This window comes from Novosphingobium sp. EMRT-2, assembly GCF_005145025.1.
Lineage (GTDB): Bacteria > Pseudomonadota > Alphaproteobacteria > Sphingomonadales > Sphingomonadaceae > Novosphingobium.
Map to the genome: position 1 here is coordinate 2,344,048 of NZ_CP039695.1, position 449,111 is coordinate 2,793,158.

General features: G+C 67.1%; 425 protein-coding genes, 4 tRNA genes and 5 pseudogenes (2 of these 434 only partly in view). 260 read left to right on the plus strand and 174 right to left on the minus strand.

The window, feature by feature from the left end:
- The 3 genes from FA702_RS11565 to FA702_RS11575 all read left to right on the plus strand — a co-directional run.
- Positions 1-240 carry the 3' portion of an SH3 domain-containing protein gene (locus FA702_RS11565; protein ID WP_136956261.1) on the plus strand. Its footprint begins 720 nt before the window's first position, so 240 of the gene's 960 nt are visible here — the last part of the coding sequence; its start codon lies beyond the left edge, outside the window; it ends in the stop codon at positions 238-240.
- Between the two features lie 129 nt (positions 241-369).
- Positions 370-2,313, plus strand: coding sequence for an ATP-dependent zinc metalloprotease FtsH (gene ftsH / locus FA702_RS11570; protein ID WP_136956262.1), 1,944 nt, complete (start codon positions 370-372; stop codon positions 2,311-2,313).
- A gap of 59 nt (positions 2,314-2,372) precedes the next feature.
- The gene (locus FA702_RS11575) at positions 2,373-3,353 is read left to right on the plus strand and encodes a quinone oxidoreductase (RefSeq protein WP_136956263.1); all 981 of its coding nucleotides are present in this window, start codon (positions 2,373-2,375) and stop codon (positions 3,351-3,353) included.
- A 25-nt stretch (positions 3,354-3,378) separates the two neighbouring features.
- Here the strand turns inward: FA702_RS11575 and FA702_RS11580 are convergent, their stop codons facing one another.
- Positions 3,379-4,221 (minus strand): DUF3667 domain-containing protein, encoded by an 843-nt coding sequence (locus tag FA702_RS11580; protein WP_136956264.1) that lies wholly within the window; start codon positions 4,219-4,221, stop codon positions 3,379-3,381.
- Between the two features lie 115 nt (positions 4,222-4,336).
- On the opposite strand from FA702_RS11580, the gene FA702_RS11585 reads away from it, so the two are divergent.
- The 7 genes from FA702_RS11585 (at position 4,337) to FA702_RS11615 (ending at position 11,173) form a co-directional block, all read left to right on the plus strand.
- Complete coding sequence (locus FA702_RS11585; RefSeq protein WP_136956265.1) at positions 4,337-4,723, plus strand: hypothetical protein; 387 nt, start codon at positions 4,337-4,339, stop codon at positions 4,721-4,723.
- 122 nt (positions 4,724-4,845) lie between these two features.
- Positions 4,846-6,438, plus strand: a complete 1,593-nt coding sequence (locus FA702_RS11590) for a M23 family metallopeptidase (protein WP_255504547.1) — start codon at positions 4,846-4,848, stop codon at positions 6,436-6,438.
- Positions 6,439-6,507: 69 nt separating this feature from the next.
- Positions 6,508-7,500, plus strand: a complete 993-nt coding sequence (hemB, locus tag FA702_RS11595; protein ID WP_136956266.1) for a porphobilinogen synthase — start codon at positions 6,508-6,510, stop codon at positions 7,498-7,500.
- A complete protein-coding gene (locus FA702_RS11600) occupies positions 7,493-8,050 on the plus strand; it encodes a GNAT family N-acetyltransferase (RefSeq protein WP_136956267.1) in 558 nt (185 codons plus the stop codon). The genes hemB and FA702_RS11600 overlap by 8 nt, the downstream gene beginning before the upstream one ends.
- A gap of 63 nt (positions 8,051-8,113) precedes the next feature.
- On the plus strand, positions 8,114-10,321 hold the full coding sequence (locus FA702_RS11605; protein ID WP_136956268.1) for a spermidine synthase: 2,208 nt from the start codon (positions 8,114-8,116) through the stop codon (positions 10,319-10,321).
- A gap of 5 nt (positions 10,322-10,326) precedes the next feature.
- Positions 10,327-10,911, plus strand: a complete 585-nt coding sequence (locus FA702_RS11610; RefSeq protein ID WP_136956269.1) for a gamma carbonic anhydrase family protein — start codon at positions 10,327-10,329, stop codon at positions 10,909-10,911.
- Positions 10,892-11,173, plus strand: a complete 282-nt coding sequence (locus FA702_RS11615) for a DUF167 domain-containing protein (protein ID WP_136956270.1) — start codon at positions 10,892-10,894, stop codon at positions 11,171-11,173. Before FA702_RS11610 ends, FA702_RS11615 begins: the two co-directional genes overlap by 20 nt.
- A gap of 15 nt (positions 11,174-11,188) precedes the next feature.
- Here FA702_RS11615 and FA702_RS11620 read toward each other — a convergent pair whose 3' ends face one another.
- From FA702_RS11620 to FA702_RS11630, 3 genes are all read right to left on the minus strand, one after another.
- A complete protein-coding gene (locus tag FA702_RS11620) occupies positions 11,189-12,088 on the minus strand; it encodes a YdiY family protein (RefSeq protein WP_168196054.1) in 900 nt (299 codons plus the stop codon).
- A 106-nt stretch (positions 12,089-12,194) separates the two neighbouring features.
- The gene (locus tag FA702_RS11625; protein WP_136956272.1) at positions 12,195-12,653 is read right to left on the minus strand and encodes an Lrp/AsnC family transcriptional regulator; all 459 of its coding nucleotides are present in this window, start codon (positions 12,651-12,653) and stop codon (positions 12,195-12,197) included.
- Positions 12,654-12,685: 32 nt separating this feature from the next.
- Positions 12,686-13,714: a cyanophycinase gene (locus FA702_RS11630; RefSeq protein WP_255504548.1), complete on the minus strand. Its 1,029-nt coding sequence runs from the start codon at positions 13,712-13,714 to the stop codon at positions 12,686-12,688.
- 184 nt (positions 13,715-13,898) lie between these two features.
- On the opposite strand from FA702_RS11630, the gene FA702_RS11635 reads away from it, so the two are divergent.
- A complete protein-coding gene (locus FA702_RS11635; protein WP_136956274.1) occupies positions 13,899-16,661 on the plus strand; it encodes a TonB-dependent siderophore receptor in 2,763 nt (920 codons plus the stop codon).
- 111 nt (positions 16,662-16,772) lie between these two features.
- On the opposite strand, the gene FA702_RS11640 is transcribed toward FA702_RS11635, so the two are convergent.
- From FA702_RS11640 to FA702_RS11665, 6 genes are all read right to left on the minus strand, one after another.
- Entirely contained in the window at positions 16,773-17,861 is a 1,089-nt protein-coding gene (locus tag FA702_RS11640; RefSeq protein WP_136957250.1) for an IS5 family transposase, read from the minus strand.
- A 212-nt stretch (positions 17,862-18,073) separates the two neighbouring features.
- The gene (locus FA702_RS11645; protein WP_136956275.1) at positions 18,074-18,712 is read right to left on the minus strand and encodes a YoaK family protein; all 639 of its coding nucleotides are present in this window, start codon (positions 18,710-18,712) and stop codon (positions 18,074-18,076) included.
- A gap of 25 nt (positions 18,713-18,737) precedes the next feature.
- Complete coding sequence (locus FA702_RS11650) at positions 18,738-19,508, minus strand: hypothetical protein (protein ID WP_136956276.1); 771 nt, start codon at positions 19,506-19,508, stop codon at positions 18,738-18,740.
- An 89-nt stretch (positions 19,509-19,597) separates the two neighbouring features.
- The gene (locus FA702_RS11655; protein ID WP_136956277.1) at positions 19,598-20,014 is read right to left on the minus strand and encodes a group II truncated hemoglobin; all 417 of its coding nucleotides are present in this window, start codon (positions 20,012-20,014) and stop codon (positions 19,598-19,600) included.
- Positions 20,015-20,109: 95 nt separating this feature from the next.
- Complete coding sequence (locus tag FA702_RS11660; protein WP_136956278.1) at positions 20,110-21,729, minus strand: cisplatin damage response ATP-dependent DNA ligase; 1,620 nt, start codon at positions 21,727-21,729, stop codon at positions 20,110-20,112.
- A gap of 15 nt (positions 21,730-21,744) precedes the next feature.
- On the minus strand, positions 21,745-22,749 hold the full coding sequence (locus FA702_RS11665; protein WP_136956279.1) for a ligase-associated DNA damage response exonuclease: 1,005 nt from the start codon (positions 22,747-22,749) through the stop codon (positions 21,745-21,747).
- A gap of 193 nt (positions 22,750-22,942) precedes the next feature.
- Between FA702_RS11665 and FA702_RS11670 the strand changes: the two genes are divergently transcribed.
- Complete coding sequence (locus FA702_RS11670) at positions 22,943-23,461, plus strand: EF-hand domain-containing protein (RefSeq protein ID WP_168196055.1); 519 nt, start codon at positions 22,943-22,945, stop codon at positions 23,459-23,461.
- Between the two features lie 166 nt (positions 23,462-23,627).
- Here FA702_RS11670 and clpA read toward each other — a convergent pair whose 3' ends face one another.
- On the minus strand, positions 23,628-26,003 hold the full coding sequence (clpA, locus tag FA702_RS11675) for an ATP-dependent Clp protease ATP-binding subunit ClpA (protein ID WP_136956281.1): 2,376 nt from the start codon (positions 26,001-26,003) through the stop codon (positions 23,628-23,630).
- A gap of 191 nt (positions 26,004-26,194) precedes the next feature.
- The gene (locus FA702_RS11680) at positions 26,195-26,413 is read right to left on the minus strand and encodes a DUF1192 family protein (protein ID WP_136956282.1); all 219 of its coding nucleotides are present in this window, start codon (positions 26,411-26,413) and stop codon (positions 26,195-26,197) included.
- 100 nt (positions 26,414-26,513) lie between these two features.
- Here FA702_RS11680 and FA702_RS11685 point away from each other — a divergent pair, with 100 nt between their 5' ends.
- The 6 genes from FA702_RS11685 to FA702_RS11710 all read left to right on the plus strand — a co-directional run bounded on the left by FA702_RS11685 (position 26,514) and on the right by FA702_RS11710 (position 31,932).
- Positions 26,514-27,536, plus strand: a complete 1,023-nt coding sequence (locus FA702_RS11685; RefSeq protein WP_136956283.1) for an NAD(P)H-quinone oxidoreductase — start codon at positions 26,514-26,516, stop codon at positions 27,534-27,536.
- 173 nt (positions 27,537-27,709) lie between these two features.
- Positions 27,710-28,390 carry a DUF1013 domain-containing protein gene (locus FA702_RS11690; RefSeq protein WP_210417642.1) on the plus strand — a complete coding sequence of 227 codons (681 nt, stop codon included), beginning with the start codon at positions 27,710-27,712 and terminating at the stop codon, positions 28,388-28,390.
- Positions 28,391-28,524: 134 nt separating this feature from the next.
- Entirely contained in the window at positions 28,525-29,322 is a 798-nt protein-coding gene (locus tag FA702_RS11695; protein WP_136956285.1) for a crotonase/enoyl-CoA hydratase family protein, read from the plus strand.
- A 43-nt stretch (positions 29,323-29,365) separates the two neighbouring features.
- Positions 29,366-30,751 carry an RNB domain-containing ribonuclease gene (locus tag FA702_RS11700; protein WP_136956286.1) on the plus strand — a complete coding sequence of 462 codons (1,386 nt, stop codon included), beginning with the start codon at positions 29,366-29,368 and terminating at the stop codon, positions 30,749-30,751.
- 122 nt (positions 30,752-30,873) lie between these two features.
- Positions 30,874-30,947, plus strand: a tRNA-Cys gene (locus tag FA702_RS11705).
- Between the two features lie 103 nt (positions 30,948-31,050).
- Positions 31,051-31,932, plus strand: coding sequence for an LOG family protein (locus FA702_RS11710; protein ID WP_136956287.1), 882 nt, complete (start codon positions 31,051-31,053; stop codon positions 31,930-31,932).
- A gap of 22 nt (positions 31,933-31,954) precedes the next feature.
- On the opposite strand, the gene thiD is transcribed toward FA702_RS11710, so the two are convergent.
- The 3 genes from thiD to glmM form a co-directional block, all read right to left on the minus strand.
- Complete coding sequence (thiD, locus tag FA702_RS11715) at positions 31,955-32,725, minus strand: bifunctional hydroxymethylpyrimidine kinase/phosphomethylpyrimidine kinase (RefSeq protein ID WP_136956288.1); 771 nt, start codon at positions 32,723-32,725, stop codon at positions 31,955-31,957.
- A 25-nt stretch (positions 32,726-32,750) separates the two neighbouring features.
- The gene (locus FA702_RS11720) at positions 32,751-32,975 is read right to left on the minus strand and encodes a DUF1272 domain-containing protein (RefSeq protein WP_125954209.1); all 225 of its coding nucleotides are present in this window, start codon (positions 32,973-32,975) and stop codon (positions 32,751-32,753) included.
- A gap of 202 nt (positions 32,976-33,177) precedes the next feature.
- On the minus strand, positions 33,178-34,515 hold the full coding sequence (gene glmM, locus FA702_RS11725) for a phosphoglucosamine mutase (protein ID WP_136956289.1): 1,338 nt from the start codon (positions 34,513-34,515) through the stop codon (positions 33,178-33,180).
- An 84-nt stretch (positions 34,516-34,599) separates the two neighbouring features.
- Between glmM and FA702_RS11730 the strand changes: the two genes are divergently transcribed.
- Positions 34,600-35,904, plus strand: coding sequence for a dicarboxylate/amino acid:cation symporter (locus tag FA702_RS11730; RefSeq protein WP_136956290.1), 1,305 nt, complete (start codon positions 34,600-34,602; stop codon positions 35,902-35,904).
- Between the two features lie 137 nt (positions 35,905-36,041).
- The gene (locus tag FA702_RS11735) at positions 36,042-36,656 is read left to right on the plus strand and encodes a superoxide dismutase (RefSeq protein ID WP_125954207.1); all 615 of its coding nucleotides are present in this window, start codon (positions 36,042-36,044) and stop codon (positions 36,654-36,656) included.
- Between the two features lie 47 nt (positions 36,657-36,703).
- Here the strand turns inward: FA702_RS11735 and FA702_RS11740 are convergent, their stop codons facing one another.
- The 3 genes from FA702_RS11740 to FA702_RS22795 form a co-directional block, all read right to left on the minus strand.
- Entirely contained in the window at positions 36,704-37,897 is a 1,194-nt protein-coding gene (locus FA702_RS11740) for an AI-2E family transporter (protein WP_136956291.1), read from the minus strand.
- Positions 37,898-38,034: 137 nt separating this feature from the next.
- A complete protein-coding gene (locus FA702_RS11745) occupies positions 38,035-38,688 on the minus strand; it encodes a sigma-70 family RNA polymerase sigma factor (RefSeq protein ID WP_136956292.1) in 654 nt (217 codons plus the stop codon).
- A complete protein-coding gene (locus tag FA702_RS22795) occupies positions 38,681-38,839 on the minus strand; it encodes a NepR family anti-sigma factor (RefSeq protein ID WP_223806667.1) in 159 nt (52 codons plus the stop codon). Before FA702_RS22795 ends, FA702_RS11745 begins: the two co-directional genes overlap by 8 nt.
- 320 nt (positions 38,840-39,159) lie before the next feature.
- Here FA702_RS22795 and FA702_RS11750 point away from each other — a divergent pair, with 320 nt between their 5' ends.
- Positions 39,160-40,803: a CHASE domain-containing protein gene (locus FA702_RS11750; protein ID WP_168196057.1), complete on the plus strand. Its 1,644-nt coding sequence runs from the start codon at positions 39,160-39,162 to the stop codon at positions 40,801-40,803.
- An 81-nt stretch (positions 40,804-40,884) separates the two neighbouring features.
- On the opposite strand, the gene FA702_RS11755 is transcribed toward FA702_RS11750, so the two are convergent.
- Both FA702_RS11755 and FA702_RS11760 read right to left on the minus strand, forming a co-directional pair.
- Positions 40,885-41,685, minus strand: coding sequence for a response regulator (locus tag FA702_RS11755; protein WP_136956294.1), 801 nt, complete (start codon positions 41,683-41,685; stop codon positions 40,885-40,887).
- Between the two features lie 344 nt (positions 41,686-42,029).
- Positions 42,030-43,187 (minus strand): N-acetyltransferase, encoded by a 1,158-nt coding sequence (locus tag FA702_RS11760; protein ID WP_136956295.1) that lies wholly within the window; start codon positions 43,185-43,187, stop codon positions 42,030-42,032.
- A gap of 147 nt (positions 43,188-43,334) precedes the next feature.
- Between FA702_RS11760 and FA702_RS11765 the strand changes: the two genes are divergently transcribed.
- Positions 43,335-44,426, plus strand: a complete 1,092-nt coding sequence (locus tag FA702_RS11765; protein WP_136956296.1) for a fatty acid desaturase — start codon at positions 43,335-43,337, stop codon at positions 44,424-44,426.
- A 44-nt stretch (positions 44,427-44,470) separates the two neighbouring features.
- Here the strand turns inward: FA702_RS11765 and lptG are convergent, their stop codons facing one another.
- Together lptG and lptF are read right to left on the minus strand one after the other, a co-directional pair.
- Entirely contained in the window at positions 44,471-45,571 is a 1,101-nt protein-coding gene (gene lptG, locus FA702_RS11770; protein WP_136956297.1) for an LPS export ABC transporter permease LptG, read from the minus strand.
- The gene (lptF, locus tag FA702_RS11775; RefSeq protein WP_136956298.1) at positions 45,561-46,802 is read right to left on the minus strand and encodes an LPS export ABC transporter permease LptF; all 1,242 of its coding nucleotides are present in this window, start codon (positions 46,800-46,802) and stop codon (positions 45,561-45,563) included. Before lptF ends, lptG begins: the two co-directional genes overlap by 11 nt.
- 310 nt (positions 46,803-47,112) lie before the next feature.
- Here lptF and FA702_RS11780 point away from each other — a divergent pair, with 310 nt between their 5' ends.
- Complete coding sequence (locus tag FA702_RS11780; protein WP_136956299.1) at positions 47,113-47,613, plus strand: hypothetical protein; 501 nt, start codon at positions 47,113-47,115, stop codon at positions 47,611-47,613.
- A 19-nt stretch (positions 47,614-47,632) separates the two neighbouring features.
- Here FA702_RS11780 and clpS read toward each other — a convergent pair whose 3' ends face one another.
- Entirely contained in the window at positions 47,633-48,001 is a 369-nt protein-coding gene (gene clpS / locus FA702_RS11785; protein WP_255504808.1) for an ATP-dependent Clp protease adapter ClpS, read from the minus strand.
- A 270-nt stretch (positions 48,002-48,271) separates the two neighbouring features.
- On the minus strand, positions 48,272-48,706 hold the full coding sequence (locus FA702_RS23190) for a phasin family protein (protein ID WP_255504549.1): 435 nt from the start codon (positions 48,704-48,706) through the stop codon (positions 48,272-48,274).
- Here FA702_RS23190 and FA702_RS23195 point away from each other — a divergent pair.
- Positions 48,705-49,322 (plus strand): hypothetical protein, encoded by a 618-nt coding sequence (locus tag FA702_RS23195; RefSeq protein WP_255504550.1) that lies wholly within the window; start codon positions 48,705-48,707, stop codon positions 49,320-49,322. The genes FA702_RS23190 and FA702_RS23195 overlap by 2 nt on opposite strands.
- An 82-nt stretch (positions 49,323-49,404) precedes the next feature.
- Here FA702_RS23195 and FA702_RS11795 read toward each other — a convergent pair whose 3' ends face one another.
- Positions 49,405-51,288 carry an alpha/beta hydrolase gene (locus FA702_RS11795; RefSeq protein ID WP_255504551.1) on the minus strand — a complete coding sequence of 628 codons (1,884 nt, stop codon included), beginning with the start codon at positions 51,286-51,288 and terminating at the stop codon, positions 49,405-49,407.
- A 302-nt stretch (positions 51,289-51,590) separates the two neighbouring features.
- Here FA702_RS11795 and FA702_RS11800 point away from each other — a divergent pair, with 302 nt between their 5' ends.
- Positions 51,591-52,790: an LL-diaminopimelate aminotransferase gene (locus tag FA702_RS11800; protein ID WP_136956302.1), complete on the plus strand. Its 1,200-nt coding sequence runs from the start codon at positions 51,591-51,593 to the stop codon at positions 52,788-52,790.
- 65 nt (positions 52,791-52,855) lie between these two features.
- On the opposite strand, the gene FA702_RS11805 is transcribed toward FA702_RS11800, so the two are convergent.
- Positions 52,856-53,224, minus strand: a complete 369-nt coding sequence (locus FA702_RS11805; protein WP_136956303.1) for a polymer-forming cytoskeletal protein — start codon at positions 53,222-53,224, stop codon at positions 52,856-52,858.
- Between the two features lie 4 nt (positions 53,225-53,228).
- A complete protein-coding gene (locus tag FA702_RS11810; RefSeq protein WP_370385466.1) occupies positions 53,229-54,389 on the minus strand; it encodes a peptidoglycan DD-metalloendopeptidase family protein in 1,161 nt (386 codons plus the stop codon).
- Positions 54,390-54,674: 285 nt separating this feature from the next.
- Between FA702_RS11810 and FA702_RS11815 the strand changes: the two genes are divergently transcribed.
- From FA702_RS11815 to FA702_RS11860, 10 genes are all read left to right on the plus strand, one after another.
- A complete protein-coding gene (locus FA702_RS11815; protein ID WP_136956304.1) occupies positions 54,675-55,952 on the plus strand; it encodes a glutamate-5-semialdehyde dehydrogenase in 1,278 nt (425 codons plus the stop codon).
- A 75-nt stretch (positions 55,953-56,027) separates the two neighbouring features.
- Positions 56,028-57,110 (plus strand): aldo/keto reductase, encoded by a 1,083-nt coding sequence (locus FA702_RS11820; protein ID WP_136956305.1) that lies wholly within the window; start codon positions 56,028-56,030, stop codon positions 57,108-57,110.
- Between the two features lie 33 nt (positions 57,111-57,143).
- Positions 57,144-57,863 (plus strand): nicotinate-nucleotide adenylyltransferase, encoded by a 720-nt coding sequence (locus FA702_RS11825; RefSeq protein WP_255504809.1) that lies wholly within the window; start codon positions 57,144-57,146, stop codon positions 57,861-57,863.
- A gap of 130 nt (positions 57,864-57,993) precedes the next feature.
- Positions 57,994-58,395: a ribosome silencing factor gene (rsfS, locus tag FA702_RS11830; protein ID WP_136956307.1), complete on the plus strand. Its 402-nt coding sequence runs from the start codon at positions 57,994-57,996 to the stop codon at positions 58,393-58,395.
- A gap of 57 nt (positions 58,396-58,452) precedes the next feature.
- The gene (locus FA702_RS11835; RefSeq protein ID WP_136956308.1) at positions 58,453-58,878 is read left to right on the plus strand and encodes a 23S rRNA (pseudouridine(1915)-N(3))-methyltransferase RlmH; all 426 of its coding nucleotides are present in this window, start codon (positions 58,453-58,455) and stop codon (positions 58,876-58,878) included.
- A 10-nt stretch (positions 58,879-58,888) separates the two neighbouring features.
- On the plus strand, positions 58,889-60,103 hold the full coding sequence (locus FA702_RS11840) for a murein hydrolase activator EnvC (protein WP_136956309.1): 1,215 nt from the start codon (positions 58,889-58,891) through the stop codon (positions 60,101-60,103).
- Positions 60,104-60,202: 99 nt separating this feature from the next.
- Positions 60,203-61,561 carry a S41 family peptidase gene (locus tag FA702_RS11845; RefSeq protein WP_136956310.1) on the plus strand — a complete coding sequence of 453 codons (1,359 nt, stop codon included), beginning with the start codon at positions 60,203-60,205 and terminating at the stop codon, positions 61,559-61,561.
- Between the two features lie 4 nt (positions 61,562-61,565).
- A complete protein-coding gene (locus FA702_RS11850) occupies positions 61,566-62,063 on the plus strand; it encodes a disulfide bond formation protein B (protein WP_136956311.1) in 498 nt (165 codons plus the stop codon).
- Positions 62,060-62,572 (plus strand): demethoxyubiquinone hydroxylase family protein, encoded by a 513-nt coding sequence (locus FA702_RS11855; protein WP_210417533.1) that lies wholly within the window; start codon positions 62,060-62,062, stop codon positions 62,570-62,572. Before FA702_RS11850 ends, FA702_RS11855 begins: the two co-directional genes overlap by 4 nt.
- A gap of 106 nt (positions 62,573-62,678) precedes the next feature.
- Complete coding sequence (locus FA702_RS11860; protein ID WP_136956312.1) at positions 62,679-63,266, plus strand: hypothetical protein; 588 nt, start codon at positions 62,679-62,681, stop codon at positions 63,264-63,266.
- Positions 63,267-63,311: 45 nt separating this feature from the next.
- Here the strand turns inward: FA702_RS11860 and fabI are convergent, their stop codons facing one another.
- Genes fabI through FA702_RS11875 form a run of 3 tightly spaced genes read right to left on the minus strand, consistent with a single transcriptional unit; the run spans position 63,312 to position 66,169 of the window.
- Positions 63,312-64,115 carry an enoyl-ACP reductase FabI gene (fabI, locus tag FA702_RS11865; protein WP_136956313.1) on the minus strand — a complete coding sequence of 268 codons (804 nt, stop codon included), beginning with the start codon at positions 64,113-64,115 and terminating at the stop codon, positions 63,312-63,314.
- Positions 64,112-65,200: a YihY/virulence factor BrkB family protein gene (locus FA702_RS11870; RefSeq protein ID WP_136956314.1), complete on the minus strand. Its 1,089-nt coding sequence runs from the start codon at positions 65,198-65,200 to the stop codon at positions 64,112-64,114. Before FA702_RS11870 ends, fabI begins: the two co-directional genes overlap by 4 nt.
- Positions 65,201-65,206: 6 nt before the next feature.
- Positions 65,207-66,169, minus strand: coding sequence for a DnaJ C-terminal domain-containing protein (locus tag FA702_RS11875; protein WP_136956315.1), 963 nt, complete (start codon positions 66,167-66,169; stop codon positions 65,207-65,209).
- 208 nt (positions 66,170-66,377) lie between these two features.
- Here FA702_RS11875 and pdxH point away from each other — a divergent pair, with 208 nt between their 5' ends.
- Both pdxH and FA702_RS11885 read left to right on the plus strand, forming a co-directional pair.
- Positions 66,378-66,989 carry a pyridoxamine 5'-phosphate oxidase gene (gene pdxH / locus FA702_RS11880; RefSeq protein ID WP_136956316.1) on the plus strand — a complete coding sequence of 204 codons (612 nt, stop codon included), beginning with the start codon at positions 66,378-66,380 and terminating at the stop codon, positions 66,987-66,989.
- 10 nt (positions 66,990-66,999) lie between these two features.
- Positions 67,000-67,992 carry a cation diffusion facilitator family transporter gene (locus tag FA702_RS11885; protein WP_136956317.1) on the plus strand — a complete coding sequence of 331 codons (993 nt, stop codon included), beginning with the start codon at positions 67,000-67,002 and terminating at the stop codon, positions 67,990-67,992.
- On the opposite strand, the gene FA702_RS11890 is transcribed toward FA702_RS11885, so the two are convergent.
- Positions 67,985-69,118: a serine hydrolase gene (locus FA702_RS11890; RefSeq protein WP_136956318.1), complete on the minus strand. Its 1,134-nt coding sequence runs from the start codon at positions 69,116-69,118 to the stop codon at positions 67,985-67,987. The two genes, FA702_RS11885 and FA702_RS11890, sit on opposite strands and share 8 nt — an antisense overlap.
- Before the next feature lie 32 nt (positions 69,119-69,150).
- On the opposite strand from FA702_RS11890, the gene FA702_RS11895 reads away from it, so the two are divergent.
- Positions 69,151-69,555: a hypothetical protein gene (locus tag FA702_RS11895; protein WP_136956319.1), complete on the plus strand. Its 405-nt coding sequence runs from the start codon at positions 69,151-69,153 to the stop codon at positions 69,553-69,555.
- Between the two features lie 12 nt (positions 69,556-69,567).
- Here the strand turns inward: FA702_RS11895 and mnmA are convergent, their stop codons facing one another.
- On the minus strand, positions 69,568-70,725 hold the full coding sequence (gene mnmA / locus FA702_RS11900; protein ID WP_210417534.1) for a tRNA 2-thiouridine(34) synthase MnmA: 1,158 nt from the start codon (positions 70,723-70,725) through the stop codon (positions 69,568-69,570).
- Between the two features lie 179 nt (positions 70,726-70,904).
- On the opposite strand from mnmA, the gene FA702_RS11905 reads away from it, so the two are divergent.
- The 7 genes from FA702_RS11905 (at position 70,905) to FA702_RS11935 (ending at position 80,317) form a co-directional block, all read left to right on the plus strand.
- Positions 70,905-71,240: a hypothetical protein gene (locus tag FA702_RS11905; protein ID WP_136956321.1), complete on the plus strand. Its 336-nt coding sequence runs from the start codon at positions 70,905-70,907 to the stop codon at positions 71,238-71,240.
- Between the two features lie 15 nt (positions 71,241-71,255).
- Positions 71,256-71,555, plus strand: coding sequence for a DUF1153 domain-containing protein (locus tag FA702_RS11910; RefSeq protein ID WP_124809897.1), 300 nt, complete (start codon positions 71,256-71,258; stop codon positions 71,553-71,555).
- A 361-nt stretch (positions 71,556-71,916) separates the two neighbouring features.
- A complete protein-coding gene (locus FA702_RS11915) occupies positions 71,917-73,164 on the plus strand; it encodes an efflux RND transporter periplasmic adaptor subunit (RefSeq protein ID WP_136957380.1) in 1,248 nt (415 codons plus the stop codon).
- A gap of 16 nt (positions 73,165-73,180) precedes the next feature.
- Complete coding sequence (locus FA702_RS11920) at positions 73,181-76,372, plus strand: efflux RND transporter permease subunit (protein WP_136956322.1); 3,192 nt, start codon at positions 73,181-73,183, stop codon at positions 76,370-76,372.
- A gap of 125 nt (positions 76,373-76,497) precedes the next feature.
- Complete coding sequence (locus FA702_RS11925) at positions 76,498-77,709, plus strand: DUF445 domain-containing protein (RefSeq protein WP_210417643.1); 1,212 nt, start codon at positions 76,498-76,500, stop codon at positions 77,707-77,709.
- Complete coding sequence (locus FA702_RS11930) at positions 77,706-78,251, plus strand: GNAT family N-acetyltransferase (protein ID WP_136956323.1); 546 nt, start codon at positions 77,706-77,708, stop codon at positions 78,249-78,251. Before FA702_RS11925 ends, FA702_RS11930 begins: the two co-directional genes overlap by 4 nt.
- Positions 78,252-79,030: 779 nt before the next feature.
- The gene (locus FA702_RS11935; RefSeq protein ID WP_136956324.1) at positions 79,031-80,317 is read left to right on the plus strand and encodes an amidohydrolase family protein; all 1,287 of its coding nucleotides are present in this window, start codon (positions 79,031-79,033) and stop codon (positions 80,315-80,317) included.
- Between the two features lie 9 nt (positions 80,318-80,326).
- Here the strand turns inward: FA702_RS11935 and FA702_RS11940 are convergent, their stop codons facing one another.
- Complete coding sequence (locus FA702_RS11940) at positions 80,327-80,818, minus strand: GNAT family N-acetyltransferase (protein ID WP_136956325.1); 492 nt, start codon at positions 80,816-80,818, stop codon at positions 80,327-80,329.
- A gap of 74 nt (positions 80,819-80,892) precedes the next feature.
- Here FA702_RS11940 and FA702_RS11945 point away from each other — a divergent pair, with 74 nt between their 5' ends.
- Together FA702_RS11945 and FA702_RS11950 are read left to right on the plus strand one after the other, a co-directional pair.
- Entirely contained in the window at positions 80,893-81,858 is a 966-nt protein-coding gene (locus FA702_RS11945; RefSeq protein ID WP_136956326.1) for an isoaspartyl peptidase/L-asparaginase family protein, read from the plus strand.
- Between the two features lie 131 nt (positions 81,859-81,989).
- On the plus strand, positions 81,990-82,439 hold the full coding sequence (locus FA702_RS11950; RefSeq protein ID WP_255504552.1) for a hypothetical protein: 450 nt from the start codon (positions 81,990-81,992) through the stop codon (positions 82,437-82,439).
- A 54-nt stretch (positions 82,440-82,493) separates the two neighbouring features.
- Here FA702_RS11950 and FA702_RS11955 read toward each other — a convergent pair whose 3' ends face one another.
- From FA702_RS11955 to FA702_RS11985, 7 genes are all read right to left on the minus strand, one after another.
- Entirely contained in the window at positions 82,494-83,705 is a 1,212-nt protein-coding gene (locus FA702_RS11955; RefSeq protein WP_136956327.1) for an RDD family protein, read from the minus strand.
- On the minus strand, positions 83,705-84,775 hold the full coding sequence (locus tag FA702_RS11960; RefSeq protein ID WP_136956328.1) for a stage II sporulation protein M: 1,071 nt from the start codon (positions 84,773-84,775) through the stop codon (positions 83,705-83,707). Before FA702_RS11960 ends, FA702_RS11955 begins: the two co-directional genes overlap by 1 nt.
- A 10-nt stretch (positions 84,776-84,785) precedes the next feature.
- Positions 84,786-86,132, minus strand: a complete 1,347-nt coding sequence (locus FA702_RS11965) for a DUF58 domain-containing protein (protein WP_255504553.1) — start codon at positions 86,130-86,132, stop codon at positions 84,786-84,788.
- Positions 86,129-87,085, minus strand: coding sequence for a MoxR family ATPase (locus tag FA702_RS11970; RefSeq protein WP_136957384.1), 957 nt, complete (start codon positions 87,083-87,085; stop codon positions 86,129-86,131). Before FA702_RS11970 ends, FA702_RS11965 begins: the two co-directional genes overlap by 4 nt.
- Before the next feature lie 17 nt (positions 87,086-87,102).
- Complete coding sequence (locus FA702_RS11975; protein WP_136956329.1) at positions 87,103-88,380, minus strand: DUF4350 domain-containing protein; 1,278 nt, start codon at positions 88,378-88,380, stop codon at positions 87,103-87,105.
- Positions 88,377-89,072, minus strand: a complete 696-nt coding sequence (locus FA702_RS11980) for a hypothetical protein (RefSeq protein WP_255504554.1) — start codon at positions 89,070-89,072, stop codon at positions 88,377-88,379. Before FA702_RS11980 ends, FA702_RS11975 begins: the two co-directional genes overlap by 4 nt.
- 73 nt (positions 89,073-89,145) lie before the next feature.
- Entirely contained in the window at positions 89,146-90,036 is an 891-nt protein-coding gene (locus FA702_RS11985; RefSeq protein WP_136956330.1) for a prephenate dehydratase, read from the minus strand.
- A 226-nt stretch (positions 90,037-90,262) separates the two neighbouring features.
- Here FA702_RS11985 and FA702_RS23545 point away from each other — a divergent pair, with 226 nt between their 5' ends.
- The 3 genes from FA702_RS23545 to FA702_RS12000 all read left to right on the plus strand — a co-directional run bounded on the left by FA702_RS23545 (position 90,263) and on the right by FA702_RS12000 (position 93,293).
- Positions 90,263-91,153: a cytochrome c family protein gene (locus tag FA702_RS23545; RefSeq protein WP_136956331.1), complete on the plus strand. Its 891-nt coding sequence runs from the start codon at positions 90,263-90,265 to the stop codon at positions 91,151-91,153.
- A 341-nt stretch (positions 91,154-91,494) separates the two neighbouring features.
- On the plus strand, positions 91,495-92,133 hold the full coding sequence (locus FA702_RS11995) for a glutathione S-transferase family protein (RefSeq protein WP_124811175.1): 639 nt from the start codon (positions 91,495-91,497) through the stop codon (positions 92,131-92,133).
- On the plus strand, positions 92,130-93,293 hold the full coding sequence (locus FA702_RS12000; protein WP_136956332.1) for a CaiB/BaiF CoA-transferase family protein: 1,164 nt from the start codon (positions 92,130-92,132) through the stop codon (positions 93,291-93,293). The genes FA702_RS11995 and FA702_RS12000 overlap by 4 nt, the downstream gene beginning before the upstream one ends.
- A gap of 126 nt (positions 93,294-93,419) precedes the next feature.
- On the opposite strand, the gene FA702_RS12005 is transcribed toward FA702_RS12000, so the two are convergent.
- Positions 93,420-93,493: transfer RNA gene (locus FA702_RS12005), tRNA-Gln, on the minus strand.
- Between the two features lie 168 nt (positions 93,494-93,661).
- Here FA702_RS12005 and FA702_RS12010 point away from each other — a divergent pair.
- Together FA702_RS12010 and FA702_RS12015 are read left to right on the plus strand one after the other, a co-directional pair.
- Positions 93,662-94,954 (plus strand): Ppx/GppA phosphatase family protein, encoded by a 1,293-nt coding sequence (locus FA702_RS12010; RefSeq protein WP_136956333.1) that lies wholly within the window; start codon positions 93,662-93,664, stop codon positions 94,952-94,954.
- Positions 94,951-95,655 carry an RlmE family RNA methyltransferase gene (locus tag FA702_RS12015; protein ID WP_136956334.1) on the plus strand — a complete coding sequence of 235 codons (705 nt, stop codon included), beginning with the start codon at positions 94,951-94,953 and terminating at the stop codon, positions 95,653-95,655. Before FA702_RS12010 ends, FA702_RS12015 begins: the two co-directional genes overlap by 4 nt.
- 13 nt (positions 95,656-95,668) lie before the next feature.
- On the opposite strand, the gene FA702_RS12020 is transcribed toward FA702_RS12015, so the two are convergent.
- Positions 95,669-96,835, minus strand: coding sequence for an iron-containing alcohol dehydrogenase (locus FA702_RS12020; RefSeq protein ID WP_136956335.1), 1,167 nt, complete (start codon positions 96,833-96,835; stop codon positions 95,669-95,671).
- 118 nt (positions 96,836-96,953) lie between these two features.
- Entirely contained in the window at positions 96,954-97,571 is a 618-nt protein-coding gene (locus FA702_RS12025) for a TetR/AcrR family transcriptional regulator (protein ID WP_255504555.1), read from the minus strand.
- Between the two features lie 89 nt (positions 97,572-97,660).
- Here FA702_RS12025 and FA702_RS12030 point away from each other — a divergent pair, with 89 nt between their 5' ends.
- The 5 genes and pseudogenes from FA702_RS12030 (at position 97,661) to FA702_RS12050 (ending at position 102,645) form a co-directional block, all read left to right on the plus strand.
- The gene (locus FA702_RS12030; RefSeq protein WP_136956336.1) at positions 97,661-98,800 is read left to right on the plus strand and encodes an acyl-CoA dehydrogenase family protein; all 1,140 of its coding nucleotides are present in this window, start codon (positions 97,661-97,663) and stop codon (positions 98,798-98,800) included.
- 31 nt (positions 98,801-98,831) lie between these two features.
- Positions 98,832-99,596, plus strand: coding sequence for an SDR family NAD(P)-dependent oxidoreductase (locus tag FA702_RS12035; RefSeq protein WP_136956337.1), 765 nt, complete (start codon positions 98,832-98,834; stop codon positions 99,594-99,596).
- Positions 99,597-99,620: 24 nt separating this feature from the next.
- A complete protein-coding gene (locus tag FA702_RS12040) occupies positions 99,621-100,808 on the plus strand; it encodes an acyl-CoA dehydrogenase family protein (protein WP_136956338.1) in 1,188 nt (395 codons plus the stop codon).
- A pseudogene (locus FA702_RS12045) lies at positions 100,798-101,863 on the plus strand (phosphotransferase). Before FA702_RS12040 ends, FA702_RS12045 begins: the two are co-directional and overlap by 11 nt.
- Positions 101,860-102,645, plus strand: coding sequence for an enoyl-CoA hydratase/isomerase family protein (locus tag FA702_RS12050; protein WP_136956339.1), 786 nt, complete (start codon positions 101,860-101,862; stop codon positions 102,643-102,645). The pseudogene FA702_RS12045 and the gene FA702_RS12050 overlap by 4 nt, the downstream one beginning before the upstream one ends.
- A 142-nt stretch (positions 102,646-102,787) precedes the next feature.
- Here the strand turns inward: FA702_RS12050 and FA702_RS12055 are convergent, their stop codons facing one another.
- Positions 102,788-103,900: an S-(hydroxymethyl)glutathione dehydrogenase/class III alcohol dehydrogenase gene (locus FA702_RS12055; RefSeq protein WP_136956340.1), complete on the minus strand. Its 1,113-nt coding sequence runs from the start codon at positions 103,898-103,900 to the stop codon at positions 102,788-102,790.
- 103 nt (positions 103,901-104,003) lie between these two features.
- Here FA702_RS12055 and FA702_RS12060 point away from each other — a divergent pair, with 103 nt between their 5' ends.
- On the plus strand, positions 104,004-104,882 hold the full coding sequence (locus tag FA702_RS12060; RefSeq protein WP_136956341.1) for a LysR family transcriptional regulator: 879 nt from the start codon (positions 104,004-104,006) through the stop codon (positions 104,880-104,882).
- Between the two features lie 3 nt (positions 104,883-104,885).
- Here FA702_RS12060 and FA702_RS12065 read toward each other — a convergent pair whose 3' ends face one another.
- From FA702_RS12065 to hppD, 7 genes are all read right to left on the minus strand, one after another.
- The gene (locus FA702_RS12065) at positions 104,886-105,287 is read right to left on the minus strand and encodes a cytochrome c (RefSeq protein ID WP_136956342.1); all 402 of its coding nucleotides are present in this window, start codon (positions 105,285-105,287) and stop codon (positions 104,886-104,888) included.
- The gene (locus FA702_RS12070; RefSeq protein ID WP_136956343.1) at positions 105,284-106,528 is read right to left on the minus strand and encodes a molybdopterin-dependent oxidoreductase; all 1,245 of its coding nucleotides are present in this window, start codon (positions 106,526-106,528) and stop codon (positions 105,284-105,286) included. The genes FA702_RS12065 and FA702_RS12070 overlap by 4 nt, the downstream gene beginning before the upstream one ends.
- A 39-nt stretch (positions 106,529-106,567) precedes the next feature.
- The gene (locus FA702_RS12075; RefSeq protein WP_136956344.1) at positions 106,568-107,611 is read right to left on the minus strand and encodes a YeiH family protein; all 1,044 of its coding nucleotides are present in this window, start codon (positions 107,609-107,611) and stop codon (positions 106,568-106,570) included.
- A 71-nt stretch (positions 107,612-107,682) separates the two neighbouring features.
- Positions 107,683-108,339, minus strand: a complete 657-nt coding sequence (maiA, locus tag FA702_RS12080; protein ID WP_136956345.1) for a maleylacetoacetate isomerase — start codon at positions 108,337-108,339, stop codon at positions 107,683-107,685.
- Positions 108,336-109,628, minus strand: a complete 1,293-nt coding sequence (gene fahA, locus FA702_RS12085) for a fumarylacetoacetase (RefSeq protein ID WP_136956346.1) — start codon at positions 109,626-109,628, stop codon at positions 108,336-108,338. Before fahA ends, maiA begins: the two co-directional genes overlap by 4 nt.
- Complete coding sequence (locus FA702_RS12090) at positions 109,625-110,170, minus strand: VOC family protein (RefSeq protein WP_136956347.1); 546 nt, start codon at positions 110,168-110,170, stop codon at positions 109,625-109,627. The genes fahA and FA702_RS12090 overlap by 4 nt, the downstream gene beginning before the upstream one ends.
- Positions 110,167-111,252, minus strand: a complete 1,086-nt coding sequence (hppD, locus tag FA702_RS12095) for a 4-hydroxyphenylpyruvate dioxygenase (protein WP_136956348.1) — start codon at positions 111,250-111,252, stop codon at positions 110,167-110,169. Before hppD ends, FA702_RS12090 begins: the two co-directional genes overlap by 4 nt.
- A 154-nt stretch (positions 111,253-111,406) precedes the next feature.
- Here hppD and FA702_RS12100 point away from each other — a divergent pair, with 154 nt between their 5' ends.
- Positions 111,407-111,898, plus strand: coding sequence for an Lrp/AsnC family transcriptional regulator (locus FA702_RS12100; RefSeq protein ID WP_136956349.1), 492 nt, complete (start codon positions 111,407-111,409; stop codon positions 111,896-111,898).
- Here the strand turns inward: FA702_RS12100 and FA702_RS12105 are convergent.
- Complete coding sequence (locus FA702_RS12105) at positions 111,876-112,592, minus strand: 2OG-Fe dioxygenase family protein (protein ID WP_136956350.1); 717 nt, start codon at positions 112,590-112,592, stop codon at positions 111,876-111,878. The two genes, FA702_RS12100 and FA702_RS12105, sit on opposite strands and share 23 nt — an antisense overlap.
- A 164-nt stretch (positions 112,593-112,756) precedes the next feature.
- Between FA702_RS12105 and FA702_RS12110 the strand changes: the two genes are divergently transcribed.
- Genes FA702_RS12110 through arsC form a run of 3 tightly spaced genes read left to right on the plus strand, consistent with a single transcriptional unit; the run spans position 112,757 to position 114,463 of the window.
- Positions 112,757-113,524: a class II aldolase/adducin family protein gene (locus FA702_RS12110; RefSeq protein ID WP_136956351.1), complete on the plus strand. Its 768-nt coding sequence runs from the start codon at positions 112,757-112,759 to the stop codon at positions 113,522-113,524.
- Between the two features lie 32 nt (positions 113,525-113,556).
- Entirely contained in the window at positions 113,557-114,066 is a 510-nt protein-coding gene (locus FA702_RS12115) for a (2Fe-2S)-binding protein (protein ID WP_136956352.1), read from the plus strand.
- 55 nt (positions 114,067-114,121) lie between these two features.
- A complete protein-coding gene (gene arsC, locus FA702_RS12120) occupies positions 114,122-114,463 on the plus strand; it encodes an arsenate reductase (glutaredoxin) (protein WP_136956353.1) in 342 nt (113 codons plus the stop codon).
- Positions 114,464-114,481: 18 nt separating this feature from the next.
- On the opposite strand, the gene FA702_RS23210 is transcribed toward arsC, so the two are convergent.
- From FA702_RS23210 to FA702_RS12135, 4 genes are all read right to left on the minus strand, one after another.
- Complete coding sequence (locus FA702_RS23210; protein WP_255504556.1) at positions 114,482-114,613, minus strand: hypothetical protein; 132 nt, start codon at positions 114,611-114,613, stop codon at positions 114,482-114,484.
- 44 nt (positions 114,614-114,657) lie between these two features.
- The gene (locus FA702_RS12125) at positions 114,658-115,812 is read right to left on the minus strand and encodes a M14-type cytosolic carboxypeptidase (RefSeq protein ID WP_136956354.1); all 1,155 of its coding nucleotides are present in this window, start codon (positions 115,810-115,812) and stop codon (positions 114,658-114,660) included.
- Complete coding sequence (locus tag FA702_RS12130; RefSeq protein WP_136956355.1) at positions 115,809-116,411, minus strand: DUF4136 domain-containing protein; 603 nt, start codon at positions 116,409-116,411, stop codon at positions 115,809-115,811. The genes FA702_RS12125 and FA702_RS12130 overlap by 4 nt, the downstream gene beginning before the upstream one ends.
- Before the next feature lie 75 nt (positions 116,412-116,486).
- Complete coding sequence (locus FA702_RS12135; RefSeq protein WP_136956356.1) at positions 116,487-117,233, minus strand: DUF4136 domain-containing protein; 747 nt, start codon at positions 117,231-117,233, stop codon at positions 116,487-116,489.
- Positions 117,234-117,384: 151 nt separating this feature from the next.
- Between FA702_RS12135 and galE the strand changes: the two genes are divergently transcribed.
- The 4 genes from galE (at position 117,385) to FA702_RS12155 (ending at position 120,704) form a co-directional block, all read left to right on the plus strand.
- Positions 117,385-118,389 (plus strand): UDP-glucose 4-epimerase GalE, encoded by a 1,005-nt coding sequence (gene galE, locus FA702_RS12140; RefSeq protein ID WP_136956357.1) that lies wholly within the window; start codon positions 117,385-117,387, stop codon positions 118,387-118,389.
- A gap of 72 nt (positions 118,390-118,461) precedes the next feature.
- The gene (gene ykgO, locus FA702_RS12145; protein ID WP_003046794.1) at positions 118,462-118,587 is read left to right on the plus strand and encodes a type B 50S ribosomal protein L36; all 126 of its coding nucleotides are present in this window, start codon (positions 118,462-118,464) and stop codon (positions 118,585-118,587) included.
- A gap of 124 nt (positions 118,588-118,711) precedes the next feature.
- Positions 118,712-119,338 carry an HAD-IA family hydrolase gene (locus tag FA702_RS12150; protein ID WP_210417535.1) on the plus strand — a complete coding sequence of 209 codons (627 nt, stop codon included), beginning with the start codon at positions 118,712-118,714 and terminating at the stop codon, positions 119,336-119,338.
- Between the two features lie 82 nt (positions 119,339-119,420).
- On the plus strand, positions 119,421-120,704 hold the full coding sequence (locus FA702_RS12155) for an MFS transporter (RefSeq protein WP_136956359.1): 1,284 nt from the start codon (positions 119,421-119,423) through the stop codon (positions 120,702-120,704).
- A 117-nt stretch (positions 120,705-120,821) separates the two neighbouring features.
- Here FA702_RS12155 and pgeF read toward each other — a convergent pair whose 3' ends face one another.
- Together pgeF and pepN are read right to left on the minus strand one after the other, a co-directional pair.
- Complete coding sequence (gene pgeF, locus FA702_RS12160) at positions 120,822-121,619, minus strand: peptidoglycan editing factor PgeF (RefSeq protein WP_370385467.1); 798 nt, start codon at positions 121,617-121,619, stop codon at positions 120,822-120,824.
- A 1-nt stretch (position 121,620) separates the two neighbouring features.
- Positions 121,621-124,281, minus strand: coding sequence for an aminopeptidase N (gene pepN, locus FA702_RS12165; protein WP_136956360.1), 2,661 nt, complete (start codon positions 124,279-124,281; stop codon positions 121,621-121,623).
- A gap of 105 nt (positions 124,282-124,386) precedes the next feature.
- Here pepN and FA702_RS12170 point away from each other — a divergent pair, with 105 nt between their 5' ends.
- Both FA702_RS12170 and FA702_RS12175 read left to right on the plus strand, forming a co-directional pair.
- Positions 124,387-125,700 carry a M48 family metallopeptidase gene (locus tag FA702_RS12170; RefSeq protein ID WP_136956361.1) on the plus strand — a complete coding sequence of 438 codons (1,314 nt, stop codon included), beginning with the start codon at positions 124,387-124,389 and terminating at the stop codon, positions 125,698-125,700.
- Positions 125,697-126,551: an SDR family NAD(P)-dependent oxidoreductase gene (locus tag FA702_RS12175; protein ID WP_136956362.1), complete on the plus strand. Its 855-nt coding sequence runs from the start codon at positions 125,697-125,699 to the stop codon at positions 126,549-126,551. The genes FA702_RS12170 and FA702_RS12175 overlap by 4 nt, the downstream gene beginning before the upstream one ends.
- On the opposite strand, the gene FA702_RS12180 is transcribed toward FA702_RS12175, so the two are convergent.
- Both FA702_RS12180 and FA702_RS12185 read right to left on the minus strand, forming a co-directional pair.
- The gene (locus tag FA702_RS12180; RefSeq protein ID WP_136956363.1) at positions 126,461-127,381 is read right to left on the minus strand and encodes a DMT family transporter; all 921 of its coding nucleotides are present in this window, start codon (positions 127,379-127,381) and stop codon (positions 126,461-126,463) included. The two genes, FA702_RS12175 and FA702_RS12180, sit on opposite strands and share 91 nt — an antisense overlap.
- Positions 127,378-128,394, minus strand: coding sequence for a low specificity L-threonine aldolase (locus FA702_RS12185; RefSeq protein WP_136956364.1), 1,017 nt, complete (start codon positions 128,392-128,394; stop codon positions 127,378-127,380). Before FA702_RS12185 ends, FA702_RS12180 begins: the two co-directional genes overlap by 4 nt.
- Before the next feature lie 50 nt (positions 128,395-128,444).
- Between FA702_RS12185 and FA702_RS12190 the strand changes: the two genes are divergently transcribed.
- On the plus strand, positions 128,445-128,735 hold the full coding sequence (locus FA702_RS12190; RefSeq protein ID WP_136956365.1) for a GNAT family N-acetyltransferase: 291 nt from the start codon (positions 128,445-128,447) through the stop codon (positions 128,733-128,735).
- Between the two features lie 26 nt (positions 128,736-128,761).
- On the opposite strand, the gene FA702_RS12195 is transcribed toward FA702_RS12190, so the two are convergent.
- A tRNA-Thr gene (locus FA702_RS12195) sits at positions 128,762-128,836 on the minus strand.
- A 157-nt stretch (positions 128,837-128,993) separates the two neighbouring features.
- On the opposite strand from FA702_RS12195, the gene FA702_RS12200 reads away from it, so the two are divergent.
- From FA702_RS12200 to FA702_RS12245, 10 genes are all read left to right on the plus strand, one after another.
- Entirely contained in the window at positions 128,994-129,173 is a 180-nt protein-coding gene (locus tag FA702_RS12200; RefSeq protein WP_136956366.1) for a hypothetical protein, read from the plus strand.
- Positions 129,174-129,209: 36 nt separating this feature from the next.
- The gene (gpmA, locus tag FA702_RS12205; RefSeq protein ID WP_136956367.1) at positions 129,210-129,896 is read left to right on the plus strand and encodes a 2,3-diphosphoglycerate-dependent phosphoglycerate mutase; all 687 of its coding nucleotides are present in this window, start codon (positions 129,210-129,212) and stop codon (positions 129,894-129,896) included.
- A 30-nt stretch (positions 129,897-129,926) separates the two neighbouring features.
- The gene (purE, locus tag FA702_RS12210; RefSeq protein ID WP_124810619.1) at positions 129,927-130,424 is read left to right on the plus strand and encodes a 5-(carboxyamino)imidazole ribonucleotide mutase; all 498 of its coding nucleotides are present in this window, start codon (positions 129,927-129,929) and stop codon (positions 130,422-130,424) included.
- 40 nt (positions 130,425-130,464) lie between these two features.
- A complete protein-coding gene (locus FA702_RS12215; protein WP_136956368.1) occupies positions 130,465-131,523 on the plus strand; it encodes a 5-(carboxyamino)imidazole ribonucleotide synthase in 1,059 nt (352 codons plus the stop codon).
- Entirely contained in the window at positions 131,523-132,011 is a 489-nt protein-coding gene (locus tag FA702_RS12220) for a dihydrofolate reductase (protein ID WP_136956369.1), read from the plus strand. Before FA702_RS12215 ends, FA702_RS12220 begins: the two co-directional genes overlap by 1 nt.
- Before the next feature lie 3 nt (positions 132,012-132,014).
- The gene (locus FA702_RS12225) at positions 132,015-133,220 is read left to right on the plus strand and encodes a dipeptidase (protein ID WP_136956370.1); all 1,206 of its coding nucleotides are present in this window, start codon (positions 132,015-132,017) and stop codon (positions 133,218-133,220) included.
- Positions 133,217-134,146 (plus strand): bifunctional riboflavin kinase/FAD synthetase, encoded by a 930-nt coding sequence (locus tag FA702_RS12230; RefSeq protein WP_136956371.1) that lies wholly within the window; start codon positions 133,217-133,219, stop codon positions 134,144-134,146. The genes FA702_RS12225 and FA702_RS12230 overlap by 4 nt, the downstream gene beginning before the upstream one ends.
- Before the next feature lie 218 nt (positions 134,147-134,364).
- Positions 134,365-137,316 carry an isoleucine--tRNA ligase gene (gene ileS, locus FA702_RS12235; protein ID WP_136956372.1) on the plus strand — a complete coding sequence of 984 codons (2,952 nt, stop codon included), beginning with the start codon at positions 134,365-134,367 and terminating at the stop codon, positions 137,314-137,316.
- Positions 137,313-137,846: a signal peptidase II gene (lspA, locus tag FA702_RS12240; RefSeq protein ID WP_136956373.1), complete on the plus strand. Its 534-nt coding sequence runs from the start codon at positions 137,313-137,315 to the stop codon at positions 137,844-137,846. The genes ileS and lspA overlap by 4 nt, the downstream gene beginning before the upstream one ends.
- 1 nt (position 137,847) lies before the next feature.
- Positions 137,848-138,261 (plus strand): DUF3035 domain-containing protein, encoded by a 414-nt coding sequence (locus FA702_RS12245; RefSeq protein WP_136956374.1) that lies wholly within the window; start codon positions 137,848-137,850, stop codon positions 138,259-138,261.
- A 180-nt stretch (positions 138,262-138,441) separates the two neighbouring features.
- On the opposite strand, the gene FA702_RS12250 is transcribed toward FA702_RS12245, so the two are convergent.
- Entirely contained in the window at positions 138,442-140,223 is a 1,782-nt protein-coding gene (locus tag FA702_RS12250) for an adenylate/guanylate cyclase domain-containing protein (RefSeq protein ID WP_136956375.1), read from the minus strand.
- 125 nt (positions 140,224-140,348) lie between these two features.
- Positions 140,349-141,116 (minus strand): helix-turn-helix transcriptional regulator, encoded by a 768-nt coding sequence (locus FA702_RS12255; RefSeq protein WP_255504557.1) that lies wholly within the window; start codon positions 141,114-141,116, stop codon positions 140,349-140,351.
- Positions 141,117-141,280: 164 nt separating this feature from the next.
- Between FA702_RS12255 and FA702_RS12260 the strand changes: the two genes are divergently transcribed.
- Together FA702_RS12260 and FA702_RS12265 are read left to right on the plus strand one after the other, a co-directional pair.
- Complete coding sequence (locus FA702_RS12260; RefSeq protein ID WP_255504558.1) at positions 141,281-143,461, plus strand: marine proteobacterial sortase target protein; 2,181 nt, start codon at positions 141,281-141,283, stop codon at positions 143,459-143,461.
- On the plus strand, positions 143,458-144,072 hold the full coding sequence (locus FA702_RS12265) for a class GN sortase (RefSeq protein WP_136956376.1): 615 nt from the start codon (positions 143,458-143,460) through the stop codon (positions 144,070-144,072). Before FA702_RS12260 ends, FA702_RS12265 begins: the two co-directional genes overlap by 4 nt.
- A 52-nt stretch (positions 144,073-144,124) precedes the next feature.
- Here the strand turns inward: FA702_RS12265 and FA702_RS12270 are convergent, their stop codons facing one another.
- A complete protein-coding gene (locus FA702_RS12270; protein ID WP_255504559.1) occupies positions 144,125-144,565 on the minus strand; it encodes a cytochrome c family protein in 441 nt (146 codons plus the stop codon).
- A 112-nt stretch (positions 144,566-144,677) separates the two neighbouring features.
- On the opposite strand from FA702_RS12270, the gene FA702_RS12275 reads away from it, so the two are divergent.
- The 3 genes from FA702_RS12275 (at position 144,678) to groL (ending at position 148,189) form a co-directional block, all read left to right on the plus strand.
- Entirely contained in the window at positions 144,678-146,057 is a 1,380-nt protein-coding gene (locus FA702_RS12275) for an MATE family efflux transporter (RefSeq protein ID WP_136956377.1), read from the plus strand.
- Between the two features lie 158 nt (positions 146,058-146,215).
- The gene (groES, locus tag FA702_RS12280; RefSeq protein ID WP_124810632.1) at positions 146,216-146,503 is read left to right on the plus strand and encodes a co-chaperone GroES; all 288 of its coding nucleotides are present in this window, start codon (positions 146,216-146,218) and stop codon (positions 146,501-146,503) included.
- A gap of 42 nt (positions 146,504-146,545) precedes the next feature.
- Entirely contained in the window at positions 146,546-148,189 is a 1,644-nt protein-coding gene (gene groL / locus FA702_RS12285) for a chaperonin GroEL (protein ID WP_136956378.1), read from the plus strand.
- Between the two features lie 252 nt (positions 148,190-148,441).
- Here groL and FA702_RS12290 read toward each other — a convergent pair whose 3' ends face one another.
- Entirely contained in the window at positions 148,442-149,374 is a 933-nt protein-coding gene (locus FA702_RS12290) for an electron transfer flavoprotein subunit alpha/FixB family protein (RefSeq protein WP_136956379.1), read from the minus strand.
- A 1-nt stretch (position 149,375) separates the two neighbouring features.
- On the minus strand, positions 149,376-150,122 hold the full coding sequence (locus FA702_RS12295; RefSeq protein ID WP_136956380.1) for an electron transfer flavoprotein subunit beta/FixA family protein: 747 nt from the start codon (positions 150,120-150,122) through the stop codon (positions 149,376-149,378).
- A gap of 292 nt (positions 150,123-150,414) precedes the next feature.
- Here FA702_RS12295 and FA702_RS12300 point away from each other — a divergent pair, with 292 nt between their 5' ends.
- A complete protein-coding gene (locus tag FA702_RS12300) occupies positions 150,415-151,191 on the plus strand; it encodes a 3'(2'),5'-bisphosphate nucleotidase CysQ (RefSeq protein WP_136957391.1) in 777 nt (258 codons plus the stop codon).
- Positions 151,192-151,213: 22 nt separating this feature from the next.
- Here the strand turns inward: FA702_RS12300 and FA702_RS12305 are convergent, their stop codons facing one another.
- Together FA702_RS12305 and FA702_RS12310 are read right to left on the minus strand one after the other, a co-directional pair.
- The gene (locus tag FA702_RS12305) at positions 151,214-152,215 is read right to left on the minus strand and encodes an aldo/keto reductase (RefSeq protein WP_136956381.1); all 1,002 of its coding nucleotides are present in this window, start codon (positions 152,213-152,215) and stop codon (positions 151,214-151,216) included.
- Positions 152,216-152,301: 86 nt separating this feature from the next.
- The gene (locus tag FA702_RS12310; RefSeq protein WP_124808062.1) at positions 152,302-152,994 is read right to left on the minus strand and encodes an OmpA family protein; all 693 of its coding nucleotides are present in this window, start codon (positions 152,992-152,994) and stop codon (positions 152,302-152,304) included.
- 161 nt (positions 152,995-153,155) lie between these two features.
- Between FA702_RS12310 and FA702_RS12315 the strand changes: the two genes are divergently transcribed.
- Positions 153,156-154,484, plus strand: a complete 1,329-nt coding sequence (locus FA702_RS12315; protein WP_136956382.1) for a hemolysin family protein — start codon at positions 153,156-153,158, stop codon at positions 154,482-154,484.
- A 214-nt stretch (positions 154,485-154,698) separates the two neighbouring features.
- Here the strand turns inward: FA702_RS12315 and rplL are convergent, their stop codons facing one another.
- The 5 genes from rplL to FA702_RS22800 form a co-directional block, all read right to left on the minus strand.
- Positions 154,699-155,076 (minus strand): 50S ribosomal protein L7/L12, encoded by a 378-nt coding sequence (gene rplL / locus FA702_RS12320; RefSeq protein WP_124808064.1) that lies wholly within the window; start codon positions 155,074-155,076, stop codon positions 154,699-154,701.
- A gap of 66 nt (positions 155,077-155,142) precedes the next feature.
- Complete coding sequence (gene rplJ, locus FA702_RS12325; protein ID WP_124808065.1) at positions 155,143-155,655, minus strand: 50S ribosomal protein L10; 513 nt, start codon at positions 155,653-155,655, stop codon at positions 155,143-155,145.
- A gap of 371 nt (positions 155,656-156,026) precedes the next feature.
- On the minus strand, positions 156,027-156,239 hold the full coding sequence (locus tag FA702_RS12330) for a helix-turn-helix transcriptional regulator (protein WP_136956383.1): 213 nt from the start codon (positions 156,237-156,239) through the stop codon (positions 156,027-156,029).
- Complete coding sequence (locus FA702_RS12335) at positions 156,239-156,769, minus strand: DUF2975 domain-containing protein (RefSeq protein ID WP_168196058.1); 531 nt, start codon at positions 156,767-156,769, stop codon at positions 156,239-156,241. Before FA702_RS12335 ends, FA702_RS12330 begins: the two co-directional genes overlap by 1 nt.
- Positions 156,770-156,794: 25 nt before the next feature.
- Complete coding sequence (locus FA702_RS22800; protein ID WP_168196059.1) at positions 156,795-156,941, minus strand: hypothetical protein; 147 nt, start codon at positions 156,939-156,941, stop codon at positions 156,795-156,797.
- Positions 156,942-157,302: 361 nt separating this feature from the next.
- Between FA702_RS22800 and rpoB the strand changes: the two genes are divergently transcribed.
- On the plus strand, positions 157,303-161,466 hold the full coding sequence (rpoB, locus tag FA702_RS12340; RefSeq protein WP_136956385.1) for a DNA-directed RNA polymerase subunit beta: 4,164 nt from the start codon (positions 157,303-157,305) through the stop codon (positions 161,464-161,466).
- Positions 161,467-161,583: 117 nt separating this feature from the next.
- Positions 161,584-165,864 (plus strand): DNA-directed RNA polymerase subunit beta', encoded by a 4,281-nt coding sequence (rpoC, locus tag FA702_RS12345; RefSeq protein ID WP_136956386.1) that lies wholly within the window; start codon positions 161,584-161,586, stop codon positions 165,862-165,864.
- Between the two features lie 97 nt (positions 165,865-165,961).
- Here rpoC and FA702_RS12350 read toward each other — a convergent pair whose 3' ends face one another.
- Together FA702_RS12350 and glpX are read right to left on the minus strand one after the other, a co-directional pair.
- Positions 165,962-167,104, minus strand: a complete 1,143-nt coding sequence (locus tag FA702_RS12350) for a serine hydrolase (RefSeq protein ID WP_136956387.1) — start codon at positions 167,102-167,104, stop codon at positions 165,962-165,964.
- A 72-nt stretch (positions 167,105-167,176) separates the two neighbouring features.
- Positions 167,177-168,106, minus strand: coding sequence for a class II fructose-bisphosphatase (glpX, locus tag FA702_RS12355; protein WP_233497391.1), 930 nt, complete (start codon positions 168,104-168,106; stop codon positions 167,177-167,179).
- Between the two features lie 127 nt (positions 168,107-168,233).
- Between glpX and FA702_RS12360 the strand changes: the two genes are divergently transcribed.
- On the plus strand, positions 168,234-168,677 hold the full coding sequence (locus tag FA702_RS12360) for a hypothetical protein (protein WP_136956389.1): 444 nt from the start codon (positions 168,234-168,236) through the stop codon (positions 168,675-168,677).
- Positions 168,678-168,696: 19 nt separating this feature from the next.
- Here FA702_RS12360 and FA702_RS12365 read toward each other — a convergent pair whose 3' ends face one another.
- From FA702_RS12365 to FA702_RS12375, 3 genes are read right to left on the minus strand one after another with little or no spacing between them, the layout of a single operon-like run.
- On the minus strand, positions 168,697-170,022 hold the full coding sequence (locus FA702_RS12365) for a homoserine dehydrogenase (RefSeq protein WP_136956390.1): 1,326 nt from the start codon (positions 170,020-170,022) through the stop codon (positions 168,697-168,699).
- Between the two features lie 32 nt (positions 170,023-170,054).
- Complete coding sequence (locus FA702_RS12370; protein ID WP_136956391.1) at positions 170,055-170,489, minus strand: thioesterase family protein; 435 nt, start codon at positions 170,487-170,489, stop codon at positions 170,055-170,057.
- Positions 170,490-170,540: 51 nt separating this feature from the next.
- Complete coding sequence (locus tag FA702_RS12375; protein WP_136956392.1) at positions 170,541-171,401, minus strand: hypothetical protein; 861 nt, start codon at positions 171,399-171,401, stop codon at positions 170,541-170,543.
- Between the two features lie 352 nt (positions 171,402-171,753).
- On the opposite strand from FA702_RS12375, the gene FA702_RS12380 reads away from it, so the two are divergent.
- From FA702_RS12380 to FA702_RS12395, 4 genes are all read left to right on the plus strand, one after another.
- Entirely contained in the window at positions 171,754-172,419 is a 666-nt protein-coding gene (locus FA702_RS12380) for an energy transducer TonB (protein ID WP_136956393.1), read from the plus strand.
- 89 nt (positions 172,420-172,508) lie between these two features.
- Positions 172,509-173,270: a MotA/TolQ/ExbB proton channel family protein gene (locus FA702_RS12385; protein WP_136956394.1), complete on the plus strand. Its 762-nt coding sequence runs from the start codon at positions 172,509-172,511 to the stop codon at positions 173,268-173,270.
- 132 nt (positions 173,271-173,402) lie between these two features.
- On the plus strand, positions 173,403-173,930 hold the full coding sequence (locus tag FA702_RS12390; RefSeq protein WP_136956395.1) for a biopolymer transporter ExbD: 528 nt from the start codon (positions 173,403-173,405) through the stop codon (positions 173,928-173,930).
- 54 nt (positions 173,931-173,984) lie between these two features.
- On the plus strand, positions 173,985-174,425 hold the full coding sequence (locus FA702_RS12395) for a biopolymer transporter ExbD (protein ID WP_136956396.1): 441 nt from the start codon (positions 173,985-173,987) through the stop codon (positions 174,423-174,425).
- A gap of 206 nt (positions 174,426-174,631) precedes the next feature.
- On the opposite strand, the gene FA702_RS12400 is transcribed toward FA702_RS12395, so the two are convergent.
- The 4 genes from FA702_RS12400 to FA702_RS12415 form a co-directional block, all read right to left on the minus strand.
- Positions 174,632-177,079, minus strand: a complete 2,448-nt coding sequence (locus tag FA702_RS12400; protein WP_136956397.1) for a ligase-associated DNA damage response DEXH box helicase — start codon at positions 177,077-177,079, stop codon at positions 174,632-174,634.
- 213 nt (positions 177,080-177,292) lie between these two features.
- Positions 177,293-178,708 carry a phosphoglucomutase/phosphomannomutase PgmG gene (gene pgmG, locus FA702_RS12405; protein ID WP_136956398.1) on the minus strand — a complete coding sequence of 472 codons (1,416 nt, stop codon included), beginning with the start codon at positions 178,706-178,708 and terminating at the stop codon, positions 177,293-177,295.
- Between the two features lie 40 nt (positions 178,709-178,748).
- The gene (locus FA702_RS12410) at positions 178,749-179,033 is read right to left on the minus strand and encodes a molecular chaperone DnaJ (protein WP_136956399.1); all 285 of its coding nucleotides are present in this window, start codon (positions 179,031-179,033) and stop codon (positions 178,749-178,751) included.
- The gene (locus FA702_RS12415; RefSeq protein ID WP_136957392.1) at positions 179,030-179,881 is read right to left on the minus strand and encodes a division plane positioning ATPase MipZ; all 852 of its coding nucleotides are present in this window, start codon (positions 179,879-179,881) and stop codon (positions 179,030-179,032) included. Before FA702_RS12415 ends, FA702_RS12410 begins: the two co-directional genes overlap by 4 nt.
- Before the next feature lie 123 nt (positions 179,882-180,004).
- On the opposite strand from FA702_RS12415, the gene panC reads away from it, so the two are divergent.
- The gene (panC, locus tag FA702_RS12420) at positions 180,005-180,859 is read left to right on the plus strand and encodes a pantoate--beta-alanine ligase (protein ID WP_136956400.1); all 855 of its coding nucleotides are present in this window, start codon (positions 180,005-180,007) and stop codon (positions 180,857-180,859) included.
- On the opposite strand, the gene FA702_RS12425 is transcribed toward panC, so the two are convergent.
- A complete protein-coding gene (locus FA702_RS12425; protein ID WP_136956401.1) occupies positions 180,856-182,880 on the minus strand; it encodes a tetratricopeptide repeat-containing sulfotransferase family protein in 2,025 nt (674 codons plus the stop codon). The genes panC and FA702_RS12425 overlap by 4 nt on opposite strands.
- A 416-nt stretch (positions 182,881-183,296) precedes the next feature.
- Between FA702_RS12425 and FA702_RS12430 the strand changes: the two genes are divergently transcribed.
- Positions 183,297-186,014, plus strand: a complete 2,718-nt coding sequence (locus FA702_RS12430; RefSeq protein WP_255504560.1) for a TonB-dependent receptor — start codon at positions 183,297-183,299, stop codon at positions 186,012-186,014.
- Between the two features lie 97 nt (positions 186,015-186,111).
- Here the strand turns inward: FA702_RS12430 and FA702_RS12435 are convergent, their stop codons facing one another.
- From FA702_RS12435 to FA702_RS12475, 9 genes are all read right to left on the minus strand, one after another.
- Positions 186,112-186,840 carry a S8 family serine peptidase gene (locus FA702_RS12435; protein WP_255504561.1) on the minus strand — a complete coding sequence of 243 codons (729 nt, stop codon included), beginning with the start codon at positions 186,838-186,840 and terminating at the stop codon, positions 186,112-186,114.
- Positions 186,833-188,536, minus strand: coding sequence for an ABC transporter ATP-binding protein (locus FA702_RS12440; protein WP_136956403.1), 1,704 nt, complete (start codon positions 188,534-188,536; stop codon positions 186,833-186,835). The genes FA702_RS12435 and FA702_RS12440 overlap by 8 nt, the downstream gene beginning before the upstream one ends.
- 29 nt (positions 188,537-188,565) lie before the next feature.
- Positions 188,566-189,597, minus strand: a complete 1,032-nt coding sequence (locus FA702_RS12445; protein WP_136956404.1) for a hypothetical protein — start codon at positions 189,595-189,597, stop codon at positions 188,566-188,568.
- A gap of 24 nt (positions 189,598-189,621) precedes the next feature.
- Positions 189,622-190,731: a hypothetical protein gene (locus FA702_RS12450; RefSeq protein ID WP_136956405.1), complete on the minus strand. Its 1,110-nt coding sequence runs from the start codon at positions 190,729-190,731 to the stop codon at positions 189,622-189,624.
- A 94-nt stretch (positions 190,732-190,825) separates the two neighbouring features.
- Complete coding sequence (qhpC, locus tag FA702_RS12455) at positions 190,826-191,155, minus strand: quinohemoprotein amine dehydrogenase subunit gamma (RefSeq protein ID WP_136956406.1); 330 nt, start codon at positions 191,153-191,155, stop codon at positions 190,826-190,828.
- On the minus strand, positions 191,152-192,606 hold the full coding sequence (peaB, locus tag FA702_RS12460) for a quinohemoprotein amine dehydrogenase maturation protein (RefSeq protein WP_136956407.1): 1,455 nt from the start codon (positions 192,604-192,606) through the stop codon (positions 191,152-191,154). Before peaB ends, qhpC begins: the two co-directional genes overlap by 4 nt.
- Complete coding sequence (peaA, locus tag FA702_RS12465) at positions 192,603-194,435, minus strand: quinohemoprotein amine dehydrogenase subunit alpha (protein ID WP_370385468.1); 1,833 nt, start codon at positions 194,433-194,435, stop codon at positions 192,603-192,605. The genes peaB and peaA overlap by 4 nt, the downstream gene beginning before the upstream one ends.
- 211 nt (positions 194,436-194,646) lie before the next feature.
- Complete coding sequence (locus FA702_RS12470; RefSeq protein WP_136956408.1) at positions 194,647-196,887, minus strand: molybdopterin cofactor-binding domain-containing protein; 2,241 nt, start codon at positions 196,885-196,887, stop codon at positions 194,647-194,649.
- Positions 196,884-197,345 (minus strand): (2Fe-2S)-binding protein, encoded by a 462-nt coding sequence (locus tag FA702_RS12475; protein WP_136956409.1) that lies wholly within the window; start codon positions 197,343-197,345, stop codon positions 196,884-196,886. The genes FA702_RS12470 and FA702_RS12475 overlap by 4 nt, the downstream gene beginning before the upstream one ends.
- A 302-nt stretch (positions 197,346-197,647) precedes the next feature.
- On the opposite strand from FA702_RS12475, the gene FA702_RS12480 reads away from it, so the two are divergent.
- The 14 genes from FA702_RS12480 (at position 197,648) to FA702_RS12545 (ending at position 214,227) form a co-directional block, all read left to right on the plus strand.
- Positions 197,648-198,283, plus strand: coding sequence for a TetR/AcrR family transcriptional regulator (locus tag FA702_RS12480; protein WP_136956410.1), 636 nt, complete (start codon positions 197,648-197,650; stop codon positions 198,281-198,283).
- 60 nt (positions 198,284-198,343) lie between these two features.
- Positions 198,344-199,528, plus strand: coding sequence for an MFS transporter (locus tag FA702_RS12485; protein WP_136956411.1), 1,185 nt, complete (start codon positions 198,344-198,346; stop codon positions 199,526-199,528).
- 118 nt (positions 199,529-199,646) lie between these two features.
- Positions 199,647-200,831 carry an amine dehydrogenase large subunit gene (locus tag FA702_RS12490; protein ID WP_136956412.1) on the plus strand — a complete coding sequence of 395 codons (1,185 nt, stop codon included), beginning with the start codon at positions 199,647-199,649 and terminating at the stop codon, positions 200,829-200,831.
- The gene (locus FA702_RS12495) at positions 200,828-201,418 is read left to right on the plus strand and encodes a MauE/DoxX family redox-associated membrane protein (RefSeq protein WP_305036245.1); all 591 of its coding nucleotides are present in this window, start codon (positions 200,828-200,830) and stop codon (positions 201,416-201,418) included. The genes FA702_RS12490 and FA702_RS12495 overlap by 4 nt, the downstream gene beginning before the upstream one ends.
- A gap of 4 nt (positions 201,419-201,422) precedes the next feature.
- Complete coding sequence (locus tag FA702_RS12500) at positions 201,423-202,025, plus strand: methylamine utilization protein MauD (protein WP_136956413.1); 603 nt, start codon at positions 201,423-201,425, stop codon at positions 202,023-202,025.
- A gap of 49 nt (positions 202,026-202,074) precedes the next feature.
- A complete protein-coding gene (locus tag FA702_RS12505; RefSeq protein ID WP_136956414.1) occupies positions 202,075-202,617 on the plus strand; it encodes a methylamine dehydrogenase light chain in 543 nt (180 codons plus the stop codon).
- Between the two features lie 44 nt (positions 202,618-202,661).
- Positions 202,662-203,204, plus strand: a complete 543-nt coding sequence (locus FA702_RS12510; RefSeq protein WP_136956415.1) for a cytochrome C — start codon at positions 202,662-202,664, stop codon at positions 203,202-203,204.
- A gap of 31 nt (positions 203,205-203,235) precedes the next feature.
- Positions 203,236-204,237: an XdhC family protein gene (locus tag FA702_RS12515; protein WP_136956416.1), complete on the plus strand. Its 1,002-nt coding sequence runs from the start codon at positions 203,236-203,238 to the stop codon at positions 204,235-204,237.
- Complete coding sequence (locus tag FA702_RS12520) at positions 204,230-204,802, plus strand: NTP transferase domain-containing protein (RefSeq protein ID WP_168196060.1); 573 nt, start codon at positions 204,230-204,232, stop codon at positions 204,800-204,802. The genes FA702_RS12515 and FA702_RS12520 overlap by 8 nt, the downstream gene beginning before the upstream one ends.
- Before the next feature lie 28 nt (positions 204,803-204,830).
- Positions 204,831-205,985, plus strand: a complete 1,155-nt coding sequence (locus FA702_RS12525) for a pyridoxal phosphate-dependent aminotransferase (protein WP_136956418.1) — start codon at positions 204,831-204,833, stop codon at positions 205,983-205,985.
- A gap of 214 nt (positions 205,986-206,199) precedes the next feature.
- A complete protein-coding gene (locus FA702_RS12530; protein ID WP_136956419.1) occupies positions 206,200-209,592 on the plus strand; it encodes a DUF2126 domain-containing protein in 3,393 nt (1,130 codons plus the stop codon).
- Positions 209,592-212,081 carry a circularly permuted type 2 ATP-grasp protein gene (locus FA702_RS12535; protein ID WP_136956420.1) on the plus strand — a complete coding sequence of 830 codons (2,490 nt, stop codon included), beginning with the start codon at positions 209,592-209,594 and terminating at the stop codon, positions 212,079-212,081. The genes FA702_RS12530 and FA702_RS12535 overlap by 1 nt, the downstream gene beginning before the upstream one ends.
- Before the next feature lie 10 nt (positions 212,082-212,091).
- The gene (locus FA702_RS12540) at positions 212,092-212,973 is read left to right on the plus strand and encodes a transglutaminase family protein (RefSeq protein ID WP_136956421.1); all 882 of its coding nucleotides are present in this window, start codon (positions 212,092-212,094) and stop codon (positions 212,971-212,973) included.
- A 147-nt stretch (positions 212,974-213,120) separates the two neighbouring features.
- Positions 213,121-214,227, plus strand: a complete 1,107-nt coding sequence (locus FA702_RS12545; protein WP_136956422.1) for an NADH:flavin oxidoreductase/NADH oxidase — start codon at positions 213,121-213,123, stop codon at positions 214,225-214,227.
- A gap of 75 nt (positions 214,228-214,302) precedes the next feature.
- Here FA702_RS12545 and FA702_RS12550 read toward each other — a convergent pair whose 3' ends face one another.
- Positions 214,303-217,446, minus strand: coding sequence for an autotransporter outer membrane beta-barrel domain-containing protein (locus FA702_RS12550; RefSeq protein WP_136956423.1), 3,144 nt, complete (start codon positions 217,444-217,446; stop codon positions 214,303-214,305).
- 312 nt (positions 217,447-217,758) lie between these two features.
- On the opposite strand from FA702_RS12550, the gene FA702_RS12555 reads away from it, so the two are divergent.
- Together FA702_RS12555 and FA702_RS12560 are read left to right on the plus strand one after the other, a co-directional pair.
- Positions 217,759-218,442 carry an RNA polymerase sigma factor gene (locus FA702_RS12555; RefSeq protein ID WP_255504562.1) on the plus strand — a complete coding sequence of 228 codons (684 nt, stop codon included), beginning with the start codon at positions 217,759-217,761 and terminating at the stop codon, positions 218,440-218,442.
- A complete protein-coding gene (locus FA702_RS12560) occupies positions 218,439-219,257 on the plus strand; it encodes a hypothetical protein (RefSeq protein ID WP_136956424.1) in 819 nt (272 codons plus the stop codon). Before FA702_RS12555 ends, FA702_RS12560 begins: the two co-directional genes overlap by 4 nt.
- 23 nt (positions 219,258-219,280) lie before the next feature.
- On the opposite strand, the gene FA702_RS12565 is transcribed toward FA702_RS12560, so the two are convergent.
- Positions 219,281-220,006, minus strand: a complete 726-nt coding sequence (locus tag FA702_RS12565; RefSeq protein ID WP_136956425.1) for an AcvB/VirJ family lysyl-phosphatidylglycerol hydrolase — start codon at positions 220,004-220,006, stop codon at positions 219,281-219,283.
- A gap of 82 nt (positions 220,007-220,088) precedes the next feature.
- Between FA702_RS12565 and FA702_RS12570 the strand changes: the two genes are divergently transcribed.
- Positions 220,089-220,781, plus strand: coding sequence for a response regulator transcription factor (locus FA702_RS12570; RefSeq protein ID WP_124808111.1), 693 nt, complete (start codon positions 220,089-220,091; stop codon positions 220,779-220,781).
- A gap of 39 nt (positions 220,782-220,820) precedes the next feature.
- Positions 220,821-222,134, plus strand: coding sequence for an ATP-binding protein (locus FA702_RS12575; RefSeq protein ID WP_136957397.1), 1,314 nt, complete (start codon positions 220,821-220,823; stop codon positions 222,132-222,134).
- Here FA702_RS12575 and FA702_RS12580 read toward each other — a convergent pair.
- On the minus strand, positions 222,090-225,518 hold the full coding sequence (locus FA702_RS12580) for a glycosyltransferase (RefSeq protein WP_136956426.1): 3,429 nt from the start codon (positions 225,516-225,518) through the stop codon (positions 222,090-222,092). The two genes, FA702_RS12575 and FA702_RS12580, sit on opposite strands and share 45 nt — an antisense overlap.
- Before the next feature lie 284 nt (positions 225,519-225,802).
- On the opposite strand from FA702_RS12580, the gene FA702_RS12585 reads away from it, so the two are divergent.
- The gene (locus tag FA702_RS12585) at positions 225,803-226,639 is read left to right on the plus strand and encodes a class III extradiol ring-cleavage dioxygenase (RefSeq protein WP_136956427.1); all 837 of its coding nucleotides are present in this window, start codon (positions 225,803-225,805) and stop codon (positions 226,637-226,639) included.
- A 4-nt stretch (positions 226,640-226,643) separates the two neighbouring features.
- Here FA702_RS12585 and FA702_RS12590 read toward each other — a convergent pair whose 3' ends face one another.
- The 6 genes from FA702_RS12590 to FA702_RS12615 all read right to left on the minus strand — a co-directional run bounded on the left by FA702_RS12590 (position 226,644) and on the right by FA702_RS12615 (position 232,012).
- Positions 226,644-227,069 carry a GNAT family acetyltransferase gene (locus tag FA702_RS12590; protein ID WP_136956428.1) on the minus strand — a complete coding sequence of 142 codons (426 nt, stop codon included), beginning with the start codon at positions 227,067-227,069 and terminating at the stop codon, positions 226,644-226,646.
- A gap of 425 nt (positions 227,070-227,494) precedes the next feature.
- The gene (locus tag FA702_RS12595; RefSeq protein WP_136956429.1) at positions 227,495-228,727 is read right to left on the minus strand and encodes a type II toxin-antitoxin system HipA family toxin; all 1,233 of its coding nucleotides are present in this window, start codon (positions 228,725-228,727) and stop codon (positions 227,495-227,497) included.
- Entirely contained in the window at positions 228,727-229,119 is a 393-nt protein-coding gene (locus FA702_RS12600; RefSeq protein WP_210417538.1) for a helix-turn-helix domain-containing protein, read from the minus strand. The genes FA702_RS12595 and FA702_RS12600 overlap by 1 nt, the downstream gene beginning before the upstream one ends.
- Positions 229,120-229,286: 167 nt before the next feature.
- Positions 229,287-230,555, minus strand: a complete 1,269-nt coding sequence (locus FA702_RS12605; RefSeq protein ID WP_054362403.1) for a three-Cys-motif partner protein TcmP — start codon at positions 230,553-230,555, stop codon at positions 229,287-229,289.
- Positions 230,556-230,581: 26 nt separating this feature from the next.
- Complete coding sequence (locus FA702_RS12610) at positions 230,582-231,364, minus strand: DUF5131 family protein (protein ID WP_136956430.1); 783 nt, start codon at positions 231,362-231,364, stop codon at positions 230,582-230,584.
- Positions 231,365-231,400: 36 nt separating this feature from the next.
- On the minus strand, positions 231,401-232,012 hold the full coding sequence (locus FA702_RS12615; protein WP_136956431.1) for a DUF6088 family protein: 612 nt from the start codon (positions 232,010-232,012) through the stop codon (positions 231,401-231,403).
- A 240-nt stretch (positions 232,013-232,252) separates the two neighbouring features.
- Here FA702_RS12615 and FA702_RS12620 point away from each other — a divergent pair.
- Both FA702_RS12620 and istA (FA702_RS12625) read left to right on the plus strand, forming a co-directional pair.
- Positions 232,253-232,441: pseudogene (locus FA702_RS12620) on the plus strand (ArdC-like ssDNA-binding domain-containing protein); the annotation flags it as partial.
- Positions 232,442-232,551: 110 nt separating this feature from the next.
- A pseudogene (istA, locus tag FA702_RS12625) lies at positions 232,552-233,679 on the plus strand (IS21-like element ISRsp3 family transposase); the annotation flags it as partial.
- A 260-nt stretch (positions 233,680-233,939) separates the two neighbouring features.
- Here istA (FA702_RS12625) and istB (FA702_RS12630) read toward each other — a convergent pair.
- A complete protein-coding gene (gene istB, locus FA702_RS12630; RefSeq protein ID WP_009823666.1) occupies positions 233,940-234,749 on the minus strand; it encodes an IS21-like element helper ATPase IstB in 810 nt (269 codons plus the stop codon).
- Entirely contained in the window at positions 234,749-236,212 is a 1,464-nt protein-coding gene (gene istA, locus FA702_RS12635; protein ID WP_162832905.1) for an IS21 family transposase, read from the minus strand. Before istA (FA702_RS12635) ends, istB (FA702_RS12630) begins: the two co-directional genes overlap by 1 nt.
- A 259-nt stretch (positions 236,213-236,471) precedes the next feature.
- Here istA (FA702_RS12635) and FA702_RS12640 point away from each other — a divergent pair.
- Positions 236,472-236,867: pseudogene (locus FA702_RS12640) on the plus strand (IS21 family transposase); the annotation flags it as partial.
- Complete coding sequence (istB, locus tag FA702_RS12645; RefSeq protein ID WP_006955904.1) at positions 236,857-237,636, plus strand: IS21-like element ISRsp3 family helper ATPase IstB; 780 nt, start codon at positions 236,857-236,859, stop codon at positions 237,634-237,636. The pseudogene FA702_RS12640 and the gene istB (FA702_RS12645), both read left to right, overlap by 11 nt.
- 90 nt (positions 237,637-237,726) lie before the next feature.
- On the opposite strand, the pseudogene FA702_RS12650 reads toward istB (FA702_RS12645), so the two are convergent.
- Positions 237,727-238,191, minus strand: a pseudogene (locus FA702_RS12650) (tyrosine-type recombinase/integrase); the annotation flags it as partial.
- A gap of 317 nt (positions 238,192-238,508) precedes the next feature.
- Positions 238,509-240,068: a glutamine-hydrolyzing GMP synthase gene (guaA, locus tag FA702_RS12655; RefSeq protein ID WP_136956432.1), complete on the minus strand. Its 1,560-nt coding sequence runs from the start codon at positions 240,066-240,068 to the stop codon at positions 238,509-238,511.
- 470 nt (positions 240,069-240,538) lie between these two features.
- Here guaA and gluQRS point away from each other — a divergent pair, with 470 nt between their 5' ends.
- The 5 genes from gluQRS (at position 240,539) to FA702_RS12685 (ending at position 243,792) form a co-directional block, all read left to right on the plus strand.
- Positions 240,539-241,399, plus strand: a complete 861-nt coding sequence (gene gluQRS, locus FA702_RS12660; RefSeq protein ID WP_136956433.1) for a tRNA glutamyl-Q(34) synthetase GluQRS — start codon at positions 240,539-240,541, stop codon at positions 241,397-241,399.
- Positions 241,396-241,626 (plus strand): HIG1 domain-containing protein, encoded by a 231-nt coding sequence (locus tag FA702_RS12665; RefSeq protein WP_136956434.1) that lies wholly within the window; start codon positions 241,396-241,398, stop codon positions 241,624-241,626. Before gluQRS ends, FA702_RS12665 begins: the two co-directional genes overlap by 4 nt.
- A gap of 36 nt (positions 241,627-241,662) precedes the next feature.
- The gene (locus FA702_RS12670) at positions 241,663-242,226 is read left to right on the plus strand and encodes a cob(I)yrinic acid a,c-diamide adenosyltransferase (RefSeq protein WP_136956435.1); all 564 of its coding nucleotides are present in this window, start codon (positions 241,663-241,665) and stop codon (positions 242,224-242,226) included.
- 342 nt (positions 242,227-242,568) lie between these two features.
- Positions 242,569-243,438 (plus strand): 3-hydroxyacyl-CoA dehydrogenase family protein, encoded by an 870-nt coding sequence (locus tag FA702_RS12680; protein ID WP_124808120.1) that lies wholly within the window; start codon positions 242,569-242,571, stop codon positions 243,436-243,438.
- A 6-nt stretch (positions 243,439-243,444) separates the two neighbouring features.
- On the plus strand, positions 243,445-243,792 hold the full coding sequence (locus tag FA702_RS12685; protein ID WP_124808121.1) for a DMT family protein: 348 nt from the start codon (positions 243,445-243,447) through the stop codon (positions 243,790-243,792).
- 3 nt (positions 243,793-243,795) lie between these two features.
- Here FA702_RS12685 and FA702_RS12690 read toward each other — a convergent pair whose 3' ends face one another.
- Complete coding sequence (locus tag FA702_RS12690) at positions 243,796-244,431, minus strand: TetR/AcrR family transcriptional regulator (protein ID WP_136956436.1); 636 nt, start codon at positions 244,429-244,431, stop codon at positions 243,796-243,798.
- Positions 244,432-244,600: 169 nt separating this feature from the next.
- Between FA702_RS12690 and FA702_RS12695 the strand changes: the two genes are divergently transcribed.
- Positions 244,601-246,379 (plus strand): bifunctional UDP-sugar hydrolase/5'-nucleotidase, encoded by a 1,779-nt coding sequence (locus tag FA702_RS12695; RefSeq protein WP_136956437.1) that lies wholly within the window; start codon positions 244,601-244,603, stop codon positions 246,377-246,379.
- 9 nt (positions 246,380-246,388) lie between these two features.
- Here FA702_RS12695 and FA702_RS12700 read toward each other — a convergent pair whose 3' ends face one another.
- Entirely contained in the window at positions 246,389-247,000 is a 612-nt protein-coding gene (locus FA702_RS12700) for a lysophospholipid acyltransferase family protein (RefSeq protein ID WP_136956438.1), read from the minus strand.
- Positions 247,001-247,055: 55 nt separating this feature from the next.
- Here FA702_RS12700 and FA702_RS12705 point away from each other — a divergent pair, with 55 nt between their 5' ends.
- From FA702_RS12705 to FA702_RS12715, 3 genes are read left to right on the plus strand one after another with little or no spacing between them, the layout of a single operon-like run.
- Positions 247,056-247,571, plus strand: a complete 516-nt coding sequence (locus FA702_RS12705) for a MarR family winged helix-turn-helix transcriptional regulator (protein ID WP_168196061.1) — start codon at positions 247,056-247,058, stop codon at positions 247,569-247,571.
- Positions 247,564-248,661 carry an HlyD family secretion protein gene (locus tag FA702_RS12710; protein WP_136956439.1) on the plus strand — a complete coding sequence of 366 codons (1,098 nt, stop codon included), beginning with the start codon at positions 247,564-247,566 and terminating at the stop codon, positions 248,659-248,661. The genes FA702_RS12705 and FA702_RS12710 overlap by 8 nt, the downstream gene beginning before the upstream one ends.
- Positions 248,661-250,226 (plus strand): MDR family MFS transporter, encoded by a 1,566-nt coding sequence (locus FA702_RS12715; protein WP_136956440.1) that lies wholly within the window; start codon positions 248,661-248,663, stop codon positions 250,224-250,226. Before FA702_RS12710 ends, FA702_RS12715 begins: the two co-directional genes overlap by 1 nt.
- A 9-nt stretch (positions 250,227-250,235) precedes the next feature.
- On the opposite strand, the gene FA702_RS12720 is transcribed toward FA702_RS12715, so the two are convergent.
- Complete coding sequence (locus FA702_RS12720; RefSeq protein ID WP_136956441.1) at positions 250,236-250,904, minus strand: ferritin-like domain-containing protein; 669 nt, start codon at positions 250,902-250,904, stop codon at positions 250,236-250,238.
- A gap of 182 nt (positions 250,905-251,086) precedes the next feature.
- Between FA702_RS12720 and FA702_RS12725 the strand changes: the two genes are divergently transcribed.
- Entirely contained in the window at positions 251,087-251,503 is a 417-nt protein-coding gene (locus FA702_RS12725) for a DUF983 domain-containing protein (RefSeq protein WP_136956442.1), read from the plus strand.
- 3 nt (positions 251,504-251,506) lie between these two features.
- Here the strand turns inward: FA702_RS12725 and FA702_RS12730 are convergent, their stop codons facing one another.
- The 4 genes from FA702_RS12730 to FA702_RS12745 are packed head-to-tail and all read right to left on the minus strand — an operon-like array spanning position 251,507 to position 254,122.
- Complete coding sequence (locus FA702_RS12730; RefSeq protein WP_136956443.1) at positions 251,507-252,202, minus strand: glutathione S-transferase family protein; 696 nt, start codon at positions 252,200-252,202, stop codon at positions 251,507-251,509.
- Positions 252,203-252,209: 7 nt separating this feature from the next.
- Positions 252,210-252,764 carry a glutathione peroxidase gene (locus tag FA702_RS12735; RefSeq protein WP_136956444.1) on the minus strand — a complete coding sequence of 185 codons (555 nt, stop codon included), beginning with the start codon at positions 252,762-252,764 and terminating at the stop codon, positions 252,210-252,212.
- Between the two features lie 12 nt (positions 252,765-252,776).
- Positions 252,777-253,412: a CoA transferase subunit B gene (locus FA702_RS12740; protein WP_124808131.1), complete on the minus strand. Its 636-nt coding sequence runs from the start codon at positions 253,410-253,412 to the stop codon at positions 252,777-252,779.
- Positions 253,412-254,122 (minus strand): CoA transferase subunit A, encoded by a 711-nt coding sequence (locus tag FA702_RS12745; RefSeq protein WP_136956445.1) that lies wholly within the window; start codon positions 254,120-254,122, stop codon positions 253,412-253,414. Before FA702_RS12745 ends, FA702_RS12740 begins: the two co-directional genes overlap by 1 nt.
- 91 nt (positions 254,123-254,213) lie before the next feature.
- On the opposite strand from FA702_RS12745, the gene FA702_RS12750 reads away from it, so the two are divergent.
- Positions 254,214-255,086: a LysR family transcriptional regulator gene (locus FA702_RS12750; RefSeq protein ID WP_136956446.1), complete on the plus strand. Its 873-nt coding sequence runs from the start codon at positions 254,214-254,216 to the stop codon at positions 255,084-255,086.
- Positions 255,087-255,092: 6 nt separating this feature from the next.
- On the opposite strand, the gene FA702_RS12755 is transcribed toward FA702_RS12750, so the two are convergent.
- Positions 255,093-255,740: an HAD-IA family hydrolase gene (locus FA702_RS12755; protein ID WP_136956447.1), complete on the minus strand. Its 648-nt coding sequence runs from the start codon at positions 255,738-255,740 to the stop codon at positions 255,093-255,095.
- Between the two features lie 149 nt (positions 255,741-255,889).
- Between FA702_RS12755 and FA702_RS12760 the strand changes: the two genes are divergently transcribed.
- The 3 genes from FA702_RS12760 to FA702_RS12770 all read left to right on the plus strand — a co-directional run bounded on the left by FA702_RS12760 (position 255,890) and on the right by FA702_RS12770 (position 259,957).
- A complete protein-coding gene (locus tag FA702_RS12760; protein ID WP_136956448.1) occupies positions 255,890-256,669 on the plus strand; it encodes a universal stress protein in 780 nt (259 codons plus the stop codon).
- A gap of 83 nt (positions 256,670-256,752) precedes the next feature.
- Positions 256,753-257,247 (plus strand): COG3650 family protein, encoded by a 495-nt coding sequence (locus tag FA702_RS12765; protein WP_136956449.1) that lies wholly within the window; start codon positions 256,753-256,755, stop codon positions 257,245-257,247.
- Between the two features lie 397 nt (positions 257,248-257,644).
- Positions 257,645-259,957, plus strand: coding sequence for a CDC48 family AAA ATPase (locus FA702_RS12770; RefSeq protein WP_136956450.1), 2,313 nt, complete (start codon positions 257,645-257,647; stop codon positions 259,955-259,957).
- Between the two features lie 59 nt (positions 259,958-260,016).
- Here FA702_RS12770 and FA702_RS12775 read toward each other — a convergent pair whose 3' ends face one another.
- Positions 260,017-261,366 (minus strand): sensor histidine kinase, encoded by a 1,350-nt coding sequence (locus FA702_RS12775; protein ID WP_136956451.1) that lies wholly within the window; start codon positions 261,364-261,366, stop codon positions 260,017-260,019.
- Between the two features lie 216 nt (positions 261,367-261,582).
- Between FA702_RS12775 and rpmH the strand changes: the two genes are divergently transcribed.
- The 8 genes from rpmH (at position 261,583) to dapE (ending at position 267,853) form a co-directional block, all read left to right on the plus strand.
- The gene (rpmH, locus tag FA702_RS12780; RefSeq protein ID WP_018075531.1) at positions 261,583-261,717 is read left to right on the plus strand and encodes a 50S ribosomal protein L34; all 135 of its coding nucleotides are present in this window, start codon (positions 261,583-261,585) and stop codon (positions 261,715-261,717) included.
- A 38-nt stretch (positions 261,718-261,755) separates the two neighbouring features.
- Positions 261,756-262,187: a ribonuclease P protein component gene (rnpA, locus tag FA702_RS12785; protein WP_370385469.1), complete on the plus strand. Its 432-nt coding sequence runs from the start codon at positions 261,756-261,758 to the stop codon at positions 262,185-262,187.
- A complete protein-coding gene (gene yidD, locus FA702_RS12790) occupies positions 262,184-262,396 on the plus strand; it encodes a membrane protein insertion efficiency factor YidD (RefSeq protein ID WP_124808139.1) in 213 nt (70 codons plus the stop codon). The genes rnpA and yidD overlap by 4 nt, the downstream gene beginning before the upstream one ends.
- Positions 262,397-262,473: 77 nt before the next feature.
- Positions 262,474-264,255 (plus strand): membrane protein insertase YidC, encoded by a 1,782-nt coding sequence (gene yidC, locus FA702_RS12795; RefSeq protein ID WP_136956452.1) that lies wholly within the window; start codon positions 262,474-262,476, stop codon positions 264,253-264,255.
- A complete protein-coding gene (gene yihA, locus FA702_RS12800) occupies positions 264,252-264,920 on the plus strand; it encodes a ribosome biogenesis GTP-binding protein YihA/YsxC (protein WP_136956453.1) in 669 nt (222 codons plus the stop codon). The genes yidC and yihA overlap by 4 nt, the downstream gene beginning before the upstream one ends.
- Before the next feature lie 282 nt (positions 264,921-265,202).
- Entirely contained in the window at positions 265,203-265,787 is a 585-nt protein-coding gene (locus tag FA702_RS12805; RefSeq protein ID WP_136956454.1) for an outer membrane protein, read from the plus strand.
- Positions 265,788-265,993: 206 nt separating this feature from the next.
- Positions 265,994-266,674, plus strand: coding sequence for a glutathione S-transferase family protein (locus tag FA702_RS12810; protein WP_136956455.1), 681 nt, complete (start codon positions 265,994-265,996; stop codon positions 266,672-266,674).
- Between the two features lie 54 nt (positions 266,675-266,728).
- The gene (gene dapE, locus FA702_RS12815) at positions 266,729-267,853 is read left to right on the plus strand and encodes a succinyl-diaminopimelate desuccinylase (RefSeq protein WP_136956456.1); all 1,125 of its coding nucleotides are present in this window, start codon (positions 266,729-266,731) and stop codon (positions 267,851-267,853) included.
- A 25-nt stretch (positions 267,854-267,878) separates the two neighbouring features.
- Here the strand turns inward: dapE and FA702_RS12820 are convergent, their stop codons facing one another.
- Genes FA702_RS12820 through FA702_RS12830 form a run of 3 tightly spaced genes read right to left on the minus strand, consistent with a single transcriptional unit; the run spans position 267,879 to position 270,340 of the window.
- Positions 267,879-268,478, minus strand: coding sequence for a Smr/MutS family protein (locus FA702_RS12820; protein WP_136956457.1), 600 nt, complete (start codon positions 268,476-268,478; stop codon positions 267,879-267,881).
- Entirely contained in the window at positions 268,475-269,653 is a 1,179-nt protein-coding gene (locus FA702_RS12825) for a murein transglycosylase A (protein ID WP_210417539.1), read from the minus strand. The genes FA702_RS12820 and FA702_RS12825 overlap by 4 nt, the downstream gene beginning before the upstream one ends.
- A gap of 6 nt (positions 269,654-269,659) precedes the next feature.
- Positions 269,660-270,340: a Tim44/TimA family putative adaptor protein gene (locus FA702_RS12830; protein ID WP_136956458.1), complete on the minus strand. Its 681-nt coding sequence runs from the start codon at positions 270,338-270,340 to the stop codon at positions 269,660-269,662.
- Positions 270,341-270,610: 270 nt separating this feature from the next.
- Here FA702_RS12830 and secB point away from each other — a divergent pair, with 270 nt between their 5' ends.
- The 4 genes from secB to FA702_RS12850 all read left to right on the plus strand — a co-directional run bounded on the left by secB (position 270,611) and on the right by FA702_RS12850 (position 274,709).
- Positions 270,611-271,135 (plus strand): protein-export chaperone SecB, encoded by a 525-nt coding sequence (gene secB / locus FA702_RS12835; protein ID WP_124808147.1) that lies wholly within the window; start codon positions 270,611-270,613, stop codon positions 271,133-271,135.
- A 53-nt stretch (positions 271,136-271,188) separates the two neighbouring features.
- Entirely contained in the window at positions 271,189-272,760 is a 1,572-nt protein-coding gene (murJ, locus tag FA702_RS12840) for a murein biosynthesis integral membrane protein MurJ (protein ID WP_136956459.1), read from the plus strand.
- 10 nt (positions 272,761-272,770) lie between these two features.
- Positions 272,771-273,802, plus strand: a complete 1,032-nt coding sequence (trpS, locus tag FA702_RS12845; RefSeq protein WP_136956460.1) for a tryptophan--tRNA ligase — start codon at positions 272,771-272,773, stop codon at positions 273,800-273,802.
- A gap of 190 nt (positions 273,803-273,992) precedes the next feature.
- Positions 273,993-274,709: a DUF4136 domain-containing protein gene (locus FA702_RS12850; RefSeq protein WP_136956461.1), complete on the plus strand. Its 717-nt coding sequence runs from the start codon at positions 273,993-273,995 to the stop codon at positions 274,707-274,709.
- A 37-nt stretch (positions 274,710-274,746) separates the two neighbouring features.
- Here the strand turns inward: FA702_RS12850 and FA702_RS12855 are convergent, their stop codons facing one another.
- The gene (locus tag FA702_RS12855; protein WP_136956462.1) at positions 274,747-275,406 is read right to left on the minus strand and encodes a YggS family pyridoxal phosphate-dependent enzyme; all 660 of its coding nucleotides are present in this window, start codon (positions 275,404-275,406) and stop codon (positions 274,747-274,749) included.
- Positions 275,407-275,428: 22 nt separating this feature from the next.
- Here FA702_RS12855 and FA702_RS12860 point away from each other — a divergent pair, with 22 nt between their 5' ends.
- From FA702_RS12860 to FA702_RS12870, 3 genes are all read left to right on the plus strand, one after another.
- A complete protein-coding gene (locus FA702_RS12860) occupies positions 275,429-275,962 on the plus strand; it encodes a thiamine phosphate synthase (RefSeq protein WP_255504563.1) in 534 nt (177 codons plus the stop codon).
- 84 nt (positions 275,963-276,046) lie between these two features.
- Complete coding sequence (locus tag FA702_RS12865) at positions 276,047-278,449, plus strand: DNA translocase FtsK 4TM domain-containing protein (RefSeq protein ID WP_136956464.1); 2,403 nt, start codon at positions 276,047-276,049, stop codon at positions 278,447-278,449.
- A 275-nt stretch (positions 278,450-278,724) separates the two neighbouring features.
- A complete protein-coding gene (locus FA702_RS12870) occupies positions 278,725-279,150 on the plus strand; it encodes a hypothetical protein (protein WP_255504564.1) in 426 nt (141 codons plus the stop codon).
- On the opposite strand, the gene FA702_RS12875 is transcribed toward FA702_RS12870, so the two are convergent.
- Positions 279,113-279,574 carry an Lrp/AsnC family transcriptional regulator gene (locus FA702_RS12875; RefSeq protein WP_136956465.1) on the minus strand — a complete coding sequence of 154 codons (462 nt, stop codon included), beginning with the start codon at positions 279,572-279,574 and terminating at the stop codon, positions 279,113-279,115. The genes FA702_RS12870 and FA702_RS12875 overlap by 38 nt on opposite strands.
- A 137-nt stretch (positions 279,575-279,711) precedes the next feature.
- Between FA702_RS12875 and ald the strand changes: the two genes are divergently transcribed.
- Entirely contained in the window at positions 279,712-280,827 is a 1,116-nt protein-coding gene (ald, locus tag FA702_RS12880; RefSeq protein ID WP_136956466.1) for an alanine dehydrogenase, read from the plus strand.
- Between the two features lie 39 nt (positions 280,828-280,866).
- Positions 280,867-282,576 carry a diguanylate cyclase gene (locus FA702_RS12885; protein WP_136956467.1) on the plus strand — a complete coding sequence of 570 codons (1,710 nt, stop codon included), beginning with the start codon at positions 280,867-280,869 and terminating at the stop codon, positions 282,574-282,576.
- 41 nt (positions 282,577-282,617) lie between these two features.
- Here the strand turns inward: FA702_RS12885 and FA702_RS12890 are convergent, their stop codons facing one another.
- The 5 genes from FA702_RS12890 to FA702_RS12910 all read right to left on the minus strand — a co-directional run bounded on the left by FA702_RS12890 (position 282,618) and on the right by FA702_RS12910 (position 286,023).
- A complete protein-coding gene (locus tag FA702_RS12890; protein WP_255504565.1) occupies positions 282,618-282,920 on the minus strand; it encodes a hypothetical protein in 303 nt (100 codons plus the stop codon).
- A complete protein-coding gene (locus FA702_RS12895; protein ID WP_136956468.1) occupies positions 282,917-283,198 on the minus strand; it encodes a hypothetical protein in 282 nt (93 codons plus the stop codon). The genes FA702_RS12890 and FA702_RS12895 overlap by 4 nt, the downstream gene beginning before the upstream one ends.
- Entirely contained in the window at positions 283,195-283,392 is a 198-nt protein-coding gene (locus tag FA702_RS12900) for a hypothetical protein (RefSeq protein ID WP_136956469.1), read from the minus strand. Before FA702_RS12900 ends, FA702_RS12895 begins: the two co-directional genes overlap by 4 nt.
- A 113-nt stretch (positions 283,393-283,505) precedes the next feature.
- Entirely contained in the window at positions 283,506-283,937 is a 432-nt protein-coding gene (locus FA702_RS12905) for a thioesterase family protein (protein ID WP_136956470.1), read from the minus strand.
- Positions 283,938-283,947: 10 nt separating this feature from the next.
- On the minus strand, positions 283,948-286,023 hold the full coding sequence (locus FA702_RS12910) for a S9 family peptidase (RefSeq protein WP_136956471.1): 2,076 nt from the start codon (positions 286,021-286,023) through the stop codon (positions 283,948-283,950).
- A 61-nt stretch (positions 286,024-286,084) separates the two neighbouring features.
- On the opposite strand from FA702_RS12910, the gene FA702_RS12915 reads away from it, so the two are divergent.
- The 6 genes from FA702_RS12915 (at position 286,085) to FA702_RS12940 (ending at position 291,899) form a co-directional block, all read left to right on the plus strand.
- Positions 286,085-287,884: an aminopeptidase P family protein gene (locus FA702_RS12915; RefSeq protein WP_136957403.1), complete on the plus strand. Its 1,800-nt coding sequence runs from the start codon at positions 286,085-286,087 to the stop codon at positions 287,882-287,884.
- A 58-nt stretch (positions 287,885-287,942) separates the two neighbouring features.
- Positions 287,943-288,323, plus strand: coding sequence for a VOC family protein (locus FA702_RS12920; protein WP_136956472.1), 381 nt, complete (start codon positions 287,943-287,945; stop codon positions 288,321-288,323).
- Positions 288,320-288,742, plus strand: coding sequence for a cupin domain-containing protein (locus tag FA702_RS12925; RefSeq protein ID WP_136956473.1), 423 nt, complete (start codon positions 288,320-288,322; stop codon positions 288,740-288,742). Before FA702_RS12920 ends, FA702_RS12925 begins: the two co-directional genes overlap by 4 nt.
- A 249-nt stretch (positions 288,743-288,991) precedes the next feature.
- The gene (locus tag FA702_RS12930) at positions 288,992-289,639 is read left to right on the plus strand and encodes an EF-hand domain-containing protein (RefSeq protein WP_136956474.1); all 648 of its coding nucleotides are present in this window, start codon (positions 288,992-288,994) and stop codon (positions 289,637-289,639) included.
- A gap of 18 nt (positions 289,640-289,657) precedes the next feature.
- The gene (locus tag FA702_RS12935) at positions 289,658-290,389 is read left to right on the plus strand and encodes a response regulator (RefSeq protein WP_136956475.1); all 732 of its coding nucleotides are present in this window, start codon (positions 289,658-289,660) and stop codon (positions 290,387-290,389) included.
- Between the two features lie 4 nt (positions 290,390-290,393).
- Entirely contained in the window at positions 290,394-291,899 is a 1,506-nt protein-coding gene (locus tag FA702_RS12940) for a sensor histidine kinase (protein WP_370385470.1), read from the plus strand.
- A 145-nt stretch (positions 291,900-292,044) separates the two neighbouring features.
- On the opposite strand, the gene FA702_RS12945 is transcribed toward FA702_RS12940, so the two are convergent.
- Both FA702_RS12945 and FA702_RS12950 read right to left on the minus strand, forming a co-directional pair.
- The gene (locus tag FA702_RS12945) at positions 292,045-294,714 is read right to left on the minus strand and encodes a M1 family metallopeptidase (protein WP_136956476.1); all 2,670 of its coding nucleotides are present in this window, start codon (positions 294,712-294,714) and stop codon (positions 292,045-292,047) included.
- A 130-nt stretch (positions 294,715-294,844) separates the two neighbouring features.
- The gene (locus FA702_RS12950) at positions 294,845-296,419 is read right to left on the minus strand and encodes a helicase HerA-like domain-containing protein (protein ID WP_136956477.1); all 1,575 of its coding nucleotides are present in this window, start codon (positions 296,417-296,419) and stop codon (positions 294,845-294,847) included.
- Between the two features lie 120 nt (positions 296,420-296,539).
- Here FA702_RS12950 and pabB point away from each other — a divergent pair, with 120 nt between their 5' ends.
- From pabB to arfB, 4 genes are read left to right on the plus strand one after another with little or no spacing between them, the layout of a single operon-like run.
- Entirely contained in the window at positions 296,540-298,336 is a 1,797-nt protein-coding gene (gene pabB, locus FA702_RS12955; protein WP_136956478.1) for an aminodeoxychorismate synthase component I, read from the plus strand.
- Positions 298,333-299,523 carry a pyridoxal phosphate-dependent aminotransferase gene (locus FA702_RS12960; protein WP_136956479.1) on the plus strand — a complete coding sequence of 397 codons (1,191 nt, stop codon included), beginning with the start codon at positions 298,333-298,335 and terminating at the stop codon, positions 299,521-299,523. Before pabB ends, FA702_RS12960 begins: the two co-directional genes overlap by 4 nt.
- Positions 299,520-300,176 carry an RluA family pseudouridine synthase gene (locus tag FA702_RS12965; protein WP_136956480.1) on the plus strand — a complete coding sequence of 219 codons (657 nt, stop codon included), beginning with the start codon at positions 299,520-299,522 and terminating at the stop codon, positions 300,174-300,176. The genes FA702_RS12960 and FA702_RS12965 overlap by 4 nt, the downstream gene beginning before the upstream one ends.
- A complete protein-coding gene (arfB, locus tag FA702_RS12970; protein ID WP_136956481.1) occupies positions 300,169-300,588 on the plus strand; it encodes an alternative ribosome rescue aminoacyl-tRNA hydrolase ArfB in 420 nt (139 codons plus the stop codon). The genes FA702_RS12965 and arfB overlap by 8 nt, the downstream gene beginning before the upstream one ends.
- Positions 300,589-300,612: 24 nt before the next feature.
- Here arfB and FA702_RS12975 read toward each other — a convergent pair whose 3' ends face one another.
- From FA702_RS12975 to FA702_RS13000, 6 genes are read right to left on the minus strand one after another with little or no spacing between them, the layout of a single operon-like run.
- Positions 300,613-301,461, minus strand: coding sequence for a MaoC family dehydratase N-terminal domain-containing protein (locus FA702_RS12975; RefSeq protein WP_136956482.1), 849 nt, complete (start codon positions 301,459-301,461; stop codon positions 300,613-300,615).
- 16 nt (positions 301,462-301,477) lie between these two features.
- Positions 301,478-303,067: an acyl-CoA dehydrogenase family protein gene (locus FA702_RS12980; RefSeq protein ID WP_136956483.1), complete on the minus strand. Its 1,590-nt coding sequence runs from the start codon at positions 303,065-303,067 to the stop codon at positions 301,478-301,480.
- Positions 303,064-304,275, minus strand: a complete 1,212-nt coding sequence (locus FA702_RS12985) for an acetyl-CoA C-acetyltransferase (RefSeq protein ID WP_136956484.1) — start codon at positions 304,273-304,275, stop codon at positions 303,064-303,066. The genes FA702_RS12980 and FA702_RS12985 overlap by 4 nt, the downstream gene beginning before the upstream one ends.
- A complete protein-coding gene (locus FA702_RS12990) occupies positions 304,275-305,486 on the minus strand; it encodes a CoA transferase (protein ID WP_136956485.1) in 1,212 nt (403 codons plus the stop codon). The genes FA702_RS12985 and FA702_RS12990 overlap by 1 nt, the downstream gene beginning before the upstream one ends.
- Positions 305,487-305,500: 14 nt before the next feature.
- Positions 305,501-306,661 carry an acyl-CoA dehydrogenase family protein gene (locus FA702_RS12995; protein WP_136957405.1) on the minus strand — a complete coding sequence of 387 codons (1,161 nt, stop codon included), beginning with the start codon at positions 306,659-306,661 and terminating at the stop codon, positions 305,501-305,503.
- 32 nt (positions 306,662-306,693) lie between these two features.
- The gene (locus FA702_RS13000) at positions 306,694-307,611 is read right to left on the minus strand and encodes an SDR family NAD(P)-dependent oxidoreductase (protein ID WP_124808176.1); all 918 of its coding nucleotides are present in this window, start codon (positions 307,609-307,611) and stop codon (positions 306,694-306,696) included.
- Positions 307,612-307,711: 100 nt separating this feature from the next.
- On the opposite strand from FA702_RS13000, the gene FA702_RS13005 reads away from it, so the two are divergent.
- On the plus strand, positions 307,712-308,461 hold the full coding sequence (locus FA702_RS13005) for a helix-turn-helix domain-containing protein (protein WP_136956486.1): 750 nt from the start codon (positions 307,712-307,714) through the stop codon (positions 308,459-308,461).
- Here the strand turns inward: FA702_RS13005 and FA702_RS13010 are convergent.
- Positions 308,412-308,675 carry a hypothetical protein gene (locus FA702_RS13010; protein ID WP_136956487.1) on the minus strand — a complete coding sequence of 88 codons (264 nt, stop codon included), beginning with the start codon at positions 308,673-308,675 and terminating at the stop codon, positions 308,412-308,414. The two genes, FA702_RS13005 and FA702_RS13010, sit on opposite strands and share 50 nt — an antisense overlap.
- Positions 308,676-308,784: 109 nt before the next feature.
- Positions 308,785-309,084: a hypothetical protein gene (locus FA702_RS13015; protein ID WP_124808179.1), complete on the minus strand. Its 300-nt coding sequence runs from the start codon at positions 309,082-309,084 to the stop codon at positions 308,785-308,787.
- A 190-nt stretch (positions 309,085-309,274) separates the two neighbouring features.
- Between FA702_RS13015 and FA702_RS13020 the strand changes: the two genes are divergently transcribed.
- The 5 genes from FA702_RS13020 (at position 309,275) to FA702_RS13040 (ending at position 315,589) form a co-directional block, all read left to right on the plus strand.
- On the plus strand, positions 309,275-310,330 hold the full coding sequence (locus FA702_RS13020; protein ID WP_210417645.1) for a metalloregulator ArsR/SmtB family transcription factor: 1,056 nt from the start codon (positions 309,275-309,277) through the stop codon (positions 310,328-310,330).
- A complete protein-coding gene (gene metF / locus FA702_RS13025; RefSeq protein ID WP_136956489.1) occupies positions 310,327-311,268 on the plus strand; it encodes a methylenetetrahydrofolate reductase [NAD(P)H] in 942 nt (313 codons plus the stop codon). Before FA702_RS13020 ends, metF begins: the two co-directional genes overlap by 4 nt.
- Positions 311,265-312,326 carry a homocysteine S-methyltransferase family protein gene (locus tag FA702_RS13030; RefSeq protein WP_136956490.1) on the plus strand — a complete coding sequence of 354 codons (1,062 nt, stop codon included), beginning with the start codon at positions 311,265-311,267 and terminating at the stop codon, positions 312,324-312,326. The genes metF and FA702_RS13030 overlap by 4 nt, the downstream gene beginning before the upstream one ends.
- A gap of 116 nt (positions 312,327-312,442) precedes the next feature.
- Positions 312,443-315,058: a methionine synthase gene (gene metH, locus FA702_RS13035; RefSeq protein ID WP_136956491.1), complete on the plus strand. Its 2,616-nt coding sequence runs from the start codon at positions 312,443-312,445 to the stop codon at positions 315,056-315,058.
- Positions 315,059-315,193: 135 nt separating this feature from the next.
- On the plus strand, positions 315,194-315,589 hold the full coding sequence (locus FA702_RS13040; RefSeq protein ID WP_136956492.1) for a hypothetical protein: 396 nt from the start codon (positions 315,194-315,196) through the stop codon (positions 315,587-315,589).
- Between the two features lie 30 nt (positions 315,590-315,619).
- On the opposite strand, the gene nadB is transcribed toward FA702_RS13040, so the two are convergent.
- The gene (gene nadB, locus FA702_RS13045) at positions 315,620-317,203 is read right to left on the minus strand and encodes an L-aspartate oxidase (RefSeq protein WP_136956493.1); all 1,584 of its coding nucleotides are present in this window, start codon (positions 317,201-317,203) and stop codon (positions 315,620-315,622) included.
- A gap of 220 nt (positions 317,204-317,423) precedes the next feature.
- Positions 317,424-318,386 (minus strand): ABC transporter ATP-binding protein, encoded by a 963-nt coding sequence (locus tag FA702_RS13050; RefSeq protein ID WP_124808186.1) that lies wholly within the window; start codon positions 318,384-318,386, stop codon positions 317,424-317,426.
- A 130-nt stretch (positions 318,387-318,516) separates the two neighbouring features.
- On the opposite strand from FA702_RS13050, the gene FA702_RS13055 reads away from it, so the two are divergent.
- The 10 genes from FA702_RS13055 to FA702_RS13100 all read left to right on the plus strand — a co-directional run bounded on the left by FA702_RS13055 (position 318,517) and on the right by FA702_RS13100 (position 325,498).
- Positions 318,517-318,732, plus strand: a complete 216-nt coding sequence (locus FA702_RS13055) for a zinc-finger domain-containing protein (RefSeq protein ID WP_136956494.1) — start codon at positions 318,517-318,519, stop codon at positions 318,730-318,732.
- 48 nt (positions 318,733-318,780) lie between these two features.
- Entirely contained in the window at positions 318,781-320,223 is a 1,443-nt protein-coding gene (tldD, locus tag FA702_RS13060) for a metalloprotease TldD (RefSeq protein WP_136956495.1), read from the plus strand.
- Positions 320,224-320,237: 14 nt separating this feature from the next.
- A complete protein-coding gene (locus FA702_RS13065; RefSeq protein WP_136956496.1) occupies positions 320,238-320,690 on the plus strand; it encodes a GFA family protein in 453 nt (150 codons plus the stop codon).
- 82 nt (positions 320,691-320,772) lie between these two features.
- A complete protein-coding gene (locus FA702_RS13070) occupies positions 320,773-321,204 on the plus strand; it encodes a hypothetical protein (protein ID WP_370385471.1) in 432 nt (143 codons plus the stop codon).
- A 52-nt stretch (positions 321,205-321,256) separates the two neighbouring features.
- Positions 321,257-321,787, plus strand: coding sequence for a GNAT family N-acetyltransferase (locus tag FA702_RS13075; protein WP_255504566.1), 531 nt, complete (start codon positions 321,257-321,259; stop codon positions 321,785-321,787).
- 87 nt (positions 321,788-321,874) lie between these two features.
- Positions 321,875-323,002, plus strand: a complete 1,128-nt coding sequence (ispG, locus tag FA702_RS13080; protein ID WP_124808190.1) for a flavodoxin-dependent (E)-4-hydroxy-3-methylbut-2-enyl-diphosphate synthase — start codon at positions 321,875-321,877, stop codon at positions 323,000-323,002.
- A 74-nt stretch (positions 323,003-323,076) separates the two neighbouring features.
- Entirely contained in the window at positions 323,077-323,556 is a 480-nt protein-coding gene (locus FA702_RS13085; protein ID WP_136956497.1) for a hypothetical protein, read from the plus strand.
- A 40-nt stretch (positions 323,557-323,596) separates the two neighbouring features.
- Positions 323,597-324,151 (plus strand): TIGR02281 family clan AA aspartic protease, encoded by a 555-nt coding sequence (locus FA702_RS13090; RefSeq protein WP_168196062.1) that lies wholly within the window; start codon positions 323,597-323,599, stop codon positions 324,149-324,151.
- Positions 324,152-324,306: 155 nt separating this feature from the next.
- A complete protein-coding gene (locus FA702_RS13095) occupies positions 324,307-324,798 on the plus strand; it encodes a GNAT family N-acetyltransferase (RefSeq protein WP_124808192.1) in 492 nt (163 codons plus the stop codon).
- A 61-nt stretch (positions 324,799-324,859) separates the two neighbouring features.
- Positions 324,860-325,498 carry a murein L,D-transpeptidase catalytic domain-containing protein gene (locus tag FA702_RS13100; RefSeq protein WP_136956499.1) on the plus strand — a complete coding sequence of 213 codons (639 nt, stop codon included), beginning with the start codon at positions 324,860-324,862 and terminating at the stop codon, positions 325,496-325,498.
- A 38-nt stretch (positions 325,499-325,536) separates the two neighbouring features.
- On the opposite strand, the gene FA702_RS13105 is transcribed toward FA702_RS13100, so the two are convergent.
- Positions 325,537-326,925, minus strand: a complete 1,389-nt coding sequence (locus FA702_RS13105; RefSeq protein WP_136956500.1) for a L,D-transpeptidase family protein — start codon at positions 326,923-326,925, stop codon at positions 325,537-325,539.
- 252 nt (positions 326,926-327,177) lie between these two features.
- Here FA702_RS13105 and FA702_RS13110 point away from each other — a divergent pair, with 252 nt between their 5' ends.
- Complete coding sequence (locus FA702_RS13110) at positions 327,178-328,083, plus strand: DMT family transporter (RefSeq protein ID WP_136956501.1); 906 nt, start codon at positions 327,178-327,180, stop codon at positions 328,081-328,083.
- A gap of 235 nt (positions 328,084-328,318) precedes the next feature.
- A complete protein-coding gene (acnA, locus tag FA702_RS13115) occupies positions 328,319-330,991 on the plus strand; it encodes an aconitate hydratase AcnA (protein ID WP_136956502.1) in 2,673 nt (890 codons plus the stop codon).
- 160 nt (positions 330,992-331,151) lie between these two features.
- Here acnA and FA702_RS23550 read toward each other — a convergent pair whose 3' ends face one another.
- A complete protein-coding gene (locus tag FA702_RS23550) occupies positions 331,152-331,904 on the minus strand; it encodes a PEP-CTERM sorting domain-containing protein (RefSeq protein ID WP_370385513.1) in 753 nt (250 codons plus the stop codon).
- Between FA702_RS23550 and FA702_RS23225 the strand changes: the two genes are divergently transcribed.
- Positions 331,897-332,046: a hypothetical protein gene (locus FA702_RS23225; RefSeq protein ID WP_255504568.1), complete on the plus strand. Its 150-nt coding sequence runs from the start codon at positions 331,897-331,899 to the stop codon at positions 332,044-332,046. The genes FA702_RS23550 and FA702_RS23225 overlap by 8 nt on opposite strands.
- Before the next feature lie 343 nt (positions 332,047-332,389).
- Here FA702_RS23225 and ruvB read toward each other — a convergent pair whose 3' ends face one another.
- From ruvB to FA702_RS13140, 4 genes are all read right to left on the minus strand, one after another.
- Complete coding sequence (ruvB, locus tag FA702_RS13125; protein WP_136956504.1) at positions 332,390-333,418, minus strand: Holliday junction branch migration DNA helicase RuvB; 1,029 nt, start codon at positions 333,416-333,418, stop codon at positions 332,390-332,392.
- A 40-nt stretch (positions 333,419-333,458) separates the two neighbouring features.
- On the minus strand, positions 333,459-334,073 hold the full coding sequence (gene ruvA / locus FA702_RS13130) for a Holliday junction branch migration protein RuvA (protein WP_136956505.1): 615 nt from the start codon (positions 334,071-334,073) through the stop codon (positions 333,459-333,461).
- A gap of 80 nt (positions 334,074-334,153) precedes the next feature.
- A complete protein-coding gene (locus tag FA702_RS13135) occupies positions 334,154-334,615 on the minus strand; it encodes a hypothetical protein (RefSeq protein WP_136956506.1) in 462 nt (153 codons plus the stop codon).
- Positions 334,616-334,689: 74 nt separating this feature from the next.
- Positions 334,690-335,343 (minus strand): PadR family transcriptional regulator, encoded by a 654-nt coding sequence (locus tag FA702_RS13140; protein ID WP_370385472.1) that lies wholly within the window; start codon positions 335,341-335,343, stop codon positions 334,690-334,692.
- A 129-nt stretch (positions 335,344-335,472) separates the two neighbouring features.
- On the opposite strand from FA702_RS13140, the gene FA702_RS13145 reads away from it, so the two are divergent.
- From FA702_RS13145 to FA702_RS13160, 4 genes are all read left to right on the plus strand, one after another.
- Entirely contained in the window at positions 335,473-336,795 is a 1,323-nt protein-coding gene (locus tag FA702_RS13145; protein WP_136956507.1) for a replication-associated recombination protein A, read from the plus strand.
- Entirely contained in the window at positions 336,776-337,726 is a 951-nt protein-coding gene (locus FA702_RS13150; protein ID WP_136956508.1) for a hypothetical protein, read from the plus strand. Before FA702_RS13145 ends, FA702_RS13150 begins: the two co-directional genes overlap by 20 nt.
- 11 nt (positions 337,727-337,737) lie before the next feature.
- Positions 337,738-338,622 carry a hypothetical protein gene (locus FA702_RS13155; RefSeq protein WP_136956509.1) on the plus strand — a complete coding sequence of 295 codons (885 nt, stop codon included), beginning with the start codon at positions 337,738-337,740 and terminating at the stop codon, positions 338,620-338,622.
- 28 nt (positions 338,623-338,650) lie between these two features.
- Positions 338,651-338,725: transfer RNA gene (locus FA702_RS13160), tRNA-Thr, on the plus strand.
- Positions 338,726-338,762: 37 nt separating this feature from the next.
- Here FA702_RS13160 and FA702_RS13165 read toward each other — a convergent pair.
- Positions 338,763-339,278 carry a sterol desaturase family protein gene (locus tag FA702_RS13165; RefSeq protein ID WP_136956510.1) on the minus strand — a complete coding sequence of 172 codons (516 nt, stop codon included), beginning with the start codon at positions 339,276-339,278 and terminating at the stop codon, positions 338,763-338,765.
- 139 nt (positions 339,279-339,417) lie between these two features.
- Here FA702_RS13165 and FA702_RS13170 point away from each other — a divergent pair, with 139 nt between their 5' ends.
- From FA702_RS13170 to FA702_RS13195, 6 genes are all read left to right on the plus strand, one after another.
- On the plus strand, positions 339,418-339,786 hold the full coding sequence (locus FA702_RS13170; RefSeq protein WP_136956511.1) for a hypothetical protein: 369 nt from the start codon (positions 339,418-339,420) through the stop codon (positions 339,784-339,786).
- Positions 339,787-339,885: 99 nt separating this feature from the next.
- Positions 339,886-341,316, plus strand: coding sequence for a 3-isopropylmalate dehydratase large subunit (gene leuC, locus FA702_RS13175; RefSeq protein ID WP_136956512.1), 1,431 nt, complete (start codon positions 339,886-339,888; stop codon positions 341,314-341,316).
- A 12-nt stretch (positions 341,317-341,328) separates the two neighbouring features.
- Positions 341,329-341,838, plus strand: a complete 510-nt coding sequence (locus FA702_RS13180; protein WP_136956513.1) for a DNA-deoxyinosine glycosylase — start codon at positions 341,329-341,331, stop codon at positions 341,836-341,838.
- 56 nt (positions 341,839-341,894) lie between these two features.
- Positions 341,895-342,062, plus strand: coding sequence for an LPXTG cell wall anchor domain-containing protein (locus FA702_RS13185; protein ID WP_136956514.1), 168 nt, complete (start codon positions 341,895-341,897; stop codon positions 342,060-342,062).
- A 66-nt stretch (positions 342,063-342,128) separates the two neighbouring features.
- Complete coding sequence (gene leuD / locus FA702_RS13190) at positions 342,129-342,731, plus strand: 3-isopropylmalate dehydratase small subunit (protein WP_136956515.1); 603 nt, start codon at positions 342,129-342,131, stop codon at positions 342,729-342,731.
- A 135-nt stretch (positions 342,732-342,866) separates the two neighbouring features.
- Positions 342,867-343,865, plus strand: a complete 999-nt coding sequence (locus tag FA702_RS13195; protein ID WP_136956516.1) for an NADPH:quinone oxidoreductase family protein — start codon at positions 342,867-342,869, stop codon at positions 343,863-343,865.
- A gap of 23 nt (positions 343,866-343,888) precedes the next feature.
- Here the strand turns inward: FA702_RS13195 and FA702_RS13200 are convergent, their stop codons facing one another.
- Positions 343,889-344,551: a trimeric intracellular cation channel family protein gene (locus tag FA702_RS13200; RefSeq protein WP_136956517.1), complete on the minus strand. Its 663-nt coding sequence runs from the start codon at positions 344,549-344,551 to the stop codon at positions 343,889-343,891.
- On the minus strand, positions 344,551-345,591 hold the full coding sequence (locus FA702_RS13205; protein ID WP_136956518.1) for a nitronate monooxygenase family protein: 1,041 nt from the start codon (positions 345,589-345,591) through the stop codon (positions 344,551-344,553). Before FA702_RS13205 ends, FA702_RS13200 begins: the two co-directional genes overlap by 1 nt.
- A 90-nt stretch (positions 345,592-345,681) precedes the next feature.
- Between FA702_RS13205 and FA702_RS13210 the strand changes: the two genes are divergently transcribed.
- Positions 345,682-346,005: a hypothetical protein gene (locus tag FA702_RS13210; RefSeq protein WP_136956519.1), complete on the plus strand. Its 324-nt coding sequence runs from the start codon at positions 345,682-345,684 to the stop codon at positions 346,003-346,005.
- Positions 346,006-346,087: 82 nt separating this feature from the next.
- Here FA702_RS13210 and FA702_RS13215 read toward each other — a convergent pair whose 3' ends face one another.
- From FA702_RS13215 to FA702_RS13225, 3 genes are all read right to left on the minus strand, one after another.
- Positions 346,088-346,438, minus strand: coding sequence for a lysozyme (locus FA702_RS13215; RefSeq protein ID WP_136956520.1), 351 nt, complete (start codon positions 346,436-346,438; stop codon positions 346,088-346,090).
- A 196-nt stretch (positions 346,439-346,634) separates the two neighbouring features.
- Positions 346,635-348,530 carry a potassium transporter Kup gene (locus tag FA702_RS13220; protein WP_136956521.1) on the minus strand — a complete coding sequence of 632 codons (1,896 nt, stop codon included), beginning with the start codon at positions 348,528-348,530 and terminating at the stop codon, positions 346,635-346,637.
- A gap of 62 nt (positions 348,531-348,592) precedes the next feature.
- Positions 348,593-349,942 carry a HAMP domain-containing sensor histidine kinase gene (locus FA702_RS13225; RefSeq protein ID WP_255504569.1) on the minus strand — a complete coding sequence of 450 codons (1,350 nt, stop codon included), beginning with the start codon at positions 349,940-349,942 and terminating at the stop codon, positions 348,593-348,595.
- A gap of 17 nt (positions 349,943-349,959) precedes the next feature.
- On the opposite strand from FA702_RS13225, the gene FA702_RS13230 reads away from it, so the two are divergent.
- On the plus strand, positions 349,960-351,600 hold the full coding sequence (locus FA702_RS13230) for an ATP-binding protein (protein WP_136956522.1): 1,641 nt from the start codon (positions 349,960-349,962) through the stop codon (positions 351,598-351,600).
- On the plus strand, positions 351,597-352,283 hold the full coding sequence (locus FA702_RS13235) for a response regulator (RefSeq protein WP_136956523.1): 687 nt from the start codon (positions 351,597-351,599) through the stop codon (positions 352,281-352,283). Before FA702_RS13230 ends, FA702_RS13235 begins: the two co-directional genes overlap by 4 nt.
- A 14-nt stretch (positions 352,284-352,297) precedes the next feature.
- On the opposite strand, the gene FA702_RS13240 is transcribed toward FA702_RS13235, so the two are convergent.
- The gene (locus FA702_RS13240; RefSeq protein WP_136956524.1) at positions 352,298-352,681 is read right to left on the minus strand and encodes a hypothetical protein; all 384 of its coding nucleotides are present in this window, start codon (positions 352,679-352,681) and stop codon (positions 352,298-352,300) included.
- Positions 352,682-352,861: 180 nt separating this feature from the next.
- Here FA702_RS13240 and FA702_RS13245 point away from each other — a divergent pair, with 180 nt between their 5' ends.
- The 4 genes from FA702_RS13245 to FA702_RS13260 all read left to right on the plus strand — a co-directional run bounded on the left by FA702_RS13245 (position 352,862) and on the right by FA702_RS13260 (position 358,680).
- Positions 352,862-353,272 carry a protocatechuate 4,5-dioxygenase subunit alpha gene (locus tag FA702_RS13245; protein WP_210417540.1) on the plus strand — a complete coding sequence of 137 codons (411 nt, stop codon included), beginning with the start codon at positions 352,862-352,864 and terminating at the stop codon, positions 353,270-353,272.
- Positions 353,272-354,114: a class III extradiol dioxygenase family protein gene (locus FA702_RS13250; protein ID WP_124808222.1), complete on the plus strand. Its 843-nt coding sequence runs from the start codon at positions 353,272-353,274 to the stop codon at positions 354,112-354,114. The genes FA702_RS13245 and FA702_RS13250 overlap by 1 nt, the downstream gene beginning before the upstream one ends.
- A gap of 704 nt (positions 354,115-354,818) precedes the next feature.
- Complete coding sequence (uvrA, locus tag FA702_RS13255) at positions 354,819-357,803, plus strand: excinuclease ABC subunit UvrA (protein ID WP_136956525.1); 2,985 nt, start codon at positions 354,819-354,821, stop codon at positions 357,801-357,803.
- Between the two features lie 334 nt (positions 357,804-358,137).
- Entirely contained in the window at positions 358,138-358,680 is a 543-nt protein-coding gene (locus tag FA702_RS13260; RefSeq protein ID WP_136956526.1) for a hypothetical protein, read from the plus strand.
- A gap of 19 nt (positions 358,681-358,699) precedes the next feature.
- Here the strand turns inward: FA702_RS13260 and FA702_RS13265 are convergent, their stop codons facing one another.
- Both FA702_RS13265 and FA702_RS13270 read right to left on the minus strand, forming a co-directional pair.
- Positions 358,700-359,323: a response regulator transcription factor gene (locus FA702_RS13265; RefSeq protein WP_136956527.1), complete on the minus strand. Its 624-nt coding sequence runs from the start codon at positions 359,321-359,323 to the stop codon at positions 358,700-358,702.
- Positions 359,320-360,906, minus strand: a complete 1,587-nt coding sequence (locus FA702_RS13270) for a sensor histidine kinase (protein ID WP_136956528.1) — start codon at positions 360,904-360,906, stop codon at positions 359,320-359,322. Before FA702_RS13270 ends, FA702_RS13265 begins: the two co-directional genes overlap by 4 nt.
- 275 nt (positions 360,907-361,181) lie before the next feature.
- On the opposite strand from FA702_RS13270, the gene FA702_RS23470 reads away from it, so the two are divergent.
- The 4 genes from FA702_RS23470 (at position 361,182) to FA702_RS13290 (ending at position 363,257) form a co-directional block, all read left to right on the plus strand.
- A complete protein-coding gene (locus tag FA702_RS23470; RefSeq protein WP_305036246.1) occupies positions 361,182-361,787 on the plus strand; it encodes a helix-turn-helix transcriptional regulator in 606 nt (201 codons plus the stop codon).
- A 74-nt stretch (positions 361,788-361,861) separates the two neighbouring features.
- Entirely contained in the window at positions 361,862-362,197 is a 336-nt protein-coding gene (locus FA702_RS13280) for a hypothetical protein (protein ID WP_255504570.1), read from the plus strand.
- Positions 362,198-362,238: 41 nt separating this feature from the next.
- Positions 362,239-362,685 carry a hypothetical protein gene (locus FA702_RS13285; protein ID WP_136956529.1) on the plus strand — a complete coding sequence of 149 codons (447 nt, stop codon included), beginning with the start codon at positions 362,239-362,241 and terminating at the stop codon, positions 362,683-362,685.
- Between the two features lie 41 nt (positions 362,686-362,726).
- Positions 362,727-363,257 (plus strand): winged helix DNA-binding protein, encoded by a 531-nt coding sequence (locus FA702_RS13290; protein ID WP_255504571.1) that lies wholly within the window; start codon positions 362,727-362,729, stop codon positions 363,255-363,257.
- A gap of 13 nt (positions 363,258-363,270) precedes the next feature.
- Here the strand turns inward: FA702_RS13290 and FA702_RS13295 are convergent, their stop codons facing one another.
- Both FA702_RS13295 and FA702_RS13300 read right to left on the minus strand, forming a co-directional pair.
- On the minus strand, positions 363,271-363,534 hold the full coding sequence (locus FA702_RS13295) for a glycine zipper 2TM domain-containing protein (protein WP_136956530.1): 264 nt from the start codon (positions 363,532-363,534) through the stop codon (positions 363,271-363,273).
- 161 nt (positions 363,535-363,695) lie between these two features.
- Positions 363,696-364,442, minus strand: a complete 747-nt coding sequence (locus FA702_RS13300; RefSeq protein ID WP_168196063.1) for an energy transducer TonB — start codon at positions 364,440-364,442, stop codon at positions 363,696-363,698.
- A gap of 553 nt (positions 364,443-364,995) precedes the next feature.
- On the opposite strand from FA702_RS13300, the gene rpsL reads away from it, so the two are divergent.
- The 30 genes from rpsL (at position 364,996) to gdhA (ending at position 384,957) form a co-directional block, all read left to right on the plus strand.
- A complete protein-coding gene (gene rpsL / locus FA702_RS13305; RefSeq protein WP_124809405.1) occupies positions 364,996-365,367 on the plus strand; it encodes a 30S ribosomal protein S12 in 372 nt (123 codons plus the stop codon).
- Between the two features lie 86 nt (positions 365,368-365,453).
- Positions 365,454-365,924: a 30S ribosomal protein S7 gene (gene rpsG, locus FA702_RS13310; RefSeq protein ID WP_124809404.1), complete on the plus strand. Its 471-nt coding sequence runs from the start codon at positions 365,454-365,456 to the stop codon at positions 365,922-365,924.
- Positions 365,925-366,048: 124 nt separating this feature from the next.
- Positions 366,049-368,121 (plus strand): elongation factor G, encoded by a 2,073-nt coding sequence (gene fusA, locus FA702_RS13315; RefSeq protein WP_136956532.1) that lies wholly within the window; start codon positions 366,049-366,051, stop codon positions 368,119-368,121.
- A 140-nt stretch (positions 368,122-368,261) separates the two neighbouring features.
- Positions 368,262-369,452 carry an elongation factor Tu gene (gene tuf, locus FA702_RS13320; protein WP_136956533.1) on the plus strand — a complete coding sequence of 397 codons (1,191 nt, stop codon included), beginning with the start codon at positions 368,262-368,264 and terminating at the stop codon, positions 369,450-369,452.
- A 132-nt stretch (positions 369,453-369,584) separates the two neighbouring features.
- Positions 369,585-369,896: a 30S ribosomal protein S10 gene (gene rpsJ / locus FA702_RS13325; protein WP_011444906.1), complete on the plus strand. Its 312-nt coding sequence runs from the start codon at positions 369,585-369,587 to the stop codon at positions 369,894-369,896.
- Positions 369,897-370,195: 299 nt separating this feature from the next.
- Positions 370,196-370,954: a 50S ribosomal protein L3 gene (gene rplC, locus FA702_RS13330; protein ID WP_124809401.1), complete on the plus strand. Its 759-nt coding sequence runs from the start codon at positions 370,196-370,198 to the stop codon at positions 370,952-370,954.
- A 3-nt stretch (positions 370,955-370,957) separates the two neighbouring features.
- Complete coding sequence (gene rplD, locus FA702_RS13335) at positions 370,958-371,581, plus strand: 50S ribosomal protein L4 (protein ID WP_124809400.1); 624 nt, start codon at positions 370,958-370,960, stop codon at positions 371,579-371,581.
- Positions 371,574-371,879 carry a 50S ribosomal protein L23 gene (locus tag FA702_RS13340; protein ID WP_124809399.1) on the plus strand — a complete coding sequence of 102 codons (306 nt, stop codon included), beginning with the start codon at positions 371,574-371,576 and terminating at the stop codon, positions 371,877-371,879. Before rplD ends, FA702_RS13340 begins: the two co-directional genes overlap by 8 nt.
- A gap of 13 nt (positions 371,880-371,892) precedes the next feature.
- Positions 371,893-372,729, plus strand: coding sequence for a 50S ribosomal protein L2 (gene rplB / locus FA702_RS13345; RefSeq protein ID WP_124809398.1), 837 nt, complete (start codon positions 371,893-371,895; stop codon positions 372,727-372,729).
- 6 nt (positions 372,730-372,735) lie between these two features.
- Positions 372,736-373,014 carry a 30S ribosomal protein S19 gene (gene rpsS / locus FA702_RS13350; RefSeq protein WP_124809397.1) on the plus strand — a complete coding sequence of 93 codons (279 nt, stop codon included), beginning with the start codon at positions 372,736-372,738 and terminating at the stop codon, positions 373,012-373,014.
- Positions 373,014-373,391: a 50S ribosomal protein L22 gene (gene rplV, locus FA702_RS13355; RefSeq protein WP_124809396.1), complete on the plus strand. Its 378-nt coding sequence runs from the start codon at positions 373,014-373,016 to the stop codon at positions 373,389-373,391. The genes rpsS and rplV overlap by 1 nt, the downstream gene beginning before the upstream one ends.
- A gap of 2 nt (positions 373,392-373,393) precedes the next feature.
- Entirely contained in the window at positions 373,394-374,089 is a 696-nt protein-coding gene (gene rpsC, locus FA702_RS13360) for a 30S ribosomal protein S3 (RefSeq protein WP_124809395.1), read from the plus strand.
- 21 nt (positions 374,090-374,110) lie between these two features.
- On the plus strand, positions 374,111-374,545 hold the full coding sequence (gene rplP / locus FA702_RS13365) for a 50S ribosomal protein L16 (RefSeq protein ID WP_103728308.1): 435 nt from the start codon (positions 374,111-374,113) through the stop codon (positions 374,543-374,545).
- Positions 374,545-374,748: a 50S ribosomal protein L29 gene (rpmC, locus tag FA702_RS13370; protein WP_223806627.1), complete on the plus strand. Its 204-nt coding sequence runs from the start codon at positions 374,545-374,547 to the stop codon at positions 374,746-374,748. The genes rplP and rpmC overlap by 1 nt, the downstream gene beginning before the upstream one ends.
- Before the next feature lie 11 nt (positions 374,749-374,759).
- A complete protein-coding gene (rpsQ, locus tag FA702_RS13375) occupies positions 374,760-375,029 on the plus strand; it encodes a 30S ribosomal protein S17 (protein ID WP_124809394.1) in 270 nt (89 codons plus the stop codon).
- A 64-nt stretch (positions 375,030-375,093) separates the two neighbouring features.
- Entirely contained in the window at positions 375,094-375,462 is a 369-nt protein-coding gene (gene rplN / locus FA702_RS13380) for a 50S ribosomal protein L14 (protein WP_124809393.1), read from the plus strand.
- Positions 375,462-375,779 carry a 50S ribosomal protein L24 gene (gene rplX / locus FA702_RS13385; RefSeq protein ID WP_124809392.1) on the plus strand — a complete coding sequence of 106 codons (318 nt, stop codon included), beginning with the start codon at positions 375,462-375,464 and terminating at the stop codon, positions 375,777-375,779. Before rplN ends, rplX begins: the two co-directional genes overlap by 1 nt.
- Positions 375,772-376,353 (plus strand): 50S ribosomal protein L5, encoded by a 582-nt coding sequence (rplE, locus tag FA702_RS13390; RefSeq protein WP_124809391.1) that lies wholly within the window; start codon positions 375,772-375,774, stop codon positions 376,351-376,353. The genes rplX and rplE overlap by 8 nt, the downstream gene beginning before the upstream one ends.
- A gap of 27 nt (positions 376,354-376,380) precedes the next feature.
- Positions 376,381-376,686 carry a 30S ribosomal protein S14 gene (gene rpsN, locus FA702_RS13395; RefSeq protein ID WP_124809390.1) on the plus strand — a complete coding sequence of 102 codons (306 nt, stop codon included), beginning with the start codon at positions 376,381-376,383 and terminating at the stop codon, positions 376,684-376,686.
- A 10-nt stretch (positions 376,687-376,696) separates the two neighbouring features.
- Positions 376,697-377,092 carry a 30S ribosomal protein S8 gene (gene rpsH, locus FA702_RS13400; RefSeq protein WP_136956534.1) on the plus strand — a complete coding sequence of 132 codons (396 nt, stop codon included), beginning with the start codon at positions 376,697-376,699 and terminating at the stop codon, positions 377,090-377,092.
- Positions 377,092-377,625, plus strand: a complete 534-nt coding sequence (gene rplF, locus FA702_RS13405) for a 50S ribosomal protein L6 (RefSeq protein ID WP_136956535.1) — start codon at positions 377,092-377,094, stop codon at positions 377,623-377,625. Before rpsH ends, rplF begins: the two co-directional genes overlap by 1 nt.
- Positions 377,625-377,975 carry a 50S ribosomal protein L18 gene (rplR, locus tag FA702_RS13410; protein ID WP_124809387.1) on the plus strand — a complete coding sequence of 117 codons (351 nt, stop codon included), beginning with the start codon at positions 377,625-377,627 and terminating at the stop codon, positions 377,973-377,975. Before rplF ends, rplR begins: the two co-directional genes overlap by 1 nt.
- A 2-nt stretch (positions 377,976-377,977) precedes the next feature.
- Positions 377,978-378,697, plus strand: a complete 720-nt coding sequence (gene rpsE, locus FA702_RS13415) for a 30S ribosomal protein S5 (RefSeq protein ID WP_136956536.1) — start codon at positions 377,978-377,980, stop codon at positions 378,695-378,697.
- Between the two features lie 5 nt (positions 378,698-378,702).
- The gene (rpmD, locus tag FA702_RS13420; RefSeq protein WP_124809385.1) at positions 378,703-378,879 is read left to right on the plus strand and encodes a 50S ribosomal protein L30; all 177 of its coding nucleotides are present in this window, start codon (positions 378,703-378,705) and stop codon (positions 378,877-378,879) included.
- Positions 378,880-379,028: 149 nt separating this feature from the next.
- Positions 379,029-379,898 carry a hypothetical protein gene (locus FA702_RS13425; protein WP_136956537.1) on the plus strand — a complete coding sequence of 290 codons (870 nt, stop codon included), beginning with the start codon at positions 379,029-379,031 and terminating at the stop codon, positions 379,896-379,898.
- Positions 379,899-379,992: 94 nt separating this feature from the next.
- Positions 379,993-380,472 carry a 50S ribosomal protein L15 gene (rplO, locus tag FA702_RS13430; RefSeq protein ID WP_136956538.1) on the plus strand — a complete coding sequence of 160 codons (480 nt, stop codon included), beginning with the start codon at positions 379,993-379,995 and terminating at the stop codon, positions 380,470-380,472.
- 123 nt (positions 380,473-380,595) lie between these two features.
- On the plus strand, positions 380,596-381,963 hold the full coding sequence (gene secY / locus FA702_RS13435) for a preprotein translocase subunit SecY (RefSeq protein ID WP_136956539.1): 1,368 nt from the start codon (positions 380,596-380,598) through the stop codon (positions 381,961-381,963).
- 44 nt (positions 381,964-382,007) lie between these two features.
- Positions 382,008-382,658, plus strand: a complete 651-nt coding sequence (locus tag FA702_RS13440) for an adenylate kinase (protein WP_136956540.1) — start codon at positions 382,008-382,010, stop codon at positions 382,656-382,658.
- 47 nt (positions 382,659-382,705) lie between these two features.
- Positions 382,706-383,449 (plus strand): SRPBCC family protein, encoded by a 744-nt coding sequence (locus FA702_RS13445; protein WP_136956541.1) that lies wholly within the window; start codon positions 382,706-382,708, stop codon positions 383,447-383,449.
- Between the two features lie 152 nt (positions 383,450-383,601).
- Entirely contained in the window at positions 383,602-384,957 is a 1,356-nt protein-coding gene (gdhA, locus tag FA702_RS13450) for an NADP-specific glutamate dehydrogenase (protein WP_136956542.1), read from the plus strand.
- A gap of 66 nt (positions 384,958-385,023) precedes the next feature.
- On the opposite strand, the gene FA702_RS13455 is transcribed toward gdhA, so the two are convergent.
- The gene (locus tag FA702_RS13455) at positions 385,024-385,353 is read right to left on the minus strand and encodes a hypothetical protein (protein WP_136956543.1); all 330 of its coding nucleotides are present in this window, start codon (positions 385,351-385,353) and stop codon (positions 385,024-385,026) included.
- 506 nt (positions 385,354-385,859) lie between these two features.
- On the opposite strand from FA702_RS13455, the gene rpsM reads away from it, so the two are divergent.
- The 11 genes from rpsM to FA702_RS13510 all read left to right on the plus strand — a co-directional run bounded on the left by rpsM (position 385,860) and on the right by FA702_RS13510 (position 395,590).
- Complete coding sequence (gene rpsM, locus FA702_RS13460; protein WP_124809378.1) at positions 385,860-386,228, plus strand: 30S ribosomal protein S13; 369 nt, start codon at positions 385,860-385,862, stop codon at positions 386,226-386,228.
- A 54-nt stretch (positions 386,229-386,282) separates the two neighbouring features.
- Complete coding sequence (gene rpsK, locus FA702_RS13465) at positions 386,283-386,672, plus strand: 30S ribosomal protein S11 (protein WP_008065643.1); 390 nt, start codon at positions 386,283-386,285, stop codon at positions 386,670-386,672.
- A gap of 109 nt (positions 386,673-386,781) precedes the next feature.
- Positions 386,782-387,843: a DNA-directed RNA polymerase subunit alpha gene (locus FA702_RS13470; protein WP_124809377.1), complete on the plus strand. Its 1,062-nt coding sequence runs from the start codon at positions 386,782-386,784 to the stop codon at positions 387,841-387,843.
- 117 nt (positions 387,844-387,960) lie between these two features.
- The gene (gene rplQ / locus FA702_RS13475; protein ID WP_136956544.1) at positions 387,961-388,386 is read left to right on the plus strand and encodes a 50S ribosomal protein L17; all 426 of its coding nucleotides are present in this window, start codon (positions 387,961-387,963) and stop codon (positions 388,384-388,386) included.
- Between the two features lie 151 nt (positions 388,387-388,537).
- Complete coding sequence (locus tag FA702_RS13480; protein ID WP_136956545.1) at positions 388,538-390,706, plus strand: prolyl oligopeptidase family protein; 2,169 nt, start codon at positions 388,538-388,540, stop codon at positions 390,704-390,706.
- 103 nt (positions 390,707-390,809) lie between these two features.
- A complete protein-coding gene (locus tag FA702_RS13485; protein WP_136956546.1) occupies positions 390,810-393,032 on the plus strand; it encodes a prolyl oligopeptidase family protein in 2,223 nt (740 codons plus the stop codon).
- Positions 393,033-393,124: 92 nt separating this feature from the next.
- On the plus strand, positions 393,125-393,448 hold the full coding sequence (locus FA702_RS13490; RefSeq protein ID WP_124809373.1) for a DUF1476 domain-containing protein: 324 nt from the start codon (positions 393,125-393,127) through the stop codon (positions 393,446-393,448).
- A complete protein-coding gene (locus tag FA702_RS13495) occupies positions 393,448-393,678 on the plus strand; it encodes a BolA/IbaG family iron-sulfur metabolism protein (protein WP_136956547.1) in 231 nt (76 codons plus the stop codon). Before FA702_RS13490 ends, FA702_RS13495 begins: the two co-directional genes overlap by 1 nt.
- Positions 393,679-393,756: 78 nt before the next feature.
- Positions 393,757-394,092, plus strand: coding sequence for a Grx4 family monothiol glutaredoxin (gene grxD / locus FA702_RS13500; RefSeq protein WP_124809371.1), 336 nt, complete (start codon positions 393,757-393,759; stop codon positions 394,090-394,092).
- 404 nt (positions 394,093-394,496) lie between these two features.
- Positions 394,497-395,282 (plus strand): NUDIX domain-containing protein, encoded by a 786-nt coding sequence (locus FA702_RS13505; protein WP_210417541.1) that lies wholly within the window; start codon positions 394,497-394,499, stop codon positions 395,280-395,282.
- 104 nt (positions 395,283-395,386) lie between these two features.
- Entirely contained in the window at positions 395,387-395,590 is a 204-nt protein-coding gene (locus tag FA702_RS13510; protein ID WP_136956548.1) for a hypothetical protein, read from the plus strand.
- A 21-nt stretch (positions 395,591-395,611) separates the two neighbouring features.
- On the opposite strand, the gene FA702_RS13515 is transcribed toward FA702_RS13510, so the two are convergent.
- Complete coding sequence (locus tag FA702_RS13515) at positions 395,612-396,457, minus strand: LysR family transcriptional regulator (RefSeq protein ID WP_136956549.1); 846 nt, start codon at positions 396,455-396,457, stop codon at positions 395,612-395,614.
- Between the two features lie 180 nt (positions 396,458-396,637).
- On the opposite strand from FA702_RS13515, the gene FA702_RS13520 reads away from it, so the two are divergent.
- From FA702_RS13520 to FA702_RS13540, 5 genes are read left to right on the plus strand one after another with little or no spacing between them, the layout of a single operon-like run.
- Positions 396,638-397,801: an isovaleryl-CoA dehydrogenase gene (locus tag FA702_RS13520; protein ID WP_136956550.1), complete on the plus strand. Its 1,164-nt coding sequence runs from the start codon at positions 396,638-396,640 to the stop codon at positions 397,799-397,801.
- Positions 397,802-397,831: 30 nt separating this feature from the next.
- A complete protein-coding gene (locus tag FA702_RS13525) occupies positions 397,832-398,695 on the plus strand; it encodes a TauD/TfdA family dioxygenase (protein WP_168196064.1) in 864 nt (287 codons plus the stop codon).
- Positions 398,692-400,293: a carboxyl transferase domain-containing protein gene (locus FA702_RS13530; protein WP_136956552.1), complete on the plus strand. Its 1,602-nt coding sequence runs from the start codon at positions 398,692-398,694 to the stop codon at positions 400,291-400,293. The genes FA702_RS13525 and FA702_RS13530 overlap by 4 nt, the downstream gene beginning before the upstream one ends.
- A 5-nt stretch (positions 400,294-400,298) precedes the next feature.
- Positions 400,299-402,170 (plus strand): acetyl/propionyl/methylcrotonyl-CoA carboxylase subunit alpha, encoded by a 1,872-nt coding sequence (locus FA702_RS13535; RefSeq protein ID WP_136956553.1) that lies wholly within the window; start codon positions 400,299-400,301, stop codon positions 402,168-402,170.
- Positions 402,170-402,622, plus strand: coding sequence for a MaoC family dehydratase (locus tag FA702_RS13540; protein WP_136956554.1), 453 nt, complete (start codon positions 402,170-402,172; stop codon positions 402,620-402,622). Before FA702_RS13535 ends, FA702_RS13540 begins: the two co-directional genes overlap by 1 nt.
- A gap of 6 nt (positions 402,623-402,628) precedes the next feature.
- Here the strand turns inward: FA702_RS13540 and FA702_RS13545 are convergent, their stop codons facing one another.
- The 7 genes from FA702_RS13545 to FA702_RS13575 form a co-directional block, all read right to left on the minus strand.
- A complete protein-coding gene (locus tag FA702_RS13545; protein WP_370385473.1) occupies positions 402,629-404,041 on the minus strand; it encodes an efflux transporter outer membrane subunit in 1,413 nt (470 codons plus the stop codon).
- Positions 404,038-407,172: an efflux RND transporter permease subunit gene (locus FA702_RS13550; protein ID WP_136956555.1), complete on the minus strand. Its 3,135-nt coding sequence runs from the start codon at positions 407,170-407,172 to the stop codon at positions 404,038-404,040. Before FA702_RS13550 ends, FA702_RS13545 begins: the two co-directional genes overlap by 4 nt.
- A gap of 5 nt (positions 407,173-407,177) precedes the next feature.
- Positions 407,178-408,344 (minus strand): efflux RND transporter periplasmic adaptor subunit, encoded by a 1,167-nt coding sequence (locus tag FA702_RS13555; protein ID WP_255504572.1) that lies wholly within the window; start codon positions 408,342-408,344, stop codon positions 407,178-407,180.
- Positions 408,345-408,674: 330 nt separating this feature from the next.
- Positions 408,675-409,301: a murein L,D-transpeptidase catalytic domain family protein gene (locus FA702_RS13560; protein WP_136956557.1), complete on the minus strand. Its 627-nt coding sequence runs from the start codon at positions 409,299-409,301 to the stop codon at positions 408,675-408,677.
- 165 nt (positions 409,302-409,466) lie between these two features.
- The gene (locus FA702_RS13565; protein ID WP_136956558.1) at positions 409,467-410,054 is read right to left on the minus strand and encodes a nitroreductase family protein; all 588 of its coding nucleotides are present in this window, start codon (positions 410,052-410,054) and stop codon (positions 409,467-409,469) included.
- Positions 410,055-410,136: 82 nt separating this feature from the next.
- Positions 410,137-410,550 carry a DoxX family protein gene (locus FA702_RS13570; RefSeq protein WP_125953978.1) on the minus strand — a complete coding sequence of 138 codons (414 nt, stop codon included), beginning with the start codon at positions 410,548-410,550 and terminating at the stop codon, positions 410,137-410,139.
- Positions 410,551-410,590: 40 nt separating this feature from the next.
- Entirely contained in the window at positions 410,591-411,289 is a 699-nt protein-coding gene (locus FA702_RS13575) for a pirin family protein (protein ID WP_136956559.1), read from the minus strand.
- Between the two features lie 106 nt (positions 411,290-411,395).
- On the opposite strand from FA702_RS13575, the gene FA702_RS13580 reads away from it, so the two are divergent.
- From FA702_RS13580 to FA702_RS13590, 3 genes are all read left to right on the plus strand, one after another.
- Positions 411,396-412,316, plus strand: a complete 921-nt coding sequence (locus tag FA702_RS13580; protein ID WP_136956560.1) for a LysR family transcriptional regulator — start codon at positions 411,396-411,398, stop codon at positions 412,314-412,316.
- A 102-nt stretch (positions 412,317-412,418) separates the two neighbouring features.
- Positions 412,419-414,719, plus strand: a complete 2,301-nt coding sequence (locus tag FA702_RS13585) for a TonB-dependent receptor (protein WP_136956561.1) — start codon at positions 412,419-412,421, stop codon at positions 414,717-414,719.
- A gap of 334 nt (positions 414,720-415,053) precedes the next feature.
- Positions 415,054-417,393, plus strand: coding sequence for a TonB-dependent receptor (locus FA702_RS13590; protein WP_136956562.1), 2,340 nt, complete (start codon positions 415,054-415,056; stop codon positions 417,391-417,393).
- Positions 417,394-417,549: 156 nt separating this feature from the next.
- Here FA702_RS13590 and FA702_RS13595 read toward each other — a convergent pair whose 3' ends face one another.
- The 3 genes from FA702_RS13595 to FA702_RS13605 all read right to left on the minus strand — a co-directional run bounded on the left by FA702_RS13595 (position 417,550) and on the right by FA702_RS13605 (position 420,555).
- Complete coding sequence (locus FA702_RS13595; protein WP_136956563.1) at positions 417,550-418,722, minus strand: glycosyltransferase; 1,173 nt, start codon at positions 418,720-418,722, stop codon at positions 417,550-417,552.
- On the minus strand, positions 418,723-419,646 hold the full coding sequence (locus tag FA702_RS13600; RefSeq protein ID WP_255504573.1) for a hypothetical protein: 924 nt from the start codon (positions 419,644-419,646) through the stop codon (positions 418,723-418,725).
- Between the two features lie 129 nt (positions 419,647-419,775).
- A complete protein-coding gene (locus FA702_RS13605; RefSeq protein ID WP_136956564.1) occupies positions 419,776-420,555 on the minus strand; it encodes a DUF2334 domain-containing protein in 780 nt (259 codons plus the stop codon).
- Positions 420,556-421,037: 482 nt separating this feature from the next.
- Between FA702_RS13605 and FA702_RS13610 the strand changes: the two genes are divergently transcribed.
- The 4 genes from FA702_RS13610 (at position 421,038) to FA702_RS13625 (ending at position 424,524) form a co-directional block, all read left to right on the plus strand.
- Complete coding sequence (locus FA702_RS13610; RefSeq protein WP_136956565.1) at positions 421,038-421,721, plus strand: alpha/beta hydrolase; 684 nt, start codon at positions 421,038-421,040, stop codon at positions 421,719-421,721.
- A 53-nt stretch (positions 421,722-421,774) separates the two neighbouring features.
- Complete coding sequence (locus FA702_RS13615) at positions 421,775-422,431, plus strand: TetR/AcrR family transcriptional regulator (protein WP_168196065.1); 657 nt, start codon at positions 421,775-421,777, stop codon at positions 422,429-422,431.
- A 147-nt stretch (positions 422,432-422,578) separates the two neighbouring features.
- Positions 422,579-422,896 (plus strand): cytochrome c, encoded by a 318-nt coding sequence (locus FA702_RS13620; protein WP_136956567.1) that lies wholly within the window; start codon positions 422,579-422,581, stop codon positions 422,894-422,896.
- Positions 422,893-424,524: an FAD-binding oxidoreductase gene (locus tag FA702_RS13625; RefSeq protein WP_136956568.1), complete on the plus strand. Its 1,632-nt coding sequence runs from the start codon at positions 422,893-422,895 to the stop codon at positions 424,522-424,524. Before FA702_RS13620 ends, FA702_RS13625 begins: the two co-directional genes overlap by 4 nt.
- Here FA702_RS13625 and glgX read toward each other — a convergent pair.
- The 8 genes from glgX to FA702_RS22975 all read right to left on the minus strand — a co-directional run bounded on the left by glgX (position 424,515) and on the right by FA702_RS22975 (position 438,236).
- On the minus strand, positions 424,515-426,332 hold the full coding sequence (gene glgX, locus FA702_RS13630; RefSeq protein ID WP_255504574.1) for a glycogen debranching protein GlgX: 1,818 nt from the start codon (positions 426,330-426,332) through the stop codon (positions 424,515-424,517). The genes FA702_RS13625 and glgX overlap by 10 nt on opposite strands.
- Positions 426,333-426,342: 10 nt before the next feature.
- Complete coding sequence (locus tag FA702_RS13635; protein ID WP_136956569.1) at positions 426,343-427,971, minus strand: alpha-D-glucose phosphate-specific phosphoglucomutase; 1,629 nt, start codon at positions 427,969-427,971, stop codon at positions 426,343-426,345.
- Complete coding sequence (gene glgA, locus FA702_RS13640) at positions 427,968-429,422, minus strand: glycogen synthase GlgA (protein WP_136956570.1); 1,455 nt, start codon at positions 429,420-429,422, stop codon at positions 427,968-427,970. Before glgA ends, FA702_RS13635 begins: the two co-directional genes overlap by 4 nt.
- Positions 429,419-430,681, minus strand: coding sequence for a glucose-1-phosphate adenylyltransferase (gene glgC, locus FA702_RS13645; RefSeq protein WP_136956571.1), 1,263 nt, complete (start codon positions 430,679-430,681; stop codon positions 429,419-429,421). The genes glgA and glgC overlap by 4 nt, the downstream gene beginning before the upstream one ends.
- 19 nt (positions 430,682-430,700) lie before the next feature.
- Complete coding sequence (glgB, locus tag FA702_RS13650; protein WP_136956572.1) at positions 430,701-432,869, minus strand: 1,4-alpha-glucan branching protein GlgB; 2,169 nt, start codon at positions 432,867-432,869, stop codon at positions 430,701-430,703.
- An 8-nt stretch (positions 432,870-432,877) separates the two neighbouring features.
- The gene (locus FA702_RS13655) at positions 432,878-435,289 is read right to left on the minus strand and encodes a glycogen/starch/alpha-glucan phosphorylase (RefSeq protein ID WP_136956573.1); all 2,412 of its coding nucleotides are present in this window, start codon (positions 435,287-435,289) and stop codon (positions 432,878-432,880) included.
- Positions 435,290-435,717: 428 nt separating this feature from the next.
- Entirely contained in the window at positions 435,718-437,754 is a 2,037-nt protein-coding gene (locus FA702_RS13660) for a TonB-dependent siderophore receptor (protein ID WP_136956574.1), read from the minus strand.
- 302 nt (positions 437,755-438,056) lie between these two features.
- Positions 438,057-438,236 (minus strand): hypothetical protein, encoded by a 180-nt coding sequence (locus FA702_RS22975; RefSeq protein WP_210417542.1) that lies wholly within the window; start codon positions 438,234-438,236, stop codon positions 438,057-438,059.
- 370 nt (positions 438,237-438,606) lie between these two features.
- Between FA702_RS22975 and FA702_RS13670 the strand changes: the two genes are divergently transcribed.
- The 6 genes from FA702_RS13670 (at position 438,607) to FA702_RS13695 (ending at position 446,954) form a co-directional block, all read left to right on the plus strand.
- Positions 438,607-440,184 carry an ATP-binding protein gene (locus FA702_RS13670; RefSeq protein WP_255504575.1) on the plus strand — a complete coding sequence of 526 codons (1,578 nt, stop codon included), beginning with the start codon at positions 438,607-438,609 and terminating at the stop codon, positions 440,182-440,184.
- Position 440,185: 1 nt separating this feature from the next.
- Positions 440,186-441,106 carry a response regulator gene (locus tag FA702_RS13675; RefSeq protein WP_125953965.1) on the plus strand — a complete coding sequence of 307 codons (921 nt, stop codon included), beginning with the start codon at positions 440,186-440,188 and terminating at the stop codon, positions 441,104-441,106.
- A 616-nt stretch (positions 441,107-441,722) separates the two neighbouring features.
- Positions 441,723-442,706: an NADPH:quinone oxidoreductase family protein gene (locus FA702_RS13680; protein WP_136957417.1), complete on the plus strand. Its 984-nt coding sequence runs from the start codon at positions 441,723-441,725 to the stop codon at positions 442,704-442,706.
- Between the two features lie 399 nt (positions 442,707-443,105).
- On the plus strand, positions 443,106-444,506 hold the full coding sequence (locus FA702_RS13685; RefSeq protein WP_136956576.1) for an aldehyde dehydrogenase: 1,401 nt from the start codon (positions 443,106-443,108) through the stop codon (positions 444,504-444,506).
- A 45-nt stretch (positions 444,507-444,551) separates the two neighbouring features.
- Positions 444,552-445,406 (plus strand): p-hydroxycinnamoyl CoA hydratase/lyase, encoded by an 855-nt coding sequence (locus tag FA702_RS13690; protein WP_136956577.1) that lies wholly within the window; start codon positions 444,552-444,554, stop codon positions 445,404-445,406.
- 141 nt (positions 445,407-445,547) lie between these two features.
- Complete coding sequence (locus FA702_RS13695) at positions 445,548-446,954, plus strand: M20/M25/M40 family metallo-hydrolase (protein ID WP_370385514.1); 1,407 nt, start codon at positions 445,548-445,550, stop codon at positions 446,952-446,954.
- Positions 446,955-446,970: 16 nt separating this feature from the next.
- Here FA702_RS13695 and FA702_RS13700 read toward each other — a convergent pair whose 3' ends face one another.
- Positions 446,971-447,585 (minus strand): TetR family transcriptional regulator C-terminal domain-containing protein, encoded by a 615-nt coding sequence (locus FA702_RS13700; protein ID WP_255504576.1) that lies wholly within the window; start codon positions 447,583-447,585, stop codon positions 446,971-446,973.
- A gap of 96 nt (positions 447,586-447,681) precedes the next feature.
- Between FA702_RS13700 and FA702_RS13705 the strand changes: the two genes are divergently transcribed.
- A complete protein-coding gene (locus FA702_RS13705) occupies positions 447,682-448,863 on the plus strand; it encodes an aromatic ring-hydroxylating dioxygenase subunit alpha (protein ID WP_136956579.1) in 1,182 nt (393 codons plus the stop codon).
- Positions 448,864-448,981: 118 nt separating this feature from the next.
- A protein-coding gene (locus FA702_RS13710; RefSeq protein ID WP_136956580.1) for an NAD(P)/FAD-dependent oxidoreductase crosses the window boundary here: on the plus strand, positions 448,982-449,111 show its start. It continues 1,484 nt past the right edge of the window; only the first 130 of its 1,614 coding nucleotides appear in the window; the start codon lies at positions 448,982-448,984; its stop codon lies beyond the right edge, outside the window.

The window sequence follows — 449,111 nt, forward strand, 5'->3', positions numbered from 1 at the left end:
GGCGGCGTCCAGGCGGGTTCCGCGGGAACGGCCGAGGCCGCGCCGACGCGCAGCTTCACCGCGTTCGCCCCGGTCACGATGCGGCGCACGCCGGCGGCGGGCGGCGCGGTGGTCCGCACGCTTCCCCCCGGCGCGATCGTGTTCCCCACCGGCAACAAGCAGGGCCTGTGGTGGGAAGTGGCCGACGAGAACGACAACGTCGGCTGGGTGCTGAACACCAAGCTGCAGCCGTCGCAGTAAGCCGGGGGCCGAAGGGCGGGCCGGCGGCTACCGGAATTTCGCACTTTCGGTTATATTGCTATTCACCCTCGCGCTCCTACATTGATGGGAGCGCGGGCGGGACGAGTCCGCCCTTTCGAAGGCATTGCGATGAACGACGACCAGCCGCAGGGTAATCCGTGGATCAAGAGCCTCCTTGTCTGGGGCGGCATTTTCCTGGCGCTCCTGCTCGTGGTGTCGATGTTCGGCGCGCGTACCGACAGCGGCGGCACGCTGATCCGCTATTCCGATTTCCGCGCGCGGGTGGCCGAAGGCGCGGTGCGCGAGGTGCAGATCGGGCAGGACCGCATCACCGGCACGCTCAAGAACGACCAGCAGTTCGCGACCATCCCGGTTCCGGGCGACAACGACCTGCCCAAGCTGCTGCAGGACAACGGCGTGCAATACGCCGGCAAGGCGCAGGAAGAACCCAACCTGCTGCTCTATATCCTGGCCCAGTCGCTGCCGTTCCTGCTGATCCTGGGCGTGGCGTTCTTCGCGCTGCGCCAGGTGCAGAAAGGCGGCGGATCGGGCGCGATGGGCTTCGGCAAGTCGAAGGCCAAGATGCTGACCGAGCGTTCGGGCCGGGTCACCTTCGATGACGTGGCCGGCATCGACGAAGCGCGCGAGGAACTGCAGGAAATCGTCGAGTTCCTGCGCGATCCCAGCCGCTTTTCCAAGCTCGGCGGCCAGATTCCCAAGGGTGCGCTGCTGGTCGGCTCGCCCGGCACCGGCAAGACCCTGCTGGCCCGCGCGATCGCGGGCGAGGCGGGCGTGCCGTTCTTCACTATTTCGGGCTCGGATTTCGTCGAGATGTTCGTCGGCGTCGGCGCCAGCCGCGTGCGCGACATGTTCGAACAGGCCAAGAAGAACGCGCCGTGCATCGTCTTCATCGACGAAATCGACGCGGTCGGCCGCCATCGCGGCCATGGTCTCGGCAATTCGAACGACGAGCGCGAGCAGACGCTGAACCAGCTTCTGGTCGAGATGGACGGGTTCGAGGCCAACGAGGGCATCATCATCATCGCCGCCACCAACCGGCCCGACGTGCTCGATCCGGCGCTGCTGCGCCCCGGCCGTTTCGACCGGCAGGTGGTGGTGCCGATCCCCGATATTGAGGGCCGCGAGAAGATCCTCTCCGTTCACATGAAGAAGGTGCCGCTGGCGCCCGACGTCAACGCCCGCGTGATCGCGCGCGGCACGCCCGGCTTCTCGGGCGCGGACCTCGCCAACCTCGTCAACGAGGCGGCGCTGCTGGCCGCGCGGCGCAACAAGCGCCTGGTCGCCATGCAGGAATTCGAGGACGCCAAGGACAAGGTCATGATGGGCGCCGAGCGCCGCAGCATGGTCATGACCGACGACGAGAAGAAGATGACCGCCTATCACGAGGCCGGCCACGCCATCGTCTCGGTCAACGAGCCGGCCAGCGACCCGATCCACAAGGCCACGATCATCCCGCGCGGCCGTGCCCTCGGCATGGTCATGCGCCTGCCCGAGCGCGATTCGTACTCGTACCACCGCGACAAGATGCACGCGAACCTCTCGGTCTCGATGGGCGGGCGCGTGGCCGAGGAGATCATCTTCGGCTACGACAAGGTCTCCTCGGGTGCCTCGTCGGACATCCAGTACGCCACGTCGCTGGCGCGCAGCATGGTCACCAAGTGGGGCATGTCCGACAAGCTGGGGCCGCTGCAGTACGAAGACAGCCAGGAAGGCTATCTCGGCATGGGCGGCACGCAGCGCACGATGATGTCGGACGAGACCAACAAGCTGATCGACAGCGAAATTCGTGGTCTGGTGGATGGCGCACATGCCCGCGCGGTCGATATTCTCAAGGCCAACGAGGAAAAGCTCCACCTGCTCGCCAACGCGCTGCTCGAATACGAGACGCTGACCGGTGACGAGATCAAGGTGCTGCTCGACACCGGCAAGATCGACCGGCCCGATGCGCCCGCCGGCAGCTATCGCCCGGTCGCGTCGCAGGGCTCGGCCGTGCCGCGCGCGGGTCGCCGCTTCTCGGGCGGCGGTGCGGGGGCACAGCCGCAGGGGGCGTGAAGGGGCGCGCGAAATTCGCTTGATCCGGTCCGCCCTTTCCCCCTCTTGAGGCCCCTGCCATGACCCAGACCACCCAAGCGATCGTCATCCGTGCCTATGGCGGGCCGGAGGCCATGGTGCTGGAGGACGTGCCGCTGCCGCCACCCGGTCCGGGTGAACTGCTGGTCCGGCAGACCGCCGCCGGCGTGAATTTTCACGACATCTACGTCCGTTCGGGATCGTACCGCACGCTGGCGCTGCCGGGGGTTCCGGGGCTGGAAGGCGTGGGCGTGGTGGAGGCCATGGGCGAGGGCGTGATCGGTTTCGCGCCCGGCGACCGCGTGGCCTATATCGAGCGTAAGTACGGCGGCTATGCCCGCGCCCGCGTGGTCGATGCCGCGCTGGCGGTGCCCGTGCCCGCCGGCGTTGACGATGCCGTGGCGGCGGCGTGGTATCTGAAGGGCCTGACCGCGCACGCGCTGGTCGCCGATGTCCATCCCGTCTCGCCCGGCGCGAACGTGCTGGTGCAGGCGGCGGGCGGCGGCGTGGGCCAGCTTGTCGCGCGCATGGCGAAGTTGCGCGGCGCAACTGTGATCGGCACCGCCGGATCGGCGGAGAAGGTTGCGCTGGCGCAGGCCGCCGGGTGCGACGCGGTGATCCGCTATCGCGAGGAGGACGTGGTCGCGCGCGTCATGGAACTGACCGGCGGCGCGGGCGTGGAAGTGGCCTATGACGCGGTGGGCAAGGATACCTTCGACGGATCGCTGGCGGTGCTGGCGACGCGCGGGCATCTGGTCAATTACGGGCAGGCCTCGGGCACTATCCCGCCGCTCGATATTTCCCGGCTGGGCGCGAAGTCGCTTTCGCTGACGCGGCCGTTCCTCTGGGCCTATGTCGGCACGCGCGAGAAGCTGGTCACGGCATCGGCCGCGCTGTTCGATGCCATGGCATCGGGCGCGCTGCCGCTGGCGATCGGCGGGCGGTTCCCGCTGGAGCGCGCGGCCGATGCCCATGCCGCGCTGGAAGCGCGCGGAATCGGGCCTTACGTGCTGGATTGCTGACGCCCGGCGCGCTGGCCGGAAAGGCTCAGGCGCCGGTTTCGGCCAGGACGAACAGGGCAAACAGCACCAGCGCGGTGAAGGCGACGATGCCGAGCGCCAGCGTGCGCCAAAGCGCGCCGAAGCGCGAAACGCCATAGGCCCCGCGCACCTGCCGGTAGAGGTGGAGCGGCGGCGCCAACGCCGCCACGATCGCGATGCCCGGCAGATGCGCAAGGCTGGCCAGCATCAGCACCGTGGCCAGCATGGTCATGAAACTGATCGAATAAGTCACGAACACGGTGTGGTCGTAGAGGTGGAAGCGCCGGCTGAACGGAAACAGCAGCCACACGAACGGCACCGAGATCGGGATCAGCAGCCAGCTGTACTTGTAGGCGTACGTCTGCACCTTGTAGAGCGCGAGGCCGGGGTTGGCCTTGAACTTCTGCAGGACGTGGTCGATCGCCGGAATGTCGCTGGAAACGGCGTTGATCTCGTTGTCGCCGACGATCTGCGCCTTGCCGTCGGCTTCGATCTTCGTTTGTGGCGTGACGTCGCCTGCGGTCTGCTTCATCACCGCGAACATCAGGAACACGGCGAACAGGAACAGCGCCAGCGGCGAGACGAAGCGCGCGCGCTCGCCCGCGACATAGCGGCGGGTGAGGTCGCCCGGCCGCCACGCCAGCATCGGCAGCGTGCGCCAGATCCTGCCCTCGAAATGGAACACGCCGTGCAGCAGATCGTGAAAGAAAGCGCCCAGCGTGCGGTGGACATGCGCCGCCTGCCCGCAGGCGTGGCAATGGCTGCCGATCAGCGTGGTTCCGCAGTTCAGGCACGCGGTTTCGTGCGTATGGCCATCGCCCGCCGCGCTTGCCGGCACTTTCTCGTTCATGCTGCCCCCGTCGTTGCGTGAAGGAATAGCCAAGTCGCGCGCGAGTGACTACCGTCCGCGCCGACGATTTGCGCCGAACCCGATGAGGCGGCCGCACAACGAAGGGACGGGAGCCATGAAGCGTATCGCCATTGCCGCCGCAGCCAGCCTGCTGTGCCTTGCCATGCCGGCGACGGCCGCGCCCGGCGACATGACCGTCGCCACGTTTCTGTCCAAGGCCGATGCGTTGCGCGCGAAGGGGCCGCTGGCGCTGATGTCGTCGGACTATTCGCTGCTCAAGGGCGAAGTGACCGGGGCCGCGCAGGCCTATCGCGCGCGCCTGCGCGGCGAACAGGCCGCCGGCCGGCCCAGCAGTTGCCCGCCCACGGGCCGCGCACCGTTCAACAGCGACGACGTGATCGGCCAGATGCGGACCTACCCGGTCGGCGCGCGCGGCCAGACCACGGTGGCGACGGCCGTGGCCGACCTGTTCCGCAACCGGTATCCCTGTCCTGCCAGATAATCCGCCAACAATGACCCGCGCCCGACGAGAGTTTAACGCGGTCTTTACCTTGAAGGTGCAGGGCTGAGGCGAACTTTCCCGGCGGATTGATCGCGGCCGGGCGCAGGAAAGGAGCAGCCGGAGTGTTCGGTCCGCGCGAGGGACTGGCAGGGTCGGGGAACGTGGTGTTCGGCCGCGCGCGCCCGCTTGCGCCTGTCCCGCCCGCGACCATAGCGGCGCCCGTTCCCGAGCAGCCGTCCGCCGCGCCTCGCCCGGTTCCGTCTCGCCCGCCGTCGCCTCCGCTTTTTCCGGGCCTTGCCCGGCGCTGGAACGATCTGTGCCGGCGCGTGGAGCGCTGGACCCGCGCGCATGACCTGACGCCCGATCTGGCCGAGGACATCGGCAGCGCCCGCTGGTTTCGCGGGCTGGGCACGATGCTGGGGCTGGCCTGCGCCGCGCTGCTGTTCTGGCCCAGCTTTGCCCCGCTTTCTGCCGCGCCGCTGGTCACGCTCGACGATACCGCGCGCGCCGAATTCCGCGCGCAGGCGATCCGCCCGTTCGCCGCCGGCGCGGGCAATGGCCGCCATTTCGCCGCTACCGAGGCGGTCATCCGCCTCGATTCGGCCCCTGAACGCCCCGTGATCCAGCTTGCCGCGACTCTGGGCGAAAGCGACACGCTGGGCCGCATGCTGCAACGCGCGGGCGTGGCCACGGGCGATGCCGACCGGGTCACCGCGCTGGTGGCCGATGCGGCCGGGACGGCGGCGATCGCGCCGGGCACGCGTTTCGACATCACGCTGGGGCCGCGCGCCGGACCGTCCGAGCCGCGCCCGTTGCAGGCGATCGGTTTCCGCCCGCGCTTCGATCTGGCGCTGGCCATCCGCCGCGAAGGCGCCGGGCTGGTGCTGGCGAAAATGCCGATCGCGGTGGACAGCAGCCCGCTGCGCATCCGCGGGATCGTGGGGACCAGCCTTTACCGCTCGGCCCGCGCCGCCGGCGCGCCGCCCAGCACGGTGCAGGATTACCTGCGCACGATCGACCAGTATCTTGCGTTCGAGGACATCGCGCCCACCGACGAGTTCGACCTTGTCTTTACCGACCGGCGCACCGCCGACGGGCAAAGCCAGCCGGGCGACCTGATCTATGCCGGGGTGACGCGCGACGGCAAACCGCGCGTGCAATTGCTGCGCTGGGGGCCGGACGGCGGTTTTCTCTCGCTCGACGGGATGACCGGCGGAGAGTCGAGTGATTCCGCAATGCTCGGCGCACCGGTCGCGGGACGGATCACGTCGGGCTATGGCCTGCGCCGCCATCCGATCCTGGGCTTCACCCGGATGCATGCCGGCATCGACTTCGGTGCGGCCTGGGGATCGCCGGTCTATGCGGTGACCGATGGCACGGTGAGCTATGCCGGCTGGCACGGCGGCCACGGCAATTACGTGCGGCTGGATCACGGCGGCGGCATCGGCACCGGCTATGGCCACATGAGCCGCATCGCGGTTTCGCCGGGGATGCAGGTCCGGCGCGGGCAGGTGATCGGCTATGTCGGCTCCAGCGGCCTTTCGACCGGCCCGCACCTGCACTACGAACTCTATCGCAACGGCCAGACGGTCGATCCGATGTCGGTCCGCTTCGTGGTCCGTCGCCAGGCGGTCGATGCCGGCCAGCTCGCCGCCTACAAGGCCCGGCTGCGGCAGGTTCTGGCGCTGAAGCCGGGACTCTCCCGCGCGCACTAGAGGCGGGTGAGGCAATTCGTCCTGACCCTGCCCATTGCGCCGGCGCGCGAAAGTCCTAGGAAGGCTGGCATGACCAGCTATCCCATGACCCGCCTGCGCCGCACCCGCGCCACCGCCTGGAGCCGCGCGCTGCACCGTGAAGTGCTCGTGACGCCGGCCGACCTGATCTGGCCGCTGTTCGTGGCCGAAGGCACCGGCGTGGAAGACCCGATCGGCGCGCTGCCCGGCGTTTCGCGCTGGTCGGTGGACGGGATCGTCGCGCGGGCGAAGGAAGCGGTGGCGCTGGGCATTCCCTGCCTGGCGCTGTTTCCCTACACCCAGCCCGAACGCCGCAGCGCGGACGGGGGAGAGGCGCTCAATCCCGTCAACCTGATGTGCCGCGCCACCCGCGCGATCAAGGATGCCTGCGGCGATGCGATCGGCGTGCTCACCGACGTCGCGCTCGATCCCTATACCAGCCACGGGCAGGACGGGCTGATCGACGGCGAGGGCTATGTCCTCAACGACGCCACGGTCGAGGTGCTGGTGGGGCAGAGCCTCAACCAGGCGGCGGCCGGCGCGGACATCATCGCCCCGTCCGACATGATGGACGGGCGCATCGGCGCGATCCGGCAGGCGCTGGAGGATGCCGGGCACATCAACGTGCAGATCATGTCCTACGCCGCCAAATATGCTTCGGCGTTCTATGGCCCGTTCCGCGACGCGGTCGGCTCGCGCGGGCTGCTCAAGGGCGACAAGAAGACCTACCAGATGGACCCCGGCAACGCCGAGGAAGCGCTGCGCGAGGTGGAGATGGATCTGGCCGAAGGCGCGGACACGGTGATGGTCAAGCCTGGCCTGCCCTACCTCGACATCGCGGTGCGGGTGAAGGAAGCCTTCGGCGTTCCGGTCTTCGCCTACCAGGTCTCGGGCGAATACGCGATGATCGAGGCGGCGGTGGCGGCCGGCGCGGCGGACCGTGACGCCATGGTGCTGGAAACGCTGCTCGCGTTCAAGCGCGCGGGCTGCTCGGGCGTGCTGACCTACCACGCCGCCCATGCCGCGCGGCTACTGAATGGCTGAATTCCGGATCGAAACGCCCCGGCTTGTCCTGCGCGACTGGCGCGGGGAAGACTGGCCGCCGTTCTTCGCGGGAACCAACACGCCCGCCGTCATGCGCTGGCTGGGCGGCGTGCTGGACCGTGCGGCCGAGGGCGGGGCGCGGGCGCGGCTGGAGGGCTACGCGCGCGATCACGGCCACACGTTCTGGGCGGTGGAGCGCAAGGCCGATGGCGCGATCCTGGGGTTCTGCGGGTTGAAGAAGTGCAACCAGGCGGGCGGGCCGCTGGGGGACTTCGAGATCGGCTGGCGCCTGCGCGAGGATGCCTGGGGGCAGGGCTATGCGCGCGAAGCGGCCGAGGCCGCCATGGCCGCCGGGTTCGAGCATTTCGGCGCGCCGCATATCGTTGCCCTGACGGTTGAGGGCAATGCCGCGAGCTGGGGCCTGATGCGCCGGCTGGGCATGGAGCGCCGCGCCGACCTGGATTTCGCCAACGGTGATTTCGATCCGGTGAGCGGGCGAATCATCGTCTATGCGATCACGCGCGCGCAATGGCAGGCAGGTCGCGCGTGATCGCCCCCTTGCGCCGTCATGTTCTCTACCGCATCCAGCGCCCCTGATCGTGCGGGAGGGACCATGACGGATCGAGCCAGCCGGACGCGCTTCGTCATCACCATCCTGGTCGGCAGCTTCCTGCTGTTCCTGGTGCAGCCGATGGTGGCGCGCGCCGCGCTGCCGCGCCTGGGCGGGGCGCCGAACGTGTGGAACAGCGCGATGCTGGTCTATCAGGCGCTGCTGCTGGGCGGCTATGCCTATGCCCACTGGCTGGGACGGTTCCCGATCCGCCGGCAGGCCGCGATCCACCTCGCGCTGCTGGCGCTGGCCGCGATGACGCTGCCGGTGCGCCTGGCCGATCTGCCGCCGCCCGCGCGGGGGTGGGAGCCGCTATGGGTGCCCGCCCTGTTCGCGGTCTCGATCGGGCCGGTGTTCTTCCTCGTGTCCGCGCAAGCGCCGCTGATGCAGCGCTGGTTCGCCGCCGATCCCGCCGCCGGCAACCCTTACGCGCTCTACGCCGCGTCCAATCTCGGCAGCTTCGCCGGGCTGATCTGCTATCCGCTGCTGGTGGAGCCGCTGCTGCCGCTGAAGGCGCAGGGCTGGGGCTGGAGCGCGGGCTACGCGCTGCTGATCGCGCTGGTCGCGGCCTGCGCCGTGGTGCGGCGGGGCGCGGCCGGCGCGCCGGGCGTGGCGGTTCCGGTGGGTGGGCCGGCGGGCGATTCGGTGCCGGCGGGACGCGTGGCGCTGTGGCTGGCGCTTGCCGCCGTGCCTTCGGGGCTGATGCTCTCGACCACCACCTTCCTCACCACCGACATTTTCGCGATGCCGCTGCTGTGGGTGATTCCGCTGGGGCTGTATCTGCTGAGCTTCAGCATCGCCTTCGCGGAGAATCGCGCGCTGGCGGGCGCGATCCTGCGCGCCGCGCCGCTGGTGGTGGTGCTGGCGGGCGGGATGGCGGTCAGCTCGCGCTCTTCGGGCACCATGGCGCAGGCCGGCGCGGCCGTGGCGCTGCTGTTCGTGGTGGCGGTGGCGCTCCACACCCGGCTCTATGCGCTGCGCCCCGCGCCGGAACGCCTGACCTTCTTCTATCTGGTCATGAGCGCGGGCGGCGCGCTGGGCGGTGTGTTCTGCGCGCTGATCGCGCCGCTGGTGTTCGACTGGGTGTGGGAACATCCGCTGCTGGTGCTGGCCGCCGCCGCGCTGCTGCCGCGCGTGCCGCTGCTCGACTGGTCGGGCATCGAGGACATTCCCCCGCGCGTGCGGCAGGGCGGCGTGCTACTGGTGGTGATCGTCGCCTTCGCGCTGGGCTGGTCGATGAGCGGCCTGGATCCGCGGCGCGATGCCCTGCTGGTGCTGATGGCCGCGCTGGCGATCGCCGCCTGCGGGGTGATCGTGTTCGCGCGGCGCTGGGCTTTCGTGCTGGTGCTGCTGGCGATGATGCTGGGGCGCGGAGCCGAGGAAACGCTCGACCGCAGCCTCTCGGGCAACCGCACGCGCAGCTATTTCGGCATCTACACGATCACCGAAAGCGCGCGCCGGCACGAACGCTATCTCACCCACGGCACCACGCTGCACGGCACGCAATATACCGACGCCGCGCGCCGGCTGCGCTCGACGTCATACTATGGTCCGACCTCGGGCGTCGCGCTGGCGCTGACCGCCGCCGGCGATCATGCGCGCGTGGGCGTGGTCGGCCTGGGGACGGCGACGCTCGCCTGCTACAAGCGGCCGGGGCAGCGCTGGACCTTCTTCGAGATCGATCCGGCGGTGGTGGCGCTGTCGCGGCCGCAGCACCGCTTCACCTTCCTCGATTCCTGCGCGCCCGATGCCGCGATCCGGATCGGCGACGCGCGGCTGGAACTGGCGAAGACGCCGCCGGGTAGCTTCGACGTGTTGGTGGTGGACGCGTTCTCGTCGGATTCGATCCCGCTCCACCTGCTCACGCGCGAGGCGCTGGCGGTCTATGGCCGCGTGCTTGCGCCCGACGGCGTGCTGATCCTGCACATTTCCAACCGCTATCTCGATCTGCGGCCCGTCGTGGCCGGCATCGCCCGCGCGCAGGGCTGGACGGCGTGGCTGCGCGATGACAGCGGCCGGCATAGCGACGGGTTCACGCCGTCGTACTGGGTCGCGCTCGCACCCGATCGCGCGCGGCTGGAGCGGCTGGCCGCGGACCGGCCGGACCTGCCGTGGACGCCGCTACACGCGCCGCCGGGTGACGAACCTTGGCAGGATGACTATGCCTCGATCCTGCCGCATATCCGCTGGGACAATCTGCTGGGAGTGTGATGCAAATGACCGCCGATCCGCGCGCGCGATACCCCGATGCGACGATCCTCCCGCTCGACGGGAAGGTGCCGCGCATCCACGAAACCGCGTTCATCGCGCCGGGGTGCCGGATCATTGGCGATGTCGAGATCGGGCCGGAAGCGTCGATCTGGTACAACTGCGTGCTGCGGGGGGACGTGAACACGATCCGCATCGGCGCTCGCAGCAATATCCAGGACGGTACGGTAATCCACTGCGACAGCCCCGATCCGCGCCATCCCGCAGGCTTTCCGACGATCATCGGCGATGATGTGCTGGTGGGCCACATGGCGATGATCCACGGCTGCACGCTGGAAGACCGCGCCTTCGTGGGGCTGGGCGCGATCGTGATGAACGGCGCGCACGTCGAAAGCGACGGGATGCTCGCGGCCGGGGCGATGCTCACGCCGGGCAAGCGCATCGGCGCGCGCGAGCTCTGGGGCGGCCGCCCCGCCGCGTTCATGCGCGATCTGACCGAAGCGGCGCTGGCGGACATGCAACTGGGCGTGGCGCACTATGTCCGCAACGGCCAGCGCCACAAGGCGGCGCTCGATGGCCCGGCCCAGGGTTGACCTCCCTCCGCCGGCGGCCTTGCGCGCGCTGGCCGATGCCGAACGGCGGCTGGCGGTGCGCGTCACGCCAGGGGCGAAGAGCGAAGGTATCGAGATCGCGGACGGGCGCGTGCTGGTGAAGGTGCGCGCCAAGCCGGAGGACGGCAAGGCGACCGGCGCGGTGATTGATCTGGTCGCGGCGGCGCTGGGCGTCGCCGCTTCCAAAGTTGTGCTGTTGCGCGGCGCAACTTCGCGCGAGAAGCTGCTGTGTATTCCGGATTGATCCGGCCGCCCGCGCTCAGAAGCCGTAAACCAGCGTGAAACGGGTGATCGTGTCCAGCGTCTTGTAGGTATCGGGCGGGTTGCTGTTGTAAGTTACCTGATAGGACGTGCGCGCGGAAAGGGCGCCGTTCAGCCGGGCGCTGAGCGACGTGAGCGAGGTGACATTGGTATTCTGCGCGCCGGTCAACGCGCTGGCGTCCTCGGTCAGCGAGACCGCGCGCGAAAGCTTCCATTTGGCATTGACCGCGCCCAGCCCGGTGACGACGCTTTCGAGCGGCTGGCTGATATAGCGGGTCTTGCGCCAGGCAGGGCCGGCCTTCACGTCCACGGTGAAACCGGAATCCGCGATCAGGCGATAGCCGATGCCCCCCGAAACGGCGGTGCGCGTGGAAAAGCCGGCGAACCGGTCGCGCTCGTACTGGGTCAGGCCGAACAGGAACAGGCGGTCGTTGAAGCGGTAGTCGGGCTCGAACGCCAGCAGCAGCTGGTTGCGGCTGGTCTGTCCGTTGGTGCGCTGGTAATCGACCTGGCTGCGCAGGCCCAGCCGCCAGTGCAGGCCTTCGCGCTTCAGCGCCAGCCCGGCGCTGAGGCCCACCGTCTCGGCATTGCCGGAGGATTGCGAGGCGCCGAACTGGCCTTCGCCCTTCCAGCCCTGGAACATCGCCATCTGCGCCAGCCGTTCCTTCTGCGCTTCGGCCGTCCGCGCGCGGTGGGCATCCACCGCCGCGTCCACTTCGCCCACGCCGGCCGGATCGGTCTTCTTCAGGAACTTGGCGACGGTGTCGATCTCGGCATCGCTGCCCGATTCGATCGTCTTGTCCAGCAGCGCGCGGTATTGCGGCGCCAGCTGCGCGTGGGCCGTGCCTGCCGTCAGGGCCAGGATGCCCGCCAACGGAAGAAGCGGTACGCGCGTCATCGGAACACCTCGGGAATGCAGGGCAGGCTGGTGGTCGTGATACAGAAGGATCGTGGCCCGACCAACCCCGCTTCCGGCCGGGAAGGACGCTTTCCGGCGCATCGGATCATCGTTCCAGCTTGGTCGCCAGGATGACCGACGTGGTCGTGCGTTCCACGCCTTCGAGCAGGCCGATATCGTCGATCAGTTCGTTGAGCTGGGCATTATCCTCTGTCTCGAGCATGGCGATCACGTCGTATTCGCCGCTGATGGCGTGGATTGCCTGCACGCTGGCCAGCCGGCCGAGCGCCTGTTCCACTTCGCGGTGGAAGCGGGGCATCGTCTTGATCATGATATGCGCGCGCACGCGGCGGCCGATGAAGGCCGCGCCCAACCGCACGGTATAGCCTGCCACGATCCCGGCATCCTCCAGCCGCGACAGTCGCGAATAGATCTGCCCGCGCGAGATGCCCAGCGCTTTGGCCAGATGGGCGATGCTCTGGCGGGCATCCTCGCGCAGCAGCGCCAGCAGCCGTTCGTCGGTATCGTCAAGCGAGACGGAAGGACCGGGCAGGGTCAGCGACATGGCCGAGATATTCCTCCACCGCTGCCGGGATTTCAGGGCGCCGGAGTCTCGCCCGTGATCTTCCCGTCGGCCACCGCATAGTTCCGCACGAACGAGGGGCGGTCAACCGTGCCGCCCGGCAGGTGCAGCACGGACTGGTGATCGATGCCCGTCACGCGGATGCGCGGCGCGTTGAGCGGACCCTGCCGGGGCAGGTCGCGCAGCGTCGATCCATCGACCAGCCAGGCGCCGCCGTCGGGCGCGGTGGCATAGATGCGCGCGGTGCCGTCCGGCTCCACCGCCAGCGAGGCGCTTTCGTCGACGCCCACGCCGATCAGGGCCGGCGCGTCGGCAGGGCGATCCGCCTGCGCCTTGGCCAGGAAGGCGAACAGCCGGCCCAGCCGGTCGCGCTCCTTGAAATGGGTGTCGGTGACCACGCCTTTCAGCAGGGCGAGGTGCAGGAAATCGCTTTCGATGGTGTTGGCGGGGCCGAACGGATCGGCCATCGCCTCGGGGCTGGTGATGCTGCCGCCGTCCATCGCGCCGTAGAGCTTCTCGCCCAGCATGGCGAGGCCAGCGCTGGTGCCGGCCAGCGGCTTGCCCGCGGCGACATGCGCGTCGAGCAGCTCGCCCACCGGGGTGCCGCGCCAGTAGCGCACGTAGTTGGACTGGTCGCCGCCCGCGATGAAGATGCCGTCCGCCCGCTTCAGCGCGTCGAGCACCTTTGGATCGCTGGAGGCCGCCCGGTCGGAGAACACAAACGTCTCGGCCGACTGGATGCCGCCGATGTCCTTGTAGAACTCCTTGCCGACCTGCCCCGCTTGCGACGCGCGCAGGATGACGATGTGCCCGTGCCCCGCCTTGGCGAAGAACCAGTGCATCGCGTCGTGGTTGCGGTCTCCGCCGCCCATCAGCAGCAGCCCGCCCGACACCGGGCCGGGCGTGGCGCTGGCAAGCGTGCCGATCTGGTAGTGGCGGTAGCCCTTGGCCTTCGCCAACGCGGGCGTGGCGAAGGCCGTCACGGCCAGGCACAGGCTCGACAGGGCGAGCGCGAAACGTCTCGAAAAGGAGGATAGGCGCACCGGAAACTCCTGAAAACAACCGGATCGGGGCATTCTTGTTACATTTTGGCCGCATTGGCTGACAATATGATGTGCCAGAAAGCCAATGTGATTGCCATTTCTTTTCAATTCTGTTCGGAACGTATCGAACGGCAGGTGCGGGGGCACCGGAAGTTTACGCCGTTGCGCAGTGAAGGGGTGCCGCATGAAACAGACTGGACGCCGCGTATTCCGCAACCTGCTGGGATTGGGGTGCTCGCTCACCGTTCTGGCCGGGCCGGCCTTTGGACAGACGGCCGCGGGCGGCGAGGGCACGGGTGAGACCGCGCCCGAGATCACCGTCACCGGATCGCGCATCCCGCGGCTGGACATCGAAGGCCCGGCGCCGATCACCGTGGTCGATTCGGATACGATCCGCGCTAACGGCTATGCCAGCGTGCCGGACATCCTGCGCGCGCTGACGCAGAATGGCGGCGAAACGCAAAGCCAGCAATCGTTCAGCGGCGCCAGCTTCACCCCCGGCGCGCAGCAGGTGGACTTGCGCGGGCTTGGCCCCAATCACACGCTGGTGCTGGTCAACGGCCGCCGCATCGCCGACTTTCCGCTGCCGTTCCAGGGCCGCAGCAACTTCACCGACGTTTCCAACATCCCGGTCAGCATGATCGACCGGATCGAAGTGCTCAGCGGCAGCGCTTCGGCGATCTACGGGTCGGATGCGATCGCCGGGGTCATCAACTTCACGCTCAAGAAGAAGCTCGACGGCCTGACGCTCGACTACCGGCGCGGCGTGACCGAGCACGGCGGCGGCGATTCGCACCGCTTCACCGCCACGGGCGGCTGGTCGAGTGGGCGGTTCCATATCGTCGGCGGCATCGAATACCTGCTGCAGCGCCCGCTGTGGCAGTATCAGCGCGGCATTCAGGACAGCACGGCGGACAACCCCACGACCGCGCAGCCGCTCGCCCGGCGCACGTTCCTGCGCTACGATCCGGACGCGGACGAATATGTCGATCCCGGCGCGGCGACCTGCGCCTCGCTCAGCCGCCTCAACCAGGGTTCGACGTACTACGCCTCGCGCCCGCGTTATGGCGCGTATGACGACGCGCTGGGAGACTACGGGCCTGGCTATTTCTGCGGCAGCAACACCTCGGTCGCTTACGGCACGATCATTTCCCGGCGCGAAGGGTTCAACAGCTACGCTTCGGCGGGTTACGAGCTGTCGGACAATGCCGAGCTGTTCGTCGACGCGCAGTTCGGCATCAGCAAGGTTTCGCTGGTGCGCGACGTGCTGCAATGGTCGTTCCAGCCCAGTTCGGGCAGCAGCGACACCACCTTCTACAACAGCTTCGACAACCGGCTGGACGACTGGTCGCGCCAGTTCACCCCTGAGGAATCGGGCGGTCTCAACCGCGTCGAGACGCGCAACCGCCAGCAGACCTTCAGCATCACGCCGGGCATCAAGGGCAAGTTCGGCAAGTGGACCTATGAAGCCGCGTTCAACCATAGCGAATACAAGGCGCGCGTCGAGTTTCCGCAAGTGATCGCGGCGAAGGCCAATGCCCTGTTCCTGGGGCAGCAGCAGGGCATCGACGAGGATAGCGGCTACCCGATCTTCAATGCCGATCCGGCGCGGCTCTACACGCCGCTGACGCAGTCCGAATACGACAGCATCACGGCCTACAGCGTCTATCATCCCAAAAGCTGGACCAACAATTTCTCGGCGACGATCAACACCACCGAGCTGTTCCGGTTGCCGGCCGGGCCGGTGGGCTTTGCCGCTGTGGCCGAGGCGGGCAAGCAGGGTTACGACCTGAAGCCCGATCCGCTGGCGCTGACCGACTATTACTACGCGCTCAAGGACAGCGACGGGAAGGGCAGCCGCACGCACTGGGCGCTGGGCGGCGAATTGCGCGTGCCGGTCACCCACTTCCTCGAACTCTCGGGCGCGGGCCGCTACGATCACTTCGCCTTCGCGGGCAACGGCATCGGCAAGTTCACCTACAATGCCGGCGCGGAACTGCGGCCGATGCGCTCGCTGCTGCTGCGCGCTTCGTATGGCACCGGCTTCCGCGCGCCCGATCTGCACTATGTCTTCACCGGGCCGGGCAATACCCATCCGAGCGCCACGGATTATTATCTGTGCCGCACCCAGGAGCCGGACGAGGATATCGGTGACTGCTCCTATGCTGATGAGGGCATCGTCACGCAGCGCAGTGGCAACCGCCGGCTCAAGCCGGAAACCAGCAAGTCGCTGGATCTGGGCATCGTCTGGGCGCCGTCGCGCCGGTTCGACGTCTCGGTCAGCTACTTCCGCGTCTCCATGGCCAACCAGGTGCAGGACCTCAGCACCGACCAGCTGCTGCGCAACGAGGCGGATTGCCGCATCGGGCAGACGACATCGGGCAAGGCCGTCGACGTCAATTCGCCGACCTGCCTTGACGCGATCGCCCGCGTGCAGCGCTTCACCAGCGGCGTGCGCGCCGGTGAGCTCGATGCGGTGGCGGTCAACCCGATCAACATCGCGCACGAGAAGACCACGGGCATCGACGTGGCCGTCCACGGCAACCTGCCGACCAGTTTCGGCACGTTCTCGCTGTCGCTGGCGCATACCCATGTGTTCGATCACACGTTCCGCCAGTATCCGGGCGATCCCACGATCAACAAGCTGGCCTTCGACAGCGGCTACGACATCCCGCGCGACAAGAGCACGGCGAGCCTGACCTGGGCGATCCAGAAGCTGAAGTGGACGGTCGAGGGCCGCCGCCTGGGCAAGCTGCCCAATTTCGATCAGGACGCCTTCATCAAGGCGAGCTACCTGTTCAACACCACGCTGCAGTATGATTTCACCGATCATCTGCGCGGGTCGCTGAGCGTGGTGAACCTGTTCGACACGAACCCGGTTAGGGACCCGACGTACGCCAGCTATCCCTACTACGACATCAGCTGGACACCTCGAAGAACCGTCTGATTTTGGCGTAATTGCGATGTGATGGCACAGGAGCGGGTGGCGAGCTCCAGGCTTGGGTTGCTGATCTGCTTATTTTCTTGGCGGAGCCGGCTGCGTGGGCCGGTTTTTGGGTCACGCGGGCGCAGTACGCCCCTCAAGCCATGCGAGGCGCTGGAAGTTATAGGCAAGGTTGGCCATGCCGATCTTGATGCGGGCGCGGGCAATGCCGATGGTGCGCACGATCAGGCCCATGCGGTGCTTTTGCCCGGCAAAGACGTGTTCGACTGCCGAGCGGATGGCCGATCGCTTCGCATTGGCTCTGGCGACACGCTCGGGCATGGCACGGCGGTTCGGTTTGCGCTGGTGGATGTGGCTCTTGAACATGCCCCTCTCGAGAAAGGTTTCGTTTTTCTTCGACCGGTAGGCGGTATCAGCCCAGACGCCCGAACCGGTGTTGTTCGTGCTGATCAGGTCAGGCAACCGGGCGCCGTCATGGGCATTGGCGGCACTGGCATCCCAGGTCCGGATCAACCCGTGAGCCCGGTCGATGCCGATGTGGTTCTTGTAGCCGAACATCGGGATGGCGAGATCGACCGGCTTGAAGGCCTTGGGATCGGCACCCTCCTTCACCTTGGCCTTGGTGTACTTCACGCTCCAGCGGGCATCGCGATCCTTCTGACGGAGCCGGGCTGGCTTTGCCTTCCATGCCTCCGGGATCCGGCCGTCCTTGATCGCTGCCTTCTCCTCGTCGGTGTTCCGCTGCTTGGGGGCAGGCACAACGGTAGCATCGATGATCTGGCCGCCCATGGCGAGATAGCCCCGGTCGGTCAGTGCGGCATCGAAGCGGGCGAAGAGCTTGTCGATTGCCTTGGCTTGCACCAAGCGCTCGCGGAACAGCCACACCGTCGTTGCATCCGGCACCGTGCCATCGAGCCCAAGGCCCAGGAAGCGCTGGAACGACAAGCGATCCTTGATCTGGAATTCCGTCGCTTCGTCCGAAAGCGAATAGAGCGCCTGCAGCACCAGAATTTTGAACATCATCACCGGGTCAAACGGCGGCCGCCCGCCTTTGCCACGAACACTGCGGCGCAGAGCGGCGATCAATGGCCCCCGGAAAACCTCAAAGTCGACCACCCCGGACAGACGCTCCAACGGATCACCCGCTGCGCTCAAGGCCTCGTACCGGTTCGAAAGATCAAAGAAACCGGGCTGTCCCGCCATCATCGCCTCCGCTCATCCGCAAGGGCAGTGAATCAGGTCAGGCCGACAAGCGCCAGAGTTTTTCGAACCCTCCAGCTGGTTCGACAGCACCGGCCGCAGCGCCTTCCTCCAGCTCACCTGGAAGATCGGCGGCCGCGGTCTCTGATTCCGCCTTTTGACCGCATCCATCCCGGTGACGCCGCGCGGACTTCGGTTCGCGCGGCGTTTTCGTGTCAGCTTTCCGCCGGCAGCCGCAGGGCCACGCCGACCATCGCGGTGGCCCAGCATCCCGCGATCCACAGGCAGGCCATCGGCATCCGGTCCTGCGCCATCGCGCCCAGCACCGCGCCGCTCAGCAGGCCGCCCCACAGCGCCGCCCAAGAGAGCCAGCCCGTATCCTTGCGGCCGGCCAGCCATCCGGCCAATCCCTGTCCCAGCTTGACCAGCGCGCCGGTCATGTAGGTGAGCCCGATCGCCACCTCGCCATCGCGCTGGAAGGTGTTGTTGATCGCGCCCATCGCCATGACCAGCGTGGCCAGCATCGCCGCCGGCAGGCCGAGCGCGCGCGCCGTGGCGCCGGCGAGCAGCAGCGCGGCGACGAGCGCCAGCACGGCGGGCTTGCGATAGCGCCCGGCGCGGATCGACAGCAGCGCGCCGCCGGTCACGCCGGCCACGAAGCCGGCGATCAGGAACGCGGGCGTCACCGCGCGCACCACGTCGGTGCCGAAATCCACGCCGAGCCGCGTGGTGTTGCCCGACATGAAGGAGACGAAATAACCGTCGGCCGACAGGAAGCCCACAGCATCGACGAACCCCGCCATCGCGGCCAGCGCGACGGCGAAACGGCGGCGATTGCGGTCGTAGCGGATCATGCGCCGAACGTTAGGGGATAATGGCCTAGATCGGTACGCCGATAATGAACTTCACGATCACGCTGTCGGCATTGGCGCCATATCCCTTGCCCACGGCGGCGTTGAGATCCCACTTGCCGATCTGCGCATCCACGGCGGCATACGTGGAATGCTCGGTATTGCCGAAATGGCCGGGATCGCGCAGCGGGCCGACTTCGTTGTAGCTTTCCACGCCCACGGTCACCTTGGGGGTCAGGCGGTATCCGGCCTTGGTGTCGATATCGAGCGTGATCGGGCCGGGGTTCGGCCCTGCGATCACGAAATCGAAGTTGCCGTTGGCGGCCAGCACCCAGTGATCGTTCCGCCAGCCGCCGATCAGCTTCAACTCGCCGTTCCACGGATTCTGGTCGAGCCGGTGGCCGACCTTGCCCACTTCCAGATTCGCGCCCCAGAAGGCCCCGGTCGGCCCGTGCGGCGCGAGCCACTTGAGACGCAGCTTCACCCCCTGCACGCGCGCCACGCCATCGGGCGCCACCGTGGCCAGCGGCAGATAGGCGCCCAGCTCGAACTGGTTGGTCAGCCCCAGCGAAAACTCGGGCGTGATGCGCCAGCGGTGCAGCGGGGTTTCCGCGCCGGGATAATCGGGCGTGCCGTTGCCGCGGACAACGTCGTTGACGTGCACGTCCAGCCCCACCGCGCCGGGCCGGTTCATCTCGTCCATATAGACCTGGATTTCCTCGGGCGCGGCGAACGCGGGTGTGGCCGGCAGCAGCAGCGCGGGCGCGACAATGTACCTCAGGATAGACCGAAACGGCATGGCATGGCTTTCGTCAGGGTCCCATGCGCCTCATAGGCGGGGGCACCCTGACGAGGCAAGCACACCTGGGTATGGGCCGGGAACGGCGTTCAGCCGCGCGCCATCCCCAGCGCCATGCGCGTCAGCACGTCGATGAAGGCCTCGGCGATTTCGGTGTCCTCCGGCGCGGCATCCTGCACGGCGCGGCGCATCGCCTCGGCCCATTGGCCCGCCGTTTGCCGGCTGATCGGAAAGGGTGCGTGCATCGACATCATGCACTTGCCGGGGTTGGCCTCGAACCAGTCGCGCGGGCCTCCCGCCCACCCGGCAAGGAACGCGGGCAGCGATTCGCGCATCGACGCCAGGTCCGCCGCGTGCATTGCGCGCAGCTCGGCATAGGCCGGGTCCTGCTCCATCAGGTCGTAGAACCGGTCGGTGATCCGGCGCAGCACGGTATGGCCGCCGATCCGTTCGAACGGCGTGGCGGGTTGGGAACGGTCCTGCGGCTGTTCGACGGCGGTGGCCAAGGCGTGAAACTCCGGACGGGGATCGAGACCCTTGTCGCTACCAGCCCGAGGAGCAAGGCGGTTTGATGCCGGTCAATTTCGCGCGGGAAACGTTGTTACCGGACCGGGTCCGCGATCATCGCCTTCAGCGTGTCCAGCCGGTCGGCTTCGTGCGCCGGCTTGTCGGCGCGGATGCGGCTGATGCGCGGAAAGCGCATGGCAACGCCCGACTTGTGGCGCTTGGAAGCATGGACGGAATCGAACGCCACTTCCAGCACCAGCGACTTGTCGGTCTCCCGCACCGGGCCGAAGCGGTTGACGGTGTGCTGGCGGACGTGGCTGTCGAGCCATTTCAGCTCGGCATCGGTGAAGCCGAAATAGGCCTTGCCCACCGGCAGCAGGTCCGCGCCTTGGTCTGGATCGCCGTCCCAGCAGCCGAACGTGAAGTCCGAATAGAACGATGAGCGTTTGCCCGAACCGCGCTGCGCATACATCAGCACGCAATCGACCAACAGCGGATCGCGCTTCCACTTGTACCACAGCCCGGTGCGCCGCCCCGCGACATAGGGTGAATCGCGCCGCTTGAGCATGACGCCCTCGATCGCATCCTCGCGCGCGCGGGCGCGCACGTCGGCAAGTTCCGCGAAGTCGCGGGCCGCGATCAGCGTGGAAATGTCGAAGCGCGCCGGATCGAGCCGGGGCAGGAACGCTTCCAGCCGGGCGCGGCGGTCTGTCCAGGGCCGATCGCGCAAGTCCTCGCCGCCGATCACCAGCGCGTCGTACAGCCGGACGAAGGCGGGGAAATCCTCCAGCATCCGCTTCGACACGGTCTTGCGGCCGAGCCGTTGCTGCAAGGCATTGAAGCTGGCCGCGCCGCCGGTCTCGCCGCCCTGGTGCGCGCCACGCACCAGCAGTTCGCCGTCCAGCACCGCCGGTTCGGCCAGCGCGCCGGCCACTTCGGGAAAGGTGGCGGAAATATCGTCGCCGCCGCGCGAATAGACGCGCGTTTCGCCACCGAGATCGGTGGCGGCATGGACGATCTGCACGCGGATGCCGTCCCACTTCCATTCGGCGGCGAAGTTTTCGAGGTCGATGGCAGCCCCGTCCTCCAGCGGATGCGCCAGCATGAACGGGCGGAACAGCGGCCGGTCGTCGGTGCGTGGCGGCGCCGCGCCTTCGGCGGCCCAGGCGAACAGCGCGCGATAGGGCGGCTCCTGCCCGTGCCAGTATTCCTCCACCAGATCGACCGGCACGCTGAAGGCCTCGGCGAAAGCTACCTTGGCGAGCCGGGCGGAAATGCCGATCCGCATCGCGCCGGTGGCGAGCTTGAGCAGGGCGTAGCGGCCGTTGGCGTCAAGGCGGTCGAGCAGCCCGGCGAGCGCGGCCGGCGCGGTGGAGCGGCTGGTCGCGCGCAGAATTTCAACGGCTTCCGAGACGCCGGGCGCGGGCATGACGTCATGACCGGATGCCGGCCAGAGCAGGCTGGCGGTTTCCGCCGTATCGCCCACGTAATCGCGCGAGAGCGTCCACAGCACGGGATCGACGCGCTCCGCCATCAGCGCGCGGATCGTGCCGGCCTTGACCGCGGGGAAATCCAGCCCGTCGGTCAGCGCGGCCAGCGCCCAGCCGCGATCGGGATCGGCCGTTTCGCGCAGGTAGCGCGCGATCAGTGCCAGCTTGGCGTTGCGCGACCGGGTGAACACCAGCGCGTCGAGCAGGGCGGCGAAGCGCTCCACTAGGAGGTGGTCCTCTCAGTCATCCTCGTCCTCGTACCCCACCAGCGCCAGCGCGCGGGCCTTGCGCTGGTGCAGTTCGCACCAGCGCAACAGCGCTTCCTCGCGGCCGTGGGTGATCCAGGTTTCGGCTGGGTTCACCTGCGCGATCGTGGCGGTCAAGTCGTCCCAGTCGGCATGGTCGGAAATGACCAGCGGCAGTTCCACGTTGCGCTGGCGGGCGCGCTGGCGCACGCGCATCCATCCCGATGCCATGGCGGTCAGCGGATCGGGCAGACGCCGGCTCCAGCGGTCGTTCAGCGCGGACGGGGGGCAAAGCACGATCGCGCCGGCCAGCGCGCCCTTCGGCGCATCGGACACCAGCCGCAGGTCGCCCAGCGGCACGCCCTGCTCTTCATAGAGGCGGCACATCCGTTCCATCGCGCCGTGCAGCCACACGGGATCGTGGTAGCCGGCCGCGCGTAGTTCCGCGATCACGCGCTGCGCCTTGCCCAGGGCATAGGCGCCCACCAGCACGCAGCGATCGGGCTGCGCGGCGCGCGCGGCCAGCAGCCGGGCGATTTCCTCGCCGATCGGCGGATGGCGGAAAACCGGCAGGCCGAACGTCGCCTCGGTGATGAACAGGTCGCAGGGCGTCACCGCGAAAGGCGGACAGGTCGGATCGGGCCGGCGCTTGTAGTCGCCCGTCACCACCACCCGTTCGCCGGCATGTTCGAGCAGGATCTGTGCCGAGCCGAGAACGTGCCCCGCCGGCACGAACGTGGCGGTTACGCCGCCGGGCAGGGGGATCGGCGCGTGCAGCGGTGCGGTACATGCGCCCTCCGCCACGCCATAGCGCAAGGCCATGATCGCCAGCGTTTCGGGCGTGGCGATCGTGCGGCCATGCCCGCCCCGCGCGTGATCGGCATGGCCATGCGTGACCAGCGCGGTGCCCACGGCACGCGCGGGATCGATCCAGACGTCGGCCGGAACGATCCGGAGCCCGGTCGGCTCCGGGCGAATCCAGGAAAAATCTTCGGCCATTGATGCACGTCATGGCGCGCGCGGGCGATTCGGGCCAGCCGCCTGTTCGGGCAGCGCCGGCCGATGCGGGGCCATGCAGGTCCCGGACAGGACCCGTTCAGACTCGTCCGCTAGGGTGCGCGCCGTCCATCCCCCCGGTCTGGCCACCCCGGTCTGGCCGTCCTTGTCCGGCCGAACCCGAGGAGCCCCGACGATGACTCGCACCATTGCCAGGATCGCGTTGCTGGTGGGGCTGATCGCGCTGGCCGGGTGCGAGCACAAGGAAACGGGACCCGAGGAACAGGATACGCGCACCACCGCGCCGGTTGTCGCTTCGCCCGCGCCGGCGGTGACGGCGGTGCCGCCCACGGTCCACCCGCTGTCGGATTTCGACAGGCTCGACGCCAATCACGATGGTCGGATTTCCTCCGCCGAATATGCGCGGGCGGCGCAATCGCTGTTCGAGATGATCGACATGGAGCACGACGGCACAGTGACGCTGCAGGAACTGGAGGCGGCGCGCGGCGTACTGGGCGATCTGGACGGGCTGGACGCCAAGCGCATCCTCGCGCTGGCCGACGCCGATGAGGACGGCAAGCTGACGCTGGGCGAATGGATGGCGTTCAACAACGCGCGGTTCGACCGGATCGATGCCAACGACGATGGCTTCATCGATCGCGCCGAATGGAACGCGCCGCATCCCGCGCCGCCGGAGCCTTCGGCGATTCCCTGAGTATTGAAGACGTTCCCACCCCCGACCCCTCCTGCTTGCGGGAGGGGAGCGAGACTTGCGCCGCCAGAGGCGGCGATAGTTGCAGCGGGGCGGGCTTTCGCCATGAAAAAGGGCGCGCCCCGCAGGACGCGCCCCTTCTGTTTCATCGAGGCTTGTTAGGCCCGCCTTACTCGGCTTCGTCGGCGCTCGGTTCGGGTGTGGTGCCCGCCGATTTGCCGCCCTTGCGTTCCTTCTTCTTGACCAGCTTCGGTGCGGCCGGGGTCAGTTCGAAGGACAGCGCGCCGTCGGTGCCGGCCTCGTCCTTCAGGCTGACGTGGACCTCGCCGCCGTTGGCCAGCTTGCCGAACAGCAGTTCCTCGGCCAGCGGCTTCTTGACCCGTTCCTGGATGAGCCGGGCCATAGGCCGCGCGCCATAGAGCCGGTCATAGCCCTTCTTCGCCAGCCAGGCGCGGGCGTCGTTGTCGAACTGGATGTGGACGTTCTGTTCCGCCAGCTGGAGTTCGAGCTGGAGGATGAACTTGTCCACCACCCGGCTGACGACTTCGGCGGGCAGGTAGGCGAAGGGCACGATCGCATCGAGACGGTTGCGGAATTCGGGGGTGAAGAGGTTCTTCACCGCCTCGTCGCCCGCGTCGGCCTTGGACACGTCGCCGAAGCCGATGCCCTGCTTGGCCATGTCCGATGCGCCCGCGTTGGTGGTCATGATCAGCACCACGTTGCGGAAATCGACGGTCTTGCCGTGGTGATCGGTCAGGCGGCCGTTGTCCATCACCTGCAGCAGGATGTTGAACAGATCGGGGTGCGCCTTCTCGATCTCGTCGAGCAGCAGGACGCAGTGCGGCTGCTGGTCGATCGCGTCGGTCAGCAGACCGCCCTGGTCGAAGCCCACGTAGCCCGGAGGCGCGCCGATCAGCCGGCTGACCGAATGGCGCTCCATGTATTCGGACATGTCGAAGCGCTGCAGCGGGATGCCCATGATCTGGGCCAGGCTGCGCGCCACTTCGGTCTTGCCGACGCCGGTGGGGCCGCTGAACAGGAACGAGCCGATCGGCTTGTCGGGATCGCGCAGGCCGGCACGGCTGAGCTTCATCGCGCTCGACAGCACCTCGATCGCCTTGTCCTGCCCGAACACGAGCCGCTTGAGATCGCGTTCGAGGTGTTCGAGCACCTTCTTGTCGTCGCTCGAAACCGACTTGGGCGGGATGCGCGCCATCGTGGCGATCACGGCCTCGATCTCGCGCGCGGTGATGGTCTTCTTGCGCTTGCTCGGCGGCACCAGCATCTGCATCGCGCCCACCTCGTCGATCACGTCGATCGCCTTGTCGGGCAGCTTGCGGTCGTTGATGTAGCGCGCCGAAAGCTCCACCGCGGTCTTTATCGCGTCGGCCGTGTACTTGACCTTGTGGTGATCTTCGAAGGCCGTGCGCAGGCCCTTCAGGATCTTGATCGTGTCTTCCACCGAAGGCTCGTTCACGTCGATCTTCTGGAACCGGCGCAGCAGCGCGCGGTCCTTTTCGAAGTGGTTGCGGAACTCCTTGTAGGTGGTGGAGCCGATGCAGCGGATCGTCCCGCCCGACAGCGCGGGCTTGAGCAGGTTGGACGCGTCCATCGCCCCGCCGCTGGTCGCGCCGGCGCCGATCACGGTGTGGATCTCGTCGATGAACAGGATCGCGTGCGGCATCTTCTCCAGTTCGGAGACGACCTGCTTCAAGCGTTCCTCGAAATCGCCGCGATAGCGCGTGCCGGCCAGCAGGCTGCCCATGTCGAGCGAATAGATCACCGCGTTAGCCAGCACCTCGGGCACTTCGCCTTCCACGATCTTGCGCGCGAGGCCTTCGGCGATGGCGGTCTTGCCCACGCCCGGATCGCCCACGTAGAGCGGGTTGTTCTTGGAGCGGCGGCACAGGATCTGGATCGTGCGGTCCACCTCGGGGCCGCGCCCGATCAGCGGATCGACCTTTCCGCCCAGCGCCTTCTCGTTGAGGTTGACGCAGAACTGGTCGAGCGCGGAATCCTTCTTCTGCCCCTTGGATTCGGCCTTTTCCTCCTGCTTGGGCTGGTCTTCGTCCGCGCCCTTGGGATTGCGGTTTTCCACTTGGCGGCCGCCCTTGCCGATGCCGTGGCTGATATAGCTCACCGCGTCGAGCCGGCTCATGTCCTGCTGCTGCAGGAAATAGACCGCGTAGGAATCACGTTCGGAGAACAGCGCCACCAGCACGTTGGCGCCGGTCACGGTATCCTTGCCGGACGACTGGACGTGCAGGATGGCGCGCTGGATCACGCGCTGGAACCCGGCCGTGGGCTGCGGGTCCGCCTTTTCCTGCGTCTTTAGCGACTGGTATTCCTGATCGAGGTACTGGCGCACCACATCGCCCAGGTCACCCAGGTCGACTCCGCACGCCTGCATCACCTGCGACGCATCGGGATCGTCGATCAGGGCCAGCAGGAGGTGCTCGAGAGTCGCGTATTCGTGGCTGCGCTCGGATGCGTTGGCGAGCGCGGCGTGCAGCGTTTTCTCAAGGCTCTGTGCGAAACTGGGCATAGGCTCTTACTTTCTGGCTTGCGCCGGGTTGTCCCCGTTCTTCAAAAATGCACGGACATGGTTAACAGGGGCCAAACCAGCCGCGGATACGGCACCGGAAAAGTGCCGTGAGAATGCACCGAAGCGGATCGCTGCGGTGACCATACCGGATATATGGGTATGCCGCCCGGAAAGAGGAAGGGCGGCCCGGTTCATCGCGGAGTGCCGTCCGGCGGAGAGCTTCGGAACAGCGCTTCGGCCGCGGCGCGGTGGGCTGAAGCCCGTTCCCGGTGCGCGATAACCCGTTCGATTTCCTGCTTCAGCAGCGCGATGCGCGCGTCGAGTTCGGCGCGCGAATAGGTGTCGAGCACTTCCCCGGCCAGTTGGCTGGCCAGATCGCCTTTGCGACGGGGGCGGTCTTCTTCATCCATTGCAGTGCACAATCTTGGACGGCAAGTGCTTGCTGTCAACGGGGTGCGTGGCTAGTCCTTGCAATTGACGGGGGTTTCGACGCGAAAAGGGGGTTGGACCATGGCGACAACGGTGTCGGAGACGATGACGGCGGTGGGCTTCGATGCCCCGGGCGGTCCCGAAGTGCTTCGCCCCGAAACCGTGCCGGTGCCCAAACCCGGACCGGGGCAGGTCCTGCTGCGAGTCGCCTATGCGGGGGTCAACCGGCCCGACGTGATCCAGCGGCAGGGCTTCTATCCCCCGCCGCCGGGTGCGTCGCCGCTGCCGGGGCTGGAAGTTTCGGGGCAGGTCGCGGCCATCGGCGAGGGCGTGGTGACGCTGCTGCCGGGGCAGAAGGTCTGCGCGCTCGTGGCCGGGGGCGGCTACGCCGAATATTGCCTGGCCGAAGCCGGCCAGTGCCTGCCCGTGCCCGAGGCCCTGTCGATGGCGGAAGCGGCGGCGATGCCGGAAACCCTGTTCACCGTGTGGCACAACGTGTTCGAGCGCGGCTGGGCCAGGGAGGGCGAGACGCTGCTGGTCCATGGCGGCACCAGCGGGATCGGCTCGATGGCGATCATGCTGGCCAAGCTGTTCGACATGACGGTGATCGTCACCTGCGGCGGGGCGGACAAGTGCGCGGCGGCGCTGGCCATCGGCGCGGACCACGCGATCGATTACAAGCAGGCCGACTTCGTGGCGGAAGTGGCGCGGATCACCGATGGCGCCGGCGTCCATATCGTGCTCGACATGGTGGCCGGCGACTATGTCGCGCGCAACCTCAAGTGCCTGCGCGACGATGGCCGGCATGTCACCATCGCGGTGCAGGGGGGCGTCCGGGCCGAGATCAACATGGCCGAAGTGATGCGCCGGCGCCTGACGTTGACCGGATCGACGCTGCGGCCGCGCTCGAACGAGTTCAAGGCGCTGCTGGCCAGCGAGATCATGGAGCTGGTGTGGCCGCTGGTGGCCGATGGCGCGCTGCGCCCGGTGATGGACCGCGTGTTTCCGCTCGCCGATGCCGCCGCCGCGCACGCGCGGATGGAATCGGGAGGCCATATCGGCAAGATCGTGCTGGCGGTCGGTGCCACCGCGGATATCGGGTGACCCCCTTCCGCGCCGGATTTTCGACGGTATTTCCGAAGTTTGCCGGATAGAGCTTGCCGTTTTCGGGCGCGTGCCTTACATCGGCAGCCTGCACGGCCGCTCCGCAAGGGGCGGCCCTTATTGTATCCGCATTCGGAGACTTTCCCGTGAGCAACCAGCCCGCGTATCCGCTGATGCCGCACGCGACGGCGTCCTGGCTTGTCGACAACACCGCGCTCACTTTCGAGCAGATTGCCGAATTCTGCGGCCTGCACCTCCTTGAAGTGCAGGCGATGGCGGACGATCTGGCTGGCGCGAAGTACACCGGCCGCGATCCCGTGCGCTCGGGCGAACTGACCCAGATCGAGATCGAGCGCGGCCAGGCAAACGCGGACTATCGCCTGCGCATGCAGAAGGCCCCGCTGTCGGTCAACCGCACCAAGGGGCCGCGCTACACCCCGGTGTCGAAGCGCCAGGACAAGCCCGATGGCATCGCCTGGATCCTGCGCCATCACCCGGAAATCTCGGACGCGCAGATCGGCAAGCTGATCGGCACCACGCGCAACACCATCGCCGCGATCCGCGATCGCAGCCACTGGAACATCCAGAACATTAACCCGAAGGACCCGGTCACGCTGGGCCTGTGTTCGCAGCGTGAGTTGGACGGGCTGGTCGCCAAGGCGGCCAAGCGTGCGGGCATTACCGAAGAGGACGCCGGCGGCGACAACCGGCTGGGTTCGGATCGCGACGCGCTGATCGAGGAACTGCGCGCCGAGCGCGAGGCCCAGCACAAGGCCGCCGTGGAAGCCGCGCAGGAGGCCGAGGCCCGCGCCTGGCTCGAAGCGCGCCGCGCCGAAGGCGTGTCGGACAGCTGAGCCGCCCTTGAGCGATAACATAGAAAGGCCGCCGGGAGCGATTCCGGCGGCCTTTTCGTGTTCGTGGCCTATGGACCGGCGCTTCCATTTGCGCGAACAAGAACTCCGGAAGAGGATAGCAGCCGGATCACGCCATGAATTTTGCCGATCGCGTCACCATCACTGTCGAGAACCACGTTGCGCACGTCCTGCTGGACCGGGCGGACAAGATGAACGCGCTGGACGATGCCATGTTCGGCGCGATCGTTGATGCCGGCCACGCCCTGTTCGATCTTGGCGGCGTGCGCGCCGTCGTCCTGTCCGGCGCGGGGCGGGCGTTCTGCGCGGGGCTGGACCTTTCGAGCATGGGCAACACCGATCGCTGGAAGGAAGGCTCGCTGGTCGATCGCACCCACGGCAACGCCAACCGCGCGCAGGAGGCGGCGATGGTGTGGCGCAAGCTGCCGATGCCGGTGATCGCGGCGGTGCATGGCGTCTGCTTCGGCGGCGGGCTGCAGGTGGCGAGCGGCGCGGACATACGCATCGTCGCGCCCGACGCGCGCATGGCGGTGATGGAAGTGAAGTGGGGGCTGGTGCCCGACATGGCCGGCTACGCCCTGTGGCGTGGCAACGTGCGCGATGATGTGCTGCGCGAACTGACTTACACCCACCGTGAATTCAGTGGCGAGGAAGCGGTCCGGCTGGGCTTCGCCACGCATGCCGATGCCGATCCGCTGGGCGCCGCCCTGGCGCTGGCGCACACCATCGCCGGCAAGAGCCCGCACGCGGTGCGCGCGGCCAAGCAGCTCAGCAACCGTGTTCCCGATCTGCCGGAGGCGGACGTGCTGCTGGCCGAAAGCGTCGCCCAGCAGGAACTGATGTACAGCCCTAACCAGCGCGAGGCGGTAATGGCGGGGCTGCAGAAGCGCGCCGCGGACTTCATCGATCCCTGATGGCGGCGAACACGGCACGCACGGCCAGGGCTGACTCCACACGATGAAGGCATTGCACGACCCGCAGGGCATCCTGTCGCAGGGCCTCGCCGCTATACGCGACCGCTTCCAGGTGCCGCAGGGTTTTCCCGCGTCGGTGCTGGCGGCGGCCGAACAGGCGGCGAAGCGCGTGCCATCGCTTCACGTCGACCGGACGGCCGAGCCCTTCGTCACGCTCGATCCCGCCTCGTCCACCGATCTCGACCAGGCCTTCACCATCGCGCGATCGGGCGCGGACCTCGTGCTGCGCTATGCCATCGCCGATGTCGCGTGGTTCGTGGAGGATGGCGATCCCGTTGACGAAGAGGCGTGGCGGCGCGGCGAAACGCTCTATCTGCCCGATGGCAAGGCCGGCCTCTACCCGCCGGTGCTGGCCGAAGCGGCGGCAAGCCTGCTGCCGGCGGGGCCACGCCCGGCCGTGGTCTTCACCGTTCGCGTGGCGCCCGATGGCGAAGCACGGCTGGACGGGGTGGAGCGCGCGCTGATCCGCAGCCGGGCGAAGCTGGCCTATGCCACCGTGCGCGATGGCGATCTGCCGCCCGATTTCAGCGAACTCGCCGCGCGCGTCGCTGCCGCCGAAGCGCGGCGCGGGGCGGCGCGGGTCGATCCGCCTGAACAGGAAGTGGTCGCGCTGGGGCAGGGGCGCTATGCGTTGGCCTACCGCCCCTTGCTGCTGTCCGAACGGCGCAATGCCGCGCTGTCGCTGGCGACCAACCTTGCCGTGGCGCAGGCCCTGCTAGCGCACGGCACGGGCCTGTTCCGCGTGATGGCCGGTCCCGACGACAAGGCGGTCGCGCGGCTACGGCAAACCGCGCTGGCGCTGGCGCTCGACTGGCCTTTGGCGATGCCGCTGGCCCAGTTCGAAAAGACGCTCGATCCGGCACAGCCCCGGCAGGCGGCGTTCATGATGGCAGTTCGCCGCGCCGGCAACGGCGCCGGCTATGCCCCGCTCCAGCCGGGCGTGCCGCCGTGGCACAGCGCCATCGCCGCCTCCTATGTCCACGCCACCGCGCCGTTGCGGCGGCTGGCCGACCGCTACGTGATCCGCGCGGCGCTCGCCGTGTGCAACGGCGATCCGGTGCCTGAAGCGGTGACCCGCGCCTTTGCCGGCCTGCCCGACGTGATGGCGCGGGCCGATGCCCTGGCCGGGCGGATCGAGCGCGGCGTGATCGATCTGGCCGAAACCGTGATGCTGCGCGACCGGACCGGGGAGCGGTTCGACGCCGTCGTCACCGACAGCGAGGGCGATTCGGCGCGCATCCAGCTTGCCGGCCTGCCGGTCGTCGCGCGCGTCCGGGTGCCCGGCGTCCTCCCCGGCACCCGCATCGCGGTGCGGCTGGACCAGGCCGACTCCGCCACCGGGCGGCTGGTCTTCAGCCTGGCACCCTGATCCGGCCCCACATCCGGCCCCACGTCCGGAACCGGCAACTTGCGAAAATCGGAAGAATCCGATTGCGGCCAACCGGCGTTCCGGCTAACCGCCCCTCTCTCCACGCGCTTGCCGCGCATCGAGGCCCGATGGCGGAGTGGTGACGCAGCGGACTGCAAATCCGTATACGCCGGTTCGATTCCGGCTCGGGCCTCCATTTCTCCCTATCGCGCGTTTCGCATCGCTCTTGGCAACCGCAGCGCGCTGCCGGACCAAGTTCGGCATTGCGCTTTGCCGCATGAATGACGACGTAGGCAGGCATGACTGAAGAAGAAAAGAACCGGGAGCTTATCAACCGGAAGTTCTACAAGGCCGAGCAGGAAGCGGGCTTTGTCGAATCCCACCCCAGAACCACGCCGCAGCAGCAGGACCCTGCCTATCGGCTGGCGTTCCGCGATACGGACTTCCTCCTGCGCGAGGAATTGCGGCCGGTGCGGTTCCAGCTCGAACTGCTCAAGCCCGACATGCTGCTGGACGAAGCGGGCATCGGCTCCACGCTGGTGATGTACGGATCGGCGCGGATTCCCTCGCCCGAGCATGTCGAGGGGCTGCTGGCCGCCGCCACCTCGCCCGAGCGCAAGGCCGTGGCCGAGCGGCTCGCCGCCAAGGCGCACTATTACGACGAGGCGCGCAAGCTGGCCGGCATCGCCAGCCGCTGCGCCGTGGTGGAAGACGGCAAGCGCCAGTTCGTGATCTGTTCGGGTGGCGGGCCTTCGATCATGGAAGCGGCCAACCGTGGCGCGGCGGAGGCGGGGGCGGAATCGATCGGGCTCAACATCGTGCTACCGCACGAACAGGCGCCGAACGGCTATGTCACCCCGCACCTGTCGTTCCAGTTCCACTACTTCGCGCTGCGCAAGATGCATTTCCTGCTGCGCGCCCGCGCGGTGGCGGTGTTTCCGGGCGGGTTCGGCACGTTCGACGAATTCTTCGAACTGCTCACGCTGATCCAGACCGGCAAGATGAAGCCCATCCCGATCCTGCTGTTCGGCAAGGATTTCTGGAACCGCGTGGTGAACTTCGAGGCGCTGGCCGAGGAAGGCGTGATCAACTTCGACGATCTGAAGCTGTTCCACATGGTCGAAAGCGCCGAGGACGCCTGGCGCCACATCACCGGCTTCTACGATCTCGAATGCGATTGAGCGGCCGGAGTCAGGGACGGCGTCAGGACCCGGGATCGCGGTCCTGGCGCACCGCCTGATGGCCCAGCGGGCCGTGCCCGGCGCCGAAACCGGGCGCGGCTTCCAACGCGGCGCGCACGAAGCGGCGCGCGCCGTCCACCGCGTCCGCCAGCGCAAGGCCCCGCGCCAGCAGCGTGGCGATCGCGCTCGATAGCGTGCAGCCGGTGCCGTGGGTGTGGCGGGTGACGATGCGAGGCGCGGTCCAGACCCGTTCCGTCCGGCCGGGCACGACCAGCCGGTCCACCACCTCGTCGCCATCGGCATCGCCGCCCTTGGCGATATAGGCGACGCCGCGCGCGCGCATCGCCGCGTCCCCGCCCAGCGCCGCGAGTTCGGGCACGTTGGGCGTGGTCAGCGTGGCCGCGCGCATCAGCCGCTCGAACGCGTCGATGGTCGCCGCGTCGGCCAGCGCCGCGCCGCTGGTGGCGATCATCACCGGGTCGAACACCACCGGCACGGCCAGCCGTTCGACGCGATCGGCCACGACGGCGGCGATCGCCGGCGAACCGAGCATGCCGATCTTCACCGCATCGACGCCGATGTCGTCCACGCAGGCATCGATCTGCGCTGCGACCATTGCCGGATCGACCGGCAGCACGCCATGGACGCCGGTGGTATCCTGCGCCGTCAGCGCGCAGATCGCGCTCATGGCATAGCCGCCCAGCATCGTGATCGTCTTGATGTCGGCCTGGATGCCGGCGCCACCGCCCGAATCGGACCCGGCGATGGTGAGGATGCGGGGCGGGGGAATCATGGCTGCGGGCAGAGGTTGCGGGCCATCACGCCTTGAACTTGCGCTCGCTGGACGGCGGATGCTTGGCGTGAAGCGCCTTGGCGCGCGTGGGCCGGTCCATCAGCTCGCCGCCGCAATTGGGGCAGCGATCGTCCAGTTCCTCGGCGCATTCGGCGCAGAAGGTGCATTCGAACGAGCAGATGAACGCACCGGGCGCTTCGGCCGGCAGGTCGGTTCCGCAGCGTTCGCAATCGGGGCGCATTTCGAGCATCGCCAGTTCCTTCCGCAAGGGCGCCTGCGTCCCCGCCCACCCCCAACCCCTCCCGCAAGCGGGAGGGGAGCGAGACTTGCGCCGCCGCAGGTGGCGTTAGTCGCAGCGGGGTGGGCCTGTGGTACGCACGGCTACCAACACCCCCTGGCCGCGAAGCACAAAACCATGCCCTCTACAAGCGCGCCTTCAACAAGCGTGGGCGTTACGCTGCCTTCCGCACGGCGTCGCAGATCGCGTCGACCACGCGTTCCACCTCTTCGGCATCATCGCCTTCGGCCATCACGCGGATGACCGGTTCGGTGCCGGACGGGCGGATGACCAGCCGGCCCTTGCCCGCCAGCCGCGCTTCGGCATCGGCGATCGCCGCCTTCACCGTGTCGGCCTCCAGCGGCTTGCCCCCGGCGAAGCGCACGTTCTTGAGCAGTTGCGGCACCGGATCGAACAGGTGGAGCAGTTCGCTGGCCGGCTTGCCCGAGGAGACAAGCGCCGCCAGCACCTGCAGCGCGGCGATCGTGCCGTCGCCGGTGGTGGCGTGATCGGCCAGGATCATGTGGCCCGATTGTTCGCCGCCCACGTTGTAACCGCCCTCGCGCATCTTCTCCAGCACGTAGCGATCGCCGACGGCGGTGCGGATCAGGTCCAGCCCCTTGCTCTTGAGGAAGCGTTCGAGGCCGAGGTTGGACATGACCGTGGCTACCACGCCGCCGCCGCGCAGTTCGCCGCGCGCAGCCAGCTGGCTGCCGATCAGCGCCATGATCTGGTCGCCGTCCACCGTCTGCGCTTTTTCGTCGACCACGATCAGGCGATCGGCATCGCCGTCCAGCGCGATGCCGATGTCGGCGCGCACTTCGCGCACCCTGGCCTTGATCGCTTCCAGGTGGGTGGAGCCGACGGCGAGGTTGATGTTCTTGCCGTTAGGTTCGACGCCCAGCGTGATCACTTCCGCGCCCAGTTCCCAAAGCGCGGAGGGCGTGACGTGATAGGCAGCGCCGTTGGCGCAATCGAGCACGATGCGCAGGCCGTCCAGCCGCACGTTGTCGGGCAGCGAAGCTTTGACCGCGTGGATATAGCGGCCGCGCGCATCCTCGATGCGGCGGGCGCGGCCGACTTCGGTGGCGTCGGCCAGCGGCAGGTCCTGCTCCAGCATCGCCTCGATCGCGAGTTCCGCCTCGTCCGACAGCTTGTAGCCATCGGGGCCGAACAGCTTGATGCCGTTATCCTCGAACGGGTTGTGGCTGGCCGAGATCATCACGCCCAGATCGGCGCGCATCGAACGGGTCAGCATGGCCACGGCCGGCGTCGGCATCGGCCCCAGCAGCACCACGTCCATGCCGACGCTGGTGAACCCCGCCACCATCGCGCTTTCCATCATGTAGCCCGAAAGGCGGGTGTCTTTGCCGATCACCACGCGATGGCGGTGATCGCCGCGCTGGAAATAGCTGCCGGCGGCCTGGCCGACCTTCATCGCCGTGGCCGCCGTCATCACCCCGGCGTTGGTCCGGCCCCGAATGCCGTCGGTGCCAAAGAACTTCCGTCCCATGAAAACCCTTTATCCCTGTTCGCGCGCCCTGGCGGGTCGCCGCGCATTGCGCTCTTGCCCTACACGATTAAATGTCACCAGCGCATGAACCAAGCGATTAACGATCCGTCATCGCCCTCCCCCTTGCCGCCGATCGCGCAAGTGCCCGCCCTGTGGACCTTTGCCGCGCTGACGGCGGGCCTGCTGGGCGGGCTGGCGCTGGCCTTTGTCGCGCCTCACGCCCTGCCCGCCGTGCTGGGCGTGGTGGAGCCGGTGGGCGACCTGTGGCTGCGCGCGCTGAAGGCCACGATCGTGCCGCTGGTGGCCGCGCTACTGTTCACGGGCATCGTGCAGACGGTGGCGACGGCGCAGGCCGGCGCCATGGCGCGGCGCAGCCTCGGCGCGTTCCTGGCCTTCCTGGCGTTCAGCGCGGCGATGCCGATGGTAGTGACGCCCGCGCTGCTGGCGCTGCTGCCGATCCCGGGCGGGTCCGGGTCGGCGCTGCGCACCAGCCTTGCCGGCAGCGCGCCTGTGACCGGCGCCGTGCCGGGAATCGGCGAATTCCTGCGCTCGATCGTGCCGACCAACGTGATCGATGCCGCCGCCAACGACCGGATGCTGCCGATGATCCTGTTCATGGCGGTGTTCGCGCTGGCCAGCACCCGCATCGCGCGGCCGCAGCGCGAGATGCTGGCCACCTTTTTCGCCGGGCTTGCTTCCGCCATGCTGGTGGTGATCGGCTGGGTGCTGGCGCTGGCCCCGCTGGGCGTGTTCGCGCTCAGCCTGTCGGTCGCGGCGAAAAGCGGGACGTCGGCGATCGGCGCGCTGGCGCACTATGTGGTGATCGTGGTGCTCACGGGATCGGTGGTGTTCCTGGCCGGATACGCGATCGCGGCGCTGATCGCGCGCAAGCCGTTGATGGGCTTCGCCCGCGCCGTCCTGCCCGCGCAGACGCTGGGGCTTTCGACGCAAAGCTCGCTCGCCTCGCTGCCGGCGATGCTTGGCGCCTGCCGCACGCTGGGCCTGCGCGAAACCACCGCCGAATTCGTGCTGCCACTGGCCGTGGCGCTGTTCCGCGCGACCAGCCCGGCGATGAACCTCGCCGTCGTGATCTATGTCGCGCACTGGTATGGCGTGCCGCTGGCCCCCGCCCTGATCGTCTCGGGCTGGGCTATGGCGATCCTCGTCTCGCTCAGTTCGGTCAGCCTGCCGGGCACGATCAGCTTCATCGCCTCGGTCGGCCCGATCGCCATCGCCATGGGCGTGCCGGTGGAGCCGCTGGCGCTGCTGGTGGCGGTGGAAGTGCTGCCCGATCTGATGCGCACGCTGGGCAACGTGACGATGGACGTGGCGATCACCGCCGTGATCGATCGCGCAGTGGGAACAGCGGGAGACGAGGAGCCACGGTAATCGGCAAACGCACCATCGCTGATTAGAAAAAATCGCTGGAAAATCGGCACGAATGCCATAGGCGGCGGGCAACCAAACGCCTTCCCCGGCGTTGGTTGCACGAACCGTTTTCTCCCCACGATCGATCTGGAGCGACCATGGCGATTTCCCTGATTACCCTGCCCTATGCCGAAGACGCGCTGGCCCCGGCCATTTCCGCGACCACCGTGCAGACCCACCATGGCAAGCACCATCGCACCTATGTCGATCGCACCAACACCGCGATCGAGGGTGGCGACCTGGCCGACAAGCCGCTGGAAGACATCGTCGCCGCCGCCGAGGCCAAGGGCGACAAGGGCCTGTTCAACAATTCGGCGCAGACCTGGAACCACGGCTTCTACTGGTTCAGCCTCGCCCCGACGTCGGCCGCGCCGACCGGCGATCTCGCCGCCGCCATCGAAAGCTCGTTCGGCTCGTTCGACGCGCTGAAGCAGGAACTCGCGGCGCAGGGCACGGCGCACTTCGCTTCGGGCTGGGTGTGGCTGGTCGAAAAGAACGGCAAGCTTTCGGTCGAACAGACCCATGATGCCGCCACCTACACCACGCTCAGCGGCAATCCGCTGCTGGTGATCGACCTGTGGGAACACGCCTACTATCTCGACCACAAGAACGTGCGCCCGAACTACCTCAAGGACGTGATCGACAATCACCTGAACTGGGAATTCGCCGCCGAGAACTTCGGTCGTGGCGCGCTCTGGACCTATCCGGCCTGATAGCCGGTCTGAAATGACGGTCTGACGTGATGCGCAGGGCCGGCCCGTCAGGGCTGGCCCTGTTCCGCTTGGAACGGCGCGTGGCCCAGCGATGGCGCCGGCCCCTCCGGCTCCGCGGTGTCGATGCCCGGCTCGAACAGCGGTTCCCCGAACAGGAAGCCCACCACGTTGGGGCACCCCAGATGCTCCAGCAGCGCCGAAATGGTCAGCAGGATGGGGACCGAGAGCAGCGCGCCCAGCACGCCCCAGATCCACGTGAAATAGCTGATCGCCAGCAGGATCGAGACCGGATTGACGGTGAAGCGCGCGCCCAGGATCGAGGGCGTGATCAGATTCGATTCGATCGCGTGCAGGCCCAGGTAAAGCAGCATCGGCAGCAGCCCCAGCGCCACGGTGGAGGCGGTGCCCAGACCCACCAGCGCCAGCAGCGCCATCATCGTCAGCGGCCCGATATAGGGCAGGAAGTTGAGCACGAAGGCCAGGCCGCCCCACATGATCGGCGCGGCAAGGCCATAGGCCCAGGCGCCGCCCGCCACGATCAGCCCCACCCCCAGGTTGATCTGCGCCACCGTGAGCATGTACGAGGCGACGCGGTCCTGCACGTCGCGCATGACCTTGGCCATCCGCACCGACGCGCCGAAGCTGTGCCGGTCGAGCAGCAGGCGCCGCTTCATGCGGATGCGCGCCTCGATCATGAAAAACGCCATCAGCAGCGTCAGCAGCGTTTCCAGCACCACGCTGGGCGTGGCGAAGGCGACCTGTTCGATCACCGATGGCCCGGCCAGCACGACCTCGCGCGCGGGATGGCCGGCGATGCGCCCCAGTTGCCGGTTGATATCGCCCAGCCACGCGAAGTTGTCGCGCAGTTCCGCCGACCGCTGGCTGATCTGCCGCACCAGCTGCGGCACCTGGTCGACCATGACGAAGGCCGGTTGCAGGATCAGCGTCAGCGCGGCGACGATAACCGCGATCATGGTGATGATCGCCACAAACGAGGCGAGCATGTTGGGCAGGCCCAGCCGGACGAGGCGATCGGCCAGCGGCGAGAGCACGATGGTGAAGATCATCGCCGTTACCGGCGGCAGGAACACCACCGATCCGATCGACAGCACGAACGGCAGCGCCAGAAACAGCCCGGCGCCCAGCAGCAGCAGGATCGCTGATTGCAGGCGCGCCTGCGGATCGGTCGCCGCATCGGCGCCGGCGGGAAGGGTGGCGGGTCGGTCTTCAGGCTGCGGCACGGCACGCGCTTTCGGATGGGATCGCTGCCACCCTACGCAAGGGTGCCGCGCCGGTTCAAGCCCCGCGATGGTCGGCCATGGGGTCGATCCCGCGATCTATCCTGCCCACCCGGCGCTGCCGCCGGGCGCGGTCACGCTTACGCGCCGGACTGCACCGATGCGTCCAGTTCCGCCATGATCGCATCATGGGCCACGTCGTTTCCGCTGCGGCGCGGCAACTGCCCGCTTTCTATCATCTGCGCCAGCGCGGCGCGGGCGCGTCCGACGCGGCTCTTGATGGTTCCCACCGCGCACTGGCAGATCTGGGCCGCTTCTTCGTAACTGAACCCGCCAGCGCCCACCAGCAGCAGCGCCTCGCGCCGTTCCGGGGGCAGCGTCAGCAGCGCCCGGTGCATGTCCGAAAGGTGGAGCGGCGCTTCCTGCCCGGCGGGGGCCACGAGGATACGCTCGGCCACGACTTCGTCGTAGTCGGCGCGAAAGCGGTTGCGGCGCATATCGGTGAGATAGGCGTTGCGCAGGATCACGAAGGTCCAGGCGCGCATGCTGGTGCCCGGCTCGAACCGGTCCTGCGCGGCCCACGCCTTGAGGAGCGTTTCCTGCACGAGATCGTCGGCAAGGTCGGGCCGTCCGCACAGCCCCCGCGCGAAAGCGCGAAGGTGGGGGATCACAGCGGTCAGTTCGCGCTTGAACGACGCGGCGTTGGAAGAGGTCGCGTCCTTTCGGGGTGCGTCGTCTCCGTTCGCCACGCGTTCACGCCGGCCGCTCTCCGGGATCCGGGCGGGCTCAGCCATGCTGGTCGTCATCGAGCTGGTCAAGCAGGCGCGCGAAGCTGTCGGGCAACGGTTCCTCCACGACGGAATCGTAAAGACGCTTCAATCCTTCGGCCCATTCGGGCTTCGTGGACTTCGCACCGGGCCGATGAGGCGCATCGAGGGACTTCATGGGTTTCTCTTTCGGCATTCGTTCTTGCGAGCCTCCCCCCCCCTTTGAGGATCATGGCAAAAAGGATCCGCAACGCGGCGATGTGAGCATTAGCCCGCCACGGAGCCGGCAAGCCAGCGATCATGACGGGACGTTTGATTGTGGAACGAAACCGGCGGCGGGAAGTTCCCCCGAAATTGCCGGGAACGCCCGATCGGGCAAGACATGGACCCGTGCGCCGGCCATAAACGTTTGGCATGGTAGTCTGGCACGATCATCGACGGTGATCAGCCGCAAGCAAGGATAACAAGCGGGTGGAGACACGCCTGTCGCGCAGGACCATGAAGTCACGCTGGTATGCCCGGTTTCCCCGGGCCGTGCCGGTGGGGATTTTCGTGCTGACGATGGCGATCACCGGCGTCAGCGTCTATGCGATCGAGCGCGCCGAACGGCAGCGTGAAACCGCGCAACTCGGCCAGATCGCGCAGTCCGTGGCGTCCGGCCTCGAACGGCGCGCCAATGCCAGTTCCGCCTATCTGCGGTCGGGCGCCGCGCTGTTCGCGACGCAGCGCGTGGTCGAAGCGCCGCTGTTCCAGACGTTCATTGGCCAGTTGCATCTCAACGGCACCTATGCCGGTTCCGACGGCATCGGCTGGGCCATGAAAGTGAACCGGCAGGATATTCCCACGGTGGAGGATGTGATCCGCCGCAACGGTGATCCCGCCTTTGCCATCCGTCCCCGTCCGGCGGCAAGCGCACGCTTCGTGGTGCCGATCATGTATCTCCAGCCGGACAGCGAGCGGAACCGCCGCGCGATCGGCTTCGACATGCATTCCGAGCCCGTCCGTCGCAGCGCGATGCAGACCGCGGAACGCCTGGGCCGCCCCACCGCGACGGGCAAGGTCGTGCTGCAACAGGAAGGCCCCGGCGGCGGTTCTCCCGGATTTCTCATCTACATGCCGGTCTATGGCCTGGGCGGAACGCGGATTGAACAGAACCTGCGCGGGTTCGTCTATAGTCCGTTCAACGCCCGCCAGTTCCTGGAAGCCTCGATCGACACGGTCAGCATGGAACCGGCGGGCATTCGCCTCTACGATCAGGCGGTCGCCCCGGCCAACCTGCTGGCGGAAGTGCCGCTGGCCAGCCGCTCGGGCCTTGTCGCCCGCCGCGCGATCGATCTCGCCGGCCGGCGCTGGGTGCTGGAAGTGGAAGCGCCGGCTTCGGCCATGCTCAGCGGCATGTCGGTAATGACCTTGCTGTTCGGGTTGCTGGTGGCCACCCTGCTGCTGGTCCTCGCGCGCGTGCTGACGCATCAGGCTTCCGAAGACCGCGAGGCGCTGGCCTGGTTCGAGCAGCAGGCCTCGATCCGCAACTCGCTGACGCGCGAACTGAACCACCGGGTCAAGAACACGCTGGCCAACGTGCTGTCGATCATCGCGCTGACACGCCGGCGCGCGACCAGCCTCGACAGCTTCGCGGACAGCCTTGAGGGACGCATTCGCGCGCTGTCCGCCACGCACGACCTGCTCACCCAGTCCGAATGGGGCGCAACGCCGATCCGCGCGATCGTGAAGGCCGAAATGGCGCCTTACGCGCAGGATGCGGAACGCCACCTTGTTCTGGGCGGGCCGGACGTGGATCTTGCCCCGAACGACGCGCTTTCGCTCGGCCTTGCCATTCACGAACTGGCGACCAATGCCGCCAAGTATGGTGCGCTAAGCGTGGAGGATGGGCAGGTGTCGGTGCGCTGGGCGATGGTCGCGGACAATCTGGCCCGGATCGAATGGCAGGAGCGCGGCGGCCCGGCGGTTTCGGTGTCCGGGCGCCGCGAACGCGGCTTCGGCACCGATCTGATCGAGAAGATCGTCGCGCACGAACTGCGCAATCCGGTCGATCTGCGCTTCGATCCGGAGGGGGTGTCCTGCACGCTGACCGTGCCGGTGCGCCGTCGCGGCGATTTCGCGATCCGCGAGAGCAAGGCCTAGGGCCAGGACCGATTGCAGGCGCCCGCTACAAGGCAGGCCCGCCTCCTTGCGGAAACGGGCCTCCATCGCTCTTGCGCGGCCTCAGGCCAGCGGTTGGCTTGATCCGAAGAACAGCGCCTGGCTGATCGCCGCGCGCACCGTCGCTTCCTGGAACGGCTTGGTCACCAGGTAGGTCGGCTCGGGCCGATCCCCCGTCAGCAGACGTTCGGGATAGGCGGTAATGAAGATCACCGGCACGTCGGCGATGGCGAGGATGTCATCCACCGCGTCCAGCCCCGAACTGCCGTCGGCCAGCTGGATATCGGCCAGGACCAGGCCCGGCGTGTGGTCCGCCACGATCGCGCGCGCCTGCGTGCGCGTGGCCGCCATGCCGCAGACGTCGTGCCCCAGCGACCGCACCAGGTCTTCAAGCTGCATGGAGATCAGCGGCTCATCCTCGATGATCAGGACCGACGTGGCCGATTCCAGATCGATCTCGGCCACGGCTTCGCGCACGAAATCCTCGATCGCGGCTTCGTCGACACCCATGATCATGGCGGCTTCCGGCGTGGAGAAATCCTCCAGCGTCGTCAGCAGCAAGGCCTGGCGGTTCAAGGGCGTGATGGCCGAAAGGCGTTCCTGCACGGCCGCTTCATGCAGCCCGGCTACGCCGGCACCGGCGCGATCGCCGGTATCCACGAAACCGCTCGACCACACGCGGTGAAACGCATGGTACAGCTGCGGCCGGCCTTCGCCGATCAGCGCGCGCAGTTCGCCATCGGCCAGCGCCGCTTCCAGCGTGGCGCGCACGAAGGCGTCGCCGGTGGACTGGCTGCCCGTCAGCGCGCGCGCGTACCGGCGCAAATAGGGAAGATTGGTGGCGACCTTGGCACCCAATGACATGCAAATCCTTTCCCGATCGATCGGATATCGCCCCTAAACGCGCGTGCCTCGCATCTGGTTCCCGCCGGCATCGAACATGGTTTCTTGGCGCGGACTATTATGGATCAAAACAGTCGGAAATATTTTTCCATGGCCGGGAACCCGCCGCCGTGTAGCGCATTTATGTTATGTCACTGCCGAGACCCCCCTCCCGTCCAAGCGGCCGTGACACGATCCCTGAAGGCTCTCGCCGGTACCCCCGGCGAGAGCCTTTTTCCTTGATGACATTGTCAGCGCCGGTCCCGGATCGGAAGAACGGGGCCGAAAAACATCCGGCCGGACAACAACCGGGAGGCGGGCGGCGCTTACAGCGCCTTCTGGTAGATTTCGTATTCCTTGTTCACATGGCTGTCGATCGCGTCGGCAATGGCGATCATTCCCTGGTTGTCGTCCAGGATCCAGCCGATCTCGCCGCGGCTTGCGCCATAGTTGGCCACCGAATTGCGCCGGATGTACTCGATCATCATGAAGGCGAGCTGGCTGGCGAGGCGCGAGGCCTGCAGCCGTTTGCGCACGCCCATCAGCGGCACGCGCATCGTGCGCACCTTGGGCTTGCGCAGCCACAGCAGCAGCTTGATCCAGTTGAACGGGAACAGCTTGCCCTTCATCGGCCGGAGCACTTCGTTGAGATCGGGCAGCGTCATCATGAACGCGACCGGTTCGCCCTCGTATTCGGCGACCATGATCAGATCCTCGCGCACGATCGGCTTGAACTTCTTGCCGGCGTAGGCGATTTCGCGGTCGGTGAAGGGCACGAACCCCCAATTGTCGGACCAGGCATCGTTGAGGATGTCGAGAATCAGCGCTGCCTCAGCATCGAACTTGCTCTTGTCGACATTGCGGATGCGGATCTTCGGATTCTTCTCGCCTGACTGGACGATGCGCTGGATCAGCGGCGGAAACGGCTTCGAAATGTCCAGCTCATAGGTCTTGAGCGTCTTGGCCGGGGTATAGCCCTGCGCCTCGATATAGGTCTGGTAGCGCTTGGGCTGGTGCCCCATCATCACCGTGGGTGGATGATCGTGCCCACGCGTGAGCTGGCCCGGCTCCTCCCACACCGACATCGACAGCGGCGCGAGCACGCGCGTCATGCCCTTGCCGCGCAGCCAGTCTTCTGCGGTGGCGATCAGCGCGCGGGCGACGTCGCCGTCCTCCGCCTCGAGCAGCCCCCAGTTGCCCACGCCCGGCCCCATGCCCTGCTGCGGGTCCATCGCCAGCGCCAGATGATCGAGGTGCGCCGAGATGCGGCCGACGATGCGATCGCCACGCCGCGCGAGGAAGAACTGGACATCGGCATGGCCGAAGAACGGATTCTTCGCTGGATCGACCAGTTCCAGCGCTTCCATCCGCAGCGGCGGCACCCAGTTCGGGTCGTCGGCGTTGATCCGATAGGCAAGGTCCACGAAAGCCTCGCGCTCCGCCTTGCCGGAAACGGGAGTGATGACTACTTCGCCGTGAGCCACGATCTTGCCTTTGTTTGCGATTAGAGGGTCGTCACCGGCGACCTGCGGTTGGTCCCGGCAACTTGTCAAGCCGGACGGAGCGTGAGAGCCCGGCATCGAATCAGGAACCGGTTCCCAGGCCGGCCAGGGTCACTGTGGAATAAAGACATGATTGTTTCCGACATTCTCGAAAACCCGGCAGCCGCGCCGTCCGGCGTCGCCAGTGCGCGGAGCCTGGCCGGCACGCCTGACGACAAGGACATGCTGCGCGCCGCCGTGGACCTCACGCGCGATATCGCGACGGCCCGGCCCGGCATCTACTGGCCGGACATGCTGGCTTCGGCCGCGCTGGGCTATGCCGCGCTGGCGGGTGCGATCCTGGTGGCCAGCCCTTGGGCCGCGCTCGCCTGCGGCGCGCTCGCCGCGCTGGCGCTCTACCGCGCGCTGCTGTTCATCCACGAACTGACGCACATCCACAAGAATGCGCTGCCGGGCTTCCGCCTGGCGTGGAACCTGCTGGTCGGCATCCCGATGCTGACGCCCTCGTTCATGTACGAAGGCGTGCACACCCTGCACCACGCCCGCACGCGCTATGGCACGGCGGAAGATCCGGAATACTTGCCGCTGGCGCTGATGAAGCCGTGGTCGCTGCCGGTGTTCCTGATCTCGGCGATCCTGCTGCCGCTGGCGCTGCTGATCCGTTCGGGCATTCTGGTGCCGCTGGGCGTGGTCATCCCGCCGTTGCGGACGCTGGTGTGGGAACGCGCCTCGGCGCTGGCGATCAACCCCGCGTTCCGCCGCCGCCCGCCCGAAGGCGATTTCGCGCGGATGGTGTTCTGGCAGGAACTGGGCGCGTCCGCCTGGGCGATCTTCCTGCTCGGTTGGTCGGCCACGCACGGCTGGCGGCCGCTGGCGATCGGCCTGGCGGTGATTTCCGCCACGGCGGTGCTCAACCAGATCCGCACGCTCGTCGCCCATCTGTGGGAGAACGAGGGCGATGCCATGACCGTGACGGGGCAGTATCTCGATTCGGTCAACGTGCCGCCGCCGGCGCTGCTCGCGCCGCTGTGGGCGCCGGTGGGCCTGCGCTATCACGCGCTGCATCACCTGCTGCCCAGCATGCCCTACCATTCGCTGGGCGAAGCGCACCGGCGGCTGCGTGCGCATCTGGGCGGGGGATCGACCTACGAGCAGGCCAACTATCCGGGGCTGCTGCCGCTGGTCGGCCGGCTGGCACGCAGCACGATGGGCGCGCGCTGATACGTCGGAAAGGGCGCGAACCGTTCGCGCCCGCTTCCCCGGCGCTACTCTTCGGTTCGCACCAGCACGGTTTCGCCGATCAGCAGGAACAGGAAGAACGGCGCCCAGGCCGCGAGCAGCGGCGGGTATCCGCCGAAGTTGCCCATGGCGAGCGCGGCATTGTCCACCACGAAATAGGCGAAGCCCAGCGCCATGCCGCCGATCGCGCGGATGAACAGGTGGCCCGACCGGGCCAGGCCGAACGCGGCCGTGGCGCCCAGCAATGGCATCAGCAGTGCCGAAAGCGGCCCGCTGAACTTGTGCCACCACTTGCCGTCGATCTCGCCCGTGCGGAACCCGGCCGCGCGGATCGCCTCGATCGAGCGCGAGAGGTGCGTGACCGATTCGCCATCGGCATCGACGTTCTTGATGACCACCTGCACCGGCTCGACGCCCTGGGCATAGACCTGCGGCCCCGGCAGGTCGGTCTGCCGCGCGCTCTGCACGTCGAACGCCACCGGGCGGTCGAACCGCCACCCCGGCCTGGCGTAGCTGGCCGAAGGCGCGGTCACGATCTCGGTTACCATGCCGGTGGGATCGCGGCGAAACCAGCTCACGTCGCTCATGCGGATCGCGGCGCCTTCGCCGGCAACGGAACGCGCGAACAGGATGTTTTGCCCGTCCTGCAGCCACACGTTCGTCTTGACCCCGCTATCGATCGGAATCGGGCCATAGTCCGCCGCTTCCCACGCCTTCAGCGTGGCGGTGGAGCGCGCTACGACCCGTTCGTTGAACGCGAAGGTCACCAGCGAGGTCACGGCCGCCACCAGAAACAGCGGCGCCAGCACCTGATGGGCGGAAAGGCCGGACGCCTTCATCGCGATGACCTCGCTGTTCTGGTTCAGCGTCATCAGCGTGATGATCGTGGCGAGCAGCACGGAATAGGGCAGGAAGCGGCTGACCAGCTGCGGGAAGCGCAGGCTCACGTAGGTCAGCAGCTGGGCCTGCCCGTTGCCGGGCGCGGCCAGGATCGATCCGCTTTCGCTGAGCAGGTCCAGCATCTGCAGGACCATGACCAGCATCAGCAGCACCGCCACGATCCGCACCGCGAACATCTTGGCGATGTAGAGCGTCATCGTCCGCGACGGAAAGAACTCAAACTGCACCGGTCGTCTCCGCCTCGCTCGCCGCCGGCGTGGCGCGTTCGTGGCGCTGCGCGAACAGCTTGCCCACCGCGCCGGCCAGCTTGGCGAAGCCGCGCTCCAGCGCGCCGATCGGCTGACCGCCCGGCACGTAGGCCAGCCGCCAGTACATCCACACGATCAGCGCGGCGAACAGCAGGAACGGCCCCCACAGCGCCAGCGTCGGATCGATCCGACCCAGGCTGGCGACATCCTGCCCGTACTGGTTCACCTTGTGATAGGCCACGACCATGACAATCGACAGGAACACGCCGAGCGAGGAGGTCGATCGCTTGGGCGGCACCGCCAGCGCCACCGCCAGCAGCGGCAGCAGGACCATCATCACCACTTCCACCAGGCGGTAATTCAGGCTGGCCCGGCTCTCGTTGCGCATCTGCTCGGAATATTTGTCGTTCCAGCCGATCTTGAGCAGTTCGGGCAGGAAGTATTCCCGGTCCTCGTTGCCGCGCTGGCGGAACTGCTCGATCTTCGGCAGGTCGATCGGCAGGTCGTGGCTGGCGAACGAGAGCACGCGTGGCGAATTGATGCCCTTGCCTTCCTGCACGATCTGGCCGTCGGTCAGGCGCAGGATCACCGTGTCCGGGTTCTCGCGGTTGGCGAAGAAGCGGCCCTCTCGCGCCGAAACCACCAGCGTCTGCCCTTTTTCGGTCACGATCCGGGCGAAGATGCCACGCAGGTCGCGCCCCTCGTCGCGGCTTGAGTCCACGCGCAGCGCGGTCTTGTCCTGCAGCGAGTTGAATTCCCCGACCTTGATCGAGGCGCCGAGCGCGCCCGAGCGCAGCTCGAACTGGAGCTGTTCGTAGTAATAGCGCGAAAGCGGCTGGAGATAGCCGACGATCAGCAGGTTCACGGCCGCCAGCACGATCGCGAAGATATAGGGCACGCGCAGCAGCCGCGTGTAGGACAGCCCCACCGCGCGCATCACGTCGAGTTCGGAACTGGTCGCCAGCTTGCGGAAGGCGAACAGGATGCCCAGCATCAGGCCCAGGGGAATCGCCAGACTGGCGTATTCTGGCAGGAGGTTGGCCAGCATCTTGAACACGACGCTGACCGGCCCGCCTTCCGTCGCCACGAAATCGAACAGCTTCAGCATCTTGTCGAGCACAAGCAGCGACGCCGCGATCGCGAACACCGACAGCATCGGCACGATCACGAGCCGGGCAATGTAACGGTCTGTGGCGGTGAGAAATTTCACGTCTGGGGCGATCTTCGTCGTGCAAAATCCGGCGGGTCCAGCGTCCCGCATCGCCCCGACTAGCGGGGAAACCGTGCGCGCGAAAGTGCCAATCGCGGTGTTACGCTTTGGGAAAAACGTAACAAGGCGGTTGTCAGAACGCAGCGGCGGCGGAATAAACACGCCCGCATGGACCGAAGCCGGAAGCGGCGCCTGGCTTCTTCTGCATCCGATCCGGCTTCGTTGCGCCAGCGCAATGCCTGATGGCGCGGTTGCGCCGATGCGAGGGGCTGGCAGCGGACAGGGCCATGATCGCGGGGGATGGAACGTTGTGAACCAGCAGGCAACTGGAGCCGCATGGTGGAAGCGGCAACTGGCGCGCAATTGCGCGCAGCCGGACGATCTGCACCTTCTGGCGCGGCAGTGCGAACAACTGCATCCCGATGAACAGCATATCGGGTTCGAACAGGTGCTGCGCCTGCTCGCCGACGTTGGCCTTGCTCCAGGAGGGGGCCTTACTCCAGGAGGGGGCCTTGCTCCGGGAGGGGGTCTTGCCCCGGGAAAGGCGGCTCCGGGGCTGGCCAGCGCCGATCCGGTGATGCTGTGGGTCAGCCTGCTGGCGGATTCCGGGGCGTATGAAAGCGCGGCGATGGCGATCATGCCGTCCGACGCGGTCTATTCCGGCGGGCGCCGGGCCGATGGCCTGCACAGCGCGCAAGTGACTCTGCCCGGCGGGGCCGTCGCCGATTGCCGCGCCGCGCGCTCGCAGGCGATGGCCTGGCTGGCTGCTTTGCTCCGCGCGCTGGCGCACGCGATGCTCAAGCGGTACTGAGAGGACTACCCGTCGCGGGTCAGGCTTTTTCCAGCGTGCATTGCAGCGGGTGCTGGTTCTGCCGGGCGAAATCCATCACCTGGTTCACCTTGGTCTCAGCGATTTCGTAAGGGTAGACGCCGCACACGCCCACGCCCTTCTGGTGAACGTGCAGCATGACCCGCGTCGCCTGTTCCAGATCCATGTGGAAGAAGCGCTTGAGCACCATCACCACGAATTCCATCGGCGTGTAATCGTCGTTGAGCATCAGCACCTTGAACATGCTGGGCTTCTTGGGACGCGCGCGGGTTTTGGTGGCGATGCCAACCAGATCATCGCCATCGGTGCCGTGATCGCCGTTGCCGTCGTCACCGGGGCCGTCACGTACGATCAGATTGTGGTGCGACATGGCAAAGGCGGGCGCGCCGCCGCAAGGGACTGCGGCCGAGCCGGGCCGGCTTCCGGAAATCGAGACGGGGTCAAAGGCCATTGCAGTCCGAATATCGCATCGCGATGCCCCGGCGACAAGGGGGGCACCCCCGCTCATGCGCGAAAGAGGTTGCCGGGGGGTAAATGGCGCGACCGGCTGAAAACGCGAACGGACCGGCCGATCGCTCGGTCCGGTCCGTCACGGGAGAATTCGGTGCGGCGCGCGCAAGCACACGCCGCGAATCCGAAATCAGGCAGCCTTCTTCACCTTTTCGACCGCGAGCGAAACGCGGGTCGAGATCGGCTGGAACGCTTCGTTGGCGAGCTTGAGGAACGCTTCGCTGTTCTTCGAGCTGGTGGCGACGACCGCGTCGAACTGCTTGCGCAGCAGCGCGCTCTGCTTTTCGAAGAACTCGGTGGGCGACTTGGCCGAAGCGAGGTCCTTGATGTCGGCCGACATCGTTTCGAACGAAGCCTTGCCTTCGCTGACGTAGCCCTTGCCGAGTTCCTGCAGGCCCGAAGCGAGAATCTTGCCCGATTCGACCAGCGCTTCGACGTTGCCCTTGGCGAACTCGCCGGCTTCGCCGAACGCGCCCTGGCTCTTTTCGAAAGCAGCCTTGGCCTTCTCGGCGGCGTCCTTGAACGTGGTCTGCAGCTTGTCGGTGAATTCGGTGGTGGTAGCCATGATGAAAAGTTCCTTCCTGGGGGCCGGCGCGGCGGCGGCGGCGGGTTTCACGCTGGTCCGTATCGGCGCGGACTTTGCCGCAACCGGTTTGATGGCGGCGGGCTTGGCGGTGGCGGTCTTGACAGTGACAGGCCTGGTTGCCTTGACGACCGGTGCCTTTGCGACGGGCGTCTTGATCGCCGGGGACTTCACCGGCTTGGCTTTTACAGGCTTGGCAGCCGCTACCGGCTTCGGCGAAACCGAAGCCTCTGGCGCTTTGGTGGTCTTCGGGGCCAGTTTGGCCTTCTGGACCGGTGCCGGGGCTGCCGGGGCGGGCTTTTCCGCCTTCGGCGCCGCGACAGGCGCTGCCTTTGCCGCATCCTTGCGTGGGCGACCGGCCTTCCTCTTGGCGGGAACGGATTCGGTCACCACGGTCGTCTCTGCCACCGGCGCTTCGGGAACGGCCGTTGCCTTCCCGTCTTCAACGACGGGCGTTTCCACCGGAACGGAAACCGTTTCGGCAGGGGTGGTAACAGTGCTGTCCTTCACTTCGTCGGTCATGACCGAGGCGACTCCTGCTATGCGCAAAAAAGCCGGGGCACGGGGCACCGACTGCTTTGCTGCAATGCACAAATAGGCATCGCACGCGCGAAGTCAAGAATTTTTGTGCAGTGCACAATATCCGGAATGGAAGCAATGGATGGGGCGCTTCCGCCCGGTCAACGGCTCTTCACATAACTGCCGGGCGCGTCGCCAAACACCTTGTCGCCACGCCCGCCGGGCACCCGCCGGCCCCTGGCGGGAACGCGCGCATCGTCTTGGGCGACGATCCACGAAATCCAGTCGGGCCACCAGCTGCCCTTGGTTTCGCGCGCTCCGGCGATGAATTCCTCCAGCGTCGCCGGCGTGCCATCGTTGAGCCAGTACTGGTACTTGCCCGAGGACGGTGGATTGACCACGCCGGCGATGTGTCCCGATCCGGCCAGCACGAATTTCCACGGACCGGCCACGTGCCGCGTCAGCTTCCATACGCTTTCCGCGGGTGCGATATGATCCTCGCGCCCGGCCTGGATGTAGAGCGGGGTGGCGATGCGGTGCAGGTCGAGCGGCGTGCCGTCGATGACCAGCGAATCCGGCACGACCAGCCGGTTGTCGCGGTAGAGTTCGGTCAGGTAGGCCTTCTGCCACTTGAACGGCAGGTTGGTGGTGTCGCCGTTCCAGTGCAGCAGGTCGAACGCCGGGTATTCCTCGCCCAGCAGGTAGTTGTTGACGACGTAGCTCCAGATCAGGTCCCGCCCACGCAGCATGTTGAACGTCGCGGCCATGTAGCGCCCGTCGAGGAAGCCGTCGGTCGCTAGGCTTTCGAGCAACTGGAGCTGCTGGTCGTCGATGAAGTTCTTGAGGTCGCCGGCCTTCTCGAAATCGACCTGGGCGGTGAAGAACGTGGCCGACGCCACTTTGTCCGCCTCGCCGCGCCGGGCCAAGAACGCCAGCGTCGCCGCCAGCGTCGTCCCCGCCACGCAATAGCCGATGGCGTGGACCGCCGGCACCTTCAGCCGCGCGCGCACCACGTCGATCGCTTCCACCTGCGCGCGGATATAGTCGCCCCACAGCACCTCGGCCATCGCGGCGTCGGCCGATTTCCACGAGACGATGAACACCGACAGACCCTGTTCCACCGCCCAGCGGATAAAGCTTTTCTGCGGGTTGAGATCGAGGATGTAGAACCGGTTGATCCACGGCGGAAAGATCACCAGCGGCACCGCCAGCACGGTCTCGGTGGTCGGCGTGTACTGGATCAGCTGGAACAGCGGGGTTTCGTGCACGACCTTGCCCGGCGTCGTCGCCAGGTTGCGCCCCAGCTCGAACGCGTCAGGGTCGGTATGGGTCAACTGGCCCTTGCGCAGGTCGGTCAGCAGATGCTCCACGCCCTTGACCAGATTCTCGCCACGCGTTTCCAGCGTCCGTTCGATCACCATCGGGTTGGTCAGCGGGAAATTGGCCGGCGAAAGCGCATCGGTGACCACCTTGGTCAGGAACCGGATCTGTTCGTGGCGTTCGGGGGAAACTCCGGACAGATCGTTCGCCATCGCGTTGATCCGTTCGGCCAGCAGCAGATAGGTCTGGTGGATCAGTGCGAAGACCGGCTGCTCGCGCCAGCGCGGATCGGCAAAACGGCGATCCTTGCGGGGCAGGTCCGGCGCCCCGCTCTTGCGGGGCTGAAGCCCGCTGCCGTACTGCTCAAGGATCGCGCTCCACAGCGTGACGCTGTCTTCCCACAGCTTCGCCCGGGTATCGGGATTGGCCAACGGCAGGGCGCCGGCGATTTCGGACAGCCACTTGTTCCACTTCGCCTGCAAGCCTTCCGCGCCGCTGGCGCGGGCCAGAATCGATTCGCTCTGCCCCACCTGTTCCACGCCGAAATCCAGCCACATCTTCTGGAGCTTGGCGGCAGACATCGCCCAGTGCTGAAGGTCCATCGGATCGGGAACGTGGGCGTCGGCGGTGGGCAGGAACGGCGCGAACAGCGCCTGCATCGCCTCTCCCTGCTGGCGGAACAGGTCCTCGATCACGGCGGCGTCGGTGGTTTTGTCCTGCTCCATTCGCATTCCTTCCCGCTTTCGCGCCAAGCCGGCCACGCACGCCGGCCGGTTTGCCCCTGCCGCTTGTACCGATCTATACACCGCCCGCCGCCACCGTGAAGACTGTCGCTCCGCCCGCGCCTTCCGCGATCGTCCACTCCGGATCAATCCGTAGCAGTCTTGCCGCCTCGGCCCCACCCCCGTCGCGCCCCCTGTGCCGCCATACCCTGCGGCAATGGCGGCACTTGGGTTTCCACCCGCGCCGGATTGGCGTAAGGGCCGGGGAGCGGCAATCCCGCCGCGCCATCAAGAGTATCCCTGCCGTGGACGAAGAATTCTACCGCATGAAGCGCCTGCCGCCTTACGTCATTGCCGAAGTCAACGGCATGCGGGCCGCAGCACGCGCCGCCGGTAGGGACATCATCGACCTGGGCATGGGCAACCCCGATCTGCCGCCGCCCAGCCACGTGATCGACAAGCTGTGCGAAGTCGCACAGAAGCCCGATGCGCACGGCTATTCGGCCTCTTCGGGCATTCCCGGGGTGCGCAAGGCGCAGGCTAACTATTACGGCCGCCGCTTCAACGTCGATCTCGATCCGGAAACGGAAGTGGTCATGACGATGGGGTCCAAGGAAGGGCTCGCCAGCCTCGCCACCGCGATCACCGCGCCGGGCGATGTCGTGCTCGCGCCCAACCCCAGCTATCCGATCCACACCTTCGGCTTCATCATCGCCGGGGCCACGATCCGTTCGGTCCCGACGACACCCGACGAGCGCTATTGGGATTCGCTCGACCGGGCGATGAAGTATTCGGTGCCGCGCCCCTCGATCCTGATCGTCAACTACCCGTCGAATCCGACGGCGGAGACGGTCGACCTCGCGTTCTACGAACGGCTCGTGGCGTGGGCGAAGGAGAACAAGGTCTGGATCCTGTCCGACCTTGCCTATTCGGAACTCTATTACGACGGCAATCCCACGCGCTCGATCCTCGAAGTGCCCGGCGCCAAGGACGTGGCGGTGGAATTCACCTCGATGTCGAAGACGTTCTCGATGGCCGGCTGGCGCGTCGGTTTCGCCGTGGGCAACGCGCGCCTGATCGCCGCGCTGAAGCGGGTGAAGTCCTATCTCGATTACGGCGCGTTCACGCCGATCCAGGCCGCTGCCTGCGCCGCGCTCAACGGGCCGCAGGATATCGTCGAGAAGAACCGCCAGCTCTACCAGAAGCGGCGCGACGTGATGGTCGAGGCGTTCGGCCGCGCCGGATGGGAAATCCCCAGCCCCCGCGCGTCGATGTTCGCCTGGGCGCCGCTGCCGCCCGCGCTCAAGCACCTCGGCAGCCTCGAATTCTCGAAGCAGTTGCTGACCCATGCCGAAGTCGCGGTCGCTCCCGGCGTCGGCTATGGCGAGGATGGTGAAGGCTTCGTGCGCATCGCCATGGTCGAGAACGAACAGCGGCTGCGCCAGGCCGCGCGCAACATCAAGCGCTACCTGACCAGCATGGGCGTCAACGTCACCGCTGCCTGATACGCTAGTCTTCGATCATCCCGCGTCCCCATGGACGCAGGGATGATCGGGGATGGAAACCAGGATCAGCTGACCAGCGTGAGCGTCGATTCGCCGGCCGGCGCGGCGCGCGGCGCGAAGCGGCCATCGACCTGCGCGCCCTGTTCGATCGTCAGCGCGTCATAGCTAACGTCGCCGTGGATGCGCGCGGTGCGCAGGATCACCAGTTCGCCAGCCTCGATCGCGCCGTGGACCGTGCCCGAAAGCCGCGCGCTTTGCGCCTTGACCGCGCCCTCGATCACGCTCGCCTCGCCCTGCACCAGCGCGGCGCAGGCGATGTCGCCCTTGACGCGCCCGTCGATATGCAGGTCCGCCGTGGCGACGACGTCACCCGTGACGACGAGGTCCGCGCCCAGGATCGAGAAGGTCGCGCCCGCGCTGTTGCGGCTGGCCATGGTGCTAGCTCCGGTTGCCGGCCGGCCGGCCGGCGCGGCCTTCCTGGAAAACATTCTGTCTTGCCTCCAGAAACGGGCGCGGATTGACCGGCTGGTCGTTGATCCGCACTTCGAAATGCAGGTGAGGGCCGGTGGAACGGCCGGTGCTGCCGATCTGCCCGATGACGGCGCCGGCCGCAACCTTTTCCCCCACGCGCGCGCCGATGCGCGACATGTGGGCGTAGCGGGTCATCAGCCCGTTGCCGTGGCTGACTTCCACGCAGTTGCCATAACCCTGGCGGATGCCGGCGAAGCTGACGGTGCCGGCGGCGGCGGCATAGATCGGCGCGCCGACCGGTCCGCGGAAATCCAGACCGGCGTGGAACGCCGCGCCGCCGGTGAAGGGATCGCTGCGATAGCCGAAGCCGCTCGAGATGTATTCGAGGCTGGCGGGCAGCGTGTTGGGAATGCGGGCCAGGCCGTCTTCCAGGCCGCTCATCCGCTCAAGGCTGGCGCCCAGCCGCGCGAAGCGCGGATCGACATCGTTGCCGGGGCCGGTGACCAGCCGGATCAGCGGGCCGCCCTGCGCGCCGCGGTTCGACGCCATGATCATCGAGGGGTTGAGCCCGACGCGGCGGATCGCGGTTTCGGCGCGCGCGGCGCGGGCATCGGCAAAACGGGTGAGCTTTTCGATGAAGGCCAGCTGGCGCGCCTCGATCCGCGCGAGCCCTGCGGCCTCGGGCAGTTCCATCGAAATCTTCTTCACGGTCTTGCCGGCTTCGGCGCTGCTGTCGCTGACCGTGCCCTTGGGCAGATCGTTGGGCAGTGCGCCGACGTGGCTTTCGACCATCTTCTCGATGAAATCCTGCCGCTTCTGCAGGTCGTCGGCCACTTCGCCCAGGCCGTTGCGGTACTTGGAAACGCGCGTTTCGGCCGAAGCGACGGCGGCCTCGCGCTGGAGCAGCCGTTCACGGTCGCGCGCGTCGAGATAGCGCGAGACCAGCATCGTCACCATCATCGCCAGCCACAGGCCCAGCGCGGCGGCGATGGCGGCGGCCACGATCATCTGGAGCCGGCTGGTTATCCGGATGAAGCGGACCTGGCCCTGCGAACGCATGAAAAACTCGCGTTCGGGAAACCAGCGCTTCAGCCGGGCGACTAGCCCGTCTCTGGCTGTTGCTGACACGTGTGACGACCCCCGGTGCGGCATCTCTGGCTTTATCTTTGCTGTCCCTGCGGATGCGCCGGAAGGACGCGGCCGATTACCGGCGCGCAGGGCGCAGGTCGAATCCGATCCCCCTTTGCCGGGTTGAATCGTGCGAGTCCTTCGATGAAGCGTTGGCACTGTGTGATTCCGGCAACGAATCGTTTCGATTCGCCGTGCTGGCGGCCGCGACTCGCCAAGACATCCGGCACGCGCAGGACTTCGATGCGGGCTGACAGGGGGCCGGGCGCGTGGTAGGGCGCGCCCATGTCCAGCCAGCCCCAGATTTCCGCCGATTCCGTGATCGATCTCGTCGAAGGGCTCGCCCGTGCCGGCCGCGTGGCGCAGCGCGTTCTGGCGCGGATGCCGGCACCGGCGAAGGAACAGGCGCTGCGGCTGGCGGCGGCGGCGCTGCGCCGCGCCGAACCGGAGATCCTCGCCGCCAACGCGCGCGATGTCGCCAGTGCCGAAACCAATGGCCTGTCCGGCGCGCTGCTCGACCGGCTGCGGCTCGATTCCGGCCGGCTGGCCGCGATGGTCGAGGCGGTGGAGCAGGTCGCCGGCCTGCCCGATCCGGTGGGCGAGGTGATCGACAGCGCCACGCGGCCCAACGGCATGGTGCTGCAGCGCGTGCGCGTGCCGATCGGTCTGATCGGCATCATCTACGAAAGCCGCCCCAACGTGACGGCGGACGCCGCCGCGCTCTGCGTGCGCTCGGGCAACGCCGTGCTGCTGCGCGGCGGCAGCGAGGCGGTGCATTCCAACCGCGCGATTCACCAGGCGCTGGTCGCCGGGCTGACCGAAGCCGGCGTGCCCGCCGATGCGGTGCAACTCCTGCCCACGCAGGACCGCGCCGCCGTGGGCGCGATGCTGACGGCGGCCGGCCTGATCGACATGATCGTGCCGCGCGGGGGCAAGAGCCTGGTCGCGCGCGTCCAGGCCGATGCGCGCGTGCCGGTGCTGGCGCATCTCGACGGGATCAACCACACTTACGTCGACCACGCCGCCGATCCGGCCCGCGCGGCGGCGATCGTGTTCAACGCCAAGCTGCGCCGCACCGGCGTGTGCGGGTCGATGGAAACGCTGCTGATCGACGCGACCTATCCCGATCCGCACGGGCTGATCGCGCCCCTGCTCGACGCCGGGTGCGAATTGCGCGGCGATGCCCGCGCCCGCGCCATCGATCCGCGCATCGGCCCCGCCGGGGCGAACGACTGGGACACCGAATACCTCGACGCGATCCTGGCGGTCGCGGTGGTCGATGGGCTGGAGGAGGCGCTGGGCCATATCGCGCGCCATTCCTCGGGCCATACCGACGCGATCGTGACCGAGGACCAGGCCGCCGCCGACCGCTTCCTGTCCGAAGTGGACAGCGCGATCGTGATGCACAACGCTTCCAGCCAGTTCGCCGACGGCGGCGAATTCGGGCTGGGCGCGGAGATCGGCATCGCCACCGGGCGGCTGCACGCGCGCGGGCCGGTGGCGCTCGAGGGGTTGACCACCTACAAGTGGCTGGTGCGCGGTTCGGGCCAAATCCGGCCCTGATCGCCCTATCCCCCTTCGACAAGCGCGAGGCCGACCGCTAGGTTGGCCGCAAACCCGAAGGCAGAGGATTCTTCCATGCGTACCAACCGTTTCGGCAATACCGGCCTGATCGTTTCGGAGCTGTGCCTGGGCACGATGACGTTCGGCGAATCGCAAGGCCGGTTCGGCCCGATCGCGGGACTGGACCTGGCGGCATCGACCGCGCTGGTGCGCCAGGCGATCGACGCCGGTATCAACTTCATCGATACGGCCAATGTCTATTCGGAAGGCCGGTCCGAGGAAATACTCGGCCAGGCGCTGCGCGATCTGGGGGTGAAGCGGCCCGACGTGGTCGTCGCCACCAAGGCCATGGGCACGATGGGGCCGGGGCTGAACGAGGCCGGCGCCTCGCGGTTCCACCTGCTGCACGAGATCGACGCCAGCCTGGCCCGGCTGGGCATGGACCATGTCGATCTCTACCAGATCCACGGCTGGGACGCGCTGACCCCGATCGAGGAAACCCTGCGCGCGCTGGAAGACATCGTGCGCAGTGGCCGCGCGCGCTATATCGGCGTCAGCAATTGGGCGGCCTGGCAGATCATGAAGGCGCTGGGCATTTCGGAGCGGCTCGGCCTCGAGAAGTTCGCCTCGCTGCAGGCCTACTACACCGTCGCCGGCCGCGATCTGGAGCGCGAGATCGTGCCGCTGCTGCAAAGCGAGGGGCTGGGCCTGATGGTGTGGAGCCCGCTGGCCGGCGGGCTGCTTTCGGGCAAGTACACCCGCGCCACCGACGGCGGCAACAGCGGCCCCAACCAGGGCGATGGCCGCCGCGCGGTGTTCGATTTCCCGCCGGTGGAACTCGATCGCGCCTATGACCTGATCGAGGCGATGCAGGCCATCGCCGCTGGAAAGACCGCAGCCGGCAAGCCGGCCACGGTGGCGCAGGTGGCGCTCGCCTGGCTGCTCTATCAGCCGGTGGTGACGACGGTGATCGTCGGCGCCAAGCGCGCCGACCAGCTGGCCGACAACATCGCCGCCTGCGAGGTGGAACTGACGGCGGACGAGCTTGCCCGGCTCGATGCCCTCTCGGCCCTGCCGCGCGAATACCCCGGCTGGATGTTCGCCATGCAGGGCGCCTATCGCGCCAAGGCGGCCTCGCCCCGGCGCGTGGCGCGCTAGGCGAATCGGCGGAGTTCCGTTCTGACCGGTCCGATTCCTTCCCCCCGCGTCGGCCCGACCCGAAGCGGTCTGCCCCGAATCGGCCTTCTGGGCGGCAGCTTCAATCCCGCCCATGGCGGCCACCGCCGCATCAGCCTGTTCGCGCGCGAAGCGCTGGGGCTGGACGAGGTGTGGTGGCTGGTCTCGCCGGGCAACGTGCTGAAGCCGGAGCATGGCATGGCCCCGCTGCCGGCGCGCTATTGTTCGGCGCGGGCGGCCGCGCGCCGCGCGCCGATCCGCGTGACCGCGATCGAGGCGCGGCTGGGCACGCGCTATACCGTCGATACGCTGGCGGCGCTGCGCCGACGCTACCCGAAAAAGCGCTTCGTCTGGCTGATGGGGGCCGACAATCTGGCACAGTTCCACCGCTGGAAGGACTGGCGGCGGATCGCGCGGGAGACGCCGATTGCGGTTATCGCGCGTCCGGGCTATGATGCACCCGCCTTGGCGAGCCCCGCCACGGCCTGGTTGCGCCGCTGGCGCCGGCGGCCCGGACAGTTGATTGACGGCGCAAAGCGGAGCGCCCCGGCGCTGACGATCCTGCGTTTCGATCCCGATCCTCGTTCGGCCACGGCCATTCGTGCCGCCGATCCGGAATGGTTTCGCCGCTTCGTCGACGCGGAGCCGTTCGATGCCCTCACGCATCGGCCGGTCGTTCTGCAAACCGGCCCATCCTCCGGCATCACGCGCTTCGGCGGGGCAGGAAAGCCCTGAGCCGCGGCGTACTTCCCTTGCGGTCGGTCGCCGGGATTCCGGCGGTCCGGCCCGTTTCGGCGTCCGGACGATTGACCGGCGCCCGCTTCCTTTTCATTGACAATCCAGCCACGGAGACCATCTCACCGCGATGACAACTGTCCAGACCATTCCGGCCCAGGCCGGGGCCGCCACTTCCAGCTCCGGCGCCAAGGCCAAGCCGGCATCGCTGCACGATCTCGTCCTGCAATCGCTGGATGACGATCAGGCGCAGGAAATCGTCTCGATCCCGCTCGAAGGCAAAAGCTCGATCGCCGATTACATGGTGATCGCGTCCGGCCGTTCGACGCGGCAGGTCGCGGCGATGGCGCAGAAGCTGGCCGAACGGATCAAGCAGGGCGGTTACGGCAACGCGCGGCTGGAAGGCCTGCCTGCCGCCGACTGGGTGCTGATCGACGCCGGCGACGTGGTGGTCCACCTGTTCCGCCCGGAAGTGCGCAGCTTCTACAACCTCGAACGCATGTGGGCGTTCGGAGACGCGGGCGCGGCCTAAGCACGCGCGCTCGCCCTTCCGTCAGGAGGGGAAAGAGCGTTCCCGATCGGAAATCGGATGCTGCTGCACATCATCGCGCGCGGGAAGATCGGGCGCTCGCCCGAGGCCGAGTTGGTCGACCGCTATGCCAAGCGCGTCGCCTGGGGCCTCAAGGTGACCGAACTGCCCGATCGCGGCGGCACAATCCCGCCGCCCGCGGCCACGCCCGTCCGCACCGTCGCGCTCGACGAGCGCGGGCGCCAGCTCACCTCGACCGAGTTCGCGGGCATTCTCGGCCGCTGGCGCGACGATGGCGTGCGCGAGACGCGCTTCCTGATCGGCGCGGCGGATGGGCACGACGCGGACTTGCGCGACAAGGCCGATCTTCTCCTCGCCTTCGGCGCGGCGACCTGGCCGCACATGCTGGCCCGCGCCATGCTGGCCGAGCAATTGTGGCGCGCCACCAGCATTATCGCTGGCCATCCCTACCACCGCGAAGGATAAGCGCCGCGTCATGACGTCGCGCACGCTTCTTCTCGCCACCATGGCCGCGCTGGCCGGCGTGTTAGGCTGGCAGCTTGCCGTGGCACAGCAGGCGGCGCCGTTCGACGATGCCGGGCAGGCGGGCGACGCGCTGCGCCAGGCAACCCGCGAACTGACGATGGCGCGGGCACGCGGCGAACAGCTGGAGGCGGAAGCGCGCAAGGCCACCGAAGCGGCCGACCGCACCGCGCGTGAAACGGCGGCGGTGGCCGCGCGCATCCAGCAGTCCGAAGCCGAAATCCAGGTGGCGCAGGCGAAGATCGCGCTGATCGACCGCCAGCGCGAAGCGCTGCGGCTGCGCATCGCCGCGCGGCAGGAACCGGTGGTGCGGCTGACGGCGGCCCTGCAGCTCATGGCGCGCCGCCCGCTCGCGTTCAGCCTGATGCGCGCCGATACCCTGCGCGATACCGTCTATCTGCGCGCGGTGCTGGAAACGATGCTGCCCGAAGTGCGGCAGCGCACCGCCGGGCTGCGGCAGGAAATCGTGCGCGGCCGCGCCTTGCAGGCCAGCGCGCGGCTGGCCGCCGACCAGTTGCGGCAAGGCGAACAGGGGCTGACCGCGCGGCGCCAGCAGCTTGTCGCTCTCGAAAGCCGCCAGCGCATTGAATCGCGCGCCGCGCAAGGCACGGCCAGCCGCGAGGCGGACCGCGCGCTCGCGCTGGCCGAACAGACGCGCGATCTGCGCGCGCTGATGGACCAGCTGCAGGCCGATGGCTCGCTGCGGCAGAGGCTGGCCGCGCTGCCCGGCCCGGTGCCGCGCCCCGAACGGCCGGGCGATGCCCTGATGGTGGCCGATACCGGCCCCACGCCCACCGCTTCGGCGGCGCTTTCGTGGATTCTGCCGGTCGGCGGGCGGATCGTGACCGGCTTTGGCGAACGCGGCGCGGGCGGGCTGTCTTCCGGCCTCACCTTCGCGCCGGTCGGGGGCGCGCAAGTGGTCGCGCCGGCCGCGGGCCGCGTGGCCTTCGCCGGCCCCTATCGCGGCTATGGCCGGATCGTCATCATCGAACACGATGGCGGCTGGACCTCGCTCGTCACCAATCTCGGCCGGCTCGACGTGAATGTGGGCGAAACCGTGGTGCAGGGCGCGCCGCTGGGCGCGGCCGGGCCGGGCCGTCCGACGATGACGGTCGAACTGCGCAAGGATGGTGCGCCGGTAAATCCGCTGCAGGCGCTGCGCGGATGATGATCCCCGCATGACAATCACCGCACCGCGCCATCTGGCGTTCATCGCGCCGCCGCTATAGAACGCCGCCCCATGGCCCCCTTGAAGCGAAAGTCCCCGATGGCGAAGACCCCGATTGCGAAGACTGTGGCCTCCCTCTTCCGTGCCACCGCGCTCGTGTCGGCAATCGCGCTGATCCCGGTGACGACCGCCGGACTGGCCGCCGTGGACGCCAAGACCGGCCCCGAATTTACCCGGCTGATGGCGATCTACGAACGGATCAAGGCCAATTACGTGGAGCCGGTGGACGACGACAAGCTGTTCAAGGGCGCGATCGACGGCATGCTGGCCACGCTCGACCCGCACAGCTCCTATCTCGACGCGCGCGATTTCGAGAACCTGCGCACGCAGACCGATGGCTCCTATGGCGGGCTGGGCCTGTCGGTGACGCTGGAGGACGGCGCGGTGAAGGTGATCGCGCCGATGAAGGGCACGCCGGCCGATCTCGCCGGGATCAAGGCGGGCGATTACATCACCCACCTCGACGGCAAGCTGATCTACGGCGGCTCGCTCGACGATGCAGTGGACCAGATGCGCGGCGAAGTGGGCACGCAGATCCGCCTCACCGTGTTCCGCCCCGGCCGCGACGAGCCGCTCGACCTTACCATCACGCGCCAGGTGATCGAGCTGAAGCCGGTCGAATGGAAGGTGAAGGACAACGTCGGCGTGATCTCGGTATCGAGCTTCAGCGCCAACGTCGGCACGCAGGTCGCCGCCGCGTGGCGCGATATCCGCGCCAAGACGGGCAACCGCCCGGCCGGCCTGATCCTCGATCTGCGCGGCAACCCCGGCGGGCTGCTGGACGAAGCCGTCTCGCTCTCGGACCTGTTCCTCGAAAAGGGGCCGATCGTCTCGCAGCGCGGCCGCTATGCCCGCGACAACGAGGTCTATAACGCCACGCCGGGCGATATCGCCAAGGGCGTGCCGATGATCGTGCTGATCGATCAGGGGTCGGCGTCCGCGTCGGAAATCGTCGCCGGCGCGATGCAGGACCAGCACCGCGCGGCGATCATGGGCGAACGCAGCTTCGGCAAGGGCAGCGTGCAGACGCTGATCCCGCTGACGCGCGACACCGCGCTGAAGCTGACGACGGCGCGCTACTACACCCCCTCGGGCCGTTCGGTGCAGGAAGGCGGCATCGATCCCGACGTGCGCGTGCCGCAGATTTCCGACCCCGACATGCGCAAGCGCGCGCTGCGCTCCTATCGCGAAAGCGATCTGCGCGGGCATCTGATCAACGAGCTGAAGGACGACAAGGATCTCGAGACCGACAAGGGCGAGGATCCGCGCTTCAAGATGACCGCCGAGGAACTGAAGGCCAAGGGCATCGACGACTTCCAGCTCTATTACGCGGTGCAGACGCTGGGCCGGACCGCGCCGCAGGCGCTGGCCGTGAAGGCCGCGGCGGGAAGGCGCTGACGCGATGACGCCGGCCCAGTCCCGCAACGCCGCCTACACCCTGGCGCTGCTGATCCCCGCCGCGCTGATGGGCGGGGCGCTAATCGCGCAGTTCGCGTTCGGCCTGCCGCCGTGCGAGATGTGCTGGTGGCAGCGCTATCCGCATATCGCCGCGATCGTCATGGCGCTGATCGCGCAGACGCAGCGCCGTACCGGCGGGGGCGACATGCTGGTGACGCTGGCCGCCGTCGCCACGGGCATCAGCGGGCTGATCGGGGCGTTCCACGCCGGCGTCGAATACGGCTGGTGGGAAGGCATCACCACATGCTCCTCGCACAAGCTGGGCAATGATCCGCTGGCCGCCATCATGTCGGCGCCGGTGATCCGCTGCGATGTCGCGCCGTGGACGCTGTTCGGGGTGAGCCTGGCGGGCTACAACTTTCTCATTTCCATGGCCGGCGCGATCGCGGTCTTCAGACTGCTGGGGCGCGCCCGCCGTTCCGCCGGAGGATTGCAGGCATGAATGACAGGTTCGCCGCGATGATCCGGGTCGATCAGGCCGGCGAATACGGCGCCGTGCGCATCTATGCCGGGCAGATGGCGGTGATGGGCGATCGCGCGCCGCATTCGGCCGAAGTCGCGGCGATGGCGGCGCAGGAAGCCGATCACCGCAAGCGGTTCGACGCGTTGCTGGCGCAGCGCGGCGTGCGGCCGACGGCGCTCCAGCCGGTGTGGTCGGTTGCCGGGTTCGCGCTGGGCGCGGCCACCGCGCTGATCGGGCCGGAAGCGGCGATGGCCTGCACCGCAGCCATCGAAACCGAGATCGACCGCCACTATACCGAACAGCTCGACGAACTGGGCGAGGACGACCCGGAGCTGGCCGCCATGGTGCGCGAGTTCCGCGATGACGAGCGCGAGCACCGCGATGCGGCGATCGCCGCCGGGGCCGAGCGCGCGCCGGCCTATCCGGTGCTGTTCCACGCCATCCGCTTCGGCTGCCGCGCGGCGATCGCCCTTTCGAAGCGGATCTGACCGGTCGGGCAGAACGCCCGATTGATTCAGGTCAGCGACGGGGCTTCATCTACCATTCAAGAGGGTGCGGCCCTATATCGGCACCAGACCCAGCTGGAGAGTCACGATGACGCGCTTCTACCCCCGGATCACCGCCCTGGCGCTGATCGCCACCGCCGGCATCGCGGCATCGCAGCCCGTCCTGGCGCAGGACGCGACATCGGGCGAGAAGGTCAACCAGCTGATCATCTATGGCGACGATCCCTGCCCGGCCTCCAACGCGGGCGAAATCACGGTCTGCGCGCGCAAGGACGAATCCGAACGCTTCCGCATTCCGGCGCCCTTGCGCGACAATCCCAACGCTTCGGCCAACCAGGGCTGGACCGAGCGCGTCCGGGCCTATGAAACGGTGGGCGCGGCTGGCGTGAACTCCTGCTCCCCGGTCGGTTCGGGCGGGGCATCGGGCTGCGTCTCGCGCCTGATCAACGCCGCCTATGCCGAGAAGAAGCAGTCGAGCGACGTGCAGTTCGGCCGGCTGATCGAGGAGGAGCGCGCCAAGCGCCTGCAGACGATCGACGCCGATACCGCCGCCGAACAGGCGCGGGTGGAAGTGCTGGAAAAGCAGTACGAGGAAAAGCTGGCCAAGGAACGCGCGGCCGAGGATGCCGCCGGCGCGGCGACACCGCCGCCGGCCATCACACCGTCGCATCCCTGACGGACAGCCCCTCCTCCCGCTAACGAACGGAAGGGCGTCTCGTCATCAGCCCAGTGCGATGTCGGGCGCGTCTTCCTGCTTCATGCCGACCGTGTGGTAGCCCGCGTCGACATGGTGGACTTCGCCGGTCACGCCCGAGGACAGGTCCGACAGAAAATAGAGCCCCGCCCCGCCGACGTCCTCGATTGTCACGTTCCGCCGCAGCGGCGAGTTCAGCTCGTTCCACTTGAGGATATAGCGGAAATCGCCGATTCCGCTGGCCGCCAGCGTCTTGATCGGACCGGCCGATATCGCGTTGACGCGTACGCCCTGCGGCCCGCAATCGTTGGCGAGGTACTGCACGCTGGTTTCCAGCGCCGCCTTGGCCACGCCCATCACGTTGTAGTGCGGCACGACCTTTTCGGCGCCGTAATAGGTCAGCGTGAGGATCGATCCGCCTTCGGGCATCATCGCGATGGCGCGCTTGGTCACGGCGACGAGGCTGTAGGCCGAGATGTTCATCGTCGTCAGGAAATTGTCGAGCGAGGTGTCATAATACCGGCCGCGCAACTCGTTCTTGTCCGAAAAGCCAATGGCATGGACCACGAAATCGATCGTCGGCCACCGCGCCTTCAGTGTTTCGAACGCGGCATCGAGCGCCGTCATGTCCGATACGTCGCATTCGATCAGGAAATCGCTGTCCAGGCTAGCCGCCAGCGGGCGGACGCGCTTTTCCAGCGCCTCGCCGGGGTAGGAGAAGGCCAGTTCGGCACCTTGTTCACGCAGCTTGCGGGCGATCCCCCACGCCAGCGACTTGTCATTGGCAAGGCCCATGATCAGGCCCCGCTTTCCTTCCATCAGTCCGGTCATGCGCCCTCTTGCTCGATGCTCATCCGGCGCGCCCTGCGCGCGCGATCGTCAGCCTGCCCCACCACATCGCGCTCTTCGGGCGTTTCCGCGAGCGCAGCGTTGAGTTCGGCTCCTACCACCATCCCTAAGCCGACAAGCCAGAAAAAGAAAAGCGCGATCATCACGCCGGCAAGGCTTCCGTACGTTAGGTTGTAAGTGAAGAAATGGCGCAACACTCCCGGCAGTGCCCCGGTGACCGCCAGCCACCACAGGCTGACCAGCAGCGCGCCGGGCCATTTGGGATAGCGCCTGCCCCGGTAGGCGCCGGGGGTCAGCGAAATGAACAGCAGCCACAGCGCCAGGAAGAAGATCACCGCCGGCACGAAGCGCGACAGCGACAGGCTGGCGATCCATCCGCTGAACTGCGGCATCCACGCCTCGATCGCCTGTTGCGCGGTGCCGATCGCCACTTGCGCGGCGATGGAGAGCAGGATCAGGATAACCGAGGCCACGATCAGTCCGGTGGACGCCAGTCGATAGCGCCAGAAGGCGTGCTCCCAGCGCGTGCCATAGGCGCGGCGCAGGATGTCGCGGATCGTTTCGACAAGGCTGCCCACCGTCCACAGCCCGATCAGCCCGCCCACCCACAGCAGCCACCCGGTGCGCATCTCCACCACGCTGCGCGCCACCGGATCGAGCGCTTCGGCCACCACCGGCGGCATCGCGATCAGCACGGTGTTGATCGCGGCGGCGCGCTGGCTGGCCTCGCCCAGCGCGGAAAAGATCGCCGCGCCGGTGATGAAGAACGGGAACAGTGCGATCAGCACCATGTAGGCGAAGTTGCCGGCGTGGATGAACCCGTCGTGATAGACGCCGGTCCACACCCGGCGGATCACTTCCAGCGCCCGCGCGTGGCGGGTGGGCGGCACGGGCGCTACAAAACCCTGCGCATCCGGGGGGAGCCGCAGGGCGGCGCGGCGGCGGGCTTCGGGCGAAAGGTCGGGAACATCGATCAGCGGTGCGATCGGCGGCCCGGCCGGCGAGGATGCAGCCCGTTCCGTTCCGTCATCGCCCGGCCCGGGCGAAAGGCCGGATACGGGAGTCATGCCGTCTTAAACGCCCAGCTTGCCGCGCGGGTTCCGGGTGTCCTGCCATCCTGCGAGCCGGGTCTGGAGATCGGCGCCCAGCTCGCCGTCGGCGGGCGGGAGGTCGATCTGCAGCGTCACCAGCTGATCGCCGCGCGTGCCGTCCTTGCGGGTAAAACCCCTGCCCTTCAGCCGCAGCGTGCGGCCGCTGCTGCTGCCGGGCGCGACGGTGAGCATCACCGGGCCATCCACGGTCGGCACCTTCACCTTGCCGCCGTTGACTGCCTCGTCGAGCGTGACCGGCAGGTCGAGCCGGATGTTGTCGCCATCGCGCTCGTAGAACGGGTGGCTGCCCACCTCGATCGTCACGATCGCGTCGCCGGCGCCACCGGGGCCTTGTTCGCCCTTGCCGGGAATGCGCACCTGCTGGCCGCTTTCCACGCCCGCGGGCAGCTTGAGGTCGATGGTCTTGCCGTCTGACAGGGTGATGCGCTGGCTGGCCCGGCTGGCGGCGTCGGTGAACGAGACCTGCAGCCGGTAGCCGACGTTGGCGCCCTTGGGCGGCGGGCCACGCCGCGCGCCGCCGAAGCCGCCGAAACCGCCACCGCCGCCGGGCTGGCCGCCGCGCCCGCCGAACAGGCCCTCGAAGATGTCGCCGATATCGATGCCCTCGGCACCGGCGCCCTCGAAGCCGCCCGAATGGCGATAGCCGTGCTGCGCCCCGCCAAAGCCGCCGCCCGCGCCGCCGAAGCCGAAGGGGCTGGTGGGATTGCCCTCCGCGTCGATCTCGCCCCGGTCGAACTGGGCGCGCTTGTCCTCGTCGGACAGGAGGTCATAGGCCTGCGTCACCTCGGCAAACCGTTCGGCCGCCTTGGGATTGTCCTTGTTCCGGTCCGGATGGAGTTCCTTGGCAAGCTTGCGGTACGCGGATTTCACGTCCTTTTCGCTCGCGCTGCGGTTTACGCCAAGAATGGAATAGGGATCTGCCATGGTTCCCTAGCTAGGCGGCGTGGACCAATTCCGCAACGCCGCAAGCGGCGCTTTCCTACCGCACGGGGGTAGGATAGGCGGTGTGCATGAACCTTGATCCCCGTCATGGCCATCCCGCGCCTTGCCAGCCTAACATGAGCGTGTCCGAAGCGGGCGACCGTTTGCCTCTGGACCGTGTCAACTTTGTCAACTTCGTCAGGAAAATGCCGTGAAACCTGAACAAGCGCGCGATGCCATCCCCCATGCCGATCCGTTCGCCATCTTCGAGGAATGGTTCGCGCAGGCGCGGGCCAGCGAGCCCAACGATCCCAACGCCATGGCGCTCGCCACCGCGACGCCCGAAGGCGTGCCGTCGGTGCGGATGGTGCTGCTGAAAGGGCATGGGCCGGATGGCTTCGTGTTCTACACCAACTTCCACAGCCGCAAGGGCGGCGAACTGGCCGCGAACCGGCACGTCGCGCTGCTGTTCCACTGGAAATCGCTGCGCCGGCAGATTCGCGTCGAAGGCACCATCACCGAAGTGACGGCGGCCGAGGCGGACGCCTATTTCGCCAGCCGGCATCCCGAATCGCGGCTGGGTTCGGCCGCCTCGGACCAGTCGCGCCCGCTCGATTCGCGGCAGACCTACCTTGACCGGGTGGACGCCCTGCGCGCGCAATACCCGGACGGAGAGGTCACGCGGCCGGTGCACTGGTCCGGCTATCGCGTGAAGCCCGCCGCCATCGAGTTCTGGCAGGACCGCGACCATCGCCTGCACGAACGCCGCCGCTTCGTGACCGATGGCGCCGGCGGCTGGACCAGCACGCTGCTTTACCCGTAAAGCGAATGGCATGAGCGCGATCCCCTCCGATCTCAACCGGCGCGCGGCGATGGCCAGCATGGCCGTGGCGACGCTGCTGGCCGGCCTGAAACTGTGGGCGGTGATCTCCACGCATTCGACCGCGATGCTGGGAAGCCTGGCCGATACCGGGCTGGACCTGGTGGCCAGCGCCGCCACGCTGCTGGGGGTATGGGTCGCGGCGCAGCCGGCCGATCACAACCACCGCTTCGGGCACGGCAAGGCCGAAGCGCTGGCGGCGATGTTCCAGGTCGTGCTGATCTCGATCTCGGCGCTGGGCCTGGCCTGGCGCGCGGTGGGGCAGTTCCTGGGCGGAGAGCGGGTGGCAGAGGCCGAATCGGGCGTGATCGTCTCGGTTGTGGCGATGGTGGCCACGGTGGCGCTGCTTGCCTATCAGCGACATGTGATCCGCCAGACCGGCAGCCTCGCGATCAGCACCGACAACGTCCACTACAAATCGGACCTGTTTCTCAATCTCGCGGTGATCGCCGCGCTCGTACTCGATCATTACTTCGCGCTGGCCGGCGTCGATGCGGTCTTCGCGTTCGGCATCGCGCTGTGGCTGGGCTGGGGCGCGTGGGGCGCTTCGCAGGAAGCCATCGAGCAGCTGATGGACCACGAATGGCCGCTTGAAAAGCGCGAACGGTTCCTCGAGGTTGTGGCGCGGCATCCCGAACTCAAGGGCCTGCACGATCTGCGCACGCGCACCAGCGGAAATCGCGATTTCGTGCAGTTCCACGTCTGGGTGGACGGCAAGATGACCGTGACCGAGGCGCACCGCGTGATGGACGAGATCGAGGAAAAGCTGATGGAGGCCTTCCCCGGTGTGGAAGTGTTGATTCACCCCGATCCCGAAGGCCTGGTGAACGAGGCGCCGCTGGGCGCGCGCGATCTTCTCGCGCCGGGGCCGGACGGGGAAAGCCCGGCGCTGGCGGTGCAGGGCGCTCCCGCCCAAGCATTGCCAGCGGGGGGACTTTCTACCTGAACGTGCCCACGATGTCGGCAAGGTGGCCGGTCACCGCGCCCAGCTTGTCGTCGGGTGTCTTGCCGAGGCGCACCACCACCAGCTTGCGGCTGGGCGAAACCAGCACGTACTGGCCAAGGTGGCCGATGCAGGCGAACAGGTCCTTCGGGCCGCGATCGGGGAACAGCGCGGGCCGGTCCTTGCCGCTGGGCGTGCGGTTCAGCCAGATCTGCGCGCCGTATTGCGCCTGACGGGGCGATGGCGTGGTCATGAAGTCGATCCACTGGCGCGGGATGATCTGCGCCCCGCGCACCGATCCCTTGTTGCGCAGGAACTCGCCGAACCGCGCCCAGTCGCGCGCGGTGCCGTGGATCAGCGATCCGCCGATCAGCGTGCCCGCCGCGTCGAATTCCGGCAGCATCGAGCGCATCCCCGCCGGTTCGAACAGGCGCGTGCGCAGGTATTCGGCCACGGCGCGGCGGCGATGCTCGGCATCGGGCACGGGCGCCAGCGCGCGCGCGGCCAGATCGGACAGGATCACGCTGGTCGCGGTAGAATAGCGGAAGGTCTTGCCCGGTTCGCTGTCGAGCGGCTGGTCCTCGGCATAGCGCGCCATGTCGTCGCGCCCGTCGAGGAACAGCATCCGCACCTCGTCGGACCGATAGACGGGATCGCCCGCCTCGACGTGCTTGAGGCCTGAGCGCATCTGGAGAAGCTGCCGCAGCGTGATCTCCCCGCGCGGATCGCCGGGGCGCTGCCAGGCAGGGACGGGCGCCGATTCGTTGAGGCGCAGCCGTCCGTCCGAGACGAGCATGCCGATCATCACGCCGGTGATCGACTTGGCCATCGACCAGCTCACGAAGCGGGTGTTCTCGTGGTAGCCGGGGGCATAGCGTTCGGCCACGATCCGTCCACCGCGCATGACGATCACCGCGCGCGTTTCCGAAGCCGCCGCATCGGTGAACAGTGCATCGACCGCGCGGGCCAGGCCTTCGCGATTCGTTCCCGGTTCCTCGACAACCGCCTTCATCGCGGCGTCTGAAAGCGGCGGGGGCGGCGGTGCGGGCGCTTCCCCGGACCTGCCGCAGCCGATCAAGGCTGGCACAATCAGCAGGGGCAGGATATGGGACAAGCGCGGGCGGGCCATGGCGCCAGTCCTTTCCTCCAGATGGCCCGGACATGGCAACCGCAAACGCACCTTCTTCCGCAAAGTCCGACCGGAATGGATCGAACCCGGCCGGCTTCCCGGCCAATGGCGCGCCACCGCGCCGGCGACGACGCTGGCGTCTGATCCTTCCCGTCGTGGCGCTGCTGGTGGCCATCCTCGCCTATTTCTGGCCGGGGATTCATGGATACGCGATTACCGGCGCATCCTATGGCGCGCGCGTTGGCTGCTCGTGCCGCTATGTCGGCGGGCGCGCGCTCAGCGATTGCCGCAAGGATTTCGAGGCGGGCATGGACATGATCACCCTGTCGGAAGACACGCAGGCGCGCAGCGTGACCGCGCGCTTTCCGCTGCTGGCCCGGCAGACCGCGACGTACCGCGAGGGATCGGGCTGCGTGCTCCAGCCCTGGAACAACTGATCCGGAACCGCGTCAGGCCGCATCCTGCCAGCGGCCGGTTTCGGCGATCCAGCCGCCGCCGACCACCCGATCGCCGGCATAAAGGACCGCCGCCTGCCCCGGCGCGACGCCGTATTCCGGCTGCAGGAACCGGATGGCGGTGTCCGCACCCTCTCCGAACGGCCCTTCCAGCACTACCGGCACCGGCTTGGCCAGCGACCGGACCTTGGCGGTTAGCGGCGTATCCTGCGGCAGGGGTCCGACGCGGTTGGTCTCGACGATTCGCGCGCGGCCGACGGCGAGCATGGCCTTCGGCCCCACCAGCACGCGCCGCAGCGGCGCATCGAGCGCGGTGACATAGAGCGGTTCGGGCTGGCCGCCGATCTCCAGCCCGCGCCGCTGGCCGACCGTGTAATGGATGATACCGCGATGCTGGCCGAGCACTTCGCCGGTGGCAGCATGGACGATCTCGCCCGGCGCGTCGCCTTCGGGGCGCACCGAACGCACGACGCGCGCGTAATCGCCATCGGGAACGAAGCAGATGTCCTGGCTGTCGGGCTTGGCCGCGACGCCGAGGCCCAGTTCGGCGGCGATCCGGCGCGTTTCGGTCTTCGGCAGGCCGCCCAGCGGAAAGCGCAGGAAGGCGAGCTGCTCCTCGGTGGTGCCATAGAGGAAATAGCTCTGGTCACGCGCGGGATCGAGCGCGCGGCGCAGTTCCGGCCCCGCCGCGCCGATCACGCGGCGTACGTAATGCCCCGTCGCCAGGCAGTCCGCGCCCAGTTCGCGCGCCATCCGCAACAGGTCGGTGAATTTCGGCCCCATGTTGCAGCGGATGCAGGGAATCGGCGTGCGACCGGCCAGATAATCGTCGGCGAATCGCTCGACCACGTCCTCGCGAAAGCTGGATTCGTGATCGAACACGTAATGCGCGATGCCCAGCCGGTCGGCCACGGCGCGCGCGTCACGGATGTCGTCACCCGCGCAGCAGGCGCCCTTGCGCCCCGTGGCGGCGCCGTAATCATAGAGCTGCAGCGTCACGCCGATCACTTCGGCACCGCTGGCGGCGGCGAGGCCCGCCACGACCGAGCTATCCACGCCGCCCGACATCGCCACGACGATCCGCCGCGCGTTCAACGGCTGCGGCAGATCAAAAAAAGTAGCGTAATCGTAAACGGAGGAAAGACTGGCCATGCGCCGTCCCATAAGCACATTTGCGGAGGGAATGCAGGAAAAATGCGCAATTCCCGGCCGTGCCCCGCCGATGTGCCGGACGATGGCAGCAATTAATTGCCGCCAGAATGGCTATTCCTAACTCTTGGTAAAGGCGGCCTTTACCGTCCCTTATGACTGCCCGGGGTAGAGACCCGCTCATGGAAATGGGATTCAACGATATCCGGCCACCGGGTGATTCGTGCCTTGTCGAAAGCGGGGGCCAGGGCGAACGCCTGCGTCCGCTCGGCTGGCACGAACTGTGCGCGCGTCTGGTCGCGGCGCAGGATCTGCGCAAGGCGGTGAAACAGGCGTTGCCCAGCAGCACCACGCTGCAGGGTGCTGCCAGCTTTCACGGGCTTGCCGCAAGCCTCCTGACGGCCGGCGAAAATACTGAAATTCCCGTTAACCCAACCCGTTCAACGAATGGCAAAGCGGAAGGAGGAACATTGCCGGCGAAGCAAACGCCGCCCTCCCCCCCTGTCGAGCCGAGCTGATCGACGAGTATTGCCATGATCGAGAACCAGAAAATCAGACCGGCGCAAGTTATCGGACCTCTCGGCGAACCGCTGACGGTCGATAGCCTGCCGCCCCCCAACACCAAGCGCTGGGTGGTCCGGCGCAAGGCCGAAGTCGTGGCCGCCGTCAATGGCGGGCTGCTGACGATCGACGAAGTGTGCGAACGCTACAGCCTGACGATCGAGGAATTCGCCTCGTGGCAGCGGGCGGTCGACCGCTCCGGCATGCAGGGCCTGCGCGTCACGCGCATCCAGCACTACCGCGATCTGTACGAGCGCCAGCTCAAGTATTGACGCTTCCTACCGGTTATCCACGGGCAGCCGCTCCTGTTTTCAGGGGCGGCTGTTTCCGTTTGGGCGGTGCTTCGGCCAAGCCGGGATCGCGCGCGCGTGCTGCGACGATGAATAATGGCGCGGACAGTCCCCGCTAGCGGATGGGACCGGTCCACAACGGCGGAATGCCTTCAAGGGCATGGATCGTTCTTCGTCGAGCCAGAATTGCCACTCGTCGTTTCGACGTCTATTGCCATGAACAAAGGTGCCAAGCTTGCGCGGACGGCCTGCTTGCGGCCACTGCCATACACGTATAATACACCTTGGTTTGAAGGAAGGGGCAGGTCTCCCCGGCCACCGTGGAGACCGACGCGTGAAAACGATGAACTACGAAACCAGCATCAGTGCGGACATGAACGACGCCGGCCGGCAGGCGGATGCCGCCGATGCGGGTGTCGCGTCGGGGTACATGGAAGTCGGGCGGACCGGCGGCGGATGGTCGCGCGGCCGCGTGCTGCTGGTCGTGGCGCTTGTCCTGCTCGCGCTGGGCGGCGCCTACTACTTCAAGCACCACAACGCGGCAGCGACGGGCGATGCGGCGCAGAGCGGGGCGCAGGCGCAGACGGTTACGGTCATCACGCCGGGCATGACCTCGGTGCAGGGCACCATCGTTGCCAGCGGCACGATCGCCGCGCGGCGCGAGATGCCCGTCGGCGTCGCCGGCGAAGGCGGCAAGGTGGCGAGCGTGCTGGTCGACGCGGGCGACTGGGTGCAAGCCGGGCAGGTTCTGGCGGTCATCGACCGGTCGGTGCAGGCGCAGCAGGTCGAAAGCCAGGCCGCCAACGTGGAAGTGGCCGCTGCCAACGCGCGGATCGCCCAGTCCAATCTCGATCGCGCGCTCAAGCTGGTCGACAAGGGCTTCATTTCCAAGGCCGACGTCGATCGCTTGACCGCCACGCGCGATTCGGCGGTCGCGCAAGTGCGCGTGGCGCAGGCCACGCTGGGCCAGTTGCGCGCCAGCACCGCGCGGCTCAACATCCTGGCGCCCGAAGCGGGCCTGGTGCTGACGCGTGGCGTGGAGCCGGGGCAGGTGGTCAGCAGCGGCAGCGGCGTGCTGTTCCGCATCGCCAAGGGTGGCGAACTGGAAATGCAGGCGCGTCTCGCCGAAGCCGACATGGCCAAGCTGTCCGTGGGCGTCAGCGCCGACGTGACGCCGGTGGGCACGGCCACGCCGTTTACCGGCCAGATCTGGCAGTTGGCGCCGACCATCGACGCGACCACGCGCGAAGGCATCGCCCGCATCGCGTTGCCCTATAACGATGCGCTGCGGCCCGGCGGTTTCGCCAGCGCGACGATTCGCAGCGGCACGGTGACCGCGCCGATGCTGCCCGAATCGGCGATCCTCAACGACCAGAACGGCGCCTTCGTTTATGTCGTGAACAAGGACAACAAGGTGGAGCGCCGCCCCGTGAAGGTCGGCGATGTGACGGCGGCCGGCATCGTCGTGCGCGAAGGGCTGAACGGCAGCGAACGGATCGTGCTGCGCGCGGGCGGCTTCCTCAACCCGGGGGACACCGTGCGCCCGGTGGCGGGCGGAACAACGGTAGCCAAGCCGGCCACCGGCCACTGAACCGGAGCCCGGCGCCATGAACTTCCGCAACATCTCGGCTTGGTCCATCCGCAACCCGGTGGTCCCCATCGTCCTGTTCCTTGGGCTGACGCTGGCCGGGCTGGTCTCGTTCATGGGCATGAAGGTCCAGAACAATCCGGACATCGAGTTCCCGATGGTGATCGTCGAGATCTCGCAACCGGGCGCGGCGCCGACCGAGATCGAGAACCAGATCACCCAGAAGGTCGAATCCAGCGTTCGCACGATTGCGGGCGTGGATACGATCACCTCGACGGCATCCGAAGGCAGCAGCCAGACGATGGTCCAGTTCAAGATCGGCACCGATATCAACGCGGCCGTCAGCGAGGTGAAGAACAAGGTCGACCAGGTGCGCGGCGAACTGCCCGACGGCATTCTGGAACCGTCGGTGTTCAAGGCGGAAACCTCGTCCGATCCGATCGCCTATTTCGCGGTTTCGGCCGACGACATGACGATCGAGCAGCTTTCGTGGTTCATCGACGATACCGTGGCCAAGCGGCTGCTGGCGCTGCCGGGCATGGCGGAAGTGGCGCGTGCCGGCGGGGTCAACCGCGAAATCGCGGTCACGCTCGATCCGATGCGGATGAAGTCGCTGGGCGTCACCGCCAACCAGATCAACGCCACGCTGCGCCAGGTCAACCTGAACGCCGCCGGGGGCAAGGCGGAAGTGGCCGGCGCGCGCCAGTCCGTGCGCGTGCTGGGCAATGCGCGGTCGGCCTTCGACCTTTCGCAGACGCAAATCGCGCTGAGCGGCGGGCGCACCGTGAAGCTGGCCGACGTGGCCGACGTGCGCGACAGCTACAGCGAAATCACGTCGATCGCCAAGTTCAACGGCAAGCCGGTCGTCACCTTCAGCATTGCCCGCGCGCGCGGCGAATCCGACGTCAGCGTCTATGACGAAACGGTCAAGGAACTGGCCAAGCTGCAGGCGGAACAGGGCAACAAGGTCCGCTTCCAGCAGCTGTTCAGCAGCGTGGGCTACACCAAGGACGAATACCGCACCTCGATGTCGTCGATGGTGGAAGGCGCGGTGCTGGCGGTCATCGTGGTGTTCTTCTTCCTGCGCGATTGGCGCGCGACCATCGTTTCGGCGATCGCCATCCCGCTGTCCGCCATCCCCACGTTCTGGGTGATGAGCCTGATGGGCTTCACACTGAACACCATGTCGCTGCTGGCGTTGGGCCTGGTCGCGGGCGTGCTGGTGGACGATGCGATCGTGGAGATCGAGAACATCGTCCGGCACATCCGCATGGGCAAATCCGCCTATCAGGCCTCGATCGACGCGGCGGACGAGATCGGGCTGGCCGTGCTGGCCACGACGTTCTCGATCGTCGCGGTGTTCTTCCCGGTGGCGCTGATGCCAGGCGTTTCGGGCCAGTTCTTCAAGAACTTCGGCATGACCGTAGTGGTGGCGGTGCTGTTCAGCCTGCTGGTGGCGCGCATGATCACGCCGATGGTCGCGGCCTATTTCCTGAAAGCGCACGGCCACGCCGAACATGGTGGTGGGCCGTGGATGGACCGCTACATGAAGATCCTGACGTGGTCGCTCGATACCGCGCGCGTGCAGGCCTACCTCGCCTCGGTCCGCGCGCGGGGCATCCGTCCCGGCTTCCGCCACTGGACCATGGCGCGCCTGCGCGACCATCGCCTGTGGATGATGGGCATCGGCTTTGCCGCGCTGCTGCTGACCGGCGTGATGTTCATGGTGATCCCGCAGCAGTTCTTCCCCGATACCGACAACGATTTCAGCACGATCACCATCGACATGGTGCCCGGCACCACGATCGAGCAGACCGAACAGAAGGTGGACGAGGTGCTGGCGCTGGTGAAGGACCAGCCCGACCTGGGCGTGGCGCTGGAGCGCATCCGCGAAGGCAACGGCCGCGTGTTCCTCAACTGGAAGAAGGACCGCAAGGAAAGCAGCCTCGACATCGAGCGCAAGCTGACGCCGGTGCTGCAGCAGGTTTCGGACGCGCGCGTCAACTTCCAGTCGCAGAACGGTGGCGGCCCCGGCGGCGGATCGGGTCGGCCGATCAGCGTGATGCTGTCCGGCTCCGATCCCGAACTGCTGCAGAAGACCGCGCAGACGCTGGTTGAACAGATGAGCGGGTTGAAGGAAGTGGTCGCGCCGCGGATCAGCGCGGACCTGCGCCGTCCCGAAATCGTGATTACGCCGCACATGGATCTTGCCGCCTCGCTGGGCGTGACCACCCAGGCGCTGAGTCAGGTGATCCGCATCGCCACGCAGGGCGAAATCGACCAGAACAGCGCCAAGTTCTCGCTGTCCGACCGGCAGGTACCGATCCGGGTGAAGCTGCCGGTCCTGTCGCGCCGCGATCTGTCGACGTACGAGAACCTGCCGGTGCCCACCGCGTCCGGCGGATCGGTGCCGCTGGCCCGCGTGGCGACGATCTCGTTCGGCTCCGGCCCCACCACGATCCAGCGCTACAACCAGAACCGCCGCGTCTTCGTTGGCGCGGACCTGCCGCCAGGCGTGGTCAAGGGCACGGCCGACAAAGCGATCAAGAACCTGCCGATCATGCGCAACCTGCCGCAGGGTGTGTCCAACGCGCCGGCGGGCGAGGACCGCTGGCAGCAGGAAATGCTGAACAACTTCTTCGTCGCGCTGGCCGCAGGCGTGCTGCTGGTGTTCTCGGTGCTGGTGCTGCTCTACCGCCGCTTCATCTCGCCGCTGGTCAACATGGGCTCGCTGTTCCTGGCGCCACTGGGCGGGCTGCTGCTGTTGCTGGTGCTGGGGCAATCGCAATCGCTGCCGGTGTTCATCGGCATCCTCATGCTCTTCGGCATCGTCGCCAAGAACTCGATCCTGCTGATCGACTTCGCGATCGAGGAAATGGAAGCGGGCACGCCCAAGCTGGCGGCGATCCTCGAAGCCGGGCACAAGCGCGCGCAGCCGATCGTGATGACCACGGTGGCCATGGTGGCGGGCATGGTGCCCACCGCGATTTCGCTGGGCGGCGATGGCGGCTGGCGCGCGCCGATGGGCACGGTGGTGATCGGCGGGCTGACGCTGTCGACGCTGCTCACGCTGCTGATCGTGCCGGCGGGCTTCAGCCTGGCCGACGGCGTCGAGAAGCGCATCGGCCCGTGGCTGGGCCGGCGCGTGCTCACTTACGATCCGCATGATCCCCGGCACAAAACCGCCGACGGAGCGTTACCGGCCGAGTGACGGATTTCTCCGACGATCCGGCGGGGGAGGCGATGCCTCCCCGCGCCTCTTCCCGGACCCGCACGGCCGCGCGCCTGAAAGGGACACTCCTTCCCGATGATCGGGCCGATGACCGCGCACGTCGGCTGCGCCTGTTCGCGACCGGCCTGCTGCTGATCATGGCCGTGCTGTTTTTCCTCGCCCGCCAGGCCGAACAGGGCGGCGGACCGCCCGCGTGGGGCTTCCTGCGCGCCTTTGCCGAGGCGGCGATGGTCGGCGGACTGGCCGACTGGTTCGCGGTGACGGCGCTGTTCCGGCATCCGCTGGGGCTGCCGATTCCGCACACCGCGATCATCCCGGAAAACAAGGACCGCCTGGCCGATTCGATGGCGGCGTTCCTGCGCGAAAACTTCCTCACCCCGCAAGTGGTGGCGCGCCGGCTGGCGGGGATGAACGCGGCGGCCATGGCGGGCGGCTTCCTCGCCGATCCGCGCGGCGGAGAAGGCCGGGTGCGCGCGGGCGCCGCCAATCTCGTGGCCGATGTGCTCGAATCGCTCGATCCGGAAAAGCTGGGCGGCCTCGCCAAGGGGGCCTTGCGCGGCCAGATCGCGAAGTTCGATCTGGCGCCGCTGCTGGGGCAGCTGCTGGGCGCGATGATCGCCGATGGCCGGCATATGCCGGTGATCGAGGGGCTGGCGCGCCGCGCGGCGCTGGCGCTGGAAGCGAACGAGGAACTTGTCCGCACCATGATCCACGATCGCGCCAACGCGATCCTGCGCTGGACCGGGCTGGACGAGCGGCTGGCCAACGGCATTCTCGATGGCCTGTACAAGCTGCTGGCGGAAACCGTGGTGATGCCGGACCATCCGCTGCGCCGGAAGATCGAGGAAGGGCTGGAGCAGCTGGCGCACGATCTGGTGCACGACGATGCGATGCGGGCGCGGGTGGAGCGCATGAAGGAAGAAGTACTCGCCAATCCCGCCTTTGCTGCCTGGCTCGATGCCGTGTGGGAACGCGGGCGCGCCGGCCTGCTGAAGGCGGTGCGCCAGCCCGATGGCGTCCTCTCGGGCCAGTTTGGCGCCAGCCTGGGCGAGCTGGGCCGGGCGCTCCAGCACGACGCGCGGCTGCAACTGCTGGTCAACCGCTTCGCCCGGCGCACGCTGGTAGGCGTGGCAACGCGCTATGGCGGGCAGATCGTGCGGCTGGTATCGGAAACGGTGCGCCGCTGGGATGCCCGCACCGTGACCGACCGGATCGAGGGCGCGGTCGGCCGCGATCTCCAGTTCATCCGCATCAACGGCACGCTGGTGGGCGGGCTGGTCGGTGTTTCGATCCATGCCGTGGACGTGCTGCTATGAACGACGACGAACCCTTCCTGCTGACCGAACGCCTGGCCTTGTGGAAGCCGCGCGCGTCCGACCGGGCCGAACTGTTCGCGATGGTCGCGCCGCCCGAAGTCCGGCGCTTCCTGGGCGATCGTCCCACGAGCGAGGCGGACGAGTTCGCACGGCTGATCCGGAACGCCGGAAGCTGGGCGCTCTATGGCTACGGCACGTTCATCTGCCGCGACCGCGCCGACGGCCGGCTGGTGGCGCTGTGCGGCCTGTTCCATTCGTGGCGCGGCTTCGGCAAGGGGCTGGACGACGCGATCGAGGCGGGCTGGATCGTGGCGCAGCCGGATTGGGGCAAGGGCATCGCCGGCGAGGCCATGCGCGCCGCGATCGACTGGTTCGACGCCGCGATCGGCCCGCGCCGGATCGCCTGCATGATCGAGGAGGGCAACGACGCCTCGCTCGCGCTCGCCGCCCGGCTGGGCTTCGTGCGCTATGCCGTGGAGGACATGGGCGAGGAACGCCCGCTGATCCTGCTGGAACGGCTGCCGGAAGGGGTTGCGATTTAGGCGGCTGTCCGGACACGAGGCTGTCGCTGGGTCTCGGGCATCCCAATCCGCGTTCGTCCTGAGCCTGTCGAAGGACACGCGATACGGTTGATCTTGGGTCAGTTTGCCATGCGAGGCCAGCATCGCGCGCGTCCTTCGACAGGCTCAGGACGAACGGGTGGGGAGGTTTTCAGGACGCTTCCTGTGCCATTGCAAGCGTAGCTCCGGTAACGTATCATAGCACAGGGATTGATAAATTTTCGCATGAAATAAGTGTGAAAATTTGTAGAGTATAATAATATGTCTAGAAAATACGATATATTTTTTATTCTCGTTTGGTTTGTAATTTTCTTTGGTGTTATGTATTTTGCGCAATATTTAATAGATAGATTCTATATATCTGGATTTCCTAAATATGCCATCGTTTGCTCAATTGCGGGAGTGTGGTATTTGGGAAATGGTCATATTATTCAATTTAGGAAGCAGGCTCGAGAGTCGGAGATCGAGAAAAAATAGACTCGATTCGATGATCATTTTTAGGAAAGGTTGGGCTGTTTACGCCTGCCGTCAAAATGACCCGTTCGTAACGCTCGTTAAAGCCCTGCCAAACAAGCAAATCGATAACACCGTGAAGGATGGTCGCTCACCACTGCCCCTCTCTCCCTTCGCCCACTGATCGTCCCCGGACGGAACCAGACCGTCAAACCGCGCCGAACGCCCCACCCCGCCTAAATCGTTGCATCTGCAACCGGAGTCCGCCAGTCTCCGCGCGGGATCGCGCTGGAGACGGGAAAAATAGCATGAAACAGGGTTTTGCGGTGCTGGCGGCGGTCGTGCTGGCGCAGGCCGTGGCGCCGGGCGCGGCGCTGGCGGAGACGGTCTATGTCCGCGCCGGTCGGCTGGTCGATACCGAAAAGGGCACCGTGCTGCCCGCGCGCCTGTTCCGCGTGGACGATGGCCGCGTGGTATCCGTGACGGCGGACGGGCCGGTTCCGCAGGGCGCGCGTGTGGTCGACTGGTCGGCCTATACCGTGCTGCCCGGGTTGATCGACATGCACGTTCACCTTGCCGATCTGGAGCAGAGCGAGAACGTGGCCGAACCGCTGCTGCACGCGCCGATGGAAATCGCCTATATCGGCGCGCGCAACGCCCGGCGCACGCTGCTGGCCGGCTTCACCAGCGTCCACGATGTCGGCTGTTTCCGCGCCTTCGCCGATGTCGAGCTGCGCAACGCGATCAACCGGGGCGACGTGATCGGCCCGCGCATGAGCGCGGTGGGCGCCTATGTAACCATCCCCGGCGGCGGCGGCGAGGTGACCGGCTTTTCGCCCGACGTGAAAGTGCCCGACGACATGCGCGCGGGCGTGGTCACCGATGCCGCGAACACGGTGGAGAAGGTCAACTACCTGTTTCAGCACGGCGTGGATTCGATCAAGCTGATCGCCACCGGCGCGGTGCTGGCGCAAGGCACCGAACCCGGCCAGCAGGAACTGACCGAGGAAGAGATGCATGCCGCCGTAACCACCGCCGCCGCGCGCGGATCATGGGTGACGGCGCACGCGCACGGCGCGGAAGGCATCAAGTCCGCGATTCGCGCCGGCGTGAAATCGATCGAGCACGCCTCGCTGATCGATGACGAGGGCATCGCGCTGGCCAAGGCCAGGGGCGTGTTCCTGGACATGGACATCTACAACGGCGATTTCATCAACGATTACGGCAAGGCCCACAGCTGGCCGGCGGACATGCTGCGCAAGAACGTGGACACCACCGACGCGCAGCGCGAAGGGTTCCGCAAGGCGGTGAAGGCCGGGGTGAAGCTGACCTTCGGCACCGACGCGGGCGTCTATCCCCACGGCCTCAACGCGCGCCAGTTCAAGTACATGGTCCGCTACGGCATGACGCCGATGCAGGCGATCCAGTCCGCCACCACGGTTTCGGCGGACCTGCTCGGCTGGTCGAAGGACGTCGGCGCGCTGTCCCCCGGCCATTTCGGCGACATGATCGCGGTGAGCGGCGATCCGCTGGCCGACATCACCGTGCTGGAAAACGTGCAGCACGTGATGAAGGGCGGCGACGTGGTGAAATAGGGCGGGCGTTCAGGCGGGGCCGGACAGGTCCAGCGTCAGGCACTGGCTGAAATCGTCGATGACGTAGTCGGCGAAGGCGGGGCAGGGCACGAAGCCGTGCTTGCGATAGAGCGCGACCGCCGGGTGGAACGGTTCGGTGCGTCCGGTCTCGAGGCTGACCCGGGCATAGCCCCGGCGCCGGGCCTCGGACAGGAGATGCGCCAGCATCGCCTCGCCCACGCCGTGCCCCCGCCATTCCGGGGCGGCGCGCATCGATTTCAGCTCGCCATGATCGTCCGACAGATGCCGCAGGGCGCAGATGCCGGCGATGGCTTCCCCGATCCACGCCGACCAGAAGGTGACGTCCGGCTGGCGCAGCGCCGCCACCGGCAGGGCGTGGACCTTGCACGCCGGCGAATGCCGCTGCATGTCGGCCAGATGGTACGCGACTAGGGCCTGTACCTCCTCGCCGGACAGGGTGTCCTCGACGAAGCGCAATGCGGTGATGCCGTGCCGGTCCATGCCCGTTCTCTCGTCCGTGACTGTTTTTCAGGGACATGCTGCCCCATCCGGTTTCATCTGCTATCGCTTCCGGCATGACCGAGACAAGCGAAAGACGCGCGGATACCGCTCCGCGCTGGAGCATTGCGATTCACGGCGGCGCGGGATCGATGCGCCCCGAGACCATGGACGCGGCCGCGCAGGCGGCGCACGAGGCGGGGCTGCGCGCCGCGCTCGATGCCGGCCGGGCGGTGCTGGCCACGGGCGGCGCGGCGCTCGACGCGGTGGGCGCGGCGGTGGCCGTGCTGGAGGACGATCCGCTGTTCAACGCCGGGCGTGGATCGGTGTTCACCTATAACGGCATCAACGAGCTGGACGCGGCGGTGATGGACGGGACGACGCGCCAGGCCGGGGCGGTGGCGGGCGTTACCCACGTCCGCAATCCGGTGCGGCTGGCGCGCGCGGTGATGGAACAGAGCCCGCACGTCCTGCTCGCGGGGGCAGGCGCGGAGGAATTCGCGCGCGAACAGGCGATCGAACTGGTCGATCCGGACTGGTTCGCGACCGAGGAACGCTGGCGGCAGCTCCAGGAACTGAAGGCGAAGAAGCTGGGCTGGTTCGACGATGGCTTGAAGTATGGCACGGTGGGCGCGGTGGCCTGCGACAGCCACGGCCACGTCGCGGCGGCGACCTCGACCGGGGGGCTGACCGGCAAGCGCTGGAACCGCATCGGCGATTCGCCGGTGATCGGCGCGGGGACTTACGCCGACGACCGCGCGGGCGCGGTCAGCTGCACCGGATCGGGCGAACAGTTCATCCGCGCCGGCGTGGCGCATGAAATCTGCGCGCGGATGCGGCTGGCGGGCGAAAGCGCGCAAGGCGCGGCCGATGCGGTGCTGGCCGAAGTGGGCGCGATGCGCGGCGTCGGCGGCGTGATCGTGGTGACGCCGGCGGGCGAGACGGTGTTCGCCTTCACCACCCCCGGCATGTTCCGCGGCCGCGCCGATCACGCGGGGCTCTACGAGACCGGGATTTTCGGGATGGCCGGCAGCAAGGATTGATTGACTCCGTTTCGGACCGGGCGCAGCTTTCGTGACGCCATGGGGCCGAGAGAGTAACGGGAAGCCCGACACCACGGCATGGTCCACGCGGGGAGGGGACGCCCGCGTTTTTCATGTGTGGAGATCCTGAAATGAAAAGCGTTCGTTCCGCCGTGCTGGCCGCGGCTGCCGCTGTTGCCCTGATGGCTCCTGCCTGGGCACGGGCCGAAGACTATCCGCTCAAGCCCGCCGAATATGTCGAGGTGGCGCTGATTTCGGTCGATGACGGGCATGACCTTGAGTACGCCACGCATCTCGCCAACATGTGGCGCAAGTCGCAGGACTACGCGCTCAAGCAGGGCTGGATCAGCGGCTACGAAATCCTCAGCAACGAATTCAAGCGTCCGGGCGAGGCGGACTACTACCTGCTCACGCGCTTCGCCGTGCTGCCCGATGCTGCGGAATCGACCCGCCGGCAGGAGGACTATACCGCGTACATGCAGATGAACGAAGCGCAGATGCAGGCCGCGTCGGGCGATCGCGCCAAGTACCGTCGCCAGATGGGGTCGGAACTCCTGCGCCGTTGGGTCTGGACCAAGTAGAACGCGCCATCGGCGGCTTCGCAACCGGGCCTGCTCCGGGCGCGAAGCCGCCGGTTACCGCGCGCCCGAAACCACGCTGCCGGCCAGCTTTTCGCGCAATTGGGCGTAATAGGCTTCGAGGAAAGGACGGGCATCGGCCGTGTCCACGTCCCGCCCGATCTTGCCGCCGATGCGCGCGGCGACATCGCCCAGCGTTTCCGGATCGCCCGCGCGCAGCACCTGTTCCAGCACTTCGAGCTGGTGTTCGCCGTAGTACGACAGCTCGGTGGCGGTGAAGCGCCAGGCCGATGAGGTTGCCTGCCGGGCGTCGGGCACGAACTTGTCGGCCTTGCGCTGGCCGAAGCGCATGCCCCGCTCCAGCCTTTCGCGCAGTTGCGTGTAATAGGCCTCGAGGAAGGCGCGTTCGTCGCCAGAACCGGCGCTCCAGCCGATCTTGGCGCAGATCGTGGCGGCGACTTCGGCCAGCGCCTCCTCGCGCCCGTCGCGCAGCACGCGCTCCAGCACTTGCAGCTCGTATTCGCCATAGACCGCCAGTTCCGCCTCGCCAAAGCGGTAGGCCGCGCCGGTGAGCGTGCTTTGCCCGCGCGCGCCTTCGCCCAGCGACATGGCCTTTTCCAGCTTGCGGCGGGGGGCGTCGACCACCCAGGTCCCCGCGATCACGTCACCGCAGCGCAGGGCATCGCGGTTGAAGAAGGGAAACAGCACGAAGATCGCGAACCATACCAGCCCGGCCCAGCCGGCTTCCTCGCCATCGGCGCCGCTGGACCAGGCCGAGGCGAGGAACACCAGCGGCATGAACAGTTCGATGTCGCGCACCAGGTTGCGCGCGATCACCGCTTCGGTGGTCAACCGCCTGCCATCGCGCGCGGCGATGCGCAGGCCGCAGATGCGCTTGCCCGGCGTGGCCCCGCGCGGCCCGAGTTCGAAGAACAGGAAATAGGCGTTGCGATAGAGGAACATCGCGATGATCCACACGATCGACAGCGCCTGCTTGGCATGGGCAACAGGGGTGTTCTGGTCCAGGCGGTCACCCCCGAAGCCCCCCGCCACCCACACGAGCAGAAGCGTGGTGCCCACCATCGAGCCGACGATGAACAACAGATCGAGCAGCAGCGCCGAGGCGCGCGCGGCGCGCGATCCGATCGCGAACGGCAGCGCGACGCCTTCGGGGGTCACCACGCGGCGTAGGCGCTTGTCCGCGGCGGGCGCGTAACGCGGCGCGCGATGACCGTCCGCGGCTTTTCGCTTCCACGGCAGACGCGCCATCAATGGCCCTCCGCCGTCACGCGGCCGCGCCGCCAGACGAAGAAATAGCCGCACCAGAACACCAGCATGAAGCCGCCCAGTGCCAGCCGGGTGGTCGTGATGTCGACAAGCTGGCGCGCGAAGCCTTCGAGCAGCGCCGCGACGATCAGCATGAACACCACGCCGGTCATTACCTGCGCCGCGCGGCGGCCGGCCGCCGCCGCCGCTTCCAGCACGGTCGCATCGCCCGGAAAGGCCATCGCGCGGCCGATGTGTATCCCCGCGCCGCCTGCCAGCAGGATCGCGAACAGCTCGGTCGTGCCGTGCACCGAAAGCCAGCCGATCAGGTCCAGCGTCAGTCCCTGCCCGTGATAGAGCCACAGCATGGCGCCAAGCATGGCGGTGTTGTGGACGAGCAACATGATCGAGGGCAGGCCGAAGGCGAAGCCCAGCGCGAACGCCAGGATCGAGACTTGCGCGTTGTTGCTGAACAGGTAGGCGGCGAACACGCTCATCCCGTTCTCCTTCTGGTGGCCGAACAGCGTGCTGTGCAGCACCGCGCGGCTGGCGCCCGGCACGCGCTCGTCGGCGAAGCCCGCACCCACCAGCGAATAGTACCAGTCGGGGTTGGACGAAACGAGCAGCCAGCCCACCACCGTTCCCGCCACCATCGCGGCCAGCGCGATCAGCACGTCGATCCAGATCGCCCGCACCGCCGCGCCCCAGCCGCCGCCCAGGAAACGGCGGAACCAGCCCCACAAGGTGGTGCGCGGGCCATAGACGAGGAACCAGGCGCGCTGCGTCAGCGCTTCGAGGTAGGACAGCGTGGCGCGGTCAAGCGAGGTTTCGCGCGCGATCGAAAGGCTGGAGGCGGCGGTGCGGTAGAGCACCGGCAGGGCCAGCAGATCCTCGTCGGAAATGCCGCGCAGCCGGCCTTTCTCCATGCGCGTGACGATCGCTTCCAGCCGTTTCCACTCGGTCTCGCGCTCCAGCCGGAAGCGGTCGGACCGCAGCGCCGCCTCGCTGGCGGCGGCAGCCTGTTCCTCGGTCTTCGAGAACCAGCCGGTGACGCGTTGGGCTAAAGTGCTCATAAGCGCCTACTCATCCGATGCTTCCCTGCCGCTTGACCGCGAGATAGGCGTCCAGCAGCCGCATCCCGATCCGGTCGTGCGGCGCTTCCACCACGCGCACGCCCAGGTGGCGCAGGCGTTGCAGCACCAGCGCTCGCTGGCGGGCGAGCGCCGTGGCGGTGACCGCCATCGCCACCGCCTGCATGTCGCGTGCGGGGGCGGCGACGATCCCGGCCAGTTCGGCATCGGCCATGACCACGAACATCACGATATGGCGTTCGACCAGCCGACCCAGGTTCTCGATCATCAGTTCGGCGCTGGTGGGATCGGTGAAATCGGAAAACAGCACGATCAGCGAACGGCGCTGGAGCCGCGCGGAAAGCTGCGACAGCGCCAGCGTGAAATTCGGCTCCTCCGCGTGGTAATCGAGCGTGGCGGCGGCGTGCTGGAGCCGGGCGAAATCGCGCGAATGGGTGACGAAAGGCGTCAGCACCTGCGGCCGCGCGGCGAACCCGTAGAGCGCCACGCGGTCCTGCGCCTTCAGGGCCACATAGGCGGTGGTGAGCGCGGCGGTGACGGCGCGGTCGATGCGCGGCAGGCCGGCCACCGGCTCGCACATCGTCTGCCCGCAATCGAAGGCGAAGACGATCTGGTTGTTGCGCTCGACCTCGTATTCCTTGGCGAACAGCCGGGCATGGCGGGCGGAGCTTTTCCAGTCGATCCGCCGCCGGTCCATGCCCGGTTCGTATTCGGCCAGCGCCTCGAAATCGGTACCCTCGCCACGAATGCGCCGGGCGACCATGCCGAACTGGGCATCGCGCAGGAAGATCTGGAGTGCGGGGCTGCGCACCGGGGCGATGTTCGGGCGCACGCGAACCAGCGCGTCGCTGTCCACGCGGACCTGCCGGTGGGCAAGCCCAAGCGGGCCGGACCACCGCAGCCAGAACCGTCCGATCGCGCCGGTGCCGCGCCGGTTGGGGGTGAGCGTGGCATCCCCGCGCCAGCCCTCTGCCCCGACCGCCAGCGGCAGCACCAGCCGCCCGCCCGGATAAAGCCGCGGATCGATGGCGAGCGCGGCCTGCGCCTGCGCCCAGCGCGGCGCGCGGGCAAGGTCCGCCTCCAGCGCGAGCGCAACGGGCTCGCCCACTTCCGCATCGCGCGGGGCGAGCAGGCGGACGTTGCGCAGCCCGCCCGCGAACAGCGCGTCGAGCAGGACCAGAAGCAGCAGCGCTCCGCCGAACGCGGGTGCGACGATCCACGCCGCCGGCGCCAGGGCCGCGACGATCAGCGCCAGCGGCGCGGCTGCCGCCAGCAGCAGCGTGGCCCGCGCCGTGGGATAGGCGACGGGCCAGCGGCGCGAGATCGCGGCTTCGCTCAACGCGGCGCCTCGGTTCCCTGCACGAGATCGGCGACGATCGCCTCGACCTGCCGGCCCTCGATCTCGGCGGCGGGGCTGAGCAGCATGCGGTGCCGCAGTACGGCGATGGCGAGCGCTTTCACGTCGTCGGGGATCACGTAATCGCGTCCGTCGAGCGCGGCGCGGGCACGCGCGGCCCCAGCCAGCAGCACGGCGGCGCGCGGGCTTGCCCCGGCAACCAGATCGGCGCTGTCGCGCGTGGCGCGCACCAGCCGCACGATGTAGTCGACGATCGCGTCGGCCAGCGTGACCTGCCCGATCGCGCTGGTGGCGGCGCGTAGCGCGGCACCATCGGCCACGGCTGCCACGCCCAAATCGGCGGGCTTCGCCGATCGCGCGCCCTCGCCGTAGCGGGTGACGATGCGCGCCTCTTCCTCGAACGAGGGATAGGGCACCAGCACCTTGAACAGGAACCGGTCGAGCTGCGCTTCGGGCAGCGGATAGACGCCCTGGCTCTCGATCGGGTTCTGCGTGGCGACGACCATGAACCGGTCCGACAGCGGGTGGATTTCCCCGTCCAGCGTCACGCGCCGTTCCTGCATCGCTTCGAGCAGCGCGGCCTGGGTCTTGGGCGGGGTGCGGTTGATTTCGTCGGCCAGCAGCAGTTCGTGGAAGATCGGGCCGCGCGTGAGCGTGAACTGGCTGGTCTGGAAGTTGAACAGGTTGGAGCCGAGGATGTCGCCCGGCATCAGGTCCGGCGTGAACTGGATGCGCCCGAAATCGAGGCCCAGCGCGGCGGCGAAGCTTTGCGCCAGGAAGGTCTTGGCCGTGCCCGGCGGCCCTTCGAGCAGGACATGGCCGCCCGCGAACAGCGCAATCAGCAGGTGATCGACGATCCCGTCCTGCCCGATCACGGCCTTGCCCACTTCTGCGCGGATCGCCTGCGCGAGCGCGCGCACCTGCTCCAGCGTCATCGTCTCCTGTCCCTCGGTCACGTCAAATCCTTCTCGATCTGCTGGAGCGCGGCGGCGCGGCGCGCCACCTCGTGCGGTTTGCGCGTGGCGCGCAGCTTGTTCGCCAGTTCGGAAAACGGTGGTCCGGAAAGGCCGCGCCGTTCTTGCGCGCGGTCTATCATCGCTTCGGCTTCGGCGGGCGCGTGCCCGCGCGGCAGGCCCAGCGCCGCGATCAGCCGCTCGCGCACTGCATCGGCATAAGGCCCGGTGACGAGATGGACTCGCCCGGCGCGGCGGATCAGGCCGGCGGCGTTTTCCACCAGCGCGGTCTTGCCCAGCGCGATGGCGCGTCCCCGCTGGCGGGCCGGGCCAAACCGGCAGAACGCTCGCCAGCCCACCGCCACCATGGCGAGCAGCAGGCAGACCGTGGCCGCCAGGAACGGCGGCTCGAACGCCAGCGTCAACAGGTTGCGGCTGGCGCCAAGGCCGTTCAGCGTGAGGTCGAACGTGACCGGCTGGGTCGTTCCGTCGGCGGCGGCCAGCACCAGTTCGCGCGCCATCAGCGCCGTGCCGCGATCCGCCAGCCCCCAGTTGTCGAGCAGGTCCGGCTCGAACACGAAGACCACGGGATAGAGCCCGTCGTCGTCTCCGCCCACGTCGTGATCGATCCCCGCGAAATCGTTGAGCGCGGGATAGTAGCCGTCATCGTCGACGAAGGCGGCCAGGATGCGGCCGTCGCCCGAACGGACCAGCGGGATCAGCGCCTTGCCCTCGCCCGACAGCACCTCCCGATCGTCGGGCAGCCGCCCCGCGTGGCCGATGGCGCGCCAGCCGCGTGCGGGCGAATCGCGATGGCCGGTCAGACGCACGGTAATGTCGTCGTGGAAACCGTTCCATCGCGGCGCTTCGGTGCCGACCAGTTCGGTCCAGCCGCGCGGCACCTTGGTCTTGCGCTGCTGGCTTACCGGCGAGGCGATCCACTTGGGCGTGACGACCAGCGTCGGCCCGATCCTGCGCCGTTCGTTGACGATCCTGGCGATGTCCTCGCCCTTGGCCGCGGCCGGCGGGGTCAGCACCAGCAGGCCCACGTCCTTGAGCGCGTCCTTGCGCCGCGCCCGCCGGATTTCGATGTCGTCCGCCTCCAGCATGGCGACCAGCCCGGCAAAGCCGTTCAACCCGCGCCCGCCGGCGTGCCCACCGCCGTTGTTGGCGTTCCCCCCGCCATTGCCGAGAAACCACAACAGCGCCACGAACGCGATCGCGCCGACGGCGACGAGCCCCAGCACCGTGCGCGGGCGGAAGGGCGTGCCGTTCATCCCTGCGCGCTTTTCAGATCAGCCAGGGCGAAACGCGCATAGGCCTCGCGCGCCCGGCTCCAGTCTTCGGCGCTCAATCCGCGCAGCGCGAACAGGCTCCGCTCCACCTCGCGCGCGATCACGCCGAACGCTTGCTTCGCCGCCCCGGGCAGCGCGGCGATCGCGCCGATTTCGCGCGAGGTGGTCGAAGGGGTCAGCCATTCCGGGCGCGCGGTGGCGATATGGTGGACGCTGCGCTGGAGCAGGAGGTGCGCGGCTTCGCCATAGCGGCCCTCGGCGGCCAGCCGGTCGGCCTCTTCCAGCAGGGCGATGGCGGCGGCGCGATCGGGCGTCCATCCGGCTTCCGCCGCCGCTTCACGCGGGTGCCGGTCACGCCACAGCGGCCATAGCAGGCTCCAGGCGATCCACAGCGCGCCGGCCCCGATCAGCACCAGCAGCACCGTCTGGAATACGCCGAAGCCGACGCCCAGCCACCGCTCCAGCCACTGGCTCAGCGGCTTGAGCAGTCTGGCGAGGAACTCCGCGATGGCTTCGAGCCAGGCCGGCGGCCGCGGCGGGACGATATGCTCGGGCGGGACAGGCGCGAACTGGATATCCTTGATGTCGCGCATCGCGCGCCAGGCGTGTTCTCCCGCCTGTGCGCCCGCTTCCGCGCCTTGCTGTTCAGCGATTGGCCCCACCTTGGCAGTCACGGCATCAGTGGTCGCACGCCCTTCCCGGAGCGGCAAGGGGGGATGTCACCGAAGCCGATGCGACGAAGCGCCTTCAGCCGCGCTCGCGCTGCAAGGGATAGGTGCCGAGCATCCGCACGTGCTTGGCGAAGAAGCCCAGTTCCTCCAGCGCCCGGTCCACGGCGGGATCGCCGGGCGTTCCCACGATGTCGCAGAAGAACTCGGTGGCGGCGAAGCTCGCGCCCCGCTGGTAGCTTTCCAGCTTGGTCATGTTGACGCCGTTGGTCGCGAAACCGCCCAGCGCCTTGTAGAGCGCGGCGGGGATGTTGCGCACCTCGAACACGAACGTGGTGATCGCCGGGCCGGCGATACGCGCGGGATCGATCGGCTCGCGCGCCAGCACCACGAAGCGCGTGGTGTTGTCGTGCGCGTCCTCGACATTGTCCTCGATCACTTTCAGGCCATAGAGCTCGGCGGCGATGCGCGGGGCGATGGCGGCCATGGACGGATCGCCGAGTTCGGCGACATAGGCCGCGGCGCCGGCAGTATCGGCATAGGACAGCGGCACGATCCCGCGCGCGCGCAGGAAATGGCGCGACTGGCCCAGCGCCTGCGGGTGGCTGTAGGCGCCGGTGAACGGGCCATCGCCGGTGGCCATCAGCGCGGCGTGGATCGGCAGGAAGTATTCGCCCACGATCGACAACCCGCTTTCGGGCAGCAGGAAGTGGATGTCGGCGACGCGGCCGTGCTGCGAATTCTCGATCGGGATGATCGCCTGGCCGGCGCGCCCGTCCTTCACCGCATCCAGCGCGTCCTCGAACGAAAAGCACGGCAGTGGCAGGCAGCCGGGCAGCGCTTCCATCGCCGCGCGGTGCGAATTGGCGCCCGGCGCGCCCTGAAATGCCACGGCGCGCGCGGGTTCGCGGGCGGCGGCGGCGGCCATCGATTCGACCAGGGCGAGCGCGGGAGCGGGGTAGCTTTGCATGATGCGCTGGCGATTAGGCCGCGACCGGCCACGCGGCAACCCACAATTCGGCCATCGCCGGGGCACGAATCCCCCGCGAACCGGGGGCGATCGGGCATCGTTGTTCGCATTCTTTGCGGCGTCATCGGCGCAATCGCTCTTGCGTGCGCGCGGAGGCCTGACTAGAGCGGCCAAAATTGCGCTGGGGGCCGGCAATGGGGTCGGCGGGCGCCAAGTGGGGCAGGGAATGGACGACCGTTTCAATACCATCGCCGGTTGGACCTTGTTCGGCGGGATCGTGGCACTGGGGCTTTCCAGCCTTTCCAGCCACTATTTCATGGCTGACAAGCACCATGCCCCCGAAAAGGCGGGTTACGCCATCGAAGGCGTGGAGACCGAAGGCGGCGCCGGCGCGGCGGCGCTCGAACCGATCGCCAACCGTCTGACCAAGGCGGACGCCGCCAAGGGCGAGGCGATCTTCGCCAAGTGCAAGGCCTGCCACACCATCGATCAGGGCGCGGCCAACGGCATCGGCCCGAACCTTTATGAAATCGTGGGCGATGCCATGGCCTCGGGCCGTGGCGGCTTCGCCTTCTCCGACGCGCTCAAGGCCAAGGGCGGCAAGTGGGATTTCGCCAACCTCGACGAATGGCTGACCAACCCCAAGAAGTTCGCGGATGGCACCAAGATGACCTTCGCCGGCATCGCCAATCCGCAGGATCGCGCCGACGTGATCCTCTATCTCAACACCAAGGGCTCCAACCTGCCGCTGCCCGCGCCTGAGGCGGTTCCGGCCGCCGGCGCCGCGCCGGCCGCCGCAGCCGTAGTGGGCGATGCCGCCAAGGGCGAGAAGATCTTCGCCAAGTGCAAGGCCTGCCACACCATCGAACAGGGCGGCGCCAACGGCATCGGCCCCAACCTGTTCGGCATTGCCGGCGAGAAGGTCGCTGGCGACCGTGGCGGTTTCGCTTTCTCCGACGCGCTCAAGGCCAAGGGTGGCACCTGGGACGACGCGACGCTCGACGCCTGGCTGTCTGGCCCGGCCAAGTTCGCCGCCGGTACCAAGATGACCTTCGCCGGCCTGCCCAGCGCGCAGGACCGGGCCGACGTGATCGCCTATCTCAAGACCAAGAAGTAAGCCGCCTTTTTCCCAAAAGGCAGCACGCGAAAAAGGGGCATCCGGCCGGTCCGGGTGCCCCTTTTTCGTGGCCTTTGCGGGCAGGCGACATCCCGCACTTGCAAATTATGCAACCCACCCCTCGTCCTTCGCACTTGCGAAAGAACCGGTCCGACGGCACATAAGACGGGCCTTTCAGGCATCCTCTCCCAAACTTCCAAAGGCCGGCTCTGCCGGCCTTTTTTTTGCCCGCGCCCTTTCCCGGTTCTTTTTCGGGGCGAAACGGCACGGGAGGTTTGCAACGCCCGGCCCACCGATTTAATCATTCGATTAAACCCGCCCCGCGCCACGGAGAGGTGCCGATGAAACCCGTGCTCTATCACTGCGCCGATGCGCGCTCGTTCCGCGTGCTGTGGATGCTGGAGGAGCTGGAACTGGACTATGAGCTGAAGCTTCTGCCGTTTCCGCCGCGCCTGCTGGAGCCGGGATTTCTCGAGATCAACCCGCTGGGGACCATCCCGTTCTATCAGGAGGGCGCTGTGCGGATGACCGAATCGCCGGCGATCGTGCAGTATCTGGCCGCGCGCCACGGCGGCGGACGGCTGGAGATCGGCCGCGACGAGCCCGGCTTCGGCGATTATCTCAACGCGCTGTCCTATGGCGAGGCGACGCTGACCTTCCCGCAAACGCTGGTGCTGCGCTATTCGCGGCTGGAGCCGGCCGAACGGCGGGTGCCGCAAGTGGCGGAGGACTATGCCCGCTGGTACCGGGCGCGGCTGCGCGGGCTGGCGGCGCTGCTCGAACAGCGCGACTATGTGGCGGGAGGCCGGTTCACCGCCGCCGACATTTCGGTGGGCTATGCGCTCCTGCTGGCACGCACGCTGCGGCTCGACCGCGATTATCCGCCGCAGATCGCCGCGTACTGGGAGCGGCTGGAACAGCGCGACGGCTATCGCCGCGCACGGGCGGCACAAGGCACCGATGGAGATTTCGCGGCATGACCACCCTGCTTGAAAACATTCGCGTGATCGACCTGACCACGGTGGTGTTCGGCCCCTATGCCACGCAGATGCTGGCGGACATGGGCGCGGACGTGATCAAGGTCGAACCGCCCGAAGGTGATCAGATGCGGCAGGCGGGACGGCCGAAGCAGGGGCGCGGCATGGGGCCGGTGCACATGACGCTGAACCGGGGCAAGCGCTCGATCGCGCTCGACCTGAAGCAGCCGGCCGACGCGGAGGTCATGCGCGGCCTGCTCGCCGATGCCGACGTGTTCGTTCACAACGTGCGCGGTGCCGGCATCGCCCGCCTGGGGTTCGACTACGAATCGGTCAGGGCCATCCGCCCCGACATCATCTATGTCCATTGCGTGGGCTTCGGATCGGATGGCCCCTATGCCGGCCTGCAGGCCTATGACGACGTGATCCAGGCCGCGACCGGCACCACCACGCTGCTGCCGCGCGCCGATGGCGATGCCCGGCCCCGCTTCGTGCCCTCGCTGATCGCCGACAAGGTTTCGGGCCTCTATGGCACCCAGGCCGTGCTGGCGGCGCTGTTCCACCGCCAGCGCACCGGCGAGGGGCAGTTGGTCGAAGTGCCGATGTTCGAATGCTTCGCGCAGTTCATGCTGCAGGAGCACCTCTATGGCGAGGTCCATGACGATCCGGTGCAACCCGCCGGCTATCCGCGCCAGGTCGATCCCCATCGCCAGCCCTTTCCCACGCGCGACGGCTGGGTCAGCATCGTCCCCTATACCGCGCACACGATCGCCCGCGTGTTCGAGGTTCTGGAAGCGACCGAGGTGTTCGACGACCCGCGATTCGCCACCGATCTCGACCGGCTGCGCAATGTCAGCCTGCTTTATGCCGAGATCGCCCGGCGCACGCCCGCCCGAACCAGCGCGGAATGGGTCCGGATCCTGAACGCGGCGGGCGTTCCCTGCATGGAAGTGCGCGATCTGCAGGATATCCGCTCCGATCCGCACCTGGCCGCGGTGGATTTCTTCCACCATCGCGACCATCCGACCGAAGGCGGCTATGTGGAAATGCGCCTGCCCATCCGTTTCGCCGCCATGCCGGCACGAGACCTCGCGCATCCGCCCGCCATCGACGAACACGGCCCCGCCCTGCGCGCCGAAGCGCAACGCCGCCACAAGCGCTGATCACGCGCCGGGGCGGGCCATCTGACGGGGCTGGTTCGGGGGCGGGGTGCGGCAACGGCGCACCAAACGAGCAACGCCGCAATCGTGCTGGCCATTGCACAAGGTTATGATTTCATAGGGAGAGTTTGGATGCCCGACGAGGATTCGAACCTCGATTGACGGAGTCAGAGTCCGTAGTCTTACCATTAGACGATCGGGCAATGGAGCGGCGCACTTAGAGGGGGGCTGGCGGCAAGTCAAGCGGCCTTGCGCGCCGTTCCGCGCGATGCGGGCGCGGCGGTCTTGCCGGGCGTCCCTCGTGCCGTTACCATGGCCGCCAAGTACCCGCCACGCATCACGCAGGCGGGAAAACATAAGCGAATTGAAACATGGCGGAGATCAATCCGCCGGCCCCGGGGCAGGGGGCGCGTTCCGGCAGCAAGAAGCGGCAACGACCTCCGCCGCACGCTCTGGCCGGTTCCTCGTCTCTGCAACCGAAAGCCGCCGGCGTTCCACAGGGTGCCATGCGCCCGCCCGAAGCACCAGCCTTGCCGGAGGAATCGGCGCAGCAGGCGCGGCCGCTGTGGAACCGGCCCATGCCATTTCACCGCCAGGCCTATGCCGCGATCGATCTCGGCACCAACAATTGCCGGTTGCTGATCGCGCGGCCTTCGGGCGACCATTTCGTGGTGATCGACGCGTTCAGCCGGGTGGTGCGGCTGGGTGAAGGGCTGGCGCAGTCCGGCCGCCTTTCCGACGCGGCGATGGACCGCGCGCTGGGCGCGCTGCACGTCTGCGCCGAGAAGCTGCGCAAGCGCAATGTCCACCTGGCCCGCTCGGTGGCGACCGAGGCGTGCCGGCGCGCCACCAACGGCGCGGAATTCATCGAGCGCGTGCACAGCGAGACCGGCATCCGGCTGAACATCATCACCGCGCAGGAAGAAGCGCGGCTGGCGGTGCTGGGCTGCCACATCCTGCTGGAACACGGCGACGGCCCGGCGATGATCTTCGACATCGGCGGCGGATCGACCGAGATGGTGCTGGTCGATACCGGCGAGCCCGTGCCGCGCATCCTCGACTGGCAGAGCGTGCCGTGGGGCGTCGTTTCGCTGACCGAGAGCATCGGCGCGATTTCCGACGAGCCGGCGGCGCGCGCCGCGGCTTTCGCGGAGATGCGCCGCCGCGTGGACGAAGGCTTCGCCGCCTTTGCCGAACGCGTGGCGGGCGAGCGCGCCAAGGCGCTGAAGCGCGGTGCGATCCGCCTGCTGGGCACCAGCGGCACGGTGACCACGCTGGCCAGCCTGCACCTGAAGCTGCCGCAATATGACCGGCGCGCGGTGGACGGGCTGATCGTGCCGGTCGAATCGATGCGCGGGATCAGCCGCCGGCTGTCCTCGCTCAGCCCGACCGAACGCATCGCGGTGCCCTGCATCGGGCGCGAGCGCTCCGATCTGGTGGTGGCCGGCTGCGCGATCCTCGAATCGATTTTCGACATCTGGCCGGCGGAACGGCTGGGCATCGCCGACCGCGGCATCCGCGAAGGCATCCTGCGCAGCCTGATGGCGACGGGGGGCGAAGCCGAGCGCAGCCGCGAGGCGCTGCGCGCGATCCGCCGGAAAGCGGGCGCGCAAATGGCCGCTGATCAGAAAACAGGCGACCAGACAACAGGAGATAGGCCATGAGCCGGTCTGGACGCGATCCGGGCGAAAGACTGCGCACGGCCAAGAAGCGCACCGCCTCTTCGGCGCGCTGGCTGTCGCGCCAGATCAACGATCCCTATGTGAAGCAGGCCAAGGCCGATGGCTATCGCAGCCGCGCCGCCTACAAGCTGGCCGAACTCGATACCAAGTTCGGCCTGCTGCGGGGCGTGCGCCGGGTGGTGGACCTGGGCATCGCGCCCGGCGGGTGGAGCCAGATCGTGCGGCAGAAGGCGCCGGCGGCGAAAATCGTGGGGATCGACCTGCTGCCAACCGATCCGATCGACGGCGTGACCATCTTCCAGATGGACTTCATGGCCGACGAGGCGCCGGCGGCGCTCGAAGGCGCGCTCGATGGCGCGCCGGACCTGGTGCTGTCGGACATGGCCGCCAACACCGTGGGGCACAAGCAGACCGACCACCTGCGCACGATGGGGCTGGTCGAGACGGCGGTCGATTTCGCCATCGCCACGCTGGCGCCGGGCGGGGCGTTCGTGGCCAAGGTCTTCGCCGGTGGCACGGACACGCAGCTGCTGGGGCTGCTCAAGCGCAACTTCACCACGGTGAAGCACGCCAAGCCGCCCGCGAGCCGCAAGGATTCGTCGGAATGGTACGTGATCGCCCAAGGCTTCAAGGGCGGCGCGCGCACGAAGCCGGCGGACGAGGGCGACGCGGACGAAGCGTGAGGTGCGGGATGCGCTATGCGTCCCACACGCGAGCGTACAACTCGGCCATCTCGACCGCATCGGGCACGCGCGGGTTGTTGGCGGGCGATCCGGAGGCGATTGCCTGTTCGCACATCGTCGGGATCAGGCGCTGCCAGTGGACAGCGTCGATACCCCAGGCGGCCGGCCCCGGCACGCCGAGATCGCGGTTGAGCGCGCCCAGTTCCTCCAGCAGCCGCGCCACCGCGCCCTGATCGCCCTCGCGCGCGTCCGCCACGCCCATGGCGCGGGCGCATTCGGCATAGCGCGCCAGCGCGGCGGGGGCGGACCATGCGGTAACCGTGGGCAGCAGCATGGCGTTAGACAGTCCGTGCGGCACATGGAAATGCGCGCCGATCGGCCGGCTCATGCCATGCACCAGCGCAACCGAGGCGTTGGTGAAGGCAATGCCCGCCTGCGTCGCGCCCAGCATCAGCGCCTCGCGCGCTTCGCGGTCGTCGGGATCGTCGCAGGCGCGGCGCAGGTTGGGCGCGATCGCGCGCATCGCCAGCAAGGCCATGCCATCGGTGAAGGGGCTGGCGCGCTTCGAGACATAGGCCTCGATCGCGTGAGTCAGCGAATCGATCCCGGTATCGGCGGTCAGCCGGCGCGGCTTGGTGAAGGTCAGTTCGTAATCGACCAGCGCCGCCACCGGCAGGTAGGCAAGGCCGGGGCACATCATCTTCTCGTCGGTCGTTTCGTCGGTGATGACGGTGACGCGGGTCGCTTCCGATCCGGTGCCGGCGGTAGTCGGGATGGCGATCACGGGCAGGCCCGGTTCGTCCTGCACGTGCGGGGCCTTGTAGTCCGCCATGGCTCCGCCGTGGCGCGCGAGCATGGCGATGGCCTTCGCGCTGTCGAGCGGGCTGCCCCCGCCGAAGCCGACCACGCAATCGTGATCGCCTTCGCGCAGGAAGGCGAGTCCGGCCTCGATCGAGGCAAGGGTCGGATCGGGAACGGTCCCGTCGAACACGCGGCTGGCGATGCCGGCGGCTTTCAGGCTGTCCCGCAGCGTTTCGACGCGGCCTTGCCCGACCAAGAAGGCATCCGTCACGATCAGGGGGCGGGACAGGCCCAGCGTGGCCAGCACGTCGGGCAACTGGCGCGATGCGCCGCCGCCGATGCGCAGGATGCGGGGAAGCGCGATGCTGGCAATGCTCATGAAATCTTCTCCGCCCCGGCGTTCCATGGGCCGGGCTTTCGCCGGGTCTAGCCTGTGGCGCGGGGCCGGCGCAATCGCACTACGTATGCATGGAAAGCCCGAAGCCCTGTCGCGCGCCTCAGCGTGGCAGGTAGCCGCGCGCCAGGTTGGTGACAAGGTATTCGGCAAGTTCCGCCGGCGCGTGTTCGCCATCGGGCTCGTGCCAGCGCGCGGGCCAGTTGAGCGCGCCCGCGATGGTGAAGGCCAGCAGCTTGGGGTCGGTCGGCGCCAGCGAACCGTCGGCGATCGCCTCGCCGATCAGTTCGCGCAGGGCGTTGTCGATCCGGCGCTTGAGCGCGCGGAATTGCTGCTGGCTCTCGCTCGCCAGCGCCTCGTCGCCGGTGCGGATCACGCAGCGGCCGAAATCGTCCATGTTGATCTGGGCATAGCGGCGCAGGAACCAGGCGAGCCGTTCCGCGCCGTTGCCGGACTGCTGCCGCGCCTCCGCCCCGGCCTCGATGATCTGGCCCAGCCCGCGCGAAACGCATTCGAGCAGCACCTGATCCTTGTTGCCCAGGTAGTGGTAGATCGTCGGCTTGGAGATGCCGAGCCGCGCCGCCACATCATCGAGCGAGGTCTGGTGGAAGCCCTTCTCGTTGAACATCCGCACCGCCGCGCGCAGCACCGCGTCGCGCTTGGCGGCGCGATCGGCCTGGCGTTGTTCGGGCGTCTGGAAAGGCGAGGAAACGGTGGTCAAGGCGGGGTCCGGTCTGGCGTTCCCCGTGTTGACAAGAAACGCGCGAGAATGCAAGTTACTCGTCAGTAGATCATTAACTGGTGAGTTTCATGATTCTGACGGAAACCCAGGCCGCCGTGCGCTACATGGTGCGCGATTTCGCGCAGGAGCAGATCCTGCCCAACGCGCCGGCCTACGAGGCGGCGGGCGCCTATCCGCCGGACCTGTTCGCCGCGCTGGCGGACATGGGCCTGACCGGCATGACCGCGCCCGAAGAGGTCGGCGGGGCCGGGCTCGATTACGTGTCCTATGCCGCCGCGCTGATCGAGATAGCGGCGGCCGATGGCGCGCTGTCGACGATCCTGTCGATCCAGAACAGCCTGATTGTGTCCGCCCTGCTGCGCTATGGCACGCCCGCGCAACAGGCGCGGTTCCTGCCCGATCTGGTGGGCGGCAGGGCGATCGGCGCCTTTGCGCTGACCGAGGCGGACGCGGGCTCCGACGCATCGGCCATCCGCACCCGCGCCCGCAAGGTGGAGGGCGGCTATGTGCTCGACGGGGCGAAGCAGTTCATCTCGTCGGGCCGCATCGCCAAGCTGGCGATCGTGTTCGCGGTGACCGATCCCGACGCCGGCAAGCGCGGTCTGTCGGCTTTCCTCGTGCCGACCGACAGCGCCGGCTACGTGGTGGACAAGGTGGAGCACAAGCTGGGCCAGCGCGCGTCCGACACCTGCGCCATCCGCTTCGACAACCTGTTCGTGGCGGACGACCTGATGCTGGGCGAGGCCGGCGCGGGCTATGCGATCGCGCTGTCCAATCTGGAGGCCGGCCGCATCGGCATCGCCGCGCAATGCATCGGCATGGCGCAGGCGGCGCTGGAGATCGCGGTGGGCTACGCGAAGGAGCGCAAGAGCTTCGGTCAGCCGATCATCCAGCACCAGGCGGTCGGCTTCCGTCTGGCCGATCTGGCCGCCCGGCTGGAAGCGGCGCGGCAGCTCGTGCTCCATGCGGCGGCGGTCAAGGATGCCGGCAGCGAGACGGGGCAGTCCTGTCTCAAGGAAGCCTCGATGGCCAAGCTGGTGGCCTCCGAAACGGCCGAGGCGGTCGTGTCCGGAGCGCTGCAGACGCTGGGCGGCTACGGCTATCTTGAGGAATTCGGCATCGCGCGGATCTACCGCGATGTCCGCGTGTGCCAGATCTACGAAGGCACGTCCGATATCCAGCGCATGGTCATCGCCCGCGCGCTGTAAGCCTAACAAGTATCCCCGAAGGAGCAGGATCATGGAAATCAAGGGAGTGGCCGCCATCGTCACCGGCGGCGCATCGGGTCTCGGCGGCGCCACCGCGGCGCGGCTGGCGAAGGCCGGCGCGAAGGTCGCGATCTTCGATCTCAACGCGGACCTGGGCGCCCGCCATGCGGCCGAGATCGGCGCGACGTTCTTCCCCGTCAACGTGACCGACGAAGCGGCGGTCGAGAACGCCATTCTCGAAGCCGAAGCGGTCAACGGCAAGGCGCGCATCTGCGTCAACTGCGCCGGTATCGGCCCGCCCGCCAAGGTGATCGGCCGCGATGGCAAGGCGCTGCCGCTCGCCGATTTCGCGAAGATCATCCAGATCAACCTGATCGGCAGCTTCAACGTGCTGTCCAAGTTCGCCGCACGCATTCACGATGCCGAAACCGTGGGGCCGGAAGAGCGCGGCGTGATCATCAACACCGCCTCGGTTGCCGCGTTCGACGGCCAGATCGGGCAGGCCGCCTATTCCGCCTCCAAGGGCGGCATCGTTGGCATGACGCTGCCGATCGCGCGCGAGCTCGCCCGCAGCGGCATCCGCGTGATGACGATCGCTCCGGGCATCTTCTGGACGCCGCTGCTGGCCTCGCTGCCGCAGGACGCGCAGGATTCGCTGGGCAAGCAGGTGCCGTTCCCGAACCGGCTTGGCCAGCCCGACGAATACGCGCAGATGGTGGAAAGCATCGTTACCAACCCGATGCTGAACGGCGAGACCATTCGCCTGGACGGTGCGATCCGCATGGCGCCACGCTAAAGCCAAACACGGGGTGAGGATACGATGACGATCAGCCGCGAAGCGCTCGACATGGCGGCGAAGGTGGAAGCCTTCGTCCGCGAAACCGTGGTTCCCTACGAACAGGACCCCCGCCGCGACCATCACGGCGCGCCGACCGACGAGCTGGTGATGGAACTGCGCGAAAAGGCGCGCGCGGCGGGTGTCCTCACCCCCCACATCCGCCCCGATGGCAGCCATTTCAACCAGCGTGAAACCGCCGTCATCCTGATCAAGTCGGGCCTTTCGCCGCTGGGCATGCTGGCCTGCAACACCCAGGCGCCCGACGAAGGCAACATGTACCTGCTGGGCCATGTCGGCAGCGCCGATCTCAAGGCGCGTTTCCTCACGCCGCTGGTCGAAGGGCGCGTGCGTTCGGCCTTCTTCATGACCGAGCCGTCGGACGAGGGCGGCGCCGGGTCCGATCCCTCGATGATGCAGACCACGTGCCGGCGCGACGGCAACCATTGGGTGGTGAACGGGCGCAAGGCGTTCATCACCGGTGCCGAAGGCGCGAAAGTGGGCATCGTCATGGCGAAGTCGGTCGATCCGGATTCGCAGGGCGGCGCGTGCATGTTCCTGGTTGATCTGCCCGATCCCGCGATCCGCATCGATCACGTGCCCAACACCATCGACAGCTCGATGCCGGGCGGCCATGCCACGGTCACCATCGACAACTTGCGCATACCCGCCGACCAGATGCTGGGCGATGCGGGCGAAGGCTTCAAGTATGCTCAGGTGCGCCTCAGCCCGGCGCGCCTGTCGCACTGCATGCGCTGGCTGGGCGGGTGCATCCGCGCCAACGAGATCGCGGTGGACTATGCCAACCGGCGCATGGCCTTCGGCAAGCAGCTGATCGACCACGAAGGCGTGGGCTTCATGCTGGCCGAGAACATGATCGATCTGAAGCAGGCCGAACTGATGATCGACTGGTGCGCCGCGGTGCTCGATACCGGTTCGCTCGGCACGGTCGAAAGCTCGATGGCCAAGGTGGCGGTGTCCGAGGCGCTGATGCGCATCGCCGACCGCTGCGTGCAGGTGATGGGCGGTACCGGCGTGACCGACAAGACCATCGTCGAGCAGATCTTCCGCGAAGTGCGCGCCTTCCGCATCTATGACGGCCCCACCGAGGTCCACAAGTGGAGCCTGGCCAAGAAGGTCAAGCGCGACTGGCGGCACGGCCATGGCGGCTGAGGTTCCGGGCGAGAGCGGCGGGGCCAACGCCGGCGGGGCGAACGCCGGCGCGGGCGAGGTTCGCGTCGCGTTCGACGAAGGGGCGCTGGCGCGTTGGATGGCGGCGCATGTCGATGGCTTCGCCGGGCCGCTGGAGGTGGCGCAGTTCAACGGCGGTCAGTCGAACCCCACCTATCGCCTGACCACGCCGGGCGCGCGCTATGTGCTCCGCCGCAAGCCGCCGGGGCCGCTGCTGAAAGGCGCGCGTGCTGACCGCGCTGGGGCCGACGCCCGTACCGGTGCCGCCGGTGCTGGGCGTGTGCGAGGACGATGGCGTGATCGGCAGCGCGTTCTACGTCATGGCGATGGTCGATGGCCGCATCTTCTGGGATGCGCGTTTTCCCGACGTGCCGCAGGGCGAGCGCGCGGCCTACTACGACGCCATGAACGCCACGATTGCCGCGCTGCACGCGGTCGATCCCGCGGCGGTGGGCCTCGGCGATTTCGGCCGGCCCGGTAATTTCTTCGAACGGCAGATCGGGCGCTGGTCGAAGCAGTACCTCGAGGACGAGCTGGCCGGCCGCAACGCGGACATGGACGCGCTGGTCGCATGGCTGCCGGCGCATATCCCGCCGGGCGACGAAAGCCGCGTGACCCACGGCGATTTCCGCTGCGACAACATGATCTTCCACCCCACCGAACCGCGCGTTGTCGCGGTGCTGGACTGGGAACTGTCGACGCTGGGCAATCCGCTGTCGGACTTCGCCTATCACGCCACGATGTACCGGATGCCGCCGGACATCGTGGCCGGGCTGGGCGGGGCCGATCCGGTGCGGCTGGGCCTGCCCACGGAAGCGGATTACATCGCCGCCTATTGCCGGCGCACCGGGCGCACGGGGATTCCCGACTGGGATTTCTATATCGCGTTCAACTTCTTCCGGCTGGCCGCGATCTTTCACGGTATCAAGGGGCGCGTGCTGCGCGGCACCGCCAACAGCGCCCACGCGCGGGAACGGGCGGAAGCCTTCCCCCGGCTGGCGGCGCTGGCGCGCGAAGCGATGGAGGCCTGCGCATGAATCCTGTTCTGCTGACGCGCGATGGCGGCATTGCCACGATCACGCTTAACCGGCCCGATCAGGGCAACGCGATCGACATGGACATGGCGCGCGCGCTTGACGCCGCCGCGCGCGACTGCGCGGGCGATCCGGCGGTGCGCTGCGTGGTGCTGGCGGGCAGCGGACGCCTGTTCTGCGCGGGCGGGGACATCGCCGCATTTGCCGCCGCCGGCGATCGCGCCGGTGCCTTCATGCACGAACTGGCGAGCGCGCTGCACGAGGCGGTGCTGGTGCTGGCGCGGATGGACAAGCCGCTGCTGACGCTGGTCCACGGCCCGGCGGCGGGCGCGGGCCTCAGTCTCGCCCTGCTGGGCGACGTGGTGCTGGCGGGCGAAGCCGCCCATTTCACCGCGGCCTATACCGGCATCGGCCTGACGCCCGACGGCGGCATGAGCTGGCTGCTGCCGCGCGTGGTGGGCCTGCGCGTGGCGCAGGAGATGATTCTCACCAACCGCCGTGTCGGCGCGGAAGAAGGGGCGCGGCTGAGGCTGGTGACGCGCGTGGTGCCCGATGCCGATCTTGCAGCGGAAGGGCGGGCGATGGCGGCACGGCTGGCCGCTGCGCCGGTGCGGGCGCTGGGCGCCGCCCGCGCGTTGCTGCTGGACAGCTCGACGCGCGATCTTGCCGCGCATCTGGCGGTGGAGGCGGATTCGATCGCGGCGGCGGGCTCCGGCGCGGAAGGCCGGGAAGGCGTTGCGGCGTTCCTCGAACGCCGCAAGCCGGATTTCACGCGCGCTTCGTAGAGCGGGATGAATCGTCATTGCGAGGGGCGAAGCCCCGCGGCAATCCAGAGCGGCGCGCGGGACTCTGGATTGCTTCGCGTGCCGCTCGCAATGACGAAGCGGGCGCGATCAAGCCATCAGCCCCGGCGCCCGGTAGCCTGCTTCAGAACACCACGACCGAGCGGATCGACTTGCCCGCGTGCATCAGGTCGAACGCGGTGTTGATCTCTTCCAGGCCCATGACGTGGGTGATCATCGGGTCGATCTCGATCTTGCCGGTCATGTACATGTCGACGATCTTGGGCACGTCGGTGCGGCCCTTGGCCCCGCCGAACGCGGTGCCGCGCCAGTTGCGTCCCGTCACCAGCTGGAACGGGCGGGTGCTGATTTCCTTGCCCGCCTCGGCCACGCCGATGATGATGCTGGTGCCCCAGCCGCGATGGCATGCTTCCAGCGCGGTCCGCATCACCTCGGTGTTGCCGGTGGCGTCGAAAGTATAGTCGGCTCCGCCCTCGGTCAGCTCGACCACCTTGGCGACGGTTTCCTCGCGGCTCAGGCCCTTGCTGTTGAGGAAGTCGGTCATGCCGAACTTGCGGCCCCATTCCTCGCGATCGGGGTTGATGTCGACGCCGATGATCTTGCCCGCGCCGGCCAGCCGCGCGCCCTGGATGACGTTGAGGCCGATGCCGCCGAGGCCGAACACCACGACGTTGTCGCCCACCTGGACCTTGGCGGTGTTGATCACCGCGCCCACGCCGGTGGTGACGCCGCAGCCGATATAGCACGAGGTCTGGAACGGCGCGTCCTCGCGGATCTTGGCCACCGCGATTTCGGGCAGGACGGTGAAGTTCGAGAAGGTGCTGCAGCCCATGTAGTGAAACACGGTCTGGCCCTTGTAGGAAAAGCGGCTGGTGCCGTCGGGCATCAGGCCCTGGCCCTGCGTGGCGCGGATCGCGGTGCACAGGTTGGTCTTGCCCGAAAGGCACGACTTACACTGGCGGCATTCGGGAGTGTAGAGCGGGATCACGTGATCGCCGGGCTTCACCGAGGTCACGCCGGGGCCGACCTCGCGCACGATCCCTGCGCCTTCGTGGCCGAGCACGCTGGGGAAGATGCCTTCGCTGTCGAACCCGTCGAGCGTGTAGGCATCGGTGTGGCACACGCCGGTCGCCATGATCTCGACCAGAACCTCGCCCGCCTTGGGGCCTTCGAGGTCCAGTTCCACGATCTCGAGCGGCTGCTTGGGCGCAAAGGCAACGGCGGCGCGGGTCTTCATGAGGGCATCCTCCAGGAATTGAGACGGCCGCCCTTAACATTGGACCAGCCGTGCGATAAATACGTGGTTCTGGTTTATTCTATTGCTATCATGGGATAATCGATTGTCCAAGTGGGACGGCTTCGAAGAGATCGTCGCGATTGCCGATTCCGGCAGTTTTGTCGCGGCGGCCAGGCGCCTGGGGGCGTCCACCTCGCACGTCAGCCGGGCGGTGGCGCGGCTGGAGGCGAAAGTGGGCGCGCGCCTGTTCGACCGCACCACGCGCACGGTAACGCTGACGCCGGTGGGCCGCGCCTTCGTGGAGCAGGGCCGCCGGCTGGTCGAAGAACGCGACGAGGCGCTGCAATACCTGACCCGGCAGGGCGAGATGCAGGGCGAAATCCGCATCACCTGCTCGATCTCGATGGGCGAACGCTTCGTCGCGCCGGTGGTCACCGAGTTCCTGGAGCGCCATCCCGGCATCACCGCGACCGTCGAACTGACCAACCGTGTGGTCGATCTGATCGCGGAAGGCTTCGACATCGGCATCCGCACCGGCCATCCGGCGGACAACCGGCTGGCGGCGCGGCAGATCGCCAGCCGCTCGTCCGACCTCTGCGCCGCGCCATCCTATGTCGCGCGCAAGGGCGCGCCGGCGCGCTGGCAGGATCTGGAAGCGCACGATTGCCTGATCGGCACCAACGCCACCTGGCATTTCGTGGAAAACGGCCGCCGGCTGACGTTCGTGCCCACCGGCCGGCTGCATTGCAACAGCGGCGCGGCGGTGGTGGAGGCGGCGGTGGCGGGCATGGGCGTGTGCCAGTTGCCCGCGTTCTACGTGCGCGATCATATCGCCGCCGGGCGGCTCGTCACGCTGCTCGACCGCTACCGCGATGCGCCCGAGCCCGTCTGGGCGGTCTATCCGCAACGCCGCCAGCTGGTGCCCAAGGTCAAGGGCATGATCGACCTGCTGGAAGACCGGCTGGGCCGCGTCATTCCCTGACCTTCATTCTTCGCCGGGCGACGGCTTCGGGGGCAGGTGCGCCAGATAGGCGAGGATCGCGGGCACGTCCTCTTCCGGCACCGGCGCGTGATAGACGTCGCGCATCTTGTGGACCACGCCGGCCCACGCTTCGGGCGAGAGCGCGGGCTGGGTCAGCGTCATGCTGGCCGAATGGCAGGCGGTGCAATCGGCGTTGATCGTGTCGGCCTTCGGCCCGCCGTCCGGGCTGTCCGGGAAGAACGGCTCCTCCACCGGTAGTGCGATGGTGCTCGAGGTCAGCGTGAAGCCGTTGGCGGTGACGCTTGCGGGGGCCGGCTCCGGCTTGCGCGCGCCGGCGGCGGACACGGCAAGCGTGGCGGAGGCGAGCGCGGCGAGAAGCGCGAACGTGGGCAGGCGGCGCGTCATGCGGTCACCATGATCGTGGTCGTTTCGACATTGGCGCGCATGAAGCCGCCGGGGTTCCAGATCGGCTGCAGTGGTTGTGTTTCGCCCTTGTCGCTGGTGCAGCGGGCCTGGAGCGCGACCATGCCCGGTGCGCCGACCGGCACCCGCGCATCCCAGCGGCGGAAGCCGTACTTGCCCTTGTCCGGCCCCAGCGTGGCGGGGAGCCAGGTCTTGCCCCCATCGGCCGAAACATCGACGCGGGCGACGCCGCAATCGCCGCCCATGGCGATGCCGCCCACCGCGATCGTCGGCGACCAGGGCACTCTCTGCCCCTCTGCCAGGCTGGTGATCCAGCTGCGCGCGACCATGCGGTTGATCGGCGTGGTCGGGAAGCCGGAACTGCCGGCGGCGACATTGGCGCCGGGCGTGTCCGGGATCTTGTAGGCCTTGGCCATCCAGTACCCGGTATCGGGCGCGGCCAGCACCTCGATGTCGTTGAGCATCTTGACCCAGTAGGTCGAATACCAGCCCGGCACGACCAGCCGCAGCGGGAAGCCGTTGAGCAACGGCAACTGCTCCCCGTTCATGGCGAAGGCGATCATCACTTCGCCATCGCGCGCATGGTCGATGTTCAGTGATTTCGTGAAATCGGGCGCTTCGGGCACCAGCGGCTGGTCCATGGCGCCGAAGCGCACCGCCACCGCGCCGGGGCGCACGCCGGCGAGATCGAGCACGTCGCGCAGGCGGACGCCGGTCCACAGCGCGTTGCCCATGGCCCCGTGCGCCCATTGCGCGCCGGGCACGCGCGGCTGGAACAGCCCGCGCGAATTGCCCGAACACTGGTTGATAGCGGCGATCTCGAAGCGCGGCAGGCGCAGGATGTCCGCCAGCGTCAGCGAAAGCGGTTTCGCCACTTCCCCGCGCACGGCCAGGCGGAAGGCGTTGACGTCCACCGTCGTGGGAATGTCCGCCCAGTGCCAGCGCACGAAGAACCGGTCGTTGGGCGTGAAGACATCGCCGTTGAACACCGAGAGCGGGGTTTCGAGCAGCGGCGGCCGCATCCGCTGGAGGATCATCGGCCCCTTGCCGGGGAACGCCGTGGTCATCGGCCGCGTGGACGGACCGCCCGGCAGGTGGAGATCGACCGTGCCTTCCGCCCCGAACGCCGGCCCGGCCAGCGCACCCGCGCCCAGCGCCGCGCCGCCTTGCAGCAGCCGTCGCCGGCCGAGCCGCGTTGCCAGCAGCGCATCGAACTGGTCCATCTTCATTTCTCCTTCGGGCCGATCGTTCAGGCCCGTCTTTCAGGCCAGGCCGGTCAGGCGCAGCACCGCCAGCGCGGCCAGGCCGAGCAGCAGCAGCGACAGCGTGACCACCGTTACCACGCGCGGGCCGGCGGCGGTAACGCTGCGCAGGTCGACGCCAAGGCCCAGCCCCGCCATGGCAAGGATGGTCAGGAACACGCTGGCCTCGTGCGCGGGGGCGATCGCCGCCGTGGGGACAAGGCCCAGCGACCGCAGCGCCGCTAGCGCCAGGAACACGAGGATGAACGGCGGCAGGAAGTGCAGCAGGCGATGGCGGCGCGCCGGCGCCCGGACCGCGGCGGCTTCCGCTTCTTCGGCCTGATGCGCCTTCAGCACCGACAGGCAGGCGACCACCGGCCCCAGCATCAGCACGCGCACCAGCTTGACCAGCGTGCCGGTCTGCACGGCGGAGGGGCCAAGCGGGCCGGCGGCGGCCAGCACTTGCGGCACGGCATAGACGGTCAAGCCGGCCAGCGTTCCCCCGGCGGCGGCGCTCAGGTGCAGCGCGTGCGCCACGATCGGCAGCGCGATCACCACGGCCACGCCCAGCACGGCGGTGAAGGCGATCGCCGTGGCCACGTCATCGCTTTCGGCATCGATCACCGGGGCGACGGCGGCGATGGCGGAATTGCCGCAGATCGCGTTGCCGCAGGCGACCAGCACTGCCATCTTGGGCGGCAGGCCGAACGCCCGGCCGAGCAGGAAGCTGGCGGCGATCGCGCCGAACACGATGGCGACGATGCCGGCGAGCAGCGGCAGCCCGGCGGCGGCGATCGTGGCGAAGCTGATGGTCACGCCCATCAGCGCCACCGCGCATTCGAGCAGGCCCTTGGCGGCCCACTGGATGCCGCATTCGAACCGGGCGGGCGGCGTCCACAGCGTGCGGACCGCGGTTCCGGCCAGAATCGCCAGAACCAGCGCTTCCACCCAGGCATGGCCGGCCAGGCGGACTTCCAGCCGCTCCAGCACCAGCGCGCCCAGCGCGACCGCTCCGCAGACCAGCAGGCCGGGCGCGTGGGAACGGGCGGAAAGAAAAGCTGTCATGCGCCGAAGATCGGCTTTTCTATCGAACAAATCCAACTGATTGAAATTGGAGATTCAATAGGACTTATCTATCAATCTGCGTCGGGCTGTTCCGACGGATGGGCGCGCCGGAAAGGCTCCAGCGCCGCGCACCGCGCCGCAATCCGCGCGATGGCAGGCCACGGCGCTAGGTCGATGCCGAAGCGCTCCGCCGAATAGACCTGCGGGATCAGGCAGCAATCGGCCAGGGTCGCGGCATCGCCGAAGGCGAAATCGCCGCCGTGGCGCGCGATCAGAACCTCCAGCGCGTCGAAGCCCGTGCCGATCCAGCGCGCGATCCACGCCGAGACTTGCGACTCGCTGGCGCCGAAATCCTGCCGCAGCGCTTGCAGCACGCGCAGGTTGTTGAGCGGGTGGATGTCGCAGCAGATCAGCCCCGCCATCGCGCGCACCGTGGCGCGGCCCAGGGCATCGCCGGGCAGCAGCGGGGTTTGCGGATAGACCTCGTCCAGCCATTCGAGAATGGCGGGCGACTGGGTGAGCACGGCGGCTTCGCCCTCCCTTTCGCCATCGAGTTCCAGCGCGGGCACCAGCCCTTGCGGGTTGAGAGCGAGGAACGCGGGCGCGCGTTGCGCGCCAGTGCGCAAGTCGTGCGTGACCTGCTCGTGGCCCACGCCTTTCAACGCCAGCGCGATCCGCACGCGGTAGCTCGCGGTGGAGCGCCAGTAACCGTGAAGCCGCGGCGTCATCGCGCCGGCTGGACGGTGCCGGTGCAGGGACCGAAGCCGATCGTGCGGAACCCGTCTTGCACGGCACGCGCGGACAGGGTGAGCTGGTCGCCGTCCTCGAGGAAGCAGCGCGTTTCGCCGCTCGGCAGCGCGACCGGTTCGCGCCCGCCGCCCGAAAGCTCCATCAGGCTGCCGAAGCTATCGCGCGCCGGGCCGGAAATCGTGCCGGTGCCCAGCAGGTCGCCGGCATGGAGATCACAGCCGTTGGAGGTATGGTGCGTCACCATCTGTGCCACGGTCCAGTACATGTTCGTCGCCGGGCCGTGGCTGAGGCACAGCGGCGGCAGGCCGGCATCGCGCATCGCCGCGCTGGCGAGCGTGACTTCGAGGTCCAGCGCGAGCGCACCGGCTTCGGCGTCCGCGGCATCGACCAGGTAGGGCAGCGGCTGCGGATCGGCCTCCGGCCGGGGCGGCTGGCCCACGCGGAACGGGGCCAGCGCCTCGGCGGTCACCACCCACGGGGATACCGTGGTGAGGAAGTTCTTGGCCAGGAACGGCCCGAGCGGCTGGTATTCCCACGCCTGGATGTCGCGCGCCGACCAGTCGTTGAGCAGGGTCAGCCCGCCGATCCGGCTCCACGCGTCGGCGATGGGCACCGGTTCGCCCAGCGCGTTGTCGCCCGCGATCCACACGCCCAGTTCCAGCTCGTAGTCGAGCCGCCGCGATGGCGCGAACACCGGCGCTTCGGCATCGGGCGCCTTGAGCTGGCCCTTGGGGCGCAGCAGCGTGGTGCCCGAGACCCGCACGGACGAGGCACGGCCGTGATAGCCGATCGGCACGTGGCGATAGTTGGGCAGCAGCGGATTGTCGGGCCGGAACAGTTTGCCGATGTTGGTGGCGTGATGAATGCCGACGTAGAAATCGGTGTAGTCGCCGATGTGGAACGGCAGGTGCAACGCGCAGTCTTCCGCGCGGTGCAGCAGCGGGGCCAGCCGCACGCGGAACCGGTCGGAGGTCAGGCACGCGAACAGCGCGTGGCGCAGCGCCAGCCGGTCGGCGGCGGGCAGGGCGAACAGCGCGTTGAGCGTGGCCTGTCCCAGTGCCGGCACCACGGCCGGCGGCAGCAGGCCCTGTTCCGCCATGGCGGTAAGGTCCAGCACGCAATCGCCGATGGCGGTGCCGGCACGCGCGGGGCCACCATCGGTCGAGAAGATGCCCAGCGGCAGGTTCTGGACCGGGAATTCCGCATGGTCGTCCGCCGCCGGCACCCAGCTCGATGCCTGCGGATTGTGCGTGTGGTCGATGCTCATGCGTCCTTCGGCTCCGCATGCAGCCAGGCGGCATGGCGCGGGGCGCGCTTCGTCCGGCTCCATTCCTCAAGCATGACCGGGGCCAGCGTCTTCAGTTCGGCGTACTGTTCGGGCGTGCCGATGTTGCACGCCAATTCCAGCCGGTGCCCGTTGGGATCGAAGAAATAGATCGACTTGAAGATGCCGTGCCAGGTCGGCCCCAGCACGTCGATGCCCTGCGCCTCGATATGCGCCTTGGCCGCCAGCAGCGCGGCTTCGTCCTCCACCTCGAAAGCCAGGTGCTGCACCCAGGCCGGCGTGTGGGGATCGCGGCCCATCGCCGGCTGTTCGGGCAGTTCGAAGAAGGCCAGCACGTTGCCGCCGCCGCAATCGAGGAACACGTGCATATAGGGATCGTAGGCCCCCGTCGATGGCACATGGTCTTCCGCGAAGGCGGTGGTGTAGGTCATGCCGAGCACGCGCTCGTACCATTCCACTGTCGCCTTGGCATCGTTGCAGCGGTAGGCGACGTGGTGGATGCGGCTGAGGCGCGGCGCGGTCATTGCGCCGGTTCCACCTGCAGCGCGCCGCGGCGCATCTGGTCGCGTTCCATCGATTCGAACAGCGCAGTGAAATTGCCTTCGCCGAAGCCTTCGTCGCGCTTGCGCTGGATGAATTCGAAGAACACCGGGCCGATCATCGTTTCCGAGAAGATCTGCAGCAGCAGGCGCGGATCGCCATTGACGGTCGATCCGTCGAGCAGGATGCCGCGTGCCTGGAGCTGGTCCACCGGCTCGCCATGGCCGGGCAGGCGCTCGGCCAGCATCTCGTAGTAGGTTGCGGGCGGGGCGGTCATGAACGGGGTGCCGCTGGCCTTCAGCCGGTCCCACGTCGCCAGCAGATCGTCGCAGGCAAAGGCGATGTGCTGGATGCCCTCGCCATTGTAGGCGCGCAGGAACTCCTCGATCTGGCCGCCGCCGGCCTTCCCTTCCTCGTTCAGCGGGATGCGGATCTTGCCGTCGGGCGCGGTCATCGCCTTGCTGGTGAGGCCGGTATATTCGCCCTTGATGTCGAAATAGCGGATCTCGCGGAAACCGGCGATGCGCTCGTAGAACGCCGCCCAGTGCGCCATGCGCCCGCCATAGACATTGTGCGTGAGGTGATCGATCAGCTTCAGGCCCGCCCCGGCCGGATGGCGATCCACGCCTTCCTCGTACACGAAGTCGATGTCGTAGATCGACAGGGCATCGCCGTAACGGTCCAGCAGATAGACGATCGAGCCGCCGATGCCGCGGAACGCCGGCAGGCGCAGTTCCATCGGGCCGGTGCGCACCTCGACCGGTTCCGCGCCGCGTTCGAGCGCCTCGGCATAGGCCTTCGCCGCATCGCGCACGCGCCAGCCCATGCCGCAGGCCGAAGGGCCGTGTTCGGCGGCGAAATAGGCGGCGGGGCTGCGCGGTTCGTAGTTGGCGATCAGGTTGATGTCGCCCTGCCGCCACAGTTGCACGTCCTTGGACCGGTGCCGCGCGACGCGGATGAAGCCCATCGCGGCGAACACGGGTTCCAGCACGCCCTTTTCCAGCGCGGAAAATTCGATGAACTCGAAACCGTCGAGGCCCAGCGGGTTTTCGAACAGGTCAGCCATGGCTCTCCCCAGCATCAATTGCGAATGTGGCGCACAGTCTAGCGCTAATCACGCTCAAAAAGTGTGCATTCTTGGCGCATTTTGAGCGTGATTTGCACTAACGGTGCGCTATGGGTCGTCTCGAAGCGCCATCCGTGCTTGCAGGACATTGCCCATGCTCGACCGTTTCGATCTCAAGATTCTCGCGATCCTCCAGGAGAAGGGGGATATCGGCCCGGTGGAGATGAGCCAGGCGGTCCATCTCTCCGCGTCGCAATGCTCGCGCCGGATGCAGCAGTTGCGCAAGGCCGGCTATATTCGCGGGGTCCATGCCGCGCTCGATGCCGGGCGGCTGGGCGTGGGCATTTCCGCCTATATCCTGCTTACCATGAACAGCCACGGGATCGCCGCGGCCGAGGCATTCCGCGCGCGGGTGCTGGAACTGGACGAAGTGCTGGAATGCCAGAAGCTGACCGGGGAGGCCGACATGATCCTCAAGGTCGCCACGCGCGATCTCGCCTCGTTCAACCACCTGTTGACGCGCCAGATTCTCGGGTCCCCCGAAGTGGCGACCGCGCGTTCCAGCATCATCCTAGAGGACGTGAAAAGCACCACTGCTCTCCCGCTGCGCTTCGCCGGCGCGGTCAATCCCGCCGACGGAACGTGACCACCAGCACGTCGCGCCAGCCTGGCCACGCGGGGTCTTCGGGCCGCACCGGCGAAACCTCGTGCATCACGCGCCGGTCGTCGAGCAGATAGAGATCGCCGGGCACGGTCAGCGTGGTCCGGTCCAGCGTCCTGCCCTCCAGGTCGGTGATGCGGGTGATGCCGCTCGCCACGTTCCGCCGCGCCACCAGTTGCACCAGCACCCGGTCCACGCCGTCGCGGTGCAGCCCCTCGGGGGTCGGCAGGCCGGCGTTCTCGCTTCCCGCCATGATGCGGAACTGGTGCGCTTCGACATGCCAGCACGCGCCTGGCGCGAACAGCGCACCGGCATCGCGGAGCAAGGCCAACAGACAGGGATGCGCAGCGGCTTCCGGCGCGAAAGGCGCGAAATGGCGCGCGATTCCGCCGTTGAGCGGGTTGTAGGACAGGCTCTGGTAATGCGGTTCGGCCGGGCGCGGCGTGATCGTGTCGCCTTCCAGCGCGAAGGTCGCATAGCGGCGCCGGCGGTAGCGGCCGCCGTCGGCCATGAAGGTGTCGAGCGGCAGGTCGTTCCAGAAGTCCGCGAAATCGGGCGGGAAGGGCGCCCCGCGCGCGATCGCGTAGCCATCCCGCGCGAGCGCATTTTCCAGGGCCACCAGGCTACCGGTTTCCGGCCGTTCTGCGGCGAGTGTGCCGACTGGCGATGCATCGTCCATGGCGTTTCCTTGCGTGCCGCCGCGATATGGGAAGTCCCGGGCGGAATGCCCACCCCACCGGTGCGCTAGCGCGCCACCAAGGCGGGAATGAGGCCGCACCCGATTGCCCGCCTGTGCATCGTGCGATAAGGTTGCGACAAGAAACCGATCGGAGAGCGATGACCATGGCCACGCAGATGCGCCCGAATATCGAATGCAGCGATGCCGAATGGCAGGCCCGGCAGGAACTGGCGGCGTGTTACCGCATCTTCGATCTGCTCGGCTGGTCGGAATCGGTTTACAACCACATCTCCGTGCGCGTGCCGGGGGAGGACAACGCTTTCCTCATCAACCCCTTCGGCCTGCTCTATTCCGAAGTCTGCGCGTCCAACCTCGTCAAGATCGACATCGACGGCAACAAGCTTGACGGCAGCCCGCACGCGGTGAACAAGGCGGGCTTCACCCAGCACGGCTATTTCCACCGGCACCTGAACTGGGCGCACGCCATCTGCCACGTCCACACCACGGCGACGATGGCGGTGTGCAGCCTTGAGGAAGGGCTGATGCCGATCAACTTCTATGCCTGCAACTTCGCCGGGCGCCTCGCCTATCACGATTTCGAGGGCATCACCGTGCGCGCCGAAGAGGGCGAGCGCCTGCTGGCGAACCTGGCCGACAAGAACATCCTGATGCTGCGCAACCACGGCCCGGTGGTGATGGCGCCCACGCTCCAGGCGATGTTCATCCAGCAGTGGAGCCTCCAGCGCGCTTGCGAAATCCAGATGGCCACGCTGTCGATGGGACGCAAGCCTATCCTCGTGTCCGATGACGTCATCGCCGTCCACCAGCGTGACCTGCGCGAGGCGACGCCGCCGGGCGGCGGCGCCGGCGTGGGCGATTTCAACGCCTGGGTGCGGCGGATCGACAAGATCGATCGGTCCTGGCGGGATTGAAGCGCGGCGGAAAGGTGGGCTAGGGAACCCCCATGGCCCGCCTGACCGTCAACAACCAGCCGATGGAATTCCGGCTGGAACCGGATACCCCGCTGCTGTGGGCGCTGCGCGACGCGGCGAACCTGACTGGCACCAAGTACGGCTGCGGCACCGGCGAATGCGGCGCCTGCATGGTGATCGTCGATGGGCAGGCGATGCCCTCGTGCACGCTGTCGCTGGGGGAGGCGGAGGGCCGCAGCGTGACGACGATCGAGGGGCTGGCCCCCGATCGCAACCATCCCGTGCAACAGGCGCTGGTGGCCGAGCAGGCGATCCAGTGCGGGTTCTGCACGCCGGGCCTGGTCATGGCCGCCGCCGCCCTGCTGGCGCACAACGGCGATCCGACCGAGCAGGACATCACCGCCGCCATCACCAATATCTGCCGTTGCGGCGTCTATCCGCGCCTGGTCCGCGCGATCCAGCGCGCCGGCCGCGCCCTGCGGCACGCCGAAACGCTGCCGCCGCTGCCCGTGCCGGCCACCGCGACCACGCCGGGGCTTTGATCTTCCCCTCGCGCGCCGGCTGCGCTAGCGGGACGGCAACACAGGAGACCCGGCGATGAAGGCGACGATCTGGCACAATCCCAACTGCGGCACATCGCGCAACACGCTGGCGCTGTTGCAGGAAGCCGGCGCGGACGTGACCGTGATCGAATACCTCAAGACGCCGCCGAGCGCCGAAAAGCTGGCGCAACTCTATCGCGATGCCGGAATCACGCCGCAGCAGGGCCTGCGCCTCAGGGGCACCGATGCCGAGGAACGCGGCCTGCCCGCGGCGGACGACGCCACCGTGCTGGCGGCGATGGCGGCGGAACCGAAGCTGATCGAACGGCCGCTGGTGGAAACCGCCAAGGGCGTGCGGCTGTGCCGGCCCAAGGAAAAGGTGCAGGAAATTCTCTGAGCCGCGTCCAGACGCGCGTCAGAAGGGCAGCGCGCGTCCGGCAAGGATCAGCGCCAGCGCGCAGCCGAGCACGATCACCGCGCGCAGCCCTTCGGCAAGCGGCGCGACCGGCATCGAGGCCGTCTTGATCGAGGTAAGGGCGCGGGGCATGCCCCGATCATGCCCCGTCCCGCGTTAACAGGTCGTAAACGCGCCTATCCGCGCGTCAGCAGGAATTCCAGCAGCGCCGCCAGGCATTCGCGGCCCAGCAGCTTGCTGCGCTCCGGGCTCCAGCCCTGCGCCGGATCGGGCAGGTCGGCGTTGTCCTTGAACGGCATTTCCAGCGTCATCGAGACGCAGCCGTGGCTCGCGCCGAAGCGCTCGGCGAGCTGGTTGGTCGACATCGAGAGGTTGGCCTTGCCCGCTGGGGCCACCGGATAGCCGCGCCGTGTCTGGAAATCGGGCGTTCGCCGTTCGAGGATCGCGCGGTAGCGCCGATAATCCGCGCCCTGCTGTTCGGTCCACGAAGGGATGCCTTCGAAGCCGGCGATGAACACCGCCGGGATCGCCTCGTCGCCGTGAACGTCGATGGCGAAGTGGACGCCGGTTTCGTCCATCGCGTCGCGCACGCACAGCACTTCGGGCGAGCGTTCGGCCGATGGGTTATCCCATTCGCGGTTCAGGTTCACGCCTGCCGCGTTGGTGCGCAGGTGGCCACGCCGCGATCCGTCGGGATTCATGTTGGGCACGATGTGGAAGCGGCAGAGCTGGCGCAGCTTGCGCCCGTGTGGATCGGCGGGATCGGTCAGCAGTTCGAGCGCGCCTTCCATCCACCATTCGGCCATGCTCTCGCCCGGGTGCTGGCGGGCATAGAGCCAGACCTGGGTTGCGCCCTCGCCCAGCTCCAGCAGGTCTATCGGTTGGCCATCCAGCGTGGTGCCCAGCGTGCGGTGGGATACGCCCTCGCTGGCCGCCGCCGCCGCGACGAGATCGTGATGCCGCTCCATCGAATAGGGCGCGAAATAGGCGAACCAGGCGATGTCGGCGGCGGGGGTGTAGCGGATCGTCAGCGTGCCGCCGTCCGCCGCCGGGTCATAGGTGGATGCGGCGCGGCCCCAGTATTCGCGGTCTTCCGAAACGCAGGCGTTGTAGTCGGGCCAGCCGCCCGGATAGGCGGACTGGCCGAGTCCCGTGATCGCCAGCGTCAGTTCGCGCCCCGCCGCGCCGGCCACGCGGAAGTGGAACCACTGGGCGAATTCGGACTGGTAATCGCGCCGGATCGCCAGCCGGGCGGCGGTTCCGTCGATGGAAAGAATGTCAATGTTGCCGCTGTCGAACGCGGCGTCGATCCGGATGGGGGCTTGGGTCATTTGACCTGGATAGTCTCTCCGGACTTGCCGGGGAAGTCCGCGAACAGCGCATGGGCCAGGCGCGGCGCGACACTGGCCGCGTCGGCATCCTTCTTCTTCGCGTTGTCGCGCGATTCGGCGCGGCCTTCCCACAGCGCCTGCCCCGTCGCGCGGTCGCGGATCGTCACGGACAGGCGGGTATCGGTCCATTCGCGCGATCCGCCGCCCAGGCTGAAGCCGACGCCCAGGCCCACGCCGCTGTGCCAGCCGCCAGTGGAGCCGCCCACGCCCACGCTGACCGGCCCACGCTGGCGTTCCTGCCGCTCGGTGCGCCGTTCCACCCGCACTTCGACGAGCGCGTCCGCCGCGCCGGCGGTCGCCGCGCCAAAGCCACGGGTCGCCACTTCGCGCATGACCGCATCGTTCCACAGCGCGGTTTCGAGACCGGCGGGGTCTTCGCCCGGCGCGGGGGCCAGCGCCAGCGCGGCGCCCGGCGCCAGCTTCGCCAGCGATTCGGGGGTGTGGAACCGCGTGACTTCGACCGGGGCAGCGAACGCCACGCCGGGCGCGGCCGGCAAGGCGGCCAGCACAAGGGCGGAAGCAATCAGCAGGCGGCGCATCGGCGTATCCTCAATCGTTGTCCCGGTAACCGATATGGGCGTGATACGTGCCCGTGCAACCGCAGGTTGCTCCGATCAGGGCTGGAGCGCGGCCACTTCGGTGCCTTCGGGGAACTTCGCGAACAGCGCGGTGGCCAGCCGCGTGGCGACGGCGGTGTTGTCCAGCCCGGCCTCGCCCTCGCGCGCGACGCCTTCGGCATGGCCTTCCCACAGCACGTGCCGCGTCGCCTTGTCGCGAATGCGCACTTCCAGCCGCGTGCCGATGATCGCCTTCTTCGGCTTGGACAGATCGACCGCCAGCGCCAGCCCCACGCCGCTGCCACGGTTGCTGATCGTGGTGCTCATCGCGCCGCTGACGGGCTTGTGGGGGGCTTCCTCGGGCTGGACCACCGAATGGCTGACCGCCACTTCGGCCACCTGCCCGCCGTCCGCGCCCGACGTGGCGGTGTTGTAGCCGTGCCCGGCAAGCTGATCGACCACCGCCGCCTCATAGACCGGCAGTTTGGCGTCGGGCTCGACGTTGTCCTCGCTGCCGTCGTAGCCATCGGGTGCGACGGCGGCGATCACGATCGGCCCCTGCCCCAGCGCGCTGCCGGCGTCGGCCGCGCGGAACGTGGTGACATCGACCTTTTTGGACGGTTCGCTGCCCGTCCGGCTGTCGCGGGCGTTCGCTCCGTATGGTCCGAACGGATCGCGCCCCCAACTCCCGCCGCCCCAGCCGCCACCATAGGGCTGCGCCTGCAGCGCCGCCGGCGCGCCGGTCAGCACGGCCGCCGCGATCAGGAGGGACGAAAGGGCGGAGGTTTTGCGAACCCGGGGCATGGCGTGTGATCTTTCGGTAAGGGCTTCGACGGCGATCCCGCCCGCGCGATGACACGCCGGCGCTTTCACCTGACTGAACGCACGACTTAATGATTCCCTGCGAATCTTGCTGCTAGAGCGGAGTGCCTGATGCATCCGGAGTGATTCGCGCATGACCAAAGTACCCGTCCTCGTCACTGGTGGCGCAGGCTATATCGGCAGTCATGCCGTGCTGGCGCTCAAGGACGCGGGGTGGCCCGTCAGCGTGATCGACAACCTGACCACGGGGTTCCGTTTCGCCCTTCCCGATGGCGTGCCGTTCTACCAGGGGGATATCGAGGACGGCGATCTGCTGGCGCGGATCATCGCGGAGCAGGGGATCGGGGCGGTGATGCACTTCGCCGGATCGGTCGTGGTGCCCGAATCGGTCGAGAACCCGCTGAAATACTACCACAACAACACCGCCAAGAGCCGCGCGCTGATCGAATCGGCGGTGAAGGGCGGCGTCCGCCACTTCATCTTCAGCTCGACCGCCGCAACCTATGGCGTGCCCGAGGTTTCGCCGGTGACCGAGGACAGCCCGAAGCGGCCGATCAATCCCTATGGCATGTCCAAGCTGATGACCGAGATCATGCTGGCCGATATCGCCCGGGCGCACCCGCTGAACTTCTGCGCGCTGCGCTATTTCAACGTGGCCGGGGCCGATCCGCAGGCGCGCACCGGCCAGTCGACCGCCGGGGCGACGCATCTGATCAAGGTCGCGGTCGAGGCGGCGCTGGGCAAGCGCGGCCATGTCGCGGTGTTCGGCACCGACTATGCCACGCCCGACGGCACGGGCGTGCGCGACTATATCCATGTGTCGGACCTGGCCGAAGCGCACGTGCTGGCACTGGGCGCGCTGATCGAGCAGCCGGAACGGTCGTTGACCATGAACTGCGGCTATGGGCGCGGCTTCTCGGTGCTGGAAGTGCTGGACGCGGTGGACCGCGTCACCAACCGCACCATCGTTCGCCAGATGGAAGGGCGCCGCGCCGGGGACCCCGATTCGCTGATTTCCGACAACAGCCGGATCCGGGCGACCGTGCCGTGGGTGCCGAAATATGCCGATCTCGAAACCATCGTCACGCACGCGCTGGCGTGGGAACGCAGGCTGACGGAGATCCTTGGCGAAGGTTGACTTTCCCCCGCCCCGCCCTTATCGGCGCGCCTTCAGTTTCAAGCCCGGTCGCTTCGGGCAAAGGGATTCGTCATGAAGATTCGCAACAGCCTGAAGTCGCTCAAGGACCGTCACCGGGATAACCGCGTGATCCGCCGCCGTGGCCGGACCTACGTCATCAACAAGACCAACCGTCGCTTCAAGGCGCGCCAGGGCTGATCCGGCTCTGGCGGAAGCGTTCCTGCATCAGCCGGAACGCTTCCGTCCTGATTGATCGACCGCCTCTTGCAGAGGCCGGCTGCCCCCGCAATTGCGGGGGCGCGTTTGTTTGCGGGGATGCAACGTGAACCAGCCGAACGGTGCCCCGATCGATGCTGTCGTGTGGGACATCGGCCGCGTGCTGGTGCAGTGGCGAATCGCCTCGCTTTACGAAAAGCTGATCGCCGATCCGCGCGAGCTGGACTGGTTTCTGGCCAACGTGGTGACCGAGGAATGGCACGCGCAGCATGACGCGGGCGTTCCACTGGCGGAGATGATCGCCGCGCGCTCTGCCGAATTTCCCGCCTATCGCGCTCTGATCGAAGCCTATGCGCCCAACTGGCTGGACGCGGTGCCGGGGCCGGTCGCCGGCACGCACGAACTGGTCCGGGCGCTGGACGCGCGCGGGATACCGCAGTTTTCGATCACCAATTTCGGCGCCGATACCTGGGCGATGTTCCGGCCGACCTTCCCGGTCCTCGACCATTTCCGCGATATCGTGGTGTCCGGCGTGGAAAAGCTGATCAAGCCCGATGCGGCGATCTATGCGCTGGCGGCCCGCCGTTTCGGCCTGGCACCGCAGCGGATGCTGTTCATCGACGACAACGCAGCCAATATCGCGGCGGCGGCCGCGCTCGGCTGGCATACCCACCATTTCCGCGATGATGCCGCCGCGCTGCGCGCCGATCTCGAAGCGCGCGGCCTGCTCTGAACCCCACTGTTGCGGCAGCGGGCGCTTGATCTTGCCCCCTTCCGCCGCCTAGCGTCGCAGCCTTACTTCGGCGGGGAGAGCTATGGCATCGGGCGCGCAGCATGGATCGAAGGAAGCGCCGGGCCGGTTGCGTTCGATTTTCAGCGGATCGGTGGGCAATCTCATCGAATGGTACGACTGGTACGTCTATGCCGCGTTCTCGCTCTATTTCGCCTCGGCGTTCTTTCCCAAGGGCGATTCCACCGCGCAGCTGCTGAACACCGCCGCGATCTTCGCGGTGGGCTTCCTGATGCGCCCGGTCGGCGGCTGGCTGATGGGGCTCTACGCCGATCGCGCGGGGCGCAAGACGGCGCTGACCGCGTCCGTGCTGCTGATGTGCCTGGGATCGCTGATCGTCGGGCTGACGCCGGGCTATGACCGGATCGGCGTGGCCGCGCCGGTGCTGCTGGTGATCGCGCGGCTGTTGCAGGGCCTCAGCGTCGGCGGCGAATACGGCGCGAGCGCGACGTACCTGTCCGAAGTGGCCTCGGCCGAGCGGCGCGGCTTCTGGTCCAGTTTCCAGTACGTTACCCTGATCATGGGGCAGTTGCTTGCGCTGGGCGTGCTGATCGTGCTGCAACAGGTGCTGACGGAGCAGCAGCTCCACGCCTGGGGCTGGCGCGTGCCGTTCCTGATCGGCGCGGCCTGCGCCGTTGCCGCGCTGTGGCTGCGCCGGACCATGCACGAAACCGCTGCGTTCGAGCAGGAGCGCGAACACCAGCCCTCGCTGCGCCGCCTGCTCGCCCACCCGCGCGAGGTGCTGACGGTGGTGGGCCTGACCATGGGCGGTACGGTCGCGTTCTATACCTTCACCACCTATGCGCAGAAGTTCATGGTCAACACCGCCGGCTGGTCGAAGGAGGACGCGACGCTGGTCTCCGCGCTGGTGCTGGCGGGCTTCATGGTGCTGCAACCGCTGGTCGGCGCACTGTCGGACCGGATCGGGCGGCGACCGCTGCTGCTGGCCTTCGGGCTGGTGGGCGCGGTCATCACCGTGCCGCTGATGCGCGCTCTGGCGGTGACGCACGATTTCTGGACCGGGTTCGCCCTGCTGATGGCGGCGCTGGTCGTGGTCAGCGGCTATACCGCGATCAACGCGGTGGTGAAGGCCGAACTGTTCCCCGCCGGCATCCGCGCGCTGGGCGTGGGCCTGCCCTATGCGGTGACCGTGTCCGTGTTCGGTGGATCGGCCGAATATATCGCGCTGTGGTTCAAGACCGAAGGCTGGGAAGACGGCTATTTCTGGTATGTGGCCGGCTGCATCGCGGTATCGTTCGTGGTCTACCTGCTGATGCCCGATACGCGAAAGACATCGCGAATCGCCTGAAGCATGACGCCGGGTTGACCCGCTTCGTCATTGCGAGCGGCACGCGACGCAATCCAGAGTCCCGCGCGCGGCTCTGGATTGCCGCGGGGCTTTGCCCCTCGCAATGACGATCAAAGGCTATGCCGTCCGGTTTTGTGGCAGCGCGATCAGCGAAATCTCGCGGCCGTAGTCCGGCTCGCCCCGGTGCGTGGCGCGGCGGAACGAATAGAAGCGGTCGGGCTGGCTATAGGTATCCTCGCCCAGCATGGCGACCGTGCCGACGCCCGCGGCGTGGAGCCGCGCGGCGACGTAGCCTTCCAGATCGAACCAGGCGTGCCCCGCCTTGCCGGCGCGGAAGAAGCGCGCGTTGGCCGGGTCGGCGGCCAGGAAGCGGTCCTCGAAGGTGGCGTCCACCTCGTAGCTTTTCTGCGCGATGCACGGGCCGACGACGGCGGCGATGTCCGCGCGGCTGGCGCCCAGCGCTTCCATCGCCGTGATGGTATTGTCGGTCACTCCGCCGAACGCGCCTTTCCAGCCGGCGTGCGCCGCGCCGATCACCCCGGCTTTTGCGTCATGGAAAAGCACGGGGGCGCAATCGGCGGTGAGAATGCCCAGCACCACGCCGGGCAGGCGGGTGACGAGCGCGTCGGCCTTCGGGCGGTCGCTCTCGGGCCACGGCTCGGTCACCGTCACCACGTCGGGCGAATGGATCTGATAGGCACAGACGAGCCGGCCGCCGGGAAGGACGGCTTCGCTTGCGCGGCGGCGGTTCTCGGCCGTGGCGGCGGGATCGTCCTCGCTGCCCCAGCCGACGTTGAGGCCGGCGAGCAGCCCTTCGCTCACCCCGCCGCGCCGGCCCAGGAAGCCATGCGCCGTGCCGCCCAGCGCCGGGTGGGTGAGCACGTCCACGCCGGCGGTGCCCGCAACCTCTCCCACCTCAGCTGTCCAGGCTGCGCGTGACCTGTTCGCGCACGTCGCGCGACAGCGTGGAGCAGGCGGCGATGCGTTCCAGCTCCGCCCGCATCAGCGCGGCGCGGCCCGGCTCCACCTTGCGCCAGCGGCCCAGCGGCGGCACGAAGCGCGCGGCGGTGTTGGCGTTGATCGGATCCAGCGCCAGGATCAGGTCCGCGATTAGGCGATAGCCTTCGCCGTCGGGATTGTGGAACGCCTGCGGGTTGGCCGCGAACGCCATGTAGAGCGAGCGCACCCGGTTGGGGTTGGTCATGGTGAAGTCCGGATGGGCGGCCAGCGCCTTCACGTGCGAGATCGCCTGCGGGTGCAGCGAGCCCGCCTGGAGCGAGAACCACTTGTCGATCACCAGCATGTTGCCGGCGAAGCGCTGGTGGAAATCGGCCAGCGCCGCCTCGCGCTCGGGTGCGGACAGGCCGCACAGCACCATCAGCGCGCCCTGCCGGTCGGTCATGTTGTCGGCCGCGTCGTATTGCGCCTTGGCGCGCCGGGCGGCTTCGGCGGGGTCGGCCGCGGCCAGATAGACCAGCGCCTGCGTCTTCAGCTTGCGCGCGCCGCGCGCGGCGGCGTCGAGGCTGTAGGGCACGGCGGAGCAGCGATCATGAAGCGCGATGATCTCCGCCCGCAACCGCGTGCCGAGGTGCTGCTTCAGCGCTTCGCGTTCGGCATGGACGCGCGAGGGATCGACCCCGGCGATCTGTTCGGCGAGATAGGCTTCGCCGGGCAGGATCACCAGTTCGCCGCGCATCAGGTCGTCGAGTTTGGCGTCGGCCAGGATCGTGCCGAAGGCTTCGGTAATCGCCGCTTCGCCGGTCGCGCGCGCGGCATCGTCGAGCGTGCCGGTCACCGCCGCGACAAGATGCTGGACGACCAGCTGCTGCATCGCCTCGTACCGGGCGAAGGGATCGTCGTCATGTTCGGCCAGGAACACGAGGTCGGCCGTCGTCGCCGGGCTGGTGATCGCCACGGGCGCGGAAAAGCACCGGTTGATCGACAGCACTGGTGCCTCGGCATGGCCTTCGAACGTGAAGGCCTGTTCCGCCTCTTCCAGCACCAGCAGGTGCTCGCCCCGGTGCGTGCCGGTGGCGCGGTCGAACAGCGCGGTGCGCAGCGGGATCGGCATCGGCTGCTTGACCGGCTGGCCGGGCGTGAGCGGCACAGTCTGGCGGAGCGTGAGCGTGACGGTGCCCGATGCCGCGTCGTGCGCCAGCGCCGCGTTCACCCTGGGCGTGCCGGCCTGTTCGTACCAGCGGCGGAATTTCGTGAGGTCCAGCCCTGCCCCGTCCTCGATCGCCTTGACGAAATCCTCGCAGGTCGCCGCCTCGCCATCGTGGCGCGCGAAATAGAGGTCGGTGCCCTTGCGGAAGCGTTCCGGCCCGGCCAGCACGGTCATCATGCGGATGACTTCGGCGCCCTTGTTATAGACCGTGGCGGTGTAGAAATTCGAGATTTCCGCGTAGCTGTCGGGCCGGATGGGGTGGGCAAGCGGCCCCGAATCCTCGGGAAACTGCGCCGCGCGCAGCACGCGCACGTCCTCGATCCGCTTGACCGGCGGCGATCCGCGATCGGCGCTGAACTGCTGGTCGCGCAGCACGGTGAAGCCTTCCTTGAGGCTGAGCTGGAACCAGTCGCGGCAGGTCACGCGGTTGCCCGACCAGTTGTGAAAGTATTCATGCGCGACCACGCCTTCGATCGCGTCGTAGTCCGCATCGGTCGCGGTTTCCGGATCGGCCAGGATGTAGCGCGTGTTGAAGACGTTGAGACCCTTGTTCTCCATCGCGCCGGCGTTGAAGTCGGAGACGGCGACGATGTTGAACAGGTCGAGATCGTATTCGCGGCCGTAAACGTCCTCGTCCCATTTCATCGAGGCGATCAGTGAACGCATGGCGTGGCCGGTGCGCGTCTCGTCGCCGGCGCGGACCCAGATCGCCAGATCGACCTTGCGGCCGGACCGGGTGGTGAAGCTGTCGCGCGTGGGCACCAGATCGCCCGCCACCAGCGCGAAGAGATAGGACGGCTTGGGCCAGGGGTCGTGCCATTCGGCCCAGTGCGTGCCGTCCGGCCCCTCTCCCTGCGACACCGGATTGCCGTTCGAGAGTAGCACCGGAAAGCGCGCTTTGTCGCCCGTCATCCGCACCGTGTAGCGGCTCAGCACGTCGGGCCGGTCGGGGAAGAAGGTGATCCGCCGGAATCCCTCCGCCTCGCACTGGGTGCAGAGCATCCCGCCGGACGCGTAGAGACCGGAAAGCTGTGTGTTCGCAGTGGGATCGACCAGAGTTTCGATGCCGATTTGGTGCTTTCCGCCCGGCAGGTCGATCAGCAGCGCATCGCCGTCCATGCGCCAGTCGTTGTGGGGCAGGCCGTCCACGGTCACGCTTGCGGGACGCAGGCTATCCCCGTCGAGACGGAGCGTGCGCGCGCCGTCGCCCGCCGGGTTGCGTTCGACCGAAAGCGTCGCCTGCACGCGGGTTTCGGTGAGCGACAGGGCGAAATCGAGCGCGATTTCCGGCACCAGCCACACGGGCGGCTGATAGTCGGCACGATGGATCACGGCAGGCTGTGCCGGCGCCGGAGCGTCGATTGCGGGGGTGGCCTGGGAAGCGGACGGCGGGTTGGCGAGGTCGTTCATGGTGCCAATGTAGGGCCAAGCAGGCCAAGGGCAATCGCCAAACGCTCTTGACTCCAGACGGTTTCGCCGCGCAGGCCTTGTTGAACGACCGTTTGAGGACTGTGAATGCGCCGGGGCTTTTTCTTCCCTTTCACATATGCCGTTCTGTCGCTCCTTGCCCTGATCGCCGCGCCGGGCATCGGCCATGCGGCGGGCTTCAATGCCGACGCCGCCACGCGAGCCTACCTCGATACGCTGCAGGGCTCCGCGCGCGTGAAATCGGACGCCTATTTCGAGGGCGGGTACTGGATCGCGCTGATCGGCACACTGGCTTCGGTGGCCGCCTACTGGATCATGTTGCGGCTGCGCATCCTGCCCCGCGTGCGCGATGCGGCCGAACGCAAGGGGCGCAAGCGCGCGCTGGTGGTGTTCGAAGTGGCGGCCGTGTTCCTGATGGCCAGCACGCTGTTGCTGCTGCCCTGGACCATCTACACGGGGTTTGTCCGCGAGGCGCGCTATGGCCTGCTCAACCAGTCTTTCGCCGGCTGGCTGGGCGAACAGGTGATCGGCCTGTTCGTGACGCTGGTCATCGGCAGCCTGCTGTTCGTGGTGATCTACGGCGTGATCCGGCGGCTGCCGAAGGTCTGGTGGATGGTGTCCACCGGCGTCGTCTCGGTCTTCCTCGCGCTCGCGATGCTGTTCGCGCCGGTCTATATCCTGCCGCTGTTCAACACCTATTCCGAACTGCCGCAGGGGCCGGTGCGCGATCGCATCGTCGCCATGGCCAAGGCCTATAACGTGCCGGCCGAACACATCTATGTCTATGACGCTTCGAAGCAGACCAAGCGCATTTCGGCCAATGTCTCGGGCATCGGGCCGACCGTGCGGATCAGCCTGAACGACAACCTGCTGCACCGCGCGTCGGAGCCGGAAATCCTGGCCGCCGTGGGGCACGAGATGGGGCATTACGTGCTGGGCCACGTCTGGCGCTCGTGGATCTGGCTGACCGCGCTCTATGGGCTGATGCTGTTCCTGGCGGCCTGGGCCATGCCGCTGATCCTGGCGCGGTATGGCGCCCGGTGGAGCATTCGCGACGTGGCCGATCCCGCCTCGATGCCGCTCCTTGCGGGCGTGTTCGTGGTCTTTTCGCTGATGGTCACGCCGATCACCAACACGCTGGTCCGCGTGACCGAGCGTGACGCGGACGTCTTCGGACTGGACGCCGCGCGCGAGCCGGACGGGTTCGCTTCGCTGGCGATGAAGCTTTCCGAATACCGCAAGATCGATCCTGGCCCGGCCGAGGAAGCGTTGTTCTATGACCATCCCTCGGGCGCGACGCGCGTGCGGCTGGCGATGCGGTGGAAGCAGATCCACATGCCCGGCGCGCCGATGGCCAAGCCGACGCCGATCGTGCTGGAGCCGATGGACGCGCCGCATTGACGGGCCGCCTGTTCGTCTTCGGGCTGGGCTACAGCGCGAGGATACTGGCGGAGCGGCTGCGGCGGCAGGGCTGGCGCGTTGACGGAACCGGCCGCGCGGGCACGCTGGCGTTCGATGACGATGCGGGCATCGCCGAAGCGCTCGGGAGCGCGACGCACGTCCTATCATCGGTGCCTCCGTCGATAGAGGCGGGCGGCGATCCGGTCCTGCTGCGCCATGGCGCGCGCATCCGGCAATGCGGGGCCGGCTGGATCGGCTATCTGTCCTCTACCGGCGTCTATGGCGATGCCGCCGGCGCCTGGGTGGACGAAAGCGCGCCAGTGGGGCGGGGCCGCCGCGGGGCGCGGGCCGAAGCGGATCTGGCGTGGCAGGCGCTCGATCCGCGCGTGCGGGTGTTCCGGCTACCGGGGATCTATGGTCCCGGCCGCAGTGCGCTGGAGCGAGTGCGCGCCGGGACCGCGCACCGCATCGACCTGCCGGGGCAGGTGTTCAGCCGCATCCATGTGGAGGACATTGCCGGCGGAATCATCGCCTCGTTCGGCGGGTCGGCGGGCGTGTATAACCTTTCCGACGATCTGCCGTGCAGCCAGAACGCGGTGATCGAGGAAGCGGCACGGCTGGCGGGGTGCGCGCCGCCGCCGCTGCTGGCGCTGGAAGAGGCCGGCCTTTCCCCGGCCGCGCGCGCCTTCTACGCGGAGAACCGCCGGGTCGCCAACGGGCGGGCGCGGCGCCTGCTGAACTGGCGCCCGCGCTATCCCACTTATCGCGAGGGGTTGCGCGCCCTCAGCGCCACCAGCAGCCCCGCCATCGCCAGTACCGATCCGGCGATGGCCAGCGCGGACCAGCGATAACCTTCGAACAGCGTCGACAGCAGCATGGCGACGACGGGCACGACCACGCCGTTGTAGGCCGCGCGGCCCGGGCCGAGTTCGCGCACCAGCTGGAAATAGAGCGGAAAGGTCACGACCGATCCCATTACGCCCAGATAGGCGATGCCGAGCAGATAGCCGGGCCGGGTGTCGATTTGCGGCGGGCCATAGACCGTCCAGGCGAAGGCGGCGTCGATCGCGACGCCCCAGACCATCGCCCAGAACAGCACGGCCAGCATGGGCCGCGTTCGCGCGGTCTCGCTTGCCTGCAGCACGTTCGCGCTCGATGCGGACAGGATGCCGCAGAACGTGAGCAGCACGCCCAGCAGCGCTTCATCGCCGACGGGCGCGGTGCGCACTTCGTGCAGCAGCAGCAGGGCGATGCCGGCGATGGCGATGGCCGATCCAGCGAGGAAGCCGCGCGTCAGGGGCTGCCCCAGGAACAGCCGCGCGAACAGGGCATTGGGCACCAGCAGCAGCGCGAACAGCACGGCGACTATTCCCGAGGTGATATGCTGCTCGGCGCGGTAGACGAACTGGAAGTTGCAGACGAACTGAAGCAGGCCGAGCAGGATGGCGAGCCGGTGTCCGCGCCGGTCCAGCCGCAGGCTCTCCCCGCGCGCCAGCGCCAGCACCAGCACGCCGACGGCGGCCACGGCGAAGCGCCAGGTGACCGACCAGCTTGCCGGCACCGAGCCGATCTGGTCCTTGATGACCAGCCAGGTGGAGCCCCAGATCAGCGCCACCAGCGCGAACGGACCGAGGATGCGCGGGTTCCAGAACGAGGGCGGCGCGTCGCCGGGCGCGGTCACAGCGCGGCGATGGCGCGGGCCAGCGCCTCGACATGCGCCGGATCGCTGTTCCACGCGGTAACCAGCCGCGCCGCGCCGGGCGCGCCTTCGGGGGCGGGCCAGTCGTAAAACTCGAAGCCTTGCGCGTGCAGCGCGGCCTGTTCGGAGGGCGAGAGCACGGCGAAGACCTCGTTGGCCTCGACCGGGTGAAGCAGGCGTTCGCCGCAGGCCTCGCCGATCGCGGCGGCGGCGGCATTGGCGGCGCGCGCGTTGTCGAGCCACAGGCCGTCTTCGATCATCGCCAGCACTTGCGCGGCCAGATAGCGCCCCTTGGACTGGAGATGCCCGGCGCGCTTGCGGCGATAGCGCACCACGTCGGCCAGCGCGGGATCGAAGAACACCAGCGCCTCGGCGTTCATGCCGCCGTTCTTGACGCAGCCGAACGTCAGCACGTCGACGCCGGCGTTCACCGTCACCGCGGCGGGATCGCAGCCGAGACGGGCCACCGCGTTGGCGAAGCGCGCGCCGTCCACGTGCAGGCCCAGCGTGCGCTGCCTGGCCAGCGCGCCGATCGCGGCGACCTCGTCGGGCGTATAGACGCGCCCGTATTCGGTCGCCTGCGTGATCGAGATGGCATGCGGCTGCACCTGGTGCACGTCGCGCCGAATCGGGTCGATCGTCGCGCGGATCGTCCCGGGCGTCAGCTTCGCGCCTTCGCCGTCGGCCAGCAGCAGCTTGGCGCCGTGGGTGAAGAAGCCGGGCGCGCCGCCTTCGTCCACCTCGATATGCGCCTCGCGATGGCAGACGATCCCGCCGTGCGGCTGCGCCAGCGCGGCGAGTGCGAGGCAGTTCGCGGCGGTGCCGGTGGCGACCCACAGCGCGGCGCATTCGGTGCCGAACAAGGCCGAAAACGCCTCGTCCAGCCGGGCGCTGAGCCTGTCGCCGTCATAGGCCGAGTCGGGCTGGTCCGCCGCGCGCATGGCGTCCCAGACGCGGGGGTGGACGCCGGCGGCGTTATCGGAGAAGAACTTCATGCGCCAAGGCATCTAAGCCACCGACACAGGCGGTCAAGCGGGAGCAAGCAATGGAACAGGTGACGATCACGCGCGTCGGCGGTGGGGCGGAGGGCGAATACCACGCGGCGGTCGCGGGCAGCGACGCGGTGGGGCGGCTGACCTGGCGCCGCCGGGGCGATGTGGTCGCGGCCGAACACACGCTGGTCCCGCCCGAAATCGGCGGGCGCGGGGTGGCGGGCAAGCTGGTGGAAGCGCTGATCGCCGACGCGCGCGCCGAAGGCTGGAAGATCGCGCCCGATTGCAGCTATGTCGCCGCCGCGTTCCGGCGCCACCCCGAATGGGCGGACCTGCTGGCCTGACGTGCCGGGAGAAAGCGGGGCGGAAATGGTGCTGCTGGGGAGGATTGAACTCCCGACCTCAGCCTTACCAAGGATGCGCTCTACCACTGAGCTACAGCAGCACGCCATTTCCGCGCTCCGGCGCGCCGGCGAGAACCGGCGGCGGGCAGGGGCGCGCTATTGGCTGCGAGGGCCGGCTTTGTCAAGCGTGGTATGACGTGCTGCGGTATCATCGGCGCGCTCTTGCCGTCCGCGCGCGGGCACGGCACACCGCGCGGGATGAACGACGATCCGGCAAACATGACGCGCGAGGAGCGGCTGGTCGCGCGCCTGCGCGAGAACCTGAAGCGGCGCAAGGCGCAGGCCAGAGAACTTGGGGCCAAAGAACTTGGGATTCGTGAGGCAGGCGCCGGCGAATCCGGCACGGGCGGCCTTTCCAAACCGCAAGGGGAGCGCTAGGGGGCCGTTTCCCGCAGTAGAGCAGCAGGAGCCACGATGCCCCGCCTGATCCTGATCCGTCACGGTCAATCGCAATGGAATCTCGAAAACCGTTTCACCGGCTGGTGGGACGTGGATGTGACCGAAAAGGGCGCGGCCGAAGCGCTGGCCGCCGGCACGCTGCTGAAGGACAAGGGCGTGCTGCCGACGGTGGCGTTCACCTCGCTGCAGACGCGCGCGATCAAGACGCTGCATTTCGCGCTGGAAGCCGCCGGCCGCCTGTGGATTCCCGAAGACAAGGACTGGCGCCTCAACGAGCGGCACTATGGTGGCCTGACCGGGCTGGACAAGGCCGAGACCGCCGCGAAGCACGGCGACGAGCAGGTCAAGGTGTGGCGCCGCAGCTTCGACATCCCGCCGCCGCCGCTGGAAGCGGGCAGCGCTTTCGACCTGGCGGCCGACCCGCGCTATGCCGGCATCCCCGTGCCCGCGACTGAAAGCCTCAAGGACACGATCGCCCGCGTGCTGCCGTGCTTCGAGCAGAAGATCGCCCCGGCGCTGAAGGCCGGCGAAACGGTGATCGTTTCGGCCCACGGCAATTCGCTGCGCGCGCTGGTGAAGCACCTTTCGGGCATTTCGGACGCCGATATCACCGGCCTCGAGATTCCGACCGGGCAGCCGATCGTCTATGAACTGGACGACAACCTCGCCGAGATCGAGCGGTACTACCTGTCGGAACGCTGAGGGGCGTTCCGGCCTGAGAGGGGGCAGGGCATGAGTGATACCTCGCCGCAGGCGCCGGCCGTGGCCATCGTCATGGGCAGCCAGTCCGACTGGGAGACGATGAAGAACGCGGCTGCCGCGCTCGACAAGCTGGGCGTGGCCCACGAATGCCGCATCGTTTCCGCGCACCGCACGCCCGACCGGCTCGTGGCCTTTGCCAAGGGCGCGCACCGGGAAGGCTTCCGCGTGATCATCGCCGGGGCCGGCGGCGCGGCGCACCTGCCGGGCATGGTCGCTTCGATGACGCATCTGCCCGTGTTGGGCGTGCCGGTCGAATCCAAGGCGCTGAAGGGCATGGACAGCCTGCTGTCGATCGTCCAGATGCCCGGTGGCATTCCCGTGGGCACGCTGGCCATCGGCGTGCCGGGCGCGACCAATGCCGGCCTGCTGGCCGCGTCGATCCTCGCCACCTCTGATCCGGCGCTGGCGGAACGGCTGATCGCGTTCCGCGCCGCGCAGACCGATTCGGTCGCCGAACGGCCTTCCTGATGGGGATAGAGGTGCGCCAGACCCAGCGCGGGAGCCGCGCATGATACCGCCCGGCGAAACCATCGGCATTCTCGGCGGCGGCCAACTTGGCCGGATGCTGGCCTTGGCGGCGGCCAATCTCGGCTACCGCTGCCACGTCTATGCGCCGGAAGCGGATTCGGTCGCGGCCGACGTCAGCGCCGCGTTCACGCAGGGGCACTATGACGACCAGGCCGCGCTGGCCGCCTTCGCCGCGCAATGCGCGGTGGTGACGTACGAGTTCGAGAACGTCGCCGCCGGGCCGCTGGCCGCGATCGGCGAACATGCGCCGCTGCACCCACCGGTCCGCGCGCTGGAAGTGGCGCAGGACCGGGTGAACGAGAAAAGCTTCGTCGAGGCGCTGGGCGGCCGGCCCGCGCCGTGGGCGCAAGTGGACTCCGCCGCCGATCTCGCCGCCGCCATCGCGCGGATCGGCGCGCCCGGCATCCTCAAGACGCGGCGCGACGGGTACGACGGCAAGGGCCAGTGGCGGATCATGGAGCCGGCCGACGCCGCCCGGCTGGACCTGCCCGCCGTGCCGCTGATCTACGAAGGCTTCGTGCGCTTCGAGGGCGAGTTCTCGGTGATTCTGGTGCGCGACGCGGCTGGCGACGTGCGCTTCTGGGATTCGGCGCGGAACGAGCACGAAAGCGGCATCCTGGCCCGGTCGACGGTGCCCGCGCCGGCGTTCATCGCCGCGCAGGTGGAAGCGGCGCGCGCGCTGGCGGCGAACGTGGCCGATGCGCTGGACTATGTGGGCGTGCTGACTCTGGAATTCTTCGCCACGGCGGACGGCCCGGTGTTCAACGAGATGGCCCCGCGCGTCCACAATTCCGGGCACTGGACGATCGAGGGCGCGCTGGTCAGCCAGTTCGAGAACCACATCCGCGCGATCTGCGCTCTGCCGCTGGGCAGCACGGCGCTGGCGGCGCAGGGTGCGGTAATGGACAACCTGATCGGCGACGCCGCGTGCGACTGGGCGCAGATCCTGTCCGATCCGGCCAACCACCTCCATCTCTATGGCAAGGCGGCGGTTCGTCCCGGACGCAAGATGGGCCACGTCACCCGGCTGATCCTGTAATGGCGCAGGCCCTGGTCCTGATCTACGCGCGCGCCGCCAACGGCACGATCGGTCGGGACAACGCGCTGCCCTGGCACCTTCCGGCGGACCTGCGGCGGTTCAAGGCGCTGACCATGGGCAAGCCGATGATCATGGGCCGCAAGACGTTCGAGAGCTTTCCCGCGCCGCTGCCCGGCCGCCGCCATATCGTGCTGACGCGCGATGCCGGCTGGCGCGCGGAAGGGGCCGAAGTGGTCCACGACGTGCCGGCCGCGCTGGCGCTGGCCGGCGATGGCGAGGTGGCCGTGATTGGCGGCGCCGAGATCTTCCGCCTGTTCCTGCCGCTGGCCAGGCGGGTGGAATTGACCGAGGTCCATGCCGATGTCGCGGGCGACACGGTGATGCCGCCTCTTGGCCCCGAATGGCGGGAGCTTGCGCGCGAGACGCACCCGGCCGAAAAGGGACGCCCGGCGTTCGCGTTCGTGACGCTGGAAAGGGAGGGGGGCTGAACCATGCGTCGTTGGGTGGCGATTGCACTGGGCGTGACCGGATTGGCGGCGGCGGCGTTCTTCGGGCCGCTGCCGGCGTTCGTCGAATTGCAGATGAACCGGATCGACGGGCAGCCGCTGATCGCGGTCAGTGACCGGGCGCGGGAACTGCACCGTTCGCTGCGGATCGTCGATCTGCATGCCGATACGCTGATGTGGCGGCGCGACCTGCGCGACCGGGCGCGGCGCGGGCATGTCGATCTGCCGCGTCTGGAAGAGGGCAATGTGGCGCTGCAGGTGTTCTCGTCGGTGTCGAAATCGCCGCGCGGTCTCAATTACGATGCCAATCCGGCGGACAGCGACACGCTGGGCGCTTTGGCGGTGGCGCAGTTGCAGCCGGTGCGGACGTGGAATTCGCTGGCCGAACGCACGCTGTGGCACGGGCAGAAGCTGGATCGCGCGGTCGCGGCCTCGGGCGGGATGCTGCTTAAAGTCAGCGACGATGCCTCGCTCGACCAGTTGCTGGCCCGGCGCGGGAACAAGGCGCAGCCGGTGGGCGCGATGCTTTCGATCGAGGGGCTGCACGATCTGGAAGGCAAGGCAGAGAACCTCGACCGGTTCTATGCCGCCGGCTTCCGCATGGCGAGCCTGACGCATTTCTTCGACGATGAACTGGCCGGATCGATGCACGGGCTGAAGAAGGGCGGGCTGACCCCGTTCGGCCGGCAGATCGTGCGGCGGATGGAAGACAAGGGCATGATCGTCGACATCGCGCATCTCAGCCACGCCGGCGTGGCGGACGTGCTGGCGATGGCGCGGCGGCCGGTGGTTTCCAGCCACGGCGGAGTGCAGGCGACGTGCAAGGTCAACCGCAACCTGACCGACGACGAGATTCGTGGGGTGGCCCGCACCGGCGGGCTGATCGGCATCGGCTATTGGGATGCGGCGGTCTGCGATACCAGCCCCCGCGCGACGGCCAAGGCGATGCGCCACGTGCGCGATCTTGTCGGGATCGACCATGTCGCGCTAGGCAGCGATTTCGACGGGGCGACCACGACCCGGTTTGATACCGCGCAACTGGAACAGGTAACCCAGGCCCTGATCGACGAAGGTTTCAGCGAGGACGAGATTCGCGCCGCGATGGGCGGCAACGCGCTGCGCGTGATTCGCGCCGGCTTGCGGCCGATGTCCTCTGCGTCGGCAGGGGCCATGGCAGAGGCGCATCGATGACGCGAATCGACGCGCGCGATCGCGCGCCGGATCATCTGCGTGGGGCGGTGATCGCGCTTGGCAATTTCGACGGGTTCCATCTCGGCCATCAGGCGGTGGTGGGCGAGGCGGTGCGGCAGGCGCGGGCGCAAGGCCGCCCGGCGATCGTCGCCACGTTCGATCCGCACCCGGTACGCCATTTCCAGCCTGATGCGCCGCCGTTCCGGCTGACCACGCTGGACCAGCGCGAGGAGCTGTTCGCTGCCGCCGGGGCCGATGCCATGCTGGTCTTCGCCTTCGACGGGACGCTGGCCGCCACCACGGCGGAGGAATTCGTGCGCGGGCTGCTGGTCGATCGGCTGGGCGCGGCGGGCGTGGTCACGGGCGAGGATTTCACCTTCGGCAAGGGGCGCGGCGGTAACGTGCGCGTGCTGGCGGAACTGGGCGCGGAAAGCGGGCTGACGGCGCGCGCGGTCGGCCCCGTGGTGGAAAGCGGCGAAGTCGTCTCCTCCAGCCGCATCCGCGCCGCGCTGCAGGCCGGCGATTGCGCCACCGTCACGCGGCTGCTGACGCGGCCCTTCGCGATCCGGGGCGTGGTGCAGCACGGCGACAAGCTGGGGCGCACGATCGGCTTTCCCACCGCCAACCTGCCGCTCGGCAGCTATCTGCGCCCGCGCTACGGCATCTATGCCGTCACCGGCCGGATGCCGGGCGGGCGCGTGGTGCAGGGCGCGGCCAACATCGGCATCCGCCCCACCTTCGATCCGCCCAAGGAACTGCTGGAGCCTTATTTCTTCGACTGGTCGGGCGATCTTTACGGGCAGGAGATCGAGGTGGCCTTCCACCACTTCCTGCGGCCCGAAGCGAAGTTCGATTCGCTCGATGCGCTGGTCGAACAGATGAACCGCGATTGCGACGAGGCGCGGCGGTTGCTGGCGGCGGGGTAGGCGGGGATTTTCTGGTTCGCGCAGAGGGCGCGGAGGGCGCGGAGAGGGGCGTCGAGCCGAAGGCTCCCGAGAAGGACAGGAGTTCGCTTGTCTTGTAAGAGCGGCTTTGCCGCAGGGTGCGTCCTCTCAGCGCCCTCCGCGTTCTCTGCGCGAACCTGCAATCGCGCAATGAAGCCGCAATTGCAGGAATCCCCGCGCGCCGCTAAGGCCCGCCGATCATGACCGAACAGCGCGACTACCGAAACACCGTCTTCCTGCCGAAGACCGATTTCCCGATGAAGGCCGGACTCCCGCAGAAGGAGCCGGGCATTCTCGCGCGCTGGCAGGAACAGGACCTCTACCGCAAGCTGCGCGATGCGCGCGCCGGGCGCGAGAAGTTCATCCTCCACGATGGCCCGCCCTATGCCAATGGCGACATGCACATCGGCCATGCGCTGAACCATATCCTCAAGGACATGGTCTGCCGCACGCAGAGCCTGCTGGGCAAGGACGCGCCCTATGTGCCCGGCTGGGACTGCCACGGGCTGCCGATCGAATGGAAGGTCGAGGAGGAATACCGCAAGAAGAAGAAGAACAAGGACGAGGTGCCGCCGCGCGAATTCCGCGCCGAATGCCGCGCCTATGCCCAGAAGTGGGTGGACGTGCAGCGCGAACAGTTGAAGCGCCTCGGCATCAACGGCGACTGGGACCACCCGTACCTGACGATGGACTTCCAGGCGGAGGCGACGATCGTCGGCGAACTGCTCAAGTTCGCCGAGAACCAGATGCTCTATCGCGGCGCCAAGCCGGTGATGTGGAGCCCGGTGGAAAAGACCGCGCTGGCCGAGGCCGAGGTCGAATACGAGGACATCGTTTCGACTCAGGTGGACGTGGCGTTCGAGATCACGGAATCGCCGATCGCGGAACTGGTCGGCGCGCACGCGGTGATCTGGACGACGACGCCGTGGACGATCCCGGTGAACCAGGCGCTCGCGTATGGGCCGGACGTTGACTATGTCCACGCGATCATCAACTGGACGTGGACCAAAGACGAAGATCCGCAAGGTATCCAGTACGGTCAGTATTTTGTCGTTGCCGAGCCGCTGATCGAATCCCTTGCCGCCCGGATGGGCGCTTGCGGCACTGACGATGGGCGGAAGATCGACAACGTCACCGTTTCGATCCTATCACGTTTCAAAGGCTCCGACCTCGCCGGCACCATCGCCCGCCACCCGATGCACCACCTCGGCGGATTCTTCGCCAGGCCCCGCCCGCTGCTCGCCGGCGATTTCGTCACCACCGACAGCGGCACGGGCCTTGTCCACATGGCGCCCGACCATGGCGAGGACGACTTCCTGCTGTGCAAGGCGCACGGGATCGATCCGGTCTTCGCGGTCGAGGGCGACGGCAAGTACCGCGCGGACTGGGCGTGGCTGGGCGGCGAAGGCAGCGTCATCAATCCGAAGTTCAATGCGCCCGACGGGCCGATCTGCACCGCGCTGAGCGAGGCGGGCGGGCTGCTGGCGGCAAGCGCGGATTACAGGCACTCCTACCCGCATTCGTGGCGCTCCAAGGCCAAGGTGATCTTCCGCTGCACGCCGCAGTGGTTCGTGCCGATGGACCGGGTGATGACGCACATCTCGCCCAAGACGCCGGGCGAGAACCGTTGGGAAACCGAAGGCGGCGCGATCAACCCGGCGGAGGAGGCGCTGTGCGCCGCGCCCACGCTGCGGCAGGCGGCGATGGCCGCCATCGCCGAAACGCGCTTCGTGCCCGAAAAGGGCCGCAACCGCATCGGCGCGATGGTCGAAGGCCGGCCCGACTGGGTGCTGAGCCGCCAGCGCGCGTGGGGCGTGCCGATCACGCTGTTCGTTGATCGCAAGACCGGCCAGTACCTTGTCGATCCGGCGGTGAACGACCGCATCATCAACGCCATCCGCGCCGAAGGCGTCGATGCCTGGTCGGACGAGGCGGCGCAGGCCCTGCTGGGGCCGGACTACGATGCCGCCGACTACGAGCGCGTGGCCGACATTCTCGACGTGTGGTTCGATTCGGGCAGCACCCATGCCTTCGTGCTGGAATCGGGCCGCTGGCCCGACCTGCTGCGGCCCGAAGGCTATCAGGGGCCGCACGCGGACCTCTATCTGGAAGGGTCGGACCAGCACCGCGGCTGGTTCCAGTCCTCGCTGCTGGAAGCCTGCGCCACGCGCGGCCACGCGCCCTACAAGGGCGTGCTGACCCATGGCTTCACCATGGACGCCAAGGGCATGAAGATGTCCAAGTCGCTGGGCAACACGATCAGCCCGATCGACCTGATGCGCGATTATGGCGCGGACATCCTGCGGCTGTGGGCGCTGTCGGTGGATTTCACCGAGGACCACCGTATCGGCAAGGAAATCCTGGCCGGGGTGGCCGACCAGTACCGCAAGCTGCGCAACACCTTCCGCTACCTGCTGGGCGCGCTCGACGGGTTCGGCGAGGACGAGAAGCTGCCGGTGGGCGAGATGCCCGAACTGGAGCGCTACATGCTCGTCCTGCTCGAATGGCTGGACGGCACGCTGCGGCAGGCGGTGGCGGACTATGACTACAACACCTATGTCCGCGCGCTGAGCGAGTTCTGCAACGAGGACTTGTCCGCGTTCTTCTTCGATATCCGCAAGGATTCGCTCTACTGCGATGCGCCTTCGGACGCGAAGCGCCGCGCCTATCGCACCGTGCTCGACGTGCTGTTCCACGCGCTGGTGCGCTATGCCGCGCCGGTGCTGGTCTTCACGGCGGAGGAAGTGTGGCAGACGCGCTTCCCCGGCAGCGACAGCGTTCATCTGCTGGAATGGCCGGTGGTGCCGGTCTCGGTGGTGGAAGAGGACCGCTGGGCCGAACTGCGCGCGCTGCGGACCACGGTGAACGAGGCGATCGAGCCGCTGCGCCGCGAGAAGGTGCTCGGATCGGGGCTGGAAGCGCAAGTGCTGGTGCCCGAGGGCGCGCCGGAGGCCAATCTGGCTGAACTGTTCATCACCGGGACAGTCGTGCGCGGGCAGGATGACGGCGTGACCGTCACCCGAACCCACGACCACAAGTGCGGCCGTTGCTGGCGCCATCTGCCCGAAGTGGCCGAAGACGGCGCGCTGTGCGCGCGCTGCGAAACGGTGGTCGCGGAACTGGACGCAAAGTCGGATGGGCAGCCGGCGTGACCGTTTCCGGCCGTCGCCTTGCCGGCTTCGCGCTGGCGCTGCTCACGTTCGCGGTGGATCGCGGCGTCAAGGCGCTGATGACCGGCCGGCTCGCGCTGGCCGACGTGGGCGCGATCGAGCTGCTGCCGTTCTTCGACTTGCGCTGGACCGAGAACTACGGCGTTTCGCTGGGCATGTTCACGGCCACCTCGGCCGAGATGCGCTATGGCCTGATCCTGGTGACCGCCACGATCGCGCTGGGCGTCGCCGTGTGGATGCTGCGCGAAAAGGTGCTGGGCGATATCGTCGGCCTCGCGCTCGTGCTGGGCGGCGCGCTCGGCAATATCTACGACCGCGTGTCGCGCGGCTTCGTGATCGATTACGCCGACCTTCATTTCGGGGAATGGCGCCCGTTCCTGATTTTCAACATCGCCGATGCCGCCATCACCTTCGGCGTGCTGATACTGCTTGCCCGGTCGCTGCTTTCGCGCGAAAAGCCCGCCAATGGCGCGGATGCCGAAGCTGATGCCGCCGCCACGGAGAATGCCTGATATGCGTAAAGCCGCCACTCTTTGCCTTCTCGTCTCGGGCGCGGGCCTGCTGTCCGCCTGCGGCGCGGGCGGCTCGCTGTTCAATCGCGTGCGACCCGATGAATTCGCGGTGACGCGCCAGGCGCCGCTGGTGGTGCCGCCCGATTTCGCGCTGACCCCGCCCAACCCCGGCGCGCCGCGCCCGCAGGACGTCGATTCCGGCAAGCAGGCGCTGGAAGCGCTGTTCGGCGGCCCGGCCCCGCGCAGCGCGGTGGAGACCGACGTCATCAACCGTTCGGGCGCTTCGGCCGCCGGCATCCGCAGCTCGGTGGGCGATCCCGACACGAAGACCGTCGCCAAGGGCAATACGCTGCGCGACATCCTGGCCGCGCCGCAGGGCGACGGCGCCGAGGCGCAGGCGAATATTCCCGGCTGATCCGGGCACAGTCCCTGTCGGTTTCAGAAACCCCCGCCGCGCGCGGGGGTTTTTTGTAAGCGCTGGGACGTTCCCACCCCCAACCCCTCCCGCAAGCGGGAGGGGAGCGAGACTTGCGCTGCCACAGGCGGCGCAAGTCGCAGCGGGTGGGCCTTTCAGGGCACGGGCTTTGACCGTCGCCTACTTTTCCGGGCTTAGCCAGATGCCGGCCCAGTCCGCCGGAGGCGGGGCGGAGCGGAAGGCGGCGATGCGGGTGAGGAACACCCGCGCCGGGCCGTCTTCCGGCAGGATACGCAGCGTTTCGGCGAAGGCGGCTTCGGCCTTGTCCCATTCCCGTGCGCGGTAGAGCGCGAGCGCGTGGGCATGGGCATCGCGCGCGGCGAGCAGGTCCGGCCCGACCTCGCCGATCTCGCCGAGCAGCTCGTAGATGCGCACCGCCTCGCTCTTGCCCGGTGCGGCCAGCAGGTCGATCTCGCGCGCCTCGATGCGGTGGCGCACCTTGAGCATGGTCGCCTCGTCGGCCAGGATCAGCGTGCCATAGGTCTTGTTGGCGCTTTCGAGGCGCGAGGCGACGTTGACCGCATCGCCCATGATCGTGAAATTGCGCGAGGCGGCCGAGCCGATCGAGCCGACCACCACGTCGCCCGTGGCGAGGCCGATCCGCGCCGACACGCTGGGCGCGCCCCGGCGCAGGCCGAGCAGTTCGGGCAGCTCGCGCTGGAGCCGCGCGATCTGCTCGCGCTGTTCCAGCGCGGCGGTGACGGCGGACAGCGCGGGTTCCTCCAGCGCGAACGGCGGTCCCCAATAGGCCATGACCGCATCGCCGATGTATTTGTCGATTACGCCGTGGTGGCGGTGGATCGGCTCGGCGGCCAGCGTCAGGTAACGGTTGACCAGCCGCACCAGCGCGGTGGGGGTCAGCGTTTCCGAAATCGCGCTGAAGCCCTGCACGTCGGAGAAGTACACGGTCATCTCGCGCTTTTCGCCCGCTTCCAGCTCGGCGCGGTTGGCGCCCAGCAGGCGATCGACCACACGCGGGTCCATGTAGCTGGAGAAGGTGTTCTTGAGCGCCACCTTCTGCCGCAGTTCCTCGACCATTGCGGAGAAGGCGGTGGTCAGCTGGCCCAGCTCGTCGTGCGTGGTGGCCGGCAGCGACACTTCCAGGTTGCCGCGCCCCACTTCCTCCGCGCCGGCGATCAGGCTGCGCACCGGCGTCAGCATCCGGCGGGTCAGCAGCACCGAAATGACTGCGCCCGCCAGAAAGGCGAAGACGGCAAGGACCAGATTCTCGACCGTGACCAAAAAGCCGCGCCGTTCCAGCGCTTCGAGCTGGCGTTCGTCTTTCGCGCTGAGGACCGAAGCCTCGCGCGACATGCGCTCCATCGCGGCCAGAACGCGCCGTTCGGCGTCCATCGCGGCGGTCTGGCGCAGGCGCACGCCATCCACCATCGCGGGAGCCTCGGGATCGAGAAAGGCGTCCATCGCCGCGCGATAGGCGGCGTGTTCGCGCCGCACGGCCTCGGTTTCCAGCTGCAGGCGGCCGAGGAACACGGCGACATCGTTGGAGACCGGCATCGTTGCGAACCGGCTGATATGGGTATCAAGCTGCGCGAGCTGGCTGTCGACGCGGGTGTTCAACGCGCGGAAACGTTCGAGATAGCTTTCGTGCAACGCGGGATCGCGCACTTGCGGTCCGCCGTACCGCAGCGCCCGCTCGCTGGCGAGTTCCTCCTCCGCCGCGAATTCCTCGATGGTCGCCACTTCGCGCTTGAGCGGCTCCAGCACTTCCACCAGCAGCGCCGTCTCGCGATTGACTTTCGCAGACTGGACGAAGGCATAGACCGCCGCCGCCAGCATGATCGCCAGCAGCGTGACGCTCAGCCCCACGAATTTGCGCGTGATGGTCAGGCGGCCCAGCCGCGCGATACGGCCGGGTCGTGCCGGGGGTGTCTCGATGTCCATGATCCCGTCCCAGGCCCGGAAATACCGGGTTGCTCCGGATCGGACTAGCCTTCCCGCCGGATCGGTGCAAGCCGCCGGCCGCTGGTCGCGACGGGTATGCCGACCCGTCGCGGGACGGGTGCCGACTACTGCCGAAAGCGGCAGAAATCGTCGTTTATCGCGCGATCGAGCACGCTGCGAAACGCGGCGAAGGCCGGGTCATCGGGGCGAAGAAGACCCGTTCCGGACTCTTTCATTTGCCCACGCGGCACGAGGGCCACCGGGCTGGCGATGGGAATGAGCTGCGAGCCGGTGCCCGCGTGCAGCGTGGCCAGCAGGCCGAACATGCAGCCATCACGCGTCGGCCGGCCCAGCGTGATCAGCCGGTGCTGCCCCGCCTCGCAGGTGGCGAGATAGGTGTGGCCGGAGAGGTTGGGCATCGAGACATGGCCCTTCTGCGCGAAGGCGCCGTCGATCCGCTCGGCCTCGGTAAAGCGCAGGTGGCCGGCCGCATCGTCCCAGAAGATGCGCGTGACATAGGCATAGATCGCGCCCGGCTCGCCGAAGCTGGCGCGCAGCGTGAGGTAGTCCGCCTCGATCCAGTGCACGGCGGCGCGGCTGTAGGCGCCCATGTGCTCGGGCGCGGTATCCGGGGCGGGTGGAGCTTCGGGCGTGGCCGCGCCATCGCGCAGGCGCGTGCCCAGCGCTTCTTCCAGCCGGATCACCGTGGCCAGTGTGAACTGGCGGCTTCCGGACAGCGCCTTTTCCAGCGTGGACAGGCTGATCCGCGCCATGTCCGCCAGCGCCTGGCGCGAGATGCGCCGCCGGGCCAGTTCCTCGCGCAGCCGCGCAGCGATCGCCTGTCCTTCGGCGGTCTGTCCTTCTGCGGCACGCATTGCATCGGGTTCGGGCACGGCACGTCCTTCACGTCAAACTGCGGACATATGCGCACATTTCCGCACAGTCCGTCAAGCGATCCCGCCACGATCCGCACCGCTGCGGATCGACCGGACGAAACTGGCGGGGACTGCCCGTGGCTGTGCGGCGCCTGTGCCGCCTAACGGGAAGGCTCCCCTTGATGATGGAGCCTGTCATGGTCCTCTCGCGCATATCTCTCTTCTCGGGCCGATCCCGCTGCCGGATCGCGCTGGCGCTGGCGCTTCTGCTGGCGGTCGTTGGCGGCGCTCTCCTCGCCGGCCGGCTCCAGGCCGAAGACGCCCCGGCCGATGGCGACGCGATCGGCAGCGGCACGCTGCTGCTGTCCGGCAAGGGCGTGGCGGAAAGCCTGCCCGCCGTGCGGCTGGGCACCGACATGGACGTGACGGTCAGCGGCCCCATTGCCCGCGTCCGCGTGACGCAGGCGTTCCGCAACACCAGCGACCGCTGGATGGAAGCGACCTACCTCTATCCCTTGCCGGAGGACGGCGCGGTCGACAGTCTGAAGATGGTGGTGGGCGACCGGGTTATCGTCGGCCACATCAAGCGCCGCGCCGAAGCCCGCGAAATCTATGAAAAGGCGCGCGAACGCGGGCAGAAGGCGGGGCTGGTCGAAGCCGAACGGCCCAACATGTTCCGCAACAGCGTGGCCAATGTCGGCCCCGGCGAAACCGTGCTGATCCAGATCGAATACCAGGCCCCGGTCCGCCAGGTTTCGGGCGAGTTCGCGCTGCGCCTGCCGCTGGTGGTGGGGCCGCGCTACGTTCCGGCGCAGGCCACCGCCGAGAACCCCGCCCGCACCGAAGCGGCCGTGGCGAAGGACATCGACGAGGTTACCGCGCCGCTGGCCGCACCGGCGCTGGGCAAGGGGCTCAACCCCGTCTCGATCACGGTCCATCTCGCCCCCGGCTTCGTGCCCGCCAATCTCATCAGCCCCTATCACCGGATCGCGGTGAGCGACGATGGCGCGCAGGCGCGCACGATCCGGCTGGCCGATGGCGAGGTTCCTGCCGACCGCGATTTCGAGCTGCGCTGGCGGTCGGCCAGCGCCGATCCCACGCTCAGCCTGTTCCGCCAGTCGCTTGATGGAAAGGACTACGTGATGGCCTCGATCGTGCCGCCGGCCCACCTGCCGCAGGGCAAGGCTCCGCCGCGCGAGATGGTCTTCGTGATCGACAACAGCGGCTCGATGGGCGGGCAATCGATGGACGCGGCCAAGGAAAGCCTGCTCCACGCGCTCGATACGCTGCGCCCGGAGGATCGCTTCAACGTGATCCGCTTCGACGACACGATGACCCAGCTGTTCGACCAGAGCGTGCCGGCCACGTCCGAACAGGTCGCCACCGCGCGCCGCTTCACCGAAGGGCTGGAAGCCAATGGCGGCACCGAGATGTTGCCCGCGCTGAAGGCCGCGCTGGTCGATGCGACGCCCGGTGAAGCGCCCAATAACGAGCAGGGCGTTCGTCAAGTTGTCTTCCTCACCGATGGCGACTTGTCCAACGAGAAGGACATGATGGCGGAAATCGCCGCGCACGGTGGCCGCAGCCGGGTGTTCATGGTCGGCATCGGCTCCGCGCCTAACACGTTCCTGATGCGCCGCATGGCCGAAGCCGGGCGCGGCACCTACACCAACATCGGCGATGGCAGCGAAGTGAACGCGAAGATGACCGCGCTGCTCGACCGGCTCAAGGCCCCGGTGGCGCGCGATCTCACGGTCACGGTCGATGGCGCGCCGCTCGATTTCACGCCGCGCCGCCTGCCCGATCTCTATGTCGGCGAACCGCTGGTGCTGCTGGGGCGGGGGCAGGCCCTGTCCGGCCGCCTGACGGTCAGCGGCATGATCGGCGACAAGCCGTGGTCGCAGACGGTGGACCTGTCCGCTGCCGTCGACAGCCCTGCCGTGGCGCGGCTCTGGGCCAACCGCCGCGTGGCGGAGATCGAGGCCGCCCGCGCCGCCGGGGAGATGGAGGACGATCAGGCGGATGGCCAGATCGCCGACCTCGGCCTCGCCTACAGTCTCGTCACCTCGCAGACGAGCCTGGTCGCGGTCGATGAAACGCCCACCCGTCCGGCAGGCGCGCGGCTGACGCGCGAGGAACTGCCACTGCTGCTGCCGGCCGGCTGGGATTTCGACACGCTGTTCAACGGCGCTGCCGCCCATGCCACGACTCCCGCAGCGGGTGCCGAAGCCGGCGAAGCCGACGCGGTAACCCTGCCCCGTACCGCCACCGGCTATATGGCGCTGGTGGAAAAGGGCGGGCTGGCGCTGCTGATGGGCGTGGCGCTGCTGCTGGCCGGCACACGCCGGAAGGTCCGGGCATGACCGCTCTCGTGCTCACGACGAAAGGGACGCGCGCCACGGCGCGCGTCCTGCTGCGCGGTGCCGGGGCGCTGCTGTGCGCGTTCGGTCTCGCGGTGATGGCGCAGGGGTTGGCCGTGCCGGTCAAGGCGCGCGTGGCGCAAGTCTTGCTCGACCGGGCGTTCGCGCGGAGCCTCGCCGAAGGGCATCCGGTGAAGCCGTGGCCCTGGGCGGACACGGTGCCGGTGGCTCGGCTCACGCTGCCCCGGCTGGGCGCGAGCGATGTCGTGCTCTCGGGCGGATCGGGGCAGGCGCTGGCGTTCGGGCCGACCGTGGTGCCGAACCGGCGCGCCGGCGGCGGCGGAGCGGGGGCCGATGTGACCATCATGGCCGCGCACCGCGATACCCATTTCGCCTTTCTGCGCAACACGCGCGTGGGCGACGCCATCGACGTGCGGGCGATCGGCGGCGCGCACCGGCGCTATCGCGTCACCGGCTTCCAGGTGGTGCGCTGGGACGGTTTCGCCGCGCCCCGCGATCCCGCGCGGCCGCTGCTGGCGCTGGTGACGTGCTATCCCTTCGGCGCGACCGAGCACGGGCCGCTGCGCTTCGTGGTCTGGGCGGAGGCGGAATGAAGGACGAGCCGCCGCGCCTTCCCGCGACGGCTCTCCGGCAGCGCGAGGCGGCCTATTTCAGCGTCTTGAGATACTCGATGATGGCCTTGCGCTTGGCCGGATCGGTCTGGCCGGAATAGGTCATCCGCGTGCCGGGCACGAGCTTCATCGGGTTTTCCAGCCACTTGTCGAGCGTGGCGTCATCCCAGGTCAGTCCCGATCCCTTGAGCGCCGGGCTGAAGCTGAAGCCCGCGACATCGCCGGCCTTGGTGCCCACGATCCCGGCCAGGCTCGGCCCGATCATGTTCTTGCCCTTGTCGACCGAATGGCAGGACTTGCAGATGCCGAAAGCGAGCGGCGCGCCATCGGCGGCCGTGCTTGGTGTCGCGGCCGGGGCGGACGTGTCCGCCGGGGCGTTGCCGCTCGCCGGCGTCTCCTCCTGCTTCGCGCTGCCACAGGCCGAAAGCGCCAGCGCCAGTCCGGCCGCGCATGCGCTTTTCACCACCATTCTCATGTCAACATACCCTTTCCATCAGGGCAAAGCCGCGTTCGGGACCGAAAGCGGCGTCGCGACGGGCAGCTTTGCCTTTCCTTGGGATCGCGCCGCGCCTATGCGCCCGTGTTCCATGTTTGAAAAGCCGCCTTTGCACTGGATCGACGAATTGCGCGCGACGCTGAAGCTCGCTGCGCCGCTCGTCGGCGCGAACCTGCTGCAGATGGCGGTGTTCGCGGTCGACGTGGTGTTCGTCGCGCGGCTGGGGCCGGAAGCGCTGGCGGCCTCGTCGCTGTCGGTCGCGCTGTTCGGCCTGCTGATGTGGAGCCTGACGGGCCTCGTCGGCGCGGCCTCGCCGCTGATCGCGGCCGAGCTGGGGCAGCGCAAACACGCCGTGCGCGAAGTGCGCCGGACGACGCGCATGGCGGCTTGGGTCGGCGTTCTCGCGGCGATCTGCGCGATGGGCGTGTGCCTGCTGGGCGGGCCGCTGATGCGGCTGACCGGGCAGCAGGAGGCCGTCATCGCGCTGGCCGAGCCGTTCCTGCGGGTGCTGATGTGGGCGGCGCTGCCGATGGTCCTAGCGGCGCTGCTGCGCACCGTCGTCGCCACGCTGGGCCGGCCGGGCATCGGCACCGCGATCACCGGCCTGGCCGTGGTGGTCAACGCCACCGGCAACTGGATCTTCGTGTTCGGCCACTTCGGCATGCCGGCGCTGGGCCTGACGGGTTCGGCGGTGTCCAGCGTGGTCACGTCCTGCGCGATGCTGCTGGCCTACGCCGCGGTCATCCGGTTCGACCGGCGCCTGCACCGCTATCGCCTGCTGGGCCGCTGGTGGCGTCCGGAATGGAAGCGCTTCGGTGGCGTGCTGCGCGTCGGCCTGCCGATCTGCGGCACGATTCTGGCCGAAGCGGGCATGTTCAACGGCGCGGCCTTCCTGATGGGCCGCATTGGCGAGACCGAACTGGCGGCGCATACCGTCGCGCTCCAGCTGGCGGCGATCGCCTTCCAAGTGCCGTTCGGCGTGTCGCAGGCCGCGACCATCCGGGTGGGCCTGGCCTTCGGCGCCGGAGACCGGCACGCAGTGGCCATGGCCGGGCGCGTGGCGATCGCGCTGGGCATGGGCTTCATGCTGCTGTCAGCCGGCACGATGCTGGTGGCCCCACGCGCGATCATGCGGCTCTACATCGATCCCGATGCCCCGGCCAATGCCGCGCTCGTCGCGCTGGCGGTGCAATACATGGTAGTCTGCGCCGCGTTCCAGCTGTTCGATGGCGCGCAGGCGGTGGGCGCCGGCCTGCTGCGCGGCATCCAGGATACGCGCGTGCCTATGGCCATCGCGCTGTTCGGCTACTGGGTGCCGGGGCTGGGCACGGCGATCGGGCTGGGCCTGTTCACGCCGCTGCGCGGGGTGGGCGTTTGGCTCGGCCTGATGATCGGGCTGATCGTCGTCGCGGCGCTGATGCACTGGCGCTGGCACCGGCGCGAACGGCTGGGTCTGCTGACGGCCGGCTGATGCCGCCGCAAGGGTGTGCCGTGCAGGGGCAGGGGACGCAAAAAAATCTGTCCGCCCCCTGTTGACGCTCCACCGCCCCTCACCCATATCCCGCCCGCTGGCACTCTCCCCGTGAGAGTGCCAAGCGAGGTTCGTATTTTTGGAAGAGGGAGCAACCCATGAGTTTCCGTCCGCTGCACGATCGCGTGCTGGTGCGCCGCGTCGAAGCCGAGGAAAAGACCGCCGGCGGGATCATCATCCCCGACAGCGCCAAGGAAAAGCCCGCTGAAGGCGAAATCGTCGCCACCGGCACCGGCGCCCGCGCTGAAAACGGCACGATCACCCCGCTCGACGTCAAGGTCGGCGATCGCGTGCTGTTCGGCAAGTGGTCCGGCACCGAAGTCAAGGTCGCCGGTGAAGACCTCCTCATCATGAAGGAATCGGACATCCTCGGCGTCATCGGCTGAAGATAGTCCTCTTTCCCGTCCAGATATTCAAAGGAAACCGAAATGGCTGCCAAGGAAGTACGCTTTTCGCGCGACGCGCGCGAACGCATCCTCAAGGGCGTCGACATCCTCGCCGACGCGGTGAAGGTCACGCTCGGCCCCAAGGGCCGCAACGTCGTGATCGACAAGAGCTTCGGCGCGCCGCGCATCACCAAGGACGGTGTGTCGGTCGCCAAGGAAATCGAACTCAAGGACAAGTTCGAGAACATGGGCGCGCAGATGCTGCGCGAAGTGGCCAGCAAGGCCAACGACAAGGCCGGTGACGGCACCACCACCGCGACCGTGCTCGCCCAGGCGATTGTGCGCGAAGGCATGAAGTCGGTTGCCGCCGGCATCAACCCGATGGATCTGAAGCGCGGCATCGACATCGCCGTCGCCAAGGTCGTGGACAACCTGAAGGCCCGTTCGACCCCGGTCGCCGGTTCGTCGGAAATCGCGCAGGTCGGCATCATCTCGGCCAACGGCGACGTGGAAGTCGGCCAGAAGATCGCGGAAGCGATGGAAAAGGTCGGCAAGGAAGGCGTGATCACCGTGGAAGAGGCCAAGGGCCTCGAATTCGAACTCGATGTCGTCGAAGGCATGCAGTTCGACCGCGGCTACCTCTCGCCCTACTTCATCACCAACCCGGACAAGATGACGGTCGAACTCGAAAACCCGTACATCCTGATCCACGAGAAGAAGCTGTCGTCGCTGCAGGCGATGCTGCCGATCCTCGAAGCGGTCGTGCAGTCGGGCCGTCCGCTGCTGATCATCGCCGAAGACATCGAAGGCGAAGCGCTGGCCACCCTCGTGGTCAACAAGCTGCGCGGTGGCCTGAAGATCGCCGCCGTCAAGGCGCCGGGCTTCGGTGACCGTCGCAAGGCCATGCTGGGCGACATCGCCACGCTGACCGCCGGCGAGATGATCTCGGAAGACCTCGGCATCAAGCTGGAAAGCGTGACGCTCGCCATGCTCGGCCAGGCCAAGAAGGTCACCATCGACAAGGACAACACCACGATCGTCGACGGCGCCGGTTCGGCGGACGAGATCAAGGCCCGCGTCGAACAGATCCGCGCCCAGATCGAAGTCACCACCAGCGACTACGACCGCGAGAAGCTGCAGGAACGCCTGGCCAAGCTTGCTGGCGGCGTGGCCGTGATCAAGGTCGGCGGTGCGACCGAAGTCGAGGTGAAGGAACGCAAGGACCGCGTTGACGACGCCCTGCACGCCACCCGCGCGGCGGTGGAAGAAGGCATCGTCACGGGCGGCGGCACGGCGCTGCTTTACGCCACCCGCGCGCTCGACGGCCTGACCGGTGCCAACGAAGACCAGACCCGTGGCGTGGACATCGTCCGCAAGGCGATCACCGCCCCGGTCAAGCAGATCGCGGAAAACGCGGGCCATGATGGCGCCGTCGTCGCCGGCAAGCTGCTCGACCAGACGGACGAAGGCATCGGCTTCAACGCCGCCACCGACGTCTATGAAAACCTGAAGGCCGCTGGCGTGATCGATCCGACCAAGGTCGTCCGCACCGCGCTGCAGGACGCTGCGTCGGTCGCCGGCCTGCTGATCACCACCGAAGCGGCGATCAGCGAAAAGCCGGACGACAAGCCCGCGATGCCGCCGATGGGCGGTGGCATGGGCGGCATGGGCGGCATGGACTTCTAAGTCCGATACCGTTCAGTCCGAACACAGGATCGGGGCCGGGAGGGGAAACCTTCCCGGCCCTTTTCCTTGGACGATTGGACCGGCCAGCCAATGGGCCGCGTGGCAAGCCCACCCCGCTGCGGCTAACGCCGCCCGTGGCGACGCAAGCCTCGCTCCCCTCCCGCGTGCGGGAGGGGTTGGGGGTGGGCGTCCAACGCAAAAGGCCCCGCGCAGCGCGCGGGGCCTTCGTGTCTCCTTGAAACGGAGCGGCGTTCAGAGCTTGCCGGTCAGTTCCGGCACAACGGTGAACAGGTCGCCCACCAGGCCGATATCGGCGACCTGGAAGATGGGGGCGTCCTCGTCCTTGTTGATGGCGATGATGGTCTTGGAATCCTTCATGCCGGCGAGGTGCTGGATGGCGCCGGAGATGCCGACGGCGATATAGACTTCGGGGGCGACGATCTTGCCCGTCTGGCCCACCTGGTAGTCGTTGGGCACATAGCCCGCGTCCACCGCCGCGCGGCTCGCGCCCACGCCCGCGCCCAGCTTGTCCGCCAGCGGCACGATCACCTGCTCGAACGTCGCCGCGTCCTTCAGCGCCCGCCCGCCCGAGACGATGATCTTGGCCGAGGTCAGTTCGGGACGCTCGCTCTTGGCGATCTCCGCGCCCACGAAGCTGCTCGTCCCCGCATCGGCCGCGCCGCCCACCGCCTCGATGGCCGCGCTGCCGCCGTCCGCCGCCGCCTTGGCAAAGGCCGTGCCGCGCACCGTGATCACCAGCTTGGCGTCGCCGCTCTCCACCGTGGCAATGGCGTTGCCCGCGTAGATCGGCCGCGTGAACGTCTTCGGCCCTTCCACCGAGAGAATGTCCGAGATCTGCATCACGTCGAGCAGCGCCGCCACGCGCGGCGCCACGTTCTTGCCCGTCGTCGTCGCCGGCGCCACGAACGCGTCGTAGTCCGCCATCAGCCCCGCCACCAGCGGCGCCACGTTCTCCGCCAGCGCGTTGGCCAGGCTCGCGTCATCGGCCGTGACCACCTTGGCCACGCCCGCGATCCGCGCCGCCGCCTGGGCCACGCCGTCCACGCCCGCGCCCGCCACCAGCAGCGTCACCTCGCCCAGCTGCGCCGCCGCGCTCACCGCCGACAGCGTCGCATCCTTCACCGCCGAACCATCGTGTTCGACCCATACCAGTGCCTTGGTCATCTCAGGCTACTCCCAGTTCCTTGAGCTTGGCCACCAGCGCGTCCACGTCGGCCACCTTGATCCCCGCCTGCCGCACCGGCGGCTCCGATACCTTCAGCGTCTTCAGGCGCGGGCTCGTGTCCACGCCGTAGTCCCCCGGCGCCTTCGTCGCCAAGGGCTTGCTCTTCGCCTTCATGATGTTGGGCAGCGAGGCATAGCGCGGCTCGTTCAGCCGCAGGTCCGTCGTCACCACCGCCGGCAGCGCCAGCCGCACCGTCTCCAGACCGCCGTCGATCTCGCGCTTCACCACCACGGCGTCGCCGTCCACCGTCACCTCGTTGGCGAACGTCCCCTGCGGACGGCCCAGCAGCGCCGCCACCATCTGCCCCACCTGGTTCGAATCATCGTCGATCGCCTGCTTGCCCGTGATGATCAGGCCCGGCTGCTCTTCATCGGCAATCCCCTTGACGATCTTCGCCACCGCCAGCGGTTCCACCTCGTCGTCCGACTGCACCAGGATCGCTCGGTCCGCGCCCATCGCCAAGGCCGTGCGCAGCGTCTCCTGCGCCTTCGCCGGTCCCACCGACACCGCCACGATCTCCGACACCACGCCCTTCTCCTTCAGGCGGATCGCTTCCTCCACCGCGATCTCGTCGAACGGGTTTATGCTCATCTTCACGTTCGCCAAATCAACACCCGTGCCATCCCCCTTCACCCGGGGCTTCACGTTGTAATCAATCACCCGCTTCACGCAGACCAGGGCTTTCATTGCTTCAAAGCCTTTCCCAGTTGGATATGGTGGCGGCATAATTTGCGTTTACGTAAACGTCAATCTATCTGCCGCCAGCGTGGAAAGAAAATCGATCGGCCGATGGCAAACGCAGCATTCGCGGAGCCGGACCTTACCGGGTGCATCCTGGCTGAGCACCCCCCGAAACAGGAATGATCCCATGCAAGGCTTGGTGGCGGCGCTGCCGCGTCCTTGCGACCTTGGTGGAATAATACACGCACGATGCTTGCGTTGGCTGCCCAAGTCCAGCAGGGCGGAAAACGCGATGCCCATGATCGACTTCGATCGCCTTGAAGCAATTGTCCACCAGGCCGGACAGATGGCGCTTTCGCGCTGGCCCGGCCACGGACACGCGCTGGAAGTGTGGGACAAGACGCCGGGCAATCCGGTGTGCGAGGCGGACATCGCCGTCGATACCTATCTGAAGCGCGAACTGCACGCCCTGCTGCCTTCGGCCGGCTGGCTTTCGGAGGAGACGGTCGATCACCCGGAGCGGCTGGAGCGCGGGCTGTGCTGGCTGGTCGATCCGATCGACGGCACGCGCGATTTCGTGCGCGGGCGTCCGGGGTGGGCGGTTTCCGTGGCGCTCGTCAGCGGCGGCCGTCCACTGATTGGCATGATGAGCGCCCCGGCGCGCGGCGAGTTCTGGCGCGCCATTGCCGGCAAGGGCGCCACCCGCAACGGCGTGGCGCTCCGTGCGAGCACTCGCACCGAACTGGCCGGATCGCGCGTGCCGGCCGATGCGCTGGCGGGAGTCGATGGCGATCTCGTGCTGGTGGACAAGCCCAATTCGATCGCGCTGCGCATCGCCATGGTCGCCGCCGACGAAGCGGACCTGCTCGCTACGCTGCGCTGGGGCTTCGAATGGGACGTGGCGGCCGCCGCGCTGATCGCGCGCGAGGCGGGCGCCACCACCACCGATGCCTTCGGACAGCCGCTGGTCTTCAATAAGCGCGATCCCCGCGCGTTCGGGCTGCTGGTAACCGCCCCCGCGATTCACGCGGCGGCGGTGGACCGGCTGGCGGATCGGGCGGCCAGGCTCGCCTGACCCGCCCTTTCCGGGCCACTTCTCAGGCTTCGACAAAATCCTCGGTGTCGATCGTCGGCAGCATGGCCCCGGCGTAACGGTGGCCGGCGACCGTCTGCTGGTTGATCAGCGTGTCCACTTCGGCGGCCACATCGGCGGGAAGGACCCAGTCCCAGCGGGCGATGTTCTCCTCGAGATGCGCGATCTTGCCGGTGCCGGGTATGGCGACGACATGCTCCCCGCGCGACAGCACCCAGGCGAGCGACAATTGCGCCGGCGTCACGCCCGCGCGGGTGGCGATGGCGTTGAACTGCTGCACCAGGCCGTAGTTGTGTGTCCAGTTATCGCCCTGGAAGCGCGGCATGGCGCGGCGGATGTCCTTTTCCTCCAGCGCCGCCGGGTCCGCCACGCCGTTGGCGAGAACGCCGCGCGCGACGGGCGAGAAGGCGACAAAGGTCGTGCCCAGTTCGCGGCAAGCGTCGAGCACGGCGATTTCCGCCTGGCGCGTCCACGGCGAATATTCGGTCTGCATCGCGGCGATGGGGTGGACGGCGGCGGCCTTGCGCAGCGTGTCGGCCGACATTTCGGACAGGCCGATCGCGCCGATCTTGCCCTCGCGCACAAGGTCCGCCATCGCGCCGACCGAGTCCTCGATCGGCACGCTGAAATCGCGCCGGTGCATATAGTAGAGATCGATGTGGTCGGTCTGGAGCAGGCGCAGCGAGACTTCGAGTTCGCTGCGGATGGTGTCGGGATGGCAATCGATCCCGCGCTTTTCCCCGCTGGCGAAGATGCCCATCTTGGAGGCGAGGAACACCTTGTCGCGCTTGCCCTTCAGCGCCTTGCCGACCTGCGTTTCGTTGTGGCCCAGGCCATAGAGGCGGGCGGTGTCGAAATGATCGTAGCCTACTTCTATCGCGCGATCGAGCAGGCGCAGCCCGTCCTCGTCGCTCGGGCGGCCGCCATAGGCCCAGCTCAGCGACATGCAGCCGAGCCCCACGGGGTTGGTCGGGCGTCCGGCGATGGGGCGGCGTTGGATCGGCATGGCAGAATCTCCTTTGCCACGCCGATGCCAGCCGGGTGCGCGGAACGTCAACCCGGCTGGTTCGGTATCATGCCATGAGAGCCGCGTTATTGGCCCGAGCGGGCACGGGCCACGTCATCCTGCGAGATCGGCACGATCTTGATCTCGACGCGGCGGTTGGCCGAACGGCCCGCCTCGGTATCGTTCGAGGCGACCGGCTGCGTCTCGCCGAAGCCCTGGCTGCGGATGCGCGAATAGGACACCCCGCGCGAGGTCAGGTAATCGGCCACCGCGCGGGCGCGGCGTTCCGAAAGGGCCTGGTTGTAGGCGTCCGACCCGGTCGAATCCGTATGGCCGTACACGTCGATCAGGCTGTCCGGATACTGGTTGAGCGATTGCGCCACCTTGTCCAGCGTATCGCGGAACGTGGGCTTGATCGCCGAACTGTCGGTATCGAACGTCACGCCGTTGGGCAGGTTGACGAGAATGGCCGAGCCGTTGTCGGTCGGCGTCACGTCCACGCCGCTGCCGGCGGTGGATTCGCGCAGCTGCTTGATCTGCTTGTCCATCGAATAGCCCACCGCGGCGCCGGCGATGCCGCCGATGCCGGCACCGAGGATGCGGCCGGTCTTGCCGCCGATCAGGCCGCCCAGCAGCATGCCGCCCAGCGCGCCGCCGACGCCGCCGATGGCGGTGCGCGATACCTTCTTCTCGCCCGTGTTGGGATCGGTGACGCAGGCCGAGAGGCTGACGAGCGACACCGCGCACAGGCTCGAAACGAGGACCCGACGAATCTTCATGTTGTATTCCCCTTCTTGCGACGCTTCGTCCCGGCCGCTCTCTCCCGCGGCGGTGAACCGGCGTGATTAACCTACATCGACCTGATTACGCACCGCCAGTCTGAACTGTTCCCGAACGGTGGGACTTCGCGAATGGCGATGAATCTGCTAGCGGATAGGGCGTGACACCTTTTCCCTGGCCTGACGTCTTCGTCATCGTGGGCCTCGTCGTGCTCAATGGCCTGTTTTCCATGTCGGAACTGGCGATCGTTTCCGCGCGTCCCGCGCGTCTGAAGGTTGCGGCCGAGGCCGGCAGCCGGGGCGCGCGCACCGCGCTGGAGCTGGCGGCCGATCCCGGCAAGTTCCTTTCGACCGTGCAGATCGGCATCACGCTCGTCGGCATCGTGGCCGGCGCCTATTCGGGCGCGAGCCTGGGCGGCCCGGTGGGCGAGCGGCTGGCCGCGACGGGCGTGCCCGCGCGCTATGCCGGCGAGGCGGGCTTCGTTCTGGTCATCGCGGTCACCACCTACCTCAGCCTCGTCGTCGGCGAGCTGGTGCCCAAGCAGCTGGCGCTGCGCGCGGCGGAGCCGATAGCCATCCTCGCGGCGCGCCCGATGGTGCTGATCGCCCGCGTCAACGCGCCGTTCGTGTGGGCGCTCGACCGTTCCTCCGGGCTACTGCTGCGCCTGCTGCGGCTGAACAAGGGGACCGAGCAGGAAGTGACGGCCGAGGAACTCCAGATGATCTTCGCCGAGGCCACCCGCTCCGGCGTGATCGAGGAGGACGAGCGCGCGCTGATGACCAGCGTGATGCGGCTGGCCGAGCGCCCCGTGCGCGAGGTGATGACGCCGCGCACCGAACTGCACTGGATCGAGCGCAAGGCGAGCGAGGCGGAAATTCGCGCCGCGATCGAGGACAGCCCGCATTCGCTGCTGCTGGTGGCGGACGGGTCGGTGGACCGGATCGTGGGCGTGGCCAAGGTGCGCGACGTGCTGTCGGTATTGCTGCGCGGGCGCAAGGTCATGCTGACGCGGTTGATGAAGAAGCCGGCGATCGTGCCCGACCAGCTTGACACCATGGATGCGTTGCGCGTGATCCAGCAGGCCGAGGTCGCGCTCGCGCTGGTGCATGACGAATACGGCCATCTGGAAGGCATCGTCACCCCGGCGGACCTGCTGGCGGCGATCGCCGGCAATTTCGTGGGCCATGGCGACGAAGGCGATGCGCCGATGATCGTGGAGCGCGACGACGGTTCGCTGCTGATTGCCGGCGCGCTGCCCGCCGACGCGCTGGGCGACCGGCTGGCGATCGACCTGCCCGAGGACCGCGATTACGCCACCGCCGCCGGCTATGTGCTGTCGGTGCTGAAGCACCTGCCGACCGAGGGCGAGCATTTTGCCGAGCAGGGCTGGCGCTTCGAGATCGTCGACATGGACGGCCGCAAGATCGACAAGGTGCTGGTGAGCCGGATCAAGGCCGCGCACCCCGAAAAGGCCGAGCTGGACGGGTAGAGTCTGATGGCTTCCGGTTGACCTGCTTCGTCATTGCGAGCGTTAGCGAAGCAATCCAGGGCACCGCGTGGGGCTCTGGATTGCCGCGGGGCGTTCGCCCCTCGCAATGACGGCACACCATTCCAGGCGGCATGTCGCCGCCGTACCCGCAAACGAAAAGGGCGGCCCCGAAGGACCGCCCTTTGCTGTTTCTGTCCGGAAGACCGGAAGAAGATTACTTGAGCTCGACGGTGCCGCCGGCTTCCTCGATCTTCTTCTTGATTTCTTCGGCTTCCGCCTTCGAAACGCCTTCCTTGACGGCCTTCGGCGCGCCTTCGACCAGCGCCTTGGCTTCGGTCAGGCCCAGGTTGGTGATCGCGCGGACTTCCTTGATGACCTGGATCTTCTTGCCACCGTCGCCCGTCAGGATGACGTCGAATTCGGTCTTTTCTTCAGCGGCGGCAGCTTCACCACCGGCAGCCGGAGCGGCGGCAACGGCAACGGCGGCAGCGGCGGAAACGCCCCATGCTTCTTCCAGGGCCTTGGCGAGGTCAGCGGCCTCGAGGACGGTCAGCTTCGACAGTTCTTCAACAAGCTTGGCGATATCGGCCATGATATTTCACTCCTGATTTCGTGGCGCCCGGCGCGGCGCGCCGGACGAAAATCGTTTCGATACGTCTTACGCGGCTTCTTTGGCGTAGGCGCCGAAGACACGGGCCAGCTTCGCCGCCGGAGCGGTGGTGAGCTGGGCGATCTTCGTGGCCGGAGCCTGGATGAGGCCGATAAGCTTGGCGCGCAGTTCGTCGAGCGACGGCATCGAGGCGAGCGCCTTGACCCCTTCCGCGTCGAGAATCTGGCCACCCATCGCGCCGCCGACAATTTCGATCTTGTCGGTGGTCTTGGCGAATTCGATCACCGCCTTGGCGGCGGCAACCGGATCGGCCGAGGCAGCGATAGCCGTCGGACCGGTGAAGAAATCACCAATGCCTTCGTAATCGGTGCCCGCGACGGCAAGCTTGGCAAGACGGTTCTTCGCAACCTTGTAAGTCGCGCCCGCTTCCCGGATCTTCGTGCGCAGGGCGGTGGACTGGGCCACCGTCATGCCGAGGTTGCGGGTGATGACCACCGCGCCGGCCTCGGAGAAGACCGAGTTCAGGAACGCGACCGATTCGGCTTTCTGCGAACGATCCATGCCTTACTCCTTCACAATGGCCGCCCGGGACAGGCTCGGAACGGCCGGCTACGTTTGCTTGCCCCTGCGGATGCAGGGGTCGATGCCCCACGGAGGAGCACCGGCGAGTCCGTTGACAAGGGAAGGAGGTGCGCCCGAAAGCGCGGCTGGCGCCACGATCCGCGGGGCGGAACGCCGGGCCAAGGGGCACGCGGCCCCGGAAACTCTTTTCCCCGCCTAGGCTGGAGATTAAGCGGGAAGCCCGCACCAGCTGTCTCGGACGGATGATCTCCGGGCTTGCGCCCTTCGATCAGGGGCGGGCCATTAGCAGGACGGGGCGCCGAGTCAAGGCTGGAGTCCCCGTGGCAAGGGCCGGAGGCCGCGCGGTGCGGTCACTCCGCCTCGTCCCGGTAGCCCAGCAGGTCGCCCGGCTGGCATCCCAGTTCCTGGCAGATGGCTTCCAGCGTCGAGAAGCGGATCGCCTTGGCCTTGCCGGTTTTGAGGATGGACAGGTTGGCGAGCGTCATGTCGACCCGCTCGGCCAGTTGGGTGAGCGTCATACCCCTGGCCTGGAGCAGTTCGTCGAGCTTGACCACGACCGGCATCACACGGTTCCTTCCAGATCGTCGCGCATCCGCGCCCCTTCGCGAAAGACGCGGGCGAGAATAAACAGCACGATCGCCAGCAGGAACGATCCCGGCGAGATATCGAAGTCCGCCGTGGCGTTGCCGATCATGCCGGCCAGCCACACGCCCATCGCGCCGACGGGCCACGACATGCCTTCCACCGCCAGCGTCAGCCAGCCCATGCGGGTCAAGCGCCGGGCGTTGGCGGGGATGAAGGGATCGCCAGCGCCCACGCTGTCAATGATGCGCCGCAGGTCCAGCAGGAACAGGAAGGCCGCGGCGGCCATTGCGGCGATCAGCAGCAGGATCACGGCGAGGCCTGGAATGGTCTGCGTGCTGGCGGCGTGGCCGGTTTCCGAGGCGATGCCGGCGAGCACGTCGGCCCGGAACAGGACGATGGCCGGGGCGCCGAGCAGGCTGGTCACGCCGATCAAGGCGGCGAGGCCGAGGCCGGCGGTGACGATCAAGCGCCCCGCCGTCAGCAGGGGGTCGCGGGTGCGAAGAGACATGGTGGTGGTTTCCTCGTTGATAGGGTCAGGCGAGCGTCGGCAGCGGCAACGTGGGGGCAAGCGCCTGGCGCGGTCCCGATGCGGTGGCGGCAAGCGCTGGAAGGAGCAGCAGCAGCGCGCAGGCGAGCGGCACGATCGGGGTGCGCGATCCTGCAAGGCGAGGGCTGGGCATGAGGACTTCTCCAGGTGGTCGATATCGATATTCAATAAGAGCATCTATTCTTATCGTCAATCAATAATATCGAAAATCGATATGTTGGTCGCGTCGAACTGCGGCCACCCCTTTGACAGCGCGTCCTCCCCTCCCTATATCGCCTTCCACAACCGGCGCTTCGAGCAAGGCTTTCCCATGCGCGGGGGACGGCACAAGGAAGGAAGCGCGCGGGTTTCATCGTTCGCGAAGGCTGCTGGCCGGGTCCCCGAATCGGGCGCCGTGCCGTGCGGCCTTTTCGCGTTTGATGCGCCAACGCCGCGTTTGGCACAGTTTCGCCGGGTTCGCCCGGCCTTTGAAGAGCGAAGAGGCAAAACCCTCCATGGCGACCAAGGCTCCCGCACGCCCCGGCGTGAAGAAGCGCATCCGCAAGATCTTCGGCGACATCCACGAAGTCGTGCAGATGCCGAACCTGATCGAGGTTCAGCGCGAATCCTACGAGCAGTTCCTGCGCTCCGATCCGGCCACGGGCTATGTCTCGGGCCTGGAAAAGACGCTGCGGTCGGTGTTCCCGATCCAGGACTTCGCCGGCACCGCCAGCCTCGATATCAAGGAGCGCGACGGTTACGTGCTCGAGGCGCCGAAGTACGACGTCAACGAATGCCGTCAGCGCGGCATCACCTACGCCGCGCCGATGAAGGTGACGCTCAAGCTGGCGACCTTCGAGGTCGACGCCGAGACCGAGACCAAGTCGCTCATCGATATCAAGGAGCAGGACGTCTACATGGGCGATATCCCGCTCATGACCGACAACGGCACCTTCTTCATCAACGGGACCGAGCGCGTCATCGTGTCGCAGATGCACCGTTCGCCGGGCGTCCTGTTCGACCATGACCGCGGCAAGACGCACTCGTCGGGCAAGTACCTCTTCGCCGCCCGGGTGATTCCCTATCGCGGTTCGTGGCTCGACTTCGAGTTCGACGCCAAGGACATCGTCAACGTCCGCATCGACCGCAAGCGCAAGCTGCCGGTCACGGCGCTGCTCTATGCGCTGGGCCTGAACGGCGAGCAGATTCTCGACTACTTCTACGACAAGGTCACCTGGGCGCGCGGCGAAGGCGGCTGGCGCGTGCCGTTCGTGCTGGAACAGTGGCGCGGCGCGAAGCCGGCGTTCGACATCGTCGATGCCAAGTCGGGCGAGGTGATCTTCCCCGCCGGCCAGAAGATCAGCCCGCGCGCGGCCAACAAGGCGGCCAAGGACGGGCTTGAGGAACTGCTGATCCCGACCGAGGAAATCTTCGGCCGCTATTCGGCCAAGGACCTGATCGACGAATCGACCGGCCGCATCTGGATCGAGGCGGGCGACGAAGTCAGCCCCGAGAACCTCGAAGTGCTCGACAGGGCGGGCGTCGACCGGCTCGAACTGCTCGACATCGACCACGTCAACACCGGCCCGTGGATCCGCAACACGATGAAGGCCGACAAGGCCGAGGATCGCGACCAGGCGCTGGCCGACATCTACCGCGTGATGCGCCCCGGCGAACCGCCGACGCGCGAAACCGCCGAAGCGCTGTTCGACGGCCTGTTCTTCGACGCCGACCGCTATGACCTTTCGGCCGTGGGCCGCGTCAAGCTCAACATGCGCCTCGGCCTCGACTGCCCCGACACGGTCACCACCCTGCGCACCGACGATATCCTCGCCGTGGTCAAGGAACTGGTGAACCTGAAGGACGGCAAGGGCGAAGTCGACGACATCGACAACCTCGGCAACCGTCGCGTGCGTTCGGTGGGCGAACTGCTGGAGAACCAGTACCGCGTCGGCCTGCTGCGCATGGAACGCGCGGTGAAGGAGCGCATGTCGTCGGTCGACGTCTCGACGGTGATGCCGAACGACCTGATCAACGCCAAGCCGGCGGTGGCCGCGGTGCGCGAATTCTTCGGTTCGTCGCAGCTGTCGCAGTTCATGGACCAGACCAACCCGCTCTCCGAAGTGACGCACAAGCGCCGCGTTTCGGCGCTCGGGCCGGGCGGTCTTACCCGCGAGCGCGCGGGCTTCGAGGTCCGCGACGTTCACCCGACCCACTATGGCCGCATCTGCCCGATCGAAACGCCGGAAGGCCCGAACATCGGTCTGATCAACTCGCTGTCCACCTTCGCCCGCGTCAACAAGTATGGCTTCATCGAAACGCCGTACCGCAAGGTGATCGACGGCAAGGTGACCAAGGAGGTCGTGTACCTCTCGGCCATGGAAGAGCAGAAGCACACGGTGGCGCAGGCTTCGGCCGAAACCAACGGCGATGGCTCGTTTGTGGAAGAGCTGGTCTCGGCGCGGCAGAACGGCGAATTCGTGATGGCCCCGCGTGAAACGATCACGCTGATGGACGTCAGCCCCAAGCAGCTCGTCTCGGTGGCCGCCTCGCTGATTCCGTTCCTGGAAAACGACGACGCCAACCGCGCGCTGATGGGCTCGAACATGCAGCGCCAGGCGGTGCCGCTGGTCAAGGCCGACGCGCCGTTCGTGGGCACCGGCATGGAAGAGACCGTGGCGCGCGATTCGGGCGCCGCGATCGCGGCGCTGCGCGGCGGCATCGTCGACCAGGTCGACGCGACGCGTATCGTCATCCGCGCTTCGGGCGATGTCGAACCCGGCCAGTCGGGCGTGGACATCTACACGCTGCAGAAGTTCCAGCGTTCGAACCAGAACACCTGCATCAACCAGCGTCCGCTGGTGAAGGTGGGTGACGTGGTCGAAAAGGGCGACGTGCTGGCCGACGGTCCCTCGACCGATCTCGGCGAGCTGGCGCTCGGCCGGAACACGCTCGTCGCGTTCATGCCCTGGAACGGCTACAACTACGAAGACTCGATCCTGATCTCCGAACGGATCGTGAAGGACGACGTGTTCACCTCGATCCACATCGAGGAGTTCGAGGTCATGGCCCGCGACACCAAGCTGGGGCCGGAAGACATCACGCGCGACATCCCGAACGTCGGCGAGGAAGCGCTGCGCAACCTCGACGAGGCGGGCATCGTCTATATCGGCGCCGAAGTGCATCCGGGCGATATCCTTGTCGGCAAGATCACCCCCAAGGGTGAATCGCCGATGACCCCGGAAGAAAAGCTGCTGCGCGCGATCTTCGGCGAAAAGGCCAGCGACGTGCGCGACACCTCGCTCCGCCTGCCGCCGGGCGTTTCGGGCACGATCGTCGAAGTGCGCGTGTTCAACCGCCACGGCATCGAGATCGACGACCGTACCCGCGCGATCCAGAACGAGGAAATCGAACGCCTCGCCAAGGACCGCGAGGACGAACGCGCGATCCTCAACCGCGCCACCTTCAACCGTCTGCGCGACATGCTGCTCGGCCAGGTGGCCGCGGCCGCGCCGAAGGGGCTGAAGAAGGGCATCGAGATCGACGAGCAGGTGCTGGCCGATGTCGAACGCCACGAATGGTGGAAGTTCGCGGTGGCCGACGATGCGCGCCAGGCGCAGCTCGAAGCGGTCAAGGCGCAGTACGACGAGACCGTCAAGGCGATCCAGGAGAAGTTCGAGGACCGCAAGGAAAAGCTCGAACGCGGCGACGAACTCGCCCCGGGCGTGCTCAAGATGGTCAAGGTCTTCGTCGCGGTGAAGCGCAAGCTGCAGCCGGGCGACAAGATGGCCGGCCGTCACGGCAACAAGGGCGTCATCAGCCGCATCCTGCCGATCGAGGACATGCCGTTCCTGGAAGACGGCACCCACGTCGACATCGTGTTGAACCCGCTGGGCGTGCCTTCGCGCATGAACGTCGGGCAGATCTTCGAGACCCACCTGGGCTGGGCCGCGCGCGGCCTGGGCCAGCAGATCAAGCACGCGCTGGAGGACTGGCGCTATGCCAATCCCAATCCGGAAGCGGCCGCGCCGCCGAGCGTGCTGATCGACAAGCTCAAGGACGTCTATGGCGAGCAATACCACGCCGATATCGACAGCCGGAACACGGCCGAGATCGTCGAGCTGGCCGAAAACCTGAAGGCTGGCGTGCCCATGGGCACCCCGGTGTTCGACGGCGCGCGCGAATCCGACATTTCGGCGATGCTGACCAAGGCGGGTCTCGACACCTCGGGCCAGTCCACGCTCTATGACGGGCGCACGGGCGAAGCCTTCGACCGCAAGGTCACGGTGGGCATCATCTACATGCTGAAGCTGCACCACCTGGTCGACGACAAGATCCACGCGCGTTCGATCGGGCCGTACAGCCTCGTCACCCAGCAGCCGCTGGGCGGCAAGGCCCAGTTCGGCGGCCAGCGCTTCGGGGAAATGGAGGTCTGGGCGCTCCAGGCCTATGGCGCGGCCTATACGCTGCAGGAAATGCTGACGGTGAAGTCGGACGACGTGGTCGGCCGCACCAAGGTTTACGAAGCGATCGTCAAGGGCGACGACACCTTCGAGGCCGGCATTCCCGAAAGCTTCAACGTGCTCGTCAAGGAAATGCGCTCGCTCGGCCTCAACGTCGAACTGTCGTCGCTGGACGATCAGGACGACGATGACGGCCTTGCCGAGGCGGCGGAGTAAGCCCTTGTCTCCCCTCCCGCGTGCGGGAGGGGCCGGGGGTGGGCCTGATCAAGGCGCCACCCGCAAGACCCACCCCTAACCCCTCCCGCAAGCGGGAGGGGGATAAAGGAAGAAGACATGAACGACCTGACCAAATTCACCAACCAGCTCGCCAAGCCCGAGACCTTCGACCAGATCCAGATCGGTCTCGCTTCGCCCGAGCGCATCCGCTCCTGGTCCTTCGGCGAGATCAAGAAGCCGGAAACGATCAACTACCGCACGTTCAAGCCCGAGCGCGACGGCCTGTTCTGCGCGCGCATCTTCGGTCCGGTGAAGGACTACGAGTGCCTGTGCGGCAAGTACAAGCGCATGAAGTACAAGGGCGTCGTCTGCGAAAAGTGCGGCGTCGAAGTCACCGTCACCAAGGTGCGCCGCGAGCGCATGGGCCACATCGAGCTGGCCGCCCCGGTCGCGCACATCTGGTTCCTGAAGTCGCTGCCCTCGCGCATCGGCCTGCTGCTGGACATGCAGCTCAAGCAGCTTGAGCGCATCCTCTACTTCGAAAGCTACGTCGTGATCGAGCCGGGCATCACCCCGCTTGAACGCTACCAGCTGCTGACCGAGGACGAACTGCTCGACGCGCAGGACGAATACGGCGAAGACGCGTTCAGCGCCGGCATCGGCGCCGAAGCGGTCAAGCAGATGCTGATCGACCTCGACCTCGAACAGGAACGCAAGGACCTGATGGAGGAGCTCGCCACCACCAAGAGCGAGCTGAAGCCCAAGAAGATCATCAAGCGCCTCAAGGTCGTGGAATCGTTCATCGATTCGGGCAACCGCCCGGAATGGATGATCCTCGACGTGGTGCCGGTCATTCCGCCGGAACTGCGCCCGCTGGTGCCGCTGGACGGCGGCCGCTTCGCGACCTCGGACCTCAACGATCTCTACCGTCGCGTCATCAACCGTAACAACCGCCTCAAGCGCCTGATCGAGCTGCGCGCGCCCGACATCATCGTGCGCAACGAAAAGCGCATGCTGCAGGAAGCGGTGGACGCGCTGTTCGACAACGGCCGCCGCGGCCGCGTCATCACCGGCGCCAACAAGCGTCCGCTGAAGTCGCTGTCCGACATGCTCAAGGGCAAGCAGGGCCGCTTCCGCCAGAACCTGCTCGGCAAGCGCGTCGACTATTCGGGCCGTTCGGTCATCGTGACCGGCCCCGAACTCAAGCTGCACCAGTGCGGGCTGCCCAAGAAGATGGCGCTCGAACTGTTCAAGCCGTTCATCTACGCCCGGCTCGACGCCAAGGGTCTCTCGATGACCCTGAAGCAGGCGAAGAAGTGGGTCGAGAAGGAACGCAAGGAAGTCTGGGACATCCTGGACGAGGTGATCCGCGAACACCCGGTGATGCTGAACCGCGCGCCGACGCTGCACCGCCTTGGCATCCAGGCGTTCGAGCCGGTGCTGATCGAGGGCAAGGCGATCCAGCTGCACCCGCTGGTCTGCTCGGCCTTCAACGCCGACTTCGACGGTGACCAGATGGCCGTCCACGTGCCGCTTTCGCTGGAAGCCCAGCTCGAAGCGCGCGTGCTGATGATGTCGACCAACAACATCCTCAGCCCCGCCAACGGCAAGCCGATCATCGTGCCGTCGCAGGACATGGTGCTGGGCCTCTACTACCTGTCGATGGACCGCAAGGGCGAACCCGGCGAAGGCATGATGCTGGCCGACATGGCCGAAGTGCACCAGGCGCTGCACGCCGGTGCCGTGACCATGCACTCCAAGATCATCGCGCGCGTGCCGCAGACGGACGAGAGCGGTCAGCAGTACCTCAAGCGGTACGAGACCACGCCGGGCCGCATGCTGATCGGCGAATGCCTGCCCAAGAGCCACACGGTTCCCTTCGAGCTGGTCAACCGCCTGCTCACCAAGAAGGAAATCGCGGACGTCATCGACCAGGTCTATCGCCACACCGGCCAGAAGGAGACCGTGCTGTTCGCCGACGCGATCATGAGCCTCGGCTTCCGCAACGCGTTCAAGGCGGGCATCTCGTTCGGCAAGGACGACATGATCATCCCCGACAGCAAGGATGCGCTGGTCAACGAAACCAAGGAACTGGTGGCCGATTACGAGCAGCAGTACCAGGACGGCCTGATCACGCAGCAGGAAAAGTACAACAAGGTCATCGACGCCTGGAGCCGTTGCGGCGACCAGGTGGCGAACGCCATGATGGACGAAATCCGCGCGACCCCGGTGGACGAGCACGGCCGCGAAAAGCCGGTCAACTCGATCTACATGATGTCGCACTCCGGCGCGCGTGGTTCGCCGACGCAGATGAAGCAGCTTGCGGGCATGCGCGGCCTGATGGCCAAGCCTTCGGGCGAGATCATCGAAACGCCGATCATCTCGAACTTCAAGGAAGGCCTGACCGTCCTTGAATACTTCAACTCGACGCACGGCGCCCGCAAGGGTCTGGCCGACACCGCGCTCAAGACGGCGAACTCGGGCTACCTGACCCGCCGTCTGGTCGACGTGTCGCAGGACTGCGTGGTGATCATCGACGATTGCGGCACCGAACGGGCGCTGGAAATGCGCGCGATCGTGCAGGGCGGTACGACGATCGCCTCGCTGGGCGAACGCATCCTCGGCCGCACGCTGGCCGAAGACCTGATCGAGGCGAAGACGGGTGCTGTCATCGTCGAGAAGGGCACGCTGCTGGACGAGCCGGCGGTGGCGAAGATCGAGGCGGCGGGCGTCCAGTCCGCGCGCATCCGTTCGCCGCTGATCTGCGAAGCGCAGCAGGGCGTGTGCGGCAAGTGCTATGGCCGTGACCTCGCACGCGGTACGCCGGTCAACATCGGCGAGGCGGTGGGCGTCATCGCCGCGCAGTCGATCGGCGAGCCGGGCACGCAGCTGACCATGCGTACCTTCCACATCGGTGGCGCGGCGCAGCTCAACGAACAGTCGCACCTCGAGGCGATCTGCGACGGCACCGTGCAGTACCGCGACATCCCGACGATCACGGACAGCCGTGGCCGCCGCCTGTCGCTGGCCCGCAACGGCGAAATCGTGGTGATGGACACCGAAGGCCGCGAGCGCGCCATGCACCGCGTGCCCTATGGTACGCACCTGCTGCACGAGAACGGCGCGATCATCAGCCAGGGCGATCGCCTGGCCGAATGGGATCCGTTCACCACGCCGGTCATCACCGAAAAGCCGGGTATCGTGCGCTACCAGGACCTGATCGACGGCCGCACGCTGACCGAGCAGGTCGACGAGGCGACCGGCATCGCGCAGCGCGTGGTGACCGAAAACCGCGCCGGCGGGCGGGCCAAGAAGGACGATCTCCGTCCGCGCCTGACCCTGCTGGACGAGAACTCGGGCGAAGCCGCGCGCTACATGCTCGCGGTGGGCACGACGCTCTCGGTGGAGGACGGCCAGGAGGTCAACGCCGGCGACATTCTCGCCCGCGCCAGCCGCGAAGCCGCCAAGACCCGCGACATCACGGGCGGTCTGCCGCGCGTGGCCGAGCTGTTCGAGGCGCGCAAGCCCAAGGACAACTCGATCATCGCCAAGATCGCGGGCCGGATCGAATTCGTCCGCGACTACAAGGCCAAGCGCAAGATCGCGATCATCCCGGAAGAGGGTGAACCGGTCGAGTACCTGGTGCCCAAGAGCCGCGTGATCGACGTTCAGGAAGGCGACTACGTCAAGAAGGGCGACAACCTGATCTCCGGTTCGCCGGACCCGCACGACATTCTCGAAGTCCTCGGTGTCGAGGCGCTGGCGGAATACCTCGTCGCGGAAATCCAGGAAGTCTACCGCTTGCAGGGCGTGAAGATCAACGACAAGCACATCGAGGTGATCGTTCGCCAGATGCTGCAGAAGGTGGAAATCACCGATGGCGGCGATACCACCCTGCTGCCGGGCGAGCAGGTCGATCTCGAAGAGATGAACGAAGTCAACGGCAAGCTGGAAGCGGGCCTGCGCCCGGCGGAAGGCAAGCCGGTGCTGCTGGGCATCACCAAGGCCAGCCTGCAGACGCGTTCGTTCATCTCCGCCGCGTCGTTCCAGGAAACCACCCGCGTGCTGACGCAGGCGGCGGTCGAAGGAAAGCGCGACAGCCTGATCGGCCTAAAGGAAAACGTCATCGTCGGCCGTCTCATCCCCGCCGGTACCGGCGCGGGCATGAACCGCCTGCGCGTGGCCGCTTCCAGCCGCGATGCCGCGCTCCGCGCGTCCTATCGCAAGCTGCAGGAATCGCTGATCGCGCCGGAAACGGCGGCCGAGGAACATGCCGCCGAACTGGCGCAGGGTCCCGAAGCGGCGATCGGCAACGATCCGCTGGCGGCGGTCGAGGGTGAAACCCACGGCACCGACGCGGACGCCGGCGAATACCTGATCGAAGGCGACGAGGCGTAAGCTCTCGCGCCTTTGCGGGCACGGACAGAAAAGCCCCGCCGGAGCGATCCGGCGGGGCTTTTTCGTGCGGGAACGACCGTGCGCGCTCTTGTGGCGCCTATTGCGCGCAGGCCATCCGCTCCAGCGCGGCGAAGGCGGCAAGTGCGCCGGGATCGGCGAACGGTGCCAACTGGGCCAGGATCACGCCGGCGATGTCGCGCGCGGGATCGATCCAGTAATAGCAGTTGAGAATGCCGGCCCAGTGCAGGCTACCAGGAGAGCGGCCCGCCGGCCCCGTCTCGGTATTCACGAGGAAGCCGCCCAGCGTCCAGCCGCCGCGCTGCCCGGGCAGCGGATCAAAGGCCGTGGCGAGCTGGGGCAGGGCGCTGGTCAGCACGCCGGCGGATAGCGATGGGGACAGCGCGTCCGCGCGCATCAGCCGCGCCGTTTCCGGCGAGACCACGCGCACGCCGTCCAGCTCGCCACCGCGCAGCACCATGCGCAGGAACCGCGCATAGTCGGATGCGGTGGAGGAAAGGCCGCCGCCGCCGCTTTGATAGCTGCCGGCGCCCAGCACCATCGGCACCGTCACGAACCCGCGGTCGGCGTCGCGGGCATGGACCTGCGTTGCGTTCGCGGGAAGATCGCTGTGGAAGCGCGTGGCGCTCATGCCCAGCGGGCCGGTCAGTTCGCGATCGAACCAGTCCTGCAAGGCCATGCCCGAAACCGCCTCCACGGCGAGGCCCACCCAGTCGGTGCCGGTGCCGTACTGCCACTGCGTGCCGGGATCGAACAGCAGCGGCAGGCGCAGGCTTTCGCGGCTGCCGGGCGCGGTCTTGGGGCCGGCCTTGGCGCAGCGCAGCAGGGTTTCGTCCATGAAGGTATAGCCGCAGCCGGCGGTGTGGAGCAGCAGGTGGCGCAATGTGACCGGCACGCGTGCCGCGCGCAGCATGGGCTGGCCGGCTTTGTCGAACCCTTCCAGCACCGGCAGATCGGCCAGATCGGGCAGGATCGCGCCGATCGGCGCATCGAGGTCTAGCTGACCGCGTTCGACCAGTTGCAGCGCGGCGGTGGAGGTGAGCGCCTTGGTCATCGAGGCGATCTGGAAGAGCGTGTCTTCCCGCATCGGCACGCCGGCCACCGCGTCGGCCATGCCGAAGGCGCGCAGGTAGCGGGTTCCGGTGCTGTCGGTGACCAGCGCCACCGCGCCGGGCAGGTTTGCGGCGGCGAGCGCCGCCTCGAATTCCATCGCGCCGTTCATGCAGGTCCTCTCCCTTTGCGCGTCACGGTGGCCCAGACGGACAAAGGGTGCAAGAACCGATGAAAGCGGCGATCAGTGCTTGTTGCGGTGCTCGCCGCGCACCCAGCGCACGGTGCCCGACGCGGCGCGCATCACCACGCTGTCGGTGGTCATCACGCCGTCCTTGCGGACTTTCACGCCCTTCAGCAACGATCCGTCGGTCACGCCGGTCGCCGCGAAGATGCAATCGCCCTTGGCCAGTTCCTTGAGATCGTAGATCTTGTTCAGATCCTCGATGCCCCACTTGCGTGCGCGGGCCTTCTCGTCCTCGTTGCGGAACAGCAGGCGGCCCTTGAACTGGCCGCCGACGCAGCGCAGCGCGGCTGCCGCCAGCACGCCTTCGGGCGCGCCGCCGGTGCCCATGTACAGGTCGATGCCGGTGTCCTCGTTGGTCACCGCGATCACCCCGGCCACGTCCCCATCGGGAATCAGGTGGATGCCGCAGCCCAGACCGCGCAGTTCGGCGATGATATCGGCATGGCGCGGGCGATCGAGCACGCAGACCGTGATGTCGCACGGCGCCACGCCCTTGGCGTCGGCCACCGCCTTCACGTTCTCGCTAACGCTCTTGGCCAGATCGATGATGCCTTCGGCATAGCCCGGCCCCACGGCCAGCTTTTCCATGTAGACGTCGGGCGCGTTGAGCAGGCCGCCTTCCTCGGCGGCGGCGAGCACGGCCAGCGCATTGGGGCCAGCCTTGGCGGTGATCGTCGTGCCTTCCAGCGGATCGAGCGCGATGTCGATCTTCGGCCCCTTGTCGGGCGCGGCGCCAACCTTTTCGCCGATATAGAGCATCGGCGCCTCGTCGCGCTCGCCCTCGCCGATCACGACGGTGCCGTCCATGTAGAGTTCGTTGAACGCGATGCGCATCGCTTCCACGGCGGCGGCATCGGCAGCCTTTTCATCGCCCCGGCCGATCAGCTTGGCGGCGCCGATCGCGGCGGCTTCGGTCACGCGGACCATTTCCAGGACGAGAACGCGATCTAGTACCTTGGAGGGGACGGGCTTTGCGGTAGATTGGCTGCTCACGTTAACTCCTGATTCAGGCTGCGCAGTCGAATGCGATGGCCCTAGACGCGAGGGACAGGTCTTGTCGAGAATAGCTTTGCTGTTCCTGCCCATATTGGCACTGCCGGCCGTTTTTTCTTCGCCGGTTCTTGCGCAGAATGCCGCTTCCGAAGCCGACAGGCGGGTTCAACAGGCGATCGATACGCAGAAGGAGCAGGTTGATCTGCGCCGTCCCGAGTGTCGCCCCCGCTCGCGCATTCCGGGCCAGATCGTTGTGTGCGGCGATGCCGAGCGCAACGAGAAGGAGCGCCTGCCCAACCGCGACCAGACCGACACCGCGCGTTCCACCAACGATGGCCTGCCGCGCGCACCCAACGTCAGCGGATTGCCGGATTGCTCGCGCGGGTGCATCCGCGTGGGCAAGGTGCCCGCGCCGGTCTATTACTTCGACATCACGGCGTTGCCCGAACCGCCGAAGGGGTCCGACGCCGAGAAGATCGCCAACGGTGAGATCCCGGCGCCCTGAAAGTGCCTGCCTGAGGCGGTTATTCGCCGAGAATGTGCATGACCAGCGGGGCTTCGGCCAGGCTGGGCGAACCTTCGAGCAGGCGCAGCGCTTCGGCAATCCCGCTTTCCGGCCCTTCGTGGGTGACCATCGCGACGAGGACCTGCCCGGCGCCCGGCGCATCGCCGGCCACGCCGCGCCCCTTCTGGATCATGCTCTCGATGGAGACGCCGGCATCGCGCATCGCCGCGGTGATTTCCGCGAGCACGCCGGGCCGGTCGGCCACGGTGAAGCGCAGATAGGCGCGGCCGCTACGATGGCCGCTGGCGGCCGGCGTGGCAGGGTCCAGTTCCGCCACGGGAATCGAGAACGGCGCGCCGATGTCTCCGCGCGCGATGTCGATCAGATCGGCGACGACGGCGCTGGCGGTCGGGCCATCGCCCGCGCCCGCGCCCTGGAACAGCAGTGGCCCGGCGAAGTTGCCTTCGACCACGACCGCATTGGTCGCGCCATCGACATGGGCCAGCGGATGATCGCGGTGGACAAGGTGGGGGTGCACGCGCTGGAACAGGCGGCGGTTGCCATCGGCATCCACGTCTGTTTCGGCCATGCCGATCAGGCGGATGTAGTATCCCAGCGCGTCGGCCTGCGCGATGTCGGCGGCCAGCACGCGACGGATGCCGGTGGCGATGACCGACTGGAAATCGATCGCGGTGCCGAACGCGACGCTGGCCAGGATCGACAGCTTGTGCGCGGCGTCGATGCCGTCGATGTCGAACGTGGGATCGGCTTCGGCATAGCCCTTGGCCTGCGCTTCGGCGAGCACGTCGGCAAAGTCGCGCCCGGTGTCCTCCATGGTCGAGAGGATGTAGTTGCAAGTGCCGTTGAGAATGCCATAGACGCGCTGGATCGCGTTGGCGGCGGCGCCTTCCTTCAGTCCCTTGATCACCGGGATGCCGCCGGCGACGGCCGCTTCGAACTTCAGCGCGGCTTTCGCGGCTTCGGCGCGTGTCGCCAGTTCGATGCCGTGGTGCGCGATCATCGCCTTGTTGGCGGTGACCAGCGCCTTGCCCGCTTCGAACGTGGTGCGCGCCAGCGCCAGCGCCGGGCCATCCGCCCCGCCGACCAGCTCGACCACCACGTCGACATCGGGCCGTTCGCCCAGGATCACCATGTCGTCTTCCCAGTGGTAGCCGGAAAGATCGACGCCCCGGTCCTTGCTGCGGTTGCGCGCGCTGACGGCGGTGATCACGATGGGCCGCCCGGCGCGGCGCGCGATGATCTCCGCATTGGTCTCGATCAGCCGGATCACCCCGCCGCCGACAGTGCCCAGTCCGGCCAGCGCGATGCGCAAGGGTTCGCTCATGGTATCCCCATCCTCAGGTTTCGGCTCGCGCCCTAGGCGGGGTGGACAAATTCCGCAACGCCGAACAGGGCGCGGACAGCGTCGGGAATGCGCTGCGGCTGGCCGGTTTCGAGATCGACGTGCACCTGCACCAGCTCGATCGCCGAACGCAGCGTCGCGTCATCGCCGGTGCCGTGCAGTTCGATATGCGTGACCATGCTGCTGTTGCCGAAACGCCCGGCCCAGATGCGCCCTTCGATCAACTCGTCGGGGCGGATGGGCGCGCGGTAATCGACGGTCGCCCGCGCCACATGCACTTCGAACGACCCCTCGCCGACGCTCTTGACGCCCAGCGCCCGCCAGAACTCGCTGATCAGGACATCCGCGTACTCCAGGTAGCGCGAATTGAAGACGACGCCCTGCTGGTCGCACTCGGCATAGCGGACGCGGAAGGTGTGGCGGAATGGCGTGTCGCGATCGTAAGGCATGGCCGCCTTCTAGCCGCGCGCGACCTGTCGGCAAGCCTCAACATGGGCTCCTTATTGGCGGCTGCGCGTGCAGGGGCCAAGGTCCGCCAGCACCAGCGCATAGTCCTCCGCGGCCGCGCGCCGGTCCGCCGGCGATCCGGAAAGGTTGGCCTGCGGCGGCAACGCGGGGGGAAGGAAACAGGCGAGCCGATACCAGGCCAGCGTTTCCTTCGCCGGCGGTCGCGCGGACTGGTCCACGATTTCGGTGAAGCTCACGCCCCAGCGCGTCGGTTCGCCGGGGCGGCGCAGGATCGAGATGGAAACCGGCGCGCCATTCGCGGTGGCGAGGAAAAGCTGCGTTTCGCCTTCGCCCACCAGATTGCCGGGCACGTGCAGCGCCTCGCGCAACCTCGTGATCGTCGGCGGCGCGTCGGGCGCGACGAGCGCGGTCAGGATCGAGCGGGTGGTCGCTTCGACCGCGGGCGTGGCCGGAATGATCGCATCGGGCGCGACAAGCCGCAGCTCGCCGGGCCGGCCAGGCACCGCCTGCGCGAAGAGAATGACCTGCGTTTTCTTGAGTTTGGGCGCTTTCCCCAGCGCATCGAGCGGGACGTCGGCCAGAAACCGCAGCGATTCGCCCAGATCGGACCCAATCAGGACGGCGGTGGTGCGGGCTTCCAGATAGACGCGGATGTGGCCGGGCGCCACGTCGGGCGCCTGTTCGGGCTTCAGCGCCGCCATCTTCGTCACTTCCGCGCGCGCGACGATGCGCGCCGGTACCGCCAGATCGGCCAGATCGGCATACGTCGCGGTAACCGGAAAGGCGGTGCGAATCGGCGGTTGAGCCGGGGTTTGCGATAGGGCAGGGGTGGTCAGGCCGGCCAGCGCGAGGGCCGCGGCAAGCGCTGGCGCGCGGAACGGGATGGGGGGCATGGGTGGTCCTTCCGCTGTGATCGGGTGCGTCGGTTTTTTCCGGATTTTCAGACAGTGCAACCGTGAATCGAACCTTAACCGGAAAAGCATTTGCGCGCCTTTGCCTTCGGCGTTAAAGCTCGCCCCGTTCGGGCAATGCTGAAAACACAAGTCCGAGATGCCGCCGCCGGGCTCCTTGCGCCCGATGTCGGCGGTAACCGGGTTGCCGGCAGGGTGGATTGAATTCTATTGGTTTGGCCAGTCGGATGGAACGGTGATTCTGTCCGAAGGCTCTGCTTTGGCCTGAATTTGGTGCACCGGGGGGTGCGTCGGTTCGGGACCGGGGTGGACGATCATGGAGTATTGGAGCTGAATGGCATACGCTGACCAACAGATGAGCGGTAACAAGATCACCGCGCTCATCATCGTCGCGATCCTTCATGTCGTCGTTGGCTATGCGCTGGTGAGCGGGCTGGCGTACTCGGCGTTCAAGAAGGTGAAAGAGGTGACCTCGGCGGTCAAGATCGAGGAAGACAAGCCGCCGGAGGAACCGCCGCCTCCGCCGCCGAAGCAGGATACGCCGCCGCCGCCGATCGTGGCTCCGCCGCCGCCGATCAGCTTCAACGCGCCGGCACCGCAGGTCCAGGCCGTTACCACGCCGCCGCCAGTGGCTGCTCCGGCGCCCGTCGTGCTGCCGCCGGCTCCCGCCGCGCCGCCGCCGCCTCCGCCGCCGCGGTTCCAGCCCAAGGGCGCCGCGCCGAAGGGCAACCCTGGCAGCTGGGCGACGTCCAACGACTATCCGTCGCGCGCGCTGCGTGAAGAACGCGAAGGCGTCACGGGTTTCCGTGTCACCGTGGGCACCGACGGCAAGGTGGTCGATTGTCAGATCACCAAGTCGAGCGGCAGCCCCGATCTGGACGAAGCGACCTGCGCGAACGTCCGTCGTCGCGCGCGCTTCAATCCGGCCACCGATGGCGAGGGCAATCCGACCACGGGTAGCTACGCAAACTCGATCCGCTGGGTCATTCCGAAGGATTGATCCGGCCGGCCCGGGGAAGTTTTGAAATAGCGATCTCCGCGATCATCAGCCTTTTCGCACTTTGACTTGATTTTGAGAGGAAGACCCGAATGTTTATCCAGACTCTCGCCGCTGCGGCCACCGATGCCGCGCCGCAGAACAAGTTCGGCTTCGTCGAAGCCCTTCAGGCCGGCGGTTTCATTTCCTACGCCACCGTCGTGATCCTCGGCATCATGTCGTTCGGTTCGTTCTTCATCCTGTTCACGAAGTTCTTCGAACAGCAGAAGATCCTGGGCCAGTACAAGGGCATCGCCGGCTTCTGGCGCGCCGCTTCGCTGAAGGAAGGCGCCGCCAAGCTCGAAAAGAACTCGGCCTGGCGCCAGGTCGTCGACGACGGTATCGCCGCCGACGAACAGGTTTCGAAGATGGACGCCACCGAAGCCCATGACTGGCTGCACGGTTCGCTCGCCCGCTCGGAAGCGTCGATCAACGCCAAGCTCGCTGGCGGCCTGCCGTTCCTCGCCACCGTGGGTGCTACCGCGCCGTTCATCGGTCTGTTCGGTACCGTCGTCGGCATCTATCGCGCCCTGATCGCGATCGGTCTCGCCGGTTCGGCCTCGATCGACAAGGTCGCGGGTCCGGTCGGTGAAGCTCTGATCATGACCGCGCTGGGTCTGCTCGTCGCCGTTCCGGCCGTGCTTGCCTACAACTACCTGCAGAGCCGCAACAAGCGCGTTGCCGAACTGCTGACCGGCTTCAGCACCGACGTTCTCGCGAACCTCGCCTCGAAGGGCGTGGTGAAGCCGGCTCTTCCGGCCGCTCCCGCTGCCAAGCCGGCCGCTCCGGCCGCTGCGGCTCCGGTCAAGAAGTAATCGAAAGCCGGGACCGGCGGTTCGCCGCCGGTCCTGTCCGGAACACGGGTCTTGCCGGAGGCCCAGGTTGGCGGGAAGCCGCCAGCCGAACCTCCGGTCCTCCCGTGGCTCAAATCGGATAGGATGTAACCAATGGCAATGTCTGTAGGTGGCGGCGGCGAAGAGCGCCCGATGTCGGACATCAACACCACGCCGCTCGTGGACGTGATGCTCGTGCTGCTGATCATCTTCCTCATCGCGGTGCCAGTCGCGATCCAGACGGTCGAAAAGCTGAAGGTTCCGATCCTTGTCTCCGAGGAATCGCAGAACAAGGTCGAAAACCTGATGCTCTCGGTCGTCTCCACGGATGCCGCGGGGCGCAGCCCCAAGGAGCCTGGCTACGAGGGTTCGACGCGTAACGGCCAGTGCCGCGTCTATTTCAACAATATCACGCCGGTGGACAACCAGGAGCTGTACAAGCAGGCTTTCGATCGCCTTGACGCGATCGTGAAGCGTGAAGGCGGCGCCGCCAACATGGACCCGGAAAAGATCCCCGAAGTGCACATTCGCGGCGACGTCAACGTTCCGTGGAAATGCATCGCCGGTGCGATCTACAACGTGCAGGCTGCGGGCTATCCCAAGGTCGGCTTCATCTCGACCCCGGTCGATCCGAACGGCTGACACAGGTCAGCCAACGGCCAAACCGGGCCAGAGAGCGAACAGGAGTAACTCCTTATGGCAATGAGCGGCGGCAAGGATGATGGCTCGCCGATGATGGAAATGAACACGACGCCGTTGATCGACGTCATGCTCGTTCTCCTCATCATGTTCATCATCACCATCCCCGTGGCCACCCACGCGGTCAACATCAACCTCCCGCAGGCAAGCCCGCCGAACCCGAACCAGACGGTCGATCCGGTCAAGAACAAGCTCGTTCTCACGACCGCCGGCCAGATCCTCTGGAACGGCGCGCCGACCACGGAAGGCCAGCTCGTCTCGCTGCTGTCGGCCACCAAGGCGATGAATCCGGAACCGGAACTGCAGTTCCAGCCGGAAGAATACGCCAGCTACGAGACCGCGAACCGGATCCTGAAGATCATCACGGATTCGAAGGTCACGAAGTTCGGCTTCGTCGGCAACGAGAACTTCGCCACCTTCCAGAAGGCCGGCGAATAAGCATCGCGCCCCTTGCGGGAACGAACGAGGTGGGACGGAGCAATCCGTCCCCCTTTGCGTTTGGGGGGAGGATCGCGGGCAAACGGTTGCGCGTGGAAAGCCCACCCCGCTGCGACTAACGCCGCCTGCGGCGACGCAAGTCTCGCCCCCCTCCCGCTTGCGGGAGGGACTGGGGGGGGAGGGGGACACTCTACGTTCGCAGCGTGTCAGACCGGCCGCATCGCGGCGGCGGCCAGCGTTTCGGCTTCGAGCAGCAATTCGTCGTCGGCCGCGCCGGCAGGCAGGCTCTCGCGGCCGATCATCACTATCACCGGCACCGCCATCGGGCTGACCCGATCGAGCCGGACATGGACGAGCTGCCCGGAGGCGCGTTCCAGCACGTCCGCAAGCCGGCCCACGTCGGTCAGCCGCGCCCGTGCGTCGGCCCAGGCGGCCTGGATCAGCACATGGTCCGGCTCGTACTTGCACAGCACGTCATAGATCAGGTCGGTCGAGAATGTGACCTGCCGGCCGCTCTTGCGGCCAGACCGGCCCTGGCCCGGCTGCTGCCGCTCGACCAGTCCGGAGATGACCGCCACCTCGCGAAACGCGCGCCGCAGCAGGTAGGAATTCTGCACCCATTCGACGAATTCGTGTGACAGGATGTCGGGGGAAAGCAGGCTGGCCGGATCGTTCACCGGCCGCAGGCCCCAGACCGCCAGCGAATAGTCGTTGGCCACGAAGCCCAGCGGCCCCAGCCCCTGATCCGCCATGCGCCGTGTGATCAGCATGCCCAGCGACTGGTTCGCGTTCCAGCCCTCGAACGTGTAATAGGTGGTGTAGTGCCGGCCGGCGTGGGGAAAGCTTTCGACCAGTAGCTCGCCCGGCCCGGGCAGGCGGCTGCGCCAATCCTGCATTTCCAGCCATTCGCGCACGTCATCCGGAAAGCGCGCCCACCCCGCGCGATCGACGATCATCGCGCGCACGCGGTCTGACAGGTGGGTGGTGAGCGGCATCCGCGCACCCATGTAGCTGGGGATGCGGCCCGACGCTTTCGCCGCGCGCACGATCAGATCGAGATCGCGCACGCTTTCGACTTCGAGGTCCATTCCGGCAAAGCGGAAGGTGTCGCCGGGGCTCAGCGTCGCGCCGAAGCCTTCCTCCACCCGCCCCAGCGATCGCCCGTTGCGGAAGCGCACTTCCAGCATTTCGGAATCGACGATGATGCCGGCGTTGATGCGGAACCGGGCGGCCTGTTCGGGATGCGCAAGCCGCCACGTGCCGTCCTTCCCGGCAACGATCCGCCGAAACCGGTCGTAGGCGCGCAGGGCGTAGCCGCCGGTGGCGACGAAGGCGAGCACGCGCGCCCAGATCGCCTCGTCTATCCAGGCATAGGCGGAGGAGGAGCGGACTTCGGCGAGCAGCGCGGCCTCGCCGAACGGCCCGGCGCAGGCGCAGGCCATGACGTGCTGCGCCAGCACGTCGAGCCCGCCCGCGCGGAACTCCTCGCCATCGCGCCGCCCTTCGCGCACCGCGTCCTGCGCGGCGGTGGCTTCCAGAAATTCAAAGCGGTTGCCGGGCACCAGCAGCGCGCGGCTCGGTTGATCCAGCCGATGGTTGGCGCGCCCGATCCGCTGCATCAGCCGCGACGATCCCTTGGGCGCGCCCATCTGCACGACCAGATCGACATCGCCCCAGTCGACGCCAAGGTCGAGGCTGGCGGTGGCGACGAGGGCGCGCAGCTCCCCCCGTGCCATCGCGCCTTCCACCTTGCGCCGCGCTTCCTTCGATAGCGACCCGTGGTGAATGCCGATCGGCAGGTGGTCCTCGTTGGCGTCCCACAGCTTCTCGAAAATGAACTCGGCCAGGAACCGCGTGTTGGTGAAGACCAGCGTGGTGCGATTGGCGCGGATCGCGTCCATAAGCTGTGGCACCGCCCACGCGGCGGCGTGCCCGCCCCAGGGAACGCGCTGCCCCTCCGGCAGCAGAATATCGACTTCGGGCTCCGCGCCCGATTCGCCCTCCACCAGCGTGACGGCCGTCGCATCGCCGCCTGGCGCCAGCCACCGCCGATAAGCGTCCGGATCGGCCACGGTGGCCGAAAGCGCGCTGCGGCGGAGCTGCGGGGCGATCGCCTGCAGCCTTGTCAACGCCAGCGCCAGCAGATCGCCGCGCTTGCCCGCGGCAAAGGCATGGATCTCGTCGATGACGATGCGCTGCAGGCCGGCGAACATCGTCTGCGCTTCGGGGTAGCTCAGCAGCAGCGATAGCGATTCGGGCGTGGTCAGCAGCACGTGCGGCGGACGGGCACGCTGGCGGGCCTTGCGCTCCGATGGCGTATCGCCGCTGCGCGTTTCGATGCGGATCGGCAGGCCGATCGCTTCCACCGGCGCCATGAGATTGCGCTGAACGTCGTGTGCCAGCGCCTTGAGTGGCGAGACGTAGAGCGTGTGGAGGCCGTCGGGAGGGGGCGATCCACCCAGCCGAGATGGGGTGAAGGCCGCCAGTGTCGGCAGGAAACCCGCCAGGGTCTTGCCCGCGCCGGTATCGGCGACGAGCAGGGCGTGGCGCCGCGAATCGTCGGCGGCGAGCATGTCGCACTGGTGCCGCCGCACGCGCCAGTTCCGCGTGGCGAACCATGCGCCGATTTCGGAGGGAATCGTGCCGCTATTCATCGTTGATATGTCGCACAATTTGTCCGGAACGGGCCAAAAAGGCGTAGCGGACTGAAATTTCAGGACTGACCTTCGCGTCCAAGCTCTCTATAATGTCCTGAATTGGAACAATGCGGGTCTGCGCGGAATTGCCGGAGCCGAGCCTCCATCCTGGTGTTGGCCCCGGTGGGGCGCTTCCGCCCGCGGAGGCGCCCCTTTCCGGACGCGTTGCGATCAAGGCAGCCCTGCTTCGCGCGCGACGCCCGATGCGGCGAGCTGCGCGTCGATCGCGTCCAGCAGGCGCGCCAGTCCCTCGGCATCGTCGCTTTCGGCCCGCGCGGTCAGCGCGGCCTGCGTGTTGGACGCGCGCAGCAGCCACCAGCCGTCGGGCGTGGTCACCCGCGCGCCATCGATGCTCTCGACAGTGGCGCCGCTCTGGCGCAGGCGCTCCATCACCTCCGCGATCACCGCGAACTTGCGCTCCTCCGCCACGGGAATGCGCAGCTCGGGCGTCGTGACGGATTCGGGCATCGCGCCGCGCAACGCGGTGACCGACCGGCCCAGCCGCACGGTGGCGGCGATCAGCCGGATCGCGGCGTAGAGCGCGTCGTCGAAGCCGAAGTAGCTATCCGCAAAGCAGATATGCCCGGTCATCTCGCCGCCCAGCGGCGCGCCGATTTCGGCCATGCGGGATTTGATCAGGCTGTGGCCGGTCTTCCACATATGGGCCTGTCCGCCCAGCGCGCGGATGCGTGCAAACAGGTGGTTGCTGGCCTTCACATCGGCCACGATCGCCGCTCCGGGGTGCTGTTGCAGCACGTCCTCGGCGAAGATCATCATCAACTGGTCGCCCCAGATCACGCGGCCGACGCTGTCGACCACGCCGATCCGGTCCCCGTCGCCGTCGAACGCCACGCCGAACTGCAATGCGTGCGCGGCCACGGCATCGCGCAGGTCGTCCAGATTGGCTTCCACGGTCGGGTCGGGATGGTGGTTGGGAAAGCGGCCGTCCACCGCGGTATGCAGGCAGACGTGAAAGCCGGGCAGCCGCTCCACCAGCCGGTCGATCACGGGGCCGGCGGCACCGTTGCCGGCATCCCAGCCGATCCGCAACCCGTCCAGCACGGCGGGATCGATGCCGTCGAGCGCGGCGAGCAGCGTGGCGACGTAGCTGTCGATCACCGTGGCGCGGGTGACTTGCCCCGTGCCCGCGGCATGGTTACCCGCCTGTGCCATGGAAGCAAGTTCCGCGATGGCTTCGCCAAAGAACGGGCGGCCCCGCAGCACGAACTTGAAGCCGTTCTGGTCGGCCGGATTGTGGCTGCCCGTCACCTGGATGCCGCCGGTTACGCCGTCCAGCGTCGCTTCGGCGAAATAGAGCATCGGGGTGGGGCACAACCCGATCCGCACGGCGTCGACGCCGGCGGAGAGCAATCCTTCGACTAGCGCCTGCTCCAGCGCGGGCGAACTCAGGCGGCCATCGCGGCCCACCACGATCCGCGCCGATGCGCCATGCGCTTCGGCTTCGGCCCGCGCGCGGGTTCCGAACGTCTGCCCTATGGCGCGGGCATCGGCTTCGCCCAGCGTTTGCCCGACGACGCCGCGAATGTCGTATTCGCGCAGGATGGAGGGGGGGAAGCGATGCGTCATCGCCCGCCGCCCCGGCGATTGGGCACCCGTGCGGGCGACGTCACCGCCGTTCCGCCAGCCGCCCGAGCAGAAGATCGCGCGCGGCGTTGGCTTCGTGCACCGCTTCCGCCGTGCCGCCACGATCCGGATGGACTTGCGCGATCCGGCGGCGATGCGCCTCGACGATATCGTCGCGCGAGGCTTGCGGGGGCACGCCCAGAAGGGCGCGCGCACGGGTTTCGGCACTGGCGCGCCCGCTGTCGCGCCACAGCTCCCATGGCCAGCGCCCGGCTAGCAATCGCACCGCGACGCTGACCAGGAACGCGAGCCAGATCAGTTTGATCATGCGGCGCTTTCCAGCGTCCCCGCATGGGCGGTGAGCGCGCCGGTCGGCATCGGCAGGTTGAGGCCCGCCACCAGCGAACGCAGTTCCTGTCGCGCTACGAGGTGGCTGGTGCCGAGTTCGCCGAGATGGCCCTTGTCCAGCAGCGTCAGCCCCGAGGGGAACAGTTCGCGGTAGATCACGCGCTCGGACAGGCCACTCGCGATGCGGAAGCCGACGCGCTTGGACAGTTCGACCAGCGCCTGATCGATGCGGCGCTGGTTGCGCGCCTCGATGTGCTGGGTGCGGTTGCGCACGACCACCCAGTCCATTTCGCGCCGCGCTTCGCGGATCGTGGTCATCGCGCGCTTCTTGCGGGCTTCCCAGATCAGTTCTGCATAGAACGAAAGGCGGCGGACCTTGAAGGTTTCCGCGTCCACCTGCCCGATCAGGTCGAAGTCCACGAAGCTGTCGTTGAGCGGCGTGACCAGCGTATCGGCACGGGTGGCGACGTGGCGGGCCAGCGGATCGTCACGCCCCGGAGTGTCGAACACGATGAAATCGGGCCCGGCGGAAAGCTGTTCGGTCAGCGCTTCAAGCTCATCGACATTGTCCCCGCCATAGACGGCGAACGTCGCCGTCGGCAGGTCGATCTGCCGGCGCTTCTGCGTTTCCGCGCGATTTTCCAGATAGCGGTGCAGCGTGCGCTGCCGCGCGTCGAGATCGATCGCCGCCACGCGTGCGCCCTGATAGGCGAGCGCCACCGCCACGTGCACGGCGGTGGTGGACTTCCCGGTGCCGCCCTTTTCGTTGGCGAAGACGATCCGGTGCGGACCTGCGGGCTGCTGCGGTGCGGGGGGCGGTGCTCCGATGGACAAGGAATGAACTCGCTGCTTGTGTTGCCGACAGGTCCGGCAGTGCTTGCCGCCGGAGGGGGACGGGGGGTAGGAACCCCGCTTCGTCCCTTGCCGTGAATTAAAGGAGAGGCAGGCCCGGTGCAAACCATCTCTAGGCTCGATACCCTGCGCGAAGCGGTGGACCTGCTCAAAAACGGGGGAAAAACCCTCGCGATCGTCCCCACCATGGGCGCATTGCACGAAGGGCACCTGACGCTGGTGCGCGAGGCGCGGCGGCGGGCGGATCATGTGGCCGTGTCGATCTTCGTCAATCCGCGCCAGTTCGGCCCGAACGAGGATCTTGACGCCTATCCGCGCCGCATGGCGCAGGATGCGGCGCTGCTGGAGGTCGAGGGGGTGGCCCTGCTGTGGGCGCCCACGGTCGATCAGGTCTATCCCGAAGGCTATGCCACCAATGTCTCGGTCTCCGGGCTGGACGCGGTGCTGTGCGGCGCGGCGCGGCCAGGGCATTTCGACGGGGTGGCGACAGTGGTGTGCAAGCTGTTCAACCAGGTGCGGCCGGATATCGCGCTGTTCGGCGAGAAGGACTGGCAGCAGCTCGCCATCATCCGCCGCATGGCGCGCGATCTCGATCTGACGCAGCCCCATGCCGACGCCATCATCGGCGTGCCCACGGTCCGCGAGGACGATGGCCTCGCCATGAGCAGCCGCAACCAGTATCTCACGCCCACGGAACGGGCTCAGGCAGCAGGCCTTTCGCGGGCGATGCGCAAGGCGATTGCCGCGATCGAAGGCGGCGCCGGGGTGGCCGGTACGCTTGCTACGCTGCGTGCCGAAATTCTCGCTTCCGGCTTCGCCTCGATCGATTACGCCGACCTGCGCGATGCGGCGACGCTGGAGGACGTGGCGGCCCTGACCGGACGGCCCGCCCGCCTGCTGGTTGCCGCGCGGATCGGCAAGGCGCGGCTGATCGACAACATGCCGGTGGGCTAGGCGGCGGGGGCGTCCGGATAGGCGTCGATCACCGGGCCGAGCGCGGCACGCAGCGGGTCCAGCCATTCCGCGTAGTTCGCCCAGTGCTCCACCGCGTCCTTGAAGATCGGCTGGCGTACCTGCTCGGAACTTGCCGTGCGCACGGCCCGCCGGGTTTCCCAGAACGAGAGGCATGAGTCCTCGAACGGCAGCCCGAGGTGATCGAGCAGGCGGCGGACTTCGGTTTCGGTATCGGCCACCATCCGTTCGTAGATCACGCGGTGCACCGCACCGGGCGCCTGGCGGTCGAACGCGGCCATCAGCGCGACGTAATCGGCATAGTACCGGCCGATGTCGCCAAGATCATACGTGAACGTCTGCCCGCGCGCGAAATGCTGCTTCCAGCCGGAAAAGCAGCAGGCCATCGGATGGCGGCGCGCATCGACGATCCTGGCGTTGGGCAGGATCAGCCGGATCAGGCCGACGTGCTGCCAGTTGTTGGGCATCTTGTCGATGAACAGCGGCTTGTCGGTCTGGCGGTGGACGCGGGTGCGCTCGATATATTCCTCGCCCAGCCGCAGCCGGTCCGCCGGCGTCAGCGAGGAGACCATAGCGCGGAAATCGGCAAATTCGCCCTCGTCCACACGCGCTTGCAGGCGGCTGGCGATGATCATCATCTCCGCCAGTTCCATCGTTCCTTCCACCTGGCTGTGGCTGGAAAGGATCTGCTCCACCAGCGTCGAGCCGGAGCGGGGCAGGCCGACGACGAAGATTGGATCGGGCGCGGGGCAGCCGCCTTCGCCCATCGCAGCGATGAAGGCGCTGGTGAACGTCTCGCGCGTCGCGGCCACTTCCGCTGAAAACTGGTCCGCGTCATGCCGCACCATCGTGCGGCGCAGGTGGTTGCCCCGGTCATAGTGGCGGAACGAGGCGGGATAGTCCTTCGCGTCCTCGTAGGCCTTCCCCAGCGAGAAGTGCAGGTGGAACACGTCTTCCTGCCGGTCCGCCGCGTCCGGCTCCAGCGTGGCCAGCGCCTGCTCCATCGCCGCGATGTCGTCCGTGCCGAACTTGACGGTCTTGAGATTGGCAAGGCTCCACCATGCCTCGCCCATGGTCGGCAGGTGCGCCACCGCCTGGCGATAGGCGTGCACCGCTTCGGCCTGTTCGCCGAGCGTCTTCAGCACATGGCCCAGGTTCTGCCAGACCTGCGGCTGGTCGGCCTTTTGCGCCAGCAGCTTTTCGTAAAGCGTCCGCGCCCGTTCCTGGTCGCCCAGCCGCACCAGCACGGAGGCCATGATCAGGTCGTGCCCCGGATTGTTCACCGGCGAGCGCGCCAGCACTTCGGCGTGTTCGAGCGCTTCGGGCAGGCGGTTGGTCTGCAGCAGCAGGCGGATCAGGAAATCGCGGGCCAGATCGAAGCCTGGGGCAAGGTCCAGCGCGCGCCGGACGAGCGTCATTGCCTCGGCCATGTCCGCACGCCGCCATGCCACCTCGCCCAGCAGGCGCGTGCCCACGGGATCGTCGGGCAGCCGTTCCAGTCGTGCCTTCAGGGTGGCGGCGGCGTCCTCGAACTGCCCTTCGTTCATCGCCATCGCCGCCTGGACCAGTTCGGGATCGCGCGACGCGGCGTGAATGCCGGAAAGGTCGGCGCGCCAGCCGTCTTCGTGGCGGCCCTGCTTGCGCAGTTCCCCCGCCAGCAGGAACCAGCCGCTCGCCACGCCTGGCTGCTGCCGGGTGAGACTTTCGAGCGCGGCGATTGCCTGACGGACATCGCCTGCTTCGCTGGCCGCCTGTGCCCATTCCCACAGCACCGGCGGCGCGGCGGGGTGCCTGCGGGCCAGCGCGGCGAGTCGCGGCAGGGCCGCCCCGGCGTTACCCAGCCGGCGCAGGGCCTGGCACGCAATCATTTCCGCCGGCGGCAGCCCGGGCGCGTTCTTCAGCACATCTTCGGCCTGTGCCAGCGCCGCTTCCGGGTCGGCATCGAGCAGCCGTACGGCACGCTCCAGCGCCTCGTTCGCTGTCTCTTCGCGACTGGCCGTCATGCTGCCCGCCATGTGTCGATCCCGTGCCTTGCCCGTGTTTTGCAACTGCGAAATTTGTGCCGACGGAAAGGACATTTGTCGAGTCAATATGCACCTCGGTGCTTTTGCAACAAGGAAGTTGACACCTGTCCAATCGCTGGCACTATCGATTTCGGACAGGCGTACTAACTTCGGTTTATGGCGCGAAAGTCCGGGGCATTTGAGAGTTTGAACCTGTCGTCGCCGCGCTGTGGCGGCGTTCCGCGAGGCGTCTGCTTCGCGGGGCCGGAAGAGTTGTGCGTGTGCGAGCGCTTGATTGTTCGCGATTGCACAATTTCCGCTCGGCAAGGCGGCAGGCACTGGTGGCGAGACCCGGCAACCGGGCCGCTCGATCCTTGGGGAAGGATGAAAGGCGCGAACATCAAAAAGGGGGGCTTATGAAAACTGCATGCAAGTCGCGCTCGCTCAAGATCATGGGAATGCTGGGCGCGTCGACATTCCTGACCGGACTGGCGCTGCCCGGCACCGCCTTCGCGGAAGACCAGGCCGCCCCCGCCGAACAGCCGGCGGATGCCGCGCCTGCGACGGGTGAGGGCCTCGGCGAGATCATCGTGACCGCCACCCGCAGCGCGCAGAGCATCCAGAAGGTGCCGATCTCCATGCAGGCGCTCAGCGCCGACACGCTGGGGCAGCGGCAGGTCAAGGGCCTGAGCGACTTCGCCACGCTGCTGCCATCGGTCTCGTTCGCGGGCCTCGGGCCTGGCCGCCAGACCATCTATTTCCGCGGGATCGTCCCCGCCGGCGGCAACTACGCCTCGGCCGGCTATTATCTGGACGACATCCCGATCACCGGCACCGGTTCGCCCGATATCCATGCCTATGATCTGGAGCGCGTGGAGGCGCTGTCCGGTCCGCAGGGCACACTCTATGGCGCGGGTTCGCTGGCCGGTACGATCCGCATCATCACCAACAAGCCCAAGCTGGGCAAGTTCGAGTTCGGCGCGGAATCCGAAGTCAACAAGTACGGCAAGGGTGCCTTCGGCGGCCAGATCCAGGGCTACGTCAACCTGCCCGTCACCGAAACGGTGGCGGTGCGCGCGATGGCCTACTACCGGCGCGATGGCGGCTATGTCGACAACACGCCCAACAACGGCAAGTTCAACGACGGCCGATCGTCGACGCTCTCCCTTGGCGACAACAATCCGCTCACCAGCTACACGCTCAACAACGCCGCGATCGCCAAGAAGGACTACAACCCGATCTACGAATATGGCGGCCGCCTGTCGCTGCTGTGGGAACCGGCGCCCGGCTGGGAGGTCAATCCACAGGTCACAGCGCAGCGGCAGATTGCCTATGGCTATTTCGGTTACGATCCGCGCGTCGGCGATTTGCAGGTCCACGATTACGACCTCACGCGGCAGGACGACAAATGGGTGCAGGCCCAGTTGAGCATCCACGGCCACATCGGCGACTTCGACGTCGTCTCGGCGACGGGCATCTTCCGCCGCAACACCAAGCTGCGTAACGATTACACCTATTACACCGTGACTTATGACGGTTTCGGCGGCGGATACGAAAACTATCTGCAGTTCTTCGACAAGGCGGGCTGTACCGGATCGGGCTTGACGCTCAAGTGTTCGACGCTGATCAACCCTACTCAATACTATCACCAGGACAACAACCGCAACAAGTTCACCCAGGAACTGCGCATCTCGACGCCTAAGAGCTGGCCCTTCGATCTGACGATCGGCGGTTTCTACCAGTCGCAACAGCAGGAAAACAACAACTACTACGCGATCCACGGCCTTGACCAGATCGCGGGCTATACCAAGGCTGGCGCGTACAGTTCCGGCAGCGGCGATACCACGACTCTGGCTGGTTTCGGCATCCCGACCGCGGCAGGCGGCACGATGGTGGTCAGCCCGTCCGCCGCGGTGAAGGGCGATGGCTTCTACATCACCGAGAACAACCAGAGCTACCACGACGAGGCGATCTTCGCCGAGGGTCACTACAAGATCTTCGAGAACCTGAAGCTGACCGGCGGCATCCGGTACTTCTGGACCGACTACAAGATCAAGGGCTTCTCCGGCGTTACCGCGTCAGCGCTCGGCGTGGGTTGTACCGTGCCCCTGCCGGCCGAGCGCATCGCGTGTTCCAACCAGAACCCGCTCGCGGCGGACGGCTACGGCCGGTACAAGGAGCAGGGAGAAACGCACAAGGTGGCGCTCGACTGGCAGGTCACGCCAACCAAGATGATCTATTTCAACTATTCCACCGGCTTCCGGCCGGGCGGCTACAACCGGCCGCTGCGCATCCGCGCTTCGGGCGGGCTGCCGCAGGTGACGGTCGCCGCGCCGGCGTTCAAGTCGGAAACGCTCACCAACTTCGAACTGGGCGTCAAGACGACGTGGAACAACATCTTCCGCTTCAACGCCGCCATCTACCTCGAAAACTGGGACAACATCCAGTACGGCGTGGTCGTCGCCGGCGCGCAGGGGGCGGGTTACACCGGCAACGCCGGCACGGCCCAGGTCAAGGGCGTGGAATACGATGCCGATCTCAAGCTCGGCAAAGTCACCATCTCCACCTCAGGTGCTTACAACGACGGCAAGCTGACCGGTAACTTCTGCAACTTCGTGGCGGACCGTGCCGCCTTGTCGATCGTGCAGCTGGCCTCTTGCCCGACCGGTTCGAGGGTCGTCGTGAACGGCACCTCGACCTCCGCGGTCGCTGCCGCAGACGGTACCCGGCTGCCGCGTCAGCCGCAATTCAAGGGGACGACCTCGATCCGCTATGACACCACAGTTGGTGACTATGCGGTCTATCTGCAGGGCGCGGCGTTGTATCAGACCTCGGCGACGCAGGACCTGAACGTCGAGCAGAACAACCTTCTGACCTGCACCACCTTGGCGCTTGCCGCTTCGCAGACCGCTGCCGGAAAATCCTGCAGCACTCCGGGGTTTGTCAGCTTCGATTTCTCCGGTGGTATCAAGATCAATAACTGGAGCTTCGACGTGTTCATCCAGAACGCGTTCGACAAGCGCGGCACGCTGACCACGAACACCTTCTGTTCGATCACGTTCTGCTCCGGATCGTCGCGCAACTTCACGATCCGCCCGCAGTTCTTCGGTCTGCGCGCCGGCGTGAAATACTGATCGCGGCATAGCAGCGCATGATGATCCCTCCGCGACTTCGGTCGCGGGGGGATTTTTCATGGGCGTGCGATGTGGGGCAGATGGCGCGATGCGCCGGTCAGGCGGGCAATTCCGCTCGGGACAACAGCAGCGCACGCAACCGTTCTGCGCGATTGCCATCGGGCGGCAAGCCGGCGCCGGCCCGCGCCGCGAAGCCGCTCGCCTGCGCGGTGGCGAAGCTGATGCCATAGAGGTTGCGCCGGGGCGGAACGCCGGGGATCGGGCGCGGGTAGCCCGAGGCGAACAGCACCCCGTCCCGCACGCGCCAGGTCTCGCGCGGACAGTCCCAGTCCAGCCCCACGCCCAGCACGTTGTCCGCATCGAGCGCGCCCGGCCAGCAGGGGGTGCCATCGGCCTCGCGCGCGGCAACGATCAGTGCGCCGGCTTCCGCCGCCCGCGCCGCCACGCTGGCGAATCCCTCCCGATGCGCGGCGTTGGTCGTGCCGAGGCTCAGGTTGATCACGTCCGCGCCCTGCTCGATGCTCCAGCCGATCGCCAGCGCCAGCGCGCCGGCGCTGGTCTTCAGCGCATCGTGGAACACGCGCACCGGCAGGATCAGCGCGTCCGGCGCCTTTTCCTGGATGGCGGCGGTAACGGCGGTGCCGTGGCCGAGTCGGTCGAGCGTGGCGTCGGCTGCGTCGGACAGGGTGCCGTCCGACGCGATGGCCACGCCCGGCAGCAGCTTCGCGCCGTCGATATGCGGATGATCGGGGTGGACGCCGCTGTCGATCACGGCGACGCGCACGCCGTGTCGGGTTCCGGCGTGCGGGGCAGGGCCGTCAGGCAAAGGCCGGCTCGTTCGCGGCCACGGTGGCGTGGCCATGGTCCAGCGTGACGATCAGGTCTGCGCGTCGGGCCAGCGCAGGCTTGTGCGTGATGACCACGATCGTCGCCTGCGGCAGCGCCGCGCGCAGCCCGTCGGCCACGCGCTGCTCGGTGCCCTCGTCCAGCGCGGCGGTCGGCTCGTCGAGGATCAGCACGGAGGGCTCGCGTAGCAGCGCGCGGGCCAGCGCGATGCGCTGCCGCTCGCCCGCCGAAAGCGCCATGCCGCGCTCGCCGGTGCGGGTATCGAGCCCCTGCGGCAGGCGAAGCAGCAGCGGTTCCAGCCCGGCGGCCGCTGCGGCCTGGGCAATACGCGCGCTTGGCACGCCGTCCATGGCGAAGGCGATGTTGCCGGCGATGGTGTCGTTGAACAGGTACGGCGCCTGATCGACCAGCAGCACCTCGCGCCGCAGGTCGGCCAGGCACGTCTGCCGCAGGTCGTGCCCGTCGACGAGGATGCGGCCCTGCTGCGGATCGAGGAAGCGGACCATCAGGTCGGCCATGGTCGATTTGCCCGCGCCGCTTTCGCCCAGGATTGCGCAGAAGCTGCCGGCGGGAACGAATAGGTCCACGCCCGCCAGCACCGGTTCGCGATCGTGGCGGAACGAGACGCGCTCGAACCGGATGCCCTGCCGCACCGGGCCGAGCGGGCGCGCATCGGCCGGTTCGGTTACCTCCGCCGGGGTATCGAACAGCTCGAAGATCCGCGCCAGCGAAACGCGGGTGGAGGCCAGGCCCGAAGACAGCCCCAGCAGCGCCTGGATCGGCCCGAACAGACGCATGTGATAGGCCATGAAGGCGACGAGCGCGCCGATCGTCATCTCGCCGTGGATGATCCGCGTTCCGCCATAGAGGATCACCACCGAGGTCGAGGCGGTGAGCAGCGTGCCGGGCAGCGCCCCGGTCATGAACGAGGCGACCTGCATCTTCAGCATCGCGCGCACGAACGCGCCGTTGCGGGCGCCGAAGCGGTCGACCTCGTGCGTCTCCGCGCCGAGTGCGGCGACCACGCGCATGCCCATCACGGTATCGACCAGCAGGCTGCCGAGGTCCGCCCCGCGCTCGCGCATTTCGCGGGTGAGCGCGGTGACCTTCTTCTGGAAGTGCAGGAAGACCATGACCGCCACCGGCACCAGCACCGTACCGATCAGGAACAGCCGCCAGTCGAGCCACACCATCATCGCCACGCAGCCCATGAAGAACAGCACGTTGCTCAGCACCGAAAGCAGCGTGTCGCCCGCCGCACGCTGCACGTCGCTGACATCGCTGTTGATGCGCGACATCAGGTCGCCCAGCCGGAAGCCGCCGTAGAAACGAGGGCTGAGCGTCTGCAGATGGCGCAGCAGCGCCACGCGAATGTCATAGAGCATCGCCGCCGACAGCCCGACGTAGCGATAGCTGGCGAGGATGTTCAGCGCGAAGCCGGCCAGCGTGACCACGATCATCGCGCCCGACACGGCCAGCAGCGCGTCCATGTTCCGGCGCAGCAGTGCCTCGTCGATCATCAGCTTGGAAAGATAGGGCTGCGCCAGGCCCACCCCGGTCGAAAGCAGGCTGACCAGCAGCACGCACAGCAGCGGTCGCAAATAGGGGCGCACATAGGGCAGCAGCCGGCGATAGGTGCCCCAGTCGGCCACGGGCGGCGGCGGTGCAGCTGTCATAGGGGCCGAATTCGAGGCGGGAGGCTGGCTCAGGCGGCCGCCTCCCGCGCGAACAGGCGGTTGCCACGCAGCAAAAAGCGCGGTTCGGGCACGCGCGCCAACTGGCCGGTGCACCAGGCATGGCCCTGCGCCAGCGCGTCTGCCTGTTCGCGCCACCAGGGCGTGTCGCCCCCTGAGCGGTAGAACGGCAGGCTGACCTGCAGGTGCCGCCGCATCGCGGCGATCAGCATGGCCCGGTAATGCCCCAGCAGCGCGTCCCGATCGCCGCCGTCGCGGATCGCGGCCAGCACCGCCGCGGCGAGGATGGCCTCGCGCGCGGCCTGCGCGGTGCCGTCACCGCAGATCGGATCGAAGGCGATCGCCGCGGTGCCGCAGGCGATCCAGTCCGGCCCGGCGACCTGGTCCAGCAGGCGCGGCGCGGTTTCGAAGCGCGCGCCCGCCGGCCCCAGCGTGTCGATGAGCGGCGCGATCAGGCGGCTTTGCGCGAGCAAGGCTTCCGGCGAACAGCCCACGCCCAGCAGCCAGGCGGCGTCCGCCCCTTGCGGAATCAGGAACAGCCAGCCTTTGGGCGTGGCTTCGACATGGCAGGTCGCGTGATCGGCCCCCGCGCGCAGCGTGACCGGCGCGGCCACCGCCTCGCGCGTGCCGAAGCGGCGCAGCGCCGGCTCGGGAAACGGGGGCGCGCCGTGGATGGTGAAGGGGGCGGGGGCCTCGCTAGCCGCCGGCGGGAACCCGGCGGGCAGTGCCGGCAGGCCCAGTTCGGCCTCGATCTGCGCCCCGGTCACCACCGCCGCGCCATGCGGCAGCGGCGCGGACACGCTGCCGCCCCACGAAACCACGCGTCGTTCGATGCGGGGCAAGGCGGCGAACAGGCTCGGCCGGCCGAAGATGTCGCGCAGCAGCGCCAGCGCCGGATCGCTCAGCATGATGACGGGAACGGGGGCGCGCGGTTCGACCGCCGCCCCCGCCAAGCAAAACCCGTCTTGCGCCAGCAGGTGCGCGCAGGTCGCGACGGAAACGCCGCCGCCCCGCAATCGCACCGCTGGCTGTGGTCCGGTCATGGGCGTCCTGTCATCGTCTTTCCGCTATTTCAGATGGAGCAGGCCAGCCATGGTGGCATCGGCGCCAAGATCCCAGGTGCGTTCGTACTTGAGCGTCTTGGCGTCGTACACCTCGATGTCATAGCTTGCGCCGTGGATGTACAGCTTCTGCCCGTCGGCCGAGATGCCGAACGAGAAGCGCGAACGGCAGTGGAATTCGGCCTTCTCCATCACCTTGTTGGTGGCCATGTCGAAGTGCCAGAATTCGCAACGCTTGTTGCCGAGCGTGCCGTTGGTGACGACGGTATAGCCGTCCTTGCCGTCGGGCGTCACTTCCAGCCCGGCCATGCCGGTGGGCACCGGGCCGACCGGGGTGAAATCGAACGTGCGGTTGGTCAGGTTGAAGCGCCCGATGCCGAACATCTTGGCATGGACATAGGGGTCGGACGCGTTGAACAGCGAGACGAACTCGTTGGGGTTCTGCAACGCTTCCACGCCGCCGCCGAACGCCACGTTCTCCATGCCGGTGGTTTCGGGCTTGGCCAGGTCCAGCCGGTCGCTGACCTTGAGGGTCGCCGTATCGATCACCAGCACCTTGTCGCCGAACTTGTACAGCGTCTTGCCGTCGGGCGAGAGCGCGAAGGTCGGGCGGAAGCCGCCGAGCGTATCGTCCTGTGGATCGATCTCCACCGTCCGCGCGACCTTCTTCTGCTGAAGATCGATCACCGCGTAGAGCGGCTTGCTCACCTTGTAGCGGTCCGGTTCCTTGTCGAAGCGGATGAGCTGGGTGTAGTACCAGCGGCCCGTCGGATCGGGAACGCCGCCCATGAAGCGGTACTTGGTGGTAGGCGTGTTCAGGCTGAACTGGTTGAGGATGCGCCGCGTGGCGTTGTCCAGCACCACGATCCCGCTGGTGGTGATCGTGGTGACGTAGATCTTCGCCTTGTCGTTGGACAGGCGCAGCGATGTGGGCAGGCCCGCCTGCAGCTGGATGCGATCGGTGATCGCGCCGTTGGTGTCGTCGATCGTGAACAGCTTGTCCGGATACGTGCCGATCATCATCGTGCCGGCATGGGCAGGCGCGACGGCGGCCACGATGGCGGCAGCGGCGGGGATCAGGACTTTGAGGCCGGGCAGGGAACGAAGCTGCTTCATCGTGCTTCTCTTCCTCGAAGGGGCGCGCCGCAGGAACGCGGCAGGTCCGCCCCGGATGGTCAGGGTTCGGCGTGGCAGGCGCGGGTGCGCCCGATCACGGGAAGACGAGATCGAGATTGCGCCAGTCCTTCGTCGCCGCCGCGCAATTGCTCGCCCAGTCCGGCGAATAGTTGACGTGGTCGGGCACTTGCACCGGCCAGAAGCAGGTGACGTAGCAATCGTAGATGTCGCGCTCGACCGGCTGGCACAGGCCCGCCGTGCCGCCCCCGGCATCGACTTCCCACCCCGGCGAGAACGACAGGGTGCACCCCATCGGCACGTGCGGGCGCGGCTGCTGCTGCAGCGCGACGACGTCTTCTTCGACCGAAGTGATGGTCTCTTCGATCTTCTGGGCCTTCTTATTGATCGGCTTGAGATGCTTCATGACAAGCCCTTTCGTTCAGCGAAGCGTTCGAGGAAGCCGGGGTTGCGCACGGCCAGCGTGCCGTAGATCTTCAGGCACGTATCGGTCCATTGGCGGATCCAGTCGCAATAATGCAGGTTGGCGTGACCGGTATCGCCATAGCGGACGAAGGCCTCGTGATGGCAGCCGCCGGCGCAAAGCGGGCGCGCCCAGCACGATTGGCATTCGTACTTGGCCTGGACGTGCCCGCGCGAGAGGAAGTCCTCGCGCTTGCCCTGGTCGATCCCGGTGGAGATGTGGCCCAGCGTGTGCGTATCGGCATCGGTGAAGCGGTGGCAGGGCGAAAGATCGCCCGACGGGCTCACGCCCAGCAGGCCCAGCCCCGCGCCGCACGGGTGCGACTTGTTGGTGCCCTGGATCAGTTCGCCGATAGTTTCGCTGACGTTGGTGAAGCCGTGCATCCGCCCGTGCAGCGCATAGTCCAGCCACTCTTCGGCAAGGGCGTGGAAACCGGCGAGGACGCCGGTCATGTCATCGCCGTTCAGCGAATACTCGCGCTCCTCGCCCGCGGTCGTTACTGGCGCGAAGCCCACTTCGTGGAAGCCGATGTCGTCCTTGAGATGGCGGTAGATGCGGATCACGTCGGTGACCCCGGCCGTCAGGGTGACGCGCGCGGTGATCGCGCGCGTCCGGTGCCGGGCGATCAGCTTGCGCAGGCGCGGCTCGATCACCGCGTAGCTGCCCTTGCCGCTCTTGTACACGCGGCGCGCGTCCTGCATTTCCGCCGGGCCGTCCATGCTGACCGTGACGCCGATCGCGTTGTCCGAGAGGAAATCGATGATCTCGTCGGTCAGCAGCGTGGCGTTGGTGGTCAGGCTGAAGGTGATCTTGCGCCCCTGCGCCGCCGCCTGCTCGTTTGCATAGCCCACCACGTCGCGCAGCAGGCGGAAGTTCATCAGCGTTTCGCCGCCGAAGAACGTGATGTGCACCGCTTCGCGGTTGCCCGATCCGGCCAGCAGGAAATCGACCGAGGACTTCGCGGTTTCCAGCGCCATGTATTTCGGCTTGCCGGCGGGCGTGGCGATCTTGTCCGCGCCGAATTCGTAGCAATAGGTGCAGGCCAGGTTGCACTGGTTGGTGACGTTGAGCACCAGCGCCTGCAGGGGATAGTCCGCCGGCGGGGCGGACGGCGCGGGCGCGGTGGTGACCTGTTCCGAATGGATCGCGCGGACCTGCCGCAATTCGCGGATCAGGTCCTCCGCGTCCGCCGGGGAATGGCCCGCGCCGGCCAGTGCCGTGGCCAGTTCCTCGTGGCTCATCTCGCCCTCGTCGAGCAGATCGAGCACGGCGCGGGTGCCTTCGTCGAGCGCGAAGATCGCGCCCGCCGAAACCAGGTACATGAAGTCCGTGTCGGACGAGCGGAATTCGTGTAGTTCGCCGCGCCGGTAGCGGTGGGCCAGCATGGTCGTCATTGGGAAACCTCCGGCTGGTCCCAGCGCTTGTAGGCGGGAACGGTGACGACGAGGTAGGACTTGGCCGTCAGCGGCTTGCCCTGGGCGTCCTTTTCGGCCTTGGCCGTGGCGACGATCCACACTTCGCCATAGTTGTTGCGGTTGCCGCTGCGTTGCGGGTTGGGGCCGTCCACGTTCGGCGTGAACAGCGCCTTCTGGCTGATCGATCCGACATAGGCCTTGTCGTCATCGTACCAGACCGACTGGAATTCCTGGACGCTCCAGTCCGCGGCGACGGGGCCGACGTTCACGTCGTCGGCGGTGTTGGGCTTGCCATCGGGGCCGTTGTCGAAGCCCACGGCGTCGAACTGGGCGTAGCCCTTGGCGAAGTGCGCGCCGCCCAGCCGCGAAAGGTTGGTGTCGGGCGTGACCTTCAGGTAATCGACCTTGCGATAGACCGGCAGGGCCGAAGCGAGCACCGCGCTCCCCACCGAAACATCATGCACGCCGGCGACAGCGCCGGGGGCGGCATCGACAGATACGACGATTTCGGTGGGGCTCGCGGTGACGACCCTGGTCACCGCTAGCCCGGCGCCAAGGTCGATATCCTTCGCAGTCGGCGCAGCCGGCAGGCTATCGCCGAAAATGTGGACGTCCACCCCCCTGGTGCCGGCCTTGATCGCGTTCGGCCAGACAGCGCCGATCGTCGGGCTGCCGTCGGCGCGCACCAGCTTCACGTCGAATCCGAATTCCTGATATTCCCCCCAGAACCAACGGCCTTCGGCGTTCTTGCGATCGGGCGAGAACCACATCGTCTCGCGCGTCGGATTGTCGAGCGCGTCGGGTGCCGAAGGCTGCGCGGACGGCGCGGAGCGTCCGCGCCAGCTGTAGCCGGCATAGACGATGCCGTTGCCGGTCCGGCTCAGTGTCGATCCGTCGGTCAGCGACCGCAGCGCGATGCCGGTCTTGAATTCGTCGCTGTCGGCCGTGGCACCGATGGTCATCGTGCCGACGAACCGGCCCTTGCCGGGGGCAGAGGCGCTGACCAGCCATTTGCCGGCCAGGCGCGGGTCCTGCATCCGGGACTTCCACTGTGTCCATTCGGGCGTGTGCAGCGGGGCGACCTTGCGCGTGTAGTCCAGCGCGATCTGGCCCTGCGTCACCGGCGTCGCACCGGGCTTGGTCACGATCGGCGTGGGCTGGCCGAAGACCGCGCCGGGCTCGTCCGTGGCGGGGCGGCGATACTGCACGTCGGCCTGCGAATAGAGCGCGACGTGGAAATCCTGCAGAAGCTTCCATTCGGTGCCCGACCGGCGCCAGGACAGCGGCTGGGCGAAGGCGTGGCAGGTAGCACAGGCGCCGCGCAGGGATTCGCTGGGGATGTTGGTCTCGTCCTGGATGCGATGCTCCACGAGGTACATCACCGGCTTCGCTTCCTCGGGCGCAAGGCCATGACTGGCCGAAAGATAGCGGACCACCTGACGCGATTCCTCGGGCGTGATCTGCAAGCCGTTCAATTTGACCATGCGCTTGATCGCCTGCGCCCAGCCTTCCGGCGTGGTGCGCAGCCAGGAAATGCGCGAAAGATTGCCCTTGGCATCGGCGGTATGGCACGCGCCGCACTTTTCCTTGGTCAGGCTGTCGGTGACCGGGATGCCTTCCTCGCTCTCCGGCTTGTCCGCCCCACCGGTCATGCCGCCGGCCTGCGCGACGACGGCGGTCGCGGTGCACAGGCCCGCCAACAGCAACGGGCGCAACGAAAAGCGAGCCGTCAGCGCGGCCCGCCACGACGGGCTGGCGGCGGCATCCTGCGCATCGAGTGGACGGGACTCGGTATCCGGGTAGGCCATGCTCGCGAAATCCCCCTGATTGGACCGTAAGCAGCGCGATTCGAGCGCGGGTCACGGGGATAAGCTTGACGGTTGTCCAAGATTGGTCAACGCCTTTGTTGCGGTGCCGCCAATCTTTTTTGCAGATGCGAAAAAAGGCGTGTGATCCGATTGGAATCACACGCCTTTTGGATGTTGGAAACTGTCCTGGCGGGCGGCGTTCGGGCCGCGATCAGGTCAACTGCAACGGCAGGGATCGCAGCCGTTTGCCGGTGGCGGCGCGGATGGCGTTGGCGATCGCCGGAATGACCGGCGGCAGCGCCGGTTCGCCCAGCCCGGTGGGCGGGAAATCGCTCTTCACCCAGGTGATCGCGACATCGCGCGGCACGGCATCGATGCGCAGCAGCGGGAAATCGCCGAAGTTGTCGGCCGTGATCGCGCCCGCCTCCTGCACCACCGGCTGCCACACCAGCGCCTGCGCGATGCCGTCGATCGCCGCGCCCTGCGACTGGTGTTCGGCATTGAGCGGATTGATGATCTGGCTGCCGATGTCGCCCGCCATCCAGATCTTGTCGACCTTCACCGACGTTCCGCCCGAGACCGTGACGTCGACGACTTCCGCGAAATAGCCGCGATGGCTGAAATAGAAGCCGAAGCCGCGCCCCTTGACCGCATCGCCCGCGCCCTTGGCGGGGCCTGTGCGCCCGGTCCAGTTCGCGGCCTTGCACACCGCGTCGATCACGCTGCGGGCGCGGCCGGTGTGGAACACCAGCCCCTTGCGCTCGGTCGGCAGTTCGCGCGGTGCGCCCAGCGTCCGGCGCATCAGTTCGGGCAAGTCGAGGCCGGCGGCTTCCGCCACCTCGTCGAGGAAGCCCTGGTACACGAAGGCCATGGCGTTGGACGTCGGCGCGCGCAGCCAGCCGGTCGGCAGGTTGGTCTTGAGATAGGTCGCGCCCAGGTGGGCATCGGGCACTACCGGAGCGGGAAATTCGGTGGAGCTCATTTCCGCCGCGCGGATCGGCTTGCCGTCCGCGCCGAAGGTGATGAAGTGGTCCTTGAACGCGATCAGCGCGCCCTTGGCATCGAGGCCGGCGGTGAAGCGGTGCCAGCCGGCGGGGCGATAGTAATCGTGCCGCAGGTCGTCCGTGCGGTCCCACAGCAGCTTGACCGGCCGGCCCGGCACGCCCTTCGCCACCTGCGCCGCCAGCACCATGTAGTCGCTCATCAGCCGGCGGCCGAAACCGCCGCCGATGCGCGTCATGTGGATGGTCATCGCTTCGGGCGCGATGCCGAGCATGGCGGCCACTTCCCTGCGCCCGGCGCCCGGATTCTGCGCGGGCGCCCACAGCTCCAGCTTGCCGTCCGCCGTCCACAGCGCGGTGCAGTTCTGCGGCTCCAGCGTGGCGTGGGCAAGGAAGGGGTAGGAATAGTCGGCGGTCACCGTCTTCGCCGCCCCGGCCAGCGCCTTGTCCGCATCGCCGGCCTTGAACAGATCGGCCTGCGGCGCGGCGCCCAGCGCATCGGCGGCCTGCTTCGCATAGCCGGCGGTCGAGAATTGCTTCTGCGTGGCATCGTCCCACGCCACCACCAGCTTTTCGCGGGCCTTGCTGGCTTTCCACCAGCTGTCGGCGACGATCGCGACGGCATCCTGCTGCCCCGGCGGGACAAGGCCGCTGTTGACCGGCACCACGGCGACGACGCCCGGAATCCCGCGCACCGCCGCGTCGTCGATCCGGGCGATGGTGCCGCCGAACGCCGGGCACTTGACCAGCGCGGCGTGGAGCATGCCGGGCAGGTGCGTGTCGATCCCGAACAGGGGTGTGCCCTTGACGATCTTCGGCGTGTCCACGCCCGGCATCGGCTGACCGATGATGCGGAACGCCTCCGCCGGCTTGAGCGGCACCGTGGCGAGATCGGGCACCGGCATGCCGGCCGCCTCGCGCGCCAGCGCGGCATAGGGCACGCTGCGCCCGCCGGCCTTGTCGATCACCTTGCCGGCTTCGGTCGAAAGCGCTGACGGGGCGACGCCCCACTGCTTCGCCGCCGCCGCCACCAGCATGGCGCGCGCGGCCGCACCGGCCTGACGCATGGGAAGCCAGTTGTTCGGCGTCGCGGTGCTGCCGCCGGCGACCTGAAGGCCATAGCGCTTGTCGTCGGCGTCGGTCTGCTCGATGCGGACCTGGCTCCACGCCACGTCGAGTTCCTCGGCGATCAGCATCGGCAGCATGGTCTTCACGCCCTGGCCGATCTCGGGATTCTTGGCGCCGATGGTCACGCTGTTGTCCGCGTTGATGCGGATGAAGGCGGTGAGCACGACAGGTTCGCCAGCCACGCCACCGGCCGCGCCAGTCGCCTGCGCCAGCGCGATCCGGGCGTCGAAGGTCAGCACCGCCCCGCCCGCGAGCGACGCGGCGAGGAACGAGCGGCGGCTCAGCGCCGCGCCAACGGCTTCCCGATCTTTCACGATGCTCATGCCGCCACTCCCGCCGCCTTGCGGATCGCCTTCTGGATGCGCAGGTAGGTGGCGCAACGGCAGATATTGCCGCTCATGCCGCCCTCGATGTCCTCGGCCGTCGGCTTGGGCGTCTGCGTCAGCAGCGCGGTGGCGGACATGATCTGACCGGCCTGGCAGTAACCGCATTGCGGGACGTCGAGATCGACCCAGGCATCGACCACCTTCTTGCCTACCGGAAGCGAGGCCACGTCCTCGATCGTGGTGATCTGCTTGCCGGCCGCATCGGCGATCGGCGTCTGGCACGATCGCACGGCGTTCCCGTCCAGCAGCACGGTGCAGGCGCCGCACAGGCCCGCGCCGCAGCCGAACTTGGTGCCGGGCAGGTTCAGGTCTTCGCGCAAGACCCACAGCAGCGGTTTGTCGGCGTCCGCGTCGACGACGCGCTTCTTGCGGTTGACGGTCAGCGAAATGGCCATCGGCAGTCCTTCATGCTTGATCGCGCGGATATTCTCATCCCGCTCGCCTCTTAGGCCAGGCGCATGGGGATGCGCCATTGCCAAACGGATATTCCGTAACGCGGAACGTCGGCAGGATGGAAACCTTTGTTGCCCGGTTTCAAGAATTTGGCTTGAAAACGTCGCGAATATTGGACAGGCATCAAGTATCCGTCAAGCGTTGTTGCGCGCGCGGAATTAAAAAGGTTGGGCGGGGGCAGTCGGGCTGGCGAGCCACGTTCAGGAGTGTTAGGCCGGGTGCAATGGCAAGCGATGTCGCCCACATGATAGCCACGCGTCCGGGAACCTATACGCGCGGCACCGAGACGGTCGACGCCATTCTCAAGGCCGCGTTGACCGTGCTGATAGATGAAGGCGCGGGCGCGTTCACAATCCGCCGGATCGCCGCCGAATGCGGGATGAAGGTGGGCAACGTCAGCTACCATTTTCCGCGCAAGGAAATGCTGATCCAGATCCTGCTCGACGAGTTGCTGGAAAGCTATGACAAGCTGCTGGAGAACCGCGTCCGCCAGCCCGACCTGACGGCGGAGGAGCGGCTGCGCCTGCTGATCGAGATCTGCCTGGACGACATTGCCGGCAAGCGCACCACGCGGTTGTTTACCGAACTGTGGGCGCTGGCCAACCAGAACGAATTCATCGCGGATCGGGTCAGGGCCTTCTATCAGGGGGTCCACGATTTCATCGGCGAATACGTGGCGCTGCTCAATCCCCGGCTCTCGCCCGATCAGGTGCACACAGTTGCGCTTTATATCAGCGCGTCGATGGAAGGCTCTACGCCATTCCTCGGATATGAAAAACCGTGGGCCGCGAAGATGATGGCGTTCCGGACCATAGCGGCCCGCGCGCTGGTCGATCTCGCCAGAACGATAACGCCGGAACAGATTTCCGGCCTTCGGTAAGGCGCGCGAAGCAGCACGCGGCGCGGCAGGGTCCTGACCCCAGGGCTGTGAGTGTGCCGGATGCGGAACAGGGCGATCATCGGGAGGAGCGTTGGGGCGGCGTCGCTGGCGGCCGCGCTCGGATGCCTGCAACCCGGCATCGATCCCATCTATCTGACGGTGTTGAGCGATGCGCGGCCCGTGCCGCTGGAAGCGCACGGCCTGGTCGTGGGCTTCACCCAGGCGGGATCGGCGCTGGGCGCACTGACCGTCTGGCGGCTGGGGCCGGTATTGCCCCGGTGGATCGTGCTGGCGGCGGCCGTGCTGGCGCTTCTGGGCAGCGTGGCGGTTGTCGTTGCCGACAGTCTGGCATTGGTGCTGGCGTGCCGCGCCGGCTATGGGCTGGCCATGGGGGTGATCTATGCCACCACCATGGCCGCCTACGCCGCGCGCCGGCCCAACAAGGCCTATGGTGCGGTCTATCTGACCCAGCTCATTCTTTCGACTCTGGTTTCGCTGGCCTTGCCCGAACTCATGCTGGCGGCCGGCGCGAAAACCGCGCTGATGGCGATGGCGCTGGTGCCGGCCCTCGCGCTGGTGGTGCTGGTGCCGTTCGTGCGGTCGGCATCGATGATAGATGGCCCGTCCGGCGTCGTCCCTGGACGGAGCGCGGTGCCGGCCGCCGGCTGGGCGCTGGCGGCGGCAACCTTCTGGTTCATCTGTTCGACGATGCTGGTGTGGAGCTTCTCGGCCGCGCTGGCCACGCGCGCGGGCATCGCCGATCGCACGATCGGGCAAGCCGTGGCGATCGGCTCCGTCGTCGGCGCGCTGACCGCGGCGGCGGTGATGCGCGAGCGGCTGCTGGTGCCGCTGCCGTTCACCGCCCTGCTGTCGGGGCTGGCGCTTGCATCGCCGGTGGTGCTGACGGTGCCGGGGGCGGACGGCGCCTATGTCGCCTCGATCGTGCTGCTCAACATCGGTTCCACCGCGATCATCATCCGCTGCTCCGGGCTGGCGACGGCGACGAGCCGGGATTCGCGCTTTCGCGTGTTCGTGGCCTGCACGCACAGCCTTGGGCTGATCGCCGGGCCGTTGCTGGGAACGGCGATGATGGCGCTGTTCGGGCGCGACGGGTTGCTGATCGGCGTGGCGCTGGCGCTGACAGGCGGGCTGCTCTCGGTGGGCTGGGCGGTCCGCGCCGGATTTGCGGGGGTGCCTGCCGCAAGCCCTGAAAAGGGTGGCGTACCCGCCGCACTAGGCGCTTGACTAAAACTGGACGAACGTCAAACCTTCATCCGACATCGCTGCGCCGTGCGATCTTGCGGGGGCAAGAGCAGGGCGAGGGCGTCGCGTCGGCCGTCGCAACCCAGGGGGTCTAGGTCAGATGAAATCCATTGCCAGCCGCATGCTATCCGCCATCCCGACGCTTGCCGCCTGCCTCGCGCTGTCGGCGATCGACGCGCCGCAGGCCTTGGCCGACACCGCCAATCCCACGGAGCCCGAAGAATCGGACGTCGCCTCGATCACGCCGCCCAAGCCAGGCTGGATTTTCGTGAACCGCGGTTTCGTATCCCCCGGCACCGCGATCTACGACACCGGCAACGGCAAGATGCTGGGTTTGGTGCAGATGGCGGTTCTCGCGGATATGGCGATCGATCCGGCGGGCAAGTTCTACTACGTGGCCGAAACGATCTGGAGCAAGGGCAATCGCGGCACGCGGCAGGACATGGTCACGGTCTATGATTCGACGAATCTCAAACTGCAGGCCGAAATCCCGATTCCCGGCCGTCTGCTGATCGGCGGCCGCAAGCAGGACTTCATCCTGAGCGACGACGGCAAGCTGGGTTTCGTCTATAACTTCAGCCCCGCGTCGTCGGTCAGCGTGGTCGATCTGGAAAAGCGCAAGTTCCTGCGCGCGATCGAGCTGCCCGGCTGCGCCAGCCTGATCCCCAATCCCGGCGCCGGCTTCTCCGCGCTCTGCGCCGATGGTTCGCTGGCCACGGTCACGGCGGGTGCCGCGAAGCCCGCGATCACCCATTCGGCCCCGTTCTTTTCGGCGACCGACGATCCGATCTTCGACAACCTGATCTACGACAAGACGAAGCAGCAGGCGGTTTTCCTGTCCTACACCGGCAAGATCTATACCGCGAAGATGGCGGCGGCGCCCACGGTTTCCGAGCCCTTCTCGATCCAGGTGGCGGCCGGGCTGCGCGCGGGCGACACCAAGCCGCTCGACGTCAACTGGTATCCCGGCGGGGGGCAGCCGATGGCGCTCCACCGCGCGTCCGGCCATCTGTTCGTGCTGATGCATCTGGGCGAATACTGGACGCACAAGGCCGGCGGCACGGAAATCTGGGACGTCGATCTCGCGGCGAAGAAAGTGGTGAAGCGCGTGCCGATCACCGATCCGGCTACCACGATCGAGGTGACGCAGGAAGCCGATCCCAAGCTGATGTATTCCGGCGGCGAAGCGGGAACGGTCCATGTGGTCGACGTGAAGACCTGGGACGAATCGCTGAAGCTCGACCGGGCCGGCAGCGGCGTGATCACGGTGGTGGAAGCGCGGTGAGCGCCCTCGCCGCCGATCTTGCGGTTTCGGGCCTGGGCATGACGGGCCTGCGCGTGATGGGGCTGGCGGGCGCGTGCGGCGTGGGCCTGGTCTTCGTGCACGCGGGCGCGTCGAAGCTGCTTCATCGCGATGTGCTGCCCGGCGTGATCGCCAACTACCGGCTGCTTCCCGATGCGTTGGTCGCGCCGGTGGCGGCGGTGCTGCCATGGGGCGAACTGGCGCTCGGGCTGGCGCTGCTGGCCGGCGGACCGCCCTTCGCCGTGGTGCCCGCGCTGGTCCTGCTGGGGCTGTTCGCTGGGGCGATGGCGGTGAACATCGCGCGCGGGCGGCGTTCGATCGACTGCGGCTGCGGCCGGTCGCAACTGCGCCAGACGCTGGGCTGGCCGCTGGTGGCGCGCAATATCGTGCTGATGATCCTGGTGGCGTTGCGCCTGCCGGCCGCGCTGCCGTCCACCGGCCTCGAACTGGCGATTGCCATTGTCGGCGGGGTCAGCCTGTTCGTTCTTTATCTGCTCTTCAACGCCATTGCCGCGCTGGCTGTCTCGCCTGTCGCGGCCAGAGTCAACGCTGGAATCAAACGGAGGTGAGCCCATGCTGACGGCGCTTATCGTTTCGCAGGTCCTTTCGTGGGGCGTGATCCTCGCGCTCGTCGTCGCGATGCTGGCGCTGGCGCGTCAGGTGGGCGTGCTGCACATGCGCGTGGCGCCGGCGGGCGCGCTGACCACGGCGGGCGGGCCTTCGGTGGGAGCATCGTCGCCGGCCATTCCTGCGCGGACGCTCGATGGCGCGGCGGTGACCGTGGGCGGTGCCGCCCCCGGATCGGCGCTACGCTTGCTGATGTTCGTCTCCGCCGCCTGCCCGCTGTGCAAGGGGCTGATCCCGATGGCCAAGTCGTTCGCGCGGGACGAACGCGTCCAGCTGATCTTCGTGGGGGACGATGATCCGGCGGTGCAGCGCGGGATGATCGAACAGCACGGAATCGGATCGTACCAGTTCATCAACGGGCCGGACGTGGGGCAGGCGTTCGAGGTGGGCAAGCTGCCTTACGCGGTGCTGCTCGATGCCGATGGCACGGTGTTGTCCAAGGGGCTGGTCAACAGCCGCGAACACCTGGAGAGCCTGGTGATCGCGCACGAGATGGGCGTCCGTTCGGTGCAGGACTATATCGGCAGCCTGAAGGCGGAAGTGGCGTGATGGCTGTGGCGCGGCTTGCCCGCGCGGACAATTTCAAGGGGGCATGGTCATGAAGAAGTTCGATGCGGACGCCATGGGCGAAACGCTGCTTCGCCGTTTCGCGGGCGGCACCTCGCGCCGTGGCATCCTGGCGCGGCTGGGCGCGGCGCTGGTGGCCGCCCCGGTGTTTCCGCTGCTGCCGGTCAGCCGGGCGGAAGCGGCCAAGCCCGACCGGTCGGGCGAAGGCAAGACCGCTTTCGCCCGCGTGGCGCAGAGCAAGGACAACACCAAGTGCGATTACTGGCGCTATTGCGCGATCGACGGTTCGCTGTGCACCTGCTGCGGCGGCGGCATCCACACCTGCCCGCCCGGCGCGGAACCTTCGCCCGTCTCTTGGGTGGGCACCTGCGTCAATCCCGATGACGGCAAGTCCTACCTGATCGCCTACCGCGATTGCTGCGGCAAGTCGTACTGCATGCAGTGCGATTGCAACAACACCGACCGCGAGACGCAGCTCTACGTGCCGCAGCTCAACAACGACGTGATCTGGTGCTTCGGCACGAGCAGCATGGAATACCACTGCTCCACCGCCGTGCTCGTCGGTCCCGCCTGACGGGGCGATTGCGCGAAAGGGGTGTGCAGAGGGATATTGGCGGCATGGCGTTTCGTTCCTGGCCCGTTTTCTGCCTGGCGCTGATCGCGCTGGTCTGCGCCGTCGGGCGCGCGGACGTGCGCGCCACGCCGGCCCAGCCCAGTCCGGTCCAGCCCGCTCCGGCGACGGTGATGGTCGATCCGGAACTGGCGCGGTCGGACTATGTCGAGCATTGCGCCGGCTGCCACGGGGTGCAGGGCAAGTCCGCGCCCGCACCGCTGCCCGAACTGTTCGGCCGCGTCGGCTGGTTCATGTGCACGCCGCAATCGCGCGCCTACCTGCTGCGCCTGCCGAATATCGCGCACAGCCGGATCAAGGATAACGCCGAACTGGCAGACATGATGAACTACGTGGTCTTCGTGATCGGCGCGGACAGCGTGCCGCCGGGGACCAGGCCGTTCACGGGCGCGGAAGTGACGCGCGAACGGCCGCTGGTGATGGATTCGGCCTCGCTGACCGCCGAACGCGCGCGCCATGCCGCCGATGCGATCCGCAAGTGCCGGGCGCCCGCCTCGCTCGGCCTGCTCTATCCGGGCGAGACGAAGTGACCCGGGCGGGGGAATGCGCTAAGCTGGCCCGATGATCGCGCCGACGCCCATCGACATCCTGCGCCTGCTGGCGCGCGGCGCGGCTGACGGCGTGGAGGGCGTGCTGGTGACGCTGACCGGCATTGAAGGCACGTCTTCGCGTGCGATCGGCACGCAGATGGCGGTGCTGGCCGATGGCCGCCACGCTGGCTCGTTCTCCGGCGGCTGCATCGAGGCGGCGGTGATCGCCGAGGCGCTGGAGGTGCTGGCGCGCGGCGAGGGGCGGGTGATTCGCTACGGCTCCGGCTCCCCCTATATCGATATCCGCCTGCCTTGCGGCGGGGGCATCGACCTGTTGTTCACGCCCTGCCGCGATGCGCGATCGATCGTGGCCGTGCTGGGGGCGCTGGCCCGACGCGAACCGATGGCGCTCGCGCTCGGCGTCGCGGGGGCCGCGCCTGCCGGGGCCGATGCCCCGGCAGGATGGAGCGCGGACGCGTTCGTGCAGCACTACGTGCCGCCCCTGCGGCTTGTGGCGGTGGGGCAGGGCGAAGACCTTGCTGCGCTCGCCCGGCTGGCCATGGCGTTCGGCATCGAGGTCGTCGCGCATGCGCCCGAACGCGATCCGTTGATGCGGGAAGCCGCCGGGGCGATGGCGGTGCATCCGATGGCCTCGCGCACGGCCGAGGTGGCTTTCGCGAGCGATGCGTGGACGGCGATCGTCTTCCTGTTCCACGACCACGACTGGGAAGAGGCCCTTCTGCCGCGCGCGCTGGCCGCGCCGGCGTTCTATCACGGCGCGATCGGCAGCCGGCGGACGCACCGCGCGCGGGTGGACATGCTGCGCGCGGCGGGCGTGCCGGAATCGCGGATCGATGCCTTGCGCGGCTCGATCGGCCTGATCCCGTCGACGCGCGATCCGGCGACGCTCGCACTGTCGATCCTGGGCGAGGTGGTACAGGACTATCAGGCCTGCGCCGGCGGTGCGGAATGGACCGCAGGCGCGACGCGGCTGGTTGCTCGCGCGGAGCCGCCCGTCGTCCCGCGTGGCTGAACCGGATTTTTCGGGGATAGTAGCCCTCCTGCTGGCGGCGGGGCGCGGCGCGCGGTTCGGAGGCGCCAAGCTGGGCGCGGACCTGGGCGGCCGCCCGGTGGCGTTTCATGCCGCCGCCATGCTGGCAGGCCTGCCCTTCGCACAGCACCTTGCCGTCGTGCGCGACGACACGCCTAATCTCGCCCCGCTGGGCTGGACGACGCTGCCGCTCGATCCTCCCCACGCACCGCAATCGCGTTCGCTGGCGATCGGCGTGGCGGCGGCGCGAGCGGCGCGCGCGCGGGGTGTATTGATCGCGCTGGCGGACATGCCGCTGGTGCCGACCGCGCACGTCGCGGCGCTGGTGGGGGCATTCGACGGGGATCGCATCGCCAGCAGCGCGGCGGGGCAACGCATGCCGCCGGCGCTGTTCGGCGCGAGGCACTTCGGCGCGCTGGAGGCCCTGTCCGGGGACCGGGGCGCTGGCGCGCTGCTGACCGGTGCACCTTGCCTGCCGCTGCCGCCGGGCGCCGAGCTGGATGTGGACCGGCCGGAAGATCTTGTCCGGGCCGCGGGTCTTCTGTGATGCGGAAGCCCGTGCTAATCGGCAGAGCATGACCGCCCGCCTAGAGCCTTTTCACGCCATTGCCGTCAGCCGCATCGCCCATCGCCTGGGCACGGAGGGGCGCGCCGTCATTCACATGGAGTTTGGCCAGCCGTCCACCGGCGCGCCCGCGCAGGCGATCGCCGCCGCGCACCATGTGCTGGATACCGATCCCATGGGCTACTGGGAAAGCCCGAAGCTGAAAGCGCGGATTGCCCGGCACTACAAGGAAACCTGCGGTGCGGTGATCGATCCCGAACAGATCGTGCTGACCTGCGGGGCATCGCCGGGCCTGGTGCTGGCGCTGTCGCTGCTGTTCGATCCCGGCGCGCGCGTCGCCATCGCGCGGCCCGGTTACGTTGCCTATCGCAACAACCTCCGCGCGCTGCATATGGAGCCGGTGGAACTGCCGTGCGGCGCGGCGGAGCGCTATCAGGTGACCGCCGCCGCGCTCGACGCGCTGGAGCCGGCGCCCGACGGGCTGATCCTGGCCAGCCCCGCCAATCCGACCGGCACGGTGATCGAACCCGCCGAACTGGCCGCGATCGCCGAGGTCTGCCGTCGCAAGGGCATCCGCGTGATCTCGGACGAGATCTACCACGGCATCACCTATGGCGCGCCGGCGGTGTCGATGCTGGCGGAAGACCGCCAGGCGATCGTGGTCAACAGCTTCTCCAAGTATTTCAGCATGGCCGGCTGGCGGCTGGGCTGGGTGGTCGTGCCCGCCGCGCTGGTGGACCAGGCGCGGGCACGGATGGGCAACCTGTTCCTGACGCCGCCGGTGCTGGCGCAGCACGCCGGGCTGATCGCGTTCGATTGCCGCGACGAACTCGAAGGCCATGTCACCACCTATGCGCGCAACCGCGATCTGCTGCTGGCGGCGCTGCCGGGCATGGGGCTGGGCCGCATCGCCCCGCCCGACGGCGCGTTCTACATCTACGCCGACATCGGGCACCTGACCGACGACAGCCTGCCCTTCTGCATTCGCCTGCTGGAGGAAACCGGCGTCGCCACCGCGCCGGGCATCGATTTCGACCCGGTCGAGGGGCACCGGTTCATCCGTATCAGCTTCGCGGTATCGACCGACCGGGTGATCGACGCGATCGAGCGGATGCGCCCGTGGTTCGCGGCGCGCATGGCGGAAGCGCGGGCCGTCTCGGTCTGAGGGGGATGGAAAGGCAGCGCATGGGACGCGCACCCCGCTGCGACTAACGTCGCCGTCGGCGACGCAAGTCTCGCTCCCCTCCCGCTTGCGGGAGGGGCCGGGGGGGGGGGCCTTCCATGCCCCTCCGTTCGCAAAACCGACAAGCCCGATTTTTGCCCGCGACGGCGCCATTACGTGTTGCGGTGCAGCATTGTTTGGCGCACTGTCCGCAACCATGATCAAGGCGGGTCTCCATCACCTCACGCGCTATTCCTACAACAAGCCGGTCATGCTGGGGCCGCAGGTCATCCGCCTGCGACCCGCGCCGCACAGCCGCACGGCGGTGCCCAACTATTCGCTGAAGATCAGCCCGGCCAACCACTTCCTGAACTGGCAACAGGACCCGCTGGGCAACTGGCAGGCGCGGATCGTGTTTCCCGAGCCGGTGGACCATTTCCAGATCGAGGTGGACCTGCTGGCCGAGCTGGCGGTGATCAACCCGTTCGATTTCTTCGTCGAGGAATACGCCGAGGAATACCCCTACACTTATGCGCCCGCGCTGGCCTCCGATCTTGCCGCCTATTTCGAGACGGAACCGCAAGGCCCGCTGTTCGATGCGCTGTACCAGCGCTTCCAGGGCCATCAGGGCCGCACGATCGATTTTCTCGTGGAGATCAACCAGGCGGTCAACCAGACCGTCGGCTATGTCATCCGCATGGAACCGGGCGTGCAGTCGCCCGAGGAAACGCTGGAGATCGGCACCGGATCGTGCCGCGATTCGGCGTGGCTGCTGGTGCAGTTGCTGCGCCGCCTGGGGTTCGCCGCGCGGTTCGTCTCGGGTTATTCGATCCAGCTGACGCCCGACGTGGTGGCGGTCGATGGACCGAAGGGCGTGTCGCAGGACATCTGCGACCTGCACGCCTGGGCCGAAGTCTATGTTCCCGGTGCCGGCTGGATCGGGCTGGACGCCACCTGGGGCCTGTTCGCGGGCGAAGGCCATATTCCGCTCTGCGCCACGCCGCACTACCGCTCCGCCGCGCCGATCGAAGGCGTGGTGATGGAGCCGGTCCATTCGGACTTCCGGTTCGAGATGGAAGTCTCGCGCATCCAGGAAGCGGTGCGGATCACCAAGCCGTTCACCGAGGCGCGCTGGGATGCCCTGCTCGCGCTGGGCGACAAGGTGGACGCCGATCTGGCGGCGGGCGACGTGCGCCTGACCATCGGCGGCGAGCCGACCTTCATCGCCGACGACGATTTCGAGGCGCCCGAATGGAACAGCGCGGCGGTCGGCCCGACCAAGGCCGCCTATGCCGACCGGCTGATCCGGCTGCTGCGCGAACGGTTCGCGCCGGGTTCGCTGCTCCACCACGGGCAGGGCAAGTGGTATCCCGGCGAAAGCCTGCCGCGCTGGGGCTATTCGATCTACTGGCGCGCCGATGGCGTGCCGATCTGGCGCGATCCATCGCTGATCGCCGGGGAACGGCTGCCGCAGGCGCAGCCGGCTGATGCCGATACGCCGCAGCCCGACGCCGCGATGGCGGAGGTGTTCCTGACCACCGCCGCCCGCAACCTGGGGGTGGAGGAGGACTTCGTCCAGCCGGTCTATGAAGACGCGGTGGAATGGATCGTGAAGGAGGCCGAGCTTCCCGCCAACACGAGCCCCACCGATCCGCAGCTGGACGATCCCGAAGTACGGCAGCGCTTCATGCGCACGTTCCAGCGCGGGCTGACCAGGCCGGTGGGCTATGTCCTGCCGGTGCAGCGCTGGCACGCCGCGCCATCGCGGGTGACGCGCTGGCAGAGCGAACGCTGGAAAGTGCGGCGCGGCGCGCTCTATGCGGTGCCGGGCGACAGCGCGCTGGGCTATCGCCTGCCGCTGGGATCGCTGCCGTTCGTGCCGCCGTCCGACTATCCCTATATCCACCCCCGCGATACCGCCGAGCCGCGCGAGCCGCTGGCCGATTTCCGCGCGCAAGTGGCGGAGCGCGGGCACCAGGTGCGCGATGCCGCGACCCCGGCGGAAGCCGTCGCCGAACAGGCGAGCATCGCCGTCGAAGGCCCGGCGGGGACGGCGCAACGCCGGATCGAACAGGTCGCGATCGAAGGCGCCGTCCGCACCGCGCTGACGGTGGAGCCGAAGGACGGCTACTTGTCCGTGTTCCTGCCGCCCGTGGAATCGCTGGACGATTATCTAGACCTGATCGCGGCGGTGGAGCAGGTCGCCGAGGAAACGCGCGTGCCGATCCGGATCGAGGGCTATCCACCGCCACCCGATCCGCGCCTGACGGTGCTGAAGATTACCCCCGATCCCGGCGTGATCGAAGTGAACATCCAGCCGGCAAAATCGTGGCGCGAAGCGGTGGACATCACCGAAACGCTGTACGAATGCGCGCGCGAAGTGGGACTGACGGCGGACAAGTTCATGGTCGATGGCCGCTCCGTCGGCACCGGCGGCGGCAACCACATCGTGCTGGGCGGGCCGACCCTGCTCGATTCGCCGTTCATCCGCCGGCCGGACCTGCTCAAGAGCTTCGTGCTTTACTGGCAGCGCCATCCCGCGCTCAGCTACCTGTTTTCAGGCATGTTCATCGGCCCGACCTGCCAGGCCCCGCGCATCGACGAAGCGCGGCACGATGCGCTCTACGAACTGGAGATCGCGCTGGCGCAGGTTCCCCCGCCGGATCAGCCGCAGCCGCCGGCCTGGGTGGTCGATCGGCTGTTCCGCAACCTGCTGGTCGACGTGACGGGCAATACCCACCGCACCGAAATCTGCATCGACAAGCTGTTTTCGCCCGATGGCCCGACTGGTCGGCTCGGCCTGGTCGAGTTCCGCGGGTTCGAGATGCCGCCCGACGCCAGGATGAGCCTGGCGCAGCAATTGCTGCTGCGGGCGCTGACCGCCTGGTTCTGGAAGCAGCCGCAGGACGGACCGCTGGTGCGCTGGGGCACGCAGTTGCACGACCGCTTCATGCTGCCGCATTACGTCTGGGCCGATTTCCTCGACGTGCTGGCCGATCTGCGCGCTGCGGGGTACGATTTCGATCCGGTGTGGTTCGAGGCACAGCGCCAGTTCCGCTTCCCGGTGCACGGCGCGGTCGAGGGCGGCGGCGTGCAGCTTGAAGTGGCGCACGCGCTGGAGCCGTGGAACGTGCTGGGCGAAACCGGCGCGATCGGCGGCACGGTGCGCTATGTCGACAGTTCGACCGAACGGTTGCAGATCCGCGCCAGCGGGCTGGTGCCGGGCCGCCACGTGATCGCCTGCAACGGGCGGCGGCTGCCCCTGCAGCCGACCGGCGTTCCGGGCGAGGCCGTGGCCGGGGTGCGTTACAAGGCGTGGTTCCCCGCCAACTGCCTGCACCCAATGATGCCGGCCCACGCGCCGCTGACGTTCGACATCCTCGATACGTGGAACGGCCGTTCGCTGGGGGGATGCGTCTATCATGTGGCGCATCCGGGCGGGCGGAACTATGATACCGTGCCCGTCAACGGTTATGAAGCGGAAGCCCGGCGCAAGGCGCGCTTCCAGGATCACGGCCATTCGCCGGGCAGCCAGGCCATTCCGGCCGAGGAAGCAGCAGGGGAGTTTCCGATGTCGCTCGATCTCAGGCGTCCCGCGCATCTGATCTGATGGCGTTGGTCGAGAACGCAGCGCCGCCCGCCCCGGCCATGAACCGGTTGCAGGACTATCCGGTCGACGTCGACGCGGGCGACCTGTTTCGCCATGCCTCGGGCGATGTCGCCGAAAAGTGGGTGGCCATGGCCAACGGCCTGTCCACGCTGGCGGCGGAATCGGGCCTTTCGGTGCAGGAACTGGTCGCGCGCCAGATCCAGGACATGGGCATGAGCTTCCGCATCGCCGGCGATGACGAGGAGCGCGAATGGCCGCTGACGCCGATGCCGCTGCTGATCGGCGCGCAGGAATGGGCGGAGGTGGAACGCGGGCTGATCCAGCGCGCGCGGCTGCTCGAACAGCTTGTGGCGGATATCTATGGCCCGCAGCGGCTGGTGGACGATGGTTTCCTGCCCGCCGCCGTGATCGCGGGCAGCCGCTATTTCGCGCGCAACATGGTGGGGCTGAAGCCGCGCGCCGATCATTACCTGCATGTCTATGCGGTCGATCTGGCGCGGGGGCCGCGCGGGCAGTGGCGCGTGCTGGGAGACCGGCTGCGGCTGGCCAACGGCATCGGCTATGCGCTGGAGAACCGCCTGGCCCTGTCGCGCGGCACCGGCACGCTGCTGTCGGAGATCAACGCCCGGCGCGTCGCGCGCTTCTTCGGCGATCTGCGCGCGGGAATTGCCCGCGATTGCCAGCGCGAAAGCCCGCGCATCGCGCTGCTCACGCCCGGCCGGTTCAACCAGAGCTATCCCGAACAGGCCCATCTCGCGCGTTATCTGGGCTTTCCGCTGGTGGAAGGGCGCGATCTGGCGGTGATCGACGATCGGCTCTATATCCGCACGATCGCCGGGCCGAAGCGGATCGACGCGGTCTGGCGCTGGATCGACACCAATGCGCTCGATCCGCTGAGCTTCGATGCGCGCTCGACCATCGGCGTGCCGGACATGTTCGATGCCTGGGCTTCGGGCGGGCTGGAGATGGCCAACTGGCCGGGCGTCGAACTGCTGGAGGCACCGGCCTTCGCCGCGTTCATGCCGCGCCTGTGCCGCACCCTGCTGGGCGAGGAGCCGCTGCTGCCGAACATCGCGACATGGTGGTGCGGGCAGCCGGTGGAAGCGGACATCGTGCGCGCGCGGTTCGACGAGTTCGTCATCACGCCGGCGTTCGGCCAGCCGGTCGAGGGGCTGGAGGACGGGTGCGGCGTAGCCGGGGCCAGCCTTTCCCCTTCCGCGCGCGACCTGCTGTTCGATGCGATGCAGCGGCGTCCGATGGACTACTGCGGGCAGGAAATCGTCCATCTTTCCACCACGCCCGCGCTGGTGGGGGATCGGTTCGAGCCGCGCCCGTTCACGCTGCGCGCGTTCGTGGCGCGCGGGCCGGATGGCGAATGGACCGTCATGCCCGGCGGATTCGCGCGGCTCGCGTCCTCCGGCGGGTTGCTCACCTCGCTGATGGGCGAAGGTGATCTCTCGGCCGACGTCTGCGTGGTCGATACGGCGGCGGTGCCGGATTACGGATCGACCACCCTGGGCGATGCCCCGGCGATCCGGCGCGGCGGCGGCATCCTCGCCAGCCAGGCGGCGGACAACCTGTTCTGGTTCGGCCGCTATTGCGAGCGCGCGGAAATGACGGTGCGGATCGTCCGTTCGATCCTGGGCAGTTCGATCGAGGTCGATGCCGGCGCGGGCATCAACCCCGCCGTGCGCGAAAAGCTGGTGGAACTGCTGTTCCTGTGGGGCGCGATCCGCGCGAAGGACCAGAAGCTGTCCGCGCACGAGGCCTGCCGCATCGCGCTGGGCGATGGCGGGCTGCCGGGCAGCGTCAGCACGCTGCTGGGGAACATCCGCGGCGTCGGCCTGTCGTTGCGCGACCGGTTCGCGCCCGATTTCTGGCGCATCGCCAGCCGGCCGATGCCCAAGCTGGATTCGCACCGGCCGGGCGCGCTACTGCGCGTGGCGCGCGAACTGGTGGAGCGGTTCGGCGCGCTGGCGGGGCTGGGGGCGGAGGACATGGTGCGCGGGCCGGCCTGGCGCTTCCTCGACATCGGCCGACGGCTGGAACGCGCTCTCGCGGTCTGCCGGATGACGCGCCAGCTGGGCGTGCTGCCGGAAGCCGATGCGCTGGGCGCGCTGCTGGACCTGTGCGACAGTCAGATAACCTACCGGTCGCGCTATCTCAGCCTGCCGTTGCGCGATCCGGTGCTGGACCTCCTGCTGCTCGATGGGGAAAATCCGCGCTCGCTGGTGTTCCAGTTGCAGACGCTCGCCGCACATGTCACCGTCCTGCCGGCGTTGGGCGAGGACAACCTGCCCGAAGCGCCCTTGCGCGAAACCCGCGCCGCGCTCGCGCCGTTCCTCAGCCTGACGATCGATGCCGTCGACGATGCTCTGCTGGGCGAAACCGAACGGCGCCTGCTGACCTTGTCCGAAGCGATTTCCGCGCGATACTTCCTGCAGTTCGAACGCTCCGAACCCGTCGTGCGCAGCAATCTGCTGGTATGATGGCCCGGCCATGATCTACGATGTCAGGCATCTGACCACCGTGCAATACGCGGGCGGCGTGCGTCTGGCGCGCTTCAACCTGCGCCTGAAGCCGGCGTCGTGGCCGGGGCAGATCCTGCGCGACTATGCGTTGAAGATCGATCCCGTGCCGTCCGCGATCCAGCAGGAAAGCGGCCCGTGGGTGGTCAACCGCGCCCGCCTGTCGATCGATGCGCCGCTGAAGAAGCTGTCGATCGAGGCCCGGTTCCGCGTGGAAGTGGCGCCGCCGTGTTTTTCGCTCGACATGGCGGTCAGCCCCACCGTGACGCAAGTGCGCGAACGCACGCTGGTGCGGCGCGATCTGTCGTCCACCAGCCCGGCCGGTTATCTCTACGGCTCCACGGTGGTGCAGATTTCGCCCGAGATCGCCGGCTGGGCGGCGCGGTTCTTCACCCCCGGAACGCCCACGCTGGCCGCCGGGCGGGCGCTGATGGAAGCGATCCACGGTGAGTTCAAGTACGATGGCAGCGCCACCGTGGCGGATACCCCGCCCGACGTGGCGTTCCGCCTGCGCCGCGGCGTGTGCCAGGACTTCGCGCACATCATGATCGTCGCCGCGCGCGCGCACGGCATTCCGGCGGCCTATGTCAGCGGCTATCTGCGCACGCTGCCGCCGCCGGGCAAACCCCGGCTGGTCGGCGCCGACGCGATGCACGCCTGGGTCAACCTGTGGTGTGGCGACGAACTGGGCTGGGTCGGCTTCGATCCCACCAACGCGGTCTTCGCGGGCACCGATCACATCTTCACCGCCATGGGCCGTGACTATGCCGACGTGGCGCCGATCGACGGCGTGTTTCTGGGCGGGGGGAGCCAGAACATGACGGTGGCCGTGGACGTGATTCCGGTCGACTGAGCAGGGCGGGCGCGCAGTCCGATCGGGCGGACGATTAATCCTTTTGGGTGAAGAAGCGGAATTGTGCGCCGGCGGCGCGTGCAATCCCGGCGCCGGTTCCTATCTTCGCGCGATCGGGCCAGGATGCCCGGAACAGGAGACAGGCGCATGGCGCGACCCAAGTTGTTCGAACCGCTTGAAATAGGCGGGCTTTCGCTTTCCAACCGCATCGTGATCGCGCCGATGTGCCAGTATTCCGCCGTCGATGGCGAGATGACCGACTGGCACCTCATGCACCTCGGCAACCTTGCCCAATCGGGTGCGGGCGTGCTGACGATCGAGGCGACCGCCGTGCTGCCGGAAGGGCGCATCAGCTATGCCGATGTCGGTCTGTGGGATGACCGGACCGAGGCGGCGATGGCCCGCGTGGTGGAAAGCCTGCGCCGCCATTCGCCGATGCCCATCGCCATCCAGCTGGGGCATGCCGGGCGCAAGGCTTCGACCGACAAGCCGTGGCTGGGCAAGGGCCAGATCGCGCCGGACGCGGACAACGGCTGGCAGACCGAGGCGCCTTCCGCGGTTCCGTTCGCCGCCGGAGAGAACCCGCCGTTGGCGCTCGACCGCGCCGGGATGGACCGCATCCGCGATGCCTTTGCCGAAGCGGCGCGGCGCGCGGCGCGGATCGGCATCGATGCCGTGCAGATTCACGGCGCGCACGGCTATCTGCTGCACCAGTTCCTGTCGCCGCTTTCGAACCGGCGGGACGATGCCTATGGCGGCAGCCTGGAGAACCGGATGCGGTTCCCGCTGGAAGTGTTCGATGCCGTGCGCGCCGCCTTCCCCGCGGATCGGCCGGTAACGGTCCGCGTCTCCGGCACCGACTGGGTGGACGGCGGCTGGGATGCGGAGCAGACCGTGGCCTTCGCGCGCGAACTGGAGCGCCGGGGCGCGGCCGCGATCCACGTCTCCAGCGGCGGGCTCGATCCGCGCCAGGCGATTCCCGTGGCTCCCGGCTATCAGGTGCCGCTGGCGCGCGCGGTGAAGCAGGCCGTATCGATCCCCGTGGTCGCGGTCGGGCTCATCACCGGGTTCGAACAGGCCGAACAGATCGTCGCTTCGGGCGACGCGGACCTCGTCGCGCTGGCGCGCACCGTGCTCTACGACCCGCGCTGGCCCTGGCACGCGGCGGCCCATCTGGGCGCCTCGGTCCATGCGGCGGACCAGTATCTTCGCTGCCAGCCGCACCAGTATCGCCATCTCTTCGCGGCGGACTGAAGCGCTGCCGACGCAAAAGGGCAAGGGCCTGGAGCACGTGGCCCCAGACCCCTGCCCGATGGCTCTACGCCCGCGTCAGAGCGCGATGCTGAGCGAAGCGCGGATCGAATAATCGACCACGCCCTGCGCTCGTTCAGCCCCGCCGGTCAGGCGCCAGGTGTAGTCCAGGCCGCCCTGCAGGATGCTGACCTTGCCGATCCAGGCCGACTTCAGGCTGTCCGGCGTCAGCGCGAACTGGTTGCCGTCGGTGAAGTTGGCCAGCGTGGTGCCGAGATGGCCCGAAAGCTGGTTGCGCCGGCCGCCTTCCACTTCGACGGTGAACGGGCGGCCTTCATAGGAGCTGGGGCCGCTGCTCCAGCTGGCGACAAGCGTGGTCGTGCCGGTCAGCGCGCTGCTGTTGCGCCCGGCCACCTCCAGGATGATCGGCGCGCTGCCGGTCTCGTCATAGGCGTTTTCGTGCAGGCGATAGTATTCGACGATCGCCTTGGGGCGCAGCTGGAAGTTGCCGCCCACATCGAAGCCATAGGATGCGCCGCCCGATCCCGTGATCATCCAGCCCTTCCACTTGCCCGCAGCGGTATAATTGAAGCTGGTGCCGCTGACGGCCCCCGTGAACGTGCGCGCGGAGGTTGCCGAAAGGCGGCTCCCCCCCACGCGGGCGAAGGCGTAGAACGGCCCCTTGGCCATGCGCCAGAAGGCGCCGACCTCGAGGTTGCTGGTCTTCACCGACTGGTAGCTGCTGGTGTTCACCTTGCCGCTGATCCAGGTAAGCGAAAGGCCGACGTTGCCGATGCCCGTCACGCGTTCAAGCCCGCCGGACAGGCCGAAGCCGTGGTCGGAGAAGCCGGCGGTGCCGGTCGTCTGCTTGCCGCCGTGGAAATAGATCGGCTCGAACCAGCCGCCCACGTTGCTGATCGTGAACAGCGAGGAATCGTCCTGCACGTGCTGCGCGGCAAGGCGCGAACCGCGCGTCACGAAATCGAACACGCCGCCGGCATAATCGGGCATCAGCTGGTTGAACTGCGCTTGCAGCGTGGGCGCGTCCGCCACCTGCAGCAGGTCGGTTTCGAGCGCCGAAGGGGTGCCGCCGGCGGCCGTCAGCGCCTGGGCCTGCGCGATGATCGGGTTGTAGATGGCGCCTTGCGCGGCGGTCAGCCCCAGTTGCGCGGCGGTCTTGCGGGCGATGGTGAGTTGCAGGTTGTTGCCCTGCGTGGCCAGCGTGCCGGCGTAGAGGACCGGCAGGGCCAGATTGCTGGCGCTCAGGTTCGAAGCGCCGGTAAGGCCGTTGGACGTCAGCACCGTATAGGTGCCTTCCGCCTTGGCGATGGACGTGAGCGAGGCGGTGATCTTCGATCCGCTGGCGAACGTCGCGGTATTGGTGACGAAGGTGGAATTCGTGCCGGTGGTGCCATCGATATAGACGCCCAGCGTGCCGTTCGCGCCCACGTTCAGCGTGTTGACCGCGATGTTGCCGGTCGCGTTGGCGGCGAACAGGCCCGAGTTGACGTTTACCGTTGCCTGCGAACCGCCCGTGACGGTGCCCCGCCAGATCGAGCTGTCGTTGAGCGTCAGCGTGGCCGGCTGGTCGTTGAAGATCAGCGTGCCGGTGAAGCGCGAATTGCCGCCCATCGTCATCGTGGCGGTGCCCGTGCCGAAATCGATGTTGCCGATATACTTCGAATCGTCGGCCATGATCACGGTGTCGTTGCCGGCGCCAAGGAACGTGTTGCCGGTGATCTTGCCGGTTTCGACGTCCAGCGTGTCATTGCCGCTGCCGGTGTAGATGTTGCCGGTGATCGCCGCATAGACCGTGGCGGTATCGACGTTGTAGCCCGCCGCGGCCTTGTCGGTCTTTTGCGAGGCCGCATCGGTCGCGTTGAGGTACTGCTTGACGGTGACGCCGCTGGTGTTGGCGGAAAGATCGATCGCCCCGGACTGGCTGCCCTGGTTGGAGGTGATGAAGCCGGTGTTGTTCACCGTCGTCAGCGTGCCCGACAGGTCGCGGACCGCGTAGGCGCTGATGCCCAGCGATGTGCTGGCGGCCTTGACCGTGCCGCTGACGTAAAGCGTGGGAACCGTGGAGCCCTGGTTGATGAGAATGGCGGTGGCGTTGGCATCGTTGGTCGTCGCGGTGACGTTGCCGTTGATGCCGATGCCGCCGGCCAGGTTCACGTTGCCGCCCTTGCCCCCGATCACGATGCCATAGGCGTTGGTCGAGCTGTAATAGGCATTGGCGGTCACGCTGCCGTCCACCGCCACCGAATAGGTGCCATCGTTGCTGGCCACGGTGCCGATCGCGATGTTGTTCGCGCCGCCGATCTGGAGCCCGGGGCTGCTGCCATAGGACTGGATCGAGCCGGTGGTCTCGGTCGACGTGCTGGAATTGGGAGCCGCGATCAGGACCCCGCCCGCGACGTTTCCGTCCACTTCCACCGCGGCTGCCCCGCTTTGCAGCGCGGTGCGCGAAAGAACCTGCGAGGTGCCGTCGTCGGCGGTGTAGGTGGTGGCTTGCCCCAGGGTGCCGTTGATCTTCAGCGTGCCGCCGATATCGCCGCTGGTGACCAGCGCCTGCGCGCCCTGGCCGATCGCCGTGACGGTTCCGCCCACGGTGACATTGCCGGTTACCGCGGACGTGCGGATGCCGGCGCTGTTATCGCCCTTTACCGAGATCGTGCCGGTATTGGCGAGATTGCCGTTGAGCGTCGAATCGAGCGCGATGCCGGCGGAATTGAGCCCTTCGACCGAGATCGTGCCCGAATTGGTGACCGATCCGGTCACCGTGCCGCCCGATAGCACGTGGATGCCGTACCGGTTCGATGCGGCCGCGATCGGGCCATCGGCGATGTTGACGCCGTTGTTGGTAATGAAGGGGGCCGTGTAGTTTTCGGTGACGTTGATCGCGCCGGCGTTCGATATCGTCGTGCTCGTGCCGGGGTTGACGGTGATCCCGGTCGCGCCGTTGCCCGCACCCATGGCGATCGTGCCGCCCGAAGCCACGGTGGCGGTGTTGGAGGAATCGACCGTCACCGCGCTGCCGTTGACCAGCGTGATCGTGCCGCCGCTGGCGACGGTGACGTTGCCGCCCGTGGACGTGAGGACCGGGGTGGTGCTGTTGCCGCTGACCGTGGTGTCGGCCAGGGCAACCTCTGCGCCCAGCGCGAAGGTCAGCGTGGCGAACGAGACGGTGGCGAGGAAACGGGGCGTGCGGTGACGATGCATGGGGGGACGTGATCCGTGAAATGGGGCCTGCGACGAATCGCAGGCCCGGTTTTGTGGTGCGACCCGCAAGCTCGACTGATGCCGGCGGTGTTCTCGACAGGGCGGAAACAACGCGACATCAAACTTCAAGGGTAAGGGGCCACGGTGGTTCCGGTGATCAAAACGGCCCAGCCCGCCAAACCCTTCGCGCCGGGGGCGTTGAAATATTTCGTTGCGCAACATCGGTAAATTTGCCGTTCAGGGTTGGACCGCCAGCAAGAGCCGGGCCGTTGGTTCCCGATGAGGGGACCGCGCGTGGAGGCGACAGTCGGTGTGACTTTCCTAGGCGATTCCGGAGCGGACGGGGCATTCGTGGCCGATCACGCCTCGCTTGCGCCCGACGCTCCCATGCTGTGGTCGGCGTTCGACGACCTGTCTTTGATGGGCGAAGTGGGACGTGGCGTGATCGCCGCGTTTTCCGTGCTGGTCGAACGGCATACCCCCGCGCTCTACCGCGTGGCCATGCGCATGCTGGGCGATGGGCACGAAGCCGAAGACGTGGTGCAGGAATGCTTCACGCGCCTGTGGCAGCAGGCCCCGCGATGGCAATCGAGCGGGGCGGGGCTGGTGGGCTGGCTCCATCGCGTCGCGATGAACTTGTGCTTCGACCGGAAGCGCCGTTTTCGCGTGGTGATCACGCCCGATCTGCCCGAACGGGCCGATCCCATGCCGCTTGCCGACGCCACGATCGAAGCGGATCAGGCGCGCGCAGCCGTGGCCGGGGCCTTGGCGGACCTGCCTGAACGGTATCGGGCCGCGCTCGTGCTGTGCTATTACGAGGGCTTCACAAACGCGCTTGCCGCCGAAGTTCTGGAACTTAACATAAAGGCCATGGAATCGCTTCTGTTCAGGGCACGGCGTCACCTGCGCGAATTGCTGGAAGCGCGCGACGTGGGCGTTGCCGATCTGCGCGCGCGCGAACCGACCGTGGCCTATGGCATGGAACTGCGGGCATGAGGCGGGTTATCCCCATCGCGCCCGCCGCGCGCGAAGCGGCGCTGGACCGCGCGCTAGATCAGTTGCCCGCGCCGGCGGTTCCCGCTGACCTCATGGCCCGGATCGTGCGGGACGTGCCGCTGCTGCCCCAGGCCGCCGCGCCCCAGGCGCTCGCACCCGCTGGCGTGGCGGTGCGGCCGGTCGCGGCGCAGGTGGCGGCGTCCGTTCCGTCCCAGCGGGCACGCCATCCCGTCTGGCGGCGGCTGGCGGCTGGCGGCGGCATCGGCGCACTGGCTGCCGGAATAGCGGCCGTGGCGATGATCGGCATGGGTGCCGATCCGCCGGGCGTTCCGGCGAACGGAGGCGGCGCTCCGATGGCATTCGCGCCGGCGGTGCCGGCGGACACGGCTGACGGAAAGCCAACCGCTCTCGCAGCTCCGCAGGCGAAACTGGCTGCCGCTGCCGCAAGCCCTTCGCGGCCTGTCCCCGCGCAGGAAGCGCTGCCGGAAGAAGACGCTATTCCGCTCGAGGCATCGCCCACCGTTCCGGCGGAAATGACGCCCGAGGTTCTCGCATCGGCGGCCGCGGCGCCGAAGGGCGAACTGGTCGGCCCCCGCGATGACGACGGTGAAAAGACGGGGCCGCAGATACCGTCGCGCGGATTGATGGGGCCGCCCGCGCCGCAGGCGTACGGCTATGTCGGCGCGCTCTCTCCGCCTGGAGGTGGCTCCGCCGCCGTGCCCGGGGCGCCAGCGCAGGAAAATTCCGCACCCGCGCCCGGACGAGGCGCTGGCGGCCGGATGCCCGGCGGTGCCGGCGGCGGTCATCCGTTCTGAGCATCGCGGGGCAAGGTAGCCCCTCATTGCATCACCCCTGCCGGAAACAGGACCGCATGCGTGGCCGCCGCGGTGAGATCGCGCTTCTGCCAGAACGTCGGGCGGGGGCCGGCTAACGACACGCGCAGCATGCCCTCCAGCCCCGGCGAGGCGCACAGGTTGTCGCTATCCGCCTGAATGCAGGTGACGTTGAGACCCCGCAACAGGCGCAGGGTACGATGCGGATCGCTGTCGGGCAGGTCATGCAGCCGCAGCCACGCCGGCCCCGCGTAGAAATGGACCGTGGGATCAGGGCGGATCAGCACCACGGACGAAATGCGATGCCGCAGATCGGGCGGAACCGCGCCGAGGCCGGTGTCGAGAATGTCCGCGCCGAACGCGAAGCCGATCAGCGCGACGTGCTCGGCGCCGCTGGCCGAAAGCGCCTCGCGAATGCTGTCATCCACCAGTTGATCGACATAGGCCCGGTCCCTATCGCCCACGAACAGGGAGGGGGTATCCACTCTCAGCACAGGCACGCCTTGGCGTCGCAGGGCTGCTGCTATGTCGGGTTCGTCGCCCAGCGGCAGCAGTCCGGCCGTCCCGGCGAAATAAACCGCGACCGGGCGGCCGGTGATGGATTGCGCGGCGGGTTGAAAGCGCGTCGGATCGCGCAGGAAGCAACCGCCTGCCCCGACCGCCGCTACCGCGACGATGGGGAGGACGGCTGCCCAGCCCAGCAATTTGCGACCCAAAGAGCTATCGGCCATTTGCTCCGAATACCCGCTGCCCTCTATCCCGCGCGTGGGGAAAGCATTAACACGCTGTCATCAACTGTCATGGAACGGGTTTGTGGCTGGACGTATCCTGCTGGTCGAAGACGATCCCCAGATCGGTGATTACATCGCGCGGGGACTGGATGAGGAAGGTTTCACGGTCGATCGCGCCACGACCGGGCGCGACGGCCTGTTCCTGGCCACCGACAGCCAGTTTGACGTGGTGGTGCTGGACCGGATGCTGCCGGGGATGGACGGCCTTTCCGTGCTGAAGGCGCTTCGTGCGGCCGAAGTGCGGACGCCGGTGATCATCCTGTCGGCGCTGGGCAGCACCGATGACCGGATCGCGGGGCTGACAGCGGGCGCGGACGACTACCTCGGCAAACCGTTTTCCTTCGCCGAACTGCTGGCGCGCGTGCAGGCGCTGATCCGCCGTGGCGGCGGAACGGCGCAGAAGCCGGCGCAGGAAACGACATTGCGGTGCAGCGATCTCGAACTGGACCGGCTCACCCGGCAGGTGCGCCGGGGAACGCGCAAGATCGCGCTGCAGCCGCGCGAATTCCGCCTGCTGGAATACATGCTGCTGCACCAGGGCGAGGTGGTGACGCGGACCATGCTGCTGGAGGCGGTGTGGGACTATCACTTCGATCCCGGCACCAACGTCATCGACGTGCATATCAGCCGGCTTCGGCGCAAGATCGACGACGGGGAGGATCAGCCGCTGTTCCACACGGTGCGCGGGGCGGGATACCGGCTGGCGCTGGACTGAGCGGAACCGATGTCGGCCCGGCGGCGCCCTTCTCCCACCATGATGCGGCTGGTGGCCGCCGTGTTCGTGCTGCAACTTCTGTCCAGCATGGCGGCGATCTTCTTCCTGCGCTCCGAGATGCTGGAAGTGGTGCGCAGCGATCGCGTGCGGCAGGTGACCGACCTGCGCGATGACCTGCTGACGGCCTATTACGACGGCGGTCGCGACGAACTGGCCAATTTCATCAACGCCAAGCGCGGCAGCGCGGCCGACCCCACGGTGTTCATCGCGCTTTCGGGGCAGGGGCCGACGATCCTCAACAACCTGTCGCGCGTGCCCTCGATTTCGGTATCGGCGCAGCCGCACATCGTGCACATCCATCGCGGCCCCAGCCTGCCCGAAACGGAGGGGATGGCGATCGCCAGCAGTCTGCCCGGCGGCGACACGCTGGTCGTCGGCGTGCTCGGCGCGGTCGAGCGGCGCTTCACGCTGGCCTTCGCGGCGGCGATCGGCCTTACCGTCGTCATCGCCGTAGCCCTTGCCACCGTGAGCGCGCTGCTGCTCGGCTTCGTGATCAGCCAGCGCACGCATGAGATCGCCGACACCGCGGCGGAACTGGCTTCCGGCAATTTCGGCGCGCGCCTGTCGACGCGGGATACGGGGGACGGGTTCGATCACCTGCGCCTGCAGATGAACCTGATGGCGGAACGGATCGACGAACTGGTCTCGCAGCTCAGCGCCATTTCCGGGGCGCTGGCGCACGATCTGCGCTCGCCCGTCACCCGGCTGTCGGCGGCGATCGACACGGCGCTGGCGCGCGTGGACGAACCCGGCGCGGCGGACGCGCTGCAGGCGGCGCGCGCGGATGCCGACGCCCTGCGATCCATGCTGGAAAACGCGCTGGAGATCAGCCGGCTGGAAGGCGGCGCCATCCAGGATCGCCGCGTGCCGCTGGATCTGGCCGCCGTGGCCGAGGATCTGGTCGAACTCTACGAACCGCTGGCGGAACAATCGGGTGTGACGCTGTGTGCCGATGCGCGCAGCGTCACCGTGCCGGCCGATCGCGAATTCCTGTCGCGCGCGCTCGCCAATCTGATCGACAATGCGCTGAAATATGGCGGCTCCACGATCACGGTCGCCACGCGCGCGGTCGAGGGCTGGGGCGAGATCATCGTTAGCGACGATGGACCCGGCATTCCCGAGCAGGACCGGGCGCGCGTGGTCGAACGGTTCGTGCGGCTGGACAATGCGCGCACGCGCACCGGGGGCGGGCTGGGGCTCGCCATGGTCGCCGCCGTGGCGCGGCTCCATGGCGGCGAACTGGTGCTGTCAGGTGAGCGCGGGCTCGTGGCTACCCTGCGGCTCCCGCGCTGAAGGCGCTTCGGGCGGAGCGGCGGGGGCCGGAGCGGCAGCGGTGGCCGACGGGGCGACGCTGACGCGGCCGGTCCGTTCCAGCTTGCCCCAGCCGATCCCCAGCCCCGCCGTCGCCGCGCCCACCGCGCGGATCACCACGCCGTACATCAGCTGGCGATAGACGAAGCGTTGCGTCAGCAGCAACAGTGCCGGGAAGCGCTTTTCGCGCACGTCGAGGCGATAGGCGATCCAGCCGCACAGCAGGTCCACGGTGGTAAAGCCGATCCAGTAGATGCCCATGCGCAACACGTCGGTCTGCGTCTGGTCCCAGCCGTGCTGCATCACGCGCACGATCGTTCCCACGATCGAGATGCCGAGCGCCAGATCGATCAGCGGCGAAATCAGCGCGAACAGGATCTGGAACAGCCAGGCCTGCGGCATACCCACGAAGGCAAGGCCGCTGGGGTGCCGCTCGCGCAGGATCGCGCGGTGCTTCCACAGGCACTGGAGCGTGCCGAACGCCCAGCGGAAACGCTGTTTGCCCAGCGCGCGCAGCGTTTCGGGTGCTTCGGTCCACGCCACCGCGTCCTCGTCGTAGGCGATCTTCCAGCCCTTGCGCTGGATGGCGATGGTCAGGTCCTGGTCCTCGGCCAGCGTGTCTTCGGGATAGCCGCCGATTTGCTCGAGCGCGCTGCGCCGCCAGGCGCCCACCGCGCCGGGCACCACCATGATCGCGTCGAACCGGGTCAGCGCGCGGCGTTCGATGTTCTGCGCGGTGACGTATTCCACGGCCTGCCAGCGCGTGACGATGTTCACGCGGTTGCCCACCTTGGCATTGCCGGCGACCGCGCCGATGCGATCGAGTTCGAACCAGCGGACCAGCTTGCTGATCGTCTGCGGCTCGAACTGCGTATCGGCGTCGAGCGCGACGATGATCTCGCCACTGGCCTGCGCCAGCGCCCGGTTGAGCGCCGAGGCCTTGCCGCCGTTGGCCATGGTCATCAGCCGCACGCGCGGCTCGTTGCCGAAGGCGGCGGCCACGATCGCGCTGGTGCGATCCTTTGATCCGTCGTCCGCCACGATCACTTCCATGTGCGGATAGTCGCTGGCGAGGATGCGGTGGACCGACGCCTCGATCACCCGCTCCTCGTTGTAGGCGGGGATGATGACGCTCACCAGCGGACGATAGGCGGACTCGCGCGACAGGCCCAGGCGGCGTTCGGGGAACAGGGCCAGCGCGGTCATGCTGATCGCCCGCGCCATGCCGAGCGCGATGGCGAAGAAGAAGATCCAGTCCAGACCGTCGATCGCCGCCGCCAGGCTCGAGAAGATCGCCACGTCGGCGCGCACGGCCAGCAGATCCAGCCCGGAAACCTGCGGCATCACGTCGTCGCGGGTCAGGCCGGCCAGCGTCGATACCGGCACGAAGCGATAGCCTTCGGCCTGCAGCGTGGCGATGATGCGCGGCAGCGCCTTCACCGTTTCCGCCCGGCTGCCGCCGCCATCGTGCAGCAGGATCACGTTGGCGGAACGATCGCCGTTGCCGTTGCGCACGGCATCGAGCGTGCGCTGCACGATCTCGTCGGCGCTGCGGCCCTTGACCCAGTCGCCCGGATCGGCGTGGAGGCCGACGATGGTATAGCCCTGTTGCTGCGCCACCAGCGCCGGCCCCAGCTCATCGGTCGTGGTCGGCTCGGCATCCCCGAAATAGGGCGCGCGGAACAGGCGGGTGGAACGGCCGGTATAGGCTTCGATCAGCCGCTGCGTGGCGTTGAGCTCCAGCTTGATGCCGGTGTCGCTCTCGTCCGCCATGTTCGGATGGGTATAGCTGTGGTTGCCTATCTCGTTGCCTTCGGCAACCAGGCGGCGCAGCAGCCCCCGGTTGCCCACGCCGTTTTCGCCGATCACGAAGAACGTGCCGGGCACATGGTACTGTTCCAGCACGGAAAGGATCTGCGGCGTCCAGACCGGATCGGGGCCGTCGTCGAAGGTCAGCGCTACCAGCTTGGGCCGGTCGCCGGTGCGGCGCACGACATAGGGCGTGGGCAGCGTCTGGTACTGTTCGCTGGTGATCAGGTTCGAGCGCGGATCGAACGACACGGCGCGCTGGCCGGGCGTCGGCGTCGCGTCGATGCGCAGGATCTCGCCATTGTCCTCGACATCGGCATTGGTCGATTCGCTGATGTGGCCAAGATCGGGGCGCGCTCCGCCCGCGCGCCCGGTCCGGGCGCCGGCGTTCCAGCTCTTGAGCGCGTTCCAGAAGCCGGGGTCTTCCGATCCCAGCCGCCACAGCGCGACCGAATTGAGCCCCATGCGCGAAAGGACCTGCATCTGGTTCCAGCTGGCGGCGGCATCGAGCAGCCACACGTCGTGGCGGACGTTGTTGTCGGTATAGGCGAAGCCGGCGTTGCCGCTCGCCTTGTCCCAGGTGGGGTTCGCCCCGCTGTCGTGCGCGGCGAGCCAGGCTTCCTCGACCGTCAGGCTGTCGGCATGGCCTTCGTGCCAGTCATAGGCATAGTTGCCCAGCGCGACGATGATCTTGCTGGCGGCCACGCCCTTCAGCGAATCGGCAAGATGGGCCGCGAACCAACCGTTTGACGCGATCGGACCGGGTTCGCCACCCTGCCAGTGCTCGTCATAGGCCATGAGCACGACCTTGTCGGCGACTTGCGCGAAGGTGCGCGCGGACCAGGCCGGATCGTCGACCGGCATCGTCACCGACACCACCCGGTGCTTCGGCGCAAGCCGCGCGTGCAGATCGGCCACGAACTGGCGGAGCAGCCCCAGGCTGCCTTCCGGCATGTTCTCGAAATCGACCATCACCCCGCCGTCGCCGGTCTTGTCGAGAAACTGGTCGACGCCCTGCACCAGCGCGGCGCGGCGGGCCGGGTTGGCCAGCGCGCGGGCAGTGCCCGCGCCGTCCCACGTTCCGTTGCTGGCGTTCTGCAGCACCGGGACGACCAAGGGGCGGTGAATTGCGGCGGCCAGCACGCGGCGCATCCGGGCGTCGTCGTTGGCATGGAGGTTGCCGGCCTGGTCGATCGACATCAGCGTCGGCGCGACCCAGTCCAGCTCGCCGGAATGGTGCGCCAGCGTATCGGCGCTGTCATCGGTCCAGGAGGTGTAAAAGCCGACGGTCAGCGGCGCGCCGGGCTTGCGCGCGGGCGCGGGATTGCGGCCGAACAGGCGTTCGATCCGGTGGGAGAGGCGGCTGACCTGCGCCTTCAGGGGCAGCGGTGCGGTGCGTTCGGTCCCGAACGGAAGGGGGGAAGGGGCGCTGACGGTCGCCACGGTCGTCGCGAAAATCACGCAGACGGCCAGCAGGAGCGCCAGAATCGCGAAGGCGCCGCGGCGGGTCCAGCGGCGGCGACGGCCAGTCGGATCGAAAAAGATTGGACGTGACACCAGCATTCCCCGGTTCTGGCCCAGCGCCATCGGAGGCGCGGCCGGTGACGGCAAGGCAGTTGGAGAATGTATCGGAACAGGGGACCGTCACGTTGCGATCCATCGACAACTGCCTTGCCGCCGAGCTGGTTTCTAGGCTGGCGCACGCAACGGCGGCGTGAGCAAAACATTACGTTTTGGCCATGGAAGGTCCGTTCCGGATTTCCGAACATCATCAATGGCATTTGACCACTGTCGCGCCGGCGTCCGTGCGCTTACACCGGTCGCCAGCAGAAGGTGAGATCATGGTGCAGCCCGTCTATTTCCTGTCCCACGGCGGAGGCCCCTGGCCCTGGCTGGAAGGCCCGTTCCGGCGCGATTTCGATTGGCTCGAAGCCTCGCTCAAGGCCCTGCCCGGGCAGTTGCCCGAACCGCCCAAGGCGGTGCTCGCGATTTCCGGGCACTGGGAGGAGGCGGAATTCACCGTATCCTCCGCGGCCCAGCCGGGGATGGTCTATGACTATTTCGGCTTTCCCGAGCACACCTACCAGATCCGCTATCCCGCGCCCGGTTCGCCCGCAGTGGCGGGACGCGTGCTGGATCTCGCCGCGCAGGCCGGCATCGCGATGAACGCCGATCCGGCGCGCGGGTTCGATCACGGCACGTTCTCGATGCTCCAGCCGATTTATCCCGACGCGCACGTGCCGGTCGTCAGCCTGTCGATGAAGCAGGGCTATGACCCGGCCGCGCATCTGGCGCTGGGGCGGGCGCTGGCGCCGCTGCGCGCGGAAGGCGTGCTGATCATCGGCTCCGGTCTGTCCTATCACAACCTTCGCTTGTTCGACGCGCGCGCGTTCGAACCCTCCGCGCAGTTCGACGCCTGGCTGCGCCATGCCCTGATCGACCTGGCGCCGGAAGACCGCGCGCGGGCGCTGGAGCAGTGGGATGCCGCGCCTTCCGCGCGGATCGCCCACCCGCGCGAGGATCACCTGATTCCGCTGATGGTCGCGGTCGGCGCGGCGGGAAGCGATCCGGCCACCTGCATCTATTCGCAGAACGATCTGCGCGGCGGCATCACCGCGTCGGCCTATCGCTTCGGCGAGGACCGTAGCGCCAGCGGGTTCGATCGGCTGGCGGCGTGACCGGTCAGCGCCCGTCGAGCCGCCGGCCCATCGTCACCACCGCCTGATCCTCGTACCCCAGCGCGGCATAGAAAGCGCGGGTCGGCAGGTTGTCGGTGCGGACCATGAACATGATCTTGGGGCAATCGCGCGCCCGCAGCCAGGCTTCGGCGGCGGCCATGAGACTGCGGCCGACGCCCTGCCGCTGCCGACCGGGCGCGACGCCCAGATAATAGACCCAGCCCCGGTGCCCGTCGAACCCGACCATGACCGCGCCGGCGGGCGTATCCCCGCCGTCCTCGGCCACCAGCACCGTCGACGCCGGGTTTTCCAGCGCCAGCCGGTAATCCGTCTCGGGATCGTTCCATGGCCGCGTCAGGCCGGCGGCGCGCCACAGCGCGATCACCGGATCGCGATCATCGGCGGTGGCGTCGCGCAGCGTTATCGGCACAAGCCGATCATTCCCATTCAATTATCGGCTGAATGGCCTATCTAATTGAAAAACATAGCGAAAAAATTTTTTCAAAAATGGTTATACCGTCACCCTTACCGTCGAAAAGCTACCGCTTATGAAAACATTGGCTTTTTTCGGCTCATTGGCATGGGAAAGACTTCGCCATCTATCGCCGGTGACGAAGCCGATGCCATTTGAGCAGTACGAATGGCGAACGTGCTCGCAACAACCTTATCGTATCGATTCAAGAGCCGGTTTGCCATCCTCGTAGAAGGATTCCTTCTTAAGCGCTCTTGGCCCCCAAGCACGTCAAACCGCCGCTTCGATCTACCATTTCAACCCGCCGTTAAGCCGGCCCAACAGCAGCATCGTTTCAAATTTCCATATATGGCCGATATTGATCGATTGCTGGTCATATTTGACTACATGCCTAGCGCGAGCTCGGTCTCCGCGTTCATGAACGCCGGTTCGTAATCCCGCGCCAATGCACCTGACACGCCCACCTGACGCAGAGTCTCACGCCAGCCTTCCGATATGTGCCGTGCGGTATCGCGGATGATCTGCCTCGCTTCCTCGGGCGGGATCTCGAAAAACTCGCAGGCTTCAAGCGCGAGCGCGATGGACCGATCATGCGCGCCGCCCTCCAGGATAGCAGTTTCCAGGTGCGGATTTCGATCCGGTGCGGGGTTCACATCGAACACGGGCGACAACCGCCATTGGCCTCCTCCAACATAAAGGAAGCCATGGTTTTTCAGATGATCGTCCTTGTTTGACACGAGGACCGTGAAAATCAGGCGCAGGAAAAGCTCGCGAAAATCGGCTTTGGGATCGGCGCCATAGGCACGGATAAAATCGACGATCTCCGTATAAGAGCCCAACTCCGTCCCGGTCTTCCCAAGTGCCGTGCGCGCTGAGATATAGGGAATCCGGGAACTGCCTCGCCGGTCGAACCGCTGGATCAGCGCGACCGGAAAGGGAGTGTCGGCGAGTTCCAGCCTGGCCGTAGGCGTGCGAATGCCGCAAGCCTGGGCTAGCCGAAGCGTCGCGACCTCGACCCTTTCGATCGGCTGCTGATCGTGGACCGAGGTGAATTTGGCCAACCATAGCGTATCGCCGTCCTGGACATTGGCCTTGGGCCGGGCGCCGCCCGAACCGCCCGCGCCCGCCAACGCCTGCATCTCTTCGGCAGAGATCTCCTTACCCTGCTCATAGGCGCGGGCAATGGCCGTTATCGCTTCCAGCTCGAGGAGGCGGGGCACGGCGTCACCCGCTTTACCGCGAATGATCTCTCCATCGTCGCCCTGGAATCGCAGTGCGCCCTGACGACAAGCGTCGTCGGACAGCGTCAGATACTCAAACTCGCTCAGACCATTGCCATAGGCACGTTCGAGAAGGCGCCGTCCCCAACTGTCCGGCGCGGCATCGGCGAAGACGCCCGCCAGTGCATCACGCATGTTCCCCGGCTGGCCCGACGTATGAAAAGGGCCGCCTTCCAGAGGAAGATCCGGCTGCACGGCAAAGGCCCGGGGATTTTCTATCCAGGCAGCGTCATAGGCAAAGGTCGAGAACTGCCGCGGCCCCGCTGCTGTGAAACGCAGCTGACCGACGGGCACACGACTGTCGCCAAGAACAACCTGGGCAGCAAACTCCGCCATCAGAACGACGCCCCGTCAGGATCGACCACGTCATCGAGCGCGCGCGTCGGATCCGACTTGGCCTTTTGCTTTCTGATCCTCGTCGCGAAAGACTTGCCTCGCTGCGGCAGGCGCTCGGTAGACAGCGCAAGCCCCAGGTCATCCTTGCGGACATCGATCAGATCGGCCAGCCGTTCGACAAGCCCGAGAACGACCAGCACATCCGCAAGCGTCCCGATAGCAACGCCAGGGTCGCCCTTTTCGAGCCGCGCGATAGAACTGGCCGATGTTCCGGCGCGCATGGCCAGGTCCGCAACCGCAATACTGCGCCGTAGCCGCGCATTTCGAATGTCCTGCCCAAGCCTTTCGAGGGCTGGTCCGACCTTTGGAGAGCCCATGATAATGCCCCACATCTGGTGAATTACGGTGCAATATTTGTCATATTTGATGAGTTATGTCAAGTCCGTGGTGGTCATGTAACGCGGAATAGCCGAAAACATGCCTTACCCTTCTCCCGGTAGAAGGCGAAATCTGACTAGTGCCTGGCCAACCTCGGCTGGCCTCAGGATGATGGCGAGAACTATTCCTTCCGCCCCTGAGGGCTCTTTCCGGCATCCAGAAACATCGGGAAGAAGCTGCGCTGGGTCTTCACCTTGATGATGTCATTGACGCCGATCGTGTTCGCTTTGCGTCTCTCGCCACCGGCTGGCGTGATCACCTCAAGATCGGGGTTCTCGATGATCGCGGCATGGACGTCATCGGCATGCGCCGGCGTGACGTTGTAAATGCTCTCATAGAACTCCATCACCGACATGGCATCACCAGCTTCAGTCACGAGACGGGGGACGTCATCAAGAAGCTGGGTCTTGGCCGAGGCACGGCCATTGTCGTCGAAGAGATAGAGCATCCCCTCATCATGGCGCGGGTCATAGGACAACATGTTGAGGCCCGATCGGCCGAAGTGGGCCTGAAGGCTGGCATTGTCGTGGAGGATATTGTTGTAAACTTGCCGTGCCCGATAAGCGTTGGCGAAGTGGATCAGCCAATAGCGCCAGCCGCCAGGGTTGTTGATCGAGAACGGACTCACATAGGGCGCGCAAAGCCGGAAAGCGTCGAAGACGATCTTCTCTGCGGTTCCGAGCCAATCCTTCTGGCTCATCAACCCGTCCAATGCCTGGACATCGCCGCTGGCGAGACCGAGATGATCGAGTTGCGCACGCAGGCGCTCCGGCTGGTCTTTCTGGAGGAACGCCAGCAACGAACTGATAACGAAGGTGTAGAAGATCTCGGCCGCAGGATACGAGTGCATGATGTCAAGAATCGTATTCCGCTCGACATGGCTGTGGCCGCACTGGTCCAGGTTGAAGATCACGCTGCGATAGCGTCCTTGCTCCAGGAAACGCTTGATTTTGGGATAGGCGGTTTCGAAAAACTCGTTGAGATACTCGACGCGCAGATGGAGCTTCGGGCAGGTCGCGACGATGTCGGCCTGGAGCGGCGCCACATGCGTTTTTAGAAGTTCGATCGCGTCACGGCTGGCATCGTTGAAGACCAGCAGGCACTCGACCTCGATCGCGTTCAAGCCCTGTGCCGCGCGATGCGTGTTCACGGCCTCGGTGGCTCGCTTCAACTCTTCGATGAAAATCAATGGGGAGCCCGATGTCCCGCACTGGTAGCGGCCGCCCCCGGCGAAGCCATCGACGATGGCCAGCCGAAAACGTTCCTGCTGCGGCAGCTTGCAGCGAACGGTCAGGTAATCGAAGCAATATTCACGGAGAATCTTGTGTTTGCGCCGCGAATGCTCCTCAAGCTTTGCGCCGTCAGCCCACTCGTATCGCTTCTCAACCATAGCATCCCCCCAAGCCTATCTGACGATCACGCGAACGCTTGCGCCGCCGTGGGCATTTCATCCCAGGTCTGACCGCGATATTCGCGGCCGTTCGCCTTTTTCGATCGCTTCTTGTTGTCTTTCCCCCAGGTCCCCCACTGCTTGAAGAAGAAGGCCGTACCAGCCGACAGGCACTGGACATAAATCTCGTCGATCCATTCCTCCCGGATGGGACGGGCTGACTTCCCGCTTTCCCCGCCCACGATAGCCCAATGGATGCCGCGCAGATCGACGGTCCCTACAGACCCAATCAAGGGTTCGAACGATATGAAACGGATCGCGGCCGGCGCAGCACGCAGGGCATCGATCCTGCCCACCACGTCCCCGTCTTCGATACTTGTGCCGAGCCAGACGTTCGGCAGCACCTCTCCGATCTTGGTGGCGACCAGTTCCGCCATACGCTCGGGCCGTTTCGTCAGAATCTGATAATTATGGTGTGGCGTCTCACGCATTACCTTCCAGACATCGAGAATGAAGGCGTCCGTGACCTGCTCGTGAAACAGGTCGCTCATCGAATTGACGAAAATCTTGCGCGGCTTGCGCCAACCATAGGGAATCGCAAGCGCATCCCGATCCTCACGCACAACGCCGTTCCAGACCGTTCTCTGCCCGCTCTTGCGGGTCAGGCCGGCATATTTCTGGATGTGCATGGCATCAAGGCGCTTAGCCATCTCCATGGCATAGCAATGGGTGCAGCCGGCAGAGATGATCGAGCAGCCGGCAACAGGATTCCATGTGGCGTCCGTCCATTCTATTTGGGTTTCAGCCATTGCACCCTCCCGTGCGAAGTTCGATCTGCTTAGGCATCATTTTGTCATTTCTCTCGGTTCATACGCGACCCTGCCAACGCTTTGCGCGAGCCACGTCGGAAGCTGTGGCGCTACGGCGACCAACTCGCCGAACACGCCGGGCGGCATCTTCCGCTTCAACGTCTTGAGCGCCGTTTCTGCTTTCTCCGGGCCAAGCCAGGCCAGCGCCCGCACGGCCTCCCCTGCCGGCCGGTTGGCCAAGGCCAGTTGCCAGCGCGGCGCATGCCGCAATTCCACGACCTGCTTGCCGAGGTGCATCTTTCGGCTGCGCCCGGAGGTCAGATAGACCGAGTGGACGGGCACTTGCGTCGTCAAGCCAAGGGCGTTCGCCGCGGCGGCGCCGTTCGAGACGATGACCTCCCCCTTCTGGGTGGCAAGGGCCTCGACAGCCTGCTCGACCGAAGGCGTGCGCGTGCCGAACCGGCTGGTAATGGGGCGCAGATAGACGCCACGACCGGCGCGGATGAGCTGCCCGCGATCCGTCAGGCGCGACAACGCCTGATCCACGGCTGCCCGGTTTCCGAGGTGCAGCAGGCTCTTGGCGGACACAGGAGCACCTTCGGGCAGGCCCGTCGCATGCGACAAAATCTGTTCGGTCAGCCGAGTCATGGTCTTTCCCCTGTTAGAAAAATACGCGGTTTTCTGACAGTTTTCAAGGAACCCTTCTGAAGGGACAGGACCGGATAAGGGGGGAAGGCCTTCCCCTGCGGCCGAGCCAGGGTCTCGGCCCACCCCTTCTGCGGGGAGAGCCCCGCAACGCCCCCAGTAGAGTGAGAGTGCAGACCGGGTTTTCCATGACGGGTTGAGGACTGGAGAAGAGGTCTCCGGCGCCCGTCGCGGAGAACCGCGATGTTCAGGAAAGACGCCAGCGCACGCCCCGGCTCGGATCGGGCGAACCTTTACGACGACATCACCGGCAAGATCATCGCCGAGTTGGAGGCGGGCCGCTTCCCTTGGGTCCAGCCCTGGGGATCGGCCTCAGTCAAGGCGCCCCTCGCCATGCCGAGGAACGCCGCGACCGGGCGGCATTATTCGGGGTGTTGAGTTGCACTGAGAAGTGACCCGGGAGGGTTATAAGTTTTCACTGAGAATTGACCCATGTTTTCCTCGCCCCTGGCTGACAGTCAGGAGGCATCGGAGTGATCGACATGGACCTACTCAGTGTGATCCGCCGCTGGCATTTTCGGCAAGGCATCCCCATTCGCGAGATCCGGCGGCGGACTGGATTATCGCGCAACACGATCCGCAAATATCTGCGCGATGACGCGGTGGAGCCGACGTTCAAGGTTCCCAAACGGCCGAGCAAGCTTGATCAGTTTGCAGAAAAACTGACGACGTGGCTGCGGGTGGAATCTGGCAAGTCGCGCAAACAGAAGCGAACAGCCAAGCAGCTACATGCAGATCTGGTTAAGCTGGGCTACGAGGGATCATACAGCCGTGTTGCCGCCTTCGCCCGCTCGTGGAAGACCGAACGCCAATATGAAAAGCAAACCAGTGGGCGCGGCACATTCGTACCGCTGATCTTCCAGCCCGGTGAGGCCTTTCAGTTCGATTGGAGTGAAGATTACGCCCTTCTGAATGGCCGGCCTACCAAGCTGCAGGTGGCCCATACCAAGCTCTCCCACAGTCGGGCGTTCATCACGCGAGCCTATCTGCTGCAAACGCACGAGATGTTGTTCGACGCACTGACGCAGGCCTTCCGGGTGCTGGGCGGCGTGCCTCAGCGTGGAATATTCGACAATATGAAGACGGCTGTAGACCGGATCGGCCAGGGCAAAGTCCGACAGGTCAATGCGCGGTTCGCTGCCATGGCCAGCCACTACCTGTTCGAAACGGATTTTTGCAATCCGGCCTCAGGCTGGGAGAAAGGTCAGGTCGAGAAAAACGTTCAGGATGCGCGTCGACGGTTATGGCAGCCAATGCCCAACTTCCCAGATCTTGATGCCCTCAATGCCTGGTTGGAAGAGCGGTGCATCGCACAATGGGGAGAAATCCAGCATGGCGTCCTCCCCGGCACAGTTGCCGATGTGCACGCCGTTGAGATTATCAGCCTGATGCCGATGGGGCGGGCCTTCGATGGCTTTGTCGAACATACCAAGCGCGTGTCGCCGACCTGCCTGATCGCGTTCGAGCGCAATCGCTATAGCGTTCCTGCATCCTTTGCGAACCGGCCAGTGAGCCTGCGGGTCTATCCTGATCGGTTGGTCATCGCGGCCGAGGGGCAAATCTTGTGCGAGCACAACCGGATTATCGACCGTTCTCACCAGAAGCCGGGGCTGTAGCGCGACGATTACGGAGTCCGGTCGGCGTCAATTATGATGGCCGATAGGTGGCCGCGCCGGTTGGTGAATTCTGGCTACCATTTGCTGTTGCGGGGAGCAACCGTCGAGCGACAATTACGACGCTGGGTAATTGTCGCTGACGCTGGCCGGAAGCGAGGGTCTGAAGCGCATGGGATGGTTGGCATGTAATTGCCGCTGGCGACAATTACCCGTTGCCTCAGCAAGGGTGCTCCCGAGCGCGAAGCCAGCGACAATTATGATGGCCGGTCCGGGGCGCCATTCGGCGGGTCGTAATCGCCGGCGTTGATACGGGCGACGGCGGAACGTTTGCGGTAGCTTTCGCCGTTCATCTCGATGATGATCGAGTGGTGCACGAGGCGGTCGATCGCGGCGACAGTCATAGCGGGATCAGGGAAGACGTTGTCCCATGCCGAAAATGGCTGGTTGGCGGTAATGGCGAGCGAGTGGCGTTCGTAGCGGTGGGCGATGAGCTCGAACAAGGCGCTGGTCTCGACCTGGTCCTTGCGGACGTAGGACAGATCGTCGAGCACGATGAGATCGAACTTGTCGAGCTTGTCGAGCATGGCGGGTAGGCTGAGGTCGCGGCGCGCGGACTGGAGCTTCTGGACCATGTCGGTGGTGGAGCAGAACAGGACGCGCCGCCCCGTGTCGATGAGGGCATGACCAATGGCAGCAACTGCGTGCGTCTTGCCGGTCCCGCTCTGGCCGAACAGCAGCAGGTTGCCGCCGCTCTCGATCCAGTCGTCACCGGCGGCGAGGGACAAGAGGTGCGGTTTGCGGATGCCGGGGGCTGCGTCGAAATCGAAGGTGGCGAAGGTCTTGCCTGCGGGCAAGCCGGACTGGTCGCGATGGCGCTGGATGCGCCGGGAGGAGCGATCGGCCATCTCGATCTCGAGAAGCGAGGCCAGCAGGTTGGCGGCCGGCCAGCCATCGCGATCGGCGGTGTCGGTGAGGCGCTTCCAGTTGCGGTTGATACTCGGCAGGCGCAAGGCCTTGAGCAGGGTAGGCAGCACGGCGGCGGCCTGGTCCTTGGTGCGGGTCATCAGTACACCTCCCCGCTGGCGATCAAGCTGTTGTAGCTGTGCAGATCGGGAGGCGGGATAGTGACATCGCGCTGCGATCTTGCGGTTGGCAGGAACTCGTCCCTGAGCGCATCGACATCGGGCAAGCGCCCTCTGTCGAGTGCCTCATCGATCCGCCGGGCCAGCACGTCGACACAGTCGCCCCTGGCGGCGATATCGAGCAGCGCGACGGCATCGCGGCAGGCCTGCCGTCCATCGAGTTGGGCATCGAAGGCTTGCCAGGCCCGCCGGTAGGCGTGATCGGGGAACAGGGCTTCGCGGTAGACGAGGTTGCGCAGCGCACCAGGCTTGCGGCGCAGGTTACCGATCATGTGCCGGAAATCGATGCTGTGCCCCCGGTGGGGATGGCTGATCCGCACACGCGGCGTGGACATTACCCTGTCCGGACCGAGGAAGAGCTCAATGCGATCGTCAAAGAGATGCGCGTTGAGGCGCCGTCCGACGAGGCGGGAAGGCACCGAATAGGTAACCCGATCGATGGCGACGGTGCCGTTGCGGGTGACATCGACGGTGACCATGGCGAAATCGGTGGTTCGCCTTGCGGGCAGCGCCTTGAGTACCCTGCGTTCTGCATCGATGTGCGCAGCATGCCGCCGGTTCTGTCTGGCGACCTGCGCCTCAACGAACTCGCGCCAGGCCTCGATGCTGACGAAATCGCGGCTTCCCCGCCGGCGTAAGGCCTGATCGAGCCGTCGCTTGAGATGGGCATGGGGACCTTCGATCGATCCGTTCTCGTGCGCCTCGCCGCGGTTGTTGCGGGTAGCGAGCATGCCGTAATGACGGCACAGCTCGTCATAGCTTCGGGTAAAATCCCGCTGCGCATCGGCGTCGAGGTTTTTGTAGGCGGCTGACAGGGAATCGCTGCGGTGTTCGGCCGGCGCGCCGCCCAGCTTCCACAAGGCATCCTGCAGGTGCTCCGAAAGGGCGGCAAAGCTCTCCCCGCCCAGCACGACAGCCGCATGCTCCCAGCCACTCGCCGCCAAGCGGAAGTGGTAAAGGCGATAGGCCAGGGTCTCGCCGGCAACGGTGACCTTGAGACTGTCGCATACCGTGAAATCCGACAGGCCCTGCCGACCGGGCTCATGATGCTGCGGGAAGAAGATCTCCTTCTCGCCGCCGTGCAGTGCCCGCCAGCGGGCGATCCGGCGTTCAAGTGTTCGTCGTATCGCATCGGGAACAGCATCCTCGCCGAACTCGTCCTGGAGCGTCTCGAAGACCGTGACGGCAATGATACCGTCGATCTGGAGCAACTCCTCGACGCGTGGCCAGAATGGCTCGAGCGGATCGGCGCGGGTGCGCCAGTGGCGCTCCTTCTTCTTCTGGGACGGAAGCTGCGGATCGTTCTCGATCCGGCGTGCGCTGCGCTCGCTGATACCGGCCTTGGCAGCCGCGACGGCCTGGGTGTGTTGGCGACGATGGGTCATGAAGAGAAATACCTGCTGATCGGAAATGTGGTGGCCCGGCATCGCAAACCCATCGCTCGTTGTTCGATGAGTGTTCCGATACCACCGCCCGCCACAGCCCCGATCAGCCCCCCCGAAAGAAGGGGAAAAAGATCGCCACCGGTTGTCTGGTCCGCTCTCCGGTCGGGGCTACGCCCCTCCCTACGATCAGCCCAGACAACCGATCCTACCGGCCATCATAGTTGCCGCTCAACCGGCCATCGTAGTTGTCGCCACGCAGGGGCAGACGATCTATGACTGGCGGCACTATCTGGCAGTTGTTCAGCGCAAGCCTGGCGCTTTGCGCAATGGGGCGCCATTCCTCGAAATGCCCGAAGCCTTCCGGCAACTGCAGGGGCATCTGCTCAAGCGGCTCGGTGGTGACAGGGAGATGGTCGAAATCCTCGCCCTTGTTCTACAGCATAACGAACAGGCTGTGCTCAGCGCCGTCGAACTGGCCCTCGAAGCTGGGGTGCCGACCAAAACCCACATCCTCAATGTTCTGCACCGCCTGATCGATGGCAAGGCTCCACCGGCATCCCCAATCGATGCCCCGCAGGCCCTGCGCCTCGCCCAGGAGCCTGTTGCCGATGTCGAACGCTACGACACGCTGAGGGCGTTACGCCATGCGTCATGATCCGGCCAGCGCCGCTGTGGTTGTCATGCTACGTGGCCTCAAAATGTATGGCATGGCGCAAGCCGCTGGTGATCTGATCGAGCAGGGCGCGCCAGCCTTTGATGCTGCCGTTCCGATCCTCTCACAGCTTCTCAAGGCGGAGATGTCCGAGCGGGAGGTCAGGTCCATTGCTTACCAGATCAAGGCAGCCCGGTTCCCGGCCTACAAGGATCTGGCAGGCTTCGACTTTGCCGTCAGTGAGGTCAACGAGGCGCTCGTGCGTCAACTTCACCGTGGTGACTTTATGGATAGCGCCGACAACGTCGTACTGATCGGCGGACCAGGCACCGGCAAAAGCCACATCGCGACGGCTTTGGGCGTCCAGGCGGTTGAGCATCACCGCAAAAAGATCCGCTTCTTCTCCACCGTCGATCTGGTCAATGCGTTGGAGCAGGAAAAGGCCGCAAACAGAGCGGGCCAGTTGGCCGAGCGTCTGTTGCGCCTCGACCTCGTCATCCTTGATGAGCTGGGATATCTACCCTTCAGCCCTTCAGGCGGGGCCATGCTGTTCCATCTGCTCAGCAAACTCTATGAGCGGACCAGCGTTGTTATCACCACCAACCTGAGCTTCAGCGAGTGGTCCAGTATCTTTGGCGATGCCAAAATGACCACCGCCCTGCTGGATCGCCTCACGCATCATTGCCATATCCTTGAAACCGGCAATGACAGCTTCCGCTTCAGAGCCAGTTCCGCCGCCCCAAAATCCAGAAAGGACAAATCACCCGCTTGACCCTGCTCGTCGCAGGCAGCACATCATCCACGCCCACCCGGGTCACTTCTCAATGAAAATCCCGGGTCACTTCTCAGTGCAACTCAACACACGCTCCTTCACCTTCGCACACAGCCCGCGCAGATCCTCCGGCAGGATCTCCGCCAGCAGCCGGTTGCGAAACGCCGGAAGAATGTCGCGCTCGAAGATTGATCGACGCATGGCGCGCGTGCTGTCCGCCATTCGCGCTTCCTGAAGCCAGCGCTCACCGAACTGACCAAAGCTCTTCGCCTCTTGAAGGCGACGCTTCTCGCGCTGCTTCTCCTGCGCCGGCGAGCGGCCCTCCGAAATGGCGCGTCGAGCATCGACCACCTTCTCACGCGCCCGAGCCAGGGAGAGCCCAGCGGGACCGTAGCGCCCCAGCGTCAACGTCTCCCGGCGGCCGTTCAGTCGGTAGTCCAGGCGGAAGACGATCGCGCCCGAGGGCTGGACTACGACGTACATACCGTCACGGTCCACGATCTTGTATAATTTGTCTTTCGGTTTCAGCGCCTTAATGGCGGCATCGGTCAACATCCACACCCTCCAGATTGGTCAAAATATGCCGGAGAGCGCCCGATTATACCGTCAGGCCGAAAACGACCCTTCCGATCTGATATTTCCTTTTATATACAAGGCTTTATGCCAAAAAATATACCGTCAGAAGCTCTCTTGCTCCTGACGGTATATGTGATTTCGATCCGAGACAAGTCGCGCCATACCGTCAGCCATACCGTCATTCCGGAGGCTAACCCGGCGATAGATGCCGAAAGATCGCGTGATATTTATTTATCTAAATCAAGCGTTTATGGCGCATCCTAGCGTAATTTCGGATACCATCGGATAGGCAAAAATCATTCCCACTCGATCGTGCCGGGCGGCTTGCTGGTGTAGTCATAGACCACGCGGTTGATGCCCTTCACCTCGTTGACGATGCGCGTCGCCACGCGGCTGAGGAAGCTGGCGTCGAACGGATAGATGTCCGCCGTCATGCCGTCGGTGGAGGTCACCGCGCGCAACCCGCAGACGCTGTCGTAGGTGCGGAAATCACCCATCACGCCCACGGTCTTGACCGGCAGCAGCACGGCGAAGGCCTGCCAGATCGCGTCATAGAGCCCGGCGTTGCGGATTTCCTCGAGGTAGATCGCATCGGCCTTGCGCAGGATGTCGCAGCGGTCGCGCGTCACTTCGCCGGGGATGCGGATGGCCAGGCCCGGGCCGGGGAACGGATGGCGGCCCACGAAGATCTCGGGCAGGCCCAGTTCGCGGCCCAGCGCGCGCACTTCGTCCTTGAACAGTTCGCGCAAGGGTTCGACCAGCTGCATGTTCATGCGTTCGGGCAGGCCGCCCACGTTGTGGTGGCTCTTGATCGTCACCGAAGGGCCGCCGGTGAAGCTGACGCTTTCGATCACGTCGGGGTAGAGCGTGCCCTGCGCCAGGAAATCGGCCCCGCCCACCTTCTTCGCCTCGGCCTCGAACACGTCGATGAAGGTCTTGCCGATGAACTTGCGTTTGGCCTCCGGGTCGGTCACGCATTCCAGACCTTTCAGGAACAGCGTGGAGGCGTCCACGTGGACCAGCGGGATGTGGTAGGCGTTGCGGAACAGGCTCACGACCTGTTCGGCCTCGCCCAGCCGCATCAGGCCGTGGTCGACGAACACGCAGGTAAGCTGGTCGCCGATCGCCTCGTGGATCAGCACGGCGGCCACCGCCGAATCGACGCCGCCGGAAAGGCCGCAAATCACGCGGGCGTCGCCCACCTGTTCGCGGATTTCGGCGATCTTGGTCTTGCGGAATTCCGCCATGGTCCAGTCGCCGGCGCAGCCGCACACGTGGCGCACGAAATTGGCGATCAGCTTGCCGCCATCGGGCGTGTGGACCACTTCGGGGTGGAACTGCGTGCCGTAGTATTTCTTCTCGTCGTTCGCGATCACCGCGAAAGGCGCGCCGTCCGATACCGCGACGATGCGGAAGCCGGGCGCGAACTGCGTCACCTTGTCGCCGTGGCTCATCCACACCTGATGGCGCTCGCCCGTCTGCCACAGCCCGTCGAACAGCACGCAGGGTTCTGTCACGGTCAGGAAGGCGCGGCCGAATTCGCCGGAATCGCCGGGCTCCACCGTGCCGCCCAGCTGGTGGCTCATGACCTGCTGGCCATAACAGATGCCCAGGATCGGCAAGCCGCTGTCGAACAGCACCTGCGGCGCGCGGGGAGAGCCGTCGGCAGGCACGCTGGCGGGCGATCCCGAAAGGATGATGCCCTTGGGCTTCATCCGCTGGAACGCGGCTTCGGCCTGCGTGAACGGTGCGATTTCGGAATAGACCCCGGCTTCGCGCACGCGCCGGGCGATCAGCTGCGTGACCTGGCTGCCGAAGTCGACGATGAGGATGGATTCGGAAGGCTCGATGCTCATGGCTGGCCGATAAGGGGAGGGCCGGTTTCTGTCCAGCCGTCGCGTCCGCCAAAGCGATTGTTGGTGATTATTACAGTTGCGTTACATGCAACCGTGGGCGCTTGCTTCGCACTTGCAGCATACGTCAATTGGCGTATTGCGCGCCTCGGTTCGAAAAAGCTCCAGCCCACCCTGCCGGCGCTTCCTCGAAACCGAGAGGATGTCTGCGAAGGTACACCATAACAGGAGGTATACCATGCGCAGCTTTGCGACTTACGCGCTGCCGATCATCCTTGCCGCTGGCCTCAGCGGAATGATGTTCACCGTCACGCTCGCCTGAGCCGACGGCACAGCCAATACAGCGCTACCGACAAAAGCGGCTGCCCCGGTGGGGCGGCCGTTTTGTTTGTGCGCGATTTGTTTGAGCGGCAAGGGCCGGCCTTTGCCGTCAATGCTTGACGAAACCGCCCGCACGCGGACACCAGCGGAGTGTGACCGTCACCCGCTTCGCCCCCAGCCCCAACGGCCCGCTCCACCTGGGGCATGCCTATGCCGCGATCGTCGCGCAGGATCGCGCGGCGCGGGATCAGGGCGCGTTCCTGCTGCGCATCGAGGACATCGACGGCGCGCGCAGCCGCCCGGAACTGGCGGAGGCGTTTCGCGCCGACCTTGCCTGGCTGGGACTGGCGTGGCGCGAAGTCCCGCCCCAGTCACAGCGCATCGCCACGTATGCCGCTGCGGCCGACACGCTGCGCGCGGCGGGGCTGCTTTATCCCTGTCGCTGCACCCGCGCCGAAATCGCCGCCCAGGCGATACGGCAGGGGCCGGATGGGCCGGTCTATCCCGGCACATGCAGGCCGGGAACAGGACGGAAGCATCCGGTCGAACCCGGACCCGATGTGGCTTGGCGGCTCGACATGGAGCGCGCCATGGCCGCCGCCGGCGACCTCGCCTGGCATGACGAGCGGCGCGGGCCGCAGCAGGCGCGGCCCGGCGCGTTCGGCGATGTGGTGCTGTGGCGCAAGGACGCGCCGGCGAGCTACCATCTGGCCGCGACGGTGGACGACGCGGCGGATGGCGTCACCGTGGTCACGCGCGGCGCCGACCTCTTCGCCGCGACTCACGTCCACCGGCTGCTGCAGGCCTTGCTCGGCCTGCCGGTGCCGGTGTGGCACCATCATCCCGTGCTGGTGGAAGCGGATGGGCGCAAGCTGGCCAAGCGGCGGGGCGCGCCCTCGCTCTCGGACCGCCGGTTGTCGGGGGAAGACGGCATCGCGATCGCCGCCGATCTGCGCGCTGCCCTTTTTGACACTGGTATTTCACTCTCCGAATACGTAAACCAAATGCCATGAAGTACATCCTGATCCCGCTGCTGATCGTGCTGATGGCCATGGCGGTCATCTCGCTGGTGCGCGGCATCATCGCCTTCCTGAAGTCCACGCGCGAGGATTTGGAGCGCGGGGACCAGCAAGGCGCGACCGAAATGCAGCTCCTGCAGAACAAGATGATGTTCAACCGCATCAAGTATCAGGGGCTGGCGGTTCTGGTCGTGGTGATCCTGCTCGCCGCTTCGCGCTGATCCCGTCACGAAGCCGCCGGCAACGGATTTGCAGCGATGGTGAAACTCAACAAGATCTACACCCGCACGGGCGATGACGGCACCACGGGGCTGGTCGATGGGTCGCGCCGCGCCAAGCACGATCCGCGCATGATCGCGATCGGCGAAGTGGACGAGGCGAACAGCGCCATCGGCCTTGCCGCCGTGGCCGCGCCGGAGGCAACCGCGCGCGACCTGCATCGCATCCAGAACGACCTGTTCGATCTGGGCGCCGATCTGGCGACTCCGGGCGAGGATTTCACCCCGTCCGAGATGGTGCTGCGCATCGTTCCGGCGCAGGTGGCGTGGCTGGAACAGGCGATCGACGTGCTGAACGAGAGCCTGCCGCCGCTGACCAGCTTCATTCTGCCCGGCGGAAGCGAAGCGGCGGCACGGGTCCATCTGGCGCGCGCGATCGCGCGGCGCGCGGAGCGGGCTGGGGTGGCGCTGGCGGCGGAAGAGCCGGTCAACCCGGCCGCGCTGGCCTATCTCAACCGCCTGTCGGACTATCTGTTCGTGCTGGCCCGCGCGCTCAACGCCGGTGCCGATCCGCTGTGGGTGCCGGGCGCGAACCGCCCCTAGGCACGGTGTCCATGGGCGTTGCCATGCTGCGGGTGCGAAGCTAGGGACAGGACCCGTTACTGGCGCGGTCGAGGTTTGAAGCAAAATGGCCTGGTGCAAGGAGAGAGGGCGCAGGAATATGTCGATATTTCAAGCCGTCTCGACGCCGCAACAGGCCATTTTGGTCAAATCCCTGCGGGACGTCCAAATGGCTTCCATCTCGAACCGAAAGGCGCTTGCAAAGACGTCCAGTCTTAGCCGCGCGCCTTTCGGCCCGATATGTTCGCCATTTGGACGCCTCGACCGCGCCAGTAGCGGGTCCTGTCCCTAGGGCGCTTCCTATCGGCTATGGAGAAGGCAGCCATGCAGAAAGTCGCGGTGATCGGTGCGGGGCAGATGGGCTCCGGCATTACCCAGGTGGTCGCGCAGGCCGGCATTCCGGTGCTGTTGTCGGACGTGGACCTCGCGCTCGCCGAAAAGGCGAAGGACCGTATCGCCAAGGCGCTGGCCCGGCTGGTGGAAAAGGAAAAGATCACCGCCGCCGCCGCGGACGCCGCCGTCGCCCTGATCACGCCGGTGGCGGATTATGCCCCCATGGCCGATGCGGAACTGATCATCGAGGCCGCGACCGAGCGCGAGGAGATCAAGCGCCGTATTTTCGAAAGCGCCGGCAAGGTGCTCGCCGCGAACGCCATCATGGCGAGCAACACCAGCTCGATCCCGATCACGCGCATGGCCGCCGCGTCGCCTGATCCGGCGCGCTTCGTTGGTCTGCACTTCTTCAACCCGGTGCCGGTCATGCAGTTGATCGAGGTGATTCCGGGGCTGGCGACGTCCGCCGATACGGTGACGCGGATGCGCGCCTTCGCCGAAACGCTGGGCAAGCAGGTGGTGCAGTCGGAGGACGAGGCGGGCTTCGTCGTCAACCGCATCCTGGTGCCGATGCTGAACGAGGCGGCGTTTGTGCTGGGCGCGGGCACGGCTTCGGTCGCGGATATCGACAAGGGCTGCCGGCTGGGGCTGAATCACCCGATGGGGCCTTTGCAGCTGGCGGATTTCATCGGCCTCGATACCTGCCTGGAAATCTGCCGCGTGCTGTTCCATTCGACCGGCGACCCCAAGTACCGCCCCGCCCCGCTGCTGGTGAAATACGTCGAGGCCGGCTGGCTCGGCCGCAAGACCGGACGCGGGTTCTACGACTATGCGGGCGCGGAACCCGTGCCGACTCGCTGAGCGGCCATGCAGACGATCCTGCTGCTCTCGCTGTCCAACCTGTTCATGACGACGGCGTGGTACTGGCACCTGCGCGGCGGCCCGCAAGTGGCCGAGGCGCGGCCGGTGGTGATGGTCATCGCGATTTCGTGGGGGCTGGCGCTGGTTGAATATTCGCTGGCCGTGCCGGCCAACCGCATCGGCTATGCCCATGGCTGGAGCGCGGGGCAGCTCAAGGTGGTGCAGGAAGCGATCGCGCTGGTGGTGTTCGGCCTGTTCATGGTGTTCGTGCTGGGCGAACCGTTGCACTGGCGCCACTTCGCGGCCTTCGCCTGCCTGATGGGGGCGGTGGGCTTCCTGTTCGTCGGGAAGTAGCCGTCAGGCGGCGCGCAGCCCGGTCAGCCCTTTGGCGCCGCGGTCCTGCGCGGAAAGGCCATCGAACACCGCATCGACGATCCGCGCCAGCTTCTCCTCGCTCAGTCGTTCCATCAGCATGATCATGGTGGGGATCGAGCAATAGGGCGCGACCATCTGGTTCACCAGGCTGATGGTTTCGTCAACGCCCAGCCCGGCGAAAAAGCCTTCGCCCATCGCCTCTCCGATGATGACGCCCAGATAGTGATCGGCCAGATCGACATAGCTGCGTACTTGCTCGAAGTGTTCCTCGCCGATCTCCACATACATGCGGAAGGCGGTGGGATCGGCATCATACCCCTTGCGCATCGCCACGAAGCGCCGCGCGAAGAATTCGTACATCTTGCGTCGGGGCGGAAGATCGCTGGCAAGCACTTCTTCCATGATGGCGACCTTGGGGCGGAACCAGAATTCGGCCACCGCCTCCATCAGCGCGTCCTTGCCATCGAAGTAGCGGCCCAGCACGGCGGGGGATATGCCGGCGCGCGCGGCCAATTCGTGCATGGTCAGCCCCGATCCGCCGCGCTCCTCGATGATGGCGCGGGCAAGGGTGACAAGGCGTTCGCGCTGGTCGTCGGCGTTTCCTGAGGCACTGGCCATCGCTTTGGATTCCTCCCGGCGTGTCTTTATCCGATTCTAGGGACGCGGCCGGCTGGTTTCAATCGCGCGCAAAAACGAATCGCTCCGCATTGCGGAATGCCTTCATCGCGTCATCGCGATCGGCTAAGGCGCTGCATCGTTTCAACAGAGACAATCAGGTTCGGGTCCCATGACGTATGTTCTGCGCGGTGCGGTCGCACTGACCGTTTCCGTATTGCTTTCCGCCTGTGCCGGTCCGATCGCTTCGACCGGTCCGGGCGCGGGCAGCCCCGCCGTGACCGAAGCCGGCCCGGTCGAAGTGGGCATCATCGCGTTCAACGATTTCCACGGCAGCCTCGAACCGCCGCGCCAGTCCGTGCTGGCGCCAGACGGCAAGGGCGGAACGATGCAGGTTCCCGCCGGCGGCGCGGCGTGGTTCGCGTCGGCGCTCGAGTCCGTCCGCTCGAAGTATCCCAACCACCTGACCGTTTCGGCCGGCGACATGATCTCGGCCTCGCAGCTTGCCTCCTCGCTCTATCTCGACGAGCCGACGATCGGCGTGATGAACCGTATCGGCGTCGATTTCAACGCGGTGGGCAACCACGAATTCGATCGTGGCACTCTCGAACTGCGGCGGATGCAGGACGGGGGCTGCGAGAAGTTCACGGCCAAGCAGCCGTGCCAGCTCGAACCGTTCACCGGCGCCACGTTCCGGTATCTGGCGGCCAGCACCAAGGATGCGAGCGGCAACACGCTGTTTCCCGCCACGGGCATCAAGAGCTTCGGCGAAGGCAGCCGCAAGGTGACCATCGGCGTGATCGGCCTGACGCTGAAGGGCACGGTCGATCTGGTCAGCCCGCAAGGCGTGCGGGGTTATACCTTCGCCGACGAGGCGGACACGATCAACGCGGCGGTTCCGCAGCTCAAGGCGCAGGGGGCGGACGCCATCGTCGTGCTGATCCACGAAGGCGGCAAGACCAAGGGGACGCCCGATCCCAATGGCTGCAACGATCTGGTGGGCGATATCAAGCCGATCCTCGACCGGCTGGACACCCGCGTCGACCTCGTCGTTTCGGGGCACACCCATTGGGAATACGTGTGCGATTACGGCAAGATCAACCCGGCCAAACCGATCCTGCTCACCAGCGCCGGCGTCTATGGCAAGGAAGTGACCGACATTACGCTGGAGATCGACCCCGCGCGGCATCAGGTGGTGTCGAAGAAGGCGCACAACGTCATCGTGCAGTCGATCCCCTATACCTCGGCCACCGGCTTGCGTGAGAACACCACGCTCTATCCGCAGTTCCAGCCGCGGGCCGACATTCTCGAATACGTGAAGCGCTACGTCGATGCGTCCAAGGCCTTCACCACGCGCCCGATCGGCAAGCTCTCCGGCCCGGCGACGCGCGGCGACGGCGCCGAAAGCGCGTTCGGTGGCACGCTGGGCAACCTGATCGCCGACGCCCAGCTCGCCGCCACGCGATCCGCCGGTGCGCAGATCGCCTTCATGAACCCGTTCGGCCTGCGCGCGTCGATCGTGCCGGGGGCCGACGGCACGGTCACGTTCGGCGATCTCTACCAGACGCAGCCGTTCGGCAACGAGGTGGTTACCGAGACGATGACCGGCGCGGAGATCAAGGCGACGCTGGAACAGGGCTTCGACACCAACGGGCCGGAGCAGGTGCTCTCGCCCTCGGCCGGGTTCAGCTTCCGCTTCGACCGCAGCCGGCCGATCGGCGATCGCATCGTGGCGATGACGTTCAACGGCAAGCCGCTGGACCTGAAGGCCCGCTATCGCGTTACCGTGAACGGCTTCCTGGCGCTGGGTGGAGACACCTTCTCGGGCTTCGTCGGCAAGCCCGACCAGGTCACCGGTCCCACGGACATGGAAGCGTTGGAAAGCTGGGTGAAAGCGGTGCCCTTGCGCACGGTGCCGGCGGAAGTCCGCGCGGCGCCGGTCGGGCGCTGACCGGCGGCGTCAGTCGTCCAGGTTGCCGAAGTCGGTCAGTCCCTTTGCGGGGTGGCGCGGCGTGACGCTGCGGTAAAAGGCCGCCACCTTCTCCATGTCGGCGCGGTAATCGCCGGTGGGCCAGATCTCCGGACCCAGCCCGCCGGTCTTGGTGCCATAGTCCATCAGCCCGCACACCAGCGGAACGCCCGCGCCCAGCGCGATGTGATAGAAGCCCGTGCGCCATTGCCGCACCGCGCCGCGCGTGCCTTCGGGGGCGATCGTCAGCATGAATTCGTCGCGCGCGGCGAATTCGTCGATCATCGCCTGGACCATGTTGTTGCGGGATGACCGGTCGATGGCCACGCCGCCCATGTCGCGCATGAAGCCGCCCAGCGGCCAGCGAAACAGGCTGCGTTTGCCCATGAAATGCGCCCGGATGCCCAGCGCGTCGACAAGGCCCAGAAAATAGACAAAATCCCAGTTCGACGTGTGCGGCGCGGCTATGATCACGCAACGCCGGCTGGCGGGCGGCGCGCCCACCGCCTTCCAGCCCTGACGGCGATAGAACCACAGCAGCACGCGCCGCACGATCCGCGAAAGGCGGCCCGGCCGCCGGTCCCGCACCCTGTTGTCTGGCATGTCCTCTCCCCCGATGCGGTTTCCTATCGCGGGAAAGGGGGCGTGTCGAAGGAAGATGCGGTCGACGCGCAGGGACGGTCCGCTGCTTGACGATAATGAGCATGGCTATTATCGGCATGGCGTGCAAAACAACATCGCCTTCCTCTCCACCGATGTCGGGCGTCTCTTCCGCAAGCGTTTCGACGTCGTCAGCCGCGATCTGGGCGTAACGGGGCCGCAATGGCGCGTGCTCGCCGCGCTGAAGCGCACGCCCGGAATCAACCAGGGCGCCCTCGCGCAGTGGCTTGAGGTGGAGGCGATCACGGCCGGACGGATGATCGACCGGCTGGAAAAGGCGGGGCTGGTGGAGCGCCGGCCCGATCCGGCAGACCGCCGCGCCTGGCGCTTGTTCCTGACCGATGCGGCCGCGCCGTTGCTCGATGACCTGGCCCTGTTCGCGCAAGGCGTGTTCGCCGAAGCGCTGACGGGCTTTTCGCAGGATGAACAGGACATGCTGGTGCGCTTGCTCGAACGTGTTCGGGCCAACCTCGCGGAGGATAGCGCCCCGGCTGCAAGGGTGAGCCATGGCTGAAGCCGATCCCTTTCCGGGCAAGCCCGGCGAAAGCGACGCGGAATCGCGGCAGGAAGCGATGGCGTCCGCCGCCCGCCATACCGCGCGGACGCGCCTGAAGCGCGTGCGGATCGTGCTGCTGACCGTGGTGCCGGCGCTGATCGTGGCCGCGGGCCTGTGGTACTGGTTCGGCAATACCGGCTCCGTCGAGACCGACAATGCCTACGTCAAGCAGGACGTCGTTTCGATCGCGGGGGAAGTGACCGGCCTTATCACCTCGGTCCGCGTCCGCGACAACCAGGACGTGAAGGCGGGCGACGTGCTCTTCACCATCGATACCTCGCCCTACGAGGTCGCGATCCGGCAGGCGGACGCGCAGATCGCTACGGCGCAGGCGCACGTTACCGCGCTGCAGGCCGACGTTGGCGCCAACGCTGCCGATCTGGGTGCGGCGCGCGACGACCTGGCGCTGGCGCAGGCGAACTACAATCGCGCCAAGGCGCTGATGGACCGTGGTTTCAACACGCGCGCCAACATGGACGCGGCGGAGCACGCCGTTGCCACCGCGCGGGACAAGCTGGTCGCGATCGAGGCCGAAGTCGCCAAGGCGCGCGCGCAACTGGCGGATGGCGCGCAGGTGCCGGGCGTCAACCCGGCGATCGCCGCCGCTCAGGCATCGCACGCCAAGGCCGCGCTCGATCTGCGGCGCACGGTGGTCCGCGCGCCCGCCGACGGCCGGATCACGCAGGTTTCGCGCTTGCAGATCGGGCAGATGGTGTTCCCCGGTGTGCCGATGCTCAGCCTGGTGCGGGCCGACGGCGCGCGCGTCGAGGCCAATTTCAAGGAAACCGACCTCGATCGCATGCGTCCGGGCCAGCCGGCGGAAATCCGGCTGGATGCCTATCCCAAGCTGCGGCTGAAGGGCCATGTCGACAGCATCGGCGCGGGCACCGGGTCGGAGTTCTCGGTCCTGCCCGCGCAGAACGCCACCGGCAACTGGGTCAAGGTGATCCAGCGCGTGCCGGTGCGCATCGCCATCGATGAAAGATCGCCCCGGCCGCTCATCGCCGGATTGAGCGCGGTGGTGTCGGTCAACGTCGGCAAGCGCTGATGGCAGCGGCGGCGCCGTCCGCAACGGGGCAGGCGGACCTGCCGCCGCTGGTCGTGAAGCATCGCGGGCCGCTGCTGTTCGCGGTGATGGCCGCGATGGTCATGCAGATGCTCGATACCACGATCGCCAACGTGGCGCTGCCGCACATGCAGGCCTCGCTTTCGGCGACGCAGGAAACGATCAGCTGGGTGCTGACCAGCTATGTGCTGGCCTCCGCCGTCACCTTGCCGCTGGCGGGATGGCTGGTCGACACGTTCGGCATCCGCCGGGTGTTCATTTCCTCGGTAGTGATGTTCACGGCGGCTTCGATACTGTGTGGGCTGGCGCAGAGCCTGGAACAGATCGTGTTCTTCCGGGTGCTGCAGGGGCTGGGCGGCGCGTTCCTGTCGCCGCTGGCGCAAACGATCATGCTCGATACCAGCACGCCGGCGGAACGGCCGCGCATGATGGGCATCTTCACGCAGGGGGTGATGCTGGGGCCGATCGCCGGCCCGGTGCTGGGCGGCTACATCACCGAAAACGTGAGCTGGCGCTGGGTGTTCTTCATCAACGTGCCGATCGGCATCTGCGCGGTGATCGCACTGCTGGCGCTGCTGCCGCAGACGCCGCGCCGCGAGCGGCGTTTCGACGTGTTCGGCTGGGTGCTGATCGCACTGGCGGTGTCCACGCTGCAGCTGATGCTGGATCGCGGCGCGCAGAAGGACTGGTTCGGATCGGGCGAGATCGTGGCCTATGCCGTGATCGCGGCGGTGGCCTTCTGGATGGCGATCGTCCATCTGGTGACGGCGGACCATCCGCTGTTCCCCGCCGCGCTGTTCCGCGATGGCAACTACGTCGCCAGTCTGGGGCTCTACTTCCTCGTCGGCATGGTGATGATGGCGGTGCTGGCGTTGTTGCCGGGCCTGTTGCAAGGCATCTACGGCTTTCCCGCGATCGACGCGGGCTGGCTGCTGGCGCCGCGCGGCCTGGGCATGCTGCTGTCGATCACCCTGTTCGGCCGGTTCATCAACCGGTTCGATCCGCGCATTTCGCTGGCCATCGGGCTGTTTCTGGCGGGCTGGTCGCTGTGGCTGATGGCGGGCTGGACGCCGAACATGCCGATGCGGCCGATCTTCCTGACGGGGATGTTGCAGGGGCTGGGCCTCAGCTTCACGTTCATTCCGATGAACCTGATCGCTTTCGCAACGCTGCCGCCGCAGTTGCGCGCGGATGCCGCGGGGATGACCAACCTGTTCCGCAACATCGGATCGTCGATCGGGATCGCGGTCTGCACGGTGCTGCTGGCGCGCAACATCCAGATCAATCACGCGGAACTGGGCGCGCGGCTGACCGCGATGAGCGTGCCGTTCGACATCAACCGGCTGGATACGTTCGGGCCGGTGGGCGATGCGGCGCTGGGCGTGGCCGACGGGCTGGTCAACCAGCAGGCGGCGATGATCAGCTATCTCAACGATTTCCTGATGATGGCCATCGCGTGCTGGGCGGCGATCCCGGTGCTGTTCTTCCTGCGCGCGGGCAAGCAGGCCCCCGGCGCGCCGCCGCCCGACGCCGACATGGGGCATTGAGCCACGGCGTTACGCGCCGGACCGTTCGTCGGCATCGGGCCAGCGCGTCAGCCGGGGCGTGCTCCGTCGCACGAACAACAGCGGCAGCTTGACCAGCATCAGCGACTTGTGGATCGCATAGTCCGTCCAGCGCTCGCGCCAGCGCGTGGCCGTGCCGCCATGGCGCGCCAGCCAGTCGCGATAGGGTATCCAGTGGTCCGGTTCGTCCTTTTCGACCACGCGAAAGATCCGCGTCATCGCGCGGTCGGAAAGGACCTGGCGGTTGCGCAGCAGCACCTCCACCTGCCGCATGCCGCGCTGTTCGGTCAGCATGATGATACGGCAGAGCTGCGCGAAGGCGCGGCGGTCGGCGGCGATGGTGGCGGTGTCGAGCGCGTCGATCGGGCAGCCGAACATCCGTTCGATGAACCGGTCGATGTGGCCGCAGGATCGCCCCACTGCCAGCGGCATGCGGCCCTGCAGATCGAACCAGCGCCGGAACATGACGTAGTGTTTGCGTTCGTCCGCGCGGTGTTTCTCTATTGCGTCAATGAATCCCGGATCGTCAGGGCATTGCACGCGCACCGCTTCCAGCACGCGGTCGAGCGCGGTGTAGCCGCGATGTTCGTTGTAGAGGTAGATCGAGGCCAGCACGTCCAGGAAGCGCGCACGAAAAGCGTGGGTGATGGCGTGGATCATGCAGACCAATGTCGCACGGAGCAGCCGGTTCCACCAGTTGCCGATAGGACAGATTGTCCCAGGGGCTTACGCCGCTCTTGAAGGGCTCTATATGCGATGTGGCCGCAGCATGGTCCAACCGTGCCGACCGCGCGATCCGGACATCGCGCCGAATAGAACATAGAAGGCAGGAATCACGGACGATGGCCGAAAACGACAAGTTTCGCTGGATTCTCAAATCCGGCTGGGAAGGGCGTTGCCCCCGCTGCGGCAAGGGGCACATGTTCAAGGGCTGGCTGAAGCTGGCGGACCGCTGCGAAAGCTGCGGGCTGGACTACAGCTTCGCCAACACGGACGATGGCCCGGCCTTCTTCGCGTTGTGCATCACCGCGTTTCCGTTGACGTTCCTGGTCGTGTGGGTGCAGGTCGCCTACGATCCGCCGTGGTGGGTCCACGTGCTGACCTCGGTGCCGGTCCTCGCCATCGGCTGCCTTGCCACGCTGCGCCCGTTCAAGGGCTGGCTGGCCGCCTCGCAATACGTGAACAAGGCGGTGGAAGCGGGCACCGAAGGCCTGTGGGAAAAGCTCAACGCGCGCGAGCGCGAGGAACGCGGCGAATAGCCCTCACGTCTTCCGATAGTCGGCGATGATCTCGCCGGCGGCGGCGAGTTCCGCCTCGTGCGCCGCCTCGCGCCAGGTTTCGGCCAGCGCCTGCTGTTCCCAGTCCTGCATCGCGGGATGCGCGAGGACCCGGTCGACCCAGGCTTGCCCGCGGCCGACGTCCAGGCCATAGGTCCGCACGCGGAAGGCGACCGGCGCGAAGAAGGCATCGGCGGCGCTGAAGGCCTCGCCCGCCAGCCACGGGCCGCCGAAACGGTCGAGGCCCTGCGTGAAGATCTCGGCCACCCGCGCCACGTCGCGCAGCAAGGCCGCCGACATCGGGCGCGGCTTTACCCGCACGCCCACGTTCATCGTGCAATCGTTGCGCAACGCCCCGAAGCCGCCGTGCATTTCCGCGACAACGCACTGGGCAAAGGCGCGCGCCGCCCCGCCAGCCACCCCGTCCGCCGGCCACACGCCGGGATGGCGATCCGCTAGGTACAGCGCGATGCCCAGCGAATCCCACACCGTGCGTTCGCCGTCGATCAATACCGGCACCTGGCCCGTCGGCGAAAAGGCCCGGAACTCGTCGTAATTGCTGGGTTTGGTGAAGGGCTCGAACCGTTCCGCGAAGGGAATGCCGAGCGCCTTCATCAGCAGCCAGGGCCGCAGCGACCAGCTGGAATAGTTCCGGTTGGCGGTGATCAGCGTGTAGGCCATGCAAACCTCAGGCGGGCTTGGCCAGTTCCGCCTCGATCACGGCGGTCAGGGCCGGATCGTCGGGCGTCACGGCGGGCGCGAAGCGGGCGACCACGCTGCCATCGCGCCCGATCACGAACTTCTCGAAGTTCCACAGCACTTCCGGATCCTCGGTCGGCGTCATGCCATAACCCTTCAGCCGTTCGCGAAATTCGGCGGCCGGGCCGGTCTTGGCGGGCCGCGCTTCCGTCAGCGCGGCGTAGAGGGGCTGCTTGCCCGGCCCCGTCACGTCCGCCTTGGCGAACAGCGGGAAGGTCACGCCGTAGTTCAGCGAACAGAACGCGGCGATTTCCTCGTGCGTGCCGGGTTCCTGCGCGCCGAAATCGTTGGCCGGAAATCCCAGCACCTCGAAACCCGCGTCCCGGCGCGCCTCGTAGAGTGCCTCCAGCGCCTCGTACTGCGGGGTCAGCCCGCACTTCGAGGCGACGTTCACCACCAGCAGGACCTTGCCGGCATGGTTGGCCAGAGTGTCGGGCTGGCCGTCGATGCGGGTCAGAGGGATCGCGGCGAGTTCGGCGCTCATGTGATTCGTCCCCTAGTCGATATAGTGCGCCGTCGTCTTGGCACGAACGTCGTCCGCCGTCACGCCGGGCGCAAGCTCGATCAGGCGGAAGGGCGATGCGTGGTCCGGGCGCTGGAACACGGCCAGGTCGGTCACCACCATGTCCACCACGTTTCGGCCGGTCAGCGGCAGCGTGCAGGCCGGGATGAACTTGGGGCTGCCGTCCTTGGCGCAATGTTCCATCACGACGATGATCTTCTTCACGCCGGCGACGAGATCCATCGCGCCGCCCATGCCCTTGATCATCTTGCCGGGGACCATCCAGTTGGCGATGTCGCCGTTTTCGGCCACTTCCATCGCGCCCAGCACGGTCAGGTCGATATGCCCGCCCCGGATCATGGCGAAGCTTTGCGCGCTGTCGAAATAGGCGGACTGCGGCAGTTCGCTGATCGTCTGCTTGCCGGCGTTGATCAGGTCGGCGTCCACTTCGTCCTCATAGGGGAAGGGGCCGATGCCCAGCATCCCGTTTTCGGACTGGAGCGTCACTTCCATACCGGCGGGAATGTGGTTCGCCACCAGCGTGGGGATGCCGATGCCCAGGTTCACGTAGAACCCGTCCTGCAGTTCCTTGGCCGCGCGGGCGGCCATTTCGTCGCGGGTCCAAGCCATCACGCGGTCTCCCTTGCACGCACGGTGCGGAATTCGATCTTCTTGTCGTAGGGCGCGCCCACGATCATTCGCTGGACATAGACGCCCGGCAGGTGGATGGCGTCGGGATCGAGGCTGCCGGTGGGCACCACTTCCTCCACTTCCACCACGCAGACCCTGCCGGCGGTGGCGGCGGGCACGTTGAAGTTGCGCGCGGTCTTGCGGAACACTACGTTGCCGCTTTCGTCGGCCTTCCACGCCTTGACCAGCGCCAGATCGGCGAAGATGCCCTGTTCGAGGATGTATTCCTCGCCGTTGAAGACCTTCACTTCCTTGCCTTCGGCCACCAGCGTGCCGACGCCGGTCTTGGTGTAGAAGCCCGGAATGCCCGCGCCGCCGGCGCGCATCCGCTCGGCCAGCGTGCCCTGCGGGCAGAATTCCACTTCCAGCTCGCCCGAAAGGTACTGGCGCTCGAATTCCTTGTTCTCGCCGACGTAGGACGAGATCATCTTCTTCACCTGCCGCGTGCGCAGCAGCTTGCCGATGCCTTCGTTGTCGATGCCGGCGTTGTTGCTGGCGAAGGTCAGGTCCTTCACGCCCGAATCGCGCACCGCGTCGAGCAGGCGTTCGGGCACGCCGCACAGGCCGAAGCCGCCGCAGGTGATGAGCAGGCCGTCGCGCAGCAGGCCGTCGAGCGCCGCTGCCGCATCGGGATAGAGCTTCTTGGACATCCGGGTCTCTCCCTTTTCCGCGCGCGATCCTAGCGGCAAAAACCAATTGCAAATAGCGATACTTTTTTATGCTTTATGATAAACAATGGCTATGAAACGCATCGCCATCTACCATCTGGAAACCCTGTTGTGGATCGCGCGGCTGGGCACGTTCCGCGCGGCGGCGGAGCGGCTCAACACCACGCAGCCGGCGATCAGCGCGCGGGTGCGCGAGCTGGAGGACCAGCTCGGCATCGCAATCTTCCAGCGCGAAGGCCGGCGCATGGTGCTGACCGCGCGCGGGCGCGAACTGGTGCGCGATTGCGAGCCGTTGTGGGCGGGCTTCGAACGCGCGCTGCTGAAGGCCAGCAACTTTGCCGGGGCCAGCGGCGTGGTGCGGATCGGCGCGGGGGAAATCGCGGCAGCCAGCTGCCTGCCCGGCTTCGTCCAGCAGATCGAGCGCGACCTGCCGGGCGTGACGCTGGAGATCGAGATCGATCTGACCGCGCGGATGCTCCAGCAGGTGCTGGCCGGCACCACCGACATCGCCTTCCTGGCCGGGCCGGTTGAAAATCCGGGCATCCGGACCTGCGGGATCGGCTCGGTCGGGCTGGTCTGGCTGGCGAGTCCGGGGACGGTGGCCGCCGGCGGGTTCGCGCGGCCCTTGCCGGTATGGTCGGTGCCCGCGCATTCGCCGCTCCATGCCGTGGCCATGGCCACGCTGGCGGAACAGCGCGTGCAGGCTTCTTCGATCAACACCTGCAACAACGTGCGGATGCTGATGGAGATCGTGGCGGGCGGCGGCGGCGCGGCGGTGCTGCCGGAAACGATGGTGCGCGCCGAAATGGCGGCGGGGTCGCTGGTGGAAGTGCTGCCGCGCCCGCGCCGGACGATCCGCTTCGAGGCGGCGATCCGCGCGACCGAGCAGGACCCGGTGATCCTGGAACTCTATCGCCGCGCGGGGGCCTTGCGGATCGAAGGCTGAGCGGGATCAGGCGAGATCCAGCCCCAGCGCGGCGGACAGGTCCGCCAGCGCCTGCGCTTCGCCGGTCACCTTGATCGCGTGCATTCCCAGCGCGGCGGCGGGTTTGCAGTTGATGCCCAGATCATCCAGGTAGATGCAGTCCGCCGGCTCCAGGCCCAGCTTCTCGCACATCATCCGGTAGATGCGCGGATCGGGCTTGCGCACGCCGGCCTTGCTGCTTTCGATCACGTGTTCGAACCGGGCGAAGATCCGTTCCAGCTCGTCGTTGCCGTCGGCGCTGCGCGCCATGCCCGCGCCATGGCCAGTGGGCACGTTGTTGGTGATGCAGGCCAGGCGATAGCCGGCGGCCTTGATGCGATCGAGCGCGGTGACCATCGCCGGGCGAACCGCGCCGGCCAGCACCGCCAGCACCGCGCTGCCTTCCAGATCATATCCCAGCGCGCGCGCTTCCGCCGCGAAGAGTTCGTCGAAGCGGGCCGCGTCGATCTCCGCGCGCTCGAACAGCGCCCAGGCGTTGCTGTCGGGATTGGCCGCGTTGATGCGCCGGACAAGGTTCGCGGGGAGGCCACGCTCGCTCTCCAGCCGGTTGAACGCCTCGAAGGGGGAGGACGTGATGACGCCGCCAAAATCGAAGATAACCGCGCGAAACGCCATGCCTGCTCCCTCTTTCCCGGTTTGGGGCCGGACCATGGACGCGCGCAGGCCGCACGGCAAGCGCTGCGGTATCCATCCGATTTGACTTGGATCATGGCGCGGGTGGGCCGATGCTGACACCCTGCCGGCAACACTGAAGGAGGATCCCTATGCGCTCCATTCTTTGCCCCGTCGATTCGTCGTCCACGCTGGACGACCGGGTTGAAACGGCCCTGGCCCTGGCCCGTGCGGTGAACGGGCACGTCACGTTCCAGATCGCCACGCCGTTTGCCCAGATGGCCGTCTGGGAGCCGTTCGGCGGCGCCACCCTGTCCGCCGCCGCCATCGCCGAGGTGCGCGAGGCGGATGAACGGCGCGCGGCCGATCTTGAAGCGCGCCTTGCGCCGCAGGACGTGCCTTTCGACGTGGAGATCGTCGACAATGGCCGCGTGGAAGGCGTCGCCGCGGCATCACGCTTTACCGATGTCATAGTGGCCAGCCTGGACGAGCCGGCGCTGGAGGAAATCGCCGTCGGCGTGCGCAGCCCGGTTCTGGCCCTGCCCAAGGGCGTGCCGATGCTGAGGTTCGATGGCCCGGCGGTGGTGGCCTGGGATGGCGGCCATGAGGCGGCGAACGCGCTGCGCGCTTCCTTGCCGTTGCTGCGGCTGGCCAGCCAGGTTCACATCGTCACCGTGCGGGAGAAGGCAGACGACTTCCCCGCCGCCGATGCGGCGCGCTACCTTTCGCGGCATGGCGTGAGCGCCGAGGTTCACGCGGTGGAGGCCAAAGGGACGATCGCGGCCACGATCGAGGATACGGCGCGCAATCTGGGCGCCGGCCTGATCGTGATGGGTGTGTTCGGGCACAGCCGGCTGCGCGAACTGTTGCTGGGCGGTGTTTCGCGCGCCCTGCTCGACCGGTCGCTGATTCCATTGCTTCTGGCGCATTGATCGCCGGCCGGCTGGCTTGATCGCCGCTTTGCGGCTAGGTTCCGCGCCGTTCGTTCTGCGGCTGGGAAACTATGATCGGGTCCATGCGGCGCATCGGTAAGGCATTGTGGCTTGCGGGGCTGGCGGGCGCGCTGGTCGCGGGGTGCAAGGGTGCGGCCCCGGTGCCGGAAGACGATACCAGCCAGGGTGCCGGCACGGATACGGCTATCGCGGTTGCGTCACCCACCCCTGCGGTGGTGCCGACCGCCCGTTCCGGCTCCAACGCCGCCATGGGCCAGGCGCTTGCCCTGCCGGCCCGCCTGCGCGCCACGGGGACGGAGCCGTTCTGGGGGGCGGATGTCGAAGGCACCACCCTGACCTATTCCACGCCGGATTTTCCGGCCGGCGCGAAAATCACCGTGGCCCGGCGCGCCGGGCCGGATTTCGTCGAATTTACCGGCACGCTCGACGGCAAGCCGCTGACCTTGCGCGTTGTCGCGGGGCCTTGCAGCGATGGTATGTCCGATCGCGTCTATCCCTATGCGGTGACGCGCGAGATCGGCCCGGACATGGAGCGCGGCTGCGCGCGGGGGCGCTGAACGGGTAAGGGTGCGCTGCAGCATTGACGCGGATCGGCCTTTACCGATTAGGAATGCTATCGGTTTCTTTGCGGATGTTTGCGGAGCGGATGGAGATAAATCCATGCGAAACAAAGATGTTGTATTTTTTGCAAGCACAGTTGCCTGTTTCGCACTTGCACAATTTTCGTCAGCAAGGCATACGAAAACTGCCTTTCAGGCATCCTCTCCCAAAACTTTTTAGCCCGGTCGGTAACGGTCGGGCTTTTTTCTTGTCCATCGCCCGCGCAGCCGCGCGTTTGCGTTCCCGGCCGGCATTCGGTTGCTTTGCCTGCAACCGTTTCTCCCGTTCGGCGTTTGAAAAAGCATCGCCCGGTTCCTAGCTCTGGATCAGGCAATGTTTCGGACGGAAGGGGCCATGGCGGATATAGCGACACGCGAGGACACCAGGGTCGTGCGGCTTCAGGTCGCCGGCGCCCGGCAGGAGGAGAGCGGCCACGGCATCGCGCGGATCAGCCGCGCGGTGATGGGCCAGCTTGGCGTCACCGAAGGCGATGTTATCGAGATCACCGGCAAGCGCAGCACGGCCGCGCGGGCGATTCTGCCCTATCCCGAGGACGAGGGGCTGGAAGTGATCCGGCTTGACGGGTTGCAGCGCGCCAACGCCGATGTCGGATCGGGCGAACACGTCGAAGTGCGCAAGATCGAAACGCGCCCGGCGCAGCGCGTGGTTTTCGCCCCGGCGCAGCGCGATCTGCGGCTGCAGGGGCCGGCCATCGCGCTCAAGCGCAATTTCGCCGGTCGTCCGCTGGTGACCGGCGATCTCGTCGCTACGGCGGGGCAGCAACAGGTCAACCGCGGCGACATGCCGCCGCAACTGCGCCAGATGCTCAACGCGCCGGCCTTCGCGCTCACGCAGATCCGCCTCACCGTGGTGTCGACCGTGCCCAAGGGCGTGGTCCACATCGACGAGAACACCGAGGTCGAGCTGCGCGCCGAATACGAGGAGCCGCGCAGCAGCCGCGCCGACGTGAACTACGATGACGTGGGCGGCATGGGCGATACCATCCGCCAGTTGCGCGAGATGGTGGAACTGCCGCTGCGCTATCCTGAACTGTTCACCCGGCTGGGCGTCGATCCGCCGAAGGGCGTGCTGCTGCATGGCCCGCCGGGCACCGGCAAGACCCGGCTCGCCCGCGCCGTCGCCAATGAAAGCGATGCCAGCTTCTTCACCATCAACGGCCCGGAAATCATGGGCTCGGCTTATGGCGAGAGCGAGAAGCACTTGCGCGAGGTGTTCGAGGAGGCGACCCAGAACGCACCCTCGATCATCTTCATCGACGAGATCGATTCGATCGCGCCCAAGCGCAGCGAAGTGCATGGCGAGGCGGAGAAACGGCTGGTCGCGCAATTGCTGACCTTGATGGACGGGCTGCAGGCGCGGTCCAACCTGGTCGTCATCGCCGCGACCAACCGCCCCGACGCGATCGACGAGGCGCTGCGCCGGCCCGGCCGGTTCGACCGCGAGATCGTTGTTGGCGTGCCCGACGAGAGCGGCCGGCGCGAGATCCTGGGCATCCACACCCGCGGCATGCCGCTGGCGGAGGATGTCGATCTGCGCGAACTGGCGCGGACCACGCACGGTTTCGTCGGCGCCGACCTTGCCGCGCTGGCGCGCGAGGCGGCGATCGAGGCGGTGCGCCGGATCATGCCCCGGCTCGATTTCGATCAGCAGACGATCCCGCCCGAAGTGCTCGACGCGCTGCGCGTGGAGCGCGACGATTTCGTGCAGGCGCTCAAGCGCGTGCAGCCGAGCGCGATGCGTGAGGTCATGGTGCAGGCGCCCACGATCGGCTGGAGCGACATTGGCGGGCTGGACGAGGCGCAGGACAAGCTGCGCGAAGGCGTGGAACTGCCGCTGAAGACGCCCGAAGCGTTCCACCGTCTCGGCATCCGGCCGGCCAAGGGCTTCCTGCTCTATGGTCCGCCGGGCACCGGCAAGACCCTGCTTGCCAAGGCGGTCGCCAAGGAGGCGGAAGCGAACTTCATCGCCATCAAATCCTCCGACCTGCTCAGCAAGTGGTACGGCGAAAGCGAACAGCAGATCGCCAAGCTGTTTGCCCGCGCGCGGCAGGTGGCGCCCTGCGTGGTGTTCATCGACGAGATCGACAGCCTGGTTCCCGCGCGCGGCACCGGGGTGGGCGAACCGCAGGTGACGGCGCGCGTGGTCAACACCATTCTGGCCGAGATGGACGGGCTGGAGGAGTTGCAGTCGGTGGTGCTGATCGGCGCGACCAACCGGCCCAATCTGGTCGATCCGGCGCTGTTGCGGCCCGGTCGTTTCGACGAACTGGTCTATGTCGGCACGCCCGGCGTGGAAGGGCGTGCGCGCATCCTGCGCATCCACACCAAGGCGATGCCGCTGGCCGACGACGTCGATCTCGACCGTATCGCGGCGGAAACCGAACGTTTCACCGGAGCCGATCTGGAAGACGTGGTGCGCCGCGCCGGCCTGAACGCCATTCGCCGCGCGGGCGGCGGGGTGGAAACGGTCAACGCCGCCGACTTCGCCGATGCGCTCGAACATTCGCGCGCGACGGTGACGCCGGAGATGGAGGAAGACTACGCCCGGATGAAAGGCGAGCTGAAGAAGCGCGCGATGGAACCGGGGCCGCTGGGCTTCATCACGCCCGGCATGGTGCAGTCCACGCGCGAGGCCAAGCACGGGTAACCGGCCAAGCACTGTTAACCGGGAAGACGGCTTCCCCGCGTTGGGGAAGCCGCTCCTTTTCAGCTCAGCCGGGGAAAGTCGATCTCGACCACGATGCCGGCCGCCTCGAAGCGGCGCTCGATGGTGCCGCCGAGCTGGCGGGCCGAGCTGCGCATCAGCATTGATCCGAAGCCTTCGCGTTCCGGCTTGCCGCCTTCGGGCGGCGGCGGCGCGTTTTCGCTTTCCTCGCGCCAGACCACCCGCACGCGGCCGTCCACATCCTGCCAGCGCACTTCCAAAAGGCCCCCGGCGCGCGCCCACGCGCCATACTTGACGGCGTTGGTCACCATTTCGTGTAGCACCAGCCCCAGCGGCATGGCGTGTCGCCCGTCGATGGCCAGCGCGGGACCATCGAGCACGCAGCGTTCGCCGGAGGAGCGGTAGGGCGCGATCGTCTTGCCGATCAGGTCGGCCAGGTCGACTCGCGAATCGGCCTCCGCGCCTTCGCGGCCCTGTGTCACGTCGTGCGCGGTGACGAGGGCATGGATGCGCTTGCTGATCCGGTCCACCGCCGGCGCGGCAGCGGCATCGCCCCGCGCCGACATCTTCACCACCGCCAGAATCACCGCGAACAGGTTCTTGACGCGATGGTTCAGTTCCTTAGCGAGCAGGTCGGCACGGTCACGCGCCTCCGCGATCGCCTCGGCATTGGCGGCGGCGGCCTCGGCGCGGCTCATGCGCACCGTCTGCCACAGACCCAGCGCCAGCGCGCAGACGATCACCGCGAACAGCAGCGAAAGCAGCGGAACGATCCGCGCTTCGGTGCGCGCGGCGCGGTGGCTTGCATCCGCCAGCCTCGCCCGCTCCACCGTTTCCAGGCGTCCGACCGCCTCGCGCAGCCCGTCCATGGCGAGTTGCCCTTCGTCGCTGAGAATGCGTGCATGCGCCGCGGCGATCTCGCCTCTCGCCACCAGCGTCACGGTAGAGCCCATTTCGGCCCACTTGGCATCGCCCAGCCGCTCGATCTCGTCGACCAGTTCCGTCTGCTGTTGCGTGGCCTCCTCGCCCAGGCTGGACCGCACGCGCGCGATCTCCGTCTTGTAGGCCTTCTGTCCGCGCCAGTAAGGGGCGAGATAGCGCTTGTCATAGGTGATGAAATAGCCGCGCTGGGCGGTTTCGCCATTGAGCGTGGCGCCGACGACGCCATTGAGCGCGACCAGAACGGCCGAGGTGCGCGCGGCCTGGCTGCGCTGGATGCGTTCGGCCTCCACCGTCGCGAAGATCAGGATGAACGCCCCCAGCAGCGCCAGCGCGACCACGCCGAACAAGGCGAAGACCGACGTGCGCGGTGCATTGCGGCGCCATCTGCCACCGCCCGGCGGGGAGGTGATGCCGATCGGGGCGGTTTCCGGATTTGGCGCTGGATTCATGGACAGGGCCTAACGGAACGCGGATGGCGCTACAATAGCTGCCATGCTCCTTATATCATGGGGTGTGGGCAGGCCATGGATGCTGCTGCCCGTGGCCATGATGCGCGGGAATGCTTGACGCGCGGGCCGCGCTTGCGTATCGGCCGCCCTCTGATTCCGGCCCGTCGCTTGCGGCGGCGGTGTCCTTTTGCAGATTCGAGCGAGAAGAGTTTAGCGATGAAGCGCACTTTCCAGCCCAGCCGCCTCGTGCGTGCCCGCCGTCACGGTTTCCGCGCCCGCACCGCCACTGTCGGTGGTCGCAAGGTGCTGCGCGCGCGCCGCGCCCGCGGCCGCAAGAACCTTTCGGCCTGATCGCCGACCGGACTTGCGCGGACGGCGTCCGGGCTGACGTGCCCGGTCCGCTCTCTCCGCGCAAGCAGCCCGCAACGCTGGCGAAGCGTGCGGATTTCCTGGCAGCCAATCGCGGAATCCGGGTCGCAAGGCCCGGATTCGTGCTGTTGGTGAACCCCGTCTCACACCCCGAAGGGGCGATGCGGTTCGGCGTCACGGTCACCAAGAAGATCGGCAACGCGGTTGTCCGCAACCGCATGAAGCGCCGGTTCCGCGAACTGCTGCGCGAAGCGCTTCCCGCCATCGGCGTGCCCGGCGCGGACCACGTGCTGATCGGCCGCGAAGGCGGGGTCGAGCGCGATTTCGCGCTGCTGCGGCAGGAACTGGCGCAGGCGCTGGTACGGGCCGCCGCCGGCAAGGGCGATCCGCCGCGCCGGCGCTCCAGGGGCGCTGGTGGCAAAGCAACGGGCGGCAAAGAGCGCCGGTCATGATGAAACGCCTGCTCATCCTGATCGCGCGGGGCTGGCAGCTTGGCCCTTCGCGCGTGCTTCCGCCCTCCTGCCGCTACATGCCGTCCTGCTCGCAATACGCGATCGAGGCGGTCGAGAAGCACGGCGCGATTAGGGGTGGCTGGCTGGCGACGAAGCGGCTATTGCGCTGCCACCCTTGGGGCGGCCACGGCTACGATCCGGTGCCCTGAGACGTGATGTTCCGGCGGTCGCATGGTCCACCGGGCATCTTCCTGCAAGGCAAGCAAAGACAAGAACGCGAGGCAGAGTGGAAAATCAGCGCAATCTGATCTGGGCGGTGGCGCTCACGGCCCTGCTGCTGCTCGGCTGGGATCTCGGCACGCGGTATTTCTTCCCGCAGCCGGCCAAGCCCGTCGCCAGCGCCAGCGCGTCCCCGGCGCCGGCCGGCGCGGATGCGCGCCCCGCCAAGCCGACGCGCGAAGGTGGCCTGCTCAATCCCGCCGACGTCGCGCTGGAAAAGCAGGACCTCAAGCTCGCGCTTGCCTCGCCGCAGCGCGTTGCGATCGACGCGCCGGGCGTCAAGGGCTCGATTAACCTTGTCGGCGGCGTGCTGGATGACCTGACGCTCAACAAGTATCGCGAGACCATCGCCAAGGACAGCGCCTCGGTCCGCCTGTTCTCGCCCGCCGGCACGCCGGCGCAGCATTTCGCGCAGTTCGGCTGGGTCGGGCAGGGCGTGCAGGCCCCGGATGCCAACACGGTCTGGCAGGCGGACGGCCAGAAGCTGACGCAGCAGACCCCGGTCACGCTCAAGTGGACCAACCCGACAGGGCAGACCTTCGCGATCCGTTACGCGATCGACGACGCCTATATGGTGACGGCGACGCAGACGGTGGCCAACGCCGGCGGTGCGCCGGTGGTGGTGCGGCCCTTCGCACTGGTCAACCGGACAGACCGCACCGCCAGCCTCGATACCTGGAACGTGCATTCCGGGCCGATCGGCGCGTTCGATGGATCGGTCGATTTTAGCAACAATTACAAGGATGTGATCGGCACGGGCACGGTCACGCCCAAGGGCAAGCCGAATTGGATCGGCTTTACCGACATCTACTGGCTGTCCGCGCTGATCCCTGATGCGGGCGCGCAGGCGCAGGGCGATTTCCGCGCGCTGGGCGATGGCCTGTTCCGCGCCGACCTGCTCTACAATCCGGTCACCGTCGCGGCGGGCCAGCAGGCCAGCCAGACTGTGCGCCTGTTCGCCGGCGCCAAGGAAAACGCCACGCTCGAACGCTATGAGAAGGCGGGGATCACCAATCTGTCGCTGTCGATCGACTGGGGCTGGTTCCGCTGGTTCGAAAAGCCGATCTTCTGGCTGCTCGACGCGCTGTTCCGCACGGTCGGCAACTTTGGCGTGGCGATCATTCTGCTCACGCTGATCGTGCGCGGCATGATGTTCCCGGTGGCGCAGCGCCAGTTCGCCTCGATGGCGGCGATGCGCGCGATCCAGCCGAAGATGAAGGCGATCCAGGAACGCTTCAAGGACGACAAGCAGAAGCAGCAGCAGGAAATCATGGCCCTGTACAAGCAGGAGGGCGTGAATCCGCTTGCCGGCTGCCTGCCGATCTTCCTGCAGATTCCAGTGTTCTTCGCGCTGTACAAGGTGCTGGTGCTGACCATCGAAATGCGCCACCAGCCGTTCGTGCTGTGGATCAAGGACTTGTCCTCGCCCGATCCGCTGCACGTGCTGAACCTGTTCGGCCTGCTGCCGTTCGATCCGCCCAGCTTCCTGGGCATCGGCGTGCTCGCGATCCTGCTCGGCATCACCATGTGGCTGCAGTTCAAGCTGCAGCCGGCGGCGATGGACCCGGCGCAGCAGCAGGTGATGGGCATGATGCCGTGGATCATGATGTTCGTGATGGCCCCGTTCGCGGCGGGCCTGCTGATCTACTGGATCACCTCCAACCTGCTCACCATCGCGCAGCAGAAGTACCTCTACAGCCGCCACCCGCAGCTGAAGGCGCAGGCATCGAAAGACCAGCAGGACATCGACCGCGCCACCGCGCGCGACAAGAAGCCGAAGGCGCGGTGAGCGAACCGGCACTCTCGCCCGAGGAGCAGGCAGCCCGCGCGGACCTTCTGGAACGCGCGCGGTTGCTGTTTGCCGGGCGGGTGGACTTCCTGAAGTCCGCCCCGGCGCTCAAGTTCCTGCCCGATCCCGAAGTACCGGAGATCGCCTTTGCCGGGCGGTCCAACGTCGGCAAGTCCTCGCTGCTCAACGCGCTGACCGGCCGCAAGTCGATCGCGCGCACCTCGGTCACGCCGGGGCGCACGCAGGAACTCAATTTCTTCGAAGTGGGTGAACCCACACGCCTGCGGCTCGTCGACATGCCGGGCTACGGCTTCGCCAAGGCCCCGCCCAAGGTGGTGGAGCAATGGCGGCGGCTGGTGCGCGATTACCTGCGTGGCCGCGTGGTGCTGAAGCGCACGCTGCTGCTGATCGACAGCCGCCATGGCGTGAAGCCGGTCGATGACGAGATGATGCAGATGCTCGACGAGGCGGGCGTGGGCTATCGCGTGGTGCTGACCAAGGCGGACAAGATCAAGGCCACCGATCTCGCGCAAGTGCTGGCCGCTACGCAGGCGGCGGCGCGCAAGCGCACGGCGGCCTACCCGCAGGTGCTGGTCACCTCGTCCGAGCTGAAGCTCGGCATCGAGGACCTGCGCGCGGCCGTTCTGGAAGATTCCGAAATCTGAACGTGGGCCATGCGTCCCCAGCGGACGCGGTAGGGTGCCCTTCCCGTCCCGGTGTGTGGCGGTGATCGCGCGCGGGCGGCTGCGACACTTGCAAAATGCGCACAGGCGATTTTTTCTCGCTCCGCCGGGTTGACCGCCTGTCCCGGCTTCGTCGCAAACCCGTCAAGTTCGGGAAAGGTCGAACATCTTCTTCGACCTAATGCCAATCCCAATCGCCTGCGCCCGCACTACATGGGCCGCCGAGACGCTGAGCTACGCGCCTCGTCTTGCAGGAGATTGAATATGAGGACTTTTCTTGTTTCCGCCGCGGCTGCCGCACTGGCCATCGGGCTGGCCGCTCCGGCCTCGGCCGAACCCTTCAATGGACCTTTCGTGGGCGTGCAGGCCGGCTGGAACCAGGACAAGATCGGCGGGATCAACACCGATGTCGGCGCCGTGGGCGTGAACGGCAAGAAGGATTCCTTCGAGCTGGGCGGTTTCATCGGCTATGACCACAAGATCAACCCGAAGGTCGTCGTCGGCGCCGAGGCGGGCATCAACTGGGGCATCCAGGACAACGTCTATGGTCCGGGCGTGACCATCGATCCGAAGCGCTCGATCGATCTGACCGTCCGCGCGGGCTACCTCGTCAACGACAAGACGCTGGTCTATGCCCGCGGCGGCTATTCCAGCATCCGCGCCCGCACCTATCTGGCCAATGCCAACGCGGGCGAAGACCGTGACGCATGGGTCGTCGGTGGCGGCGTGGAACGCGCGCTGACGCCGCATTTCTCGACCCGGCTCGAATACCGCTACAACGATGCGAGCCAGGGCACCGGCAAGTGGGACCGTCATCAGGTCCTGGCCGGCGTGGCCTATCGCTTCTGAACACCTCCCGGAAGCGTCTTGCGGGGCGCTTCCGGGTCCTCTTCCGCGAAGGCTGGTTCGCGTGCATGAAAAGGCCGGGCCGCATTGGGCGATCCGGCTTTCTCATTGTTCGCAACGGATAATTACGCCTGTCAAACCCGCCCCCGTTCATGCTCGACAGGCCCAGCATGAACGGTTACGCCCTCCGCAGGTGCGAAAGGGCGGCCATGAAGCTCATCATCGGGAACAAGAACTATTCGAGCTGGTCGCTGCGGGGCTGGCTGGCCTGCAAGCAATCGGGCCTGGCGTTCGAGGAAATCACGGTACCGCTCTATGGCGAGGACTGGGACGAGGCCCGCAAGGCCGAGGATCTCGCGCCTTCTTCGGGCAAGGTGCCGATCCTGTGGGACGGGGACGGGCCGGATGGCGCGGTGGTGTGGGACAGCCTGGCCATCATCGAATACCTGGCCGACAAGGTGGGGCGCGAACGGTTCTGGCCCCGCGCGGACGATGCGCGGGCCATGGCGCGGTCGATGGTCGCCGAAATGCATTCCAGCTATCTGCCGCTGCGCCGCCAACTGCCGATGAACATCCGCAAGCGGATGCAGGGTGTGGCCGTGACCGACGAAGTGCGGGCGGACATCGTGCGCATCCTCACCCTGTGGGCCGAAGCGCGGGCGCGTTTCGGCAAGGGCGGGCCGTTCCTGTTCGGCACGTTCAGCGCGGCCGACATCATCTATGCGCCGGTCGTTTCGCGCTTCCTCAGCTATGGCGTGCCGGTGCCCGGCTTCGCCGTGGCCTATATGCAGGCGATCTGGGATCACGAATGGGTCCGGGCCTGGGTGGCCGCGGCCAGCGAGGAGGAATGGACGATCGAACAGTTCGACGGGCCATCGGCCGCCGCGTGATTGTGGATGGTTCCCGGCTCGCCAAGCGCGCGGCCATCGCGTAAGGCCGCGACGATGACCACTGATCCCGTCCTTCTCGCCGAACGGCTGATCGAATGCCCCAGCGTCACCCCGGCCGCCGGGCTGGTGTTCGATGCGCTTCAGGCGATGCTCGAACCTTTGGGCTTCGCGGTGCACCGCTTCATCGCGGGCGATCCGCCGGACGGGCCGGTGGAAAACCTCTTCGCGATCCGCCACGGGCCGCCGGGCAGCCGCCACTTCGCGTTTGCGGGCCATGTCGACGTAGTGCCGCCGGGCGAGGGCTGGAGCAGCGCGCCGTTCGTGGCGGAACGGCGCGGCGATCTGCTTTACGGGCGCGGGGCGGTGGACATGAAAGGCTCGATCGCCGCGATGGTGGCCGCCGTGGCCGCGATTCCGGCCGAGGCCGGCACGATCAGCTTCATCATCACCGGGGACGAGGAAGGCCCGGCGCGCTTCGGCACCGTGGCCCTGATCGAACACATGAACGCGGTGGGCGCGCGGCCTGATCTCTGCCTGGTGGGTGAGCCGACCTCGGTTCACCGGCTGGGCGATACGGTGAAGATCGGCCGGCGCGGATCGGTCAACCTGTGGCTGACGGCGCGTGGGGCGCAAGGCCACGTCGCCTATCCCCATCTCGCCGACAACCCCTGCCCGCGCCTGGTGGCGATGCTGGCCGAGCTGGACGCGCTGGTGCTGGACGAGGGCAGCGACTGGTTCCAGCCTTCCAACCTCGAGATTACCGACATCACCGTGGGCAACCCGGCGACCAACGTCATCCCGGCGCAGGCCACCGCGCGGCTCTCGATCCGGTTCAACGATCTCCATTCGGGCGAGGAACTGGTTGGCCGGGTCCGTGCCATCGGCGAACGGCACCGCGTCGAAGTTCATGCGGTGATCTCGGGCGAGAGCTTCATCACGCTGCCCGGCGCGTTCTCGGCGCTGCTGACCGATGCGATCGCGGCGGAAACCGGTCTCACGCCCGAGCTTTCCACCAGCGGGGGTACGTCCGACGCGCGGTTCCTGCGCGCGGTCTGCCCGGTGATCGAATTCGGCCTGTGCAACGCGACGATGCACAAGACGGACGAGGCGGTGGCGATGGAAGACCTGGCCGTGCTGACCCGCATCTACGACCGCGTGGTGCGCGCGGCGCTGGCCTAACTACCGAACCTGACTGGCCACGGCCTTACCGCGCGCGGCGCAGGACGATATAGACCGCGCCGCTGCCGCCGTGGCGCTGTTGCGCGGGGCGGACGGCGGCGATCCTGTCGGCATAGGGGCTGGCCGCCAGCCAGTCGAGCAGCTTGGCGCGGATCGCCCCGCGCCGTTCGCCGCGTCCGTCGGTGCTGTGGAAGCCGTGGTCGTCGCGCGGCCGGTGCTTGCCCGCGACCAGCAGGATCACGCGCGCGCCCATCGCCAGTGCCTGCCCCACGCCGTTGACGAGTCGGCCATGCGCCGCGTCCAGCCCCATGCCGTGCAGGTCGATCGTCACGTCGGGATCGATCGTGCCGCGCGCCAGCTTGCGATCCCAGCTCGAATCGAGCCCGTTGCGGGTCGGCGGCGGGGGAGCGGCTGCCGGTGCCGGAGCCGGAACGGGCCGGGGCGGAGGCACACGGCCTTTCGGCTTCCGGACCGGTGCGGGCGACGCGGGAACGGGCGTGTCCGCCGCTGCCGGCGATGGCGATGGCGGTGGCGCGCGCCGGGCGGGATGGAGCGGCGTGACCGTTTCGGCCACCTTGCGCCAGAGCGCGGCTTCTTCGGGCGACAGGCCGCGCGGCGGTTTCATCGGCGCCCCAGCCGCTCCAGCGTGCCGCGCGGCAGCAGCAGCAATGCCTCGCCATGCGCGCTCATGCCGCCGGCAAGGACGGCGGCATCCGCTCCGGCACCCCAGAAGCTGTCGAAGCGGTTCGCGCCCCGGATCGCGCCGCCGGTGTCCTGCGCCACCCACAGGCCGTTGGTTTCCGGCCGGTCGGTACGGAGCCACACCGGCGCGCCCAGCGGGACGAAGGCCGGATCGGCGGCGAGCGTGGTCCTGCCGCGGATCGGCACGGACAGCGCGCCGACCGGGCCGGGGCCGGTGAGTTCGCGGAAGAAGATCCAGCTCGCGTTCTGGCGCATCAGCGCATGGCCTTCGGCGGGGTGATCGCGCAGGTACTGAACGATGCCCTGCATCGATCCGGGGTATTGACCCGGTCCGGTTCCGATCAGGCCGCGATCGCGCATCAGCGATCCGATGCCGGTGTAATCCAGCCCGTTTTGTCCGGCATAACCCAGCCGGATGACGGAGCCGTCGGGCGCGCGCAGCCGCCCCGATCCCTGAATCTGGAGGAAGAAGAACGCGACCGGATCGGCTACCCAGGCCACTTCCAGCCCCTTACCCGCCAGTGCGCCATCCTCGATTTCGGCGCGGCTGTAATAGGGCACGAACCGCCCGGTCTCGTCATAGCGGCCCTTGGGCTGCAGCCCGTCGGGCAGGGGCGGAGCATCGCCAGGCCTTGCGCGGACAAGGTCTGGCGGAAGGCCATAGACCGCGACGTCGAATCCCGGCTGGCGCGTGCGCACCCCCGCGATTTCCGGCTCAAAATAGCCGGTGACGAACGCCGATCCGTCGGAGACCTTCGCGGTCTCGAAGAAGGTTGCGAAGAAGCGCCGCGCGTCGGCGGCGGGCCAGCCGGCGGCGGCGTTGCAGGCGTCCGACCAGTCCTGCGGGCGGGTGAGCCCGCTGGTGTCGGACCGGGCAACAAGGCGCGGGCAACTGGTGACGAAGGCCGCCAGCGCGTCCGACGCTCTCCCCGCGTCCATGCCCAGCGATCCGGGGCGGGGACCGGGGGCGAGGACGGACGAGGCGGCCGTGGTTGCGACCGGCGGCACGGCGGTTGGGCCTGTTCCCGGGATCAGCCGCACGCACCCGCTCAGCAGGGCCAGTGCCAGAAGCAGGCCCGCCGTGCGGCGCCGCAGCATGGGAAATTACCCTTCGTCGGTTTCGTCGAGCAGCCAGTCCGGGTCGCGCGAGGTCAGGTCGCGCGAGAACGTCCAAACATCGCGGCTTTCGATCGCGTCATCGAGCGATCCGGCCACCACCACGCCATCGGCATTGCGGGTCACCGACGCGATATCCGCGGTGAAGCGGACCGTGATGCGGGCAACCGGCGCGTCGAACGATGCGGCGACGATCTTCGCTTCCTCGATTCGGATCAGGCGCGAATCGAGAGTCTCGCCAGCGGCGATGCGCGCGTCGATCGCGGCGGCGAAGCCTTCGTACACATCGCGGTCGCACAACTGGCCGAGCGCTTCCTTGTCGCCGCGCCAGAACGCTTCCAGCACCATGCCATAAGCGCCGCGCGCACCAACCAGGAACAGACCGACATCGAACCGCCGGTCGGCGCCGATAATGGCGCGGATGCCAGCCTCCGCCGATTGATCGAATCCGGTGAATTCAACGGGTTGCGCCGTCTGAGGACGCAGGGCGACCGCCGCCTTTTCCGGCAGCTTGGGCGCCAGCGCGCGCGGCGCGCTGGACGGATCGGGCTGTTCCACACGGCGGCGCAGCGGTTCCTCGTTCTGTTCCGGACGGCGCCCCAGCACCGAATAGAGCCGGAGGCCGAGGAAAGCCGCGATCATCGCCAGAATGACAATTTCAACAACCACACTCATTGTCCCAAGAAGCGGGCGCCGGGAGCCATGTCTCTCCGACACCGGATCATCGTGCCTCAAATAGGTACGAATTACAAATGAACAACATATGGACGACCAGCCGTTTCCATCGCGCGGTCGTTTTCGTGAAAGGGGTGTCACACGCCTGCAACGCCGCTTTCGCGCGGTTCGCAACGTCTCTATCCCGGCCCGGATTGCCGCGCCAGCGCCATGATGCTACGCGCCCGCCGGAAAGAACCGCAATTCTTGCAGGAAAGCACGGACATGGCCGACGAAGGCAACATCATCAGCGATCTGAACCTCGGCCAGCCGGCCCCGAACGGCGAGGATACCGCGCCGGCGATCGGGCTGATCTCGCAATACGTGAAGGATCTTTCGGTCGAAAATCCGAACGCGCCGGAAAGCTACCAGTGGACGGACGCGCCGGATATCCAGATCGAATTCAACATCGGCGCGCGCAGCATCGCGCAGGACGTCCATGAGATCGAACTGAAGATCAACGTGACGTCGAAGGGCGCGCAGGGCACCGCGTTCCTGGTGGAACTGTCCTATGGCGGCCTGATCGGCATGCGCAACGTGCCCGATGATCAGGCGCATCCGTTCCTGTACGCGGAAGGCCCGCGCATCCTGTTCCCCTTCGCCCGCCGCATCATCGCCGATGCCGTGCGCGATGCCGGCTATCCGCCGCTGATGCTGGAGCCGATCGACTTCAACGGGCTCTATCTCCAGCAGCTTTCGCAGCGCCAGGCCGAGGAAGCCGGCGCGGGCGATCCGGTCGGCAACGCCTGATCCGGCGCGTGCCGGTCGGTCGGGCGGAGCCCTGAAGCGGCCATGACAAGGCCATGAACCTCCTCAAGGCCACCGGCACCATCGGCGGGCTCACGCTCGCCAGCCGCGTGCTCGGGCTGGTGCGCGACAGTCTGTTCGCGCGCTATATCGGCGCCAGCTTCGCGTCGGACGCGTTTCTGGTCGCGTTCCGCCTGCCCAACATGTTCCGCGCGCTGTTTGCGGAAGGCGCCTTCGCCTCGGCGTTCATCCCGATGTTCAACCAGAAGGTTGGCGATCCGGAAGGTGCCGGCCTGCGGGACGGGCTGGACTTCGCCGAACAGGCGCTGGCGGTCCTGCTGCCGGTGCTGCTGTTCATGACCGTGCTGCTGGAAGTGTTCGCCTGGCCGGTCACGTTCCTGCTGTCGGGCAAGTTCAACGGGGTCAGTCCCGATCAGTTCGCCTTCGCGGTGCAGCTTTCGCGGATTACGATCCCCTACCTGATGCTGATCAGCCTGGTTTCGCTGTTCGGCGGCATTCTCAATTCGCTGCACAAGTTCTGGGTCAACGCCGCCGCGCCGATCCTGCTGAACCTGACGCTGATCGCCGCGCTGCTGCTGTTCCATTCGCACGATCCGCTGGTGACCGCGCGCAACCAGGCGATCGCGGTTTCGGTTTCGGGCCTGCTCCAGCTGCTGTGGCTCGCGTGGGCCTGCCGCCAGAACGGCGTCAGCCTGCGGTTGCGCCTGCCGCGCCTGAACCCCGACGTGAAGCGGCTGATGGCGCTGATCTGGCCGGCCGCCGCCGGGGCGGGCGCGGTGCAGATCAACCTCGTGATCTCGACCGCGCTGGCCGCCTCGCTGCTGGCCCACGGTTCGGTGACGTACATCTACATGGCGGACCGGCTGAACCAGTTGCCGCTGGGGCTGATCGGCATCGGCCTTGGCACCGTGCTGCTGCCCACCATTTCGCGCCAGCTTGGCGCGGGCGCGGAAGCGGAGGCGATGGAAACGCAGAACCGGGGCATGGAGCTGGCGCTGCTGCTGACGCTGCCGGCCACGGTCGCGCTGGTGGTCAGCGGTGAGCCGATCGCGGCGGCGCTGTTCGGATACGGCCGCTATACGGCGGAGGACACGCACTTCACCGCGCAGGCGCTGGCGGCCTTCTCGATCGGTCTGCCGAGCTACATCCTGGTCAAGGTGCTGACGCCCGGCTTCTATGCCAGGCAGGATACGAAGACACCCGTCCGCTATGCCACCCTGTCGATGGTGGTCAACCTGGTCGGCAACCTCCTGCTGATCGTGCCGCTGAAGCATATCGGGCCGCCGCTGGCGACGGCGCTGGCGTCCACCGTCAACGTCTGGCTGCTCTATCGCACGCTGGTCGCGCGCGGGCATTTCGCCGCCGACGCGCGGTTGCGGCGGCGGGCACCACGGCTGGCGCTGGCGGCACTGGCGATGGGCGTGGTGCTGTGGCTGACGCAGGACGCGCTGACGCCCTACGTGCATGGGACGTGGATCGTGCGCTGCCTGGCGCTGGCCGCACTGGTTTCGGCGGGCGGCGTGGTCTATGGGCTCGCCACCGTCCTGCTCGGGGCATTCTCGAAGGACGACCTGCGGCTTCTCCTGCGGCGCAGGCGCACCACATAAGGCACGTTCCATGCGTATCGTTTCCGGCATCCAACCCACGGGCAATCTCCATCTCGGCAATTACCTGGGTGCGATCCGGAACTGGGTGCGGATGCAGGACGAATGGACCGCCAAAGGCGCGACCTGCCTCTATTTCCTGGCCGACCTCCACGCCATTTCCATGCCGCACACCCCGGCGGAACTCGCCTCGAACACGCGCGAGATGGTCGCTGCGCTGGTTTCCTGCGGGATCGATCCGGACCGGTCGATCCTGTTCAACCAGGCGCAGGTGCCCCAGCATGCCGAACTGCAATGGCTGCTGAATGGCACCGCGCGGATGGGCTGGCTGAACCGCATGACGCAGTGGAAGGACAAGGCCGGCAAGAATCGCGAAGGCGCGTCGGTCGCGCTGTTCACCTATCCGGTGCTGCAGGCGGCGGACGTGCTGCTCTACCAGGCGACGCACGTTCCGGTGGGCGAAGACCAGAAGCAGCACCTCGAACTGGCGCGCGACGTGGCGCAGAAGTTCAACAACGACTTCGCGCCAAAGGACGAAAATGGGGAAGAAGCGCCCGTGTTCACCCTGCCTGAGCCGATCATCCCGCCCGAAGCGGCACGGATCATGAGCCTGCGCGATGGTTCGGCCAAGATGTCCAAATCCGATCCTTCGGACATGAGCCGCATCAACCTGACCGACGACGCCGACGCGATCATGCAGAAGGTGAAGAAGGCTCGGACCGACCCGGAACCGCTGCCCGGCGAGGTCGAAGGGCTGGCCGGGCGCGCGGAGGCGGCGAACCTCGTGGGCATCTACGCGACGATGGCCGGCGTCACCGCCGCCGATGTCCTGCGCGATTTCGCGGGGCAGGGCTTCGGCGCGTTCAAGCCGGCGCTGGGCGAACTGCTGGTCGAGAAGCTGGCGCCGATGGCGGCCCGCTACCGCGAACTGCGCGAGGATCGCGCGGCGCTCGACGCCATCCTGCGCAAGGGCGCGGATAAGGCGCGGGCGCTGGCGGTGCCGACCCTGGACGCGGCCTACGCGGCGCTGGGACTGGTTCGGTAAGGGTTGCGGACCGGTGCCTGTCCCGTGACGGAACAGGAACCGGTCCGGACCATAGGTTTCCCGCCGGTCACGAAATGTTTCAGCGCCATTCAACGCGCATTCAGCACCTCCCGGCTATAGGGATGTCGTGCTAAGACAGGTGCGTCCGCCTGAACCGGGGCAGCCGGGCCGCTCACAGGAGTCGCGTTGAATGAACAAGAATACCAAGCGGAATCGCGGACTTGCCTTGGTTGCCGTGCCGCTGCTTCTCGCCAGTCTGGGAGGCTGCGCATCGACCTTTGACGCCAAGGTCTCCCGTTTCCAGAGCCAGCTGCCTGCCCCCGCCGGACAGACGTTCGCGATCGTTGCCGAAAACCCGCGCAACCAGGGCGGTCTGGAGTTCTCGCAATATGCCTCGCTGGTCGGAGCGCAACTGCAGAAGGTGGGCTATGTGCCCGCCGCCAGCCCCGAGAATGCCGACCTGATCGTCCACTTCGACTATGGCGTCGATCAGGGGCGTGATCGCGTGCGTACCACCGGCGTCGGCCCCGATCCGTTCTGGGGGCCGTGGTACGGCGGCTATGGTCCGGGCTTCTGGGGCCGTGGCGGCTTTTACGGTGGCGGCGGTTTCTATGGCCGTCGCGGGTGGGGTTACGGCTGGTACGATCCGTTCTTCTGGGGCGGCGGCTACAACTCTGTCGATGTGGTGACCGTCTATACCAGCGGGATCGACCTCAAGATCGACAGCCGCGCCGATGGCAAGCGCCTGTTCGAGGGCAAGGCCGAGGCAGCCTCGCAATCGAACCGTCTGCCCTATCTGGTGCCGAACCTGGTCGAAGCGATGTTCACCGATTTCCCCGGCCACAACGGCGAAACGCTGCGCATCTCGGTCGCGCCCGAGAAGAAGACGGTCAAGCAGGTCAAGTAACCGGCTGGCCCTTCCCGCCCGCGCGGGGAGGGCCGCCTTATCGCGCGCCGAACAGCGCGCTGCCGATGCGCACGTGCGTTGCGCCCAGCAGGATCGCGGTCTCGAAATCGTCGCTCATGCCCATCGAGCGGCCGGGAAGGCCGTGGTCTTCCGCGAGCTTGTCGAGCAGCGCGAAGAACGGGACGGGTTCGATCCCTGCCGGCGGCACGCACATCAGCCCGGCCAGCGGCAGATCGGCCGCCCGCGCCTCGGCCAGCAGCGCCGGCAGGTCGGCGATCGCGCAGCCGCCTTTCTGCTCCTCTTCCCCGATATTGACCTGCACGAAGCAGGGCAGCCGCCGGCCGACCTTGTCCATCGCCTTCGCCAATGCGGAGACGAGGCTTGGCCGGTCGAGCGAGTGGATGCAGTCGAACAGCCGCACCGCGTCCTCGGCCTTGTTCGACTGAAGCTGGCCGACAAGGTGCAGCGCGATTGCGGGATGCGCCTCGCGGAGCGCGGGCCACTTGGCCTGCGCTTCCTGCACCCGGTTTTCGCCGAACACGGTCTGTCCCTGCGCGATCAGCGGCAGGATCGCCTCGGCCGGCTTGGTCTTGGAAATGGCGACGAGCGTGACCTCGCCCGCCGGACGCCCGGCGATTCGTTCGGCCTGGGCGATGCGGGCGCGGATGTCTTCAAGCGGAGTGGCTGGCTGGCTCATGGCGGGGTGCTATAGCGCGCGCATGGCGAAGCGCTACCCCGTCCTCAGGCTCCTGCTGCTCAGCGATGCGCGCAACGATGCCACGCTGGAGCACTCGCTGGCCCGCCTGCCGCGCGGAAGCGGGCTGGTGTTCCGGCATTACCACCTCGCACCGGCGGCGCGGCGCGCGCGATTCGACGCGTTGCGGCGGCTGTGCCGGCGGCACGGCCACACCATCTTCCTGTCCGGCGCGGCGGTGGAGGCGCGGGCGTGGGGCGCGGACGGGGCCTATGCCGCGCCAGCGCGTCTGGGCCGGCGCACCGGTGGCCTGCGGCTGGCGACCGCGCATGATCTGGCGGAACTGCGCCGCGCGGCCGGGGCAGGGGCGGACGCGGTCTTGCTCTCTCCCGTCTTCGCGACGCGCAGCCACCCCGGCGCGCCCGTGCTGGGACCGGTCCGGTTCCAGTTGCTCGCGGCGCTGTCGGGCGTGCCGGTGATCGCGCTTGGCGGGCTGAACCGGCGGCGGGCGCGGCGTTTGCGCAGCCACGGCTGGGCCGCCATCGACGGCCTTTCGTGATCGCGGGACTCGCTGGATTCCCTTGGATTCTTGACGGTGACTCCCCTTCCGGCGCATGATGGGGCGAAAGGGACAAGGGTCATCATGGCATCTCGTGCAATCATTCCGGGGCGGGCCGGCATTCCAGGACGGGCGGGCGCGGATTGGCGCGCGGTTCTGCGCCGCAGCCTGCGTCGCAGCCTGGAACTGATCGGCGGCACCGCGCTGTTCGCGCTGATGCTGTTCCTGGCGCTGGCGCTGGCAAGCTACACGCAGACCGACCCTTCGGGCAGCACCGCGGCCGGCGGACCGGTCGAAAACTGGATGGGGTTGCCCGGCGCCTGGGCGGCGGAGCGCGTGCTGATGCTGTTCGGCGCCGCTTCGGTGCTGCTGCTGCCGCTGCTGTTCGTGTTTGCGCGCCGGCTGTGGGAAGCGGCCGGCGACCTGATCGAGGTGGACGAGGACGAAGACCTCGCGCCCGATCCGGGCTGGTGGCGGCCGACGGGCCTGCTGATGGTGGCGATGGTGCTGATCGGCACGATGCTGGCGCTGACCTTCACCGCGCCGCGGTTCGGCCTGCCCGCCGGCATGGGCGGCCTGACCGGCCTGATCGGCGCGGCGGCGGTGCGCGGCATCGCCCACCTTGCCGGGCCTGCCGAGGGTTGGGTCATTCTTCCCGTCGCGCTCGTTTCGCTCTGCGTCGGCGCGCTGATCGCGGGGCGCGTGTTCGCGTTCGACTGGGCGCGCATGTTCCGCCTGCCGCGTCTGCTGCCGGCCCGTGCACCGCAGGCGGCGGAAGGTGCGGATGCCCCGGCAACGCCCGCTTCCAGAAAGGAAAAGGCCGAACGGCGCGAGGCGTCCACGGTCACGCCATCGACCCCGCTGGACGTCGAAACCGCGACCGCGCCGCGCCGGCCGACCGAAATCACCGATCCCTCGCGCACGACCGTGCCCGCCGCCTTCAACGCCAAGGCGCGGCAGGGCGATCTGTTCTCGGAATACGAGCTGCCGGGGCTTGATCTGCTGGTCGAAGCGCCGGCCAGTGCGCAGCCGAAGATCGACAAGCTGGCGCTGGAACGTAACGCGCGCCTGCTCGAGAACGTGCTCGACGATTTCAATGTGAAGGGCGAGATCACCGCCGTCCGCACCGGGCCGGTGGTGACGATGTACGAACTGGAGCCGGCACCCGGCATCAAGGCCAGCCGCGTGATCGGCCTGGCGGACGACATCGCCCGCAACATGAGCGCGATTTCGGCGCGTGTGTCCTCGATCCCCGGGCGCACCGTGATGGGCATCGAGCTGCCCAACGCCGTGCGCGACATGGTCTCGTTCCGCGAAATCGTGGCCTGCGACCGGTTCGTCGACGCCAAGGCGCTGCTGCCGATCATCCTGGGCAAGGACATTGCGGGCGAACCGGTGGTGGCCGATCTGGCCACCATGCCGCACTTGCTGGTGGCCGGCACCACCGGCTCAGGCAAGTCGGTCGGCCTCAACTGTATCCTGCTCTCGTTGCTCTACCGGCTCACGCCGCAGCAGTGCCGCCTGATCCTCGTTGATCCCAAGGTGCTGGAACTCAAGAGCTACGACGACATTCCGCACCTGCTCTCGCCCGTGGTGACCGAGCCGGCCAAGGCCGTGCGCGCGCTGAAGTGGGCGGTCGAGGAGATGGAGCGGCGCTATCGCATGATGTCCTCGGTGGGCGTGCGCAACCTGACCGGCTTCAACGAGAAGGTCCGCACCGCCGAAGCCAAGGGCAAGCCGCTGGGCCGGCGCATCCAGGTGGGCTTCGATCCCGATACCGGCGAGGAACTGTTCGAGGAGCAGCAGCTCGATTACAAGACGCTGCCGCAGATCGTGGTCATCGTCGACGAGCTGGCCGACCTGATGGTCACCGTCGGCAAGGAAATCGAAGTGCTGATCCAGCGGCTTTCGCAGAAGAGCCGCGCCGCCGGCATCCACCTGATCATGGCGACTCAGCGCCCGTCGGTGGACGTCATCACCGGCGTCATCAAGGCCAACCTGCCCACGCGCATCAGCTTCGCCGTCACCAGCCGCATCGACAGCCGCACCATCCTGGGCGAACAGGGCGCCGAACAGCTGCTGGGCAAGGGCGACATGCTCTACAAGCCCAACACCGACCCGATCAAGCGCGTCCATGGCCCGTTCGTGTCGGACGAGGAAGTGGAACGCGTGGCCGACCACTGGCGCGCGCAGGGATCGCCCGAATACGTCGATTCGGTGACCGAGGAACCGGAAGACGGCGGCTTCGGCTTCGACGACATCGATGCCGCGTCCGACAATCCGGAAGACCGCAAGTACCGGCAGGTCTGCCAGCTGGTGTTCGAAAGCCAGAAGGCCTCGGCAAGCTGGATCCAGCGCCAGATGGGCGTGGGCTACAACACCGCGTCGAAATGGATCGAGCGGATGGAAGCCGACGGTCTGGTAGGCCCCGCCAACCACGTCGGCCGGCGCGAAATCTACCGCGATCGCGACGGCAACCCGCTGTAGAACCGGACTCTATCGTTCGCCATCGTCATTGCGAGGGGCGAAGCCCCGTGGCAATCCAGAGCCGAACCCGACACCCTGGATTGCTTCGCTAGCGCTCGCAATGACGACGTTATCAGGTTCCCGGTATTGACGCCGGGGTCTGAGCGCGACTGCCAGCATTTAAGCGAGTCTTAAAGGTTTCTCCGTATTTACCCTGACACGTGCGGCGAAGTCCGTTGGTCGTTGGGGGGCGGTCGCAAGGGATAACGCACGTCGTCGAAAGGCGAGTGGTTGTCATGGAAGCTCTGACCCAGTGCTGGTTCACCCGCGTTCACCAGCCCGAACGCAAGCGCCATCGCGAAGCCGACGGTTCCGTCAGCAGCCTGTGCCGGCATTGCCATCGCCCGATCACCAGTTGGAACCGCCTGAACTGGTTTCTCGCCGGTGGCTTCAACGTCACGCGGCTGGCGGAAACCGCGGCGCGCTTCATCACCGTGCTCGACCGCGAGGACGACTATATCGTCGCCCGCTATCCCGTGGCACATTTGCCGAACGAAGCGGCGGTCGATGCCTTCAAGCTGCAGTTGCGCGAACAACACGGGATGAACGAGCCGGGCAGTTCGCTGGTGCTCGTCGACAGTGGCCGCAAGAAGCGGGGGCGCAAGGCAGCGCCGCCGGCCGATGTCAGCGATGCGGAACCGGATAGCCCGCAAAGCGCTTGATCTGCCGCAGCGAGAAGCTGGACCGCATCGCCGAAACGCCGGGCAACCGGGCCAGGCAATCGCGATGGATGCGGTCGTACTGGGCGAGATCGGCGGCGGCGACGCGCAGCAGGTAGTCGGCCGATCCCGACATCAGGTGGCATTCGAGAATGTCGTCGAAATCGCCCACCGCCCGCTCGAAGCGGTCCATGGCCTCGCGGCTCTGGCTGGTCAGCGTGATCTCGACGAAGACGAGCATGGTCAGCCCCAGCCGGGCCGGATCGATGCGCGCGCTGTAGCCGGAGATGATCCCCTGCGCCTGAAGGGCATGGATGCGCCGGTGGCAGGCGGAGGGCGAGAGGGCGGTCGCTTCCGCCAGGTCCGCGATGGATCGTGACGAATCGCGCTGAAGCGCTTCAATCAGGGCGATGTCCGCTCGATCCATGCGAAAATTTCCCACGCAAGGGCTGTAAAACGGGAAATATCATTATTGTCGACGGTTCGGAAGATACATTCTGGTGAAACTTTCTGCGCGTTCCGGCGTAATCTTTGCGGGACTTTCGACCCTGCGGGAGAACTCCGATGCGCGTAGGCACCGTCCGCGAAATCAAGAATCACGAATACCGCGTCGGCCTGACGCCCGAGAGCGTGCGCGAACTCGCCGCCCATGGCCACGATGTCTGGGTGGAACAGGGCGCGGGTCTGGGCATCGGCGCCACCGACCGCGATTACGAGGCGGCCGGAGCGGTGATCCAGCCCGATGCCCGCGCGGTGTTCGAGGGCTGCGAAATGATCGTGAAGGTCAAGGAACCGCAGGCGATCGAACGCGCGATGCTGCGCGAAGGGCAGATCCTCTACACCTACCTGCACCTTGCCCCCGATCCCGAACAGACCGCCGATCTGGTGCGCTCGGGCGTGACCGCGATCGCCTACGAGACGGTGACGGGGGCGGGCAACACGCTGCCGCTGCTCAAGCCGATGAGCCAGGTGGCCGGGCGCATGGCGATCCAGGCCGGCGCCACCGCGCTGGAAAAGGCGCATGGCGGGCGCGGCGTGCTGCTGGGCGGCGTGCCGGGGGTGATGCCGGGCAAGGTCGCGGTGATCGGCGGTGGCGTGGTCGGCTTCAACGCGGCGCAGATGGCGGTGGGGCTGGGCGCGGACGTGACCATTCTCGATCGCGATCCCGAAGCGCTCGAACGGCTGGGAATCCATTTCGAAAGCCGCGCCAAGACCCGTTTCTCCAACACGGCCAACCTCGCCGAAAGCGTGGCCGAGGCCGACCTCGTGATCGGCGCGGTGTTGATCCCCGGCGCGGCCGCGCCCAAGCTGGTGACGCGCGCCATGCTCGCGACGATGAAGCCCGGCGCGGTGCTGGTGGACGTGGCGATCGACCAGGGCGGTTGCTTCGAGACCAGCCACGCCACGACCCATGCCGAGCCGACCTATCTGGTGGACGGCATCGTCCACTATTGCGTGGCCAACATGCCTGGCGCGGTCGCGCGGACCAGCACCTATGCGCTGAACAACGTGACCCTGCCCCATGCGCTGCGCATTGCCGACCTCGGCTGGCGCGCGGCGCTGCGCGCCGATCCCCACCTTGCCGCCGGGCTGAACGTGCATGCCGGCAAGGTCACGTTCGAGGCCGTGGCGCGCGAACTGGGTTACGAATTCGTTTCTTCGGCCGAAATTCTTCACTGAGTTAACGCCCTTATAACGTCATGGGCTTAGGCTTCGGGGATGGTCCCGGGCCGCAAGATCCTTGTGCTGCTGGCAGCGCTGCTGGGCTGGCTGGTGCCGGCCGTGGCACTTGCCGCGCCGGTCGAGGGCGTGCGGCTGTGCCATGCCGCCGCCGCGATCGACGAAAGCTATGACGCTGTGGCGGCGCGCGCCGCCCGCTGGTCGTGCAATCCGGGCGGCTGGGACATCGCCGCCGATTCCACCTTCCTGCGCTTCACCTTGCCCGAGAACGAGGACGATCTGCCGCGCAGTTTCGTGACTCACGCGGTGCGGTTCGAGAAGGTCACGATCACCGCGATCGACGCCGACGGCGCCCGCCGGACGATCGATTACACGCTGCCCGAGGCGCACCATCTGGAAGCCGCGCCGCTGATGAGCATGGCGCTGCCCGACGTGACCGCCCGCACGCGCGAGGTGGTCGTGCGGATCGACCGCCCGTGGGTAAAGGCGATCTTTTCCGAAGCCGGGCTGGACAGCGCGCCCGAAGGCACCGGCTGGCCCTTGTGGCGCGTGGCGGCGCTGGGCATCGTCTGCGGGATGCTGGTGGTGCCGCTGCTGCTCAACGTGGCGTTCTACAGCGTGCTGCCGGAGCGGTTCGTGGTGTGGCATCTCGTGATGGTGGTGGCCATGCTGGCCCAGACCGCGATCGGCACCGGCTTCATCCACCTGGTCATGACCATCCACGATACGGCCGAAGCGATCATATCCAACATCTGCTATGCCGCGATGGCCGCGGCGGCGATGATGTTCGCGGCGAATTTCCTGGAACCCGAATGCCTCGACCCGCGCCTGCGCGCGTTCATGCGGCGCGCGGCGGCGGTGGTGGCCGTGGTGGGGCTGATCACCACCTTGCAGGCGCCGTTCATGCGCGTGTGGTCGACCACGCTGGTCCACCTCAACATGCTGTTCCCGCTCATCCTCGTCTCGCTGGCGCTGTACGACGCCTGGCGCAAGGGCAGCCGGATGGTGATCTATCCACTGCTGGGCTGGACGCCGGCGATGGGCGTGGGGTTGCTGCGCATCGTCACCTATGTCCTGCCGGGTTCGTCCACGCCCGACGTGTCGGTGCTCTATTCCTTCGCGCTGGCGATCGAGGTGATCGTGACGGCGGTGGGAATCGTCGGCCGCTTCATCCTGCTGCGGCAGGAGCGCGATTCGGCGATGATCCGCGCCGAGGAAATGGAAGGCATCGTCGGGCGCGACCCGCTGACCGGGCTCAACAACCGCCTGTCGATCGAGCGCCGGTTCGATGAACTGCTGTCCGCCGGCTTCCGCACCATGGCGGTGATCGATCTCGATCACTTCAAGGATGTCAACGATACCCATGGCCATGCCACGGGCGATGCGGTGCTGAAGGCCACCGCGCGCGCGATCGCCGGGGACCGCGATACCCACGCGATCCGCATGGGGGGCGAGGAGTTCATGCTGCTGCTGCGGGGGCCGTTCGCTGCCGAACGCGCCGAACGCGCGCGCCGGGCGATTACCGCCCGCGTGGCGGCCGAAGTGGCCGGGCTGGACCGGATCGTCACCGCCAGCATGGGGCTGATCGAATACGACGGCGACAACCCCGACCTGGCCGCGTTCGACAGCCTCTATGCCCACTGCGATCGCCTGCTCTACGAAGCCAAGCGCAGCGGTCGCAACCGCACGGTGCGCGATCTGCTGGCTGGCGAGCCGGTTGAGGCGCTGACGCAGGCGGTGTCGATCTAGGTCGGCTGACGCGGGGCGTTCTCTTGCCCCAGCCGGCCCAACTACCGCAGGCGGGACGTATCGACCCGCTGGAACGAGGCCCGGCGGACAGGCCCGAGATTGACGTTCTGCCTGAACAGGTGGCGCGCCTCGTCGGCTCCCTCGATGGTGACGCAGACCAGGTGGGTTCCACCCGACAGGAGCGTTTCGATGGCGCTGATCGCGATCGTCTCGCGGTGGCACCGGTCGATCACGTCCTGTTCGGCCAGATTCAGGTTCATCGCCCGCGTGACTCTGGTTTCCACCGGCTCCGTCCAGGATTTTGCGGGCGCACGTTTTCTGGAGGCCGTGGGGGTCTTGCTCATGGTTGAATCTCCAATGGGGCGGCGCGCAAGGCCTGACGGCGAAGCACCCGGACGACCTCTATCAGGCCGAGGTCCGAAGCGCCGACGCGCTGGCGCGGAACGTCGATCATGCCGGGATGCACGGTATCAAGGAAGCCGTTGGCCGCCCGGCGTCCGCCCAGCAGCACGAAGGCCAGGTTGAATGCTTCGGCCCGCCGCTTGAGGGCCTGGGGGTCGCTTATGCCGATGCTGCCGTGCGCAATGGCGCCAGCACGGTTCGTGCCGCGCGCGGCCCTCACGATGCCGTGCCCGCCTGGACGGCGGCGCCGCACCAGTCGGGATAGGAAGAGACGCCCATCTTGTCGCGCAGCCGGTCAATCCGTGTCTGATAGTGCTTCACCAGCCTGAAGGCGTCAGCCCTGGCAACGGCGGGCAGCGACGCCGCGCGCATGATCGAGAGCTGGTGGTGATAAAGAAGATGATTAAGGTCCATCGACGTGCTCCGGGCTACTGCGGGAGCGCGACGGTCTCTCAGCCACCCACGTGCAAGACGATAATGGGCGATGGATCGGATATGGGGTGCCAGGGGCCGGATTGCAAGTGCAATCAGGGCATGGGCCGGCGCGATTCAGCCTCCGCCCCATCTGGCAGGAACGGCGCGGCGACGTCCCGGGGCACGCGCAGCAGGCGGCCCGAGGCGCGGTCCAGCAGCGCCCAGGTGGTGCGCGCGCTGACGATCACCTTGCCGGCGGCATTGGTGAAGTCCACGCGCCGGTCGAACCGCGCGCCGGTGGGGCCTTCGGGGATGAAGGTTTCCGCCGTCACGCTTTCGCCCGCGCCGATATTGCCGCGATAATCGATCTCGTGCCGGGTCACGACCCAGACATAGGCGGCCTGGTGCTCCGGCGCGGCCACCGCCTCCCAGTGCGCCACCGCGATGTCCTGCACCCATTGCAGCCACACCGCGTTGTTGACGTGGCCCAGTTCGTCGATGTGCTGCGGCGCGGCGGTGAAGGTCAGGCGGTGGCGGTTGCTCATGCGCGCGGCCTCAGGCGTCCACACCCAGCTGCCACAGGATGAAGGCGAACTCCTCCGCCGTTTCCTTCAGGCTTTCGAACCGGCCGGATTTGCCGCCGTGGCCCGCGCCCATGTTGGTCTTGAGCAGCAGTTCGTGGCCGTCGGTCTTCAGCTCGCGCAGCTTCGCCACCCATTTTGCCGGCTCCCAATAGGTCACGCGCGGATCGTTGAGCCCGGCCGTCACCAGCAGCGGCGGATAGGCCTGGCGCTGCACCTGGTCATAGGGCGAATAGGACAGGATTAGCTCGAACGCGGCCTTGTCCTCGATCGGGTTGCCCCATTCGGGCCATTCGCCCGGCGTCAGCGGCAGGCTTTCGTCGAGCATGGTGTTGAGCACGTCGACGAAGGGCACATGCGCCGCCACCGCGCCCCACAGGCCGGGATCGGAATTGATCACCGCGCCCATCAGTTCGCCCCCGGCCGATCCGCCGGAAATGCTGATTCGGCCGGCTTGCGTGAACCCGCGCGCGATCAGGCCTTTGGCCACGTCCACGAAATCGTTGAAGGTGTTGGTGCGCTGTTCCAGCTTGCCCGCCTTGTACCACGCGCGGCCCAGATCGTCGCCGCCACGGATATGCGCGATGGCATAGGCGAAGCCGCGATCGACAAGGCTGAGGCGCGAGGTCGAGAAACCCGGGCCGATGGCGATGCCATAGGCGCCGTAGCCATAGAGGTGCAGCGGTCCGCCGGGCTTGCGGTCCTTGCGCCAGACCACGCTGACCGGAACCAGCGTGCCATCGCGCGCCGCGATGTCCAGCCGCGCGGTATCGTAGAGCGAGGCGTCGTAGCCCGAAGGGATTTCCTGCACCTTCAGCAGGGTGAGGCTGCGGGTGGCCACGTCGTAGTCATAGACCGAGGCCGGGCTGACCATCGATTCGTAGCCGACGCGCAGCACGGTCATGGCCCATTCGGGATTGTCGCCGAGGCTCGCCTCGTAGCTCGCTTCGGGGAACGCGATCGGCTCGACCCTGGCGGGATCGTCGTAATAGTGCACCTCGATCCGGTCCAGCCCGCGCACCCGCCCTTCGACCACGTAGAAATCGCGGAACAGTTCGAACCCGGTCAGATAGAAATCGTCGCTTCCCGCGATCAGCGTGGTCCAGTTGCCCGGATCGGCGAGCGGCGCGGTGGCGAGGCGGAAGTTCTCGTGGGTGTCGTTGGTGTGGATGTAGAGCACGCCGTCACGCTCATCGACGTCGTATTCTACCCCCTTCGCGCGGGGCTTGACGAGGATCGGCGGGGCCAGCGGATCGGCGGCGGGGATCAGGCGCGTCTCGCCGGTCTCGTGGTCGCCGGTCGAGACGATCAGCCACTTCTCGTTGGCCGAAAGCGCGGCGCCGACGCGGAAGCCCTCGTCATCCTCGTGGTACAGTTCGATGTCGCTTTCGACCGGCTGGCCCAGCCAGTGCAGCCGCGCGTTGTCGGTGCGCCAGTTCTCGTTGGCGAGCGAATAGACGAGGCCCGTATCGTTCGCGACCCAGATCAGGCCGGACAGCGTGCCCGGGATTTCATCGGGCAGCACTTCGCCGGTGGCGATCACCTTGATCCGCGCGGTGAAGCGCTCGGAGCCGTTGTCGTCCACCGACCAGGCCAGCCGCGTGCCGTCGTTCGAAACTGCGATCGCGCCCAGGCGGAAGTAGTCCAGCCCCTCGGCGAGCGCCACTTCATCGAGAATCAGCTCGTCGGCGCTGCCATCGTCCGCCGCGCCCACCGGGCGGCGCCACCACTTCTTGTACTCCGCGCCTTCCTCGAATTCGATCCAGTAGAGCCAGTGGCCGTCCTTCTGCGGCACCGACTTGTCCGCCTCCTTGATGCGCCCGCGCATTTCGCGGAACAGCGCGTCGATCACCGGCTGGCGATCGGCCATGCGGCTTTCGAACCACGCATTTTCGGCTTCGAGATGGGCGAGGACGGCCGTGTCGGTGACCTCGGGATAGCCGGGATCGCGCAGCCAGGCGTAATCGTCGGTGACGATGATGCCATGGTGCGTGATGCTGTGCGGTTTCTTCGCGGCGACGGGAGGTGTGGCAATGCTCATTCCCCGCATCTATGTTGCCTCCATGATGCCCGCAAGGCGGGCTGCCTTCATTCAGGACGATCCCATGTTGATGCACACTCACGAAGCCCGCCTCGATGCCCTGCGCAAGCAACTGGCGCAGGACGGCCTCGATGGCTTCGTCATCCCGATTTCCGACGAGCACATGAGCGAATATGTCGGCGCCTATGCCCAGCGGCTGGCGTGGCTGACCGGCTTCGGCGGCTCGGCCGGCACCGCGGTCGTGCTCAAGGACGAGGCCGCGATCTTCGTCGACGGGCGCTATACCCTGCAAGTGCGCGAGCAGGTCGATGGCCGGCTCTACAGCTATCAGTCGGTGCCGCAGACCAGCCCCGCCGCGTGGCTGGGCGACCATGCGCCCGAAGGCGCGCGGATCGGCTATGACGCCTGGCTGCACGGCCGGCCGTGGGTGGAATCGGTGGCGAGCGCGCTGTCCGTGCGCGGTGCGCGGCTGGTGCCGGTGGAGTCGAATCCCGTTGACGCGGTCTGGGCGGACCGGCCCGCGCCTTCGATCGCGCCGGCGCTGGTCCACGCTGAGGAACACGCTGGCCAGTCCGCCTCCGAAAAGCGCGCGGCCGTTGCGGAATGGCTGGCGGAGCGCAAGCTGGACGCGGTCGTCGTGTCCGCGCTCGATTCGATCGCCTGGCTGCTCAATATCCGGGGCGCGGATGTGGATCGCACGCCGCTGGCGCTGTCGTTCGTGCTGGCGCACGCCGATGGCACCGCCGATCTGTTCATTGCGCCCGAAAAGGTCACGCCGGCGCTGGTCCAGCACCTGGGCAACGCGGTGCGCATCCATGATCGCGAGGGGTTCGTGCCCGCGCTGGAGGCGATGGCGGGCAAGCGCATCGCGGTTGACCCGGAGCGCGCCGTCGCCGCGATCTTCGCCACGCTCGATCGTGCCGGGGCCAAGACCATTGCGCTGACCGATCCCGTGGTGCTGCCCAAGGCGATCAAGAACGAGGTCGAGAAGGCGGGCCAGCGCGCGGCGCAGGCGCGGGATGGGGCGGCGGTTTCGCGCTTCCTGCACTGGCTCTCGGTGGAAGCGCCGCGCGGCGGCGTGACCGAACTGGCGGCGGCCGACCGGCTCGAAGCCTTCCGCGCCGAAGGCGGATTGCTGCGCGACCTGTCGTTCGACACGATCTCCGGCGCGGGGCCGAACGGCGCGGTCGTCCACTATCGCGTCAGCGAGGAAACCAGTCGCACGCTGGAGCCGAACAGCGTCTATCTCGTCGATTCGGGCGCGCAGTATGTCGATGGCACCACCGACATCACCCGCACGGTCTGGGTCGGTCCGGAGCAGCCGCCGGCGGAGGTCCGAGACCGCTTCACCCGCGTGCTCAAGGGCCATATCGCGCTGGCCCGGGCGGTGTTTCCCAAGGGCACGGCCGGCAGCCAGCTCGACAGCTTCGCCCGCCAGTTCCTGTGGTCGGCGGGGCTGGACTACGCGCACGGCACCGGCCACGGCGTCGGCAGCTTCCTGTCGGTGCACGAAGGGCCACAGCGCATCGCCAAGGCCGCGGGCGGGCAGGCCGGCACGGGACAGGTGCTGATGCCGGGCATGATCCTGTCGAACGAGCCGGGCTACTACAAGACCGGCGCCTATGGCATCCGCATAGAAAACCTGGTGCTGGTGGAGCCGCGCGACATTGCCGGCGCGGAAGGCGATTTCTACGGCTTCGAGACGCTGACGCACGTTCCGATCGACCGGAATCTGGTGGATGTCGCCCTGCTCGCGCCCGAAGAGCGGGACTGGTGGAACACCTACCATGCGCGCACGCTCGCGCTGCTTTCTCCCCAGCTCGAAGGTGCGGATCGCGGCTGGCTGGAAAGCGCCTGCGCGCCGCTTTGAGAGGCGATATGTTCGTGTTATGTTCCAGCCATCATGATTCGCTGAAGGGAGAGTTTAGATGATCGGATACGTAACGCTGGGCACCAACGATCTGGAACGCGGCGCGAAGTTCTATGATGCGCTGACCGCGGAACTGGGCGTGGGCCGGATGATGGAATGGGATGGCGCGATTGCCTGGGGTGCGCCCGGCGGTGGCGCGGGCATCGGCCTGACCAAGCCCTTCGACGGCAATGCCGCCTCGGTCGGCAATGGCGTGATGGTGGCGTTCGAGGCGAAGGACAAGGAACAGGTGGCCCGGCTGCACGCGATCGCGCTGGCCAACGGCGGTACCTGCGAAGGCGAACCGGGGCCGCGCGGCGATGGCGGGTTCTATGCCGCCTATTTCCGCGATCCCGATGGCAACAAGCTCAACGCCTTCCTTATGGCGGCCCCGGAATGACGGAGATCGGGGCCGGCCACCGGCTGGCGGAGAACCCTGTCCATCTCGGCCTCGGCGCACGCGCCGTGGCCGAGCCGGCCTTCACCGGGATGGAATGGTATGCCGGCTATGTCGCGCGCCATGCCGGTGACGGGAAGGAAGGGCGGCTGGTCAACCTGTTCCGTTTCGCCGAAAGCTGGGACAGCTGGGAAATGCACCCGGCTGGCGACGAAGTGGTGCTGTGCCTGTCGGGCGGGATCGTGCTGCATCAGGAGTTTCCCGACGGCCGGCTGGAGCAGGTCCGGCTCGTGCCCGGCGAATATGCGATCAATCCGCCGGGCGTGTGGCACACCGCCGATATCGTCGCCACGGATGCCGCGGGCGAGGCATCGGCGCTGTTCATCACGGCGGGCATCGGGACCGAGCATCGCGCCCGCTGACGACGCGGTAAAGGGGCCAGGCGGGGCGTTCGCTTGCCGCCACATGAACGGTCTCTTTCAAACGCGACAAATTACGACAATGTCGGGCCGGCGCCGGGATATTTGCGCGACAACTGCTTCCTATACCCTGCTCATGGACGTTGCGAAGGCCGCCAGCCTCCCCTGAAGGGGTTCCCCTCCCTCCCTCTCGCCCCTTCATGGCGGCCCCGCAACGCCCTCCCCTTGCTGCACACACGGGAGTCAGGATCGATGAAGAAGATTGTTCTGGGCATTTCCGCCGCCGCGCTCGCGCTCGGCGCCGGCGCCCTCTATGCCGCCGCGCCCGAAGGTCCGGCGGGTGATGTCACCTGGGCCGAAGCCAAGGCCAAGGCCGACGAGATGTGGGCTAAGCTCGACGTCAACAAGGACGGCAAGCTCGACCAGGCCGATCGCGATGCCAAGGTCCTGCAGAAGTTCGACGCGATCGATACCAACCACGATGGCTCGATCAGCCGCGACGAGTTTCTGGCCCATCACAACGCGATGCGCGGCCCCGGTGCCGATGGTCCGGGCGCCGGTCCGGGCCAAGGCCATCGCTGGCATCGCGGCGGACGCGGCGGTCCGCAAGGACGTGGCCCCGGTCCGGACGGCCCGGCTATGCATGGCGGCATGATGGGCGGTCCCGGCATGGTGCTGCGCATGGCGGATGCCAACAAGGATGGCGTTGTGACCAAGGCCGAGTACGATGCGGCTGTGAAGGCGCATTTCGACAGGGTCGATACCAACCATGACGGCAAGATCAGCAAGGAAGAACGCAAGGCCGCGCGCGATGCCATGCGCGCCCGCTTTGGCCGAGGGCCGGGCGGGCCGGGTGCCGCCGGCGACGATGCGCCTCCGCCGCCGCCTCCGGGCGAATGACGGGGAGCGGCGAAGCGCATGAACGAACCTTCGCCGATCCGGGTCCTGCTCGTCGACGATGAGGCGGCCCTGCGCGAGCCCCTGGCGGACTACCTCGTTCGCCAGGGGTTTGCCGTGACGCAGGCCGGCACCGCCGCCGAGGCACGCAGCCGTCTGGTCGAGGCCGCGTTCGACATCGTGCTGCTCGACATCATGATGCCGGGCGAGGACGGGCTTTCGCTGTGCCGCCATCTGGTCGAGGCGCGGCAGATCCCGGTCATCTTCATCACCGCCAAGGGTGAAGCCACTGATCGCATCGTCGGGTTGGAAATCGGCGCCGACGACTACGTGGTCAAGCCGTTCGATCCGCGCGAACTGGTCGCGCGCGTGCGCAGCGTGCTGCGGCGCGCGGTGCGGCAGGCGGCGGAACCGGCCGACGCGGTGGTCTATGAATTCGAAGGCTGGCAGCTCGATCCGCTCAAGCGCCGGCTGACCGATCCGGAAGGCGCGCTGGTCGCGATCTCCTCCGCCGAGTTCCGCCTGCTGATGGCCTTCCTCGATCATCCGCGCCAGGTGCTCGATCGCGATCGTCTGCTCGACATGGTGCAGGGGCGCGAGGCGCACCTGTTCGATCGCGCGGTCGACAACCAGATCAGCCGCCTGCGCCGCAAGGTGGAGGTGGATAGCCGCAATCCGCAACTGATCCAGACGGTCTGGGGCGGTGGCTACATGCTGGCCACCGAAGTGCGCAAGATCGCGTCGCGGGGGTAGTCGCTTGTTTCGAGACCTGCCCCGCGCCTTTTCCCGTTTCGTGCCCTGGCCGCGCAGCTTGCAGGGGCAGATGCTATTCGCCATCGCCATCGCCCTGTTGATCGCGCAGAGCCTTTCGGCGGCGCTTATCTGGCGCGCGCAGCATGAACGGCACGTGGGCGCGCTGGTGAACTCCGCCGCCTTCCGTCTGCTTGGCCCTCCGCTCTATGGCGCGGAGGGCGGCGAACGGAGCGGAATGCGGCGCGATCGCTGGCCGGAAGCGCGCGAAGGCGGCCCTCCGGGGGCGCCCGGCTTCCGGCGTCGTCCGCCGCCGCCCGATGACGGCTACAGGCTGCCACGCCCCTTGCGCGTGCGCGTGGATAACGCCAGCCCCGAACAGCCCGGCGACCGGCGCATCGCCGCAGCCGAGAAGAATCTGACCGAAGTGCTGGAAAACCAGGGCGTCGCGGTGTCACAAGTGGTCGTGCTCGAACGCGATCCCCATCAGGACAGCGTGATTGCCGAATGGTGGGAACAGCAACGCCACCGCTTCGCCGCCTTCAGCAATGGCGAACCGCCGCCGCGCCTGGTGATCGCCTCGTTCAAGCGCTCCGACGGCACGTGGCTGTCCGCGCGCGTCCTGACGCCGGCGGGCGAGCGGCAGTTGCTGATCTCGTTGCTGTGGCAGACCGTGCTGTTGTACCTCGTCCTCATCGGCGCGGTGGCGCTGATCCTGCGTCGCATCGCGCAGCCGCTCAAGGCGCTGACGCGGCGGGTGGAGGCCTTCGCCCGCGACCGCAGCGTCGATGGGCAGCTCGTCCCCGGCGGGCCGGAAGACATCCGCCGCCTGATCGAGGCGCACAACGCGATGGAAGCACGCATCGCCGGGCTGCTCGACGAAAAGGACGTGATGCTGGGGGCGATCGGCCACGATCTGAAAACGCCGCTGGCGGCGCTGCGCGTGCGGATCGAGGCGGTGGAGGACGATGCCGAGCGCGGCCGGATGGCCAAGGTGATCGAGGACATCAACCGCTCGCTCGACGATATTCTTTCGCTGGCGCGCGTCGGCCGCCCGTCCGATCCGCTGGAAATGACCGAACTGTCCGCGCTGGTGGCCGATGTGGCCGACGAGTTCGAGGACATGGGCGAGGACGTGACGCTGGGCGATACCGCGCGCATCGTCCTGCCGGTGCGGGCCACCTGGCTGCGCCGCGCGATGCGCAACCTGGTGTCCAACGCCCTGCGCTATGGCCAGCGCGCGCGCGTATCGCTGGCGCGCGAGGGCAATCAGGCGGTGCTGCGGGTCGAGGATGACGGGCCGGGGATTCCCGAAGGCGAGATCGCCCGGATGATGGAGCCGTTCACGCGGCTGGAAGCCTCGCGCAATACCGCGACCGGCGGCACCGGGCTGGGGCTGACGCTGGCGCGGGCCATCGCCGACCAGCACGGCGGATCGCTCGTGCTGGCCAATCGCGTGGAAGCGGGCCGGATCGCAGGGCTGGTGGCGACGCTGCGCCTGCCCGTGACGTGACAGAAATATCCCGGCACGCACGGGGCCTGCCGGGATGGAGTTTTATGCCAAGCTGCTAAGATGCTGACGCATCACAGCTTGGAAATGCTCAAGCGCCGCACGGGCTTGACCCAAATGCGGTGCGTGATGCTCACCGCATTTGGGCTTACTTGATCTTCGCCACCGCCGCGGACAGTTCCGCGCCGCGTGCGTCCTTGAGCACGCCGCAATCGCGGACCCGCTCGATTGTGCGTTCCAGTTCCAGCGCGCCGCTGCGGCCGGCGAAGCGGGGGCGCAGGGCCTCGAATTCCTTCGCCTGATCGGCCGAGCAGAACCCGGCCAGCGTCGAGGGCAGCCGCGCGGCGAGGAAGATGCCGCCCGAGCCGCTGAGCATCTCGTCGAGATGCGCCTTGAGCCATGTGTAGCCGATCTCGCGCGTTTCGGGCGTCACCAGAATACCAGCGATCATGCTGAGCCGCTCGCTGGGGCGCAGCCGGGCATCCTTGAACCCGTCGAGCACCCAGCGCGCGGTTTCGGCATCGCCGCTGGCGGCCACGGCGCGCAGGGCGCTGGGGCGGAACACCGGATCTTCCGATCCGAGCGCGACGCCCGCCAGCTTCTGCGCCCCCGCCAGCTTCGCCTGGCCCAGCCATGCCCGCATCCCCGATCCGTAGAACGCGGGATCGAGCGCGGCCTTGTCGCCGCCGAGCAGCCCGTCCGTCGCCGTGGCGAGCCGCGCGCGCAGCGCCGGATCGCGCGCCGTGTCGGACAGGGTGGCGACCAGCGCCACGCGCCGCTGCGCCTTGTCGGGATCGTCGCCGGCATGGGCGCCGGCGCGCGGATCGAAGCCCATCGCTTCAAGCTGCGGGGCATAGAGCCTGTCGACGAAGCGCCGGAACGCGGGCTTGGCGGCTTCGTCGATCACGCCGCGCGCGGCCATCGCTTCGAGCAGCGATGTGGCGTTGCCGCTGGCGTAGCTGTCGGGATTGCGGGCCAACGCCTCGGAGGCGGCGATGACTTGCGCCGGCGTGGCGCGCCCCGCCATGAAGCTGGCCGCGATGCTGTCTTCCAGCGCCTGCGCCTCGCCGCCCGGCAGACTGGCCGCGCTGGCGATCAGCTTGTCCCATTCCGCCGCGGGCAGTTCGAAGCGATAGTATCCGGTGCCGCCGGCATTGGGCATCACCGGCCCCTTGCCCTTCAGCGTCAGCTTCATCGACGGCCCGGTCATCAGCGAACACTGGCGATCGTCCCCCTGCCGCGCGCAAAGCGGAATGCCCCATTGCGTGGCGGGGGCGGGGGTGCCCAATCGGACGTAGCGGCTCTGCGTTACCGTCCAGGCGCCGTTCTTGCCGTCCGCGAACGTCACCAGTGGCACGCCTTGCTGGTCGGTGAAGCTCTGCATCGCCGAAAGGATGCGCGGATCGCCCGCCGCATCGGCCATCGCGCCGAAGAAGTCCGCGCTGGTGGCGTTGCCATAGCGGTGCTTGGCCATGTAGCCGCGCACGCCATCGCGGAAGCGCGTATCGCCCATGAACGCGGCGATCATCGCCACGACATGCCCGCCCTTGCCATAGGTGATCGTATCGAACGCGGCGTCGATATCCGCGTTCTTCGGGATCGGCTGGTGGATCGGCCGCCCGGCGATCAGCGCGTCGATGTTCATCGCGCCGAAGCCTTCCTCCAGCGCGCCCGCGCCGATGTTGAGGTCCGGCCGCCATGCGTTGCCGATGCGGAAGCCCATCCAGTTGGCGAAGCTTTCGTTCAGCCAGATGTCGTCCCACCACGCCGGGGTGACGAGATCGCCGAACCACTGGTGCGCCAGCTCGTGCGCCACCACCATGCCGAAGGTGCGCTTCTGGCTGGTCGATGCCTTGTCGTCCATCACCAGGATGGAGTCTTCATAGAGATCGGCGCCCGCGTTCTCCATGGCGCCGGGCATGATCGGCGCGGTGATCTGGTCGAGCTTGGGATAGGGGAAGGACTGGCCGAAATAGGCTTCGAGGTGCTGGACGATGCCCTTGGTGCCTTCCAGCGCGAAGGCCAGCTTGTCAGCGTTCTGCTTCGTCGAAACCACGCGGATGGGCAGCGGTGCGGCGCGCTGCGGGGTGGCGGGCACGGTGCCTTCGACGGTGGCGAACGGCCCGACCATCATCGCCACGAGATAGCTCGGCAGCGGCAGCGTCGGCGCGAAGGTGTGGACGGACATCCCGTTTTCGGTCCGCGTCGCGGTCTCCGGCGCGTTGCTCACCGCCTTGAGCCCGGCGGGGGTGCGCAACGTGACCGTCCACGGCGTCTTGAAGCCGGGCTCGTCGAAGCCGGGGAAGGCGGCGCGTGCGTCGATCGATTCGAACTGGGTCCAGCTGTACCAGTCATCGCCCACTTTTACGCGGAACATGCCGGCCGGCCCTTCGCCGAACGGTGCGTCGTAATCGAACGCGAAGGTCACCGCGCCGGCGGGCAGCGCTTCGGGGAAGGTCAGCAGCGCAACCCCGGTGGGATCGACTTGCGCGAACGTGCCGGTCAGCGTCTTGCCGCCAGCCGTGGCGGTCACGCGCGAAACCTTCAGTTCCTTGCCGTGCAGCCAGACGAAGCGGCTGGCCTTGCGGCTGGTGGCGTCGATCTCGACGTGGCCGGAAAACCGCTCCTTCGCCGGATCGACGGTCAGGTCCAGCCGGTAGGTGGAGGGCACGACCGAACCGTCGAGCTTGCCGGCGGGCATGGGGCCGGCTTCGGCGGGAATGGATGCGGCGGCGGTGGCAGCAGCGGTTTCGGCGTGGGCGAGGGGAATCGCGGCACAGCTCGCAAGCATGGTCGCGGCAAGGAACAAGGAGCGCATGAAAGCCTTTCCGGAAATGGAAAATGCGCCTGCCTAGGGCCTAACCGGTTTCATGCGCAACCGCGTTCGACGAACACGCGATGGTGTTCGTCGAACATGCGTGGTCACAATGGGCGGCCACGCGGAGCGATCAGCGCAGCAATCCGCCCAGCAGGCCGCGCGCGAAGCGGCCGAACGCGGCGCCGCCCAGGCTGGTGGCGACCGAGCCGACCACCGCGCTCAGGCCGGATTCGACGGGCGAGGCGCGCGTCTTCTTGCCGCTGATCTGCGCCGCGATCACCGCGCCGGCGGACGAAGCCACCGCGCCGATCGCGGCCTTGCCGGCCTTGTCCCACAGCGAGGGCGACTGGCGTGGCGCCGCGCGCTGTGCCTCCGTGCCCTGTTCCTGCACCTGCTGCGCGGCGGCGGCGGCATCGGCGGCCTTCTGGGCCAGCACTTCGGCGGCGGATTCGCGGTTCACGGCGGTATCGTACTTGCCTTCCACCGGGCTGGACGCCTGGATCGCGGCACGTTCGGGCGCCGAGACCGGCCCCAGCCGCGAACGCGGCGGCGCGATCAGCGTGCGCTGCACCACGCCGGGGGCGCCATCGTCATCCAGCGTGGACACCAGCGCCTCGCCCACTTTCAGTTCGGTGATCGCCTTTTCCACGTCGAGATCGGGGTTGATGCGGAAGGTCTGCGCCGCCGCCTTGATCGCCTTCTGGTCGCGTGGGGTGAAGGCGCGCAGCGCGTGCTGCACGCGGTTGCCAAGCTGGCCGGCAATCTTTTCGGGAATGTCGATCGGGTTCTGCGTGACGAAATAGACGCCCACGCCCTTCGAGCGGATCAGGCGGACGACCTGCTCCACCTTGTCGAACAGCGCTTCGGGCGCATCGTCGAACAGCAGGTGCGCCTCGTCGAAGAAGAACACCAGCACGGGCTTTTCGGGATCGCCCACTTCCGGCAGCGCCTCGAACAGTTCGGACAGCAGCCACAGCAGGAACGTGGCATAGAGCTTGGGGCTCTGCATCAGCTTTTCCGCGGCGAGAATGTTGACCAGGCCCCGGCCCTTGTCGTCGGTGCGGATGAAGTCGTGAATCTCGAACGCCGGCTCGCCGAAGAAGCGGTCCGCGCCCTGGCTTTCGAAGGCGAGCAACTGGCGCTGGATCGCGCCGACGCTGGCCTTGGTGACGTTGCCGTACTTGGTGGCGAGTTCGCCGGCGTTTTCCGCGCAGGCGACCAGCACCGCCTGCAGATCGTCCATGTCGATCAGCAGCAGGCCGTTCTCGTCGGCATAGCGGAAGGCGATGTTGAGCACGCCTTCCTGCGTTTCGTTCAGGCCCATCAGCCGCGCCAGCAGCAGCGGCCCCATTTCCGAGATCGTGGTGCGGATCGGGTGGCCGCTTTCGCCATAGAGATCCCAGAACACCGCCGGATTGTCGGAATAGGCATAATCGGTGATGCCCAGTTCCTTGGCGCGCGCTTCCAGCTTGTCGGCGTTCTTGAAAGTGGGGCTGCCGGGCATGGCGATGCCCGAAAGATCACCCTTCACGTCGGCCAGGAACACCGGCACGCCGCGCGCGGAAAACTGTTCGGCGATGCCCTGCAGCGTCACCGTCTTGCCCGTGCCGGTCGCGCCCGCGACCAGCCCGTGCCGGTTGGCCCGGCCGAGGCGCAGCACCTGCCGTTCGCCGTTCGCGCCGAGGCCAAGGTAGATATCGTCCATGTAACAGTCGTCCCCGCAAGAAAGCGTCCGGTCCCGGCACCGGTTTACGAACAGGTGGCGCGCGGTGCGAGAGGTTTTTGCATCCGCGGCGGTGTGCCGCTAAAGCGCGCGCCACCGGCCATGGACCAGACGCCTTTCATCCTGCTTGACGATGCCCGCAGCGACGATGCTCGCAACGGTGGGGCGAGCGACGCGCGCGTCTATCGCGATCCGCGCGAGATCGTCGTCGCGCGCCGGCCGGAGGAGGTGGCGCAGGCGCTGGACCGGATCGGCGCCGAGCCGGGCGAATGGGCAGGCTATATTGCCTACGAGGCCGGGCTGGCGCTGGAACCGCGCCTGCTGCCGCTGGCCGCCGCGCGCACCGGCGCGACCGGGCCGCTGGTGTGGTTCGCGCGCTTCGCCACGATGGAGACCATTCCGGCCGATGCGGTGGAGGATTGGCTGGAGCGGCAGGGCGCGGGTTCCGGCAGTCTTGGTCCGCTCGATCCGCAAGTCTCGATCGGCGGCTATGGCCGCGCGTTCGATCGGGTGCAGGAAGCGATCCGCGCAGGCGACATCTATCAGGCGAACCTCACCTTTCCGCTCGGCGGAAGCTGGCATGGCGATCCGCTGGCGATCTATGCCGCGATCCGCCGCGATGCGCGCGCCGGCTATGGCGGGGTTTGCTGGGACGGATCGCACTGGCACCTGTCGTTCTCGCCCGAACTGTTCTTCGCACTGAAGGACGGCTTGGCCACGGTCCGCCCGATGAAGGGCACCGCGCCGCGCGGCGAAACGCCCGAACAGGACGAGGCGTTCCGCGCCGGGCTGGCGGGCAACGCCAAGGACCGCGCGGAAAACCTGATGATCGTGGACCTCATGCGCAACGATCTGTCGCGCGTGGCGGTACCCGGCAGCGTCCGCGTCGAGCAGCCTTTCGCGATCGAGAGCTATCCCACGGTGCACCAGATGGTCACCACCGTCCGCGCCCGGCTCATGGCTGGCGCGGGTGCGCGCGAACTGGTGCGGGCGATCTTTCCGTGTGGCTCGATCACCGGCGCGCCAAAGATTCGCGCGATGGAACTGATCGATGTGGCCGAACGCGATGCGCGTGGCCCCTATTGTGGCGCTTTCGGCCGGATCGACGCCTCTGGTGATGCGGCATTCAATGTGGCAATCCGTACGGTGCGCCTCGATCCCCGGACGGACCGCGCGGTCATGGGGGTGGGCTCCGCGGTCGTGGCGGATTCCGCGATGCTGGGCGAATGGCGGGAATGCGTGGTAAAGGGGGATTTCTTGCGCCTGTCCGCCGGCAATGCCGATCTGATCGAAACGATGGCCTTCGATCCCGCGCAGGGCATCGCGCTGCTCGAACTGCATCTGGAACGCATCAAGGCGAGTGCGGCCGTGCTGGGCTTCGCGTTCGATCGCCATGCCGCGCGCAACGCCATCCATGCGCTGTGCTTCGATCTGGAAGCGCCATCGAAAGTGCGGCTGGTGGTGTCGAAGGCCGGCGCGCTGGCGCTGGAGGCATCGGCGCTGCCCACGCCCGCCGATGGTCCGGTGACGTGCGCCGTGCTGCCGCTGCCGGTGGCCGAGGGCGACTGGCGGCTGCGCCACAAGACATCGGATCGCGGTTTCTACGAAGCGGCGCTGCGGGCGGCGAAGGCGGCCGGCGCGGGCGAGGCGCTGTTCCTGCGCGATGACGGGTTGCTGACCGAAGGCAGCTTCACCAATCTTTTCGTCGAGCGGGAGGGGCTGCTGCTCACGCCGCGCGCCGAACACGGCCTGCTGCCGGGTGTCCTGCGCCGCAGCCTGATCGAGAGTGGGCGCGCGGCGGAAGCGGACCTGACGCTGGAGGATCTCTCCGACGGCTTCTTCATCGGCAACGCCCTGCGTGGCCTGCTGCCGGCGCGACTGCTCGGCGAACAGGCATGACCGACTCCACCCTGAGCGGCGCGCTGGCGCGCATCGCGCCGTCGCGCACCACGGCGATGACGGACCGTGCCATGGCGCTGCGGGCCGAAGGGCGCGACATCATCTCGCTGTCCGTCGGCGAGCCCGATTTCGCCACGCCCGCCCATGTCGTCCAGGCGGCGAAGGACGCGCTCGACGCCGGCGACACGAAGTACACCGCCGTCGCCGGATCGGCGCGGCTGCGTGCGGCGGCTGCGCTCCATTTCGAGCGTGATCTCGGCATCGTCGTTCCGCCGGCGCAGGTGATCGTCAGCGCCGGGGGCAAGCAGGCGATCTTCCACGCGCTGCTCGCCACGCTCGATCCGGGCGACGCGGTGCTGATCCCCAGTCCGTGGTGGGTGAGCTATCCGGAAATCGTGCGCTTCGCCGGCGCCGAGGTGGTGGACCTGCCGACGCGGGCGGACGGGGGCTTTCGCATCAGCGCCGCGCAGCTCGAGGCCGCGATCACGCCCGCCACGCGCTGGCTGCTGCTCAACAGCCCCGGCAATCCCACCGGCGCGACCTATCCGGCGGAAGAGCTGCGCGCGCTGGGCGATGTGCTGCGCCGCCACCCGCGCGTGCTGGTGATGAGCGACGATATCTATGCCCCGCTCCGCTATGGCGCGGGTGCGCACGCCACGCTGGCGGTGGAATGCCCGGACCTGGCCGATCGCGTGCTGACCGTATCCGGCGTGTCCAAGAGCCACGCGATGACCGGCTTCCGCATCGGCGTCGCCGCCGGGCCGCTGTGGCTCATCAACGCCATGGCGCGGCTGCAATCGCATTCCTCGGGCAATCCGGCCTCGATCAGCCAGGCGGCCGCGGTTGCCGCGTTCGAAGGCCCGCAGGATTTCCTGCTCGACTGGCGCGAACGGTTCCGCGCGCGCCGCGACCTGTGCGTGGCGGCGATCAACGCGATTCCGGGGCTTTCGACCCCGGTTCCGGATGGCGCGTTCTATTGCATGGTCGATGCCGCGCCGCTGATGGCGCGCTTTGGCGGCGAAGGCCCCAACGCGGACGAGGCGCTGTGCCTGCATTTGCTGGAGCACGGCGTCGCCGTGGTCGCGGCTTCGGCATTCGGCGGGCGCGACGGCTTTCGCATCAGCTTCGCCGCCGATGAGGCGACGCTGGAAGAAGCCTTGCGGCGCATTGCAAAGGCGGTGGCATGATCGATTTTTCCATCCTGTTCGAAGACGGCGAAGCGCTGGTGATCGACAAGCCCGCCGGTCTGCCGCTCGACCGGCCGCGCGCGGGCGGGCCGTGCCTGGAGGACCATCTCGACGATCTGCGGTTCGGCTTCCAGCGTGAGCCGTTCCCGGTTCACCGGCTCGATCGCGATACGTCGGGCTGCCTGCTGCTGGCGCGCAATCCGAAGGCGCTCAAGCGCTTCTCCGCCGCGTTCGAGGCGCGGCAGGTGGACAAGGTCTATCTGGGCGTGGTGGCGGGGCCGGTGGAGGGCGAAAGCGGCACGGTGAGTCTCAGCCTGTCCAAGGTTAGCACCGAAAAGGACGGCTGGCGGATGATCCCGGCCAAGAAGGGCAAGCCCGCCGTCACCCACTGGCGGGTGGTGGAACGGCGCGACGCGCTGACTCTGGTGGAATTCCGCCCCGAAACTGGCCGCACCCACCAGATCCGCGTGCACGCCCTGGCGGGGCTGGGCCATGCGCTGGTGGGCGATCCCGTGTACGGAAACGGCAAGGGCGCGAAGCGGACGATGCTGCACGCCGCCGCGCTCACCGTCCCGCGTGAAGGCAAGCCGCCGATCGAAGCGCAGTCGCCCTTGCCGCCGGATTTCCACGCGCTGGGATTCGATCTTGGCTGACGATGCCGACCAGATCATCGCCCGGGCGCTGCCGCTGATCGAGGAGAGCTTCATCGCGGCGGCCGGGCCGGGCGGGCAGAACGTCAACAAGGTGGCGACGGCGGTGCAGGTGCGGCTCGACGTTTTCGCGCTGCGCCTCTCGCCGCCGGTCTTTCACCGGCTGAAGGAACTGGCCGGCAGCAAGTTCACCGCCAAGGGCGAGATCGTGCTGACCGCGCGCAGCCACCGCACGCAGGAAGCCAACCGCGAGGATGCGCGCAAGCGCCTGGCCGATCTGCTGCGCGAGGCGACGAACCTGCCGGGAAAGCGCGCCAAGTCCCGCCTCAACCGCGTGGGCAAGACCGCGCGGCTGGAAGGCAAGAAGAAGCGTGGCGCGGTGAAGGCCGGGCGCGGCAAGGTGCGGCTGGACTGAAGCAGTGCCGCAGCCGCCTTGTTCTTACCCAGCGGTCGCCCCCATCACCGCGCGGCCGTCGGCGGCATAGGCGCCCAGTTCGTAGCCCGCGTCCGCGCGGCGGAAGGCAAGGTGCAGCGGCTCGTCCGCCACGGCCGGCGAAAGCCCGCGAAAGGCGAAGCGTTCCAGCACGTTGTCGCCCAGTTGCCGCCGGGCGAGATCGAGCAGCAGCGTCGCGGTCAGCGGCCCGTGGACGACCAGCCCGCGATAGCCTTCCTCGCCCGTGGCGTAAGGCTGGTCGTAATGGATGCGGTGGCTGTTGAAGGTGAGCGCGGAATAGCGGAACAGCAGCGCAGGGTCGGGCTCCACCGTGCGCACCGCGTCCCATGCCGAAGTATCGAAGCGGCTTTCCCCCAGCGGTGGAGGTGCCGGTGGCGTGCCGGTGGGGGCGGCTTCGCGATAGACGATCGACTGCACCTCGCGCACCGTGGGCACGCCATCGCCCAGCGTCTCGTGCGCCACGTCCACGAACACCAGATGGCCCGATCCCCCCTGCTTGGGCGTTACCGACAGCACGCGCGAACGCCGCTCGACCGCTTCGCCCGTGCGCAGCGCGCGCAGGAACTCGACCTGGCTCGCCGCCCACATCCGGCGTGGCAACGGTATTGGGGGCAGGAAGCCGTCCGGGCTGTCGTCACGGCGGGGGTGGCCGTCCGGTCCCAGCGTGGCGGTGGGGGCATCGGGCAGGCACAGGCACCAATGCAGGCCCTGCGGCGCCGCGCCGCCGACCGGTGCCGGGCGGTCCAGCGTGGCGCACCAACGCGCCAGCAGCCCCGCATCCACCCGGTCCGAACGGGTTTCCTCGCGTCCGACCCATGCCGCCCATTCGCTCATCGGTTCGATCCGTTCGTCAATTGCGCCCGCCCACAAGGCCGCGCGCGATCACCTGCGCCTGGATCTCGGCCGCGCCCTCGAAGATGTTGAGGATGCGCGCGTCGCACAGCACGCGGCTGATCTCGTATTCCAGCGCATAGCCGTTGCCGCCGTGAATCTGCAACGCGGCGTCGGCGTTGGACCAAGCGGCGCGCGCCGCCAGCAGCTTGGCCATGCCGGCCTCGATGTCGCAGCGCTTGCCCGAATCCTTGGCGCGCGCGGCGGCGTAGGATAGCTCCCGCGCCATGACGAAATCGACCAGGCTCATCGCCAGCTTGTCGGCCACGCGCGGGAAGTGGACGATCGCCTTGCCGAACTGCCGGCGCGTCAGCGCGTAGTCCAGCCCCAGTTCCAGCGCGCGGCGGGCAACGCCCACGGCCCGCGCGGCGGTCTGGATGCGGGCGCCTTCGAACGTGCGCATCAGCTGCTTGAAGCCCATGCCCTCCTCCCCGCCAAGCAGGGCATCGGCCGGCGCGCGCATCCCGTCGAACTGGAGCGCGTATTCGCGCATCCCGCGATAGCCCAGCACTTCGATCTCGCTGCCGGTCATGCCGGGGGCGGGGAAAGGATCGGCCTCGGTTCCGCGCGGCTTGGGCACCAGCAGCATCGACAGGCCGGCATAGCCCTTCGCGTCGGGCAGCGTGCGCGCCAGCAGCGTCATCAGGTCGGACCGGCTGGCGTGGGTGATCCAGGTCTTCGCCCCGTCGATCACCCAGCCCTGGCCGTCGAACCGCGCGCGCGTCTGCAACGAACCGAGGTCCGATCCGACATCGGGTTCGGTGAACACGGCGGTGGGCAGCACTTCGCCGCTGGCGATGCGGGGCAGCCAGTGCGCCTTCTGCTCGTCGGTGCCGCCCATTGCGATCAGCTCGCCGGCGATTTCGGAGCGCGTGCCGAGCGAGCCCGCGCCGATCCACCCGCGCGAAAGCTCCTCGGTGACAAGGCACATCACCAGCTTGGTGAGGCCCAGGCCGCCGAACGCTTCGGGGATGCACACGCCGAACGTACCGAGATCGGCCATCGCCTGCACCGTCGCGTCCGGGATCAGCGCGTTGGCGAGGTGCCACTGGTGCGCGTGCGGCAGGATCTCCGCTTCGGTGAACTTGCGGAACTGGTCGCGGATCGTGTCGAGATCGGCATCGTGGAACGACTCGCTCGGCCACTGACCTTCCGCCAGCGCGGCGACGAGGCTGGCGCGCGTGGCGGCGTGGTCCGCATCGAGCAGGCCGGCGCAGGCTTCCGCCAGCGCGCGCGCCGCGTGGCCAAGGCCAAGGTCCGCGGGACGGAACAACTCGTTCTGCCCCATCGGCAGACCGCCGACGAGCTGGGCCAGCGTCTCGGCGAAGGCCAGCCGGCCGATCAGCGCATCGACCGGGTTGGCGCCGCCGTGGGTGGCCAGCCAGCCGTGGATCGCCTCCAGCGCCGCCACGCTCGTCGCCACCCAGGCGAAGCCGTGCGCGGCGCGCTGCTCGGCGTCGATCGGCCGCGTAGCCAGTCGGTCGGCCAGGGCGCCCTGAGCCGCCGCGCGATAGGCGCGCGCGGCCTCCAGCGCGGCTTGCGTCGTCACGCCCGTTCGAACACCGCGGCGATGCCCTGCCCGCCGCCGATGCACATCGTTTCGAGGCCGTAGCGGCCGCCACGCCGCACCAGTTCACGGGTCAGGTTGGCGAGGATGCGCCCGCCGGTGGCGCCGATGGGATGGCCCAGCGAGATGCCCGATCCGTTGACGTTGAGCATGTCGTTGCGGCTGTCGTCCTCGCTCCAGCCCCAGCCCTTGAGCACGGCCAGTACTTGCGGCGCGAAGGCTTCGTTCAGTTCGACCAGATCGATGTCGGACCAGCCGAGGCCGGTGCGCGCGAACAGGCGCTCCACCGCCGGGACCGGGCCGATGCCCATGCGGCTGGGATCGCAACCGGCGGCGGCCCACGAATGGAACCATGCGATCGGTTCGAGGCCCAGTTCGGCAAGCTTGTCCTCGGCGACGATCAGGCAGGCGGCCGCCGCATCGTTCTGCTGGCTGGCGTTGCCCGCCGTCACCACGCCACCTTCCAGCGCGCGCAGCTTGCCCAGCGTTTCCAGGCTGGCGTCCGGGCGATAGCCTTCGTCGTGATCGAACAGCACGGGATCGCCCTTCTTCTGGGGCACGGGCACCGGCACCAGTTCATCGGCGAACAGGCCGTTCGCCCACGCCGCCGTCGCGCGCTGGTGGCTGCGCACGGCATAGGCATCGGCCTGTTCGCGCGTGATGCCATAGTCCTTGGCGAGGTTTTCCGCCGTCTCGATCATGCCGGTGATGACGCCGAAGCGTTCCACCGGCTGCGACATCACGCGGCCGCGCGTCAGCCGGTCGTGCAGCGTCAGGCTGCCGGCGCGCACGCCCTTGCGCACGTCGGTGGTGTAGTGTTCGACGTTCGACATCGATTCGACGCCGCCGGCGACGACCACGTCCGATGCGCCGGTCTGGACCATCATCGCCGCGTTGACGATCGCCTGCAGGCCCGATCCGCAGCGCCGGTCGAGCTGGTAGCCCGGCACCTCCAGCGGCAGGTCCGCGGCCAGCCACGACCAGTGCGCGATGCACGGCGCTTCGCCGCTGCCGTACCCTTGCGCGAACACGACGTCGTCCACCCGCGTGGGATCGATCTTCGTCCGTTCGACCAGCGCCTTGAGGATCACCGCGCCGAGCTGGCCGGCGGTGAGGCCGGACAGCGCCCCCCCGAACTTGCCGACAGGGGTGCGGATCGGGGCGACGATGGCGGCGCGGCGCAGGGTCATCAGGATTCTCCAGTTGGGGCGGTGCCGACGATGCCGGCATCGATCAGGCGGGCGATCTCGCCCGACGAAAGGTTGAGCCGCGCGGCCAGCACTTCTTCGGAATGCTGGCCGTTGCGCGGGGCGGGGCGGGGCGGCTGGCGGTCTGCCTGGGGCAGCGTGGCGAAGGCGCCCGCCGCCGGATAGGTAAAGCCGCTGGGGTTGTCGCAGGCGCCGAAGACCGGGTTGTCGGCCACCAGCGCGCGATCCTCGACCGCTTCCAGCAGCGTGCGATAGGCGGAATGGACGATGCCGGCGGCATCGAACGCGGCGGCCAGGTCTGCGTGCGCGCGCGCGCCGATCGCGCGTTCGAACAGGGGATAGAGCGCATCGCGGTGGGTGAAGCGCAGCCCGTCGTCCTTCGCGAAGGACACGCCGCGCTCCGCCTCGATCGCGGCGATGGCTCCGCCCAGGCCGAGCGCCGTGACGAGATTGGCCCACTGGCGCGGGGTGACCACCACGATCATCGTCCGCACACCGTCGGCGGTCACGAAATCGCGGCCGAACAGGCCATAGACCGCGTTGCCGAGGCGCGGCCGGTTGGCGTTCTCGTAAAGCACTTCGGCCACGCTGCCGAGGTTGGCGGCGGTGCCGATGGCGACGTCGGACAGCGGAATGCGCACTTCGCCGCCCGCGCCCGACGCTTCGCGCTTGCGGATCGCGGCAAGCAGCGCGAAGGCGGCATAGGCGCCGCTCAACAGGTCCCACGCGGGCAGGACGTGGTTGACCGGGTCCGGGCCGGGGCCGGTCATCATCGGATAGCCGACCGCGTTGTTGACCGTATAGTCCAGCGCGGGCGAACCGTCCGCCCAGCCCATCACGCGCACCGTGATCAGGTCCGCGCGGCCCTGCGCCAGCACGTCGTGCGCCATGAAGCCGCCGACCGGAAAGTTGGTGATGACCTGCCCTGTCGCGCGGATCAGCTCCTGCAACAGCGCGCGCCCTTCCGGCCGGCCGAGATCGAGCGCGACCGACCGCTTGGCGCGGTTGAGGTTCTCCCAGTAGAGCGAATCGTTGCTGGCGGTGACCGGCCAGCGGCGGAAATCCGGGCCGCCGCCGATCTGGTCCACGCGGATCACGTCCGCACCCATCTGCGCGCAATAGAGCCCGGCGGTGGGTGAGGCGACGAACGACGACGCCTCGATCACCGACAGCCCGTTGAGGAGGTCGTACACCCGCGCGGCTCCGTTCAGCCCTGCGCGCCAGCGGCGAAATCGCGCAGCATCTGCTTGGCGATGACCAGCTGCATGATCTGCGTGGTCCCTTCGTAGATACGATAGATGCGGCTGTCGCGGAAGAAGCGCTCGGCCTCGTATTCCGCGAGGTAGCCCGCGCCGCCGTGGACCTGCACGCAGCGATCGGCCACACGCCCGCACATCTCGCTGGCGAACATCTTGAAGGCGGCGGCTTCGAGCAGGATCTTGCGCCCTTCGTCCGCCTTGCGGATGGCGTCGCGCATCATGCATTCGGCGGCGTAGATTTCGGCCTGGCTGTCCGCCAGCATCGCCTGGATCAGCTGGAAATTGGCGATCGGTTCGCCGAACGCCTTGCGCTCGGTGGCATAGCGCACGGCGGTATCGAGGATGCGCCGGGCGTAGGCGGTGCTCGCCGCGCCGACCGAAAGGCGGCCGTTGTCGAGGCTCTGCATCGCCGTGGCGAAGCCCTTGCCTTCCTCGCCGCCCAGCAGCGCGTCGCCGGGCACGAACACGTCTTCCAGGATGATGTCGGCGATGTGGCTGCCGGACTGGCCCATCTTCTTGTCCGACTTGCCCACCGTGACGCCGGCGGTGTCCATGGGCACGAGGAAGGCGGAGACGTGCGCGTTGCGGGGCAGGTTCTCCTTCGATGTGCGCGCCATGATCAGCGCGATTTTCGCGAAGGGGGCGTTGGTGATGTAGCGCTTGGTGCCGTTGAGCACGTAGCCGCTGCCCGAACGCACGGCGGTGGTCTGCAGGCCGGCCGAATCCGATCCCGATCCCGGCTCGGTCAGCCCGAAGCTCGCGATCTCGCCAGCGGCGAGGCGCGGAAGCCAGGCGGCCTTCTGTTCTTCCGTGCCGCCGTTCTTGATCGCCGAGCAGACCATGCCGAGGTTGATCGACACGATCGAGCGATAGGCCGGCATGGCGTAGCTCAGCGTGTGGATCGTCTCGATATACTGCGACACGTTCATGCCCGCGCCACCGTATTCCTCGGGCATGGTCAGGCCGAACAGGCCCATCTCGCGCATTTCGTCCAGCAGGTCGTCGGGGATGCGGTCCTGGGCGATCACGTCCGCTTCGGCCGGCACCAGCCGCTCGCGGACATAGCGCTTCAGCTGATCGAGAAACTGTTCGAAGACATCGGCATCCATGCCGGGGTTCACCGTGCTCACCGGGCCTCTCCTCAAACCGGATCGTAGGGGAAGACGTGGGCCGAAACCTCGTCGGCCCGTGCAAAGGCGGGGCGGAACGCGGGGATCAGCTCCTCGGCGATCGCCTCGGGCGTCCAGCCTTCCAGCTTGACCATCGACCGGACCGGGCGCGGCTTGTTGAACAGCACGATCTCGTTCTTGCGTACCGCGAAGATCTGGTTGGTCACGTCCTTCGCCGCGTCGGAGGCGAGATAGGCGACCAGCGGGGCGATCTTGTCCGCGCTCATCGTCTTCATGCGTTCGACGCGCAGCTTCTGCTCGGGTGTTTCGGCGGGGATGGACGCGGTCATGCGGCTCCACGCGAACGGCGCGATGCAGTTCGAGCGCACGCCCCAGCGCGCCATGTCGAGCGCGATCGAATGCGAGAGGGCGACAAGGCCGAGCTTGGCCGCCGAATAGTTGGCCTGCCCCACGTTGCCGATCAGCCCGCTGGTTGACGTGAAGTGGATGAAGCTGCCCGATTGCTGCTCGCGGAAATAGGGCGTCGCCGCCTTGGAGACGTTGAACGCGCCGGTCAGGTTGACGTCGATCACGCTGGTCCAGTCCTCGTAGGACATCTTGTGCCAGATGGTGTCGCGCAGGATGCCGGCGTTGTTGACCACCGCGTCGATCCGCCCGAACCGCTGCACCGCATCCTCGACGATCGAGGCGGCGGCCTTGGGATCGGCCACGTTGGCGAGGTTGGCCCAGGCCTTGCCGCCGGCCGCGCGGATGTCGTTGACCGTGGTGTCCGCCGGCCCGGCATCCCCGCCGTCGCCGCCTTGCGCCACGCCGGGATCGTTGACCACCACGGCCGCGCCGTGCCGGGCGCAGAGCAGTGCGATTTCGCGACCGATGCCACGGCCGGCCCCCGTTACCGCCACGACTTTGCCTTCCAGGATTCCGGACAACGATTCTCTCCCGTCGGTTCGATGCCGAAGCTAACCGTGCAGGCGGATAAATTCAATATTGGGAATTGTTTTTCATCACCATGAAAAATATGATGCCGCCATGTCCGGTCCTGTCCGCTCGCTTTCCCAAGGGTTCACCATTCTGCGCCTGTTGGCTGTGCGCGAAGCGCTGACTTTGTCCGACATCTGCCGGGAAACGGGTCTCAGTCCTTCGAGCGGATTGAATCTGCTGCGCACGCTGGTGGCCGAAGGGGCGGTCGATCGCGACACCGGCGGCAAGCGCTACCGGCTGGCGGCAGGCTGGGGCGATCTTGGGGTGCTGCAGGCGAACGCGGTTTCGCGTTTCGCCGCTCGCATCCGGCCATTGCTGGCGCGGTTCGCTGCCGCGCACGACGCCACCGCCGGGCTATGGCAGGTGCAGGCCGGGGAGCGCCTGTCGCTGATCGCGCTGGGCGAAAGCGGGGCGGAGACCCGCATCCACATGGTCGAAGGCCAGCGTCAACCGCTGGGCGGGGGTGCTGCCGGGCGGGCGCTGGCGGCGGCGGAAGCGCTGGGCCGGGACGATCTTGCCGCCCGCTTCGCAAGGGTGCGCTGGCGCACCCCGCTGGGCTTCACCACCTGGCTGGGTCAGGTCGCCGAAGCGGTCCAGCGCGGCTATGCGGTGGACGACGGCTACATTCACGCCGGCGTCTGTTCGGTGGGCGTCGTCGTGCCCGCTGCGCCGGTGCGGTTCTGCCTTTCGGCAACGATCTTCGCCGGATCGCGCGACGCGGCCGCGCTCGACGAGCTGGGGCGGGCGCTCAGTGCGCTGGCGCATCGGCCCGAGCTGATGCCTGATGGGGGGGCGTAGCGGCCGCGCTGGCGCTGGCCTGCGGCACGTCCGCGTCCGTCGTGGGTGGGGCTGGCCGCTTTTCCAGCATTTCGGCGGCTTCGTCGAGCGCGCGGGCTTCGCCCACGGTCACGCCGCCCGGCCCCGGATCGGTGTCCTTCTGGCCGCAGCTCGCCAGGGCTAGCAGCGGGAGAAGATACGGCGCCCGGTTGAGGGCGGGTTTCAGGGCGCGCATCGCGATACTCCGGAAAGGCAAGGAAAAGGGGCGGAGATACCCATCTGCCGCCCCCTTCGTTCTCGAGAATCCGTGCCGCGCCCCGCCGGTGCGGTCGGGGCGCACGGGATCACATCTTCTTTTCGGCGTCCGCCGCGGCATCGGCGGCGGCCTTCTTGACGTCGGCAGCGGCAGCGGCGGCGCTGTCGGCGGCGTTGCGCGCGGCGTCTTCGGCCGAAAGCGGCGTGGCGTCGGCGGCGGGCGCTTCCACCGGCGCGGCGGCGGCCGACGTGTCAACTGCGGGCAGTTCCTCGGCCGGCATCTCGACGTTGTCGGTGGCGGCGGCTTCGGTGGCGTCTTCGGACTTGCCGCAAGCGCTGAGCGAAAGCGCAGCGGCGCAGGCGATGGCGGTGAAGGCGATCTTCTTCATGGGGTCCCTCTACTGTATTTCCGTTCGGCGGCGTTCTATCGGCGTGGCGGGGCCAAGGCAAACCACAAAAAGGGGCCTGCCGCGCCCGTCAGTCGCCGACAAAGGGTTTAGGTAGCAACCCTAACGACTGATATAAAGAAATCTTTATGTAGCTTGATTGATATAAAGACTTCTTTATATCGTGTTGCTCATGACCCTGCTCGACACTCTTCGCGCCCTGGCGGACCCCACGCGATTGCGGATCATGCGGCTGCTGGCCAGCATGGAGCTGGCCGTGGGGGAACTGGCGCAGGTGCTGGGGCAAAGCCAGCCGCGCGTCTCGCGCCATGTGAAGATCCTGTGCGATGCCGGGCTGGCCGAACGCCGCCGCGAAGGCGGGTGGGTGTTCCTGCGCGCCGCGATCGGCGGCGATGCCGACACCGGTGGGGACAGCGCCGCGATCGGGGCGGTGGTGGCCCGCCTGCTGGCCGTGGCGGAAGAGACGGATGCTGGGTTCGGCCTGCGCTGTTCGGAGGATCGCCAGCATCTCGATGCGGTGCGCGCCCTGCGCGAGACGCATGCCGCGGATTACTTCGCGCGCCATGCCGAGCAATGGGACCACCTGCGCAGCCTGCACATCGCCGACGGCCCGGTGGAAGCGGCGCTGGTCGAAATGCTGGGGCAGGGCGCGGATACCCCGGCACTGGGCCGCGTGCTGGACGTGGGCACCGGCACCGGGCGCATGGCCGAACTGTTCGCCGCGCGCGCCGACCGTGTGGTCGCGCTCGACAAGAGCCCGGAAATGCTGCGCGTCGCCCGCACCCGACTCCAGCATCTGCCCGCCGGCCGGGTCAAACTGGTGCAGGGCGATTTCGCGCAACTGCCGTTCGCGCCGGGCAGCTTCGATACCGTGCTGTTCCACCAGGTGCTGCACTATGCGATCGCGCCGGAAGCGGTGCTGGCCGAAGCCGCGCGGGTCACCGCGCCGGGCGGCCGTGTCGCCATCGTCGATTTCGCCGCGCACGATCGCGAGGAACTGCGCACCGCCCATGCCCACGCGCGTCTCGGCTTTTCCGACGCTCAGGTGGAAAAGCTCCTGCTCGATGCCGGGTTCGAACCCGATGGCGAACGCGCGCTGCCGGGGCACGAACTGATCGTCAAGGTCTGGACCGGCATTCGCAGCGCGTACGCCCAGTCGGCTCCGGCCGGTAACGTTACTCCCCTCCAGCCCGAACATGCCCGCACCGGGCGGAAGGCCACGTCATGACCACGTCCTACGACCAGTTGCGCGAAGCGCGCACCGCTCTCGATACGCCGCTGTTCGCCGGCCTGCCCGGCGACATCCGCGTGAGCTTCGAGTTTTTCCCGCCGAAGACCGACGCGTTGATGACGCAGCTGTGGGACGTGGTGACCACGCTGGCGCCGCTGGAGCCGCAGTTCGTTTCGGTGACCTACGGTGCCGGCGGCTCCACGCGCGATCGCACGCACGGCACCGTCGCGCGGATCATTTCCGAAGCGCGCCTCCCGGCCGCCGCACACCTGACCTGCGTGGATGCCAGCAAGGCGGAAATCCGCGAGGTGGCGGAAGGGTACTGGCAAGCCGGCGTGCGGCACATCGTGGCGCTGCGCGGGGACATGGGGGCACCGGGCGTGCCATTTACGCCGCATCCGGAAGGCTATGCCAACGCGGCGGAACTCGTCGCCGGGTTGAAGGCGATCGCGCCGTTCGAGATTTCGGTCGCCGCCTATCCGGAAAGCCATCCGGATTCGCCCAGCGTTCAGGCGGACATCGACAACCTCAAGCGCAAGCTCGATGCCGGGGCCACCCGCGCGATCAGCCAGTTCTTCTTCGAACCCGAGACGTTCTTCCGCTTCCGCGACAAGCTGGCGGCGGCGGGGATCGATGCGCCGGTGCTGCCGGGCATCCTGCCCGTCTCCAACGTGGCGCAGACGCGCAAGTTTGCGGCGGCCTGCGGCGCGGCGATCCCAGCGTGGATGGATGGCCTGTTCGAAGGGCTGGACACGCATCCCGCCTCGCGCCAGCTCGTCGCCGCGACGATCGCCGCCGAGTTCTGCCGCCGCCTCTATGCCGGCGGCGTGCGCGATTTCCACTTCTACACGCTCAACCGGGCCGAACTGAGCTACGCGATCTGCCACCTGCTTGGTCTGCGTCCCGGCCGTCCCGCACTGGAAAAGGCCGCATGACCCTGACCCCCTCCGCCGCCCGCGCCGCCCTGCTCGATCAGGCGCGCCAGCGCATCCTTATCACCGATGGCGCCTTCGGCACCGAGATCCAGCGCTGGAAGCTGTCCGAGGAGGACTATGCCGGCACGCTGGGGCTGGCCAAGGACCAGAAGGGCAACAACGACATCCTCGCGCTGACCAAGCCCGAAGTGCCCGAATCGATCCACCGCGCCTATTTCGCGGCCGGGGCCGACATCGCCGAAACCAACACGTTCTCGGCCAACCGCATCAGCCAGGCGGACTATGCCGCCGAGCATCTGGTGCGCGAGATCAACCTCGAATCCGCGAAGCTCGCCCGGCGGATCGCCGACGAGTTCGCCGCTAAAGATGGCCGCCCGCGCTTCGTTGCCGGCGCGATCGGGCCGACCAACAAGACGCTGTCGCTCTCGCCCGACGTCAACGACCCCGGCTTCCGCGAGATCGACTGGGATTTCCTGGTCGATGTCTATGCCGAACAAATCGCCGCGCTGGTCGAAGGCGGGGCGGACTTCATCCTGATCGAGACGGTGTTCGATACGCTCAACGCCAAGGCGGGCGTCATGGCGGTGCGCAAGGTGGAGGCGGCGCTGGGCCGGGAAATCCCGATCATGCTGTCGATGACGCTGACCGATCTTTCGGGCCGCAACCTGTCTGGCCACACGGTGGAGGCGTTCTGGTACGCGGTGCGCCATGCGCGGCCGGTCACGATCGGCCTCAACTGCTCGTTCGGCGCCACCCAGTTGCGTCCGCACGTGAAGGCGCTGTCCGAAATCGCCGACACGCTGATCATGGTCTATCCCAACGCCGGGCTGCCCAACGAACTGGGCGAATACGACGAAATGCCGCTGACCACCGCCGGCCTCGTCCGCGAATGGGCCGATCATGGCCAGGTCAACATTCTGGGCGGTTGTTGCGGGTCCACGCCTGATCACATCGCGGCGATGGCCCAGACGGTTGCCGGGCTTGCCCCGCGTGCCTTGCCCCATCCCGATCAGGTCACGCGCCTGGCCGGGCTGGAACCGTTCGTGATGGCGGCGTGAACCAGTTCCCCTCCCGCTAGCGGGAGGGGGCAGGGGTGGGCAGCGCAACGGCGCCCGCTCCAAGAGAAAAGAACCCACCCCCGGCCCTTCCCGCATGCGGGAGGGGGGAGCATCAGATGACTAGCCAAGCCTCTTCCCGTTTCGTCAACGTCGGCGAGCGCACCAACGTTACCGGCTCCGCCGCGTTCAAGAAGCTGATCCTCGCGGGGGACTACGCGAAGGCGGTGGAAGTCGCGCGCCAGCAGGTCGAGAACGGCGCGCAGGTGATCGACGTCAACATGGACGAGGGCCTGCTCGACGCGGTCGAGGCGATGACCACGTTCCTCAAGCTGATCGCCGCCGAACCCGATATCGCGCGCGTGCCGGTGATGATCGACAGCTCCAAGTGGGAGGTGATCGAGGCGGGCCTCAAGTGCGTCTCGGGCAAGCCGATCGTCAATTCGATCTCGATGAAGGAAGGCGAGGAAGCCTTCCTTGCCCACGCGCGCAAATGCATGGACTATGGCGCGGCCGTGGTGGTGATGGCCTTCGACGAGAAGGGGCAGGCCGACACCAAGGAGCGCAAGGTCGAAATCTGCAGCCGCGCCTACACGCTGCTGACCGGTATCGGCTTCCCGCCCGAAGACATCGTGTTCGATCCCAACGTCTTCGCCGTCGCCACGGGCATCGAGGAGCACGACCGCTACGCGCTCGATTTCATCGAGGCCACGCGCGAGATCAAGGCGGCCTGCCCGCACGTCCACATCTCCGGCGGCCTGTCCAACCTGTCGTTCTCGTTCCGCGGCAACGAGACGGTGCGCCGCGCGATGCATTCGGTGTTCCTCTACCACGCCATTCCGGCGGGCATGGACATGGCGATCGTCAACGCCGGCCAGCTCGACATCTATGACCAGATCGATCCCGTGCTGCGCGAAGCCTGCGAGGACGTGCTGCTGATGCGCCGGGCGGATGCGACCGAGCGGCTGATCGACCTGGCGGAAAGCTACAAGGGGCAGGACAAGGCGGCCGAAAAGGCGGCCGAGGAATGGCGCGGCTGGGATGTCGTGCGCCGGCTGGAGCACGCGCTGGTCAAGGGCATAGACGCCCATATCGTCGACGATACCGAGGAAGCGCGCCAGCAAATCGCCGCCCGCAACGGCCGCCCGATCGAGGTGATCGAAGGCCCGCTGATGGAAGGCATGAACACCGTTGGCGACCTGTTCGGATCGGGCAAGATGTTCCTGCCGCAGGTGGTCAAGTCCGCGCGCGTGATGAAGAAGGCGGTGGCGCACCTGATCCCGTTCATCGAGGCGGAGAAGGAAGCCGGTGCCAAGGCCAAGGGCCGCATCGTCATGGCCACCGTGAAGGGCGACGTGCACGACATCGGCAAGAACATCGTCGGCGTTGTGCTTCAGTGCAACGGCTACGAGGTGATCGACCTGGGCGTGATGGTGCCGTGGGCGTCGATCCTGCAGGCCGCCAACGAGAACGAGGCCGACATCATAGGCCTTTCGGGCCTGATTACGCCCTCGCTCGACGAGATGGTGACCGTGGCCGAGGAAATGCAGCGCGCCGGCATGACCATCCCGCTGCTGATCGGCGGGGCCACCACCAGCAAGGTCCACACCGCGCTGCGCATCGATCCGGCCTATGACGGCCCGGTGGTCCACGTGCTCGACGCCAGCCGCGCAGTAGGAGTTGCCTCGCAGCTCCTGTCGGACACGCAGCACGATGGTTTCGTGAAGACGACCGCCGCCGATTACCAGCACGTGCGCGATGCGCGTGCGGGCAAGGGCGCATCGAAGCTGCTGCCGCTGGCCGACGCGCGCGACAACGCCTTCGCCCCCGATTTCTCGGAAAAGGCGCCGCCGCCCGAACAGCCCGGCCTGCACGTATTTCCCGAATGGGATCTGGCCGATCTGGTCGACTGTTTCGACTGGACGCCGTTTTTCCGCGCCTGGGAGCTCGCGGGCACCTATCCCGCGATCCTCGACGACGCGGTGGTGGGCGAAAGCGCGCGCAATCTTTACGCCGATGCCCGCGCCATGCTCGACACGATTGTCGCCGAAAAATGGCTGACGGCGCGGGCTGTCGCCGGGTTCTGGCCCTGCGCCCGCCATGGCGACGACGTGGTGCTGCATCCCGATGACGACGAACGGTCGGTGCGCCTGCCGTTCCTGCGCCAGCAATTCATCAAGAGCCGGGGTCGGGCGAACTTCTGTCTGGCCGATTTCATCGATCCGGCGGGGGACTGGATCGGCGGCTTCGCCGTCGGCATCCACGGCATCGAACCGCATCTGGAGCGTTTCAAGGCCGCGCACGACGACTATTCGGACATCCTGCTGAAAGCGCTGGCTGATCGCTTCGCCGAAGCTTTCGCCGAACGCCTGCACCAGCACGTGCGCACCACGCTGTGGGCCTATGCGCCGGGCGAACAGCTCACCAACGAGGCGCTGATCCGCGAGCAGTACCGCGGCATCCGTCCCGCGCCCGGCTATCCGGCCTGCCCGGATCACAGCCTCAAGCCGATCCTGTTCGATCTGCTGGGCGCGCAGGAGAACGCTGGGATCGTGCTGACGGAGAGCCAGGCGATGCTGCCCACCGCGGCGGTTTCGGGCTTCTATTTCGCCCATCCGGAAAGCCAGTACTTCGGCGTCGCCACCATCGGGCGCGACCAGCTGGAAGACTACGCCGGCCGGCGCGGGATGGACCTGGCCACGGCGGAGCGCTGGCTGCGGCCGAATCTGGACTAGGAGGTCGTCCATCGGGGCGAGGAATCGAGGTTTTGACGCTACATCGCGCAGCATCCGGACAGGGTGTGCAACGCGGTGAAATATAGCGAAAAATATTAGAAATCCGCCGTTTCGGCCCGTCCTTGCGAGGGCAAGTTGACCGCGAAGGATGCTGAGGCGGTCGGCAAGGCGCTCGACCAGATCGAGGGAGCCGCTTCCGGCGCAAGCGCTTCCACCGACGCCAGTGGAGCAGCCTCGGTCAAGGCAGCGGCGGCCGGTTCGGCGCGACCGGCCGGTGGTCATGATGGGGGCGGTGGGGGCGACACCAAGACCGAAGTCTCGCGCGTGGAAACGGTGGCGGGCGGGATCATGACCACCGTCATCACCTACAGCGACGGCACCACCGAGACTCAGACCAGCGTGACGACCGACCCGGATACCGGCTCTGCCAATGCGGCGTCGGGCGCCAAGGCGGGCAAGAGTGACGAGCAGAAGGCGCAGGACTATCTGGCCTCGCTCCAGCCCGGCACGCTGTTCAACGTCATGGCCTGATGCGCGGGGCCTGACTCCCGAGACCGGGGCTCAGCGCGGCGTCAGCACGGTATCGCGCGCGGCATCGTCGGTCTGCGGATAGTCGAGATTGTAGTGCAGGCCCCGGCTTTCGTGCCGGGCGCGGGCCGACCGGACGATGAGGTCCGCGCTCTGCAGCAGGTTGCGCAGCTCGATCAGGTCGGTCGAGACGCGAAAGTGGCCGTAGTAGTCGTTGACCTCGTCCTCCAGCATCTTGATGCGGTGCGCGGCGCGTTCGAGCCGCTTGTCGGTGCGCACGATGCCCACGTAGTTCCACATGAAGCGGCGGATCTCGGTCCAGTTCTGCTTGATGACGACTTCCTCGTCGGAATCGGTCACGCGGCTTTCGTCCCACGGGCGGACGGCGGGGGGCGCGTCGAAGCTATCCCAGCGCGCGAGGATGTCGCGCGCGGCGGCATCGCCGAACACGAAGCATTCGAGCAGCGAATTGGAGGCGAGGCGGTTGGCGCCGTGCAACCCGCTTTCGGTGCATTCGCCCGCCGCGTAGAGACCGGGCAGGTCGGTGCGGCCAGCCAGGTCGATGAGGATGCCGCCGCAGGTATAGTGCTGCGCGGGCACCACCGGGATCGGCTGCTTCGTCATGTCGATGCCGAGGCCCAGCAGCTTCTCGTAGATGTTGGGAAAGTGGCTGCGCACGAAGCCGGCCGGCATGTGGCTGATGTCGAGATGCACGAAATCGAGGCCGAAGCGCTTGATTTCCGAATCGATCGCCCGCGCCACGATGTCGCGCGGGGCGAGTTCGAGCCGTTCGGCGTCGTAGAATTCCATGAAGCGCTTGCCGGTGCGCGGATTGATCAGCCGCCCGCCTTCGCCACGCACCGCCTCGGTAATCAGGAAGTTCTTGACCTCCAGGTGATAGAGGCAGGTGGGGTGGAACTGCATCATCTCCATGTTGGAGACGCGCGCGCCGGCGCGCCAGGCCATCGCGATGCCGTCGCCGGTCGCGCCGCGCGGGGCGGTGGAGAACTGATAGACGCGGCCGGCGCCGCCGGTGGCGAGGATCGTGGCGCGCGCGGTGTGCGCTTCCACCGTGCCGCTGGCCTCGTCGAGCGCATAGACGCCCCAGACCCGGCCCGATCCGGAATAGCGCGCCTGTTCGTGCCGCCCGGTGATCAGATCGATGCAGGTCTGCCCCGGCAGCAGCGTGATGTTGGGGTGTTCGCGCGCCGCCTGCAACAGCGCCTTCTGCACCGCCGCGCCCGTGGCATCGTCGACGTGGACGATACGCCGGTGCGAATGCCCGCCTTCGCGCGTGAGATGGAGCGCGCCGGCCTCGGCATTGAAGGGCACGCCCAGATCGACCAGCCGGCGGATCGCCTCGGGCGCGTGCTCGATCACGAATTCGACCGTCTCGTGCCGGTTCAGTCCTGCCCCGGCGACCATCGTGTCGCGGATATGGTCCTCGAAGGTATCGCCCTCGTCGAGCACGGCGGCAATGCCGCCCTGTGCCCACGCCGTCGATCCACCATCGAGCGCGCCCTTGGCGAGGACGAGGACGCGGCACTTTTCCGCCAGCACCAGCGCGGCGGTGAGTCCGGCCGCGCCGGAACCGATGATCAGGACGTCGTGGCTCACTGCCTGCTGCCTTCCGTCATGGCCCGCGCCATGCCCTGTTCTGCGCGATCCGTGGCCGCTGCACGCCGCCCGCGGGTCTGCAAGGATTCTGTCACGCGCGCGCTTTGCCGCGCGCGAAGCCGTTTGAAAAGCGCGAACTGGCCGGCGCGGCGGGGCAGGGAGGGCCGCGTTTGTTCAATTTCGCAAGTGCAAAATCCGGGATGGCTTCGCTTGCGGGCGTTCAGGCAGCCTGCGCGGGTTCGCTGGTGAGCGAGACGAACACGTCCTCGAGATCGGCTTCGCGCGTGGAGACGTCGACGATTGCGTAGCCCTGTCCCTGCACCAGGGCGAGCACTTCGCCGGCATTCATCTGGTCCTTGTCGTACGTGACCTCGACTTGTCGTTCACCCGAAATCACGCTCTTGCGGAAGGCCGGATGCTGCGGTGCGGCGGGAACGTCCCGGTCGAGCGTCAGCACCACGATCTTCTCGCGTGCCATGTCGACCAGTTCGCGCGTCGGCTTGTTGGCGATGAGCTGGCCGTGGTTGATGATGGCGATGCGCTCGCACAGTTCCTCGGCCTCTTCGAGATAGTGCGTGGTCAGGACGACGGTAACGCCTTCTTCCTTGTTGAGGTGCGAGACCAGTTCCCAGAGCTGGCGGCGCAGTTCCACGTCCACGCCGGCGGTCGGCTCGTCGAGCACGATGATCGGCGGATTGTGGACCAGTGCCTTGGCGATCAGCAGCCGGCGCTTCATCCCCCCCGAAAGCGTGCGGGCATAGGCCTTGGCCTTGTCTTCCAGATGAACCGCGCGCAGCAGGTCCATCGATCGGCGCAGCGCCTTGGGCACGCCATAGAGCCCGGCCTGATTCTCCAGCACCTCGATCGGGGTGAAAAACGGGTCGAACACGATTTCCTGCGGCACGATGCCGATCGATGCCTTGGCGTTGCGCCGGTCGCGATCGATGTCGTGGCCCCAGATCTCGACGCTGCCCGAGGTCTTCATCACCAGCCCGGCAAGCGTGTTGATCAGCGTGGACTTGCCCGCGCCGTTGGGGCCGAGCAGGCCGAAGATCTGGCCCTGCGGCACGTCGAAGCTCACGCCCTGCAGGGCCAGCTTGCCCGGAGCCTTGCCTGAGGCGGCGTATTGCTTGACGAGGTCGCGGATGCGGATCGCGGGCGGAACCGTGGGTGTGGAATCCATAGGCTATGCTATTTAGGCACGAACCGCGCCGGGTAAAGGGCCAATGCACCGCGACCCCGGACCAAAGGATGTCCCGCCCTTGTCCACGCGCGGTCTGGAATCGCCGCCGCTTCCCCGCTATAGCGCGGCCATGAGCAAGGCCCCCGAAACCGTTTTCACCACGTCCCACCGCGTCAGCTGCGACGGTGCGGGCGACATTCGCGGCGGCGCCGCGTTCAAGCCCTCGGCGCTCGGCCATCCCCGCGTCTGGCTGGAAATCGACGAGCGCGGCTATGTCGATTGCGGCTATTGCGACAAGCGCTTCGTGCTGAAGGGCGGCCTGGCGGATAGCGCACAGGCGGCCTGATCTTTCCCGAGTAGCGCGGGCGCGTTTCGCCTCCTATATCAAGAGGCGATGACCGACTTTTCCGACACCCGCTCGCTTCTTTACCGTTCCGGCGCGCTGACGCCCGACGATGCCCTGCGCCTGACGCGCGATGCGCTGGCCGCGTGTGACGATGGGGAACTCTATCTCCAGTTCATCGCCAGCGAGAGCTTCGGCTTCGATGACGGGCGGCTGAAAACGGCTGACTATTCGCGCGATGCGGGCTTCGGTCTGCGCGGCGTTTCGGGCGAGATGACGGGTTTTGCCCACGCCAACGAGATTTCCGCCGCCGCCATTGCCCGCGCGGGCGAGACACTGAAGCTGCTCGATCCGGCGAAAGGCAGCGCCGCCGCGCCGCCGCGCAGCAGCAACCGCCACCTCTACACTGACGCTTCGCCGCTCGATGCCGTGCCGTTCGAGGCCAAGGTGCGGCTGCTCGAACAGATCGATGCCGCGGCCCGCGCCCGCGATCCGCGCGTGGCGCAGGTTTCGGCTTCGCTCGCCGGAAGCTGGTCGGTGGTCGAGATCGTCCGCGCGGATGGCTTCGTCGCGCATGACGTACGGCCGCTGGTGCGGCTCAACGTCTCGATCGTGGCCGAGCAGGACGGGCGGCGCGAAACCGGCAGCTTCGGCATCGGCGGACGGCGGCTCTACGACGATCTGTTCGCGCCCGAGACGTGGAACCGCGCGATCGACAGCGCGCTGGCGCAGGCGCTGACCAACCTGGAATCGGTCGCCGCGCCGGCGGGCGAAATGACCGTGCTGCTCGGCCCCGGCTGGCCCGGCGTGCTGCTGCACGAGGCGGTGGGCCACGGCCTCGAAGGCGATTTCAACCGCAAGGGCACCAGCGCCTTTTCCGGCCGGATCGGCCAGCGCGTGGCCGCGCCCGGCGTGACGGTGATCGACGACGGCACGCTGCTGGGCGTGGGTGGCGCGGGGCGGCGCGGCTCGCTCAGCATCGATGACGAAGGCACGCCCACGCAGGAAAACGTGCTGATCGAGGACGGCATCCTCAAGGGCTATATCCAGGACCGGCTCAACGCCCGGCTGATGGGCGTGGCCCCCACCGGCAACGGCCGCCGCGAATCCTATGCCCACGCGCCGATGCCGCGCATGACGAACACCTTTATGCGCAGCGGCAACGACGATCCCGCCGAACTGCTGTCGCGCGTGAAGAACGGCATTTTCGCCAAGAGCTTCGGCGGCGGGCAGGTGGACATCACCAGCGGCAAGTTCGTGTTTTCCTGCACCGAAGCCTATCGCATCGAGAACGGGAAGCTGGGCGCGCCAATCAAGGGCGCGACGCTGATCGGCGATGGCCCCACCTGCCTGACCAAGGTCATCGGCATCGGCAACGATCTGGCGCTTGACGAGGGCGTGGGCGTGTGCGGCAAGGGCGGGCAGAGCGTGCCGGCCGGCGTCGGCCAGCCGACTCTGCTGGTCGAGGGCCTGACCGTTGGCGGCACGGGCTGACGCGGGGAGCGGCGATGGCGATTGGCGACGCGATAACCGGCGGCTGCGCCTGCGGCGCGGTGCGCTGGCGGGCGGTGGACCGAGGCTTCCGCCCTTATGCCTGCCATTGCAAGGGCTGCCAGACGCGGCAGGGCAGCGCCTTTGCGCTGAACCAGCAGGTGCTGGTGACTGACCTGGCGACCGAAGGCGCGGCGATCGAGGGCACCTGCACCGGCAGTCACGGCGCGACGGTGACGCACGTCGCGTGCCGTTCCTGCATGACCCGGCTCTACACGATAAACCACGAACGGCCCGAGATCGCTACGATCCGCACCGGCACGCGCGATGATAGCCCGGACCTTGTGCCCGCGTTCCACGTGTGGACATCGCGCAAGCAGCCGTGGATCGCGCTGCCCGACGACGTGCCGCAACTGGAAACCCAGCCCTCCACGCGCGAAGGATGGATGGCATTGGTCCTGCCCGCCTAAACGCTGCGCCGGTCAGCGCCTGTTCAGGGGAATTGTGCCATCGATCAAAGATCGACTTTTCCGGAAAAAGGACGTGCAAGCCATGAACAGAATTGCGCGCGGAACGGGTCTCGCTCTGGCCGCCGTTGCCATGATGCTGACGGGCGCGGCGGCGGATGCCGCCAAGCCGAAACTGACGCCCGAACAGCAGCTTGCCAAGGCCCTGGAAGGGCGCGTGGCGGGCACGCCGGTGGACTGCATCTACATGCCGACCATCCGTTCGACCCAGATCTACGACAAGACCGCGATCGTCTATGACGCGGGCAGCACTCTCTATGTGCAGAAGCCGCGGGTGGGGGCCGAATCGCTCGACAACGACGATGTGCTTGTCACCCGGCTGACCAGCTCGCAGCTGTGCAGCATCGACACGGTGCACCTGGTCGACCGCACCAGTCACTTCCAGCGCGGCTTCGTGGGCCTGGACAAGTTCGTGCCTTACACCAAGCCGCCCAAGGTCGCCGCCGCGGGCAACTGATCGCGAACCGGCAAGGCTGGAAAGGCGTGGCTCCTGCCTCTATGGCGGGGGGATGAGCACGTCTTCCCTGACCGTCCGCCTTGCCGCGCCCGCTGATGCCGCCGCGCTCGCCGATCTCGGCCGCCGCGCCTTCGTGGCCAAGTTCGGGCATCTCTATCGCCCCGAAGACCTTGCCGCGTTTCTCGACGGCAGCCATACCGAACAGAAGCTCGACGCCGAACTGGCCGATCCGGGCATGGTGACGGCGGTGGTGGAGGACGGGGCCGGGCGGCTGCTCGCCTTCTGCAAGCTGCTGCTGGCAAGCAGCCTGCCGCGCGTGACCGATGCGGCGCGCCCGCTGGAACTGAAGCAGCTTTACGGCGATCCCGACGTGCTGGGGCAGGGCCTTGGCGCGCGGCTGATGGACTGGGCGCTGGACGAGGCGCGCGCGCGGGGCGCGGACGAGGTGCAGCTTTCGGTGTGGAGCGAAAACCCCGGCGCGCAGCGATTCTATGGCCGCTGTGGCTTCGTCAAGGTGGGCGAGGTGGATTTCATGGTGGGTGAACAGCGCGACGAGGACTGGCTGTTCGCGCTGAAGCTGTAGGCGTTCACACCTCAATTTCATCGCCCATTTCGTGACTGGGCCACATGCGGGCTTTTGCGCGCGCGCGGGCGGCGGTATAGGGCGCGCATGTCTTCCGTACGTCCATGGCGCGATATCGCGCGTCGCAAGAGCCGCCAGATCATGGTCGGCACGGTCCCCGTCGGTGGCGATGCGCCGATCACGGTCCAGACCATGACCAACACGCTGACCTCCGACCCGGTGGCGACGATCAACCAGATCCGCCGCTGCGAGGATGCCGGCGCGGACCTGATCCGCGTTTCGTGCCCCGATGTGGAAAGCACCGCCGCGCTCGGAAAGATTGTGAAGGCGGCGCGCATCCCGATCATCGCGGACATCCATTTCCACTACAAGCGCGCGCTGGAAGCGGCCGACGCGGGCGCGGCCTGCCTGCGCATCAACCCCGGCAACATCGGCTCGTCCGAACGCGTGGCCGAAGTGGTGCGCGCGGCGAAGGCCAACGGCTGCGCCATCCGCATCGGCGTGAACGCGGGCAGCCTGGAGAAGGACCTGCTCGAAAAGTACGGCGAACCCTGCCCCGAAGCGCTGGTCGAATCCGCGCTCGATCACATCAAGCTGCTGCAGGACCACGATTTCCACGAATACAAGGTGGCGGTGAAGGCCAGCGACGTGTTTCTGGCCGTGGCCGCCTACATGGGGCTGGCCGAAGCGGTCGATTGCCCGCTGCATCTGGGCATCACCGAGGCGGGCGGGCTGATCGGCGGCACGGTCAAGTCCTCGATCGGCATCGGCAACCTGCTGTGGGCCGGGATCGGCGACACCCTGCGTGTCTCGCTTTCGGCCGAGCCGGAAGAGGAAGTGCGCGTCGGCTTCGAGATCCTGAAATCGCTGGGCCTGCGCACGCGCGGTGTCCGCGTCGTCTCGTGCCCTTCGTGCGCGCGGCAGGGCTTCGATGTGATCCGCACCGTGGAAGCACTGGAAGCGCGGCTTTCGCACATCAAGACGCCGCTTTCGCTGTCGGTGCTGGGCTGCGTGGTCAACGGTCCCGGCGAGGCGCGCGAGACCGACATCGGCCTGACCGGTGGCGGCAACGGCAAGCACATGGTCTATCTTTCGGGCGTGACCGACCACCATGTGCAGAGCGAGGACATGCTCGATCACATCGTCGCGCTGGTGGAAGCCAAGGCGGCGGAGATCGAGGCCGCGAACGACAAGGTCAGCGAAGCGGCGGAGTGAACTGATTGGTTTGGGGTAGCTGGTACCTTTTGCCTCCCACTTGGGAAGCGTTCGCCACGATATTGGCGGGTGTCATGGCCGTTGCCGCTGCTTGGCGCATCGGTAAAAGGCAAACCCAAATTCTATATGAACAGGTTGAGATCGCTAGAAAGCAGGTCGACCTTGCACGAAATGATCTGAAAATTCAGTTACTTGAAAAGCGTGCAGAATGTGTGAGGGCCATGCGTGAAATCACTCAATCGTGGTTTCAGAATATGGAATTGAGCGACGACGAGTGGCGCAATTTTTATAATCTCTCCTTGGATGCGCAGCTTCTCTTTCCAGCTGATTTGGTTACACGCCTCGAATCTGCTGTCGATAGTTCGTTGTTGGTCAAACACCACACGAGGCGCTCTGCTCAGTATCGTGAGCAAGGTAAGCATGATCATGCTACCGAGCAACTTGAGAAGTGCTATCTTGAAGAGGACAAACTCATTGATCTGATGCCTAAGCTGCTGAAGCAGCTTATCGAATATAGTCGCGTTGATGCTTGGGAAACGACAGAAACGCAGTAGGTGGAATTATCGTAACCTCTTGCTGCTAGACCGGCGGGCGATGAATCGCCTGCTGGCCCTTGTTCTCGGGATGACTGCCGCGCTGCTCATGCTGGCGCAGGGAGGCGGCGTGTTCAACCTGTCCGGGCCGGAAAGCGGGGCGACGGATGCGGCCGCGGTGACGGTCGCCGATCTTCACGCATCGCCCGACGAGAGGGGTGGCAATGCCCGCGAAAGCGGCGTGCGCGGCGGATCGACCGTGCTCGATCGCGGCGCGGACGGGCAGTTCCACGTCTATGGCCGGGTCGATGGCGGCGAGGTGCGCTTCCTGGTCGATACCGGCGCGGACATGGTGGCGCTGACCGTGGACGACGCGCGGCGGCTGGGCATCGATCCGCCGTCGTCGGCCTACCAGCCGATCCTGCGCACGGCTTCGGGGCAGGGCTATGGCGCGGTGGTGCGGATCGACCGGCTCGCCGTGGACGGGCGCGAGATCGGCGGGATCGAGGCGGTGGTGGTGCGCGATCTTTCGGTCAACCTGCTGGGGCAGTCGGCGCTGAAGCGGCTGGGCAAGGTGACGCTGGAAGGCGACCGGCTGGTGATTTCGGCAAGTTGAAAAATCCGCCGAGAACGCTGCAAGCCATCGTCATTGCGAGGCCATCGGCCGAAGCAATCCAGAGCGCCCCGCGCCCGACCTGGATTGCTTCGTCGGCTATCGCCTCCTCGCAATGACGATTCCATTTTTGCGCTCGTGGCGCTAACCGCGCGGGCATGAGCATTTCCATCCGGCCTGCGACGCCCGAAGACCTGCCGCTGATCGGCGCCTTCATCCGCGAACTGGCGGAATACGAGAAACTGGCGCACGAGGTGCGCTTCGACGAGGCGGTGCTGGGCGCCAAGCTGTTCGGCCCGCGCCCCTATGCGGAAGTGGTGATCGGCGAAGTGGATGGCGCGGCACAGGGTTTTGCGCTGTTTTTCCATAACTTCTCAACCTTCGAAGGGCGGCCGGGCGTCTATCTGGAAGACCTGTTCGTGCGGCCCGCCGCGCGCGGGGCGGGGCTGGGCAAGGCGCTGCTGGCGCACCTGGCCGCGCTGGCGATCGAGCGCGACTGCGCCCGTCTGGAATGGTGGGTTCTCGACTGGAACGAACCGGCCATCGGGTTCTACAAGGCGCTGGGCGCGCGGCCCATGGACGAATGGACCGTGATGCGCGTGGATGGAGAAGCGCTTGCGCGACTCGGGGCGAAGGCGTCAGATTCCTGACACGGGGACACGATTCGCGCCGTTAAGCTTAGGGCAGGGCGCGATGTGGCAGGGTAGTGGCATGAAGACTCGTGGGAACGAAGCCGGGATCGACCGGCGTGCGGTGCTGAAAGGCGTGGGCTTGGCGGCCGTCTCCGCCGTCGCGCCGGCAAGGGTCTTCGCGCAGCCCTATTCGCCGACCGAGCAGCACCGCCGCATTCTGGACGTGGCCAAGGAGCAGATGGAGCGTGTGCGCCCGCAGCTGTGGCGCACCGACGTGGTGGGCGTGGCCGATTTCGCGCTACCCTCCTCGCTGCCGCGCCTGCATTTCGCCGATCTCGAAAAGGGCGAGGTGCGCTCGTTCCTCGTCGCCCATGGCAAGGGATCGGACCCCGAGCACGACGGCTTTCTCAAGCGCTTCTCGAACGAGCCGAACAGCCTGGCCACCTCGCGCGGGGCGTTCATCACCTACGAATGGTACAAGGGCAAGTACGGCACCTCGATCCGGCTGGGCGGGGTGGACCCGGACAACACCAACGCGCTTGACCGCGCTATCGTGATGCACCCTGCCTGGTACGCCAATACCGACATGCTGGCGAAATGGGGCAAGCTCGGCCGCAGCGACGGCTGCTTCGCGATGGGCGAGGCGGATTTCAACGAGGCCCTGTGGCACCTCTCCGGCGGCCGCCTGCTCTATGCGGACCGGCTGGGGATCGGGTAGAGAACCCCGCCGGCCCTCACGCTATAGCGACCTGTACCTTACAGTGGATTGTCGAGCTTGATCACCGCCTCGTTGCTCTTGCGCTGGTTGGTGTGGAGCTGGCGCGGCTGGGCGAAGCTGGCGAAGACCGGGGCATCGCGGCCATAGATGTCCGAAAAGCTGCGCATCAGCCCGTTCACGTCGCGCGCGACGGTGAAATAGGTGATGTAGACCGGGAAGGTCTTGGTCATCGGCACCTTGGTGTACTTGCCCGAGAGCGTGTATTCCACGCCCTGGTCCGGCGTGATGTCGGCGCCGAGAATGGCCATGGTCATCGCCAGCTCGCTGGCGCGTTCGGCGCGGATGCAGCCGTGCGACAGCGCGCGGCTGGGCTGGTTGAACAGCGCGCGGTTGGGCGTGTCGTGGATGTAGATCGCATGTTCGTTGGGCATGTCGAGCTTCATCAGGCCCAAGGAATTGTTCGGCCCCGGCTGCTGGACCACGGTGATCGTGCCGTCCGCCGATTTGCTGACGGCATAGCCCTGGCGGCGGGCGGAGGCGGGGTTGCCGATCAGTCTGGCGCCTAGCCCTTCCCCTTTCACGATCGACTGCGGCACCGTCCATGTCGGGTTGAACACCACGTTGCGGACCTGTTCGGCCAATTGCGGCGTGGCGGTCTTGCCCGGCTTGCCGACGATGGCGCGATAGCTGCGGATGACCTTGTTGTTCACGGTCAGCCGCAGTTCCTGTTCGGGCACGTTGATGATCAGGTACTGCAGGCCCAGATCGTGCGCCAGCCAGCGCCAGCGGTCCATGTTGGCGCGGATCATGGCGATCTGCGTCGGGTCCTTGGCCTTGGCCAGCATGGACTTGAGCTCGGCGTAATCCGGGTGCGTTGGATTGAGCGAGGCGAGCACGCCCGGCACGTCGTGCTTTTCCATCGCTTCGGCCAGCAGCGCCGAGGACGGGCGCACGTCCTGGTCGGGATCGACCGCGAACCACTGGATGCGCGCGGTCATGGGCGTGCGGCCGTCGCGCAGGTCTTCGGCCAGCCAGACGAACAGGCGGCTGGCAAGGGCGTTGAGATCCGGACCCGGTCCCTTGGCGATGGCGGCGGACAGCGCGGCGGGCTCGTAATCGCGGGAAAACAGCCCTTCGGCGCCGATCCCGCGAATCGCGGCGAGCAGCGCCTGCGCGTCCGCGACGGACCACTCCGCCAGCGGCGGCGGCAGTGGCGCGGGCTGCACCACGGGAGCCCCCGGCGCGGTTGCCTGTGCGGAAGGCGCTGCGGCCGGCGCGGGGGCCGAATTGGGCGTGGCCGTCGCGCTGGGCCGGGGCGCGGGGGCCTGCGTGGTCAGATCGACAGGGCCGTTCTGCGCGGCGGAGGCCACGCCGGCTTGCGCCAGCAGCGCGACCGCCAGCGTTCCGGAAATCATCGTTCGAGCCATCGGCCGACCCTTTGCACGCATTCTGTACAAGCCCCTGTCTATCATCGGGTGAAGCCGTCGCCGGGATGCCGGCGCGGCTCTGGAGTGATTCATGCACCGCACTTGGCCCTTCCATCAAGCCCGGCGTCTGACCATAGCCTGAATCATCCACGTGCCGCTTGGTTCCGGAAACGCTTGCGGTCGCCACCGCCCGCGGTGCGCGCGACCGAATGGCGTTTCCATTTGAAACCATAATCCCTAGGAGCCTCGGGCATGGCCCGCCACGTTCATGCCTTTCCGATCCTGATCGCGCTCGCGGGGCTTGCCACGTTCAGCGTGATGGACGGCTTCATGAAGGAGGCCTCGATTCTCGTCGGCGCCTACGCCGCGATGGCCCTGCGCAGCCTGGCGGGAACGGCGCTGATGCTGCCGGTGTGGCTGGGGCGGCGCGGACGCTGGCCGGCGGCGTCCACGGTACGGCTCCATGCGCTGCGCGCGGTGGTGGCGGGCGTTATGGCGACGCTGTTCTTCTACGGCGTGGTGCGCACGCCGCTGGCCGAAGGCATCGCGCTGTCGTTCATCGCGCCGCTGATCGCGCTCTACCTCGCGGCGATCTGGCTGGGCGAACGTGTGGGGCAGCGCGCGGTGGCCGGATCGCTGCTGGCGCTGGCGGGCGTGGGCGTGATCGTGGCGGGCAAGCTCGGCGGGCATTATTCCGCCGAAGGGGTGAAGGGGCTGTGCGCGATCCTTGTTTCCGCCGTGCTCTACGCCTGGAATCTCGTGCTGCAACGGCGGCAGGCGCTGCTGGCGGGGCCGGAAGAGGTGGCCTTCTTCCAGAACGCGGTAACCGCGCTGGTGCTCTTGCCCGGCCTGTTGTGGGTGGCTCCGGCGCCGACGCCGGCCGCGCTCGGCTGGATCGTGACCTCGGCGGTGCTGTCCACCGCCTCGCTCATGCTGATGACCTGGGCCTATGCGCGCGCCGAAGCGCGGGTGCTGGTGCCGCTGGAATATACCGCGTTCATCTGGGCCGCGATCGTCGGCTGGATGATGTTCGGCGAAGCGCTGACGCTGCGCACGCTGGCGGGCGTGGCCCTTATCGTGGCGGGTTGCCTGATCGCCGTGCGGGCCGGGAAGGCGGAGCCGGCCCCCGCCGGGAAAGCGCCGGAACAGGCGGCTTGATCCCGCTTCGTTCCCGTCCGAATTGCTGTTGCGAAGCATTAGCCGATGTAATGCCGGGCTTTGGCCGAATTAGACCTTGGCTACCCTTGACGGCGCGGCGGTTAGCGCGCATCGCGCACTCGATTTCGGGTCATCCGGAACCGCACTTTCGCGCCGATTATGCAACGATCGCGTCGTCGCGGGAATGCCCCGATGGATGGCCTTTGGCCAACGGCAGGAGGTACGACACTTAGCCATGACCCAGGTCGGACAGGATACGCTCGGAACCCGCAGCACGCTGAGCGTGGGCGGCAAGGACTATGCCTACTATTCGCTCCGCAAGGCGGCGGCGAAGTTCGGGGACATTTCCCGCCTGCCCTTCTCGATGAAGGTGCTGCTGGAAAACCTGCTGCGCTTCGAGGACGGCGGCTTCACCGTTTCCACCGACGACGTGAAGGCGGTGGTCGACTGGCAGAAGAATCCCAGCGAATCGTCGAACGAGATCCAGTACCGCCCGGCGCGCGTGCTGCTGCAGGATTTCACCGGCGTGCCTTGCGTGGTTGACCTTGCCGCGATGCGCGACGCGATCGCCAAGCTCGGCGGCGACACCAGCAAGATCAACCCGCTGGTGCCGGTCAACCTCGTGATCGACCACTCGGTCATGGTCGACGAATTCGGCCATCCCAAGGCGTTCGAGGAGAACGTTGAGATCGAATACCACCGCAACATGGAACGCTATGACTTCCTCAAGTGGGGTTCCAAGTCGCTCAACAACTTCTACGCCGTGCCCCCGGGCACCGGCATCTGCCACCAGGTCAACCTCGAGAACATCGCGCAGACGGTGTGGACCAGCACCGACCAGAACGGCGCGACGGTGGCCTATCCCGACACCTGCGTCGGCACCGACAGCCACACCACGATGATCAACGGCCTGGGCGTGCTGGGCTGGGGCGTCGGCGGCATCGAGGCCGAAGCGGCGATGCTGGGCCAGCCGGTTTCCATGCTCATCCCCGAAGTGGTCGGCTTCAAGTTCACCGGCCAGCTGCAGGAAGGCGTGACCGCCACCGACCTCGTGCTGACTGCCACCAACATGCTGCGCAAGCACGGTGTGGTCGGCCGCTTCGTCGAATACTACGGCCCGGGCCTTGCCGGCCTGACGCTGGCCGATCGCGCCACGCTGGCCAACATGGCGCCCGAATACGGCGCGACCTGCGGTTTCTTCGGCATCGATGAAAAGACGTTGGACTACCTGCGCCTGACCGGCCGCGAGGAAGCGCAGATCGCGCTGGTCGAAGCCTATGCCAAGGAACAGGGCTTCTGGATCGATCCGTCGGTCGAGCCGATCTTCTCGTCCACGCTCGAACTCGACCTGTCGACCGTGGTGCCTTCGCTTGCCGGCCCCAAGCGCCCGCAGGACCGTGTTTCGCTGCCCGACGTGGACGACGTGTTCAACAAGGACATGGCCGAAACCTACAAGAAGGCCCACGCGCGCGTGCCGGTCGAAGGCAAGGACTTCGATCTGGGTGACGGCGACGTGGTGATCGCCGCGATCACGAGCTGCACCAACACCTCGAACCCGGGCGTGCTGGTGGCCGCCGGTCTCGTCGCCAAGAAGGCCGACGAACTGGGCCTCAAGCCGAAGCCGTGGGTCAAGACCAGCCTTGCCCCCGGATCGCAGGTCGTCACCGACTACCTCGAACGCGCCGGGCTGCAGCCGCACCTCGACAATGTCGGCTTCAACCTCGTCGGCTACGGCTGCACCACCTGCATCGGCAACTCCGGCCCGCTGGCCGATCCGATCAGCAAGGCGATCAACGAGAACGGCCTCGTCGCCAGCGCGGTGATCTCGGGCAACCGCAACTTCGAAGGCCGCGTCAGCCCCGACGTGCGCGCCAACTTCCTCGCCTCGCCGCCGCTCGTCGTGGCCTATGCGCTCAAGGGCACGGTGATCGAGGATTTCGTCACCACCCCGATCGGCACCGGCAAGGACGGGCAGGACGTGTTCCTCAAGGACATCTGGCCGACCAACGAGGAAGTCTATTCGACGATGGCCGGCTGCATGGACCGCGCCATGTTCCAGGCCCGCTATGCCGACGTTTACAAGGGCGACAAGCACTGGCAGGCGATCAACGTCACGGGTTCGGAAACCTACCAGTGGCGCGCCGGATCGACCTATGTCGCCAACCCGCCCTATTTCGAGGGCATGTCGATGACGCCGGCCCCGGTGCAGGACATCATAGCGGCCAAGCCGCTGCTGGTGCTGGGCGATTCGATCACCACCGACCACATCAGCCCCGCCGGCAACATCAAGGCCGACAGCCCCGCCGGCCAGTGGCTGCTGGAGCACCAGGTTTCGAAGGCGGACTTCAACAGCTACGGCGCGCGTCGCGGCCACCACGAAGTGATGATGCGCGGCACCTTCGCCAACATCCGCATCAAGAACGAAATGGTGCCCGGCGTCGAAGGCGGCTTCTCGAAGTTCAACGGCGAAGTGCTGCCGGTCTATGACGTGGCGATGAAGCACAAGGCCGCCGGCACGCCGATGGTCGTGATCGCGGGCAAGGAATACGGGACTGGTTCCAGCCGCGACTGGGCGGCCAAGGGCACCAACCTGCTGGGCGTGCGCGCGGTGATCGTCGAGAGCTTCGAGCGCATCCACCGTTCTAACCTCGTCGGCATGGGCGTGCTGCCGCTCCAGTTCAAGGACGGCGCGACCCGCCAGTCGCTGGGCCTCACCGGTGACGATACCTACACGATCAAGGGCGTGGCCAACCTCCAGCCGCGGCAGGACGTGGAAGTGGAAGTGACCCGGCCCGACGGATCGACCTTCAGCTTCACCGCGCTGTGCCGCATCGATACCGCCAACGAAGTCGAATACTTCATGAACGGCGGCATTCTGCACTACGTGCTGCGCAAGCTGGCGGCCTGACCGCCGCGCCAGCCGCTCCCGGCCTCCTTGCGAGGCCGGGGCTGCGCTGGGCCTGCTTTCTGTGACAAGAAGAAGGGCGGCTCCCCTTGCGGAGGCCGCCCTTCCCTTTTCCCGGACCGTGTGGAGGCAACGGGAAAAGTTCCCGTCCAGGGGTATTCCGTCAGGCGGCCTTGGGCCTGGCGAAGCGCCGGCGCGCGACCAGCGTGGCCGCCGCGGCGCCGAACAGCAGGACCATCGACGGTTCGGGCACTTCGGTGCCACTGGACGTCGACGACGAGGTGCTGCCGTTCGAGGAAGAGGACGTCGAACTGGACGTCGACGACGAGGTTGACGAACTGGTCGAGCTGGATGTGGACGACGACGTCGAGGAACTCGTCGAGCTCGACGTCGACGAGGACGTCGAAGAACTGGTCGAGACGTTGCCCGACGAGGTCGAGGTCGAAGAGCTGGTGCTGACGTTGCCCGAGCTTGTCGAGACGTTGCCCGACGAGGTGGAAACGTTGCCCGAGCTGGTGCTGACGCCGCCGGTGGACGTCGAGACGTTGCCGCTCGAGGTCGACGTCGAGGTCGAGACGCCGCCCGTGGAGGTAGAGACACCGCCGGTCGAGGTGGAGGTGGATACCCCCCCGGTCGAGGTGGACACGCCACCCGACGTCGAAGACGTGGACCCGCCCGAGGTGGACGTCGAACCGCCCGAGGTGGAGGTGGACCCGCCGGACGTGGACGACGAACCGGTGCTGGTCGAGGAGACGACCACGCTGCCGCCGCCACCGCCGCCGCCGAAGAAACCTCCGAAGAAGCCGCCGCCGAAACCGCCGATCGGGCCGCCGCCGATCACCACCGGCACGCCGCCACCGCCGCTGACCGGCTGGGGCGGCATCGGCGGCATATAGGGCACGGGCACCATGGCCATCTGCTGCGCGGGCGCTTCGCAGGTCCGCGTGGTGGTGGTCCGCACGATCTGGCGGGCGCGATGCACTTCGCGCGGGGCACGGTGCGCGATCTGGCGCGGCGCGCGCTTGGCCTGCTTCACCTTCACCGGCTTGACGTGGTGAATTTCGCCCGAGGAGGGGGCTTCTGAAACGTGCACTGCGCCGCCACCAAGAATGGCGCCGCCCGCCGCGCAGGCTGCAAGTTTCGCCAAGGCCATCCGAACCGACATGATCGTTGCTCTCACTAGTTCCCCGAGGAAGCCCGATAGCATGACGGCGTTAACAGCCTGCTTCGCCCTTCCTGACCTGTCGAACAACGCAGATGAATCGCCCCGCGACAATGGCGTTAACCGGGATTCGGGCATGAAAAATGCCCAAAAACGTCCCGCTTTCGATGCTGGGGTTAACTCTGTCCCAAACTGGAACCGAATTCCGGCCGGCGGTTACCCCGATTGGGCGCGCGGGCCTATTTGCCGCTGTCGAACAGGTCGGGAAGCGAACCGGTGGGCGGCGTGAGCCCCAGGTGCTGCCAACCGCGATCGTTGAGGCAGCGCCCGCGTGCGGTGCGTGCGACGAGGCCGAGCTGGATCAGGTATGGCTCGATCACTTCCTCGATCGTGTCGCGCGGTTCCGAAAGCCCGGCGGCCAGCGTTTCCACGCCCACCGGCCCGCCCTTGTAGATGTCGGCGATCATGGTGAGGTAGCGGCGGTCCTGCGCGTCCAGCCCCAGCGAATCGACTTCCAGCCGGGTGAGCGCCGAATCGGCCATGGCGCGCGTGATCGTGTCGGCGCCCGCCACTTGCGCGAAATCGCGCACGCGGCGCAGCAGGCGGCCGGCGACGCGGGGGGTGCCGCGCGCGCGGCGCGCGATCTCGGCGGCGCCTTCCCGGTCGATGCCGATACCCAGCAGCCCGGCGCCGCGCGCCACCACGCGTTCCAGTTCGGCCACGGTATAGAACTGCAGGCGCACCGGGATGCCGAAGCGATCGCGCAGCGGGGTCTGCAACAGGCCCTGGCGCGTGGTCGCGCCGATCAGGGTGAAGGGTGGAAGGTCGATCCGCACCGACCGGGCGGACGGCCCCTCGCCGATGATCAGATCGAGTGCGCGGTCCTCCATCGCCGGATAGAGCACTTCCTCGACCACGGGATTGAGACGGTGGATCTCGTCGATGAACAGGACGTCGCCGTGTTCCAGATTGGTGAGCAGTGCGGCGAGATCGCCCGCCTTGGCGATCACCGGGCCGGAGGTGGCGCGGAAGTTCACGCCGAGTTCGCGCGCGACGATCTGCGCCAGCGTGGTCTTGCCCAGACCCGGCGGGCCGAAGAACAGCACATGGTCCATCGCCTCGCGCCGCATCTTGGCGGATTCGATGAACACGCGCAGGTTCTCGCGCGCGGCTTCCTGCCCGGTGAATTCAGCCAGCGACTTGGGCCGCAGCGCGGCGTCCGGGTCTTCGTCCTGCCGGGCGGCGGAGAGGAGGGGGTTATCGGTCATGTGCTCGACTGCCGCATCGCGAGACGGGTATCCATCGCGATCACCCCGCCGCCCGCTTCAGCGCGACGCGCACAAGGTCGTTCAGGCCGGCATCCTCGCCCAGGTCCTTCAGCGCGGCGGCGACGGCGGTGCTCGCGACGGCGGGCTTGAAGCCCAGGTTCTGGAGCGCGGAAATGGCGTCGGCGCTGGCGGAGCCGGCCGGCAGGGGCACAGCCTCTCCGCCAGGGCCTGGGAGCGAGGCATAGCCAGCGAGACCGCCCGCCTTGTCCTTCAGCTCGTTGACGATGCGCCCGGCGAGCTTCGGCCCCACGCCGTTGGCGCGGGCGACCATGGCGCTGTCGCCATTGGCGCAGGCACGCTGCAATTCCTCGACCGACAGGGCGGACAGGATCGCCAGCGCCACCTTGCTGCCCACGCCCTGCACGGCCGTCAGCAGGCGGAACCACGCCCGTTCGCCCGCGCTGGTGAAGCCGATCAGGCGCTGGTCGGTCTCGCTGACCTGCATTTCGGTATGGACCACGACCTTGTCGCCCCGGATGCCGAGGTGGGTGAGCGTCTTGGCCGAGCAGTGGACGAGATAGCCGACGCCGTTCACGTCGATCACGGCCCAGTCGGGGCCGGTGTCGTCAAGGGTGCCGGTGAGCTTGGCGATCATGGTTTGTTCCTATGGCAGGATTGTTCGCCGCGCACCAGCCCCTGTTGCGCGGCGCTTCCTGCCACCGGTGATCGCTACTGTCAGTGCAGCACGCCGGTCCGTTTCATGGATGATGCATACCACAGCAGCAACAGCAGCACGCCCCAGATCAGGCCGGTGAAGATCGCCATTGCCGTGCCGCTCATTTCCGGCGGCCGTTCGGTCATCATCTGATAGCCTTGGCTCACGGCCAGCCCCAGCAACGACAGCCCGAACGCCGGCACGGCATGGCGCGATCGCGCGATCAGCAGCAGCGAACCCGCCAGCGACCCCCACACGCCCAGAGCCCAGAAGCCGGTAAGCCACGCGGGCATGGCGTCGAGATAGGCCAGCGTATCCGGCGTCAGCTGCGCCATCGCCACCGGATCGCGCGTGACCGTGCGAATGTAATCGAGACAGCCGAAGCTGTTCCACAGCAGGCTGATGACGCCCACCACCCACAGATGCCATGGCGCGCCCAGACGTCTTTCTTCGAGCGGTTGCCGTTCTTCGACAGATACCATGCGCCTCTCCCCATAAGGCTGCTGGCGCATGATACCATCATCGAACCATCCGTCCAAGCGCGAGTCCGGCAGCATCAGAGCCGTTCGATCCGGCGCGCCGCCTCGTCGAGGATGTCGGCGATCTGGTGGGCCACGCCATCGTCAAGGCCGCTCATCAGGCGCTGGCCGAGCGCCACCTTGAGGTTGTGCATCGCCCGGCGCACCGGCGGGCTGCTGTGCCGCTGGCGCTGTTCGCCGAACGCCTTGAGCCGTTCGACCAGCGCATCGGCTTCACCCGCCTTTTCCGCCAGTTCCGCGCGCCCGGCCTCGGTCACGGTGAAGGCCTTGCGCGATCCTTCGCCGGCCACTTCGGCCAGAAGGCCTTCGTCCACCAGCAGGCTGAGCGTGGGATAGACCACGCCGGGGCTGGGGGCGTATTCGCCGCCGGTCAGTTCCTCGATCGCCTTGATCAGTTCATAGCCGTGGCGATCCTGTTCGGCCACGAGGCGCAGCAGCACCAGCCGCAGTTCGCCGCCGGCGAACATCCGCCCGCGTCCCCTGCCGCCGCCGCGACCGCCCCGGCCGCCCGATTCGTCATCCCAGCCGCCAAAGCCACCGCCGAAATCGCCGAAACCCCGGCCGAACGGACCGCGTCCGCCCATCATCATCTTCATCATGCCACGCGCGGCGAAACCGCGTCCGTGGTTGCGGCCGTGATCGAGGCCGCAGCGGTGTTGTTCGTGTCGCAATGTCTTTACTCCGTATATCACGATGCTTCTAAGATATATCTTATTGAATGTTGCGCAAGAGCGAGGATGAAAAATTTTTGCGGTGCGCTATCTGCCCCCCATGCGGGTTACGCCCTATCACGAACGCAGATGACCGACCTGTTCGCCTCTCCCCCGGCCGATACGCCACCATCGGAGCCGCGCGACGACGGGCCGCTGGCCGACCGCCTGCGCCCGCGCACGCTGGCCGACGTGATCGGGCAGGAACACCTGACCGGGCCGGAAGGCGCGATCGGGCGGATGGTGGCGGCGGGCAAGCTTTCCTCGATGATCCTGTGGGGGCCGCCGGGCACCGGCAAGACCAGCACCGCGCGCCTGCTCGCCGATGCCGTGAACATGCGCTTCGTGGCGATCAGTGCGGTCTTCTCGGGTGTGGCCGACCTGAAGAAGGCCTTCGCCGAGGCCGAGGCGATGGCGCTCACCGGCCGGCGTACGCTGCTGTTCGTGGACGAGATCCACCGCTTCAACCGCGCCCAGCAGGACGGTTTCCTGCCGTTCGTGGAGAAGGGCACGGTCACGCTGGTCGGCGCGACTACGGAGAATCCCAGTTTCGCGCTCAACGCCGCGCTGCTCAGCCGCGCGCAAGTGCTGATCCTGCACCGGCTGGATGCCGCCGCGCTCGGCGAATTGCTGCGGCGCGCCGAAGAGATTACCGGGCTGCGCCTCCCGCTTACCGGCCCCGCGCGCGAGGCGCTGGTCGCCTCGGCCGATGGCGACGGGCGCTTCCTGCTCAACCAGGCGGAAACGCTGTTTGACGTTTCGCTGACCGAACCGCTCGATCCCGATGCGCTGTCGAAGTTCCTGATGCGCCGCGTGGCGGTCTACGACAAGGACCGCGACGGGCATTACAACCTGATCTCCGCGCTGCACAAGGCGCTGCGCGGATCGGACGCGCAGGCGGCGCTCTATTACCTCGCGCGGATGCTGACGGCGGGCGAGGAACCGCTCTACGTGCTGCGCCGGCTGGTGCGCTTTGCCAGCGAGGACATCGGCCTTGCCGATCCACAGGCGCTGGTCCAGTGCCTTGCCGCCAAGGACGCCTACGATTTTCTCGGCAGCCCCGAGGGCGAACTGGCCATCGTCCAGGCCTGCCTCTATTGCGCGACGGCGCCCAAATCGAACGCGGCCTATGTCGCGCAGAAGGAAGCGTGGAAAAGCGCGAAGGAAACGGGATCGTTGATGCCGCCGGCCAATATCCTCAACGCGCCGACCCGGCTGATGAAGGACATCGGCTATGGCAAGGGCTATGCCTATGACCATGACGCGGAAGACGGCTTCTCCGGCGCGGATTACTGGCCGGAAGGGATGGGGGCGCAGCACTATTACCGCCCGGTGGAGCGCGGTTTTGAAAGACAGGTGCGCGAACGGATGGATTGGTGGGAAAGGAAAAGGCGTGAACGTCGGGAAGGCTAGCATCCTCCTGGTGATGGCGGGGACGGTGGCGACGCTGGCCGGCTGCGGGCAAGACACGACGCCGGCGCCCCGGCCGGCGCAGAGCGCCTCGCCCACAGCCGTCGCCACCCCGGCACAGGCAGCGGTGGCCACGCCGTCACCGGTTCCGGCGGCATCGCTCACGCCCGCGAGCGCGCCCGCCCCATCTCCTTCCGCCCCGTCTCCTTCCGCTACGCCCGCGCCCGCTTTCCCGCCCTGCGCCGAAGTGCCGCGGCGGGGTCGGTACTTCCCGGACAAGCCGGTCGTCATTCCCGGCGCGCTGCATGCGCTGGTGATCGGCGGGACCACGCGGCTCAGCGTGAAGACGCTTTCGGGGCGCACGCTCTGCGTCAACATGTACGGCATGGCGCAGGCGCGCGACTTTCGCATCAGCGAGGACCTGCGGCTGCTGGGCTTCTGGTGGACCGGGTACGAGGCGGACGGCTACAAGGTGATCGATCGCATCGGCCATGGCCGGGTGATCGAAACCGTCTCGCGCCCGCTGCTTTCGCCGGGGCACAAGCGCTTCGCCGCGATCCAGTTCAGCGATGCCAGCTTCGGCGGCATCGAAGGCGTGCGCGTGTGGGAAGTGGGCAAGCGGCAGGTGGTGCGCGTTGCCGACGTGAGCAACAAGGGCGGCCTTTACGGCAATGCCTGGCGGCTGCTGCGCTGGGCCGACGATTCGTGCCTGGTGCTGTCGATGATGCCGTTCGATCGCGACGTCGGCCCGCGCCGGCGGATGGAATTGCGCCTGCTGAAGAACGATTTCGCGTTCACCGAGATCGAACCGGGCCGCGCCGGTTGCGCTCCGCCCGAAGAGGAAGACAAGGCCCGCCCCGGCAAGACGGGCGCCCACAAACCGGCCGGCAAGAGCAGGGCAGGCCACGGCAGGACGCGACACGGCAGGGTGTGAAAGAGCGGGGCGTGAAAGGGCGTTTCCGCCATTTCGCCGCGATCGACTGGTCTGGTGCGGCGGGTGAGCGCCACAAGGGCATCGCCGTGGCGCTGTGTCGTGAAGGCAGCGCGGCGCCGGCGATCGTGCGCGAAGTCCATCGCTGGTCGCGTGTGGAAGTGCTGGGCTGGCTGCTCGACGGTCTGCCGCCCGATACGTTGGTGGGCATGGACCTCGGCATGTCGCTGGCGTTCGCGGATGCCGGCGCGTTCTTTCCCGGCTGGGCGGAAAGCCCGGCGGATGCGCGCGATCTGTGGCGGCTGGTCGACCGGCTCTGCGCGGAGGAACCGCACCTTGCGGTCGGCCCCTTTGTCGATCACCCGGAACTGGCGCGGCACTTCCGCCGCCACGGCGGGCGCGAAGGCGATCGCTTCCGCCTGCCCGGCGCGGCGGACGGGCGTGGCCGCTTCCGCGTGACCGAGCAGGAACAGGCCCGGCTCGGGTGCAAGCCTTACAGCAATTTCAACCTCGTCGGCGCGGCGCAGGTTGGCAAGTCGAGCCTGTCGGGGATGCGCCTGCTGCACCGGATGGAGGGGCGCTTGCCGGTCTGGCCGGTCGACCCGCTGCCCGCCGGCGGATCGGTGCTGGTCGAAATCTACACCACGATCGCCGCCATCGCCGCCGGCCGCAGCGCCGCCCGCTCGAAGATCCGCGATGGAGCGGACCTCGACAGCGCGCTCGCCGCGCTGGGCAGCGCACCCGCCGGGCACCAGGGCGCGATCGACGATCATCGCAGCGACGCGCTGCTCACCGCCGCCTGGCTGCGCGCGAACGCCCACCGCGCCGAACTCTGGGCGCCGGCGCGGCTAACCGACGCCATCGCACGAACGGAGGGCTGGACCTTCGGCTGCCCTTGAGGCTAGGGAGACCGCGACGCTCAGGCGCGCCGGCTTAGCACAGTGGTAGTGCAGCGGTTTTGTAAACCGAAGGTCGGGGGTTCGAATCCCTCAGCCGGCACCATTTCATCGTCCAGCGCTGTTCGCGTAACGCCGCCGCGTTACTCCACCGCCTCGCGCAGCACCGCGATGCCTTGCTCCCGTTGCGCTTTCAGTTCGCGTTTCAGTACGGCGGGATCGCGGGCGAAGACGAAGCCGAAGCTGACGCCGCCGTGCTTGCCGATGGTGGCGTGGTGCAGCTTGTGCGCCTGCACCAGCCGCCGGGCATAGCCGCGCCGGGGCACCCAGCGGAACCAGCGCTGGTGGACCAGCCCATCGTGCACCAGCGTGTAGATCACGCCATAGACCAGCACGCCGATGCCGATCCAGGTGGCCGGCTCCCAGGCCGCCGCCCCGCGCACCAGCGGGCTGCCCAGCGCGAAGAAGGTGATCGAGATCGCCGCGCCGACCAGCGCGTAGAGGTCGTTCCGTTCGAAGAAACCGTCGTGCGGCTCGTGATGATCGCGGTGCCAGCCCCAGCCGAAGCCGTGCATCACATATTTGTGGCTGCCCCACGCGAGGCCTTCCATGGCGATCACGGTGGCAAGGACGATCAGGGTGGCGGCAAGCGTGGTCATGGCCGTTTCCTTACCCTCCGGCGCGACAGATCGCGACACTTTCTTGCAACGCTGCGACGCGCATTTTCGGGCCATTCAGGCACCGGGAGGCAGGAACGGCGTTGTGCGGAAGAGACCGCAGATCGAAAGGACCGAAGCCATGAAGAAGTTCATTCTCGCCGCCCTCATCCCCGCCGCGTTGGCCGGTGTCGCCGCGCCCGCGCTCGCGCAGCCGATGCCGCCGCGCCACAACGATGCCTGGGCGCTGACGCCGGCGCGGAATGCCGAAATCCGCTCCGACATCCAGCGGCTGCGCGCCGACATCGATCGCGCCCAGGCCCGCCGCACGATCTCGCCGCGCGAGGCCAGCGGGTTGCGCCGCGAGGCCGCCGATATCCAGCGCCAGTATGCCGCGTTTTCGCGCGGGGGGCTGGATCGCAACGAGGTGCGCCGGCTGCAGGACCGCGTGAACGACGTCCGCGCGCACCTGCGCATGGAACGGCGCGACTGGGACGGCCGTCGCGGTTGATCGATCGGCTTGCAGCTGCGCAAGAAAATTTCGTAAACTAACCTTCCGGCGCGCCTCTTCCCGCTTGAAATGCGGCAGGGGCGCGCCTAACCGCCTTGCATGACCAGCAATCCGCGCACCCTTTACCAGAAAATCTGGGACGCTCACGTCGTCGAGAGCCGCGACGATGGCACCAGCCTGATCTACATCGACCGCCATCTCGTGCATGAAGTGACGAGTCCGCAGGCGTTCGAGGCCCTCCGCGTATCGGGCCGCACGGTGCGTCGCCCGGACCTGACGCTGGCGGTGCCCGATCACAACCTGCCCACCACCGCGCGCCGTGATGCGCAGGGGCGGCGCATTCCCATCGCCGATCCCGAAAGCGCCTCGCAGCTGGCCGCGCTGGAGCGCAACGCGCCCGAATTCGGCATCCGCCTGATCGGGGACGCCGATATCGAGCAGGGCATCGTCCACGTCGTCGGGCCGGAGCAGGGCTTTTCCCTGCCGGGCGCGACGATCGTTTGCGGCGACAGCCACACCGCCTGCCACGGCGGGCTGGGCGCGCTGGCCTTTGGCATCGGCACGTCGGAAGTCGAGCACGTGCTCGCGACGCAGACGCTGCTGCTCAAGCAGTCGAAGGCGATGGAAGTGCGCGTGGAAGGCGATCTGCGGCCCGGCGTTTCGGCCAAGGACGTGGTTCTGCACATCACCGGCGTGCTGCGCGCGGCGGGCGGCACCGGCTATGTCATCGAATATACCGGTTCGGCGATCCGCAGCCTGTCGATCGAGGGCCGGCTGACCGTGTCGAACATGGCGATCGAGCACGGCGCGCGCGCCGGGCTGATCGCGCCTGACGAAAAGACCTTCGCCTACCTCAAGGGCCGTCCCTATGCGCCGCGGGGCGCCGACTGGGACAAAGCCGTGGCCTGGTGGCAAAGCCTCGCCACCGATCCCGGCGCGCGCTACGACAAGGTGGTGGTGATCGACGCGGCCGACATCGCGCCGAGCGTGACCTGGGGCACCTCGCCCGAGGACGTGCTGCCGATCACCGGCATCGTTCCCGCGCCGGAAAGCTTCGAGGACCCGTCCAAGCAGGACGCGGTGCGCGCCAGCCTGGCCTACATGGGCCTCGAACCCGGCCAGCGGCTCGACTCGATCCCCGTGGAGAACGTGTTCATCGGTTCGTGCACCAACAGCCGGATCGAGGACATGCGCGCTGCCGCCGCCGTGCTCAAGGGGCGGAAGAAGGCGGACAACGTGCGCTGGGCGATCGTTGTTCCCGGTTCCGGTTTGGTCAAGAAGCAGGCCGAGGATGAGGGGCTGGACCGCATCTTCGTCGATGCCGGGTTCGAATGGCGGGAACCCGGTTGTTCGGCCTGCCTCGCCATGAACCCGGACAAGGTGCCGGCCGGCGAACGCTGTGCTTCCACCTCGAACCGCAATTTCGTCGGCCGCCAGGGGCCGGGCGCGCGCACGCACCTCGTCAGCCCGGCGATGGCGGCGGCGGCGGCGGTGACCGGCCATCTCACGGACGTTCGCGAACTCGTGTGACGGGGCGGGGGAATGAGCCGCAAGGCGTCGTTCCCGCCCGTCGCGTCCCCCGCCACGCGGGTGCTGGTGCTGGGCAGCCTGCCGGGCGAGGCATCGCTGGCGGCCGGGCGCTATTACGCGCATCCGCTCAACCAGTTCTGGCGCCTGATCGGCGGCGCGATCGGGCGGGACATCGCTGCGCTCGATTACGACGCGCGGCTGGCCGCGCTGCTGGCGGCCGGCGTGGGGCTGTGGGATGCGATCGGTTCGGCCCGGCGCCGCGGCAGCCTGGACGGCGCGATCCGCGATGCGGAGGCCAACCCGCTCGCCACGCTGGTTGCCGGCCTGCCGAACCTGCGCTGCGTGGCCTTCAACGGCGCCACGTCCGCGCGGATCGGCCGGCGCGTGCTGGCGGAACGTGGCCGCGTCGCGCTCGTTCAGCTTCCGTCCAGCAGCCCGGCCTATTGCAGTGTCACGTTCGCGCAGAAGCAGGCCGAATGGTTGAAGCTGCGGGATTTTCTGGCGGAAAATCCGCCGGGGTGAGGTTGCAAATCGATGACGGTCCGTCACATTGGCCGCGCATCAAGGAGTTTGGTTTCGTGACGACGAAGAAGACGGACTGGACCGGCAAGGCGGCCATGGCGGGCGCGGCGATTGGATCGGCGGCGCTGGCGGCGGCTTTGCTCTATGCCTCGCGGCGCAAGGAAAGCGTTGAAGCGGCCAAGAGCAAGCCCACGCCCCCGGCGGACCCCGTCGAAACCGACTGACGTTTTCCGCGTTTCGGGGGCGCTTTCCGGTCTTGCCGGACGCGTCCGCGTGGCTATAGCGGTGCTATGGAACCGGTCAGCCAGATTGACGGACGGGCAATCCCGTTCGGCCGCAAGAACGTCGATACCGACATCATCATCCCCGCCCACTGGCTGAAGACGATAAGCCGGGAAGGGCTGGGCCGGGGCGCGTTCGAAGCGCTGCGGCAGGACCCGGACAACCTGTTCGACAGCGCCGAATTCGCCGGCTCGCCGATCCTGATCGCCGGCGACAACTTCGGCTGCGGATCGAGCCGCGAACACGCGGCCTGGGCGTTGCTCGACCTTGGCATCAAGGCGGTGATCGCGCCATCGTTCTCCGACATCTTCTCGGGCAACGCTTTCAAGAATGGCATCCTCACGGTGGTGCTGCCGCAGGAACAGGTGGATCGCCTTCTCGAAGTGGCGAAGACCGATCCGGTCCACATCGATCTGGAAACCCAGACGGTGACCACGCCGTTCCAGGACCGCTTCCGCTTCGAGATCGACCCGTTCCGCAAGCATTGCCTGCTCAACGGGCTGGACGAAGTGGGGCTGACGCTGGCGCGCGATACCGCGATTTCGGCGTTTGAGGGCACCGTGCGGACCGAACGACCGTTCCTGGCCCGGGGAACCGGCGTCGCCGCCTGATCCTTTTTCGATGCCCGGTTCGTTTAACGGATCGCTTAAACCCTCTTCCCTTCACTGGTGAAACTTGCTTGCATGGGCGGGCGAGAACCGGACGGCCTTTCCGCATCCGGCAACGAATGGAATTGGGAGATACCGATGAAGGCCTTGCGCACCCACGCCGTTGGCGGTCCCGAAACGCTGACGCTGGACGATGTGTCCGATCCCGTGCCGGGCGCGGGGCAGGTCGTGGTGGCGATGAGGGCCTGCTCGATCAACTTCCCCGATACGCTTATGATTCGCGATCTCTACCAGTTCAAGCCGGAACGGCCCTTTGCGCCGGGCGGGGAACTGGCCGGGGTGATCGACGCGGTGGGCGAAGGCGTGACCGGCTGGAAGGTGGGCGACCGCGTGATCGCCATGGTTGGCAACGGCGGCCTGGCCGAGAAGGTCCGGGTTGAGGTCGGCCGGCTGTTCCCGCTGCCCGATGGCGTCGATTTCGCCACCGGCGCGTCGCTGCTGATGACCTATGGCACGACGTATCACGGCCTGGTCGATCGCGGTCATATCAAGGCGGGTGATACGCTGCTGGTGCTGGGCGCGGCGGGGGGCGTGGGCCTTTCCGCGATCGAGCTGGGCAAGGCGTTCGGCGCGCGCGTCGTCGCGGCCGTTTCGAGCGAGGAAAAGGCCGCCGTCGCGCGCGAGGCGGGTGCGGACGATGTGGTGATCTATGGCCGCCCGCCGTTCGACAAGGCGCAGTCGAAGGATCTTGCCGAAAAGTTCAAGGCGGCCTGCGGCCCCAATGGCGCCAACGTGATCTACGACATCGTGGGTGGCGATTATTCGGAACCGGCGCTGCGTTCGATCGCGTGGGAAGGGCGTTTCCTCGTCGTCGGCTTCCCCGCCGGCATCGCGCGTCTGCCGCTGAACCTGACGCTGCTCAAGTCCTGCGACGTGTGCGGGGTGTTCTGGGGCGCGTTCACCGCGCGCGAGCCGAAGAAGTTCGCGGAGCAGGTGGCCGAACTGTTCGCCATGCTCAAGGCGGGCAAGATCAATCCCCGTGTTTCCGCGCGCTTTCCGCTGGAAAGGGGTGGAGAGGCGATCGCCGTGCTGGAAAACCGGCAGGCGGTGGGCAAGGTCGTGGTGACGACGGAATAGCGTGGCCTGCTAGGCTCCCGACCCTACCGCCGGCTTCCGTAGGCCGGGATGCCCAGCTTCCAGTGGATCGCCGCGCCGCGCAGGCCGAAGCCGGCCAGCGCGGCGACCGGCCAGACCAGCCCGTCGGGCAGGCTCGCGATCCGGCCCAGCACGCAAAGGCCGGAAGCGAGTGCTGCCGCCGTCACGTAGAGCTCGGGCCGCATCAGGATCGAAGGGCGGCCGGCCAGCACGTCACGGATGATTCCGCCCACGCAGCCGGTGATCACGCCCATCATCATCGCGGGCACGGGCGAGACGCCATAGGCCAGCGCCTTGACGGTGCCGAGCACGGCATAGGCGCCCAGTCCGGCGGCATCCGCCCATTCCAGCGCGCGCCCTTCCCACCAGCGGTTCGGGGTGAACCACGCGACCAGCGCCACCGCGAAGCAGACCGGGGCAACCGCCGGATCGCGCACCCAGAACACCGGCGCGCCGATCAGCAGGTCGCGCACCGATCCTCCACCCACCCCCGTCACCAGCGCGAAGAACGCCATGGTGACGAAGGTCTGCCGCAACCGCGCCGCAAGCAGCGCGCCGGTCAGCGCGAAGACCGCGATCCCGGCCAGATCGAGAAAGCCGAGAATCGCGGGCAGCGCGGGCGCGGCCAGGATCGGAGAGGCAATGGCGGAAACGGCGGGTACTGGCATCAGCGCAGTTCCCCGGCCAGTGCGCGCACGAGTTCGCCCGCCGGCAAGGACCGGGCAAGGCGAGCGCCTTGTCCCGCCCATTGCGCGCCGAAGCCGGCTTCGCCCCGTGCCCTGGCCGCCGCGTTCAGCGCTTTGCCGGCATCGTAGGCGATCGGATAGGCCGGTGCGGCCAGACCGCAGCTTTCCCCCCAGGCGGTAAAGCGGTTGGCAAGGCCACGCGCCGGGCGGCCGGAGATGGCGCGGGTCATCACGGTCGGCCGCCCTTCGGCCAGTGCCGCGCGGTAGCCGGCGTCGGCCGCGCTTTCGGGGCACCCGACGAACGCGGTGCCAAGCTGCGCCGCCACCGCCCCCAGCGCCAGCGTGGCGCGAATGCCGGCGCCGTCCATGATGCCGCCCGCCGCGATTACCGGCAGGCCCGCGCGCCGTGCCAGCAGGCGGGTCAGCGCCATCGTGCCCAGCTGCTCGTCCGGCGCGTCGGGATCGAACATGCCGCGATGCCCGCCCGCTTCGTAGCCCTGCGCCACCACCGCATCGATGCCCGCCGCGCGCGCCGCTTCGGCCTCTGCCAGCGAGGTGGCGCTGGCCAGCAGCAGGCATCCGGCCTGCTTCAGCGCGGCGATGCGGTCCGCGCCGGGCAGGCCGAAGTGGAAGCTGACGACGGCGGGACGCGTCTCCACCAGCGCGGCGAGCATGGCGTCATCGTCCGCGAAGCTGCGGTAGATCTCGCGCAGCGTGGCCGGCGGTTCCGCACCGAATTCGCGGAACAGCGGTTCCAGCCCCGTGCACCATGCGGCCTCGCGCGCGGGATCGGCCACGGCCGGCGCATGGACGAAGACATTGACGTTGAAGGGGCGATCGGTGCGCGCCTTCAGGTCGGCGATCATCGCCCGCGCGCCGTCCGCGTCGGTCGCGCCGACGGCGATCGAGCCGAGCCCGCCGGCCGCGTTGACCGCCGCCGCCATTGCCGGGGTGGAAACGCCCGCCATCGGCGCCTGGATGATGGGATGGGCAAGGCCCAGCTGCGCGACGAGTCCGGTCATGGACGGAGCTTTAGGCTATCGCCTGATCGCGCGCCATATTCCGGTCACGCTGCTGGTCTATGCCAGATTATCCTTGCCGAAAGGGTGCCCATGCCCGCCATCGACGCGCCGCCCGTCCAGATTGAGCGAACCGCGACCACGCCGGAGAACGCGTTCGACCTTGCCGCGGTGAAGCCGGCGGAGCGAGGCGCGCCGTGCGGGGCGGGAAGCGCCGGCGAGATCGTGGTGTGCGCCGCGAACGATCGCGAAAAATACCGCGCGCATCCGCTGCCCGATACGTTCCACGAAGACGCGCCGCCAATTGCCGAAAAGGAGGTCGCGCCGGGCGTGAAGGTGGACGTGCATACCGACGGTCGGCAGATCGGTGGCGTCCCCAGCAACCGCGTCATGGCGGGCGTGCGGATCGCATTCTGAGACGGCCGCAAAATAAGGCCCGGTGCGGGGGAGCACCGGGCCTTCCAGGGTCAGGCGTGCGCTGTTGTCCAGCGTCGGGGGGTCAGAGTTTGCAGCCCATCGCGGAATAGGTCGCCTTGGCCTGTTCCGAAGCGGCCTTGCACGATTGCGCGAGCGCCGCCTTGTCCTGGATGGAGGCCCACGAAGCCTTGGACTGCTGAATCGCCTGTTCCATCGCGGCGCGCTGGCTTTCCGGGACCTTGTCCTTGATGCAGGCCATGACCTTGTTGAGATAGTCATCGCATTCGGCAACGCCGGTCATGCCGTCGGCGGGCTTGGCCGCGGCTGCCGCCGTGCTTTCTCCGGGCGCGCTGGAAGCCGTTGCTTCCTTCTTGGCTTCGGAACAGCCTGCCAGCAGAGCGATGCCAGCAAGAACGACGGCTATTTTCTTCATGCAACGATCCCCGGTTCCAGTGATGTCCCCTGATCCTATGGGCGGGGTCCGGGGCCATCAATCGGGCGATTGGCCGGGATCGGATGTATGCCGGTTACATCCGGTTATGCGGCTTCAGGATGCCGGAATACCGCCGTTTGGCGGCATGACCGCGCGGTTTGCGTGACACGTTTTTACATGGCGGCGGCGGCCAGCGTCAGATTTCGAGCTGGCTGCCCAGCTCGATCACGCGGTTCGAGGGCAGGCGGAAGAACTGCATCGCGCTTTCGGCGTTGCGCACCATCCACGCGAACAGCTTTTCGCGCCAGATCGCCATGCCCGGGCGTGACGATGCGATCAGCGTCTGCCGGGCGAGGAACCAGCTTGTCTCCATCGGCTTGAACGGCCCGCCGGCGCGGTTCTCGGCGGCGAGTTCCGCCGGCAGGTCGGCCTCGTCCATGAAGCCGATGTGCACGATCATGCGGTAGAAGCCGTGGCCCAGGTCTTCCAGTTCGCGGCGTTTCTCCGCGGGGACGTGCGGCACGCCTTCGGTGACGACGGTCAGGATAACCACGCGTTCGTGCAGGATGTGGTTGTGCTTCAGATTGTGGAGCAGCGCTGGCGGAATGCCATCGGCGGTCGAGGCCAGGAACACCGAGGTGCCGGACACGCGCTTCACTTTCGCCACGACCGAGCCGACGAACAGATCGAACGGCATGGTGTCCTCGGCCAGCCGGTCGCGCACGATGCGCCGCCCGGTCGCCCAGGTGGACAGCAGCGTGAAGGTGACCGCCGCGACCAGCAGCGGGAACCAGCCGCCATCGGGAATCTTGGTGACGTTCGACGCAAAATAGGCGCTATCGACGATCAGGAACGCGCCGGTGACCAGCGTGGCCAGCGCCGGGTGCCATTTCCAAACCGCGAAGGTCAGCACGCCCAGCATGCAGGCGGTGATGAACATGGTGCCGGTTACCGCGATGCCATAGGCGGAGGCGAGGTTGCTGGATGTGCGGAAGCCCAGCACCAGCAGGATCACCATGGCCAGCAGCAGCCAGTTGACCAGCGGCACGTAGATCTGCCCGGCCGCGCTGGCGCTGGTGTGGCGGATGCGGATGCGCGGCAGGAAGCCCAGCTGCACCGCCTGTTGCGAGACCGAGAACGCGCCCGAGATCACCGCCTGGCTGGCGATGATCGTGGCCAGCGTGGCCAGGATCACCAGCGGCAGTCGTGCCCAGTCCGGCGCCATCAGGAAGAACGGGTTCTCGACCATGGCGGGGTTCTTCAGCAGCAGCGCCGACTGGCCGAGGTAGTTGATGAGCAGGCAGGGAAAGGCGACCCACAGCCACGCCACCATGATCGCTTTGCGGCCGAAATGCCCCATGTCGGCATAGAGCGCCTCCGCCCCCGTGACCGCGAGCACGACCGAGCCGAGCGCGAGGAAGGCCAGCGCCGGGTCGATCAGAAAGAAGCGCAGCGCATGGATCGGGTTGACCGCGCCCAGCACTTCAGGCGCCTGCGTGATGTTGACCACGCCGAGCACCGCCAGCACCGCGAAATAGACCAGCATTACCGGCCCGAACAGGCGGGCGACAGCGGCCGTCCCGCGCGCCTGGATGGCAAACAGCGCGATCAGGATCGCGATCGAGATCGGCAGCACCAGGTCGGCGAAGGCCTCGTGCACCACGGTCAGTCCTTCGACGGCGGACAGCACCGAAACTGCCGGCGTGATGATCGCGTCGCCATAGAACAGCGCCGTGGCGATCAGGCCCAGCACGGTCATCCCCACGCTCCAGCGCCCAGCTTCCATGCGGCGGCCGATCAGCGCCAGCAGCGCCAGGCTGCCGCCTTCGCCCTTGTTGTCGGCCTTCAGGATCACGAACACGTACTTGATCGTGACGATCAGCATCATCGTCCAGAAGATCAGCGACAGCACGCCGAAGATGTGCGCCCGGTCCACGGCCAGCGGATGGTGCCCGATGAAGCTTTCCTTCAGCGCATAGAGCGGCGAGGTGCCGATGTCGCCGAACACCACGCCGATGGCACCTACCGCCAGCGTCGCCAGCCCCTCGTTGGGATGCGCGCCGTGTTGCGAAGAATTTCCGGATTCGTCCATGGGTCGGCCCGTTAGTCGCGTCGATGCAGGCATACCACGGACTTTACGGGTTCTTTATGGCGTTATGCGGGTACATCGACGCAGGCGATCAGCCCCGGCCCGCCGTTGCGGAACGAAAGCCGGCCGCCGAAGCGCTGCAGCAGGCGGTGCGCGGTGGGAATGCCCAGACCGAAGCCGGCGGTGTTGCGCGCGCGGGAACTGTCGAGGCGGAAGAAGGGATCGAGCACGGCGTCAAAGCAGTCTTCCGGAATGCCGGGACCGTCGTCGGCGATTTCGATCCGCCAGAGACTATCCTGCCGGCCGATCGTCACCCGCGCTCGCTCGCCATATTGCAACGCGTTCTCCACCAGCGGAGCGAGCGCCAGCAGCAGCGGTTCGCGATAGGTGCGGACCAGCGCCACCGGCGGGGCATCGAGGCTGGCTTCGCCGGGCAGCGACGCCAGCAGATCGCGCATCATGGCGACGAGATCGACCTCGGCCGCATCCGCCGTCATGTGCTGCGCGCGCAGGAACGACTGGAGCGACATCAGCATCGCCTCCATCTCCTCCGTGCTGGAGCTAACGATGCGCGAGATGTCGCTGTCATCGACGAAATCGGACGCGATCTTCAGGCGGCTGAGCGGGGTGCGCAGATCGTGGCTGATCGCCTCGAATGACTTGGCCTGATCGGTTTCCAGCCCCGATATGCGCGCCTGCATGTCGTTGAGCGAGCGGGCCAGATCGCGCAGTTCGGCGGGGCCGCTTTCACGCAGCGCGGCACTTTGCCCATGCGCCATGGCGTCGGCCGCGCGCGCCAGTTGCGCCAGCGGCCGCATCAGCGCGCGCAGGGCATAGAGCCCCGCGCCCACGCACAGCGCGGTGGCGAGCAGGGTCATGATCGTCGCCCGCAGCGCCACCGCCCAGCCCGAAGCGACATCGGGCGAACGGAAATTGAGCCACGCGCCGTCGGCCAGCCGCATCGATCCCACGAGATCGCGTTGCCCGCGTGGCCCCTTCACCACATCAAGTAGCAGGGTGCGTCCGGCCAGCGCCGGCTCCCACGCCAGCACCAGCCGCCGGATGTCCACCGCCGCGCGCGCTTCGCCCTGGCGCTGGACAGCGGGGGCGGAGGCGACAGCCGCTTGCAGGTGGCTGGTCGACATGATCGTGGCCGGCGCATCGCGATCGATCGCGTGCAGCCGTTCGCTGACCACGAGCAGTTCCGCCACGCGGCGGGCGTGGTCCTCGCGGATCGTTTCGCGGTCGATCGTCTCGTAGAAGGCAAGGCTGGCGACGGCCTGGACCACGGCGATGCCCAGCAGCAGCACCATGGCATAGCCGACCAGCCGGTGCGATCGCAGCCGGATCATCGCCTTGCCGAAGAGCGTGCTCGCTATGATTGCCTCTCCCGCCCGGTCACGCACGCCGGGCATGTCAGATCGCTGTCATCATGCGTCGGCCGAGTCAATTGCGGCGTGGGGCCGTTCGCGCACTCGACAAGCGCCGCGAAGCCGCGCATCCAGCGCGGGTGAGCGACCTGTCCATCCCCCAAAGCCAGGATCCCCACCCGCGCGAACGGCGCTGGGGCAGCGCCACGGGCTATCTCGTGTCCTTCGCGCTGGTGGCGCTTGTCACGCTGATCGGCGGGGTGCTGTTCGCGCGGGGGAACAGCACGGACATCGGGCTGCTCTATCTGATTCCGGTGATGTACGCGGGCACGCGCCACGGGCTGGCGACGGGCGTGGTCGTGGGCCTCGCCTCCTCGCTGGCGTACAACTTCTTTTTCATCCCGCCCACGCACACGCTGTCGGTCGACAATCCCGAACACCTCATCACGCTGCTGGTGCTGCTGGGGGTGGCGGTGGTCGGCAGCCAATTGGCCGCGCAAGTGCGCGCGCAGGCGATGCTGGCGGAAGCGCGGGCCGACCGCAACGCGGCGCTGGCCGGTTTCGCGCGCCTGCTTACGGGCGTGAGCCGGCGTGACGATCTGTGGCAGGTGGCGGCGGCGGAAGTGGCGCGGCTGTTCGATGTGCGCACGATCGTGCTGGTGCGTGCGTCGGCCGAGGCGGGTGACCATGGCCTGGTCCTGTGCGCCGCATCGCCGCCGCAGCACCGTATCGAACTGATCGAGATGGCCGCCGCGCAGTGGTGCTTCGAGAATGCCGCACCCGCCGGCCCTGGGGCCGAAACCCTGACCGCGTCCGAATGGCTGTTCCATCCCGTGATCGGCCTGGCCGGCGCGGTGGCCGTGATGGGCGTGGGCCGCGCCGACGCGGGGGAGCCGCTGCACCCCGGCCAGGCGCTGCTGCTGCGCAGCCTGCTCGACCAGTGCGGGCTGGCGCTGTCGCGCATCGTGGCGGAGGAGGAGGCGCGCGCGCTGGGAGAGGTGCAGGAGCGCGACCGGCTGCGCGCGGCACTGCTGTCGTCGGTCAGCCACGACCTGCGCACGCCGCTGACCACCGTGCTGGCGACCTTGCGCGCGATGCGCGCGGCAGCGCCGGAACAGGAAGCGCAGCTTGCCGCCGCGCGGACGGAGGCGGAGCGTCTCAACCGTTTCGTCGCCAACCTGCTCGACATGGTGCGGATCGAAACCGGGGCGCTGGACCGGATGGTACAGCTGGTCGATCTGGCCGAAGCCGCGGGCAGCGCGATCGAGGATCTGCACCCGGTGCTGGGCGCGCGCCGGATCGTCATCGCCATGCCCGATGACCTGCCGTTCGCGCGGCTCGATCCGCAGCTTTTCCACCACTGCCTCATCAATCTGATCGACAACGCGGCCAAGCACGGCGGGCCGGACGGCGCGATCACGATGGCCGCGGAGACGACGGCGGATGGCGGCCTTGTCCTCTCCGTGGAGGACAGCGGCCCCGGCCTGCCGCCGGGGGAGGAGCAGCGCGTGTTCGCCACGTTTACGCGGCTGGAAGGCTCCGATCGCACCGGCGGATCGGGGCTGGGGCTGGCGATCGTGAAAGGGTTTGCGGAAGCGATGGGTCTGACGGTGCGCGCGGGCAACCGTGCCGATGGGCACGGCGCATGCTTTACCCTGCGCATTCCGCCGCATCTCGTGCGCACGCCGGAGGAGATGGCATGACCGATCCCGTCCCGCTGCTGGTCGTGGAGGACGATGCCCCGATCCGCGCGCTGCTCGTCGCCGCGCTGGCCGCCGCCGGCTACCGGCCGGTCGAGGCCGCGACCGCGCGCGAGGCGCTGGCCGCGCTGGCCGAAGCGCGGCCGCACGCGGTGCTGCTCGACCTGGGGCTGCCGGACCGCGACGGGCTGGAGCTGGTGCCGCTGCTGCGCGGGGCGGGGGCCGCCGTGGTGATTCTCTCCGCGCGCGATGCGACGGCGGAGAAGGTGGCGGCGCTCGACCTGGGTGCGGACGATTACGTGACCAAGCCGTTCGATCTCGACGAGGTACTGGCCCGCCTGCGCACCGCGCTGCGCCACCGCGCCGCACCCGGCGCGGTCACTGGAACGGTGCGGGCGGGCGCGGTGGAGATCGATCTGCCCGCGCGGATCGTCCGCCGGGACGGGGCGGAAGTGCACCTTGCCCCGCGCGAATACGCCATGCTGGCGGAACTCGCCGTCCACGCTGGAAAGGTGGTGACGCACGCGCATCTGCTGCGCGCCGTCTGGGGACCGGGGCATGACGGCGATGTCGAATACCTGCGCGTGGCCGCGCGGGGCATCCGGCGCAAGCTGGAGGATGGCGCGTCGGGTGCGCCCTCGCTGATCCGCAACGAACCGGGCGTTGGCTATCGGCTGGTCGTTTGACCGGCTTTGGCGCGCTATTCCTCGGGCAGCGGTTCTTCGGGCAGGGTGCGGGGCTGCGGGGCTATCGCGCCGATGATTTCGGCGATCTCGATCACGGCCGACACGGCGATCGCTTCCTCGCGGCTGAGGCCGTCGAAATCGGGCAGGAACGCGCGGCAGGCGGTGAGCAGCGCGCCGGGCGCGTCTTCCAGTTCCAGCCGGTATTCCGCCAGCGTCGTGCAGCCGTCGATATCGGACCAGCGCAGCCCGCTGGGCGCCGGGCGTTCGTGATAGGCCCACAGCGCATCGATGGCACGATCCATCGCGCCGCGCACCTGATCGGCCACCGCATCGCCCGAGGCGCGGGCTTTCAGCTTCTGTCGATAGCGCCGCTGGCGCTCGGCGTTGGTCATGGCCATGCGCGCAGAGTAACCACGCGCGGCGCGTTTGCGCAAGGATGTTACGTAACTTTGTTCGCGCTTCGGTTTCGCCGGGCCGGTTTCACGGGATTGATATGAGTCAAAGCAATTCGGCGGCCTTGCCTTAGCGTTGCGATCTGTCGGGAAGGTAGCAACACCCCAATCCGGGAGAGCAGGACAATGACCATGGCGAGTGTGGAAGCGCGGCGGCGACCGCCCATCCCCGGCACCACCCTTTTCGATGGCGACATGGCGCGGCGCGGCTTTGCGCTGAACGCGATGTGCTATTCGTTCAACGATGCCGCCAACCGCGAGGCGTTCCGAGCCGACGAGGACGCCTATTGCCGCAAGTTCGCGCTGACGCCCGAACAACGCAAGGCCGTGGCGGACCGTGACGTGCTGGCGATGATCGAAGCCGGCGGCAACGTCTATTATCTGGCCAAGCTGGCCGGCATCTTCGGCCTCAACGTGCAGGATCTCGGCTCGCTCCAGACCGGCATGAGCCTTGACGATTTCAAGGCGCACCTCGTGGCGCAACGCGCCAAGATCGCGCCCGACATGGTCGTTTCCACCGGTATGGAGAACGCGTGATGGCGGATATCGTCGGCGGCTATTTCACCAGCCACGTGCCGGGCATCGGCGGCGCGATCGTGCGCGGAGACCAGCAGCAGCCCTACTGGAAGCCCTTTTTCGATGGCTACCCGCCGATCCGCGCCTGGCTTGCCGAAGCTCAGCCGGATGTGGCCGTGGTGTTCTACAACGATCACGGGCTGAACTTCTTCCTCGACAAGATGCCCACGTTCGCGGTCGGCGCGGCGGCGTCCTACGACAACGCCGACGAAGGCTGGGGCCTGCCGGTGTACAAGAGCTTCACCGGACACCCCGAACTGAGCTGGCACATCATCGAGGAACTCGTCGCGTCCGAGTTCGACATCACCACCTGCCAGAAAATGCTGGTCGACCACGCGCTGTCGATCCCGTTCGAGCTGGTCTATCCCGATGCGCCCGCCTGGCCGATCCGGCTGGTGCCGATCGCCATCAATACCGTGCAGTATCCGCTGCCGTCACCGAAACGCTGCCTGGCGCTGGGGCGCGCGGTGGCCAAGGCGCTGCGTTCGTGGACGGGGGCGGAGCGGGTTCTGGTGGTGGGCACGGGCGGCCTTTCGCACCAGCTCGACGGCCCGCGCGCCGGGTTCATGAACCCCGATTACGATCGCTTCTGCCTCGATCATCTCGCGGCCGATCCCGATGCGTTGACGCGCCATTCGGCCGAGGACGTGGCCGAACTGGCGGGCACGCAAGGGGTGGAGATACTCAACTGGATCGCCGCGCGGGGCGCGCTGGGCGATGGCCCGCTGAGCGAGGTCACGCGGAACTACCACATTCCGATCAGCAATACCGCTGCCGCCAGCCTGGTGCTGGAACCGGCCTGAGGCGGTTGACGGTTCGGTTGGTTCGGGGGCGGCCCGCTTCGGCGCATCGCCATCATCTGCACCACGCGGGTCGTGATGTTTCGCCGCCGCTCCCTGCCCCTCGTGGGTGGGGGCAGCGGTCTCAGGCGCGCCGTGCGCTTCGGCCCGTCCGGTTGTGACGCCGCGCACACCGTACCCGGCGAAACGGTGCGAAAAGCGCCTTCTGGCCTAGCGGTCCGACGGCACCTTGGTGCGATCGTTGCGCGTCTGGGTCATCGCGGAAGCAAAACTCTCCGCGAAATGCCGGGTGAAGTTGTCCTGGGCCTTCAACGAGATGGCCCGGGCGTGGTGGTTTGCCTGCTCTCCGCCACCAAAGAGGTGGGTGGCCGGCGCCCTGCAATGGTGTTCTGTGTCCGTCACGGTCTTGCAGATCCCCGCCGTTCCGCTGCAGTGCTGCGGCCGGCCTTGCTCGTTTCATGGTTTCTTATCCGTTACCGTCCGTAACATCCAAAACGAATTTTGAATTGTACCGACACGACACGGTTATCACTTTCGTAAAGCGGTATGGCATGGGTCTGGCCGCCTGTCCGTGACAGCGGACACGCTCCGCGTTCATCGACTGCATTCCCCGCCTCTTGTCGTTCCCCGATGCCCATCCCAGATAGCGCGCTTCTTCCCCAAGAGCCGTCTTGCGCTCTGTGAACAAATCTGGAACACGGGTGCCCATGTCGCTCAGCAAGATTTCCGTCCGTGGCGCCCGTGAACACAACCTCAAGGGTATCGATGTCGATCTCCCGCGGGACAGCCTGATCGTCATCACCGGGCTTTCCGGATCGGGCAAATCCTCGCTCGCGTTCGATACGATCTATGCCGAGGGGCAGCGCCGCTACGTCGAATCGCTCTCGGCCTATGCCCGCCAGTTCCTCGAGATGATGCAGAAGCCCGATGTCGAGCACATCGACGGCCTCAGCCCGGCGATCTCGATCGAGCAGAAGACCACCAGCCGCAACCCGCGCTCGACCGTGGCAACGGTCACCGAGATCTACGATTACATGCGCCTGCTGTGGGCTCGCGTGGGCGTGCCCTATTCGCCGGCCACGGGCCTGCCGATCAGTGCGCAGACGGTCAGCCAGATGGTCGATCGCGTGATGGCCCTGCCCGAAGGCACGCGCGCCTACCTGCTCGCGCCGGTGGTGCGCGGCCGCAAGGGGGAATACCGCAAGGAACTGCTGGAATGGCAGAAGGCGGGCTACACCCGTGTCCGCATCGACGGCGAGCTTTACGCGATCGAGGAAGCCCCCGCGCTCGACAAGAAGTACAAGCACGACATCGAGGTGGTGGTCGATCGCATCGCCGTGCGCGACGGTATCCAGACGCGGCTGGCCGACAGCTTCGAGCAGGCGCTCAAGCTGGCCGAGGGGCTGGCCTATATCGATCTGGCGGACACGACGGTGGCGGAGGCTCTGGTCGTCTCCCCCCTCCCGCTTGCGGGAGGGGCCGGGGGTGGGCCGGAACTGGATGCCGCGCCCGGGCAGCCCACCCCTAACCCCTCCCGCAAGCGGGAGGGGAATCTCAAGGGCGCGGGCCTTCCGCCCAACCGGATCGTGTTCAGCGAAAAGTTCGCGTGCCCGGTCAGCGGCTTCACCATCGAATCGATCGAACCGCGCCTGTTCTCGTTCAACGCTCCACAGGGCGCGTGCCCGGCCTGCGACGGGCTGGGCGAGAAGCTGCTGTTCGATCCGCAACTGGTCGTGCCCAACGAGGGGCTCAGTCTCAAGCAGGGCGCGGTGGTGCCCTGGGCCAAGTCCAACCCGCCATCGCCTTACTACATGCAGGTGCTGTCCAGCCTCGCCGCGCATTTCGGGTTCAGCCTGGAAACGCCGTGGGAGAAGCTGCCGGGCGAGGTGCGGCTGGTGATCCTCTATGGCACCGGCGGTAAGGCCGTGCCGCTGACCTTCGTCGACGGCAAGAAGAGCTACACCGTCACCAAGGCGTTCGAAGGCGTGATCGGCAATCTCAACCGCCGCATGCTCCAGACCGAAAGCGCGTGGATGCGCGAGGAACTGGGCAAGTTCCAGACCGCGCAGCCGTGCGAGACCTGCGGCGGCGCGCGGCTCAAGCCCGAGGCGCTGGCGGTGAAGATCGCGAGCGAGGACATCTCGATGTCCACTCGCCGTTCGGTGGCCGATGCGCTGGCGTGGTTCTCCACGCTGGAGGAGAAGCTGACCGACCAGCAGCGCCAGATTGCCAAGGCCATCCTCAAGGAAATCAACGAGCGGCTGGGCTTCCTCAACAACGTCGGGCTCGATTACCTCAATCTCGATCGCACGTCGGGCACGCTCTCGGGCGGGGAAAGCCAGCGCATCCGCTTGGCCAGCCAGATCGGTTCGGGCCTTTCGGGCGTGCTCTACGTGCTCGACGAACCCTCGATCGGCCTTCACCAGCGCGACAACGACCGCCTGCTCGAAACGCTCAAGCGCCTGCGCGACCTGGGCAACACGGTGATCGTGGTGGAGCATGACGAGGACGCGATCCGCACGGCCGACTGGGTCGTCGATCTCGGCCCGGGCGCGGGCGTCCATGGTGGCGAGATCGTGGCGCAGGGCACGCTAAAGGACATTCTCAAGAGCAAGGCCAGCCTCACCGGCCAGTACCTGACGGGCGCGCGCCGCATCGACGTGCCGGCGCACCGCCGCAAGGGCAACGGGCTGGATCTGGTGGTGGAAGGCGCACGGGCCAACAATCTGCGCAACGTCACCGCACGCATCCCGCTCGGCACGTTCACCTGCATCACCGGGGTTTCCGGCTCGGGCAAGTCGTCGCTGACGATCGACACGCTACAGGCCGGCGCCGCGCGTGTGCTCAACGGCGCGCGCGTGATCGCCGGGCCGCACGACGCGATCAAGGGGCTCGAGGCCTGCGACAAGGTGATCGAGATTGACCAATCGCCGATCGGCCGCACCCCGCGTTCCAACCCCGCCACTTATACCGGCGCGTTCACCCTGATCCGCGACTGGTTCGCCGGGCTCCCGGAATCCGAGGCGCGCGGTTACAAGGCTGGGCGCTTCAGCTTCAACGTCAAGGGCGGCCGGTGCGAATCCTGCCAGGGTGACGGGTTGATCAAGATCGAGATGCATTTCCTGCCCGACGTGTACGTGACGTGCGAGGAATGCGGCGGCAAGCGCTACAACCGCGAAACGCTGGAAGTGAAGTTCAAAGGCCACTCCATCGCCGACGTGCTCGACATGACGATCGAGGATGCCGAGGAATTCTTCAAGGCGGTGCCGCCGATCCGCGATCGCATGCACATGCTGAACGAAGTCGGCCTTGGCTACGTCAAGGTCGGCCAGCAGGCGACGACGCTATCGGGCGGCGAGGCGCAGCGCGTGAAGCTGGCCAAGGAACTTTCGCGCCGCTCCACGGGGCAGACGCTCTACATCCTCGACGAGCCGACCACCGGCCTCCATTTTGAGGACGTGCGCAAGCTGCTGGAAGTGCTGCACCGGCTGGTCGAACAGGGCAACAGCGTGGTGGTGATCGAGCACAACCTGGATGTGATCAAGACCGCGGACTGGATCATCGACATGGGGCCGGAAGGTGGCGTGCGCGGCGGCGAGATCGTGGCCGAAGGCACCCCGGAAGACGTGGCGAAGAATCCGCGCAGCTTCACCGGGCACTATCTGGGGCCGCTGCTGGCGCGCCACGGCTGACGGACGCTGGCGAGGGAGGTGGGCGACGGAAACGGGCGGCGGGCTTGACTCCGGGCCGCTCCCGCCGCCAAATCGGCGATCAGGACGGCAAGATCCTGATCGGGGAAGATGCTGGCAGGCGATAGCGGCGCGCAGGCAGGCGTGCCTGCTCTGGGGGTCTGTCATGCCGGTTGCGATCGCATTGCCCATTTCCGAAGCCGAGCGGGAAGCGGCTTACGCTCGATCCGGCGGCGCCTGCGTTCGATGCGGTTGCACCATCGCCTGTTTCTGTCGCGCAGGCACATACGACGATGGGGGCGGGGTTTCGCCCGCGTTCCTGCTGTGCCCCGATTGCATGGCAATCATCGATCGGGGCGGTGTGCCCGAGGCAACGATCGCCCGGCTGCGCGATGCGCCGGTAGCGCGCCAGGCCGGCCTGGATCGCTCCCCGCTGCTGTTCACCGTCGAGGAGCAGATTCCGGACATCGCCTTCCCCGGCGGGGCGAGGATGACGGGCACTTATTGCCCGATCACCGTCGATGCCCGGCCGTTGCTGTCGTTCCGGCCGCAGCCGGTGCCTGGCGGACCGATGGTGATGAGCCTGGTGCTGGGCGTGGCCGGCGAGGAACCGGACCTGATCGTCAAGGACAACGAATGGCGGCCGGCCCCGGATGCGTGGCGGTTCGAGCGGCGCGGCAACCGCTACCGCTTCAGCCACGTCGGAGGCACCGCGCTGCTTGCTTTCGCGCACCGGGCTGCCGACGAAATCGCGATCGAGGCGATGCGCGGCGTGTTCGGCGGCAAGATGCTGGAGATTGGCGAGAACGGCACGATGCTCGACGGCATGCCGGTGACGATCCCCTCGGTCCGGTCGCAACTGGTCGGGGTGCACCTGTAACGCGCGGACCCGCCGCCGCTCAGTTGAGCTCGTCGTTGACCACCATCAGCGCCAGTTCGGTGCGGTTCTCGATGTTCAGCTTCTGGTAGATGGCGTGAAGATAGACCTTCACGGTGCCTTCACCGATATTCAGTTGCTGCCCGATTTCCCGGTTCCTCATGCCCTTGGCCACCAGCCGGGTAATATCGCGCTCGCGCGCGTTGAGCTTGGCGAAGGGATTGTTGACGGGCTTGAGCGACAAATCGAGCGCGCGTTGCAGGAAGGCCGGGGCAATCGCCTTCTCGCCGGCATGGACCCGTTCCAGCACCTGGATCAGTTCGCTTTCCGCGCCGTCCTTGGACACGATGCCTTGCACGCCGGCCCGCATGACGGCCATGAGCTGCCGATCGGTAATCTCGGCGGTGAGCAGCACGACCGGACGATCATCACCCTTTTCGCGCAAGGCTTCCAGCGCCGCCACGCCATTCAGGCCGGGCATGTTGATGTCCAGCAGCACTACGGCGGGATCGTGCTGCTCGATCGCCGCCAGCGCTTCCTCGCCGCTGGCGGCGGTGGCGACCACCTGGAAGGGCGTGCCGCGCAATACCGCATCGACGCCGGCGCGGATGAAGCCGTGATCGTCGGCTACCAGAACGGGGATCATGCGCCCGTCCTTTCGGGAAGCGCGATGCGCAGGGTCACGCCCCGCGCACTGTTGTCGATGGCCAGCATGCCGCCCAGCGCCTCTACCCGCTCGCTGATCGAACGGGGTGTGGCGTGCGCCTTGTCTGCAGGGAAACCGGAGCCGTCATCGCTGACAATCATCTTGAGCGTTCCATCGTCTTGAATAAGGTTAACCCCTATAAGACGACACCGACCGTGCCGAACCGCATTCGCCACGGCCTCTCGTGTGATCTGGCGTATCTCGTGCGCCAGATCGACGGGGACGAGCAAGGGACCGGGTGGCGCGTCCAGCCGGGTTTCGATGGCCCAGTGGTGCCCCAGTTCCTCCAGCAGCGTGCCGAGCTCCTCCGTCAGATCGGTCCGGCGATCCCCCTTTTCGCCAAGGCGCAGGCGCTCGATCATCCTGCGCATCTGCGCCTGTTCGCGCCGCAGCGCGTCCTTGATCGCGACAATTTCGGTGTCGGGATCGTTGCCTTCGCGGATCCAGCGCCGCAGCGCTTCCAGCCGGAACAGCGTGCCGGCGAGAAATTGCGCGACGCTGTCGTGCAGATCGCGGGCAAGGGCGTTGCGCAGGTTTGAAACCTCGTGTGCGCGCGCCAGCATCGCCACGTCCTCGCGATCGAGCGCCTGTTCCGCGTCGCGTGTCATTTGCGCCAACAACGGCAGGTCATCGGGCGAGATGCCGGGGACACCCCACAGCAGAAGCTGGCCCGGTCCGCGCGCCGCGCCGATCGACGCGACAAGGCCCTCGTTCACCTCGCACAGCGTGGCGAGATGCCAGACGTGCCGCTTGCCGGCGTGGTTGACCATCCCATCGGTGTCGAGCCACAACTGGCGATGCCGCTGGCCGTCGAACAGCGTCGGGCGGCAGGGAACCTCGATCTCGGTCAGCAGCGGCCCGGGGCCGGAGCGCAGCGCGCGCGCGGCATCGCCGCTGGCGATCATGATTTCCACCCACGGCTCCTCGCCATCCGCGAGCGCGATGGCGCCGCCGGTGGCGCCCAGCACCGTGCGCGCGTGATCGAGGATCGTCGTCATGATCGCCTCGTGGCGCTGGCCTGGCAGCCCTGGCGGTTCGGGCATTCGCGGCGCGCTGGCCCGGTCGCCGCCGGTGCTCAGCCAAAGCATCATGATCGCCAGCCCGATCGTGTAGCCCTGCCTGCGGCTGAAACGGTAGGGATCGATGCTGAGGTGAAGGGAATGCATCAGCAGGCCCAGCGCGAAATTCAGCAGGACCAGTCCCAGTGCCGTCCAGAGCACGCCGCGCCATCCCCAGCGCAGCGAGGCGCCGATCAGGATGAACGAGGCAAAGACGATGAACGGGCTGGAAAATTCCTTGAAGGCCGATTCGGTCATGTAGGTCGCGGCCGTGAAGATCGCGATGTCGATGACGTGCATCAGCCGGGCCAGCCGGAAATCGTACCACCAGCTGCGGAAGGCGATGACGGTGGCGAACCCGCACCATGCGGCATAGGCGATCAGAAGGGTGTAGGTGGCGGCGACCGAACGTGTCGGCTGCGCCGGATCAAGCCAGACCGCGACGACGAAGATGACGGCGAGCATCAGCCGGCTCAGCGCAAGCAACCGGCTCCGACGCCGTGAAAACAATTGGCGGTCCACGTCTTCCCCTCTGCGTCCCGAAGACCATGATACCGGTGGGAAGGGGCGCTTCGCAACGGCCCATGAAGGGGGAAGTCCGGGGGCGTGGACAAGGGCAGCTTGCTCCGCGACGGAGCAATACTTGCGAAAGATCGTTAATCTTTATTTGGATTTGCACGCCGATTGGTTCAAATTGGTTCTCGGATCGATCGGGCGAAAGTTTGCAGCGGGTCGAATGGATGGACGTTGAAGCGATGACAAGCGGTGCCGAAGAGAACGGGGGCAACCCCCTGGCGGCGCTTACGTCGAAGCAGCGGGAAGTTCTGGACTTGCTGATCCAGCACAAGACTTCGAAGGAAATTTCGCGGCTGCTTGGCATTTCGCCGCATACCGTGGACCAGCGGATCATGCTGGCGCGCGGCAAGCTGGGCGTCGCCACGCGCAACGAGGTGGCGCAGGCCTATCGGCGGCTCAAGGCGATATACGAACAGCCCGTATATGATTTCTCCCACATCGACGGTGACGGCGTGGAAGCGCACGAACCGGACCGGGAAGTCACGATGCCGGCCGGTGGTGCGGTGCAGACGGTCGCCACGGTCAAGACCCCGGAGGTCGAGACCGAGGCGATGCAGGCAAGGTTTCCGGGGGCCGGTCAGGCAATGGCCTTCGCCTCGGGAACGGCGCCTGACGACGCGGCCTATCATGTCCTCCCGGAGATGTTCGACGGGCCATACGGAACCCTGCTTCGGCTGGGCGCGATCGTGGCGATCGCCTTGTTCCTGATCCTGATCGTGCTGGGGGGGCTGACCATGTTCGCCCAGCTTTCGACGATCATCGATCACTGACCCGCCGTCGCATCTCCTCCACGATGCTGCAATGGCAGCGGCGCGATCTTCGCCGCTGAGAGGAGGGTACGACGATGACGATGAATACCCAGGTTGCACAGATGCGTATCACCCGGGATCTCCACGATGCCGAAGGTGCGCTGGACGAGGCGCTGATCCGGCAGGCACGGCTTTTCGCCACGATGGTCAGCGCACGGCGCGAAAGCGGCGTGGCGCCGTTCATGGGGCAGGACGCGCTGCTGCGGCTGGCGAAGAGCCAGCAATCGATGCTGACGGCCGGCGGCGAACTTGCCCGCGTGCATGGCCGGCTCAGCCAGATCGCGGTGGAGACCAACGGTGGCAACGATGGCTGCCCACCGCTGGATGCAAGCCTGGATGAACCCGCGATCGTGACCGGCGTCGCGGCCTGATGCTTTCCGGCGGCCGATCCGTCCGTTTCATGTGAACAGGCATGTCCTACATCTGGCTGACCCGCATCCTGCTTTTCGCTGTCGTGCTTGTTGCCGCCCGCAAGGGGGACGAGCCGGAGCGACTGACGGCTGCGGTCCTGCTGTCGACGTTCGTCCTCGATCTCGTCAACCACGCGGTATTCGGTGACCCCGTGTGGTACGCGGTCAACCCCGGCCACGTCGTGATCGATAGCTGGGCGTTCTGTGCGCTGCTGTCGATTGCCCTTTACGCCAACCGCGGGTGGCCCCTGCTCGTTGGCGCGGGCCAATTGATCGTGATGGTGGGACACGTCGCCAAGCTGTGGGACCTGACGATGGCCCGGCGTGCGTACTGGGTACTCACGCAGATGCCATTCCTGTTGCAGCTGATGGTCCTGTTGATCGGGACCGTGGCCCACGTGAACCGGGAACGCCGGATTGGCCCGTATCAATGCTGGCGGTGGGCCTGAAGGCCGGCCCACCGCCCCGTTTTCAGGGATATTCCCGTTACATGACCGTATCTCACATGCGCGCGGCGAACGGCGGCGCGATGCCCGGCGGCGAACAGACCACGGTAGCGAACGGCAGTGCCGTGCATTCTGGTGGCATGACCGCGGACGCGGGCAGCGCCCTGCGTGGTGCCGGTCCGCAGCACGATGCGCGGATCGCCCTTGCCCGCGAACTCTACGCCGCGCGGCGGCGCCGAAGCCGCCTGTTTCCCGCCGACCTGTTTGGCGAGCCGACGTGGGATATCCTACTGGATCTCTACGTGGCCGGGCGCGAAAGCCGGCGCGTGCCGACCACCAGCGCCTGCATCGGGGCGCATGTGCCGCCGACCACCGCGCTGCGCTGGCTGCGCATTCTGGAATCGCGCGGATTCGTGGAGCGCGAGAGCGACGGCAAGGATGGCCGCCGCACGTTCGTGCGGCTCACCGCAAGGGGAAACGCGGCGATGGACGATTTCCTCGACGCGATGCTGGCCAATATAGGCGATGGCGCGCTGCATGCCGATGGCGCGCATGCGCCCGGCATGGGAGCGTGACGCCCGTTCCGGGTCAGCGCCGGCGTTCGTAGCGGCACTTGTTCTTGTTCTTGCGGGCGATCTCATGGCCCGCGACGCCGCCCGCCGCCGCGCCGATCAGCGTACCGGCGGTTCCGCCCGCGATGACCTTGCCGAGCACCGCACCGCCAACCGCACCGATCACCGCGCCGCCGGTCTTGCTGATCCGCTTGCTGCAATCTCGCGCCTGCGCCGGCGAGGCGGCCAGGGCAACGACCGCAATGGCGGCGGTCAGCGAGGATTTGATGCGAAAGGTCATGAAGCTTCCCCCGATTGGCTTGGAATATGTGGCGCAACGATCGGAAACCGGACCGGTTCCCGGTGGCGCCGCGGGCCGTCGTTGCCGGGAAGCCGGTGCCCCGGAAAGCCGAAGCCCGGGAAGGGGCGCCGATCCGGATGCCGGCGCCCCTTCCCGGGCCGTCAGTCGGTGATCTGCCAGCGGATCGCGGTGGTAAAGCTGCCGGCCGTTTTCGCACCGTCCTTGTCGGTGGCGGGATCGAACCGGGCGCGGGCGCTCACCTTGGCGCAGGCCGCGCGATCGAGTTCGTCATGCCCGCTGCTGCGGATCACTTCGCAGCCGGTGACCCGCCCATCGGTGCCGATGCCGAGCCGCAGCCTGGTGAGGCCTTCCCAGTTTTCGCGGATCGCGCGGGTGGGGTAATCGTTGCGGGTGATCCACAAGCCCGCATCTCCGCGCGGTCGGGCCGCCTGGGGGGTGAACGTGGGCGAGGGCGTCGGTGACGGCCCGAGGCCGCCGATATCCCCGCCAAGATCGCCACCGCCGATGGTCAAGGTTCCCGGATCGGCGGGGGTTACCTTGTCATTGGTCCCCAGAAGCAGGTCCTTGCCGGGGTTGAGGTCGATCTCCTTGTCGGGAATCTTGATCTCCTGCTCGTCGTGGGTGGTCTTCGGTTCGACCGTGGGCAACGGCTTGGGCGGGGGAACGGGCGGGGCGAACCACATCGTCGGCAAGGCATCGCGAACCGTTTCCACGATCACGCCGCCCGCGAAAGTGGACAGCAGCGCCATGCCTATGCCGACATGCAGCGCCGTCACGGCCGCAGCCGTGCCCAGCCTTCCGCCCAGCCTCCCTTCGCCCAGGCGCCCTGCCGTCATGCGCAAGGCCGCGCCCGTTCGCCAGCTACCGCGTTCATCAACATGGACCATCGGCACACCTCTCTCGGCTTGCGTCGTCCCGTTTGTCCCGGCCGTCCGGGGTGGGACGATCGTCGTAATGATGCAACATACCATCAGTTCGACGGGGATCGAAGCAAAATCTCTACCAAAATAGTGGAATAAACGAGACGAAGTGGTTCCGTTCCGGCCGACCCATGTGGCGGCGTGCGCGGGGGCCTGTCCTTGACGTTCCGGCGGTTTCCCCGTAATGGCGCGCTCGGTCGATGGGGTCGCGAGGCGTCCATTGGCTGTAGAGCTGAACATTGCCGGTGCGTATGCAGGCCCCGGGCGGCGGTTTTCCGTTGATCTTGGGGCTTTCGCTGTTGGGCCGGGCGCGCGAATCATCGTGGTGTCCGCCTTGCCATGCAATCCGTCAAAGTAACCCGGCGCTGTTTGCCCGGGTGGAGCGTTTCAGGCTCGCCGAGGGATGATCTCGCGCAAGCGGGGTCTGGGCCAGGGGGTGTTTGCCCGCGGCCATCCATCCGGCGGACTTTCGACCCTTCACCTTTGCCGGCCGTGCCACAATCAAGGTGAAGAGTACTTCATGCCCACTATCAACCAGCTGATCCGCAAGGGTCGCGTTCCGCAGAAGGCCAAGAGCAAGGTCCCTGCCATGGAGCAGAACCCGCAGAAGCGCGGCGTCTGCACCCGCGTTTACACCACGACCCCGAAGAAGCCGAACTCGGCGCTTCGCAAGGTCGCCAAGATTCGCCTGACGAACCAGCGCGAAGTCATTTCCTACATCCCGGGCGAAGGCCACAACCTGCAGGAGCACTCGGTGGTGCTGATCCGCGGCGGCCGTGTGCGCGACCTTCCGGGCGTGCGCTATCACGTGCTGCGCGGCGTGCTCGACACGCAGGGCGTGAAGGACCGCAAGCAGAGCCGCTCGAAGTACGGCGCCAAGCGTCCGAAGTGAGCTAACCTCGGGCAGGCGCGCGCCGGTGTGCGGCGCCCTGTCCGTCGGTGGGTGTGGGCCGCTGGCCCGATCAGAAGGAATTCAAGATGTCTCGTCGTCGTAGGCCCGAAAAGCGGGTCATCCTGCCCGATCCCAAGTTCGGTGATCAGGTTCTGTCGAAGTTCATGAACAACCTCATGCTCGACGGCAAGAAGTCGGTCGCGGAAAGCATCGTTTACGGTGCGCTCGACACCATGCAGACCCGCGCCAAGGCGGATCCGGTGCAGCTGTTCCACGATGCGCTGAACAACGTGAAGCCGCAGATCGAAGTGCGTTCGCGCCGCGTCGGCGGTGCGACCTACCAGGTCCCCGTCGAAGTCCGTCCGGAACGCGCCCAGGCGCTGGCGATCCGCTGGCTGATCACGGCCGCGCGCAACCGTTCGGAAACGACGATGTCGGCACGCCTTTCGGCCGAACTGCTCGACGCCGCCAACAACCGTGGCAACGCCGTGAAGAAGCGCGAAGACACCCACCGCATGGCCGACGCGAACCGCGCGTTCAGCCACTACCGGTGGTAAAAAGGCCGGCAGCCCCGCCGCCGTCACCGGCTGGCAGGGCCGCCCGTCTTTAAACGGTCACGCAAGTAACCATATGGGGCGGGCCTGAATCCATCAGGCCCCTCCGGAACCCAAGGAAACCCCCATGGCCCGCAGCCATCCGCTCGAGCGCTATCGCAACTTCGGCATCATGGCGCACATCGACGCCGGCAAGACGACGACGACCGAGCGCATCCTCTACTACACCGGCAAGTCCTACAAGATCGGCGAAGTGCACGACGGCGCCGCGACCATGGACTGGATGGAACAGGAACAGGAACGCGGCATCACGATCACGTCGGCCGCGACGACCTGCTTCTGGAACGATCATCGCCTGAACATCATCGACACTCCCGGCCACGTCGACTTCACCATCGAAGTCGAGCGTTCGCTGCGCGTGCTGGACGGCGCGGTTGCCGCGTTCGACGGCGTTGCCGGCGTTGAGCCGCAGTCGGAAACGGTGTGGCGCCAGGCCGACAAGTACAACGTGCCGCGCATGTGCTTCATCAACAAGCTCGATCGCACCGGCGCGAACTTCAAGTACTGCGTGCAGACGATCATCGATCGCCTGGGTGCGACGCCTGCCGTGCTCTATCTGCCGATCGGCGCGGAAAGCGATTTCAAGGGTCTCGTCGATCTCGTCGAGAACCGCGCGATCATCTGGAAGGACGAATCGCTCGGCGCCGAGTTCTTCTATGAAGAGATCCCGGCCGACATGGCCGACGAAGCCGCGGAATACCGCTCGAAGCTGGTCGAACTCGCCGTCGAACAGGACGACGACGCGATGGAAGCCTACCTCGAAGGCAACGAGCCCGACGTGGCGACGCTCAAGGCGCTGATCCGCAAGGGCACGCTGGGCCAGGCGTTCGTGCCGGTGCTGTGCGGTTCGGCGTTCAAGAACAAGGGCGTGCAGCCCCTGCTCGACGCGGTCGTCGATTACCTGCCTTCGCCGCTCGACATCCCCGACGTGCAGGGCGTGAATCCCGACACGGACGAGCCGGACAGCCGCCCGACCGCGGACGATGCACCGTTCTCGGCCCTCGCGTTCAAGATCATGAACGATCCCTTCGTCGGTTCGCTGACCTTCACCCGCATCTATTCGGGCACGCTGACCAAGGGCAGCTACCTGAACTCGGTGAAGAACAAGAAGGAGAAGGTCGGCCGCATGCTGCTGATGCACTCCAACAACCGCGAGGACATCGATACGGCCTATGCGGGTGATATCGTGGCGCTGGCCGGTCTCAAGGAGACCACCACGGGCGATACGCTGTGTTCGGAAAAGGCGCCGATCATTCTGGAGCGCATGGAGTTCCCGGAACCGGTGATCGAGCTTTCGGTGGAGCCGAAGACCAAGGCCGACCAGGAGAAGATGGGCATCGCGCTCAACCGTCTCTCGGCCGAAGACCCTTCGTTCCGCGTTTCGACCGACCACGAATCCGGCCAGACCATCATCAAGGGCATGGGCGAACTTCACCTCGAAATCCTCGTCGACCGCATGCGTCGCGAGTTCAAGGTCGAAGCCAACGTCGGCGCGCCGCAGGTGGCCTACCGCGAGTACCTCGCGAAGCCGGTGGACATCGACTACACCCACAAGAAGCAGTCGGGTGGTACGGGTCAGTTCGGCCGCGTGAAGGTCAAGGTCACGCCGGGCGAGCGCGGTTCGGGCATCACCTTCAAGGACGAGATCAAGGGCGGTAACATTCCAAAGGAATATATCCCCGCGATCGAGAAGGGCATGCGCGAAACGGCGGAAACCGGATCGCTGATCGGCTTCCCGATCATCGACTTCGAAATCCTGCTCTACGACGGTGCCTACCACGACGTCGACTCGTCGGCCCTGGCCTTCGAAATCGCCGGCCGTGGCGCGATGCGCGAAGTGGCCCAGAAGTCTGGTATCAAGGTCCTCGAGCCGATCATGAAGGTCGAGGTCGTGACGCCGGAAGAGTTCATGGGCGACGTGATCGGCGACATCAACAGCCGCCGTGGCCAGATCCAGGGCACCGACAGCCGGGGCAACGCCCAGGTGGTCGAGGCGATGGTGCCGCTGGCGAACATGTTCGGTTATGTGAACCAGCTGCGGTCCTTCACCCAGGGCCGCGCGCAGTACACGATGCAGTTCTCGCATTACGACGAAGTCCCGGCAAACGTCGCGACCGAACTCAAGTCGAAGCTCGCCTGATCGGGTTCGATCGGGGGAACATAGGAAAGCTTGCCTGATCCCGCGGATCAGGCTAGGGGCGGCGCCTGATTTTCTGGCGCGAGTCTGGCGGGTGCCGTCTCCAACAGCAATCAACAGCTAGTGAAAAGAAGGTTTGAACAATGGCCAAGGCTAAGTTTGAGCGGAACAAGCCGCACTGCAACATCGGCACCATCGGTCACGTCGACCATGGCAAGACCACGCTGACCGCCGCGATCACCAAGGTGCTCGCGGAAACCGGCGGCGCCGAGTTCACCGACTACGCCAACATCGACAAGGCTCCGGAAGAGCGCGAGCGCGGCATCACCATCTCGACCGCCCACGTCGAGTACGAGACGGCCAACCGTCACTACGCGCACGTCGACTGCCCGGGTCACGCTGACTACGTGAAGAACATGATCACCGGTGCCGCCCAGATGGACGGCGCGATCCTGGTTGTGAACGCCGCTGACGGCCCGATGCCGCAGACCCGCGAACACATCCTGCTTGCCCGCCAGGTCGGCGTGCCGGCGCTGGTCGTGTACATGAACAAGGTCGACCAGGTCGACGATCCGGAAATCCTCGAGCTCGTCGAGCTCGAAGTGCGCGAACTGCTGTCGTCGTACGACTTCCCGGGCGACGATATTCCGATCGTCAAGGGTTCGGCCCTGGCCGCTCTCGAAGGTCGCGACGACGAAATCGGCAAGAACTCGATCAATGAGCTGATGGCCGCCGTCGACAGCTACATCCCGCAGCCGCCGCGCCCGACCGACAAGCCCTTCCTGATGCCCGTCGAAGACGTGTTCTCGATCTCGGGTCGCGGTACTGTCGTCACCGGCCGTATCGAAACCGGCATCATCAAGGTGGGTGAAGAAGTCGAAATCATCGGCCTCAAGGACACCGCCAAGACGACCGTCACCGGCGTCGAAATGTTCCGCAAGCTGCTCGATCAGGGTGAGGCCGGCGACAACATCGGTGCGCTGATCCGTGGTATCAAGCGTGAAGAAGTCGAGCGTGGCCAGGTTCTCGCCAAGCCCGGTTCGGTGACGCCGCACACCGAATTCTCGGCCGAAGTCTACGTGCTGTCGAAGGACGAAGGTGGCCGTCACACGCCGTTCTTCGCCAACTACCGCCCGCAGTTCTACTTCCGCACGACCGACGTGACGGGTGAAGTCGTTCTTCCCGAAGGCACCGAAATGGTGATGCCGGGCGACAACATCACGCTGTCGGTCAAGCTGATCGCGCCGATCGCCATGGACGAAGGTCTTCGCTTCGCCATCCGCGAAGGCGGCCGGACCGTCGGTTCGGGGGTTGTCAGCAAGATCACGAAGTAATATAGGCCGCGCACCGGCGGGAGATTCGCTCTCCCGCCGGCCGGTTTTTTGATCGGTCGGCCCGCTTTCTCCTCCGGGATGATGGGTGGGATGGCCGGTTTTGTTTTTGCTCTTTCGCATCGGTAAACGGACATGGAAGCCCAGAATATCCGCATTCGCCTCAAGGCCTTTGATCATCGCGTACTTGACCAGGCCACTGGAGAAATCGCGGACACCGCGCGCCGCACCGGCGCTCTCATCCGGGGTCCCATTCCGCTGCCGACGCGCATCGAGAAGTTCTGCGTCAACCGTGGACCGCACATCGACAAGAAGTCGCGTGAGCAGTTCGAGGTCCGCACCTACAAGCGCCTGCTCGACATCGTGCAGCCCAATGCGGCCACCGTCGACGCGCTGATGAAGCTGGACCTTGCGGCCGGCGTCAACGTCGAGATCAAGCTGGCGTAAGCCCGCTTGCGTTTTTAGCCCCCGCGCAAGCGGGGGTCTCAAGAGGCCGGATCGAACCTCTCAGGTTATTCAAACCGGCCCGAGGTCCTCGCTTTCGCGGGGGAGCGAACGAAAAGCAGACGCTTTTCATTCTTGGGATACCTCCGGCATTCGTCCTTCGGGGCAACTGGCCGGGCAAGCGTCCCCCGTTCGCTCCCGTTATGCGGGGGCACTCAGCCCGGACGGGGCATGCTTCACATACGGGCTGAACACGCCTGCGGGGATGGGCCTCGCAGGCCTCTGTGATGGAGTATTGGATCATGCGCACCGGCGTGATCGCGAAGAAGGTCGGGATGACCCGCCTTTTCCAGGAAGATGGTCGGCACGTGCCGGTCACCGTCCTTTCGCTTGAAAATTGCCAGGTGGTTTCGGTCCGCACCGCTGACCGCGACGGTTACGTCGCGCTGCAGCTGGGTGCAGGCCAGGCCAAGCAGAAGAACGTCGCCAAGCCGCAGCGCGAACATTTCGCGAAGGCGGAAGTCGAGCTGAAGATGCAGGTCGCCGAGTTCCGCGTCGCTGACGACGCGCTGCTCGATGTCGGCTCCACCATCGCCGCTTCGCACTTCGTCGCCGGGCAGTATGTCGACATCACCGGCCACACGCAGGGCAAGGGCTTCGCCGGCGCCATGAAGCGCTGGGGTTTCGGCGGTATGCGCGCGACGCACGGCGTCTCGATCTCGCACCGTGCTCATGGTTCGACCGGTAACCGCCAGGATCCGGGCCGCGTCTTCAAGAACAAGAAGATGGCCGGCCACATGGGCGACCGCCAGCGCACCCAGCAGAACCTCGAAGTCGTCCGCACCGACGACGAGCGTGGCCTGATCTTCGTCAAGGGCTCGGTCCCGGGCGCGAAGAACGGCTGGCTGCTCGTCCGCGACGCCGTGAAGGTCGATCGCCACGCGGAAGCCCCGTACCCCGCCGGCCTCAAGCAGGTCGCCAACAACAACGATGCGGCTCCGGCCGACACGCCTGCGGCAGACGTCGCGGCGGTCGAGTCGACCGAAGGCCAGGAGGGCTAAGTCGTGAAGGTTCAGGTCCTCAATCTGGACGGTAGCGCCGCTGGCGACGTCGAGCTTTCGGATGACGTGTTCGGCATCGCGCCGCGCACCGACATCCTGCATCGCGTCGTGACGTGGCAGCTTGAAAACCGTCGCGGCATCGCCCGCAAGGCGCGCGAACGTTCCGACGTCGCCCGCACCGGCAAGAAGTTCGGCCGCCAGAAGGGCGGCGGCACCGCCCGTCACGGCGACCGCAAGGCGCCCGTGTTCATCGGCGGCGGCAAGGCGCACGGCCCGCGCGTTCGCGAGTTCAACATCTCGCTGAACAAGAAGGTTCGCGCGCTCGGCCTCAAGATGGCGCTCTCGGCCAAGGCCCAGCAGGGTCTGGTCGTGGTCGACAGCCTGGAGCTGAAGGACGCGAAGACTAAGGCGCTGGCCGGCCAGCTCGCCAAGGCGGGCTTCGGCAAGAAGGTGCTGGTGATAGACGGTGAGCAGGTGAACGAAGGTTTCGCCCGCGCTTCGGCCAACCTGGTCGGCGTGAACGTGCTCCCCGCGGTCGGCGCCAATGTCTATGACATCCTGAAGCATGATACGCTGGTGCTGACGCGCGCCGCGGTCGAAAAGCTGGAGGCGCGTTTCAATGGCTAAGGACGCAATCGACACGCGTCACTATGACGTGATCGTGGCTCCCCACATCACTGAAAAGGCGACGCTGCTCAGCGAGCACAACGCCGTGGTCTTCAAGGTGGCGGATTCCGCGACCAAGCCGGAGATCAAGGCGGCGGTCGAAGCCCTCTTCAACGTGAAGGTCACGGGTGTGAACACCCTGACCCAGAAGGGCAAGACCAAGCGGTGGAAGGGCAAGCCCTATCGCCGTTCGGACGTCAAGAAGGCCGTCGTGACGCTGGCTGCTGGCCAGTCGATCGACGTGACCAGCGGTATCTGAGGCGCGCACGACCATGGCACTCAAGAACTACAATCCGACCAGCCCCGCGCGCCGCGGCCTGATCCTCGTCGACAAGTCGTCGCTGTGGAAGGGCAAGCCCGTCAAGGCGCTGACCGAAGGCAAGAACAAGACCGGCGGCCGCAACAACAAGGGTCACGTGACCTCGCGCGGCATCGCGGGCGGCCACAAGCAGAAGTACCGCTACATCGACTTCAAGCGTCGCAAGTGGGACATGCCGGCCACTGTCGAGCGTCTGGAATACGACCCCAACCGCACCGCGTTCATCGCGCTCGTCAAGTACGAGGACGGCGAGCAGGCCTATATCCTGGCGCCGCAGCGTCTGGCCGTTGGTGACGTCGTCGTCGCCGGCGAAAAGACCGACGTGAAGCCGGGCAACGCCATGCTGCTGTCGCAGATGCCGGTCGGCACCATCATCCACAACGTGGAGATGAAGCCGGGCAAGGGCGGCCAGATCGCGCGTTCGGCGGGCACCTATGTGCAGCTCGTCGGCCGTGACCGTGGCATGGTCATCGTCCGCTTGAACTCGGGCGAGCAGCGCTACCTGCGCGGTGACTGCATGGGCACCGTCGGCGCGGTCTCGAACCCCGACAACTCGAACCAGAACCTTGCCAAGGCCGGCCGCAACCGCTGGCTGGGCAAGCGTCCGCTGACGCGTGGTGTCGCCAAGAACCCGGTCGACCACCCGCATGGTGGTGGTGAAGGCCGGACTTCGGGCGGCCGCCATCCCGTGACGCCGTGGGGCAAGCCGACCAAGGGCGCCCGCACCCGTCACAACAAGCAGACGGACAAGTTCATCATCCGTTCGCGCCACGCGAAGAAGAAGAGGTAATCGACCATGGCACGTTCCGTCTGGAAGGGCCCCTTCGTCGACCTGCATCTCCTGAAGAAGGCGGAAGCCGCTCAGGACGCTGGTACCCGCGCCGGCCCGATCAAGACCTGGTCGCGGCGTTCGACGATCCTGCCGCAGTTCGTTGGCCTGACGTTCAACGTCTACAACGGCCAGAAGTTCATCCCCGTCTCCGTCTCGGAAGAGATGGTCGGCCACAAGCTTGGCGAGTTCGCGCCCACGCGCAACTTCCCCGGCCACGCCGCTGACAAGAAGGGCAAGCGCTGATGAGCAAGCCTAAGGCACCCCGTCGCGTCGGCGACAAGGAAGCGCTGTCGGTCGGCACGCAGATCCGCGGTTCGGCCCAGAAGCTGAACCTCGTTGCAGGCCTGATCCGCGGCCGCAAGGCCGAAGAGGCCATGAACATCCTTGCCTTCTCGAAGAAGGCGATGGCGGTTGACGCGCGCAAGGTTCTCGCTTCGGCGATCGCCAACGCGGAAAACAACCACAACCTGGACGTTGACGCGCTGGTCGTGGCGGAAGCCTCGGTCGGCAAGTCGATCACGATGAAGCGCTTCCACACGCGTGGTCGTGGCAAGTCGACCCGGATCCTCAAGCCGTTCTCGCGGCTGCGGATCGTTGTCCGCGAAGTCGAGGAGGCCTGATCATGGGTCACAAGACCAACCCCATCGGTCTGCGCCTGCAGATCAACCGCACCTGGGACAGCCGCTGGTACGCCGAAGGGCGCAACTACGAGCAGCTGCTCAAGGAAGACCTTCAGATCCGCAAGTTCATCGTTGAAACGCTGCCGCAGGCCGCGATTTCGAAGGTGGTGATCGAACGTCCGGCCAAGCTGTGCCGCGTGTCGATCTATGCGGCCCGTCCCGGTGTGATCATCGGCAAGAAGGGCGCGGACATCGAGAAGCTGCGCTCGAAGCTGGCCACGATGACCGGCAGCGACGTGAAGCTGAACATCGTTGAAATCCGCAAGCCGGAAATCGACGCCAAGCTCGTCGCCCAAGGTGTTGCCGACCAGCTCATCCGCCGCGTCGCCTTCCGCCGCGCGATGAAGCGCGCCGTGCAGTCCGCCCTCCGTCTTGGCGCCGAAGGCATCAAGATCACGTGTGGCGGCCGTCTCGGCGGCGCGGAAATCGCCCGCGTCGAATGGTACCGCGAAGGTCGCGTTCCGCTGCACACGCTGCGCGCGAACATCGACTACGCCGAAGCCGAAGCCCTGACCGCCTATGGCGTGATCGGCATCAAGTGCTGGATCTTCAAGGGCGAGATCCTGGGGCACGACCCGATGGCGCAGGACCGGCTGATGATGGAGGCTCAGACCTCCGGCGTCCGCCCGGCGCGCTGAGGCTCAGGATAGAGAAGCACCATGCTGCAACCGAAGAAGACCAAGTTCCGCAAGGCCTTCAAGGGCCGGATCAAGGGCGACGCCAAGGGCGGTACGGACCTGAACTTCGGCTCCTATGGCCTGAAGGCGCTGGAGCCGGAGCGTGTCACCGCGCGCCAGATCGAAGCCGCCCGCCGTGCGATCACGCGCCACATCAAGCGTCAGGGACGCCTGTGGATCCGCGTGTTCCCCGACGTGCCGGTTTCGAAGAAGCCCGCCGAAGTCCGTCAGGGCAAGGGCAAGGGTTCGGTCGAATACTGGGCAGCCCGCGTCAAGCCGGGCCGCATCCTGTTCGAACTGGACGGCGTTGCCGGTCCGCTCGCCGCGGAAGCGTTCAGCCGCGCCGCGATGAAGCTGCCCATCAAGACCAAGGTCGTCGCCCGTCTTGGCGACACCTCGCACCTGGGAGGCGAATAATGGCCAAGTTCGAAGACCTGCGCGTCAAGAGCGATGACCAGCTTTCGGCCGATCTTGCCGAACTGAAGCGCGAGCAGTTCAACCTGCGCTTCCAGGCTGCGACCAACCAGCTCGAACGTCCGGCGCGCATCAAGGAAGTGCGCCGCGACATCGCTCGCATCAAGACGCTGCAGACTGAGCGTTCTCAGGCTGCCAAGGCGTAAGGAGTCACACGATGCCCAAGCGTATCCTTATCGGGACCGTGGTCTCCGACAAGACCGACAAGACCGTGGTCGTGAAGGTCGAGCGCAAGGTGAAGCACCCGCTCTACGGGAAGATCATCCGCCGCTCGAAGAAGTATCACGCCCATGACGAGGCGAATGCCTACAAGACCGGCGAGACCGTGCGGATCGAAGAGACCGCGCCGGTTTCCAAGCTGAAGACCTGGAAGGTTATCGAACGGGTCCAGGCCGGCAAGGGCACCGCCGTCGAAGCGGACGTCTAAGAGCAGCGACAATTTTGGAACTGCCGGACTGGTTCCGGCAAGCCAGTGAGAAGGAACCGGATCAATGATCCAGATGCAATCCAATCTCGACGTCGCGGACAACAGCGGCGCGAAGCGCGTCCAGTGCATCAAGGTGCTGGGCGGGTCGAAGCGCCGTTTTGCCGGCGTCGGCGACATCATCGTGGTGTCGGTGAAGGAAGCGCAGCCGCGCGCCCGCGTGAAGAAGGGTGACGTGCACCGCGCCGTGATCGTTCGCACGAAGAAGGACGTGCGCCGTCCCGACGGCAGTGTGATCCGCTTCGACAGCAACGCCGCCGTGCTCGTCGGCAAGAACGAAGAGCCGATCGGCACGCGTATCTTCGGCCCCGTGGTGCGCGAACTGCGCGGCCGTGGCTTCATGAAGATCATCTCGCTCGCTCCGGAGGTGCTGTAATGGCCGCCGCCAAGATCAAGAAGGGTGACAGCGTCGTCGTCCGTTCGGGCAAGGACAAGGGCCGCACCGGCACGGTGCTCCAGGTTCTCCCGAAGGAAGACAAGATCGTCGTCGCCGGCGTGAACATCGCCGCGCGTCACCGCAAGCCGAGCCAGCAGAACCCGCAGGGTGGCATCGATCGCCGCGAAGCGCCGATGCACATCTCGAAGGTTGCCATCGCCGACAAGGACGGCAAGCCGACCCGCGTTCGTTTCGAAACGAAGGACGGCAAGAAGGTCCGCGTCGCCGTGAAGTCCGGGGAGACGATCGATGGCTGACAAGTACGTTCCGCGCCTGAAGACGAAGTACGCCGACGAGATCGCCAAGGCGATGCAGGCTAAGTTCGGCTACAAGAACGCGCTCGAAATCCCGAAGATCGAGAAGATCACGCTCAACATGGGCGTCGGCGAAGCGAGCCAGGACAAGAAGAAGGTCCAGACCGCCGCCGCGGAAATGGAGCTGATCGCCGGCCAGAAGCCCGTGATCACCAAGGCGAAGAAGTCGATCGCGCAGTTCAAGCTGCGTGAAGGCATGCCGATCGGTTGCAAGGTTACCCTGCGCCGCGAACGCATGTACGAATTTCTCGACCGCCTGGTCACCATCGCGATGCCCCGTATCCGCGACTTCCGTGGTCTGAACCCGAAGTCGTTCGACGGTCGCGGCAACTACGCGATGGGTCTGAAAGAGCAGATCATCTTCCCCGAGATCAGCTACGATCAGATCGAGAAGGTGCGTGGCATGGACATCATCGTCACCACCACCGCCAAGACGGACGAAGAAGCGCGAGAACTGCTGCGTCTTTTCGGTTTCCCGTTCCCGCAGGAAGCTGCTGAACAGCAGCAGGCCGCCTGAGCCAGAATTTAGGAAGAGCTTAAGTCCATGGCGAAACTGAGTTCGATCAACAAGAACGAGAAGCGCAAGAAGCTCGTTCAGAAGTATGCGGCCAAGTATGCCGCGCTGAAGGCCCAGGCCGACGACGAAGCGCTCGACGAAACCGAGCGCCTGATCGCGCGCCTCAAGATGGCGGAACTGCCGCGCAACGCGAACCCGACCCGGGTGCGCAACCGCTGCAACACCACCGGCCGCCCGCGTGGCTACTACCGCAAGTTCGGCCTGTGCCGCGTCGAGCTGCGCGACCTCGCCAACAAGGGGCTTATCCCCGGCGTGACCAAGTCGAGCTGGTAAGGATCATCCGATGGCATTGACCGACCCCCTGGGTGATATGCTCACCCGCATCCGCAACGGCCAGCAGGCGAAGAAGGACTCTGTCCTCTCGCCCGCGTCGAAGCTGCGCGCCCACGTGCTCGAGGTTCTCCAGCGCGAAGGCTACATCCGTGGCTTCAGCGAAGACAACACGGGCCTGCACCCGCAGCTTCGCATCGAGCTGAAGTATTTCGAGGGCCAGCCCGCGATCAAGCACGTGGCCCGTGTCTCCAAGCCTGGCCGCCGCGTCTATTCGGGTTCCAAGGAACTTCCGGTGGTGCGCAATGGCCTTGGCATCACCATCGTCTCGACGCCGAAGGGCGTGCTCTCGGATGCCGAGGCGCGCGCTGCCAACGTCGGCGGCGAAGTGCTGGCGGAGGTGTTCTGATGAGCCGCATCGGCAAAAGGCCGGTGACGATCCCGAGTGGCGTCACCGCGAACATCGCGGACGGCGTGCTGACCGTGAAAGGCCCCAAGGGCACGCTCACGCTCTCGCTGCGCGACGAAATCAGCTACACGGTGGAAGGCGACGCCATCATCGTGAAGCCGGCGAACGACACCAAGCAGGCGCGCGCCTTCTGGGGCATGCAGCGCACGCTGGTCGATAACCTCGTCACCGGCGTGACCCAGGGCTACACCAAGGTTCTGGAAATCACCGGTGTCGGCTATCGCGCCAACTCGCAGGGCAAGAACCTGAAGCTGCAGCTCGGCTACAGCCACGACGTCGATTTCGCCGTGCCGGAAGGCATCGAGATCAAGACCCCGGATAACACCACGGTCGAAATCTCGGGCATCGACAAGCAGAAGGTCGGCCAGGTAGCCGCCGAGATCCGCCGCTGGCGCAAGCCCGAACCCTACAAGGGCAAGGGCATCAAGTACCGCGGCGAGTACATCTTCCGCAAGGAAGGGAAGAAGAAGTAATGGCCAAGCTGTCTCTCTTCGATCGCCGCCGTCGCCGCGTCCGCACCGCGCTCAAGGCGCGCTCCGGTGGCCGTCCGCGCCTTTCGGTGCACCGCTCGGGTCGCCACATCTACGCCCAGATCATCGACGATGCCGCCGGCCGCACGCTGGCCGCCGCCTCGACGCTGGTGAAGGGCGAGAAGTCGATCGGCGCCAACGTCGACGCCGCAGCCAAGGTCGGCAAGGAAATCGCCGAGAAGGCGAAGGCCGCCGGCATCACCACCGTCGTGTTCGATCGCGGCGGCTTCCTGTTCCATGGCCGCGTCAAGGCGCTGGCTGACGCTGCCCGCGAAGGCGGCCTGGAGTTCTGAGCATGGCTGACGAAACCAACCTGGAAGGCGCAGCCGTCGCCGTCGAAGCCGGCGCTGGCGCCGGTGAGCAGCGTGAAGGTCGTCGCGGCCGTGGCCGTGGCGGTGATCGTGGCGAGCGCGGTGAGCGTGGCGGCCGTGGCCGTCGCGACGACCGTCGCGGTCGTGGCAACAACGAGGAAGAAGGTGGCGAGGAGCTGATCGAAAAGCTCGTCCACATCAACCGCGTTTCCAAGACCGTGAAGGGCGGCAAGCGCTTCGGCTTTGCCGCGCTGGTCGTGGTCGGCGATGGCAAGGGCCGCGTCGGCTTCGGGCATGGCAAGGCGCGCGAAGTGCCCGAAGCCATCACCAAGGCCACCGCTTCCGCCAAGAAGAAGATGGTCCGCGTTCCGCTGAAGGAAGGCCGCACCCTGCACCATGACGGCAAGGGCCGTTTCGGCGCGGGCAAGGTCAACGTCCGTTCGGCTCCGGCCGGTACCGGCATCATCGCCGGCGGTCCGATGCGCGCCGTCTTCGAAAGCCTGGGCGTTCACGACGTGGTGACCAAGTCGGTCGGCACCTCGAACCCCTACAACATGATCCGCGCTACCTTCGACGCGCTGCAGGACCAGACTTCGCCGAAGTCGGTCGCCCAGCGTCGCGGCAAGAAGGTCGCCGACCTGCTCGGTCGCGGTGGCGCCAGCGCGGTGGAGGCGGAAGCCGCCGCCGAAGCCATCGTGGAGTAAGAGACATGGCGAAGATCAAGATCAAGCAGATCGGCTCGCCGATCCGCCGCCCGGAAAGCCAGAAGAAGATTCTGGTCGGTCTGGGTCTCGGCAAGATGCACCGCGTGGTCGAGGTGGAAGACACCGCCGAAGTTCGCGGCGCGCTGGCCAAGCTGCCGCACATGGTGGCGGTGGTCGACTGAGCCGAGGGTTCGGGTGAACGCAATCAGAAGGCCCCGGTGGAAACGCCGGGGCCTTTCTTGTGTGACAGGATAGAGGGTTGCCCGCCGCGTCCGGCAGGGCGCTCGACTCGTCACGCTCCCGACGGTAAAATGCCAGACAGAGGGGCGGCGTGACGAATATTCCGGATCAGTTCTATAAATCGCGCACGACGGCGATCACCCTGTCGGTCGTTGCCTTTGCGGTCAGCTCGATCAGGCCGGAGAGCCTGCAGCAACTGAAAATATTCGACGTTCCCGTGGGATCGTTGAATACGCCCTTCCTGATTGTCGCGTTGCTGGCGGCAGCTGCGATCAGCCTGGCTTCGTTGTGGCTCAGTTATTACAACGCCATCAGACCCTATGTGCAGGGGCAGAATGAAATCGCCGAGCGGACGGCTCCCTATGAGCAACTCTACAAGAGGTTCGCGGCGGTAATCGACCAGATCGGCGCCCAGCAGCAATCGATCGAGGCGTTCGTGCACGATGCGGAGATCGCCAAAGCCTTGGAGACGCCCGATCGGATACCTAGCCGGGAGAGGCTTGCCCGAGCCGTTTCGGATGTCTGGCAGAAAGAGGATGCCAACTACGTGTGGCAGGCGCTGGAGAATCGAATAAGACTGCACATTCATGAAGATGGCTTAGCTAGCGTATTTGCTAGAGCTGTCGAGGAGACAGGGAGTGCAGCCTTGTTCGAGCGCATTAGCGAGCGTGTGGAAATGTTGCCATTCGCCGTCCAAGGGCGCGATATCGAAACGCTCCTACGGGTTTTGCAGGAGCAGGGGCCGCCAATGCTCGCCGAGTTGCGGGAGACGCGTGCGGGGTTCGACAAGCAACGGCGGTCCGTGAAGAACGCCATGCGCGCCTTGCGGGCGGAGGTCTTCTGGCTGGGCTTCTTGCTGCCCGCGTTGGTCTTCGGGATTGCCGCGCTGCATGGGATCGGCGCGTTGGGATTGCCGCTCGCGCCGTCGTTGCCGGAAGTTGTGCGAGAGTCATTGAGCTGATCGCAAAGCCCATTGTGGGGTGACAAGCCCCGCCGCTTCGCCTATGCGCGCCCATTCCATCAAGCGCGACTCAAAGCGAAAGCGAGTGCAAGACATGACCAAGCTGAACGATCTTCGTGACAACAATGGCGCCCGCAAGGGCCGGATGCGCGTCGGGCGCGGCATCGGTTCGGGCAAGGGCAAGACCGCCGGCCGCGGCCAGAAGGGCGCCAAGGCGCGTTCGGGCGTTTCGATTGCCGGATTCGAAGGCGGCCAGATGCCGCTGCACATGCGCCTGCCGAAGCGCGGCTTCAACAACATCTTCGCCAAGGACTATGCCGAGGTGAACCTGGGCCTGATCCAGAAGGCGATCGAGGCGGGCAAGCTCGATGCCGGTTCGGTGGTCGATCACGCGGCGCTCAAGGGCGCGGGCCTGGCCCGTGGCGGCAAGGACGGCGTGCGCCTGCTGGGCAAGGGCGAATTCTCGTCCAAGGTCAGCTTCAAGGTGGCCGGCGTCAGCAAGGGCGCCAAGGAAGCCGTCGAAAAGGCCGGCGGTTCGGTCGAAGTGATCGTCAAGGCCGCTCCCGCCGCCTGATTTATCGCTTGTTTCGGGCGCGGGGGTTCTTGCATCCCCGCGCCCGCACTATATGGGCTTGCTCATATAGTGAAGCGGGCCGGTTTTTCAGTCCGGCGCCACAGCGAGGCTTGAAACCCGAAAATGGCATCACGCGCCGATAACATCGCCAGCAACCTCAACCTGGCCAACTTCTCGAAGGCGACCGAGCTCAAGAAGCGCATCTGGTTCACGATCGGCGCGCTGATCGTTTTCCGCTTCCTCAGCTTCGTGCCGCTGCCGGGGGTGAACCCGCTGATCCTGGAATCGCTCTACGACCAGACGCGGGGCGGCATCCTTGATATCTTCAACGCCTTTTCGGGCGGTTCGCTCCAGCGCATGAGCCTGATCGCGCTGGGCGTGATGCCCTATATCACCGCCTCGATCGTGGTGCAGCTGGCCGCGTCGCTTCATCCGGCGCTGGCCGCGCTGAAGAAGGAAGGCGAAAGCGGGCGCAAGAAGCTGAACCAGTACACCCGCTATGGCGCGGTGTTCCTGACCGCTGTGCAGGGCTGGTTCCTCGCCTCGGGCCTTGAAGCCTATGGCGCGTCGAGCGGGCTGCAGGCGGTGGTCAATCCCGGCTACCTGTTCCGCGTCGGCGCGGTGGTCAGCCTGATCGGCGGCACGATGTTCCTGCTGTGGCTGGGCGAACAGATCACTTCGCGCGGGATCGGCAACGGCGTTTCGCTGATCATCATGGCCGGCATCGTCGCGCAGATGCCCAAGTTCATCTCGAACCTGTTCGAAGGTGGCCGCACCGGCTCGATCTCGCCCTTCGTGATCGCCGGCGTCACCGTGATGATCCTCGCGCTCGTGGTGATGATCTGCTTCATGGAGCGCGCCACCCGGCGCCTGCTGATCCAGTACCCCAAGCGCGCGACGCAGCGCGGCATGATGAATGCCGATCGCAGCCACCTGCCGCTGAAGATCAACACCGCCGGCGTCATCCCGCCGATCTTCGCCAGCTCGCTGCTGCTGCTGCCGCTGACCATCACGCAGTTCGCCGGCAACGCGCTGAAGCCGGATTCGGTGATGGGCAAGGTGGTGATCGCGCTGAACCAGTACCTTGGCCATGGCAAGCCGCTGTACATGCTGCTCTATGCGCTGGGCATCATCTTCTTCAGCTTCTTCTACACCGCCGTGGTGTTCAACCCCGAGGAAACCGCCGACAACCTGAAGCGCAACGGCGGCTTCATCCCCGGCATCCGCCCGGGCAAGAACACCGCGAACTACCTCGATTACGTGCTGACCCGCATCACCGTGCTGGGCGCAGCCTATATTACCATCGTCTGTGTTGTGCCCGAATACATCATGGCCGAAACGGGCATGGGCACGTTGTTCTTTGGCGGCACGAGCCTGCTGATCGTGGTCAACGTGACCGTGGACACGATCACGCAGATCCAGTCGCACCTGCTGGCGCACCAGTATGGCGACCTGATCAAGAAGGCCAAGCTGAAGGGACGCCTGCGCTGAGCAGCCTCGGCTGCTCGGAGAGGTGCAGAGAAGGGGGAATGCCGATGAATATCATCCTGCTGGGGCCGCCGGGAGCGGGCAAGGGCACACAGGCGCAGCGTCTGGTCGAACGCCATGGCATGAAGCAGCTTTCGACCGGCGACATGCTGCGCGCCGCGGTCAAGGCCGGCACGCCGGTGGGGCTGAAGGCCAAGGCCGTGATGGAAGCCGGCGAGCTGGTGTCCGACGAGATCGTCTCCGCGCTGATCGGCGACGAGCTGGACGCGATGCCGGCGGGCCAGGGCGCGATCTTCGACGGCTATCCGCGCACCGCGCCGCAGGCGGAATCGCTCGACGCCATCCTCGCCAGCCGCGGCCGCGCGCTGGATCACGTGATCGAGCTGGAAGTCAACGAGGATGCGCTGGTCGAGCGCATCACCGGCCGCTACACCTGCGCCACCTGCGGCAAGGGCTATCACGACACGTTCGAGCAACCCAAGGTTGCCGGCACCTGCGACAAGTGCGGCGGGCACGAGTTCAAGCGCCGTCCCGACGACAACGAGGAAACCGTCCGCACGCGCATGGCCGAATACCGCGCCAAGACCGCGCCGATCCTGCCGATCTACGAGGCGCGCGGCATCGTTTCGCGCGTGGACGGCATGGCCGAGATGGACGCGGTGACGGCCGCTATTGAGGCGATTCTCAAGAACGGATAAACAGCGCTGACGGGACTAGGCTGAGAGGCAAGCCAAGGGGGGCGCCTGTGCGGAATAAGGTTCTGGTAGGCGCCTTGCTGGCGGGCGCGATCACCATGCCCGCGTCGGCCGAAGTCACGGCGCAATCCGATGTCGGCTTCGTGGTCCGCGAAGTGGCCGACGTATCCGCCACGCCGGCCGAGACGTGGCGCGCGATGACCGCGCCCGGTGCCTGGTGGTCGTCGGCCCACACCTTTTCCGGCAGCGGTACCAACCTGTCGCTCAGCCCGACCGTCGGCGGCTGCTTCTGCGAGCGCTTCCCGCCGCCCAAGGGCACGCCGGCCACGCAGCCGGCGGGCGGCGTGCAGCACATGCGCGTGATCTACGTCGAGCCGAACCGCGTGCTGCGGCTGAGCGGCGCGCTCGGACCGCTCCAGTCCGAAGCGCTGACCGGTACGCTGACGATGGCCTTGCGCGCGACGGACACGGGCACGCACATCACCTGGGAATACGTTGTCGGCGGGTACATGCGCTACAAGGTCGACCAGATCGCGCCGGCGGTGGACCGGATGCTGGCGGAGCAGATCTCGCTGCTGGCCGCGCATATCGCCAAACCGGCCGCGCCCGTGCCCGCTGCGCCCAAACCTGGCAAGGCGACTCCCGCACAACCGGCGAAGGCTCCTTCCCCGGCCGCGCCTCCGGCCACCGCGCCGGGCGGGGACGAGGCGGCGAACGATGCCGCCAGGGCAGCTTTCGATGCCGCGCTCAAGAAGGCGCCCGCCAAGCGCCCGGGCGCGCAACCACGGCGTTGAACGCTTTTCGCGCGCGCTCTTTTGCCCGCGCGAAAAACGGCTAATCTCCCGGAAACAAAAGCGCGACTCGGAGTGTCCGGGGACAGGCGCGTCACGGGCCGCAGGCGTGTTCCGAAGCCAGGCGATCACGTCTGGCGCATGGGGAGAAGACCGTGGCCGTTTCCGATCATGTTGACCTGCCGACCTTCATGGAAGGCGTCAAGAAGCGCAACCCGTACCAGCCGGAGTTCGTCCAGGCGGTGCAGGAGGTTGCCGAGGACATTTTCGATTTCATCGCCGACAAGGAAGAATACCACGCGCAGCAGATCCTGCGCCGGATCGCCGAGCCGGACCGGGTGGTCTCGTTCCGCGTCTGCTGGGAAGACGACAACGGCAACATCCGCGTGCAGCGGGGCTGGCGCGTGCAGAACAACAACGCGATCGGCCCCTACAAGGGCGGCATCCGCTTCCATCCTTCCGTGACCGAATCCGTTCTGAAGTTCCTGGCCTTCGAGCAGACGTTCAAGAACGCCCTGACCGGTCTGCCGATGGGCGGCGGCAAGGGGGGATCGAACTTCAACCCCAAGGGCAAGAGCGTGCGCGAGATCATGCGCTTCTGCCAGAGCTTCATGACCGAGCTTTATCGCCACATCGGCGCCGACGTCGACGTGCCGGCGGGCGACATCGGCGTGGGCGGGCGCGAGATCGGCTTCATGTTCGGCCAGTACAAGCGCATCACCAACAACTTCACCGGGGTGCTGACCGGCAAGGGGCTGGAATGGGGCGGATCGCTGATCCGCACCGAGGCGACCGGTTATGGCGCGGTCTATTTCCTGGCCAACATGCTGGCGACGAAAGGCGAGGATCTTGTCGGCAAGACGGCGGTGATCTCGGGATCGGGCAATGTCGCCACCCACGCGGCGGAAAAGATCGTCCAGCTGGGCGGCAAAGTGCTGACACTGTCGGATTCGGGGGGCTTCATCCACGATCCCGACGGGATCACCCAGGAAAAGATCAACTGGGTGAAGACGCACAAGACCCATCGCCGGGGCCGCATTCAGGACTATGTGGAGGCATTCCCCGCTGCGACCTTCCACGAAGGCAAGACGCCGTGGGGCGTGCCGTGCGACGTGGCGCTGCCCTGCGCGACGCAGAACGAGCTGCTGGGCGAGGACGCGAAGATGCTGATCGCCAACGGCTGCCGCGCGGTTTCGGAAGGCGCCAACATGCCGACCGACCTTGACGGCGTGCACGTGTTCAAGGCGGCGAAGATCCTCTACGCCCCCGGCAAGGCGTCCAACGCGGGCGGCGTGGCGGTTTCGGGGCTGGAAATGAGCCAGAATTCGGAACGCCGCGCGTGGAAGGAGGACGAGCTCCAGCAGATGTTGAAGGACATCATGGCCGGCATTCACAGCTCTTGCCTGGCCTATGGCGATCAGGGCGGCGGCTATATCGACTATGTGAAGGGCGCGAACATCGCCGGCTTCAAGAAAGTGGCCGATGCGATGCTGGCGTTCGGCGTGGTCTGAAGCGGAACGGGCGGCGTCGCGGGGCGATGCCGCCTTTCCTGTTCGCGCGTCACACCGGCAGGGCGGTCAGGACGCGGAAACCCAGCCGCTCTGGTCCTTCTTGAGCACGACCACGAACTGCTGCGTGATCGGCGCGCTCGACCCCGGCGGCGTGGAGGTTACCTGCACCGTGCAGGCATAGGCGCCGTCCGGGCTGTTGGCGGCGTTGCAGGGGCCGCTGGAGGCGACGGTCGCGCGCGCGGCCGCCGTGACCAGCGCTTCGCGGGCATGGGGTTCCAGCGACGGCGGAAGGCCGGCAACCATCTGTTCGCGCGCCACCTTTTCGACATCGGCCGATGCCGGCCCGCCGAACAGGCTGCAGGCGGCGAGCAAAAGCGCGGTCGCTACAAGAATCACGCGTATCACGTCATGCCTCCCACCGGTCTTCCGTTTTCCCGTTTCCCTGCACCGGCGCGAAACCGCATTCCGGCGTCAAAGGGCCGTGCCGGACGCGATGCCGCCGTCCGAATCGCGACCGCGGAACGGTAACCGGATCATAGGCGGGAACGGGTCTTGTGGTTGTAAAAGCTTGTAAATTGGGCTCTTCATCGGCCGGACCCCAAGCGGGCGAGCGCAGAGTGATCGGCTTCCTTTGACCTCGGACCCGGTCTTGGCTATGATGCGCGTCACAGCAGCTTCGCGTGGTGACATGATGGTGTCATGCCGTCTTACGTGCGCGCAGCTTTCTGTTGACGCGGCTTGCGAATCCGCCTAAGCGCGCCTTTCACTCGATTTCAGGGAGACGTCCGGCAAGCGCGAACAAGACTGCGCTGTCCGGGCTTTTTGCCGTTTGAGCGGGTGAAACGCGATGAGATGGGGGTTGCGGCCGGATCGGCTCCTCCCCTGTGGAGCAGGAGAAACAAGTGGCTCGTATTGCCGGGGTAAACATCCCCACCAACAAGCGTGTTATCGTTGCGCTGACTTACATTCACGGTATCGGCCCGTTCAAGGCGAAGCAGATCGCCGACAAGCTGGGCATTGATCACAGCCGCCGCGTACAGGATCTGTCGGACGCCGAAGTGCTCCAGATCCGTGAAACGATCGACGCTGAACACACCGTGGAAGGCGATCTCCGTCGCGAAACCGCGATGAACATCAAGCGCCTGATGGACCTGGCCTGCTATCGCGGCCTGCGTCACCGCAAGGGCCTGCCGGTCCGCGGCCAGCGCACGCACACGAACGCCCGCACCCGCAAGGGCAAGGCCAAGCCGATCGCCGGCAAGAAGAAGTAAGATCGCGCCTTACAAGGCAGATCTTCCAACGGTTTCTCGACAGGATTTCAAGAAATGGCTCGCGAACCTCAGCGTATCAAGCGGCGGGAGCGCAAGAACATCACCAGTGGTGTCGCGCACGTCAATGCCAGCTTCAATAACACCATGATCACCATCACCGACGCCCAGGGCAACGCCATCAGCTGGTCCTCGGCCGGCATGATGGGCTTCAAGGGCAGCCGCAAGTCGACGCCCTATGCCGCGCAGGTTGCGGCGGACGACGCGGGCAAGAAGGCCGCCGAACACGGCGTCCGCACGCTCGAAGTCGAAGTGAAGGGCCCGGGTTCGGGTCGCGAAAGCGCGCTGCGCGCGCTGCAGGCGGTCGGCTTCACGATCACCGCGATCCGCGATGTGACGCCGATCCCGCACAACGGCGTTCGTCCGTCGAAGCGCCGTCGCGTCTGATCCTGCCCTTGGCGGCGCGTCACGGTACCTGACGCGCCCGCCCAATTCCGATCGGTCCGCGGCTCCCTCAGTCGACGGCCGGCGTCCCGACAAACCCCAGGGGAATTCCATGACTGTCAACATCAAGAACTGGCAGGAACTGAAGAAGCCCAACAATCTCGAGATCAAGCCCGGCTCTGATCCGAAGCGCCGTGCGACGTTCGTCGCCGAGCCGCTCGAGCGTGGCTTCGGCCTTACGCTCGGCAATGCGCTTCGCCGCGTGCTGCTCTCGTCGTTGCAGGGTGCTGCCGTCACCTCGATCAAGATCGAGAACGTGCTGCACGAGTTCTCGTCGCTCGCCGGGGTGCGCGAGGACGTGACCGACATCGTGCTCAACGTGAAGCAGATTGCGCTGAAGATGCAGGGCGAAGGCCCGAAGCGTCTCCAGCTTTCGGCGACCGGACCGGGCGAAGTGAAGGCCGGCGACATCGCCGTGACCGGCGACATCGAGGTGATGAACAAGGATCTCGTGATCTGTCATCTCGACGAAGGCGCGACCTTCAACATGGAACTGACGTGCGATACCGGCAAGGGCTATGTCCCCGCCGTGTCGAACCGTCCGGCCGACGCGCCGATCGGGCTGATCCCGATCGACTCGCTCTATTCGCCGGTGCGCCAGGTTTCCTACAAGGTCGACAACGCCCGTATCGGCCAGGAGCTTGACTTCGACAAGCTGAGCCTGACGGTCGAAACCGACGGCACCGTGACGCCGGAAGACGCCGTGGCCTATGCCGCGCGCATCCTGCAGGATCAGCTGGCGCTGTTCGTCCACTTCGACGATCAGGTGCCGACCGGCCACGTGCCCGCGATGGCCGGCCTTGCCGCGCACACGCCGGAAGAGAACGACGCCAACCAGCTCAACCGCTACCTGCTCAAGAAGGTGGACGAACTGGAGCTGTCGGTGCGGTCGGCCAACTGCCTCAAGAACGACAACATCATCTACATCGGCGATCTGGTCCAGAAGACCGAGGCCGAGATGCTGCGCACGCCGAACTTCGGCCGCAAGTCGCTCAACGAGATCAAGGAAGTCCTGTCGTCGATGGGCCTGCGCCTTGGCATGGACATCCCCGGCTGGCCGCCGGAAAACATCGAGGAAATGGCCAAGAAGCTCGAACAGGAGCTGCTGGGCTAAGCACGTCGCCCCGGCACCACGCCGGGGCTTCGTTGCATGGGGCAATGGGCGGCGCCCCGCAATGGCCGCCTGGATCGGGGTACCTGATACGGCCCCCCTACGAACGGAGAAAGAAACATGCGTCATAAGCTGGGCCAGCGGAAGCTGGGTCGTACCTCGTCCCACCGCATCGCGCTGCTGCGCAACCTGTCTGCCTCGCTGATCAAGCACGAGCAGATCACCACCACGCTGCCGAAGGCGCGCGAACTGCGTCCCTATATCGAAAAGCTGATCACGCTGGCCAAGAAGGGCGGCCTTTCCAACCGTCGCCTTGCCCACGCCCGTCTGCTGGACGATGCGCAGCTGGTGAAGCTGTTCGACGTGCTGGCCACCCGCTATGCCGATCGCAACGGTGGCTATACCCGCATCATCAAGGCCGGTTACCGCGCGTCGGACGCCGCGCCGATCGCCGTGATCGAACTGATCGACCGTGACACCTCGGCCAAGGGCCAGGATTCCGGCCCGGTCATCATGGCCGACGAGGACGAATACGAAGCCGCCTGATCGCGCTTCGCGTCATCGCAAAACAGGAAAACGGGCGGGGCCAGGTGGCTTCCGCCCGTTTTCTTATGTTGCTGCCCTGCGGTTGGCCTTGCCGCAAGGGCGCGGCGAATTACGTTGGAGGTCCGGTTCCGGACAGAGACAACGAGGGCGCATGGCGAAGATTGGCACAGCAGGGCTTTTCGTATCGGCGACCGCGCTCGCGCTCGGGACCGTACCACTCTTCACCGCACAGGCTGCCTCCGTGACATCCCAGACTCCCGTTCTTCCCGCCTATCCCGCCACGGCACGCGGCCCCGTCGTCGACGAGGCCTTCGGCGAGAAGGTGCCCGATCCCTATCGCTGGCTGGAGGCGGATGTCCGCACTGATGCGGCGGTGGAGCAGTGGGTGGCCGCGCAAAGCGCGTTCACCGCCGCCTATCTCGCGCAATTGCCCGAGCGCGCGGCGTTCGAGACGCGGCTGCACGCCCTGTTCGATTACCAGCGCTATGGCGTGCCGGTGGAAGAGGGCGGCCGGCTGTTCTATGCCTATAACAGCGGGCTGATGAACCAGGCGCAGCTGCTGGTGCGCGACAAGGATGCGCCGGCGGACACCGCCCGCGTGCTGCTCGATCCGAACACCTGGGCCAAGGACGGGGCGACCGCGCTCGATGCGTGGAAGCCTTCGCCGGATGGCAACCTGCTGGCCTATACGGTGCAGGACGGCGGTTCGGACTGGCGCACACTGAAATTCGTGCGGGCGGCGGACGGGTCATCGCTGGCCGATGAGCTGCGCTGGGTGAAGTTCAGCGGGATCGCCTGGGCGGGCGACGACGGCGTGCTCTATTCACGCTTTCCCGAACCGAAGCAGGGCGCGGCCTTCCAGGCGCTGAACTACGACCAGACGATCTATTACCACAAGCTGGGCACGCCCCAGTCGCAGGACCGGGCGGTCTATGCGACGCCGGACCGCCCCAAGCTGGGGCACGGCGCCAGCGTGACCAGCGACGGGCGCTGGATGGTCGTGTCGAGCCACGAAGGCACCGACCCGCTGGCGATCGTGCATGTCGCGCCGATCGGACGGGGCGACTGGACCGTGAAGTCGCTGGTGCCGGACCTGAAGGCGCAGTGGGACCTGATCGATGGCGTAGGCGACCGGCTGTGGTTCGTTTCGGGCGATGGCGCGCCGCTCAAGAAGATCGTGCGGGTGGACCTGTCCGGGCCGGAGCCGGTGTTCACGACCGTGGTGTCCGAAAGCGACAGCAATCTCGAATGGGCGCATATCGTGGGCGACCGCATCGTCGCGGCCTATCTCAAGGACGTGAAGTCCGAATTGCGGCTGTTCACGCTCGACGGAAAGCCGCTGGGCACGGCGACGCTGCCGGGGCCGGGGACGGTGGCGGGGTTGAGCGGCAAGCCGGGGCGGGCCAATGGCTACCTCGCCTTTACCAGCTTTACTACGCCGGGCACGGTCCATGCGTTCGACAGCGCGAGCGGCAAGACGGCGGTCTGGCAGCCGGTCAAGCTCACGTTCCGGCCGGAAGACTACCGCATTGACCAGGTGTTCTACCCGTCGAAGGACGGCACGAAAGTGCCGATGTTCGTGGTGCGGCGCAAGGATGCCGGCGGGCCGGTGCCGACGATCCTCTACGGCTATGGCGGCTTCAACATCGGCCTGCCGCCCGCCTATTCCGCCGCGCGCATGGCGTGGCTGGAAAGCGGCGGGGCCTATGCCGTGGCCAACCTGCGCGGCGGCGGCGAATATGGCGATGCCTGGCACGATGCCGGCCGGCGCGCGAAGAAGCAGAACGTGTTCGACGATTTCATCGCGGCCGGCGAATGGCTGATCGCCAACGGCGTGACGCCCAAGAACGGCCTGGCCATCGAGGGCGGCTCCAACGGCGGGTTGCTGGCGGGGGCGGTGGTCAATCAGCGGCCCGACCTGTTCGCCGCGGCCCATCCGGCGGTGGGCGTCATGGACATGCTGCGCTTCGACCAGTTCACCGCTGGGCGCTATTGGGTGGATGACTATGGCTATCCGGAAAAGGAAGCCGACTGGCGCGTGCTGCGCGCCTATTCCCCCTACCACAACATCCGCGCGGGCGCGGCCTATCCGGCGATTCTGGTGACCACCGCCGATACCGACGATCGCGTGGTGCCGGGGCACAGCTTCAAGTACGCGGCGGCGTTGCAGGCGGCGGACATCGGGCCGAAGCCGCACCTGATCCGCATCGAAACGCGCGCCGGGCACGGGTCGGGCAAGCCGGTGGCCAAGCAGATCGAGGAAACCGCGGACGTCTATGCCTTCCTGGCGCACTGGACGGGCCTGTCACCCCGGCCATAACCGGTGCAAATCGCGCTCGCCTTGGCGCCGTGGTCGGTGCTAGGTTGTTGAAACAAGCAGATAGACATTCTGCGCAATACGTTTGGGAGCAGGACACAGGAACATGCCGCGCGTGCCACGCCTCTGGCTGGGTGCCGTGTTGGCGCTTCTCTCCCCGGCGGCATGGGCGGCCGGCGGGAACGCGAACGACGGTATCGATATGGACGTTGCGCCCGTCCATGCCGAGCATGCGCCCGTGCCGCCTGCGCGGCTGGTTCTGCCCAAAGCCGCCTACCCCGTCACCCGGCGCGATCCGCTGGTCGAGCATGTCTTCGGGCAGGACGTGGCCGATCCCTATCGCTGGCTGGAAGGGGACCTGCGCAGCAACGGCGATGTCGCGGACTGGGTGAAGCGCCAGAACGCGACGAGCGCGTCCTACCTTGCGCAACTGCCAGGGCGCGGCGCGATGGAAGCCCGCATCCGCGCGCTGTTCAACTACGAACGCTTCAGCCTGCCGCGCAAGGCGGGACGCAGCTATTTCTATCTGCGCAACGGCGGCCTGCAGAACCAGTCCGCCCTCTATGTGCAGGGGTCGGAGGACAAGCAGGGGCGCTTGCTGATCGATCCCAACGGCTGGTCGCAGGACGGGGCGGTGGCGCTCGATGCCTGGGTGCCTTCGCGCGGTGGGCGCCTGCTGGCCTACACGGTGCAGGAAGACGGCAGCGACTGGCGCACGGTGCGCGTTGTCGATGTCGCCAACGGCAAGGTGCTGGACGACCGGCTGGCCTGGGCCAACGACACGCAGATCGGCTGGATCGGCGACGAAGGCTTCCTCTATTCGCGCTTTCCGCAACCGGCGGCCGGCGAGGAATACCGCGCGCCGACCTATAATAAGGCGATCTGGTATCACCGCGTCGGCACGTCCCAGGCCGAGGACCAGCTTGTCTATGCGACGCCCGACCATCCCGAATGGTCGCACAAGGCCACGGTGAGTTCGGACGGGCGCTGGGCGGTCATCACCAGCGAGATCAGCACGCTGCCCCGCCACGCCATCCACGTGATCGACTTGCGCCATCATGTGAAGGGCGAATGGCCGGTCCGCGCGATCATCCCCGATTTCGAGCACGACTGGAAGTTCGTGGAAGGCATGGGGGACCGGCTGTGGTTCATCACCAATGCCGGCGCGCCGCATTACCGCATGACGCGGCTGGATCTGTCGCGCGAGACGCCGGCCTGGCAGGAGGTGATCCCGGAGCGGACCGACACGCTCGACAGCGGGGCCATCATCGGCAACCGCCTGATCCTGTCCTACCTGCACGACGGCGCGCGGACGGCGATGGTCACCGATTTCGCCGGGCGTCCGTCGCGCGCGATCACGCTCGACACGATCGGATCGGCCAGCGGGTTCGTGGGGCGGCCGGGTGATCCCGAGACGTTCTACCAGTTCTCCAGCTTCAACCAGCCCCCGGCGATCTTCCGCTTCGACATGCGTTCGGGCAAGGCCACGCCGTTCATCATGCCGCGCCTGGCGTTCAATCCGGCCGACTACGTGGTGGAGCAGCGCACCTATCCGTCGAAGGACGGGACGATGGTGCCGATGTATATCGTGCGCAGCAAGGCGCTGGCCCAGGCGAACAAGCCCGCGCCCACGCTGCTTTACGGCTATGGCGGCTTCGACATCTCGCTGACGCCGGGCTTTTCGGCGGTGCGGATGGCGTGGCTGCAATCGGGCGGGGTGTTCGCGCTGGCCAACATTCGCGGGGGCGGGGAGTTCGGCAAGGCCTGGCACGACGCGGGACGGCTGGACCGGAAGCAGAACAGCTTCGACGATTTCATCGCGGCGGGCGAATACCTGATCCGCCAGGGCATCACCCCGCGCGACGGGCTGGCGGTGCAGGGCGGCTCCAACGGCGGGTTGCTGGTGGGCGCGGTGGTCAACCAGCGCCCGGAACTGTTCGCGGCGGCCAACCCCGACGTGGGGGTGATGGACATGCTGCGGTTCGACCGGTTCACGTCGGGCCGGTTCTGGGTGGACGATTACGGCAGCCCCGAAAAGGAAGCCGACTGGCGCGTGCTGCGGGCCTATTCGCCCTATCACAACGTGCATGGCGCGGCTTATCCGGCGGTGCTGGTCACCACCGCGGATACCGACGACCGGGTCGTGCCCGCACACAGTTTCAAGTACGTCGCTGCGCTGCAGGCCGCCGATACCGGCGACAAGCCGCATCTGCTGCGGGTGGAAAGCAAGGCCGGCCACGGATCGGGCAAGCCGGTGGAGAAGGTCATCGCGTCCGGCGCGGATGTGCTTTCGTTCCTGGCCTACTGGACCGGTCTGAAGGTGGAATAGCCGCCAGAGGTCGCGAAAACCGCGATGCGCCCTTGCGGGCTGGCCACAGGCTCATTATCCGCTTCGGGAAAGACCGAAGGGACTTACTGGCCATGACGATGTTTGACGATCGCGAGCGCGCCGAGGAAGCGAAGTTCGCCCGTGACGAGGAAACGCTGTTCCGCATTCATGCGCGGCGCAACCGCCTGCTGGGGCAGTGGGCCGCCGAACGCATGGGCCTCGATGCCGCGGAAACCGAAGCCTATGCCAAGTCCGTCGTCCAGGCGGATTTCGAGGAAGCCGGTGACGAGGACGTGATCCGCAAGCTGCTGGGCGATCTGGTGTCGGCCGGCGTCGAAACCGACGAGGCCGAAATCCGCGCGGCGATGGACGCCAAGGCGGTGGATGCGCGCCGCCAGCTGATGGGCGAAGCCTGATGGCCATGGCTGCGGCCGAGATCGAGGCGATGATCCGCGCCGCGCTGCCGGACGCGGAGGTGACCATCACCGATCTTGCCGGCGACGGCGATCACTATGCCGCCCATGTCGTGTCGTCCTCGTTCCAGGGGCTTTCGCGCGTTGCCCAGCACAAGGCGGTCTATGCCGCGCTGGGTGGCCGCATGGGCGGTGTGCTGCACGCCTTGCAATTGACCACGGCCGCCGCCTGAACGGAGAACCTGCGCAAAGGCGCTTGTAACTGACGCCGGCAGTTCCCAGTTTGAGCGGCGAGAAAGGATTCCTCCGCCATGTCGACCCAGAATGCCACGCAGGCCCGTATCGCCGAGATCGTGAACGGCAACGACGTTGTCCTCTTCATGAAGGGCACGCCGCTGTTTCCGCAATGCGGATTTTCCAGCAAGGCGATCGCCATCCTCGATCACCTGGGCGTGGAATACGCCAGCGTCGATGTGCTGCAGGACATGGAAGTCCGCCAGGGCATCAAGGAATTCTCGGACTGGCCGACGATCCCGCAGCTCTACGTCAAGGGCGAGTTCGTGGGCGGTTCGGACATCATGATGGAAATGTTCCAGGACGGCGAATTGCAGCAGCTGTTGCAGGATTCGGGCGTTTCCGCGCAGTGACGCTATTTCGGCAGTGTGATCGGGCGCGTACGCTGCGGATGTAAAATTATCCGACAGATCGTTTTACATCGGTTGCCAATCGAATGAACGCGGCTCCATCTCCGGATGGGCCGCGTTTTTTCTGTGCCAGCGTCGGTGGGGAGGAAGCCCGGGAAGAGGCGGAACCCTTGGGAGACCAGGTCGGGTTCCGCCCCTCAAGAAGACTATTCTCGGGACATCTCATCATAAGCATGACCCGTGCCAGTTTTCAAATGCCCTTGAAAATGGAGGTTTTGGCACGACACGCCGCCTCCCATTTCGCTCCATTGTCAAGGTTTCCGACACCCCGAGAAAAGGGGCAGCTTGGCAAGCTGCGGTGGCACGAGCATGATGCCGCAAAATACCCGTGGGATGGCTGGGATTGCATGGAAGATTTCGACGACGCCGATGATTTGCCTCTCGCCATTCCGGCGGCAACGCTGGTGGTGTTCCGCCGTGATCCGGCCGGCGGCGCGGCGCAGGTGCTGCTGCTCGAACGCTCTGGCGCGATGCGGTTCGCGGGAGGCGCCACGGTGTTCCCCGGCGGCAGGATCGACCGGGCGGACTACGATCTGGCGGAACGTGTTCGTGGCGATCTCGATCTGGACGATGCCGCCGCGCGCGTGGCGGCGATCCGCGAGACGCTGGAAGAATCGGGATTGGCCATCGGCGTGGTGGGAAGCGTGACGGCGGAGACGGCCGCGGCCGCCCGCCGGATGCTGATCGATCATGGCGCGCTCGCGCCGGTGCTGGAGGCATTCGGCTGGCAACTCGCGCTCGACCGGCTGACCCCGTTCGCGCGATGGTTGCCCAAGCACCGCGCGCCCCGCATCTTCGATACGCGCTTCTACATTGCCGATCTGGGGACGGGCGCGGTGGATGTGGCGGTCGATGCCACGGAGAACACGCACCTGTTCTGGGCCAGCGCGCGCGAGGCGCTGCGGCTGGCCGAAGCCGGCGAAATCCAGGTGATCTTCCCGACGCGGCGCAATCTTGAGCGGCTAGCGCAGTTCGATGACTTCGCTGCGTGCCTCGAACACGCGCGGGCGACGCCGGTTGTCACGATCACGCCTGCGGTCGCGGTGCGGGACGGGGCGAGATGGCTGACCATCCCCGAGGATGCGGGGTATCCGGTCCATGGGGAGCCGATCGAGAGCGCGATGCGTGGTTAGCGGTTCCGCTCTTGCCCCCCGTATTTCTCCTGAGGGGCAGCGCGGAGGGGGCGCATAGGCAAACGGGCGCACCCAGCAGGCATATTGCGGATTGGAGACCGCCCATGCCAGCCGAATGCCAATACCCGTTCGATGTATCCCTCTCATCCACCGACGGCGCAAGCGCGCCGGACGTTGAATTCACCTCCGCCGCGCGGTGGCGTCACCGCGCGCGCGTCGCGCTGGCGGCGCTGCGCATGACCGCGCCGCTGATCTTGTCGCTCACGCTCTGGGCCATCGTCGGCTGGGCGGTTTGGCAGGGCAGCTGATCGGCGAAACCCCGGACAGATTCAGGCGATCGCGCTGTCGCAAGCCAGCAGCACGGCGGATCGGGTATCGTCGCGCTGCGTCTTGCCGTCTATCAGGCCGATGCGCCGGCGAAAATCGTAGCCGTCCAGCGGCACGGCGACGACGCCTTCGCAACGAAGCGATTCCGGCGCGGTGGTCACGCCCATGCCGCCGCGCACCAGCGCCATGCAGCGATCGTCGTTGGCGCTGCGCAGCAGGAAGCGGGGCCGCACCCCGCGCTGCGTGAAGAAGCGGCTGGTTTCGGCAAGCAGTTCGCAGGACCGGCGCGCGATCATGGTTTCGCTCGCCAGTTCGGCGGGATCGAGCGTGGCGCGCCCCGCCAGCCGGTGGCTTGCCGGCAGCATCATGCGATAGCCTTCGTCGATGATCGGCCGGGCATCCTCGCCTTCGCGCAGCAGGGTCAGCGCGGCGTCGATCTGCCCTTCGCCCAGCTTGCGCCGCAGTTCCGCGTCGCTCCCCTCGGTCAGCACCAGCGGTTCCGGCCCGGCGAAGCGCGCGCTCAACCGGGTCAGGAAGGCGGTCGGCAGCGACGCAAGCACACCCAGCCGCAGCGGCGGGGCGAGGTCGGCTTCGCTGCGCAGGCTGGCTTCGGCCAGCCGGAATTCCCGCTCGATCGCGCGGGCGTGGGCCAGCAGGCGGTTGCCGGCCTCGGTCAATCGCACGTTGCGCCGGTCGCGCACGAACAGCGGCGCGCCGACCAGCCGTTCCAGCTCGGCGATTCCCACCGACAGCGTGGGTTGCGTCACGTTGATGCGGCGGGCGGCGGCGGTGAACCCGCCGGTTTCCACAACCGCCAGGAACTGCCGCAGATGGGTGCGTTTTATCATAGATTTTATCTATCGAACTTCGTGCGATGTTTCAATTTCACCGGCAATATCATCGATGGTATCAAGCGGCGTGGGAGAAGATGTGCCGGGCTATGTCCGGACGCGGCTTGTCCCGTCGATTGCTGATGGCTGCGGGATGCGCTGTCTCCAGCGTATCCGGGCGAGCCCTGGGAGGATGCCGTGCGCGCGACGCCTGATTTCGATTTCGGCCTGCCTGAAACCGCCCTGATGATCCGCGAAAGCGCCGCGCGCTTCGCCGACGAGAAGATCGCGCCACTGGCGGCGAGAATCGACGCGGAGGACTGGTTCGCGCGCGAGCTGTGGCCGGCGATGGGCGAACTGGGCCTGCACGGCATCACCGTGGAAGAGGAATGGGGCGGCCTGGGCCTGGGCTATCTCGATCACGTGATCGCGGTGGAGGAAGTGAGCCGGGCGTCGGCCTCGATCGGCCTTTCCTATGGCGCGCATTCCAACCTTTGCGTCAACCAGATCCGCCGCTGGGGCACGGATGCGCAGAAGGCGAAATACCTGCCCGGGCTGATCTCGGGCGAGCATGTCGGCAGCCTCGCCATGTCGGAAGCGGGCGCCGGGTCGGATGTGGTCGGCATGAAGCTGCGCGCCGATGCCACGTCGGGCGGATACGTGCTCAACGGCACCAAGTTCTGGATCACCAACGCGACCTATGCCGATACGCTGGTTGTCTATGCCAAGACCGCTCCGGAATCGGGATCGCGCGGGATCACCGCGTTCCTGATCGAGAAGGACTTCGATGGCTTCTCGATCGGTCAGAAGATCGACAAGATGGGCATGCGCGGCTCGCCCACGGCGGAACTGGTGTTCAACGATTGTTTCGTGCCCGAAGAGAACGTGATGGGGCCGCTGCACGGCGGCGTGGGCGTGCTGATGTCGGGCCTCGACTACGAGCGCGTGGTGCTGGCCGGCTTGCAACTGGGCATCATGCAGGCCTGCCTCGACACGGTCATTCCCTATGTTCGCGAACGCAAGCAATTCGGCAAGCCGATCGGCGCGTTCCAGCTGATGCAGGCCAAGATCGCCGATATGTACGTCGCGCTGCAATCGGCGCGGGCCTATGTCTATGCCGTGGCGCGCGCCTGCGATGCCGGGCAGACCACGCGCTTCGACGCGGCTGGCGCGATCCTGCTGGCCAGCGAAAACGCGTTCCGCGCGGCGGGCGAGGCGGTGCAGGCGCTGGGCGGGGCGGGCTATACCAAGGACTGGCCGGTCGAACGCTATCTGCGCGATGCGAAGCTGCTCGACATCGGCGCCGGCACGAACGAAGTTCGCCGCATGCTGATCGGGCGGGAATTGATCGGAGCCGCCTGATCGCCTGGCCATGCAGGTGGAGGAATGCCCATGAATGCCATCAATGCCCGGAGCAAGGCTCCGGCGGGAGTCATGCTGGACCAGCTTAACCCCGTAATCGGCACCGAGATCACTGGGCTGGACCTGACCCGGCTGGATGCGGCGGGCGAGGACTGGCTGCGCACGTTGCTGGCGGAACGCATGGTGCTGGTGGTGCGCGACCAGCGGCTCGATCGCGCGGCGCACAAGGCGATCGCGCGGCTTTTCGGCACGGGCGAACTGCATGTCCACGCGCTGAGCGTGGCGCGAGGGGCCGAAGACCCGGCCGTCTATCCGGTGCGCACCAACGCACAGTCGAAAACAACCGCGGGCGAAGGCTGGCATACCGACGTAAGCTGCGATCCCGCGCCGATCGCCGCCTCGCTGCTCTACATGCACGAGATGCCCGATGGTGGCGGTGGGGATACTTATTATGCGAGCATGGCCGAATGCTACGCGCGGCTGTCCGCGCCGGTGCAGGCGCTCGCCCGGTCGCTGCGCGCGACGCACGATGGCGCGTTCCCCTATCGCACGATCTACGGGATAGAGCCGGCCGCCGGCACGCATTACAACAAGACGGTGCATCCGCTGGTGATCCGCCATCCCGTGACCGGGCGGCCGACGCTGTGGATCAATCGCGGCTTCACCACGCGGATCGAGGGGCTTGGGCACCTCGAAAACCGCGCCCTGATGGAGATGTTCTTCCAGCATATCGAGACCACGCTGACCGCGCAGTGCCGCGTGCGGTGGGAAACGAACACGCTGGTCATCTGGGACAATGTCGCCACCCAGCACCATGCGGTGTGGGATTACTTCCCCAACAGCCGGTACGGCGAACGCGTATCGGTGATCGGACCGGAGATCGAAGGCTTGTGACCGCACCGATCCTTTCCAGCAATCTCGACCTTTCCAGCCCCGAGGCGCAGGCGCGCGGAGCGCACAACCGCGCGCTGGCGCGAGACTTGCGCGATCGCGTGGCCAAGGCCGCGCTGGGCGGCGATGCGCGATCGCGCGAACGGCATGTCGCGCGCGGCAAGCTGCTGCCGCGCGAGCGGGTGGAACGGCTGCTTGATCCGGGTTCGCCCCTGCTGGAACTGAGCCAGCTTGCTGCTGGCGGCCTCTATGGCGACGAGGTGCCGGGTGCGGGCGTGATCACCGCGATCGGGCGCGTATCGGGTCGCCAGTGCGTGATCGTGGCCAACGATGCCACGGTGAAGGGCGGCACCTATTACCCGCTGACGGTCAAGAAGCACCTGCGCGCGCAGGACATCGCGCGCCAGAACCGGCTGCCGTGCGTCTATCTGGTCGACAGCGGCGGGGCCAACCTGCCGCACCAGGCCGAGGTCTTTCCCGATCGCGATCACTTCGGCCGCATCTTCTTCAACCAGGCTAACATGAGCGCCGAAGGCGTGCCGCAGATCGCCTGCGTGATGGGCAGCTGCACGGCGGGCGGCGCCTATGTGCCGGCGATGTCGGACGAGACGGTGATCGTGCGCAAGCAGGGCACGATCTTCCTGGCCGGTCCGCCGCTGGTGAAGGCCGCCACCGGCGAGGAGATCAGTGCCGAGGATCTGGGCGGCGGCGATCTCCACGCGCGCAAGTCCGGGGTGGTCGATCACCTGGCCGAGAACGACGAGCACGCGCTGACCATCGTGCGCGACATCGTTTCGCATCTGGGATCGGCGGGGGATGCTGGCATCGCCCGCCGCGAACCGCGCCCGCCGAAGTACGATCCGGAAGAACTCTACGCGATCGTGCCCGAGGACGTGCGTGCGCCCTATGACGTCAAGGAAGTGATCGCGCGGCTGGTGGATGGCAGCGAGTTCCACGAGTTCAAGGCGCATTACGGCACCACGCTGGTCTGCGGTTTCGCCCATATCTGGGGCATGCCGGTGGCGATCCTGGCCAACAACGGCGTGCTCTTTTCCGAAAGCGCGCAGAAGGGTGCGCATTTCATCGAGCTGGCGTGCCAGCGCCGCATTCCGCTGCTGTTCCTCCAGAACATCTCGGGCTTCATGGTCGGCGGCAAGTACGAGGCCGAGGGCATCGCCAAGCACGGCGCCAAGCTGGTGACGGCGGTGGCCACCGCCAGCGTGCCCAAGATCACCGTGCTGATCGGCGGCAGCTTCGGCGCCGGGAACTACGGCATGTGCGGCCGCGCCTATGAGCCGCGCTTCCTGTTTTCCTGGCCCAACAGCCGGATCAGCGTGATGGGCGGCGAACAGGCCGCCTCGGTGCTGGCCACGGTCCATCGCGATGCCGCGACGTGGACGGCGGAGGAAGCCGAAGCCTTCAAGGCCCCGGTCCGCCAGAAGTACGAGGACGAGGGCAACCCCTGGTACGCCACCGCCCGCCTGTGGGACGATGGCGTGATCGATCCCGCCCAGACGCGCGACGTGCTCGGGCTGGCGCTGGCGGCAACGCTCGAAGCCCCGGTTCCGGAGGTGCCCCGCTTCGGGGTGTTCAGGATGTAATGGCCATGATCCAGTCCCTTCTCATCGCCAATCGCGGCGAAATCGCCTGCCGCGTCATCCGCACCGCCCGGGGTCTCGGGATACGCACGGTCGCGGTCTATTCCGATGCCGATGCCAAGGCGCTGCATGTGCGCGAGGCGGACGAGGCCGTGCATATCGGGCCGGCTCCGGCGCGCGAGAGCTATCTCGTGGGCCAGCGCATCATCGATGCCGCGCGGGCCACCGGCGCGGAGGCGATCCATCCGGGCTATGGCTTCCTTTCGGAAAACGCCGAATTCGCCGAGGCGGTGATCGCGGCGGGGCTGGTCTGGGTCGGCCCGAAGCCGTCCTCGATCCGCGCCATGGGGCTGAAGGACGCGGCCAAGAAGTTGATGATCGCGGCCGGGGTGCCGACCACGCCCGGCTATCTGGGCGAGGACCAGTCGCCCGCCCGGCTCCAGGCCGAAGCCGACGCGATCGGCTATCCGGTGCTGATCAAGGCGGTGGCCGGCGGTGGCGGCAAGGGCATGCGCCGGGTGGAGCGGACGGAGGACTTCGCCGATGCGCTCGCTTCGTGCCAGCGCGAGGCGGCGTCCTCGTTCGGCGACGACCGCGTGCTGATCGAGAAGTACATCCTTTCGCCCCGGCATATCGAGGTGCAGGTGTTCGGGGATAGCCACGGCAACGTCGTCCACCTGTTCGAGCGCGATTGCTCGCTCCAGCGCCGCCACCAGAAGGTGATCGAGGAAGCCCCCGCGCCGGGCATGGACGAAGCGACGCGCGAAGCGGTCTGCGCGGCCGCGGTGCGCGCGGCGAAGGCCGTGGACTACGAAGGTGCGGGCACGATCGAGTTCATCGCCGACGGTTCCGAAGGGCTGCGCGCGGACCGCATCTGGTTCATGGAAATGAACACGCGGCTCCAGGTCGAACATCCGGTGACGGAGATGATCACCGGCGTCGATCTGGTCGAATGGCAGTTGCGCGTGGCGAGCGGGGAGCCGCTGCCCAAACGGCAGGACGAGCTTTCGATCAACGGCTGGGCGATGGAAGCGCGGCTCTATGCGGAAGACCCGGCGAAGGGGTTTTTGCCGAGCATCGGCCGTGTGGACAGCTTCCATTTCTCCGAAGCGCAGGCACGAATCGACACCGGCGTGGAGGCCGGCGCCGCGATCTCTCCGTTCTACGATCCCATGATCGCCAAAGTCATCGTCCATCGGGACAGCCGCGCCGAGACCATCGCCGGGCTGCGCGATGCGCTGGCCGATGGCGTGGTCGGTCCGCTGGTGACGAACAAGGGCTTCCTCTGGCGGCTGCTTGGCCATGCCGGGTTTGAAGCGGGCGTGGTCGATACCGGTCTGATCGAGCGCAATCTGGAGATGCTGACGGCGCGGGCCGAGCCTTCGGCGGAACAACTCGGTTATGCCGCGATGCGGCTGGTGGGCACGCCGGGGCAGACCCCGTGGACCAGCCGGTCCGGGCTGCGGCTGGGAGCCGAGCCCCGGCTTGAGGCGCGCCTGACCGACCAGTTCGGGCGGCACTACGCGATCGACCTGCCCCAAGAGCCGGCGTTCGATGACTGGCCGGCTGAAGCCGAGACCGCCATAGACGAACAGGGCGAACGCTTCCTTGTCCGGCTGGCGCGGACCGAAGGCCACGCCGGTGGCGCGGCCTCCGACGGCGCCATCCTCGCCCCCATGCCCGGCAAGGTCATCTCGGTCGATGTCGCGGTGGGCGACACGGTGGCCAAGGGGCAGAAGCTGCTGGTGCTGGAAGCGATGAAGATGGAGCACGCGCTGACCGCGCCGTTCGACGGGACCGTGGCCGAACTGACCGTCTCCGCCGGCGCGCAAGTGCAGGTCGAGGCGCTGCTGGTGCGCGTGGATAAGGAGGAAGGCTGATGGCAGGCCGCTTTTTCGACGAATGGAGAGTGGGCGACCGGATCGAGCACGACATCCGCCGCACCGTGACCGAGACGGACAACCTGCTGTTTTCGACCATGACGCACAACCCGCAGCCGCTGCACATCGATCTGGAAGCGGCGAAGGCGAGTGAGTTCGGCCAGATCCTCGTCAACGGCACCTTCACCTTCGCGCTGATGGTCGGCCTGTCCGTGGGCGATACCACGCTGGGCACGCTGGTCGCCAACCTGGGCTATGACAAGCTGGTCATGCCCAAGCCGGTGTTCATCGGCGACACCATGCGCGCGACGAGCGAGGTGGCCGATCTGAAGGAATCGAAAAGCCGGCCGGGCGCGGGCATCGTCACCTTCACGCACGAGCTGATCAACCAGCGCGACGAGGTGGTGTGCCGCTGCCTGCGCAGCGCCTTGCTCAAGAAGCGGCCAGCCTAGCGCAGCTTAGGGTCGCGTGGGTTCCGCATTCAGCCCGCCGCCCAGGCTGCGGTACAGCTCCACCATGTTGCTCGCCGCCGCCAGCCGCGTGTTCACGAGGCTGAGGCGCGCGCTGTAGAGCGTGCGCTGCGCGTCCAGCGTGGCCAGGTACGTGTCGATCCCGTTGCGATAGCGCGATTGCGACAGGGTGAGGGCGCGACCGGCGCTATCCGTCAGCGCGAGCTGCGCGGCCAGCTTGTCGTCGATCGTGCCGCGCCGGGCGAGCGCGTTGGCCACTTCGCTGAACGCGGTCTGGATCGCCTTTTCGTAAGTGGCGACGGCGGCGGTGCGCGCGGCCTTGGCCGAGGCGAGGTTGCCGCTGCGCGCGCCAGCGTCGAACACGGTCTCGCTGGCGTTGCCCGATGCGTTCCAGCGGAAATCGCCATTGTTGAACAGGCCGGAAAGGCTGCCCGAGGCGACGCCGAGCGCGGCCGTCAGCGAGATCGTGGGGAACCACGCCGCGCGCGCCGCGCCGATGTTGGCATAGGCCGCGCGCAGCCGGCGTTCGGCGCCGAGCACGTCTGGCCGTTGCAGCAGCACGCCGGAGGAGAGACCGACCGGCAGCGTGGCAAGCGTCTGCCCGCCGTTGCCCAGCGTGTCCGCCAGCATGGCCTCGGTGACTGGGGCGCCGGTCAGCAGCTCCAGCGCGTTGCGCGCCTGCGCCAGCCGGGTCTTGTAGTCGGCCACGTCCGATCGCGCGGTCTGGAGCGCGGTCTGTGCCTGCGCGATGTCGAGCCGGGTGTCGATGCCCATGGCCTCGCGCCGCTGCGTCAGCGCCAGGCTCTGTTCGCGCGATTGCAGCGTTTCTTGCGCCACGCGCAGCAGATCGGCGTTGGCGGCATAGGTCAGCCACGCGGTCGCCACTTCGGCGATGAGCGTGATCTGCGTGGCCTTGCGCCCTTCGTCGGTGGCGAGGAAGGTCTGGAACTGCGCCTGCGTAAGATTGCGCTGCCGGCCGAACAGGTCGAGCGTGAACGATGAAATGCCGATGCCGGTGGACAGGGTATCGACCGTGAAGCCGTTGGTGCGCGCTTCCGATCCCGTCGCGGTGGCGGCGACGGTGGGGAACAGGGCGGCGCGCTGCACGCGATAGAGCGCCTGCGCCTGCTCCACGTTGGCCACGGCCACGCGCAGGTCGCGGTTGTTGGCGAGCGACAGCGCGATCACCTGCCGCAGCCGGTCGTCGAGGAAGAAATCGCGCCAGCCGATCTCGTCGATCCGCGTCTCGCCGGCGGCCAGCACGGGATAGGATTCTCCCTGCGGCAGCGCGGGGGCGACGGGCGCTTCGGGGCGGACGTATTTGGGCGCCATGTTGCACCCGGCCAGGATCGCCATCGGTGCGGCGAGCGGCAGCGTGGCGAACAGAAGGCGGCGGTTCACGCTCCGGCCTCCTGCCCGGCTGCGGGCGCGGGCGTGGTTGCGGCCTTGCGCACGAACCAGCGCTTCACCAGCACGAAGAACAGCGGGACGAGGAAGATCGCCAGCGCCGTGGCCGAAAGCATCCCGCCCATCACCCCGGTGCCGATGGCGCGCCGCCCGTTCGCGCCCGCGCCGCTGGCGATCACGAGCGGCACCACGCCGGCGATGAAGGCCACGCTGGTCATGATGATCGGGCGAAAGCGCAGCCGCGCGGCCTCAAGCGCGGCTTCGAGCGGCGGCACGCCGTTGCGCAAGGCGGCTTCGGCGAATTCGACGATCAGGATCGCGTTCTTGGCGGAAAGGCCGATCGTGGTGAGCAGCGCCACCTGGAAATAGATGTCGTTGTCGAACCCGCGCAGCGTTACCGCCAGCACTGCGCCGATCACGCCCAGCGGAATGACCAGCAGGACCGAGAACGGCACCGACCAGCTTTCATAGAGCGCGGCAAGGCACAGGAAGATGAAGAAGATCGACACGGCATAGAGCACCGGCGCCTGGCTGCTCGACCGGCGCTCCTGATAGGACAGGCCGCTCCACGCGACGGTGAACCCGCCGTCGAGCTGGCTCGCCATTTTCTCGATCACGTTCATGGCATCGCCGGAACTGGTGCCCGGCCCCGGCGCGCCCTGCACCTGCTGCGCGGAAATGCCGTTGAAGCGCCGCAGGATCGGCGCGCCCACGGTCCAGCTCGTTTCGGCAAAGGCCGAAAAAGGCGCCATGTCGCCATTGGCGGTGCGCACGAACCACTGGCTGAGGTCCGACGGCTGGCTGCGGAACGGCGCATCGCCCTGGACATAGACGCGCTTGACGCGGCCGCGATCGATGAAGTCGTTCACATACGTGCCGCCCCACGCGGTCGAGAGCGTGGAATTGACATTGGCGGGCGTGATCTGGAACGCGGTGAGCGCGGCGTCGTCCACTTTCACCTTGAGTTGCGGCGTGTCTTCAAGGCCGTTGAAGCGTACCTGGCCAAGGCGGGGTTCGTCGTCCGCCTGCGCGAGCAGTTGCTTGCGCGCGGCGGTGAGCGCGGCGGTGCCCTGTCCTTCGGCGTCCTGCAGCCACATCTCGAAGCCCGAGGCGTTGCCCAGCCCGCGAATGGCCGGCGGCGAAAGGACGAGGATCTGCCCATCGCGCGAGGAGGCGAAGTGCTTGTTGATGCGCTGCGCGATCGCGGAGGCGCTGTTCTCGCGGCCCACCCGTTCGTCCCACGGCTTGAGCAGGATGAAACCCTGGCCGGTGTTCTGCCCGCTACCGCCCTGGCCCCGGCCGACCACGGTGAACACGGCCTGGATGTTGTGGCTTTCCGTGCGGTTGATGTAATCCGAAAGCTGGTCCGCCACGGCCTGCGTCTGTTCGATGGTCGATCCGGCGGGCAGCGTGTAGCTGAGCGAGAGGTTGCCCTGGTCCTCGTCCGGCAGGAAGCTGGTGGGCAGCCGCGCATAGAGCAGCGCCATGGCCAGGCAGATGCCGCCGAACACCAGCATGCCTGGAAGCGGCCGGCTCACCACCCGCAGCAGCCGGCTGCGATAGCCGCCTTCCAGCCTTTCGTAGCTGCGGTTGAATTTGGCGAAGAACCATCCGCGCGGCTTCTCGTGCTCCTTCAGCAGCGTGGCGCACAGCGCCGGCGTCAGCGTCAGCGCGACTATCACCGACAGCGCCATGGCGGACACGATGGTGACCGAGAACTGGCGATAGATCACGCCGGTCGATCCGCCGAAGAAGGCCATGGGGATGAACACGGCGGTCAGCACCAGCGTGATGCCGATCAGCGCCGAGGTGATCTCGCCCATGGATTTCACCGTCGCCTCCAGCGGGGGCAGGTGTTCCTCGTGCATCACGCGTTCGACGTTCTCGACCACCACGATGGCATCGTCGACCAGCAGGCCGATGGCGAGGACGAGGCCAAACATGGTCAGCGTGTTGACCGAATAGCCCACGGCGGCGAGGACGCCGAACGTGCCCAGCAGCACCACCGGCACGGCGATCGCGGGGATCAGCGTGGCGCGCCAGTTCTGCAGGAACACGAACATCACCACCACGACCAGCCCGATCGCCTCGATCAGCGTCCAGACGACTTCCTCGATCGAAATCTTCACGAACGTGCTGCTGTCGCGCGGATAGGCGACGGCATAGCCTTCGGGCAGTTCGGTCGACAGTTCGGCGACCTTTTCCTTGACCAGCTGCGCGGTGGCCATGGCGTTGGCGCCCGATGCCAGATTGATGGCAAGGCCGGTGGCGGCGGCGCCGTTGAACTTGTTGATCGAGCCGTAATTCTCCTGCCCCATCTCGACGCGGGCGACATCGCCCAGCGTGACGGTCGAGCCATCGGCCTGGGTCTTGAGCACGACTGCCTTGAACTGGTCGATCGTTTCCAGGCGCGATCGTGCGGTTACCGTGGCGTTGAGGCGCTGGCCCGGCTGCGAGGGCAGGGCGCCGATCTCGCCGGCCGAAACCTGCGTGTTCTGCGCCTGCAATGCCGATATCACGTCGGCCGGCATCAGCTTGACCGCGTTGAGCCGGTTGGGATCGAGCCAGATGCGCATGGCGTACTGGGAGCCGAAGATGTCGGCGCTGCCCACGCCTTCCACGCGCGAGATCGGGTCCTGGAAATGGGTGGCGAGATAGTCGGCGATGTCCGCGTTGTCGCTGCGGCCGCTGGTGTCATAGAGCGAGACGACCATCAGCTGGTCGGCCTGCGCCTTGTTCACGTTCACGCCGAGTTGCTGCACGATCTGCGGCAGCCGCGTGACGCCGCGCGCGATCGCGTTCTGGACCTGGACCTGCGCGGTATCGGGATTGATGCCCTTTTCGAAGGTTACCGTGATCTGCGCCGAACCGTTGCTGCTGCTGGACGTGAAATAGAGCAGCCCGTCGATGCCCTTGAGCTGCTGCTCCAGCACCTGGGTCACGCTGTTCTCGATCGTCTGCGCGTCCGCGCCGTTGTAGCTTGCGTTGATCGAGACGGTCGGCGGCGCGATGTCGGGATATTGCTCCACCGCCATCGTGGTGATCGAGAACCCGCCCGCGGCCATCACCACGATGGCGATGACCCAGGCGAAGATCGGGCGATGCGCGAAGAATTTGGACAGCACGGCGTTTACTTGCCAGCGGCGGCCGGCGCGCCGGCACCTTTCCCGCCACCCTCTTCCGCTGCCTTGCTGCCCGCCGGCACCGCCTTCACCTTCGCGCCGGGGCGGGCCTTGAGCAGCCCTTCGACCACGATCTTCTCGCCGGGCTTGAGGCCGCTGGTGATCAGCCAGTTCGTGCCGACGGCGGTATCCGCGGTTACGTTCCGCGTTTCGATCATGCTTTTGGCGTTGACGACCAGCACGGTGGCGGTGCCGCGCGGAGACCGCGTGACGGCCGTTTGCGGGACGAGGATGCCGTCAGGCACGGTGCCCTGGCCCACGCGCGCGCGCACGAACAGGCCGGGCAGCAGATCGCCGCGCGGATTGGGCACGGTGGCGCGCAGCGTGACCGTGCCGGTCTGCTCGTTCACGTCGATATCCGCGAAGTTCAGCTTGCCCTCGACCGGAAATTCGCTGCCGTCCGACAGGATGATGCGCACCGGCGTCGATCCCGCCGCGATGCGTCCGGCGTCCATCGAGCGGCGCAGCGCCATGAAATCGGTGCTCGATTGCTGGATGTTGACCCAGATCGGATTGAGCCGCTGCACCTTGGCCAGCGCATCGGCCTGATTGGATGTCACCAGCGCGCCCTTGGTCACGGCCGACCGGCCGATCCGGCCGCTGATCGGGGAGGTGATCCGGGTGAAGCCCAGGTTGACGTTGGCGGAAGCCAGCGAGGCGCGGTTGAGCGCCACTTGCGCGCGCGCCTGATTATAGGCGGCGATGGCATCCGCCGCGTCCTGCTTGCTGATCCCGCCTTCCTCGGCGAGCACGCGATAGCGCTCCGCCTTCAGGCGGCTGGCTTCGACCGATGCCTGCGCGTTGGTCAGCGCGGCGCTCGCCTGCTGCTGGGATGCCGCATAGAGGCGCGAATCGATCTGATAGAGCGGCTGGCCCGCGCGCACGTTGCTGCCTTCCTCGAACAGCCGCGCCATGACGATGCCCGATACCTGGGGCCGCACTTCGGCCACTTCCGACGCCTGCGTCCGCCCCGCCAGGTCCGCGGTCAGCGCGACCGGTCCCGCGCGGGCGGCAATCACGCCCACGGTGGGCGTCGGCGACTGTTTGTCTCCCTTCTTGTCGCCGCATCCGGCAAGCAGGAGAGCGGTGCAGGCCAAGGGTAGAAGGAAACGCAATTTCGGCTCGCAATCTTTCATCGGACCATGCGGACAAGGGAGCAACGGCAGCATCGGCGATGGCATTTCCCGCAGATCAGAACGACCGCCCCGTGCGGACAGCGGCAAGGTCATGTTCCGACATGGTCTCCCCCGAAAGCCCCCATGGCTTTCAACGCGTGATTCGCAGCTTGCTAGCACATCGCGCGGCGCGTGCGCCTGCCTATGCTGCGTTGCCGCATCGATGCGACACAATGATACAAATGGAGATTCTGCACACCTCCTTTTTGGACGTTTGTCAAAAAAGGAGGCGGTGAGCCGTCGGTCGCGGGAAGCCGGCGGACGGCGCAGTCAGCGCGCGGCGAACAGCAGGCGGCCGGGGCCGAGCCGTTCGAGCACATGGGAGATGTCGTCCGCGGAGACCGCGAAGCAGCCCTGGCTGCGGCCCACGCGGCCCTGGCTTTCCGCCAGATCGGGCGCGACATAGCGCGCGGCGTGGATCACGATGCCACGGCTGGAGGCCATGCTGTTTTCGGTATCCAGACCTTGCAGCCGGCGCGACCGGCCATGCTTGCCGCTGTAGATTTCGCCGGTCAGGAAGGCCCCGCTGCACGAGGCGTTGGAGCCGGGCCGGTTCGACAGACGCTGGACCCAGCCGCTGTTGCCGGGATCGGAACCGCTGCCGTGCGCGACGAGATGGTCGGAAATGACCTTTCCTGCCGCCACATCGACCAGCTGGAAGCGTGGCAGACGCGAAGGCGCCGAAAAGTCGACGATGCCGATCACGTCGCGGCTGGCGACGCGATCGTGATGCTGCTGCAAGGCCGCCAATGCGCGAGACAACAGCACGGACCTGTCTGCGCCCGCCGGAAGGTGCTCCGGCTGGGGGGCGATCGCCTGCGCAAGATCGCGCGGCATGAACAGGCTGGCTGCCGACCCGGCAATGGCGCCCAGAAAATGGCGCCTGCCCAGGTACATGCTATTCCGAGACCCCGATTTTGCTCTTGGCCGGGATGTACGGAGCAGCCCGGCGAATTTCAAACCGCAACGGAGGAAAGTGCGGCGAGCGGTGCCAGGGATCGCGTGGGGCGAGCCGCGGCGCGGGAACTTTTGCCGCCGCGGCTCGCTTCGTCCGTCCGGTTTTCAGGGCAGGGCGTCGAAGGCTCCCGGGGCGGCAATCGTACCCACGGCCTTGCGACCGCTCGGCGCTTCCTTGGCGCGCAGGCCTTCGGGCAGCACGTCTGGCGAAGCCTTGCGGCCGATCGCGGCGGCGGCTTCGACGCGGAAGCTTTCGGGAATGCCGAGTTCCGAACGGATGCGGTCGAAGTCGATTCCGGTCATGCCGTGGGCGTGGTAGCCCATCGCCGTGGCTTGCAGGGCCAGCTGCGCCCAGGCGGCGCCCGCGTCGAAGCTGTGGCTGTGCGATGGCCGCGCTTCGTCACCGCTGCCCATGTGTGTTTCCGAGAGGATGAAGACCAGCGCGCCGGCTTGCTTCGCCCAGCTGGCGTTGAACGGAATCAGCAGCGAAAGGAACACATCCCAGTGCGCATCGCCGTTCACGGCATAGAGAAAGCGCCAGGGCTGGTAATTGAAGGCCGATGGGGCGAGGCCGGCAGCCTCCAGGATCACGTCGAGGTCTTCCTGCGGCAGGGCGCTGCCATCGAAGGCGCGGGGCGACCAGCGGTCGATCAGCAGCGGAACAAGGCGGGGATTGGTGGTTCGGCTTTCCATGGTGGTGCCTTTCGGAGCGGGTTGCGTTGACGGGAGCGATCAAAAGCGTGGGCGGCCGGTAAGGCCGCCCGGATTCGTGATCTCAACGGCGGTCGAGTGCGAAGCGGCCGGCGCCGAACGCCACAACCTGCAACAGCCCCCCAGCCATCGCCACGTTCTTGAAGAAGTGGATGAACTGGTTCTGGTCCGCAAGGTGGTTGTGGAAGGCGAGCGCGGTTGCCAGGCTGAACAACGCCAGCACCGCCGCGACGAACCGGGTACGGAAGCCGGCCACAAGTGCCAGACCGCCGCCCAGTTCCACGATAACGGCGATGGCCAGGCCGACTTGCGGCAAGGGCAGGCCCGCGCTGGCGATATAGCCGATCGTTCCGGCGGGCGCGGCGACCTTGGACAGGCCGCTCAGCACGAAGATGGCGGCAAGGAGGATGCGACCGGCAAGAGCGGCGACATCGCTGGCGGAAGTGCCGGGGCGGGCGGTAGTGGTCTGAATGGTCATGGGATGGGATTCTTTCTGTTCGAAGGGGGGAAGGGGGCAGTCAGGCCGCGTCGACGAGGACGATCTCGCTGTCTTCGAGCGCGGTAATCTCGATGGTATCGATGCCGGTGATGGCCACGCCATCGCGGGCCTGTGCTTCTGCGTCGCCAATGCGGATGCGGCCGGTGGCCGGAACCAGATAGGCATGGCGGTCGGGATCGATTTCGTAACGCAGGCTGTGGCCTGCCGGCAACGTCGCGCCCAGTACGCGGGCATTGGCGTTGATGCGCAACGCGTCCTCGTCACCGGCGACGCCCGAAGCCAGCACGTCGAAGCGGCCGGTGCGGCTGTCGCGCGGGAAGGGCCGCGTGCCCCAGCTTGGCGCGTGGCCGCGCCGGTCGGGCATGATCCAGATCTGGAACAGCGTCGTTTCCTCGTCTTCCAGATTGTATTCGGCATGCTGGATGCCGGTGCCGGCGGACATGACCTGCACGTCTCCCGCCACGGTGCGGCCGGCGTTGCCCAGGTTGTCGCGGTGCGAGATCGCGCCGGTGCGGACATAGGTGACGATTTCCATGTCGCTGTGCGGATGCGGCGGGAAACCGCTCTGCGCCGCGATGGTATCGTCGTTCCACACGCGCAGGGCGCCCCACTGCACGCGCTGCGGGTCGTAATAGTCGGCGAACGAGAAATGGTGGTGCGCATCGAGCCAGCCGTGGTTGGCGGCGCCAAGCGAATGGAAGGGGCGAACTTCGATCACGGGATGTCTCCAAAAATCGCGTTGCAGCGAATGACCTTGGTATGGCCCTTGAAAGGCAATCTGAAAATTCCGATAAAATTGATGGGAATGTTCAGGAGTATCGAACGTGGACGTCGGCCAGCCAACCATCGACCAGATCCGCATCTTCCTCGCCGTGGTCGACGAAGGCAGTTTCAACGGCGCCGCGCGCAAGCTGGGCCGGGCCATCTCGGTCATCAGCTATGGCATCGCCAACCTGGAGGCGCAGTTCGGCGTCACCCTGTTTGAGCGCGAGGGTTCGCGCCGGCCGACGCTGACCGAAGCGGGCCGCGCGGTGCTGGCGACGGCACGGGCGGTGGCGGACGATATTGACGCGCTGATGGCCTCGGTGCGCGGCTATAACCAGGGGCTGGAGGCGGAACTGACGCTGGCGGTGGACGTGATGTATCCCACCGCGTGGCTGGCGCGGCTTTGCCGGCAGTTTCAGGCCTATTTCCCCACCGTGGACCTGCGCCTGCACGTGGAGGCGCTGGGCGCGGTCGCCGGAATGCTGCTGGAGGGGCGGGCGCATGTGGGCGTGACGGGGCCGGTGGTGATCGAGGACCCCGTGCTCGACCGGATGCGGATCGGCGAGGTGGAACTGCTGCCGGTGGCCGCGCCCTCGCACCCGCTGGCGCGGCTGGCGGACATTCCGCCGGGGGCCGGCCGGCAGCATCTGCAACTGGTCCTGACCGATCGTTCCAGCCTGACCGAAGGCCGCGATTTTTCGGTGCTGAGCGCGCGCACCTGGCGGCTGGGCGATCTCGGCGCCAAGCACGCCTTGCTGCTGGAAGGGATCGGCTGGGGCAACATGCCGCTGCATCTGGTGGAAAGCGACCTTGCCGCCGGGCGGCTGGTGCGGTTGCCGATGCAGGAAGCGCCCGGCGTGGCCTATCCGTTTAACGCGCAGTGGCGGCGGGATTGCCCGCCGGGGCCGGCGCGTTCCTGGCTGATCGAGGCGCTGAAAGCGGGGTGTGGTGGCGATCACGCCGGCCCCATCGTCATATAGCGCGCACAAATCCGCCTTTGAAATGAAAGGAAAACTGCACGATCGTGCAACACGGGCCGTCTAGCGGCGCATCTCGAGTCCAGGCCCATGAGGGGAAAAGAGATGCGCTATGTGACTGCCTTGTTCGTGACGACCGCCATGGCCGTCGCCGCTCCCGCCTTTGCTGCCGAAGCACCCGCTGGTGAAGCGCTGGCCGACGAAGCCGCGCCCGCCCCCGCCGATGCCTCCGCCGGCGCGGAAATCGTCGTGTTCGGTGCCGGCCAGACGCGGCAGGTCCAGGAAATCTCCAATGCCGATCTGACGCTGCTGGCGGCGGGCACCAGCCCGCTGAAGGCGATCGAGAAACTGCCGAGCGTCAATTTCCAGTCGGCCGATCCTTTTGGCAACTACGAATGGTCGACCCGCGTCACCATTCGCGGGTTCAACCAGAACCAGCTTGGCTTCACGCTGGATGGCATCCCGCTGGGCGACATGACCTATGGCAACGTCAACGGCCTGCACATCAGCCGCGCGATCACGTCCGAAAACATCGGCGTGACCCGCGTCTCGCAGGGGTCCGGCTCGATCGACACGCAATCGACCAACAACCTGGGCGGCACGCTGGAGTTCGAATCGATCGATCCCGCGCGCGTGCTGGGCGTGGACGGCAACGTGACCTACGGTTCCTCGAACACCGTGCGTGTTTTCGGCCGGGTCGGCGTGGGCACCGCCGATGGCCTGCGCGCCTTTGCTTCCGTGCAGTACCAGAACCTCGACAAGTGGAAGGGCGATGGGCAGCAGCGCACGCTGATGGCCAACGCCAAGGTTGTGGCGCCGCTGGGCGATGCCACGGTCGATGCCTATCTCAGCTATTCCGATCGCGCCGAGCAAGACTATCAGGATCTCTCGCTCGGAATGATCAAGCGGCTCGGGTACGACTGGGACAACTTCGGCCCGTCAAAGTACGCGCTGGCGGTGCAGGTGGCCGACATCGGCGCCAATCGCGGCGACAGCGGCACCACGCCGCTCAACCCCACCGCGGGCACCGTCTATCCCGCGCCGATCCAGTCGCTTGACGATGCCTATTACGATGCGTCCGGCCTGCGCCGCGACTGGCTAGGCGCGGTGGGCCTTACCGCCCCCGCCGGCGACAAGGTGACCTTCAAGTTCAAGACCTATTACCACCACAACTCCGGGCAGGGCACCTGGGGCACGCCCTATGTCAACAGCCCGACCGGCGTGCCGATGGCGGTGCGCACGACCGAATACACGATCGACCGCGCCGGCATGTTCGGCAGCGTGAACCTCGATCTCGGCGCGAACCAGGTGGCCATCGGCGCGTGGTACGAGAACAACAATTTCGAGCAGGCGCGGCGCTTCTACGCCTATGAAAGCCGCACCAATCCGGGCCGCAACCACCTGGATTTCATGCGCAACCCGTTCTTCACCCAGTGGGACATCAAGTACAACACCGCCACGGTGCAGTATTATGTCGAGGACCAGATCACGCTGGGCGACGCGCACATCAACCTGGGCTGGAAGGGCTTTCAGGTTAACAATAATGCCAACCCGCTGGTGCTGGGGGACCGGACGATCGGCCGCCTGTCCGCGCGCGACTGGTTCCAGCCGCACGTGGGCGTGAACTACAAGTTCGGACGGGGGCTGGAAGCCTTCGCCGGCTTCACCTCGGTGACGCGGGCCTTCGTCTCGTCGGCGACGACGGGGCCGTTCTCGTCCACCCAGGCCGGGTTCGACGCGATCAAGGGCAAGCTCAAGCCCGAACAGTCCGATACCTATGAAGGCGGGTTGCGCTACAACACCGGCGTGGTGAACGCGGTGCTGGCCGGCTACTACGTCGATTTCCGCAACCGCCTGCTGACCATTCCCACCTCGGTCGGCATCGTCGGCGCGGCCAACGCGCTGCAGAACGTGGGCAGCGTGCGCGCGGTGGGCATCGAGGCGGCGCTCGATGTCAAGCTGCCGATGGGCTTCGGCGCCTTCGCCTCCTACAGCTACAACGACACCACCTATCGCGACGACATCAAAGACGCGAACGGCAACTTCTTTGCGACCAAGGGCAAGACCGTGGTCGACGCGCCCAAGCATCTGCTGCGCGGCGAAATCTCGTACGACAGCGACGGGTTCTTCGGCCGCCTTTCGGCCAATTACATGTCGAAGCGCTATTTCACCTATCTCAACGACCAGGAGGTGCCCGCGCGCACGCTGATCGATGCCTCGCTGGGCTATCGCTTCAACGTGGGCTGGCGCAAGCCGGTGGAACTGCAGGTCAACGCCACCAACCTGTTCGACAAGCGCTATGTCGCCACGATCGGTTCGAACGGCTTCGGCTTCAGCGGCGATAACCAGACCCTGCTGGCCGGCGCGCCGCGGCAGGTCTTCGTGACGCTGAAGACCGCCTTCTGATACTTGCCACCATTTCGGAGCCGGGTATCGGCTCCGATCATAACAAATGCGGAGCGCCTTCCATCCTTCGGGATGGGGGGCGTTTTGTTTCAGGCGGTGGGCCGCAACGCCGCCGATCGTGCCGCAGGGAACGGGCGATTCGCGGAGTTTCATCCGCATCTTTCCCCTACGGGAAATGTATGGAAACGTTCTGAAATTCCTGGGTTTCGTCACAGGCCCGTCGCAATGCGCGAACATTTCCCGAGAGAATCGGCGGGACCGTAACAAAACTGCATTGGAACGCGTCTAGATGCGGCCTCGCCCGAGGACACAAGTCCTCACAAGTGAGGGAAACATGAACTTCCAGACCTGTCTGCGTGCCGGCCTGCTGGCCGGAACGGGAGCGCTTGCGCTTGCCGTCAGCCCCGCCTTCGCCGCTGAAGCCGCCGCGCCGGCCGCCGATGCCGCTTCGCCCGAAACCGACAGCACCGGCCTGACCGAAATCGTCGTCACCGCCACCAAGCGCGAGACGAACCTCCAGCAGACGCCGATCTCGATCTCGGTGATGGGCGCGGACGATCTCAAGAAGCGCCACGTCCAGAGCCTGATGGACCTTGCCGACGGCTCGGTTCCGTCGCTGCGCATCTCCACGTTCGAAGCGCGCCAGTCGGCGCTGACGATCGGTATTCGCGGCATCGTTCCCGACGACGCCAACCAGCCCGCGCGCGAACAGGGCGTCGGCGTCTATCTCGATGGTGTCTATCTCGGCCGCCAGCATGGCCTGAACGCTAGCCTCTATGACGTCGAGCGCGTCGAAGTTCTCAAGGGGCCGCAGGGCACCCTGTTCGGCCGGAACACCGAAGGCGGCGCGCTGTCGATGGTGCTCAAGGCGCCCACCGGCGAATTCGGTGGCCGCCTGCAGGCTGGCGTGGGCAACTACGGTTCGTACAACGCCCAGTTGCACCTCGATCTGCCCGAATACCACAATATCTCGATCAAGCTCGATGGTGTGCTTCAGCACCAGGATCCGACGATCAAGAACCCGCTGGCGGGCCAGGCCGGCTGGAACCAGTATCACCGCTACGGCGGCCGCATCGCAGCGCGCTGGAAGCCCACCAGCGATCTGACGATCGACCTCGCGTTCGACAAGTCGCGCGACGAGAACACGCCGTTCTACAGCCAGCTCGTGACGATCACGCCGTCCGCGCTCGCCAACATCCCCAAGGATGCCAACGGCACGCCGCTGATCCAGTACGGCTATGGCCGTGCCACCTCGGCCGATATCGGTGTGCCGCAGCAGCCGAGCATCGACATCACCAAGGGCTTCACCGGCCACATCAGCTACAAGGTGTCGCCAGGCCTCGAACTGCGCTCGATCACGGCGTGGCGCACGGTCAGCGACGAACAGTGGGACAACTCGGGCGGCGCGCACCGCACGCCGATTTGGGGGCCGAACGTCAACTTCAGCCGCTATTCGCTGGCCGGCTTGCAGCAGCGCCAGTTCAGCCAGGAACTCCAGGCGGTCGGTTCGGCCGGCAAGTTCGACTACGTGTTCGGCCTGTACTACTTCAACGAACGCGCCAGCGACTGGGCGCGCACGCCGAACACCAACAAGTGGAACGCGGCGCTCAACGGCTACACCATCAACGATCCGTCGACGTACCTCAGCGCCACGCTGGCCCGCGCCAGCACGGCCTATGCCAAGAGCTACGCCGCTTACGGCCAGGTGACCTACAACCCGTTCGATCCGCTGCACATCACCGTGGGCGGCCGTTACACCAAGGACGACAAGAACGGGCTGCTCTACACCGTCAACGGCGCGGCAACGAACTTCACGTTCGACCAGTCGAACAGCCGGTTCGATCCGCTGGTGGTGCTGGCCTACGAGGTCAACCCCGACATCAACGTGTACGCCAAGTACGCCACCGGCTATCGTGCCGGCGGCGCCAGCTCGCGCTCGCTGAACTACCGCTCGTTCGGCCCGGAATCGGTGAAGTCCTACGAAGTGGGCCTGAAGACCGAGTTCTTCGACCGCAAGGTGCGCTTCAACGTGGCCGGTTACATCATGGACCGCGACAACACGCAGGTGGACTTCAACTATTTCATCCTGCAGCAGAACGGCACCGTCCGGAACACGCTGGAAACCGTCAATGCGCTTGGCACCACCAAGATTCGCGGCGTTGAAGCGGACCTGACCGTGCGCCCGGTCGATGGGCTGTCGATGGGCCTGTCCTACGCCTACACCTACACCCACGTTCCGCCGGCGCGGAACACGGTGCAGGAAGCGCTGAACGCCACGCTCAATCCGCCGGTGACCACCCCGGTCTTCGAAACGGTCTATATCCTATACACGCCGAAGAACGCGCTGTCGGGCTCGATGGATTATGAACTGCCGGTCGGCGGCGCCGGTACCGAACTGCGCTTCCACGTCGATGGCAACTACAGCGATCCTGTCCACTCGTTCGCCGGCGAAAAGCTGATGACCGACAAGAGCTTCATCGTGAACGCCCGCCTGTCGCTGGCGGACATCCCGATGAGCGATGGCGGCCAGAAGCTGACCGTTTCGGCCTGGGCGCGCAACCTGTTCAACGAAGAACACATCTATCGTCGTTCGGGCGCCAACACCTCGCTGGGCGATTACGCGAACTACAACGCGCCGCGTACCTTCGGTATCGACGCGACGGTTCAGTTCTGACGCATGACGAACAAGGCCGGGGCGGGCTGCTGGCCTGCCCCGGTTTACTTCTGACCACCCTTTGCGGCGGCGGGCCTGTGCCTTGCCGCCGCTTTTTTGCACGTCAGAGCGCGCCGGACGGACCGGCGGTTGAGTGCGTGAAAAAGGTGGCTGCCGTTAGGCCGCGCGGCGGCGCGGGGTGACGAGGCGTTCGTAGGAGGCGAACAGCTCCGCGAAGTGATCGTCCATCGTGCGCGGCGGCGGGATGTCCGCGCGCGGACCGGCTTCGCCGCGTTCGCGCCGCGCGGCATAGTCGGCGATGGCGTCCGCCGCAGCGGAGGCGCTGGCCGAGGCATAGGTCCAGCCGCCGGAGGCACGGGCCTGGTCCGCCGCGCCGCCTTCGTCGGGCGCGATCAGCGGCAGGCCGCTGGCGCGCGCTTCGGCGGCGACCATGCAGAACGTTTCCGCCTCGCACCCGTGGACCAGCGCATCGGCGCTGGCCATCACGCGGGCCAGTTCGCCGCGATCGGTGATCGGTTCCAGGATGCGGATATGCGGATTGGCCGAAACGCGGCGCACGATCGCCTTGCGGTCCCGCCCCTGTCCCACCAGCACGAGGCCCACCGGATGGCGCGATCCGGCGGCCTCGACCGCCTCGACCAGCATGGGCCAGCGCTTTTCGGGCGCGAAGCGGCCGACGCCGAGCAGCAGCGTGGCGCTTTCGGGCAGCTCGCACATCGCGAGCAGGCGGCGGCGCAGGTCTTCATCGCGCAGGCGCGGCGAAAACACGCCCGGATCGACGCCCATCGGGTTGGTCACCACATGGCGCAACCCGCCTTCGACCAGCCGCACGGACAGGCCGGGGCTGGCGCTGACCACCATGTCGTATTTCCCGTCGAGCCGGCGCAGGTGCCGCCAGTAACGGTCGAACGCCCGGTCGATCGTGGGGCGCTTGGCCACGGGATCGAGCCAGCGATAGGCATAGGCCGACAGCGGATCGGCATGCATGATCAGCGCGCGCGGGGCATCGCCCGGCCAGTCCGCGATCGTGCTGGCGCTGCGCCAGGGGGATGAGGCTTCGACGAAATCGGGCGCCTCGCGATCGAGCGCGGCATAGAGCGCTTCGGTATCGTTGAAATAGCGGTAGTTGAAATCGAGCGGGAACAGCTGCGATTTCAGCCACACGATCCGCGCATTGGGGCCGCGCTGCTCGACATGATCGTGGGCTCCGGGCGCGATGACCACCACGTCATGGCCCAGCGCGGCGCCGGCCTTGAGCTTGCGGTCGATATAGGTCCGCACGCCGCCGCCCTTGGGAGCATAGAAGGCGCAGACGTCGACGAGCTTCATTTACGCCGCCTTTTCCTTGCGCACCGCGTCCAGCACCGTCAGCGCCAGGAACAGGATGACGTGCGTGGCCAGGATCAGCATCGAGACCATCGCGATCATCACCCCGATCTTGAGGTGTTCGCCCACCAGCAGGGTGGCGACGCCGGCGAAGGCGATGTCCTTGTTGGGGATCAGCGGCAGGCGCGAGATCAGCAGGCGCATCGTGGCCAGCAGCAGCCACGATCCCAGGCTCACGCCCGGCAGGATCAGGTGCCAGGCCAGCGCGGCGAAGCCGGTGTTGGCGATCACGCGCAGGCAGTGGACGACGAAGGTATAGACGAGTTCGTCGCGCGGCAGGCTGAGCAGCCCGTTGCGGAAGAACATGATGACCAGCGAGGTCAGCAGGACGATGCCGATCGACATCGCCATGAGGTTGCCGTCCTTGCCGAAGCCCAGCAGCCCGATCAGCGGCCAGGCCAGCGCCAGCATGGCCAGCGTGAGGATGTTGCCCGCCAGCGCCGAGAGGATGGCCACGTCCTTCACCGCGCCGAAGGGCGACCCTTCCATCTTCACATGCTTGCGCGCCCAGTCGTAGAAATAGACCTCGCCGACGTAACCCAGCAGCAGCTCGTTGCCGATCATCTTCTTGACCAGCGGGATGAAGCCCGCCGCCGGGATGTTCCACAGGCGGCGGAAGATCAGCCAGTCCGCGGCCGGCGCGGCGAAATAGCTGGCCGCAAGCACAAGCCACACCAGCGGCGAACGGGGAATGATCGACCAGATCATCGACCAGTTCAGTTCGCGCAGCTGCAGCAGGACCGCGGCCAGAATGGCCAGCGAGATGGCGGGGCCGAGCAGGGGACTCCACTTGCGCAATCCGGCGCCGGCGGCGATCGGATCGGGCAGGCTCATGCCGGGTGCGGAGACATCGGACGCGCTAGTCATCGCGAAAACCTTGAGAGAAACAGCATGGCCGCAATTCGGTGGCAGGCCCGTGGCAGGATCGTGCCGCGCCTAGGGCGGCGAACCTTGCGGCCGGATGAACGGTCCGCATCGGGCGTGGCAGGCGGCGCGTCACGCGGCCAGCGCCTTTGGCGCGGCGGTGATCGCATCGTAGCGGCTGGCCCGGTGCGTACGCAGGAAGCAGCGCAGCGTGCTGTCGATGCTGGCAAGCAGGGCCGGTACGCCGCAATCGCCGGGATGGACCGCGAGGCGCAGCGTCGGCAGCACGCGCGGCAAGGCGGTGCGCGCCAGCGCCGCGAAAGCGATCGAACTGGCGATGCGCGGGCGGCTGCGGCTGGCCCAGGTCACCACGGGGCCACGGGCGACGACCGCGCCGGTGGCCGGCTCCCACACCTTCATGTGATCTTCCGCCAGCGCGAAGCCCGCATCGCGCGCGGCCTCCAGCGCGCCATCGCCGTAAAGCCAGGCCGGCGCGATGAAGCCGGCGACCGGACGGCCGATCGCCTCTTCCACCAGCGCCCGCCCCCGCGTCATGCGCGCCAGGGCCTCGGCGCGGGACAGGCTCAGGAATTCGCCTTCACCAGCGGTCATGCGCTTCGCCTTGAAGCCCGCCACGCTGCCCTGGGGCGGCGTTTCGTCGATGTGCGACCAGCCATGCAGGAACATTTCCACGCCCGCATCGGCCCAGTCCCGCAAGCGGCGCTGGAATGCCTGCGCTTCGGCCAGCGGCGCGCCGTGCCAGTGATCGGGAATGACCAGCATGGCAAAGCGCGGTCCGCCCAGATGCGCGGCAAGCCGTTCGGCCAGTGCATCGACCTGCCGCTCGAAACGCGGCGAGACATCGTGGATCGACACGAGCAGACGGCGGGAGGAAGAGGAGCTTGCGGTCATCAACGGCGGTTTGGCGCTTGGTGTGATCTGGCGTCAGAAAAAGGCCTGCGGAGCGCAAGCCCATGCCCGATAGACGTCGCCGATCGTGTATTCCAGCAAGCGAAACATCCTTCCGGCTCGTGGCACCGCGAGTGTGCCATTATTGTGACGCCGGCGCCTGGCTCCAAGGACAGGCGGCTGGCCCGAAAGCCGGCCGTCTGTCCCGGGATTGCTGCGCACTTTGGCCCCTATCCGCTGAAGTTGGAATTTAAGGCCGATACCGCATCTAGCCGGCCGCTTCTTCCCGCGATGTGTCAGGGCAATTACAGATCGTTAATTCTCTGTCGCGCGGATCGGGCGCGCCAGATGCCAAGCCTGCGCTTGGGCCTGAAAAGAAATCATTCCATCGTCCGGCGATTGTCTACTTCATGAGTTGAGTTATCTTGAGGGCGTCGGGACGTATTCCGAGTCGACCGGCCGGCAATCCTTCAGGAGATGCAATCATGGCCACGCATACGCTGCTTTCGGGGCTGCCTTCCGGCGCCAACACCGATCGAGAACCCCTTGTGCTCACCGTTCCCGGGCTGAACAACAGCGGTCCTGGCCACTGGCAGACCATCTGGGAACAGGAATTCGACAATTGCCACCGGGTCGACCTTGGCCTGTGGGACGATCCGCATCGCAACACCTGGGTCAACAAGCTGAACCTGGTGATCCAGCGGGCCGACCGCCCCGTGGTGCTCGCCGCGCACAGTCTGGGCTGCCTGGCCGTGGCATGGTGGGCCGAATACGAACGGCCCGGACGCGATGGTCCGGTGGTGGGCGCGCTGCTGGTGGCTCCGCCCGACGTGGAGGAGCGCGCGCTGGATCGCCGGCTGACCCGGTTTGCGCCGTTCCCGCCTTCGGAACTTCCGTTCCCCTCGATCCTCGTCGCTAGCCGCAACGATCCCTATCTGCGCTTCGGCGCGGCGCGGCGACTGGCCACGACCTGGGGCAGCCGTTTCGCCGATGCGGGGCCGGCTGGCCACATCAACGCGGAATCCGACCTGGGCGAATGGACCTTCGGCCAGGTGCTGCTCTCGCAATTGCTGCCGGACGGGTTGCGTTCGGCGGGCACCGGCAAGCGGCCCCTGCCGCGCCTCGGCTCCATCGGCGATGGGCGCGCGCAGCGTCTGGCGGAGCGCTGATCCGCGGGCCATTGCCTGCACCACGGCCCGCGCGTTAAGCCCCGGCGATGGAAATGGCCGGCACAGCACGCGCGGGCGAGCGCAGGATCGATGGCGAGCGCCGCGCCGAAATCGGGCGCGAGCGCAAGGCGCGCACTCGCACGCGGATTCTCGCGGCCACGTTCGATCTGTTCGGGCGGCAGAACGGCCTGTTCACCCGCGTGGAGGAAATCTGCGACGCGGCGCGGATCACCCGGCCCACGTTCTATAACCATTTTGCCGGGATGGAGGATCTGCGCGAGGCGCTGTCCTGGGAAGTGACGCACGATTTCCTGGCGGCGGTGGTGCAGGCGATCGGTGCGCTGCCCGATGCCGCGCAGCGCACCGCCACCGCGATCCGGTACTACCTGCGGCGCGGCCAGCAGGATGCGCGGTGGGCCTGGTCGATCGTCAACATCAGCGCCTGCGGCATCATCTTCGGCGCGGAGACGCACCAGCAGGCCCAGCGCACGGTGGAGGAGGGCATGGCGTCCGGCGCCTTCCGCATCACCGATGCGCGCATTGGGCGAGATGTCGTGCTCGGTGCGACGCTTTCGGCGCTGGTAACATTGCTGCGCGAGGAGACGGGGGAGGATTATCCGGCCCAGATCGCCGAATCCGTGCTCGTGGGGCTGGGCATGGCTCGCGCAAAGGCGGCCGTGCTGGCGCGCTCGCCGCTCGCCGAACTCTGATCCGCGCTTTCGAGGCACTCGACCGCATTTCGCAGCGTGACACGCGCGGCGTTCGCAGCGCTTGACTCCCTACTCTCTTCACGTTCAAATTTTACATATAGTAAGATATGAAAAAGGGGCCGCATGGCTCCGGACGGGAGTTCTGGGATGCTTCGTGTGTACGGAGGCATGATCGTGCTGGCGCTGGCTGGCCCGGTCGCGGCGCAGCAACGGCTGGGAGAGGTGCAGGCGCCGCGCGCGCCCGAGCAGGTCTATGCGAAAGTGTGCGGGTACTGCCACGGTCGCAATGTCGGGCCGATCCTGCTGGGCCGTCACCTGCCCGCCGAAACCGTGAAATACGTGGCGCGGCATGGCCAGAACGGGATGCCCGCCTTCCGCCCCACCGAAGTGACGCCGGCGGAGCTTGACGCACTGGCGGCATGGATCGCGACGGCCCCCGCGCGCAAGGAGGAGCACGGACAATGAGCGGCTTTTCGATCGATCGCCGTGGTCTGCTCGGCACCGGGCTGGGGGCCTCGCTGGCGGCGGGCCTGGGTACGGGGGCGAGCGCGGCCAACCCCGCGCCGCTGGCGCCGGGGCGCACCAAGGCGGACTTCGCCGGCGCGATGAAGGCGTTCCGGGGCGTGGTCGGCGCGGAATGGGTGTTCGGCGACGAGGAGGCGGTGGCGCCCTGGTCGAAGACCTACATTCCCGATCCCGCGCACCAGTACAAGCCGGTGGGCGCGGTCTGCCCGCAATCGGTGGAGGAGGTGCAGGAGATCGTCCGCATCGCCAACACCTACAAGCAGCCGCTGTGGACGGTCTCGACCGGCAAGAACATGGGCTATGGCATGACCGCGCCGGCCACGCCGGGACAGGTCGTGCTCGATCTCAAGCGGATGAACCGCATCCTCGAAGTGGACGCCGACCTCGGCACCTGCCTGCTCGAACCGGGCGTCACCTACCAGCAGCTCAAGGACTACCTGGAGGAGAACAAAATCCCGCTGTGGATCGATGTGCCGACCGTCGGCCCGATTGCCTCGCCGGTGGGCAACACGCTTGATCGCGGGGTGGGCTACACGCCCTATGGCGAACACTTCATGTTCCAGTGCGGCATGGAAGTGTGCCTGCCCGATGGACGGCTGATGCGCACCGGCATGGGCAGCATCAAGGGCAGCACCGCCTGGCAGGCGTTCAAGTGGGGCTACGGGCCTTATCTCGATGGCCTGTTCACCCAGTCGAACTTCGGCATCGTCACCAAGATGGGCCTGTGGCTGATGCCCAAGCCGCCGGTCTATAAGCCCTTCATGGTGCGCCATGCCAACATGGAGGACGTGCCGAAGATCATCGAGGCGATGCGGCCGCTGCGCGTGTCGAACCTCGTCGCCAACTGCAACCTGATGATGAGCGCATCGTACCAGCTGGCCATGTTCAAGCGGCGCAACGAGATCGTGCCCGATGGCGCGCCGCTCGACGAAGCCTCGCTGAAAAAGGCGGCCACTGCCAATGGCCTGGGCATGTGGAACACCTATTTCGCGCTCTATGGCACCGAACAGACGGTGGCGGGGGTGGAGCCGATTATCCGGGCGACGCTGACGGCCAGTGGCGGCGAAGTGCTGACGGCGGCGGAGATGGAAGGCAACCCCTGGTTCCACCATCACCAGACGCTGATGCAGGGCGGCCTCAACCTAGACGAAGTGGGCCTGCTGCGCTGGCGTGGCGCAGGGGGCGGCCTTGCCTGGTTCGCGCCCGTGGCGGCGGCGCGCGGCGTGGAAGCGGAGCGGCAGACCGCGCTGGCAAAGGAAATCGTCGAGAAGCACGGCTTCGATTACACCGCTGCTTACGCGATCGGCTGGCGCGATCTGCACCACATCATCGCACTGCTGTTCGACAAGGCGGACCCGGCGCAGGAGCAGAAGGCCGACGCCTGCTATCGCGAACTGGTCACGCGCTTCGGCGCGCAGGGCTGGGCCAGCTATCGCACCGGGGTCAATTCGATGGACCTCGTGGCGCAGCAATACGGCGAGGTGAACCGCGATTTCAACCGCACGCTCAAGCGCGCCATCGATCCCAACGGCATCCTCTCACCGGGCAAATCGGGGATTCATCCCTGATTATCGGCGGGCGCGGCATCGGTAGGCAGGGCCAGCCGCGCCGCCCGGTCGATAGTCAGCGTGAAGGGCCGGGCCGGATCGTGCGAGGCATAGCGGAAGCCTTCGGTCCCGGGGGCTTCCCACAGCGCCGCATCCATCGGCCGGCCATCGAGCGATGACCACTGTCCCTCCTCGGGAAAGCGCGTGAACCAGCCCGCCCGCGCGGCGCGCCACGCGGCAAGGCCGGCCACCCAGTCTTCGAGCGCGCGGTCGCGGCCGGCCCAGTCGACCCAGCCGATCGCGTTGTCCTGCGCATAGGCGTTGTTGTTGCCCTGCTGCGTGCGGCCGAACTCGTCGCCGGCGGTGAGCATGATCGTGCCGGTCGAACCGAACAGCGTGCCCAGCAGCGCGCGCAGGTCCGCGGCGCGGCGGGCGAGCACGGCGGGATCGTCGGTCTGGCCTTCCACGCCGTTGTTCCACGAGAAGTTCTCGCCGTGGCCATCGCGGTTGTCCTCGCCGTTGGCCCAGTTGTGGCGGTGTTCGTAGGCTACGCTGTCGGCCAGCGTGAACCCGTCGTGCGCGGCGAGGAAGTTCACGCTGCGGCAGCTTTGCTTGCCGAACACGTCGGACGATCCGGCCACGCGCGTCGCCAGCACGCCCACGCCTTCGTCGCCGCGCCAGAAGCGCCGCACGTCGTCGCGATAGCGGTCGTTCCATTCGAGCCAGGTGTCGGGGAACCGGCCCAGCTGGTATCCGCCGGGGCCGATGTCCCACGGTTCGGCGATCATCACGCGGTCGGCCAGCAGCGGATCGGCGGCGATCTCGGCGAAGATCGGGGCGTCGGCGGCAAAGCCCGGGCTGCGCGCCATGATCGGGGCAAGATCGAAACGGAAGCCGTCCACGCCGGCATGGCGCACGAAATGGCGCAGCGTGTCGAGCGTCAGCCACCGCACCGCCGGGTTGCCGAAATCCAGCGTGTTGCCGCAGCCGGTGTCGTTGATCAGGCTGCCGTCGGGCGCGTGGGCATAGGCGGCGTTGTCCAGCCCGCGCAGCGAAAGGATGGGGCCGAACACGTCGCTTTCGCCGGTGTGGTTGAACACCAGATCGAGCAGCACGCCGATCCCTTCGGCATGCAGTGCGGTCACGGTATCGCGCAGTTCGGCCACGCCGCCGGGGCACAGGCCCGGATCGAGCGCCATCGGTGCCACGGGGTTGTAGCCCCAGGCGTTGCTCAGCCCCAGCGGCGGCAGGTGCCGCTCGTCGATCCACGCCACGATCGGCATCAGCTCCACCGCGCCGACGTGCAGCATCTTCAGATGGGCAAGCACGGCGGGATGGGCCAGCGCCGCCACCGTCCCGCGCAGCGCCTCGGGCACATCGGGTTGCAGCATGGTGAAGGCGCGCACGTTCACTTCGTAGATCAGCCCGCCGCGCGTGAAGTGCGGGGCTTCGTGGGCACAGACCGGAAGCGCGCCCGGAACGATCGCCTTGGGCACGAGCGCCGCGGTGTCCACGCCGAAGTGCGACAGGCGCGGATCGTAGGCGAAGCGGTGGTCCAGCTCCATCGCGTAAGGATCGACCAGCAGCTTGGCCAGATCGAACCACAGTCCGCGTTCGGGCGCCCACGGGCCTTCGGCGCGGTAGCCATAGCGCGCGCCGGCGAGATCGCCGGGCAGTTCCGCGACCCATGTATCGCCGAACCGCGCCATGGGTTCGCGGCGTTCGCCGGCCGCGTCGAACAGGCACAGCCACACCGCCTCCGCCAGCGGGGCGCGCACGGCGAAGCGCGTGGCGCCCGATCCGATGCTGACGCCCGCCGCCCCGCTCACGTCACCGCGCTCACGTCACCACGTCGGGCGCGGTCCGGCCGGTGTGGCGCACGATGCCGGCGACGGCGTCCGCCGCCGCGATCAGGTCGGCCAGCATGGCGGGGGTTTCGCGGTCCAGATCGCCGCCGGCGGGTTCGTAGCGTTCCAGATAGACGCGCAGCGTGGCGCCTTCGGTGCCGGTGCCGGACAGGCGGAACACGATGCGCGATCCACCTTCGAACAGCACGCGCAACCCCTGGTTGGCGCTGGTCGAGCCATCCACCGGATCGAGGTACGAGAAGCTGTCGGCCTGCGCGACGGTCAGCGAGCCGAAGCGCTGGCCCCGTAGCGCTGCCAGCTTGCCCTGCAGTTCCGCGATCAGCGCGTCGGCGGACTCGGTCGGCAGGGCTTCGTAATCGTGCCGCGCGTAGTAGTTGCGGCCATAGTGCGCCCAGTGTTCGCGTGCGAGCTGGTCCACGCTGATGCCGCGCACGGCCAGGATGTTGAGCCAGAGCAGCACCGCCCACAGCCCGTCCTTTTCGCGCACGTGGTCCGATCCGGTGCCCGCACTTTCCTCGCCGCAGATCGTCGCCATGCCGGCATCGAGCAGGTTGCCGAAGAACTTCCAGCCGGTGGGCGTTTCGAAGCAGGGCACGCCCAGCGCTGCCGCCACGCGGTCTGCCGCCGCGCTGGTGGGCATGGAGCGGGCGATGCCTTTCAGCCCAGCGCTGTAGCCCGGCGCCAGGTGCGCGTTGGCGGCCAGCATCGCCAGCGAATCCGATGGGGTGACGAAGCGCCCGCGCCCCACGATCAGGTTGCGATCGCCATCGCCGTCCGACGCTGCGCCGAAATCGGGCGCATCGGGCGCGAACATCTGGTCGAACAGCGCCTTGGCGTGGACCATGTTCGGATCGGGATGATGCCCGCCGAAATCGGGCAGCGGCGTGCCGTTGCGCACGGTGCCGGCGGGAAAGCCCAGCCGGTTTTCGAGGATTTCCACCGCATAGGGGCCGGTCACGGCGCTCATCGCGTCGAACGCCATGGTGAAGCCGCCAGCTACGGCCTGCCGGATCGCGCCGAAATCGAACAGCGTTTCCATGAGGTCGGCATAGTCGGCCACGGGATCGATGATCGACACGATCGTATCGGCGACCGCGCTGGAACCGCAGGTGTCGAGATCGACATCCTCGGCTTCCAAGGTCAGCCAGCGGTCGATTACCTGCGTGCGGGCATAGACGGCCTCGGTCACGCCTTCGGGCGCGGGCCCGCCGTTGGCGATGTTGTACTTGATCCCGAAATCCTCATCCGGACCGCCGGGGTTGTGGCTGGCCGAAAGGATCAGGCCGCCCGATGCCTCGTACTTGCGGATGACGTGGCTGGCGGCGGGGGTCGAAAGGATGCCGCCCTTGCCCACCAGCACCCGGCCATAGCCGTTGGCCGCGGCGATGCGGATCGCCTGCTGGATCACCGTGCGGTTGTGGTAGCGCCCGTCCCCGCCGATCACCAGCGTGGCGCCGGGCGCGGGCTGCACCACGTCGAACACCGCCTGGATGAAGTTTTCCGCATAGTTGGGCTGCGCGAAGACCTTCACCTTCTTTCGCAGGCCGGACGTTCCCGGCTTCTGTCCGGCATAGGGCGAACTCGGAACGGTAACGGTCATCGGTCCTCCGCGATCAGTTCGGAATAGAGGTCGGCATAGGCCTTGCCGCTGCGGCTCCACGAGAAATCCGCTTTCATGCCATTGCGTTGCAGGCTCTGCCACAGGTCCGGCTGGCGGTGCAGCGCGGCGGCGCGGCTGATCGCCTCGGTCAGCGCCTGCCAGTGGACGCCGGCGAACTGGACGCCTGTGGCGACGCCGGCATTGGTGGCGGCAAGGTTGGCGTCGATCACCGTGTCGGCCAGCCCGCCGGTGCGCGCCACCACCGGCACGCAGCCATAGGCGAGGCCATAGAGCTGGGTCAGGCCGCAAGGCTCGAAGCGGCTGGGCACGAGAATCGCATCTCCGCCCGCCTGCATCCGGTGCGACAGCGCCTCGTCATAGCCGATGCGCACGGCGACGCGGCCCGGATGGCGCGCGGCGGCGCTGTGGAAGCCGGTTTCCAGCGCCGCATCGCCTGACCCGAGCAGCGCAAGGCGTCCGCCGATCCCGACGAGATGGTCGATCGCTTCGAGCAGGACGTCCATGCCCTTCTGCCAGGTGAGCCGGCTGATCACCACGAACAGCGGGCCGTCGCCGGCTTCCAGCGCGAACTCCTGCTCCAGCGCGCGTTTGTTGGCGGCGCGTTTTGCCAGCGCGCGAGCACTGAAATTGGCCTTGAGCGCGGGATCGACCTGGGGGTTCCATTGCTCGGTATCGATTCCGTTGACGATGCCGCGCACCCGATCGCCCCGGCTGACGATCAGGCCTTCCAGCCCCATGCCGAATTCGGGCAGGCGGATTTCGCGGGCATAGGTGGGGCTGACGGTGGTGACGGCGCTGGCCGCTTCCATCCCGGCCTTCAGGAAGCCGACGCCACCGTGGTATTCGACGCCATCGACGGCCCATGCCTGCTGCGGCAGGCCGAGCAGAGGGAACAGGTCGCCCCCGAAATAGCCCTGGAACGCCATGTTGTGGATGGTCATCACCGAGGGCAGGGCCTTGCCGCCGAACGGCGCGAACCGCAGGTAGGCGAGCGTCATGCCCGCCTGCCAGTCGTGCGCGTGGACAAGGTCGAAGCCGTGCTTCTTCACCGCGCCGCCGGCGACGTCGGCCGCGGCGCGCCCGAACGCGGCATAGCGCCGCCAGTTGTCACCCCAATCGTAGCCGAAGGGATCGACATACGGGCCGCCTTCGCGCTGGAACAGGCGCGGCGCGTCCAGCACCAGCAGCGGATGATCGCCCAGCTTGCCGGCCAGCAACCGCGCCGGTTCTCCCAGCAGGGCATCCCAGGCGTGGACCGCCTTGGCCTTGCCCAGCGCCTTCAGCACGGCCGGATATCCGGGCAGCAGCGTGGTCGTCTCCACCCCGTGCGGGGCCAGCGCGCCGGGCAGCGCGCCGGCCACATCTGCCAGACCGCCGGTCTTCACCAGCGGCACGGCCTCGGAGGTGACGGAGAGGACGCGGATCGTCATGTCAGGCGCTCTATCATGTCCTTGGTGATCAGGCAGACGCCGTTGTCGGTGCGGCGAAAGCGGCGCGAGTCGAGTTCGGGATCCTCGCCGACGACCAGCCCTTCGGGAATACGCACGCCCGAATCGAGGATCACCCGGCTGAGCCGCGCACCGCGTCCGATGTTGCAATAGGGCAGGATCACCGCTTCCTCGCACGACGAGAAGCTGCCCATCTTCACGCCCGTGAACAGCAGGCTGCGCCGCGCCAGCGCGCCCGAGACGATGCAGTCCTGCGAGATCAGCGAGGAGATCGCCATGCCGCGCCGCCCTTCCTCGTCATGCACGAACTTGGCGGGTGCGGCGATGATCTGGTCGGTCCAGATCGGCCAGTCGCGATCGTACATGTTCAGCTTGGGCACGGTGTCGGTCAGGTCGAGATTGGCTTCGAAATAGGCGTCCAGCGTGCCCACGTCGCGCCAGTATTCCTCGATCTCCTCCGCCGCGCGGATGCAGCTGGCGGTGAAGCGGTGGGCCACCGCCTTCCCGTGCTTCACGATGTAGGGGATGATGTCGTTGCCGAAATCGCGCTGCGAATCCGGCGTTTCGGCATCGCGGCGCAACTGATCGAACAGGAACTTCGTCTCGAACACATAGATGCCCATGGAGGCGAGCGAGAAATCGGGGTTGCCGGGAATGCCGGGCGGGTCCTTCGGCTTTTCGACGAAGGCGGTGATCGCGTCATTTTCGTCCACCGCCATCACGCCGAAGCCGGTCGCATCCTTGCGCGGCACGACAAGACACCCGATCGTGACGTCCGCGCCCGAGTTGACGTGCTGGCGCAGCATCATCTCGTAGTCCATCTTGTAGATGTGGTCGCCCGCCAGGATGACCATGTACTTTGGCGCATGGGCCTGGATGATGTCGATGTTCTGGTAAACCGCATCGGCCGTGCCTTCGTACCACAGCATTTCCGAGATGCGCTGCGAAGCGGGCAGGATGTCGAAGCTTTCGTTGCGTTCCGGGCGCATGAAGTTCCACGCGCGCTGCATGTGGCGGATCAGCGAATGCGCCTTGTATTGCGTGGCCACGCCGATGCGGCGGATGCCCGAGTTGATCGCGTTGGACAGGGCGAAATCGATGATCCGGCTCATCCCGCCAAAATAGACCGCCGGCTTGGCGCGGTTGTCGGTCAATTCGCGAAGGCGGCTGCCGCGCCCCCCGGCCAGCACATAGGCCATCGCATCGCGCGCCAGCGGCTGCCCGTATGTTTCCCGTGCCATGTCCTCTGCCCCTTTCCGTTCAGCCTTCGTATTCGAAATAGAGTGTCGCCAGCGGCGGCAGCACCACTAGCGCCGCACCGTCCTGCGCGGTGATGTGGCCCATGTTGCCCCGGCCGCTGCCGCCATAGATCGCGGCATCGCTGTTTAGCACCTCGCGCCAGGCGCCATCGTGCGGCAGCGGCAGGCGGTAGTGATCGTGGACGGCGGGCGTCATGTTGCAGACCACGGCCACCGGCTTCTGCCCCGGCGCCTTGCGCAGCCACGCGAAGACCGAGGCGAGTGCATCGTCCACCACCAGCCAGGAAAAGCCTTCCGCCTCGCAATCGCGCGCGTGCATGGCCGGGATGGAGGTGTAGGCATGGTTGATGTCGCGCACCCAGCGGCGGACGCCCTCGTGCGCGGGCGCTTCCAGCAGCTCCCAGTCGAGCGACCGCGCCTCGCTCCATTCGCGGCGCTGGGCGAATTCCTGCCCCATGAACAGCAGCTTCTTGCCCGGATAGCCCCACATCAGCCCGTAGTAGGCGCGCAGCGAGGCGAACTTCTGCCAGTCGTCCCCGCTCATCTTGGTCAGCAGCGATCCCTTGCCGTGCACCACCTCGTCATGGCTCAGCGGCAGCACGAAGTTCTCGCTGAAGGCGTACATCAGGCCGAACGTAATCTCGTCGTGGTGGTAGCGCCGGTGGATGGGCTCGCGCGCCATGTACTTCAGCGTATCGTGCATGAAGCCCATGTTCCACTTGAACCCGAAGCCCAGGCTGGTGGCGCCGGGGCCGCCATCGCCCACCGGCAGCGTCACCCCCGGCCAGGCGGTCGATTCCTCGGCCACGGTCACGAAGCCGGGGTGGCTGCCATAGACCGCCTTGTTCATCTTCTGGAGGAAGGCCACCGCCTCCCAGTTCTCGCGCCCGCCCTGTTCGTTGGGAATCCATTCCCCGGCCTCGCGCGAATAATCGCGGTAGAGCATCGAGGCGACCGCATCCACGCGCAGCCCGTCGACATGGTACTGTTCGGCCCAGAACAGCGCGTTGTTGACCAGGAAGCTGGATACCTCGCGCCGCCCGAAGTTGTAGATCGCGGTGTTCCAGTCGGGGTGGAAACCCAGCCGGGGGTCTTCATGTTCGTACAGTGCGGTACCGTCGAACCGGGCAAGGCCGTGTTCGTCGGTGGGGAAATGCGCCGGCACCCAGTCGATCAGCACCGACACGCCCGCGCGGTGCGCGCCATCGACGAAGCGCGCGAAGCCGTCGGGGCCGCCGAAGCGGGCGGACGGCGCGTAGAGGCCGGTCGTCTGGTAGCCCCAGCTCGGGTCATAGGGGTGCTCGCTGACCGGCAGGAACTCGATATGGGTGAAGCCCATGTCGACGACATAAGGGATCAGCAGGTCGGCCAGTTCGTCCCAGGAATAGAAGCCTTCCTCGCAGGGTTTCTTCCACGATCCGGGATGGACCTCGTAGATCGCCATCGGTTCGCGCCGGGCATCGACCGAGGCCCAGTGCGCGCGGTGCGCGGCATCACCCCAGTCTGGCTTGGCCGGACGCGCGGTGAGCGAAGCCGTCTTCGGCCGCATTTCCGACGCGAAGGCGAAGGGGTCGGCCTTGAGCGGCTGGACGTCCCCGGTCGGGCCGACGATGCGGTACTTGTAGGCATGGCCCGGCCCCACATCGGGCACGAAGATCTCCCACACGCCAATGTCCGCGCGCTTGCGCATGGGATGGCGGCGGTGATCCCAGTCGTTGAAATCGCCGACCACCGCGACATGCCGCGCATTGGGCGCCCAGACCGCGAAATGCACGCCGGGCACGCCCTGGTGTTCGATGCAATGCGCGCCCATCTTGTCGAACAGGCGGAAATGGGTGCCTTCGTTGATCAGGAAATCGTCCAGTGGCCCCAGCACCGGGCCGAACGAGAACGCGTCGGTCACCCACCATTCGTGCGTGCCGGCCTTGCAGCGGTACTTGACCGGCTGCGCCTTGCCCGTCACCGCGCCTTCGAACAGGCCGCGCCCGTCCACGCGGTCGAGCGCGCCCAGCTTGCGGCCCTTCAGCGAACAGGCGGTTACCTCTTCCGCGCCGGGCAGGAAGGCGCGGGCGAACGCGCCTTCCGGGCCCTGGTGCACTCCCAGGAGCGAAAACGGATCGGCGTGCGTCCCGCTGAGCAGGGCTTCGATGGCGCGCGCCGATGGCTTCATGATGCTCCTCAGACTCCCCAGATCTCGCGAGCGTATTCGGCGATCGTCCGGTCGGACGAGAACCAGCCTACGTTGGCAATGTTGCGGATCGCCGCCGCCCGCCAGCCGGCCGGGTCTTCCCAGCGGCGATCCACCGCGCGCTGCGCGGCGGCGTAGCTGTCGAAATCGGCCGCGACCATGAACCAGTCGCTGTCGTAGATGCCGCCCATCAGGCCGGCGTAGCGCTCCGGATCGTCGGGCGAGAACACGCCGGTGGCGATGGCGGACACCGCCTGCTGCAATTCGCGCGAACCCTCGATCACTGCGCGGGGATTATACCCTTGCGCGCGCTTGGCCAGCACTTCCTCCGCCGTCAGGCCGAAGATCACGATATTGTCGTCGCCGACGCGATCCTTGATCTCGATGTTCGCGCCATCGAGCGTGCCGATGGTCAGCGCGCCGTTGAGCGCGAACTTCATGTTGCCGGTGCCCGATGCTTCCATGCCGGCGGTGGAAATCTGCTCCGAAAGGTCCGCCGCCGGGATCAGCCGCTCCGCCAGCGAGACGTTGTAGTTGGGCACGAACACGACCTTGAGCAGGCCGCCCACGGCCGGATCGGAGTTGACGCGGCGGGCGATGTCGTTGGCCAGTTTGATGATCAGCTTGGCGTTGTGATAGCTCGGCGCCGCCTTGCCGCCGAAGATCTTCACGCGCGGAACCCAGTCGCGTTCCGGATGGCTGCGGATTTCGTCGTAGAGCGCCACCGTCTCGATCAGGTTTAGCAACTGGCGCTTGTATTCGTGGATGCGCTTGATGTGGACGTCGAACAATGCGTCGGGATCGAGCCGGACGCCGGTGATCGTCTTGATGTGCGCGGCCAGCGCCACCTTGTTCGAGCGCTTCACTTCCGCGATGCGCTCGCCCAGCAGCTTGTCGTCCGCCAGCCCGTTCAGTTCGACCAGCTTTTCCGCGTCGTCGAGAAAGCCGTCGCCGATCGCGTCCTTCAGCACGGAGACGAGGCCGGGGTTGCATTGCTGCAGCCAGCGGCGCGGGGTGACGCCGTTGGTCTTGTTGTTGATGCGATCGGGATAGAGCGTGTGCAGGTCGGAAAAGACCGTGCTCTTCATCAGTTCGGTGTGCAGCGCGGCCACGCCGTTGACGCTGTGCGCGCCGCTGAAGGCAAGGTTCGCCATGCGCACGCGCCGTTCGCCGCCTTCGTCGATCAGGCTGATTGCGGAAATCGCGCCATCGTCCAGCCCGGCCTTGCGCGCTTCGCGCAGCACGCGCGAATTGATCGCATAGACGATCTGCATGTGGCGCGGCAGCAGCCGTTCGAACAGCGGCAGCGGCCAGGATTCGAGCGCTTCGGGCAGCAGCGTGTGGTTGGTGTAGCCGACCGTGCGCTTGGTGACGTCCCACGCCTCGTTGAATTCAAGGCCGTGTTCGTCGAGTAGCAGGCGCATGATTTCGGCGACGGCCACCGCCGGGTGCGTATCGTTGAGCTGGATCGCCGCCTTGTCGGGCAGGGTGCGCACATCGCCGTTGTATTGGGCGTGGCGCCGCACGATGTCCTGGATCGAGGCGGAGGTGAAGAAGAACTCCTGCCGCAACCGCAGTTCCTGCCCGGCGGCGGTGGAATCGGCGGGGTACAGCACGCGCACCAGCGCATCGGCGCGCGCTTCCTCTACGAGCGCGCCGACGTGGTCGCCGGCGTTGAACCGGTCCAGCCGGATCGGATCGAGCGCGGCGGCGGTCCACAGGCGCAGCGTGTTCACGCGCTTGCCCTTGTACCCGACCACGGGCGTATCGATGGCATAGGCTTCGACCTGTTCGGCGGGTTTCCACACCACGCCTTCGCCATTGTCGACGACCTCGCCGCCGAAGCCGATGCGGTACGAACTTTCGCGCCGGTCGAATTCCCAGGGGTTGCCGTGGCTCAGCCAGGTTTCGGGCAGTTCGACCTGCCAGCCATCGTCGATCCGCTGGCGGAACATGCCGTTCTTGTAGCGGATGCCATAGCCGTAGGCCGGTATGTCGAGGCTGGCGAGGCTTTCCATGAAGCACGCGGCCAGGCGGCCGAGGCCGCCGTTGCCCAGCGCGGCGTCCGGCTCCAGATCCTCCAGCGCGGCCAGGTCGAGCCCGTGTTCGCGCAGCGCCTTTTCCATGTCGCACGTCAGCCCCATGTTGGACAGCGCATCGCGCAGCAGGCGGCCGATCAGGAATTCCAGGCTGAGATAATAGACCCGCTTGCCGCTTTCAGCATAGGTCTTGCGGGTCGATTCCATCCAGCGGTCGATCACGTGGTCGCGCAGCGTCAGCACGGTGGCGGTGAACCAGTCGTGCGGCTTGGCGGCGCGTTCGTCCTTGCCAACGCGATGGCGCAGCACATCGATGATATGGGCGTCGATCTCGGCGGCCGTGGAAGTGATCTCGAGGCTCATGGAACAAGCTCCACCCTGAAGGCCCGGCCGACCGGCATGACGCAAACGTCCGTCCGACCGGGCATGTTATCCCGGCCTTTCGCTGACACCGGCCCCCCGACCGACTTGCGCCGGAGCACGCCCGTCCCGGATTGCCTCCGGTTTCCGGCGTGCCGCCCGGGGTGCCTCCCCTGCAGAAGGCTCTCCCGAATCGATGGGTATGACAGAGGACCGCCGTTCGACAAGGCGCGATAATGCTGCGGTGCAAAAAATTGAGCCATTGTGGCGCGTGCAAGACCGGGTCCGGCCGTGGCGCAGCGCTTCGCTTTCATGCCCCCACTCCCGTTCGGGCCGGCGGCCGCCGGCGCGGATCTTGTCGTCATGATCCCCCTACGCCGCCGCATGCGCTATGTCTGCCCATGCGGCGCGGGAAATACGTCTGCGCGCGTTCAGCGGATGTCGACGCGCAGCCCCGCCCAGACCGTGCGCGGCGTGCCAAGATCGATCGAACCGGCGGCGTTGCGCGTGACGATCTCGGCGTCGGTCAGGTTCTCCCCGCGCAGGATCAGGCTGAACGGCCCCGCCAGCGGCACGCGGACGAAGGCGTCCAGTGTCGTCGCGGCTTTCAGTGTGTCGGTCTGGAGATCGTCCTCGTATTGCGCGCCGACATGGCGCAGCGTCATCGCCAGCGTCCAGCGCGGGGCGGGCTGCCACGACAGCGTGCCGCTGGCGGCGATCTTCGGCGTCTGCGCGGGGCGCAGGCCGTTTAGCGCCAAGGCCGCGCCGCTGGCTTCGACCTTGGCGTCGGTGAGCGCCAGCGATCCGTCGAATGCGAACGGCCCCAGCTTGACCGACGTGCCCAGTTCCAGCCCGCGCGCGCGGATGGCGTCCACGTTCTGGCGCTGGCGGGTGTTGGCGGCGACCGTTACATTGGCGATGGCGTGCTCCACCCGGTCCTGGAAGGCGGTAAACGTGAAGGTCACGGCCGGAATCGGGTTGAAATCAAAGCCGGCCTGATAGCCGACCAGCCGTTCGTTGCGCAGGCCGGGGTTGGCCTGTGTCACGATGGGAAACACGGTGAAGGTGCGGTAGAGTTCGTTCAGCGTCGGCTGGCGCAGCCCGGTGTAGGCGGCCGCGCGCAGGGCAAGGCCATGGCCCGCATGGATCACCGCGCCGCCCCGGAAACTGCCGGTCCATCCCGCGCGGTCGGCATACGTCGCAGTGCCGGTGACCACGCCGGCCGCGTTGCTGGTGACGAGATGCCCGTCGGCAATGGTCCAGCGGTCCGCCCGTGCCCCGGCGGTGAGGATCACCGGGCCAAGCGTCCAATCGTCTTCGGCGAAAAAGCCGACATCGCTGTTGCGCCCGCCCGCGCGGCGGCGCGCGGTGACCGCGCCGGTCGTGGCGTTATAAGCATCCTCGATCCCTTCGCCCGATGCCACGCGCCAGTCCGTGCCCAGCCGCAGCACGTGCGCGCCGCCGACCGGCGGGCGCAGCTCGGCCTTGCCGCCCCATCCGGTTGTGGGGGTGCGGCGCTGGTCCAGCGTCTTGCGATAGCTGGTGGAGCTGATGGCGATATTGTTGAAATCGCGCGCCTGGATGTAGGTCAGCACGTCGAACTGCCAGCGCCCCCGGCCGATCAGGCGCAGGCTGGCGTCCTGCCCGCTCGATCCCGTGTCCGCCCCGGCGAAGCGCAGCGTGCGGTTGTCCTCGAACGCCAGCAGGCGCACTTGCAGCTCGGTTTGGGCACCGATCGGCGCGACGCCGCGGATGCCGGCCGACCAGCTTTCGTACCGCGCCCGCACGCTCGCCGGTACGCGCTGCGCGACCGGCGTGGTCCAGAAACCCTGGCCGCGATCCCAGCGCCCGCTGACGACGGCGAAGCCCTGACCCAGCTTCGGCGCGAAGGTGCCCGAGGTTTCGGTCTCGCCGCGATCGTTGGCGAGCGCGCTGGCGCTGACAAGGCCCAGTTGATCGGCATTCGCGCTGCTCAGTTCGATCGTTCCGGCCACGGCGCCGGCACCGAACGCGCCCGCGCCGCCACCGCGCGTGACGCGCGCCGATGCCAGCCGTTCGGGCGCGATGGCGCTCAACGGGATATAGCCGAAGAACGGGTCCGCCATGGGCACGCCGTCGAGCAGGACGAGCGTGCGGCTGGTGGCGTTGCCGCCGAGCGCGCGCAGCGTGACCCCTTGCGACGAGGGGTTGGACGAGCGGCTGTCGGAGCGGCGGAACTGCTGGAAGCCCGCGGCCGAGGACAGCGCGTCCTCGATCCGGCCCGATGCCGCGAGCAGCAGCTTCTCGCGGTCGATCTGCTGGACGTCGTAGGCCGCGGTGGCGGGTGCATCGATCAGTCCGCGACCGGTGACGACGATCGCCTGCGCCGGACCTTGCGACGCATCGGCGGGTGCCTCCTGCGCCTGAGCGATGGTTGGCAGGAGTGCGGCAAGCGGCAAGGCAAGGGCAGGGCGGGCAAACGGCCGCATGGGCGAACTCAACTCCTCTTGGTTCCGGGAACCGGCCGGACGAAGACCTCCCGGGGCACCGGGAAAGGCGCGTCGGCACGCCTAGCCGAATGCGGGCGTTTCGCCAGCCGTATTCGCGCTGCGGACGGCATTTTGCGGGCGCCTGCGGCCCGCTCTGGCATGGTGCGGTGCGGAAACTTCCACTCACTAGGGCGAGTCGCGGCGGTTGAGCATTCGGCAAATGACGTATGTTGAATGCTCTCTCTCATAATACTCTTTTGCCAGATCGTAACACTGTGCGAGGAAATATGTCCGCTCAAAGGTTAACCCATGTCGAGCCCGATGTCGTTGCTCGGATGGCGTCGGTGATCCACTGCCAGAAGCCGGAAGTGATCCAGGCGAACTTCGGAATCGGCCTGAATACGTGGGTTAAGCTGCGGGAAGGAAAGGCGATTCGCCATTCCGTCGCGATCCGGCTGCTCCAGCGCCTGCAGCGTGATCATCTGATCTGAACCTCCGCGCGATCGGGCATTTTTGTGCCCGTTCCCGATTTCGTACAATCGTCCTGAATCTGTTCGGGAGGGGTTGAGTTCATCGCGTTTGCGATGCACAATCCAAAATGGCGCAACACACAATGCCCGGCGCCTGGGGTCGATAAAGTACAATGTCCGATGCGTTGGGGAGGGGGCCGGCGCATAATGCCGTGTCCCCTGACAGATCAGGAACTGCCATACCGCCGTTCAGGGTGAGGGACCTTTGAACGCGATGCCGCATCGCCTGCCGTCCGGAGCTGACGCTGCTTGGCGTGGCCCGCGGTCACGCGCGGGCGCTTGGCCATTCCTGCAGGGCGGACACTTCCCCGCACCCCGCGCTGTGGCGCTTGCGATTTGCGCGCTGGCTGCGGTCGCGCTCATCGTCGGGGCAGAGCTTTCCGATAGCGGATCGACGCTGTTTCACGCTCTCGCGGCGCTGGCCGTGCTGTGCCTTGCCGGAATTGCGGTCCTGGGTTGGCGCGGCGGCAGGGTTTCGGCGCCCGTCAACAGCCCGGTCGACGCCGTTCCGGACCTGGTGGATCTACTGCGCGACAAGGAAGCCGCCGAGGCGGCCAATGCAGCCAAGAGCCGCTATCTGGCCAATGTCAGCCATGAAATCCGCTCTCCGCTGAACGCGATCTACGGCTACGCCCAGCTCGTGGAACATGAAGCGGGGGTCGATCCGCAGGAGGCCGCCCGCGTCATCCGGCGCAGCGCCGAACACCTCACCAATCTCGTCGAAGGGCTGCTCGACATCTCGCTGGTCGAAAACGGCGTGTTGCGGGTGAACAGCGAAGTGGTGCGGCTGCCGGCGCTGATCGACCAGATCGTCTCGATGTTCCGGCCGTCGGCGGCGGTGAAGGGCCTGGCTTTCCGCTGCGAACTGCCCGAACGGCTGCCCGAATTCGTGCGGGCCGACCAGAAGCGCCTGCGGCAGGTGCTCATCAACCTGCTGTCGAACGCGATCAAGTTCACCGAGACCGGGACCGTGACCTTGCGCGTGGCGTGGTCCGGGCAGACCGCGGTGTTCGAGGTGATCGATACCGGGCCGGGCATCGCCGAGGCGGACCGCGAGCGCATCTTCACGCGCTACGAGCGCGTCGGCGAGACCGGCCGGCCGCAGGATGGCGCGGGTCTCGGCCTGCCGATCACCCGCGCGATTCTCCAGATACTCGGCGGGACGCTGGAGCTCGAGAGCACGCCGGGGCAGGGATCGTGCTTCCGCGTGCGGCTGATGCTGGGGCATGTCGCCGGCTATCGCGAAACCTCCGCAGCGGCGCGGCGGGTGATCGGCTACGAGGGCCGCCGCCGTTCGGTGCTGGTGACCGATGACGATCCGGAACAGCGCGCATTGATGCGGCGGGTTCTCGAAGGCATCGGCTTCGAGGTGACGCTGGCCCCCGACGGGGCCACAGCGCTGGCGCTGAGCGATGCGCGCGCGTTCGATCTCGTTCTGCTCGATGTGTCCATGCCCGGCCTGTCCGGGTGGGATGTCGCGGCGCGTCTGCGGCGCACGCAGGATCACGCGATGGGCGTCATCATGCTCTCGGCCAACGCCCATGAACGCCACGGGCCTGACACCGGCGCGCGCGACCACGACCTGTTTCTGGTGAAGCCGATCGAGTTCGGGGCGCTGGTCGATGCGATCGGCGCGCGCCTGAAGCTGGAGTGGATATACGAGGGGGATGCCCCGGCGGAGGTGGGCGGCTCTCCCGCGCTGCCGCTGTCGGAAGCGGCGCGCGAACATGTTGAAAAGTTGCGCGAACTGCTGCGGATCGGGCATGTAAGGGGCATGGAAGCCGAAATTAGGAAGCTTGAGGCGGCTCAGCCGGACGCGCGCGAACTGGTCGAGGCGCTGTACAACTGTCTGGATCGGTTCGACTTGTCGGGTCTCGCCAAGACCCTTGAGGGCCTCTGACATGGATCAGCGGCCGATTCGTCGTGACACCGTGCTCGTCGTCGATGACGAAGCGGATTCGCTGCGCCTGCTGACCGATACGCTGGAAGCGGGCGGCATTACCGTGTTGGTGGCGACATCCGGCGCGGCGGCGCTCGACCTGCTGGGCCACGTTGTGCCCGATCTGGTGCTGATGGACGCGGTGATGCCCGGCATGGATGGTTTCGAGACCACCGCGCGTATCAAGGCCAATCCCGAAACGGCGCATGTGCCCGTGATCTTCATGACCGGCCTGACCGAGAGCGAGCATGTGATCGAAGGGTTCGAGGTGGGCGGCGTGGACTATGTCCGCAAGCCGGTGAACGTGCACGAACTGCTGGCGCGCGTGCGCGTCCACATGGGCCACGCGCGCGCGGTCCAGGCCAGCACGACCGGACTGGATGCCACCGGCCGCCTGATGATGGCCACCGACACGCGCGGCTTCCTGCTGTGGTGCACGCCCATGGCGGAACAGGCGATCAACCGGGTCGAACCCGGCTGGAGCAAGGAGGACGCGCAACTGCCCGTTGCCCTGCGCAGCACGGTGGAGCGGCTGCTGACGCGCAAGGATGCGCGCGGCGCGTCGGTCCGCTTGGAGCAGGGTGACAGCGCGCTGGAACTGGTGCTGGTGGCCCAGTACCGCGAAAACGAGGTGCTGATCCGCCTGAACGAGCTGAACCCGCAGGTGGATGTCGCGCGGTTGCAGGCGCGGCTCGGGCTCACCGATCGCGAGGCGGAAGTGCTGCTGTGGATCAGCTATGGCAAGTCCAACAACGTCATCAGCGACGTGCTGTCGATCAGCCCGCGCACGGTGCAGAAGCACCTGGAGCGCATCTACGAGAAGCTGGGCGTGGAAACGCGCGCGGCGGCGGCGGCGATCGCGATCAAGAGCATCGGCCAGTAGCCGGAGGCCGGCCCTTGCCCCGGCTCTGAAGACGATTATGTAGCTTGCAAATTCTTACTCTACGAGTTCGTCATTGCGAGCGTAGCGAAGCAATCCAGAGCGGCTTGAGCGTGACTCTGGATTGCTTCGTCGACTGCGTCGCCTCGCAATGATGATGGTGAGTTTGCAAAAAAGCATAAACGCCTTTTTGAAACAGCGCCGGATCGCAAGGGAAAAACACGATCGCGATCCGGCCCTGCCTTGCCCGTCGGCCTGTCGGGACCCAGGGTAGTCCGGCGGCAGTCCAGCGGGTGATCCCCGCGTCCGGCAGGCCTGGCTTGGTGATCGCGCCGGATCATGCGCCAGTCCGCGAGACCTGAAAGCGGCGGCCCGCCCAAGGGGCGGCGGCGCTTTCCACAACACCAATTCCTGCGAACGCTCTTATGCTTATCGATCGCGCCCGGTATCGAACCAGCCGCGACGGCAACCCTGTGCGGGATAGGCAACCAAGCTATGCAGCGATGTCCCGATCGACAAGGGGAGCGTGCAAAAATCCGTCATAGCCGGTTTCCGCCAGCCTTGCCCGCGCAACGACGCTCGTCCATCAGGGGCGCGGGAGAAGCGCGCTATGATGACCATGCAGGCCCTTGAGGTATCCACGCTGACGCCTGATCTGACCGGCCTCGGCCTCGTCGCCAGGCCGGTTCCCGAACCGGGCGACGGACAGGTGCTGGTCCGGATCGAAGCGGCCGCGCTGGGCTTTCCCGACCTGCTGATGACGCGCGGCGGCTATCAGGCGAAACCGCCGCTGCCGTTCGTGCCGGGCATGGAAGCGGCGGGGACGGTGGTGGCCGCGGGCGCTGGCGCGGAATGGGAGAAGGGCGCGCGGGTCATCGTCGGCGGTTTGACCGGGGGTTGCGCGCAATTCGGCGTCCACGCCACTGATGCGATCGTGCCGATGCCCGATGCGCTCTCGTTCCCTGAAGCGGCGGCGTTGCGGGCGGCGTATCTGACGGCCTGGGTCGCCCTGGTGCGGTGCGGAGCGGCGCAGCCGGGACAGTGGGTGCTGATCCACGGCGCGGCCGGCGGGGTGGGGCTGGCCGCGGTCGATCTGGCGCGAGCGCTAGGGTTGCGCGTGATCGCTGTCGCCTCCAGCGAGGACAAGCGCCGGCGCATTGCGGACCTCTATGCGCCGGAGCATGTGCTGGCCGGCCCGGCGGGCTTCCGCGAGGCGGTGCTCGACATCACCGGCGGCCGCGGCGCCGACCTTGTCTATGATCCGGTCGGGGGCGATGCGTTCGACGAATCGACGCGCTGCATCGCGTTCGGCGGACGCCTGCTGGTGGTCGGTTTCGCCAGTGGGCGGATTCCGGACATTCGCGCCAATATCCCGCTGATCAAGGGCTTCTCCGTGGTGGGCGTGCGCGCCGGGGAGTTCGGACGCCGCTTTCCCGATCTTGGTCGGGAGAACGTGGCGGCCATCGTCAGGCTGGCCGGAGAAGGACGCATTCGCCCGCATGTTCACGCGGCGCTGCCGCTGTCGCACTGGCGCGAGGCCTTCGAGGCGATGGAAAACCGCACGGTCATCGGACGCACCGTGCTGTTGCCGCACGCGGATTGATTCCGCGAAACGGGAACGGGCGCAAAAAAAGGGCCGCTCCGTTGCCGGGCGGCCCTGAATAGTTTGGGAGAGGATGCCTGAAAGGCCCGCCCTATGTGCGTTTCAGACCGTTTCAGCGCAAGTGCGAAAGTTAACGGAACGATTGCGTTTTATGCACTTACTGGCGCCGAAGTGCAGGTTTCTTGCGCTCCCGCTGTGTGAAAAATGCGTTAAAACATGGCGTTCATTCGTATGCGCAAGGTTTGGCTCGCGCGGTCCGATGCAGTGGGCGCAATTCTGAAACGGAACAGGACGCGGCTGTTTGCGCGCGGTTTCGCACCTGCAGGCAGGGCATGCGGGGAGGCATTGCCATGCCCCGACTCAATTGCTATGAAATATAACATATTGGGAGAGTCGCTCATGATCTTCGAACGTTTGAACCCCCTGACGGGCGCGGTCGCCTCCTCGGCGGAAGCCATGAAAGCCGGTGATATTCCCGCCATAGCGGCGAAGGCCGGCGCGGCTTTCCCGGCATGGGCGGCGATGGGGCCGAACGCCCGGCGCGCGGTGCTGATGAAAGCCGCCGCCGCGCTCGAGGCGCGCAAGGACGCCTTTGTCGAGGCGATGATGGGCGAGATCGGCGCCACCGCCGGCTGGGCCATGTTCAACCTGGGCCTTGCCGCCAGCATGGTGCGCGAGGCGGCGGCGCTGACCACGCAGATCGCCGGCGAGGTGATTCCATCGGACAAGCCCGGCTGCCTGTCGATGGCGTTGCGCGAACCGGTGGGCGTGATCCTGGGCATCGCGCCGTGGAACGCGCCCATCATCCTGGGTGTGCGCGCCATCGCCGTGCCGCTCGCGTGCGGTAACGCGGTGATCCTCAAGGCCAGCGAGACCTGCCCGCGCACGCACGCGCTGATTATCGAGGCTTTTGCCGAGGCCGGGTTCCCCGATGGCGTGGTCAACGTGGTGACCAACTCGCCGGCGGATGCGGCCGAGGTGGTGGGCGCGCTGATCGATGCGCCGGAAGTGAAGCGCATCAACTTCACCGGTTCCACCGCAGTCGGCAAGATCATCGCCAAGCGTGCGGCCGAGCATCTCAAGCCCTGCCTGCTCGAACTGGGCGGCAAGGCCCCGTTGCTGGTGTTGGAAGACGCCGATCTGGACGAGGCGGTAAAGGCGGCGGCGTTCGGCGCGTTCATGAACCAGGGCCAGATCTGCATGTCGACGGAGCGGATCATCGTGGTCGATGCCGTGGCGGACGAATTCGCGCGCCGCTTCCGCGATAAGGTCGCCGCCATGCCGGTGGGCGATCCGCGCCAGGGCACCACGCCGCTGGGCGCGGTGGTCGATGCCAAGACCGTCGCGCATTGCCGCGCGCTGATCGCCGACGCCTTGGCGCAGGGCGCGGAACTGCTCGTGGGCGGGGAAACCGAACAGGGCGTGCTGATGCCGGCGCATGTGGTCGACGGCGTGACGCAGGGCATGAAGCTGTTCCGCGATGAAAGCTTCGGGCCGGTGGTCGGCGTCATCCACGCGCGCGATACCGAACATGCGATCGAACTGGCGAACGACAGCGAGTATGGCCTGTCCGCCGCCGTCTTCACCAGGGACATCGCCAAGGGCCTGTCCGTCGCCCGCCGCATCCATTCGGGCATCTGCCACGTCAATGGCCCGACGGTTCACGACGAGGCGCAGATGCCCTTCGGCGGCGTTGGCGCATCGGGCTACGGCCGCTTCGGCGGCAAGGCCGGCATCGACAGCTTCACGGAACTGCGCTGGATCACGGTCGAGACCCAGCCGGGGCATTTCCCGATCTGATTTCCCGAACATACTTCCGAACATTTCCATCGAAAGGACACGAAAATGGCTGACCAGCCCGCCGTCGAGCGCGCCGAAGAAGATACCGTCGCCTTCACCGTCGAGAACGGCATTGCCTGGGTGAAGTTCAACCGCCCGGAAAAGCGCAATTGCATGAGCCCGAAGCTCAACCGCCAGATGGGCCGCGTGATCGCCGATCTGGAATTCCGCGATGACGTGAAGGTGCTGGTGCTGACCGGCGAGGGCGAGGCCTGGTCGGCGGGCATGGACCTCAAGGAATACTTCCGCGAAACCGAGGCGCAGGGCCTCTGGGCGATCCGCAAGTCGCAGCGCGAAGCCTATTCGTGGTGGGAACGCCTGCGCTGGTATGAAAAGCCGACGATCGCGATGATCAACGGCTGGTGCTTTGGCGGTGGCTATGGCCCGCTGTTCGCCTGCGACATCGCCGTCGCTGCGGAAGACGCGCAGTTTGGTCTTTCGGAAATCAACTGGGGCATCCTGCCGGGCGGCGGCGCGTCGAAGGTCGCGGCCGATCTCATGCCGCTGCGCAAGGCGATGTACCACGCGATGATGGGCGAGAACCTGACCGGCAAGCAGGCCGCCGAACAGGGCCTGGTGACCGAGGCCGTGCCCGCCGACAAGCTCCACGCGCGCGTGCTCGAAATCGCCGAAGCGCTGTGCAAGAAGGACGGCCATGCCCTACGCGCGACCAAGTGGGCGGTGCGCCGCATGGTCGAGATGACTTACGACAATGCCGAGGACTACCTGATCCGCGCGCAGGAAGCGCTGCACAATTTCGGCGGCGTGGAAGCGCGCAAGGAAGCGACCCGTCAGTTCCTGGACGAAAAGAGCTTCAAGCCCGGCCTCGGCACGTTCGACGCGAGCAAGGTCAAGCGCTGATCCGCTTTCCAGCGGAAGCGATGGACGCCCCGGCCGTTTTCGCGGCCGGGGCGTCCTGCGTTTTGGGCGCAAGAAAAATTGTTGCTTCTGCAACCGGTTGAAGCCAGCGTGAGCGCCCGAAGGAGTCGCTTGTTCATGTCCATGATCCGTACCGCTCTCGTTTCCGCGTCCGCCGTGATCGCGCTGTCCGCGGCTTCGGTTTCCACCTCTGCCAAGGAGGCGACGCATCCGCAGGCCGAAGCGCAGGCGCTTGACCTGTCAATGAAGTCCATCGCGATCCGTTCGGTGCGCGGCGAGGGCAACAAGACCATAGAGGTTGCGCGGCTTTACAAGGACACGCTGGTCAAGGCGGGCTGGGGGGACGGCGATATCGAGATCACGCCGGTCGACGACACCGCCTACCTGATCGCCACCTGGAAGGGCAGTGATCCCGCGCTCAAGCCGCTGGTCATTTCCGGGCACATGGACGTGGTCGAGGCCAAGCGCGCCGACTGGGTGCGCGATCCGTTCGCGCCGGTGGTGGAAGACGGCATCCTCTATGGCCGTGGCGCCAGCGACATGAAGTTCAGCGGCGCGCTGGCGCTGGCCTCGCTGATCGAGCTGCGGCGCGAAGGCTACAAGCCCAGGCGCACGATCATCATCGAATTCTCGGGCGACGAGGAAACGACGATGAAGACCAGTGGCATCATCGCCGAACGGCTCAAGGATGCCGAACTGGTGCTCAACATCGACGGCGGCGGCGGCCTGCTCGACGAGGCGAGCGGCAAGCCGCTGCTGTGGACCTGGGATGGCGCCGAAAAGACCTATGGCGATTTCAAGCTTGAGGTGACCAACCCCGGCGGCCACAGTTCGGCCCCGCGCGCCGAAAACGCGATCGTCCAGCTGGCGACCGCGCTGGAGCGGATCGGCGCCTACCATTTCACGCCGGAACTCAACCCGCTGACCAAGGCCTTCTTCGAAAGCGCGGCAAAGTTTCAAAACGATCCGACGATCGCCGCCGCGATGCGCGCCTTCGCCGCCAACCCCAAGGATGAAGCCGCCATCGCCACGCTGCGCGCCAACCCGGCGACCGTGGGCATGATCGGCACGACCTGCGTGCCCACGATGGTCAACGGCGGTCACGCGCTGAACGCCCTGCCGCAGCGCGCCACCGCCAACATCAACTGCCGCATCTTCCCCGGACATCCGCTGCCCGAGATCATGGCGGAACTGGAGAAGGTCGCCGCTTCGCCCGCCGTCAAGTTTTCCGACGTGACCGAAGGCTCGGTGGCCACCCCGGCATCGCCGATGCGGCCCGATTTCACCGCGGCGGTGGAGAAGGCGATGGCGAAGGTCTATCCGGGCGTGGCGGTGTTCCCCTCGCAATCGTCGGGTGCATCGGATTCGATGTGGTTCCGCCATGTCGGCGTGCCCAGCTATGGTGCCAGCCCGGTGTTCGGGAAGGTGTCCGAGGAGTTTTCGCACGGGCTCAACGAGCGCATCCGGCTCAGCAATATCCGCCCTGGCGTGACGTATTACCTGAGCGTGCTGACCGACCTGAGCAAGTAAGCCAGCGCTTTCGGCCTCAGCCGGGCCGGGCCGGCACGATCGTATCGAGGAAGCGGCGGGCGATTCCGCTCGCTTCCTCCACCGCAAAGCAGCCAGGCGACAGGCACAGTTCGAGCCACAGGCCGTCGACCAGCGCCGTGACTGCGATGGCGGCGCGGCGCAGTTCGCTGGCGGGAACGCCGCAGCCGGCCAGCAGGCCTTCCAGCCGCTCCCGAAAACCGGCGTACTGTTCGTCGTGCTGGCGCGCGATGTCGGGCCGCGCGGTGACAAGGCCCCAGAAGGCCACCCAGGTCGCCAGCAAGTGCCGGTCGGCGATGTCCGGCGCGAAGCTGGCGGTGACGAATGCGTCGAGCCGGTCGCGCGCATCCGGTCCGGCCTCGCCAACCGCCTTGTCGAGCGCGCCTGTCACCATGCCGTCGACATGGGCATACGCCGCCGCGACCAGAGCATCCACGCCATCGAAGTAGTGGTTGACGAGCCCGGGCGAGACGCCCGCCTCCTGTGCGATCGCCCGCACGCTGGCGCCTGCGGCGCCGGCGCGGCCCAGCACACGCGCGCAGGCTTCGATCAGGCTATGCCGCCGCGCATCGGGTTCGGCGCGTTTGAAGGCCGGCTCTTTCATCTTGCGCATTCTACCTTTTGTTGTACGTTTGTCCAACAAGCTGTTGGCGTGGCGGATTCGGAAAGGCGGCCGCTGCGATGTCGTGGGAAACGCGGAGATTGAACCATGGGTGACCTGTCGTCTGCCTTCGAAAGCATTTCGTCCGCGGATGTCGATCCCGACGCCGATTGGAGCCTGCCCGGCTGGCTCTACACCGATCCCGAATATTTCGCGCTGGAAATGGACAAGGTGATCCGCCCGTCGTGGCAGATCGTCTGCCATGAAAGCGATATTCCGGCGGCGGGTGATTATCGCACGCTCGAATACCTGGGTGAAAGCGTGGTGACCGTGCGGGGTGAGGATGGGCAGATCCGCGCGTTCGCCAATGTCTGCCGCCATCGCGCGATGCGGCTGGTGGAAGGCCATGCCGGGTGCGTGAAGAAGTTCGTCTGCCCCTATCACGCCTGGGTGTTCGAAACCGACGGGCGCCTTTCGGGCGTGCCGATGAAATCGGACTATCCGGCGCTGAAGCTGGAAGAGAACGGCCTCGCGCCGGTTTCGGTCGAGGTATGGCGCGGCTTCGTGTTCGTGCGGCTGGAGGACCGGGGCTTCCCGTCCGTCGCGGAGATGATGGCGCCGTTCGAGGAAGAGGTCGCGCCCTATCGCTTCGAGGAGATGCGGCGCATTTCCGACGTGCGCCTGCGCGAACGTGCGGTGAACTGGAAGAACGTGGGCGACAATTATACCGACAACCTGCACATCCCGGTGGCGCATGACGGGTTGACGCGCATCTTCGGCCGGTCCTACGAGATTTCCGACCATGGCTGGGCCGATCGCATGAAGGGCGATCTGGTGGAGAAGCCGTCCGCCAACTTTTGGGAGCGGTTCTACCAGACGCACCTGCCCGACGTGCCGCATCTGCCGCCGGAAAGCCGGCAGCGCTGGCTCTACTACAAGCTCTGGCCGAACATCGCGTTCGATATCTATGCCGACCAGATCGACTTCATGCAGTGGCTGCCGGTCTCGCCGACCACGACCGTCCTGCGCGAAATGGCGTTCGCCCTGCCCGATGACCGGCGCGAGATGAAGCTGGTGCGCTATGCCAACTGGCGCGTGAACCGCGTGGTCAACCAGGAGGATACCTGGCTGATCGAGCGCATCCAGAAGGGCATGGCTTCGAAGACCTATGGCGCCGGTCCGATCGGCGCGAGCGAGGTCTGCCTGCGCAGCTTCGCGCGCAAGATCCGCGCGATCGTGCCCGAAGCGCGCCTGCACAAGGCACCGCCGGCAGGGTGGAGCCGGAAGTAGAACCCACCCCCGGCCCCTCCCGCACGCGGGAGGGGAGAAAGAAGGGCAACAAGGTTCCCCTCCCGCTTGCGGGAGGGGTTAGGGGTGGGCATCACTGCCCTTCGACGGAGAGCAGCACATGACCAACCGCTATGACGCGATCATCATCGGCGGCGGCCACAATGGCCTCGTCTGCGCCTTCTATCTGGCCAAGGCCGGGATGAAGGTGCGCGTGCTGGAGCGGCGGCACGTGGTGGGCGGCGCGGCGG

What these genes read in the sequence shown, in the direction of transcription:
- ftsH (WP_136956262.1), top strand. Translation starts at nt 370, where the DNA reads ATGAACGACGACCAGCCGCAGGGTAATCCGTGGATCAAGAGCCTCCTT.
- FA702_RS11575 (WP_136956263.1), top strand. Translation starts at nt 2,373, where the DNA reads ATGACCCAGACCACCCAAGCGATCGTCATCCGTGCCTATGGCGGGCCG.
- FA702_RS11580 (WP_136956264.1), bottom strand. Translation starts at nt 4,221, where the DNA reads ATGAACGAGAAAGTGCCGGCAAGCGCGGCGGGCGATGGCCATACGCAC.
- FA702_RS11585 (WP_136956265.1), top strand. Translation starts at nt 4,337, where the DNA reads ATGAAGCGTATCGCCATTGCCGCCGCAGCCAGCCTGCTGTGCCTTGCC.
- hemB (WP_136956266.1), top strand. Translation starts at nt 6,508, where the DNA reads ATGACCAGCTATCCCATGACCCGCCTGCGCCGCACCCGCGCCACCGCC.
- FA702_RS11600 (WP_136956267.1), top strand. Translation starts at nt 7,493, where the DNA reads ATGGCTGAATTCCGGATCGAAACGCCCCGGCTTGTCCTGCGCGACTGG.
- FA702_RS11605 (WP_136956268.1), top strand. Translation starts at nt 8,114, where the DNA reads ATGACGGATCGAGCCAGCCGGACGCGCTTCGTCATCACCATCCTGGTC.
- FA702_RS11610 (WP_136956269.1), top strand. Translation starts at nt 10,327, where the DNA reads ATGACCGCCGATCCGCGCGCGCGATACCCCGATGCGACGATCCTCCCG.
- FA702_RS11615 (WP_136956270.1), top strand. Translation starts at nt 10,892, where the DNA reads ATGGCCCGGCCCAGGGTTGACCTCCCTCCGCCGGCGGCCTTGCGCGCG.
- FA702_RS11620 (WP_168196054.1), bottom strand. Translation starts at nt 12,088, where the DNA reads ATGACGCGCGTACCGCTTCTTCCGTTGGCGGGCATCCTGGCCCTGACG.
- FA702_RS11625 (WP_136956272.1), bottom strand. Translation starts at nt 12,653, where the DNA reads ATGTCGCTGACCCTGCCCGGTCCTTCCGTCTCGCTTGACGATACCGAC.
- FA702_RS11635 (WP_136956274.1), top strand. Translation starts at nt 13,899, where the DNA reads ATGAAACAGACTGGACGCCGCGTATTCCGCAACCTGCTGGGATTGGGG.
- FA702_RS11640 (WP_136957250.1), bottom strand. Translation starts at nt 17,861, where the DNA reads ATGGCGGGACAGCCCGGTTTCTTTGATCTTTCGAACCGGTACGAGGCC.
- FA702_RS11645 (WP_136956275.1), bottom strand. Translation starts at nt 18,712, where the DNA reads ATGATCCGCTACGACCGCAATCGCCGCCGTTTCGCCGTCGCGCTGGCC.
- FA702_RS11650 (WP_136956276.1), bottom strand. Translation starts at nt 19,508, where the DNA reads ATGCCGTTTCGGTCTATCCTGAGGTACATTGTCGCGCCCGCGCTGCTG.
- FA702_RS11665 (WP_136956279.1), bottom strand. Translation starts at nt 22,749, where the DNA reads ATGGCCGAAGATTTTTCCTGGATTCGCCCGGAGCCGACCGGGCTCCGG.
- FA702_RS11670 (WP_168196055.1), top strand. Translation starts at nt 22,943, where the DNA reads ATGACTCGCACCATTGCCAGGATCGCGTTGCTGGTGGGGCTGATCGCG.
- clpA (WP_136956281.1), bottom strand. Translation starts at nt 26,003, where the DNA reads ATGCCCAGTTTCGCACAGAGCCTTGAGAAAACGCTGCACGCCGCGCTC.
- FA702_RS11680 (WP_136956282.1), bottom strand. Translation starts at nt 26,413, where the DNA reads ATGGATGAAGAAGACCGCCCCCGTCGCAAAGGCGATCTGGCCAGCCAA.
- FA702_RS11685 (WP_136956283.1), top strand. Translation starts at nt 26,514, where the DNA reads ATGGCGACAACGGTGTCGGAGACGATGACGGCGGTGGGCTTCGATGCC.
- FA702_RS11690 (WP_210417642.1), top strand. Translation starts at nt 27,710, where the DNA reads ATGCCGCACGCGACGGCGTCCTGGCTTGTCGACAACACCGCGCTCACT.
- FA702_RS11695 (WP_136956285.1), top strand. Translation starts at nt 28,525, where the DNA reads ATGAATTTTGCCGATCGCGTCACCATCACTGTCGAGAACCACGTTGCG.
- FA702_RS11700 (WP_136956286.1), top strand. Translation starts at nt 29,366, where the DNA reads ATGAAGGCATTGCACGACCCGCAGGGCATCCTGTCGCAGGGCCTCGCC.
- FA702_RS11710 (WP_136956287.1), top strand. Translation starts at nt 31,051, where the DNA reads ATGACTGAAGAAGAAAAGAACCGGGAGCTTATCAACCGGAAGTTCTAC.
- thiD (WP_136956288.1), bottom strand. Translation starts at nt 32,725, where the DNA reads ATGATTCCCCCGCCCCGCATCCTCACCATCGCCGGGTCCGATTCGGGC.
- FA702_RS11720 (WP_125954209.1), bottom strand. Translation starts at nt 32,975, where the DNA reads ATGCTCGAAATGCGCCCCGATTGCGAACGCTGCGGAACCGACCTGCCG.
- glmM (WP_136956289.1), bottom strand. Translation starts at nt 34,515, where the DNA reads ATGGGACGGAAGTTCTTTGGCACCGACGGCATTCGGGGCCGGACCAAC.
- FA702_RS11730 (WP_136956290.1), top strand. Translation starts at nt 34,600, where the DNA reads ATGAACCAAGCGATTAACGATCCGTCATCGCCCTCCCCCTTGCCGCCG.
- FA702_RS11735 (WP_125954207.1), top strand. Translation starts at nt 36,042, where the DNA reads ATGGCGATTTCCCTGATTACCCTGCCCTATGCCGAAGACGCGCTGGCC.
- FA702_RS11745 (WP_136956292.1), bottom strand. Translation starts at nt 38,688, where the DNA reads ATGGCTGAGCCCGCCCGGATCCCGGAGAGCGGCCGGCGTGAACGCGTG.
- FA702_RS22795 (WP_223806667.1), bottom strand. Translation starts at nt 38,839, where the DNA reads ATGAAGTCCCTCGATGCGCCTCATCGGCCCGGTGCGAAGTCCACGAAG.
- FA702_RS11750 (WP_168196057.1), top strand. Translation starts at nt 39,160, where the DNA reads ATGAAGTCACGCTGGTATGCCCGGTTTCCCCGGGCCGTGCCGGTGGGG.
- FA702_RS11755 (WP_136956294.1), bottom strand. Translation starts at nt 41,685, where the DNA reads ATGTCATTGGGTGCCAAGGTCGCCACCAATCTTCCCTATTTGCGCCGG.
- FA702_RS11765 (WP_136956296.1), top strand. Translation starts at nt 43,335, where the DNA reads ATGATTGTTTCCGACATTCTCGAAAACCCGGCAGCCGCGCCGTCCGGC.
- clpS (WP_255504808.1), bottom strand. Translation starts at nt 48,001, where the DNA reads ATGTCGCACCACAATCTGATCGTACGTGACGGCCCCGGTGACGACGGC.
- FA702_RS23195 (WP_255504550.1), top strand. Translation starts at nt 48,705, where the DNA reads ATGATGAAAAGTTCCTTCCTGGGGGCCGGCGCGGCGGCGGCGGCGGGT.
- FA702_RS23190 (WP_255504549.1), bottom strand. Translation starts at nt 48,706, where the DNA reads ATGGCTACCACCACCGAATTCACCGACAAGCTGCAGACCACGTTCAAG.
- FA702_RS11795 (WP_255504551.1), bottom strand. Translation starts at nt 51,288, where the DNA reads ATGGAGCAGGACAAAACCACCGACGCCGCCGTGATCGAGGACCTGTTC.
- FA702_RS11805 (WP_136956303.1), bottom strand. Translation starts at nt 53,224, where the DNA reads ATGGCCAGCCGCAACAGCGCGGGCGCGACCTTCTCGATCCTGGGCGCG.
- FA702_RS11815 (WP_136956304.1), top strand. Translation starts at nt 54,675, where the DNA reads ATGTCCAGCCAGCCCCAGATTTCCGCCGATTCCGTGATCGATCTCGTC.
- FA702_RS11820 (WP_136956305.1), top strand. Translation starts at nt 56,028, where the DNA reads ATGCGTACCAACCGTTTCGGCAATACCGGCCTGATCGTTTCGGAGCTG.
- rsfS (WP_136956307.1), top strand. Translation starts at nt 57,994, where the DNA reads ATGACAACTGTCCAGACCATTCCGGCCCAGGCCGGGGCCGCCACTTCC.
- FA702_RS11835 (WP_136956308.1), top strand. Translation starts at nt 58,453, where the DNA reads ATGCTGCTGCACATCATCGCGCGCGGGAAGATCGGGCGCTCGCCCGAG.
- FA702_RS11840 (WP_136956309.1), top strand. Translation starts at nt 58,889, where the DNA reads ATGACGTCGCGCACGCTTCTTCTCGCCACCATGGCCGCGCTGGCCGGC.
- FA702_RS11845 (WP_136956310.1), top strand. Translation starts at nt 60,203, where the DNA reads ATGGCGAAGACCCCGATTGCGAAGACTGTGGCCTCCCTCTTCCGTGCC.
- FA702_RS11850 (WP_136956311.1), top strand. Translation starts at nt 61,566, where the DNA reads ATGACGCCGGCCCAGTCCCGCAACGCCGCCTACACCCTGGCGCTGCTG.
- FA702_RS11855 (WP_210417533.1), top strand. Translation starts at nt 62,060, where the DNA reads ATGAATGACAGGTTCGCCGCGATGATCCGGGTCGATCAGGCCGGCGAA.
- FA702_RS11860 (WP_136956312.1), top strand. Translation starts at nt 62,679, where the DNA reads ATGACGCGCTTCTACCCCCGGATCACCGCCCTGGCGCTGATCGCCACC.
- fabI (WP_136956313.1), bottom strand. Translation starts at nt 64,115, where the DNA reads ATGACCGGACTGATGGAAGGAAAGCGGGGCCTGATCATGGGCCTTGCC.
- FA702_RS11870 (WP_136956314.1), bottom strand. Translation starts at nt 65,200, where the DNA reads ATGACTCCCGTATCCGGCCTTTCGCCCGGGCCGGGCGATGACGGAACG.
- FA702_RS11875 (WP_136956315.1), bottom strand. Translation starts at nt 66,169, where the DNA reads ATGGCAGATCCCTATTCCATTCTTGGCGTAAACCGCAGCGCGAGCGAA.
- FA702_RS11885 (WP_136956317.1), top strand. Translation starts at nt 67,000, where the DNA reads ATGAGCGCGATCCCCTCCGATCTCAACCGGCGCGCGGCGATGGCCAGC.
- FA702_RS11890 (WP_136956318.1), bottom strand. Translation starts at nt 69,118, where the DNA reads ATGGCCCGCCCGCGCTTGTCCCATATCCTGCCCCTGCTGATTGTGCCA.
- FA702_RS11895 (WP_136956319.1), top strand. Translation starts at nt 69,151, where the DNA reads ATGGCAACCGCAAACGCACCTTCTTCCGCAAAGTCCGACCGGAATGGA.
- mnmA (WP_210417534.1), bottom strand. Translation starts at nt 70,725, where the DNA reads ATGGCCAGTCTTTCCTCCGTTTACGATTACGCTACTTTTTTTGATCTG.
- FA702_RS11905 (WP_136956321.1), top strand. Translation starts at nt 70,905, where the DNA reads ATGGAAATGGGATTCAACGATATCCGGCCACCGGGTGATTCGTGCCTT.
- FA702_RS11910 (WP_124809897.1), top strand. Translation starts at nt 71,256, where the DNA reads ATGATCGAGAACCAGAAAATCAGACCGGCGCAAGTTATCGGACCTCTC.
- FA702_RS11915 (WP_136957380.1), top strand. Translation starts at nt 71,917, where the DNA reads ATGAACTACGAAACCAGCATCAGTGCGGACATGAACGACGCCGGCCGG.
- FA702_RS11920 (WP_136956322.1), top strand. Translation starts at nt 73,181, where the DNA reads ATGAACTTCCGCAACATCTCGGCTTGGTCCATCCGCAACCCGGTGGTC.
- FA702_RS11930 (WP_136956323.1), top strand. Translation starts at nt 77,706, where the DNA reads ATGAACGACGACGAACCCTTCCTGCTGACCGAACGCCTGGCCTTGTGG.
- FA702_RS11935 (WP_136956324.1), top strand. Translation starts at nt 79,031, where the DNA reads ATGAAACAGGGTTTTGCGGTGCTGGCGGCGGTCGTGCTGGCGCAGGCC.
- FA702_RS11940 (WP_136956325.1), bottom strand. Translation starts at nt 80,818, where the DNA reads ATGGACCGGCACGGCATCACCGCATTGCGCTTCGTCGAGGACACCCTG.
- FA702_RS11945 (WP_136956326.1), top strand. Translation starts at nt 80,893, where the DNA reads ATGACCGAGACAAGCGAAAGACGCGCGGATACCGCTCCGCGCTGGAGC.
- FA702_RS11950 (WP_255504552.1), top strand. Translation starts at nt 81,990, where the DNA reads ATGAAAAGCGTTCGTTCCGCCGTGCTGGCCGCGGCTGCCGCTGTTGCC.
- FA702_RS11955 (WP_136956327.1), bottom strand. Translation starts at nt 83,705, where the DNA reads ATGGCGCGTCTGCCGTGGAAGCGAAAAGCCGCGGACGGTCATCGCGCG.
- FA702_RS11960 (WP_136956328.1), bottom strand. Translation starts at nt 84,775, where the DNA reads ATGAGCACTTTAGCCCAACGCGTCACCGGCTGGTTCTCGAAGACCGAG.
- FA702_RS11970 (WP_136957384.1), bottom strand. Translation starts at nt 87,085, where the DNA reads ATGACGCTGGAGCAGGTGCGCGCGCTCGCGCAGGCGATCCGCGCAGAA.
- FA702_RS11975 (WP_136956329.1), bottom strand. Translation starts at nt 88,380, where the DNA reads ATGAACGGCACGCCCTTCCGCCCGCGCACGGTGCTGGGGCTCGTCGCC.
- FA702_RS11985 (WP_136956330.1), bottom strand. Translation starts at nt 90,036, where the DNA reads ATGCAAAGCTACCCCGCTCCCGCGCTCGCCCTGGTCGAATCGATGGCC.
- FA702_RS23545 (WP_136956331.1), top strand. Translation starts at nt 90,263, where the DNA reads ATGGACGACCGTTTCAATACCATCGCCGGTTGGACCTTGTTCGGCGGG.
- FA702_RS11995 (WP_124811175.1), top strand. Translation starts at nt 91,495, where the DNA reads ATGAAACCCGTGCTCTATCACTGCGCCGATGCGCGCTCGTTCCGCGTG.
- FA702_RS12000 (WP_136956332.1), top strand. Translation starts at nt 92,130, where the DNA reads ATGACCACCCTGCTTGAAAACATTCGCGTGATCGACCTGACCACGGTG.
- FA702_RS12010 (WP_136956333.1), top strand. Translation starts at nt 93,662, where the DNA reads ATGGCGGAGATCAATCCGCCGGCCCCGGGGCAGGGGGCGCGTTCCGGC.
- FA702_RS12015 (WP_136956334.1), top strand. Translation starts at nt 94,951, where the DNA reads ATGAGCCGGTCTGGACGCGATCCGGGCGAAAGACTGCGCACGGCCAAG.
- FA702_RS12020 (WP_136956335.1), bottom strand. Translation starts at nt 96,835, where the DNA reads ATGAGCATTGCCAGCATCGCGCTTCCCCGCATCCTGCGCATCGGCGGC.
- FA702_RS12030 (WP_136956336.1), top strand. Translation starts at nt 97,661, where the DNA reads ATGATTCTGACGGAAACCCAGGCCGCCGTGCGCTACATGGTGCGCGAT.
- FA702_RS12035 (WP_136956337.1), top strand. Translation starts at nt 98,832, where the DNA reads ATGGAAATCAAGGGAGTGGCCGCCATCGTCACCGGCGGCGCATCGGGT.
- FA702_RS12040 (WP_136956338.1), top strand. Translation starts at nt 99,621, where the DNA reads ATGACGATCAGCCGCGAAGCGCTCGACATGGCGGCGAAGGTGGAAGCC.
- FA702_RS12050 (WP_136956339.1), top strand. Translation starts at nt 101,860, where the DNA reads ATGAATCCTGTTCTGCTGACGCGCGATGGCGGCATTGCCACGATCACG.
- FA702_RS12055 (WP_136956340.1), bottom strand. Translation starts at nt 103,900, where the DNA reads ATGAAGACCCGCGCCGCCGTTGCCTTTGCGCCCAAGCAGCCGCTCGAG.
- FA702_RS12065 (WP_136956342.1), bottom strand. Translation starts at nt 105,287, where the DNA reads ATGACGCGCCGCCTGCCCACGTTCGCGCTTCTCGCCGCGCTCGCCTCC.
- FA702_RS12070 (WP_136956343.1), bottom strand. Translation starts at nt 106,528, where the DNA reads ATGGACCAGTTCGATGCGCTGCTGGCAACGCGGCTCGGCCGGCGACGG.
- FA702_RS12075 (WP_136956344.1), bottom strand. Translation starts at nt 107,611, where the DNA reads ATGACAGCTTTTCTTTCCGCCCGTTCCCACGCGCCCGGCCTGCTGGTC.
- maiA (WP_136956345.1), bottom strand. Translation starts at nt 108,339, where the DNA reads ATGACGCCGCGGCTTCACGGTTACTGGCGCTCCACCGCGAGCTACCGC.
- fahA (WP_136956346.1), bottom strand. Translation starts at nt 109,628, where the DNA reads ATGAGCATCGACCACACGCACAATCCGCAGGCATCGAGCTGGGTGCCG.
- FA702_RS12090 (WP_136956347.1), bottom strand. Translation starts at nt 110,170, where the DNA reads ATGACCGCGCCGCGCCTCAGCCGCATCCACCACGTCGCCTACCGCTGC.
- hppD (WP_136956348.1), bottom strand. Translation starts at nt 111,252, where the DNA reads ATGGCTGACCTGTTCGAAAACCCGCTGGGCCTCGACGGTTTCGAGTTC.
- FA702_RS12100 (WP_136956349.1), top strand. Translation starts at nt 111,407, where the DNA reads ATGCTCGACCGTTTCGATCTCAAGATTCTCGCGATCCTCCAGGAGAAG.
- FA702_RS12105 (WP_136956350.1), bottom strand. Translation starts at nt 112,592, where the DNA reads ATGGACGATGCATCGCCAGTCGGCACACTCGCCGCAGAACGGCCGGAA.
- FA702_RS12110 (WP_136956351.1), top strand. Translation starts at nt 112,757, where the DNA reads ATGGCCACGCAGATGCGCCCGAATATCGAATGCAGCGATGCCGAATGG.
- FA702_RS12115 (WP_136956352.1), top strand. Translation starts at nt 113,557, where the DNA reads ATGGCCCGCCTGACCGTCAACAACCAGCCGATGGAATTCCGGCTGGAA.
- arsC (WP_136956353.1), top strand. Translation starts at nt 114,122, where the DNA reads ATGAAGGCGACGATCTGGCACAATCCCAACTGCGGCACATCGCGCAAC.
- FA702_RS23210 (WP_255504556.1), bottom strand. Translation starts at nt 114,613, where the DNA reads ATGCCCCGCGCCCTTACCTCGATCAAGACGGCCTCGATGCCGGTCGCG.
- FA702_RS12125 (WP_136956354.1), bottom strand. Translation starts at nt 115,812, where the DNA reads ATGACCCAAGCCCCCATCCGGATCGACGCCGCGTTCGACAGCGGCAAC.
- FA702_RS12130 (WP_136956355.1), bottom strand. Translation starts at nt 116,411, where the DNA reads ATGCGCCGCCTGCTGATTGCTTCCGCCCTTGTGCTGGCCGCCTTGCCG.
- FA702_RS12135 (WP_136956356.1), bottom strand. Translation starts at nt 117,233, where the DNA reads ATGCCCCGGGTTCGCAAAACCTCCGCCCTTTCGTCCCTCCTGATCGCG.
- galE (WP_136956357.1), top strand. Translation starts at nt 117,385, where the DNA reads ATGACCAAAGTACCCGTCCTCGTCACTGGTGGCGCAGGCTATATCGGC.
- ykgO (WP_003046794.1), top strand. Translation starts at nt 118,462, where the DNA reads ATGAAGATTCGCAACAGCCTGAAGTCGCTCAAGGACCGTCACCGGGAT.
- FA702_RS12155 (WP_136956359.1), top strand. Translation starts at nt 119,421, where the DNA reads ATGGCATCGGGCGCGCAGCATGGATCGAAGGAAGCGCCGGGCCGGTTG.
- pepN (WP_136956360.1), bottom strand. Translation starts at nt 124,281, where the DNA reads ATGAACGACCTCGCCAACCCGCCGTCCGCTTCCCAGGCCACCCCCGCA.
- FA702_RS12170 (WP_136956361.1), top strand. Translation starts at nt 124,387, where the DNA reads ATGCGCCGGGGCTTTTTCTTCCCTTTCACATATGCCGTTCTGTCGCTC.
- FA702_RS12185 (WP_136956364.1), bottom strand. Translation starts at nt 128,394, where the DNA reads ATGAAGTTCTTCTCCGATAACGCCGCCGGCGTCCACCCCCGCGTCTGG.
- FA702_RS12190 (WP_136956365.1), top strand. Translation starts at nt 128,445, where the DNA reads ATGGAACAGGTGACGATCACGCGCGTCGGCGGTGGGGCGGAGGGCGAA.
- FA702_RS12200 (WP_136956366.1), top strand. Translation starts at nt 128,994, where the DNA reads ATGAACGACGATCCGGCAAACATGACGCGCGAGGAGCGGCTGGTCGCG.
- gpmA (WP_136956367.1), top strand. Translation starts at nt 129,210, where the DNA reads ATGCCCCGCCTGATCCTGATCCGTCACGGTCAATCGCAATGGAATCTC.
- purE (WP_124810619.1), top strand. Translation starts at nt 129,927, where the DNA reads ATGAGTGATACCTCGCCGCAGGCGCCGGCCGTGGCCATCGTCATGGGC.
- FA702_RS12215 (WP_136956368.1), top strand. Translation starts at nt 130,465, where the DNA reads ATGATACCGCCCGGCGAAACCATCGGCATTCTCGGCGGCGGCCAACTT.
- FA702_RS12220 (WP_136956369.1), top strand. Translation starts at nt 131,523, where the DNA reads ATGGCGCAGGCCCTGGTCCTGATCTACGCGCGCGCCGCCAACGGCACG.
- FA702_RS12225 (WP_136956370.1), top strand. Translation starts at nt 132,015, where the DNA reads ATGCGTCGTTGGGTGGCGATTGCACTGGGCGTGACCGGATTGGCGGCG.
- FA702_RS12230 (WP_136956371.1), top strand. Translation starts at nt 133,217, where the DNA reads ATGACGCGAATCGACGCGCGCGATCGCGCGCCGGATCATCTGCGTGGG.
- ileS (WP_136956372.1), top strand. Translation starts at nt 134,365, where the DNA reads ATGACCGAACAGCGCGACTACCGAAACACCGTCTTCCTGCCGAAGACC.
- FA702_RS12245 (WP_136956374.1), top strand. Translation starts at nt 137,848, where the DNA reads ATGCGTAAAGCCGCCACTCTTTGCCTTCTCGTCTCGGGCGCGGGCCTG.
- FA702_RS12250 (WP_136956375.1), bottom strand. Translation starts at nt 140,223, where the DNA reads ATGGACATCGAGACACCCCCGGCACGACCCGGCCGTATCGCGCGGCTG.
- FA702_RS12260 (WP_255504558.1), top strand. Translation starts at nt 141,281, where the DNA reads ATGATGGAGCCTGTCATGGTCCTCTCGCGCATATCTCTCTTCTCGGGC.
- FA702_RS12265 (WP_136956376.1), top strand. Translation starts at nt 143,458, where the DNA reads ATGACCGCTCTCGTGCTCACGACGAAAGGGACGCGCGCCACGGCGCGC.
- FA702_RS12270 (WP_255504559.1), bottom strand. Translation starts at nt 144,565, where the DNA reads ATGAGAATGGTGGTGAAAAGCGCATGCGCGGCCGGACTGGCGCTGGCG.
- FA702_RS12275 (WP_136956377.1), top strand. Translation starts at nt 144,678, where the DNA reads ATGTTTGAAAAGCCGCCTTTGCACTGGATCGACGAATTGCGCGCGACG.
- groES (WP_124810632.1), top strand. Translation starts at nt 146,216, where the DNA reads ATGAGTTTCCGTCCGCTGCACGATCGCGTGCTGGTGCGCCGCGTCGAA.
- groL (WP_136956378.1), top strand. Translation starts at nt 146,546, where the DNA reads ATGGCTGCCAAGGAAGTACGCTTTTCGCGCGACGCGCGCGAACGCATC.
- FA702_RS12290 (WP_136956379.1), bottom strand. Translation starts at nt 149,374, where the DNA reads ATGACCAAGGCACTGGTATGGGTCGAACACGATGGTTCGGCGGTGAAG.
- FA702_RS12295 (WP_136956380.1), bottom strand. Translation starts at nt 150,122, where the DNA reads ATGAAAGCCCTGGTCTGCGTGAAGCGGGTGATTGATTACAACGTGAAG.
- FA702_RS12300 (WP_136957391.1), top strand. Translation starts at nt 150,415, where the DNA reads ATGATCGACTTCGATCGCCTTGAAGCAATTGTCCACCAGGCCGGACAG.
- FA702_RS12305 (WP_136956381.1), bottom strand. Translation starts at nt 152,215, where the DNA reads ATGCCGATCCAACGCCGCCCCATCGCCGGACGCCCGACCAACCCCGTG.
- FA702_RS12310 (WP_124808062.1), bottom strand. Translation starts at nt 152,994, where the DNA reads ATGAAGATTCGTCGGGTCCTCGTTTCGAGCCTGTGCGCGGTGTCGCTC.
- rplL (WP_124808064.1), bottom strand. Translation starts at nt 155,076, where the DNA reads ATGGCCGATATCGCCAAGCTTGTTGAAGAACTGTCGAAGCTGACCGTC.
- rplJ (WP_124808065.1), bottom strand. Translation starts at nt 155,655, where the DNA reads ATGGATCGTTCGCAGAAAGCCGAATCGGTCGCGTTCCTGAACTCGGTC.
- FA702_RS12330 (WP_136956383.1), bottom strand. Translation starts at nt 156,239, where the DNA reads ATGCCGGTCGTGGTCAAGCTCGACGAACTGCTCCAGGCCAGGGGTATG.
- FA702_RS12335 (WP_168196058.1), bottom strand. Translation starts at nt 156,769, where the DNA reads ATGTCTCTTCGCACCCGCGACCCCCTGCTGACGGCGGGGCGCTTGATC.
- FA702_RS22800 (WP_168196059.1), bottom strand. Translation starts at nt 156,941, where the DNA reads ATGCCCAGCCCTCGCCTTGCAGGATCGCGCACCCCGATCGTGCCGCTC.
- rpoB (WP_136956385.1), top strand. Translation starts at nt 157,303, where the DNA reads ATGGCGACCAAGGCTCCCGCACGCCCCGGCGTGAAGAAGCGCATCCGC.
- rpoC (WP_136956386.1), top strand. Translation starts at nt 161,584, where the DNA reads ATGAACGACCTGACCAAATTCACCAACCAGCTCGCCAAGCCCGAGACC.
- FA702_RS12350 (WP_136956387.1), bottom strand. Translation starts at nt 167,104, where the DNA reads ATGAACGGCGCGATGGAATTCGAGGCGGCGCTCGCCGCCGCAAACCTG.
- glpX (WP_233497391.1), bottom strand. Translation starts at nt 168,106, where the DNA reads ATGGTCCGCGTGACCGAAGCCGCCGCGATCGGCGCCGCCAAGCTGATC.
- FA702_RS12365 (WP_136956390.1), bottom strand. Translation starts at nt 170,022, where the DNA reads ATGAGCGAACCCTTGCGCATCGCGCTGGCCGGACTGGGCACTGTCGGC.
- FA702_RS12370 (WP_136956391.1), bottom strand. Translation starts at nt 170,489, where the DNA reads ATGCCTTACGATCGCGACACGCCATTCCGCCACACCTTCCGCGTCCGC.
- FA702_RS12375 (WP_136956392.1), bottom strand. Translation starts at nt 171,401, where the DNA reads ATGCCCCCCATCCCGTTCCGCGCGCCAGCGCTTGCCGCGGCCCTCGCG.
- FA702_RS12380 (WP_136956393.1), top strand. Translation starts at nt 171,754, where the DNA reads ATGGCATACGCTGACCAACAGATGAGCGGTAACAAGATCACCGCGCTC.
- FA702_RS12385 (WP_136956394.1), top strand. Translation starts at nt 172,509, where the DNA reads ATGTTTATCCAGACTCTCGCCGCTGCGGCCACCGATGCCGCGCCGCAG.
- FA702_RS12390 (WP_136956395.1), top strand. Translation starts at nt 173,403, where the DNA reads ATGGCAATGTCTGTAGGTGGCGGCGGCGAAGAGCGCCCGATGTCGGAC.
- FA702_RS12395 (WP_136956396.1), top strand. Translation starts at nt 173,985, where the DNA reads ATGGCAATGAGCGGCGGCAAGGATGATGGCTCGCCGATGATGGAAATG.
- FA702_RS12400 (WP_136956397.1), bottom strand. Translation starts at nt 177,079, where the DNA reads ATGAATAGCGGCACGATTCCCTCCGAAATCGGCGCATGGTTCGCCACG.
- pgmG (WP_136956398.1), bottom strand. Translation starts at nt 178,708, where the DNA reads ATGACGCATCGCTTCCCCCCCTCCATCCTGCGCGAATACGACATTCGC.
- FA702_RS12410 (WP_136956399.1), bottom strand. Translation starts at nt 179,033, where the DNA reads ATGATCAAACTGATCTGGCTCGCGTTCCTGGTCAGCGTCGCGGTGCGA.
- FA702_RS12425 (WP_136956401.1), bottom strand. Translation starts at nt 182,880, where the DNA reads ATGACGGCCAGTCGCGAAGAGACAGCGAACGAGGCGCTGGAGCGTGCC.
- FA702_RS12430 (WP_255504560.1), top strand. Translation starts at nt 183,297, where the DNA reads ATGAAAACTGCATGCAAGTCGCGCTCGCTCAAGATCATGGGAATGCTG.
- FA702_RS12440 (WP_136956403.1), bottom strand. Translation starts at nt 188,536, where the DNA reads ATGACAGCTGCACCGCCGCCGCCCGTGGCCGACTGGGGCACCTATCGC.
- FA702_RS12445 (WP_136956404.1), bottom strand. Translation starts at nt 189,597, where the DNA reads ATGACCGGACCACAGCCAGCGGTGCGATTGCGGGGCGGCGGCGTTTCC.
- FA702_RS12450 (WP_136956405.1), bottom strand. Translation starts at nt 190,731, where the DNA reads ATGAAGCAGCTTCGTTCCCTGCCCGGCCTCAAAGTCCTGATCCCCGCC.
- qhpC (WP_136956406.1), bottom strand. Translation starts at nt 191,155, where the DNA reads ATGAAGCATCTCAAGCCGATCAATAAGAAGGCCCAGAAGATCGAAGAG.
- peaB (WP_136956407.1), bottom strand. Translation starts at nt 192,606, where the DNA reads ATGACGACCATGCTGGCCCACCGCTACCGGCGCGGCGAACTACACGAA.
- peaA (WP_370385468.1), bottom strand. Translation starts at nt 194,435, where the DNA reads ATGGCCTACCCGGATACCGAGTCCCGTCCACTCGATGCGCAGGATGCC.
- FA702_RS12470 (WP_136956408.1), bottom strand. Translation starts at nt 196,887, where the DNA reads ATGAGCATCGTGAAAGATCGGGAAGCCGTTGGCGCGGCGCTGAGCCGC.
- FA702_RS12475 (WP_136956409.1), bottom strand. Translation starts at nt 197,345, where the DNA reads ATGGCCATTTCGCTGACCGTCAACCGCAAGAAGCGCGTCGTCGACGCG.
- FA702_RS12480 (WP_136956410.1), top strand. Translation starts at nt 197,648, where the DNA reads ATGATAGCCACGCGTCCGGGAACCTATACGCGCGGCACCGAGACGGTC.
- FA702_RS12485 (WP_136956411.1), top strand. Translation starts at nt 198,344, where the DNA reads ATGCGGAACAGGGCGATCATCGGGAGGAGCGTTGGGGCGGCGTCGCTG.
- FA702_RS12490 (WP_136956412.1), top strand. Translation starts at nt 199,647, where the DNA reads ATGAAATCCATTGCCAGCCGCATGCTATCCGCCATCCCGACGCTTGCC.
- FA702_RS12500 (WP_136956413.1), top strand. Translation starts at nt 201,423, where the DNA reads ATGCTGACGGCGCTTATCGTTTCGCAGGTCCTTTCGTGGGGCGTGATC.
- FA702_RS12505 (WP_136956414.1), top strand. Translation starts at nt 202,075, where the DNA reads ATGAAGAAGTTCGATGCGGACGCCATGGGCGAAACGCTGCTTCGCCGT.
- FA702_RS12510 (WP_136956415.1), top strand. Translation starts at nt 202,662, where the DNA reads ATGGCGTTTCGTTCCTGGCCCGTTTTCTGCCTGGCGCTGATCGCGCTG.
- FA702_RS12515 (WP_136956416.1), top strand. Translation starts at nt 203,236, where the DNA reads ATGATCGCGCCGACGCCCATCGACATCCTGCGCCTGCTGGCGCGCGGC.
- FA702_RS12525 (WP_136956418.1), top strand. Translation starts at nt 204,831, where the DNA reads ATGACCGCCCGCCTAGAGCCTTTTCACGCCATTGCCGTCAGCCGCATC.
- FA702_RS12530 (WP_136956419.1), top strand. Translation starts at nt 206,200, where the DNA reads ATGATCAAGGCGGGTCTCCATCACCTCACGCGCTATTCCTACAACAAG.
- FA702_RS12535 (WP_136956420.1), top strand. Translation starts at nt 209,592, where the DNA reads ATGGCGTTGGTCGAGAACGCAGCGCCGCCCGCCCCGGCCATGAACCGG.
- FA702_RS12540 (WP_136956421.1), top strand. Translation starts at nt 212,092, where the DNA reads ATGATCTACGATGTCAGGCATCTGACCACCGTGCAATACGCGGGCGGC.
- FA702_RS12545 (WP_136956422.1), top strand. Translation starts at nt 213,121, where the DNA reads ATGGCGCGACCCAAGTTGTTCGAACCGCTTGAAATAGGCGGGCTTTCG.
- FA702_RS12550 (WP_136956423.1), bottom strand. Translation starts at nt 217,446, where the DNA reads ATGCATCGTCACCGCACGCCCCGTTTCCTCGCCACCGTCTCGTTCGCC.
- FA702_RS12560 (WP_136956424.1), top strand. Translation starts at nt 218,439, where the DNA reads ATGAGGCGGGTTATCCCCATCGCGCCCGCCGCGCGCGAAGCGGCGCTG.
- FA702_RS12565 (WP_136956425.1), bottom strand. Translation starts at nt 220,006, where the DNA reads ATGGCCGATAGCTCTTTGGGTCGCAAATTGCTGGGCTGGGCAGCCGTC.
- FA702_RS12575 (WP_136957397.1), top strand. Translation starts at nt 220,821, where the DNA reads ATGATGCGGCTGGTGGCCGCCGTGTTCGTGCTGCAACTTCTGTCCAGC.
- FA702_RS12585 (WP_136956427.1), top strand. Translation starts at nt 225,803, where the DNA reads ATGGTGCAGCCCGTCTATTTCCTGTCCCACGGCGGAGGCCCCTGGCCC.
- FA702_RS12595 (WP_136956429.1), bottom strand. Translation starts at nt 228,727, where the DNA reads ATGGCGGAGTTTGCTGCCCAGGTTGTTCTTGGCGACAGTCGTGTGCCC.
- FA702_RS12600 (WP_210417538.1), bottom strand. Translation starts at nt 229,119, where the DNA reads ATGTGGGGCATTATCATGGGCTCTCCAAAGGTCGGACCAGCCCTCGAA.
- FA702_RS12605 (WP_054362403.1), bottom strand. Translation starts at nt 230,555, where the DNA reads ATGGTTGAGAAGCGATACGAGTGGGCTGACGGCGCAAAGCTTGAGGAG.
- FA702_RS12610 (WP_136956430.1), bottom strand. Translation starts at nt 231,364, where the DNA reads ATGGCTGAAACCCAAATAGAATGGACGGACGCCACATGGAATCCTGTT.
- FA702_RS12615 (WP_136956431.1), bottom strand. Translation starts at nt 232,012, where the DNA reads ATGACTCGGCTGACCGAACAGATTTTGTCGCATGCGACGGGCCTGCCC.
- istB (WP_009823666.1), bottom strand. Translation starts at nt 234,749, where the DNA reads ATGACCCGCACCAAGGACCAGGCCGCCGCCGTGCTGCCTACCCTGCTC.
- istA (WP_162832905.1), bottom strand. Translation starts at nt 236,212, where the DNA reads ATGACCCATCGTCGCCAACACACCCAGGCCGTCGCGGCTGCCAAGGCC.
- istB (WP_006955904.1), top strand. Translation starts at nt 236,857, where the DNA reads ATGCGTCATGATCCGGCCAGCGCCGCTGTGGTTGTCATGCTACGTGGC.
- guaA (WP_136956432.1), bottom strand. Translation starts at nt 240,068, where the DNA reads ATGAGCATCGAGCCTTCCGAATCCATCCTCATCGTCGACTTCGGCAGC.
- FA702_RS12665 (WP_136956434.1), top strand. Translation starts at nt 241,396, where the DNA reads ATGAAGTACATCCTGATCCCGCTGCTGATCGTGCTGATGGCCATGGCG.
- FA702_RS12670 (WP_136956435.1), top strand. Translation starts at nt 241,663, where the DNA reads ATGGTGAAACTCAACAAGATCTACACCCGCACGGGCGATGACGGCACC.
- FA702_RS12680 (WP_124808120.1), top strand. Translation starts at nt 242,569, where the DNA reads ATGCAGAAAGTCGCGGTGATCGGTGCGGGGCAGATGGGCTCCGGCATT.
- FA702_RS12685 (WP_124808121.1), top strand. Translation starts at nt 243,445, where the DNA reads ATGCAGACGATCCTGCTGCTCTCGCTGTCCAACCTGTTCATGACGACG.
- FA702_RS12690 (WP_136956436.1), bottom strand. Translation starts at nt 244,431, where the DNA reads ATGGCCAGTGCCTCAGGAAACGCCGACGACCAGCGCGAACGCCTTGTC.
- FA702_RS12695 (WP_136956437.1), top strand. Translation starts at nt 244,601, where the DNA reads ATGACGTATGTTCTGCGCGGTGCGGTCGCACTGACCGTTTCCGTATTG.
- FA702_RS12700 (WP_136956438.1), bottom strand. Translation starts at nt 247,000, where the DNA reads ATGCCAGACAACAGGGTGCGGGACCGGCGGCCGGGCCGCCTTTCGCGG.
- FA702_RS12705 (WP_168196061.1), top strand. Translation starts at nt 247,056, where the DNA reads ATGCGGTCGACGCGCAGGGACGGTCCGCTGCTTGACGATAATGAGCAT.
- FA702_RS12710 (WP_136956439.1), top strand. Translation starts at nt 247,564, where the DNA reads ATGGCTGAAGCCGATCCCTTTCCGGGCAAGCCCGGCGAAAGCGACGCG.
- FA702_RS12715 (WP_136956440.1), top strand. Translation starts at nt 248,661, where the DNA reads ATGGCAGCGGCGGCGCCGTCCGCAACGGGGCAGGCGGACCTGCCGCCG.
- FA702_RS12720 (WP_136956441.1), bottom strand. Translation starts at nt 250,904, where the DNA reads ATGATCCACGCCATCACCCACGCTTTTCGTGCGCGCTTCCTGGACGTG.
- FA702_RS12725 (WP_136956442.1), top strand. Translation starts at nt 251,087, where the DNA reads ATGGCCGAAAACGACAAGTTTCGCTGGATTCTCAAATCCGGCTGGGAA.
- FA702_RS12730 (WP_136956443.1), bottom strand. Translation starts at nt 252,202, where the DNA reads ATGGCCTACACGCTGATCACCGCCAACCGGAACTATTCCAGCTGGTCG.
- FA702_RS12735 (WP_136956444.1), bottom strand. Translation starts at nt 252,764, where the DNA reads ATGAGCGCCGAACTCGCCGCGATCCCTCTGACCCGCATCGACGGCCAG.
- FA702_RS12740 (WP_124808131.1), bottom strand. Translation starts at nt 253,412, where the DNA reads ATGGCTTGGACCCGCGACGAAATGGCCGCCCGCGCGGCCAAGGAACTG.
- FA702_RS12745 (WP_136956445.1), bottom strand. Translation starts at nt 254,122, where the DNA reads ATGTCCAAGAAGCTCTATCCCGATGCGGCAGCGGCGCTCGACGGCCTG.
- FA702_RS12750 (WP_136956446.1), top strand. Translation starts at nt 254,214, where the DNA reads ATGAAACGCATCGCCATCTACCATCTGGAAACCCTGTTGTGGATCGCG.
- FA702_RS12755 (WP_136956447.1), bottom strand. Translation starts at nt 255,740, where the DNA reads ATGGCGTTTCGCGCGGTTATCTTCGATTTTGGCGGCGTCATCACGTCC.
- FA702_RS12760 (WP_136956448.1), top strand. Translation starts at nt 255,890, where the DNA reads ATGCGCTCCATTCTTTGCCCCGTCGATTCGTCGTCCACGCTGGACGAC.
- FA702_RS12765 (WP_136956449.1), top strand. Translation starts at nt 256,753, where the DNA reads ATGCGGCGCATCGGTAAGGCATTGTGGCTTGCGGGGCTGGCGGGCGCG.
- FA702_RS12770 (WP_136956450.1), top strand. Translation starts at nt 257,645, where the DNA reads ATGGCGGATATAGCGACACGCGAGGACACCAGGGTCGTGCGGCTTCAG.
- FA702_RS12775 (WP_136956451.1), bottom strand. Translation starts at nt 261,366, where the DNA reads ATGAATCCAGCGCCAAATCCGGAAACCGCCCCGATCGGCATCACCTCC.
- rpmH (WP_018075531.1), top strand. Translation starts at nt 261,583, where the DNA reads ATGAAGCGCACTTTCCAGCCCAGCCGCCTCGTGCGTGCCCGCCGTCAC.
- yidD (WP_124808139.1), top strand. Translation starts at nt 262,184, where the DNA reads ATGATGAAACGCCTGCTCATCCTGATCGCGCGGGGCTGGCAGCTTGGC.
- FA702_RS12805 (WP_136956454.1), top strand. Translation starts at nt 265,203, where the DNA reads ATGAGGACTTTTCTTGTTTCCGCCGCGGCTGCCGCACTGGCCATCGGG.
- FA702_RS12810 (WP_136956455.1), top strand. Translation starts at nt 265,994, where the DNA reads ATGAAGCTCATCATCGGGAACAAGAACTATTCGAGCTGGTCGCTGCGG.
- dapE (WP_136956456.1), top strand. Translation starts at nt 266,729, where the DNA reads ATGACCACTGATCCCGTCCTTCTCGCCGAACGGCTGATCGAATGCCCC.
- FA702_RS12820 (WP_136956457.1), bottom strand. Translation starts at nt 268,478, where the DNA reads ATGAAACCGCCGCGCGGCCTGTCGCCCGAAGAAGCCGCGCTCTGGCGC.
- FA702_RS12825 (WP_210417539.1), bottom strand. Translation starts at nt 269,653, where the DNA reads ATGCTGCGGCGCCGCACGGCGGGCCTGCTTCTGGCACTGGCCCTGCTG.
- secB (WP_124808147.1), top strand. Translation starts at nt 270,611, where the DNA reads ATGGCCGACGAAGGCAACATCATCAGCGATCTGAACCTCGGCCAGCCG.
- murJ (WP_136956459.1), top strand. Translation starts at nt 271,189, where the DNA reads ATGAACCTCCTCAAGGCCACCGGCACCATCGGCGGGCTCACGCTCGCC.
- trpS (WP_136956460.1), top strand. Translation starts at nt 272,771, where the DNA reads ATGCGTATCGTTTCCGGCATCCAACCCACGGGCAATCTCCATCTCGGC.
- FA702_RS12850 (WP_136956461.1), top strand. Translation starts at nt 273,993, where the DNA reads ATGAACAAGAATACCAAGCGGAATCGCGGACTTGCCTTGGTTGCCGTG.
- FA702_RS12855 (WP_136956462.1), bottom strand. Translation starts at nt 275,406, where the DNA reads ATGAGCCAGCCAGCCACTCCGCTTGAAGACATCCGCGCCCGCATCGCC.
- FA702_RS12860 (WP_255504563.1), top strand. Translation starts at nt 275,429, where the DNA reads ATGGCGAAGCGCTACCCCGTCCTCAGGCTCCTGCTGCTCAGCGATGCG.
- FA702_RS12865 (WP_136956464.1), top strand. Translation starts at nt 276,047, where the DNA reads ATGGCATCTCGTGCAATCATTCCGGGGCGGGCCGGCATTCCAGGACGG.
- FA702_RS12870 (WP_255504564.1), top strand. Translation starts at nt 278,725, where the DNA reads ATGGAAGCTCTGACCCAGTGCTGGTTCACCCGCGTTCACCAGCCCGAA.
- FA702_RS12875 (WP_136956465.1), bottom strand. Translation starts at nt 279,574, where the DNA reads ATGGATCGAGCGGACATCGCCCTGATTGAAGCGCTTCAGCGCGATTCG.
- ald (WP_136956466.1), top strand. Translation starts at nt 279,712, where the DNA reads ATGCGCGTAGGCACCGTCCGCGAAATCAAGAATCACGAATACCGCGTC.
- FA702_RS12885 (WP_136956467.1), top strand. Translation starts at nt 280,867, where the DNA reads ATGGTCCCGGGCCGCAAGATCCTTGTGCTGCTGGCAGCGCTGCTGGGC.
- FA702_RS12890 (WP_255504565.1), bottom strand. Translation starts at nt 282,920, where the DNA reads ATGAGCAAGACCCCCACGGCCTCCAGAAAACGTGCGCCCGCAAAATCC.
- FA702_RS12900 (WP_136956469.1), bottom strand. Translation starts at nt 283,392, where the DNA reads ATGGACCTTAATCATCTTCTTTATCACCACCAGCTCTCGATCATGCGC.
- FA702_RS12905 (WP_136956470.1), bottom strand. Translation starts at nt 283,937, where the DNA reads ATGAGCAACCGCCACCGCCTGACCTTCACCGCCGCGCCGCAGCACATC.
- FA702_RS12910 (WP_136956471.1), bottom strand. Translation starts at nt 286,023, where the DNA reads ATGCGGGGAATGAGCATTGCCACACCTCCCGTCGCCGCGAAGAAACCG.
- FA702_RS12915 (WP_136957403.1), top strand. Translation starts at nt 286,085, where the DNA reads ATGCACACTCACGAAGCCCGCCTCGATGCCCTGCGCAAGCAACTGGCG.
- FA702_RS12920 (WP_136956472.1), top strand. Translation starts at nt 287,943, where the DNA reads ATGATCGGATACGTAACGCTGGGCACCAACGATCTGGAACGCGGCGCG.
- FA702_RS12925 (WP_136956473.1), top strand. Translation starts at nt 288,320, where the DNA reads ATGACGGAGATCGGGGCCGGCCACCGGCTGGCGGAGAACCCTGTCCAT.
- FA702_RS12930 (WP_136956474.1), top strand. Translation starts at nt 288,992, where the DNA reads ATGAAGAAGATTGTTCTGGGCATTTCCGCCGCCGCGCTCGCGCTCGGC.
- FA702_RS12935 (WP_136956475.1), top strand. Translation starts at nt 289,658, where the DNA reads ATGAACGAACCTTCGCCGATCCGGGTCCTGCTCGTCGACGATGAGGCG.
- FA702_RS12945 (WP_136956476.1), bottom strand. Translation starts at nt 294,714, where the DNA reads ATGCGCTCCTTGTTCCTTGCCGCGACCATGCTTGCGAGCTGTGCCGCG.
- FA702_RS12950 (WP_136956477.1), bottom strand. Translation starts at nt 296,419, where the DNA reads ATGGACGATATCTACCTTGGCCTCGGCGCGAACGGCGAACGGCAGGTG.
- pabB (WP_136956478.1), top strand. Translation starts at nt 296,540, where the DNA reads ATGGACCAGACGCCTTTCATCCTGCTTGACGATGCCCGCAGCGACGAT.
- FA702_RS12960 (WP_136956479.1), top strand. Translation starts at nt 298,333, where the DNA reads ATGACCGACTCCACCCTGAGCGGCGCGCTGGCGCGCATCGCGCCGTCG.
- FA702_RS12965 (WP_136956480.1), top strand. Translation starts at nt 299,520, where the DNA reads ATGATCGATTTTTCCATCCTGTTCGAAGACGGCGAAGCGCTGGTGATC.
- FA702_RS12975 (WP_136956482.1), bottom strand. Translation starts at nt 301,461, where the DNA reads ATGAGCGAATGGGCGGCATGGGTCGGACGCGAGGAAACCCGTTCGGAC.
- FA702_RS12985 (WP_136956484.1), bottom strand. Translation starts at nt 304,275, where the DNA reads ATGACCCTGCGCCGCGCCGCCATCGTCGCCCCGATCCGCACCCCTGTC.
- FA702_RS12995 (WP_136957405.1), bottom strand. Translation starts at nt 306,661, where the DNA reads ATGGATGCCGATGTCTTCGAACAGTTTCTCGATCAGCTGAAGCGCTAT.
- FA702_RS13005 (WP_136956486.1), top strand. Translation starts at nt 307,712, where the DNA reads ATGTCCGGTCCTGTCCGCTCGCTTTCCCAAGGGTTCACCATTCTGCGC.
- FA702_RS13010 (WP_136956487.1), bottom strand. Translation starts at nt 308,675, where the DNA reads ATGCGCGCCCTGAAACCCGCCCTCAACCGGGCGCCGTATCTTCTCCCG.
- FA702_RS13015 (WP_124808179.1), bottom strand. Translation starts at nt 309,084, where the DNA reads ATGAAGAAGATCGCCTTCACCGCCATCGCCTGCGCCGCTGCGCTTTCG.
- FA702_RS13020 (WP_210417645.1), top strand. Translation starts at nt 309,275, where the DNA reads ATGACCCTGCTCGACACTCTTCGCGCCCTGGCGGACCCCACGCGATTG.
- metF (WP_136956489.1), top strand. Translation starts at nt 310,327, where the DNA reads ATGACCACGTCCTACGACCAGTTGCGCGAAGCGCGCACCGCTCTCGAT.
- FA702_RS13030 (WP_136956490.1), top strand. Translation starts at nt 311,265, where the DNA reads ATGACCCTGACCCCCTCCGCCGCCCGCGCCGCCCTGCTCGATCAGGCG.
- metH (WP_136956491.1), top strand. Translation starts at nt 312,443, where the DNA reads ATGACTAGCCAAGCCTCTTCCCGTTTCGTCAACGTCGGCGAGCGCACC.
- FA702_RS13050 (WP_124808186.1), bottom strand. Translation starts at nt 318,386, where the DNA reads ATGGATTCCACACCCACGGTTCCGCCCGCGATCCGCATCCGCGACCTC.
- FA702_RS13055 (WP_136956494.1), top strand. Translation starts at nt 318,517, where the DNA reads ATGAGCAAGGCCCCCGAAACCGTTTTCACCACGTCCCACCGCGTCAGC.
- tldD (WP_136956495.1), top strand. Translation starts at nt 318,781, where the DNA reads ATGACCGACTTTTCCGACACCCGCTCGCTTCTTTACCGTTCCGGCGCG.
- FA702_RS13065 (WP_136956496.1), top strand. Translation starts at nt 320,238, where the DNA reads ATGGCGATTGGCGACGCGATAACCGGCGGCTGCGCCTGCGGCGCGGTG.
- FA702_RS13070 (WP_370385471.1), top strand. Translation starts at nt 320,773, where the DNA reads ATGAACAGAATTGCGCGCGGAACGGGTCTCGCTCTGGCCGCCGTTGCC.
- FA702_RS13075 (WP_255504566.1), top strand. Translation starts at nt 321,257, where the DNA reads ATGAGCACGTCTTCCCTGACCGTCCGCCTTGCCGCGCCCGCTGATGCC.
- ispG (WP_124808190.1), top strand. Translation starts at nt 321,875, where the DNA reads ATGTCTTCCGTACGTCCATGGCGCGATATCGCGCGTCGCAAGAGCCGC.
- FA702_RS13085 (WP_136956497.1), top strand. Translation starts at nt 323,077, where the DNA reads ATGGCCGTTGCCGCTGCTTGGCGCATCGGTAAAAGGCAAACCCAAATT.
- FA702_RS13090 (WP_168196062.1), top strand. Translation starts at nt 323,597, where the DNA reads ATGAATCGCCTGCTGGCCCTTGTTCTCGGGATGACTGCCGCGCTGCTC.
- FA702_RS13095 (WP_124808192.1), top strand. Translation starts at nt 324,307, where the DNA reads ATGAGCATTTCCATCCGGCCTGCGACGCCCGAAGACCTGCCGCTGATC.
- FA702_RS13100 (WP_136956499.1), top strand. Translation starts at nt 324,860, where the DNA reads ATGAAGACTCGTGGGAACGAAGCCGGGATCGACCGGCGTGCGGTGCTG.
- FA702_RS13105 (WP_136956500.1), bottom strand. Translation starts at nt 326,925, where the DNA reads ATGGCTCGAACGATGATTTCCGGAACGCTGGCGGTCGCGCTGCTGGCG.
- FA702_RS13110 (WP_136956501.1), top strand. Translation starts at nt 327,178, where the DNA reads ATGGCCCGCCACGTTCATGCCTTTCCGATCCTGATCGCGCTCGCGGGG.
- acnA (WP_136956502.1), top strand. Translation starts at nt 328,319, where the DNA reads ATGACCCAGGTCGGACAGGATACGCTCGGAACCCGCAGCACGCTGAGC.
- FA702_RS23225 (WP_255504568.1), top strand. Translation starts at nt 331,897, where the DNA reads ATGGCCATCTGCTGCGCGGGCGCTTCGCAGGTCCGCGTGGTGGTGGTC.
- FA702_RS23550 (WP_370385513.1), bottom strand. Translation starts at nt 331,904, where the DNA reads ATGGCCATGGTGCCCGTGCCCTATATGCCGCCGATGCCGCCCCAGCCG.
- ruvB (WP_136956504.1), bottom strand. Translation starts at nt 333,418, where the DNA reads ATGACCGATAACCCCCTCCTCTCCGCCGCCCGGCAGGACGAAGACCCG.
- ruvA (WP_136956505.1), bottom strand. Translation starts at nt 334,073, where the DNA reads ATGATCGCCAAGCTCACCGGCACCCTTGACGACACCGGCCCCGACTGG.
- FA702_RS13135 (WP_136956506.1), bottom strand. Translation starts at nt 334,615, where the DNA reads ATGGTATCTGTCGAAGAACGGCAACCGCTCGAAGAAAGACGTCTGGGC.
- FA702_RS13145 (WP_136956507.1), top strand. Translation starts at nt 335,473, where the DNA reads ATGACCGACCTGTTCGCCTCTCCCCCGGCCGATACGCCACCATCGGAG.
- FA702_RS13165 (WP_136956510.1), bottom strand. Translation starts at nt 339,278, where the DNA reads ATGACCACGCTTGCCGCCACCCTGATCGTCCTTGCCACCGTGATCGCC.
- FA702_RS13170 (WP_136956511.1), top strand. Translation starts at nt 339,418, where the DNA reads ATGAAGAAGTTCATTCTCGCCGCCCTCATCCCCGCCGCGTTGGCCGGT.
- leuC (WP_136956512.1), top strand. Translation starts at nt 339,886, where the DNA reads ATGACCAGCAATCCGCGCACCCTTTACCAGAAAATCTGGGACGCTCAC.
- FA702_RS13180 (WP_136956513.1), top strand. Translation starts at nt 341,329, where the DNA reads ATGAGCCGCAAGGCGTCGTTCCCGCCCGTCGCGTCCCCCGCCACGCGG.
- leuD (WP_136956515.1), top strand. Translation starts at nt 342,129, where the DNA reads ATGGAACCGGTCAGCCAGATTGACGGACGGGCAATCCCGTTCGGCCGC.
- FA702_RS13195 (WP_136956516.1), top strand. Translation starts at nt 342,867, where the DNA reads ATGAAGGCCTTGCGCACCCACGCCGTTGGCGGTCCCGAAACGCTGACG.
- FA702_RS13200 (WP_136956517.1), bottom strand. Translation starts at nt 344,551, where the DNA reads ATGCCAGTACCCGCCGTTTCCGCCATTGCCTCTCCGATCCTGGCCGCG.
- FA702_RS13205 (WP_136956518.1), bottom strand. Translation starts at nt 345,591, where the DNA reads ATGACCGGACTCGTCGCGCAGCTGGGCCTTGCCCATCCCATCATCCAG.
- FA702_RS13210 (WP_136956519.1), top strand. Translation starts at nt 345,682, where the DNA reads ATGCCCGCCATCGACGCGCCGCCCGTCCAGATTGAGCGAACCGCGACC.
- FA702_RS13215 (WP_136956520.1), bottom strand. Translation starts at nt 346,438, where the DNA reads ATGAAGAAAATAGCCGTCGTTCTTGCTGGCATCGCTCTGCTGGCAGGC.
- FA702_RS13220 (WP_136956521.1), bottom strand. Translation starts at nt 348,530, where the DNA reads ATGGACGAATCCGGAAATTCTTCGCAACACGGCGCGCATCCCAACGAG.
- FA702_RS13225 (WP_255504569.1), bottom strand. Translation starts at nt 349,942, where the DNA reads ATGCCCGGCGTGCGTGACCGGGCGGGAGAGGCAATCATAGCGAGCACG.
- FA702_RS13230 (WP_136956522.1), top strand. Translation starts at nt 349,960, where the DNA reads ATGCGTCGGCCGAGTCAATTGCGGCGTGGGGCCGTTCGCGCACTCGAC.
- FA702_RS13235 (WP_136956523.1), top strand. Translation starts at nt 351,597, where the DNA reads ATGACCGATCCCGTCCCGCTGCTGGTCGTGGAGGACGATGCCCCGATC.
- FA702_RS13240 (WP_136956524.1), bottom strand. Translation starts at nt 352,681, where the DNA reads ATGGCCATGACCAACGCCGAGCGCCAGCGGCGCTATCGACAGAAGCTG.
- FA702_RS13245 (WP_210417540.1), top strand. Translation starts at nt 352,862, where the DNA reads ATGACCATGGCGAGTGTGGAAGCGCGGCGGCGACCGCCCATCCCCGGC.
- FA702_RS13250 (WP_124808222.1), top strand. Translation starts at nt 353,272, where the DNA reads ATGGCGGATATCGTCGGCGGCTATTTCACCAGCCACGTGCCGGGCATC.
- uvrA (WP_136956525.1), top strand. Translation starts at nt 354,819, where the DNA reads ATGTCGCTCAGCAAGATTTCCGTCCGTGGCGCCCGTGAACACAACCTC.
- FA702_RS13260 (WP_136956526.1), top strand. Translation starts at nt 358,138, where the DNA reads ATGGCAATCATCGATCGGGGCGGTGTGCCCGAGGCAACGATCGCCCGG.
- FA702_RS13265 (WP_136956527.1), bottom strand. Translation starts at nt 359,323, where the DNA reads ATGATCCCCGTTCTGGTAGCCGACGATCACGGCTTCATCCGCGCCGGC.
- FA702_RS13270 (WP_136956528.1), bottom strand. Translation starts at nt 360,906, where the DNA reads ATGCTCGCCGTCATCTTCGTCGTCGCGGTCTGGCTTGATCCGGCGCAG.
- FA702_RS23470 (WP_305036246.1), top strand. Translation starts at nt 361,182, where the DNA reads ATGGACGTTGAAGCGATGACAAGCGGTGCCGAAGAGAACGGGGGCAAC.
- FA702_RS13280 (WP_255504570.1), top strand. Translation starts at nt 361,862, where the DNA reads ATGACGATGAATACCCAGGTTGCACAGATGCGTATCACCCGGGATCTC.
- FA702_RS13285 (WP_136956529.1), top strand. Translation starts at nt 362,239, where the DNA reads ATGTCCTACATCTGGCTGACCCGCATCCTGCTTTTCGCTGTCGTGCTT.
- FA702_RS13290 (WP_255504571.1), top strand. Translation starts at nt 362,727, where the DNA reads ATGACCGTATCTCACATGCGCGCGGCGAACGGCGGCGCGATGCCCGGC.
- FA702_RS13295 (WP_136956530.1), bottom strand. Translation starts at nt 363,534, where the DNA reads ATGACCTTTCGCATCAAATCCTCGCTGACCGCCGCCATTGCGGTCGTT.
- FA702_RS13300 (WP_168196063.1), bottom strand. Translation starts at nt 364,442, where the DNA reads ATGGTCCATGTTGATGAACGCGGTAGCTGGCGAACGGGCGCGGCCTTG.
- rpsL (WP_124809405.1), top strand. Translation starts at nt 364,996, where the DNA reads ATGCCCACTATCAACCAGCTGATCCGCAAGGGTCGCGTTCCGCAGAAG.
- rpsG (WP_124809404.1), top strand. Translation starts at nt 365,454, where the DNA reads ATGTCTCGTCGTCGTAGGCCCGAAAAGCGGGTCATCCTGCCCGATCCC.
- fusA (WP_136956532.1), top strand. Translation starts at nt 366,049, where the DNA reads ATGGCCCGCAGCCATCCGCTCGAGCGCTATCGCAACTTCGGCATCATG.
- tuf (WP_136956533.1), top strand. Translation starts at nt 368,262, where the DNA reads ATGGCCAAGGCTAAGTTTGAGCGGAACAAGCCGCACTGCAACATCGGC.
- rpsJ (WP_011444906.1), top strand. Translation starts at nt 369,585, where the DNA reads ATGGAAGCCCAGAATATCCGCATTCGCCTCAAGGCCTTTGATCATCGC.
- rplC (WP_124809401.1), top strand. Translation starts at nt 370,196, where the DNA reads ATGCGCACCGGCGTGATCGCGAAGAAGGTCGGGATGACCCGCCTTTTC.
- FA702_RS13340 (WP_124809399.1), top strand. Translation starts at nt 371,574, where the DNA reads ATGGCTAAGGACGCAATCGACACGCGTCACTATGACGTGATCGTGGCT.
- rplB (WP_124809398.1), top strand. Translation starts at nt 371,893, where the DNA reads ATGGCACTCAAGAACTACAATCCGACCAGCCCCGCGCGCCGCGGCCTG.
- rpsS (WP_124809397.1), top strand. Translation starts at nt 372,736, where the DNA reads ATGGCACGTTCCGTCTGGAAGGGCCCCTTCGTCGACCTGCATCTCCTG.
- rplV (WP_124809396.1), top strand. Translation starts at nt 373,014, where the DNA reads ATGAGCAAGCCTAAGGCACCCCGTCGCGTCGGCGACAAGGAAGCGCTG.
- rpsC (WP_124809395.1), top strand. Translation starts at nt 373,394, where the DNA reads ATGGGTCACAAGACCAACCCCATCGGTCTGCGCCTGCAGATCAACCGC.
- rplP (WP_103728308.1), top strand. Translation starts at nt 374,111, where the DNA reads ATGCTGCAACCGAAGAAGACCAAGTTCCGCAAGGCCTTCAAGGGCCGG.
- rpmC (WP_223806627.1), top strand. Translation starts at nt 374,545, where the DNA reads ATGGCCAAGTTCGAAGACCTGCGCGTCAAGAGCGATGACCAGCTTTCG.
- rpsQ (WP_124809394.1), top strand. Translation starts at nt 374,760, where the DNA reads ATGCCCAAGCGTATCCTTATCGGGACCGTGGTCTCCGACAAGACCGAC.
- rplN (WP_124809393.1), top strand. Translation starts at nt 375,094, where the DNA reads ATGATCCAGATGCAATCCAATCTCGACGTCGCGGACAACAGCGGCGCG.
- rplX (WP_124809392.1), top strand. Translation starts at nt 375,462, where the DNA reads ATGGCCGCCGCCAAGATCAAGAAGGGTGACAGCGTCGTCGTCCGTTCG.
- rplE (WP_124809391.1), top strand. Translation starts at nt 375,772, where the DNA reads ATGGCTGACAAGTACGTTCCGCGCCTGAAGACGAAGTACGCCGACGAG.
- rpsN (WP_124809390.1), top strand. Translation starts at nt 376,381, where the DNA reads ATGGCGAAACTGAGTTCGATCAACAAGAACGAGAAGCGCAAGAAGCTC.
- rpsH (WP_136956534.1), top strand. Translation starts at nt 376,697, where the DNA reads ATGGCATTGACCGACCCCCTGGGTGATATGCTCACCCGCATCCGCAAC.
- rplF (WP_136956535.1), top strand. Translation starts at nt 377,092, where the DNA reads ATGAGCCGCATCGGCAAAAGGCCGGTGACGATCCCGAGTGGCGTCACC.
- rplR (WP_124809387.1), top strand. Translation starts at nt 377,625, where the DNA reads ATGGCCAAGCTGTCTCTCTTCGATCGCCGCCGTCGCCGCGTCCGCACC.
- rpsE (WP_136956536.1), top strand. Translation starts at nt 377,978, where the DNA reads ATGGCTGACGAAACCAACCTGGAAGGCGCAGCCGTCGCCGTCGAAGCC.
- rpmD (WP_124809385.1), top strand. Translation starts at nt 378,703, where the DNA reads ATGGCGAAGATCAAGATCAAGCAGATCGGCTCGCCGATCCGCCGCCCG.
- rplO (WP_136956538.1), top strand. Translation starts at nt 379,993, where the DNA reads ATGACCAAGCTGAACGATCTTCGTGACAACAATGGCGCCCGCAAGGGC.
- secY (WP_136956539.1), top strand. Translation starts at nt 380,596, where the DNA reads ATGGCATCACGCGCCGATAACATCGCCAGCAACCTCAACCTGGCCAAC.
- FA702_RS13440 (WP_136956540.1), top strand. Translation starts at nt 382,008, where the DNA reads ATGAATATCATCCTGCTGGGGCCGCCGGGAGCGGGCAAGGGCACACAG.
- rpsK (WP_008065643.1), top strand. Translation starts at nt 386,283, where the DNA reads ATGGCTCGCGAACCTCAGCGTATCAAGCGGCGGGAGCGCAAGAACATC.
- FA702_RS13470 (WP_124809377.1), top strand. Translation starts at nt 386,782, where the DNA reads ATGACTGTCAACATCAAGAACTGGCAGGAACTGAAGAAGCCCAACAAT.
- rplQ (WP_136956544.1), top strand. Translation starts at nt 387,961, where the DNA reads ATGCGTCATAAGCTGGGCCAGCGGAAGCTGGGTCGTACCTCGTCCCAC.
- FA702_RS13480 (WP_136956545.1), top strand. Translation starts at nt 388,538, where the DNA reads ATGGCGAAGATTGGCACAGCAGGGCTTTTCGTATCGGCGACCGCGCTC.
- FA702_RS13485 (WP_136956546.1), top strand. Translation starts at nt 390,810, where the DNA reads ATGCCGCGCGTGCCACGCCTCTGGCTGGGTGCCGTGTTGGCGCTTCTC.
- FA702_RS13490 (WP_124809373.1), top strand. Translation starts at nt 393,125, where the DNA reads ATGACGATGTTTGACGATCGCGAGCGCGCCGAGGAAGCGAAGTTCGCC.
- FA702_RS13495 (WP_136956547.1), top strand. Translation starts at nt 393,448, where the DNA reads ATGGCCATGGCTGCGGCCGAGATCGAGGCGATGATCCGCGCCGCGCTG.
- grxD (WP_124809371.1), top strand. Translation starts at nt 393,757, where the DNA reads ATGTCGACCCAGAATGCCACGCAGGCCCGTATCGCCGAGATCGTGAAC.
- FA702_RS13505 (WP_210417541.1), top strand. Translation starts at nt 394,497, where the DNA reads ATGGAAGATTTCGACGACGCCGATGATTTGCCTCTCGCCATTCCGGCG.
- FA702_RS13510 (WP_136956548.1), top strand. Translation starts at nt 395,387, where the DNA reads ATGCCAGCCGAATGCCAATACCCGTTCGATGTATCCCTCTCATCCACC.
- FA702_RS13515 (WP_136956549.1), bottom strand. Translation starts at nt 396,457, where the DNA reads ATGATAAAACGCACCCATCTGCGGCAGTTCCTGGCGGTTGTGGAAACC.
- FA702_RS13525 (WP_168196064.1), top strand. Translation starts at nt 397,832, where the DNA reads ATGAATGCCATCAATGCCCGGAGCAAGGCTCCGGCGGGAGTCATGCTG.
- FA702_RS13535 (WP_136956553.1), top strand. Translation starts at nt 400,299, where the DNA reads ATGATCCAGTCCCTTCTCATCGCCAATCGCGGCGAAATCGCCTGCCGC.
- FA702_RS13540 (WP_136956554.1), top strand. Translation starts at nt 402,170, where the DNA reads ATGGCAGGCCGCTTTTTCGACGAATGGAGAGTGGGCGACCGGATCGAG.
- FA702_RS13560 (WP_136956557.1), bottom strand. Translation starts at nt 409,301, where the DNA reads ATGTACCTGGGCAGGCGCCATTTTCTGGGCGCCATTGCCGGGTCGGCA.
- FA702_RS13565 (WP_136956558.1), bottom strand. Translation starts at nt 410,054, where the DNA reads ATGGAAAGCCGAACCACCAATCCCCGCCTTGTTCCGCTGCTGATCGAC.
- FA702_RS13570 (WP_125953978.1), bottom strand. Translation starts at nt 410,550, where the DNA reads ATGACCATTCAGACCACTACCGCCCGCCCCGGCACTTCCGCCAGCGAT.
- FA702_RS13585 (WP_136956561.1), top strand. Translation starts at nt 412,419, where the DNA reads ATGCGCTATGTGACTGCCTTGTTCGTGACGACCGCCATGGCCGTCGCC.
- FA702_RS13590 (WP_136956562.1), top strand. Translation starts at nt 415,054, where the DNA reads ATGAACTTCCAGACCTGTCTGCGTGCCGGCCTGCTGGCCGGAACGGGA.
- FA702_RS13595 (WP_136956563.1), bottom strand. Translation starts at nt 418,722, where the DNA reads ATGAAGCTCGTCGACGTCTGCGCCTTCTATGCTCCCAAGGGCGGCGGC.
- FA702_RS13600 (WP_255504573.1), bottom strand. Translation starts at nt 419,646, where the DNA reads ATGACTAGCGCGTCCGATGTCTCCGCACCCGGCATGAGCCTGCCCGAT.
- FA702_RS13605 (WP_136956564.1), bottom strand. Translation starts at nt 420,555, where the DNA reads ATGACCGCAAGCTCCTCTTCCTCCCGCCGTCTGCTCGTGTCGATCCAC.
- FA702_RS13610 (WP_136956565.1), top strand. Translation starts at nt 421,038, where the DNA reads ATGGCCACGCATACGCTGCTTTCGGGGCTGCCTTCCGGCGCCAACACC.
- FA702_RS13615 (WP_168196065.1), top strand. Translation starts at nt 421,775, where the DNA reads ATGGCCGGCACAGCACGCGCGGGCGAGCGCAGGATCGATGGCGAGCGC.
- FA702_RS13620 (WP_136956567.1), top strand. Translation starts at nt 422,579, where the DNA reads ATGCTTCGTGTGTACGGAGGCATGATCGTGCTGGCGCTGGCTGGCCCG.
- FA702_RS13625 (WP_136956568.1), top strand. Translation starts at nt 422,893, where the DNA reads ATGAGCGGCTTTTCGATCGATCGCCGTGGTCTGCTCGGCACCGGGCTG.
- FA702_RS13635 (WP_136956569.1), bottom strand. Translation starts at nt 427,971, where the DNA reads ATGACCGTTACCGTTCCGAGTTCGCCCTATGCCGGACAGAAGCCGGGA.
- glgA (WP_136956570.1), bottom strand. Translation starts at nt 429,422, where the DNA reads ATGACGATCCGCGTCCTCTCCGTCACCTCCGAGGCCGTGCCGCTGGTG.
- glgC (WP_136956571.1), bottom strand. Translation starts at nt 430,681, where the DNA reads ATGGCACGGGAAACATACGGGCAGCCGCTGGCGCGCGATGCGATGGCC.
- glgB (WP_136956572.1), bottom strand. Translation starts at nt 432,869, where the DNA reads ATGAAGCCATCGGCGCGCGCCATCGAAGCCCTGCTCAGCGGGACGCAC.
- FA702_RS13655 (WP_136956573.1), bottom strand. Translation starts at nt 435,289, where the DNA reads ATGAGCCTCGAGATCACTTCCACGGCCGCCGAGATCGACGCCCATATC.
- FA702_RS13660 (WP_136956574.1), bottom strand. Translation starts at nt 437,754, where the DNA reads ATGCGGCCGTTTGCCCGCCCTGCCCTTGCCTTGCCGCTTGCCGCACTC.
- FA702_RS22975 (WP_210417542.1), bottom strand. Translation starts at nt 438,236, where the DNA reads ATGATCACGCTGCAGGCGCTGGAGCAGCCGGATCGCGACGGAATGGCG.
- FA702_RS13675 (WP_125953965.1), top strand. Translation starts at nt 440,186, where the DNA reads ATGGATCAGCGGCCGATTCGTCGTGACACCGTGCTCGTCGTCGATGAC.
- FA702_RS13680 (WP_136957417.1), top strand. Translation starts at nt 441,723, where the DNA reads ATGCAGGCCCTTGAGGTATCCACGCTGACGCCTGATCTGACCGGCCTC.
- FA702_RS13685 (WP_136956576.1), top strand. Translation starts at nt 443,106, where the DNA reads ATGATCTTCGAACGTTTGAACCCCCTGACGGGCGCGGTCGCCTCCTCG.
- FA702_RS13690 (WP_136956577.1), top strand. Translation starts at nt 444,552, where the DNA reads ATGGCTGACCAGCCCGCCGTCGAGCGCGCCGAAGAAGATACCGTCGCC.
- FA702_RS13695 (WP_370385514.1), top strand. Translation starts at nt 445,548, where the DNA reads ATGATCCGTACCGCTCTCGTTTCCGCGTCCGCCGTGATCGCGCTGTCC.
- FA702_RS13700 (WP_255504576.1), bottom strand. Translation starts at nt 447,585, where the DNA reads ATGCGCAAGATGAAAGAGCCGGCCTTCAAACGCGCCGAACCCGATGCG.
- FA702_RS13705 (WP_136956579.1), top strand. Translation starts at nt 447,682, where the DNA reads ATGGGTGACCTGTCGTCTGCCTTCGAAAGCATTTCGTCCGCGGATGTC.